Raw genomic sequence first — 461,373 nt, 5'->3', positions numbered from 1 at the left:
TTCAAAAGTATATTTGGACATAAAATACTGACCTCCAATCGTTAGATTTTTAGGTCTAACTTTTGGGGGTCAGCACATGCGACAGTCTTTATCAAATACTTGTGTAATACATCAGGTCATGTTACAATTTTATATCATGGAGGCATAGCTCAGCCGGGAGAGCACTTGCTCGACAAGCAAGATGTCGCTGGTTCAAGTCCAGTTGTCTCCATTATTTTTCTTTCTGACATTCTTATTTCTCATATAATGTTACCATAGTTTGATGGTACTCTTTTCTTGTTATTTAATACATATTTTCCCCACCGCAGTACACACTAAAAATTATAAGGAAATAATGTGAAAAAGGCATGGTCATTAAACGATGGATTATTGTGAAATTATTTTTCGGTGTGTATTAATTGTATTGATGATATATTATGTTTTTAAACGAAAATTTAAAATATTAAAAACTATTACTTTAGTATTTGTATTGTCTTTCTTATCTGTATTTCTGAATGCTGTATTTCAGATAAAGGTCGATGCATTCAGTAATTTTTTATATTTAACGGTTATATTTTCGTCATTATATCTCGGCAGTTCATTAGGTTTTTACGACAAATACAAATGGTGGGACCGATTGATTCATCTTCTGTCCGGCATTGGTTTTGTGGGATTTGGAAATGCAATCGTCAATGCAGCTTCCACTGACATAAATAAACCGGGGATCCTTATTTTTGGTTTTACCTTTTCAATAACACTTCATGTGTTTTGGGAGGTCCTTGAATATATAAGCGATTGTCTATCCCATGGCAATGCACAGCGATGGCAAAAGGTAAATGCTGCTAAGAATCATATGCCCGAAGGAGCACTTCAACCAGCCGGGCTCGTGGATACAATGAACGATACTATTTGCTGCATTGTTGGTGCCGGGCTGGCAGTTATTGCCTGGTATATTACTGTTTCTTAAAAATAATCTTCATAATCGGGAAGAATACCCAGAAGGATATAATGCTATTAACAAACATCGTTACGATATCTGCCAATGTCATTCCCAGAGAGGTTCCAAACACCTGCATCAGCAGATTGTATACCGGCGTCTTATAAAGTCCCTGTAATGCCGCCGCTCCGATAGAAATGAGCACCCATGATACGAAATACCAAAATGCTGCCTTCCCTACGCTGGAGTTGGACTGAAAGGTTACATTCCTCTGCAAAAAGAAGTTAATGATCTGGGCAATAAGCAGCGTGATTTCCACAGCAAGGAAATAAGCTAATCCTCCTCCGCCTCCTTCCGCGATTGCTCCTACCGAATAGTCAAATACATAATAAACGCTTCCATCCAGATTGGTTCCAACGGGAATAACCCGGAAGGCCGTGTTCACAAGATCTGTAAATCCGAAAATGAATTTGATGAGAGGCATCAGAACCATTTGCAGCACCGTAACACCGTTACTGATGAGAAAAAAAATGAAAAATTCCATGATATTCGGATGTTTTTTTCTCCAGCTCCTCCATATACTTACTACTTTATTATCCTTTTTTATCGTGTCCAAAACCATCCTCCTGCCCTATTTCGTATTTCTCTGAGCTCTTCGGCTTCTGAAAAAGCCTCCCACGAATCCCTTAAGTCCTGCAAAAAAGTGGCCGTTTACCATCCGGACAAGCTGCCTTGCCATCTCCATCGTTATGATGCCCTTGGTCATCTTGGCAATTCCACGAAAGGGCATATTATAAATGAACAACACATTCAGGTCGGGAATTCCCTTTTTCTCGCTGCGATCCTTGAGTCCTGTCAGCACCTTATAAGCTAATCTGGCCAAACCATTTCGCGCATAGTACATCTGGCACAGGGCATCATTTACATCCAGGATGCCGTCCTCATTCCAGCGCCCATCGGGTATATCATGCCCCAAAAGTGCGGCGAATTCTCTATCGCTTACTGCTTGTATCCTGCCGCTTTCATAGGGTATCATAGCTTCTTTATCATACCAGCATTTTGCTGCCTCACCTAAGATATGCAAACTACCTCTAAGCCTTATATCCGCACTGGAAGCTCCGATAAGGACATGATACTCTCCCTCTTCCACCTCCCATCGGTTATTTCCCGCATTGAAATAGCGGAAAGCTTTATCATCCAGCGGAATAACCATTCGTTTTGACTCTCCCGCCTTTAAAAACACTTTGGAGAAACCCTTGAGCTCCTTTATCGGACGGTAGATTTCCGATTCCTTCGCACCGATGTAAAGCTGTGCTGTTTCCGCACCATCCACATCGCCGATATTCGTCAGAGTAAAGCTCACTTCCTTTTCTGCAACACTTAAATCGGAATAGGCGAAAGACGTATAGCTTAGTCCATATCCAAAAGGAAACTGTACTGGAACCTCCGCTTTATCGTAATAGCGGTAACCGATGTAAAGTCCCTCTCTATATTCCGCACTGTATTCTCTTCCCGGGAAATAATGGTAGGCCGGGGTATCTTCGCTCCTGAGAGGAATAGTCTCTGCCAGCTTCCCGCTGGGGCATACCTGACCGGTAATCACCTGAAGCATTGCCCCTGCTCCTGCCTGCCCCCCCAGATAACCGTGCAGTGCCGCCTTACATTTATCCATCCAGGGCATTTCGATAGCGGAACCTGCGGAGATTACCGTTGCAATATTGGGATTTACCTTCGCCACCTCTGCAAGTAAGGAAACCTGACTTTCCGGGATCCTCATATGGGTTCTGTCCAGTCCTTCGGTCTCGCTGATTTCATCCAATCCGAGATAAAATAGAACGATCTGCGCTTTCTTTGCCAGCTCCAATGCAGCCCTGCGCATATCGGCATCCTCCCTGCCTCCCCGCGCATAACCTCTTTCAAAACCAACGACGGTAAGTTCATAGTCCTTTAGAACATCTAGCGTATTATCCAGCTTCGTGCAGTTAACGATAGACGATCCCGCACCTTGGTAACGGGGAGTCTTGGCAAAATCTCCGATTATCGCCACTTTTGTGTCCTTCGAAACAGGGAGCAGATTCTCTTCATTTTTCAGCAAAACAATACTTTCCGCCGCTGCTCTTCTCGCCGCATTGTGATGTTCTTCTATTGGTATATCCTTATTTTTATGCGTTTCCATGACCGGATGTATTTCATAAATAATCTTCAAAAGCTCCTCCACCCTCCGGTCTAACAGCTCTTCCTTCACTATTCCTTCTCGTACGGCCTTCGCCAGCTCCCTGTCGCTGTCTCCGCCCGTGGTAGGCATTTCCAAATGGTTTCCGGCCTTAACGGATTCTACATGGTCGTTGGAACCTCCCCAGTCCGTCACAACAAAACCGTCAAACCCCCATTCATCCCTGAGGATTTCCTGGAGAAGCTTCTCATTCTCACTGGCATATACTCCGTTAATGCGGTTATAGGAGGTCATCAGGCTCTTAGGCCTCGCTTCCTTTACCACGATTTCAAATGCCGTCAGATAGATTTCCCGCAGCGTCCTTTCATCGACGATGGAGTCGCTGGACATCCGTCTCAATTCCTGACTATTCACCGCATAGTGCTTCGGACAGGCAGAAACCCCCTTGCTTTGAAGTCCTCTTACTTCTGCCGCCGCCATTTTCCCGCACAAATAGGGATCCTCGCTGTAATATTCGAAGTTACGTCCGCAAAGAGGGCTTCTCTTTATGTTCATTCCAGGGCCCAGGATTACACTCACACCTTGCGCAAGCGCTTCCTCTCCGATACAGGAACCCACCAGCTCTCCTATCTCGGGGTTCCAGCTATTTGCCACGGTTGCCGCAGTGGGGAAACAGGTGGCGGGCAAGCTGGCATTCAGTCCCAGATGGTCTCCCGCTCCTACCTGCCTGCGTACCCCGTGAGGTCCGTCCGACATTATAATGGTCGGAAGGTTCAGCCGCTCTATGGTCTTGGTTTCCCACATATCCTTTCCGGACAATAAGGATGCCTTTTCCTCCAGCGTCATCCTACTTATCAATTCTTTATAATCTATCATGTATTCCACACGCCTTTCTTCTTCCCTGCATATCATAAGACTGCCATTAACAAATCTGCTTTTTCTTCCATACCCATAATAGCACGCATACTGTAACTTTTTTTATCCGTTGCGTAAAATGCCTTATCTGTTTCACAAACTGCTCTGCGGCTATTCCACTTTTCTGAATTTATTCACCTCACCGCTCAACACATTTACAGTCTCCAGATTATGGGCGGCTTCGTCACTTATTGTGATAATAGAATGAAAAAGTATATTGGTATCCTCATTGGACTGAACCACTGCATTCACGCTTTCCTCTACCGCGATGGTAATTCCGCTTAAGCCCTCCGCCATATGCGATGCGATTTCCCGCAGTTCCTTTGCCTTACTCTCGAACCCCAGGAGCATTTCATTTATTGTCCCTGCATCCTTTTTATAGCTGCCTGTGATGGCTACGAACTCATCGTAATCCACTAGGATATTTTCCTTGATATAAGTCATAAGCTCATGGGCATTATAAGCAAGCTCTTTTACGGAAGCTACCACAAGAGTATTTGTTGTCTGAATATCGCTGGCAATATCCCTGGTGTTCTCCGACAGCTTTCGTATTTCCTCCGCCACAACGGCAAAACCTTTTCCTGCATTTCCGGCTCTTGCCGCTTCGATAGAGGCATTTAATGCCAAAAGATTCGTTTGGGAGGAAATACCGAGAATTGCATCGGTAAGCTCATTTATCTTTTCTACGGAACGGCTTTTTTCAATGGAACTTTCCATCTTACCGTCGATTTCCTGCATGACCTTCCTCGTCATTTCCTTGCTCTCTCCCGCCTGAGCACTTACCTCCAGCGCCCGGACGGCAATACTTCCTACTTGTGCAGAACCAAAACGAGCGGATTCCTCCATAGTATTGGAGGCTTGAAGAACGTTCTGCGCTCCCCCGTCGATGTTCTGCAGGGTGGCATTTATTTCCTCCATGCTTGCTGACATCTCGGTCAAAGCGTCGGAAATGCCGGAAGCAGAATCTTTGCATTCCAATATATGGGCATTAATTGTTTCCGTGGTGCCTTGAATGGTATGAGAGCCCGATTTGATCGATAGCATGGCTTGCTGCAAGGCTTCCAGGAAGCTGTTGATTCCCTTCACGATCTGACCGATCTCATCCTTACTGCTGCAGCCTATCCGCGCTGTCAAATCTCCCTCTCCGGTTTCCAGCTTCAGGATAATGCCGTTTAAATCATCCTTTGTCTTTTTCAAGGGAGCGATTATTGTCTTCATGCAAACATAGAAGGCTGCTGATGCAGATAATATGAACAGACTCGCCATAATCCAGATGATCATAGTAGATCTGGTGACTCTCGAATGTATCAGTCCGGTTTCATGCGCGATGCTTAAATCCAGCACCTCTTGAAAACCTTTTTCTGCCTCCGACATCTCACCGGATGATTTTTCTAAGGTCTCATAGGCAGCCTGCGCCGACGCTCTGTCATTGTTTTCTATATGTCCGGCGATTGCAGACGCTTGCCCCAGATAATCTTCCATTTCTGTATAATAGGGCGCATACGCCTCCGTCAATGCCGTATTCATGGCTCTGTTTGAGAATTCTTTACAAATTGCATCTATATTGCTTATGACTGCTTCGCCTTGGGCGACTCCGTCCCTGATTGACGTCACCGCTTCTTCCCCGCCGCTTTCCTCATTGCTTAACAGATAGAATTGGATAGATAGGTTGATTCCATCCATGCTCTTTACCAAATTCACCTGTTCATATTCTAAGCTGAGAAAAGAGTCGGAAATCAGATCTGTGGACAGCCGGATCTGTGAGTTTGTAACTCCGCTAAGAGCGGTATTCACCACAAATAATCCGGTGAGAAAAACTAATATGAATAAGATACGAGATACTATGGATTTGCGCATAACTTCCCCCTTAAATTGTTTTTACATATTTTGACAATCATATCTTATCATTTATCTTCCTTTATCGTATCTAATGTCATAAACTGTCGGTTTTAGAGCACAAACTGCATTATAAACATATTTGACATTGAAAGGGGCGCAAAAAGGCATTTCTCACATGGTCATCTCATTATATTTCAATTCCATTGTTTTTCCCTTCCACAGCAAAAAAGAGCCGCAACCTCTTGGCGGCAGCTCTCTTTAACTTTTTTATAACACTTTGTTTATAGAATTACGCTTTTTTCATGCTTTTCCCACTTTTTACGGAACGGATCGCAAACACGCCCCAAAGGATCAAAGCTGCAATAATGGCAATGTCCACAAATATCATCACCAGCATCCATACTGGCAGCAGATAGCCATCTGATTGGATACTCATGGCATTGCTGTTGACAACCGAATACAAAATATTCTTTGTCGCCTGCCGAAGAAGCGTAATCTGCGTTGCATCATCGGTCATGGCAAATGTCTTGGCATCCTGCGTTAAGAACAAGTCGCCGCCGGCACGGATCATCTCGTCCACGTGTGTATAGGTATTTAAGCTATAGTCCGTAATGACCGAGCCATGGAAGCCCCATTCATCACGTAGCACCTGCGTAAGAAGTGCATAGCTGCCGCCTGCCCATTTCATACCCACACGGTTGAAGGAAGACATCATGCCTGTTGCCCCGCCTTCTTTTACTGCAATCTCAAACGGCAGAAGATAAATCTCCCTCATTGCCTGTTCATTCGCCCATACGAGTATACCGTTATATTCACGATCCGTCTCCTGGTCATTGATTGCAAAATGCTTCACGTAACAGTAGACGCCTTTTTTCTCTGCTCCCCGAATCACACCTGCGGCGAATTTGCCGGACAGCAGGCCGTCCTCACTATAATATTCCCAGTTTCTTCCCGCAAAAGGAGAACGGTGGATATTCACGGCCGGTGCATACCAACCGGAATAAGGCAATCCGTCACCTTTTTCATTGCCTGCAAGACCTTCTTCACCTACCAGCTCACCCATTCTCTCTGCCAGAGCAACATTCCAGGTGGAGCCCATTACACATTCTGCCTGATAAGCACAAGTCCCGTATACGACTGATTCTGATAAAAAGCTCGTAAACCCGCTGGGACCATCTGCATCTGTCGTGAGAGGTTTGCCGACCACCCCGTCAATGCCCTTTACCTCATTTGTGCGGAAAGCGCCGAAACCGACCAGATTCTTCATCTCCTCAAGAGATATTTCATTCAGCAGCGTTTCCCAGCGCGGGTCATCGAAGGACACCTCTCCTACGTAACTTCCGTCCTCGGCATAAAGCATATCCCTCAGAGAAAGCCCGTTATTTACCGGTGTGGCAGAGGGCGCATCTCCCGTTACTTCCCATGGCTTTCCTTCATCAGGCTCTGTGTATTTACGCTTGATTGATTCATCCAGCGCTTCCTTTAATTCATCTGTCAGGGTTCTTTCACTGTCGTCCAAATAGGCTGTGGGAACCGTACCGGCAAAATCTTTACGGGATACATAGGATGCATAGGTGTCCGTCCCGAAAATACCGGCACTCACATCATCAAATGCATTTACAACTTCTGCTTCTTCGCCGTCTGCATTCATATCAGTGGGCATCTGCACACTGTCATTCAAGGTATATACTGCACTCGCCTTCGCCGTATGTGAATCGCTTCCTACGATGATATTGTAATCCCCTGCTTCCAGCTCGTAGCCGCTGAAACCATTCTCATTGGCGTCCGCATAGTCATAAGACTTCATATTCTTCACATCCAGAGTAAGCGTAAGCGTCTCTTCTTCTCCCGGAGCCAGAAGTCCTGTTTTGGCAAAATCACCTAAAACAACATGTGCCTTTTCAATTGCAGGCCCTTCATAATCATAAGGTGCGCTGTAATACAACTCTACAACATCTTTTCCGGCATAATCTCCGGTATTTTTAACCGTCACGGATACCTCTAGCGTATCATCTGCCGCAATAATGCTTCCATCAGCTTCCGCAAAGGAAACATTCCAGTCAAACGCAGTATAAGAAAGACCATACCCGAAAGGATAGACTACGCTGTCTTCATACCATGTGGACTGCGGGTTCGCTTTCGTCTCCTCATATCCGCGGGTCTCATAATAACGATATCCTACATAAATACCTTCTTCATAGTTTACAAAAGCATAATCCGTTTTGTCACCTTCATAAAGATAGCGGTTGCCGAATTCACTTCCATAAACGCCGGTATTATACCAGGTCGGATCCATCGTAAAATCTGCAACCCAGGTATCTACCGTATGACCGGAGGGACTAATCTGATTCCCTTGCGTATCTATTCCCGTCAGAATCTGTCCCAAAGCCATAACACCCGTTGCCCCCGGAAATCCCATCCAGAGAATGGAATCTATTCCTTCATCTGCCTTTAATTCCGGTATTTCCATGGTGGTGCCCACATTCAGAACAACAATAACATTGGAAAAATTTTCTTTTACATGCTCCAAAAGCGCTTTTTCATTTGCGTCTAATTTCAGATAATGGCTATCTGCAGAAGAAGCTCCCAAGACGGCGTCGCCGCCAAAGCTGTCTGCCATTGTTCTGGGAAGGTCAAAGCCTTCTCCGCCGATTCTGGAAAAAACAACGATTGCCGCATCCTGATAATCTGCATAACTGCCCGTCACATCAGATGTATAAGAATCCATCTGCGTTTCCCCTGTTTCGAAACCGGGCAGCCTCTGTCCTGATGTCATGGCAGGATTTCCCGGTCTTCCGCTGCCGGATTTGCCGGAATTCTCATAAAAACTCTTAAGCGTTTCATTATAGGAGATTCCCGCTGCATCCAGGCTCTCATATAACGTCTTCTGCGTTGCCCCGCTACTGCTGCTGCCTGAACCGGAACCGGAATAAACAATATTCACTGAATTCTTGCCAAATACACTGACACGTGCGCCATCTGCGGACAGGGGAAGCACATCATTTTCATTTTTGAGAAGTACGATTCCTTCCTTTTCCACCTCAGTCACAAAATCATTTGCTGCGCTTAATACTTCTTCCTTACTGGAATACTGTCTGTCATACCACTCAACTCTGTTATCCTCTACCACATTGGCGCGTTCTCCGCCAAAAACAAGGCTTAATGAATTTGTAACAATGGGTACGCTCAATAGAACAGCTGTTACCGTAATTACAAGAACAAGTACGATAGCCGTCACGATAAACCAAATTTTTGTTTTTTTATGAGCCCAAATAAAACCCATAATTATCTCCTTTTCTTCCGCAGCTTCTTATTTCAGACCCGCGGGCACAATTTTTAGGTATTACTCGTAACTGTTCAACAGGTCTGCGCATTTACTGCGCTGACCGTAAAAATACGTAGAACAGCAAGTGAAAATCCCATCACCGAAGGTGACTTTAATGGATTTTCACATGTAACTGTGAAGGTACTGAACAGTTACTATTATTCAATGTTTTCTACAACCTCATCCATGGAAAGCGCTGCGCCTGCCGTAATCTTCAGACAGTCAATGGAAGGTGCACTTGGCATATTGCTGCGATAGGTATTCTCACCGGCAACAAAAATAATTTCGTTCTCGCCTGCTTTCAACTGGATTTCGCCAAGATTCTTTGTTTTGAAATTTTCCTGATTGCTTGCATCCGTACCGTTATCTGTTGTAAACTCCTCATACTGAACTGCTTCACCATTTACAGTAACTACGAAGCTTGTAGGATTCCAGGTACAGTTTCCTAATGTATTAGAGCCAAGTAATGCTTTCAGCGTAGCTGTCGTATCCGCATCTGATGTGATGACAAAGGTAATTGGACTTTTTAAGCCAAGCTCCCCTACATAAAAGCCATTGCTTGCATCAGCATTTTCTTTTGCAAGGCCGATGCCTGTCGGAGAACCGGATACTCCAAGCCCCTCCAATCCTTCCAATACAGTGTATTCTGCTTCAAAAATAAATTCTGTTCCGTCCGCTTCCTTCACCTCATTATTCGCTTCTTCCGTAGTGTTGCTTCCGGCTTCTGAACCGCCGCCTCCGCAGGCAGTCATCAATACCATTGCTGCCGTCATAAACAAAGCTGCTATTGCTCTCTTTTTCATTACATCACTCCTCCTGATTTAGCGAAACAGATGCACCTGCTTACCGCGCCGCATCTGCATCTGTTCCGATTTATTTTTTTATTATATATTCCGTATGATTATTTAGCAACTATAAGCGCAAGCTCAATAGCGGCCGGTTCATAACCCGTTGCTTCTGCCGTAATCTTAATCGTGTAGTCGCCTGCTGCAGACGGCGTTCCGCCGATAATACCGGTCGCCGCATCAAAAGTCATTCCCCCCGGCAATCCTTCTACCGTATAAGCAATATCAGAATATGCATAGTAGGTATTTAAAACAGCAGTGTTTAACGCATCTGAAGTATATGCTTCACCAACCTTGGCATCTGCCAGTGTTACAGCAACATCTTCACCATCAACTTCAACGGTATCTGTATAAATTACCTTCGTGCCCTTGGGAAGCTGCATCGCATTACTGTTTGCAACCATATACAAGATCTGCTTGGCAGCTTCCTGCATACAGTGGATTGTAATATTCTGAGCATCTTTATCCATAGCAAGGATTTCTTCTATATCCAGATATATGCCGCCTTCAAGACCATAAACCTTGGCATCTAACATCATATTAGCGCCTGCTTTAATCAACTGATATGCATTACAGGAATTGTATAATACGATATCCGTTACAACAGCACCATTGAATCCCCACTCGTCACGGGTAATCTGGTTCATAACACCATAGCTTGCAGAACACCACGTCTTGCCGATTCTTGTAAAGGATCCCATTGCGAAAGTAGCTTCACCTTCTTCTACTGCTTTCTGATACCCTTTCAGGTAAACTTCTCTGGCTGTCTGCTCTGTCATCCATGCGGACAGACCATCCATTCCCGTACCGGTCGATATAGGCCCGAAACGATATGTGGTGGCACCGCCGCCGTCATTATGGAATGCAAAATGCTTCAGCGTAATATAGCATCCCTTTGATTTTGCACCCTGAGATACGTTAGCAGCCAGACTTCCTGTCAGGAAAGGATCTTCAGAATAATACTCTGTTACCCGGCTGTCAAAAGGGGAACGATGAATGTTCATACCCGGTGCATACCACCCGGTATAGCTGTATACGATTCCGCCTGATACCGTGCTGTTACCCCACAAGCCCTGCTCGCCGATTATTTCTCCCATCTGATAAAGAAGGTCTTCATTAAAGGTAGCTGCAATCATGGGTTCTGAACTAAAGTAGTTGAACCTGTCATTTGTATCGGTGTAGTTACCTGTCCATCCCTTAGGGCCATCGGTATCACGTGAATATGGTTTGCCGATATACGGTATGCCAACGGAATTGAATCCGCCTACATTGACCAAATCCGCTAATTCCTGTAACGTCAGTTGTTCAACCAATTCCTGATATCTCGCATCGTCTGCATCCGCGCCAATCAGATCGGACAAAACCATGGAATATTTATCTGCTGTACGATTTGCAGCATCTGTCTCATAAACGGGTGTGCCGATTGCCGCCGCATCATAATAAGCGTTGTATGCCGCATCATCATAGTCCCATGTAGCATATTCCTCTTCAGAGATTTCTTTTACAGCCTCAAAGCCATCCGGCATTGTTCCTTTAAAATCACTGCGGGATAAAGCGGTATACCCTTCGTCTGCAAAACCTTCTGTTACATCGTCCAAAGCATTGGTGATCTCCACACCTGTAACCGCCTCATTACACAATTCCTTTTGCGCAACAATGTAATTAAAATCAACATCATTTGCGCTCATGCCATAGTGAGCATTGCCTGCAACCTTAACATTGTAAGTACCTGCATCCAAAACGTATGTCTTATCTGTCACATCATCGTATGAAGCCATATCGGAAACATCAACGGAAACCTGTAGGACCTCGCTTGCGCCCGGTTCAAGTATACCTGTTTTTGCATAATCTCCGAGAACAACATATGATTTTTCAATTACCGTATCATTGCCTGTTTCCTCTGTGCCGTAAGGAGCCGTATAATATAACTGAACAACTTCCTTACCTGCAGCATCGCCGGTATTGGTTACTTTGACGTCAAATGTCAGAGTATCCGCTTTGGTCACCGCAGAATCTGCTGCTGTAGCAGGAGTCACTTCCCATGTAAAGTCAGTATAGGAAAGACCATAACCGAAGGGATAGTTTACATTCGCATTCCACCATGAATCCTCCGTGCCTGATTTGTTTTCTTCATAGCTTCTGGTTTCATAATATCTGTAACCTACATAAATGCCTTCTTCATAACCTACGGACCATGTATTTACCGGTTCGCCGTTTACACTGTACCTGGTATAACCGGTCATTGTGCCGTTGCCGTCTTCACCCTGTGCCGTTGCACTGGTTCTGGTGTTGAAAATCGTGTAAGACGGGCTCTGCGTAAAATCTACCGCCCAAGTATCAACCGTTCTGCCGGAAGGATTCACTTCACCGGCAATAATTCTCCCCAGCGCCTCAAATCCGTTGTCGCCGGGTTCGCCGATATTCAGAATCGCATCAACTGCATCATTTTTTTGAATTTCTGCAATTTCAATCGGAGTACAGTTATTTACCAGCACAATAACTTTATCAAAATTTGCAGCTGCATAATCAATCAGGTCATACTGCTCATCATCAAGCTGCAGGGAGTGAATTCTTCCGTCCTTTGCAATCTCACCGGTGCCGCCCGAAATGACAACTATAGCCGCATCGCCGTACTCTCCCAGAGATGCTTTCCATTCATCAGTCCCGGAAGCTTCTGCAAAATCAGCTGCCACCAGGATATCGGAAGCTTTCTTGGGAACATTCCCTTGCTCATCTGCCTCCGCCCCTTCTACCTCCTCTGATGCCCACTGCGTGTAGAGGTCAAGGACTGTTTTGTTCAGAGCAAACCCTGCATCTTCCATTCCTGAGATTACGGTGGTCTCCGCAATAGCTGCTCCGGCAGAAGCGTCAACGACGTTCGCGCCGGAACCTGCATTCGGATCGACTGCCGCGTAACCAAGCATCGTGACTTTTGCTCCGCCTGCAAGCGGAAGTGCAGCACCTTCATTCTTTAAAAGGATCATACCCTCTTCAGAAATCGCCACATTTAAATCAAGCCCCGCCTGTAATGCTTCTTCCTTACTTGTATATGCAGACTCATACAGAACAGGTGTTTCCGATAACGCTGTCTGTGTTTCTTCTGGACTCGCAGATGTTTTTGGGGTTTCGGTTGTACTTTCAGTCTGCCCTACATTGCCTCCGCAGGCTGTAAGACTAAGTACAAGAGCTCCGGATAACATCAGAGCCATTAATTTTTTTAACTTTTTCTCAATCATTATTTCCCTCCTTTTTCTCGCCTGTTTTTAAAGAACTTAGGCAATTAAAATATATCATAATTTTTTCTTTTTTGACTTGGTTTACACAAACTGTCCTTTTTCTTTCATAAACTGCTTTTAGATATGTTTATATTTAACAAAGGGGGAAATGCAAATCCAGATTCCTGTTTTGTAACCGATTTTCTTATGTCAAACAATCCCCCATCTATGTAATTATAAAGTGTCTTTTCAGAAGAACAAAAGTGTGCTTCGCACACTCTCACGCTAAAATACTTCGGCAGCTCAGCTTTTGTTCCGCGCGCGAAGCTGCGTATCCTGCACGGAGTGCTTTTATTTCATAGGAAACCGAAACTTTACTACTGCAACGTAACAAGATCTTTCCTATGAAATAAAAAAATAAGGGGCAGTCCACCCCTTATCAAATTTATTCTTTTGGTGCCGGAATTACAATATTGAGCTCGAACCAGTTCCCTTTTTTATTTATCGTCACCCATCCACCATATTTTTTTGCCGTGTATTTGATACTCTTTATTCCGTATCCGTGATATTCCCTGTTCGCCTTCGTAGTAGCAGGAAGATTATCCTCAATTTCAATATCCCCTTCAAAATAATTTTCAAAACGGAGCACGATAAAGTCCTTTTTCGAAACCACTTCCACATGAATGAGCCTTTTCTCCTGTTCCTCAATCTGAATCTCACATTCGATAGCATTATCCAGCGAATTCCCAAATAGCGTGCATATATCCATAACATGCATGAAATTCAGGAGTTTGCCATCCACCACGCATGTCAATTCAATATTATGCTTCTGGCAGGTAATGCTTTTTCCTGTCAGAATAGTATCCACCACGGAGTTACCCGTCTTGTTCTGCGCCTCATACATCTTGATTTCGCTTTCCATCTCATCCAGAAACGCCAGCCTCTTCGCCGAATCCTCTTCCGCCCGCAGAACCGCTATCTGATGCTTTAAATCATGATATTTACGGTTGACTATATCGATGCTCTCACCTGACTTACGGTATAAAGTATACTGACTCTGTAAAATATTCCGCATGGCATCCAAATCGTACTTTGCCTGCATCTCTCTCCTCAAAATGTGATACGCGTATAAAATAGTGAGACCGCTCAAATCAACCAGGGTACGAATATTGAAAATCTCCCTTGTAATCTGACTGCTGAAAGGTGTATTGGCGTAGACAAAGCTCAAATTACTCACAAAAAAGACTGCCGAACCAATCGCAATGACGAAGACCAATTCCTTTGCCGTCGTTTTTTCCTGAGAGAGGTACATGTGTTTCTTTTCCAAAAAGAAAACTCCTACATATACTACTGCATAAGTTGCCGCCAAAACAAGTATGCTTAGCCATAAACTTAAGTTTTGTGTGCTTCCCACTATATAATAATACAGCTGCCATTCCAAAGAAGCTGCAAATTCTGCCAAAATAAAGGCTCTTATACAATAGTATCCTGCGTTGATCCAATTCATCTCGCAGGAAAGATAAAAGTAAAGAAGCATCAGGCCAATCGCCAGGAACATGCCCAAAAGCCAAAAATTTTTAGAAAAGTGACCTGACAGTTCCAGAACCAGGCATTGTATAATCAGCGTTGATCCCATAAACAGCCACATGGCAGCGCCGCGGTATCTCTTCTTCAGCATGAGTATATATACACTGCACGCCGCCCATTCCGCGATTCCAGTGTATAGTCTCGGAATCTCAGTAAGGATTACTTGGTCCATCATATCGCTCCTCCCAGGTAATTTGTTAGTTCTTCCATAAATTCCTTCTTTCTTCCCCGACTGATCGCTATGCTTTCACCATTAATAATCACACAGTCATTCTGCACGCCGTCCACATAAGCCAGATTTAAAAGACAGCCCTTATTACATCTAAAAAAGTCTGTCCCCTTTAGTCTCTCCTCCGCCTCCTTCATAGTAGCAAAGGTAACATATTCTTCCGTGCGAGTATGAAAAATCAATCGATGCCCCTGACTTTCAACATAACAAATGTCGGAAACATAAAGCTTTACCGTTCCACCCTTTACTCCTACCGCAATAAAATTATTTATCTTCCGGTTAATCCTGCCAATAGCTTTATCCAAACTCTGTGAAAAAGAAAAATAAGACACAGGTTTGAGCACATAATCCGTTGCATTTACCGTATATCCGTTAATGGCATATTGGGCCATATTCGTTATAAAAATAATGATTACCTCGGGATCACTTTTACGAATAACGGAGGGCGCTGTCATTCCGTCCATAAATCTCATTTCTATATCCAGAAGAATGATGTCATATTCCGCTTTATAGTTTTCTACAATCTCATCTCCATCTGAAAAAGTTACGATACTTAGCTCCTGACCGCGCTCCCTCTGATACTGTGCCAAATAGCTTTTTAACTGTTCAACACTTATTGGATCATCGTCTACGACAGCGATACGAATCATTGTTTTCATCCTCCCTTCCTATTTACTGCCATTGTACCAAATTATCCGGGTAACGGCTAGTATGGGATATCTTATTTACTGCCGCAAAGAAACTGCTTCTTCACTAATTAGTGTCGAAACAACAATGGGATTTCTCCTGCGAAATCTCCGATATGTGAGAAATACCATTAAAAGAATGAGACCGCCGCCGATTACACTAACTCCTATCTGTAATTTCTGCACGATCTGTACGCCTTCCTTGAATTCACTTCCCGGCATTGCTCCATTCATAGCTTTTGAATTCACAATGGTATACAGCATGCGGTGCATTGCCTCTCGTCCATAATGATACTCCGCCTCATTCGATTCATTAAAGGAATAACGGGCTCCTTCCGGAATACTTGTAAGCTTTCCGTCTGCTCCTGCTTCTATCATCTGGAACGCATCCATAAAGACTCCGGTATTCGCATTATCGGTAATCACAAATCCATTAAAGCCCCATTCATTTCGAAGTACTCCGGTAATTAACGGATAATGTCCTCCTGTCCAGGTATAACCGATCCGGTTAAACGCAGTCATGATTGCCTGACCGGCAGGGAATTCCCGAGATTTGTTTACATAATTCCCTTCTTCCGTTTTTTCCACATAATTCAGCGTAATATTTCCTGCTTTTATACTCATCTCGAAAGGCTTTAAATAAATTTCACGAATAGCCTGTTCATTAGACCAAGTAGCAGCGCCATACTGTCCTTCACGATCCCCCCGGTGATTTTCCTGATCGTTTAATGCAAAGTGTTTCAAGAAAGCATAGACTCCCTTCTGCGCCACTCCATAATTGGTCGCAGCTCCCACTTTACCGGACAAGAAACCATCCTCCGAATAATATTCACCATTTCTTCCGCTGAAAGGTGTACGATGAATATTCATGGAAGGTGCATACCATCCGTGTGCTCCTCCAAGGATGGCTTCATTTCCTATCATTTTTCCAAACTCCTCTGCCAAAGCGGTGTTCCAGGTCTGTGCTAAAACCATACTGCTTGGAAACATCATACCAGTTCCGCCATATATTAATCCTACTGCTGTATCCGCATCTACATCGAACGGCTTATCGACAGAGTCGAGAGAAAGTGTTCCATATCCCGCCTGCGCTATCATTACCTGATAATCTTCGGGCGTTAACTGATCCAATAAATTCTCCCAGCGGCTATCATCATAATCCAAGCCTCTCATATCGATCAATCGAAGTCCATTATCCGCATTATATACGATCTTTGCTTTAATCTCACTGGTATCTATCGGATTTAAGGAATCCGTCGAGTCCAGCTTCGCAAGCAAATCATTGCTTAACGTTTTATAATATAAATAGGATGCAGGATTTCCGCTTTCATCCGTTCCATTTATTTCATTTCCCCACGTACTGATCGAGTCGCTTATCATGCCGTCATGAGCCGGGAAGGTTCCTCCCCAGTCGCTTCTTGTCAAATAGGTCAGGCCACCGTTCGCCTCATCAAATTGGTTATTGATTTCAGTTCCGGTATAAGAATCTTTAGAATAAACAACTGCATCAACATCGCTATTTGACGGTTCATATTCGGAAACCAATTCTGCATTTCCATCTGCCGTCATTTTGTCCGCCACACTCTTCCCTTTTGCAGTCAATACATTATTTATAGCGCTATGAGCATTATCAGCGGCTGTAATATAATAAGTTCCGGCATCCAGGATATAAGTCTTCGCATTTACATAATCATATGATTTTAACTGTTCCTGCTCAAAAGTAACAACTACTGTCTCCGTCTCTCCGGGTGCCAGTTCATTTGTTTTTCCATAACCGACTAAATTAACAGATGCTTTTTCTACTTTATTCGTCTTATCATATTCGGTATATGGACTTTGTACATACACCTGAACAATGTCTTTGCCCGCCATCTCTCCTGTATTGGTCACATCTACTTTAACCGTGGCTGTTATTCCATCCCAGGAAACGGAATAATCAGACCATTCAAATGTTGTATAGGAAAGTCCGTATCCAAAAGGATATACCATTTCAGACGCATAATCAAAGTCACCTGCATTCCCCTGCCTCAACACGACATCTTCGTACCGGGTCTCATAATATTTATATCCTACATAGATACCCTCCGAATAACTGATATAGTTATATTTGGTCGGGCTTCCGCTCTCCGTATAATATTGATAATCACCAAAGTTCTGTGCCGCCGGAGATGCCAGCGCATCTGCTGCAAAAGTATCTACCGTACGGCCTGACGGATTGGTCCTTCCCGCATATATATCCGCTAACGCTTTAATTCCATAATTTCCAAGCGCTGGTGCAAATACGATGGAATGAATATTAGGAAACTGACTTACCCAGTCCAGCTCCAATGCCGCATTTGAATTAACGAGTAACGCCACATCATCAAAATTATCATTTAAATACTGCAAAACCTCTAATTCGGTAGAATCAAGCTCCAGGTAGCTTTTGGACTGATCCTCCGCCTTATCCGTATGGTTATACATGGAACGAGGCATATCCCGGCCTTCTCCCGCCACACGCCGAAGTACGAATACGGGTACCGTTCCTTCAAAGCTTTCCACCAGACCTTCTTCACTCTGTATAACGGATATCGGAGCTTCATTTATTGAAAAATCCTCAGCATCTCCAAAACTGATGGAACCCGCTCCTAAACCATATTCTTTTCCGTTCCCTTTCGTATAAAAATTCCATAACTTCTCATTTACACCAAATCCGCCGGATTCAAATCCATCCTTTAAATTGCTTACAGCATTCGATGAACCGCCTGATAATGAGAATCCGCCTGTAGTGAAGGTATCGCTGTTAGCACTGAAGAAACTAAAGGTAGTACCTTCAGCATAAGGCATTGAGTTGTTGTCATTTTTCAATAAAACAATACCCTCTCCTGCGATCTTCATATTCAATTCTTCCTCTGCCGTACCGATTTCATCCTTCGTATAATCCGATTTGTAATAATTCAAATCCAAGCCCTCGGTGTCTGCTTTGGAATTATCTATTGATTGATTATATCCAAGTAAATTATTTACAATTCGCCCGTTCGCTGGCAGCACCGTATTCACTGCTATTATTGCAATTACTAAAATAATGGTTAAAATACCAGATAAAATTGTACGAACTATTTTACCAGCTTTTCCTTTTTTCTGTTTCATTCGGACCTCCCGTGTTAACTAGTTTTTAATTATTTCCCATTTACTGCACAAACGAAATATTTTCACTTTGTTCAGCCTTCCAGCGTGTCATCTCTTTATGACGGCGCACAAAATATAATATGAACAACGCAAATATTGCTAAATCGAGCATCATCGCTCCCCTTCATTGACCTGAATCCCTGCATATTTCAAGCCCTGCGCTAAAGTCACTTTAAGTGAAATCAATACATCCGCTTCCGAAAACATTCACCTTTTCATTCGATTGCAAAGGCGGCAGCACCGATCCTGCCACTAGAATCACTACGCTCAAGACTGTCATTTAAAAACACATAATAACAAATAACGGCCTGTTTGGACGCCGGATTGTCTTAGCACTTTTATCACTCTTTTCCCCCATCCTCTTTTTCCTCTCACTTTTTTTAATTTCTTCATCGATAAGCACAAACTTATCCCTACTTTGATCGTTAACTGAATACTAACATATCCTCATGCTCTATATGATGAGCGTTCACAAACTGTATGTTTTTTTTCACAAGCGGGAATGCGGGATGTTCATGCCTGACGACTGATAGTCTTTTCTGTCAGCCTGATAGCAAGAAAAAAGACGTTCATTTCTGAACGTCTGAAAAGCGTATTTACCTTTTATTTTACTAACATCATATTGATCTTACTCTTCATTAACGTCAATAGCAAGATCTTCAAATAAAACTGAAAATGCAAAATTCGAATCTGTGTTTTCGAGGGATATTTCCACTTCATTTACAATATCTCCTACATTCTTTAAAATAAAATCACGTTCAAATACCGCTTTTATTACTGCCGCTTTTCCACTTGGTATATATCCGTCAAAATCTGACATTATCGACGCTTTTACGGAAACATTATCCATATAACCGTTATAATAATAGGACAAGCCAATGTCTTCGTCACTGTCATTTATTACTTTAAAATACAAAATTATACTACTATAGTCATTTTCCATCCCGGTGTATACAACATAAATATCTTGTATACTATCATCAGTATTTTCAATTTGACCTAAGATTTCATCGGTAAGTCCGGAGGGTGCTTTCGTTATTTCATTTTGCTCTGCACTTCCCTCTCTATCTACCTTTACGTTTACATTTTCTATCGTATATGTTTCCATTTCCCCGTTTGAGCCTTTGGTACTGTATTCCATACCTATAGTCTTAATTGTACTGATGTTAGTTTTCAAGAATGATTGTGATGACATTGTGACTTCAACTATCGCCGATTTCCCTGCCGCCACTTCTTTCAGACTCCTTGAGGAATCTATCATGATACCGTTAAAATATAATCCATTATAAAAAATCTGTATTCCGCTGTCCTCTTGTAGATTATCTATTTTAAAGAACAGTGAAAGTATTTCAGTATCGTCCGATATTTCAGCAGAATCCAACATGATTCTGAATACTCCTTTTTTTTCATAATATAAATCTGAATGCGTATTAATTAAATTACCGTTATATACGTTATCGCCATCTGCCGCATCTAAGTTATCGGCGCAAACATTTTTTAAATCGCTCTGCATTGCTGCATTTCCGCCCGCCTGATCGTTAAGTTCTTCTTTGACAACTGGTTTCGTAGCAATGATACTGATAGCAACAATGCATGCGATTAACACGATAACAGTGCTTACTATCCCAATTATGATCATTCTTTTATTCAAAAAAGGCATAAATGTCCGATCGCACCCTACATCACCGTTCTGTGAAAATTCACGTTTTTCTTTTATTAACTTATTATAATCATTTTTCAATCTTTCATTTTCCCGGCGCAGCTTTTCAATCGCCTCGTAATCTGTGTTATCAATAATTTCCGGGATCCTGTTTTCAAGCTCAGCTACTCTCTTCTCGAGCAGTTCCTTCTCTTGTCTTACTTGTTTTAACTCCTTACCGATTTTTAGCTGTTGGATATCTGAAAAAGGTTCTTCGCTTTTTTGAGCCTTCGTTCCCAGGCCGGACATCCATCCGCATCCGGGACATTTCAGTGCTTTGTCTGAAATATTCCTACCACATCCGGGACATTGAATAAGTGCCATAATATTTCCCTTTCATAAGTATTATTTCTATTATATTTGCATTTTTATGTAATAATTTCAAACTAATGCTTCCAGCCTTTTGGCCCGCTCAAATGCTTTATGTAAGAATTCTTCAGCCGATAAATGCTCATAGTCCCAGTTCATGGCTTCGATCGCCGTGGCACCTGTATAATCTGTTTCCCCGATTTTTTTCATAGTTGCCGTCCAATCAATCGTGCCGTCAAAGGGTAATCCATGCTGGGCATACCTTCCGTTATTATCGTGTAAATGCAGGGCCATCAACCGGGCACCATACAGGGATAATAAGTCATAGTCCGGATAGTAGCGGTAGTGATGTCCGCAATCATAAGCTGATTCCCCTTTGCATTCTTTGTTTATTCTTCCATGAAAGCATAATATCAATGTATCGTCAAGATATATTACATCTTGCTACCATCAATTGAGGTAGTAATGGTTACTGTTCATACAGCAGCTTAACATTTGCTGTTAAGCTGCGTAAGAACGTGATTCAGGAGATGATTTCTGCTTCGCGAAGCGAATTCAAATGCAGAAATCATAGGTTGCTGTGAACGGAGTGAACAGTAACTAGTAATGCCTATAGTTATACAATAATCCGATGCCTTTTCCCGTCATCCTGAAGAGGTACTCTGTTACCCTGAATTAATCTGTCATCCACAGTGATTGTCTCCGTTGTCAGCATTCCTTTACTTCTGCTTTCAACACTGATCTCATAGAATGAACCTCCATACTTATATTCGATGGAAAAATCTCCGAAACTTGCCGGTGTCGCCGGATCAATGACCAGCTCATTCCCCTCTTTCCGAATGCCCAGAAACCAGCTTAACAGTCCCTGATACATCCAGCCTGCGGAACCGGTATACCAGCTCCAGCCTCCTCTTCCGGTATAAGGCGGGCTTAAAGATATATCTGCCGTCATTACATATGGTTCCTTTTCGTACTTAAGCACATCTTTCCTGCTTTGTGTAATGTAAATCGGATTAAGTATGGTAAACAGAGTCGCAGCCATGTTATAGTCATGGAGCATCGATGTGGCAATCGCCAGCCAAACCGCCGCATGAGTATACTGACCTCCGTTTTCCCGTATGCCGGGAATATAATTTTTGATATAACCTGGGTTTTTGCTCGTTTTATTAAAAGGAGGGGTAAGCAGCAGAGAAAGGGCATCCTCCTCTCTTACCAGATAACGCCACGCCGACTGCATTGCCGTTTCTGCCCGTTCCTTCCTCGCCCCTTTTGATATTACGCTCCATGATTGACTGATGGAATCTATCCTGCATTCATCATTTTCCTTTGAACCGAGCTTAGAGCCGTCATCGTAAAATGCCCGAAGATACCACTCCCCATCCCATGCGTTTTCTTCGATGCTTTGAAGCAGAGCCCCTCGTTTCTCCTCCAGTTCCACCCCATAGGCCCCATCACCTTCCTGATAGCACAACGGAATGAAGTCATTAAGAACAGTATAAAGGAACCATGCCAGCCAGACACTTTCTCCCTTTCCCATCATTCCCACCTCATTCATACCGTCATTCCAGTCGCCTCCCCCCATAAGAGGAAGTCCATGTTCTCCGAAACAAGTGCGATCGATGGCTTTTTTGCAATGCTCATAAACACTTTCCAGGCGCTCGGAAGTTTCCGGTACAAACATTACATCCTGCTGATCCTCCCTAAGCACCGGACCCTTGATGTAAGATACCGGCTCCTTTAAGATTGCGGTATCTCCGGTGCTTCGAACATAAGCAGCGGTACAATAAGGCAGCCACAGCAAGTCATCGGTTATCCTTGTCCTTACACCGATTCCCATGGGAGGATGCCACCAATGCTGCACATCCCCTTCTTCAAACTGCCTGCTGCAGGCAATAAGAATTTGCCTTCGCAATATACCTGGATCTGCGAAGAGAAGCGAAAGGGAATCCTGAAGCTGATCCCGATATCCGTACGCTCCTCCGCACTGATAAAAGCCTGCCCTTGCCTGAATACGGCAGGACACAGTCTGATAGAGCAGCCAGCCGTTAACAAGGATATCAACCGCCCTGTCCTTTGTCTTTACCTGAACCGTCCCTAATAATCCGTCCCAGTAGGCTTTCACCCTGTCGAACTCTTTTTGGACCGCGCCGCCCTCCCTATACTTGTCTCTGATTTTATATATCTCATTAAGACTTCTGTTTTGTCCGAGCCCGAATAGTACCTCCTTACACTCCCCCGGCTGCATTACAACGGATACTTGAATTGCTCCGCAGGAATCGTAGCATACCCCCGTATTGCAGGATAACTTGACTTCCGCTCCCCGCGGGGAGCGGATGCTGCTCCTCTGTCCCAGAAACTCCTGCCTGTCTCCGGTATAACCAACGACCGTTTCACTGGCAAACAGATAGGAATAGATATTTTGAAAGTTCATGGTATAGATGTTCTTCGCATATAAGCATTCATGCTCATTGTCATAAGAGGTCAGAATATAGGGATTGGTGTGTTCCCTCCCCGTACCCATGACCCATTCCACATAATAGGTCAGGCTCAGGTATTTCACTTTATCCGAACGGTTTGTCAGCTTAAGATTCCAAATTTTCAAAGATTCATCCAAAGGAGTGAAAACAGTGAGTTCCTGACCAATAAGTGCTTCCTCATGCAGGAATCTGCTGTATCCGAATCCATGCCTTACCCGATAGATCCCCCGGTCGGACCTTCCAAGAGACATGGGAGTCATTACCTCACCTGTCATTTCATCCAGAATATAGATCGCTTCGGAGGCTTTGTCGCTTACGGGATCATTGGACCAGGGTGTTATCTTATTCTCCCTGCTGTTGATACTCCAGGTGAAGCCCGCTCCCGACTCCGATATTTGGAATCCGAAGGTATTGTTTGAGACAACGTTAATCCAGGGAACCGGCGGTTTGTTATTACCCTCTAATAGGATTTCATATTCTCTGCCCTCACCGGCAAATCCCCCGAAGCCATTAAAAAATTCGTAGTTTTCCGTTTCTTCCTCCTGTTTTGCCTGTTCATATTCTTTGTCCAAAGCCACTTCCTCCTCAACTCCTAATATTCTTCAAGTAACTCATACAGGTTTTCTTTTACATTGGTAAAATAAATCCCGGTTTTCTCCGGAAAAACAACCTGCGCTACCGTATACAGCAAATCAATCTCCGCCGGTCTCATCTCATACGTATGCAGGGTGAAAAAGCTCGGCTTCTCGCTTCCCGAATCATAAATGCGAAGAGAGCTTGTCATATCGTTTATTAATTCATCTACCTCCTGAAGATAACCATGCTTGGAATCAATTAGGATAACCAGATCCACCATAACATGGTTGGTCCTCAGATATTCGTAAGCCTTTAGTACATCCTTCACGATCCTTTCCTCTTCCATGGACCGTACCATTAAAAGCAGGATGGGATTATCGCCTGATATTCCGAATTTCCATAAGAAGCTCTGATTCAAAAAGTTTCGTCTTATATTTTCACTCGGCCCCCGGTAAATACCCGCAGGATAGAATACCGGACTGATCAAATCCTGAAAGGCGTTCAGCTGGGTTCTGGTAATTTCCAGATACTTTAACTCCAGATTTTTTTGAAGCCTGAATTTCTCCAAAATATCATCAATTCGATAACTTACATTTAATTCTCCTGCAATTTTTATTGCTTCCTCCTTACTGCCGCACATTCCGGTAATGAAAGAAATGCAGGCAGTTTCACCCGCTTCTATGATAAGCTGTGCGCGCAGACTCATAATCGGATCATTACAAAAACCCGAATTATTGAAAAAAGCAATGCTGTTAACCACGCTGTCAGGATTCTCCAGTGTATTGTTTCTTCCTATAAACCGTTTCCTGTCATTTTCATATTCTATTTTTTTGCATAGCTTTGTTCCCGTTCTTACCATATGCATTACATATGAATCATCATCCTTCTTGTTCCTCCGCCTTTTTGCAAGAAATATCTCCTGTTCTTCCAGATACTCGCTTTCTAAAAAGAGCTTATTGAACGCGGGATGGCTTAATTCTGCCAGATGGGTATCATCCACTACCTCCAGATAGCTGGTCACTTCCAGTTGCTTTTCTTCATTTCCGTGATTGGTAAATGTAATCTTACGTATCTCAAAATTATTATCCGCATCCAGACTGACGATCATATCCGATGAAATATCTCCGTCTTTGCGTTTGAATTGCGCCTGATGCGGACAGAAAACCACCTGATAATCTTCCGGTTCCGTTCTTGTAGGATGATACGCGGCACTCCATACCCTCCCCTGCTTCATATCTTTGATATAGATATAATTCCCTGTATTTTCGTAAATATCCGGTCGAAAACGGTAAAGCATCCGGTCCTCATATTTACTGAAGCCGTCTCCATCCGACGTTATCATCAGTGAGTACTTGCCATTTGACAGATAATTTACGATCGGCGGATTCACGCCTGCGGTGCCTATCGTTCTGTCGCTGTATATACTTTCTTTAAAAAGTTGCTTTCCGATTTTTATCGTATAACCCTGTTTTGCAATGGAAATCAAATAGGACTGACGCTTCTCTTCAAGCAGGACTTCCGAAGCCTTTATCATCATCTCCGCATGAAACCTCTCCCTAAGGATGCCCTCATTCAGATAATTATTAATTGCCGCCAGATTCATCCCTTGATGATGTGCCATATAGGATTTTACAATACAATAAGGTGTCATATCCATAGAATTAGGCACGTTAAAATCAACAGACTCATAGAAACCGTAAACGCCGAAGGCACCTAATTCCTTCAATCTCCTTAAATTACTCATGCATTCCCCCTCTGCAATATCCAGCGCCAGCATCGTTGCATAAGGAGCAACCACCAGCGAATTCTTACGGACCGGCTGAAGTCTTATCTTTGGAACTCCAAAGGCTTTATACTGATAATTTGAGTTTAAGTCAAAACGATAATACTGAGATTCGGATATCCCCCAGGGTATCTGAGCCTCCTTCGCATATTTCATCTGCTGAAGTACCGCCGCTCTGGACGTCTGCGCGTAGACAGAACCTTCATATTCCTTAAACACAAGATTCGGCATCAAATATTCAAACATCGTGCCGCTCCAGGATACGAAACATGGAATACCGCCCACGATAGTCAGTGGTCTTCCCAATTTGTACCAATGCTTTAAAGGTACTTTTCCTAAGGCTATCGCAAGAAGGCTTGTGAGTGCCGATTCCGATGCCATAAGGTCATAACATCCATCCTCCAGCATGTTGGAGGATACATGATATCCGATATGGAATAACATCCTTTTTTCATTAAATAAAATCTGAAAATCCGCATTGTCCAAAAAGCAATCTATTTTATCGCAGAGTGCTTTAATACGTCTAAGCATACCATTTGCAGATTCATTGCCCTCCGCTGCAAGAGATCCCAGCGTAGGATAAGAAGAAAAGTTCTCATCCTTTAATTTTAAAGCAGAAGCCTCATTGATAATGTTATCGATGAGATTCATCAATTGTCTGGTCTGACGGTAATGTGAGGATGGCCTGATCTCTCTGGCATTTAAGTCTTCCCGGATAACCATAATATCTTCTAACAGTTCACCTATGCTTAGATAGTCGGGCTTAAGCCCATTTCCTGCCAAGCTTCCAGTTCTCAGCTGAATTTCCTCATTGCTGTTCTTAACCGCAGTCCTGAGTTCAGATATAAGATTGTCCGGAAATATAGGCTTGTCAATCTGATCCAAAAGACCATTTTTCAGGACGACCAGATGTCCCAGAAAGTTACCGCTGTCTACGGTTGATATATAGGCAGGAGAAAGCACTTCCAGTGTTTTAATATGATACCAGTTGTAAAGATGCCCTTTCCATTTCAGCATTTTCTGGACCGTTTCCATCAGGTTTTCTACTGTTTCGATCGTAGAACTCAGCGTTTCAAACCCGAAATCTCTGGCTGACAGAATTGCCAGAAATTGAAGTCCGATATTGGTCGGGGACGTTTTATCGCTGATTTTTCTAACCACTGAAGTCTGATAATTATCCGGACAAAGCCAGTTATTTTCCTGTGTAGAAAGTTCTTTGAAAAATTGCCAGGTCCTGCGTGCAGTTTCCAGAAGAAACTCGAGGTCCTGCGCTTTATCCCTCACAGGGAGCTTCTTTTCCGGCTGACTGATCCGGTATGCGATTTCAAACGCAAGACTCCAATCAGCAATTACAATCGCTGTCAGAATCATTCCTGCCGGATCCAAATATCCCATAAATAAAATTAATACAAGAAATGCCGCCGGAAGAAAGGAGCTCCACATAGTAAGAAAATATCCTTTTCGGGTATTTACAATAGAGGCATCCACCGCCTCCGCCGTATTCCATCGAAGCAGATTTTTCTTACTGATAAATATCCGGTAAAGAGTTCTGACAATGGCATCCGATGCGACATAAGCACGATAAGGAGTAATTGTAAACTCCAGAAATGCCCTTTTAAGCATCGTAATGATTTCGTTGAAAAATCCTTTATAAACAAGAACAAGTTTCGGCCGGACAAGTTTCTGGACGAGCACCGTAAACACCAGAAGTACCAGCATAAATATATCATTAAAGAAAACAAGGGGTAACCAAAGATAATATGCTTTCGGTACCCAGGCCAGATTCAGCAGTACAAACAAAGTTTTACTTAAGGGAACCAGGCTTCTTCTCAGATTGTCAAAGACTTTCCATTTTGATAATGTTCGTAAGCTTCTCCCGTCCTCAGTCTTCCTCATAAACAACCAGGGCAGGAGCTGCCAGTCCCCCCGCAGCCAGCGGTGTTCCCTTTGGGCAAAAGACAAAACACTGCCCGGGAAATTATCCATAATCTTGGCCGTGCTGGAAAAAGCTGTTCGTGCATAGCAGCTTTCAAAAAGGTCATGACTGAGAATCCGGTTCTCAGGCACCTTATTTTGAAGCACCTTTTGAAAAGCCTTAATATCATAGATTCCTTTCCCAATATAGATTCCTTCGCCCCAGATATCCTGATAGATATCCGATATTACGCTTCCATAATGAGCAAGCCCCGATTCTCCTCCAAAAATTTTTGTAAATCTGCTGCCATTCCTGTCCACAATATGATTTCTTACTGAGGGCTGAATGATGACATAGCCCTCCTTTATCTTTTGACCCGCCAAATCGAGAATCGGTTTATTTAGCGGGTGATCGATCAATCCGACCAGTTTCGAGGCATTGTCATGAAGCAAATTAGTATCCGCATCCAGTGTAATCACATACCGGAAGGTGGTAAGAAGCTTTTCATCGCAGTAAATAGCAGAAAAGGAGGTATTCTCCTTTTCTATCCCATTTAAAAGTTTGTTGAACTCTTCCAGCTTTCCTCTCTTACGTTCCCAGCCCATATAGCAGTTCTCCGCTTTATTCCATTGGCGGCAGCGCAAAAACAGGGAAAAGCGTTGATGCTCTGACGGATAGAGCTCATTCAGTTCCTTTATACGTGCGGCAAGGGCGCTCTCAATCACCTCATCTCCAGGCATGAACTGGTCCGGGGAATCCTCAAAATCAAGCATCAATGCGAAAAAAAGATTCTGCTGTCTGTTAGCCAGATAATGCTTTTGGAGACGGTCCATGTACTGAAGCCCCTGTTCTTTTGATGAAACGATAACCGGCATGACCACAAAGGTTCTTGCTTCTTCGGGTATTCCCTCCTGATAATTCAGGGAAGGGAGTTTCTTCGCCTTAATGTTTCTGGTAAATACAAAATTTGTAATCTCTATGGAAATACCCATCAAAAGCGGCATTGCGGCCAGAAGGATAATTACATTGCGGCCGGTGTTCTGTAACCCCCCAAAGGTTCGGAAAGCATAGAGCAGCCAGACGCTCAGTCCCGGAATTATAAGAAATAAGGTGAGAAAATAAAGGAACCCCTTTACATTCATCTTTTTCTTAATACTCTCGGGAATCGGCTTTCCTAATGCTTTTGCTTTCAGAATCGGATAACCATTACCTAAAAGATAAGCTCCCACATGATGAGAACAATGCACATCCTCTCTTCCTTGTATTGCCAGTTCCAAGCAGCCTTTCGCTATCTCTTCCTCTCTCAGGCGGTAACGAAGCGCTAATTTGACAATGACCTCTCGGTACATGCCCCTGGCTTCCACATCCATCTTGGAATAGACATCATCCGGATCCTGAGATAAAATCTGCTCCAGGCAAGAATGTTCCTCAAAGAATTTTTCTTCATCCATTTCATTTATATCTCTCAGGCTGACAATTAAAGTCCTTATATTCGTCTCGAGAAATGATTCAATCTTTCCTTCCTCCAGAAATATAACGGAGGTCTTCACTTGCCTTTCCGTGGAAGCGAAATGATATTCCAGATACCTTTGAATGGATGCCTCATCGAAAGACATGTTTTTTAACAGATATATCACATGGGCATGGAACGAATAGTTCAGCCTTAAACTATCCCTTACTTTGCAAAGCAGTGCCGATATATTGACCGGCCCCTGCTTATTTGCAAGCTTATCCCAGAGGAAGTCTTCTGCCCTTGATTTCACATCAATGATGTGGAGAATTTCATCAGAGATATCAAGGATTTCTTCAAGAAGACAAAAGCCCAGCATTTCCGGTAAGACCCATATCTCCTTGTCCGTCAGCAAGATTTCCTGCTGATAGGCTTTAAGCATCAGGTTAATATTTTCTTCACTCAGGTGGCCGCCGGAAAGAGCCACCATCTTTTTTGCCACCACGTAAATACGGGGAAAATTACGGTTTTCCTTTCCCTTCAGAACCGGCAATACGGCATAGCTCGTCCCTGAAGTGCGTACTTTTTTAATTTCCCGGTACAGCATCTGGAAATTATCAAAGAGCCAGCGCGCTGCCGGAATCAGGGACATGATATCACCCGATACGGCAGAGATGTTGTCTCTGATTCTATTCAGTTTTATATATGCAGCCTGATTATAATCGCTAAGAGCAAAGTTATATCTGGTTAGTTTTACCTGACTGTGGCTTTCTGCCAGATTAAGCATTTGCTTTTCCCACTCACCCGGGCCTGCCTTTTCTTCCTCTCCCGGCGGATCCACCGGAAAGTGTACTTTCTTCCCCCAATATTTAAGCCTATAATACAGCATCAATAAAACAAAACCAAACAACGCGATTACTAATAATAAAACGGCTAACATAAACGGTGAATTTATATAAAAATTAATTCCTTTTAACAAGTCCTGCAATTGAAGTTCCTCCTTATTTAAGAAATACTTCAAACATGATGATATCTCTTCACAGATAGTTTGCTTATTTTTCAATAAAAAATAGCACAATATTGTATTATTGCACTTTTTATCTTTTTTATTAATTTCCTGCCAAAATTATATAATTTATACCGACTCTTTTTTTTGACACAGAAACAAAAAAACCCTGCCAAGGAACCTTGCAGGGTTTACTGATGTATAATTTTCTGAATTGATGGCACAAGCAGTTTCCAGACACACCCTAGCCTCTGTTACAAACAGAACAGTTTGCACAATCCGCCGGCGTGCAATGCGTACCGGGTCTGATAAAGAGGCCGGTTGTGAACCCGCATTCAGATAGGCTGAATTCATGGCCATCAATGATCGCCGTATTCTTCTGATAATCAAACCCCACGTTCATCCCCGCTACAGTTACAGCATCATCATAGAGTGGATGGGTCTTCTCCTTTGGCGCAAACGTCTTCATTATCCCTTCCTGCGTCTGCACATGAATCAGATTGTCACAGGTCATCAGACCTCTGATTCTTCCATCCTTGGTAAATACCAGGGAATTGCTGTCCGCGTTCAGTCCGTTCTGGTCGATATCATAAGCGGTCAAGCGCCCGATCGGTGTTTCAATCAGCACAGGCTCTGCTGGTTCCACCGAACAGAGTTCCCCGGATTCATATAACGACAAACCCACAACTGTCTCCACCTCCCCAAGAGGTGTCATAATCGTGATGCGTTCTCCGGGAAACAATGTGATACTGCGGATTCCTCCATCCCGATAAAAGCAGATGCCGTTCAGCATCGCACGGAAGGATGTAAATCCTAAGTCAAAGCTTAGCGGAATATTCAGCTCCCGTTCATCGGCCTCCGACCAGAATCCGCTGATCTGTCCGTCCAGAACAAACAAACGATAAAGCTCTCCCGTAGAATAAAATTTAACCCGCTCCGCAGGCAGTTCTCCGATGGGTGTCCTCACTTCCTGCTGTTCTTCCAACAACACTCCAATCACCAGTCCTTGACGGTCAAATTCTACCGATACCTTATTTTTCCGTCGGCTATTCTCCGTATACGCAGGGATCAGTTCTCCGATTTCCGTCATGATTACATTACGTTCCGATAGGCGCAGGCTCTCCATTTCTCCTCCCGGATAGGTACTAATTGCATCCACACCCGCAAAAACACCATAGGTTGTTTGTATATATCCCGATTCCAGCAATAAATAATTTTTCATTTTTTAATCATGCTCCTTTCAAACTCTGGAGACTTTGAGCGTAGCTCAAATCTCAGGTTGAAAGAATAAAATTCTTTCAACCTTCACCTCCGTATCAGCATTGCTTCTTGGTCAGGACCAAATGTATGGCTCCATCTCCCGACCGGGATTTGAGTTCAAAACGTACCTCCCGTTCCAGCCACGGGGGAATATGGGCACAATCAATACGAAGCTCCAAAAATGGAACCGTATCCAGAAATTCCCGCAGGGCTTTTTTGGATGATACCTCCGGGCATTCTTTCTGAAGCATGATTAAATCCAGTGCATATATTCCCGGTTCTTCCGTCTCTGCCGGTCTGGCATTCTTTATAATTTCATCTCTGATCCGTTTCTTTTCATCGCCCGCTTCAATATCCTCCAGGATTCCGTCAAGCGTCCGTTCATTTACCATACTAACTGAAAAGATACAGTAACCGGCGCGGTCAAATTCAGCGAAAGGTATTCCGGTTATCTCCGAACAACAAATCGCATCCGCCCCCTCTGCAAGCGGCAGGATTTCTTTCATTCCCAGCCGTGTCTCCCGGACACTTCCAGCCGGTACCGGAGGAAATGATTTCGTCTCTGCCAGACTCCAGCCATCCTGCCCCTTTTTATATATAAGCTCCATGTTACACTCTATGAAGGGAGCCGGATTCCCGTCCCTTAAAAATACTGCAATCTTCGCCATAGGATCACCTCTCAACTTCTACTACATTTCCATTTATCAGCTTTGCCAGAAATTCCTCCACCTCCAGCCATGCTTCATCTTCGTCCAGCCCGTTTTTTTCTTCCAGGAGTTTAACCATATCGGAAAGGGCCGTTCCCCGTTCTAAACTGTTCCAAAGAAAAATGCAGGTCTCATTCACGGAGGGCAGTCCGTCGAGCGAGCCGCTCTGACTGTCCATTTCATCAAAAATACAGAATTCTCCACCTAATTCTTTCAATATATAGCCAGATCTTAATTTTACTTTTTTAATATCCATCGCCAGCCCGCAGCCTTTCTACATCCACACCGCCCCTCATCAGTTCCCTGTCTTCCCTGTCATAGCCTGTGCTTACCATAACAGCCCCTGTCGTCAGCCACAGAGCTGTGATGCTGGTGATCTTCCGTAAAAGAAAAACAAAAAGTTCAGCGCTCACCACCTTATTATCCAGACTTTTTCTGATTCCCTCGAGTACGATTTTTTCACCCGCTGTTTTAACCGAAATGCTGTCTGCAAAGCCTTCCGGCATCATCCCGTATTTCTTTACTGACTGGGCGTAGGCAACCGCATATTCCAGACGCAGCTTTTTCGCTTTGACCTCCACGGTCGTCTCACCGCCTGCATAAATTACAGGCACCTGACCGGACAACCAGGCAATCCGCTCCCTTAAGACCTGCTGATCATAGAAATTTGTCTTCGGGTCCTCAATCACTTTCCGGATCCCGGCAATCCGTCCGGCAGATATTTCACTGGTTCTGCCCTCCACTACGGAATATCCTGCTCTCACTTCTATGGATTCCGCCAGACCCAGCATTTCCGGCGAAAGCTCACCCCGGGCTAATAAGTCATATTCTCCATATACCTTAGTTCCAGTAAGTACGGCCAAGTCTGCCAGCATATCCGCTTTCCGCTTTCCGATTCCAGGCGCTTTTACAGCCCAGACGGCTATTCTCCGGTTTGCGATATTGGTCTTTAGCAAGGTCAGAGCCTCTCCTTCTATCTCATCAGCTACCAGAAATAACGGGCAGCTTCCCAGCTTCTCCAGCAATGGGAGCAAATCGGAGAAAGAAGAAATGCTCCGGTTGGTAACCAGCACATGTGCCCGCTTTAATGTTGCGGGCATTCCTGCAAGGAGCCGGCCGCCGACCGTCATCCCCTTTATTATATCCATTCTGGTCTTCACCTGCATGGAATCCTTGATGACCACTTCACCTGCCTCCATTGCCTGAAGAACCATTTCGACCAGCTCTTCCTCTCCGGCAATCTTAAGCAATTCCTCCTCCAGATGAATGCTATCACGTATTGCCGTCTTTTCTGCCTTATCCGCCATCCGGCCCGCTGCCTTTTTTATTTCCTGCGCCAGATATACCGGATTGATGCCAGCGGCTGCCATTTGCTCACAGGCCGTCAGCTGGATCAGCAGCATGGCTGCCGCCTCTTTCGTGCCACAGCCTATTCTGGCATTGATTTCCGTTATGCCCTCCGATGCCAGCCGAATACCCTGATTGATATACAGGTCTTCGCCCTCAATCTGCCTGGCAACAGATGATGCCGACATAATATAAGAACCATTTAGCAGAATACCGCCGTCACAGTTTAAGATACTGCACAGCTTACGCATTCCCTCTGCCAGTTTTTTTCTTCCGGTTTCCTCATATAATATCTCCCGTATCATAATTCTTTCCTCCTGCCATCATCTCTTTTAACAGGATCTGTGCCCGTCTGATATCTGCATTCTTCACTTCCAGCTCAAACTTTCTGCCCGCCGCATGTACAAACTGGTATAAATCGCAGTTGCCGGCCCGTTCTCCGATTCCGGACAGAGTGGCGTCAACCATATCTGCGCCTGCTGCCGCCATAACGATGGAGTTAGCTACTGCCATTCCGAAATCATTATGCTCATGTATTTCTACTTTTAGCGAAACCACCTCTTTCAATTCACGCACCATCTGTCTGGCACGCTGAGGACATAGGATTCCTACCGTATCCGCCAGCCGGACAGTCTCCACCCCCCGCCCTTCCATTAAACGGAGCAGGTGATTCATAAATGCCACATCAGCCCTGGAAGCGTCTTCCAGCCCTACCGTTACGCCCACGCCATAATCCTTTGCCACCTGGATACAATCCTGAAGCACATTTTCTACCCATTTTTTATTTTTATTAAGCTTGCGGTATATCTGGACATAGGACACGGGGGTTCCAATATGAATCAAGTCCGGCTTCTGCCGTGCTGCCTGTTCCACACATTCAGGATTTAGCAAAGACCATACGGAAACCAGGGCTTTCTTCCGGTTCTGCATAATCTTGCGGATGTAATCATGCCCCTCCGTTCCCGTATCATAGATTCCGGCCTCGATTTCATAGACTCCTGCCCGATCTAGAAGTACTGCCAAGCGGATCTTATCTTCGGCGGAAAAGGTTATTCCCGGACACTGTTCCCCATCTCTGAGCGTAGTATCCACTATACTGACCGCCTTACGCATTGTTCCTGCACCTCCCTGCAATCTCCAGAAATTCCTGGTCGGTTACATCTTTCCCCTTCTTTATACTAAGCCGCTTTACCTGCTCAAGTATTCTGGCCCCATCATATTCTTTTTCATCCAGTCCCAGCGCTTTCAGCTTATATCTGACAGAGGCTTTACCTGAATGTTTGCCCAGAACGATTTCCCGTCTGGCTCCCACCAGCTCTGGCGGGTAAGATTCATAATTAGAAGGCTTTTTTAATACTCCGTCCACATGGATTCCGGATTCTACATAGAAAATCCGTTCCCCTATGACCGGAGCATGAGCATCCACCGGAGTACCGGTCATCTCTTCAAACAGCTGTCTGAGCTTCCTTAATCCGGTAAGGTCCTGGTTGGGCTTATGGCGCCTCATTACCCGCATGGCGGCAAGCACCTGCTCCGTGGCGGCTTTACTGCCGATACCGGTGAACGTCGTCATCACCGATGCCCCGTTAAAACGCTGCAGATAGCTGACCGCTATGGCCGTCGCACAATAATATGTATCCTCCGGATAAAGAATCGGTGCAATCTTTACCAACGTTTCCATGGCACTTTCATAAATCCGCCCGCTTTCAAAGGTCAGTAAATCATCCAGGCCAGTCAGCCGGAATCTCCTCTCCGGGTCTTGTATGGGAATCATATTCAATTCTACCAGTTCATTAATCTGGTAGTTACGGATATATCTCCCTCTCCCGCTGCAGTATGTGGAAATGATATATTGAACGCCCGGGTACTCCTTATAATCTGCCGGAACTCCCGCCTGCTCCAGATATCCTGTCATCCCTTCCGGCATCCTTCCTTCCAGCAGTTCATATATTTCAGGAGAAACCGCCGCCGCATCAATGCCGATTTCCAGCAGCAGTTTCAAAAAGCACTGTGCCTGAGCCGACGTAACCATGCCGCCATCCAACATTGTCAGCGTAGCATCGATAATCCTTACCATACGGTCTCCCCCCTTCGAAAATTTAAATCATTAAATCTTTCACCGGATTCCCGCCTTCAAAATGTTCGTCGAAAATTCGTTCCACATCATCTGTTGCCACATTGCCATACCAGACGCCTTCCGGATAAACAACAACAATCGGTCCTTTGTCACAAATCCCAAAGCATCCGGTATTGTTAAGAACCACCTCACCGGAAAGCTCTCTGTCCTCGATTTCCTGCATAAAGGCCTGCACCAGATCAACGCTTCCTTTCTGAAAACAGAACCCCTTCTGGGTTCCGTTAATTCTGCAGCTCGTGCAGATAAATACATGATATTTCGGCTGTACCATCTTGTTCCTCCTTCTCTTATATGCCGGATACTGCTTTTCTCACCGCATCCTCAATCACATCATAGGTATTGATTGCCATGATTCCCTTCTGCTCCAGCTTCTGCCTCGGCCCTGCACCGATACGCAGAGCGATAACACCATGGCAGCCATCCAATGTTGTGATGATCTTCTGAATATTATCTTCTTTCTCTCCACATTCCTCCACACTATTGCAGTACTGCTCCACGCTCCTCCTTCCGATGAAACGGACCTCTCCATCCACATAATCATAGATATAGAATTCCTTTGCATGGCCGAAATGAGTGTCCACAATCATACCGCTTTTGGATGCCACCGCGAATCGTACCGGCGCCTCTGTCAGGACAGTCTCCTTCACCGGATTCACTGCGCCGCCCAAATCGATGGACTGGTCTTTATCCAGAGTCCCCACGGCATCCGCCCTGCAGTGCTGGCAGTGATACATCTGCGGCATAATTGTTTCACATTCCTTACGAATTTCCTGAATCCGTTTCAATGGAATCGGCTCCAGACGTTCAAACGTGCTTCCTTCTACCGGAATCAACTGCATGATATTGGTGATATAACATCCCAAATCCTTTACAGTCCTCACAATCTCGGGAATATGCATTTCATTAATTCCCCGAATCGTTACAATATTGATTTTGACAATGATGTGGCTTTCCACCAGCATACGGATTCCCGCCAGCTGGTTGGACACCATGATCGCCCCGGCTGCATCTTCTTCATAGCTCTGTCCCATAAACCGGATGTACTTATATATCTGGCCGCTGATATGAGGGTCTACCGCATTCAGCGTAACCGTCACATGGGATATGCCAAGTTCTGCAATCTCCTTCGCATGCATCGGGAGCATCAGCCCGTTTGTTGAGAGGCAGAAGGTTACCTCCGGGTCATATTTGCGGATCAGCCGGAAGGTTTCACTCACTTCTTCCCAATTGGCCAGTGCATCACCAGGCCCCGCAATACCTGCCACAGTTAAGTTAGGCATCTTTTCTTTCACCAGACGGTACCGCTCAAGCGCCTCCATGGGCGTCAGTATTTTGGAAGTAACCCCCGGACGGCTCTCATTCTGACAGTCAAATTTTCTCACGCAATAATTGCACTGAACATTACAGGCCGGTGCTACCGGAAGATGAATTCTGGCGTATTTATGAGCGCCACAATTGTAGCATGGATGTTCCATTGTCTTTTTTTGCATAATATCCCGTTTGGATTCTGTTTCATCAGAAGACTCGGCTCCTTTCTCATCAATGAGAGAGCCTTTGTAATACGTATCATAAAGCTGTTCCCTGAATGTTGTCTCCGTTGTATCGATCAGAGTATTAGTAATTTCGTCCAAATATTCCATACTCCCTTCATATCCCAGCATCCTCAGCCTCTGCCCTCCTACATGATCATGGATAGGAAATCCACGGCGGACGAGCGGAAGCCCTTCTTCCCCGGCGATCCTTCTTCCGTCGGAATTTCCTGCCATTATATTGGCATGGAACCTTTTTGCCATTTGCTCAATATCTTTAAAATCCGCCTGATCCACAACGGTATAATCTTCCGTGAAATACATATCCGCCAGCTTTTCCAGTTCCGGGAGCAGAAGTGTCTTCAATTCCGGACAGGCAGCCCCACATGCGCATACCACCGGCATGACACCACTCTCGCACATCAGGCGGACCGTGGAAAGTATCAGGTCCGGTTCCCCGAATACCACCGCGCGTCCTGCTGAATTATATTTGTGGGAATCAATCATTGCATCAAGGTATCTGCCCCGCTCCGCTTTGATTTCATCCGGAACCTGAATACCTGCCAGCTCGGACAAGACCTGAAAAAATGCATCCGTGTCCCGCAGCCCCACCGGCAGATTCAGTTTTTTGCAGGGTACCCCATACTTTTGAAGGAGCAAATCACCCACAGAATGTTTGTGTGTCAACCCACTCAGTTCCAGAGTCATCCTGGCACCGCCCATTTTCCGGATTTCCCCAATATCGGTTCCCCCCTGGGGAAGCCGGTCATACTCCTTTGCATGAATTCCATCCAGATTATCTGAAATATCCGGCAGGAGAATCGGCTTCAGTCCGAATATCCGAAACACCTGCTTTAAATACCGTATGTCCGCCGGACTTAATGGTGCCGTTATCACATTAATTCTGTCATTCTCTTCTGTTTCCATCGGTACGGACAAAGCAATGGCATACAACGCCTCAAAATATCCTTCATACTGGCTCCCTCCATATCCCGGCGACGAGCAGGATATGATATGGATATCCCGATATCCCGGATTCTCTTCATAGAACTCATCGATGATTCCCGGTACATCTTCTCCAATCGTCTCGGCCAGACAAGTAGTCATTACGCCGATGACATCCGGATGATAGAGTTCAATCAGATTTTTCAGACCTTTTTTTAAATTTGAATTTCCTCCGTATACTGTTCCCTGTTCTGTCAGGGAAGAAGAGGCAATATCCACCGGCTCATTGTAATGGGTCGCCATATGGCGCCGTATGTAAGTCGCACATCCCTGGGAACCATGCAGGATCGTCATACATTTTTTTATTCCGTGAAATGCGGTTGCACTTCCCATGGGCATACACATTTTACATGGATTAATATTTATATTTACAAGTGGTTTTATTTCACTTTTCATATCTCTTCCACCTTTCCGCTGTCAGTTTTTCAAAGGACTTTCACGTATTCCCAAACCGGATTATTTATACTGCGGTCGATCTCCCGCGTAAAGTTATAAACTCCTTCGAATCCTGCCAGAGGATGTTTCCTCTCGTGGTTATGATCACAGAATGCCACTCCCAGCTTATAAGCCAGCGGACGTTCCTTGACACCTCCCACCAGGATATCCGCACCCTTTTCCTTCATAAATGTCTCAAGTTCCGCCGGGTTGGCATCATCCAGGATAACCGTATCCTGATCCACCAGACTTTCGATGACCTCATATTCCTCTTTTTTCCCCGTCTGGGTTCCCACCAGTACCGTCTGTATTCCCACTACGGCAAACTGGCGTATCAGAGAAATGGCCTTAAATCCGCCGCCCACATAGATTGCTGCCTTTTTCCCTTTTAAACTCTTTGTATATTTGGCGAGAAAACCTTGCAGCTTCTCGGTTTCTTCCATACAGAACATTACCGCTTTCTCTCTGGCTGCCTCATCTCCAAGCGCTTCCGCCACCCGGACCAAGGAAGCTGTTGTATCCTCTACGCCAAAGAAACTGACTTTGATATAAGGAATTCCGAATTCTTCTTCCATCCGCTGAGCCAGATAGGTACTGGAACCGGCACACTGAACAATATTTAAGGAAGCTCCTGGTGCCCTGCACATATCATCATACCTGGCGTCTCCGGTAAATCCGCAGATTACCTCTATTCCAATTTTCTTAAAATAATTTTTGATGATCCACATTTCTCCTGCAAGGTTAAAATCACCAAGAATATTGATAGTTCCATGCTTTTTCTCTGTCTTATGAGGACACAGGACTTCCATAATCGCATCGCACGCCATCCGGTATCCGGTGGACTTATTGCCGGAAAATCCCGGGGATTTGACCGGAATCACCGGAATCTCATATTGCGCGGACTTCGTCCGGCATACTGCGTCCACATCATCCCCTATTACACCGACTATACAAGTTGCATAGATAAAAATCAGCTTTGCTGACCGGTGGGCGTTCATCAATTCATCTACCGCGGCTTCCAGCTTTCTTACTCCTCCAAAGATGATATCTGTCTCCTGTAAATCCGTAGAAAAACTGTTTCGGTAGATATCCTCTCCGCTGGTAAGGGATCCCCGGATATCCCATGTATAGCTGGAACAGCCGATAGGTCCATGTATAATATGGTACGCATCCGTAATGGGATTTAATACCACCCGGGCACCGCAGTAAACGCAGGCTCTTTGGGATACCGCTCCTGATACACTGTCACTGTCACAGCAGATTCCGCTTCCTTGCCCGCCGCAGTCATCTTTAAACAAAATAGAATTCTTCCTGGCATCCAGTATATTTCCCATACAACCGCTCCTCTCTCATATAACAATAGGGAGGGGGCCTCCCTCCCAGGTGCTATGCAGTTGAGTTACCATAACCCTACATGACAACATCAAAATCCTCATCCAGCGCATCCCGGTCCTGCCGGTCCATCAGGGCATCAACAATTTTTTCCACATACCGTATTCCACCGGCATAACCGACAGTAGCCTGGATTGGATTTCCATACCGGTCAAGCACCGGAAATCCCATTCTGACCATGGGAATGTCCTCCGCTTTCGCAATCTGCTTGCCGTAACTGAATCCCAGAAGCATATCCACTCCCTCATTTTTAATCAATTGGTGCAAATAGAATAAGTCCGTATCGGCTTTTACCACATATTCCGACTCATCCACTCCGTATTGATTCATCAGCGCTGTAATCTCTTTTACCCAGCTTTCTTTGGGAGTACCGGTAATGACGTATTTAGGAATCATACTAAGTTCCAGACAAAGTGATGTAAATGCATAAACAATATCCGGATCTCCATAAATGGCCACCCTTTTCTTATAGGTATACTGATGGGAATCCAGCATCAGATCGATCAAGCGTCCTCTTTCATCCTCCAGTTCCTTTGGTACCTCCTGTTTGGTAATCTTTCGAAGTTCTGTCACATAGCGATCTGTCAGCGCTACTCCTACAGGAAGAGGAATATTAGCATAAGGCGTACCAAACTGCCGTTTCATATAATCCGACGGTTCCTGGCTGCAGTAAGTCCCCATGGAAATCAGCTTCTCACAGTCGCCCAGAGCCTCCAAATCTGCCAGCGGCGTTCCGGCATGCGGATGAAAATAATCATTTTTTCCATCCATGGGATGATCCAGCGTCCCGTCGTGATCAGGAAAATAGATATAATGGGCTCCCATCAGAGCTGCAATTCTTTTTAATTCCCGATCGTCCCCGGGATTGACCCAGCCTGGAAAAATAGCAGTTTTTCCGTTGGGTGCGCCCGTTTTTTTAGTAAGATATTTCATGAAACCGATTACCATGTTGGAGAATCCCTGAATGTGGGAGCCTTCATAGGACGGCGTACTGGCAAACAATACTTTCTTATCATCCGGAATCTCCATATCCAGAATATAAGAACCTACGTCATCGCCGATGGTCTCTGATAAGCAGGTGGTATGTATGGCAATGATATCCGGATTATAGATATCAAAGATATTTTTCACTGCCGTATTAATATTGCTTCTTCCTCCGAATACAGAAGCCCCCTCTGTAAAGGAACTGGAAGATGCCAGAGCCGGCTCTTTAAAATGACGGCTGAGTACCGTTCTGTGATAAGAACAGCATCCCTGGGAACCATGTGAGTGGGGCATACAGTTTTCCACACCCAGAGCACAGAACATAGCTCCCACCGGCTCACAGGTCTTACATGGATTTATGGTGATATGACGTTTTTCCATAATCTCTTTTGGCGTTAATTCAAGCACTATTTTCCACCTCCTAAACTTCCTTCCAGCATCGGTGCTGTCTTCCACGGCGGGGTTACCAGCGCCCATGCATTGGTATACAGACTCATGGTTATATCTCTGCCAAAAATAACAGCTCCCCGGAATCCCGCATAAGGACCGGAATAATCATAGGAATGCATCTGTCTGGATACAACTCCTCCATGCTGGATTGCATATTTGTCTTTGATGCCGGAGAAGAAAATATCAGGCTTATATTTCTCAATCAGCTGGTCTGTTTCAAACATGTTGTAATCATCCACCACTATATGACCTTTCTTCATGTCCCTGATCATACCGCCATAAGTATCCAGCTCTACTCCGGCTGCCCGCATTCCGGCCAGTTCCTCCTCCGTATAGCGGTCCTTATATCCTTCTTCCCGCTCTACGGTGATTTCCTCGATGTTCTTGGAATCGGCATCCGCTTTGATCTGTGGAATAATCTCACGGCCTTCATAGTCATCCCTATGTGCAAACTCATATCCTGCGATGGTAGTATCTATCCCGAAATCTTTTAGCAGAAGCTGGTAATGATGAGATCTGGAACCTCCAACGAAGATACCGGCTGTCTTGCCCTTCAGTTTGGACTTATAATATTCCATATCTTCCTGAATCTCTGCCAGCTCCTCTGCAATCACTTCCTCTGTCCGCTTCGTCAGCTCCGGATCATTGAAATACTCAGCCATCATACGAAGTGACTTGCAGGTGGCTCCCACACCGATGAAGTTCACTTTCAGCCAGTCGATACCGTATTTAGTCTTCATCATTTCTGCGATATAATTAATGGAACGGTGGCACATGACCAGGTTCAAATCTGCCAAATGGGCATTTTTCATAGTTTCGTAGGAACCGTCTCCGGTAAATACCGATACTACCTCATACCCTATTTTCTTCAAGACCCGCTCCTGCTCCCAGCCATCACCGCCGATATTATATTCGCCCAGGATATTAATGCTATACTTCGTTTTTGGAGCTTTTTCACCTTTCCCAATAACATAGCGCATCAATCCGTTGTTCGCGATATGATGTCCTGCCGACTGGGAAACGCCTTTATAACCTTCACAGGAATATCCCACTGCCGTTATCCCATATTTTTCTTCCACCCGGCGCGCAACCGCCTGCACATCATCTCCGATCAACCCAATGGGACAGGTTGAGCAGATAAAGATACACTTGGGGCTGAACATCTGCATGATCTCATCAATTCCTGCCTCCAGCTTCTTTTCTCCGCCGAATACGATATCCGGCGCCCTCATGTCGGTACAGAAGGAATACGGTATAAAATTAGGTTCTCCCTCGTAGGAAGACTTCGCTTTATTCCTTCTGGTGCCCCACGAATAAAAGGCACATCCGATAGGTCCATGGGTAATAACGACGGCATCCTTCATCGGTCCCACGACCACCCCCTTGCAGCCTGCATAGCAGCAGCCTCTGGCGGTTACAATGCCGGGAATCGCGCGGGTATTGGCCGCAATCTCATCCGGAGCATCACTGAATTCCAGTTGGGTGATATGACTCTTTCTGTTTTTGAATACCCGCACCGAGTATTTATCTAATAATTCATCTCTTTCTTTTGCCATGATTTCGCCTCCTAATAAGCTTCTACCGTCTTCTCGCCGCTTCTGACCGTATATGCTTCATTAATCGGAAGAACAAATATTTTTCCGTCTCCCGGATTTCCCGTTTGATTGGCCTTGATCAGGATTTCTACAGCTTTTGGTGCCTCACTGTCTTCCATGATCAATGTAATAAATCTCTTTGGAATCAGCCGGAATGCCTCTGTCAAATGTTCGCCCGACATGTTAAGAGGCAGTTCTCCACTCTGCATTACAATCGATAATAACTCGGGATCGATACTTTTCTTGCCTCTTCCAAGCACCGGTCTGCAGGTGAATGCCGGAAAACCGCCTTCCGCCAAAGCCTTTTTTGTTGCATTTACTTTGTTGGTACGGATAAACGCCATTACTTCTTTCATCGCCTTCCTCCTCTTTCCTGAAATACCGTCTCATAACCCCTGTTTTCCGCTGCTGATGGTATAAGCATCCTCTACCGGGGAGATGAAGATACGTCCGTCACCGAAATTGCCTTCACCTGTTTTTGCCGTTCTTAAAATCACCTTGACCAGATCATCCTTATCTTCATCATTACAGAAAAACATCAGCATTTCTTTTGGAATTTCATCATAATAGATTTCTCCGACCTGGATTCCTTTCTGCTTGCCCCGCCCAAATACATCCATTTTTGTTACTGCCTGAAATCCTGCCTCTGCCGCTTCCTTCATTACATACCCTGACTTTTCAGGTCTTACGATTGCTCTTACTAATAACATAACTATTCTCCTTCCTGAGGGAATTTAGTCCATTACACCATATTCCATTAGAATCTCTTCCAGTTCTTCGATCTTCATGGGATTTGGAATCACAAACATCTCATTGTTGTCAACCTTTCGGGCCAGCTGCCGGTATTCATCTGCCTGCGGCTCCTCCGGCGAGAAATCGATTACTGTTTGTTTCCTGATTTCTGCTCTTTGCACTGCATTATCGCGGGGCACGAAATGAATCATCTGGGTCCCTATCTTCGCTGCTACTGCCTGAACCAAGTCTTCTTCTCTGTCTACCTTCCTGGAATTACAGATCAGACCGCCCAGTCTTACACCTCCGCTTTTTGCATATTTGGCGATACCTTTGGAAATATTGTTGGCCGCATAAAGAGCCATCATCTCTCCCGAACATACAATGTAGATTTCCTGAGCCTTGCCTTCACGGATCGGCATTGCAAAACCACCGCACACAACATCGCCGAGGACATCGTAAAACACGTAGTCAAGATCATCGGTATAAGCTCCCAGCTGCTCCAATAAATTTATGGAAGTGATGATACCGCGTCCCGCACAGCCAACGCCGGGCTCCGGGCCGCCTGACTCTACGCCTTTGATTCCTCCGTATCCTTCCTTCATAACCGCTTCAAGTTCAATATCATCTCCTTCATCGCGAAGGGTATCAAGAACCGTTTTCTGTGCCAGACCTCCGAGTACCAGTCTGGTCGAGTCCGCCTTCGGGTCACATCCCACAATCATAATGTGTTTTCCCATCTCCGCAAGCCCTGCAGTCAGATTCTGTGTTGTTGTTGATTTTCCAATTCCGCCTTTTCCATAGATAGCAACCTGTCTCATAGCGCATCCTCCTTTAGAATAAAAAAAGAGGCAGCAAGCAGATAAATATCTGAGCTACCTCTTCGTAACAATATGTCTTCCCTGAAGCTTCGTCGACTACTTAGGATGTATTAACTATATTGTTTTTCCTTCTTAAATTCAATATTGCACAATAAACAAAAAAATTTCTCATTTGAATCCTATTTTCACTATTTTTTAACAGTACCGAGTTGTTTTCTGACGATTTCGGTATAGAAAGGCCCTCTTCTAATTAAGCAAAAGAAGCGCATCTTCCGGGAACTGAATATAAAAAGGAAATCGTACCGTTTTCTCTTCTTTTCCCTTAAAAACCGGCTTATCCTGCAACCACCATATATCGATATTCTTGCTCCCATCCGCATTGCTGAACAGAAACTGCCGCGTAAACGGAGTCTCTGCATAGCCGGTCTGTTTCACCCGCATGACATTCATTGTATCGATTCCCGGCTCTTCCCACAACGGAAATAAGTTGTGGGCACGGATTCCAATATAGTGAATATCATCTTCAATTATTTCACGGGTACGAAGACTGATTTCCCAGTCAATCGCATACAATTCATATTCACTCACCTTACGGATAGCCGAAATGTTCTTGCATCCGGTCAGTCTGGCTGCCTCCATATACTGAGGTTTATAAAAGATATCACCAGTCTTTCCTGTTAATATACGCTTTCCCTCTGCCATCACCATCGTATCTGTACACAGCTTGTATATCTCGTCTCTGGAATGGGAAACCATAATCACATCCCCCGAATATTTCTGAATCACCTCCATCATCTCAAACTGCAGGGCATCCTTCAGGAATCCATCCAATGCAGAAAACGGTTCGTCCAGCATGATAATCTCCGGATGGTAGAGCAGCATCCTTGCCAGCGCTACCCGCTGCTGCTGCCCGCCCGAAAGCTGCGACGGATAACGCTTTTCCAGTCCTTCCAGATGGAAGCGCTCTAACTGCTCCCGGATTTCCATCCTCCGGTCCTTCTTTTTTCCTCCCATTACGATGGATAAGTTTTCTTCTACTGTCATAGTAGGAAACAGGGCATAATTCTGAAACAGATAACCGATCCGCCGCTCCTGAGCAGACAGATTAATGTTCTTTTCCGAATCAAACAGTACCCTGCCATTTAGCACTATCCTTCCGCTATCGGGTTTCTCAATTCCTGCGATACATTTCAGCGTCATGCTTTTTCCGCACCCGGATGCCCCCAAAATCCCCAGACAGCTTCCATTGGTTTCAACTTCTACATCCAGAACGAATCCCGGAAAAGTCTTTTTTATCTCTGCCTGCAATGCCATATTACATCCACCTGTTCATATTCTTTATCCCTTTTCCAGAGATATAGTTAATCAATGTCACGACAAAAAATGACAGGATGACAATCACACATACCCATAACCCGGCCACGTCCCAGTTTCCGGCAGCAACTTCCGACGCTATTGCTACGGATACCGTTCTTGTCTTTCCCAGGATATTTCCAGCCAGCATAGCCGTAGCTCCATATTCCCCGATAGACCTTGCAAATGCCAGAACCGTTCCTGAGGCCAGACCCGGACCTGCGATAGGAACTATCACCTTCCAGAATATGGTGCTCTCGGTAAGTCCCAGCGTGCGTCCCGCATAAATCATATTAATATCCACCTGCTCGAATGCCGCCCTTGCATTCCGATACATCAGCGGAAATGCGATCACAAACGCCGCAATCACACAGCCCGGCCAGGTCTGTACCATCTTGATGTCAAAGTTCGTATACAGAAAAGAACCAAACGGCCGTCTTAAGCTGAATATCAAAAGCAGGAAAAAACCGGCCACCGTAGGCGGCAGCACCAACGGTAATGTCAGAATGCCATCCAGGACGGCCTTTGCGGTGCTGTTTACCTTCATAATCAGCCTGGCAGCCCCAATTCCCATTAAAAATGCAAGAATCGTTGATACGATGCCGGTCTTGAGGGAAATAAAAAGGGGACTCCAATCTATGGTCCGTACAAGTTCCAACATGATTTTCACCCCCTTTACTCGTTTCATCTTATATTTTTACTCAGTAACTATAAAACCGGCTTCTTCAAACAAACTCAATGGAGTTTCATCTGTAATCAGATAGGTTTTAAATTCATCTGCGGCCTTTATCTGTGCATCATCAGCTTCCCCGTTCTTTACCAGAGCGATCGGATAAACTGCCGGTTCTACCTGACTGTCATCTGCTTTAGCGATGATCTCTACCTTATCGGCCATGGATGCCGCATCGGTAGCATATACGACGCCAACTTCATTACTCCCCTCTGCCACTGCGGTAAGCACTGCCGTTACATTAGCTCCTTCATTGATTTCCATGGCCATCACCTGATCCAGTATCCCTATATTAGTAAACAACTGGCGGGCATACTGGCCGACCGGCACATCCTCTCCGGCCAGTGCAAGGCTGGATGCTTCAGTGATATTATCAAATCCAGTCACTTTTGTCTCCATGCCGGAAGGCTTGATCAGCACAATCTTATTGGTAAGCAAATCTGTTATGGAACCATCCACCAGATAGCCTCCTTCCTCCAGCGCCTGCATCTGCTTAGTCGCCGCTGAGAAGAATACATCACACTCTGCCCCTTCTTCAATCTGCTTCTGTAAAGTTCCCGAGCTGTCCGCATTGTAAATGATGGTTACACCCGGATGATCCGCCTCATAATTTTCTTTTATTTTCTCCATCGTATTATTTAAGCTTGCGGCGATAAACGCATAGATTTCCACATCTTCGCCCGATGCCTCTGTACTGGTGTCTTCTTCTGTTAAAGGCTCCTCAACGGAGCTGGATTCTGCTTCCGTAACGGGGTCTTCCTCAACGGTCTCTGCTTCCGTTACAGACCCGTCCGCAATGGTCTCTGCCTCTGTTACCGTGGTCGTCCCAGATCCAGATGCACCGCATCCAGTCACCAGCGCTGCTGTCATTACCATTGTCATCCAAAGTGCCATTGTTTTTCTTCTCATAATTTCTCTCCTCCTATTTTTATTATTTATATATAACAGTTTGCCTGAATGGCCTTGATCAAGGTATTCCACATTTCTATGCTATATCTGTTGGGGATTTGTGAAGGGATAAATATAAAAAATGGAGCAAATCCCCTACAGATATAGGATATTGCCCCATTGCAAAACAAAATGGAAAAAGATTTATTAGTATGAAAAATGACTGAATTTAATTTTAAGACACATTTTATTCTCTTATCGCCTACTTGTCAATAAAAAGTATTACACTTTCTAAAAAAAAGGATAATCCCTGCCCCATAAGGCTCGGGATTATCCAAAATCATAAATCACCAAATATACCCGTACTTCCCATGCCATAAAAACAGCTAAGTGCCTTTATCATAGCCTCCACGTCCCGGCTGCCCGCCGTCTCATATGCAGAGTGCATAGCAAGCTGCGCAAAACCGATATCCACCGTGCTGACCGGCACCTGCGCCGCCGAAATATTCCCGAGCGTAGAGCCGCCCGCTATATCGGAGCGGTTGGCATAGGTTTGAAAGGGAACTTCCGCACGTTTGCAAATATCCTTCATCACCGCCGCTGAAACCGCATCCGTCGTATACTTCTGGCTTCCGTGATACTTGATGACGATACCGCCGTTTAAATAAGGCCGGTTAGTTGGATCCGCTTTTTCCGGATGGTTGGGATGTACCCCGTGAGCATTGTCTGCAGATATCATAAAGCTATCTGCCGTCAGTCTGCAATAATCGCCCTGAGTCAGGGACAGCGCTTCGCATATTCGCAGTAGAGTATCCTGAAGAAAAGTAGATGCTGCTCCCTGCCTCGTCATGCTTCCCACTTCTTCGTTATCGAATACGATCATAAGATTTATATGTTCCTCCGGCTTTGAATCGAGCATCGCCTGCAAGGATGCATAGACACACTCCAGGTCATCCAGTCTGGGGGCAGCGATGAACTCTCCCTCAACGCCTAAGATTCTACCTGCTTCTCTATTATACAAAAATAAATCGCTGCTCAAAATATCCTCGGACTTCACCCCTGCCGCCTCGGCGATCAGGTCCCGGAAGGAATTCCTGCTCCCTATCCCTCCATACAGCGGAAGCATATCCGTCTGCGCGTTATACTCCATGCCCTTATTTATATCCCGGTTCATGTGGATTGCCATGTTGGGAATGATGAGCAAGTCTCTGTCCACTGCCACCGTCCGACTGACCAGCCTGCCGTTTTCCGAAACCACTATCCTTCCGGCAACGGAGAGAGGACGGTCCAGCCAAGTCCCCATGATCATCCCGCCGTAGGGCTCTGTATTCAGTTTTATATATTGTTCCTCCACCGTGATCTCCGGCGTTTCTTTTATCTTAAAGCAGGGAGAATCGCTGTGAGAGGCTATCATATGAAAGCCTTTTACCTCCTTCTCCGGCAACCGAAAGGCAATGAGCGCGGAATCATTTCTGTTTACATAATATTTTCCACCTGCCGAAAGCTTCCACTTTTCATTTTCACTGATCGAGAGGTAACCATTCTTCTTTAATTGCTTCTGCACATTTTCCACCGCATGAAAGCAGGTAGGGCTTTCTTCGATGAATTTCAGCATTTTATGCACGATATCTGCATTCTTGTTAATTTTATCCATTATGACGCTTCCCTATGTTTCCTAATTCTTTTTATTTTCAGAGCTTCACACTTATACTTCCGTAACAAGTCCTTTTTCCATCAGGAATACCGGATCATAAGACAATTTTGCTTTCCGAAGTCCCTCGTCACCCGTATCCTCTTCTCTATTAATATATCGATATTCCTGCGCCTCATTCAACACGAATTGCTGATTAATAATAGGATAAGCTCCCTGAATGTCGGCAAACGCTTTTTCGATATGAACTACAAACATATCCTTACCACAAGGCTCTCCTAACGAAAATGCAACCACGCGTCCGCCTGCCCGGATAAGTCCGCCCTTTAGCATCAGTGCTTCTCTTTCTTTAAGCGCATGCAGAGTCACGCAGAATTCGTTGTGCATTGGGCCTTTTTCCTCGCACCCGTTCTGGATTCGCCATTCTTTAGCCATAGCGATACACTCTTCCACGTTTTCATCCGTAATACTCTCATAGCTCCAGTCCGGATAAGCTTCCTTAAATCGGTTGATGTGATTACGCTTTCCGTGAAGCTTTTTCCCTGCAAGAGAAATCAGGCGCTCCGATTCGTAGACATAATCCGCAGTATCCCTGTTGTACTCCACCTTGAATCTTCCAGGATATAATTTATCTAATTTCTCAAACTGCGAAGGCGATACCAGATGCAGCTTGAAGGGTTTGTTCTTCTCTTTAAAATATTCAGTAAGAACGTCGATTACCTTCCCAAGGTCTCCTTTACCGAGCGGACAGCTTATGGATACCTCCGCCTCATCGGAGATAAATACGAGCATATCCTCCACTACCGCATAGCGTATATTATAAAAAGGCGACCATAACAGATTGTTCGCAAAAGTGAATTCACAGTTTCTTACCGGCTCCATATCATAATAGCTTTGAATAATCTCTTCATCTTCCGTTCCTATCTTTTTCCAATTAATTTCAATCATAAATTCCTCTTTCACCAGATTCTTATCTGTCGTAATTATTTTCGCTTTTTCCCCTAACAGTATACAACTAATATAATTTTTTTACACCCTAATCCAGCTTTCTTAAGTCAAAATTTACTATTTTTTTATAAATCACTGTCGCCATCAGCAGCAAGGCTATCGCTATTATACCCATAAATACATGGTATGCGGCCCCACTTACAAAAAATACCGGCACTACTCCTGCTATAGCAACTATGAATTCCAGTACCATTCCCGCAAGTATCGCTGTCCCCTGCTTAACTACCGATGTCTCGTTATCCCAATGGAACTGAGGAAACTTTATATTTATCGCCATTCCCATCACCGAAGCCAATACGCAATACATGAGAGGAATTACAAACATCCACACCGAGCTCATTCCCTGATATCCTAACGCCGCCACACATAACACAGCAGCGATAGCACAGCTGGGAACGGCTAAGGTGAGATTTACAAGTATTTTGCTGTCGAGTATCACTTTCGTGCTTACCGGAAGAGATTTCGGAATCCACCACTGCTTTCCTTCCATAGACAGCGCACTGATAGTGGTGGTCCCCAGCATTCCCATCAGGGCCAGTATGAAGGGCAGTATTTTTTCTGCTATATCCCGTGCTGCCTCTGCAACTTCCATCGCATTCATCACTTTGTCTCTTCCGACAAACAAGAAGGCAACTCCCAACAAAAGCATCATAATATAACCGATCGCTGTATTCATGACATAAATAGACGATGAAAAATACCTCTTCATCTCTTTTATATACATCGCTCCTATCGGACTCCTTCTATGCTGCTTCCCCAGTACATAGTTCTTTCTTGCCGCATGAGTAATAAGCGCCGCGCATATGGATGCGTATTTCCACTGCACCACACCCGCAAATACCGCAAAAATTCCTACGGAAACTGCTGCAAACCCTGCAAACGAGGCGGGGCTTCCGGTCACAATGGCCTCCGTATATAGATTGGCAAGGGGATATAAGTTGTTTATCTGAGAACTAAGAAGCGATGTGAAATCCGTCATCTGCTGCTCCGTAATCGCTCCTGCCTGAAACGCCGGATAGAAAGACAATGACAGAACGCCGATTATTAACGCCATCGAAGTCACAATCGTCAAAGCGTTCTTGTGCTTCATTCTGGCGGCCACCGCTGTTACCGCCGCTCCGATTACAGACGCTGTAGTCAGCGGAACGAGAGGCACTAGAAATATACTGATCACATATATGATATAAAATGCCGCCGATGCGTTCACAAAGACTCCGTAAATGATTCCTGCCGGAAGCATTGCCAGTACTGCCAGCACGAGACTTCCTGCATACATATTCAAAAACCGGCTTACAACGATCGCCATAGGGCTTATCGGAAGAGCGATGAGCATTTCATAATTCTTGATCTGAAACAGCATACTTCCCGCCTTAAGTATGGTAAACACCAGAATTAAAATACTGGTTATGGACAACAGATATGCCGGAACAATCTGCGGCAGTCCTAAAAAGCATAGCCCATAGGCTCCTCCGCTCATATAAATGGCAATTATCGCACCGAGAAAAATATAGGTTCCCAAAAGAAAATATAAGCTGTGTCGCTTCTTTTTGTCCTTCGAATGCAACGCTTCATTAATGTCCATATATTGCAGAAGTTGTATTTTAAGCAGCTTCACGATCTGCCTAACGACGGCACTACTGTTTCTTAGCCGAATCTCCTCCATGCCTTACCACCTCCATAAATACATCCTCTAACGACTTCCCTTGTGTAAGCGCCTCGGTCGGTCCGGCAATGATCAGCTTTCCTTCTTTAATGATCGCAATTTTATTGCACAGCTTCTCCGCCACATCGAGTACATGAGTAGAAAAAAATATGGCACTGCCCTCCTCGCAAAGCTCCCGCATATATCCTTTCAGCAAAACACTTGCCTGCGGATCCAAACCGACGAAAGGCTCATCCAGAATTAACAGCGCAGGCTTATGGATGAGTGCTGAAATAATGGCGAGTTTCTGCTTCATTCCATGGGAATAGGATGCGATCAAATCGCCCAGACTTGATGTCATCTCAAATGCATCCGCATATTTTTCGATTCTCTCTTTTCTCGTTTCTGCCTCTATTCCGAAAATATCGCCTATGAAGCTCAGATATTGGATTCCGGTAAGATGCTCATATAAATCCGGATTATCCGGAATATATGCCATTTTTTGTTTACATAATATTGGTTCCCTTACTACAGAATGTCCGTCAACCAGTATCTCGCCCTCTTCGAAATCGATGATTCCTGCTACCGCCTTGATTGTCGTGGTTTTACCGGCTCCGTTATGGCCGATAAATCCATAAATATCGCCCTGCCCGATTTCAAGGCTTAAATCGGATACGGCCTTTTTACCGCCTTTGTAAGTTTTGGTCAGATTTTTTATGCTCAACATTCTCCCAACACCTCTTCCTAATCGTCTTCATCCTCTTCACACGGAGAAGAAATAAAAGTAAATCTCCTGACGTTCCTCCCCTTTTGGGCCGTGTTGCAAAGGTAGGGCGTTATCGCTTCCCCTATTTTTTCCATAACCTCCATGAACTCTTCATCTGTCAAAAGAAGGGTTGATGTAGAAAGTGCCAAAAAATCTTTGACCGGATCCGCTGTTTCCTTGGAAAAGTATTTTCCAAAGGAGGTCATCAAAGACATAAGCGATGACTGGATTAAATGCTCCACGCTGTCTTTACTGAATTCACAAGGCTTTCCGCCTTTCATCGCATATGTTCTCTCCACAGTTCCTCTTATCTTCTTCTCTTCCACCACCGTAATGCAATCCGCTTCATACAGCAGCTTAATATGCCGGTATAAGCTCGCCGGCGGAATATCGCTCATCTCCGCCATTATCTGCGAAGGGGTCCCAGACCCATGAATGAGCAGATATTGGATAATTCTGAGCCGAATCGGATTCATAACGAGTTTCGATATATCTTGCCCCATTCCTATTATCACACTCCTGACATTCGTTCTCACATTTAATATTATTATCAATAGTGATAACATTCTTTTTTTATATTACTTCACACTAATATATTTGTCAATATCTTTTATTTCACAGGAAACCGAAACTTTACCACCGCGACGTAACAAAATCTTTTCTATGAAATAAAAAAGGCACCCATTTTTCGGTGGGTACCCTATTTATGTAAGCATGGAACATGCTGTTAATTTTGAGACAATTCTACCAGCTTCTCTGAAGATCCTGTTACCTCTTCTATCGCTACTGTTATTTGAGATGTAATCTCCACTTGTCCTTTATAAGATTCTGTTATTCCAGTAATCTCATCCGATATTTTAACGATGAACTCTTTCATCTCATTCAGCATATTGGCAACCTTTGCCGCAGAATCATTACTATGCTCTGACAACTTCCTCATTTCCTCGGCGACCACTGAAAACCCCCTTCCTGCAGTCCCTGCCCGTGCCGCCTCGATTGCGGCATTCAACGCAAGCAGATTCGACTGTTTTGAAATGGATTGTATGCTGTTAATTACAGAGCCGGCTTCATTAATCGCATTTTTTGTCATGTCTGATAGCTCTTCTATTCCTGTTAAATGTTCAGAAAACACATGAGTATTGGCAGATATCTCTTGAATGCTGGCACTGATTTCTTCCAACGCCGAAAACATGCTTTCCGAGGCCTCTGACAGCAGCAATTCATTTTCTATATTCCTTGCTACCGCAAGAGCCCCTATGACCTCTCCATTATTATCAATTATAGGTCTTCCGATTCCCCTGAATGTTACACCAAACACTTCTTTAGGTACAATGTCATTCATTGTTTTCCTATTATGGATAACATCATAAATCGGTTCATCCGGCCTGATCAAATCTCCCCTTCTGACTTTGGCATCTACAGTTTTTCCCGGATAATACTCTATACATTTTTCAGTGTCCGTTAAGTACAAAGCAATGTCCAGTTCTTCCTGCAATACCTCCTTCATTATAAGCAAAAGCTCTTGAAATACTTCCATCTTTTCTTCGGAATTCACGATATATCCTCCTTAGTACCGCCGTTCTAATTTTATGATCCTACTCCCAATAAGTTCTTACAATATAAAATATCCGATATGTTCTAAAAAAGAACTCAATGAGGCATCTGCTTCTTCTTGCCTGAATAATCCGAAGTACTCACCTTGTACACGCATACGCTGTTCACCTGAGCTTCGTTGAATTCCACGTCTCTATCCGCCTGATGCTTCATCAGCAAGGAAAGAGCCTTGCATTTTTCCTTTGTATCCTCGATAAATTCCACGGTACCCATGCCTATGATACTGGAAAAGTAATAGCCGCAGTTACAAGGCGATTCCGCATGAATGGGCATTCCTTCACTGGCTATATCGAAACATACGCTGCTGTTTTTATGCAGGATATCCAGTTTTTTGCCTTCCTTTGCACTATGAAAGTACAAAGTCAGGTTATCCGCATCCAGTTCGTAACCAAAATTCAATGGAACCACATACGGCTTCCCATCATCTACCATGGCCAGATGGCAGGTTTTACATGCTTTTATTATTTCTTCTATAGTTTCCCTATCGGTTACTTCTCTGTCTTTTCTTCTCATGTACGTATCCTTCCTTATATTTTGAATCCAGATGTTAGTTCACTTAGCGCCCTGCTATCGTTGTCTGTCACTCCATTAACTTATTTCCCGGACATACAGCTTATGCCGCATGCCGCAGGAGTTGCCGCACAGCCTCCAAGAGCACTTTCTCTAAGCTCAAAAGGAAGACTTCTGCCCACATGATACATCGCCTGTACCATCTCATCAAAGGGAATGAACTGCTCGATTCCCGCCAGCGCCTGCTCCGCATTCAGCAGAGCATTGGCGGCGCCGATGGAGTTTCTGTTCTGACATGGACTTTCCACCAAGCCGCCGATCGGATCGCATACCAGCCCTAAGAGATTGGATAACGCCCCTGTCGCCGCACTTAAAGCCTGTCCAGGCGTTCCACCCATCATTTCTACCGCTGCTGCCGCAGCCATTGCCGATGCAGAACCGACCTCTGCCTGACATCCCGCCTGTGCACCTGCTACAGAAGCATTACGCATGAGCAGATACCCGACTGCCCCCGCCGTATAAAGACCGTCCATTACTTTTTCGTCAGGAAGCCCCAGTTCTTCCTGAAGGGCCAGCAACACCCCCGGAAGAACGCCGGAGGAACCTGCCGTGGGAGCTGCTACGATAACTCCCATGGAGGCATTTACCTCCAAAACTGCCATAGCATAGGTCATTGCCTTGGACACCATCGCACCGCAGATAGATTTTCCCTCCGCCCGCAGTTTACCCAGCTTCTTCGCTTCTCCGCCAATAAGTCCGCCCATAGAAGTCGTCTCGTTTTCCAGCGGGTCATTAGCTGAACTTCTCATAATGTCAAGTGACTTCGACATCTTACGATCTGCTTCCTGCTCCGAAATTCCCTGCAATTCCATTTCTCTTTTCTTCATAATCCGTGAAATAGGCAGACCCGTCTGCCCGCACAACTCCAACAATTCTTTACCGCTTCGAAAGTCCATTTTTTTTCCTCTATATTATAATTGTTGTTACTATTCAGACCTGCACCAGCATCACATCGGATACATAGGGATTTCCCTTGATACATTCCAAGGCTTCCTCCGGTATCCTTTCGTCCGATTCCACCACCGTATAAGCCGCCGCACCCTTCTCTTCCCGGAACAATCTCATGAAAGCAATGTTTACGCCCCGGTCACTCAGGCTCTTAGTAATATGCGCCGCCACGCCCTGTTTGTCGCTCTGGCTCACGATGAGAGTGCTGTATTCTCCAGTGAATTCCACATCCACCCGGTTTAACCGGACAATTTTTACTTTTCCTCCGCCAAGGGATACTCCCCGTACGAACAGCTTCCTTCCATCATCTCCTGTTATGTGCATATCCGCCGTATTAGGATGTACGTCGTCGTCTTCGGAGATGGAGAAGGAATATCCGATCCCCGCCTCCTTCGCCAGCTCAAAGGAATCCCTGATTCTTAAATCGTCGGTTTCATATCCTAAGATTCCTCCCAGAAGAGCCCTGTCGGTTCCATGTCCCCTATAGGTTCTTGCAAAGGATCCATATAGAGTAAAATCTACCTCTTTTATCGTCCCCGGAAACATTTTCCGCGCCAAAAGCGCCATGGATACCGCGCCTGCCGTATGGGAACTGGAAGGCCCCACCATGTTCGGTCCGATTACCTCAAATACGCTGATTCCCGTCATATCTTTTCCTCTTCTTCCGACTATTTTTCCCCATTTCTAATCGCCTCCAGGAAGCGTTCACCATATTTTCTATATTTAAACTCTCCCACACCGGATACTGTCAGCATTTCTTCCTCTGTCCGGGGCCTGACCACGCACATATGACTGAGCGTCTTGTCCGAAAATACGATATACGGCGGCACCTTTTCCTCTCTGGCAATTTCCGAGCGGAGCGCACGCAGCCCTTCGAACAGCGTCTCCTCTCTTCCGGTAAGTTCTCCTCCGGAAAATGCTCCCTTTCCGCTTCCTTTGCTTTTTGATACCTTTGCCGGATGTTCCTCTTCCTTTGGCATCTTCATAACAACGATATCGTCTCCGGCAAGTACTGCGTTTCCTTTCTCCGTCAGCTTCACGATGGCATATTCATCGCTCGTCGCCTTCAAGTATTCACTTAAAAACAGATAATTCAACACCTGCCGCAGCTTAAATACCGGCACCTTCGCCAGCTCGCCGTAATAGGGGTTGTGATTCATCCCATATCCGCGTATCTTCGCCGTATTCGCCCCATGCACTGCATCTATAATGACTCCGCTTCCATATCTTTGTCCGCATGTCTTCACACATCCGATCAGTACCTTCGCGATATCGGTCACTTCCGTTTTCTCGAACTTGCTCAGGCAATTGGAACAATTACCGCAATAGTTCTCTTTATATTCCCCAAAATAGCGTAAAATATAATCTCTCAGACACTCGTTGGTAAAACAGTAATAGGTTATCTTTCTAAGCCTCTCCCTATCCCGCTCCATCACCACTTCACGGGCCGCCTCATCCAGCGCCTCATTGTCTTGATTGTGATCGATAAAAAACTGGTTAGTCACCACGTCCTGTCCTCCATAAAGCAGGATACACTCCGCCGCATCTCCGTCTCTTCCCGCTCTTCCGGCTTCCTGATAATAGCTTTCCATATTTTTAGGCATATTATAATGAATTACATAGCGGACGTCGGACTTATCGATTCCCATTCCAAAGGCGTTAGTAGCTACCATGATTTCCTTTCTTCCGTAGATGAATTCTTCCTGCCCGGTCCTTCTTTCCCTATCCGAAAGTCCCGCATGATATTTCGCTACGGAAAATCCGTCGCCGCAAAGCCTTTCGAAGACCTCCTCTACCGTTTTCCTCGTGAGGCAATATATAATGCCGCTTTGCGCAGGATGGAGCTCCAAATAGTTCTTCATGGACGCATATTTATCCTTCGGAGACTGTACCGCGAAATAGAGATTGGGGCGGTCGAAGCCCGTAGTTACTATCACGGGATTTTGAAGCGCCAGAAGATAAACGATATCCTCCCGCACCTCCTTAGTCGCCGTAGCGGTAAAAGCGCTGACTACCGGGCGGGATGGCAATTTACTTATAAATTCCACTATTTTCAAATAACCGGGCCTGAAATCCTGCCCCCATTGTGACACGCAATGAGCCTCATCCACCACGACCATTGAAATCTGCACATTCAGGGCAAAATCCAAAAAGCTTTCCGTCACCAGGCGTTCAGGGGCTACATAGATAATCTGATACCTGCCGTTTTTGGCGTATTCCAACGCTTTAAAATATTGCCCCGAAGTCAGTGAGCTGTTTAAGAATGCCGCGTGGACTCCTGCCTGATTCAACCCCTCCACCTGATCCTTCATCAGCGAAATTAACGGCGACACAACCAGTGTAATTCCTTCCATGATAAGCGCGGGCACTTGAAAGCATATGGATTTCCCCGCCCCCGTAGGCATCACTCCAAAGGTATCCTTTCCCTCCAGGATGCTGCCCACCAGCTCCTTCTGACCTTCTCTGAATGTATCATATCCGAAATATTGCTTTAAAATTTTTTCTGCTGTTTCCATGTAGTTCCTCTGCTTTAATCTGTCTTGTTTTACTCGCTTTTCATTTCTTGCTTATTTCTAATATCGGAAGTATTTTGCTGCAAGTACCCTGCGATATCTCTGTTAAGGGATTTGCTCTTTATCGTTATAAACAGCTCTTCCACCGCCGCCAGACTCGAAATGCCGCATAGTATGATCGCCGTCGTTTCCATTCCTGCCAAACGATATAACACCGGAAATGCAAACAGTAAAAAACCCGCCGCCTTATTTAATACCGTATGTAAAGAGGCTGCCGTATGATATTTCGCAAAACCGATCGAGAGACTGACCAAACGCAAAAGAGCTATCGCGCCAATCCATACAGCTATCCATAATTTCCACGGGAGAAAGGGAATAAAGATAATAAGCATAACCGAAAGAAAAATGAAATCGGCTACACTGTCAAGCATAGCTCCCGCCGCAGTCGTATTCCCCGTTTTTCTTGCAATAAAACCATCCAGCATATCGCTCAGCCCGCACAAAAAATAAAGAGTAAAAAAATAAACAGTCAGTGGTTCTAAAAAGCATAAGCAAATAGTTCCCACAATCCTGAAAATCGTCATTGCATTTGCTAAATTCTTAATGTATATCACCTATCTCTCATTATAATTATTGTTCATTTTCCACTCAGCTTTCAGTAATCCGTACCACGCCGCATCACATATCCCCTGATTGTTTCTATCGGACTGACGTAATGTCCCTTCATATATGAGTCCGCATTTCTCCATGACCTTACCTGAATAAGGATTCCGCGGGTCGTGTCTGGAATCAATACGGTTTACCTCTACTACCTCGAATAAATATTGGATTACCGCCCCAAAAGCTTCCGACATAATCCCCCGGTTCCAGTAAGCCTTTCCTATGCAATAGCCTATATGTACTGATTCCGCCCTCTCATTTACGTTAACTGCACCGATACTTCCTATGACCTGACCGATTTCCTTACATTCAATCCCCCAGCTATAAAAATCAGACTCTTTGTCATATTGATCCACATTGGATTGTATAAAATTTCTTGTCATCTGAATATTTTCATGAGTCGGCCACGTAAGGAATTTCGTAACCTCGCCATCGTTTGTCCAGTTATGGTACGCATCTTCCGCATCGCTTAGTTCCAGTCTTCGGAGAATAAGTCTCTTTGTTTCTAATCTTACCGTTCCCGAATGCTTCATATCTGCTTCCTCCCAACCTCTTCACTGCTTTTTGAACAAATGAGAATCACTCCCTGCGCTCCTCATAAATTCACTCCTCTTATTCCAATTTCTAACACTCTATACTTTTCATGCTCTTTCTAGTATATCACTCAAGACACATGGTTGAACATCACAAATATTAATAAATTCTTCCCTAATCTTCCGACCTCTCTATGTACATTCCCTATGATGCCATAGCCAAATAAAGATAAATGTAGTAAAGTATATATAAAGCAGCAATACATTGCAATTCATATCATTTACAAAAACAATAATTCAGAAGCGGTGAAAAGGTTGAGATAAAAGAGCTTTCGACTATTGATTTGAGTACGCGCAGAAACGCGCAGATGGGGATAAAAATGAAAGAAATCGTGATTTTTACAATGGGTACCAGAGGAGATGTCCAACCGTATATTTATCTTGCGAAAGCCCTGTTACAAGAAGGGTTTAAACCTGTTATCGGCACCCATCCCTGCTGGAGAGACCTCGTATCGGAAACCGGTCTTGAATTCGTTCCCATAGGCCCCGATATCGACATCGAATATGAGGCGGCAGTAATCAGGGGAAAGACCAAAAGTCCTATACTCAGCATGTTAAAAACGATGCAGTTTGTCTTTCGCATTATCCAGAATTCTTCAAGTGATATTTATGACGCCTGCAAGGGAAAAGATCTCGCGATAATTTCTCACAGCCATATGGGGGCGGCTGAGACTGAAGCCTTAAATATAAAAACCATAGACGTTACCTTGCAGACGGAAATGCTTCCCAGGGAAAATACAGATCCGACGTTAAAAGACAAGGTGCTCGGCGCCCTCATCAATCCTCAGGTGGTCAAACCCTACAACAAAATCAGAAAGCTATATGACCTGCCTCCCATCAAATCCATGGACCAAATGATGTCAAAGGAACTCAATCTGATACCCATCAGCCGTTATATAGCGGAGCCAAACCCCAATTGGGCAAAAAGGAATGCTGTCGTCGGCTATTGGTTCGCTCCCGAGGATAATTATCAGCCTCCTGAGGAATTAAAATCCTTTTTAAACGAAGGGAGCAAACCGGTCATACTCGCGCTGGGGGCAATGTCCTTCGAAAGCAGGCAGGAGAAAGAAAAACTTGACATCTTTGTCAAGGCCTTCGAGCAAACAGGAATACGCGCTATTATACAAGGCTTTAACAAAACACTTACCGATTATCAGCTACCCGAATCGATGATCCGAGTCGGTTCTATCCCCCATAGCTGGCTGTTCAAGCAAGGCTGCTGTGTAATACACCACTGTGGCTTCGGTACGTCGGCCTCTTCTATGATTTATGGCATTCCTTCGATCCCTGTTCCTCACGTACTGGATCAATTCGCATTTGCTGAGCATATATACCGCCTGAAGGCAGGAGTAAGGCCGATAAAAGCAAAGGAACTCAGCACAAATAGATTAATAGAGGCTATCGATGAATTAAATGCAGATTATGCACAAATATACCAAAATGTCACGGATTTATCCAAGAAAATGCAGGCTGAGAACGGATTAGAAAAGTCGGTGCAGCTCATACGAAATATTGTTTGAACTTGTCATTACTGTCTCCATGGACGGCACTTCTGCGTCCATCCCTGATTTACCCAAAAGTCCCTATCCGTGGGATTCCATGCCGAATCGGGGGAGGATTGCATCTTTCTGAAAATTCCAAACATAATTCTTCCCCGCAGGCCTGGCCGGGGACGCTCTGCTCTTCTCCTTACCGCTTTCGCGATCCTTTCTGCCTTCTTTGTGATCAGCTTCATTCTCTGGGGCTTGATCGCTTCTCCCGGCGCTGTATAGCAGGCGAGCCCTAATGTATACACCTTCGGTACACACATCCACCTGAGCTGTCTCGCCATTGACCTTACCGTGCCCCTTGGCGGCGCTCCTGCGGAAGACGATACTACAATGCCTACTTTGGTAAACATAGACCCGTGAGGTCTATGTGATGCCCAACGGTAAGCCAGATGGTCCATGAGATTTTTCATGGAACCGCTCATTTCCATCACATAGTTCGGACTGTCCAGCAGAATGATATCCGCCCACTCCACAGCCAGAGCAATTGGCTGTACTTTATCGGCAGAAGGACAGAAGGATTCCCCCTTCAGGAAACAATTGAAACACCCGCAGCAAAAATCCGGCCCGTCTTTCGGGAGAAAAAATTCCCGTATCTCATCCTTGTCCGTAATAAGAAAGTTAAGTACCGTCTGCGTCATCGTATAGGTCACACCCTTATGCCCTTGACCATGAATCACCGTTATCTTCATCGCTTATCCTCCTTCTTCCCGTAAAGCCTTCTAAACTGTCTGATATGCTGCACCAGCATCTCCATCACTTCGGATTCTCTCTCCGGATGGCAGTCGCATAAAACCAAAAGCAAATACATCGGCGCATAGAAATGCAGTGCCATCACATTCGAATTCTCCGGAATAAATACTCCCGCCTGTATCAGCAGGCTAAAAAGCATTCCCTGATAGGAAAGCGGTTCATCCACATATTGTTTAACAAAAAGAGCCCCCAGTTCTTTATTATGAAACTGCTCCACTGTGAGCATCCTCCGGAAAAGCCCGGCATATTCATCGTGCAAGAAATAGGAAAATAATCCTTTTCCCATTTCGATCAGCCGTTCCTCGTCAATGCCGATATATAATTCCATATCCCTATCGGGCTTCACTCCATTCATTTGCATGGAAGCCGCCTGCATTTCATAGCGGGAACTCATTTCCTCCAAAATAGCATCAAAAATATCATGCTTACTCTTATAGTGCTTATAAAGCGACGGCGCTTTAATACCTACTGCCTCCGCAATCTGCGCCACACTGACCGCTTCGTATCCCTTTCTGGCAAATAGCTTGAGTGCCTCACTCATAATCTTTCTTTTGGTTGACTGTTCTTCCACCGCTCAACCTCCTTTAGGCTAATATGTGTTAGCCTAATTATAGGTTAACGCCTATTCGCTGTCAAGAGACTCATTATTCTTACAATGTAATTCTTTAATTATTGCATATATAACCGCACTATAGATACTCCCCTTTTTATAAACGCTATCTTGAAGTACCCCTTCTTCCGCAAATCCCGCCTTCTCCAACACTTTGCATGAAGCTACATTATGCAGAAAGGGTCTGGCGTATACTCTGTGGATATTGAAGTCAGAAAATAAAGTGCTTACGAAGCCCGCAATTACCCCTGTCATAATCCCTTTCCCCCGTTCCTCTTTCCTAATCCAATATGCTATTTCAGCATTCTTACAATACATGCCAGTTTCAAAAAAGGCAGCTATGCATCCGCACACTCTTCCATTAACCAGGATTGCCCTGTAGCATGCCTTTTTACCATCACTTTCTACAAAAGATGCCACCGCCTGCCTGCATTCTTCCTCCGTATGAGGAAAATCATCGCTCATATTATCATATAGATCTTTATCCTTGGAACACTGAAAGAAATCCTCATAATATTCCTCTTTCCATCTTACCAGTTCCACTTCCATAATCTCCCCCTTTCACCATTATCCCTTCGACATAATGCTCTTCCTCAAATCAACCTCCATAATGTAAATCTGGCAGGGATTGCTCTCATCCCAAAGTGACGGAAAACACTCCAATTCCTTAAATCCCAGGCCCTCATAAAAGGTGTTTGTCCTGTCATAAGACTCATAACAGCCCTTTTGTACTGTCTTTACCTGCAAAAAGGAATACGCCTTCATCCCCGCATAAGAATACAGCTCCCCAAACAGTCGCTTCCCTATCCCTCTCCCTTGAAATCCTTCCAGCACTCCCATAACATAAATCTCAGCCGTATGCCGGCTAGTCTCCTTCATAGCAATAAACCCAACTGCCTCTCCGTCCGTGAATTCCGCCCAAAAGGGCATGCTCCTGACACCCTTCACATATTCACAGACACTCTCCGGCACTCCGAACCACTCCGGCAGGCTCTTCAGTACAAAATCCGCAATTCTCCCCTTTTCTTCTTCCTTCTGTATGAACTTAACCATCCCATTCCTCCCTGTACCTATCCAAAATCTCGGCTGCCATCCCCACCAATTCTACACAAGGCCGCTTCTTATAATATTCTGCCGTCCGTACTTCCGGAACCGGCTTATCCTTCCCTGCCCCCAATCCAAGCAGCTCCCGGCATACGATAGAATGGTTTTTTTCCTCAAATTCTTTCGCCAGAAGCTGTATTCTTTCATAATGCTCCGTCTTCGATTTCTGGTCCTTAGGGTCTGCATATCCATATAGCATTCCTGCCGCCATGAACATCCCCGTCACAGCTCCGCATACCTCCCTCAGTCTTCCCATACCTCCGCCAAAAGAAGAACTGATTCTAAGCACCGCCTCTTTATCCATATCATAACAATCACTGAATGCCAGAAATACCGACTGCGAACAATTATAACCTTCTTTAAAATATTCTATCGCTAACTGCGAATGTGTTTTTATACTCTCTTGTTCTCTTACGCTCATTTTTCTTCATTCCTATTAGATTTACCGCTTTTAATTTCACAAAACCCCCGCCCCGGCGTTCAACTTATGCGCCGGTTCGGAGGTTTACATAAAATATCAGCTATTTAGAAATCAACTTCTTTACCGTAGTAAATACATGTAAAGAGCTTCTCCATGGTCGCCGGATCGATTGCTCTCGGATTCGAACCCGTACATGCGTCACCTACCGCATTTTCTGAAATCGCTGCAATTTTTTCCTTGAATTCCTCTTCTGCGATGCCGAACTCTTTCAGGGTATTCGGTATCTGCATCTGATTGTTAAGCTCTACGATTCTTTCGCACAAGCCCTTAATCGCTTCATCCTGCGTTCCTTCTATTCCGATAGAAGCCGCAATTTCGCCGTAGCGCTTCGCCGCCTCTTCATTTTTCGCATTATATTTAATAACATACGGAAGATACATCGCATTTGCTAATCCGTGAGTAATATGTCCGGTGGAAAAAGCTGCTCCCGTCTTGTGAGCCATGGAATGTACTATGCCTAAGAGGGCGTTCGAGAATGCCATCCCCGCAAGACACTGTCCGTAATGCATGAGTTCCTTGGAATTTCTATCTCCGGCATAGCTCTTCGTCAAATCGCTGTCCACAATCTGGATAGCCTTGATAGCAAGGGGGTCCGTAAACGGAGTATGAAGGGTAGAAACATATGCTTCGATCGCATGTGTCAGAGCATCCATTCCCGTATAAGCTATCAAGCTCTGGGGCATCGTCTCCGCCAAAACGGGGTCAACGATAGCGATATCGGGTGTTATATTAAAATCAGCAAGAGGATATTTGATTCCCTTCGCATAGTCTGTGATAACGGAAAATGCAGTTACTTCCGTAGCCGTCCCGGAAGTGGAAGGAATCGCTATGAATTTTGCTTTCGTTCTCAAAGCAGGAAAACTAAAAGGAGTGATCAAATCTTCGAAAGTCGTCTCGGGATATTCATAAAACGCCCACATCGCCTTAGCTGCATCGATGGGTGAACCTCCGCCCATGGAAACGATCCAGTCCGGTTCGAACTCTCTCATCGCCGCCGCACCCTTCATAACCGTTTCTACAGAAGGATCCGGCTCAACGCCTTCAAACAGAAGGGTTTCAATCCCTGCTTCCTTTAAATAACCGACAGCTTTATCTAAAAACCCAAAACTCTTCATGGAGCTTCCGCCTACAACTACGATAGCCTTTTTTCCCTTTAAGGTCTTCAAAACCTCCAATGAATCTCTTCCGTAATAGATATCTCTCGGTAAAGTAAATCTGTTCATTTGCTATTCCTCCTTAACTAAATTTGATAAATACTTGTTTGTTGTTATCAGATGATTCAAGTATATCAAATTCAAGAAAAATAACAAGTCCTAATGCCTCCAAAAAACCCTTCTATAGAAGAAGTTCTGCCTGTCTGTAGGCCTCCTGTGCCTGTTCTTTCTCCTGAAGCATTTCATGGCAGCGTCCGATATAGTTAAGAGCCAGAAAGCTTCCTGCTCCGGCCAGGATCAAATATCTTACATCATCTTCTCCAAGGATAAGGCAGTGCCTGAAGGTGCTCTTCGCTTCCTTATAATCTCCGAGCGCGAACTGCGCCATGCCCTTATAATAATAAAGGTCGACATAATCCGGATAAAGCTCGATTGCCTTTTCTATACTCTGTGATACGGTTTCATAATCTTCCGCTGCAAGCAGAATATCGTATTTCAGCTTATACACAATTGCAGGGGGCAGGATCTCTTCTTTAAGAAAACACAGAATCGATAAATTGACAAGTCCATAAGCCTCCGCATAAGCCTTTGTATGATAATATTCCACAGCGAGATGATATTGGACCCACGCATTTTCCGGCTGCTCTTCCCTTTCCTTAAGAAGCAGTTTCATATTCCTATCGTTCTTATGCTCTATTTCTTCATCCATATACCCGTAATGAAAAATCTTGATATCATCATATTCCTCTTCCGAAATCCTATCGACTATGTTATCCCCAATAAGCCTCTCATGTACTTTTCCCGAAAAATGCATCCCTGTATTGTTTCGGAACAAACGGCACGCGCTGTTCCTGTAAGCCCGGCTCTTATCCGCCGGCTGTTCACCGTAATAGTGCAGCATTTTGATTGATATGAGGTCTTTTTTCTCATCACGAAGCCGCTTCTTAAATGTTTTTTTATCTCTGATCTGTAGTTCCTCATCGGCATCCAGCCACATAATCCAATCGCTGGAAGCCTTTTCCACTGCAAAATTGCGGGCTGCAGCAAAATCATCCTCCCACGCGAAATCATAAAGCTTTGTTTTGTATTTTTTACAAACAGTCTTCGTCCCGTCTTCGGAGCCGGTATCCACCACGATGATTTCATCCACCAGCTTCGCAGCACTTTTTAGGCATCTTTCGATATTTTTCTCCTCATTTCGTACTATCATGCATAAACTTATGGTAGACATTTCTTATTCCTTCTTCCATGTATTCTGTTAATCATTTTATGCATCATTTCGAAGGATTGTGACTTTTGACCTTTTGGGAGAGGGTTTTTATGTCACAAAATGACAATTAACTACATAAAATATAATATGCAGGAACCATCATATACTCACGTGGAGAGAAATAAATGATAACCATAAGTCTTTGTATGATTGTAAAAAATGAAGAAAAAGTATTGGAAAGATGCTTAAACTCAGTAAAAGACCTCGTCGACGAAATTATTATCGCCGACACAGGCTCCACTGACCGCACAAAAGAAATCGCCGGACGTTTTACAAAGAATATCTACGATTTTCCGTGGATTGACGACTTTTCTGCCGCGCGGAATTTCGCATACGACAAAGCGACAAAGGAGTATATTCTTTGGCTGGATGCCGATGATATCATACTCCCCGAAGATGCCGTTAAATTTAGAAAACTAAAAAAAACACTGTCCAGCGATATCGACATCGTCATGATGCTGTATAATATAGGCTTCGACGCTCAGGGCAAGGTCACCTTTTCCTACTATAGGGAAAGGCTTTCCAAAAATATCCCCCGCTTCAGATGGAGCGAACCCGTTCACGAATGCCTGCAGCTTGGCGGAAATATCATAAACTCCGATATTGGCATCACACATGCCAAGCCGCCCGGCGCAAGAAGCTCCAGAAACCTTGAAATATACGAAAACCTTTTGTCTAAGGGAACCAAGCTCTCTCCCCGAGGAACATACTATTATGCCAGAGAATTAAAAGACAACGGCCGTTTCGAAGATGCTATCGACGCCTTTGAACAATTTCTGGACTCGGGACTGGGTTGGGTAGAGGACAATATTGCAGCATGCGGAGAATTGGCAAAATGCTACCGGGAGCAGGGCGACAGCAAGCGAGCCTTCCGTGCCATGCTGCGGAGCTTTCAATACGACACGCCACGCGGAGAATTGTGTTGTCAAATCGGATATCATTTTAAAGAGCAGAAGGAATACAGGAAAGCCGCCTTTTGGTTCAATCTGGTTCTCACACTGGAGAATCCGCAGAGTTCATGGGGCTTTCATCAAGCGGATTTCTGGGGGTATATTCCCTGCATCGAATGTGTCGTATGTTACGACCACTTAGGCGAACATGAGAAAGCGGAACGCTATAATGACATGGCGGCCGCCTTTAAACCAGATTCACCTTCAGTTCTTTATAATAAGGAATATTTTAAAAATAGAAAAAAAACAGATACTTCTTCACTATCAGAAGGGAGGATATAAAATGTCACAACCAACATTTCCGGAAATCAGTCCTGAAATAACTCGCGATAGCGCTTTGAATATGATTCTTGCTTCCATCGCTATGGAGGAACTCGGCCTCAGCCATATCATCAATGCAGAGGGCGAAAAGCTCCAATATGTCTTGGGAACCTTACCGAATCAAGCAGATGGCAGGCCCATCGACCCTGTCAGCGTAGAACATCTTCTAGCCATAAATGAAAGCATTAAATGCCTCTTAGACAGCATTATGCAGAATCAAATCTTTCTGAAAGATAAATTGGAAAAGGTACTCAATTCATGCAAAGGTCCTTGCGGCCCTACGGGTGCTACCGGACCTACCGGCGCTACCGGTGCTACCGGGCCTACCGGCGCTACCGGTGCTACCGGGCCTACCGGCGCTCCTGGCGGGTCAACCGGTGCTACCGGGCCTACCGGACCTACCGGACCTACGGGCGCTACCGGCGCTACTGGTGCTACCGGTGCTACCGGCGCTACCGGCGCCACGGGCGCTACCGGATCATCCGGGGCTCTCGCAGTAGCAGCCTTCGAGGCGGAGGCTGGAACTTGGTGGAATAGAAATTGCCCGCTGCAACTTACAAATTTTATTAAGAACCGCGACATTGTTCTTTCCAGAGATGGAACGAGCATTTTACTCAAGGATAGCGGCAATTACCTCATAAGCTTCACCATCAACGTAATCGTAAACAATCGTTGCAACGGAACTATTGGCATCGCACTACGATCCACTTCCTGCAAGGATACGGAAACTATATTTACGTGCTGTACTCCTATCACCCGCATCGGTTCACCCATTACAGTGTCCACAGGAACTATTATCGTACCGGTAGACCGTTATGAAGATACGCGAATATCGCTCGAACTGCTCTCACCTAACTGCGTTCAGGTAGACAGCTGCTTTGTCAGCGTAGTAAGAGCATGATCTTAATATTTTAGCTGTTAAAAACTGCGGCCCTGCCAATTATAAAAAGGCAGAGCCGCTTTTTAGTGAAACTGCCTTTTGATGAATCTGGCAGAAGGTTCTCCGTTTGAATAGATTAAAAGGTCTGCTGCGTATTTGAAACGCGCAGCCCTCGAAAGATGTATTTTGACAATGATCCAGAGATTAGAACGCGGCGGGAATCATAAACGGTGTAATTAGGAGCGGGAAATCTTGTAATCCCGGTAAATTCAATGGGAAGTCCTGCCGAGGTATAAAAACTAATACCGTCCTGCAAATGAAAATGCAGATGTGGCTCTGAAGTGTTCCCTGAATTACCGCAATAAGCAACGCACTGTCCGCGCTTTACGGTATCACCCGGTTTTACGCAAACACTTCCGGGCTGCAAATGGGCCAGAAGTCCATATTCCTTATCGGCGTGACGAATGAGGATATAGTTGCCCCTTATATCTCTCGCGGAACAATCGGCCTGACCATATCCCAATAGAAGACTGTCGGGATATTTGTTCCGAATCTCGACCACCTCTCCATCTGCCGGAGATAAAACTTCTTTGCCGTAGCAATAATAGTCCGTAAGCTTTGTATATTCACCGGAAAAACTATGCCCCGCTTCATCAAGTATGACAAAATCATAAGCATATCTTTGGGCTTGAATTCCCCATGAATGGGAATGCTTTTTGTCAATGCCGCCGTTGACTGCTGTCCATGCTCCTCCAAAAGGCAAAGAATATCCCACTTTACATTGATAATTTTCTGCATTGGGCATATGAAAGCGGTACTTGAAAGGAGCCGCCAGCATTCCCCATATCTGTTTCAGCGATTGCAGAAATACAGGAAAATTATAAAAAATGCCGACAAATCCAAAGAGCCAGAACAACCATAGGAAATTTAGCAGTCTATTATCCCAAAACAGACTTAACAAGCCTAAAAGCCCTAAATATTTGATTTTCTCACAAAATCTGATCAACCGTTTCAATTATTCTCCTCCTCACTAAAGAAAAATAATTCCTCAACCGTACAGGAGAATACCCTGGCAATATCCATAGCAAGCTTCAATGATGGATTGTACCGGCCTTTTTCCAGGTTAATGATCGTTTCCCTGCGCACCCCTGTCAGGGCTGCCAGTTCATCCTGTGTCAAGTTCTGCTTTGCCCTATATTCACGCATTTTTGTCTTCAATGCCATATTTAATCCTCCCATTGCTCTTTCATTTCAAGAACTAAAAGTGCGATGGTGAAACAAAATACGGAGACGACATAGCAGGATGCCAACACCATATTGCTTGATAAAAATGGCGGAAACAAAAGATAGACGGCAATAGAAAGACCCGTAGCCCAAACACCTGAAAAGAAGCCAATACTTGCCGCTTTTCTAACATTGTGCCTAAACATCTCATCCGGTGTCACAAAAAAGTACCGTAAGTAATAGGCAAAGCCGAAAAAACCAAGAAGCGGTCTATGAACAGTAAATCCCAGAAATCCTAAAAGCGCAAGGATTGATAAAAACCCCAATTTATTGAATTTCACAAGACACCTCCTATAGTGGTATATTTATAACATTATGTTACAAATATACCACTATATTAATTATATGTCAACGGATCCTGATATTACTTACAATCTAAAATGCATGCCAACCCCTCCATTTAAAAATGGCTGCCCGGAATTGGCATGCTGCTATTTCAGTTTTTCATACTAATTGCTTTTTCTGCTTTTAACACAAGATTTTCTGCTGTCAATCCATACTTTTCCATTAACTCATCCGCCTTTCCGGAATGTCCGAACACGTCCTCCACCCCATGACGGATTACCGGTACCGGATACTCCGAGGTCACAGCTTCTGCTACTGCCGCCCCCAGGCCCCCTACAATATTATGTTCTTCCGAAGTAACGACAGCCCTCGTCTTTCTGGCCGCCATCATGACAATTTCTTTATCGAATGGTTTTATGGTATGCATATTGATTACCATAGCATGGATTCCCTTATCCTCCAGAATTCTTGCAGCCGTTAATGCTATCTGGACCATTTGTCCGGTTGCAATAATGGAAACATCTCCACCGTCCTTTAATACAACACCTTTTCCCAATTCAAATTTATAATCAGAAATATGTCCGGTAATATTTTCAACACCGGAACGGCCAAGTCTCAGGTAGCATGGACCGTCAAAATTAAGCATTGCTTTAACAGCTTCTTCTGTTTCGTTCGCATCGCAAGGGCAGATAACTGTCATACCGGGAATAGTCCTCATTAAGCTCAAGTCTTCGATACATTGATGAGTCGCCCCGTCCTCTCCTACAGATAATCCGGCATGTGTTCCGATGACCTTAACATTCAGTCCGGGATAGCATACAGAATTACGGATCTGATCGTATCCTCTTCCGGCGGCAAACATTGCAAACGTGTGACAAACAGCCGTTTTACCCGTCGCGGCAACTCCCGCGGACATTCCTATCATATTGGCTTCTGCTATACCTGCATTAAAAAACCTGTCCGGATATTTTTCCGCAAAGTAGCAGGACATTGTGCAAATGGTCAGATCCGCATCGAACACTACTATATCCTCTCTGTCTCCGCACTTACATAAAGCACGTCCATACGCTTCTCTGGTAGCAATAATTTCACTCATAGCTTTGCCTCCCACTCTGCAATATGCTTATTTAATTCTTCGAACGCCCTGCCGTACTGTTCTGCATCCGGCGTCTTTCCATGCCAGCCCGGATTATTCTCCATGAAAGAAACTCCCCGGCCCTTTACCGTCTTCGCAATAATAACTGAAGGCATATTTTTGCATTGCTTTGCCGCATCAATTACATTTGCCAGTTGTTCCGGGTCATGACCGTCGGCCTTAAGTACATTCCACTTAAAGGCCTTTAATTTTTCATCAATAGGATAAGGAGACATCACTTCCTCAATAGTACCGTCAATTTGCAGGTTATTATTATCTATGATGGCAATCAGATGATCCAGCTTATAATTTCCGGCAGCCATAAAGGCCTCCCAAATCTGCCCCTCCTGCAATTCACCATCTCCAATAACTGTATAGACGTAATAATCCTTATGATAAACCTTACCAGAAACCGCCATTCCTACCGCGGCCGAGAATCCTTGCCCCAGGGAGCCGGCCGACATATCCACTCCGGGAATTTTAGTCATCTCGACATGTCCGGATAAATTGCTGTTAATACTTCTGAAGTTCTTCAGCTCACTTTCCGGAAAGAAGCCTTTTAGTGCCAGAGCTGCATACATTGCCGGCGTACAATGTCCTTTAGAAAGCACAAAACGGTCACGATCAGGATCTTTAGGATTTTGGGGATCAACCCTCATTTTATCGAAATAAAGAACTGCTAAAATATCCGCCAGGGAAAACGATCCTCCTATATGTCCGGAACCGGCTGCCTGCACAGCTTCTAATCCCTTTTCACGGATTTTCATACCAAGCCATAATAATTGTCTTTTTCTTCCTTCTTCCAATTCACATTTTCCTCAATTCTATTCTAATCTTTTATAATTATCATAAACCTATATGTAAGTCCTTCATTATATTGTAGACATATTGCACTGCCTGTTTATTTGCTTACTTCAAGGCCGCATCATATTCCTCCTGCGTAAGTGCACCCTGCTCCATATAATATTCAATGTATTTATCCACATTTTCCTGTGTAATTAAAATAGTTTCAATCGTTTCTTCTATAACCTCTTCTTCACCGGTCAACAGTTTATGTGCAGCATCCAGATTCTTTTGCGCCAATTCTGTCGTATCCTGCATTACGGTTGCCGTTTGGGTTCCCAGTTTGATTCTTAAAAGAGCATCTGGATTAGCATCAACTGCATAATACTGCGTTTCCGAAAAGGTAGGATCATCTTTTACCACTTCATAGCAGGCCTTAGCGAGGTCATCTCCTATCGTAAGACAAACGTCGATCTTACCGTAAGCCTGCACCCAGTCTTCCATTGTTTCCATAAAGGTTGCCGAATCGGCTTTCGTACAGATCTTCTGAGCCAGAATTTCGCAATCCGTTCTTTCTGCGACAAAGATATCATTGTATGCCTGTAAGCGGCTTTCCGTATGCAAATTACCGGGGTTACATGACATGATCACTACCCTTGCATTTTCAGGAGCATTTTCAACTGCCAGATTTGCAATTACTTTTCCTTGTTCATAAGGGTCTGCATCAATCCATGATGCGCCTTCAATATCACGTATTCCAGCGTTAGTAGTGATTACCTTTACCCCTGCTTCCACTGCGGATTTTACATAGGGAGTCTGGGAATCGCTGTCATTGGGCTGAACAATAATGCAGTCATAGCCGGCGGCAACGGCCTGCTCAATGATTTGGTTCTCCTTATCGCTGTCGGCCTGTGCATCCTGAATATCAAAATCAAATTCATCCGCATAGGTATCATCTGCATACTGCTGAAAAGCGGTTGCTAAACGCGCAGCAAAAGTATCTGCTCTATTTCTGCACACAAACAGTACTTTATATTTTCCTTCATCTTTTGCAGCTTCCTCCGTTCCTCCCCCTGCCGAGCTGGGGACGGCACCACACCCCGCCATTGTCAGCATCATACTCATAACAATTGTCACTACCGTTAGTTTTTTTAATACCTTTCTCATAATTTCCCTTCCTTTCTGAATCAGCTTTTAGTAAATGTTTTTTTATTTTTAAAGTAGATATCCCAAATAACAGCTCCCCCAATTATTATTCCCCTTACCACTTGCTGGAGATATGAATCAATTCCTATCAGATTCATAATGTTATTCAAAAAACCTACTATAAAAGCTCCTATTACAGTCCCCACCGCGGATCCGACCCCACCGGAAAAACTGGTTCCGCCTACAATCGTCGCTATCATGGCATCGAATTCATAGCTTTGTGCTCCATTTGGCATAGCACTGTTTACGCGTGAAAGATATATTGTTGCTGCTACACCGGTTAAAATGCCGTTTAGCGTATAAGTTTTTAATTTAACCGCCTTTACATTGATGCCGGAACCGTTTGCCGCCGCTTCATTGCCGCCGACTGCATAAATAGAACGCCCTAATTTTGTTTGCTTTGTTATGTAAACGGTAATAAGAAACAGAATAAGCATTATATAAATACTATTGGGAATTCCAAAGGTACTTCCTTGCCCTACCGCCGCAAGATCCGGTCCGACTCCCGACATATTCTGGCCCTTTGTAATATATAGTGCCAGTCCCCTTGAAATCAATTGCATTGCCAGAGTTGCTATAAAGGGAGGCGTATTAAAATTTGTCACCATTAATCCGCTGACTAAGTTGCAGACAACAGCTACCGTTATCGCGGCTGCAAATGCAATAAAAACATTCGGCAGTCTTATATAAACAATAAGAGATACAACACTTGCCAAAGCCAGATTGGAGCCTGCCGCGAGATCGAGACAGCCGGCAGAGATAAGAAGCATTGCGCCTAATGCCAATAAAATATAAACGGACTGCTGCTTAACAACATTCAGTAAATTGGGTACTGTCAGAAAATTTTCGTTCGCAAAGCTGCATACTGTAATCATTATAATTAAAATAAGAAATAGACTGTATTTGGAAATATACTTTGAAATATCCCATACATTTTTTTCTTTACTCATCTGAAACCTCCTTGCCTATAAAGCGAGTATTTATGATACTGCAAAATTCATGATAGCTTCCTGTGTAAACAATTCCCCGTTTTCCAGACATCCTGTTATTTCTCCTTCCTTCATAACGTAGATACGGTCACACATTCCTATCAGCTCCGGCAATTCGGAAGATATCATGACGATGCCCTTACCGCTTCTGGCAAATGAAGTTATTAATTCATAGATTTCCTTTTTGGCACCTACATCGATACCTCGCGTGGGCTCATCCAGTATAAGAACCTCACTGTCACAAAGCATCCATTTTGCCAGTATGACCTTTTGCTGATTGCCGCCGCTTAAGTTTTCTATCGGAGTTTTCAAATCGGGGGTTTTAACCCTTACTTTTTGGAATACTCCGGCGATATCGGCAGTTTCTTTCGCTTTGTGATTATAGCCTTTATAGAAATATTTCTTCAGGACCGCCAAAGAAGCATTTTCCATAACGCTTCGGACCGGAACGATTCCAAATCTGCGCCTGTCCTCGGTAACCATGGCTATCCCCGCCGCAATCGCTTCGCGTACATTCCTGAAGTATACCTTTTCTCCCCTCAAATAAATTTCGCCTTTATCGTACTTATCCAGACCGAAAAGAGAATTCATGGTCTCCGTTCTTCCGGCTCCCACCAGTCCGGCAAACCCGACGATTTCACCTTTATTAACATGAAAACTGATATCATGGAATATGTTTTGCTTTGATAAGTTCTCCACCCGAAGCAGTTCATCCGTTATTTCTACTTTTTCTTTCGGATATTGGTTTTCCAATTTTCTGCCTACCATTAATTCGATCACTTCATCTATGTTAGTATCCTCTTTCTGCAAAGTAGCAACGCTTTTTCCGTCCCTCAATATAGTTATTTCATCCGCAATCCGGAAGATCTCATCCATTTTATGCGATATGTAAATAATACTCATGCCGCGGGAACGCAAAGCTTCTATTTTATCTATCAGGAATTCCACATCTTTATTCGAAATTGAAGACGTTGGCTCATCCATAATTAAAATTTCCGCATTGAAGGAAATAGCTTTTAATATTTCCACCATCTGAATATTGGAAACACTCATAGAACGCATCAATGTATTAGGTTTATATGGCAGTCCCTCATTTTCAAGCAGCCTCACGGTTTCTTTACGAATCGCCTTCCAATCCATAAAAGCCCCTTTTTTAATCCATCTGCCCAGGAATAAATTTTCTTCCAGCGTCATATCGGGCACAAAAGATAATTCCTGAAAAATCATGGATATTCCATAATTCCTGGCATCCACCGGAGAATTGATTCTGGCAGACTGGCCATCAATTATTATTTCTCCCTTATCCGGCTGGTATATTCCATATAGAACTTTCATTAAAGTAGATTTTCCGGCACCATTTTCTCCGCATATCACATGTACAGTTCCTTTTTTCAATTTAAAACTAACATCATCCAATGCTTTTACTCCCGGAAACGATTTGTATACGTTTTTCAACTCCATCTTGATGTTATCTTCCATTTTAATGACCTTGCCTTTCTCACACTATATTCCATCAGCTTCTGATATTAAAAACGGATAACACCCTTTACCACATTTTCTGCGTCTTTTATGACAGTATCAAATGCCAGCTTCGAATCCTTGAATTCGAACTCATGTGTAACAATCTGCTTTACATCAATTGACTTCGTGCTTAAAGCTGCAATGGCTACCGGATAAGAATTCCTGTAACGGAATACAGATTTTATTGTTAATTCCTTGATCATAACCTCAGCAAAATTATAAGATACCTTGCTTTCGGAGGCTTGCCCCACTAACACAATAGTTCCTCCGCGCTTAGCCAGGAACGGTGTCTGAGCTATCGTGACGATAGAACCTGCCGTTTCAAATACTACATCTGCCCCCTGACCGCTAAATATCTCTTTGATCTTATCTTCCACATTATCTTTTTTCGCATTGATAGTATGTGTAGCTCCCAGTTTCCTGGCAAACTCGAGACGCTTATCGTACAAATCCACTACGACGATCTGGGCCGCACCTCTTGCTTTACATGCCAGCAATGTAACAAGGCCGATACATCCTGTTCCTAGAATAATGATGCTCTGCCCCAGCTTCACATCCCCCATCCCGGCAGCATGCAGTCCGACGGAAAGCGGCTCTACTAATGCTCCCTCCATAGTCGAAACATTGTCCGGCAGCTTAAAGCACAAATCGGCCGGATGCACAACATATTCCTGCAGTGCTCCGGATACCGGAGGGTCTGCAAAAAATACCATTTCAGGACATAGGTTATATAATCCGGATTTGCAAAAGCTACATTTTCCGCAGGCAATTCCCGGCTCCATGGCTACTCTGTCCCCGACTTGCAGCTGTGTCACATTTTCACCCAGTTCCGTTACAATTCCGGACACCTCATGTCCAAGAACGATATCATCTTCCAAAATATGATCTCCGATTCTGCCGTCCTTATAAAAATGAACATCTGATCCGCAAATACCGCAATATTCGATTTTGACCAGTACCTGCCCGGGCTCCGGCTTCGGTCGCAGCGCTTCTTTCATTTCCATTTTCTGTATGCCTGTTGTTATCATTGCTTTCATTAGATTGCCTCCTTAATTATAATACTTTTTAAATCTATTTTAAAATGTATCTTCATTATAGTTATTGCACAACAATTTGTCAACAACAATGTATATATTCGTCGGTATTACAGAAATTTTACTTTTAAGTTTGTGCATATTGTTTAAATTGCAAAAAAATAACCCGAAAACGTGTAAAACTAAACAAACACGTTTCGGGATATTAAACCTGTCATCGATGCGCTATATCTGTTTCCTGAACTCTTCGATGAAAATAGAGGCGGCACCTATCGCCGGAGCTTCGTATTTAAGCTTTGACGCCCTTATAAAATCGGCATTTTTAACATGAGTATCGATTTTTTTTACTCTTTCTTTCAAGTCTTCCAGATACTTTCCGATGTGTATGCCTACATAGCCGCCAATAATGATATCACTGTCAAAAACCATATAAAGATTGTGAACCGCAATCGCTAAATTATCCAGATAGCCGTCCCATATCCTCACACATTTTTCTTCCCCTTCTTCCACTTTTCTAAAAAACAGCTCCAGATTCCCCTCCGTTTCGTCAGATAAGATGACAGAAGAACAATATATATCCACACAGCCCTTTCTTCCGCAGTAACAAGCAGGTCCGTCCACCATTAATGTCATGTGGCCGAATTCTCCTCCTCTTTGATTTTGCCCGTAAAACAGCTGTCTGTTGATCATAATAGAACCACCAACGGTTTGGCTCAATGAAAAATATATGACATCATCCACATCCTCCAGCAGATTTGCTTCCGCACGTCCTCCGCTGTTGGCATCATTGGTCAAGAGTATGGGAAAAGAAAAATGCCCGCTTAATATATGATGGAAATCAGCATCTATTTTCATTTTTTCATAGGAAGCATATATAACCTCACCCGATTTATCTATAATAGCGGGCAAAGAAATACCCATGCCTAATATGCTGTCATAAGCAACGCCGCTGTCATATATGACTTTTTCTATTTCGTCTTTTAACACAGTATATGACGTGTCATTATCATAAAAGATTTTAAATTTCTTCCTTACGGATATTATGCTTTGCTCCGCCAGATCAACCATTACTATATTTATATGATTTGCCGTAATATCTACTCCCAGTGCTGTCTTTGCAGCCTTGATGCAGGAATACCGCTTTGCCTTTCTTCCTCCCGTGGAATCAAACACACCTTCTTCCGTGACCAATCCTTTCTCTTCCAGATCCATAAGGCCCTGAGCAACAGTAGGCACACTAAGATGCAAAGCCTCAGCAATATCCAATTTAGAGACAATATCCTTTTTGAGTATGTACCGAAAAATAGTATTCCGATTCATTCTTTTTACTTCCATGTTAGTCTTTGCCATACATGTCCCTCCTTTTTATCAATTCGTTGTCTCAGATTTCCATACACTAAGTTTTTTTAGAACAGCATTGCCCTCCGGGCCGAAATAATCCGTCAATATCCGGTATTCCCGATAAATCTGATTATATTTAATCACATTATCTGCAATTGGAAAATAAATCTTTTCTTTGGTCTTGCTCATTGCCGCTACGGCTTCTTCAATAGTATCATAGCCTCCTTCGCTGGCACCAGCAGCAACTGCCGCGTATATGGCGGAACCCAAAGCCGCCGTCTGACTGCTTGCCGCAACTCCAATTGGAATGCCCAAAACATCCGCATAAATTTGCATAAAGAATGGATTTTTAGCTGCTATTCCTCCGCTCGCTGTTATTTCATCTATTTCTATGCCCGCTTCCTTCATCGTTTCTACAATCATTCTCGTTCCATAAGCTGTACTTTCTATAAGCGCCCTGTATATCTCTTCCGGTTTTGTCTTCATGGATATACCGATCAGCATTCCGGACAGCTCACCGTCCACATGAGGTGTTTTATTTCCATTCCACCAATCCAAAGCGATCAGTCCGTTTTCTCCTGCTTTATAGGAACCGGCTAACATCGATAAGTACTCGTGGATTGTCACTTCATTCCTATCGGCCGCAAGAAAGTATTCCGCAGGAACACTGTTTTGAATAAACCACTGCAGCATATCTCCCACTGCAGCCAGGCCGGATTCCAAAGCATAATAATCCGGTATGATCCCGCCCTTATATGTTCCGCAGATGCCCTTGCCGGAAAATGGTTTATCGCTGAGTGCGATTATCACACTGGAGGTTCCCGCCACAAGCATCATTTGTCCCTTACGGTAAATCCCACTTCCGGGCACCCCGGCATGAGAATCAATAATACTTGCTCCAACCGGTGTTCCCGGCAACAATCCTAAATATTCAGCCCATAGATCTGTTAAATTACCGATACTGTTACCTATGGGACAAACCTCTTCTCCCAGCTTATCTTTTACTACATGCTCCAGCTTACTATCAAGCAGCGCAAAAAACTCACTTTCCGGATATCCTTTTTCAGGAAGCCACCATGCTTTGTAGCCTGCCATCGATCCACTTCTCTTTTCAGAATTGGTGATAACTCTTGTCAGCCAATCACCTGCCTCTAATATTTCATCTGCCTTTTCATATATTTCATAATCTTCCCTGATAATTTCCATTATTTTGGGGATCAGTAATTCAGGAGATACTTTTCCGGCGAATCTTTCCTTATCAGATTCGTGATAGTCTTTCAGGATATCATTAATAATATCGGCATCTGTCTGCGCTCCGTGATGCTTCCACAGCTTCGCATATGCGTGAGGCCTGTGCTCATATTCCTTTTTCATACAAAGAGGAACCGCATTTTCATCTATTGGAAGTATGGTACAAGACGTAAAATCCATGGATATTCCAATAATCTCGTCTTTATTAATTCCACTTTTTTTCATTACATTTTTGACAGTTGCCTTCATCACATCCAAATAATCCCGGGGATGCTGCAACGCGCAGTTGCCTTTTAATCCGGTTACCTTATCAGGCAGATAATCCGACATGACCTTATGAGCATATTCCTTTACATCATCTGCAAGAACATCCCCGTTTTCGCAGCTTACCAAAACTGCCCTTCCCGATAAGGTTCCAAAGTCCAAACCAATTACATATCTATCTTCCATAACCAACCCCACTTTTTAAAACTATTTTTATATGTGTATTAATAAGTAGAGTTTATAATATTTAATACGTATAGTCAAGTTTAATATCCCCTGAAATCTCCACGGTCTGATTTTATATCACAGAAACATACCGGTTATTTTCTATATAGAACCTCCAAAGATAGTCTTTCGCCTCCCCGGCATAATCTATGCCTATCCGTTTGGAATGCACGATCCGGATGTCCTGCGTTTCCCCTTCCTCTACATACAGTACATCCCCGCACAAATCCGCACCGTTTTGTCTTCTATCGATAGAAAGTGCCGCACAGAGCTTGCCCGGGCCGTTGGTCAGCGCTTTTTCCTGACTCCGGCTCAACTCGGCATACTCTTTCTTAAATCTGCTCCTGGCCATAACATCCAGCCCGTCTATAGGCTCTGCCGCCCTGATGAGCACAGCCTGAGGAACGCCTTCCTCTCTCGTAACTATATTGAAACAGTTGTGCATGCCATATACAAAAAACACATAAGAAAATCCCGGACCGCCATACATGACCTCAACCCGGGGTGTCCTTCTGCCTCCATAGGAATGGGCTGCTTTATCCAAGATTCCCATATACCCTTCTGTCTCTACTATTTTGGCCGCAATCCTCTGTCCGTCTACCTCATGCACGATAATCTTCCCGAGAAGCTCCTTAGCCACAACTATGGAATCTCTGTTATAAAACTCTCTGTCCAGCTTTTTCATCATATTCTTCTCCATCCTTCATCCAAAAAGGTATGTTATATATTATACCCCATCTTCCATCCGCAAACCAGTACCATGCACGGAATATCCGCATATCATATAAAAGAATGAAAAGCCGCTTCACCCGGAGGAAATATGGAATTTAGAGAAAGCCGTACTTATAGAAATTTACTCAGAGTCTATGAAGAAGAATTGATGTTTAGCGCCAGATTCGCGTTATACGGAGAAATAGCCCAGACGGACGGCTATATCACGATCTCCAGGCTCTACGATACCCTTTCCGGTCAGGATCTCGAACATGCGCGTATTTGGCTGCGAGCTATCTACGAGGGCGGTCTTCCCAGTACCGCATCTAACCTCATTGAATCCGCCAATGCGGAAAATGCCATAGCCGGAAATCAGTATCAGGAATATGTACAGATAGCAAGGGAAGAGGGCTTCGACCATATCGCCGCCCTATTTGCGGGAGTTGCCAACATCGATTACAATCACGCAAACTTGCTCCAACAGCAGTACGATGACATCAGTTCCGATCAGGTTTTCTGCAAGCCCCAGGAAATCGTATGGGTCTGCATGCAATGCGGAAATATTATGTCCGGTGTCTGCGCTCCGGAAATCTGCCCGGTCTGCGGCTTCCCGCAAGGTTATTACAGACCGATAAACAGTTGCCCTTATTAAGTCATTTAAACATACTATAAATACATTCTAACAGTGAAAGCGCTAATATGATATTTATGATCCTGTAATGCTTTCGGTAGGCCTTCTGTATCAGCATGCCCATGCCTATCCATGAAGCGGTTGCTATTGTTCCCATGGAAGCAATAAGAAGTCCAAAGAAAAACAGAATGGAAAAAGTATTGCTGTAATCTGTGACATAGCCGGTAAGGGCGGTAATGCCGAATAAGTATATCTTCACATTGATGAGCTGCAGCAAAAAGCCTTCAAAAAAGGAGGCGGACTTTTCAGTCCTGCCTTCCTCCGGCCTGCTAATTGCAATGTGTACGGCGAGCCATAAAATATAGGCTGCTCCGATGTATTTCATCCAGTCCAGAACACTGGGCAGGAAGGTACTGACACCGTAAACAAATATTGAACAGGCGGTCTGCACCACATAATAGCCGGCGAAGATGCCTAAGAATAAGGGACGGCCTTTGCGAAGGCCGTAGTTTGTCGTCGTATTGAGCGCCAGTATATTGCCGGGGCCCGGAGTGAAGGCATTGATCACGGCATAAATAAAAAAGTTTCCTAAGACATATCCAGACATTGTTTTTATTCCTTTCAAGGGATACCGATTTTTTATTATATCATAGTCCCTGTCCATATTGATAATACTCTTATCCTATCCCCGCCGATAGCTTTAATCTATGACTAAGTCTTAATCTGGAGGTTCATATAGAAATCTTCATGTTTTTGTGATACACTACGTTTGGATCTGCATTTGGTGTATCATCGAAAGGATTAGATATGATTTATTTAGAAACTGATAGGTTGATTCTGAGGGATTATGTAGAAGAGGATTTCCCCTCCTATTATCGTTTAAAAAGCGATAAGAAAACAATGTATTATCTGCAGGATTTAAAAATAGACAGCGAAACGCTTGCACGGATTGATTTTGAGAAGGTTTTGGCGGATAGCAAAGAGGAACTTAGACGCTTCTATTTTTTTCATGTGGAATTAAAAGAAAGTCATGAACCGGTGGGAAGTGCCGGATATACGGTTACTGAATTTACTCCCGTGGGACAGCTTGTACATGCGGGATATTTCAGTTTCCCGGAATTCTGGAGCAACGGATATATAACGGAAGCTTTTACCAGGATTATCGAATTCGCTTTTGCTGAAAACGATGTGTACAGAATTACGACCGGATGCCTGCAGGAAAATTCCCCTTCGGAACGGGTGATGCAAAAGTGCGGGCTCATAAAAGAAGCCGAACATTTAAACAGCGAATGGCATGACGGGAATGTGAAAACCCGGGTGGAATACCGTCTGTTGAAAGAAGAATGGCCGGATATCCACTGACGTTCATTTACAGTCCTATCTCTTCATAAAATCCAGTTTCTTGATATTAGCTGTTATAAGCGCTCCCACGATCCCTATAACCGCCCCTGTAATGAGGCCGGAAATAATAAGAAACGGCAGATAGTATAAAAGTACGCTGCTATTTATTACCCACATAGCTACTAAAATCTGTCCGATATTATGGCCAATCCCTCCAAGAATACTCACTCCGGTCATGGAAAAACGCTTCCATCGCTTTGCTGCTACCATAAGGAGCCAGCTCAGCATACCCCCCGCGAAACTGAACATCATAGTGGAGAGATTTCCGAAGGTAAAACCTACCAGAACGATTCGAATCATGGACAGTACGAAAGCCTGCTTCGGCCCCATGGTAAATAAGGCGGTAATTACCACCAGATTCGCCAGTCCAATCTTGATGCCCGGAATCGGCACCGGAATCGGTATGATACTCTCTATGTAACTTAAAATAAAGGCCAATGCGATCAACATCCCATAGGTTGCCACGTTTCTAGTCTTCATGTGTGCTCCTCATCAATTAGCGATTATATCCACATCGCCCTTCTCTCCATCCTTAATCTCCACCGAAACTCCATGTGGAAGGCATATAATGGACTCATGGTCGTAGTGGATACTTCTATGGGCCACGCAGATTTTGTCAGGGCAGTTAGCTTCCGTCATCGTTGCCTCTCCGCCCTTGATTTCCAGAACGTTATAATTTCCCTGTTCATCTCCTATAGTCAGCCTAGTGTCCTCATCCAAAGGCAGGGTTTTATATACCTCACCGCCTATAGTGACTACCACCATCGCCCCTTCTTTCCTCGTAACATTTATAAAAATCACCGCCGCCAGAGCAATTATAAGAATCACTCCGGCGAGAATCAAATCGTTCTTCTTTATCATAGTCTACACCATTCCACTTCAATTACTTTTCAACCTTCGGTCCCATATCAATAATTAATATACCATCGATTGACATATAATTAATCTTTGATCATCGCTTGAAAGCCGCTGCTGTACTTCATGCTCTGGTCGGGAAACACCCATAGAGCCTCCGCACCATCCAGCCCTTCTATCAGCTTGCTTCCCTCTTCATAGGGCATGTTGAATACCGCCGTTGAAAGCGCATCCGCCATTCCTGAATCCGGGCAAATAATGGAGACTGATACGAAATATTCCGTCGGCATTAGCGTCTTGGGATCGATAATATGGTGGTACTGCTTCCCGTCCACTACGTAGTAGCGCTCATAAATGCCGCTGGTAACAAGGGAATATCCCGACAGATTCAACACGTAAAGCGTCTTTTCATCACTGGATAGATCCGGGTTCTGGATTCCTACACTCCAGGGAATCTCTTTGCCGTTATCGTCAAGCTTATTTCCAAAGGTCCTGACATTTCCCCCTACAGAAATCATTCCGTTCTCAAATCCCGCCTCCTGTGCGAAAAGCGCTGCTCTCTCCACCGCATAGCCCTTGGCGATAGCTCCTACGTCCAGACTCATTTCAGGGTCCTTCAAATAAACAGTGGATGCCTCCTCGTCGATGATCATATCGTCAATGTCGATATGTTGGTTCCTCTTCTTCAGCTCCTCATAATCGGGAAGTGTCGCCTTCTCCGGGGCATCCAAACCTGCGCTGCGATGATCGTGCCATAGAGAGAGCACCGAGCCGAAGGCCACGTTTATCTCTCCGTCTGTCTTCTCATACAATTCTCTTGAAAACAAAAGGAGATCTATGATTCTCCGGTCCACCCTTACCGGCTTTATACCAGCATTATCATTGATCGTTTTTATATTGTTTATGCCTTCATAATCGTTATAAATATCATACAGATCGTTATACAGCTTCAGTTCATCATATATCATCTGACTGTATTCCGTGAATTCCTCTTCATTCTTCGCATATCCTACGATTACGCTCGCTGTATCAAACAGCTCCAAGAAGCTAGACTCATAGCGCTTTTGCGCACCAAACGAGCATGCCGACAGCATCGATATCATCATCATTCCCAATAGAAATGCCGTAATTTTTCCCTTCAACTTGTCCACCTCTAAAAATCAGTTTCCTAATTATACTTAGTTCATTGCGAAACTGTTTTGTTATGAAAATATCTACTAATTATACCATATGAAAGGAGGATGCACTATTTTTTTGAAAAATAATGCATCCCCCCGTAAATTAATTTCAAGTCCATTATTATTTCGCGTTTGATGCAGCCTTTTCAACTACAGACATAAAAGGACCTACATGTACGGTTACGGAGCTTATAAGATCAGCGTCTGCCGCATAGCCTTCACCGTCAACAGCGATTCCGCTCACTTCAGATGCAGTCTTTCCGATTACGTAAGAAGAAAAACTATCAGCCTGCTCGAACCACTCTTTACCGATAGAAGAAGCAGACTTCATTCCGTAAGCATCGCCAAGTTCCTGTTTTGTGGAAACTGCAGCAGCCAGATCGGAAGTAATTGCTCCGGTAGTATCGAAGTTAACGTTGCCCTGAGAAGCATCTACATAGCTGCTTGTGATTTTGCCGCTATCATCTGTCGTTACAACAGCGTACATGGAATAAGCCTGAGCAAGACCTTCTGCATCAGCGGTTGCATCTGTGGAGCTGGACATTTGTGTAGTAGTACCTAAGCCAAGTTTATCCGTGCTCTTTGCACCTAAATCTTTTGCATTCGCTACTGCCTTCTCAACTGCAGAAACAAAATCGCCTACATGAACCGTTACGGAAGAAGTTAAGTCCGCATCCGTAGGTACGCCTTCTTCATTTACTGCAACGCCTTTAACTTCATCTACGGTCTTTCCAACTGTATATGCAGCGAAAGCGTCTGCCTGCTCATTCCATTCTTTGCCGATGGAAGAAGCTGCGGCCATACCATAATTAGTACCGAGCTCTTGTTTTGTCTGGAAAGTTGTGGAAGGATCTGTTATAAGCTTACCGTCTGCTGAGAAATTAATTTTTGTCTGAGCTGCGTCAATTTTACAAGCCAGAATCTTACCGTCTGTTCCAACGAGCACGGCTGCGATAATGGAATCCACTTCTGCCAATCCGTCTTCTTCGCCTGCCGGTGTTGATTTTGCGATAGATGTCGCAACTCCAAGGCCGGTTTTTGCTGCTTCTGCTTTTGCACCGCCACATGCGGTAAGTGTTCCTGCTACTAAAGTCATGCAGAGTAACAAAGCTACTACTTTTTTCATATTTTACCTCCATATTATGCCGTCTACGCGGCTGTTTCTTTTATTTCAATCCGGACTATCCGGACGAATAACGTAGTTATGTGTTACATGATCCTGTCGAGAATCACCGATAAGAAAACTGCTAGGGTGCTGCCACCCATGATTAAAATAAAATTCATAATACTGACACCGAACGTCGTAGCCTTTTCCTGCTTCTTAAAAAACTTATTGATGTTTTTCTGCACGGGCACGATCGTAAGAAGGGAAATCAGAACCACAGGAGAAAGGATTCCGAATACCACCAGTAAAATCGTGGAAACGTAAGTCATATAATACAATCCCGCAAAAAGCGGCAGCGCCATCTTCCTCCCTATGTAATAGGGCAGGGTATACCTCTTTACCGTAATATCCTTCTCTAAATCACAGATGTTATTTGCCAGCATCACATTTGCAGTCGCCGCGAAAGGCGTAATGGAAAAAAGAAGCAGCTTCAGCACCGGAACCACCTGTACGGACAAGGATACCGTCTCAAAGCTCAGACTATAGGTCATGAATGTCCCCACCGGCATATTGATATACATCAATATAAAAGGGATTACTACTCCGTAAAAGAAACCGGATACCGCCTCTCCCATGGGCATTCTTGAAATAGGCAGAGGCCCATAGGTGTAAAGCACTCCGCTGATAAAACAAATACCACCGATAACGAGAATTACCAAATCAGTGCTATATGCAAGATATAATCCGAAAGCAGTACTGATTCCAAACAGCGCATAAATAATCAGAAGCGATTTCTTTCTTGCAAAGGGAAGTACCTGACCGTTATCTTTGGAGTCGATATAATTATTGATTGCCGTGGTCGTCAGGTCAAAGAAAAACATTCCCATAAAAAATACAAAGGTCTTTTTCCACTGCATTTCCTGCCTCTGGTATAGGAGAAATCCTATCGTCAGCATAAATGTAAATGTGCTCGTAATCTTAGTTCTAATTTCTATATAATCAAAAAATTTTCCAAGCAATTTTGTCCTTCTCCGTACCTGCCATCGTTTGACCAGGTCTTACACGCCGTGAACCATTAGATTTACTTGGTTTTCTGCGTCGTCAATTAATCATCCGCCTTGATCCCTGCGGCCTTTTTTACAATTGCAGCCAGCTTCGTTCGTTTTTCCTCGGTCACATCCAACTTGTCGATATACCGCTTTGCCTTTTTATAATACCGCTCGATCATCTCTCTGGTATAATCCAGACCGCCGGCTTCTTCCACTGCCCGGTTAATCTCTGCTCTGACGATTTCGCCTGCCTCGGCCTTCTTCTTGAAACCGGGCTGCTTCTCCAAAGCGCGAATCAGAGGAAGGGTAACGACACCCTGCTCGTAATCGGACTGAACCGGCTTCTTAGCCTCTTCTACTGTTTTATCGAAATCCAGACAATCATCCCTTAGCTGAAAAATCAAGCCGGTGTAATTTCCGATTTTCTTATATTTCTTAATCTCCTCCGCAGCACTGCCGCCTAAGACAGCTCCTGCGAAGAAAGATGCTTCAAAGAGCGCAGCCGTCTTACCGGATATAATTCTTATATAGTCAAACACTGTCAAATCCAGATTCCTGTTGTTAATGTGCTGTAACAGTTCACCCAGACACAGCCTGCTTATATAGTCGGGCAAGTCGATGTCCGTATATTCTTTTCTGTCAGGAATAGCCGAGAGCATTTTAAGCGCAAGGCTCAGAAGGTAATCCCCGCAAATGACTGCGGTACGTTTCCCATATTTTTTCTGAAGGGTCTCCCGACCTCTCCGTAAGTCTGCGTTATCAATAATATCATCATGGACGAGGGACGCCAGATGAACGATTTCGATTGCCGCTGCTGCGTGCACCGCCCCCGGAGCAATTTTTCCTTCTCCGTCCCCGGCACAGGTCAGTACGGAGACCGCACGAATCATTTTACCCTGAGAAGCGGATAAATGAGTCAAATATTCGTTGATTATGCGGGGTGATCGGGTCAGGGCCTTCTGAATCTCTTCTTTTACAAGCTCATAGGCTTCCTCGTATGTTAATTTCTCCATCGCTTCACCCATATCTTTTCTAATCCTGATACAGATACAGTTTCCGGATCAACGGTATTTTCTTCCAAAGCTTCTTCAACGCCGGCATCGCATAGTAATCGAGTCCCAGCGTCCTTCCTGCTCCGATCAGCACGGCAATACCGGCAAAGATCATCCAGAAGGTTCCCAGATACAAGCCCGTAGTGCATACGAACATGAACTGCAATACAAGGGAAACTGCCGCAGCGGGAGAAGTAAAGAGTCCGCCCATCAGCGCAAGACCGATTAAAATTTCGGCTATAACGATAAAAATCTGCATCGCCATCTGTACCCAGTTATAGGGAAGAATCCACGTATCCACGAACCAGTTCATAAGCGGAACATTCAGCTTGAATGCTAAATCGCTCAAGGTCGAGGAGGCAAGGTCTGTTCCGCTGACAAATATCATTCGGAAAAGTCCTAAAATATTCCAGTTCAATATCACATGTCCCGCAGAAACCGCCGTAGCCGCTGCTGCACCCGTCGCCGCGCTTACGGCATCCGCCGCTGCTGCCACTGTGCCCGTTGCTGCGCTTACCGTATCGGCTACCGCTGCTGCTCCTGCTGCCGCAGTCGTTGCTGAACTTACCGCATCTGCTGCCGCCGCACTGCCAGGATTCAATATGCTCTCATACCATGCACTTGCGCCGCCGAAAAAGCCCTGAAGCTTCGGTTCCTTGAACCAGCCTTCTAACACCTTCATAATTCCTTCGAACAGCCATACGGCGCCGAGCCAGAAACGTAAAGGAACGAGGAGGAAACTGGGCGTTCTGTTGGAAAAATGTCCGCCCACAAAACTTCTGCAGTTACGTATTGTAAAAAATTCATGTTTTATATAGCTGAATATCTTATTCCATCCCAATACCTGAACGAAATAAACAATATTGATAAAGTGTTTCGCAAACATGGCAAGGAACGACGGAAGACTGAAGAAATGTCCCGGAAGCCCTACATGAGCCGCTCCGTAACGTCCTCCCACACAGACCATTACACCGTGAAAGGCAGGTTTATATTCTTCCATCTCATCTTTTTGCGTAAGGGCGCTGACAATGTTATGGGCTGCTGTATCTGCGCTCTGCTCCGCGTTTTCTACCATCTGGGGAACGGACACCTCTTGTCCTTCGGGAACGAAATACATGTTATCGCCTACCACGTATACCGATTCGTCCTTAGTGGAGCGTAAGTATTTATCTACCGGAATGCGTCCGCCTCTTTGCTTTTCCAAAGCGTCTGCCGAAGCCGCCGCAATGGTGCTGCTCTGGATTCCTGCGCCCCAGATCACCGTTCCTATTTTTTTCGTGACATCCTTACCGCCGCATTTGTACTCGATAGAATCCTCCGTGACACGGGTCACGCTGGAATTCATGCAAAGCTCGATGCCCATTTTGTTCATTCTTTTAGCAACCTTGGCAGATAACTTCTCAGGAAGATTCGGAATCGGCCTGCTCAAACCATCCACATTTATCATGGTCACTTCATCTTTGTCGATTTCATATTTCTCACAGAGGATAGGGACATATTCTGCAAGCTCTCCTATCATCTCCACACCCGTAAAACCCGCACCGATGACATAGAAGGTCAACAGCCGCTTTCTCTCCTCTGGCTCTCTCTCTGCTGCCGCCTTGCGGAAGGTATTGAGGATATGGTCTTTCAACAATATAGCGTCTTCATAAGACCAGAGCTTGAAGGTAAACTCTTCAGCCCCGGGTACTCCGTAAAACGTCGGTTTGGAACCGGACGCTATTACCAGATAATCATATTTATAAGAGGCGTCTTCGCCTTTTACCGTCTTCGCCGCAAAATCTACTTCCGTTACAGTGTCCAGCTTCACATTCACTTTTCTTCCTGCGAACACCTTTTTCAAGCTGATTTTGATACTATCTTCATCCACTCTGCCTGCTGCCACCTCGTGGAGCTCTGTGAGCATAGTGTGGAAGGGATTCCTGTCGATAATGGTGATTTCCACATCTCTCTGTTTTTTAAGTCTCTTTGCGAGCTTCTTCGCTGTCAGAATGCCGGCATAGCCTGCTCCTATAATTACTACTTTCTTCATCGCTTCTTCTCCTTGGGTATCCAGTAGGTCGATATCCAGACTCCTTTTCATCCATTAATAAATTAATAACGTGAAATGCCGTGAAATTTTTAACAAATTCGACTATAATGACCGAATTGCAGCAACTGGATTACAATAATCTAATTGTTTGCAAAACACTTCACTTTCTTGTATAATAAGCATAGACATAAAAATGCATCATCTATATATAATAAAGGATAGAATCTGGATTCACAAGAAGGTACTTTAAAGTACCTTAGTATCTTTTAGTATACCATCCTCTGACAGGAAAATATACCTTATTTGTATACTTTATTTCATTATAATTATATTATATTTCCAAATATTGGGAAAGTCGAAAGGTGTTGACACATTCATGGACGCAAACGAAAAAAAACACGAGAACTGTTTTATGAGAGAAACCTGCTTAAAGGACGATTTATGTCCCATGGTCCTCGCTTATAAGCTGCTTTCCGGCAAACGAAAAATTATGATTTTATGGTTCCTTAGCAACAAGGTGCTGCGCTACAACGAAATCTTAAAACGCATGCCCGACGTCACCCAGAAGATGCTCACCAAGCAGCTGCGGAGTCTGGAGGACGACCACCTGATCATGAGGCATGTATATCCTACCGTTCCTCCAAAGGTCGAATATGAAATTACGGATATCGGAAAGCGTATCATTCCTATTCTGGAACTTATGCACCACTTCGGCGCTTCGTATATAGAAACCTTCCGGGATGAACTGAACGCCCGCAGGAATGCCGAAGGACCTCCTGAAATCTGCAACTGATACAATTAAATAAATCAAATAGTTAAAATACTGCCCGAGCGCCGCATACAAGGCAGCGCACAGGCAGTAACTTTTCCCAATTTATTCTATCTCAATAAAGCTTATAGCTTATATTCCATCAAAATAACTTCCGGCTTATCCGCATTCGTCTCCTGAATCTTTTCCCAGTTCTTTACAAACTCCAATAGTGCGTCAATCGTTGCCATCTCTTTCAAATGTTCATAATTCTTATAAAAACCGAAGGTCTCCTTCTTAGCGTTGGATATGAGTGCATAATCGGAAAGCTGTGCGATGGGCGACTGTCTGTAGCCCGTGATTGCAATTACTCTAAGCCCTTTCTCTTTGCCCATTTCCACACCTTGAATCACCTGTTTCGATCTTCCCGACTGGGATATCGCTATAATAATATCGTCCTTTGTGGCGAGATTCACCTGATTCAAAAAATATTCCGGCGAAATTCCATAGCTGCACTTCACTCCTAATCTTCCCAGCCGGAATCCCATATAGAGAGCTAACGGAGTCGTATTGCCCACTGCTATGATATGAGCCTCTCCGCAGGTCTTGATCAGATTCACGCATTCCATAACTTCATGTTCGTCCATATTCTCGCCGATGGCTATCATAGTATTGGCATAGTCCTGAAAGACCCTGCCTACCGCATTTCCTTCGTTCTGTATACCTTCGCTGTTTTTATCATCATCTCTTCCCACATCCTTGGCCAGCATAAGGCGGAACTGATAGTAACCCTTATAACCCAAATGGGAACACATTCTAACTACCGTCGCGTCACTGACTCCGCTCACCTTTGCCAGTTCGGAAACCGTAGCATTTACCGTCTCTTGCGGGTTTTCCAAGACATAATCCGCCACCTTTCTTTCCGCGGAAAAAATCTTTTCGTAATTATCCCTTATTACATCCAATACAGGTCTATCTAACATCGCTTTTATCCCCTTTCTGGTTGTCTTTTCTATTTTGCCTCTTTTTCCCTTTATTTTCAAGCTTTTCTCGCAAATATATTATTTTTTCGAAGACCTGGCAGCATAACTAAGATCGCCACCGAAAAAGAAATGGCTCCTGCTGCCGCAGCCTCTATTAAATTGCCTGGATCCTTGTCGCTTTGAAATATCAAAATAGAGAACACCGTAGGAAACGCGTAGACGTATGTATGAATCGTCACAAGTCCCTGATAAATCCCTCCTGCTGCGCCTCCTGCTACCGCCGCCAGCAAAGCGACCTTATCTGTCAGGCAGATGCCATATAAGACCGGCTCCGTGGTTCCTGTAAAAAATACGGTAATCAGTACAGCCAGCACCGAACTTCTCTTCTCTTTTTCCTTGCTCTTTAACATCGTAATGAGAGCGATTGCAGTAAGCGACATGGTAAGCATAAAGTAACCGACCATAAAGCCGCTCTCTTCACCAAAAGCTCCCAAATCCTGAATGATCAGGCTGACAAACACCCAGTGAGCACCTACCATAATCTGCAGCGGAGCGGTAGCACCGAATATCGCCCATGCCAGAACCGGGATATTAACCTGAAGCCACGAGATTCCCGTAAGCGCACTCTGACTGATCATATCCACTACCGGCCCTACCACAAGCATTCCCGCAAGCGCCGTAATCAGTATGAGCAAAAAGCGCAGAAATATATCTCTAAGTACGCCCTTTAGCCGCCTTTCCAGCGCCCTCTCAAATACGCTCATCAAATAAATCAAAACAATGATAGGAAATACTGTATACGCATAGGACATCCGATAAACCGGAATTCCCATGAAAAGTACGCCGTGTTCCTGCTCCATCAACCTGATAAAGTTTGGTAGCAGCAGTGTTCCTGCCGCCGCCATGGCGCTGACCACATCCGCCTCGAAATGCCTCGCCGCCGTATAAGCCACGATGAGAGGCAGAAAATAAAATGGAGCATTGCCGATAGATTCCAGAATCACCTTCGTATCCGGGAAGGCCTCTATCAGCGGAGTGTAGCCCAGAAGCAGCGTGGCCAGCTTCAGCAGCCCTCCTGCCACCAGCGCCGGTATCACGGGCAGCATGCAGGAGGATATATGGTAAAGCATTCTATCTAAATAATTTTTCTTTTGTCCTTTATCTTTTTTCATAAGCATTCATTGCCTGACGGATCAGTCTGTCAAAATCATCCGCCTGCCATGCGGCACGTCCGGTAAAAAGACCATCGACAGAGGGCTGGACAATCATATCCTCCGCATTTCCCGGATTCACGCTTCCGCCGTACAAAACAGGAATCTCTGCGCTCCTTTTTCCAAACAGCTCTTCCAGACAGCCCTTGATGACCCTGTGCATCTCTTCGGCATACTCTGCCGAAGCCGGGATGCCGTTTACTCCGATGGACCACACCGGCTCGTAAGCCACCTTAATTTTGTCCGCCTGATCACCGGAAACTCCATGAAAGCCTACTTTGAGCTGGGTACGAAGAACCTCCGGACTGATGCCGTATTCCTTTTCTTCCAGCGTCTCGCCGATACACAAAAGAGTATTGAAACCATGAGCCAAAGAAGCCTTTACCTTAAGGTTTTCTTCTCTGTCTTTTTCACCGAATACATGTCGTCTCTCGGAATGACCGATCATGACCATATCCAGCGCCAGCTCCTTTAGCATAAGAGGTGATATCTCTCCCGTAAACTGTCCCTGCTCTTCCCAGCACATGTTTTGCGCTCCCAGCTTGATAAATCTGCGATCAACGGAGGTAACGGCCGCACTTAACGATGTATACGACGGAATGACGAAAAGCTCTATCGCATCCCTGCTTATATCCTTTGTATTATCCACCAGCTTCTTAAGATATGACACTGTTTCTTCGATGGTCTTGTACATTTTCAGATTGGTTCCAAAATATAATTTCTTATCCATTTTACCTTATGCTCCCTTCCTCGTTCCTGCCGGCCTTCTATTTCCTGGCCAGATAGGACTGCTCTACTTCCATAATCCTGTCCACCTTCGGCTTTGAGCCGCCGCCTGCAAAGTCGCACTTCAACCAGATATCCACCAAATATTTTGCCAGCTCTACACCGATGACACGCTCGCCCATGCACATGATCTGTGCGTCATTGCTCTTTCTGGAACGCTCTGTGGAGAATGGATCATGACATACCGCCGCCCTGATTCCGGGTACCTTATTCGCCGTAATCGCCATCCCGATTCCCGTACCGCATACGAGGATTCCTCTTTCGTATTTACCGTCGGCCACCGCCTCGGCAACACTCTTTGCCACATCAGGATAAAGCACTACTTCTCCTTTGTTCGCACCGAAATCATCGTATTCCACTCCTATATCTTCTAAATGCTTCATAATCTCTACTTTCAAAGCGTATGCCGCCTCATCGCATCCTATTGCTATTTTCATCTTCCTTTTCCTTCCTTTTTATTAAAATTTTCATTTTTGTTCCGCGCGCGCATCTGCGCATCCTGCCCGTAGGGCTTTTCTCTTATAGGAGCTCCTTCCTATAAGAGAAACAAGAGGAGCCGGACTATCCATCCAAACTCCTCCCTTCATTACAAACTCAATATTTTAATCAGCACTTTTCGGAAAATTATAATTTGTTATTGCAAATATTCATCTACGTTATCTTTCGTAACGAGTACAAAAGGAATAACCGGTGCGGGATCAAAGTCTTCGCCATTGATTAACGCTGTAATAACATTGATACCAGCAGCAACCTGGCCAACGCCGTCCTGAAGTATGGTAGCGCCTAAGTCGCCGTCTTTAACCATCTGTAACGGGTTCTGGTTTCCATCTACACCTACGCAGATGATGTCGCTTCTGCCTGCATCGTTAGCTGCACGCTGTGCTGCGGATGACATATCGTCATTATCGCAGATAACTGCTACTAATTCATCGCCATACTGTGCAATAGCGTCTGTCGTAGCGTTTGCTGCCTTATCACCGGACCACTGTGTATCGGGCTCGCCTACCATTTCGAACTGAGGATTAGCAGCCATAACTTCCGCAAGGCCTGCTCCACGGTCGATCTGTGCAGAGTTTCCAAGGATACCTGTGCAGTGGATATATTTTCCGCCGTCAGGAACATTCTGAACAACCCAGTCACCAAGCATCTTGCCTGCTTCTACGTCATTGGAACCGCAGAATGCAAGTGCTCTTTCATCTGTGCTTGTCGTCTTTGAATTAACAACGATTACGTTAATACCTGCATCTGCAAGCTTTGTTATTGCAGGATCGGATGCTTCTGACTCAGCCGGAAGGACAATAACTGCATCACAGCCTTTTGTAATACATTCGTCAGCACGGTCGATCTGCTTGTTAGGGTCTGTTTCACCATCAAGGATTCCGGTCCAGTCATCGATAACACCGTCGCTCTTAAGCTGGTTCAAGGTCTTTTCCGCATACTCATTGATCGGTGCGTGGAAAGGGTCTGTTAAGTTCTTGGAGATATATCCCACAATTACTTTACCATCGCCGTTCACATCAGCGCCTGCAGCAACTTCTTCTACTGCATCTTCTGCTGTTGTTTCCGTATCGGTTGCTGCTTCTGTCGTTTCCTCTGTTGTCGTTTCTGCCGGAGCTGCGGGCTCAGCTGTTTCTGTTTTAGTGCTGCCGCATGCCATCAGGCCGAAGGTCATTGTGATTGCCATCGTGATTGCTAATACTTTTTTCATCATAATAAATATTTCCTCCTTTTTCTTATGAATCCATCAGTGCTAATTAAATATTGTAATACTTTCGGGTATTGCATTTTCTGCGAGTGTAATCCACCCATTCATAAAAAGATACCTAAAAGTTATCACCTAGATTGATTTTTTGTGTCGGTAAAATATTACCCCTTATCGGTTCCTTTTATTCATTACCATATCGAGCAGTACGGCACCAATGATAACGCAGCCTTTTACAATCGATTGGTAATAGGAAGACACCCCGATCAGGTTCATGCCGTTATAGATAAAACCGATGATGAAGATACCCATAAGTACTCCGGGAATCGTTGCTATACCACCTGCGAAGGATGTACCTCCGAGTACGCAGGCCGCAACCGCATCCGTTTCATAACCTACACCGATATTGGATTGTGCGGAGCCCGTCTTTGCGGTAAAGATAATTGCCGCAACGCCCGCCAAAAACCCGCTGACCGTATATACACCGACCTTCGTCCAGAATTCGCTGACGCCGGAAGCGATTGCAGCGTTTACATTGCCGCCTACCGCGAAGATATAACGTCCGAACTTGGTCCAGTGAAGCAAAAGATACATAATTATCGAAATTACAATTAAGATAACGATCGGAATCGGCATTCCTAAAAACTTATCGGAATAAATGCCTTTGAAGGCATCGCTAGTAAGGGAAATCGCTTTACCGCCGCTGATAACCTGAGACAAACCACGGATGATCAACTGTGTGGATAAGGTTACAACGAAAGGGAACATGTTAAATTTAGCGATTAAAAAGCCGTTCAAAAAACCGAAAAATGTAGCTACTAAAAGCGCAACTCCACACGCCGTCCAAACGTTCATTCCACTGTTGGTAATCGTAACGCCCAGTACACAGCTCGTCAGGGCTAATTGGGCACCGACCGCCAGGTCGATACCACCGGTCGTGATCGCAAGACACATACCGTAGGAAATCATACCGTTAATGGCTACCTGAGTAGCTACGTTCATAAAGTTCTTGGAAGTAGCGAATGTCGGCTCCATAATACCGATCACTACCATCATCAGAAGCAGGACGAGACCGATTCCGTACTTTCCCATGAACATTCTTAAATTATCGTTATTCATACTCTTTGCTTTAATTTTTCCTATCATTTTTTCTATCCTCCTCTATTTACCGCCGAAAGCCTTGGCTAAAATAACTTCTTCCGTCGCTGATGAATTTAAGATTTCCTCTCTGGTAACCGCTCCGTTTATCGTTCCTTCATGGTAAACGAGGATACGGTCACTCATACCCATAATCTCCGGTAATTCCGAAGAAATCATTATAATCGCCATACCTTTGGCAGCAAACTGGCACATAAGAGAATGGATTTCCGATTTCGCTCCGACATCCACACCTCTGGTAGGCTCATCCAAAATAAGAAGCTTGGGATTTGCCATAATCCATTTCGCAATTACTACTTTCTGCTGGTTTCCACCGCTTAGCGAAAAGGCGTCATGCTCTATGCTGGCTGCTTTTACGGTAAGCTGCTTAGCTACTTCTTCACATTCCTTTATTTCCCGCCTTTGATTGATCAAAAGGCCTTTCTGCTTTTTTGGCAGATTGGGCAGTGAGATGTTTTCCCTCAGGGAACGCAGCAGACATAAACCGTAATTTTTTCTATCCTCATTTACCATACAAATTCCTTTGTTAATGGCTGACCGGGGATTTTTATTCTTGATTTCCTTGCCTTCCAGATACATCTTACCGCTGTCTATGGGGTCCAGCCCGAATATTGCTCTCATCGTCTCGCTTCGTCCTGAGCCTACCAATCCTGAAATCCCTAATATTTCGCCTGCATGTACCTCAAAATTAATATCCTTAAAACCTTTTCCGCTCAAGTTTTCCGCTTTGAATACGACATCGCCGATCTTGCAGTCCACCTTGGGAAATACATTCTCCACCTTACGTCCTACCATCTTTGAGATCAGTTCATCTCTGGATATTTCAGACAGTGGAGCGGATGTAATATACATTCCGTCCCGGAATACCGATACGGTATCACATATCTTGAAAATTTCTTCCATACGGTGTGAAATATAGATAATCGCCACACCTTTCGCCTTTAGTTCTCTGATAACACGAAACAAGTGATCTGTCTCTTCGCTGTCCAAAGAAGATGTAGGCTCATCCATGATAATCATTCTCGCATCCGAGGATACTGCCTTGATGATCTCCACCATCTGAACCTGAGCCAGCGTCAGTTCCTTGATTAATGTCTTTGGTCCGTAAGGGAAATCAAACTGCTTTAATATTTCTCCCGCTCTTTCGTTCTGTTTTTTCTTATTAAGGAAAAACTTACCTACTGTATCCTCTCTTTTAAGGAAGATACTGTCCGCGATGGACAGATGCGGCTCCGGATTCAATTCCTGATGAATCATCGCAATTCCTGCGTTAATAGCGTCTACCGGCCCTTTCACCTGATAGGGCTGCCCTTCGAAGGTAATGGTCCCTTTGTCCTGCTTATGAAGACCGATTACAATTTTCATGAGCGTAGATTTACCTGCACCGTTTTCTCCCATCAGAGCATGTACCTCTCCCGGTTTCACGTACAGCTGAACATCTTTAAGCGCCTGTGTTCCTCCGAACGCCTTGCTGATACCTTCGCATTGTAAAATATACTCATTCTTACCGTCTGTGTTCTTTTCCAACGCTTTCACCTCCATTTTTCATTCAAACAAGTTTTCTTTTTCAATTCTTCTCCCCAGCAGAGTGACCTTTTCCAACACATGGCCGCTCGTCTTATATATCTCTTTGAACAATCCGTAATATTCTTCATAAATACGGTGTCTGGCAGCGTCTGGGATTACCTCCATATCTTTATAATGGACGGTTCTTTTGCACCCTTCCTCTATATCCTTAAAGACTCCGGCTCCTACTCCCGCCGCAATCGCTGCACCTAAACTAGCTTGTTCCTCAGTCTCCATGACCCTTAAGGGTATGTTATAAATATCTGCCTGCATCTGTAACCACGGAGCGCTTCTCGCACCTCCTCCGGAGGCTACCATATAGTCCTTGGTCTTAAGTCCCAGTTCGCCGCACAGCTCGATACACTGCATCAGCGCGTAGGAAACCCCTTCCATCACAGCTCTTGTCAGCTCTATCGGCCCCGTATTGATATTTACTCCTACGAATTCGCCGCTGATATCGGGATTCAAGTGAGGGGTTCTCTCTCCATTTAAATAAGGAAGAAATATGACACCGTTACTTCCCGGCACTACCCGGCTCACCGCTTCGTCTATTTTCTTATAATCTGTCTGTCCTAACAGCTTGTTGCACCATTTTAAAGATATTCCTGCATTCATGATGGCTCCCATGGTAATCCATCTGCCTTTTTTATAACCACAGAAAGTATTGGTGGAAAGCTTAGGGTTTAAAATCGGTATATCGCTTTGGAAAGACACCTGTCCGCTGGTTCCTATATTTACGGAAGAACCTCCTGCGAATGTAATTCCGTTTCCGATTCCCTGCATTACCTGATCTCCGCCGCCTGCCGATACTATCGTTTTCACGGACAGTCCTGTTTGTCTTGCGGCCTCCCCGCTGATTCTTCCCGCCGCCTCATCGGTATTAAGGCAAGGCGGAAAAATCTCTATTGGAACGGAAAAAATGTCCAAAATATCCTTCGACCAGCTTCCATTTCTAATATCGAAAGCGAGCGTTGCGGAGGCATCCGAATAATCGGAAGTAATTTCCCCGGTAAGCTTAAATTTTATATAATCCTTGGGGAGGCACACATAACGCACCCGCTTATAATTTTCAGGCTCGTTTTCCCTTACCCATAATAAGGATGGGAGCAGGAACCCCGAGTAAATAGGATTCATGACAAGCTCCTTCAACCTCGTTTCCCCAAGAGTGTCCTTCATGTACTTCACCTGTCTGGAAGATCTGGCATCACAATGAAGTATGGCAGGACGTATGATTTCCTTTTTTTCGTCCAGCATAACAGCTCCATGCATTTGCCCCGAAAAGCTTACTCCCGCTATTTCCTCCGGTTTTACACCACTTTTGGGAATAGCTTCCCGTATAGCCGAAACGCAGGCTTCCCACCAATGTCTCGGGTCGTGCTCCGCATATCCGTTATAAGGAGAGGAGAATTGGTAATCTCTTGCACAGACTGCCTTTACCGCACCTTTTTCATCTATTATCAATACTTTCAGACTGGAGGTTCCTAGATCAATTCCCATTAAATATGACACTGTGCATTCCTCCTCACCGTCTCTATTTTCTTTGAATAAAGCAGGTGTGTACTCCTGCAGTAAACGTGTCGCCCAAGCCTATCGTATACTTGGGATGCTCCAAATATCTGGAAGGAACCACCTTGATCGTGCGCTCCGAATCCTGCTGCATAGCCGCTTCAGCAAACTGAAGTCCTCTTTGGCTGAGGGCCAGCGATAAAGTTTCTTCGCATTCCTGCGGATTCCCGTATCTGCCGATTCTCGCTCTTGTAGCCGACATGATATTTCCCATAGTCAGACCTTTTTCGATATCCACGCCCTTAAGCTCATCACCGTAATACATGGCGTAATCCTTCGTATGCAGAATAATTCCCTTTACCGGATACTTGGAAAGAATTACTTCCAGTCCCTTTAATACATCTTCTATAGTCTGGGTGTCTATTTCGTATCCGAACCGCTTTGCCTGCTGCTCCAGTTCTTCTTCGTTCATTCCGATGATATGAGCGTATCTGCCGAATGTATCCGAAGCCTGCTCCTTTACCTTCGGGTTCATATAGAAGGCTCCTTCGAAATAAATCACCGTCTCCGGATGTTTCTTACGCATCGTTTCCAAATGAGGCTTAAGCTCCTGCAGACGCTTCTCCATGATACCTGAATCTATAATCGCATCAAAGCCGGATATTAAATAGGAAGAAGGCGACTGCTCCTCTTGGTTCCAGTAATCCAGAAACTCTTTCTTAATAGGAACTTCCTTGTGTACCGTATCGTAGAAAAGTATCAAACGGTTGGACAGAGGTATTTCTATTTCCCGCCCTAAGATCCGTATTCTATCACCCTTGTTGAACTGGAGAATAAAATGGTACACCGGCTCCTCCATGGACGTTCCCTTCATGATAGGCACTTTTTTATTCCCTTCGATGATCGTCGTTCCTTCGTGATCCATCATCTCAGATACTTTCCTGCAAGCATCTGTCAAATGAACGTTAACAGGGAATCCCATCGTTCCTATGGCTGCTGCTGCCTGTGCGCAGGTGCCTCCCAAGGCAAATTCGGATACAAACATTTCATTCAGATAATCGCACACCGCGATATCCGTAATGTCGAAGTTGCCGCCCAGTCCCTGCATAAGATAAAAACTGCTGATACGGGCAAAGTCTTCTAATGTATCCATGACATCACCTTCTTTGACATAAGGCTCTTCTTTTAAATAAGTATCCAATATTTCATTGTATATTTTCGAATCCCAGACCAACACCACATCTAAATTGCTCGTATATGCGAATACAGGTGCCTTTCCCTCTTTTTTGCTGTATGCTGCAAGGGATGTACTTTCTTCGAGGTATTGCCGGTATTTATCTACATATGACATCTTTTAAACACATCCTTCTACCTGATAATTCTTTACCGTCCGGACGGAATATATACTGCTTTTTCCGCTCCATTTTCCATGTCATTTTCGCGTTTCACTTTTATTAAGAATTTAATAGAAGTATACATATAATCTAGAGTTTTGTCAATATATTTCATGAAAAAATATATTTTTTCATGAAAGTTTTTATGATTGTTGTATACTTTACACATTTGACACTGTGTTTTATCCGCATTTTTGAATCGTTTTTTGTTTATTTTGTACATATTTAAAAATAAGTCGATTTTGGATGAAAAAAAGAGAATGGATGAAATTAAAATCCAGACTCTTTTCTTCAATAATTATTCTTACTTTATTTATATTTTATTCATAATTTGTTCTTTTTTTGTTCACATTCTGCCTGAGAACTATTCCTGCGCCTGCAAATACCTGTGCATGGCTTCGAATATGATCATTACGGAAGTCGCTCCGGCATCCTGAAATCCGATGGCACGCTCCATTAAGGATTTTGCTCTGCCGAATTTCGCCACCATATCCTTTGTAGCTTCCACTCCTCCGGCTGCCGCCATAGCTGCATCCCCCATGAGGAGGGTCAGATCTTCCTTGTCTGCTCTTTCAAGCGCTGCCGCTGCGGGTTCTAATGCATCCACCATTGTTTTGTCGCCGATTTCCGCTTTTCCGCGAAGCTTGATTGTTTTGACAGCACTGCTTATCATCTTAGAGAACAGCTCTCCGTCTAACTCCGTCACCGGTTCCAGATCCTTAATACCTCCAAGGAACATCGAACCGAATATAACGCCGGACGCACCGCCCATGGAATTGAGCATCTGCAGTCCCGTTGTTTTGAATACATCGTTAATCGTCGCAAAATCATCTCTTGCCAAAAGTGCGGCTTTTGCTTTTTCCATGCCGCCGGACATTCCGATTCCATGGTCGCCGTCTCCGATCTTACTGTCTACCTCCGTGAGGTATTCTTTGTTGTCGATAATCGCATCGCAGGCCGCTATAACCATTTGCTTGCAGGTTTCTACATTAATACTTTTCATATCAAAGCCTCCCTCGCGTAATAGGGGGAACAACAAGAAGCATCATAATATTTTTTCAGTTCCTCGTCCAACCTTAAGATAGTAATGGAGAATCCGCCCATTTCCTGACAGGTACACCAGCTTTTTATCTCCGCGTCATGAACCTTTATTCCCTCACTCTTTAAATGCTTATCCAGTTCATAATATACCGTATTGAGTTCCACAAGTGTGGTGGAACCTAAGCCGTTTACGAGAACAGCTACTTCGTCGTCAGAATTAAGAGACATTTCCCTCTTCAGCTCATCATACATGCGGTCCACTAACTCATCCACAGGCTTCATAGTAGTTCTCTCAATTCCAGGCTCTCCGTGCATTCCCATTCCGAACTCAATTTCATCCTCGCCTAATTCGAAGGTTGGCTTGTTAAGTCCGGGAATGGAGCCGGGCGATGTAGCGAGACCGATGGTGTTGATATTGTCTCTCGCCTTCTCGGTCACACGCAGCACTTCTTCTAAGGAAAGGCCGGCATCGCAGGCAGCTCCCGCAACCTTGATCACGTAGATATCGCCCGCAATACCTCTGCGGTCTTCGATTCTTTCCTTCGGGGCGGATGCACAATCATCCCACACACGTACATGTGCAGTCTTTATATCCTCAAAGCCGCACATTTCTTCGGCCATATCGAAATTCAGGTTGTCTCCTTCATAATTTCCATAGATAAACAAAACGCCCTTGCCTTCATCCACCGCTTTCGCAGTCTCAGTAATTACCTGCGGATTGGGAGATGCGAATATATTGCCGTTAGCAGACGCGTCCGCCAGCCCTTTTCCTACAAATCCGGAAAACAATGGCTCATGCCCGCTGCCGCCGCCAATGACCAGGGAAACCTTCCCTTTTCTTCTATTCTTATAGACAAGGCAGTTCGTTTCCGGAACAGCCTCGAAATATTTATCGTAGGCAGCCAGAAAGCCTTGTATACTTTGTGTTACAATGTCGCCGCTTCGGTTTAATATTTTTTTCATGTCATCCATCCTCAACTCATATTAAATCATCTTAGACAGTTCGTAGTATTTTACCTTATCATCATCATTAAACAATTTGATTTTCTGCTCGCATACTTCCTGCATAGCCTTTACACTTTCCGGATACAGCTCGAAGGGCTCACGTACTTTCTTGTCCTGAAGAGTGATACGAAGTCTCTGATAGAAAGCATCCTTAATATCAGAAGAAATATTTATTTTATTAACGCCGCGTTTTACTGCTTCTGCAATTTCGGAATCTTTATTTCCGGAGCCGCCGTGAAGCACTAGAGGAACAGATACCTTGCTCTTGATTTCGGAGAGAAGATCCTGCTTAAGTTCCGGTTTCATTCCTTCAGGATAAATGCCGTGTGCCGTTCCGATAGCGATTGCCAATGTATCGCATCCTGTTTCTTCTACGAAACGAACTGCATCCTCAGGCTTTGTATAGATGATCTCATCAGTACCGCCTTCCGTATCTCCATCCGTGGTTCCGATAGTTCCAAGCTCGCCTTCTACCGAAACTCCGAGAGGATGAGCCAGCTCACATACCTTTTTGGTAGCCGCTATGTTCTCTTCGAAGGGAAGATGGGACGCGTCGATCATAACCGAAGTGAAACCTGCGCGGATAGCGCGTACGATGGGTTCCCAACCGCTGTGGTCCAAGTGGATACATACCGGCACCTTCGATTTATTGGCGCGATCGATGCACATTTGCAGGAAGCTGTCTCCCTGGAATTCCAATTCAGACGGATGAATCGCCAGGATAACCGGTGCCTGCAATTTTTCGCAAGTATCCATTACACCGTTTAAAATCTGGCCTGTACCGATGTTAAATGCAGGTACGGCAAAATTGTGCTCGTTTGCAACCTTTAATAGCTCATTCATGTTAAGTAACATATTGTTTTTTCCTCCTTTGATTTATGCAGCATTGTCATAATCTTTACCAGCACTTTTATAAAGTACTTTTGCAAACATCATACCCCTTGCTTTTCTTTCTGTCAACGCTTTATGAAATTTTTTTTCTCATTTTTTGTTATTTTTTCGTGCTTTTTCACTATTTTCATGCTTTTTATCCAAATTTAGTGCTCGAAATGAAATTTTATTTCTTGATTTTTCATTTGTTTAATACTACAATGGGATTACAAAACCTTAGCTGACACATTTCTTTCATATCTTTCCCTAATATTTTTTTATTAAACATAAATACTAATATTAGTTCAATATTAAAACGAAAAGAAAAGTCAGAAATCAAAAAGAGAATAAGGAAAAGGAAAGGAGAGCAACTTAACTATGAGTAAAAACAAATACATCGGACATCCTCTTCAGTTATCCGGTGTGGAGGAATATCGGCTTCTGGGAGGAAAAGGAGACGGTATGCATCTACTTCGCATTCGTAACGGACTGGGAATCGACATGACCGTCTGCGCTGACCGCTGTTGTGACATTTCAGAGCTTTACTTCGACGGTTCGCGGATGAACTACACTTCCCCCTCCGGCAATGTAAGCCCTCAGTATTTTCAGGAGGGACGCGATGGCTTTGGCTTCCTGAAATCTTTTAACTGCGGCTTGATTACCACATGCGGACTCCAGAATATCGGCGGACCAAACGAGGACAACGGCAAGCTTCACGGGCTTCATGGCACCATCGGAAATATACCTGCGGATCACATTTATTATGAGACCGACGAAGAGGCCATCCGTATTCACGCAACCATGCGTGACCACACGATTTTCGGTGCCAAACTGACCCTTACCCGTACCATAACCGTTGGTCTTACGGATAATCTCATCTCCATCGAGGATACCGTAACTAACGAGGGTTCCGCAGAAGAAGCCGTTATGCTTCTCTATCATATAAATGTAGGCTATCCCCTCTTGGATGAGACGACAAAGCTGGAAATCAACTCTAACGAGGTAATCCCGAGGGATGACAGAGCTGCGGAGGACCTCGATACTTGGAATAAGATGTTAAAGCCCGTTCCTAATTTCGTGGAACAATGCTATTATCATATGTTCGCCGAGAAAACCGCGAAGGTGAAAGTCAGCAACGAATCCATCGGAAAAGGCCTGGAGTTATCTTTCGACACCTCGGTTTTCCCTGAGTTTACCGAATGGAAAATGATGGGAGAATACGATTACGTCTTAGGAATTGAACCCTGCACCAATAAGCTTGACGGCCGAAATGCCATCGGGGAAAAGAAACAGCTTCAGTATTTAGCTCCCGGACAGTCCAAGAAATATGCTGCAGAGCTTCGTTTATTCAGGACCAAATAAAGCTGATCTGTTACCAATAAATCATATAACACTTAAGGAGGTACCAACAATGAGTAAGGTAAGAAAAGTATTTGAACAAGGAAAAGGAGTTTTTCATCTGGCTCCCACATGGGTTCCCCGCGGCTTCAATGAGCCGGGACATCGTCTGAGATTGCATCCCGACGATTATTACGCTTTCGGCATGGATCGCGGCGGTATCTGCGAGCGCTGGCTGGGTTCCACCACGGTAGCATTAAACGGTCCCAAGACCGGAGCTACTGAAGGCATGAGCTTCGTCTATGACGATGAAACCGGAGAAAAAATATTATTTAAGGACTGTGTGGAGGAACTTGGCGCGGACTTGATCGGCGAAAGCCTTCAGGCAAGATACGGCACATGGCCGACATTTGCCAAATTATATGACTACGACAAGCCGTTATTCCACCATCTTCACCTGACCGAGGAAATGGCAAACCGCATCGGTATGCATGGCAAGCCGGAAGCTTATTACTTCCCGGTTCAGTACAACTCTTCCTATCTGGGACGTTTCCCGCTGACCTACTTTGGTTTCGATCCGTCCACTACGAAAGAAGAAGTGAAAGAATGTCTGCGTAACTACGATAAGAAGGATACACGTATCACAGAGCTTTCCCGCGCTTATCGTATTCAGCTCGGTACCGGCTGGTATACGGCTGCCGGCGTTATCCACGCCCCCGCTTCTCTCGTAACCTTTGAGCCCCAGTGGAACAGCGACGTTAATACCATTATGGAAAATGTCACCATGGGTGAGGTTAACCCTCATAACCTTCTGACTGACTGTCAGCCGGAATCCGAAAAGGACAATATTGACGCTTTATTCAGCCAGATCGACTGGGAAGAAAGTACCCGCTCTGACTACAAGGAAAAATATTTCCGCGCTCCTAAGGTACGCGAAACTAATCAGGAAGGTCTTAGTGAAAAATGGGTGGCTTACGCCAACGAATGGGTGGCTGCAAAAGAAATCACCGTTGCTCCCAAGGCTTCCGTAGTGGTTAAGGACGCTGCTTGCTATACAGCCCTGGTCGTTCAGGGACACGGCACTTTCGGCACTTATGAATGCGCGGCTCCCGAGCTTCTTAGATTCGAGGATATATCCGGAGACGAGTTCTTCGTATCAGAAGCGGCTGCAGACAAGGGTATTACAATTACCAATACCGGCGCTTACGAGCCTCTCGTTATCTTACAGAACTTCGCAAACAACAACAAAGAAGTTCCTGCTACCGTTTAAGATCAATAAAAAGCTCCGGAATACATAATATTCCGGAGCCGGATTGTTTACTTATAGCTTCTTGGTTTGGAAAAATCAAGAAGCTATTTCAATTTCGCTATAAATTTCTTCAAAAACCTTAATTCAAATCAAATACTCAGCCACAAAACGGGACGTACTCCGCCGCTGTTATCACCTGTTGAAGGATGAATCGTGTTGCTGCTGTAGCGGAAGGTGCCGTTTCCCTGAATGCCTATATTGCCGTCGCCGTGGATATATACGGCTCTTCTATTGTCCCGCCCGGACGACCGAAGCCACCACCACCATACATACCCATCGAATGTCGCTCTTCGCTTGTTGTTGTTTTTATCTTTTCTTTGAAACCAGTATCGTTGTTTGGCGCTGCGGTTTTCAAGGTTTTTACTGCTGTCACCGAAATATTTGCACACTACTTCTTCAATGCTCAGAAGAAATATGTAATCCCGAGTATCTTCTCCGCCTCTCGAGCCGTACCACTGATTGTCGTGGTTTTTGTTCAATACCGGAATGATTCTTGACTGTTCGGCCGCGGTGAATTTGTTATAAAACTCAGCGTTAAGATATTTTCTTAGCGAGCAGTCAGCCCATGTCACATCACCGGCACAATTATTATAGGGATGTTGTTCGATTATGTATTCAGTTATAATCAACGCCGCATTGCCTTGTATATCAAGAATGCGCCACTGATAACCGCCAAATGGCACGATTGAGCCGATATTAAACTCCCTCATTCTCTTACTCCTCGTAATAAGTATATCACCATTGCAAAATTACCCTCGTTCTGTAACAATTCCTTGACAATATAAATCTATATTTATCGGCTTATCTGATAGCATTTATTTTCTTAATATCTTCTCCATTGTCTTACCTTTCGCCAACTCATCAATTAATTTGTCCAAATATCGGATTTGCCGCATTAATTCATCTTCTATTTCTTCCACCCGATGTCCGCAAATAGTGCCTTTAATGAGCGAAGCATTCGGATTAATAGAGGGGGCTTGTCTAAAGAACGTTTCTAAATTTACTTCACTATCTATTTGCTGCTGTAATGAATGTTCATCATAACCGGTAAGCCAATAAATGATTTCATTTACTTCATCTTTTGTTCTCCCTTTTCTCTCTGCTTTTTGTATATAAAGCGGATAGATTCTTGAAAAAGGCATTGCAAAAAAGCGTTCTCTCTCCATTTCGATATTCTCCTTTCCCCTTATAAAATTTCCACATTTTATCATCATAAAATTACATTTATTAATTTCTCTCCCAGCCAGCCTCTATCTTCTGCTCCAGCTCCTCGAAGGATAAAAGTCCGCCCAGGGCGTCATAGGTTTCCACGCAGGATGCACCAGAAGCCGCCGCGAAATCCACGCATTTTTCCCACGGATACCCTTTCAGTATGGCAGTCAAAAACGCCGCGATACACGTATCTCCTGCACCGGTAGCGGAGAGCACCTTCCGAGGCTTGAAGCTTTTCGTGAAGTGGCTTACACCGCCCCATCCGTTTACCATGGAAAGAAAATCTTCGCCGATGCCGTCAAGAACCTCCTGCGTATTGGTGGCGAAATAAAGTCCGGCACTGCCGCATTTTATCAGAATTATCTTCGCACCCCAGCTTAAGAGTGTATCTGCCAAAGGCTTCACATCCGAGGTATGCAGCACGGAGGCCATATCTTTTCCTCCCGCCCTTTGCTTCCACTCCTTGAAACGGTCTTTGTCCAGCATGTAGCACAATTCCTCAGCACTTGGTACGAAAATATCCAGATAAGGTATCACTCCTTTTAATATCTTCTGCCAATCGGCTTGTCCCACTTCTGCCCGCTCATCGATTCCGCAGGTATCCAAGGAAGTGATAACGTTCAACTGTTTTACCCTCTCAAAAATTTCTATTAGTTCCCTGCCGTCCTCCTTATACATCCGGTACATGGCAGGGGGATAACCGAAATGGAACAACTTCGCTTTTTCCACTAATTCATAATCGATATCCTCCGGCCCGAAAGTGTCATTCCCACCCGGATAGTGGAGGAATATCCTATCGATTCCGGCCGGCGCCAGCACAACGGAATAGGCGGTCCCTTCCTCCTGCGAAATAATCATATTTTCCGTAGTCGTATAGTTGGAGTATTGCTGCAGCACTATTTTCCCCAAATCGTCGTCTCCAACCTTGCCCATCAGCCTCGCATTGACTCCGAACTTACACATGGCAAGTCCGGTATTGGATACACATCCTCCTGCGTGGATATCCGCATTTCCCATAAATACCGTTTTGGACGGAATCAATATCTGTCCGATTTCCTCCACCTCTGGCGTAATGAATACCGGCGTGAAGTCAAGACACGTCAATCCTGCAACCACAGCCTCCAATGTTTTTTTCTGCATACTTTTCATCCTTTCTCGCATGTCTGCCTTACCTTTTGGTGATTTATTACACCAAACTTGCTGTCTTCTTACTTTTTTTAGTCACCTTCTCATTTTTCCCTTGCCTACACTATAACATTTTTTTAATTTTTTACAATCCCCAGTTTGTCTTTCTATTAGCTACTGGCAGAAATTTAATTTTCATGTATAATTGTTATATGAGCTCCAACACGTTATCATAAGACAACGTCACAGTATTTATTATATTATGCCATAAAAGAAAGCAGGCCCTACCATGAAACGATTGAATCAAAGCGACAAACCGGAATGCAGTATCGTGCGCGTTGCCAAGTATATCTTGGAACAGGAGGAGACCTCCAAGAACGAAATCGCTTCCGCATTAAACCTAAGCATGCCTACCACGCTGCAATGCGTGAAGGACTTAACCAATCAGGGTATCATTCAAGAGGCCGGGGAATATGAATCTACAGGAGGACGCAAGGCTAAGACCCTCTCCGTCGTCGAGACGCTGCACTACTCCGTAGGTATTGAAATTACTGCAAACCATATTTCCTTCGTCATCATCGACATGAAAGCTCATATCATCGACACTCTGCGCATCCGCCTCGTCTTTCACCATGCGGAGCGCTATTACGCTACGCTGGCCAAAAAGCTTACGCAGTTCATCTGGGATTCAGGAGTACCCCAGAGCAAGATTCTGGGCGTGGGTATTTCTATTCCGGGCATCGTCATCAGCTCTGAGAACCGCTTGGTAATATCCCACGTTTTATATTTAAAAGACATCGATCTGAACTCTTTGGCAAAGCATATACCTTATCCCGTATGCTTTGAAAACGATGCCGTATGCGCAGCAATGGCTGAGCTGAAATATTTTCATAACAATATGCTTTACCTCTCCTTAAGCAATTCCGTAGGCGGTGCTATTTTCTTAAATAACGAGCTGTATTACGGCAATCACTTTCGAAGCGGCGAATTCGGGCATATGCTGATCGAACCGGACGGAAAACAGTGCTACTGCGGCAAATGCGGCTGTGCCGACGCTTATTGCTCCGCCAAGATTCTGGCGAATTACACCAAGGGAAACTTGAACACCTTTTTCAAAAGGCTGCAGGAAGGCGATGCTGAGATTCAGATTGCTTGGAGCCATTATCTGAAATATTTGGCAATCATCGCATCCAACTTGCACCTCACCTTCGACTGCGACATCATTCTCGGCGGCTATGTAGGCAGCTACATCGAGCCGTACCTTCCCGAGCTGTGGGACAACATGCAGGAATATCTTCTTTTCGAGCAGGACAACAGCTTCCTTCATCCGTGCCGTTTCCAGCAGAATGCGGCAGGGGTCGGCATTGCTATGCACTTTACCAATCAGTTTTTCTCAAAATTAAACTAATAAAATATTTTTCTTTTTTTCTACTGTTGCCCTTGACAAAACCTCTTTTTTGTATGATAATTAAATCACTTTAGTAAAGTATTTTAATTAAGTTGTTTCATACGAGAAAGAGGTGCAATTATGTTACAGCAGGTTATGACCAATCCGGGTGTCATTGAATTCCGTGAAATTCCGATTCCGACCCTCGGAGATAATGATGTTCTCATAAAAATTATGAAGATTGGTGTATGCGGTTCGGACATTCACGTTTACCACGGCAAACATCCTTTTACCTCCTACCCCGTTACGCAAGGTCACGAGGTATCCGGGGAGATCGCCGCTCTCGGCGCAAAAGTGGATTCCTTCAAGGTAGGTCAAAAGGTAACTATTCAGCCGCAGGTAGTATGCGGTAAATGCTATCCCTGCACCCACGGGAAATACAACTTGTGCGAGGAATTAAAGGTTATGGGCTTCCAGACTACGGGAGTCGCTTCTCACTTTTTCGCCGTGGATGCTTCTAAGGTGACTCTCCTTCCTGAAGCTATGTCCTTTGATGAAGGTGCTATGATTGAGCCTCTCTCTGTGGCGGTTCACGCTGTTAAGCAGGCGGGCGATGTGAATGGACTTAACATCGTCGTATTAGGAGCCGGTCCTATCGGCAACCTGGTGGCTCAGACGGCCAAGGGCTTCGGTGCAAAGAGCGTCATGATAACGGACATCAGCGATTACCGTCTGCAAAAAGCGTCGGAGTGCGGCATCGACCACTGCATTAATACGAAGACGGCAGACCTTGGCGATGAGATCCTGAAAGCCTTTGGTCCCGATAAAGCAGATATCATATACGACTGCGCAGGCAACAACATCACCATGGGTCAGGCAATCAAATACGCTCGCAAGGGAAGCACGATTATCCTCGTAGCGGTCTTTGCAGGAATGGCTACTGTGGATTTGGCCGTTGCCAACGACCATGAGCTGGATATCAAGAGCACTATGATGTACCGAAACGAGGACTATATAGACGCTATCCGCCTGACAGATGAGGATAAGGTGCATTTGGCTCCTCTTATTTCGAAACATTTCGCCTTCAAAGACTATTTGGATGCCTATAAATATATAGACGCAAATCAGGAAACAACTATGAAGGTTATTATTAATGTACAAGAATAATTTCTTAGAAAGGGAAAAAATATTATGTCATACTTAGACGAGCTTTTTGGATTAAATGGTAAAGTAGCTATCGTAACCGGCGGAGGCCGCGGAATCGGTCAGGTGGTAGCAGAAGGATTGGCAAAAGCCGGAGCGGAGGTCGTGGTACTTGGAAGAAGCGGAGCCGATGAAACCATTGATTCCATTATAAAAGCTGGCGGAAAGGCTTATTTCATAGCCTGCGACGTTACGAAGGAGGAACAGGTAGATGCTGCTCTCGCCGAAATTATGAAGCGTTCCGGTTCTATCGACATTGTCTTCAATAACGCCGGAATATGCATGCACCAAGGCACCTTCGAAGCAACAATCGAAGAATTCCGTCAGGTAATCGACTGCAATCTGACCGGTGAATTCATCGTTTGCCGTGCAGTAGGTAAGATCATGATAGATAATCACATTAATGGCAGCATTATCAATATGGCATCTATGTCTGGAAGCATAGTGAACATTCCTCAGTGGCAGTGCTCCTACAACGCTTCTAAGGCTGCCGTTATCCATATGACACGTTCTCTCGCCGCAGAATGGGCGTTAGAAGGTATCCGCGTCAACAGTCTTAGCCCCGGCTATATCGCAACGCCGATGTCCGTGGATACGCCTCAGGAATTAAAGGATGCCTGGACTCCGTTGATGCCGATGCACCGTATGGGAACCCCGGAGGAACTGATTCCGGCCGTTCTCTACCTTGCCAGCGATGCTTCCGGTTATACGACAGGAAGCGATATTATCGTTGACGGCGCCTATACATGCATTTAATCGTCTTCTCTATTATTCTTCTAAAATCCCCTGAATCATGTGTTGATTCGGGGGATTAGTTTTTTGTTGGGTTGTAGGGTTGCGAGAGACTGGGGGGGGCGGCATTGGGGTTGGATCCTGCCGTGCGCGGCTGTATTTTCTAAATGAAACCGTTAGTGTGTTGGAGCCGAACGGGTCAGCAGCAGCGTACATCCATGTACGATGCTGCCTAAACGCCGCATCCGTGCAGCGTTTTCCCTTGGTTGTGAGGGTTTCATTAAGAAAATATCAGCCGCTTACTAAACGGCCCCAACCCCAATGCCGCCCCCCCAGTCTCCCACTACGCTACGAATGAGAGTTAGGTGCATTTAGCGGATTGAACTGGACTGCACCTGGTCAAACTGCACTTCAATTTATACCATGTTTTTCATGAGGTTTACCATTTCGATGGCTCCCACAGCACAGTCAAATCCTTTATTGCCGGCCTTTGTTCCGGCTCTTTCTATTGCCTGCTCGATATTTTCAGTGGTAAGTACGCCAAACATTACCGGAATACCGCTGCTCAGTGACGCGCTGGCGATTCCTTTGGAAACCTCGCTGCATACATAATCATAATGCGATGTGCTTCCTCGAATAACTGCTCCCAAACAAATTACCGCATCATATTTCCCGCTGTTGGCCATAGACGCAGCCACCAACGGAATCTCAAAGGCTCCCGGTACCCACGCCACTTCAATATCTTCCTCCTTCACTTCATGTCGAAGCAGCCCATCCATCGCACCGCCGAGCAGCTTGGCAGTAATAAACTCATTAAACCGAGCCGCCACAATTCCAACTCTGATCCCTTTTGCTACTAGCTGTCCTTCATAAGTCTTCATAATCACATTCTCCTATTTTTGCTTTTTTATTTTTCTATTTCTTACTTTAATTTTTCTATTGTCTTGTTCTATATCTGTGCCATTTTATCCTATCATCATCTATCTTAGTGGTTTCTCACTGAAGTAAATCATCCTCCATTGCCTCTTCCTAAGTTCTTACTCTATTTATCTTTTATCTCTTTCTCCTCTCTGCATATTTCAATTTTAAATAAAAACCACACCTGAGAAATTCGTAACCTTCGCGAATTTTATGTACAATTTCGTAACCTTGGCCGGGCCTTTCTTCGGCGGATTGGGGGGCTGGTCCGTCAGTGAGCGGCTTGCATTTTCTTAATGAAAACCCCGACACCCAGGGAAAACGCCGCACGGATGCGGCGTTTAGGCAGCGCTGCACATGGATGTGCATCGCTGCCGGCCCGTCCGCAACCGACACATCAACGTTTTCATTTAGAAAATTCAGCCGCGAGCGCCGGAACAGAACCCCAATCCGCCGAAGAAAGGCCCTCACAACCCCACCTCCCCACATAAAACCCCCACAACCTCCCCTCTCACCCCCCCTATTTAAAATTCAAATAATGCCCCATCCTATCTCTCTTCGTCCGCAAATACTCCGCATCATGCTCATTCGCCTCCGCCTCGATTGGCACACGCTCCGTAATTTCTATTCCGTAGTCCGAAAGCTGATATACCTTGTCAGGATTATTTGTCAAAAGCCTTAAAGTCCTCACACCCAAATCCCGAAGTATCTGCGCCCCGATATAATACTCCCGCATATCCTCCGCAAAGCCCAGCGCCAGATTAGCCTCTGCCGTATCCAGTCCCTCGCTTTGCAGCTCATAAGCCCGCAATTTATTAAGAAGTCCGATGCCTCTTCCCTCCTGACGCATGTAAAGGAGGACACCCCTTCCTTCTTTTTCTATCAGTTTCATGGACTGCATCAGCTGCTCACCGCAGTCACAGCGCAGCGAATGAAATGCATCTCCGGTCAAACATTCCGAATGCACCCTGCAAAGCACATCTTTTCCATTTCCCATCTCTCCTTTCACAAGGGCAACATGATGCTCTCCGTTTAGTTTATTCCTATATCCATAAGCTCTGAAATCCCCATAGACGGTCGGTAGAAATGGACTTGCAACGCATTCCACCAAATGATCGAACTTTTTGCGATAATCCTGCAAGGCTTTAATCGTAATGAACTTCAGCTTCCATCTGCGCGCGAGCTCTATAAGCTCCGGCGTTCTCATCATATGTCCATCTTCTGCCATAATTTCACAGCACAGACCACACTCTTTCAGGCCTGCAAGCCGCATCAAGTCCACCGTTGCCTCGGTATGCCCGCCCCGGTCCAGCACGCCGTTTTTTTTAGCCAGAAGAGGGAACATATGACCGGGACGGCGAAAGTCCTCCGGTTTTGCCTCCTCTTCCACAACTTTAAGGGCGGTAATACTCCTTTCCTTTGCCGATATACCCGTAACAGTATCCACATGATCGATGGACACGGTAAACGCCGTAGCATGGTTATCCGTATTGTCACTTACCATCTGCGGAAGCTGTAACCTCTCACAGATATCTGCACTCATGGGCATGCAGATAAGTCCTTTTCCGTGAACTGCCATAAAATTAATATTCTCCGTGGTGGCAAACTGCGCCGCGCAGATAAAATCTCCTTCATTCTCCCGGTTCTCATCATCTGTGACAAGAATAATCTCTCCCCTTTTCAGTGCCTCTAACGCTTCTGATGTCTCATTGAATTCAAACATAGCCTATTCCTCCTAAAATCCATTCTGAGTTAAAAATTGCCCGGTTATTTTATTTTCTCCCTGCACAAATTTTTCAACGTACTTTCCTATCACATCGTTTTCCAAATTTACAGCGGAACCTGCACCCTTTTCCAGAAGTGTGGTTTCTTTTGCCGTATGAGGAATTACCGATACACAGAAACTGCTGCTGGAAACCACCGTCACCGTCAGGCTCACGCCGTCTATGGCTATCGATCCTTTGTGTACGATATAACGCATAATATTGGGCGGTGCAGCTATTTTATACAAAAGGGCTATGCCGTCCTTTCTCACAGAGGCTACTTTTCCCACACCGTCGATATGCCCGGTAACTATATGGCCCCCGAATCTGCTTCCCGCCGCCATCGCCCGTTCCAGATTTACAAGACATCCCACCCGCAAGCTTCCTATAACAGAACGGGAAAGGGTTTCATTCATTACATCCGCACCGAATCTGTTAGTTTCCACCCATGCCGCGGTCAGACAGACCCCATTTACGGCTACACTATCACCTGCTTTCAAATCCTTCGATATCTCATTGCACCCAATAGTCAAAAAAGCCGCCCGGTTTCCTTTCTTTATGCCCATAACCTTCCCCGTCTCTTCTATTATCCCGGTAAACATGTATCATCCACCTCGCTTTCTATCAGAAAATCCTCGCCAAACCTAGTAATCCTTTGATTTTTCAGCCTTATGCAGTCCGCCATCCGCTCGACTCCCATGCCCTCAACCGGGGTTTTCGCTTTTTCTCCCCCTAATATCTTAGGCGCTATATAGGTTTGTATCTTATTTACAATTCCTTCTTGCAGGGCAGAAAAATTAAGAGTTCCTCCTCCCTCTAGGAAAACGCTGTCGATTCCCCGCGCCCAAAGTTCCTTCATCAAAAGCTTTAGATCAATATGTCCATTCTCCTTCGGAAGCACTATGATTTCGCAGCCCCGCTGCTTGAATTTCTCTTGTTTCTCTTTATCCTTGCAGGAAGTGGCTATAATTGTCTTCCCCTGCCCTGCCTTCCCTGCTAACTCCACGACGGCGGCTTCGAGAGGTGTGTACAAATTGGTATCGCACACAATTCGTATGGGATTTCTGCCTCCGCTCATACGGCAGGTGAGAAGAGGATTATCCTTAATTACCGTCCTTACCCCAACCATGATGGAAGAATAGCGTCCCCTGTCCAGATGGACATTTTCCCTCGCCTCTTCTCCCGTTATCCATTTGGAATCTCCGCATGCCACAGCTATTTTTCCATCCATGGTCATAGCGTATTTCATAACGACGAAGGGGGTATTTTTTTGTATGCAGTGAAAGAACACCTCATTCAGCCTCTCGCATTCTTCCCTCAGTATACCAGTCACCACTTCTATTCCTGCCGTCCGCAGCGTATCGATGCCCTTACCTGCCACTTCGGGATTAGGATCTGAACATGCGGTAACTACTTTCTTAATTCCGCTTTTTATAATCGCCCCCGTACATGGCGGCGTCTTGCCGTAATGACAGCAGGGCTCCAAGGTAACATATAAGACCGCCCCCTCCGGATTTTCCTTGCAGTTTCTAAGTGCGTTTCTCTCCGCATGAGGGCCTCCGTATCTTTCGTGAAAACCCTGTCCGATAAGCTTCCCTTCCTTTGCAATAACAGCTCCTACCATGGGATTCGGATTTACTCGTCCCATTCCCTTTTTGGCAAGTGCAAGCGCTATTTCCATAAACCTTTCATCCGTCATATTACCAGTCCCACTCCTTTCCATGGCCCCCGGCTGCATAATTTTTATTCTGTATGCGCAGCTGCACATCCTGCCCGAATCTTATAGGACGTACTTTCCTATAAGGATTAGGGTGTCAAAAGGTCCTTTATAAATACATTCTGGTCAATATGACCAAAACAAAAAGAACGATTGCGCCTATGTAAATATTTAGAAGTTCTTTCTCTGGATATTTGTGCCATAACAGAAAACAAAACTGTTTGAGCGAAGCGAGTTTTTTGTTTTCTGGTATGTTTGGCGCTAATAGACTGAGAATTAGAACTTCTTATATATTGGAATTCGGCGCAGGAGTCTTTTTGTTTTGAGCATATTGGCTTGAGACGTTCGCAAAAGGACCTTTTGACTCCCTAATCCTATAAGAGAAAACGCTGCCTTGAACATATAAATCCCAAGGCAGCGATAAAAGCACTTTTCTATTGCATAAAAAAGCTCTGAAATGAAAATCATTCCAGAGCTGATATACAAAAGAAAACACGTCAAATGTGCTATCAATAATCTTCTTCCATCCAGACTGTACTGTCGGCTTCGGAATCACACCGAATCATGCCTTGCGGCTCGTGGGCTATACCACCGGTAGGGAATCTCACCCCGCCCTGAAGATACATATTTAATTGTTTTACATCATAACAAAATGATATTTATTTGTCAACAGTTTTTACTTCATCAGCCTTTTACAGCTCCTTCTGCCATTCCTTTCACCATATTCTTCACAAGAAAGAAATAAAGCAGTACGATAGGTACGGCTATGAATACGCTTCCGGCGGCAAACCTTGCGAATTCCGTTTCATCCAGGCTCATAAGACCTACCGCGACCGTATAAAGGTCCTTTTCCTTAAGGAGGAGCTTAGGCAGAATGAAATCGCTCCATGGCCAGGTGAAAGAGGTAAGCAGGGTATATACGATGATTGGCCGGGATAGCGGAAGATTAATCTTAGTAAATACTTGAAAATTAGTAGCGCCGTCAATTCTCGCCGCTTCATCGATGGCCCTCGGAATCGTATCAAAAAATCCCTTCTGCGTCAGATACCCCATAGGCGCTCCGGCACTGTAAATGAGTATCAGCCCCCACAAATGATTGATTAAATTAAATTGGGTCATCAATAAATATACGACTATCATTCCCATAAAAGAAGGAAACATGCTAAGCACCATCGTCGTCTTCATAATAGGCTTTCTCGCCTTGAATTCAAACCTGGACATCGTATAGGCCGTCAGTATGACGAGAAAAGTACCTAGAATACAGCTTCCCACCGCTATAAACAGCGTATTGGTGAACCACCTCGGATAATTATACATAGCAGTATCCGTAAATAACCGTTGAAAACTTGCCAGACTGTACGCCCTGGGGAAAAATCCGTCAAAGGAATAAATCGTTCCCGACTCAGAAAAGGAGGCTAGAATCAGCCACAGGCAAGGAAAGAAAAAAAGAAAGGATACCGCCAGTAAAATGATGTAGGTGATCCCCATATCGAATATCCTGCCCAATGAATGAAGAAGGTTTACCTTGCTTCTATTTTGCTTTGCTCTCATCGGAATGTATCCTCCTCCCTGTAAGATGGCGATTTTATATAGACCGTTAACGATATGACCGAGGTAATGACAAAAATCACCAGACTGATAGCTGCTCCCAGAGAATAATAGTTATTATTGATAGAAAGATTATACAGCCAGTTGATCAGCAGATCCGTGTCGCTGGCAAGGAAATATCCATCCAAATACAACCCTCCCCGCAGAAAATAGAAAATGCCGAAGTTATTAAAGTTTCCTACAAACTGTCCGATAAGTACCGGCAATGTGGAGAACAACACAAAGGGCATGGTAATCCTTAAAAATTGCTTCCACTTCCCCGCTCCGTCGATTCTCGCCGCTTCGTACAGCGAGACATCGCGGTTAGAAAGAATCCCGGTAGCCAGCAGCATGATGGAAGGAGTACTGATCCAACAGTTTACCAATATTCCTATTAGTCTCGCTGTCCACTTTGCGTCCAGATCGAGAAACCCTATGGCAATTCCTCCCCCCGCAGTAATAAGCTGATTGATCGGCCCGCCGTAAGAAAACATGAATTTGAAAGCTATAAGCGTAATAAATCCGGGAATCGCATAGGCTAATACCGGGAACATACGCCAGAGCGCTTTACCCTTCACACAGTCCTTTTCGAGCAAAAGTGCCAGCCCAAGACCGGCAAAATAATTAAGCGCGGTAGCAGCGACAGCCCACAACAGATTCCAGCCGAGGATTTTTACAAAGGTAGGCGCAAACTGCGACAGCGATAAGAGCTTTACAAAATTGTCAAAGCCTACCCAGTCTACCAATTCCGGAGGTACCACTGTCCCGCCGTAATTGGTAAATGCAATGAGAATCATAAAGATAATGGGAAGAACGTTGAATACGAACACTCCCGTCACAGGCAGTATCAGAACTGTTACATAGAACTTTTTATCCTGAAGCTGCATAACCTCTTCCCTAAAGGTGAGGATTCTTCTCCCTTGCTCCTGCCTCTTCTGCATACGATACACATCGCCGATATTCATGGCATAGAGATACAAAAATGCCGCCAGTACCAGCCATGCAAAAATTCCCATCAGAAGCATTACTACAGAATTATCTCCGGCAACACCAAGCCAGGCGTCTCCTTTCCTCGTTCCCAGCGTGAAGAAACCGGCAATATCTGCAAAGCCTCTGGTAATGAAATAATAGAAGACACTTAGCTCGATCAGGAAAAATAATATGCCTTTCCCTCTGGCCCCATATTTGAACTGACCTCCGCCCATGATAACGATGGACAGCTTCACATTCGGGCTGCTGTCTCTCAAAAAGCCCGCTGCCCGCTTCATTTTCCCTTTCATTTTCTTCCTATATCCTTCCTCTATCAATGTTACCATCGATTGCCAAGGTCTTATCCGACCGTATGCGCCCCTGTCAATCGATGGTACTATTACTTATTTCAAGGTAAATATCGCATTGTGGATCTGTGAATCCACCTGCTCCAGTCCCTCCTTCATCGAAGGAAGGTCCTGATATTTCTTCTCATCCGGTTTTCTGAACGCATCCTTTGCGATATCTGTGAAAAAGGTTTCACCCGGCGTCCACATCTGAGCTACTTCTCTTATGGAGGGCATCAAGATAATATTTCCGTTTTCAAGATTTTCAAAAAGCTGTCTGGATACATCGCCGGATACCTCCGCAGCATCCTCCCTTGCCGGTGCCACGCCGAGCAGTTCATTTCGAAGCTTCATCATTTCATAGCCGGATGCGAATTCAACAAAGGCAAGACTGGCATTAGGCGCCTTCGTATAAGCACTGACCGCATACCCATTCACGCCTCCCATCGACTTAGAATCCATCCACACCGGATTTTCTTCGGTTAAATCTCCGCTCTCAGGCAGCTTCGGCACTGGCGCCATCACCATATTTTCTTTTGCAAGCTCAGTTGCTTCTGCTTCATCCATTCCTTCGCTTTTATAGCTCTTAATCAGCTCTTCTAAAAAAGTGGAATAAACGTCCGGCGTGGACAGCGTGGCAAAATAAGTACCATCCGCTATTTTGCCGTAAGCGGTAGTATTGATCGTATTATCAATGCATTCCTCATTCATGGCTCCTGCCAGCTGGGACAGCACCCATGCCCCTTTTTCCGCTTCTCCCGCTGAGAATCCAATGTCTTCGGGGTCCGTGTTATTGTCCCCGAATATGTAACCCCCATAGGAAAAAAGAAAACCGCCTGAAAAATATACATCATAAAGTGCCTTCATATATCCATAGTTAAGAGGGTTCTCCTCATGTCTGGCTATAGAAAAGGCATATAAATCGCTCCAATTCTCCGTGATGTCGCAAATACCGTTTCCATCTTTATCCCAATCGGTTTCCCAATTTGCAGGCAGCATATCCTTTCTGTAGTAGAGCATAGGAGCCTGAACGTTTACCGGTACTCCGCAGTAATAAGCTGTTCCGTCCACCTCAGTCTTATATGCATTCCACGCGGCCTCCGGCACCTGCTCATAACATTCCAGATCCTGCACCGGGAGCGGATAGACATGCTTGCCCTGTGCATATTGCATAATAACATCATTCGCCTGATACAGCACATCCGGCCCATAGCCATAAGGTCCGTCATTTGCCAGATCCAAATACTGATCCATATTGGCATCCACCGCTGTAATTCCGTATTCGGCATATGCCTCATTGAACGCTTCCAGAAGTTCCTTTGCATATCCTCTTGCGATTGCCGTATCGTTTTCCAGTACCCGGATCGTCACATTCTGCTCCAGCTCTCCGGTAAACGCCGAGCTTCCCTGCGCTGCTTCCGATGCCGCCTCAGTCTCCGTCAGAGTGCCTGCTTCTGCCGTTTCGTCCTTTGCAGTCTCTCCGTTGCCGCAACCTGAAACAAGCCCCAACACCGCTGTTAACATGAGCGATAGTATCATTGCATTCGTCTTCTTCATATTTATAACCATGCTCCTTTCAACCTTGCTTCCTCATTTTCCATATATCTTTCTATTCATAACGCTATTCTTCCATCTCTATAACTGCGAATCCCCACCGTTCCACCGTTGCCGAGGCCGGTGTCTCACACCTTGCACGGTTACCGCAAAGAAGCCGGCCCCCTTTTCCTTCTTCCATATGCTCTGTCTGAGTTTCCTCCGTCATATTTATGAGCAGCCTTAACTTTTTCCCGGGTAGGCTCCGTTCTACAAGAAGCATTCTCTCTCTATCTGCTACCCTTATGTCCCCGTCCGCAATCTCGGGCCTCTTTCGTAATCCGGTCAAAGCTTTCACCTTTTCCATCAACCCGGCATCCCATGAACTTTCCTCCCAATTGAAGCAGCGGCGGGAATCAGGATCGTAGCCGCCCTCCAGACAGATTTCCGTACCATAATAGATACACGGAGCTCCGATAAATATCATTTCAAGCGCAAGTGCCGCCAGCAGTTTATCCTTGTTTTTCCCCACTTCTGTAAAAAAACGATGAGTATCGTGAGAATCCAGCAGATTCAACATCATCCGGTTCACCTGCTCCAGATTCCTCATCAGATTGGAATTCAACTTCCAGGCCATCTGTCTGGCATCCAGATCTCCTCTTGCAAAATAATCCAAACATGCTTTGGTAAACGCATAGTTCATAATACTGTCATACTGGTCTCCCATGAGATATGGATACGCATCATGCCAGTTCTCCCCGATGATGACCGCCTCCGGCTTCGCCGTCTTGACTGCCTTGCGGAAGGTTCTCCAGAATTCATGAGAGATCTCATCCGATACATCAAGCCGCCAGCCGTCAATATCATATTCTTTTACCCAATGTACCGCAATCCGTACGAGGAACTCCTGCACTTGTTCATTCGCCGTATTGAGTTTCGGCATATAGTTGCAGGCAGCAAAGCATTCGTAATTTATTTTCTCCGTATCCGGATAGTCCCCGTCAATCAAAAACCAATCATAGTATTCCGATTTTTTCCCTTTAGCAAGTACATCCTGAAACTGCTCCGTCTCCATGCTGCAATGATTAAATACCGCATCCAGCACTATCCGGATTCCATTCCCGTGAGCCAGCCTTACCAGTTCCTCAAGATCCTCCTCTGTACCAAACTGAGGATCGATCTGCATGTAACTAATAATATCATATTTATGATTGGATACAGACAAGAAAATCGGTGTTAAGTAAAGAGCGGTTATCCCAAGTTCCTTTATATGATCAAGCTTCTCTATAATTCCCCTTAAGTCTCCTCCCGCAAAGCTTTTTGCCAAGGGTTTATCGTTCCACTCCATATTGATATAGCCGCGATTCTTTCTTATGTCTCCCATAAAAAACCGGTCTACAAATATCTGGTAGAATACCGCATCTTTCATCCAGTCCACCGTAGGCAGCAAATCATTTTTATTAATATACGGCATCTGAAAAAAATTGTAAAATCCCTCTTTAAAATTATAGGTTTCGGTAATCCCATCTTCGCTGAAGTAATATATCTTCCCATTTTTCTCAATCCTGAAAATGTATGCCAGCCGCACATCCTCAAGCTGCAATTTGATTTCATAATAGTTATAGAGCCTATCGCTATACCCTACATGCATCGCAGAACTTTCCCGTTTTTCCTGAAAATCGTACTTGCATGCGTGTATCAGAAATACTTCTGTCTCTTCATCCTCCTTTGCCGTTCTAAGCCTTATTACCAATTCCTTTTCTCCTATCGGAAAACAATATCTGGAATCGGGAATATGTAACATTGCATATTCGTTCATATACTTTATCCTCTCTAAATTTTCACCGGCGCTTATTGACAAATACTGAAAAATTCTATATAACTTTTGAATAGACCCATTCTGATCAAACACGGAAAAGGAATATCTTACAAGGGGGACCTTAAGTGAAAAATAAAATCACAATCAGAGATGTTGCGCGGGAGGCCGGTGTATCCATTGCAACGGTATCTTACGTATTAAATGAGCGTACGGACATGCGTATCAGCGAACAGACAAGAAAAAAGGTACTTCAGGTCATCAACCTTTTGGATTATACACCTAACCAGTCCGCTCAGGCGCTTGCAACAAACCGCAACCGCATGATAGCCCTCTATCTTACTCCCGATGCTTCTGTCTTAAACAAAGCGGAACAAATGTGTTTTATTCATTTTCTGTCGTCCTTTCTTCACGAAAAGAACTACGATCTCATATATCTGAGCGATAATTATACGGAACAATTCGACAATGCGGATGCGATCATCGGATATGATTTATCTGCCGAATATTTTCACCGGATCGGCGATGTCAACTTCAGTCCCCTGTTAGCTGTGGACTGTTTCATTGAGGACCCCTTATTTTTTCAAATAAATTCCGATTATGGAAGGATTGCCGGGGAGGCTTCCCTTTTTTTCCGGGGAGAGCCTTACATTCTTTATACCCTGAAAACCCCCAATATCCAGAAGCAGCATTATCTTGAGAATGCATTCCCCGAGGTCCGCTATGTGGAGGACTTCCGTGAGCTTAACAATACAGACGGGGAAAATATCCTTGTGACGGACCAAACGCTGCAAAAGCTGCTGGAAAATCATCCTTCCTTGTACTATGCTCCCTCCATGTCGGCCGAAAAAGCGGAGGCCCTCATTACCTGCGTCGAATATGCACTTTTAAGAACCCCGCTTAAGCAGCATAATATCCTTATATAGAAAAAGCTTTTTATTTGCAGGACACCGCAAGCACCTTGGATGAAACATCATAGGTGAACGTATAGGTTCCGTCCTGTCCGGCAATCAGGTTGGCACCGCCGCCTTCTGAAACGAAGGAATGACTATCCGCATCGTCAGAAGCAATATTGGTAAAACGAATATATTCCGTACCTACGGTAGAAACATCTCCTGCTGTTACCATCGATGTGAACATGAACTCATCTCCTTCTGTAAGGTCTATGCTCAGCGTATATATATCGCCATCCTGCGTAAACTCCGTTTCCTCCGAATAAACATCCTCCCAGCCCGTTACGACTGCTCCTTTTATGTAGTAATTTACCTGCATATCCTCAGCATTTGATGTTCCCTCTCCATTATAGGTCCATGTAATCTTATCATAGGGATTAACGTTGAATCCCTCTTTACTTTCTTCAGAATAGTCAGAGGCGCTTGTATCATAGGTATCCTCTGCCGGATAAGTGGTCAGGGTAAAGGTATAATTGCCTGTTACCGCACATTTAATATTGGAGCGCTTCGTGCTGGTTTCCCCTAAACCTCCTGAATTATAGAAGTAATCCCTGCCGTCCAAAGAAATGGTATCCAGATAGCCATAGCCCCTTTGATTATGCCACTGTGTATCTATTGCGAACTGAAATTCATCTCCCTCATTCAAATCCAGCGTAATTGTATAAATGTTTTCCGAATCGCTCTCTTCCTTCGTCATTTTATGTACATCTGTAATGCTCGTTCCCCAATTGGATTCCAGCAAAGCAGAACTTGTTCCGCTTCCCACAATGGCAAATTCTCTTTCGTCTGCTTTATAGGAAACGAATCCGGCAAAAGCGGACACATCTTCCGTTACCGGCTGTCCAAAATCGAACTTATGGCTCATCTGCGGCGTTGCAAACCAATCCACAAAAACATAACCCTCTTTTTCAGGTGAGTATTCCTCCGCCAATGCACCGTCTGCTACTTCCGTCTCTTTTAGAACAGTAGTACCGTCCGAATCATAAAAGGTCACCTTATACGTTGTTTCCTCTGCTGCAACGGATTCCTCTGCCGCCTCGGTCTTCACCTCTTCCGCTGCATTTCCCGTCTCCTGCGTCTGAGCGTTTCCGCAGCCCGCCAAAAGAAGGCCTGCCGTCATAAATCCAACCGCGAACAATTTTCCTGTTTCTTTTTTTCTCTTCATTTTTACACCCATGCTCCTTTCAACCTTTCCTCCACCCTTACTATAGTTATTTTATTTGCTTAACCGTTTAATCAAATGGGATTTTTTAAGCAAACTGCCGAATCACAGTTTGCTTAAACGGTTAAATTATATAAATAATGTATCACTATTCCTATCCTGTGTCAACGATTGTTTGCTTATTTTTTCAGGAGTCTCAAATATTTTCCATATCCTTCCTGCTCCATACGTTCCTTCGGAATAAACTTAAGTGAAGCACTGTTGATACAATATCTAAGTCCTCCCCTATCCGCAGGCCCGTCCTCAAATACATGCCCAAGATGCGCATCCCCGGTCCTGCTCCTCACCTCGGTTCTCACTCTCCCAAAGCTCGTATCGACAGCATCCGTGATCAGCGCTGCATCGATAGGCTTAGAAAAACTAGGCCATCCGCATCCCGATTCAAACTTATCATCCGACAGAAAAAGAGGCTCTCCCGTAGTAATATCCACATAAATCCCTTCCCTGAACTCATCAAAATATTCATTATGAAAAGGCCGTTCCGTAGCACTATTCTGTGTCACCTCGAACTGAAGCTCTGTCAAGCTCTCCTTCAGCTCCTCTTCAGACCTTTTTACATACCTCCGGCTTACATCCACCGCATTCTTCGCCTTCTCGAACTTATCCGCCCCAATATGGCAATACCCATGAGGATTCTTATCCAAATATTTCTGATGATATTCCTCAGCCCTATAATAGTTATCAAGCCGCTTCACCTCGATTGCGATCTTCTCCGCATATTTTAGTTGAAGTATGTCAATGGATTCACGAATAATGCTTTCATCCCCATCGTCCGTATAATAAATACCGGTCCTGTACTGCGAACCCACATCATTCCCCTGTCGATTCACGCTCACCGGATTAATCACATCATAATAAAGCTCCAGCAAAAACATAAGCCCAATCACCGAATCATCATACACCACCCTGACAGTCTCCGCATGTCCGGTATTCTTGTGGCACACCTCTTCATAGCTGGGCTTCTCCGTATTCCCATTCGCATATCCAACTTCCGTCTCCAGAATCCCTTTGACATCTTCCAAATACTTTTCAGTTCCCCAAAAACAGCCTCCTGCCAGATAAATTTCTTTCCTCATAAAATTTCTCCTTTCATTAATTTATAATATATTTTTATTGTGTGGTTAATTTGGTGGTTATAGAGAGACTTGAGGCGTTGGATTGGGAGTGGGACTGCGTGCGCCTAATTCAACGCCCCGAATCTCCTGCTACGTAATCGAATAATAACTCCACTGCAAAAAATATTGCGCCTTTCCCCTCACAACCCTTCTTAACTTTTCTCACTTTTGTTAAATTTGTTGTAGAAATATGTCAAGTCATGTGTTATACTTTTTTGAAAATAAAGAGGGAGGTCTTTTCTTGGAAAGCAAAAAAATCATTCAGATCGAAGATAAGGTACCGGTCAGTCTCCTTGTTCCGCTGTCTCTGCAGCACATGTTCGCCATGTTCGGAGCATCCGTATTAGTACCTATTATCTTCCAAATCAATCCATCCGTCGTACTGTTAATGAACGGTATCGGCACGTTACTATTTTTCCTTATTACCAAAGGCAAAGCACCCGCATATCTCGGTTCCAGCTTTGCTTTTCTTGCGCCGGCAGGTCTGGTCATGTCCAAATGGGGTTATCAGGACGCCCTGGGAGGGTTCATCGCAGTAGGTTTAGCACTGTGTATTCTTTCTTTTGTTATTTACAAGTTCGGCATCAAGTGGATCGATGTCGTACTTCCTGCCGCTGCTATGGGTCCTGTCGTCGCTCTCATCGGTTTGGAACTGGCCGGAACCGCTGCTTCTACCGCCGGAATTCTTCCCGGTGCGGACGGTACTGTGGATTCTAAAAATGCAATCGTATTTGTGGTTACTCTGGCATTCGCCGTATTCGGAAATGTGCTCTTCAAAAAATTCTTCGCTGTTATCCCCATTTTAATAGCGATTATTGCAGGCTATGTCACCGCACTGTTCACTGGTGTCCTTGCGCCCGGAACAGTTTCTGACGCGCTTCATGCCAGCTTGTTCGTAATGCCGAATTTCCAGGCTCCCCGCTTTAACCTGGAAGCCATCGTAATGATTCTTCCCGTTATCCTGGTTGTCGCTTCCGAGCACATCGGCCACCAAATCGTAACGAGTAAGATAGTAGAACGTGACCTCCTCAAGGACCCGGGGCTTCACCGTTCCTTATTCGCAGACGGTTTTTCTACCATGATATCCGGCTTCGTCGGTGCCGTACCTACCACTACCTACGGTGAGAACATCGGCGTTATGGCAATGACTAAGGTTTATTCCATCCAGGTAATCGCAGGCGCAGCTATTCTCTCGATTATCGCTTCCTTCATAGGCCCCGTTGCCGCATTGATTCAGACCATTCCCGGCCCTGTTATCGGCGGCATCTCCTTCCTCTTATACGGCACCATCGGAGCTTCCGGTATCCGTATTATCGTGGACGGACGGGTAGATTACAGCGGAAGCCGTAACCTGACGCTTACCTCTGTGGTTTTTGTCGTAGGACTTTCCGGCATTGCCTTAAGTATCTTCAATGTTACGCTTACAGGTATGGTACTGGCGGCCATCGTGGGCATGATTTTGTCGCTTTTGTTCTATATCTTCGACAAATTCGGATGGGCGAACGATAAGAATTAAGAAATAATATCAGATGCGGAATTAAATGAAATCTTCGTATTGTCGTACCGGTATCTTAAGAAGGGTGTTCCAAGACTATGAGCTTCAACATAGAAAGGGACATCCTTTTGTTCTATTATATCCCAAAATCACGTATTGTCTCTTCGCTTTGCGAAATTTTCTCCGATTCCGGTCTCCACTGACTTTTTTCTAAATCGATGCAACCATTTTCTAAGAAAATGACACCCTCCTCCTCCAGCATAAAGCGCTGGAAATCCTGCCCTCCGAAGGCATGCAGGGGCGCCATCTCTCCTAACCGATTAACCACCCTGTGACAGGGAAGCTCGAGTTCTGCAGGAGCTCGGTTCATGGCATATCCGATAATACGCGGTGCACGGGGCTTTCCCACAAGCCAGGCAATTTGTCCATAGGTGGCGACCCGTCCCTCCGGTATCTTTGCCACCACCTCATAAATTTTTTGATACAATTCCGAATAAGCCATAGCCATTCCCTTCTGTTAATGTATTTTAAGTATTTTAAATACTTTCATTGTTTTGTCTCTTATAAATGATGTATAATAAAAGAAAATATCACAATAGTGTATGCCCTATGAGGATTTAATATATGACAGTTTATCACAAATTCTTTTCCAAAGATACACGCTTATATAAAATATATAAAGAGAAATTTACCAACGTGTCAGTTACGTTCTTTCTGCTGGTTCTGGCAACGCTCCTTTCCTTCGTCTATTGGAGAATATCACAGAACGCTGCCAACATCGTACTATTATACGTCATAGCCTTAGTGCTGATTTCGAGGAAGACGGAAGGCTATTTCTGGGGCATCTTCGCCTCACTGGCAGGTGTTATCTGTATCAATTATTTCTTCACCTATCCATATTATTCGCTGAATTTCACGCTGTCCGGCTATCCGGTCACCTTTCTCGGAATGCTTGCCGTAGCCCTTACAACAAGCGCCGTTACCAACAACATGAGAAATCAGATGCAGATGCTCGCCGATAGGGAAAAGCTGCTGGTCGAGGCGGAGAAGGAGAAAATGCGTGCTAATTTGCTGCGCGCCATTTCCCACGATCTTAGAACCCCACTCACCAGCATCATCGGTGCCAGCGCTTCTTATATTACCAACGAAGCGGTTTTGAATGAAGATCAGAAGAAGGAGTTGGTTTCCCATATTTACGAGGATTCCAACTGGCTCCTCAACATGGTGGAAAATCTTCTCTCTGTCACCCGTATTCAGGACGGCGTAGCCAATGTCAACAAGTCCTATGAATCTGTGGAGGAAGTGATTTCAGAGGCTATCATCCGTCTGAAAAAGAGGCTGCCCGATACACAGCTTTCCGTACACGTTCCCGACGAGCTCATTATGATTCCCATGGATGCCATTTTAATCGAGCAGGTTCTCATCAACCTTCTGGAAAATGCCGCTCTCCATTCTAAGAGTGATTTGCCCATCGAATGCTACGTGGACGAGACCCCTGATTTCGTCACCTTCCATGTTAGAGATTACGGCATCGGAATCTCCCCTGAGCGGCTGTCCACCATTTTCAGCGGAACTGCCTATACCGGCAATTCCTCTGCCGACAGCTCCAGAGGCATGGGAATCGGTCTTACCATTTGTAAGACTATCATTACCGCCCACAAGGGCAAAATCAGAGTAAAATCCCACGACGTAGGAACCGAGTTTTATTTTGTCCTGCCGAAGGCATAACGAAAAATATGTTATACAATAAAGGAGCCTAATGAAATGAGTGCCAAATCAACTATTATCATTATCGAAGACGAAAAGAACATATGTAATTTTATGGCGACCACCCTTACGGCTCAAGGCTATAAGATCATAACCGCCGCTACCGCGAAATCCGGCCTGTCCCTCATTGCCTCCTGCTGCCCCGATCTCATTCTCTTGGATATGGGACTTCCAGATATGGACGGCATCGACGTCATCAAAGATATCCGTGCATGGGCCAGCATTCCCATCATCGTCATATCCGCGCGGACTCAGGAGAAGGAGAAAGTATTAGCGCTGGACACCGGAGCGGATGATTATATTACCAAACCCTTCGGCCCTTCCGAGCTTTTCGCCCGGATCCGTACCGCTCTAAGACACAGCAACCGCCTGAATACGGATTCCAGACTGACTCTTCGGCCTTATGAGGCGGACGGGCTCATTATCGACTTCGACAAGCATCTGATTACATTAAGAGGCAACGAGGTACATCTGACGCAGGTGGAATTCAAGATCATTTCTCTTCTGGCACAGAATTCCGGCCGGGTTATGACCTACGACTCCATCATATCCAATGTGTGGGGTCCATACGCCGATGACAACAATCGCATACTTCGGGTGAATATGGCAAATATCAGGAGGAAGCTGGAAATAAATCCGGCTGAGCCTCATTATATCTTCACTGAAATAGGCATAGGCTACCGGATGTTGGAGGACAAAGCCGGCTGATGAGTTAAAATTCCACGCCACGCCTGGCAGGAATTCCCTTTTCATATGGGTGTCTGATGCACCTCATCTGGGTAATATAGTCCGCATATTCGAGGAAAAGCTCATCGGGTTCTCTTCCCGTCAGGACGAGTTCGAGGGACGATGGCTTTTCCTTAATTAATCGTTCCACTTCATACTTCTCGATAAGATTCAGCTTATAAGGATAGGTAATCTCATCCAAAATTACCATGCCGTATCCACCACTTTTTATTTTTCGCATGACTTCCTTCAATATTTCATTGTGCTCCCACGTAATCTCACGTTTATCCCTATCGTCCATATTTTTGTAAAATCCGTAATTTTTGCTATTTCTCAGAAGCTCAATTTCCTTTATCCGCTCCATGGCGGACAGTTCGCCGCTTTCATTCCCCTTCATGAACTGAGCAAATATCACCTGCTCACCGCAGCCTGCAGCCCGCAGCGCAAGCCCTGCTGCCGCCGTGGTCTTTCCCTTTCCATCTCCATAGTACACATGAATCAGTCCTTGCCGCATCCCTTTCCTCCTCCTTTGCTGAAAATGCGCCGGTAGCCATAATTTAACTCTTTTGGACTGCCGGCCCTTTTTTCACAGTCCGTTCTATTGCATCCGGCACATAGGGACTGCTTTCTTTTTACCTCCGGTTCTTTAGTCTGAAGCGGTACGATATACGCCACACTCTTTTTCGGTATCAGCATATAGGCGCCATTGTAACTTATTTCCTCCTGTCCGAAGGAATCTACGATTTCTGCCACATCCTCCATAGGGCGTCCGGTTCCGGGAAACTCATACTGCCCGCACCACAAGCCGGTCCGCTCTCTAAGAAAATCGTCTCCCCTTCCATAAGCCTTCATAAGGAGCTCCATAGCGATACATTCTGCCATATATGCCTCCGACAGGCTTTCTTCCTCCATAAGACTGCTCTGCACACGATCCACATCCTCGCCCAGCGTCATGAGTACCACCGCCTTATCCCCTATGTGTCCGCTCCATGAAAAAAAAGCGGATACCGCAGCATTCCTGAAGTAATTTTCGTATACCTCCCGTAACAGAGGAAGGCCGGTATCATCAAAATGATACCGACCGCACATATTCATTAAATCGCTTTCGCATAAATCTACTGGCAACACTCTGTGTTCCTTTAGCTCGCTCTCCATAGATATACCTCACTATTTTATGCACGCTCTATCTGTTCACACCTTCACCCGCATGGCACGCATCGCATTCAGTATCGCGATGACTGCTACTCCTACGTCGGCGAATACCGCTGCCCACATGGTAGCGAAACCTACTGCTGCCAATAATAATATCAGAACCTTCACTCCAATTGCAAATACTATATTTTGTTTTACGATAACGAGGGTTCTCTTCGATATCTGTATTGCCCTCACAATCTTCGACGGTTCGTCTGTCATGATTACCACGTCCGCCGCTTCGATTGCCGCATCGGAGCCCAAACCGCCCATGGCTATTCCGATATCTGCTCTCGCCAGTACCGGGGCATCGTTCATGCCGTCACCGACAAAAATCAATCTGCCCTTTTCCGATTTGACCTCAAACAGCCGTTCTACCTGATCTACCTTATCCTTCGGCAAAAGCTCCGCATGCACTTCCTCAATTCCAAGTTCCCCCGCCACTCTGTCTGCCGCCTTTTTCTGGTCTCCGGTAAGCATGACGATGTGCTTCATTCCTACCGCCTTAAGGCCGTCGACAGCCTGCTTCGCATCGGATTTGATTTCATCCGCTATCACAATGTAGCCCAGATATTCTTTCTCGCGCGCCACATGGATGATAGTTCCTGCCTCTTCCGCCTCCCCGACTTGAATCTGCTGCCTCTCCATCCATTTGGCATTTCCCGCATAAACACGGCCGCCGCTTAATACCGCACTGACTCCGTGCCCCGCGATCTCTTCCACATCGCTTAAGAGCGATTTATCCACATCCTTTTGATATGCTGCTAACAGCGATTTGGAAATCGGATGGTTGGAATAACTCTCCGCATAAGCTGCCGTTTCCAAAAGTGCACCTTCCGCCACACCCATTTGGGGAACCAGCTTAGTCACCGCAAAGGTGCCCTTAGTAAGAGTTCCGGTCTTATCCATCACTACGATCTCAGCATCCGACAAAGCCTCCAGATAATTGCTGCCTTTGACGAGAATACCGGCTCTGCTTGCTCCTCCCAGGCCGCCGAAGAAGCTTAAAGGAATACTGATGACTAATGCACAGGGGCAGGAGATAACAAGAAAGCTAAGAGCTCTATATATCCACGTTGTAAAGCCGCCACCTAGAAAAAGCGGAGGAATAAATGCCAGAAGCACCGCGCAAATTACAATAACGGGAGTATAATATCTGGCGAATTTCGTAATGAAATGCTCTGCCTCCGACTTCTTGCTTCCTGCGTTTTCAACAAGTTCAAGTATCTTGGCTACCGTAGACTCTCCATAAATCTTATTTACCTTAACCTCCAGCACACCGGATAGATTTACGCATCCGCTAATCACCTCTTCGCCCTCAGCTACATCTCTGGGGACGCTTTCTCCGGTAAGAGCCATCGTATCCAAAGAGGAGGCACCCTTAGTAACCATACCGTCCAGGGGTATCCGCTCTCCGGGCTTAATCAATATCGTCTCTCCAATCGCCACCTCCTCGGGACTCACCTCCCTGGCCTCTCCGCCCCTTAGGACATTCGCATAGTCCGGACGAATATCCATAAGCTCCGCAATAGATTTTCTGGACCTGCCTACCGCATAGGACTGAAACCACTCGCCCACCTGGTAAAACAGCATAACCGCAACCGCTTCCGGGTACTCTCCTATGAGAAAGGCTCCTATGGTGGCAATGGACATCAGGAAATTTTCATCGAATATTTGTCCGTGACCGATGTTCTTCACCGCCGCCTTTACAATACTTCCTCCTATTATAAAATAAGCGATCAAGAATAACACCAGCTCTATATTTCCATTTAAGTCCGGTATAGTGCGCGATGCTAAAATCGCAACCAGATATATGAGAGCGCCTATCACGATTCTTTTAAGCAACCTTTTTAGCTTCTTACTCATCTCTTAGCCCTTCGCTTTCTTTACATGCTGTCATTTTATACTATTTCTCTATTACTTCCACATCCGGTTCAAATTTCTTCACGATTTTCTTAATTTCTTTGGTAATGCCTGCCGCCTTCGTTTCTTCCACATCGATTACCAGCTTCTGTGTCAAAAGAGTCAAGGCGCTGTTCTTAACCCCCTCCAGCTTTCCTACTGCCGTCTCAATCTCACCTGCACAGTGTGCGCAGTCCAAATCCTCCAAAATGTAAGTCTTTCTCATTTCTTCTCCTCCTTATCCTTCTTTATTATTTTATTTATTATTAATCCTCTTCGATATGGTCCAGACCTTGACTTAAAATCGTCTTGATATGTCCATCCGCAAGAGAATAAAATACAGTTTTGCCCTCTCTCCTGTTCCTTACCAGATCCATCTGCTTCAACGTGCGAAGCTGATGGGAAATTGCTGACTGAGTCATATTCAGAATCTGCGCTATATCGCACACGCACATCTCCGAGCACATGAGCACATATAACATTTTTATTCTCGTAGAATCCGCAAACACCTTAAAAAAATCTGCCAGATCATACAGCTTATCTTCCTCCGGCATCTGCTCATTCACCTTACGAACAATATCTTCGTGAACATGGATATAATCGCAGCCTTCCACTCTCTCCTGTTGCATCTTCATTGTATACTTCCTCCTTTTCTTAAAACATCCTTACATCTTTTTCTTATATTTCAAATAAAATTCCAATATTCTCATTCCATATATCATATGCACCTTTGCTCATATGAATGATTGTTCATATGTTCATTATATCAATCTTAAATTATATGTCAATATCTTTTTCACACAAATTGATAATTTTGATATCAGGGCCCCAAAGTCCGTAACAATCCATAAGTATCGGGGAACAAAAAAACTGGTGTGCGCAATTAATAATTATTGCACACACCAGCCTTTTTCTATTTCATATCCAACTTTTTATTTCTCCCATAACATCTCCGGATAATCCCCTTCATCCTTCATCCTCTGAATGGCATTTACTACAGTCTGCTTATCTTCCTTATAAGTAACGCCATACCAGCGGTCATAGGATTTTAGTACCGTTACCTCCGCCTTTTTCTTCTCCAGCAGCTCATTTACCACGCTGGGAAGAAAATATTCGCATTTCAGCGGATTTTCTTTCAAGCCCTTTTCGAGGAAAACCGGAAAGCCGGAAACGAGTTCCTTCATGAAGCTTGCCGTAAACCCCCACATATTCATGGATACCGTGCTGCCCTTGGGAATCACATGCCAGGATGCCCCCTCATCCTCCGTATACGCAGTATCCTCTCCTCTTCTTTCAATATACGTTCGCTCCGTAATACCCTTTAAACGGCTGTTTTCATCGGTCTCGCATACGCCTCTCGCCACATGGCCGTTCTCCGTCAGCGTATTTTCCAGAACATAGCCAACCATTGCATATTTGTATTTCTCGCCGTCCTCATGGGTGGCCAGATAATCATAAATCTGTGCGAATGCGCTTCTTCCGTAATAATCATCCGCATTGATGACAACAAAAGGTCCATCTACTACTTCGGCGCAGCTGAGCACCGCATGACCGGTTCCCCACGGCTTCTGTCTTCCCTCCGGCACCGTAAATGGCGACGGAATATTTTCTGCCTCCTGAAATACGTAAGTCACCTCCATAAAAGGCTCAATGCGCTTACCGATGACCTCCCTAAAGTCCTTCTCATTTTCCCTTTTGATGACGAAAACCACCTTTTCGAATCCGGCCTTTACCGCATCATACAGTGAAAAATCCATAATGATATGTCCGTTTCCATCTACGGGGTCTATCTGTTTCAGTCCTCCGTAACGGCTCCCCATGCCTGCCGCCATTATTATCAGAACGGGCTTTTTCATCTCAGTTCCTCCTCTTTCATCGCTTTTCTTTTATAAAATATAGGCTTTATTTTCCTACCTTCATAAGATATACTTTATATTATAATTTGATTATAAATTTTAATATTGTCGATTCTTTATACTATTGTATATCTTTTTTGTAAAAAATGCACTAATATTATTACTTTAACATAATCATTCTATTTGCGGAGGCCTAATATGTCTTACGAAAGTATCACTTTAAAAAAAGAGTTTATCATAGACAACCTCGTTACTATCCACCACTACGAATACATGAGCGCATTTGTCCTAAAGGAAGAAACTCACCCGTTCTGGGAACTTATCTGCGTAGACAAGGGTACCGTCAACATAACAGTAAATCAAAAGACCCATACTCTGAATAAGGACGATATCATATTCCTTGAACCAGGCGAGCCTCACAGTATTCATTCCAACGGCTCTGCCGTCCCCCATCTGATTATCATCGGTTTCGAGTGCAGCTCTCCTTCCATGGACTTCTTCAAGCATAAAGTTTTAGAGGTTATTCCTTCCGGACGCACGCTTCTGGGAAATATCATCCGCGAGGCCTATCTCACCTATTCCGGTCGCCTGGACGATCCCAGCTGTCAGGAACTCATACGCAGGGAGGAATCTTCAGTTCCCTTTGCTTCCGAACAGCTTATCCAGCTCTATATGCTGCAGCTATTGATCCAGCTTAAACGAAGCGGCAATGTGGATAATTCTATCGCCGCTATTCCCAAGTCCTCCCGTCAAAGGGGAGAGGACGAGTTATTTTATAAAATCGTCGCCTATATGGAGGAAAACATCAACGCCAAACTGACGATACCACAGATATGCAAGGATAATCTGGTGGGACGTTCACTTTTGCAGAAGATGTTCAAAGACCATACGAGCTGCGGTATCATCGATTATTTCACTATTATGAAGATAAACGCCGCCAAGCAGCTCATATGCGGCCAGCAAATGAATTTCTCTCAGATCGCCGACAAGCTGGGGTATAATTCCATCCATTATTTTTCCAGACAGTTTAAACATATCGCGGGCATGACTCCTTCCGAATATCAAGCTTCTGTCAAAGCCGGGCAAGAGCCGCCCGCGTTATAGCATTGTATTATAAGCTGAGTTAAAAGCTGTAAATATTTATTATTCTGGCAGTTCAGTCTCATCATCCTGCGATGGTCCGCCGTTCTCAGGCGGTGTCTGTCCGTCCGGAGGCGTCTGGCCATCCTCCGGCATCTCTGCGTCCGAAGGTATATCCGGCATTTCTCCGTCCGCAGGCGTCTGCGTTCCATCCGGTCTTTCTCCGCCCTGAGGCATCTGACTTACGTCCGGTCTCTCTCCATCCCTGTTCATCTTTCCCTGCCCTCCGCCGAAGCCGCTTTGCTGTCCATTGCTCGTAACTACGCCGGATAACGTAATCTCTGCCGTCTGGTCACCAGAAGTCAAGGTGTAAGTTGCATCCTTCTGAAGCTCAGGAGTGCTTATCAAAACCGACTGGTATTGCTTCTTAGGCGTAACTGATATTATCACATTGCCGTCCGCATCGGTAAGCGTCGTCTCCGTTCCTGCTGAAGCTGCAGAGGCGAGGTTATATAATAAGGAATATTGGGTAGAGCTGTCCGAAAATCCCTGCGCCATGCCGGAACTTCCGGTTACCACGAAGATTCCTCCGGTAATCTGTGCGCTGCCGTTATAATCCAGACCTGAATTTCCGTTGTCGGCAGGCCCGGTTACATAAGTGGTTCCTCCCGTTACATAAATGGAGCCGTTGCTGTCAATTCCATCCCCGCCTGCATCTATCGTGAGGGAGCCTCCGTTTATGGCGATATAACAGTTCGTATCGTTTGCCATTTCGCTGCCTCCCCCGCCAAAACCGCCGGTCTCTTCGGTTTCCTCAGAGCTGCTCGCGCTGGCCGCATTCAGTCCGTCATCCTGAACTGTAATATCTATCGTGCCGCCATCAATGACGAGAGCCGTTCCTTCGATTCCTTCCTGCCCGTTCAAGACATTAATCTCTCCGCCGCAAATGTATACATAGCCCTTGGTGGCATCGTCACCGTTCTTGGACTGTATCCCGTTACCATCCGTTACGGTTAGGTTGAAGATTCCTTCCTTGATCTTCACGCAATCCTTTCCGTTCAAAGCATCCTTTACGGCTGTAATATTAAAGGTACCTCCGGTTATGACGAGGTCGTCCTTGGAGGCGATTCCATGCTTATAGTTTCCGGTGATATTTAGGACACCGCTGCCGTTAATCGTCAAATCCGCCTTGCTGAAAATGACCGCATCTACTTCATTATCGTCGGTCTGAACATACTCCGCCCCGTCGGTCAGCGTATTCTCACTTCCTTCCTCTAAGGTAATGAATACCTTATCCGCATTCTTAATATATATGGGGGCACTGTCTGAGGCGGACAGCGTAACTCCGTTCAACACCAACTGGACCTTATCGGTATCCTCCGCATCCACTATGATCTGTCCGTCCGTAAGTACTCCCGACAGCACATAGGTGCCCTCGTCGCTGATCGTCACCACATTTCCCTCTGCCTTCGCTCCGTTTCCCGATATCTCGGCGCTGTCTCCGTTTAATGTGACCTTCACTGCTGTGCTTTCTTCATATCCTACATCTAAATCACTCGCTGTGAATTCCTTATCTATCTCTATCTGTGATTCCGCGGACAGAGATTCCTGCGTCTGTACACCCGACGCACTGTCCGAAGCCGTCTGCTCGCCGGCAGCCACCTCCTGGGTCACTTCCTGGGCATTGTTCCCTTGTTCGCTCCCGCAGCCCGTTATGAAAGCTGCCGCTGCCAGAACGGCCACCATGCTTTTCCACTTTCTTCTTTTTATATTTATCATATTACTAACCATACCTTTCTTTTCTTCTGCTGGTTGCATATTATAGCTCTTCGCTTCCGGAACTTATTCTTCCGCAGGTTATTTCCAGATTCCCGTTTCTGCATCGCAAATCATCGATAAATTCCTTTTCCTGCTGCGTATCCCGCAGGGCGATTCGGTACTCCAGCTTGTAGAGACTGCCCATATTGGCAGTCTTCACCCTGACAAGCTGGGATTTCGTCGTATATTTCTCAAATAAATCGTTGAACATGCCTGTATAGTTAAGACCCTCCGGTATCGTGACCCTCAGCTCCTTTTCTTTCTGTCCCGGCTCACCGAAATCGGTAATATTATAAAGGATGCTCACACCGCCTACAATTACTACAAAAATTATAGCCGCTGTAATATACCCGGTACCGGTGGCAAGACCTATCGCCATGGAAAGAAAAATACTGCTGATTTCCTTAGCACTTCCCGGTATGGAGCGGAAACGCACGAGACTGAAGGCACCCATTACCGCTATTCCGGTTCCCAGATTGCCATTCACCAGCATGATCACCATCTGTACCATGGCCGGCAACAGCGCCAGTGTCATGATGAAACCCTTGCTGCTGTCGTTGTATCTGCTGTGTATCCAAGCAATGACAGCACCCATAATCAGTGAGCATGCGATGCAGATCAAAAAGCTCTGTATAGAAAATGTATCGGTTAATATCGAGTTAAGCATATTTCATTTCTCCTTTTCGTATCGTGATTTCATTTTTCTTTTCTCTATTCTGCTGAGCAAATTGATAGCCCCGTCCGTATTTTGAAAATGACACCGGATAAATGTCCAGTTCGCCAAGTATACGGGAAAGCCATAAGGGCATAGATCCCGCAATCTTGATTTCCATGAGCCTCTGTCCCTTTTCCAGCAAAGGACTGCCCCATACTCCCGCTTCCAGATACAACTCCTCTTCTCTCCATAATATATCGCAGTCGAAGGTAATCCTCAGTTCCGGATCATCGCTGCCATACATGGCAATTCTGCTGTAGGAAATATACATTGCTGGCCGTAAATTCTTATAAAAATTCAGAAACCAGTTAATTTCACGGACAATCTGGCTCGTCCTCGGAACAGGGAGATTGTCGTAGAGGTAATGTTCGCTTTCCGTCAGCTCCATTTTCTCTCTGCGCTTGTATACGACTCCCTTGTACTTCTTCTTCAATTCTACGAATACCGGCGTCCCCTCCGCAGGTGTTCCATAACTTCTAAGCCTTAGCTTTTCCTTATAGACCGGCTTCTCTAACGAGCTGCAAATCAGCTGATGATTTGGCGTATCGAAGTAGATATTACAGATGGTAGTCTTACCGAAATGATCGATAACCATATAATCCTCCAGCCGCCCTCTTAGCAATCTATATGTCTTCTCACTGAGCAAATACTTCTTTTCATACCGTTTAAAGGTTCCCTGATACTGACTCATCCTAATTCCTCCTATCATTTGCGTGCTGCTTTTGATAGGTTCATTGTATCGTCTGTACCTAAAACGAACCTTAAACTTTACTTTAAATTTACTTAAAGTTTATTATAAATTCTGCCCTAGTATAAAATTCCAAAATACCTCCGCATTGGCGGGCAGTACATGCTGTCGTTTACGGATCATAGATAAATAGGAAATGTGTTCTGGGGAAACGATGTTTAAATATGCTAACTTACTGTTATCGGTATACCGCTTGACAGAGATGGGACTGATAGCGATTCCCATATTAGATATGACCAAAGGTATAATACTCGCAATCTGATTATATAGACAGAGCACATGGCAAGGCTTTGCGATTTCTAAAAACCAATTGTGAATTTCACTTTGCAAAGGCTGTCTTGAAGGAATAAACAAAGGCTCCTCACATAGCTCGTCCAATTGAATCTCTGTCTGCGCTGCCAAAGGGTGATCCTTGCTTACAACCGCTATCCAGGTTTCTTTTTTAAGAGAAACTGCTTCAAAATTTGATGAGTTAAAGGGCTCGCGGATAAAGCCGATTTCGGCTATGCCCTGCTCCAGCCGCTGACATATATCATTGCTGTTGCCGCACCATATGTCATAGCTGATAAGAGGATACTGTTTCTGAAAAGCGGGGATAATATCAGGCAGAATACTGGCGCTGCAGGTCTCCGTCACGTCGATGGAAAGAAAGCCTTTTACGATTTGCTCTCTCATTTGCGTTAGCTGCTGGGTCGTATGATTAGCCATATTTAAAATATGCTCTGCCTGCTGTGCCAAATATTTACCTTCCTCGGTCAGTTGAATCTTACGCTTTCCGCGAATGAACAGTGAAACGCCAAGCTCCTCCTCCAGCTGTGCCAGCTGACGGCTTAAAGGCGGCTGGGAAATATTCAGCTTCCTGGCCGCGTGTGTAATATTTAATTCCTGCGCTACAGTGAGAAAATATCGTAAAGTCCTTAACTCCATATTTATGATACCTTTCAAGTATGATATTAAATATATTATATGTATTTTAGATAATCAGGTCAATGTGCTATTCTATTGTGCGTAGTATAGGAAAGGCATGGTTATGATCATGGTTAAATGGATTAAAAATGAAATAGATTTGCTTTTGCATTATAATATGTCGATGGTAGGCGGTTTCTTAGGTGCTTATGCCCTGCTGGAAAGAGGGGGGAATTTCGGTTCCTCACAAACTTCAAATATGATATATCTGATGGTCGGCTGGCTTCATGGAAGCATGAGTGAAATATTGATTCACACATTTTCGCTGCTCATCTACATAATTACGTTAGTTATCGCTTTCCTGCTGCCGAAATATGTTAAGACTGATATGCGGTACATTTGTATCATTGCGGAAATGATAGGCGTTTTATTTGCAGGCTTTTTGCCTGCCGAAATGAATCCTATCGTCGCTCTTTACCCGATCTTTGCTATGGCCGGCTTACAATGGGGAACCTTCAGCGGCGCAAAGGGATATGCCAGTTCCACCATTTTCTCTACAAATAATTTAAGACAAACCGTTTATTCTTTCACCGAATATTGCCGTACAAAGAAATCCGCAGAGCTGCAGAAATTTAAATTTTTTATGTTAACTCTTATTTTCTATCATTTGGGCGTCGTTATTGGATTTATTTCTGTGGTCAGCTTAGACATAACAGGGATCTGGGTGTGCATCGTTTTGCTTATTGTCGCTTTTACCTTATTGACCGCCTCAACCACAGCGAGCCGTAAAGCAGATTTGGAGAACCTCGCCCAAAGGTCTTGACTTCCCTTATATTTAAGGCAATACTATGATTATCATCAATAATCATATAAGGAGAAAAATTATGTACGAAGCATCATCTTCACGCTATCAATCTATGACCTACTGTCATTGCGGCGGCAGCGGCCTGCAATTGCCGGCCATTTCTCTCGGACTTTGGCACAACTTCGGAGATACCGCTTCTTATGAAAACATGAAACAGCTATGTTTTACCGCTTTCGATAACGGCATCACCCATTTTGATCTGGCGAACAACTATGGGCCCGCTCCCGGCAGCGCCGAAAAAAATCTGGGACTCCTTCTGGAAGAAAACTTCAAGGCATACCGCGATGAGCTGATCATCAGTACGAAGGCCGGCTATGACATGTGGGAAGGCCCTTACGGCAACTGGGGCAGCCGCAAATATCTCATCGCCAGTCTGGACCAAAGCCTAAAGCGCATGGGCCTGGATTATGTGGATATCTTCTATCATCACCGCATGGACCCCGACACGCCTCTGGAAGAGACCATGAGCGCGCTGGCACAGTGCGTAACAAGCGGCAAAGCTCTGTATGTAGGACTTTCCAACTACGACGGAGAGACCTTGAAAAAGGCTTCCGCTATATTGGACGAGCTGCACTGCCCGTTCATCATCAATCAAAACCGGTATTCTATCTTCGACCGTTCCATCGAGGAAAATGGTCTGAAGAAAACAGCAGTAAAGCTGAAAAAGGGAATTATCGCGTTCAGCCCTTTGGCTCAGGGCATGCTCACCGACAGATATCTGAATGGTATTCCGCAGGATAGCCGGATTATGACAGACGGACGCTTCCTTACGGGCTCCTCTTTGACCAAGGAAAAGCTGACACAGATACAAATGCTCAACGAATTGGCAAAAGACAGGGGACAGACCCTGGCAGAAATGGCGTTAAGCTGGATCCTTCGCGACGGCATGGTAACCAGCGTGCTGATCGGCGCATCCAAACCGTCACAGATTCTCGATAATATCAAGGCCCTGGCAAATACTTCCTTTACGACGCAGGAGCTTGCCCGGATCGATAAAATTATAGAATTACAGTAAATATTATGGAGCGCCCGTCATCACTTTTGGCTCCGATCTTTCCATGATGGGCCTCCACAATAGACTTGGCGATGGACAGTCCGATGCCGTAGCCGCCGGTCTCTCTGGCGCGGGAAGCGTCCGCCCGGTAAAATCGATCGAACAGCTTATCAAGGTTCTTCGTATCCAGTTCAAACACAGTATTGTATACCTCCAGCTTCACGCCTTTCCTGGCTGCCGACAGAGTGACCCCTACGATGCCTCCCTCGTTGGAATATTTCATGGCGTTATCCACCAGGGTAGAGACTAACTGCTGAATACTGTTCTCATCTCCATGGAACATAAGTCCGGGCTGGATATCCAGTTGAAATTTCTTGTCCTGCATCTCTGCTACCGGCTGAAAAGAACCCGCGATTTCTTCTACTGTCCTGCTTAAGTTCATGTCCGTAAGCACCAGCTTCAGATTATCCTCTTCCATTCTTGAGAGCATGAGCAGGTTTTTGACCAGCTTGTCCAGTCTGGATATCTGATTGCGGATGCTGGTAATCCATTCGCTGCTCCCCCCTGTCAGTTCAAGCACATCCGCATTTGCCGATATGATCGCTATGGGTGTCTTTATCTCGTGTCCCGCATCCGTAATGAATTGCTTCTGCTTCTCCGCATTTTCGATAATAGGCTTAATGGCCCTTCTGGAAAATACGGATACCATGAGGAACATTAGAATAAAGGTTATGACTGCTACCGCACAGGAATTGAACAAGAACTTCGTAACGGTAGCAATCTGCTCCTTACAAAATACAAAAATCAGCATATATCCGTCCGAACTCCAAACGAGAGAATATTTGTAATTGTCCAGATAACCACTCTCTTTGCCTGAGGAAAGCACCTGTGTGGCATAGTCCATCGCCGCTTCGGAGGATATGGCGATATGGCTCGTATCGATTTCCATAATATCCCCCGCTTCCCCTATCCTTACAACAAAATACCTTGTTGCAAACTGAGTCTCTTCATTCATTTCGAAATCCGAGCGGGAGCCTCCCTTTGGAGGCTCCTTTTTTTCGAACTTCGGAAATTTCCCTTGATTCTGCGATAAAATGGCTATGGCCCCATTCAGCCGCTGCTGCATCTGGTACAGATTAATTCCGTTAATGGTACCCATTAGAAGCAGCATGACCAAAAGCAGCGAGCCCATGGTAATCATAATGAATTTTCTCTGTAATTTCTTAATCATCGCTTTCCTCCAGAGTGTAGCCTACGCTTCTCACCGCTTTGATCTTCACATTTGCATTCAAGGAGGCAAGCTTTTTGCGCAGATAGGAAATGTATACCCATACCACGTTGATTTCCGCTTCGGCGTCATATCCCCATATTCGTTCCATGAACTGCTCCGTAGAAATTAAGCGCTTAGGATTTACCATCAGCATCTCCATCATCTGGAATTCCTTATTTCCAAGCCTTAACATGGACTGCCCGTTGGACAGCTCGTAATTTTCTTTATTCAGGCTGATATTTCCCGCTTCTATAAGATTCGGAGTAAATTCCGACTTTCTCCTCCCCATGGCACGTATTCTGGCTAACAGCTCTCCCATGGCGAAGGGCTTGCTTAAATAATCGTCCGCGCCCTTATCTAACCCGAGAATCCGGTCCTCGACTTCCGTCTTGGCGGTTAACATGAGAACGGGGGTATGGATTCCCTGCTGCCTTAGCTGCTCCAACACCTTAATGCCATCCATTTTAGGCATCATAATATCCAGCACGATTACATCGTAATTCCCCGACAATCCGTAATCCAACGCATCGGCTCCATCATATACCGGGTCTACCGAATAGTTATTATGCTTTAAAATTGCCACAAGAGCATTCGACAGTTCCTTTTCGTCCTCAGCCAGCAAGATTCTCATATGCGAATTCTCCCTCCGTATCATCTTTTTTCATCATATCCAAATGGTTCAGAAATTCAAATCCGACATGATCTTTTTTCTTTATAAAAACTATACCAAAGGAACCTTAAATAAACCTTAAATCAGTATGGGCGGATGTGATTAATCTCCATGGAACGGCAGAATAAAACACATAATAAAAAGCTCAATATTATTGAGCTTTTTACCAGGTTATCTATTTTAAACTTTCATAAATCTTAGATAGGTTATCTGACATACGTTCCAGATACGTCATATCATCCTCGTTACTTTCCATAGTATAAATAGTATCCACTTTTGCACCAACCTCATCGGCTAATGTCTGGGAGACCTCCTGACTTGCCATTTCTTCAGCAAAAATAGTGCTTACATCGTTTTCTTTACAATATTCCACAAGTTCCGTCAACTGCTGTGCACTCGGTTCTCCTTCCGCAAACGTATCTTCCACGCTGTTTTGCTCTAATCCAAAATCCCTGCAAAGATACCCGAATGCGGCATGACCCGTTACAAAGCTCTTTTTTTCTACAGACTGAAACTTCTCATTATATTCATTATAAAGATCTTCAAGCTGCGAAATAAAATCATCGCAGTTTGCTTCGTAATAATCTTTATTGGATGGATCTGCTTGAACAAGTGCATCTTTAATATTCTTTACCTCAGATTCAGCACCTTTTAAGCTAAGCCAGATATGAGGATCATACTGCCCGTGCTCTTCTATTTCCTCCTGGTCCGTATTCTCAATAACATCAGCTCCTTTAGATGCTTCTACTATAATTAAATCTGTATTATCAGCAGCTTTAATTGCTTCTTCCGCCCATGCTTCCATTCCCAGACCGCTGTAAACAAATATCTTAGCTGAACTGAGTCCGGCAATATCCTGCGCTTTGGGCTCAAAGTCGTGTGGTTCCATGCCATCTGGTATGATCGTTGCAACTTCTACTTTATCTTTTCCAACTGCTGTAACAAACTCTTTCATCGCATTAAAGGTAACATAAACTTTAAGCGGACTTTCATCCGACTGGTTTGTCTGATCTGTGCTGCTGACCGCTTCACTGCTTTCATCCGGCTTGTTCTCCTGTTTTTTACTGCCGCATGCCGAAAAGCTGGCAATAACGAGTAAACACAATAGCATTGTAATCCATTTCTTTAACATTATATCAACCTCCCTATTTTTACTTGCAAATGCTTACTATTTGCATTAATATATAGTAGTCCATAAAAATATTTTTGTCAAGTGCAAATGATATGCATTTGCAAGTAAATATTTTATAATTTGCATGGAGAAAGGAGTTACTTATAATGGTCAAAATAGAAAATTTATTTTTTTCTTATTCCGGTCTGCCACCATATGTACTCGACGATATCAATTTGGATATACATAACGGCGAATATATATCGGTCGTAGGCGAAAACGGCAGCGGAAAAAGCACACTGATACGACTAATATTAAAATTTATAAAACCTACAAGCGGAAATATATCAACTCAAACACATAAAATCGGGTATGTTCCGCAAAAAAAGGATTTTACCAATTCTAATTTTCCTATCACGGTTTACGAAATGCTGAATTCTTATAGGAAACTATTGAAACTTAAAAATAAAAATATAATTGCAGAAAGCCTTGAGCAGATTGGCATGTCCGATTATAAAGATGCGTTGATGGGAAACCTGTCCGGAGGGCAAGGTCAGAAAATACTGATCGCGAGAGCGCTCATGGGAAGCCCTGATTTGTTGATTCTGGATGAACCTTCAACCGGGGTAGATATGAAAAGCCAAAAAGAAATCTATAGCTTCCTAAAGAAAATAAACAAAGAAAACGGCATTACCATTGTTTCTGTTGAACACAATCTCGATGCCGCCATTTCAAACTCGACATTGATCTATCATATGATGGATGGTCAAGGACATATATACACTCCAATACAATATGTCGACAAATTTTTGAATCCCCAAAGAAAGGTTGATGACAATCATGCTTAATTACAGTTTTATGCAAAATGCACTTTTTGTTTCTCTCTTTATCTCTATTTTGTGTCCCAGCATTGGTATCTTTTTAGTTCTTCGCAGATATTCTATGATTGGTGATACTCTGGCTCACGCCTCTCTGGCCGGCATTACTATAGGACTGTTATCAAATCAAAATCCTGTAATTGGTGCATTCGTTTTTACATCTATCTGCGGTGCACTGATCGAGTTTCTCCGCAGCTATTTCAAAAAGTATACGGACTTGATTTTAACCATTGTCCTTTCCTTAAGCGTAGGTACGGCAATTACCATCATAAGCTCCGGAAAACTTCGTGCGAACGCTGATTCTTTTATGTTCGGCAGTATTCTTACTGTAACCCGATTCGATATGCTGATGATATCTGTTCTTAGTGCGATTTCCGTATTGACACTTATTTTTCTATATCATCAAATGCTCTATATTGCTTACGATGAAGAGGCTGCCAAAATAGCCGGCGTAAGAGTCAAGCTGATCAACTATATTTTTTCTATTCTTGTGGCTGCCGCTATATCTGTGTCAATAAGAGTTGTAGGCGTATTAGTTCTCAGTTCTATGATTGCCCTTCCCGTCGCTACGGCGCTGCAGCTTGGAAAGGGATTTAGGCCCACATTGATATTTTCCATTGTTTTCAGCATAATAGATATTTTGCTTGGTCTGTTTATTTCATACTACCTTAATGTCGCTCCCGGAGGATTTACTGCCCTTGTTTCCGTCGGCATTCTTATTCTGGTATTAATAACCAAAAACCTGCGGGCAGGCCTGCGCGTCTCTCGACGCAAATAGTATATTATTCAACTTTCTCAAAGACCTTGACTTTCTAGTATTGAAACTCTATAATAAACCAAATGCGAATAATATGCATTTACATGACATAAGCTAAAATTAAGGATGAGGTGAATGCGATGAAAGAGGTACAAAATAACTGGCCTGCAGGAATCAAAAGAACAAAACAACGTGAACATGTGCTCTCAATTCTTGAAGAGTCGGAGAAACCCTTAAGTGCGGCAGATATTTGTTCTAAAATGGGAATAAGCGGAGATACGGCCTGGCTGTCAACAGTCTATCGCATATTAGAGCTTTTTTTAAAAAAAGATATTGTTGTCAAAACCAGCATACTAAATAACGAAATGGCAGTATACGAGCTTAATCGTTTTAAGCATAAGCATTACGCCGTCTGTATGAATTGTCACAAAATCATAACAATGGTTAATTGTCCGATGGAAAAATTCATACCAAAACTGGAGGACGAAGATTTTTATGTAATGGGTCATAATCTTGAAATATTTGGGTTCTGCAAAGATTGTAAGACCAACTGACTATTATTACCAACATCAAACTTAGTGGAGGTATTACATGTTGACAGAAATATACGTAATATCAGGCTTTTTAGGTGCAGGAAAAACAACCCTCATTCAAAAGCTATTAGGAGAGACATCCCCAAAAGAAAAAATTGTTCTTATTGAAAATGACTTTGGTGAAATAAGCGTAGATGCTGCCTTGCTGGGATCAGGCAGTGTGGAAGTAAAAGAGATAAATTCCGGATGTATTTGCTGCAGCCTTTCAGGGGATTTTATCAAAGCTCTCAAAGAGGTCCTGGATCGTTTCCATCCTGATAAGATTGTAATTGAGCCCTCGGGTGTAGGCAAGCTGTCAGACATCGTAAAATCTTGCTCAGATATCCGCATTCAGCCCTTTGCCAGGATAAAATCCAAAATAACCGTTGTAGATGTAAAGCGATGCAAAATGTATCTTGACAATTTTGGTGAATTCTTTGAAGACCAGATCAAAAGCGCTGATATCATAATATTGAGCCATACGGAAGACTTTCCCGATAAGGTGGATGCGGCTCAAAAGCTAATAAATGGTTTAAACTCACATTCCATTATTGTTTCAAGCCCCTGGCATCAGATTAATGTGACAGAACTCATATATTCCAGTAATAATTTCGCCAGGATCACAAACCGCTACAGCCATAATAATAAACCCTGTCATCATAGCATCCTTACGCAGAAAAACCATAACGGCATTCATCATCATGGTAATTGCAGCCATGATCACCACTGTAATTGTGAGCATAATCATTCGGCTGAGAATGTTTTTGATACTGTTACCATACGAACAAAACAGATATTCAGCATGGAAGATTTAAAAACGCGTGCATTGGCTATGGAACGGCTCTCGAAAGGAACTGTACTAAGGGCCAAAGGAATTGTACATAGTACAAATGGATATATTAATCTGCAATATCTGCCTGGTGATATCCAGATTACAAAATGTGCGGCAGACGGCAATATGCTCTGTATCATCGGCCAAAACCTTAACCGTCAGGAACTCTGCACCCTGTTTAACGGTGAGTAATATGAATCCAATACCTGTTTTTGTTGTCACCGGCTTTTTAGATTCCGGAAAAACCACTTTTCTGAATTCTCTGATGAACAAACATGAATGGCGGGATGCTACAATACTTGTCATACAATTTGAAACCGGGGAAATGGAATTGCAGAATCATTATCATAACTGCTATAGCCTCAGTTTTCCCAAAAAAGTACTTGAGCAAATGCCCAAGCTTATTATGGAGCAAATTCAAAACTCTGTTACGAGTCATCATTTTGATGAAATTTGGATTGAATGGAACGGGGTCGTCCCTTTTTCTCAACTGCAGGCATTGCTTTTAAATCCCCCATTAAACAAATCATGCAAGATTCAAAAAGTAATGCATATTGCAGACAGCACAGCTATCACAAACTTACTCGGCAGGACAGGCAGCGCTCTGCCTGAACAGATTTCGAGCAGTGATTTTATAGTTGTACATAATACACCCTCACCAAAAGCTTTTAAACAGACACGGAACCTGTTAAGAAATATTAATCCAGGCGTTGCTGTCTACGATACAAAGGCATATAACGCTTTATGCAGACAGCTTTATACAAAGAATGACTCCCCTGTCCATTCTTTCTTCTTAACTGTACTTATGATTTTCATGCTGTATTGGATTTGTGATCCTGCTTATGGAATACTTAAAATTCCATTCAATGCATTTATCAATATATTTTTAGGAATCATCCTGCAAGCTATTCCTTTTTTACTGATTGGTGTACTGATCTCATCCGCCATACAAATTTTTATCCCGCAAGGTGTCATCGAGCGCAGATTCCCTAAATCACTTGGTTTGGGAATGCTGGTGGCGATTATAGGTGGTTTCTGCCTTCCGGTTTGTGACTGTGCCTCTATCCCTATCTTTAAGAGCTTAGTCAAAAAAGGAATTCCCCTCCCTGTGGCTATTACCTTTATGACCGCTACTCCAGTAATCAATCCGGTGGTCATGCTGTCGACTTATTATGCGTTCAATACCGACATAACCATTGTTATCGAACGCGTATGCTACGGAATTATTGTTTCCATCCTGATCGGACTCGCATTTGCAGCCTTTCCTCCAAAAGGCAATATATTATCCGGAGGAATACTTGACAGGCTTATGTGCAGCTGCGGCTGTTACGAAGACGCCGAATCAATTACAACTATAAAAGGTAAACTCGGTTTGTTTCTTCGACATTCCCAGGCAGAGTTTTTTAACATTGGGAAATATATGCTGATAGGGACGTTTATTGCTTCGCTTTTTCAGGTTTATGGCTCCAATTTATTTACAATCGCCCAGAATAATACCGGACTGGCATTATCCATTTTAATTATGATGATAATGGCATTTGTTCTTTCTTTATGTTCCTCCTCAGATGCAGTCATCGCACGCAGCTTTGCTAATCAGTTCCCGATGGGTGCAATTATGGGCTTTTTGGTATTTGGACCAATGATGGATATAAAAAACGTTTTAATGCTTTCTTCAGGTTTTTCAAAACGTTTTATTTGCAAGTTATTATTTGTAACATTTATTACATGTTTTTTCGTGGTATTCTTACTTTATAGCATAGGAGGAAAATAAATATGCAGGCAAAAGCGTTTAATTCTCAAGCTTTCTTAGAATTTCTATGCTTTTTCATATTTGGCGGTCTGCTGCTTTATCTGGCCAAAAGCGGAAAATATCTATCTTATGTTACTCCCAGAATGGAACCCTATATTTATTTTGCGTCCATCGTGATGGGTATATGGGCTCTGACAGGATTCTGCAGACTTTTTCGTCCCCAGCACAGATTACGTTCCTCTCATTGCCTTGTGGTGGGAATCCCTATTTTATTACTGCTGCTCCCTCATAGTCCTCTGACTACTTCCAGCCTTACCGGAAATTATAGTAATAAAAATGCATTTTCTGCTTCAGCCGGTCAGGAATTATATAGTAAACCTGATGAAGCTTCTCTTGAAGATAGCATCGACCAGACAGATACCTCTTCTCCGGCTGAAGATGAGCTTTCATCCGCTGACACGGCAGTGTCAGATACCGTTGATACTGCTGTCGCCGACGCACAATCCGCGATACCGGAGGAACAAGCTTCCGTTGTTCTTCCAGGGTTGGATACTGCGAACAAAAAAATTATTGTATCAAACGATGACTTTAGCATGTGGCTTACAGAAATATACATAAATATAGAGAAATATACAGGATATACTATTGATATAACAGGATATGTCTTTAAAAATCCGGATTATTATAATGATGATGAATTTGTACCTGCACGTCTGATGATGTCATGCTGTGTTGCAGATTTAGTACCTGTAGGACTTACTTGTAAATATGACAATGTTTCTGAATTAGAAGAAGGTTCCTGGGTAACCGTTGAGGGTACCCTTCATGTCGGTCAATATGAGTATGACGGGGAACAATATGAGGAACCACAAATTTCTGTAACACAAATTACTCCGGCAGAAGAAGTTTCGGATTACGTTTATCCTTTCTATTGATTAAGATTTTTTCTATTTCCACATCTCCTGTTACCTGATACAGCATAGAAAAATATAATTTTTGGATTTCACAATCTTTTTCTTCTTTTGCTGCATGATAGCATAGCGCCAGAGTCTCCGCTTCCGGCCGCAATGGTATATCGTGTTCCAATAATAGTTTTTTATCTTCTTCCAAAGTATGATCGGCAAACACACCTGCTGTTGCTGCTTTTAAGAAATCCAGTTCTTTATCCGCAGTCTTCGTTTGATACCAGTAATTACTGTATCGGTATAAACAGGCTGATATTTCCGGCTGATAGATTTCAAGAAAATAACGTCCTAAATACCGGTAATATCTTGACAGATCAACACATGTATAACAGTAATGATACATCTTCCGGACAATTTCTTTTAAAACAAACCATTCCATTCTTTTAACATAGTTCTCACATAAATTTAAATAAATTTCTATGTCTACAGGATTCCATTCCAAAGCACTCAGAAAAGATTGTTCTGCTTTTTCAAACATCCCTCTTTTTTCCTCGGCAACTCCTTGCTGCTTGTACAAAACATTCAGCTGATAAGAAGTACATTCGTATTCCTCCTGATTCACCCAATATTCATACAGGTAAATCTCCAGATTATGATTGGGAGAAAACCATTTTTCTCCGTATTTTCTATGTTCCTCGGAAAGCTTATCTATCAATTCTGTCAGCTGCTCATAACCATATCTTTCAGGATGATCAATATAGGATCGATACTCTTTTGTAAGTTTCTCTTTCATAACCCACCGCTTCCTTTTATTTTACTCACCCAGGCATTCATCCAACTCTTTTGTTATTTTTTCCTTGTCCATTTTTTGTCCGATAAAAACTAATTTAATGCATCTGTCACCGTATCTCTCATCCCATTCTATATCAGGATTCTCTCGCAAATATCGTTTTTGTTGTTCCCTCGGTGCTGATGCGATCCATTTACCGGACATGGCGGCTGTCTTTTGCCGGCCGGACTGCTCAAATATATATGCTTCCTTTCTCAGATTCTCAAACCAGACGATCCCCTTACACCGGATTATATTGGAATGAAATTTATAATTTACAAAATTTTCAAATTTTTCCTGGATAAATGGACGTGTTCTTTTATAAACAAATGTACCAATTCCATACTCCTCTGTTTCCGGTTCCTCATCTTCCTTCGTCAGTTCCAGTACCCAACCAGCTGACATACTGGCTTCTTCAAAATCAAATTTATGTGTATTAATCACCTTCCCAATATCTACTTTTGCATAATTGGTTTCAATTATCTCCGCTTCCGGCTGCAGTGTGCGGATCACCCTAATTACCATATTCTTTTCTTCCTCTGATATATCATCAATTTTATTAAGAACAATTAAATTGCAGAATTCTATCTGTTGTATAAGAAGATTTTCTATATCTTCTTCATCCATGTTTTCCTTCAATAAACTCTGCCCGCTGATAAATTCGTCAACCAACCTCTTCGCATCTACAACAGTTACAATATTGTCCAGACAGCAAACTTCAGGCAGCTTTGAGTTTTCCAGAGAACCGTCCAACAATGTAATGGTCTGGGCAATCGGTAATGGTTCACATATTCCACTCGCTTCAATCAATATATAATCAAATCGTTTCATTTTTATGAGGCTCATTATCTGCCTGATTAGGTCTACTTTTAGGGTACAGCAAATGCAACCATTGGATAAAGAGATCAAACTGTCATCCTTCTGTGTTACACTGCCGCCTTTTTCAATAAGATCTGCATCAATGTTTACCTCTCCAATATCATTGACAATAACTGCTACTTTATATCCTTCCTGATTTTTCAATATATGATTGAGTAACGTTGTTTTTCCTGCTCCAAGATATCCTGTCAATAAAGTAATAGGCACAATATTCGTTTTCATTTCTTCCTCCTTGCTGAACTCAATCAACCTGCGATACAACGGTTAAGCTGCCTTCTTATTTCAGCCTCATCATATTCTCTTCCTATAAATACAATCTGATTCATTCTGTCCCCATAGGCCTCATCCCAGTCATCTAAGGTTTCCGGATACTCTTCAAATACCTCTTTTTGTTCTTCCGCGCTAAATGCTGCAATCCAGTTTGACACTTCCGTAACAGATGCATTTCTTCCCGCCTGTTCAAAAAGCTGTACATGGATATCATCATCAGCAAACCAGACATATCCTTTTGCACGAATTATACTTGCCGGATACTCCTGCTCTATATAATTTATAAATGCATTATATTCAAAAGGTCTACGTTCTTCAAAGACAAAAGATTCAATACCATATTCTTTTCGTCCGTCTTCTTCTGCTCTCGCCTCTCTGGCTAATGCTTTCTGGATGGCAGAAGAATTATTCACCTTAGCATAATCAAAACGTTTTTTGTTAAGTATTAATTTTGCATCTACTTTCCCATGTACTGTTTCGATCATCTCCGCTTCCGGCTGCAGCTGCCTTATAACCATCTTCACTTTCTCTAATTGCTTCTTATTCAGTAAATCACATTTATTTAATATAATCACATTACAAAACTCTATCTGATCTATGACCAAGTTTATAATATCCGGATCATACTCTTCATCCATCTGATTCTGCAGCTCTTCTATTTCTGCTAAGAATTCCGTATAAATCCTGTCAGCGTCAACAACAGTAACAATGGTGTTCAAAAAGACGGATGATTTCTTATGCATCTCTTCATAGGCAAGAAATCCGTCTGCAATGGCTGCCGGATCACTGATACCAGAAGCCTCCACCAGTATTGCCTCTATATCATCTTCTTTAGAAAGCTGCTCTATCTGTTCCATGAACTCATCCCGTAAAGTACAGCAAATACAACCATTCTGTAACTCAATCATTGTCGTATCCATCCGGGAAATACTGCCTTTTTTTAACAAGTCTGCATCCAGATTAATACTTCCCATATCATTTACGATCAATGCTACTTTCTTACTGACTTCATTTCTTAAAAGTTCATTCATAACTGTAGTTTTTCCCGAGCCCAAATAGCCGGTTATTAGCGTCACCGGCTTTTTTATCTTTTTTCCGAAACCACTCATTATTTTACCTCCCTGCAGTCGTTGTACATTTCATAAAGAATGGATCTAATAGCAGACTCAAAAATTGTTTTACTTTCTTTCCTCCTTTACCTAAACTCTTTTTACTAAACCTGATTTCAAAGCAGATGTTGAAACCCAGACTTTTTTGATTGTCCCATTTTCTATTGCTTTGACGCGTTTCATATTTACTTTCTGCATATGCTTCGTTTTTCTGTTAGAGTGACTTACCTTATTTCCAAACATCACTGATTTACCTGTGTATCTACATTTAGCCATAATTACTATCTCCTTTAATATTTAATTTGCGAATGATTCTCAATTTGATATTATAAAGTAAAGCTTTTGTATTGTCAATGCATTTGCGTATCATTCGCAATTAGTTGATAAAATTTATTGGTACACAAGATATACACTTAAAATCATGAGGTCTTTCCTTTCTTAATTTCGTATGATTTCCCTCATATAATAATATTCAAATGCAAACCAAATGCATTTACAAGTCATTTGAAATGAATGCCCTCGGCAAAACCTCAGCCGGAATCGTCTTTTGAGCAAACAAAAAGCCAGCGCCATATCCTGGGACAGGAAATAGCATTATCATATCGAGTTCGATAACGTAAGCTTTTCTTATGAGCAGGAACGAATTCTGGAGAATGTCAGTTTTTTCGTGAAAGAAAAGACCGTCACCGCATTGGTAGGCCCCTCGGGGGGAGGAAAAACAACGATTGCCAACTTAATCATGCGCTTCTGGGATGTGAGCGGAGGCTGTGTCCGCATCGGCGGAACCGATATCAGGCAGATGAACAGCTCGGATTTATTATCTAAAATCAGTGTGGTTTTTCAAGATGTGCATTTGTTTAATGATACAGTAGAAAATAACATCCGTTTTGGAAAACCGGATGCCACCCGGGATGAAATCAAAGAAGCCGCAAAAAAAGCAAAATGCCATGATTTTATTATGGCGCTGCCAGAGGGATACAATACAATAGTCGGCGAAAACGGCGGCCTGCTATCCGGCGGAGAACGCCAGCGGGTATCCATTGCGCGCGCAATTTTGAAGGATGCGCCTATCATTATTTTGGATGAAGCAACCGCAAGTGTGGACCCGGATAATGAAATGGACATCCAGCAGGCAATCGGAGCGCTGATTCAGGAAAAAACGTTGGTCATCATAGCGCACCGCTTGTCAACCATTCAATACGCCGATCAGATTTTGGTGGTAGAAAATAAACAAATTGTGGAACGGGGAACTCATGAAGAGTTAGTGAATCGCAACGGAAGATATGCAAGTCTATGGGAAAAACGGAAAAAGGCAGGCGGATGGAAGCTCCAAAGCAGAGTTAGCCAAAACAATAAGTAATGCAAAAGCAAAAGAGCAGAGTATGTATTTCTACACGCTCTGCTCTTTAAGTGTAATCTTAACTCTATAACATTGGTATAAGCTGTATCGTCTTTTAAAATCAGAAGATTTATCTGTTGGTGATTTTCTTCGCTAACTCGCCGCCGAGCATAGGAACCAATGCCAGAACTAAGGAAACGATTATTTCGTCAAATGTAAGCGTTACAGTTCCGAAGATCGGATTGAGCACCGGTATATAAATACTTGCCAGCAAAAAGGCTAAGGAAGCGATAACACATTTATTGAGATAGCTGTTCTCGAAAATACGCATCTTGAAAATAGACACCTTCTCGGAGCGAGAAGAATAAGCACGAAGCAGCTCGCCTAAAACTAAGGTGAGGAAGCAAGCGGTACGTGCCACATCGAGATCCTGATGCGCAAAGTATCCGTAAGAAAATGCTCCCAGCGTACCTATGGCCAGCGCGATACTCTGAATTCCGACGGCGATCGCCATCTTCTTGTCCACGATAGGTTCGGATGGATCTCTGGGGTGACGGTCCATCACTCCGGGTTCTTCTTTTTCCATTCCGAGAGCAAACGCCGGGAACGCATCCGTAATTAAGTTAATAGAAAGAAGCTGTATCGCAACAAGCGGTACGGGCATTCCTGCCAGCATAGCGATGAAAATAACAAGAATTTCTCCGATGTTACAAGAGAGCAAAAAGCCTACAACCTTACGGATGTTGCTGTAAATGGTACGTCCTTCGGCAACCGCTCTTACGATACTTGCAAAGTTATCGTCCGTCAGAATCATATCTGCAGCTTCCTTGGATACATCGGTACCGGTAATACCCATGGCAACACCGATATCGGCGTGCTTCAAGGACGGAGCATCATTAACACCGTCGCCTGTCATGGCTGCGATGTCTCCGTTAGCTCTGACAGCATCTACTAAACGTACCTTATGTTCCGGAGAAACGCGGGCGAATACATTGACGGTCCTCACACGCTCTCTAAGCTGTTCATCGTCCATCTCGGAAATCTCACGCCCCTCCACAGCAACAGCACCCTCTTCAACAATGCCGAGCTGGCGGCCGATTGCGGTAGCCGTGATTTTATGGTCTCCGGTAATCATTTTTACCTGAATGCCGGCTTTCTTACAAACATTGATCGCATCCTTTGCTTCTTCTCTGGGCGGGTCGATCATTCCAACGAGGCCTACAAAGATCAAATCGTTCTCCGCTTCGAAGGAAATATCCACTTGCTCTACCTGCTTGTACGCTGCTCCGATAACACGAAGCGCATCTTCTGCAAAGCCCTGATTTGCCGCAAGGATTTCCTGACGCTTTTCTTCCGACAGTTCTTCCACCGTTCCGTTCAAATCTATCGAAATACAGCGGCGAAGCAGTTCATCGGGAGCACCTTTGGTATACATTACCGTCTTGTCATCTATATTGTGGAATGTAGACATAAGCTTTCTGTCGGAGTCGAAAGGGATCTCCTGAAGACGGGGATATTTTTTCTCCCACTGATCTTTTACCATTCCTGCCTTGTGTGAGAGTACTACCATCGCACCTTCCGTAGGATCGCCTACGATAGATTCTTTCTCGGGGTCATAAATCGCATCGTTGCATAACAAAACACATTCCAGGATCTTCTGTACCGCATCAGCCCTCTTATTGCCGGATGCATCGAGAATATCTCCCGCGGGACTATAACCCGTACCGCTTACATCATACAGTTCTTTACCGTCGTAAATCCGCTGGATAGTCATCTTGTTCTGGGTCAGCGTACCCGTCTTGTCCGAACAGATAACAGTGGTGCTTCCTAACGTCTCAACGGCGCTCAGACGCTTGATTATCGCATTGCATTTTACCATCCTCTGCATACCCATAGCCAGAACTACGGTAACAACTACGGTAAGACCTTCCGGAATAGCCGCAACTGCCAAGGATACGGATGTCATGAATATATCAAAAAGTTCCATTCCCCGAAGAAGGCCGAGCAGGAAAATGATTCCGCAGATCGACAGGCAAACAATACCCAGCAGCTTGCCAAGGCTGTCCAGCTTCTTCTGAAGCGGAGTAGCCTCATCGCTGCTGCTGTTGAGCATACCTGCTATATTTCCCATCTGGGTCTTCATTCCGATGTCGGTGATAACACCTTTTCCTCGTCCATATGTGATTACGGTGCCCATGTAAGCGCTGTTAATGCGATCCCCCAGGCTCGCATCCTCGGGCAGAACTGCTTTTGCATCTTTTTCTACCGGGACCGATTCTCCAGTCAGGGCAGCTTCATCGATTTTCAGGTTGATGGATTCCACCAGACGCAGATCGGCTGGTATATAGTCGCCTGCCTCCAAAATAACCACATCTCCGGGAACCACTTCGTGAGAGGCAATCTCAACGACTTGACCGTCACGCAGCGCTTTTGCATGCGGGCTTGCCATTTCTTTGAGTGCCTTTAGCGCATTGCTGGCTTTATTTTCCTGATATACACCAAGAAATGTGTTGAGTACAACAATTGCCAGAATAACGATGCCTTCCAATTCCTCTCCAAGAAGAATCGAAATCACTGCAGCAACAATCAGAATCAGAACTAAAAAATCTTTGAGCTGATCTAGTGCCATTGCCAGAATGGACTTTTCTTTGCCGCCTTCCAGGCGGTTTTGCCCATACTTCTGACTTCGCTCTGTGGCTTCCTTACCGGAAAGGCCGGTGGACAGATCGACTTGTAGGTCTTCCGCGGTCTCTGAGGCGGATAGGTTAAAATACTTCTTCACAGCATACCTCCATTATTTTATTTTGGGTTGTAGGATATACAAATTTACCGTGCTCTGCCGGCTTCCTATTATATCCATTCATTACAAAAGATAGCATATCATATTTAGAAAAATATCGATAGTACCTTTCTTTTTTTGGCAATATTTTTTTATAATAATCATTTCGTCGCCTGAAAAACCATGCAGCCCATTCATCTCCATATATGAAAAACGAGACGTCTGTGAACAGACGTCCCGTTTCCTATGATATGATTCATTCAAAGCAGTGTTGTCAATTCGGAACTATACAGCTGCAAAGGTCTTTTTATGAACTTCTCCTAGGAAATTCCAAGACCGGCACTGGCATAACCGTCAATAACAGTAGCCAGATCAAGTCCTGCCGTAACCGCTGCAGAGAATACCAAGAGTAATCTGGTTCCTGCGGTAACAGGAATATTTAGTCCCGAAGTAATACCGCTAGTGATATCGCCGATAGATATTAAACCAGTGAGAGGAGGTGCCAGCGTGACTACTGCACCCGGTACTGCGACGAAAGTATCATCAGGTGTGGGGGATTGGAATAACTGGGCAGTTACTGTAACAGTAGAACCTATTAAGCTAACAGCGGCACTAATGCTTAAATAACCAGCCAGAGAGGTAATAACTCCATCTCTGGGCACGGAGAACGCGAGGTTCGTCAGCCCAAGCAGACTAATTGTTCCGCTGGCTGCTGAAATACCAGGAAGGTTAGTGCCAAAGCCAATTGCACTGGAAGCATTAAGCAATCCTCCGAGTACAGTAGTTAAGGTAACTGGACCACCTGATGCAAATGGGATAATTGCTCCCGCACCTGTTGGCCCGGTAGGACCCGTTGCTCCTGTCGCTCCTGTTGCTCCCGTAGGACCTGTCGCCCCGGTTGCTCCTGTTGCTCCCGTAGGGCCTGTCGCTCCGGCTGCTCCGTCTGCTCCTGTCGCTCCCGTAGGACCTGTCGCCCCGGTTGCTCCTGTTGCTCCCGTAGGGCCTGTCGCTCCGGCCGCACCGTCTGCTCCTGTCGCTCCCGTAGGACCTGTCGCCCCGGTTGCTCCTGTTGCTCCCGTAGGGCCTGTTGCTCCTGCTGGTGTCAAGTCAGGACTAAAAAATATTTATCCTTATTGGCACCTTTTCAATCTATCCATTCATATTTGTTTGATTGAAAGTTCTGCTTTACTATGGTAAACTTACTTTATATATCTACCGTGTAAAACTTTTGTGAAACGGTAGCATGGGAAATTAACGCTCGGTGAGCAAGTTTATATAATGTGCGAGGTGGTGCAATAAATGTTTAATGAAATTTGTATCTATGAGGCAAAGATTGAAAAGCAAGAGGAAATTGAGCAACTTATGAAAGAGGTTGCCGCCTTTTATATGGAGCAGGATGGTGTTATTGAAGTTAGATATATCAAACGCACCCACCGCCAAACAGATTTTAATGCCGTTAAAGAAGGGGCATTGCCTGTTCGCCTCACACGCAATGTAGGCAAAGTCACTTATGTTTTACATTGGACTGTTAGAGATGAAGAAACTCACGCAAGGGTGTCAAAGTTAGGGTTAGAGCATTTTTACAAGCGGTGGAACAGATGCTTAACCACTATGCCAAAAATTATTTTGGGTGAAAACATTGTGTAAGGGTATGAGCACATCCTCTGTTAGTGTTTAACTTCACCTACACAATAAAATCCGACTTATCACGAAATTGAGCCGTTGCATCTAACTTGACGCAACGGCTCTTGCTTTGTCTACATGCCAAGAATAGTCCAGTCAATGCTTGCATAAAGACGGTGAACGGATTTTAATTTTCATAGCACCGACTGCCTCTCTATTGTCTATATTTGATTGATTGAAACTTCTATTTTGCTATGGTAAACTTGTTTTTATATTCACCGAGTAAAACTTTTTTCAAATGGCAGTGAAGAAAAATGCCCCGAAGGGGTGTGTTGATATTTGCTTGATTCGCATTCGGCGGATCAGCATAATGAAAACTTTACTTTGAAAATGAGGAGGGAACAATTTGATTACCAAAAGTGGCAAGCAATTCAATATGTTTCCCTCACATGCAGGGCTGAGAAAATATATTCTATATTACAATATCGTATTTCCAGAAAATGATACGTTTACAGCGCACTATACGCTTATGCCTAACGCTTGCGGAACATTGTCCCTTGCCTTTGATGGAACCGCTGTAATTGTTGAACTATGGGGAGCATCCCTAACCCCTGTTTTGTTAGGAATGGAACCAAATAGTTATCAGGTCCTGTTGCTTATCCAACTTTCGCCCTATGGTTTGTATCAAATCACACGCCAAAGCCAAGCGGAGTTTGCAGACAAACGCCTTTCGCTTGAAGACATTGACAACGAGCTATTTCATTTGCTGTATCAAGCCTTTGTAATGTCTAGAACCGCGACAGATTTAGCAAATATTTGTGAAAAGATTTTATACAGGCGTATGGAAAAGTACGTTATTTCGGACGCTTTGTTATTAGCGTCTACTGTGATTTCTGATAGTCATGGACAAGTACAAGTGAAAGAAGTCGCCCGACAATCCGGTTATAGTGAGCGACAGCTAAACCGCTTGTTTCTTACACAAATCGGAATGAATATTAAAAACTATGCTCGTTTAACCCGTTTTAACTACGTGTTAAAACACATTCAAACGTCGCCTTGCTTTTTTGCGGCATTATCGCAACAAGCCGGATATTTTGACCAAGCCCATTTTGATAAAGATTTCAAGGCTATCAGCGGTGTTACCCCTCAAAAGTATCTGAAAACAATGTCGGATTTTTACTATGACGGAACAGAGATATACGATACAATATCCTCAAAGGAGGATTAAAAAATGAAATATCAAGGTTGTCTCTTAGCGGTTAAAGATATATCCGCTTCTAAGCATTTTTATGAAAATGTGCTTCATCAAAATTCGGTCATGGATATTGGCGTGCATGTAACCCTTAAGGGCTTTTCTCTGCAACAAGGTTATGCTGAACTCGTTGGATTGGCCGTCGATAGTGTGAAAGAACAGTCACACAACTTTCAAGTCTATTTTGAAGTGGAAGATTTAGACAAAGTGTATACTGAACTGAAAAGCATATCCGGTTTGCAATGGGTACATGAAATAAAAGAATACCCATGGGGGCAGCGTGACATTCGGGTATATGACCCAGACAAGCATATTGTGGAGATTGCAGAGGATATGAATACGGTTATCAAACGCTTTTTTAATCAGGGTATGTCGTCAGAAGAAGTCGCTACACGCACAATGTTTCCTCTTGAGGTTGTAAAACAGTATGCGTTAGGCTTTGGTATGTGATACACGGCGGCTTTGGTAAATCAAAGCCGCTATTTTATTCCAAACAAGATCGGAGGAGAGGGAGAATGAGTAAATATAAGCCGCTCTGGAAGGCGATAGGTCAACGCACGGAGAACAGCTTCGCGCTGACCTATGCCGAGATTGAACAGATTCTGGGCTTTCCCATCGACCACGCCTTTTTAACCTTCAAGAAGGAGCTGCCCGCCTACGGCTACGAGGTGGGTAAGATCACCATGAAGGCACAGACGGTGACGTTCAAACGCTGCTGACAAGCAGCTGCGTTTCTGCTATCATCGGCTTCACCCATCCAAGAGGAGGAACACTATGAACTGGGAACCATGGACAGGCTGTTACAAAATAAGTGATGGCTGTACAAATTGCTATTTTTATGGACCGTATGCAAAACGCTATGGTCAAAGCACAATACAAAAAACAGATAAATTCGATTGGCCTGTAAGAAAAAATGCAAAGGGCGAATACAATATCAAAGGCAACAAAATTCTTGCAACCTGCTTTGCGACGGACTTTTTTCTTCCCGAAGCGGATGAATGGCGTAAAGAGGCTTGGGCGATCATCAAGGAAAGAACAGATATTGAGTTTTTGATTTTGACAAAGCGAATTGACCGCTTCCCCCAATCGCTTCCGTCTGATTGGGGGTCAGGCTATGACAATGTGAATATTGGCTGTACTGTCGAAAATCAAACACTCGCCGATTACAGGCTTCCACTCTTTTTATCCTATCCGATAAAGAGGAGGTTTATTGCTTGTGCTCCACTTTTAGAAATGATAGATTTAACGCCCTATCTTCATGGAGTAGACCATGTTACCGTTGGCGGCGAAACAGGACGAGAAGCCCGTATGTGCGATTATGATTGGGTACTTAATATCCGTGAACAATGCGTAAAAGCAGATGTAACCTTTTGGTTCAAGAATACAGGCTCACTTTTCAAACGCAACGGTGTAGTGGAAAAAATAAATCCATTTAAGCAAAACAGTGTGGCAAAAGAGCTCAATATTGATATTTCAGATGGGAAAAGGTTGTTCTGATCAAATCAATGGAGTAAAGCATTATTGCCTATTTTACTTCATGAATGTTCTGAACGAACCAAATGAGAAATCCCTCTTTTGGTGACTAAGTTCACCTACACAATCAAATGTGACTTGCCACTAAATTGAGCCGTTGCACCTTACTTAGATGCAACGGCTCTTGCTGTATCTACATCCCCAAAATCGTCCAGTCGATCCTTGCGTAAGGGCAGTGTTCTGATTTTAGGTTTCATAGTGATTATCCTTTCTATTTTTAATAATTTGTGAGTTGAAGCTGTCACTTTAATATGGTAAACTCATTCCATATAACTACCGAAGAAAACTTTTTTGAAACGGTAGTAAGGAAATTGACCGCTTAGGGAGCGAATTTATATTAGCAACGAGGTGATATGGTGGATTATATTCAAGACTTGGTTAATGGCCTGATAGATAGTGATGATAAAAAGGCCTATCAATGTTTAAAGCAACTGAAAAATGAAAGTAACCAATCTAATGTCGTGTACCCTTTCTTTGGCGTGTTTGCAGATATGCTTGATCATGAAAATTCTTATATCAGAACAAGAGGCATTATTTTGGTTGCTGCAAATGCGCAGTGGGATAATGACTATAAAATAGATGAAATTATTGACAAATTCCTCATACATATCACAGACGATAAGCCGATTGCTGCACGGCAATGCATTAAGGTGTTGCCTATTGTAGCAAAATTCAAGCCAGATTTGAGGCTGGACATCATAAATGCACTGCATCGTGCTAATCCATCAAGATACAAGGAAAGTATGCAATCGTTGGTGGTAAAGGATATCCAAAAATGCTTAAATGATATACAAAGCCTTTCATAAAGCGAATGAGCATACCCTCCATCGGTGACTAATTTCACCCACCCAATAAAATCTATCTAATTACGCAAATAAGGCACTGTAATATTTGATTTAGTACAGTGCCTTTTCTTGCTATACTCCAAGTATCTGCCAAGCGTTCCTCGGAACGCTCTTTTTATTATCTGTTTCCATCTATGCACACTCCTTTTTTGACATACTGGACAAGCCTCATATACTCATCTATATGGTTCCACACAATTTCAATCGCTTCACTTCCGTAGATATAGATGCTGTCGATTAGTTCATCTGCCATTTCTTTTGAAAGCTCCGTAATTCCCTCATATCGTTTGAAGCTCTCAATAATGGAAACCGGCTGTCCGTTTTCCTGATAGCGACTTTGCAATGTCGTTTCAAGTTCAACGATTTGGGATTCTGTTTCCGCAATCTGCTTGCCAATATCGGCTTTTCGGCTTATGTAGCTGTCCCTGTCCAAAGTCCCATCCTTGTATTTTTCATATGCCTTAACTTTAGATGCTCTCAGTTTGGAAAGGATGGATTGTAACTGCCTGATCTGCTCTGTCAGGGCAGTCATATCTTGATGGCTTTGCGTTTTCACTCTGTCCAAAAGCCGTGCCATATCAAGCATGACCTCCATCTGCGTATGTATCACAGATAAAACAGTCTGTATCAAGCCGCTTTCGGAAATCCTGTCTTTGGTGCAGTCGCTGTTGGCTACATACTGGTGGCTTTCACAGAAATAATATGCAGTCGCTGGAGTGCTGTTGCTTCTTCGCATAACGTGCCGACAAACCCCACATTTCACTTTACCCATCAGTGGTCTGATCTCGGTCGGTTCTGTCCTTATCCTCGTAGGGGCAGAGAAACGCTCCTGAACCGAAGCAAATAATTCTTCCGAAACAATGGCTTCATGGGTGTTGGGTACGACAATCCACTCACTTTTGGGGATGCGTTTCCCGTGCTTACTCCCGACAAAAGGGCTGCGATTTTTACCGTTTACCATTTTCCCGGTGTAGCGTTCGTCACGGATAATGGTCAGGATGGTCGTATTATGCCAGTGATTTGTATTTCCAACAACATTGTATTTACGGTCACAGCCCATAAGCCGCTTATAGCCATATGGTGTCGGGATATTCTCTGCATTTAGGATGGCGGCAATCCGGACTGCATTTTTGCCCTCATCCGCCATGGCAAAGATACGCCTGACAACGGCGGCAGCCTTTTCATCAATTACAAGTTTCTTGCGGTTTTCCGATGATTTCGCATAGCCATAAGGGGCATGGCTGCCGATGAATTCGCCTTTCTCCATGCGGGTTTTCTTTGCACTCCGCACCTTTTGCGAAAGGTCTTTACTGTAAAGAGAATAAATCAAGTTTCTGAAACCCACATCAAGCCCACCGGTCGTACCGTCAAAGTCATTGCTGTCAAAGCGGTCATTGACGGAGATAAAACGTACCCCTAAAAAGGGAAATATCTGCTCCAAATAATCTCCAATGTCAATGTAGTTTCTTCCGAAACGGGACAGGTCTTTTACGATGATACACTGTATGTTTCCCGCACGCACTTCATCCAGCAGGGCTTTCACGCCCGGACGGTCAAAATTTGTACCGCTGTAACCATCGTCGCAAAACTCAACCACTTCATACTGTGAGAGGTCAGGGGAGCTTTCCACAAAGGCGTTCAGAAGCTCCCGCTGGTTTCTGATACTGTTGCTTTCACCCTCGTTCTCGTCCTCTTGGGATAACCGGATATACTTGGCAAGAATTTTCTTGATACTCACGAAACCCTCACCTCACTCTCCGCCTCAATAAAGCCGAGCAAACTTTCAAACTCATCCCGATACCGAAAGCAGATGGATACGCTTTGATCGCTGAATATTTCCACCCGTTCTATCAACTCGGAAATCATTTCTCCCGTTATGGCTTTGTTCTTCTTAAATTTTTTCAAGGCTACCAGCCATGGATTTTGAGGTGTCAGCATGGTATCAATCCGGTGCTTTTGCATGGACAACTCATCAAGTCGGCGCCGTAAGGCATTTACATCTTTCTCGTACTTGGCTTTTGTAAAGAGATATTCTGCTTCATCAAGCAGCTTTTCCTGATAGTCCTCATACAAGGAGCTTCTGAGCATGGACAGTCTGGACAGTTTCTTTTCCGTTTCGGAAATCTCTGTGTCCACCTCACTCTGCTGCTGGCAGAAGCCTTCCTTTGCATTGAGCTTAGACACCATTCGGTCTATATCAACGGCCAGGTCAATCTGCTTGCGGATAGCCGTATAAAGAATAGAGAGCAAATCCGGTTCGTCCATACGCTTTTTGATACAGTCATTCTTGGCAATATCCTCGTATGTGGCACAGCTAAAGTAATAGAGTGCCGAACCGTTTGATTTGGGCATTTTACGCCATTTCATGCTCCGTTTGCAATCACCGCAGAACACAAGCCCTTTCAAGATATTTGACCGCCCGGGTTTCACTTCTTGTCTCTCGCCGGACTCCCGTTCCTGTTTGATTTGCCGTATAGCCAAAAAGGTTTCTTCATCAATCAAGGGTTCATGGGTGTTCTTGATTTCCACCCACTGATCCTGCGGCAGCTCCACACTGCCACCCTTGCCCCATAGGTCAGATTTTGTTTTTCCCTGCACCATATGTCCGAGATAAACCGGGTTGATTAAAATTCTGCGGACGGCACTTTTGTACCAATACCGCATATTGGCATAACGCTCACTTTTTAAGATGCCCTTTTCATAGCGATACTGGCTTGGGGAGGGAATGCCCAGCTCATTGAGCTTTTGAACGATACGCATATCGCCCATGCCGTCCGCTGCCCACTTAAAAATATCCCTGACAATCGGTGCGGTTTCCTCGTCAATTACCAATCTGCCGTTATCCGCCTTTTGATAGCCGTAGGCTGCGACACAGCCGGTAAATTCCCCTCTACTTCTCTTGACTGCAAGCCCGGATTTTATCTTTTTTGATATATCCCTGGCGTACACATCATGGATCAGGTTTTTCAGAGGAACGGCATACCCTTCATCCTGACTGCTGGCATTCAGACTGTCATATCCATCGTTCACGGAGATAAAGCGAACATGAAAGAATGGCAGTATTTTTTCAAGATAAGTTCCGGTTTCAATGTAGTTTCTGCCGAAACGGGACAGGTCTTTGACCACAATGCAGTTGATTTTTCCACCCTTGATGGCGTCCATCATTTCATTGAAGCCGGGACGGTCGAAGTTCGTTCCTGTCTGATTGACATCCTTAAAAACAGATATGAGTTTCAGGTACGGCCTTTCAGCGATATAGCGTTCCAACATGGAGATTTGATTGCCGATGGAATCACTTTCTTTTTTTCGCTCATCTTCCTCCGACAGCCGCCCGTAAACACAGGTGTTCCATATCGTTTCAAGGGGAACCTGGGCAAAATTATCTATTTGTTTTCTGCTTGTTCTCGCCATCTCACACCACCCCCTTTATAGGAACCGGTGAAGCTGATGCAATTAGGTCTTTTGCGTTCTCGGCAAAGAACAAAGCTCTTTCATATTCATACTGATAGCGGAATCGGATTTCCACCCGGCTGCCGGAATAGATATTGACCCACTCAATCAGGGAAACAACTACCTTTCGGGACAGCTCGGTGATATTCCGATTCTTCTTAAAGGCTTCAATCCAAACGCTGTTTGCCCCCTTACCAGCAAGGATCAGGGCAATGTCCTGTTTCAGCCGTTCGGCAGCTTTCTCCGCTTCCTCACACTTTTTCCCGTATATGACCTTAAATTCCCGGTACTCATCTGCATCAATGACACCGCTTTTCAAGTCCTCATAGATAGACACTTTGAGGTTTTTATACTTTTCGATTTCCTCCTGTTTCATCAGCAGTTGAGTATCAATTTTTCGGATTTCCTCCTGCTGCATAGGAAGGGTGTCGATAAACGAGAGAATCCGTTCAATGTCGAGAATAGAAGCGATGTGATTTTGAAGTGCTTGCAGGACTGCCTTTTCTAATACCTTTTCGCTGATGCAGTGAGTGGTACAGCCATCCCCAGCCTTATTCTTTGAACAATAATAGTAGGCGTACTTCTTTCCGCCTGCGGGTACAATCTTTCGCACCATACCGCTTTTGCAGTCAGCACAAAAAAGCAGGCCGGAAAACGGATAGACAGCTTCTCCGTCTGGAGCAATACGGGTGTCCTGTGCCAGCACACGGTTCACAGTGTCAAAAATCTCCTGTGGGACAATAGGCTCATGGGTGTTTTCCACCCGAACCCATTTATCCTCCGGCTTCATAAACCGCTGCTTAATTTTATAGTTTGGAGTGCTTTCCTTACCCTGCACAAGATGCCCTGCGTAGATAGGGTTTTTCAAAATGCGGCCAACCGCCACCGCAGTCCATTTTGCCTTGGGGTTTACCTGAAAGCTGGTGGCAAAGTTAAGTCCTAAAAAGCGTTTATATTCCATTGGGGATGGCTCGCTGATCTCATTCAGCCTGTCGGCTATCCCTTGCTGGCTGAGTCCGTCCAGCTTCCATGCAAAAATATCCCGCACAATCTTTGCGGCATAGGGGTCTATCACCAGTTGATTTTTGTTCTCTTCTGATTTCATGTAGCCGTAAACGGCAAAGGAACCGATAAACTCACCATTTTTACGCTTTACATCAAGCTGACTCCTGATTTTAACGGAGATGTCCCTGCAATACGCATCGTTGACAAGGTTCTTAAAAGGAATGATAATATCGTCTGACGGTGATTTTTCCTTTGCGCTGTCGTAACCGTCGTTGATAGCAATGAAACGCACACCTAAAAACGGAAAAATCCGTTCAATGTATCGTCCTGCTTCGATGTAGTTTCTGCCGAAACGTGACAGGTCTTTGACTATGATACAGTTGATCCGCCCAGCTCTTACATCCTCCATCATCAAATTAAAGGCAGGACGATTAAAGTCAACACCACTAAATCCGTCATCTATTCTTTCGGCACAGAGGCGGATTTCGGGCATTGACTTCACAAAATTGGTTATTAAATCTCTTTGATTGGCAATGCTGTCACTTTCTGCTTTATCGCCATCTTCTTTAGAAAGGCGCAAATAGAGAGCAGCATTGTATATGATTGTATCCTTATTTAATGGCATAACGAAACCTCCCGATTGAAAAAGTCAAGAAGCAAAACCTGACCTAATCAATGGGCGTTCGCTAATATTAGTCCATGTATAATTATAGCACCCCTTTCAGGATGCGTCCAGACAATATTACCATTTATCCGAACCCATACGGCCAGGCTCTGCCCAAAGCAAACCACCCATATCACATCATCCTCAAAACACTTTCCATCCTGTCCTCCAGCGTGGCGTCGGTATCGTTAAAGCTGATTTTGACTACTACTTTTCCGCACTTGTAGCAATATGGATTTCTTATTTGCTGGATAAAATCCAGTATCCGTTCTTCCATGGGCAGTTTTGCATTGACTTTCGTATCGTTAATGTCAACCAGAGTATCCGGGTTGACCGTTCGGATGTCTATGTTTTTCATCGCTTCAAAGTCTATATCTGGTAAAGAGTCCACCCAATCACTCCTTTCGGGGCATAGGGCGATAAGGCTCCCTGCCTTACCGCCCTGATACAGTGTATTCCGGTTCAGCTTGTCAGGTGACAGCCGAGCGGAAAAAGCAATGAATAGGCTCCGTCCTTTTTCTTGGGGAAAAGACGGGCGCCCACTCATTCAAAGTAGGCGCCCGACTTCTTGGCCGCAATAAAGCGGTTCACGTCAGAAAGCTGGTGCGTAACCGGCATATCAGGCAAGGCCGCCAATATATCATTCCGGTAGCGTCTGCTCGCCCGACTGTCGAGAATAGAAAAAACACAGGTATCCGTTTCTCTGCGGATGCCCCGGCCAAACCATTGGCGCAGTTTGATGAGCATACCCGGTACAATGACCTCGTTCAAATAGCCGTAGAAGTCAGGATACAGGGTCTTTTCATATTCCAACACCGGGTCGGGAGCCGGAAACGGCAGCCGTACCACAATGAGGGAAGATAAAATATCTCCGGCAAGGTCAATGCCCTCTCCGGCGCTGTCACTGGCACAAAGGACACCGTTACCGCTTCTGCGAAAAGCGTCGATGGCGTCCAGACGGCCTTTGCCCATACGGAACATGGGAAACGAAGTGATTCTCCCGCACAGCTCGTCATATGCCTGTTCCATCATGCGGTAGGATGTAAACAGGATCAGTGTATGCCCATGGGTCACTTCAATCAGCTCCGCCAGCCGATTGACCACCGCCTGAAAATAACCGCTGTCTTTGTCTGAAGGAGTGGGCATATCCTGCGGGAGATACAGAAGGGCATGGTTCGGATAATCAAAGGGAGAAGCCTTGCTGGTTTCAAAGATGCGGCGTTTCTCCGCCAGTATAATTCCGTTATTTCGCTTGAAATGTGAAAAATCGCCCCCCACAGAGAGCGTGCCGGAGGTCAGGATATACGGAATTTTTTCCTGCCAAATATCCTCCGATAATAGAAAATCAAGCTGCTTTGGCAAAGCGCAGACCCGGCAGGCTGTTGCTCCGGTCATTTCCAGCCAAAGAATAGAACTTGCATGATGAAACAGGATGAATAGCTTGATTTCCTGCTGTTCCATGCGGTTTACCAGCCGATCGTAACGCTCCCTTTTCTCACGGTCAGTCGTATAAAAAAGCACTGACAGTCTGCGCAGTACAGCCATCAGTGTTTTCAAAGCCCGTATGCAGTTTAGGTCAATCTGCACGGCATAGCAGTTTCTATCATAGCTTGTGCCTGCGGCATATCGCAGGGCTTCAAAGAGCAAGACATTTTGTTCCTGTATGGTTTCACACAGCCTGACGATCTCCGCTTTGTCGGGATTGCCTGTGCCTATGGCATGGTAGATACTTGCCACCAGCCGTTCCAATTCCACGTTTTCCATTGTCATACCGTACATCTGTCGGGCTGCGTCAAGGAGCTTGTGAGCCTCGTCAAAAATCACCACTCCACGGGGCGGGAACAAGGACCTTCTCCCGTTCTTCCTGCCAAGGACATCCGCCAGCACAAGATTGTGGTTGGCAATCTGAAAGTCATATCCAAGAGATTGTGCCTTTCGGATAAAGTCACGGTATCGGCAGACCGAGGACAGCGGGCAGTTCAGATGGCAGCGCTCCACATTGATGCAGGATTTCACATAGTCCGTTAAAGGGAGCTTATCCAAATCAAGGGGGCAGGCTCCGGTGAAAAGTCCGGTCAGGACAGAAAGCAGTTCCTCGTCCTCATGGCGGTCATTGTGTGCGATAGAGGAACGATACCCCTTTACCCGGCTGTCGCAGGCGTAATGGGACTTCCCTTTGCGAACCACAAAGGACAGGGGCTTGTCAATAATCCGGTGTTCCATCAGAATATCGGAAATCTGAGGGATATATTCTTCTGTCAATGCCTTTTGCAGCGCAATGGTGGAAGTAGAGATAATTGTCGGCAGCTTATTGGTGCTGAACAGATTGTGGACCGTTACGGCCAATATGTAGGCATGAGTTTTTCCTGTACCCACCTCGGCCTCACAGAGCGCCAGTCGGTTTCCCTGCAAGGACTCCAGCATTTCCAGCGCAAGAGCCGCCTGATTTTCCCGAAAGTCCATACCATGTTCCGGCAGGATGTTTGAAAAAATGTGTTCCAGAAGATTTTTTGCTCTCATGGCAGGCTTGATGGAAAATGTGTTTTCCGATTCCGATCCTGCTTGTGAAAGCATTTTTTCCATCGCTTTTTGGTATCCGCTTTCATTCAGCGGCGCCGCTTTGGAAAAGAGCCGCTTTGCCTTTAAGGTGGTAAGCTCCACCATGCGGTAGCTGTATGTTTTTCCGGTGTAGTATTCCAAAAGCACGCAATTATCGGCTGTCAGTACAATGCGTTCCTCTTGCCGGATTAAGCCTGCTTCGTAAATCTTATTTTGAATATCTGCCATATAGACAGGTTGGTTCATATCGTTTTGCCTCCTTTGCTTGCCTAAAGGAGCGACACAAGAATGCGGCGGAATCAGGAAACGGTTTGAAAGTTTGATGACTCAAAAGACCTGTTCCGCCGCATGGTTTCTATCGCTCCGATAGAGCACGATAGATTTTTATTTCAAAGCAAAGGTGTGACAAGCGATCCGGCTGGTGCTGCCGGACTCCATAAAAGCCGCCCCTCATTCTATCTCAAACGAGGGTGATGCGTTTTCCCGGCCGTCTGCCGGGCTGCTCAATGCGGTGAAGCGTTCAAAGCAGAAGTACCATGATGACCGGCAGGGATCGTCGCAATCCGTCCCACCACGGGGCGTAACTGCCGCAGACATAATCGCTCGGAGGGCATTGCCCCCGTCTTGGCGTGTCCCGGTGTGTCGCTCCCCCTGCCGGTGATGTACCCATCACACCCATATTCTGTTTTCAATGTTCAGGCGAAAGGGAATTGGAAAATCCTTTCACCCAATGTCAAAAAAACAGGGGGGTGTAGGGGTATGAAATTAAATTTTTTTGAAAAACTTTTGCAGCTTTGCCGTAGCCGCCTCTATGCTTTCGTGGATAGAGGTAAAGTGCACCCCTTCACGGCTGGCGATCTGCCGGTAGGATAAGCCCTCCACGAAATGCAGAATAAACCGGCGCCGCTGGATTTCTGTCAATTCTCCGCTGTCCAGCAACCGCTTTGCGGCTTGCATAGCTTTTGTGGTATCGCTTTTATGTATCAAGTCCAAATCAAGGGGCGGTGCGGCAAGCTGCTCTGTTTCCTCCAGCCCGTTGATACTCACATCTAAACGGCTTGTCCGATTTTCATGTATGACTTGCTCATGATAGATTTCATCCGACAAGGCTTTCAGCTCCAAAAAGTCCTGTGCTGTCTTGCCGGGGTTTTCCGCAAGATAATCCTCCAGCGTGATTTCTACAATGCGGTCTGCAAACTTATATACAATGCCCTCGCTGAACTTATTTAGGGCATAATCACTGTCCCTATAATTTTTCATGTTCCTTTCCTCCAATCTGTTTTGCTGAAATGCGAAAACAGATCGGAGGTGGGGAACGGCATCGTGGATTGGTGGAAAGGTTGCTGCACAATCCCGAAAATGGGATAATTTGTAAAACAAATAGGAAATTTGTCGAAAAAAATAAGACAGCACTTCGCCCGCAGCGAAATGTTGTCTTACTTAGACTTGCATGATTAGGTTGTAAGAGTGATGAGTGGTATGTATAGGTTGCTTCAACTTTATTTACACTCCCAAAAGGGATAAAGACTAAATAAATTCATATGGATACCTCTCTCGCCATAGCCCAATGAAAGCCGGTATCCTGATACCCCAAATTATCCGTCAAAAGCCGTAAAGAAATGGCAAGGGTCTGCCCTCTTGAGAGAGGGCAGACCCTTTGCGGTTTTTGGCAGCCAGACTATCATAGCACATTAAGTGCCTTAGACCCTCGGCTTTGCGTCCCCGGCTTTTGCCGGGTTTGCCCATAGCTGTATTAAAATGTTGTTGCTACTTTGTTTTTCTCACGCCGTTTTTGTCAACCTCATAGCCGTCGATTTTGGTACTCTTGGCAAGAGAGCCGTCGGCATTGAAGTAATACCATTTTCCATCAATCTCCAGCCATTTTCCGGCAATCATGATGCCGTCCTTTGTGAAGTAGTAGCGCTTGCTTTCGCCATTTGCACCTAAATCCCAAAAGCCTACCAGCATGGTATTGCCGGAGTAGAAGTGCCAGTTTCCGGCATCGTCCTTTACCCAGCCGGTTTTCAGCGTGCCATTGTCGTTGAAGTAATACTTTACACCGTCGATGTTCTGTGTCTTGGCAACCGGCTTACCGCCCTTGTAGTACAGGAACTGGCCATCGTCATTTTTCGCCCAGCCCTGCGCTGTGTCGGGGTCGATGGTCAGCTTGATGTAGCGGTGGAGCATGGAGGAAACCTCTGCACGGGTGGCGCTGGATTTTGGATTAAACTTGTTGCCTGTGCCGCCCATCATGATTCCCGCCTGCTGCATGGATGTAACCGCTGTTTTGTAGGCGCTGCCGATACTGGCCGCGTCCGCATAGGTTGTCGCCTCACGGGTAATGGGCAGCTTGTAGCCGGTAGCTTTTGCATAGTTTGCGAAGATGACCGCGATTTCCTCACGGGTAATCGCCCGGTCAGGCGCAAACTGCTGGTTGCCAATGCCCTGAATGATGCCTTTTTTGTACGCCCATTCAATATAGGGGCGAAATGCGCTGTCAGCTTTCACATCGGTGAAGCTGTTGGTGGTATAGGCTTTCGTGTCCACACCTGCCAGTCTGCCGAGAGCCGTTACCAGCATTCCACGGGTCATGGCGGTGTCAGGTGCGAAGGCGGCATCGGATGTACCGGAGAGAAGCCCTCTGCCGACTACATAATCAATGGATTCCTTCGCCCAATGCTTCTCAATGTCGGTAAATTTAGCAGACGGAGCCGTATAACCCACGCCATACACGGAAAAATGATTGGTGCTGAAAATCACACTGCCGCTGTTTGCGTCATAGGTCGAATCTGCAATCCGGTTTAGCTTGCCGTTTCCATCCACATACACGGCGTAGAGATAGCCAGCCGCTTCGCTTTTGCCCGGTGTGCTGGGAATGGACAGAGTAACGTTGCCGGTTCCAAGGCTTGTGATGCTCACGGTTTTGCCGTCCTTTACGGTGTTCAGGGTGATATCGTAGGCATTGCGAACATTCTTAACCGTTACCGGCTTGACGGTAATGGTCACGTTGCCTGTGCCCTGCTTTTGCAGCTCCGAAAGCGCCTGCGCGTCAAAAGTGAGGGAAATCGGCGCACCTGTGAGTTCAAACTGCTTTGCCTTTTCGTTCACCAGCCGGTTCAGGGCGGCGCGCTCCAGCGTGAGGGTCAGCCCCGCGACTGCGGGAGCGTCCAGCGCGATCTGTGCGCCCACACCGTAGGTGGTACGGTTCTGCTTCTTTGCTTCCGCCTGCGCCTTTTCAAGGGCGGCTTTCACAAGGCTGTCGGTTACGGTGAAGGTTCTCTGCGTATTGGTTCCCGCCACCTTGCCGGAAACGCTGCCAATGGTGGGCCAATCAGGCTGGATCACGGGAGGAATGATAACGGTTGTGCCCCGATTGGAATCGGAGCTGTCCGAACTGCCGCCACTGCTGTACCTGCTAAAATATGCCTTTACCGTAACTTCGTTATCTGGCATCACAAAGCTATTGCCGGAAAGAATGGCTCCGCCGCTGACCACTTCCCAACGGGCAAAATAGTAGCTGCCGCTGGCGGGCGTTGCGGTAAGTGTCACCGTTTCGCCTTGGGTTGCGGACGTCTTATTCGCAGCGGCTGTGCCGTTGCCGCCGGTCAGGACGGTTATGGTATGGGCAGTCGCCGGTGGCGGCGTACTGTCGGTGACATTCACGATTACGGGAATATCCGCAGGTGTGGCCGTACCCCCGGAAAAGCTGACTGTAATGCCCGCGCCGCTCACAGTTTGCAAGCCGGTAACGGTGACGGTTCCATCAGAGGTCAGGGTCGCCAAATTTACCGAGATATCGCTTTCGGACCCAGAATCCACCGCAATATCCGCTTGCGCCGCCCGATTCCCAGATTGCCCAAGGAAGATATCCAGTGTTCCGGTTGAGTTGCCGTTCAAATCCAGATTGAGGGTTTGCGGCGAAACATCCGGGCCTGCGGGCTGGGCTTTGGTGGTAAAGGAATAGGTTGCAGGGTCAGGGTCAATCGTATTGCCCGCCGCGTCCTCAAAGTCCGCAACCGTAATTGTGTATGTTTCGCTATAGTCAAGACCAGAATATGGCACAGTGAAAATTGTATTTGTCGGTATGTTCCAAGTTCCTGAAAGAGTGCCAATACTATTATCCAGCGATACTGTTCCTTCACTTGTTTTCATGGGTTCACTAAATGTAATCTCAAGCTCTCCGCTGACGTTAACATTCTCCGCGCCGTTTGCCGGGGTGATGCTTTCTACCGTTGGCCGGATAGCGTCGCTTAGCGTTAAATTCACAGGGATTGCCTGATCTGCCTGCGTGATTTCTATTGTAGCGGTGTAAGGCTCATATCCGGTCTTGCTCACGGTCATGGTATAGCTTTCGTCCCGCTCCAAATATGCGGTGGCCTTACCCTCGCCGCCGGACAAAATTGCGCCGTCGGGCGCTGACGCGCCCGAAAAGGAGATGCTGGCGTCCTCAACCGGACTGTCGCTGCTTGTCACCGTAATCTCCGCCTGCACCAAAGGATTTTTAGATGTGAAGATGTCAGATGCCAGATTGATCTTCAAAGCGGGGCGAACTGCGACAGAGTAGATATCCACGTAGTAGCCGTTCGCGAGGACGTAGCCGTCGTCGTTAACGCCCGCCGCGTTGGGCCTGTAGTTGCCCGGCGACCGCAGCCACCAATAGTCGCCAATCGCACGGTCAGCGTCACCGGCAAAATAGTCGGATTTACTTGCCTCATTCACGCTTAACAAAAACACCTTGGAGCTGCCAGTTGTTCCACTGCCTGTATAATTGCCGCCGTAGGTGTAGTTTGCCGTTACAATGGAGCCTTTTTCATCGTCACTAAATCGGCTCATAAAACCATTAGAGGTATAGTCATTGCTGTTTTTTGTGCAAATTTCATTATTCAACCATGCCTTAATGTCAGAAGTGTTCCAGTCGTTATCTCCACCGCTATTCCATGTGGTGTGAAACTGTCTTGAGCCCACCGATTCCTCCGCCAGCAGCAGGGCGGTAGTGCATCCCGATGCTTCCGCATCGTTCTCTGTTACCTCCAGCACCCGCCAAATCATGCCGCCAAATTCCACATAGCGGTGGCCGTTTGCGCCTGTCCATGTACCCTCCGGGAAATTGTCATTCCCGCCGCTTGTTACTGTCAGGTTAATCTCCACCGGCTCGCTGGCAAAGTCGGTTTCATTATCACCATTGCATTCCTCGTTGAACAGCTTGAGGGTATAGCTGCCCAGCGCAAGACCGTCCGGCACGTCAAAGTTGGCGGTGCCGCTGGCTCCACTGTCGCCCGTTAAATCCACCAGCTTGCCATAGTACAGCACCTCTTCCGTATCGCCATCTGTCAGCACAGCAGAAACATATTTGTTCGTGCCGGTTACCGCATCGGTGTAGGGGATGCTCACCGTTCCGCCCGGTGCTGCGGTGATTGCACCGGTATTGGAAACGGTCAAATTCAGATTATCGTCCTTCATCGTGAATTTCACCGCGCCGGTCGGCGGCGTAGCCGACGACAAAGATGCGCCCACTGTTGTGGGCTTTGCGCTCGCTCCGCTCGCGTCAGATGTAAAGAGGACAGATGCCAGATTCAGCTTAAAAGCGGGGCGAACAGCCCACGCGCTGCTCACGTAGTAGCCGTACGCGCTGACGAGGCCGTCGAAGTTAACGACCGCCGCGAAGTCATTGCAGGAGCCCGGCGACCGCAGCCACCAAAGGCCGCCGAACACCCGTACGGAATTATCCACCGAGTTAGCTTCGCTTACCGACAACGGCCAGAAGTGAGCGCCGGATACAGCATCTCCGGCAACTTTGTTATCATCGTATCCAGAGTAGCCATAATTTGCACTGCCGCCCTCCAGTGCGCGTTCTGCCACAAGCTCTTTTTCCCCGTCCGGCAAGCTGTCGTAGGCTTCATCCATTTTGTCTTGCAGGGTAGAGCCGCTGTAGTGGTTGCTGCTGCCATGGAATTGTGTGGCATCGTAACCGCCGCCCGCATCATCGTTTTTGAGCAGCAGCGTGATGATATCGGCATTATCGGTTTTTACACCATTATTTTCATCCCCGATTACCACCCACTCGTGCCCACCAAAGCCCACGACACTGATATCATTTCCGTTTAATGTAAAAGTCGGGGTTCCGCCCTGTATCGCCGCGTTCAGGGCAACAGTTATGACAGGAGTAGTAATCTCCACGGTGACAATCGGTAATTCTACACCCTCCGCAAACGTGTAGGCTTTCTCCAGCACCGGCGTAAAGACATAGGTTCCCGTGGTTTCCGGGTCATAGGTTGGCTCCGATATCCATTCCAGTACCGGTACGGATACTGTTTCCTGTGTGCCTACGGTATCGTCCGCACCGCTGCTGCCCAGCGTTATGGCGGAACCGGTAACGGATTGTACCCGCAGCGAAGCCCCATCGTCAGACGGTTGTGCGTCAGACGGCGTGCCGTTCTGCTGTTCGTCCGCATCGGAGCCGGGCGCATTGTTGCCGCTGACGGAATCCTCACCGGTCGTATCACCGTCCTGCAAATCGGTTTCCGCATTCTCCTGTGCCGGTGTTCCCGAATCCTGCACGCTGCCGGAATCGCTGCCGGTCTGCTCTGTGGAAGTTTTCACCTCCACCGTCGCCGTCAGGGACGCGGGAAGATTCAAATTCTCCAAGGATGTGCCAAGCGGCACTGCCTGATTTTTTACGCTGTCCTCCAGCGGTTCAAAGGCGGTGATTGTGCCGCCCTCGCTTTCGCCCACCGCAAACACCGTCTGCGGCAGCGTTCCCAGCGCCAGCAGCATTGCCAGCGCAAGGGAAAGCAGCCGTTTGCCGGGCTTGTTGATTGTTTTGTTCATATGCTCGTTTCCTCCGTTTCGTTCAAGGTGCTTCGTACAAACACCGTTTTGTTATATAGCTTCGCACGCAGGCGATAAGTGTGGCCGTGTATTAAATGCCCCTGTGTTGCCGCCATGCTGCGCTTGACATCCTCCCAATCGAGCTTTCCCTCGGCGTAACCCTTTTGTAGTCCCTTCAAGCGGCGTTTCAGCCGTTTCTTATTCTGTGTCCGCAGCCGCTTTACTACCTTACCGGTATCCGTCAGATAGAAGTGCCAGCCGAGATAATCCACGCCGTTTTTCACAGGGAAAAGGTTGGTCTTTTCGTTAAACTCGATTTGTTTCGCTATATAGCCCACCCCCTTTCGTCATCGGGACCCCGGCTGATATCTCCGCAGTGCCTCAATCCGCTCCAGCAGGGTATCCAGCAGATAGGGCTTCACCAGATAATCGCTGCACCCGGCGCCGTAGCCCTCGGCAATGCGCGCCTTTTCGGCAAGACCGCTGGACAGCAGGATGGGGATGTCGCTGTACAGCCGCACCTCCCGGCAGAAGTCGAAGCCGGAGCCGTCGGGCAGCTCCGCGTCCAGCAGCAGGAGATCGGGCGTTTCGGATTCCAGCAGCGTGCGGCCTGCCGCAAGGCTGCCCGCCTCCAGCATTTGATACTCTGTCCGCATGGCGGCAAAGGCCATGCGCAGTACCCGCCGCAGTTCGTCGCTGTCGTCGATTATTAGGATTTTACAGGGTTCCATGTCCGATTCCTCCCTCCACTTTGTATCGGTCTGGACGGCACCGCTTTTTCAAAAAAGGCTTGACAAATCCAAAACACTTGTTCCACTGGACAGCATTCCTGCCCTGCAACCTCTCCAAGAAAAGGCGAAACCGGCTTGAATCATTACTGATTCAGCCGGTTTTTCGCTGTTTTGCCTGTCGCTATTCATTTTATCATACAATTACAAAGAAACACACTTTTTTGAACCTCAACTTTTCGCAAGGTCGGATTGTGCCGCCAGCAGCCGGTATCCCCTGCCTCGTACCGACTCAATATCCGCCGCCGTGCCTGCCACCAGCTTTTTGCGCAGACGGGAGATATGCTCCCATACTGTGCGGACATCGCTGACCGTTTCCATATCCCACAGCTTCTGATACAATTCCTCCGCAGACAGATACCTGTCCATGTTACGCGCCAGATACTCCAGCAGGGTATATTCCATGTGCGTCAGCAGCAAATCCTGTCCGGCAAGATACGCTCGCCCGGCGGTGCCGTTCAGCTCCAGTGAACCGACGCGCAAAGACTCCGGCACAGGCTGCCCTATTTGCGTGCGGCGCAGGAGGGCTTCAACACGCGCCAGCAGCTCCTGCATGAGATAGGGCTTTGTCATGTAATCGTCGCCCCCTGCCCGCAACCCGGCAATCACGTCCTCCGGGGCGTTCATGGCGGAGAGGAACAGAATCCGTGGCGCGTTCTGCCCGAATATCTCCCGGCAGTAGTCCAGCCCGCTGCCGTCCGGCAGCAGAATATCCAGCAGGAGCAGGTCGGGTTGCTCCCGCTGTGCCAGCACTCGTCCTGCCTCCAACGTGTCCGCCTCCAGCACACGATAGTTCTCCATCCTGAGTTCAGCGGCATTGGCTCGCAGAATATCCGGGTTATCTTCGATCATCAAAATTGTCGCTTTACTTGTCATGGTTGGTTCCCTCCTTTCGCAAGGGGCAGCGTAAAGCGTACCGTGGTGCCGCTGCCGCCGCTTTGTATGTCGATTTGTCCGCCATGCTCCCGCACAATTTCCCTGCAAATGGCAAGGCCGAGGCCGGTGCCGCCGTTTCCCGAAACACCCCGCTCAAACACCTGTGCCAACAGCTCCGGGGGAATGCCCTTGCCGCTGTCGGCCACACAGAACACCGTCTGCCCGTTCTGTTCGTCCTGCTGGGCGGACAGGGCAATGACACCGTCCCGCATCTGCCGGTTAGCGTTGGTAATCAGGTTTAACTGCACCTGAAAGAGTTCATCCGGATTGACCCGCAAAGGAATGTGCGCCGGATGGCACGCTACGGTAATCTGATTGTTATGCCCACGGCAGAGAGCCTCGCAGTAGTCCGCCGCACGGTGGAGCAGTGTATTCGCGTCGGTGTCGGTCAGGGTAAGCTGGCGCTCCTTTTCCAGCGACACCTTCATGAGCTGTTCCACCAGCCGTCCCAGCCGCACCGCTTCCTGCTGGACACGGTCTAAATTCTCCTCGGTCTGCTCATCCATGGCATTCCTGCGAAGCTGGCTGATGGTCAGCCCCGCATAGCTGCTGATGACCGCGAGGGGGGTTTTCATTTCGTGGCTGATGTTGTTTAAAAAGTCGATTCTGGCACGGTTCAACCGCTCCAGCATCCGGTTGGTTTCCTGAATTTCCCGCTGGCTTTCCCTCACTGCATCCAGCTCCTGCTCTGTGCGGGAAAAGCTCATCACCAGCGCCAACATGTTGAGGAACAGAAACACCACCATGCCCACCGCCTGATAGGAAAGCCCGAACAGCAGCAAAGCCCGCTGGTGGGCGAAAATATCCGCCGCCGAAAGTAAGGCAAACAGGATCAGCCCCAGCAGCAGGAGCCGCCGCTCCGGCTTTGACAGTGCAAAGGACAGTGTTCCCCGCAGGGCACGCCACAGCATCGTGAGCAGCAGATATGCCACAAAGCCTATGTAGGCAAGGGACAGCTCCACCGGATACCGGGTAAACACCGTGGTGGGAGCAAGGCAAATAAACATAACACAGCCGCCGCAGAACACAGCGAAGCTGCGCATCGCCCATTTGTTTGCCGCACCGGGGAACAGACTGGCGATGTACAGCGATGCAAAGAGCGCCATCAGACAGGTGCCGATGTAAGACAGACGAATTTCCAGAGCCCAGCTCAGCTCCGGCAGCAGAATCGGCAGGAGGCCGGAGCCTATAACCCGCAGGGCGATGCAGCCGCAGAGCAGCGAAAACCAAAGCAGATATTTGTATCGCTCGAAAAACAGGAATAGCCCGAAGAAAAACAGCATAATTGCGGTCAGTCCAGCGATCACCGCCGTGGTCTGGATGGTAGAAAGCTGTTCGTTTCGGACAATACTTGTTACTTTGCCGATATCAATGGGGTACAAACCGCCGCCGTCCGCGTGGACGAAGTTGGAATAGTGGAAGATAATCTCGGTGGTGTCCCCTTGGGGCAGAAAGGCTTCCACAAAGCGGGCGGTTTTAGGCACGGTTGTTTCTGCGCTGTCACCGGGAATACCGATGGCGGAATATTCCTTGCCGTCGATGAACAGGCGCTGGGCATAGGAGGGGTTCTTGGCGGCGATGGCGTAGACCTCACCGGGCGGAAGCCGAAGCTCCATCCGCAGCGTGCCGTAATCTCCCTGTGCGCCCTCAGTACGGTCATATAATATGCCGTCCACGGAAATGTTTCCGGCGGCAAAATCCTCCGAAGTGTAGAACGCGCCAGCGTATATGTAGATGGAGCCGGTTGACTCTGTGGCGACCTGTGCAATACTGCTGTCAAAATCGAAGTCCGTCAGGTCTGTCAGGCCGGGCTGCTGGGCGTTCACCACTTCAAAGTGTATGGCGCACAGGCGGGTAACGAGTACGCACACCAGCGCCGCTGCCAACAGATACACCGTCACCGAAAGCATCCCTTTGAACTCATGATTTTTATTCTGATTTATGCTGCGCACAGTGCTTTTACCTCCATCCATTCTTTACTTAAAATATTTTGTAAACGAGCGTTTATGTTTTAATTATACAGGGAAGTACCGTTTCCGTCAATCATTTGGCCGTCGATATTTTGCACCTGAAAGCATAGGCTTTTTTCGGTTGATATGTTAGAATAAAAAAATAGGAGGGAATGTCGTGAGTGAAAAAAATAAAAGCAAACGAGAGGAAAGGAAACTCTCGATGATTCCCTGTTTTATGAAGATATTTTGTGAGCAGGGACTGGACGGGGCGTTTATGCGAAAGCTGGCGCCTGCCGCCGGTGTATCTCTGGCGCTGTTATACCAATATTTTGAGGACAAGGACGACATCATTCGCCAGTGTACCCTACACTATCATGAACGGATTCAGCGAGAGCTGACCGGTATTATTTTTCGCTGCATCGACCGGCCGGAGGAAATGCCCGACCGGATACTGCAATACATCGACAGTGTGATTGACATCTGTCGGTTTTTATTGCAGGTGATGGCGCACCCGACCTACTGCGCCATGATGGATGAGAGCGGACGTCAGGTGGAGGAGCATATCATGGAGGTGGCAGGGCTGCTGCGGGAAAGGCAAGGACTGACGCAGGAGGCGGCGACCGGAGCGGCCTTTCTGCTCAACAGCACGGTAAATGACTATATCCTGAAAAAATCAAGGGAGAGCTTTTCGGTGCAGTTCGGGGCGATCCGGCTGCTGGTTTGGGGGGAGTGAGACTCTCATAACGGATGAGAAAAAAAGCGGGAAATGATTATCTAAAGCAAGTATGTAAATACTTATTTTCCGCTATTTATACCAGTTCACATGAGTAGTTCAAGGGGGCTGCAAAATGACCCCCACCCCCGTCCACTGAAAAGCAGATGTAAAGCAAGGAAGAAACTGCCCTGCCGCTTCTCTTATTTTGTCTGATAAATGATGGAAGGTCGGCATTCCTGATATTTCAGAATGAACGGGGGTGGTTGTTTTTTTCTTTGTGGAACGTGCGGTAGAAACAAGCTCAGTTCTCGCCTCTGTGGTTATCTGTTTCTCTTGCGTTTCACTTTTCAAGGTATCAAAGGTGATATGTATCACCTCGGCCTTATACTCACCTGTCACTGATCCTGTAATGGCAGGCTCTATGTAATCCTCATGTGCGAGGGTATTATCGTTGTCGGGCATAGGCATCTGCTCTACAAAAAGCAGGATATACAGGTTAGAGCTTTGCCCACGGTTTCTTTCACGAAAACGTGCTTCCTTTTGAATGTAGCCTGCGTCAGCCAGCTCCTTTAGGGCACGCTTTACCGTAGATACAGATATATGAAGCTGCTTGGCCATGGTCGGGATGGCCGGAAAACAGGTCAGGTCTTTGTTGGACCGGTCAATCAGGTAAATCAACACGGAAAGCGCACGGCTTTTCAGATTGCTGGCATACGCCTGTTTTTTCAGTTCAGCTTGCTTGGTCATCATCGAAATCCTCCTTACGCCGGGGCGTTATGCCCCGGCGATATACTTTGTCATCATCGTTTTGTACTGTTTGGAATTACTCATGCCGTCCGTAGGTTCAGGCTGATAGTCCAAAAACAGCACCTTGTGAAAATCACTTTGCAGAATAGCCGCATAGTCACTCCTGACGGCTTCATGGGTAAAGGGGCAGAGTACATAGGCATCTGCGGCTTCCAATCGTTTCAAAAACCGCATAGAATTGGGCAACTCATAAGGCTTTGTGCCGCATACGATGAGCAGCAGTCCCACACCATTCGCCCTTTCATTTGGATTTGGCTGATAGCCAAAATCATGGACGATAAAGTTCACAGGCTCTGCCGATGGTTCCATACCGTACCGGACTCCATCCAGCCGCCAACCCTCCCCGGTCTGTTCCATTTCATAGGCGGCAGCCATGGCGGTTAAAATACTGCTTTCACTTTCCTCCACATAGCAGACAGAAGCCCCCACAGCCGCCAGCCACGCACAAAGACCGATTGCGGTTGTGGTTGCTCCCATTCTCGGCTGTGAGGAAAGCACGGCGATATGGACATTCTCACAGTCAAAACGATAGGTTTTCCTGCATCCTGTTTTTTTCGTTCTCTCCTTGGCAGCGTAACGCACCATGCCCTGTTTACTCAGGCACTCTAAAATCTCAAGCTGGATTTCCGCAATATCAGTAGAGCAGACGATATTGCCCACACCGCTTTCCAGCAGAGAACGGAATAGAGGACTATTCTCCGCAAGCCCCTCGCAGATTACGCTAATGCGAGGGTTATACATGGTCAGAAATTCTTCTATGGCCTCGGCAAATTCTTCATCGCTGTCCCCAAAGGCAACACGATCCAGAACAACTTCGGTCACATGGGAAAAGTTCCGCATATCATAGACAATAAATTGCTTCAGAACAAAATTGCCCACCATTTTTTTGATGGGCATTTCACTGTCAGCATGATACAAGCCGGTAAAATCCAGCAGATTGGTGTGCTGCGTAGATGAAAGATATAAAATCATGTTTAGCCTCCCTGTCAGTTTCCAATCGCCCAAAATGGGCCTCCTGCGGCGGCGCCTTTCCGAGCCTCGTTTATTATCAGTGACAGATCCCACTCCTGTTGGCTGCGTTTGTGGCTGGCAGGGTCAGCCACAAGGATTTTCCCCTCGCTGGTAACACCCCGGAGGACGATAAAGTGCCCGCTGTTTGTAAAATGCCCCTTGCTCATAATGGCAACCACCAGCTTGCCGGACGAAAGGGTATCCACAATATCCTGTGCGGACAAATTCCCTTTGCAGGATAGTCCATATCCTTTAGCGGCTGCTGGTATCAGGCTGTGATAGGAGCCGTTACCTTCGCAGCGGTGTCCGTTTGCCACGGACCAGTTTGCCAGTTCCACGGGATCATGGGGTTCTCCTGTCAAGGTGGATATGGCAATCGACATAGCTGTTGGACCGCAGCCGCCCTCCCCGATGGTGCCGGATGTTCCATACATGGTGTTCGCCCAGCGTTCATCAAGCTGGTTGTAGTAAACCACCTCCATGCCGCCGTCTGTAAACACAATTCCTTCGTAGGACTGCCCGATGCCATCCATATAATCCTGTTCGTGAATACCCAACATCTGATTGTAGCCATACTCCTTTTGAAAATCCTCCACCACCGACAATTCATCACCGATCAGCCACTGCGCCAGTACGGAAAATGGACTGGTAATCAGGTAGAGGATTAAGGCAATGAGCATTAAAAAGGTAACTGCCGGGACCAAAATAATAATGAGCAGGCGCTTCCGTGCCTGCTCATCGGTTGCGGCCTGAGCCGCTATCTGTGTCAATATTTTTGCGGTCAATGGGTCTACTGCCATCAGCGCCCACCCGCCTTACCCATATACATCATCTTGTAATCCGGAATCTCAAAGTTAATATGCAGGCGCTTTGCACCCACCATAAAGAGTGCGTGTCCTCGCTTCCGAGCCAGCAAAAGTTCCTGTTCTGCTTCGGTGAGGTCGTATAGCTTGGCCGTTTCTTTTAGATTGGGGCCGTCTGTTCCCATCAGGAGCTTGTAGCAAGGAATATCAAGGAGAGCCTGCCCATACTGCTTGATGCTTTCAGAGAGGAAGTCAATAACGCTGTGGGAGATAATAGCCAAGGCTGCTTCATACTTTCTGGCACGCTTCATGGCGTTTCTCAGATAAACGAGGGATTGCGGCACTTTTTGGTCAATCATCAAATAAGCCTCGTCACAAATCAAAAGCACTCGTTCCTCCCGGTTCCGACTCATCTGCTCCCAGCAGTAGGTCAGGAGATTAAAATACTGTGTTCGTTTAACATTATCGCTGGTTCCTTGCAGTGCATTTGTATCCAGACAAACGAATTGGCTTTCGCTCGTAATAGTGGTGTGACCATTCCAAATGAAGCTGTCGGAACCTTCGGCAATGTCATAGAGCAGCAGGGAGAGATCGGCATAAGCCTGCCTGTCCTGTTCGGTATCCGCTTTTTCCTTTACCAGCTTATAGAGGTCGGAAAAGATGGGAAAGTCCTCTGGAGAAAGTGCCGCCACATCAGTGTCCCATGTGATATTGAAATTGCGGTACAACTCCACAAGGCTCTTTTTGAGAACCGCCTTTTGCATATCGGTCAGTGACGGAATGTAAAGGCTGAAGAAAATTTCAAGGTTCTTCATGTGGAGAGCCAGGTCATTCATGCCGTAGCCTTCATCACGGTACAGCCTGTCAGCTTCCTTTTCCTGCTCATCATCACGGGGAGATGGACGGACCTGGAGAGGATTAAAACGGCCACCGGCGCCTCCCACAGCGTTGACCCAATCGCCGCCGCAGCCGAGATTATAGCAGAGGTCTTTATATTCGCTTTCAGGATCGATTACAATAATTTTTGTGCCTTTCATGTATTCCGACATGATAATATGCTTGATGGCGGTGCTTTTGCCTACCCCGGAATTGCCCATGATGACAAAGTTGCTGTTTGTCCTATCGCTGCCGCGCCGCCAGATGTCAACAATAACAAGGCTGCCGCTGGCGTCCAGTGCAAGGTAGTAACCCTCTCCATCATTGAAACCGGAGCTGGCAAAGGGAAAGCCGCCTACGAAGGTGGAAAGCGGTACGATTTTTTGCAGGATACTTTCGATTTTTCCATTGGTGGGAAAAGACGGAGAAATATGCTGAAAGCACTCTTTTTGCAGATTGGGAATGACCCGCATTTTGCATTTGAGAACACTGATGATACTCTCCGCACGGCGGCATACCTTTTTGAAAGTACGCTCGTCCTTAGAAATCGGCATGACGGATACACTCATCAGCCCCACGGTTTCCCCCTCACGGTCAATCTGCATGATGATTTTTTCGCCGTCCTCGGCAGCCTTTTCCGCACGCTGGCGCGATAAGGGGTCTTTGGCTCCTTCCGCAAGTCCTCTCTGCTGTACCACGCTTCGGGAAATGGCGTTGATGAGAGTGGCATTGTCCACCGGCTTAAATCCAATGGATACAATGGTTGATGGGATATTGGTTATTTTAGAAAGCCACTCCGTTTCCACCTTTTGAGGATAACGGATCAGGCCGTAAATCTTACCGAGGTTTTCCCCCACGGAAAGGCTGTTCTTGGTAAATTCCAGCCCCACAGGGGTAATCACATTGAGCAGGGCTGAATTTACAATATCACGTTCCTGTACTGCTTGTTTTTTAAGCATAAATATCCTCCTTTAGCGCGGGGATGCTGGCCTCAAAGTCCGTATCCTCTAAATGGGTATAGGAGGGGTTGTTGACAAGGTTCAAAAGCCGCATGATTTCCTTTTCCGTCAGTATGTCGCAGCCGACTCCATTGGTGGTAAACTTCTCCGCCAGCAGGGATGCCCGTTTGAGTAAATCCTTTTCCACGCCGTCCTCATAGCGATCCCAAACAGAAATATAAAACTGGCGTTCTACAATTTCGCCGGACAGGGCAAAACTGCTCATCTGCAAAATTTCCTGCCGTAAAAGCTCTTTCCGCTTATCATCAGCGGTTTTTAACATTCCCTGCATATCGGAAATCAAGGGGGAAATATCTACAGGGCGGCTTACCGCCATAAATTTGAACGGGTACTGAATGTCCGATAGCTCGGCGGTGATCTGCTTGATTAGATTGTTTTTTTCGGCTTTGCTGTATAAATCAATGCTGATTGCATGGACACGCAGATAAACCAATACCAAGCCATCCTTGGTGTATAGGTATTTGTCTTTTACATCCCGCACGTTGATAAACTGCTGTGCGGTCTGAATGGCGATTGCTGTTTCGTCTGACACCGGCCGTTTCTTCGCCGTTTTCAAGAACAAAAGCAAAAGACCGCCACCCACAAGGGTGACGGTCAGCATAATAATCGGGAATAAAAGTCCCTCCATTTATCGTTCCTCCATTTCTTCGGCGGCTTCCTCGTCAAAAGCCTCCTGATCGAGCAGCCGCCGGTAGCGTTCTCTGTCCTGCTGTGCCTGCGGTGAATTTAGGTATTCCGTCAGCCTCATATCTCCACGGGCAGACTCCAGCTTTTCCTCAAGGCCGGTACTGCGCTGATAGATGGTAAGCATCCTGCCAAAATCCTCGATTCCTCGTTCTTCCGCATGGGCAAGGAGCTTTCGCACGTTATCCAGCCCCACATCAAGGTCGATGGAAAAACTGCCCATGGTGCGATACCACGGGCAGTTGGGGTTGTATTCCATCATAAAGCAATTCTGATCAAGGTCAAATACCATACGCATTTCAAGTTCGCTGCGCTCCGCATAAGACTTATTGTATTGGGATATTTCTGTGGGAGCAATCCTTTGGCAGAACATATCCGCATCATCCAGCCGGGGATTCTGATATTGTCCGGCATAGTCCAAATGTTCAAAAACCCGGTGTATGGGCTGTGACGGAGAAAATGTCTTTTGAAGCTCCTGCGCCTGAAGCATACGCAATAGCGGGGATAAGGCATTAGCCCCATAGTGAGCCGAAAAGTAGTTGTTTTCGCCACTTTCCCGAATGATGTAAATTGCTCGGTTTCCCATAAGCCACCTCACTTTATCGGACGAATATGCCAATCACTGAAAAGTGAATCTCGAATGGTCAAGTCATCCGTCAGGTTGATTTGCAGCATTCCGGCCGGTGTCCATGCGTCGATACATTCCGCATAGGTCGTGTATCGTCCGTCAGGAAACCAAACCGGGGAAAAGTGGCAGGGGCGGCCATAGGTGCTGTACTTGTTTTTCTGAAATTCAAAGGTACTGGAATATCCGGTATTCAGCCGTTTGAGCAACCTCCAATAAGTCGTATAGTTAAACTCAGGGAAGTATGCCACCACGTTCTGCGCACCAGTGATGTGACTGCTGGGTGCGGAGGAACGGACCTGTGCCGACACGTTGGCATTTAGTCCATATCCGCTTTTCATTGTCTTGCCAGAAGCCGTAGGCGATTTTGCATCCGGCTTGGTCTGCATCTCTGCGGTCAGGCTGGCCGAATAAGAGAGCCAGGCGTATTCCCACCATCCCTCATCTTCCCACCAACCATCCTCATCCTCGCCGCCGCTGTGCCATACCCAATACTCATGCCACCAGCAGTCCCATTCCCCCCATGTCAGGGAAGTCACGTTCGGCTTGTTGGGCTTGGATGGGATAGAAAACCCGTCATTGCGGTCATTGGCCTGCGGATCGGGTGGAGGATTCTTATCGAGGTCTACAATTTGTGCCACAATCTCGCTGCTGCTCACAGAGCAGTTACTGGAAACGGTAATCGTGATATATCCCGGCTCCTTTGGGGTACGCCATTTTACCCACGCAAGCTGCGAACCGCCGTCAGGGATATAGATACTGTTATGGGAATAGGTGCTTCCGTTGATGGAAAACCGTGCGTATGCAGGATTATCCGGCGTTTTTTGTGAACCGGTCGAAAGCGTAACAGCCGTGACCACCTCGGTATCACAGCGGTAAATCACATTGTTTTCCCTTGGCGGTTCAGGGTCAGGCTCGGAAAAACGGATAATGCCCAGCCCCAAGTTTGCAATAATGGTTTCATCATTCTGCGCCTGTGTGGTAGACCCACCCCATGCAGGGAAGCCCAAATCCGGGGTTTCAAGGAACATGGACAGCGGCAGATTTTTGTGAGATAGGGATACCATCTTGCTCCGCAGGCCGTTTCCCACCTGTTTGTTGTAAAGAGCCGCTTCGGTTGCAGTCATGGCAAACATAACGCTGTTGTACTTAAAATACGCTATCGGCTCCAAAAGAATTTTGTACTCCCCGCCGATCAGGGTGTCATAGTCAAAGCCTGCGGCATTCGCTATGTCCCGAATGGTTCCTTCACGACAAAAATAGTTTCGGATAGCTGTAATGTTGCTGGAGCCGTTTGAGCTGATAATGCGGGGCATGGCGTTTGCTGGCTTAAAAGATGTGTAGCCGTTTTGCTTTGGTGACAGTGTAGAACCATTTTTATAGCTGATTTTGCTTTGATATTGAAAATGAATAGCTATATCTCCATTTGAGCCATTCGACAAATCAATTGGCGTTGATACTGGTGTGTTGTCGCTGTCACGAATAATCGTGATACGGACACCATCGCGTCCCGGCGTCCATGAGTTCTGACTGGTTCCCTGATTCATGCCGCCACCGCCGCCGTCAATGTTGGGGTCTGCGGCAAAAGCGGGAACAGACAAAGAAAAAAGCATTGCCAGTAAAAGCAATGCACAAATCAATCGTTTCAAGTTCTCACCTCCAAAGTGAAAAGGGATACAGCCATCAATCGCTGTATCCCTTTGGATAGGTTATTCCGTTTTACATATCGCCAACCGGCTCACCGGTTCCGGCGTTGGGGGCAGTTTTTGTTTCGTTTTCTTCTCCGCTATCTTCAACCCAACCAAATCCCGGAACATAGATTGCGCCATCTGAACGCTTTTCTCCGCCCTGCGGCTGCTCCTGTTTCGGTTCAGTTTTAGGAGAATTGGCTGGCGGAGGACTGGACGGAGGAACGGCCTCTGACGGCGACTTCGGTTTTCCATCAGACGGCTTGCTTACCTGTCCCTGCGGTTCATTGCCGGCAGGCGGCGCAGGCTGTTCCGGTGTTTCTGACGGCGTGACCTCAGATGTGTTACCATCCTGTTTGACCTCTGGCGTTGTTTCCGGCTTAATCTCCGGCACAAAAACCTCAACCTCGGCAGGGGGAGTACTTTCCGCAGGGGTTTCCGGCGGTTGACCTCCCATATTGCTGATGTAATAGAAAAGTCCTCCTGCAAGGCAGACTGCCGCAAGGGACAATGCGGTAATAACCGCTTTTTTCTTGGCTGTATAACTCTTTTTCATATGATGGCCTCACTTTCATATTGTTATGAATGGTTCAGCCCTATTTACCCATATCGCTGTTTTTACCCAACTTCATTATATCCTGAATCTTCCTGCGCGTCCAGACATTTCAGGGGGCAGAAACCGTCATTTTAGAATTTAGGCATATAGGCTGACCGTGTACGCAATTCCATCTGTAACGGCGGGAGCTTCCCCCAGCCGAAGGACAGAGGAATTTCAATCGTAATGCGGGCGTCCGCCTCCAGATTGTTGTCGGCGTTCCCCGGCGTCAGGGGTGCGTTGGACAATTCCACCCAAAGCCCTGACAGGCGGTATTCGTAGCCCTCGGCCTGCCGCTTGATGTGGTAGCCGTCCTGCTCATCCGTGCCAAGCAGATTGTTAAGGCGGTAATACACATCATCATAGTCAAGGTTCTCCTGCCAGCTATCGCCGGACAGGATATAACCGCCGGAATACCCCTCACGCAGTCCGTTGTAGGCTTCGTCATAATTGGTGGTGACTACGGTGATAACTGCCTGCTGGAGTCCGTCACGGACACCCTGCACGATGATACCCAGCCTGAAAAACTCCGAGATGGCACAGATCAGAAGCAGCAGCCCTAAAATTAAGGCAACCGTCAGGGGCGTTGAACCGCCATTTTTATTTTTTATGATTTTTTTTAGTCGCATAAGCTCTGCCCCCTTTACTTGTAATAGACTTCGGATTTTCCGGTTGCCTTGGCCTGAAGCTCGATGGGGAACGGACCAAAGATGAAAAAGCCAATGTCCACCGTATCGGTCAGAACCACCTCAATATCTCCGTTAAGCTGTACCTTTCGTCCGCTGTAATAGTCACAATCCCAGCGGATGTCCGGGTCAAGGCCGGTCTGCTCCCGCATATCCAAGATACGGGACTCCACGCTGGTGCTTCCCTTGATTTCCGCTTCACGCACAATCTCCGCGGCGAAAATATCAAGCTGCTGCTTTGTGGTAAAGACCGGAAACAGGGAAACGGCAAAGGATACCACCAACAGCAGGCAGAGAATACCCACGGCCACATCTAAATAGCCCTCGCCTCGTTTTGATTTCAGTGTTTTTCTAAGCATAGCCGCACCCCCTAAAACATTCCCGACATGGCGCCGAGAATCTGATACCCCATGACCCCCATATACAGGAGCAGCATACAGCCAAGGAGCAGGAAGGAAAACTTGCGGATTTTCGGTGGGCGTTCCATAGCCAGCCGTTTCAATCTCTGCAATTCCAGTTGCTTGAGATCATGGGAGAGCATTTGAAAGAATACCACACCGTCGTCACCCCGGAGTACGCCAATCAATCCCCGCACAATGTCTGACAGCATGGCACTGGACACTCTGGCCTCAAACCGGGTCAGCGCCCCCTCGAAATTACCGGTACGCATATCCGAGGTGGTAATGGCAAGCTCGTTTTTCATGGCTTTTCCTGCGTTCTTCTGATAATGCTCCAAAATAGAAAGCACATCACGGCTTGCTTTCAGCTCCTGTACCAGCGTAGACACAAAGCGGGGCAACTCATATTCAATGTCCTGCCGCCTTGCTGTAATGAGCTTTTCCGCCTTGGTGCTTTCCGTAAAGTACACGGCAATCCCAATAATCACGAACACCGGCGACAGGATTGGCAGAAACAGCAGGCATGGAACAACACCTAAAAAGATCATTCCTGCCTTTACGATTGCCTGTGCCGCATACACCTCGGCAGTCATGGGGATTTCAGCGGATTTGAGAATTGCGGTCAGCTTACGTTTTTTGTAGTCGTCCATGGGCAGGATTTTTGACAGCTTAACCGCCAGTTCCATGATAAAGGCATCGGAATCCCGTGCCTGTTTTCTCGTCTTTTTACCCATGCCGAGAATTGCCTTGGTTGCCTTATAGGTCGGTACACTGAGAAGTTCCGCCGAAATAAGATAAAGCCCTGCGGTCAGAAGCAGGGCAAAGAGAATTAAGATCATATTCTGCATTGTATAGCGCCTCCTTATCGCTTGTATTCAATGGGGCGTGTGTGTTTCGCAACGGCCGCCACCGATACAAAAATCATTCCGGCGCAGATTGCCAGCAGTATCTTCCCAAAGCTGGTAAACATCAAGGTGTGATACCAGTCCTTATTCAAAAAGTACATCAATGGGATACTGCCGAAAAGGAGCACCACCATCGTGATGTACTCCTTGACCGGTTCAAACAAAAGCAAGTCCAATTCAGCCGATACCACACGCATATCCGACAATTTGGCGACAATAGGCGGCAGAATATTTTTCAAGTTATAATCATCCTGACACGCTATCACCGCATCCACCCATTCATGGAAAACACTGTTGTCAATTCCGGCTTTCAAGTCCTCCAAGGCTTCCTTGGTATTGGAGTTGATGAGCTTTGCCTGCAACAAGAAGCCCCGGAACACCTCGGCCACCGGGGGATTTAGGTACGGCTGGTTTTCCTCAATGGCACGGATAATCGTGTTTTTCCCCCGAAGATAGCTGGTGGTAATGATGGACAGCGCCGTTTCCAGTTCGGTGTTGATCTGCTTCTTATGCCTGCCTGCGGTCAGCTTCACAAAGTAGAACGGCAAAAGCGCAAGCCCCACCGCCAGTACCGGCACAAGAAAGCTGTTTTTCATGGTGAGGGCAATCATAGCCCCCACCACAAACAGAAACATGGACAGGATACAAAGTGCCGTAAATTGTCCGCTTTTTCCGGTGATACGCAAAATCTCCTTGGTTTCAAGGAAAAGCAGCTTCAGTCCTTTGGGCTGCTTATTCTTTCGGCTTTTGGCAATCCTGCTTTTGAGTGTGGTGTTTCGGGGCCTCACATAAGCCGCAAGCCCCTCCAAAAAAGAAAAGGGCGATAATGAAAGCAGGATAAAGCTGCCCGTTACCGCCAGTAAAAACGCAATCGTTATGAGTATTGTCACTGTGCTAAACCTCCATTTCCTCTAAATCTTCCATCAAGTCCTCATAGCCTTTATACCTCGTCACGGTATCGGACACTTCCTGCAAATTATCCACCATATCCTGATGGGTTTCCGGCAGGCTTTGGGATGCAATCTCCTTTGCCATATCAGAAAAGCTCCCCAAGAAACCCCAGCAGCTATCGGTTTCCTCTCCATTTTCATAAAGCCGAAAGCCATAGCACTGACCGGAAAGGTAGTAGTCGTAACACTCCACCTCGGATTTCAAAAGCGCGTTGGCTTTCTCGCGGCTCTCCGGCGTCAGGCTGCCGTATTCCTTTTCCATGTCCTCCGGTGTGGCGTAAATCCAGCCTACCTGACCGGAATCCCATTCGGCGTGCTGCGCCCTTCCGATAAAAGAGCTGACCGACATACTGAGCATGGAGTGGTCGTACAGGTTCAGGGGCAGAATGATGTTCCTCTCCGCAGCCAGCGTATAGAGGTCAGCGTTTGGCAGGGCGTCCACAAGGCTTTCAAAAATCTCCTGCCGATTTACTTCCAGCCTGCCCTCAATAGAAGCCTCGTGATACCATTTCTTAAAATAGGTATCGAAGCTCTTGATTTTCCAGCTTGCCGCCGAACGGTCATACTCCAGCTTCACCTTGTCTGTCTTGCCGGATTTCACATAGGCAATGAGGGTGTCGGGCGAAACACTGTCACGCACCAGCTCCTTGAGAAAATCATTGGTGTCCTCGAAATTATGCTGATCCCCAAGGTTATACCGGCTGTGCCAGCAAATCATATGCCCGAAGTTATCGTAGTCGGTGCGGGGGTTCATCGGTTCATCATCCATCATAATTTGCAGAAGATAGGGCGCTTTATAGGCTACCATACTCATCAAATGCACCTCCCTTACGCACTTAAAAGCCGCTGCTGTAATTTCAGCGGCATACCGTTTTCTCGGAGCCGCTTGCACAGGCTCTCAGACGGTTCGTGGACCTTTTCATAGTGGCCGATGATTTTGGGCTTTCCATTCTCCGTGAGGGTATCGGTAATATTGAACCGGTACAGGGTACGCATCATGGGCGCGCCCGCCTTTACACTCACACATTCGGCAATCTCCATCAGGCGGCGGCTGTTGTCCTCCAGCTTCTTGGCAAAGGCCACCACGGGAAAGCCCCTTGTGGCAAGTCCCATCAAGGTAGCGTCATCCATGGAGCTGCTTTCTTTGCACAGCGCCGCCATGCGGTAATAGGTATCCTCGCAGCCGTTGGCGTGAATGGTGGTCAGGGAGGTATGGCCGGTGTTTGCCGCTTTAATGGCTTGCAGGCTTTCCTCGCTTTTCATTTCCGCCACCACAAGAAAATCAGGATGCATGGTAAGGGCAAGCTCCAAGAGCTTTACCATGGACACCACCTGTTTGGGATCGTCGGACTCCTTGGTAATGAAGTGAATGACATTATTAAGGACCCTGCCCGATTCATCACGCTTTACGCTGTCAAACTCACGGCAGCCTTTTTCAATGGTAATCAGGCGCTTGTCGTTGGGTATCTGATCGAGTATCCAGCTCATCAGCGTCGTTTTGCCGGAGGAAGTCGCCCCGGTCATGCACATGGAAACGCCATAATTAAAAAACACCGAAAGCATATCCAGCATTTCGGCGGTGGCAGTTCCATAGCTGACAAATTCCTCTTTTTTGAGCTTTCGGGGGTTGACAATACGGATAGACACGGACAGCCCCTTGTCCTCGTCCACAATGCCGGAGGATGTGGCGGTAATACGGATTTTATTGGAAAGATGGCCGATCACATAGGGCTTGGCATTGTCCAGTATCATGCCGGACTTGTGCAGCATACGCTTGATGACATCAAGGGCGTGCTGGGGTGAGGTAAAGGACTCCTTGGTGGGGAGTACCTCGCCGCTTGCATAGATGACCTTCACATCGTCCCATTGGTTGATGTTCACTTCCTCTACATCATCACGATAGAGGTACTTAGAGAGAAAGGAAAAGCCGGTCATTTCACCATACAGGAGTTCGGCAAGCTCCTCCGGTTCCGTACCGTCCACGCCGAGCTGCTTTTCCTCAAGATATTTGCGGATGTAGCTGCCGATCAGCGTCCGGCTCTGCTCCGGGTCATCTTTTAACTGGTCTGCATAGTTCTTGGTGATGTACTCCTGCACATCCTTCAAGACCTCGGCAAAGGGGCGCAGGCGGATTTCTCCGCCCATCAAGCCCGCATTGTTATGAATATTTAAGATATTTTGCAATTTACGTCCTCCCTTCGATTCAGGATGATTTCATATAAATGTTTCGGGCAGACCGGAGCCTTATCGGTTCTCGGTCTGCCCGGTTGGTTCCAGCTCCCGCCTTTATTGGTGTAGCAATAGGAAAAGCCGCTTGCCAAAAGGCTTTTTCCGGTTTCTCCATCCAAAATATAAGTGATGAGCCTGCTATAACCCAATGCCCTCGCCGCACGGCGGCAGGCTCCGTACAGCTTGGAGCAGGCATTGCGTGTTCCGTCCGTACAAAGCCGCAGAACCTCCACGGTCATGTGCTGGTCAATACGGCGTGATCGAGGTCTGCCTACAATGGCAACACCGCAGAGCCTGCCATTTTCATAGCAGGCAAGAGAAAAGCGGTGTCCTCTTACGGCTTTATGGTGGCGGTGGTGCTGCGTCACATAGGCATTGGCGTCCTTTAGCTCTATATGCCCGGTGGAGAGCATCAAAACTCCCCCCGGCCTTTGGCGAAGGGAAGTCGAAAGGCTATCTTGCTCTTTGCTTTTTTGGGGGATTGTGATGCCGGGGCAGCTTCAGATGTGACCTTGGGCTTGGATTTCTCCGGCTGTATCCCCAAAATGCGCCCGATTGCCGCCGAATACCCTGCACTTTCCGTCTGTGTCAGTGGCATCAGCAGGGCAAGTTCGTCAAATTGCTGTTCCAGTTCAGGTGCATAGGGCAGCACAAAATCTGCACCGCCGAGCTGCTGTGCCGCAGCCTCCCAATCCTGTCCTGTTTTGAGATTTCCGATAACGGTGCTGTGGGTATCCTTACGGAACCGGCTGTCCGCCAGCATGGGATTGTGGGTCAGATAATAGGAAACACCTTTCAGATTGGCGGTTCCCAGCTTTAGCACCCTGTCCGCCAGTTCAATGGCTACGATGGATGCCGGGTCTGCTTCAAAGGTTGATGTGCAGTCAACGATGATGTAATCTGCCAGATAGCGGAGCAAGACAAAAAACTCCACTGCTTTTTCCCTTGTGATCTGCGGATAGTGCATCAGGCTTTCTCCTGCGCAATACCCCAGCAGACTGATATAATCGCTTTTTTCCGTAGGCACACAGGCGTTCAGGATAGTGGTCTGTGTAAGCGCAGGAGCCGTTAAAAGACTTCCCAGCGAGGTATCATGGGTCACATGGGCGGGAAGTACGGCAGGGATCACCGGCGTAAAGGGGTCGCAAAATACCACAATCACATTCTTCTTCGCCGCCGAAAGCGCAAGGGCAAGTTTTAGGGCAGCGGTGGTTTTACCGCTGCCCTGACTGCCCATGACGGCAATGATTTTGCTTTCTTCCATGGTTTTGGCCTCCCTTTCTTAGTCCTGTGTATCTGGAATATTGCCGTTTGCAGACACACCCCCGGCCACACTGTCGGGAGCCGGTGCCACAGTGCTGTCATTATTTTCGGTTTCATAGGTTAAGCCCTCGCTTTTCACAGGATACAGGGCCTCCAGCAGCTTGGCTTGCTCGGTCAAAAACTTCTGTGCGTTCTCAGCACCGCCACGGTAGACCAGGGCGGCGTGAAGTTTTCCTGTCTGCTCAAGCTCCGCAAGAAGCCTTGCCTGCTGCGGTGTTGCAAGAACGGTGATGGTGCTGGCAAGCTCGGTGTCCTCACTGCCCTTGGGCTGCTCCTGAATATTGCGGTCGTTACCGCTGCTGTCGGTGGTGGCGATAATCTCAACATATTGCAGTTCATCGGGGATAAGGGTTTTTCGTGCTTCTCCCACATCACTGGCAATCAGAGAAACAATATCCCCACGCTCCAGTTTGCCGGACAAACCGGATGCAAAGCTCTTGATGGTGACGGAAATAGCTCTGTTCGTGCCGTCCAGCCCGCTGAGATATTCGTTTTTCAGTTGGGGAGTATCCGAGAGCTTGCTTTTCAGAATATAATCGCCTTTGTAAAGGTCGGCATTGGCGTATTTGCCGATGACATCCTCTTTTTGATAAATCACATCAAAGGGCAGATTGTAGCCGCCGGTTTCCACGGTGGTAATCATGCCTGCTGTAATTTCATCGCCCTTTTTGATTTCAGTGGTGACGCGCACCAGCTCCACCTTGGATTTAAGGGCGTCATTGAACATGGGCGTCAATCCAAAGCAAATGATGAGGGCTGTGATAATGCACAGCAGCCCCACCACAATTCTGTTTTTGAGTAAATCTTTCATATTGGTTTATCCTCCATATCGTTTTTAAGTTGGGAAAAGGGTCAGAAATGCCCCGAAAGCAAGAAAGGGTGCAAGGGGCAGGCTTTTTTGCTCCCTGCAAAATGCACGGTTCCAAAGCAGGGCGATTGCAAGCCCCCATATCATCATCCAGATACCGCCTGTTACGCCGAGGGAAAAGCCGCTGGCGGCCATGAGCTTTACATCACCGCCGCCGATTTTTTCCGTTTTCAGTGCGGCAATCAGGAATGGCAAGGGGACGATTAAAAACCCCAAAAGCGCAGGCAGGGGCTGAAAGTGAATCAGCCCTGCCATGGCAATCATCAAATGCAGACAGTCGGGGATTTCATAGGTCATAAGGTCAAAGACCCCGGCCACCATCAGGACCTGGCACAGCAGGACACAGCGCAGAGCCGTTGGGGTAAATTCGTACAAGCAGAGAAAAACCGCCGTCACAGTCATACTGAGAACGGCGGTTTTCGGTGCGGATTGCTTTAATATTCTGCTGATGACCATGTCGCACAGGCTTCCTGCAAACAGGGCAAGGAGCAGGCAGGCAAGAAATGGTGAGAGGTGCTCTTCAAATGCCATATCATCCCTCCATTTCTTTGACTTGCGTAATAGCTTCCCGTATATCAAGGCCGTCGATTTCATCACCAAGGCACACCCAGCCGTCATGCTGCTGTCTTGCGAACAGTTCCGCACGGGGAACATCCCCCATGAGCTGTTCAATACGGCGGCGCACCTCATCCGGTTTCTTGCTATGGTATTCCACCGGCGTATCCACAATGCAGTGAACCGCTTTGGATAAGCGTTTCGGCCTGCCCCTCGATGCGATCAGGCACAGTTCGGGGTTGGCTCTCGTCCAAAAGCCAAGTCCCCAAAACCATTTTTTCTGCTGTTTTTTGCACCGCTTGACCCAGCAAAAGCCGAGGGTTTTGTAAGTAAACCCCCAACGCTCAATGGCTTTTAGCCCCTCCAGCAGACAAGGGAATGTCACCCACAGAAACAGCACACAGTCCTTATCTGCAATCCCTGCCACATCAAGGTTATAAATGTCCTCGGCGCTCATGGTATGGTAATGGTTTTCGGCGCTGCGCCCCTGTCCCTTTTGGGAATAAACCTTATAAGACCACGGTGGATCTACATAAAGAACAGAAAACCTCATAGGCAGCCACCCGGCAGACGCGCCCCAATCTCATAGACAATATTAACCGTAACGGCATTTCCAGCCTGCCGGTAAAGCTGGGCATCGCTGATGCCTGCCGCTTTTGCACGTTCGAACAGGTAGTCCTCAAAGGCTTGCAGCCTCCAGCACTCTTTCGGCGTCAGCCTGCGGATGCGGCAGCACAAAAGAACGCCCATGCTCCCACTGGTCATCAGGGTTTGAGAACACTGGCGCCCGACACGCCCCCTGCTTCGGTGGCTGTTGGGGTAGGCCAGATTGATTCCGTCGCCGGGATACGCCATTGTGCAGCCGTCTTTTTTATCCTCCCTGATAGGCAGGCCATCTTTCCAGCCCTCACAGCAGCAAAGCAAAATACCGTGCTGATCCTGGGTTGTCAGGGTGAAACTGGGTTCTCCCGGTTCCTTAAACCGCCTGCCGTTCTGCCGCTTTTCTTTGCGGTCGGGGGTAAGGACAGCCATCACACAATCAGGGTGTCCATGGCACAAAAAGATACCGGAGGTTTCCCCCCGGTGGTTGCCAATGCCCGAATACTGCCTTGCCCGAATGCACCGGGCGGTTTCCGTGATTTTCGGCTCTATACTTAAATCAATGAACGCCGCGCAAGGAGCGATTTCTGACAAGACCGCATTTTGATCCTGATTACGGTTTAGGCCACGGGCATCGCTGGCGGTCAAAGTGCGGGCTTGGTTAATAGCCCCGGTAATACCCTCCCTGCGGTTGACTGATACGGCATAAAGCCCTGTGCGTCCGGCAAATCCGCCGCCCTCCGCTGTCAGGGTAACAGAAACACCGTTTATGTCGTAGACCCGTTTTCCTTGGCTTCCTCCGATAAGCTGCTTAACAGGCGCCGTGTTTGCTCCGCCGATAGGAAATACCTTTCGTCCACGGATTCCTCCAAAATGTCCAACAAGGTACACTCGCTCCCTGTGCTGGGGAACGCCGAAATGCTTTGAATTGACGGCCTGCCATTCACAGTCATACCCAGCTTCCCATAGTTCAGCGAGAACGGTGGTAAATGCCCCGCCATTCTCGCTTGACAGCAGATGCTTAACATTCTCAACGATAAGCCGCTGGGGTCGATTTTCGGGACTCGTGCTTTTGAGCAGGCCAACGACTGTAAAAAACAGTCCGCTTCGGCTTCCTCTAAGACCTTCCATGCGTCCTGCAATGGAAAGGTCAGTGCAAGGAAAGCCAAAAGTCCAGATTTCAGCTTTTGGAATTTCTCCTGCTCGGATTTGCTTAATGTCCTTGGCGTACCATTCGCCTTTGCAGTTTGTTCCATCACAGTTTTTTCTCACCTCCGGTTTACACATCATAGAAAAATTAGAGCCTGCATCCTCCCGGTAAGGGCAGGGTGCAAGCTCGTACAGTGCCATATAGCTTTTGTTTGCGTATTTATCAATTTCGACATGACCGACACAGGTATGTCCGCTTCTTTCGAGACCTCTACGGAATCCGCCGATTCCTGCAAAAAGGTCAAGAAACGTCAAAATTCTACCTCCTTATCTCATGTCCCATTCGTCCTGCATACGGTAGGGATAAATCTGCTGGCTGCGCCGAAACCGGAGCATATCCCCGACTTGGTCAACCACGCTTTGGTTGTTCTGGTCTTTGGTACACATCATCACCGAGCCGAAAATGCCGGACAGGACTGCCACTACGGTCAGCGCCACATTCCCGGCAATCAGCCAAAGGAGCGCCGCAAGCGCGCCGCCAAACAGGGAACCGACAACGCTCTGCAAAAGCTCCCGCCTGCCAAAACCGTTGAACAGTTCGTTTTCGGCCTTTACTCCGGTGGGGATGTAAAGGTTGATTTCATTATTCACGCCATTCCTCCTTACGCTCCATAGTAGAAGAATACAATCTCCTTGATTTGCCAGATACACTCGGCAATCACATAGAAAACTACGGTGTTTTTCGCCCGCTTCTTATACCGCGCCTGTTCTTCCTCTGCCGATTGCAGGCAGATCATGCAGTAAATAAAGCGGAACACCGCACCCAAGCGGATGAGGGAAATGACCGCCATGGAAATATCGTCGAGGGTTATCATTTCATCACCGCCTTTACTTGACCATACCCTTTGCCATACCCACAAGCCGGACGGAATGATACATATTGTTGATGACACCCGCGCCGCCTCCGCCGGTGGGAACCATAAACTCACTGAGGAAACGGGGGGTCTTGATGGCAAGCACGATGCAGGCAATACCCCAAAAGATATTCATTATGCTTACATTCATCATCATGCCGACACCCAGCTTGCAAAGGCATATCTGCACCACCACCGCAAAGGTGGTCTGAAAGAATTTGTTGATATAGGTCTTGAAAACGCCCTTGTCGCTGTCCAGTAAACCGACGCAGGCAAGAGGCAGGCCAATGCGCAGAATCATAATTTCCAGCCCTCTCATCAGGAATTGGAAATACAGCACAAAGTAGCATATCACGAAAACCAACCCGAAAATGGCTGTCACCAGCCCGAGTGAGCTGATCCCGTTTACCCAAGCCTGCCAGTTATAGCCTGTGCTTGCGCTGATTGCCGCCATCAGTTCATCCGTCAGGCTTTGGGTAATCTCGGCAAGCCAGCCGTACATGACCGGAAAGCAGACCGCCACGGCAATGGCCTGAATAAAGCGAATGACCAGATAGGCCGGTTCCGCATCCGGGTCGCCGTCCGTCCACATGACATAGCACTCAAATCCTTTTTTCAGAAATTTGAGGATAATGAGGGACACGCCAAAGCCCAGCAGAATATCAAACAACACGCTCACCATACTGCCGCCGCCTACCGCCGTCATGTACTGGTCGGCGTTTAATGTCATGGGAACAAGACCGGAGAGCATTTCATCAATGAATATCACTGCGCCGTTTAGAATCGCAACAATCAGCAGTACAAGAATTACTTCCAATCGAACATCACCTCCTTGCCCTGCGGGATGTCCCGCAGGGCATAAATTCCGTGCGGCTTACTCTGCCGGGACCGTTTCTTCCCCTTGGCTGTGGTAAACCTCCAGCACGGTGTCTTTGATTTGACCATGCAGCTCCGGTGTGATGGGAAAGCAAATGTCCCGGTAATCCCCGGCATTGGTTTTCCTGCTGGGCATAAATACGCAGGGGCCTTTTTCGCATTCGACAATGCGCACCCCGGTAATCAGAAACTCGTTGTTCAAGCAGACCGTGGCAATGGCCTTGAGTCTGCCTTCGTCACTCAAATGCGCAACGATTTTAGCAGTTACTTTCATCTTCAATTTCTCCTTTATTAGAAATCCCATTCCGCCGCATCATAACGGCAGCATGGGTCATCGTGGGTCTTACCCTCTGTAATTAAAAAGCTGTTTCACCTTGTCAACGAGGGTTGGAATTACCGTATCGTTGAACAGCATATAAAGCCCTGCCAGAAGGAGGGCGCCGATCACCACGGAAATCAAAATCTTGAGCGCCGTGTCCACAAAGCCCTCGCCGGACTGTTGGGCAAGAACCGTACCGGATTTCGCTTTGAGCTGCCGGAGCTTCCAAACGCCCGCCATGGCGGTGTCCTTTGCCTTTTCTTTCACATCGTTTACCTTGGAAATGACCTTGTTCATAATGTTTTTCATTGTGTTTGTTCTCCTTTTCATGGATAAATTTTGAGTTATGATAAAGCCGGGAGAGGTTTCCCAGCTTTATTCCGAAGGGTTCACCGGCTTACTGGTAGTAGCCGATGATAATATTGAGGGTGGCGCTGCCCAGCACCGCACCGATGCAAGACACAATCGCCACCACAATGCGGTTGTTCCACTTTTTCTGATCCATCTCATCCGCCGCACTTCGCCTGATACAGAAATAGATAATGAGCAGACCCGCCACCACGGGAGCAAGAATCATCAGCCATGTGGTGGCGTCCTGAATGAGCTTTTCCGTACCCTTGGCAATCTGGCTGTCGCCAATCCCGGCGGCATAGGCCACTGTGCTGTTTTGGAGCAAAAGAAAAGCGGTGAGCATTCCTACGCTTACCGCCTTGCCTTTTGCTCCGATTTTTTTAATCATCTGTTCCATCTTCCTTTTCATTGTGTTTGGAACCTCCTTTCCGAAACCCTTTTTCTGAGAAAATTGCGCCCATCTGAGAAGCAAATGCCTGTGACTTCTGCTGGGCTTCTTTCATCTGCAAGTCCTTGGCGTAATACACCCAAATGTTCCACAAGGGAATATCGCCTGTCATTTTGGACAAAACCGGCCGGGCTGCTTCTCTTGCTTCCCGAACCAGACGGTTATGCTCCTTGCCTCCCAATCCGCACATCTGATTAAAATACCACTGCGACAGATCGGGAGCGTTCATCATAGCCGGATGGGAACGGCTGATGACGATTTGTGCCGGCCGCTGGATTCTGCGGATTTCGTCCGTTGTCAAAAGCTCCCTTGCCACAAGGCTGATGCTGTGGGAGCTGGATGGGTTGACATACCTCCCATGCTGGCTGGAAAGCTGATAGGCGCTGGTGGTGTACTTGCCCAGCTTGTCGCACACCTCCTGCAAGGTTTCCTTATCATCCGCTTGCAGATAAATCCATGTCTGGCAGTTGGATTTAACGATAGCCGCCGTTTCTTTGTCATATTTTAGGGAAAGTTGTTCAAAGGATTGCAGATAGAGGTTAAATCTGCACCCGCGTCCGCCCGCTACGGTCAATTTATTGGGAAAATCATTCAATTTTGTAAAATTCCCGAATTCATCAAGCACGAAGTTGACCCGCCGTTCCAGTCTGCCGCCCCGCTGATCGGATTGGCGGACCAGCAGCTCATAGAGCTGGGATACCATCAGACTGGCAATGGGGTAATAGGTGGTCTTTTCATCCGGTAAAATCATAAACAGCGCCTGCTTTTTCTGCCCGATCTCCGATATGTTGTAGTCGCTCTTATGGGTGACAGCGTAGACCGAACGGCTGGTAAACAGACGCAGGGTAGTCAGTGCCGAAGTATCAAAGCTGCCCTTGGTGCGGCTTGGCGCAACCTCGGCAATAGACATGAGCGCCCGTGCCGGGTGGCTGCTGGGCAGCTTCTTCATGTACTCGCTCATAGGGGTTTTGCCGCCCACGGATTTACTCATTTCCGCAATAAACCAGTATACATTGGTCAGGTTCTGATACTCCGGCCGCTTTTTGTTATCCGCCACCACACAGAGAATCGCCGCCGCTATGGTGGATTTCTCACCGTTTTCCCAAATCTTCTCGTTGGAAACATCATCGCCCACAAGGATGTTGGTAATATCCCACGCATACATTTCCGCACGCTCCATGTCACCCTTGTTGACCGCATCAATGACCGGCTGAAGGAGATTATACCGGGTGCTTTTTTCAGGGTTCTTAAAATCCAGACAGATTACCTCATAGCCCAACTTTTTCAGGAATGTGGAGGTGTAGTGAAACAATTCTGCCTTGGGGTCACTGATAATCTGACTCTCCCCGGCAAGCCCCAGCATACAGATGGACTGGATGACAAGGCAGCGGGTCTTGCCGGAACGGGTAGCGCCGATGGTCAGGGTATGGGTATCATCGGGAATGTAGTAGAGCCGCTCGGACGGCTCCCCAAGCTCTTTACTGCTGATTTTTTCCGTACCTACCACGATGCCGCCCTCATCAAACAGCTTGTAGGGGTCTGCTTTTTCTTTCTCCTGTTTCGGTTTATCCTGTGGGACAGCCGGAGTATCCTGCGGCTGTTCCTTGGTTAAATGCGCAGCCGCAAGGTCATAATCCACCGTTTCAAAGCCCTCATCCTGTATCAATTCCTCCTTTTCCTCCTTTGGATTTATAGGAACAGGCGGTGCGGCGGGTTTGTCCTGTGCCGCCGTACCTTGCCCGGTTTCCACTTGCTCTAAAAGCATATCTTCATTTTCGCTTTTCTTCACAAAGGGCAGATCATCAAAGCCGGTGTCCAGCAGCTTGCGGATGATGGGATTTGCCGGATGGATAATCTGTGTTCCAAACACCTTTCCTTTTTCTTCTTCCCGCAGCCACCGGGCTGAGCCATGCTGATACTGTCCTACCGGGGCAGGCGTAAAAATGTCCTCGGCTACCTGTACAAGCTCACTTTGGTAGGGTCGGTTATTCTGCACCCAGAACAGGACACAGCATAGGCACAGAAATCCCTCAAAGGATAAGAACAACAAAAGCTGCTGGCGCTGGGTGAACAGCCCTGCAATACAATCCCATAACGGGAGTAAAGTCAAGGTACGGACCCGATGCGACAGCAGCCCATGCAGAGCCGCAGTAAAGAACAGGTTGAAAATTGTGCCAAGGCCAATGATGATGGAGCCTAAAATGAGCTTTTCCTTTTTTTTCATCGGCAAAGCTCTCCCTCCGGTTCTGCGGCTGGCTGTAAAGCAGTATCAAATTCTGGATAAGTCTGCCTGATGCAGTTTATCGTTTCAGGCGCAGGAACACCCCATACATCGCCGCGTCCAACCGCCATGCGATCCCCGTCCACGGGATGTGTTAGATGGATGGTATCGCTATGGACATAATCCGGGCGGCAGCCGGGGCCATGGGTAACAGTCCATATCTGATTGCGGGATGTCCGATACTCCGGTTTTAGATGTTCATGCCGAAGTACCACAAACTGCCCCTCGTAGCTTTCCTGCCTGCTTTCAGGGGTACAGTCGAGCGAGGTCAAAAGCCTGTTTTCATCGGCACTGATTGGATAGTGCGCCGGGTCATGGGGATGGGTCACGAAAAATATCGGTATCTTATGCTCCATAGCAAACGTTACCTCGCCTTGCATTCCTTGACTGAATGTGGTTCCCATGACCCATAGCTCATCGGATTTTTCCAGCAGGGCAAGGCCAAGCTGTAAGCCCTGTTCACGCTGTTCGGGAATGGTATCATTGCACCATTGGCTGAAAATGATGTGAGGGGCAATGGGGAGTACACCCTGCTCCCCGGCAAGGCGGCAATATTCCACAGCATTTTTAATATTGGTGTTATAGTCCCCGTGCAGGGGACTTGCGATATACACCATGTTCAAGTTGTTCACCTCCTGAAAGACAAAAAAATGCCCCCTGCACCATCAATACGGTGTAGGGGGGCGGTTGCCGTGATTCTGTTTACATATCCAATTTAGGGTTCGTAGCCGAAGTCCTCGGCTTCCTCACCATGGTCATGGGACTCCTTTGCGGCATCTTCCTTGAAGTCCGAGGGTTCCGGCTCACTGGCTGACCGGTCAAGCTGCTTTTGTAAGAACAAGCTGACAGGGGCGCTGACAGGCTGGATTTTCGCCTCCTCCTGAATCAGCTCGTTATAGTACAAAACATAGGTTTTGAAGTTTGTGTTCAGCGTAGACAGCAGGCTATCCTCGGAAACAATCAGGTCACTCACTTCCTCATAAAGCTGGCGCAGTTCAAAAAGAGGGACAGCGGCGGTGGTCAGATCGTAAAGCAGATATTCGCCCTGACGGGTTCCAAAGGCTACTGCCATATCAGACATGAAATGATCGGCTACCGCCTCATGGACAGCAAAGAAATCCTGTCCGTCTGACTGCACGAAATAGATACCGTTTCTCACCGGAACGGGCAGGGGGCTGTCTTTGCCTTGCTGGACAGGCGGGGGGCACTCGCCAAAATAATCGGTCAGACGCAGTTTGCCGTCACGCCTGATTTCCTCCATCATCTCCACCGCTTTGGCTTCCATGCGCTTGCAGGCAGCCACACGCCGCTGAAGCATTTCATACATGGGAACATCCTTGATGTCCTCGCCGTAGCAGAGCCAATCCCCATCCTGCTCTGCCATGGAAATGGCTTTGTCCGACAATACCTCCTTGGCCTTATCTTTCGGGACCATAATCCCCTCGCGCTCAATGCCGTTTTCATCTGTTGCTGCAATAACATAAATATTCAGTGCGATTTCAAGGGCAGTATTGATATTGCCCCAAATCGACTCTCCACTTGGATGGTTCATAAAATCACTCTCCTTATCTGATGGGTTGCTCAACTACACCTACATAATACAACTATATATCCGTATAATCAACCACTATCGTTAGCTTATATTTTGTTGTGTTATATAGCATAATAAAAGAAGGATAGAATATGGGAGGATAACGATGGATTTAGCTCAAAAATTCAAACAGCTCCGAACAGGAAGGGGCATTAGCGTCTATAAGCTGTCAAAGGAAACTGACATATCGGAAAATTATATCCGCAAAATTGAGAAAGGCACAAGCCAGCCGTCTGTGCTGGTTCTTGAAAAACTGTTGAAACGCCTTGGCACGACAATTTCGGAATTTTATAACGAAAGTAACGATGTGCTGTACCCCACTGCATACGAACGGGAGCTTGTAGAAAGTGTCCGTGTGCTAAGTCAAGAAAAAGCAGATGCGGTTCTCCATTTCGCAAAGCTGATGGCAAAATAACCGGCTGCCCTGACAAGGCAGCCGCTTTTTTTATTCCCTTTCGATTCCCCGTTCCATGCTGCCAAAGAGCCAGGAGAAGTCCAGCGCCTTTTCTCTTTTTTGCAGTTCCGGCACAATGTCCTCGATCTTATCCACCAGCCGTTCCACGGAATTGAGATCATCCTGCGTCATGTCGTTGTCAATGGTACGCATTTTGACCAGCCCCGCATAGATGACCTTCAAATCCGTTTCGGAAAAAAGCCGCTTTTCATCAATCAGGCCGCTTCTGGCGGCGAAGCTCTCAAAGGCATCCTCCTTGTTATAGAAATACTGGCGCTGAATCGGGTTTTTCTTTTCATCACAGCGGTAGGTGGAAAGCACATATTCAAACAGGGGATGATGCTTGCAGGCCAGAACCACGCCGTTATGCTCATTGATTTTATACAGGTTGTTGGGCAGCTTCACGGCGGTTTCCTCGTCAAAGGGCTTATCCGAACATATCCCGCAAGCCACCGCTGTGGACTTGGCAAGGGTCTGTATCCTGTCCATGAGCTTATCCTGCACCTCCACAAAGGGATTTTTCATCAGCATGTCATTCTTGGTGAAAAAGGCGATCAGCTTATCCCTGTGATAAATATCCGCCACATAGTCCGGCGAAGTGGAGGGCTGTACGGTAAACCCTTTCTTTTGCAGGGTTTCAAAATAGCTTTGGTAAAATTCGGTTTTGGTTTTCATAGGCACTCTCCTTACATTTCATTCTGAAAATAATGGCGGGGGGTGAGGTCAATCTGCCCCGGCAGGCTTTCTTCAATCCTTGCCATCAATTCACGGATACGGCTTTCCTGCCCGCCGTCCATCTCATTATCCAGCATGACGCACCTTGCACAGCAGGACACCAGCGCCCGGAGTTCATCGTGAGAAAAGGAAAGGGGCGCCGGTATCTTTAAGCCGCTGCGCTCCAAAAAATCATCCTGTGCCAGTACGGGGTCGTAGAAGAAATGTTCCCTGTAAAAGCGTTTGGTGTTGTGCTTCGGCATGGCTTTCTGACAGGTGACAAACTCATATCCAAACAGCGTCGTGCGGCGGCAGAGGAGCACCACCCCCGCACTTTCAAACACCTTGATATAGGAGCCGCCTGTCAGCAGGACCGTTTCCGTCCGTTCCATTTCCGCAAAAGGCGGCTGCATACAGCAGGAAAGGCCGGTGCGGGTTTCTCCGGCCGCCTGTTCCAAAGCCCGGACCTTATCGCCGCCATAGGTTTCAAAAATAAGCTCCCCATCCTGTGTAACCACACAGAACAGGGAGTTTTCATCATAGACTTCGGCAGCTATATCGCTTTCCATAATGCTATCCACACGGAAACCCATTTTGGTCAGCCGTGCAAAGAAGTCCTCAAAAAATTCTTGTCTCGTTTTCAATTTACATTCCTCCCTGAAGGTTAATGTTCATAGCCTTTATCCTGCAGCTTCAAAAACAGTTCCTTTTTCGCGTCCTTTGACAGCTCCCGGCCGTTTTTCTTCTCCCAATCATCAAATCGGCTGTCATTATCACGGGTCAGACCGGAAAGCATATCCAGCGCCTCCATTAACATCTGCTCGGCAAAGTAGGAACGGCGGGCGCTTTGGTATTCCCCGGACTTTATTTCATAGTCCAGCCGGTTCAAGGTCTTTACCATACCCAGCACACGGTTTGCAATAATTTTGTCCGCTTCCCCGGCAAAGCGGTTCCGCAGGCTGCCAAGGTATTCGTCACTGCCGCCGTAGAGCAGAGCCATTTTCATTTTGCTGTCTATGTAGCTTTCTTTCTGCTCCCTAAGTGCAGGGACATTCTCTAAAAGATACGCCACCAGCTTATCCACCTCGGCCTTGATTTCCGGTGTCAGAAGCTGATAGGCAATGCGGCCGGTGGGCGGGAGCGCGGATTTAAGACGGAATACACGGTCGGCGGTTTCATTCAGTACCACATCGTCAAAATCAAAGCTGCCGGATAGCTCATTTTCCTCGTCATAGTCATCACGGAGCCGCTTATACTGATCCTTGCCCAGCCGCCGCAGATGCTGTTCAAACTCGTCTACCAGTTCATTGCTGATACTGCGCAGTTCGGCGGTGGACTTGTTTTTCTGCTCCCCATAGGCACGGATGCGCTCGGCAAAGGTATCTTTAATGAGCTGCTTTCTGATGGCATTGGGAACGGCAGGCGGGGTAAAGGGATTTTTGACCCGTGACGAGGTATCCCAAAACACCACATGGATATGGGGGTGGCGCTTTTCTTTGTGGAGTGCGCACGCCCATTGCAAATGCTCACGCCGGATATTGTTTTTTTCGGCAATGGTCATCATGTGGTTTTCAATATACCTCTGCCATGCCTTTTGGTCGGTCAGGTTCAGTTCGGCGGCTGTTTCCTCGTCAAACGAAATCACGCTGCGGTACATGGTGATATGCTTTTTGGAATTGGCAAAGACCAGCCTTGCCGCATCACGCCAGTCCTCAAACTCGGTAACGGGACCAGGGGAGAGCTTCCCGAACAGCCCATGGTTCATGCCCTCATTTTTGGCAACCCTCGGACGGGTGGCGATATAGCGCACATGGGCATAATTCTTACCAGCCGTACTTTTATAATTGGGATTTTTGAATCTCTGCTTATAGACTAAAAGGGAGATTGCCCATCACCTCCCGTCAGCGTTCCCATTCATCCTCGCCGGACTCCAACATCCGGTTTACTTCCCTGATATTGCGGTCGTCCTCCGCGGCCTCCGCTTCGCAAACAGTGCGGTAATTTTCCATTGTGGAGTGATACCGCCTGCTTTCCTCCAAAATGAATTTCATGCCCCCTGCGGTGCTGGGCGGCAGAGTTTCATAGGGCTTATAAAACGCATAGCGGTTAAAACCGGCTTGCGGATCGGGTTCGAGCATATCCAAAAATTCCTCATACCCAAAGGGACAGATACGGTTCACCTCCTGACAAGCAAGGTTCACGCCGGAGAGAGTATCGCTGTCCCGGAGGTTGGCAAGAATCAATGCTCCAATCGGTTCACCGGCTGCCAGCTTTACCTCAACTTGTTGCGTGCCATGGGCTAAAATCTCCGAAGCCGGGGAACGGATGCCGATACTGCCCAAATGCTCCGCCAGCTCATAAGCTCCGCAGGGCAGCTCCACCACCAGCGTACCGCCCTGATAACGGATAACTCCTGTAATCATAATAAATTCACCTTACCTTTCCGGCTCTGTGGCCTCGTCCTGCACCATGTCCGCAGTCATGGTCTTTTGAAACTGCTCAAATTGCTGCTGGATATGCTTGCTTTGCTGATAATGGCTGTCATCCAGCTTGATTCCAAGCTGTCCGTTCCGTCCCGGCTCCAAAACAACCTTAACCTCCCCGGTAGCAATATAAAAGGAATTGCACACCATTTCCAAGTAGGGATAGCCCAGCCGTGAGATTTCAAAGGGAGTAGCCTTGCAAGGGCTGTTGTAGGAAAACAGGTTGTGGGCAATGTCAACGACAAAGCGTGTGCGCTCGTCATAGTCACGGGTTGCCCGTTTCATGCCGGTGAAGCCGATGCCGTCCACGTTGACAAATCTGCGGGCGGTTTCGTAAAGCTCCGGGTCATAGGACAGCAGATAAAAAGCCGCATGATAAGCGGGGTCGAGATTGTCAGCCCGCTTTGTCAGTGCGGCAAGTTCTTTGTATCGGTTTGCCTGTGTCATAAATGCCTCCATTTCTTAATCACAGCTTATCCGCAAGCCTGCGCAGATTATCTGTGTCCTGCAAAAAGCTGTTGATTTGAAAATCCTTTTTCTGCATATAGTCAACGCCCAGCGTGACGGCCTCGTTCAGCATTTGGTCAAACTGATCCTCCGTACCCTCATGGGCAATGTTCATTAAAACCTTAATCAGCAGGAAAAAGGCAGCGGCATCAATTTTGCCGGACTTCATGTGCATTTTGGCAATGCGGTTTGTCTGCTGCTCCACAACCGCCTTGATGTCCTCAAGATGGTAAACTGCCATGAGCTCCTGCCGGATGATGCTGGCGATAAAATCAATGTTCTGGCTATAGCCCTCCACGGACAGCCCTCTTTCGATAAACTGCCGTAGCTGTTCGGCAACTCCGATATTGTTTGCGGCCGCCAGTTTTTTGATTTGTTCGGCGGTATGGGCAGGCACTTTCACACAGAGTTGGATTGTCGGTTCTTGTTTCAAAAACTCACCTCATTTCTGAGAAATGGCATAAAAACAGCCGACAGTCCTTTTACTGTCGGCAATATATGTTTAATGTCGTTGTAGCCTTTGGCTACAAGCTGTTTCCCGGCGAATGGGACATTCGCCTATTCCTGCCTTAACTCCAAAATCTAAGATTTTGGCATTAAGTAGCCCCCACCGGCAAGCGGTGGGGGCGTGGTCGCTTCGCTCCCTAAAAAGGGCGAAAATAAAGGTATTTCCAAGTTGTTTCTGTTAAAAAATACGGCAAACTTATTATAATTTGAATTGCTATATCGCCACTTTTCTTAATTTTCATAAAAATCACAAAATACATTGACAATTATCTATGTATCGGCATATAATACACATAGACAATTATCTATGTGAGGTGATTTAATTGGGCAATAAATATGCCGAAAATGTTGGGCTATTCAAAGCCCTTGCGGACACAAACAGGCTTATGATCGTGGATATGCTATCCTGTGGTGAGCTTTGTGCCTGCAAGATTTTAGAGAAGTTCCATATTACACAGCCGACCTTATCCCACCACATGAAAATCCTCTGCGATTGCGGTTTAGTGAGTGGGCGTAAGGAAGGCAAGTGGACGCATTATTCTCTGAACAACGACAAAGCACAGGACTTGAAAAACTTTTTGAACTCCATCACTACCGACAAAGAAGATTGTATTTGTAAAGAGGGGGAATGCACCTGTGGAAAAGGGTAAGCAAAATCAAGGCATCGGCTTTTTTGAAAGGTATTTGACAGTATGGGTGCTGCTTTGTATGGCGGCGGGTATTCTGATCGGTAAATTTCTACCTGTTATCCCGTCCTTCTTAGGCCGATTTGAGTACGCACAGGTGTCTGTCCCCATTGCCATTTTGATATGGCTGATGATTTTCCCAATGATGCTCAAGGTGGATTTCAAGAGCATTAAGAATGTGGGCAAAAATCCTAAGGGACTTTTTGTAACGTGGGTAACAAACTGGCTGATTAAGCCCTTTACCATGTTCGGCATTGCAAGCCTTTTTTTCTTTGCAATATTCAAAACACTCATTCCAGCGGACTTGGCAAAGGACTATCTGGCCGGGGCCATCCTGCTCGGGGCTGCCCCCTGTACGGCGATGGTATTTGTGTGGAGCCACTTGACAAAGGGCGACCCCGCTTATACGGTGGTGCAAGTTGCGACCAATGATTTAATTATCCTTATGGCCTTTACCCCGATTGTCGCATTCCTGCTCGGCGTGAGCGGTATTTCTATTCCATGGGATACACTCCTGTTATCAGTTGTACTTTTCGTTGTCATCCCGCTTACGGCGGGCATCATCACGAGGACGCAGCTTATCAAACACAAAGGCGCAGATTACTTCAATCATACGTTCCTACCGAAATGGAACAACATCACCGTCGTGGGCCTGCTTTTGACGCTGATTATCATTTTTTCATTTCAAGGCAATGTCATTTTAGAAAACCCGCTGCACATCGTTTTGATTGCCGTGCCACTGATTATTCAGACCTTTCTGATTTTCTTTATCGCATACTTGGCAAGCAAGGCACTCAAACTGCCGCATAACATTGCCGCCCCTGCCGGAATGATTGGCGCGTCAAACTTCTTTGAGCTTGCGGTTGCGGTTGCCATCGCCCTGTTTGGCGCACAATCGCCCGTAGCGTTGGCTACCATTGTCGGTGTGCTGACCGAAGTGCCTGTCATGCTGATACTTGTTAAGATTGCCAATAACACAAAGAAGTGGTTTCCTGCAGAAAGCAGCTAGTTATTGATTTTATCTATACCAATTTAAGGAGTGATTTTTCTATGAAAACAATGTCTATTTACGAACCGGCCATGTGCTGTGAGACCGGCATCTGCGGCGTCGGCGTCGATCCCGAACTGCTCCGCATTTCTACGGTATTTCATAACCTGCAAAAGAACGGCATTACCGCTTCCCGTTTTAACTTGAACAGCGCCCCACAGGCGTTCATCAACAATACCGACATCAACAAACTCATCATGGGAGATGGTGTAGGGTCTTTGCCTGCCACAGTCATTGACGGAAAAATTGTTAAGACAAAGGCGTACCCGACCAATGAGGAAATTGCGGCATGGCTGGAGATCCCGGCCTCGTATCTGGAAGCGATTGAAACGAAAAAGTCGGATGGCGGGTGCTGCTGCGCAGAGGGCTGCTGCCAATGAAACAATTTGACTTGCAACATCTAAACCTCACAAAATACCTGTTCTATACCGGCAAGGGCGGCGTTGGGAAAACCTCTATCGCCTGCGCCACCGCTGTCACCCTTGCCGACAACGGGAAAAAGGTGCTGCTTGTCAGCACCGATCCCGCTTCCAACTTGCAGGATGTGTTCAGCACCGAACTAGATAGCAGCGGTGTGCCGATTGCGGAAGTGCCGGGGCTTGTGGTCGCCAACCTCGACCCGATACAGGCGGCGGCGCAGTATAGGGAAAGTGTTGTCGCACCCTATCGCGGCAAGCTACCGGAATCCGTTATCATAAACATGGAGGAACAGCTTTCCGGCTCCTGCACGGTTGAGATTGCCGCTTTCAATGAGTTTACGAACTTTATTACGGACGAAGCTGCCGCAAGGGAATACGACCACATTATCTTTGATACCGCCCCCACTGGCCACACTCTGCGGATGCTGCAACTGCCCAGCGCATGGAGTAATTTTATCAGCGAAAGCACACATGGGGCGTCTTGCCTGGGACAGCTTTCGGGCCTCGAAGATAAAAAGGAAATGTATAAACAAGCGGTGGCTACTTTGGCAGACGGTAAATTGACTACCCTTGTCCTTGTATCCCGGCCCGAAGGCTCTCCGCTCAAAGAGGCAGAGCGTGCTTCAAAAGAGCTTGCCGATTTGGGCGTGCACAATCAACTTTTGATTATCAACGGCGTACTTTCGGCTTTTGACGACGGTATATCGGAGAGCCTGTACGCCAAACAACAAAAGGCGCTTGCCGATATGCCTGCCGAACTGAAGGACACAGCCACCTATTTTGTGCCGTTGCGCGCCTATAACATCACCGGCATGGAAAACGTCCGCAATCTGCTCCAAAAAGACAGCTTTACCCTAAGCGGCGAAACCCTGCATACCACCGACATTCCGACGCTCCGCAAGGTCATTGACGATTTGGACGCAAGCGGAAAAAAGGTGATTTTCACGATGGGCAAGGGCGGCGTTGGAAAAACGACGATTGCCGCTGCCATCGCGCTCGGCCTGTCGGCCAAAGGGAAAAAGGTACATCTGACAACCACCGACCCCGCCGCCCATCTAAAGTTTGTCATGGACGAAACCAGCGGCATCACCATGAGCCATATTGACGAAAAGGAAGAACTCCGGCGTTACCAGGAGGAAGTGCTGAAAAAAGCGCGGAAAACCATGTCGGAAGATGATGTTGCCTATGTGGAGGAAGATTTGCGCTCTCCCTGCACACAGGAAATTGCTGTGTTCCGCGCCTTTGCCGAGATTGTAGATCGGGCCGAAAACGAGGTTGTTGTCATTGATACCGCCCCCACAGGCCATACGCTGCTGCTTCTGGATTCTACCCAAAGCTACCACCGTGAGGTTAAGCGCACACAAGGGGATATTCCGGAGTCGGTTAAAAAGCTACTCCCCCGGCTGCGCAATGCCGATGAAACGGCGGTTATCATCGTAACTCTTGCCGAAACCACGCCTGTTTTTGAAGCTATGCGGTTAGAGGAAGATTTGAAGCGCGCCGAGATTGCAACAAAATGGTGGGTTATCAATTCATCCCTGTACGCCACCGAGACGGGCAATCAGCTATTGAAAGCTAAGGCCAGTCATGAAATCGAATGGATCAACAAGGTAGATGAACTTTCCCACGGTCATTTCTCCGTTATTCAGTGGAGCGCAGAAGATGTTAAGGGCAGTAATTTACTTTCACCTTTAGGGGGTGAATGAATATGAATAAGGTTGCATTTATTTGCGTGCATAATTCTTGTCGTTCTCAAATTGCAGAAGCCCTTTGCAAGCATTTTGCGGGAGATGTGCTGGAGAGTTATTCAGCCGGAACGGAGACAAAGCCGCAAATCAATCAAGACGCTGTGCGGCTTGTAAAACAGATTTACGGGATCGACATGGAACTGACTCAGTATTCCAAACTGCTGTCCGATATTCCACCCGTTGATATTGTTGTTACAATGGGTTGCAACGTGGAGTGTCCTTTCCTGCCCTGCAAGCACAGAGAGGATTGGGGATTAGACGATCCAACGGGCAAGAGTGATGAGGTATTTATTGAAGTCATTAAAGCTATTGAATCAAAGGTAAAAGAATTAATAACAATTTCATGAGCATCATAGAGCATTAATAAGTAAAGGTGGAAAGTTTTACATAAATTCTTTTCACCTTTACTCATTTCCAGTGTTTTATCGTTCCTGTCCTTGTTCACGTTCCGTCTGTGAAATATGGGTAAGACCTTTTCGCAAATCAAGTAGATCAAGGTTAAAATCCTTGTTTACAGGTGTTTGAATAAATGTCTTGTATTCCAAATCAGCAAAGGTTTCAGCGGAAAGCTCCGCCTGCACCTGACCATGATTGTGTGGTGTACCGTCTTTTAGCTTACCGTCCATGTCGTTGTCATAGCAAAAAACAATCTCGGTGATTTCAGAATGGTGCTGAAGGTAACGGTATAGCGCCTTATCCGACAGGCATCCCTCGGCCACCCGGTGATCCTGCCGCCAGTCAATCCCATGGAGTTTGCACAGGGTAGCATGGCTCATAGCGTCAATGGGTGCTTCAAAACTGTAAACACGGTTAGAATGCCCCTCCATGCAAAAACCGTAGGTCTTATCCGAGTTCTCCACATCCTGCCGAAAGCTGCTGTCTGCGCTGGGCGCCCGTAAAGCACAATAGCGTGCTTTTCCGGTTTCGTCGTAGCCGACAAATGCACAGTTATGAAAAGCGTAGGTACGGCCGTCCTTTTTGGCTTCCGTTCTGGCGCCATAAACCTTTCCCGCATTTATCATGGCATAGACGATTTCCTTGTCAATACCACGGGTTTTAGTCAGATAGGCAATGGTGCGGTTGAAATCCTTGTCCTTGGGCGGCAGTATCAAATCGCCTTTGGGATTTTTTTCGCTGGGCGGGATATAGTGTTCGGTCATTTCATAGGCGCGGCAACCTAAAATCATTTCCACCGCGCCCTTGAAATCCTGCCCAAAATAGTCCTTCACAAAGTCGATGATATTTCCTTTTCGCTCGGTCGTAAAACAATAATATCCTCGTCCATGGTTGAAAAGGTAAAGACCGCCGCTGTTCTTCACATGAACAGAATGGCGGTCGCCTTTTTCAATCTCAAAGCCGTGTTGTAAGGCAAAATCAATCATATTCGTGTCAAAGACCTGTTTCATCTGTTCTTCGGTAAATGGCATGGGCCTTGACTGTATTCTCAATCTCACTCACCTCCATCATAAAATCGCCCTAAAAGCAGGACGGTCAGCGTTCCATATCCATATCCTTGTTTTCTTCAGACAAGAGCTCCGCCGTGCGCTCCTGAAAGGTTTGCAGAATCTCCTTGATACCCTCCGGCAGCCTACTCTTGGAAATATGAATGTCACCGGAAATATCCGCTGTGTAGCAGTAATCATAGGGCAAATACCTTGCGGTAATTTCACCGGAAAGAGCCTTCGGCAAATCATTATGCCCCTGTGAAACGATGCCATATTTACAGAGAAATTCTGTTTGGCAGTGTTCACCGGAGGATGAGAGGTCTATGCCCAGCAGAGCAAGGGCAATTTCTTCAGTTTTCTTTCCCTGTATCACGCCGGGAACTACGGCATAGTCCTCCTGTATATCGCCATGGCCGCAAACAAGCCGAGTACCGCCATACTGCTCCAGCATAGCCGTATGCAGGCGGTTCAAAATCCCTTTCGCATACGCTTTTTCCTCCGTTTGGTAGGAACGGTCAAGCTCGTTGTAGTCGATAAAAGGCAGGATGTGTGCATTGATATAGTCAATATAGCTGTCGAGCTTACTTTGATTTTCTTCCATGTTATCTCTCCATTCCGTCATTGCCGTCCTGCAAAAGCCCAAGCATACGCATTACATCCTCTATGCTGTCGCTTGCGGAGGGCATAATCTTGATTTCACATTCAACATGGTGGGCTTCCTCATCGGTGTACTGCTCCGGCTCCTGAAACCGCTCGGTGTAATATTGGAGCTGCCTGTCAGTCAGGGAAGTATCATTTCCCGCGCCATCGTCAGCACAGATGAAAAAGGTGCCGCAAATAATATCACCGTGATCCAGGCGGCGGTTTCCGGGCAGTCCGTCCAGCTTGCCCTCATCATTGCAGTAAAGGTGGCAGTCAGGCTCCGGCAGCGGAACAAACTCAATACAGCCGTCCACCAGCTTCTGCATCGCCCGATAATCATTTTCAATCTGCTGGGGATAAGGAACCTTTCCCGGCTCCACCACCAGAACACGGATTTTATTGTCCGCCGTTTGCTGTTCAGGCTGGATAATATGAAACTGATCCTCATTTGGTATAAGTGCAAGTGAACGCCCATTCTGCCATGCCATGTGTAGCTGGCCTTGGTCATCAACGTGTTTCACCACGCCCTGCAAGCCGTCAGGCATATCTCGCTCTCCTTCCATGTGGTCAAGCTGGATGCGTGTGCCGGGCGGATATTTCTTTTTAATCTGCTCCACCTGATAAGGTTTCAAAAATCCCTGCATTGTGATCTCCTTTTCCAAAAAAGTATCGGGGCATCACCATGGCTGGCGATGCCCCGAAGCAAACATTTTTTACTTATTCAAAGTGATATTCCACCGTATAGGTAATATTGGATTTGTTATACATACACGAGTGGTTGGTATAATAGTAAAATTCCAGCTTAGAATATACGCCGGGTGTTAAATTCCGGCTGAAGGATATGCCATTGCTGGTCGTCCCGTAGTCAAGCTGATCCCACGTGCCGGTTGTTACATTGTATCCACGCACTCTACCATAGTCCTGCCCACTGTGACCGGAAACGGGAGGTACATTAAAGGTATAATTTGCAATGGTCGCCCCCTCAATCCCGTTTTCGTTGATGGTGGAATCAGGACCGGTCAACATCATGCCACCGCTGCCGTTTGCATCCATAACAAAGAAAACAATGGCTGCCCATGGCGACTCTGCGCCGGTGCTGTCAACGGCTTTCACCCTTACGGTGTTTTTGCCGAGAGGATAGGTAGACGTCTGTGACGGCCTGCCCTCCCAAACATAGGTGATGCTATCTCCGTCCAGGTCAGAGCTGGTTGCAGTGATGGTAACAGGCGTTCCCGGCACAACACTGTTACCGCCCGGTGTTCTTGTAATCTCAGGGCGAGTCGGCGCAGAGTTGGCAACGGTAAAGGTAACTGCCGCCCAATCGGAAACACCGCCATAATTGTCTTTCGCTCTTACCTTGACGGTATGCGTACCAACAGGATAATAGCGATCAGCAGTCATGTTCTGATACTCATAGCTAACAACATCACCGTCCGGGTCTGTGCTGCTTGCTGTAAAGTTCACAAGGAAACTTCCGCCCTTGGCTGTTCTTGTTATGCTGGCTGAAAAAGCAGGCGTGCTGGGTGCGGCATTGGCGACAGTAAAGGTTGCCGATGTCCAATCCGAAACCCCGCCATAACTGTCTTTCGCCCTTACTTTGACGGTATGCGTTCCAAGGGGGTAATAATTGTTGGTGGTCTTACCCTCAAACTCATAAATGACAGCATCTCCGTCCGGGTCGGTGCTGGCAGCCGTGAGGTTCACCAAAAATTTGCCGTCAGCATATGTCCTTGTCACATCGGCCGTTAGGGTCGGTTTGCTGGGTGCGGTATTGGTAATCGTGATAGTTTGGGTGCAGGCAAACACTCTGTTCAGTTCATCCGTGATGGATGCAGTGAGCTGATAGCTTCCTGCTGTATCCACATGAACCGTGCCGCCGCCATTGTCCAGCGTCCCCTTAAAGAAGTCGGAAACTGCCACGGCTGCGCCATCCTTCGTTGCCGTCCATACAATACTCTTGCCGTTCAGATTGATGGAGCTGCTCATGTTGACAACAAAGTTTTGCCCTGTATGAATCGCCGCTGGCATAGAGAAATCGCAGTTGTAAAGGGGGAAAATGCTGATCTGGCTACTGGCGGTAAACATCCTGCCCAGCGCATCTGTCATAGATGCTGTCAGACGGTATTCACCATTCCCGGTAAAGCGGATTTTACCGCCCTGTGCATTGAGAGAGCCGCTGACAGCCTGCTCCAAAGGAATGACCGTACCGTTTTTCATCAGTGACCATTCCACCGGCAGCACATTGTTGTTTCCCCTCGTTCTGACCTCGATCTGCGTGTCGGTATGCCCGGTGGCAGGAAGTTCAAAGGAGAGGGAAAGCACCGGCAAGACTTCTATTTTTCCGCTGTTAAAGTGGAATACCCGTCCTGTGGCGTCTGTCACCCGTGCCTGCAAATCATATACTCCCGCGCGTTTGAAGTGAATGGAGCCGCCCTGATTGTTCAGTTGGCCGTCGATGCAGACCGCCCAATCCTGAAAACCAAAGGTATTGTCAACATACCATACCGCCGTCAGTCCCTCCATATCGGTGAGGATAGTATCAACCGTCACCATGTCATCGGTGTGGACAGCGGCAGGCAGACTGAAAGCAATGCCGGGGATTGGGTAAATCTTGACAGTCTTGCTGTCCTCAAAAGTCCTCCCGGCCTCATCGGTCACGGCTGCGGTCACGGTATAGCTGCCTTTTTCTAAAAAGCGGATAGAACCGCCCTTGTCGGTCAGCTCATGCTCCGGCTGCACCGGCACATTGTCTTTTGCCATGCTCCAAGCCACAGGCAGGGAACCGGCATTTGACAGCTTGACAGAAGCCGTTGCCGCCTTGTCCGTGTGGGTTTCCTTGGTAAGCTCCATTACAACCGTGATGACGGGATAAACCTTAACAGGGGCGGTATAGGTAAAGCTGCGGCCGGTGCTGTCGGTAACAGCCGCCTGTAAATTATATTCGCCAACCTCATTAAAGCGGATTTTACCGCCGTCATTGGTGAGGGTTCCATCAAAGCCGTCCATCAGTGTGATCGGCTTGCCGTCCTTCGTCAAGCTCCATTCGGCAGTCAATCCCGCCGTTTCCTGAAAGCTGGTCTTGACCTCTACGGCCGTATCGGTGTGGACCTGAGAGGGAATATAAAAACCTGTTTCCGCAACAGGATAAACCACAGTGCTGGCCTCATGTTTGTATTCTCGTCCGAGGGCATCAAGCAGGATGGCTTTCAGTGTATAGGAGCCTTTCTGCTTAAAGCGGACCGTGCCGCCCTCATTAGTCAGGCTGCCCTCCAGAACGGATGTAAGCGGGGTGCTTTCTCCGTTATAAAGCACCGTCCATTCAGCGGTCATGTCCTGCAATTCAGAGGACACCACCTTTACCGTGGCAGGTTTATCGGTGTGGGTAGTGGCAGGAAGGTCAAACGAAAAAGCGGCCACAGGATAGATTTTAATATCCGCTTTTCCGCTGAACGCCCTGCCAGCCTTATCGGTAGCTGTGGCGGTTAGGCTGTAATCGCCTTTGCCGAGGAAACGCACCGTACCGCCGGTATTGTCCAGCTTGCCCTCCATACAGTCGGCCAGGGAGATTTCTTTGCCGTCCTTGGTCACAGTCCATGCAAGTGTGAGATCTCCCAACTCCTTGGTATTCACAGCAACGGTAACAGGGGTATCGGTGTGGGCGGCGACAGGAGCCTGTACGCCAATTTCGATAATAGGATAAACCTCTACATCAGCTTTGCCGAAAAATTCCCGGCTGGTTTCATCGTAGGCGGCAGCCTTCAGGATATAGCTGCCCTTATCCTTGATTTGGATAGAGCCGCCATCATTGGCAAGGGAGCCTGTTACAGCTTCCTGCCATTTCACCTCGCTGCCATCCTTGTAGATGTGCCAGTTTAATTGCTGTTTCACATTGTCAGAAAGCGTAGTTTTTACCGCAAAGGATTGATTCGTATGGGCGGTTTTGTCTGCTTCTATCTTGATGTCAAAGGTGGGGTGAATGGTGATTTTCTTGGTAAAGATATAGGCACGGTTGCCATAGTTTTGAGCTGCGGCAGTCAAAACATACTGTCCCGGCTGGGTAATGGTGATTTTCCCGCCATTCTTATCAAGCGTGCCTTTCAGAAAATCCCCCTGCGGGGTATCTTTTCCGTCCTCGGCAACAGTCCAATCCAGCGACTTCACGTTGCGCAGCGTGGTCTTTACCTCAAACTCCATATCCGCGTGACTGTACTCAGGGATAAGGATTTCTACCACAGCGGCGGGATAGCTGGTACTGCCGCCCCCTGAACCGCCGCCCGGTTTGTCAGGCGTACTTGGCTTTTCTTCCTGTTTCGGCGGCTCGGTGGGCTTCACAGGCTCACTCGGCTTTGGTGTGGGGGAAGCAGGCGGTACGGTAGGCTTGGGGGTTGGAGTAACCGGTGGCATGGTAGGGTCGGCAGGCTTTACCGGCTTGGGGGATACAGGCGGTTTTTCCGTAGGCTTTGCAGGGTAAGGCTTATCCTTGCCCTGTTCCGTATCCTTGCCGCCGTTCTCGGTTTCCTCCGGCTTGCTATCCGTGGTGCCCTGCTGAATTGTGCCATCAGGCAGATTGCCGGGGCTTCCTTGGTCAATTTTCGGAATTACGATTTTGTCGCCGGGGGTGGGAGCCGGATTGTCGCTGTCCGTCACAGCAGGCAGTGACGGGTCTTTCTGTGAAAGCTGAATGGAGCAGCTTACCAGACCGATAATAAAAATAATCAGGGCGATGATGGAAAGCACCACCACCGCCCGTTTGGTTTTGGGATTCATCTTCTTTTTCATTCTCTATCCTCCATTTCAAATTCATGTTCTTGCTCCAAAGCAGATTCGATTTCTGCCTTTGACATGGCACACTCCGCTTTATGGATGATGCGATCCAGCAGGGGAGCCTTTTCGGGATTGTTCTCCATCCCTGCCTGTACCGCAAGAGAGCAGATTTCCCGCATTTCCTCATGGGAAAACAGCGGGGTGCAGTCCTGCTTGAAATATTGCAAGGTGTCCCGTTCCTCGGCTGTCATGCCGAACAATGCGCCCCTGTACTGGTGCTTTTGAAAATCGTCACGGCCGGCAAGCAGCTCCTTGGAGCCGTCCGGGGAAAGGGCATAGCAGGCAAGACCGTTTTTTACCGCCTTTTCCGCATCCAATGGACCGGTCAGCACCAAATCGTCGGCAGTATAGCCATGGTCATGGAGCCGGTCACGATCCAGCCTTTTTACATAGTCATCAATCCCCATCGGCTCGGTGGCGTCCCAAAACAGTCCGTGTGCTTCTATGACCGCACGGGCAAACTGATCGGAGTTTTCCACCTGAAATGCAATTCGTTCCACTGTACCGTAACGCTGGGCGATAGATTGATAATTCTCGTCATACTCCCGATAGGAAAAGGTGCGCAAACCGTTGGGGTTCTTGAACACTACTTCTACGGCAGCCGGTTCAAAGGAATGGGTGCAGAGATAGTCCAAGTGCTTCTGATAATCTATCTCCACAATATCGCCCATAACTTTTTCATCCCACATACCTTTCAGTTCAATCCAAAAGGTTTTAACGTGTTCGCTCTTATTCCCGGCGCCGTAGTAATTCCATGTGTTATGCGCATTGGTTCTGCGGATGTAGACATCCGGCTCCGCAAAGCACCATGTTCCGCTGCCCCGGCTCATCCAGAGGAAACGCCGTTCAGCATTACGGTCATTGGCGGCCGCCCGCAGTTTTTCCATATCGTAATTGAAGTCCGTTTGATAATAGTCGGTGTTATGCTCCACAATTTTTTGGAGAGTTTCCAGCACATCCACATTCAAAAAATGGGCGTTCCCATACAGGTGGTAGCCTTGCCCCTTGAGTGCCTCACGCAGATCCGCCATGATTTGTTCTCTGGAGCCACGGACAGAGCAGCCGTTATGCCGGTTTCTGTCTGCAAAATCTTCACCCATATCAACCCGAAACAGGCGTAAACCCTTGCTTTGGGGGAGGACAAAGTTACATACCGATTCCGGCTGATAATCGACGGAACGAATTTCCTCAAAAACCCGGCGCATATCGCCCTCCACAACAGGTGTACCTTGCCGGATTTGCCCTAACTGGTCACGGGGCATGGTGAGCGTCCACAGGGAATAATCGTCCGGGCCGAATTTGGTAATGGTGTTGATTTGGCTATATTCCATGCTCATCCTCCTGTTCCTGTACCGTTTGCTGCGTAACGACTTCTTGGGGCAAATTGTCCTCCAGCTTTTCGATCACATCCTGCAATTTTCTCTCGCTGTCAAAGGTCAAGTCATCGTCATGCTTTCCACGAAACACGCAGGACTGATACAGAACCGCCATTTCTTCCTCCGTGAAAAGCTGATTTTCGTCAATCAGGCCGGAGCGCACGGCAAAATCCTTCAAAGCGCCCTCATAATTGGTTTCATAATAATGTCCGAGGGTCACGCCGCTGCGGTCATAATCATACTGCCATGTGACAAAGCGGATTTCATTGTCCTTGGACTGCTTGGCGGCAAGAAGATGATTGCCAAACTCCGAAATCAGCCGGAAGTCCCGGACACCCTCACAGTCAAGCGGCTTTGCGTTCAAATACAGATCATAGCGTTCTTTTAGGTCTAACAGCAGGCTGTGAAGCTCTTTCCGTTCTTCCACAAAAGGGCTGTCACGCCTGAAACGCATGGCGCCGGTCTTTTCAAATTTGCAGATTTCCTCCTGGTTCCGAAAAGCAGACAAAAGAAGCTGCGGGTCATTCTCCGCAGCTTCTTCACGAACAGAATACCCTAAGACTGATGCTTTTTTCTTGAAAAGCTCGGCCAGTTCGGGCGAAATATCGTATTTCAAAAAAATCCCTCCTATCTATCCATTTCTTCTGAATCTACATCAACAGGGTCATTCTCCATTTCAAGCAGGCTTTCTCGGAACGCCGGGAAATCCCCATCCGAAATACCGTAGTCACGCCAAGCATTCCAGTCAGGGAGCAGAGAGGTATCCTCCGGGGATAGTTCTGAGTAATCGGACAGGCTGATGATTTCCGGTATATCACGTTCTCCCATCTGCATAGGTGCAAGAACCGGGATAAGTTGAGTAGCCAAATAGTTTTGGTCATAGCACCTATCAATGAAACCCATACGAGTATTAAGGAGAAAATGACCTTCCAAAGTTTCCATGGTAATTCGAGGTGCAAAGGGGTATTTTGCGATAAAGGCAGCAATGTTTTCTGCGTCTGCCTTGATACAAAGCTGCATGTCCTCATCCAGCCCCTGTGTGTAAGCTGCTAAGTATTTCTGATTCATATATCCTATCCTCCTATCTCTCAAATTCGCTTTCATCATTTTCCGATGCGTAAACAGACACCTTCTCGGGCTCAAAACCCTGCTCCTTGATGTTGGTAAACCACTGTGACATAAAATCCTTCAAGTCACGCACCCTTGACGGCGGTACGCTGTCCGTATCGTAAAAAAGCCCTATATCGTCCTGTAAGAACGATGTAGGGTGAATGGAACAGGTCTGCTTATCAATGGTGAAGGTAATCTCAGGGTCACGCATGGAATCGCCATTTTGGCGGTAATAATGGGCGATGCTGTACTCATTGCCGCCTATGGCTTCCAGCACCAAATCTTCAAAGCCTTCGCTTTTTAACTTCATGTAATAGGCTTCTCCCTCAAGAATAGGGCCTGCGAAAACCGCCAGTTTCTGATACAGCCGCTGTTCCAGCGTGAGGTGTGCAGAGGGGGGAGCCGTTCTGCTTGGCGCATCTGCTTCCTCGTCCGGCTCATAATTCATTACATCCGTGTTATCCTCATCCGGCTCTAAAACAAGGTCAGAGGTATCCTTAAATTCTAAGGCAAGGTCAAGCTCAACCTTTTTCCGCTGTAACTGCACCAATTTTTCTTCACTGGCAAAGGGCTTTTCACTCTCCAGCTTTGCCGCCTCAAGCTGGCGGTGCAAATCCGCAAGCTCGGTTTTGGCGACTTCTAATTCCGACACAATGCGTTCCGCAAGATTTTCAATACGGGTGATGTTTCCCAGCTCCGACTCACCCAATTCCGTAGAATAGGTGCATTTGCCGCATAGCTGGATACCGACCCCATCTCCCATGCGGCGTATCAGCCGGACCGGAAAGCCTGCATAGCTGCCCACATCAAGGGTATCCCCGGTGCTTCGCCCCAGCTTGCGGGAACGGACCATGAAGTGTTCGGCAGCCTTGGTTCGCTCATCATGGAGCCTGCCGTCAATGGTCATTTGAAACTCGGACGGCTTGTTTCCTGTATAGTCGGCAAGGTCAGCTTCCATTCCTGCTATTTTACGCTCGGTTGCGGCAATCTTGCTTGGATAGTGTTTTCCGATTTTGTACTGAAGGTCATTGCGCTGGCTCTGCCATGCGGATTTCAGCACCGTCAGGCGGCTGATCTCGTTATCCGTTTCCATCTTCTCCTTAATTCTTGGGTCGGAGGTTGCAAGGGCCTTAAATTCGGCATACTGAAGCATCGTGCTGTCCACATCCTCACAGGTTCTGAGGGTAGAGCGACCGGTCATAATCTGACTGATATACCGCTGTTTCTGCTCTAAAATCTGCCACAGGTACGCATCGAAGGTATTCTCTGTGATGTAGTTGAATATGGAAATTTCCTCGTTGTCGTTGCCCTGACGGAGAATGCGGCCGTTGCGCTGAATGAGGTCGGAGGGGCGCCACGGCACATCGAGATGATGGAGCGCCACCAGCTTATTTTGAACATTCATGCCGGTGCCCATCTTCCCGGTGCTGCCCATCAGTATGCGGATTTCACCGGTTCGTACCTTTTCAAAAAGCTGCTCCCGCTGTACGTCCGTCTTGGCATCGTGGATAAAGGCAATTTCCTCCGGTTTTACCCCCTGTGCAATCAGCACCGCCTTGGTAGCCTCGTAAAAATTAAAGCTGCCGTCACCCTTGGGCGTGCCTTGATCGCAGAAAATAAGCTGGGTCAAGCGGTTCTCAGCGGTTTCATGGTAGATTTCAGCCGCTTTCCGGACGCAGACATTGAGCTTTGTATTGGGGTCATCCGGTAAATCCGGGTCAACGGCTCTCGGATCGGTAGACAGCAGGCGGGCCTCCAGCGTGAGCTTCAGGAAATTATCCTCGGAGCTGTCTACCTGTCCGTTGCGGATTTTCTCCGCCCGTTCTCCCAATTCCATCACAAGGCGTTTCTGCTCCGGGGTACATTCCGTTTTGATAACCTGTGGACCGCCGGTTCTTAGCTTTGGAGTAGGTAAGTCCAGCATATCAGCGGTTTTAATATCCGCAATCATGTGGAACATTGCCATCAGCTCAGGTAGATTGTGAAACCTTGCAAAACGGTTTTTCATTTGATAGCCGTTGCCCTCCGGCTTGATTTCCAAGGAGGACTCCACCACACCAAAGGTACTTGCCCATGCGTCAAACATCAGCAGGCCACGCTTTTCCAGTTCCCACGGTTGCAAAGTCTTTTGCAGAACGTACAGTTCCGCCATTGTGTTGGAAATCGGAGTACCGGTTAGGTAAACCACACCTTTGCCATTGTTCAGGTCATTGATGTATTGGCATTTTTGGTGCATATCCATGGCACGCTGGCTGCTAACACCGGTAACTCCGGCTACGTTACGCATCTTGGTGTAGGAAAAATTGTTCTTGTAGGCATGGGCTTCATCCACAATCAGGGCGTCCACACCCAATTCCTCAAAGTTGATAACACCGTCTTTTTTCTCTGCATTAAACAGCCTGTCATAGCGAAACTGGAGGTTGGATTTGAAAATCTGCATCTGTTTGAGCGTCCAGTCCTTGCCGTCACGGGCTTTTACCTCTGTGATTGCTTCTGTAATAGCCGCCATTTCCGACTCCATAGCCGCAAGCTGGCGCTCTCTGGATAAGCCGATGAGTTCAAAGCTGCTATGCCCCATAATGATGGCGTCGTACTCACCGGTAGCAATCCTGCTGACAAAGCGGCGGCGGTTCTTTCGCTCAAAATCCTTTTTCTCCGCCACTAAAATATTGGCGTTGGGGTACATCTTCATGTAATGGGCTGCCCATTCGCCTACAAGGTGATTTGGCACGGCATACAGGGGCTTGTGGACTGCTCCCAGCCGTTTCATTTCATAGCCAAGGCCGACAGCAGCGTAGGTTTTGCCAGCACCCACTTCATGTGCCATCAGCAGATTACCATCACTGTAAAGACCATGAGCAATGACATCGCTCTGATGCTTGCGGAGCTTGATGCCCTCCGCCATATCCGGCATGAGAAGATTGTCACCGCTGTATTCACGGGGGCGGATGTTATTGAAACGGTCATTGTAGAGCTTCGTCAGGCTCGCCCCACGCTCCGGGTCGGCAAATAGCCAGCTTTCGAAAGCCATCTTGATTTCCGCCTGCTTTTCACGGGCCAAGATGGTTTCCTTTTTGTTGAGAACGTATTTCTTTTTTTCCTCTCCGGTATTCGGGTCAATATAATCAACCGGGTCTTTCACCTCCACAGGTCGGAGGTTGAGGGTGGTTTCCAGTATTTCGTAGGCATTGAGCCGATCTGTGCCGTAGGACTGGTTGACCGTCACGGAACTGCTTTCTGCACTTTTATTGGAAATATAATAGGCGCCGCTGTATTTAGAAAATTCGAGAGAAATGCTAAAGCGGCCATCTTGAAGGTTGGGTGCGGTCTGAAAGGTATCATACATGAATTGCTGGTAAATCCCCGGGGGAATCCATGTGGTTCCGAGGGTAAAGCTGATGTCCTGCGGAGTCAGGGGAACCGGCTGCACCAGCTTCAACGCCTCTGCATTTCGGCTGAACCGTTCCGGTTCTTCCTCCGCTTTCAAGATTGCCGTTACCAACTTATCCTTGACATAGCCGCTTAGATACTCGTCGGCAGTTTTCCAGCCGGTGTGCGGATTGCCGGTGTAATCATCAGGGTCTTGATAAATTTTATCCCCTAACTCGTCAATGATTTCCTCCGGTGTAGCCTTGCGGTGATCGGGGTACTGATAGAGCCAGGACATATAATCAAGGTCAACCTTGCCTTTCACATTGAGAGAAACCATCAGGGCTTCCTCTGCCGAAAACACCGTTTTAGGCATAATCTTGGGCTTGATGGTCGCCTTGTAGAAGATAGCGGTCTTTTTCCATACATCCTTTTGGCCTTTTATCTCCGCCTCAATGGAACGGAGCAGAGGGGCATTGGAATCTCTTGAAAATGCGATTACATTGGCATAGGAATTGAGATACCCTTGCTTTTTGACAAAGGCATCATACACATGATTGAGATGGGCGATATGATCCTGAAGCTGCTTTTCATATTCCATGGTAGGCAGCTCATGGAGATCTGCATATTCGCTGTTCTGAAAGTCAATCAAGCTACGGATGGCTGCCGTAACCTCCACCATCCCACGAATACGCTCGGCTTTCCGGCCGGTGATGTTTTGCTTATACATCCGAGAGTTTTCACGGTAGTACAGCTCACCGTCTACCAGCCCATAGCTGAAATTGCGCACATTGGGATCAGCAGAAATGGATTCGGGCAGCACTTCCTTTTCGCCCTCATATTCGGAGGTGGCCTCGGTATATTCGCCGTCGAGATAGGAAATGGCACGCTCCAGCCGTTCATTCAAGTCCTCTCCGGCTATCGGGTGGCAGGCGGTGGTCTTTTCGTTGCCGAACATGGACTCGTCAAACACCATCTCACCCAGCACCATTTCCGGGTGGTCGATAAAATAGGTGTTCATGGGAATGCCGTTTTCGTCTTGCTCTACGGTCAGCCAAGGACTGCTTTCCTCGTCTGGCACAATTTCCCGTTCCCGCTTTTTCAGAAAAAGAATGTCTGTGGTAGCTTCGGTTCCGGCTACCTGTTTGAACGCATTGTTCGGCAGGCGGACAGCTCCAATCAATTCGGCTTTCCCTGCGATATAACGGCGCATACTGGAATTTGCTTTATCCATGGTAAATTTGGAGGTAATCAGCGCCATCATGCCGCCCGGACGGACCTTATCCAGTGACTTGGCAATAAAGTAGTCGTGAATGTGGAAGTTGTGCTTATTGTATCGGGGGTCATCCACCTTGATGGAGTTAAACGGCACGTTACCCACCATCATATCGAAAAAATGGTCGGGAAAAGCTGTCTTTTCAAAGCCCATCACCTGAATATCCGCATCAGGATAAAGCTGTTTTGCAATCTGTCCGGGGATGGGGTCGATTTCACAGCCGTATAGTTTAGAGGAATCCATGCTGTCCGGCAGTACGGAAAAGAAGTTGCCTGTACCAAGGGCAGGGTCTAAGATGTTGCCGCCCCGGAACCCCATTCGCTCCAGCCCTTTATAGATATGGCTGACGATGCTCTGCTCCGTATAATAGGAAGTCAGGGTGCTTTTCTGTGCCGCCTGCAATTCCTCGTCTGTCAGCAGTTCTTTAATTTCCGCGTATTCTGTTTCCCATCCGCTTTTATCCGGTGTAAGGGCATTTGCAAGCCCACCCCAGCCGACAAACCGGGCAAGGGTTATCTGTTCCTCCGCTGTTGCTGGGCGCCCTTGTGCTTGCAGTTCCTTTAGAAGCCGAATGGCTGCAATGTTGTTTTTGAATTTGGTTTTCGGGCCGCCATCGTAAAGATGATGGTCGGGGGAATAGCGGTAATTGAAACCTTCACCCCAAGCACGGGCATGGAAATCATCCATAATGGTACGGTTGTACTCATCATTAGACTGATTGACAAGGGTGGCGGCTTTGATGGCAGCCTGCGTTTCCTCTGAAAAATCACCGCTTTGAACGCTTTCTACCACCATGGTGGCAATCTCGCCATTCGTGTAATGATCTTTTAACGGCTTACAATCCGCAATGGCAGACAGCGGCACACGCTCGGTAATTTTAAGCCGGTTCAGATTTTTAAGCTGTGCAATATCTCCGATTTCCACCGTGCGCCCATCGTGCATGAATTTAACGATTTCAAACACACGGTCATTATAATAAATGCGGTCGCCCTCCTGAAACGGCAGTTGCATCGGCTCCACAGAGTTCCCATCAATCATGCCGTCATTGCTGTCCTCGGCGGCGTCCTCATAGCTCTCCGGCATAGCGGAGGTCATATCGAATAAGGTGAGCTGCCTGTCGGGAGTCTCCTGATCCGGTGCTTCGGGGGCTGGCAAGTACACCGTCTGCCCCTCGGCTTCCATCTCCGTTTTATCTTTTTCCGTAAGGTAGCGGTCTTGACGGATCAGGTCAGAGATACCGCTTTCCACCTGATTCCATGATAGAGTTTCGTGCAGTGCCAGAGAACCGGATCGGTAATCAATCGCCATCCCCTTGGGGGTATACTCCAAGCGCCATCTGTCGCCATTGGGCTGACTGCGGGAGCTGCTATATGAGTAATATTCCTTTCGGATGAAATCAACCCTGTCTTTTTTGGCAGGCATGGACAGCATGGCTTGAAAAATCCGTTGCCTGCCGCCCTGTGTGCCGCTGCCATGCTGAAGGTATTCGTCAATGATTTTTTGTCTGTCCGTGTCAGACAACTCAGCGGATACAGGATGTTCATCAGGACTATTTTCGTCCTCGTCTATAAAGCCCTGCATTTCCTCCTGTTCATCGGGGATGGCATAATCGTCAATCACGGTGTCTGCGGAGCTAAACGGATATACCCCAGTCAGAATCAAGCGGTCAATCCGGCTGACGAGCGTGCCATAGTCCTCGGTAAATTGCTGATTCCCGATTTCAAAGGTCAGCCCATCATCGCCTGCGGTGAGATATAAATAATCTCCGGTTTCCGTGATGTAGTCGGTATCCAGCTTGCCATAAAAGGCTTTCAGGATTTTGGCTTTCGTAGTCTGCTTGTGTCCGCCCTCAAAGAATTTATGGATTTCCGCTGCCCATTCCCTTGTATCAGGGGTAATGTCGTCGGCACACAGCACCACATCAATGAGGTCGGAGATTTCGTCCTCGTCAAGCGTTGATGCAGAGGAAGTGGTTTGAATATCCGTGGGCTGTACGTTTAGATCAGGCACCGGCGTGATGGGCGTATCTACGCTGGCAACTTTCTGCTCAACCCCTGCCATTTGTTTTTCGTAGAGTTCGATGTCCTGCGCTGTCAGCCAATTCGGTTTTTCAGGTACGGCATTGTAAAGCTCCCACATCTTGGTAATTTGGTTTTTTACGTTTCCCGCCCATAAATGCTTTTCATGTCCTTGCCCTGCGCCTAAGAAATATTCGCAATCAGATTGCAGGCGGCTCAATAGCTGATACGAAAAAGATGTGTCTTGTTCCGTTGGCTCTGCCGCTTTTTCCTCCGCAGAGGAGATTTCCTGTACTGTTTTGGGTGGTACAACGAAAAAGCCGCCTACAGACGGTTGTTTACCATCTGTAGGCGGCTCTGTTCTTTGTGTTATCGGGGTTGCAGTACCAATTCGCTGATCATGATTTCCTCCGCTGTGTCGGTTATCATGCCCATGTGGGCGGCTCTCTCCATCGTGTCTTCGGTGTCCGGCATCAGTTGGGCGGTCAGAAGCTCCTGTATCAGCCGCTCCTTGCGGCTCTCGGCTTCCTCGTCCACTTTCAAAATCATCTCGTTGATTTTGCCCTGTGCTACCAGCTCCGACAGGCGGTGCGGGTGGTTCTCCAGCATGAAGTTCTTCCACAGGTTCCCGAATCTGCCCACCGGCATCTGGTCGGTTTTCTCGTTCTCCGAGATTTGCAGTTCGGGGTAGAGCAGACTGTCCTCGCCCTTCCGGTAATTGAATTTCATTAACGGTTCGGTTCTCATAAATTTGGCTCCTTTCGATTTTAATTTGTTGGATTTCCTGATGAATTTCTCTCAGGATGGGTCTTGCAAGGGAAACGGTGCAGTTTCCCATGGTCATAAATAGCTCCAAGCTGTTAAAGTGGCTGATGTTCTCAAAGGTGTGTTCGTCAAACATCTCGGTAGAAAGCCCACATTTGCAAAACACGGTATAGGCCACGCTGTCGGTGACAAGCTCCATAAACTCCGCTTTTACTGCCTCAATAGGAGCGTCATAAAGTACGCTGCTCTCGTCACGCACCTTAAAGTTTCCCATATACTGCGGTAAAACCTGACGGACCCGTTGCTGTACCATCTTATACAGGCACATTTCGATACTGGAGGTTGGAGTGATATACTTCTCGTGAAACCTCGCCATTACGCTGGGTTTGTACTGATCCTCCAACTCCCAAAGGTAGCTCATAACCTTTTTGAAACTCTGCTCACTGCCGTTGGTGTCCATGAAATCAAACAGATACTTCAAACTTGCTGTGGGGTTTGTCATGTCGATGACCGCAATGCCTTTTGCTCCTGCATTGATATTACGGTCAATTCGCTTGTCATGCCATTCGTCAAAGGTGGCAAGCTGGGTTGCATCAGGCCGCTGTGCGTAAACGAGTACCGCATTATCAAAGGAACGCTTGTAATACCTCGCCACACAGGACAGCAGACCTTTCCACTCCACAGGGTTTTTCGTGTATTCCTGTACCGACTTTTTATATAGATCGGCAAGTAGGGTCGCCTTACTCAAGCTGTCACCTCCGATTCTTGATTTTCAAAGTACAGTGCCAAAGCCTTATCAATGACTTCCTCAATTTCCTTTTGGGTCTGCTGTGCGGTAAAATATTTGGAGATGACCGCAGGCTTGATTTTGACTGGCTGTGGCTTGTTGCTTTTGGGTTTTCGGTTTTTTTCCCCTGAAAGGATTTGCATAATGGCGGTGTCAGTTAGCTTTCCAGCCTTGTAGTAGCCGTGGAACAACTCCGCCTTTTTCGTATCTACCTTATAGTTATCGGACTCCATGAGGTCGGCAATTCTCTGCTGTTGTGCCTCGTCCTCTACAAAAGAGAGGTCATAAGCGGCAAGAAAGGCAATCTCACCACTATCAACACGGAAAATGAGAGGTTCAATAAGGTTTGAAATGCGGATGTATTTTGCCACCTTATCCCGTGAAAGGCCATAATTTTGTCCGAGTTTTTCATCTGATCTCAACTTCGTCTGAACCTCAGACGAAGTTGAATTTTCCTCGGTATCATGCGGGTTCAAGAGCATTTCAATCTCTGCCAAAAGGTCATTTCTCTTGCCCTGTGATTTCAGTGCCGCATAGTGCTGGGCAAGACAATAGGCACGTTCAGAATAGCTCATATCTCCAAAGGAACGCTGGCGCAGATTGGTTTCCGTTACTATCAGGACGGCATCTTCATAGGTCAGATTTTCCCTGATGATGACAGGACCTTTTGTAAACCCAGCAAGCTGGGCGGCGTTTTTACGATTGTGTCCGCTGAGAATGATATATTTCCCATCCTCAGTGTACCACAGGATAATGGGGAGCAGAATTCCAAACTGGCGGATACTGTCCACCATATCTGTGAGCTGCTGTCCCTCATAGAGTTTGAACCTGTGATTTGGAAAGGACTCCATCAAACTGAAATCCATATCCACGATACCGCCCTGCACAGGAGCAGGGGCGGTATCGTGCTGGGTTTCTATACCCAGCATTTCATCAAAATCAATTAAGGGCGCCTTGGGTTTTGGTATCGCCATAGGTTAAATGCTCCTTTCCGCAATTTTACCGTGTCCACCCGAAAGCAGTTCGTCCGCAAATTGCCCATAGGCGATTGCCGCAGGGTTTCCCGGCAGAAATTCACAAATGGTCTGATGGTGAAGCACGGCTTCCGCAACCTTGATGGACCTTGGAATATGGGTCTTGAAAATAGGAACCTTGTCCGCAAAGCCACGTTGTATCAGGTCGTTTACCTGTGCGGAAAGTATCGTGTTGGGAGAATCCATGGTAATCAAAATGCCCTCGATACGCAGGCGGTGGTTACTGTTCCTCTGAATGGCCTGATGGTGCTTTAGCAATTCCGCAAGACCTTGGGCGGACAAAAGCTCCGCCTGTGTCGGGATGATAATGCTGTCGGCACACATCATCACGTTAATCATCGGCGTACCCATTTGCGGCATACAGTCGATGATGATGTACTCATAGCTGTCCTTGATGGTATCAATATATTGGGTCAAAATCCTCTCTCTGAAATCCACATTGCAGAGATTGCGTTCAAGGGTGAAAAGCTGGGTATTGGATGGGATCAGGTCAACACCGCACCCGGTCTTGATGATATAGCTTTCGGGTTCGGGTAAAGGCTCGTCCTCAACCAGCTTGCGTAACAGGGTGTTGATTGTCACCTCCAATTTATTGGGGTTCTTCACACCAAAGATGATGCTCGAATGCCCCTGACCGTCAAAGTCAAGCAGGGCGGTGCGGTGTCCTTTCTTGGACAAGAGATACGCAAGGGTGGTAGCCGTGGCTGTTTTGCCCACTCCGCCTTTCTCGTTGATAATTGCAATGATTTTCGCCATCGGCGCTCTCCTTTCTTGGGTAAAAGATTTTGGGTAATGGGTAAATAGGGTAAAAAAATTGGACTAAGATTAGCGAAAACCCTTTGATATAGCAGCTTTCACTTACTTAGTCCAATTATAACAGAGGCACCGGCCGCTCCGTCTGCTCCTGTCGCTCCCGTAGGACCTGTCGCCCCGGTTGCTCCTGTTGCTCCCGTAGGGCCTGTTGCTCCGGCTGCACCGTCTGCTCCTGTCGCTCCCGTAGGGCCTGTCGCTCCCGTAGGGCCTGTCGCTCCCGTTGCTCCTGTTGCTCCGGCTGCACCGTCTGCTCCGGTTGCTCCCGTAGGACCTGTTGCTCCCGTTACTCCGTTTGCTCCCGTAGGGCCTGTCGCTCCCGTCACTCCGCTTGCTCCCGTAGGGCCTGTTGCTCCCGTTACTCCCGTAGGGCCCGTTGCTCCGGCTGCACCAGTTGCTCCCGTAGGACCCGTTGCTCCCGTTACTCCACTTGCTCCTGTAGGGCCTGTTGCCCCGGTTACACCCGTAGGACCCGTTGCTCCGGTTACTCCTGTCGCTCCCGTTACGCCTGTTGCTCCCGTAGGGCCTGTTGCTCCTGTAGGGCCTGTTGCTCCCGTTACTCCTGTCGCCCCGGTTGCTCCTGTAGGACCGGTCGGGCCTATAGGGCCGGTCGGGCCTATAGGGCCGGTCGGGCCGGTCGGGCCTTCTCCAGAGGATGCATTAAGAGCTCTTTCCATTTTTGCCTTTAAAATTATCTGATTCTGAAAAGTACTATCTAATACCTCTCGAACATGTTGATTTACTTCTAAAATTTCATCGATACTCGCATTTGGGCCCGTTATACCCGGCAAAGTACCCAAAGCATATTGAATTTTTTCACCTTCAGCATTAATAATATGGCTTAATCCCAGCTCCTCCATAGCAATGGAGGTCAAAATAAAGTTGATGGCGTCCTCTCTACTAATTGGAGGACTTATTTCTGGAAACCTTGGTAATGACATGCTTTATCTCCTTATTGTATCGTCATTATTTTATCTTCAATTATATTATACGCAAATTTATCAAGTCAGTGCATATATTGTCATATTTTGAAGTTAATAGTCTGATACTACCGTGTAAGACCTTGTCAATCGATGGTATTTTCAGATGATAAACCACTCATTCAAAAGCTCGGATTCGCCACCATCTATAGGAACGCGATAGAAATAATCGTTATTTTGCGTTTCCTCATTTACCTGCGCGATCGCTTCATAATAAAGGTATCCGTCTCCCGGAATAAAATGAAGGATTCCCCAGTATTCATCCGCCTTCATGACTGCGATAGTCTTCATTTCCCCGCTTCCGTCAGCAGGGAGCATAATAATTTTGCCGGCGAGAGAAGCATATAACTTCCCCTCCTCGATGAGAAAAGAATAGTTGGCAGAGCCCGTAAAGTTTATCGGCAGTTCTCTCTCCACCTTACCGCTTTCTCCGCTCCGTACCTGCATCTGATATTCATAAGTACGGTAATCATAACCCTCCGGTTTCGTCACAAGAGTCAGACAATAAAGCTTACCCTCGTAATAAGAAACACTGTCGATATATCCTTCCTCATCCACCTGCGGATAAACTGTCAATGTCTCATCCTTGCCGCTTTTTAAATAGATGCGGCCCAGTATATTCTCGTCCTCCGCCCCATCATAGCCATTATAATACACATATCTTCCGTCATAGCCCAATATATTGTCGATACGATCGGTTTTTATTTCCTTTCGTTCTCCCGTGTTCAAATCCACATAGGCATAACGCATCCGGTAACTGTCATCGTATTCATAGCCATAGAACAGCTTATCCCCTATCAGCTTTTCATGCCCCATACCCGCGAGAAACACATCCTCGGCCAGCACCTTCACATTACTGCTGTTCATGTCGGAACACTTTATGGAAAGCAACTCGTCCGTCACGCTCTCATAAGCCTCCTGCACCTTCTCCACATAGTAAATTTTATCCTCTTGAATCGTAAAAATACTGCTCTGCTGAGGAATGCTATCGCCATATACACCATTTACGCCCCGGTACACCATTCCCTCGTAAGCGCACATGTTGGAAAAGCCTCTGGCTGAATAAAAAGAAATCTTCCCCTTATCCTCCGAGAATGTATGCGCAACCCCGAATACAGCCGGCACCAGCATCACTGTGACGGCAATAGCTGCCGGTATCCATAGCTTTTTATTTATTTCTTTCATTCTTATTCTTCCACCGTGATATCATATCCCGAAGCGAAGCTCATTCCCGGCTGCACCTTGTTTCCCCATTTTCTTTCCTCTAAGGTTCCCGCAAAATCCGTGTGGTCACAGATTCCATTCCATGGCTCTATACAAACAAAGGGTGCATTTTTACCTGCCGGAGCCCACACGGCAACGACGGGCAAATCGAATCTCGTAGTAATATATGGCTTCTTGTCAGGAGTAAGGAGCGCTATGCTGTGAATCTGATAGTCCTCCATGATAATGGCATCCCTTTCGAACAATTCCTCCGAAATAGGTAAAAGTCCGTCCTGCAACTTATAGTTTCTCTTTCCATCGCTTACCAGACCATCCTCTCCGATCACAGTACAGCTTATCTCATCCTGCTTATCGAATTTCAAAAAATAATCTTCTCTCTTTTCGCCTCTGTTTACCGGGCAATTAAAGGCAGGATGCCCTCCTATAGAAAAATAAAGAGGTCCGGCAGAAGGGTTATCTACCCTCCACAACACCCTCAGAGTCGTATCCTCCAAACGGTAGCCTATTTTCAGTTGAAAAGAAAAAGGAAATTGCTTCTTCGTCTCTTCATCCTCTTCGAGTGTAAACCACACCTCCGTGGCTTCATGGGACACCAGCTTAAACTCCGCGTCCCGCACAAATCCATGTTTTTCCATCTTATATATCTTATTGTCAAAACGGTATTCGCCGTTTTTCAAGCCTCCTACAAGGGGAAACAATGTAGGTGAAGTCCTTCCCCAATAACGGGCATCAGCGCACCACATGTATTCCTTTCCGCTTTCCGCTTTTCTCAATGATTTCAGTTCTGCTCCGCGGGAATCCACGGAGACCGTCAGCCTCCCGTTACTGATTTCAAAAATTGCCATGTTCTTTTCTCCTTTTCCACTCCCTGATAATACTTTTATTAATGCAATTATAGTCTAAAATTCTTGGCTTTACAATCCCGGAGCTTCCATGGCAGATGAACACAAAAGGCAACCCATATGCTTTATTCACGCGGATTGCCTTTACAGCTTTTAACCTACCTTATATCCCGTTCCCCACACCACTTTCAAATAATGCGGCTCCTTCGGATTGCTCTCAATCTTCTCCCTGATATGCCTGATATGTACGGCAATGGTGTTATCTGCACCGATGGCCTGCATATTCCAGATGGACTCATATATCTGATCGATGGAAAATACCCTTCCCCTATCCTGAACGAGCAGGCGCAGGATCTTGTATTCAATAGGTGTTAACTTTACTTCCCTGCCAGCAACCGTCACTTTTCTTATTACATCATCGATCACGAGGTCATCTACCCTGTAAATCCGGTTGATATTGTCGCACATATTGGAAAGTTGGGTATAACGTCTGAACTGTGAGTTAATCCTTGCCATAAATTCTAACGGATGATACGGATTCAGAACATAATCGTCCGCACCTGCATTGAGTGCCGCAATCTTCATCTGCTCCGTATCATTAGCCGATAATACGATAATCGGCATTCTTTCCGCATTCCTAACGCTTTTCAATCTCTCTATCCCATCATTTTTAGGAAAATCGATGTCCATGATCACCAGATGAATGTCGTTGCTTTTCAGTCTTTGCACCACATCCTGCAGGGCGTTCATAACAATCACCTGATACCCCTCCTGTGCCAGGAAAATCTTGAGAACCTCCATGTTTGTCGTCGTCTGATTGTAAATCAATACATTTTTCATTTGGCTTCCTCCTCTCTTAAGGCCCTTATTCATACTGTTTCAAGTCTATATTGTCCATAATCTTCTTTGCATCACTTTCTGCAAAGCCCAGAAAGTCAATGTATACCTCATAACTTCCTACGGTAATCGCTGCATGTATCTGCAATTTATCGCTGTCATTTTCCTTTACCGAATCCACAAGTGTATAGGTATACGCTCCCGGTGTGGTGTACTCTCTCTCATTGGTCACTCCTCCTGGAAATACTTTTGAGGATTCGTGGCTTTTGGTGTCCGCATAATCAGTCCTTTCCATCCACATCACCTTATTATCCGCCTCGTATCGGACCATCGCCCAGCTCCCGCAGACTGTAACCTCCGTAGAAACAGCTTTTTTTCCTATACTTACAGACGGCTGAGGGAAAATAATATCTTCATTTTTTATAAATTCTTCCCATGTAGCATAATGATATACAGGAATCTCTCCATTTTCCCAAAACTGATTCTTCGCGCCGTCGCTCCCGGAAGTCGTGTTTTCTGCCGCAGACTTTGCTTCTTTCGGCGAAGCATTTATCCCGCTGTCGCCGCTTACGGAATTGCCCGTTACCGAGCTGCTTATTTCAGAATTCCCTATTGCCGGGCCTGAATTATCCGCGGAGGAATTACCCGTTACAGAATTGCCCGATATGCTGTCCATTTCGATATTCTCTTTATCCTCCAAGATTTGCATTTTAGAGGAAGCGTCTTCACCGGCTATTTCTCCCGCCGGCGCACTTTCATCATACGACGAGACCAGCATTGGACTTTCTTCCTTATTTTCCACCGCTTCCTCCACCACATAGGCTCTGTTCTGAGCGGATTCTCCCTTGGACATGGTAAAAGCATCGCTGGATTCGAATCCCCATTCGTTCACCCGTATGACATTATGGAAATATTCTGCAGCCTTTACCGACCCGAAGCCACATACGAAGATCACACACATAGCAGAAAATGCCGTAGCAGTTGCTTTTTGCGCCCTTTTCACAACGCGGCGCCTATGTCTGCCCTCATCCATACAGCTGGAAACATCAATATGAAATTCTTTTATATCCTGCATGGCAGATTGATAAGCATTTTTAAAATCATCCATACTGATACTCCTCCCTGAGATTCTTCCTAAGCAGTTCCCTGCCTCTTGTGAGCTGTGATGTTACAGTGGATTCTTTTCTCTCCGTAACAAGACATATTTCCTTTATACTCATTTCCTGAAAATAAAACAAATGTATGACTTCACGGTATTTTCTCGGAAGCTTTATTATCGCTTCCATTATTTCCCGGTTCTGCTCTCTTTGCAGCGCATCCCTTTCCATAAGGCTTTCCGAAGCCTCTTCATTATCTAATGCGCATTCCTTTTCCGGCATAGCATCCGTATGACGGTACCATGCGGAACGCCATACTTTCCGGCAGCCATTCAGCGTCACCTTGATCAGCCATGCCTTTTCATGCTCCGTCGACTCGAATACTTTATTCGTTTTAATAAACTGATAAAATGTCTCCTGTACGACATCCTCCGCGTCCTGATTGTTCCTAAGCTGTAAAAATGCTATTTTATACAGCATGTCGCTGTATAAGTTTATTTTCAGCTGTAACGCTTCCGTGTCAGCCACCTTCGAAACAGACAATTTATCCCCTTTTTTCTTGTCCATATGTACGGTCTCTCATCTATACTTTCTATTTATTTTAGAGTTGTCTTGATTTCTTTTTTTGTAATCCATCTATAATTAATATCCCACAGAAAACAAAAATACTGCAAAAAAATAAATTATTTTTTTCTTATTTTTTTCTTGATTTCGAAATCATAAATATCTCTAATAAATTAGACGCTTTTCAACAAGAAAAAGTTGCAAAAATTTCAATTGTTCACAAAATTTTCACAACTTTCTCTGTCAAAGCAATATGCAGTTTTATGAGTTCACACATTTTCCTTCCATTTACCCAGGATAGCCTCCCACTTCACGAAAGCGATCCAGCCAAGCGCGGTCCCGAAGCAATTCAGCAGAATATCATCCACATCGAAAGCGCCGAAAGCGCTGAACAATTGAAAAACCTCGATCCCGAGCACAAAAATGAACGCATTTAAAAGAAGCGTCAGGAAATGTGTGCAGCTTTCCTTCACATATGGAAGAAGAAATCCGAAGGGAATGAATACGGCCACATTTCCTACCAGATTCTCAAAACTATTTAGCATATATGAATAATCAATATACATTCTTATGGTTTTGAATAAGGTAAAGTTGGCAGTGTCCAAGCCTTCCAGAACGATTCCCTTGCGCCATGTTCCTGCAATCGACATCAAATCTGCCCACGGATATTTGAATATGATGACTTTTATGACGATTGCAATATAAGCAAAAAATAATATTTTAATATGTTTGGAATCCCAGCTTCTGAGATTCCAAACTTTGGATTTACTCACGAATAATGAACCTCCACCAGTGTAAGTCCCTTGGCAGGCACTAACATACCGGCTTCTTCCCGCCTTCCAGACGTAAAAAGCTTTTCGATCTGTGCCGCTTCTCTTTTGTGCATCCCTACCTCAAGCAAGGTTCCCATCATAATCCGTACCATATGATACAAAAAACCATTTCCTTTAAAGGTAAACCGGATCTCCTCTCCTACTCTAGTGATCGTTATGGCTTCTACGGTACGTACCGTAGATTTCTTGCCCTTTTTCGTTGATGTAAAGGCTTTGTAATCGTGTGTTCCGCACAGAATCTCCGCAGCCAGACACATGGCCTCCATATCCAGGGATTCCGGTACCTCATATACATATCTTCTGTCGAATATATGCGGCACACTGCTGTTTAACACTCGATAACAATAGGTCTTGCCTGTGGCATTCAGTCTGCTGTGAAAACGAGGGGAAACCTCCTGCGCCTGAATGACCGCTATGTCCTCAGGAAGATACTCGTTCATGTAACACATGATTTCTTCCGGCGTCATATCCGTATCGATATGAAAATTGGCTGTTTGTCCCAGTGCATGAACTCCGGCGTCGGTCCTTCCCGAGCCGGTCACTTCTACCGGCCTGCCGCACATCTTGGTAAGCAGGACTTCAAGCCTGCCCTGAATGGTATTGCCGCCGCCCTCCTGCCTTTGCCAGCCTTGGTATCTCTTTCCTTCATATTGCAGTATTACTTTTATATTACGCAATTATGCGACCTCCCACGGATTTTCTTTCCCTTCCACGAACAGCTTGCAGCCCATAAGGGAATCTCTGACCACCGTTTCTACGCATTCGTCCGTATAGAAAGCCATGTGGTGCGTCACCGTAACATTAGGAAAGCCCCGAAGCACGGAAAGCTCCCTGTTATCCAAGGCGTCTGATTTTCTGTCATAATAATAAAGGCCGAATTCGTTCTCCACAACATCCAGTCCGGCAGCGCCGATCTTGCCGGACTCGATACCGGAAATCAGTGCCTCCGTATCAATGAGTCCTCCTCTGGCCGTGTTTATGATTACTACGCCGTCTTTCATCTTCTTAATGGTACTTTTTCCTATCATATGATAGTTTTCCTCTGTCAGCGGAGCGTGCAGAGTGATGATGTCCGCCTGCTCCCATAACTCCTCCAGGGATACGTAAGCGACATCTTTTTTCACTTCCTCATTTTCATGTAGATCATAGGCCAGCATTTTGCAGCCGAAGCCGGACAAACTGCGAATGACCGTCGTGCCGATTCTTCCTGTTCCAATAATTCCTACGGTCAAATCCTTCAGTTCCCTTCCCTGTATCCCTTCCAGAGAAAAGTCCTGTATGCTGCCCCTTTGCAGGATACGCTTCATTTTGCGGATGGACATAAGAATGAGCATAACAGTATAATCTGCCACCCCATGAGGCCCATAGGGCGCGTTGGCTACTTTGATCCCAAGGCGTTTTGCTGCTTCCATATCGATATGATCATAGCCTATGGTTCTCGTCGTCAGATAAGAGACTCCATTTTCCTTCAATCCCTCAAGAAGCTCCTCCGTCATCTTGGAAGTAATGATATTCACGCATTCGCTTCCGTTAGCCAGAGAAATATTCTCCAAATCCGGCGCATCCGGACACAAGGTGAGCCCAATTCCTAATTTCTTCGCGTATCGGAAAAACAGTTCTTCCTCATCGAATTCCCTGCAATTATACACCGTCACATTCATTTTTTATCACTTTCTCCCCCGCCCGTTTCTTCATGCTTCTTCAGCTTATCCCTCTGGCTTTCCTCATATTTCTTCACCGAAGACATATCCCCATCTTCCAGCCTCCGGAAATTATTAATGCTCGCCATCAGTATCTTCAGACTGTTAAACGTTGTGTCGAACACGCCCTCCTCATACATATTAATTAAAATAATACCTACAGGCACCGCAATGATCATTCCCAGCACGCCGCCTACCTTATATCCTATGAACAGCAAAAACAAGGTGGGAAGGGGCGCGATCCCAATGGAATCTCCTACAATCTTAGGCTGTATGATCTGTCTTGCGAGCTGTCCGACGCACCAGATGATGAGAAGGCCTACGGCCATTTTATAGTCCGCGCCCAGCATCTTGATAACAGCCCATGGTATGAGCACTGTTCCCGTTCCGAAGATCGGAAAAAAGTCCAGCAGTGCAATACCAAGTGCGATCAGCAGCACATAATCCACCTTCAATATCCAAAACCCGATGACTAAAAGCATGTACATCCATATCTCGATTTTGAACTGCGCCTTGAAATATCCTCCCACTGCACGCTTGAAGCTGCGTGACATCATATAATAGCGGTATCTCACGGCCTCGGGCATATGTTTTCTCATTTGTGCTGAAAGGAATTCCCTTTCCGCCACGAAAAAGTACGCGGATAAAAGGCACATGATCACACCGATGATCGCCGTAGGCAAATGCCTTGCAAAATTTCCGAGGGCTTCTATGGTGGGCGTTCCCGCCTGGCTCACCAAATTACCTACATAACCATCCATCTCCTCGCTGATATTTTCTATTGCAGTACGGATTTCCTCGGGAAGCCTGCTGTAAAAAATATCCAGATTCTTGCTGTTCGCTTTAAAGTCGTTCTCAATATCCTCCCATATTTCGGGCAGCGCATTTACCAAACCGATGGTTTCCTCGGTGATTTTGGCTCCTATAATATAACCTGCTAAAATGACAAGGGCTATAACTGATATAATGACGAACGCCGTCCCAGCCTTCCTCTTTATTTTAAGCTTTTCCTCGAAAAAGCGGACGATTGGGTTTGCAATCATGGCGATGATCCACCCGACTACAAACGGCATGAAAAATACGAGCACTTTTGGTACCAGCACTATGAGTAACAGTGCAGTTATCACTGCTATTCCCAGATTCATAAGTACCTTTAAATATGTCTTCGTTGACGGTTTCATATGAACACCTCTCTTGCCGATGGGCTTTTACCTATGCCTTTTTGCTTCGCTTCATTCCAAATGCTCTGCATTCAGAAAGCCGTCCAACAATTCATAAATCTCTTCTCTTCCCTGCTTCGTCAGCGCAGAATAAGGTATGACTATGGTATCCTTATCAGACTGAAGCCCTTCCTTTATCATTTTAACATGTTTTTGTATCTGACTTCTATTTATTTTATCTAATTTTGTCGCGATAATAATCGGTTTGTATCCCTGATTTAATATCCAGTCATACATTATCCTGTCGTTTTGCGACGGTTCATGCCGAATATCGATCAAGAGAAAGACTGCCCGCAGCATTCTGCTCTTTTTCAGGTAATTCTCTATCATCTTTCCCCACTGCGCCTTCACCTCTTCGTTCGCTTTGGCATAACCATAACCGGGTAAATCCACGAAGTATAACTCATCGTTAATATTATAAAAATTAATAGTCTGAGTCTTTCCCGGCTGTGCGCTCGTTCTCGCTAACGACTTTCTGTTCATAAGGCCGTTGATCAATGAAGATTTCCCTACGTTGCTCTTACCGGCAAAAGCCACCTCCATGTGAGGATTGTCCGGCAGCTTACTGGTAATGCCGCAGACGGTTTCCAAACCGACGTTTTTTATTATCATTCCTTCTTTCCTTTCTCTGTATCGCTATCAGAATTTACCAGAGCGTATGAAAGAACCTCTCCCATATTCTCCACAAAATGTATGGAAAGTCCCGACTTGATTTCTGATGCGATTTCTTCCACATCCTTTTCGTTCTTCTTCGGCACAAGCACCGTCTTGATGCCCGCCGTCTTTGCAGCCAGAATCTTCTCCTTAAGGCCTCCGATGGGAAGTACGCGCCCCCTTAAGGTAATTTCACCGGTCATAGCCACCTGTGCCTTTACCGGTACATTGGTAATCGCCGAGAGAATAGCGGTGGCCATCGTGATACCCGCACTTGGTCCGTCCTTAGGAACAGCTCCCTCGGGAATATGGATATGAAAATCGTTCTTTTTAAATACATCCTGCGGTATCTTATATTCCTTGCTGATAGAGCGTACGTAACTCATACCGGTAATGGCTGATTCCTTCATTACATCGCCCATTTGACCGGTTAAGTCCACCTCTCCCTTCCCCGGCATCATATTGACTTCTATCTGTAAGGTTTCCCCTCCTACGCTAGTCCATGCAAGACCGCGCACAATTCCTATCTCATCCTTATCATTTGCCTTATCCGGTGTATATTTTTCCTTCCCGAGATATTTCTCCAGCTTGGACACCGTCACCTTAATACCGGTCTTATTCTTCTGAAGAATCTCTCTGGCCGCTTTTTGGCATATACTGCCTATCTTGCGTTCCAGATCGCGGACACCCGCTTCTCTCGTATAGCCTTCGATAATGCGTTTTAAGGCACTGTCACTTATCATTAGCTGGTCCTTTTTCAGACCGTTCTTCTCAAGCTGTTTTGCTGTCAGATGCTCCTTGGCAATATGGAATTTCTCGTTGGCAGTATAACTGGTCACCTCGATGACTTCCATACGGTCCAAAAGAGGTCTGGGAATCTGCGCCATGGAATTAGCCGTGGCAATGAACAGTACCTCCGATAAATCCACAGGAATCTCTACATAATGATCGCGGAACTTATTATTCTGCTCCGCATCCAGCACCTCTAACAGCGCAGAAGACGTATCGCCCTTATAATCGCTGCTCACCTTATCGATTTCATCTAAAAGCATCAGTGGATTCTTCACTCCGGCCTGCCGCAGCCCCGCGATGATACGGCCCGGCATTGCTCCCACATAGGTTCTTCTGTGTCCTCTGATTTCCGCCTCGTCTCTGACACCGCCAAGCGAAATGCGTACGTACTTTTTATTCATGGCCTCCGCCACACTTTTCGCGATGGAGGTCTTACCGGTACCCGGAGGTCCTACCAGACAGATGATAGGTGTCTGTCCCTGCTTCGTAAGGCAGCGCACCGCAAGGGATTCCAGAATCCTTTCTTTTACCTGCTCAAGGCCGTAATGATCTCTCTTTAGTATCTCCTCAGCCTTGGTTAAGTCCGTGTTATCCTTGGACTTCTTCTCCCATGGAAGGTCCAGCAGCGTTTCAATATATCCCCGTTCAACGGAGCTTTCCGAGCTGTTCTGCGAAAGGCTTTTGAATCTCGATATTTCTTTTCGAATCTTATCCTTTATCTCTTTATCAGCCTTCAGCTTTTCTAATTCCTCCTCGAACTGACTCGCATCGGAAAAAGAATTGCCCTCTCCAAGCTCTTCTTTAATAAACTGCATTTGTTCCCGTAACAGGTATTCCTTCTGGTTCTTTTCCACCCGTCCTTTTATCCGCTCCGTCAGCTCCGTCCGGACCTTGGCTATTTCAGTTTCATTGGTCAGTATGGAAGAGAGCGTATCGAAGCGCTCCTCTAAATCCACCGCCGACAGTACCGCCTGCTTTTTGTCGAAGCTAAGCGGCATATTGATTGTAAGCTGGTCCAAAAGCTGCCCCAAATTGGTAATATCACTGATATGCCGCTCTAAAGAAACGCCCGTCTTAGGATAAAAAAGAGCGTATCCTTCGAACAAATCCTTGATCTGGCGCATCATCGCCTCTTCCTGTATCGTTCCCCTAAGCTCTGCAGGCTCTTCTAATGCTTTTATTATGCCCTCCAGATAATCTTCCTTGTCCGAAAAGGATAAAAGACTTCCTCTGGATATACCTTCCACCATCACTCTGACGATATTATTAGGCACTTTTATAATCTGCTTGACGAGGGCTATCGTTCCTACCGGATATACGTGATCGAATCCGGGGTCTTCCGCCTGCATGTCCTTCTGCGTGACGAGGAATATCCTCTGGTCCTCCGTCATCGCTTCCTCCACTGCCAGTATGGATTTCTTCCGGCTAAGGTCGAAATGAATGATCGCTCCGGGCAGAATGGTCATCCCCCGAAGCGCCACTGACGGCAGCTTTTCTTCTATGTTCAAAACATTTTGCATTATCTGTTCTTTATTCATTCTTTTCATCATTCCCGTATCTTTTATTTGGGTGTTTATTTAAACTTTAAACAAAACGCCGCCTTATCAAGGCGGCGTTAAAATAGCATAATCAGATATTATTTAGCCGGACGCATCGCTTCCCTGTGAATAATTAGCGGTTCGCTCGTTCCGTCCACGGCACCCTTTGTTACGACACATTCTACAATCGTATCATCGGAGGGTATCCGGTACATAACATCCATCATAACGTTTTCCATAATGGAACGCAGCCCCCTCGCCCCAGTCTTTCTCTCGAATGCCTTATCTGCAATCGCTTCGATGGCATCCTGCTCAAAGGTGAGTTTTACGCTGTCAAAACCAAACAGCTTTTGGTACTGCTTGATGAGAGCGCTCTTGGGCTCTTTTAAAATACGAACGAGAGCTTCTCTATCCAATCCCTGCAAGGATACATTGATAGGAACGCGCCCTACGAATTCCGGGATCAGTCCGAATTTCACCAAATCCTGCGGAGTCACTTCCTTTAACAGCGCTCCTATATCCTTCGTGCCCTTAGCCGTAATTTCCGCATTAAAGCCAATTGCACTGCGGTCCAGGCGGGACTCCACGATCTTCTCGAGTCCGTCAAATGCTCCGCCGCAAATGAACAGAATATTGGTGGTATCTACTTGAATAAGCTCCTGATGAGGATGCTTTCTTCCCCCTTGAGGAGGCACACTGGCAACGGTACCTTCTACAATCTTAAGAAGCGCCTGCTGCACACCCTCCCCGGATACGTCTCTCGTAATAGAAACGTTCTCGCTTTTTTTCGTAATCTTATCGATTTCATCAATATATACAATACCATACTGTGCGCGTTCTACATCATAGTCAGCCGATTGTATTAACTTCAAAAGTATATTCTCAACATCTTCACCCACATAGCCCGCCTCGGTGAGCGTGGTGGCATCTGCAATTGCAAACGGCACGTTGATAATCTTAGCTAAAGTCTGCGCCAGAAAAGTCTTGCCTGAGCCGGTAGGCCCTATCATGATAATATTGCTCTTCTGAAGCTCCACATCATCATTATCTCTGGGAGCTGTTACTCTTTTATAATGATTATATACGGAGACGGCAAGAACCTTCTTTGCTTCTTCCTGTCCGATAACGTAATCGTCCAGAAACTCTTTGATTTCTACCGGCTTCAGCAAATTGATGTCCATTTCTTCGTCTACCGGTTCTTCTTCATATTCTTCTTCAATAATATCCGCGCAAATCTCCACGCATTCATCGCAAATATAAACGCCTGCGGGGCCTGCGATCAGCTTTTTGACCTGATCCTGCGACTTATTACAGAAAGAACATTTGATATCGTCGGAATTCTTTCCTGCCATTGTTAACTCCCTGCTTTTATAGCTTATTAATTATTTTCTAAACTGGCATGGTTCTCGATAATCTTATCGATCAAGCCGTATACCTTGGCTTCCTCTGCCGTCTTCCAGTTATCTCTTTCGGTATCAGCCAAAACAACCTCGTAATCCTGGCCTGTGTTCTGCGCCAAAAGCTTCGCCATCTTCTCTTTCGTTGCGAGGATATGCTTTGCGGTGATCTCAATCTCCGTCGCCTGACCCTGCGCACCGCCTAACGGCTGATGAATCATAATCTCAGCGTTGGGAAGAGCCATCCTCTTGCCTTTCGCTCCGCCTGCAAGGAGAAATGCTCCCATGCTGGCTGCCATGCCCACACAAACGGTAGACACATCGCATTTAATATAATTCATCGTATCGTAAATCGCCATACCTGCGGTAATGGAGCCGCCCGGGCTGTTAATATACAAATGTATGTCTTTTTCAGGATCCTCAGATTCCAAAAATAACAACTGCGCAACGACTATACTGGCGGAAGTATCATTCACTTCCTCACCTAAAAAAATAATTCTGTCTTTTAAAAGTCTTGAATAAATATCGTAGGATCTTTCGCCCCTGCTCGTTTGTTCAATGACATAAGGCACTAAACTCATTTTAATTCCTCCTAGCCTGATCCGTTATTTCTCTGTCAGAGATGTTTTAATCATAATTCACACGATTTGTTTTTGCAATAAAACAGGCACTGAATTAAGAGAATTTTAATTGTTTTATAAAGTTTTTATCCTTTATTTTTCCTTCGCATTTTCTACGACGAAATCTACTGCCTTCTGAATAGCGAGATCCTTCATAACCTGAGCTTTTTCCTTCTCACCGAGCATCTCTCTTACCTTTTCGGCTTCCATCTGATATACCTCGGCCATTCTCTCCGTCTCCTTGACGTATTCTTCCTCAGAAACTTCGATATTCTCCTTCGCCACTACGGCTTCAAGCACCAGTCTGGATTTGATTCTCTTCTCCGCCTGAGGCTTAACCTGCTCTAAAAGCATCTCGTAGTTAGAGCCCGTAAACTGGAAGTACTGCTCCATGGAAAGACCCTGTGTCTGGATTCTCTGCGCGAAATCGTCCACTGTCTGTCTCTGCTGTGTAACAATCATAGCCTCAGGAATCTCCATATCGGAATCGTTGATAATCGCATCGATTACCGCTTCTTCTTTGGCATTCTTGGCATCCTTTTCCTTTTTCTCCGCAAGATTCTTCTTTACATCTTCCTTGTATTCTGCCAAGGTTTCGAATTCGGATACTTCTCCTGCGAATTCATCGTCCAGTTCAGGCAGCTCTTTTTCTTTAATTTCTTTTACCGTGCATTTGAATACGGCAGCTTTCCCTTTCAGCTCTTCCGCCTGATAATCCTCGGGGAAGGTAACGTTTACTTCCAACTCTTTGCCGATTTCTGCTCCGACAAGCTGCTCCTCGAAGCCGGGGATAAATGCACCCGATCCGATGGTCAGAGGATAGTTCTCTCCCTTGCCGCCTTCGAAAGCTACATCATCTACAAAGCCCTCGAAATCGATAACTGTCATGTCGCCGTCTTTTACCGTTCTGTCGGTTACGTTGATATTTCTTGCGTTTCTTTCTCTTTCCTTATCGATTTCCGCAGTTACTTCTTCCTCGGTAACCTCTGCATCCACCTTATCTATCTTTACACCTTTGTATTTACCAAGCTTTATTTCCGGCTTCAAAGCGACCTCTGCCGTGAAGATAAAAGGCTTTCCGGCTTCGATCTGTACTACCTCGATCTTAGGAGAGGATACGATTTCTTCCTCACACTCGTCGAATGCCTTCTCATATGCCTCCGGAATCAATGCATTAGCAGCATCTTCGTAGAAAATCTCCTTACCGTACATCTTTTCCACCATCGGACGAGGTACTTTGCCCTTTCTAAAGCCAGGAATGCTGATGCTGTTCCTATTCTTTTTGTAAGCGCCCTCTATCGCCTTTTCCAATTCTTCAGCAGAAACTTCTACCGTAAGTTTTGCCATGTTCTTTTCTAATTTTTCTACTTGTAAGCTCATTAAGTGATTTCCTCCTACTTATATTATATAAATGGTCATGTCCATTAATCCACTGACTTTTGGAACAAAAGTGTGCCTCATACACAATCACAGTCATTTTACGATTATATCACATCGATTCTAAAAATACCAGCATTTATTCGTAAAAACAACCCGCCTGAAATTCAGGCGGGTCGTCTTTACCTCTTATCGATATTTCTTATTGGCACTTCTTGCTTCTTTACGTTATTTCATCTGCTCTTCTTGCTTTCTGATCATTCTTTTAACCATCTCGCCGCCGATAGAACCAGCATCCTTAGACGTCAAATCACCATTGTAACCCTCTTTCAGGTTAACGCCTAATTCAGAAGCAACTTCCGTTTTAAAGCGATCCATAGCTGCCTTAGCTTCTGGAACCTCTACTCTATTAGACTTGCTACTTGCCATCTTAATTCACCTCCACTTTACTGTTTCTAGCTTTCCGCTATCTATATTTGAGATAAGCAACCTCTGTTCACTGCTTATCTCAAATGCGTTTCCGTATCTGAACCAAGCACGAACTTAATTACTTATCTTGATGTTAGTATTTACGAAGATGAATTAATTATGAAGGTAAGTTTTGGTAAAATAATTCAATTATTTATAGTAATTTTAACAGAGCCCTGATATCCGTACTTTCCGTCGCCCAACCCGTGGCGATGCGGACTACCGTATGCTTTTCGTCATAAACTTCCCAGAAGCCGAAGGATACTTTTTCCTTTAATTCTTCAATTTTTTTATTTTCCATAATAAGAAACTGCTGGTTGGTAGGCGACTCGAAGAACAGTTCATAGCCTTTTTCCTTAAGCCCCGCCTTCAATTCGAGGGCCTTTTCGATGGCATTGCGGGAAATCTTTATATACAAATCATCCGAGAAAAGAGTATCGAACTGCAGCCCCAGAAGTCTTCCCTTAGCCAGCAGCCCGCCATGCTGCTTAATAGTGGTGAAAAAATGGGAAACCAGCTTCGGCTTAGTGAATACCAGCGCCTCTCCGAAGAGAGCTCCCACCTTTGTGCCTCCGATATAAAATGCTTCGCAGCACTCTGCGATATCACTAAGCGTCACATCCGTATTCTCCGCCGCCAGTCCGTAGCCTAACCTTGCGCCGTCGATATACATTGGAATATTATATTTTTGGCAGACCTCATGTAATCCTTCCAACTCCGCCTTCGTATAAATAGCTCCGTATTCTGTGGGATGAGTCACATACAGCATTCCCGGTATCACCATATGAGGCCAGTTCGCATCCTGATAAAACTGCTCCAGATAATCCTCCACCGTCTTCGCCTTAAGCTTACCCTTCTCATGCGGCAGCGTCAGCACTTTATGGCCGCCCGCTTCTATCGCCCCGGATTCATGAACACTGATATGTCCGCATTCGGCAGCCAGAACTCCTTCGTAAACCCGCAATATCCCATCAATTGCCACCCTGTTGGTCTGAGTTCCTCCCATAAGGAAAAAAACTTCCGCTTCCGGAGCATTGCAGGCTCTTTTTATCTTTTTCTTCGCACTATCACAATATTCATCCGTTCCATAGCCAGACGTCTGTTCCATATTGGTGTCCATAAGCCTCTCCATGATCGCCGGATGCGCGCCTTCCATATAATCGCTGTCAAAATGAAGCATTACCTTTTTTCCTTCTTCCTATGATTATTTATTTAATCCGCACTTTTCCGTCAAGTACTGTATTACATCTTTTCTTGTAATAATTCCGATGAAACACTGGCTACCATCGATGACCGGCACGAAGTTCTGGTTCATGACCTTGCTTATAAGGTCTTCGATATCGGCATCCGCTTCCACCGGCTCATTATCCCTCTTTCTCTTTATGGAATGAATGGGGACATCCTCTGCCTCTTTGAGAGTCAGATCATACCGCTCCTTCATATCCCAAAGCAAGTCCCCCTCCGTTATCGTTCCTATGTATTTCCCGTTCATATGGTCGATAACCGGTATCGCGGTATATCTGTGATGCTCCATCTTTTCTAATGTCTGACGGAGAGTATCATCATCATAAATATAAGCGACCTCTTTCTTGGGTGTCAAAAAAAATAATATATTCATAAATTTTTCTCCAGAAGCCGTATCTGTTAATAATGTCCGTAAACTATTTTATCCGCGAGCGCCTTTGCCGTATCTTCTCCCCGCAGCTTTTTCACTATGGCAAGTCCGAAGTCTATGGAACATCCCATACCTCTGGAGGTTATGATATTATCTGCGATTTCAACCGGATTTTTCGTTACGTTAGCGCCCTCAAGGTGGCTTTCATAGTCGGGAAAGGAACAAGCATTCTTTCCCTTCAGCATGCCTCTGTGCCCTAAAATACTGGGCGCCGCACAAATTGCGGCAATATCCTTGCCTTCCTTATAAAAAATATCCACCTGATTCATCAATGACATGTGCGCCTCCAGATGCTTCGTTCCGGCGCCTCCCGGAAGGATGAGCATCGTAACCTCGCTAAAATCCACGTCTTCAAATAATTTATCCATCTTTACAGCGATTCCATGAGAACCCATCACTTCCATTTCTCCGGTTATGGAAACCAACTCCGTACCGATTCCTGCCCTCCGCAATAGGTCCACTGCAGTCAGAGCTTCTATTTCCTCAAATCCCGTCGCGAAAAATACACATACTTTATCCATTTCATTTCCTTTCCGCCCGCTTTATTTTACCAAAAACGGACTTGGTATATTTATGCCATATCCATTTTACCACTCCTTTCTATTTTTTTAAAGTCGTCTATTTTTCTCAAAATCACAGGATATATTGCAAAATAGCATCTTATCTACTAGAATAATTATATTTAGGAAGGAAGTGATCTGCATGAAAATATTTAAAATAGCAATCGGCGGTGCACTGGCAATTATATTAGCAAACTTGTTAAAACTGGAATACAGCACTGCTGCGGGAATTATTACACTCCTTACCATTCAGGATACCACCAGAGAGACCATATACATTTCTTTAAAAAGAATTGTGGCTTTTTGCATTGCAACTTTACTTTCCTTTGGTCTTTTTAACTTAATTGGGTATCATGCAATTTCTTTTGGACTTTTTCTCCTTGTATTCGTATGGGTTTGTTATACGTTTCAATTACAGGACGCTATTGCAATGAATGCAGTTCTTGCTACTCATTATTTAGTTTCCTACCATATGCCGCTTTCTCTTATTGGGAACGAATTTCTCTTATTATTCATCGGAGCAGGTATCGGAACACTTCTTAATCTCTTTATGCCGGATAAGGTAAAACACATAAGAAACACACAGACTGTATTAGAGTCAGATTTAAGAACAGTATTATCCATAATGTCTGAAAATCTTTTAAAAGAATCAAAGGAGGATTATACCGGCGAATGCTTCCACACTCTCGAATCTCATATTGAAAAAGGCCTGAAGGATGCCTATGATAATATGAATAATACTCTTACCAGGGATACAAAGTATTTCATCGATTACATGCAGATGCGAAAGCAGCAATGTCAAGTACTCCGGAATATTTACCAGAAAATTAAGACACTGGATCATGTCCCTGAACAAGCAAAAGATATTGCGGATTTTATTGACCATATTGGAATAAGTTTAGAAGAAACCAATAACGCTGCTGCTTTGCTTTTGGAATGCAAGACGTTATTCCAAAAATTTCAGGCGAGTGATTTGCCCTCTACACGGCAGGAATTTGAATCCAGAGCAGTACTCTATATGCTCTTAAAGGATTTCGAATATTTTCTGCAAATCAAGCAAGATTTTGCTGCTTCTCTCTCAAGTGAACAAAAGAAAAATTATTGGAAAACTGCATTATAATAATATTCCGTTTCTTTTCTTCCACTTTAACAATAATGTAGAGTTAACTATGACTATAACGGAGCCTGCATTATGTACGAGCGCACCCGCTACCGGATTCAATATTCCGGCAATTGCAAGGACGACGGCGATAAAGTTTAGAGCCATAGAAAAGGTAAGATTACACTTTATCGTAAGCATCATGCGCTTAGACAGCCTGAGCAGATGAGGAAGCTCCTTGATTTCGTCGTTTATGAGAGCAATATCGGCCGCTTCCACCGCAATATCGCTGCCGCTTCCACCCATTGCAATCCCCACATAGGACCTTTTCAAGGCAGGAGCGTCGTTGATTCCGTCTCCTATCATGCAAACCTGCTTTTGGTTTTTCTGATAGCTATCGATCCATTTCAGTTTATCTTCCGGCAAGCAGCCAAAATGTACTTCATCGATATGAAGCTGCCTTGCGATATGACCCGCCGCATTTTCATTGTCTCCGGTCAGGAGCACCGGTATAACGCCTGTTTTCTTTACTTCCGCCATCGTCGTTACGGCGTCTTGCCTCAAGGTATCGGCCAGCGCGATAATTCCGGCAGTCTCGTTCTGTATGGCAACAAATATAACCGTACAGCCATCATTTAAGTATTCTTCCGCTTTTTTTAGCATATTATCTCCGATGCCTATTTGCTTCTCGGAAAACAGCTTCGGATTACCGGCAGTGATTTCTCTTCCGTCTATCAAAGCCTGCACTCCCCTGCCCGGAAGCATATGGAATCGCTGCGCCTCATAAAGTTCCCTCTTAAATGTGCTTTTGTATGAGCGTACCACAGCTTTGCCCAAAGGATGCTCGGAGTGCTGCTCTGCGCTGGCAGAACATAGATATAATTCCTCTTCGGGAAGGTCTTCCTTAAAGCTGTGGACCGCCACTACCTGAGGCTGTCCATAGGTGAGAGTGCCGGTTTTATCGAAAGTAATGCGCTCTACGCCAGCCAGCCGCTCCAAGGCATCTCCTTCCCGGACGAGAAAGCCATGCCTTGTCGCATTCCCAATCGCCGCCATAATTGCCGTGGGTGTTGCCAGGACGAGGGCACAGGGACAGAAAACAACCAGTATCGTTACGGCACGTATGATCTCGCCGCTTATGAGCCACGTAAGGCCCGCCGCGGTCAGTGCGATTATAACGATCCATGTTGCCCACCGATCCGCAACGCCTACAATTTTCGCTTTCCCGGCAGCGGCAGACTGTACGAGGCGTATCATTCGCTGAATGGAGCTGTCTTCGCCCACCTTTGTGGCTTCCATATCAAAAGAACCGAACTGATTGACCGTGCCGCTGGATACAAAGTCCCCGGCTCCTTTATCCACAGGAAGAGATTCCCCTGTCATGACGGCTTGATTTATCGATGTCTGTCCGGACCTGATGCGTCCGTCCACCGGAATAGTCTCTCCCGGGAGAACCCGCAGAATGTCGCCCACATGTACCAGTTCTGCCGGAACGGTCTGCTCTTTACAATCTATTATTTTTCTTGCCGTCCTGGGTGTTAAACGAACCAGTTTCTCAATTCCCGCTCTCGCCTTCGCTACAGTCAGATTCTCCAGCAGCGCACCCAGCTGCATAATAAAAGCGACCTCTCCTGCCGCAAAGGTCTCTCCGATAACGATAGATGCGATCAATGCTATGGAAACAAGCACGTCCGCCTTTATGTCAAAAGCCGTTATCAGTCCCAAGAGTGCCTCTAAAATAATCGGTACGCCGCATAAAATAATGGCAATCCAGACGACAGGGAAGGGAAACGGGTTGAAATCCAAAAGACTGGCCAATAGCGCAAGGGCGGAAATTATCAACGATGTAATATCCTTTTTTACGCCTCCCCATTCTAACAGTTCTTCTATCTTTTTCATCATATATGTCCTCCTCTTATATTGCTATATACCTATAGGGGTATTGGTACATATTATACCCATAGGGGTATACATTGTCAAGAGAATACCAAACATACAGCATGTTTCGTGAATTATTTCTATATTAGACTCATTAAAAAACCGGCCCCTTCACTTGGGCCGGTTTTTCTCTCCGATCGATTAAGTCATATTGGCAAAACGTTCCACCGCTTTTGTAAAACTCGCTATCGTCTTGTCGGCATCGCCGTGCTCGATTCCATCCTTTACACAATGGTTAATATGACCCTCTAAAACCACTTGTCCAACTTTATGGAGAGCAGATTTCGCCGCATTGATTTGTGAAAGTATGTCTTCACAGGGAACATCCTCGTCCACCATTCTGTCAATTGCCTGTACCTGACCAACGATCTTGCTCAGGCGCCGATGCAGATTATCGGAATCCATACACTGTTTCATATTAATAACCATGCCTCTCTCATAGCCTGCAAACTTTGGGCCGCAGGCACAAATTTGCGTGTGAAAAATTCATTTTTCACACTAATAACCATACCTTTCTCATACCCTTAGGGGTATCTGTACAAAATATTATGGAATAAATCGGAGAAATTGTCAATAAGCTGCTTTCCATTTACAGACAGGACATAGTATAATAAAATTACTATCCCTAAGAAAGGAAAAAACACCATAATGAACGGCATGGAAATCGAAAGAAAGTTCACAATAAAAGAATTGCCCGATAACCTCAGTTCTTATCCGTCTCACCATATAGAGCAGGCTTATCTTAACGTAGATCCCGTCATCCGGATCAGAAAACAGGACGAGGAATATTATCTGACCTATAAAGGAAAAGGACTCTTTGCAAGAGAGGAATACAACCTGCCTTTAAACAAAGAATCCTATTATCATCTGCTCGAAAAATGCGACGGCAATACGATATCCAAACGAAGATATTTGATTCCCGCAGGCGGTTCTTCACTTACCATCGAGCTGGACATCTTTGACGAGCCGCACGCTCCCCTCGTTATTGCCGAAGTAGAGTTCTCCACGGTGGAGGAAGCGGAGTCTTTTCTCCCTCCCGAATGGTTCGGCGAGGATGTGACCTATGACCATAGATACCATAATTCCAACTTGATTTAGCCCTTCGCCGGTCCAGTGGATTCCCGCACGATCAGCTCTGCCGGAAATACAATGTGTTCATAGGATTTCCGTCCGGCAATGATGTCGAACAGCAGCTTGATGGTAGTCTTTGCCATCTCCTTAACCGGCTGTTTGATGGTAGTAATTGCCGGATTATAATATTTCCCTACGTCTATGCCGTCATATCCTGCGACGGAGACATCTTCCGGGATTCTCATGCCCGCTTCCAAAAGAGCCCTGCATGCTCCCACCGCCAGCATATCCGCGGTGGCGAATATTGCGGTAAATTTTTCACCGGATTCGATGAGCTTTTTCGCCGTAATATATCCGTTTTCCATGGAATAATGCTCGATGTCATCCTCCACCCGGCGCACAAGTTTCTCATTGAAGGCGATGCCTGCCTCCGAAAGAGCATCCCTGTACCCCTCCAACCGAAGCTGTCCGATACTGTTAATTTCGGACTCTGCCGACAGAATCGCTACATTCCGATGTCCAAGACCGATAAGATGAGCGGTCATGACATAGCTTTCCTTTCTATCGTCCACCGCTATGCTGGAATATAACACTCTGCTGATATTCTCCGGCACAGCAGTTCCTATAGTACTGAATATGTAAGGTACCGTAAGGTTCTCGATCTTCTCCTGCGAATGGAAGAAATAGCCTCCCAGGAAAATGATTCCACGAAGCCTTTTTTCCTTCACCAGCTCTAAGGCAACATCCACCTCGTCCTCGTAATACTCTACATGCTTAAGTACGAGAGAATACTTTTTCTTCTGCGTCTCTTCTTCAATTACCTTGATCATATCGGAAAAAAGCGGATTCGTAATACCCTTTACGAGCACCGCAATGCTTTTTGCATCGATTCTTTTCAAATTCCTCGCGCTGTTATTCGGAACAAAACCCGTAGCCTTTATCACATCCATAATCATGTTCTTCGTCTCGGGATTAATGTCCGGATGATTATTGATAGCTCTGGAAACCGTACTGATGCCTACTCCGCACTGCTTTGCAATATCCTTAATAGTAATTTCAGGCATGATACATCCCTCCATATTTTTCCTATATCCCCGTCATTTAAATTCTTCCGTATAGCTTTGTTATCTTCCGGATTCTTTCCGCCAGCTCATCGTCAAGCTGACCCGGAAGCAGCCGCCATTTCCAATTATCCCCCAAGGTGGAGGGCGTATTGATTCTCGCCTCCGAGCCAAGGCCAAGATAATCCTGAACCGGAATGATCGCCGTGTCCGCAACGCTGGCTAACGCGGCGCGGATAAAATCCCAATGAATATCCTTTTTCGTCTTTATGTTTAAATATCGCTTGGCAAAGTTCTTATCTCTTCTGTTAAAGGTGGTATACCAGCCTACTGTCGTATCGTTATCGTGAGTTCCCGTATAGACTACGGAATTGTTCGTGTAGTTATGAGGAAGATAGTCGCTTTCCTCTCTCGAATCGAAGGCAAACTGTAAAATCTTCATCCCCGGATAGCCGGTCTTATTTACCAGCTTGATGACACTTGGCGTAAGGAAGCCCAGATCCTCTGCAATCACCGATTTGTTGCCAAGCTTAGCTTTCATGACCTTGAAAATGTCGTAGCCCGGCCCCTTCTTCCACTCTCCGAACTCTGCGGTCGGATCGCCGTAGGGAATGGCATAATATTCGTCGAATCCCCTGAAATGGTCAATCCTTACTACATCATAAAGCACATAACAATAGGTGATTCGGCGCATCCACCATTCATAGTCTGTTTTTTGGTGGTATTTCCATTCATAGAGAGGGTTTCCCCACAATTGACCGGTAGCGGAAAAAGCGTCCGGCGGACAGCCTGCCACCCCGATAGGAGTACAAGTGCCATCCAACTGAAACAGTTCCGGGTTAGCCCATGTATCCGCACTGTCAAAAGCTACATAGATAGGAATATCTCCTACAATACTTATATTTTTCTTATTGGCATATTCCTTCAATGCAAACCACTGCTTCGCGAAAAGGAATTGCTGAAATTCATAGAATTCCACTTCCTCCGCGTATTTCTCCTCATAAGCCTTCATAGCGGAAGCCTTGCGCAGCTTGATATCCTCATCCCATTCTATCCAGCTTACGCCCTTGAAGGAATTTTTTACCGCCATATAAAGTGCATAGTCGAAGAGCCAGTGTGCATTCTCCTTCTTGAATTCCTGAAATTTCTCATTCTTAGCTATCTTGCTTTTCTTATATGCCTTTTTCAATATTTTCGACCGCGACAGGTAGATTTTTTCATAATCCACATACATGTCATCGCTTCCGAAATCGCATGCATTACAGTCCTCTTCGGTAATCCATCCCTCCTTAACGAGAGCCTCCAGATCTATATAATACGGATTCCCTGCAAAAGTGGAAAAGGATTGATACGGAGAATCTCCGTACCCTGTAGGACCGAGAGGAAGTATCTGCCAATATCTCTGCCCTGCCTTTTCCAAAAAATCGACAAACTCATACGCCTGCCTGGAAAACGTACCGATGCCGTACTTAGACGGAATGCTCGATACCGGTAATAAAATGCCGCCTTTTCTCATAGTTCCTCCCATTAACCCTTCACCGCTCCGGCTACAACGCCTTCGATAATGTATTTCTGACATGTCAGATAGAATATAACGATGGGAATAATCGACAATACCAGCATCGCCATGAGCGCTCCCATATCCTTATTCCCGTTAGAGCCCACGAGCATCTGTACTACAACCGGAATCGTCTTATACTGCGTACTGATACCGATTACCAAATAGGGCAGAAGGAAGTCGTTCCATATCCACATCGCATTTAAAATGGCTACCGTGATCGCCGTAGGCTTGAGTATCGGAAATACCACTCCAAAAAAAGTCTGTAACGGATTGCAGCCGTCGATCATGGCCGCTTCTTCTATTTCTAACGGAATGGATTTCACAAAGCCCGCAAACATGAATACGGACAAGCCCGCCCCGAAACCAAGATACAATAAGCACATTCCCAGAGGGTTTCTTAAATGAAACTTATCCGCAAGGCTGGTCATCGTAAACATGACCATTTGGAAGGGTACGATCATGGAAAACACGAACATATAATACAGAATCGTGGAATACCTGGACTTTACCCTCGTAATGTAATATGCAGTCATGGAGGTGAACAGTATGATCAGTCCGACGGAAATGATCGTAATGAAAAACGACCAGCCGATGGCCTTGAAAAGTCCCGTCTTGATCAAACCGTTCACATAGTTTGTAAGCCCTACAAAAGTCTCCGAATCGGGAAGGGAAAAAGGGTCCTTACTGATGAAAAATTTCCCTTTAAAGGAGTTATTTAAAATAAACAGCAGCGGATAAAGTATCGCGACTGTCAAAACACTTAACAACACAAAAAATATTTTATTGGAAAATCTGCTTTTTGCCGATGTCATCAATGCTCTACCTCCTTACTTCTCGTAAACGATAACTGCACTAACGCAATGAGCGCTACTATGATAAAAAATACTACTGCCTTCGCCTGACCAACACCCTCATATCCGGTCCTTCCATAGAAGGTCTCGTAAATGTTCAGCGCAAGCATCTGTGTCTTTTTCATCGGCGCGCCGTCAGTAAGCGCCTTGTTCTGATCGAACAGCTTAAAGCTGTTTGACAGCGTTAAGAACAAACAAATCGTAACGGAGGACATTACCATCGGGATTTTGACCTTGATCAAGGTCTGCCATGGCGTCGCTCCGTCAATCTTCGCTGCTTCTATCAAATCTCCCGGCACATTTTGAAGGCCGGCGATGTAGATGATCATCATATAGCCTATCATCTGCCAATTCATAAGGAGCACTAAGCCCCAAAAACCGTAGGTCGCATTGGATACGATCGTCGTTTCATATTTATATAAAATAGCATTAATCATCTGCTGCCATGTATAGCCAAGCACAATACCGCCGATTAAGTTCGGCATAAAAAATACAGTTCTGAATATATTCGTTCCTTTGATTTTTCTCGTAAGTAATAGCGCAATCGCAAATGCAAATAAATTGATCGTCAATACGCTGATTACCGTAAATGACACTGTGAAGCCCAAAGCGCTTGTAAATCCCTGCCCGCCGGAGAAGGCCGTTTTGTAATTATCAAACCCTACCCATTTCGCATTGCTTACCGTGGTGAATTTACAAAAAGATAAATACACCCCCTGCACAAAGGGAATAATAAAAGCAAACGCGAAGGCTATTACCGTAGGAAGGGTAAATATCAAAAAATATTTTTTTAATGTCTTTTCCATAGTCCGTCCTCCTCTTCGCAAATTTCGAAAAACACTCCGCAGCCGAGGCTGCGAAGTGTCTCTTTACTCAACTTGCTGATAAACAAATATTCATTAAAATATTAATCTTATGTCTATATACTACTCTGAATCGAAATATTTATCAAATCCTTTTTCCGTAACAGGAATTACTGTGCCGTTGCGGATTTCTCCTCTGCCCATCTCGTAACTACCAGGTCTTTTACTTCATCCCATGTCATATTTTTGTTGCAGTACTCGAGAAGAGCTGCGCCGAAATCATCCTTGAATGCCTGGCTGGGGAAGGTTGTAAAGTTCCATGTTACGCTGGTCTTTCCGTTTTCCATATAACGATACATCTCTTTTGCAAGAGGATCGGTCGGTTTTTCATCATCGCCGAAGGTAGTGAACGGTGCGGAGTTTCCTAACGAATTAACCATATAGTCCTTGCCTGCATCTGAAGAAATCATCCAGTTAACAAAATCTAAAGTCGCTTTCTGATCTGCTTCTGAAGCCTGACTGTTAACACACCAGAAGTTCTCTGTGCCGGTGCAGAGTCCCTGATTCTCTTCGCCGGGAACGCCGGTGTAGATAGGCATGAATTTAACATCCTCTTCCTTTACCGTATTGCCTTCTACTGTAGAAATCTGTCCCCACGCCCAGTTGCCGTTCTGAACCATAGCGCACTGTCCGAGAGCGAACTCAGCCATAGAATCCGTAACTGCCTTGCTTCCAAGAAGTCCGGGTACAACGGTGGAGTTGTTGATGTATAAATCGAAAATGTTCTTGTAGTTATGGGAATATGTGAATTCGATAGCTGCCATGTCACTTACCTTGTTATCTTTGTATTCATAGTAAACCGGAATGTTTGCAAGGTGTGTCTGCCATCTCCAGTCTTCACCGGGAAGAAGAGAGGTGGAAGCGAATACGCCTTCAATACCCAGGTCCGCTTTCTTCGCTGTCATATCTTCTACAACTTCCTTCAGCTTGTCGAAGGAATTGATTTCGTCAACGCTTGCTGCTTTTGCTCCGTCCAGCGCGAAATATGCCTGCATAATCGCGTCGTTATAAATGATTCCGTAAGATTCTACCGTGTAAGGAACGCCATATACGCCGCCGTCTTCGCCGCTAATTGCAAGGCCCTTATCGGAAAGAGCGCTGTAAAGCTCGGAACTGGATAAATCGAGACAGTAATCCTTCCAGCTATTGTAACCAACCGGTCCGTTAATCTGGAACAGGGTAGGTGCATCCTGACCTGCGATCTCAGATTTCAATACTTCTTCATATGTACCGCTTGCCGCAGTTACGACCTTAACCTCTACACCAGTCTCTGAGGTGTAAGCCGCTGCGATTTCCTGCCACTGCTCATCGACCTCGGGCTTGAAGTTCAGGTAGTATACGCTTCCGCCTTCTGCCGATGCGCTCTCCTCTGCCGGAGCCGCATCTTCCGCTGCAGGTTCCGTTGTCTCTTCCGCAGGCGCCGTCGTCTCTTCTGTCGCCGCAGGTGTTTCTGCTGCAGTGCTGCCGCAGCCAACCAGCATGGAAGAAACCATCGCTACACAAAGTAATGCACTAATCAGTTTCTTTTTCATAATCAATACCTCTCCTTTTTTTGTGAATAAGTTTTTTGGTACCGTTTTCGGTATCGTTATCGGTAACGTTTCCGAACATGTATAAAGCATAGCATTCCGCCTAACAATTTGCAACAGTTTTTTCGTAAATTTTCGTTTTTTTGTCACATATGATACAAACGAAATGCTCGTTTTTGTTAATATTTAATAAATACCATCGTCTTATAAATTATTTGCCGCCTGCATATTCTTTCTGTACTCGGTAGGAGATACTCCGCATACGTTCCGAAAGATTTTCATGAAGTGCTTCTCATTCTCGTAACCCACTTTTTTACTGATTTCCACCACTCGCATTTCCGTCTGTGCAAGGAGCTTCTTCGCCTCCTCTACCCGGAATTCCTTTAAGTAATTTACGAAATTTCTGCCAGTATATTGTTTGAATACATAGGAAAACAGCGAATAATTCATGGATACATGATTAGAAACCACTGCCATGTTCAAATCCTTATCGAAATTCTCCTCAATAAAGCCGATAGCCTCCTGCATCTTCTGCTTGTTTTTATAATCATCGAATTCCTCGTCCAGCCTATCGTGAAATTCCATCAGCCAGCCGGTGAATTCTTCCGTAAAGGAATCGATATCGGGGAAGCTGTAAATATCCTTGAACCTTTCGGCCTCCTGTGCTGCCTGCTGCATCACGTTCTGGTAGATTCCCACTACCGAATCGATCAGTGACAGGATGTCTTCTTCGAAGGTGACCGCGGAATATTTCTTCCGCTTCGTATCCTTAACGATCTGCCTTATACTGGTCAATGATTCTTCGAATCTGCTCGTTCCGATTTGCTGGGCAATCTGGCGCATCTTCTCCGTATTGGGCTTATCGGCATCCGTGCGTATTTCTTCGAAATTCACCTCATAGCGCCCGGTACAGAAAGCTTCTTTTCTTGCAGCCTTTGCTTCCTTATAAGCAGCCTTTAAATATTCCATGCCCTGATATCTTCTACTGATTCCCGTATGACATCCGGACAGTTCTTCCTTAAGAAACCGTTCCTTCTCAGTTCCCACAATTATGTAAACCGAGCTTTTTTCTATATCCTTCCAGTACATGAATTTCTCGCCGGAAGCTTCCGGGACCTCCTGCATCTGAGTACAAAGAATATAATAGTCCTTGCTGACGGGCATCTCCTCGAACCACTCTGCCACCATCTGCATTTCCTTACGGGTCACATCTGATGTCATCACATATTTCAATTGATTTTTTCCAATACTTCTCAGCTCAGCCTCCTGAGCTTCCCTTTGAAGGAGCTCTTTCTGAAAAGTCTCAAGAATTGCTTTTACCTTATCCCGTTCCACCGGCTTTAAAATGTATTCCCGAACTCCTCCCCTCAGCATCTCCACCGCATAGGAAAAGTCGTCGTAGCCGCTGACCGCCACGATAAGAGGCCTATGGGGAAGCGCCTGAACAGCCGAAACCAGTTCTATCCCGTCCATTTTGGGCATACGGATGTCAGTGAACATCACGTCTATTTTCTGGCTTTGCAACATCTCGTAAGCACTCTGCCCGTTATTACACTCTAAAATAGTATCCACCGGAACGCCGGAGCGCTGTATCATCGTCTTAATTCCCTGCCGTATCATTTTTTCATCTTCTACAATGAGTAATGTATTCATTTAGAGTCCTTCTTTTTTCCGTAAGGGTATCCTTACCATGATCTTTGTATAACAGCCCAGCTTAGAGGCTATTTCAATCCCGTAACGTTCTCCGAAGCTCATCTTTATTCTATCCTGTACGTTCTTTAAGCCGATACCATTACCGGAACCGCCGCCGGCCTCGATTTCTCCCGAAATCTTTTTATAAAGCTCGCTTACTTCCTTCTCGCTCATACCCTTTCCGGCATCCGTTATCTCTATGATGCAGTCGTCGCCGTTAACGAAACCCTTAACGTATATGCTGGTATCCTCCGCCATTTCCTCTATGCCGTGATAAATGGCGTTTTCCACAATGGGCTGTAACGACATCTTGGGAATCTCCTGCTTATAAATAATGTCACTTATGTTCAAGGAAAGATAGATTTCGTAGTCGAAGCGGAGGTTGATCAGCGCCAGATAATTCTTGATATAGTCGATTTCCTCCTCCACCGTCACATTTCCGGATACCCAGCGCATACTGTAGCGCAGCAGCTTCCCAAGGGAGGTCACTGCATCCGATATTTCATATTTTTCATCAATTTCCGCCATCATTTTAATGGATTCCAGCACATTGTATATGAAATGAGTGTTGATCTGATTCTGGAGAGCTTTAATCTCCGAATTCTTTACCAGACGTTCTCGGTTGATATTATCCTCCATAAGCTGCCTGATTCGCAGAAGCATCTTGTTTATCTGAGTACCCAGCTCACCCATTTCATCGGTCCCGCACCCCTCGATCACCACACCCAGGTCACCCTTTTGCACTTCTCTGATAGAAAAGAGTATGCTGTAGAACTGGCTCAAGAGGCTCTTTACCACGAAATTGATAAGAACGATCAGGCACATGAGTATCCCCACCATAATGAGAATAAAAAATGCCCGCATATTGTGGATCCTTCCGATTTCGGACGCGATGCTGTCCACATAGATCAGACTGCCTGACAGCTCCTTTACAGGAAGAAATCCTACCACAAAGGGCTCTCCGTCTATTTCCGTATAATAAGTATGGCTTTCTTCTTTTCCTCCGGAAACCGTATTCTTCAAAATATATTCTATGTAGCTGTCCTGATTGTCCTTTTCCGTACCGTAATGGCGTTCTCCGCCATCGTCGGCAAAGCAGCTCCACCGCCCCGGCCTATCCTCATACAGCTCAGGAAACATAGTGTCCATGGACATGGCTACCTCAAGCACGCCCAGATCGCCGTTCTCAAAATCCTCAATGGGCGTTACGAGAGACATTATTTTTTTATTCTGGTCCATCACATAGGAGTCGAAGATCATATCTGTGTAATCATATTTCCAGCCATAAATGTCCGTATCTTGGGCCCAGTCCAGGCGCTCCATTCTCTCCCTTTTATAGAGGATGGGCATCATTTCCTGAAGAGAGTTGCTGTCCGCATAGACCCGGATCTGATAAAGATATGGATTGCTGTTTACCATTCTCTCCAAAGAAGCGATGTTGACATTATAGAATTCCCTCAACTCCTCAGTGCTCATTGGCTGTCCATTTTTAATGCTGCCCAGACAATCCGTCAAAAACGCATCGCTCAGGAAAAATTGAGTGGACATGTTGATGGAATCCACGTTTTTCAGTATGCGGGTATAGCTGCTTTCCATACTGTATTCCATACTGCTTCGCTTTTCCCTGACCGCACTTTCCTCCATGCTGTAAAAAAGGTACATGGAAAAAAAGACGATGGGCACGATGACGAAAGCAATGATGATAACCGTGAACTTTATATTTAATTTTAGGCCCTGCCATTTTTCTCTTATCCGCTTCATCTGTTTCCATTTTCCATCCTGTTGCCCTTAATGAATTCCAAGCTTCTCCTTAGCCTCGATCATCCGCTTCGTCTTTTCCTCCATGACTGCGGCAAATCCAAGCTCCTGCCTCTTTAGCACAAATTCCTCCAAGATGCTGTCAAATTCCTCTTCGGAGGAAGAAAGCAGCAGTTTCGGCAGATAGCGGCCCCAAAGATCTTGTATCTTCATGTCCGCATAGCCCACCTTAGAGTCCGTCTCCAGGTCTATCGTATACTGCTCCAAATAATGAGTGTACGGGTAGGTCCACTCCTCCATCTGGCCGAGAGGCTCCGAAAGCGGCGGCTTCCATTGAAGCTGCATCACATTATTCTGGAACATCCAGTAGGCGTCGTCTCCGCCGTACAGTCTGTCGTATTCCTTCCTGTCCGTGTTGAGGAGATCCATTACATCCTCTCGCGGTACAGGCTCACCCTCCACCACGTCATAGGTTACCCCTTCTACGCCCAGGTAAGTTGCTTTCTGCCCTTCCTCACTGATGAAGTAGCTAAAAAGTGCAATCGCCCGGTCCGGATATTCACAGTTCTTGGAAATGAAGGTTACCGTCCAGCCGGTGATTCCCGGACCAGGAAGCATATAATCATCTCCCGCAGAATTCTTCGGACCGTCCACCGCGATATAAATGCTCTCAGGATTATTTTTATAAAGCACCTTCTGCTGGGCATCCAGATCCGTCCGCTGGTAAATCATGCAGAAATATCTCCCTTGCTTTATCTTCTCCTCCATCTGAGTTCTCTGGTCGATGAAAATATCCTCCTTCAGATACCCCTCTTCTCCAAGCTGTCTGAATGCTTTCATCCATCTGATGTATTCCGCATCCGTAAATCTGTCATAATATTTTCCGTCCTGTTCATAGGGAACCGCAAGGAAGTTCTGCAAAAACTGGTCGAAAGAATCGCAGCCCTTGGCGGTAAAAGCATGAGCGCCAATGGGAATTAACGGCTGCCCGTCTACCGCAGGAAACATCTCTGCCGCCTTTCGCACCGCCTCCATAAAGCCCTCCGGCGTAGTCATGTCAGGGCTTCCGATGGCCTCGTATATATCCTTGCGCACCAAAAACGTCTGGTTAGAGCCGATATTGCCGTAAGTCTCGTAATCTTCCGCCAGATAGCTGGAGTTGGGATAGCAATAGATATTGCCGTCCCCCCTCGTATACCATTCACACACCTTATCGTTCGTCACCTGCCAGAAATATGGATCGTAATCATCCGCCAGCTCGTTCAGGGCATATACCATATCCCGGTTAATCATCTCATCAATCTGCGGTTCCCACCAGCCAAGCGTAATGATGTCCGGCAGCGTATCAGAGGAAATGAGCGCATTGAGCTTCTCCGACTCATTCCCCTTGGGCGTGATGAAATCGATGTTTACTCCGGTGTCCTCCGTAATCTTCTTCGAAACGGCGTTGCCGCCCCACGGGGTGGTGAACCAGGAGAAATTGATGTACCAGTCCAAGGTAATGATTTCTTTATCTTCCGTTTCTGACACTTCCGTCATATTTGAAGAAGAGCCTTTTCCTGCGTTCTCCGCCTCACCGCATCCCCATAGTCCCAATGCCAAAAGCAAGGCTGCTGCCAAAATTCCTGTCCATTTTCTATCAGAATCCTTTTTTATATCTTCTGTCATTCTGCTCTCCACTTAGCCAAATAAGCCTCCTGTTTCTTTATGTCCAATATATCAAATTGTCCATAAAGAAACAAGGAGGCTAATATATTATTCCTTTACACTTCCCGATGAAATGCTGCTGATAATGTATTTCGAGCAGAAGCAGAATACAATGATAATCGGAACAACCGAAATTGCAACTGCTACATATGTGGCGCCGATATTGGTGGCGATATCCCTCACCGAATTGAGTGAAGCAATCATAACGGGCAGAGTAAACTTCCTCTGTGAATTCAGTATAACGAGCGGAAGCAGGTAGCTGTTCCACGAGCCGATGAAGATACCGATTGCCATGGTGGCAATGCCCGGTGACATAATCGGAAGTCCTATTTTATGAAAAATATAGAACTCGTTTGCCCCGTCGATCCTCGGAGCCTCCAACAGCGACTTGGGCATGACCGAAAGCAAATACTGTCTGAGAAAAAACACCGTTGCCGGAGACGCGACGGACGGAACGATAAGCGGAATAAAGCTGTCAATCAGTCCGAGCTTCGTTGATAAATCATAAAATCCTAAAAGTCCAAGCTGTGCCGGAATCATCATGGAAACAATGATAATGGTAAAAATCACTTTTCTTCCCTTAAAACGGTAGAAAGCAAAGCCGAAAGCGGTAAGCGATGAAAAGTAAGCCGCTAACACCGTGCTGAGTACCGAGATGAAGATACTGTTGGCAAAGCCTCTTGGAATATTCAGATTAGCCTTGACTACCGCCCAGTTCTTCATCAGATAATCGCTGGGGATCAGAGTAAAGCTCTTCATGATATCCGTGCCCTCTCTGGTAGAGTTTACTAACATCATGATAAAAGGCAGAAGGCATATCGTCGAAAGCAAAAGGAGCAGCAGGTAAATAATCGTTTGATTCACTTTCTTTGTCATTTAATCCTCCTCCTTCCTTTTTTTTGAGTACATCATCAGGTATACCAAGATGGAGCATATACAAATAATGAAGAAAAGGATAAACGCTATAGCGCCTGCATATCCGATCTGTCTGTTCTTAAACGCCATTGTATACAAGTGCATAACTGCTGTATTTACTGCACGCACCTGCTTCTGCTGGCCTAAAGTCATCAGATAAGGAATGTCGAATAGCTGCAGACCTCCGATCAAGGAGGTAATCGCTACATAAAGCATAATCGGTTTTAAAAGAGGAAGTGTGATTTTCCCGAAAACCTTCCACCTTCCTGCACCGTCGATAGCTGCGGCCTCATAATAATCTCTGTTAATTCCCTGAACGCCTGCCATAAGCATGATGAAAGAATTACCGAACCACATCCACGCGCCGATGACTCCCACCGACGTTCGCAGCAGAGGAGGAGTTCCCATCCAGTCCACACTCTCACTTATGATTCCAAGGCCTCTCAAAATCTGGTTGAAAGAACCGAATTTCCAGTCTAACATCGTTTTGAACAAATAAGCCACAGAGGTGGCTGCAATCAGGTTCGGAAGATAAAACAAAGCTCTGAAAATGCTCAGTCCCCTCGTCCGGTACTTCATGTCGCTGAATACTATTGTCAGCAGAAACGCTATGCCAAGCTGTAAAAAAATATTGATGCTCCATATATTTACCGTATTTCCAAACGCTTCCCACAGTAATTTGTCCTTAAATACCCTTATGTAGTTGGTAAGTCCTACCCAAGTAGGAACGTTGAAGCCGCTGTAATCCGTAAAACTCAAATACAGAGTACGGGCTACAGGGTAGATATTAAATGTAAGAAACACCAAAACAAAGGGTGCAATAAATGCGTACCCCATGTTATCCCGATTGTGAAGCCCTTTTATTTTCTTCGTTTTATCCGCTGCCTTCACCTTTCCACCCGCTTTCTTTTCCATCTTTTTTTATCATTCAATCGGGAATCACGGTATGACCCGTGATTCCCGAGCAGTAACTTTTTATTTTTTTCTTATCTTACTACCGTAATTTCAGGGAAGGTGGCCTCTACCTGCATATAGAAATCTTCAATTGCTTCTTCCTTCGTCATCTCACCCTTTTGTACTGCTTCGATGGATGCTCCCCAGAAGCCGCCAATGGTATCATCATATTTCGTCTTTACGGAATAGTCGATATCCTGCGCTTCCCCCATGTAGAACTCATATGTTTTCTGATTGCCGAAGGATTCGTTCGTATAATCTTTGTTCGCTTCCAGAACTGCTGTGTTGGACACAACATCGCCATTGGAATTTTCCAGCCACCACTGCGCGGTTTCGTCATTCAAGGTACAATATTTTACGAAGTCCCAGGCTGCATCCTTTTTCTCGCTGTATGTGTTGATTCCCAGGAAGGTACCGCCGCCGAAGTAAGAGGAAGGTCCTTTGCAGATTCCGAAGTTACCCTTGTTATCCGCTGCGTTATCACGAACGATCAGAGCACCCCAGGAAGGCAGGGAATAAGAAAATACCTGCGTCATTTCAGCGCCTTCCAACTCTGCCAGATCGCTCCAGCCTGCATTCAGCGGAAGCTCGCCCGCCATGGAAGCATACCATGCAGCCGACCATTCCGGAGCAAAGGCTACCAGCTCATCCTGATATAGCGTAGCAGCCGTATCCATATAAGCTTTGGCCGTATCGCTTAAGTTCAGGACACTGTCCTTAACCCAAGGCTCCTGCGTATTTACATACCATCTTAAATTCCCTGTATCGGAAAAGATTCTATAGCCCGCATCCTTTACTTCTTTCGCCGTTGCAAGAATGGTATCGAAATCCTTGAATTTTTCTGAGATGAATTCCGGATCGTCATTTCCGTAAATTTCCTTTGCGAGGTCACGACGGTAAATGATACTTCCCGGGGTTACCTGATAGCTGAGCGCTCTCTGGATACCCTGAGCATCCTTGCCCGCTTCATATACATAATCTACGATAGTGTCTTTGTAGTCGTCTACGTTGTACTGTGACAAGTCATCAAAAAATCCTGCTTCGAAGAAGTTAGGAAGCATCTGGGGCTCACCTACGATTACATCCACCTCGCTTGATTTCGCGCCGAGCGCGGAGGTGAGTTTCGTGGAATAATCTGCCGGAGCAATTACTACTACCTCTACTTCATTTCCCGTTTCTTCCGTATAACGTGCCGCAAACTGCTCTAAGTCTGCCGCCAGCGTCCATACTACGATTTTATCGCCGCTTCCCGCAGCGGTGTCGGTGCCTTTATCATCTGTCGTTTTTTCGGTACTGTCCGCCGTCTCCGTACCGGATGTCCCGCCTGTTGTTTCGCTGGCACTTCCTCCGCATGCTGCGAGAGATAATGTCATCATTCCGGCAAGCATTAATGCCGTCAGTCTTTTAAACTTCATTTCATATCCTCCTTTTTCATACTTATTAGTAGATAATTTCATTATATAAGTTTATAAAAACGTTTTTAATGGTCCATTTTTTAAAAAGGTGTCTTTTTTTTAGACTGACTCCCTTATAACGATTACGCCCCGTAGCAAATGGTGGAAATAGTATGGGGCTGTAACGTAAACTGTCCGCCCAGGCCGTTTTCCCGAAGGGTTACCTCTGCCGCGGAGTCCGATTTGTTGAGGAGGATGATAACCCTTTCTCCGTCGGGATTTAAGAATCCGACTGTCTCTATTTTATCCGTATAGCGGCTGGTCTCTATTTTTCTCGCTCCGCGCTTAATGTATCTGCTGAAATGTCCTATGTAATAATAAGAAAGCCTCTTTTCGATCGTGTCCTCTTCGGGCGTACACATCATGGGGGCCGCACAGAAGTTTCCAGCATGGTTGGGGCCACCCTTGTCATCCAGCAATAGGTTCCAGTCGAAAAAGGCCTCCACTCCCGCTTTTAAGTTACCGATCATATCGTGGGCGTACATCTCAGCCTTCGTTACTTCCGAGGAATCCGCAAAGCGGGAATATTCCACGCAGCCTTCCGTAAAGAAAAGGGACTTTTCAGGAAATCTTTTCTTCACTGCTTCTAACGCTTCAAAATGGTCTCCCGAATACCAATGCACCGCTACTCCCGCCACCTCGTCTAAAGTTTCCTGAGAAGCGAATACCGCTTTGGCCCTGTCATAAACCTCGTCCTTATTATGGTCCCATATAAAGATTTTCACGTGATCCAAAGAATCCTCTGCCAGCGCCGGAGCAAGATACTTTCTCAAAAACAGCGCCTCCTCCTGCGGGGTGTAGATGCAGGAATCCCATGCCTGGACGGCCATAGGCTCGTTCTGAACGGTCAGATAGCTGATCTTGATTCCTTCTTTTTCATATTCCTGAATATAACGGACAATATAGCCAGCCCAGGCTCCGTAGTATTCCTCCTTCAGCTTACCTCCATGGTTCATATCCCCATTGGTCTTCATAAATGCCGGGGGAGACCACGGAGAAGCAAGAAAATAAAGCTTCGAAGAGCTTTCCTCCATCGCATCCTTTATCATCGGAATCATATTTTCTCTATCGTGCGCGATGTCAAAGCTCTTAAGCTCAATGTCCCCCTCCTTAATATAGATATAGTTTCCAAGCGCAAAATCGCAGCTATGAATGTGGGTGCGCCCTATATTATATCTAAGTCCTTCTTCGCCGAAGTAACCTTCGATCACCGCCCGTTTATTTACTTCCCCAAGCCTGGAATAATTATAGGTACTGGCCTCGGTAAATGCACCTCCGAAGCCTTGTATCGCATGTCCTTTCAGCTCAGGATAAGCATTTACCAAGTGTGCGAAATCCGCCTTCCTGCCTACCGGTATATCCGCTTCCTTCCAAAATTCATTCTTCGAGTAATCTGTCGTAATACGTCTCATAATGCTTCTGCCCTCTTCTTTCCTAGTTGAATCACTGCGAAATCTGCCCTGTTCGGGCTGTTTTTCCTTTTTAACGGGTCCCAAAGTCATGTTTTTTCATGCAGGCATGAAACGAATGACTAATGTCATCATATAAATAAAAACGTTTTTATTCAGTCTTTCATTTTTTAATAAGGTGTTATTTTTTTATAATTGTCACGAACACCGGCTATATGCTATACTATTACAGTTCGGCCTTATGCCTGAACTTCTGTGAATTATATTTACCGCATGATATCGAATGAACCGCTGAGCGGGTATATTATGTTTGCAAATATTGTGTCTAATATGTGCTCGCACATATGGCTCAAAGTTTGCAGGCTATGAGAAAGGCAGAGTGATTATTATGAGTATTTTGAATGTGGAGAATCTGACCCATGGCTTTGGTGACAGAGCCATTTTTAATGATGTGTCCTTTCGCCTATTAAAAGGAGAGCATATCGGCTTGATCGGCGCTAACGGAGAAGGAAAATCTACCTTTATGAATATTATTACGGGCAAACTTATGCCCGATGAAGGGAAAATCGAATGGGCAAAAAATGTGCGCGTAGGCTATCTGGACCAGCATACCGCACTTGAAAAAGGAATGTCGATTCGCGACGTCCTATCCTCCGCCTTTTCCTTTCTCTTTGAAATGGAAGCCAAAATGAACGAGATTTGCGATAAGATGGGGACTGCCGCTGAGAAGGAACTGGAGCAATATATGGAAGATTTAGGTACCATTCAGGATCTTCTTACCATGCATGACTTCTACATGATCGACGCCAAGGTGGAGGAGGTCGCACGGGCGCTGGGGCTCACCGATATCGGACTGGATAAGGATGTTACCGATTTAAGCGGCGGCCAGAGAACCAAGGTCTTGCTGGCAAAGCTTTTGCTGGAAAAACCGGATATCCTTCTTCTGGACGAGCCTACCAACTATCTCGATACGGAGCATATCGAATGGCTGAAAAGGTACTTGAACGATTACGAGAACGCATTCATCCTTATCTCACATGACATCCCTTTTTTGAACAGCGTTATCAACCTGATTTACCATATGGACAACCAATCGCTGGACCGTTACGTCGGAGACTACGACAAGTTCCAGGAGGTCTATTCCATGAAAAAGTCTCAGTTAGAGGCTGCCTATAATAAGCAGCAGAAGGAAATTGCGGATCTGAAGGATTTCGTGGCACGCAACAAAGCCAGAGTGGCTACGAGGAATATGGCCATGTCGCGCCAGAAGAAACTGGATAAAATGGATGTGATCGAGCTTGCGGCAGAAAAGCCCAGGCCGGAATTTCATTTCAGGGAGGCGAGAACCCCCGGACGATATATCTTCCAGTCCAAGGATCTCGTAATCGGTTATGCGGAGCCGCTTTCTTCCCCTTTAAACCTGGAAATGGAGCGAGGGCAAAAAATTGCCCTCATCGGTGCCAACGGCATCGGTAAGTCTACCCTGCTCAAAAGCATCCTCGGACTCATCCCCTCTTTGTCCGGCAGCGTTACTCAGGGCGATTATTTGAGCATCGGTTATTTCCAGCAGGAAACCGACCAGAAGGTTACTACTACCTGCATAGAAGAAATATGGCAGGAATTCCCCTCCCATTCCCAGTACGAGGTACGCTCCGCCCTCGCCAAATGCGGCCTTACCACCAAGCATATCGAGAGCCTGGTAAAAGTGCTGAGCGGCGGGGAGCAGGCGAAAGTCAGATTATGTAAACTAATTAACCGGGAGACTAATGTCCTCCTTCTGGATGAGCCTACCAACCATCTGGATGTGGACGCAAAGGCGGAGCTGAAACGTGCCCTTGCCGCATACAAAGGAAGTATTCTCCTCGTCTGCCACGAACCCGAGTTCTACGAAGGGCTGGTTACCGACGTGTGGGATTGCACGAAGTGGACGACGAAGGTGTTTTAATCAGATTTCTTCGTATATTCCTGAGCATAGTAAAAGCTATCTGTATCAGCAGCGAACGCCCCTGAGCCTTCTCCGGAAGATGTATATGAAAGTTTAATGATCGCTGTTTTCCTTAACAGCGTCTGATAATCCGTGTAATGGGTATGGAACACATAATACAGCTGATCGTCCTCTCCTGTAAATATGTCTCCATGCCCCGTACCATTTACACGTATATTATTTCTGCTTATAATCGGTCCTTCCTGTTTTTCCCATGGCCCCAGCGGACTTTTGCTTGTTGCATAGCCCACAGCATAATCAATATTCCTAAAATCATTGGCAGAATAAAACAGATAATAGGTATCCTGCTCTTTAATAACCGTAGGCCCTTCCGTTACCGGCCATGACGCATTCGCAGTATTTTCCCACGGCTCAGTTGCTACGATACAAGCAGTTTCCGTATTATCCTCTGTTCCGGATAAATCTTCCTTCATTTTTGCCGCATAAATATTGTTTCCGCCGTTTTGCTTCACATAATACAAATAAATCTGCCCGTCATTGTCAAAGAAAACAAAAGGATCGATTGTTTTATATTGTGCATTCTGGAACAACGGTTGTATTTGTTCCTGAGTAAACGGCCCCAGCGGACTTGAACCCTTTGCAATGGCTATCTGCTCATCTGCCGTATATGCCATATAATAAGAATCCTTATATGAAAAGACCTGCGGTGCCCAAAAGCTGCCACTGCCAAATGACTCTCCTTTTTTTAATGCTAATTTATCACCGGTATCAGGTTTCACCCAATGTATAAGATCCTTTGACGTGTAAACCCGGAAGCCCTGCGATGTGTCCATTTCATTTGTACCATAAAGATAATAAGTTCCCTTTTCAAAAAAGATTGTCGGATCCGCTTGATATAGCTGCCCGGCATCCTCTTCTGACCATTTTCCCTTATTGCCGCATCCTGTGACAAAGCACAGGCATAGAGAGAACAGGAACGTTATTTTCATTCTTCTTTTTATGTCAACTGCATCCATTTAGCATTACCTCTTATTTCTTTGAGCAATTATGTTTATGTTTAAAAGTTTATTGATGGTACTGTTTCTAAAGCCGAAAAGAAGACATATTATTTTCCAGCACCGCTGCGATTTCTTTCAATTGTTTTGCATTGCCGCTGATTTCATTCATAATATCGCTGACTTCAATGACAGGCGCAGAGGTTTCTTCGGTACTTGCTGCATTCTGCTGTGCAATAGCAGTGAGATTCTGAACAATATCGACAACACTGGTACGTGCCCCATCCAAATGTGCAGTCTTATCGGCAATTTCGCCGACACCGCCGATGGACTTGTTGATTCCTTCGGTAACCTGAGTAAAAACGGAGCCTGTCTTTGTAACATTTTCACTTTGGCTTTTCATGATCTCTTTTACCTGATTCATAGTCTTAACTGCTTTTTGGGAATCTTCGATCAGGGTATGTATAATTTTATCAATCTCACGGGCCGAATTGTCAGACTGTTCCGCCAGCTTCTGTATCTGCGCTGCAACAACTGCAAATCCTCTTCCTGCTTCCCCCGCTCTTGCGGCTTCTATAGACGCATTTAAAGATAATAGATTAGTTTCATCGGCAATGGACGAGATCAAGGTAGTTGCTTCCTTAATCTTCATAGCAGAGGCATTGGTCGTATTCGTCTGTTCATAAATAATGTCGATAGAAGTGATTGCACGTTTGTTAATCTCACCAAGCTGAGACAGAGTATCAGAAGCCTCATCACTGGAGGATTTCATGACAGCCGCCTTTATATTGAGATTCTCTACCTCGTAATTAGTATGCGCAATCATATTGCCCATATCAATAATATTTTCAGTCGCTTTCTGGGTTTCCGATGCCTGATTATTCGCGCCGCTTGCTATTTCACCTACTGCAGCCTCCACATTCTTTACGGTTGATACCGTAAGCAGGGCATTGTTATCAAGTCTGTCGGCAGACTTATGGAGATTGGTGCTTTGCTCTTTTATCTGTGATACTATAGCAACTAACTGTACCCTTAGTTCTGCAATAGCTCGCGCAATCTGTCCGGTTTCATCTTTCTTAAGGCTAAGACGTTTGAATGTCGGTGTCTCCGTAAAATCCAAGGCGCTAAATCTGTTAATTTCAGTCGTAATTTGTAACAGTGGATTCATTAGGTGTGAAGCACTCCTATAAGATATAATGCCACCCAAAATAAGAACCGCAGACTGATCAGTCGTGATGTAATATGCCGCATACTTAGTAACACCGTTATAATCGTAGCTTACAACATCATTTTGGAGAATATCTCCTGCCTCTTCTTTTGAGAACTCAGCCTCTGAAGCCTCGGCTATTGATTCAGAAACTCGCAATTTATCAGCAACGTCTAAAATAGCCGAATTCTCAATTGGCATCCCCACTTTCTCTTCCTCCGGATGGTAAGCAATAGTGCCATCTGCAAGTATGACATATAGCGCATATTCGTATCAGTTAACGTATTGGTTACAAACGGAATGGCAAAAACGAGCGTCAGAGAAACGGCGGCTGCAATAGACCCCAGGACAAGAACAAGCACCTTACTCTTTAGTGAACCCGCAAAATTTTTCTTCTTTGGTTCTCCTGTTTCTTTTTTCTTGTGTTTCTTCATTATAATAACCGTGCCTTTCTCATAGCCTGCAAACTGCATAGGTTACCTAAGTTCTAACCCTGCTGTGGAGATAGCCTCCAATCGCAAAAATCATAATACAAAGTCCGATGCTGAACCCACCGCTCACTTTGTAGAAGCTGCTGCTTTTCATAGCAAAAATAATAAGATTGCTAACCAGCAGATAAAACAAGCTGTTTTTCCCAATTACATTAACCATGGATAATTTCTTTATTTTGCTCAAATAGCCTGCTGCCAGATAATAGCAGTAAACAATGAACGCGCCTCCGACCAGCCATGCGAGCGACAACGGAAATCTGGACGGATAGCTCTTCGAAAAAAAGAGGCAGTCTACTATCATATATGTGGTTCCTGCAATAGATACAAGCAACATCTTTACATTGTAGTTCAACTTTTTTCTTGCAGCATAAACTCCCGCCACAAAATACACATAAAAGGGAAGCACCGGGAAGTAAGCTCCTCCCGTTCCTCCTATTAATGTTCCAAGAACCGGTCTTACCTCTCTGTGAGGCAGGAGACAGATCAAGAGTGCTGTCACACCGATGCCAGGCAGAATCCCGGGCTTCTTATTAGTTAGTGGTTTCCATAGTATAAGGGTTACCAATGTCAGCATTGCAAATGAAAATAAGAACTCAGACCAGCCTGCCAGCCTCTGAAACAATAATAATTCCAAAGCTCTGTCCCATCTGAGTGGAATTCTCTCTATAAATACGGCATAGGAAAACGCCGAGATGTAATAAGCTCCCAGTAAAACAAGAATGTTCTTCCCTCCCTTTTCCACTGCATATTTAAAGTTCTTTTGCAGATAAGCCAGATAATACGCAAATCCGAAGGCGAATACAAATCCTGAAAAGGTAGTAAGATTTACCCACTCACTGACACCACTCCATACCGGTTCCTGCCCAAGGTCGCAGAAAAACTGCAGACAATGGGCAAAAACCATTTGTATTACAAGAATTCCTTTGAAGAAATCCAGCCTGTTATCTCTCATCTTCCGGTTCCCACCTGCCTTCATTAATAGCGCAAATAATTTCTACCGGAATCTTAGGTTTTCTGTCATAAGTGCACAGGCCATTAATTTCCTGTTCTACATCCGTCATCTCCGTATAGCAGAAGCCTTGCACATGAGGCGAAGCAAGCAATGGACTTATCACGTTATAGTATCTCTTGGCAAAATCTTCATCTGAAACGGCGCTGGAATACCCCCAGCCTTCCCATTCGCCTTTCATATAAGAAATTCCTCCGAATTCAGTAACTAAGACCGGCTGTCCTTGATATTCCCACCCATGAGCGAGCAAAGGGCGTCCCCCCGGCATAAACCTAAGTATATTTTCCAAAGTACTATATCTCTCCTGTATAATCTCTTTATTCCACTCATAATCATGAATGGTAATCAAATCTCCGCAAGTGTGCTCCCATCCGTCATTGCATATTACGGGTCTTGTCTGGTCCAGAGACTTGGCAATATGGACCATAGCCACGCTATGACTCTGTTCTTCTTTCCTGTCCTTTATATTGAAGACTCCCCAGGATTCGTTAAGGGGCGTCCATACCACGATACAAGGGTGATTATAATCGCGGAAGATTTCCTCCATCCACTCATCTGTAATTCTCTTTACATATTTTCTGGAGTACACATAAGCCGCAGGAAGCTCTCCCCACACGAGAAAACCCATCTTATCGGCATAATATAAGAATCTTGGATCCTCAATCTTCTGATGCTTCCTGACACCGTTAAATCCCATAGACTTCGCCAGTTCAATATCCTTGATAAAATCCCCGTCCGTGGGAGCTGTCAACAGTGACTCCTCCCAATAGCCTTGATCTAATAAAAGCTTTTGATAATACGGCCGATTATTTAATAGGAATTTTCCTTTTTCTATAGATACCTTTCGCAGCCCAAAGTAAGAAGAGACTATATCAGCTTCTCTCTCCTCCTCATACACCACAAACTTCACATCAAACAGCCTTGGAGCCTCCGGAGTCCATGTCAGATCCTCCTGGACATTCCAGTCCTTCAGCAGTTGCTGATCTAAGGATACTCTGAAGTTCCCTTCCTTACGCAGTAAGGCTGTAGTATTTACCGCCATCAGTTCTTTCTTATAATAAATCTCCGTCCGCAGGCTAGTTGCCCTGTCACTGCTTAATTCATACTGTACACCCAACTGCACATTATCTAAATCAGGAGTAAGAAACACTCTGGCAAGATGGATTTCGTCTACAGCTTCTATCCATACGCTCTGCCAGATTCCCGTAGAACGGGTGTAGAAGATACCTTCCGAATCTTCTTTCCAATATTGCTTTCCTCTGGGAATCTCAAGATTGTAAGGCTCATCCGTTATCTCCAGAACAATCACGTTTTCTTCTTCCCGCAAAGCACTCGTAATATTCACTTCGAAGCTCATGTGGCCTCCGATATGCTCCGTGATAAATATATCGTTTACCCATAACTTACAGCTATAATCCACTGCACCAAAATGCAGAATAATCTCCTTGCCGGACATTTCCTTAGGTAAATTTATTTTCTTGCGATACCAGACAACCTCATGGGGTTCCGTGATGCCGATTCCCGACAGTTTGGACTGATAAACATAAGGAACAATAATCCTTTTGTCAAATCTATCCGTATCAAAAGAGAACTCCCACTCCCCGTTTAGGCTAAGCCACTCCTCTCTGACAAATTGTGGTCTTGGGTATTCATTTCTTGGAATATTCATATTTTTATAGTTTCCTTTCTTCCGTAAATATGTAGTTTATTTTTTATTACCCTTTTACGCCGGCGGATAAAGAAATTCCCTTTACAAAGTATTTCTGCGTAAACAGATACAATATGACCATAGGTATGATTGCGATGGTTGCAACGGTACACATCTTCGCCACCTGAATAGTTCCATATACTCCTTTGGCAAGCTGTAAGCCTGCCGTCAAAGTTAAGTTGTCAATATTGTTAATGGCAATGGACGGCCATAAGAAATCGTTCCAGCTTCCGGTAAAAGTGAACAAACCTACTGCAATGAGAATCGGTTTGCAGGTAGGAATCACTATCCTCGTAAATATCCTCCACTCTCCCGCCCCGTCAATTCGTGCAGATTCCAGAATCACGTCGGGAATCGCATACATGAACTGGCGGATAAGAAAGATATTCATCACCCCTGCCAGACCGGGAACGATAAGTGACAAAGGTCCGTTTAACCATCCGAACACGTGCATGATTTTATATAATGGGATAATATTTGTTATTGCCGGAAAAGATGACAGAAACATAATTCCCAGAAAAATCATATCTCTCCCTTTAAAATGTAACTTTGCATAGGCATACGCAGACATAGAATAAATAACAACAGCAATGATCGTCTGACTTCCCGATACAATTAAAGAATTGATAAACCACTTATATATCGGTAACTGTTTGTTGCCAAAAGAAAGCAGTTCCTTAAAATTGTTAAGCGTCCATGTCTTTGGAAAAAGCAGGAAACCTCCCGCCTGCTGTATCTCCACATCCAGCTTAAAGGAAGAAATCAGAATCCAGCCTAAAGGTATCAAAGTAATTACCGCGAATATCAGCAGAATAGCAAAGGCAATCCATCCATCTTTTTTCTTATTTGTATATGTAAAAGAACCTTCTTCATTTTTCTTAATTTTCTTCATGATACCCTCCTTAATCTGAATTTTTTCGTAACAGTATCAGCTGTCCTACAGCCACACTACCTATGATAATCCCCAGACAAGTTGACATTGCACTGGCCATGCCTGCCGCCGACTTGCCCGTACCAAAGGCTAAGTTACGAATATACATAATCAAAACAAAGGTGGATTCACTGGGACCGCCTGCTGTCAGTATCAGCGGCTGACCATAGATATTAAATTGTTGGATTACCGACACAATGAGGGTATACACGAGCGGAAACTGAATGGAGGGGACTATGATATATCGCAGACGCTTCCATCCGCTTGCGCCATCTAAATCTGCTGCCTCCAAAACCTCCTTGTTAATTCCTGACAGTGCTGCCACATATATAATCAAATTGCCGCCAATCCCCCACCATATAGTAGTTACCACAATTGTAATCCACGCCCATGGCTGTTCAGCATACCAGTTAATATCCGTCCCGAACATCTTATTGAACAATCCGAGAGAACGATTGAATATAAACAGCCACGTCAGCGTCACAGAAGTAATGGAAAATAATGTCGGCATATAGAATATTCCCTGAAATATATTACGTCCCTTTGGCCTTTTATTTAGCAGCAGCGCCAGCACCAAGGGAATTGCGAGCTGAAACGGGACACAGATCAATACAAAAATCACTGTATTCTTAAGACCGTTCCAAAATTGTCTGTAAAAAACGGATTCTGTATTTGTCAAAAATACACTATAGTTTTTCAAACCCACAAAAATTGGCGATGTAAACAAATCCCATTTTGTAAAGGATGCATAAATACCATAAATCATCGGCACCAAAAAAAATACAATAAATAAAATTACATGAGGAGCAATAAACAGGTACGGAGTAATATTAAGCTTTTTTCTTTTTTTCACTTTCTGCATTTTTTTCATCTCCTATTACTTTTTAAAGGGGATACTACTTTGGTATATCCATCCATTTGCGGCATCCCCTTTTATATTTTACTCGCCCATCTCAATCCGGCCTTCAGTTTCCTGAACTGCCTGATTTAAACCGTCCTCTGCTGTCATACGTCCAAATAATACTTCTCCGGTGATCTTGTCTAAAGCTTCTACTGCATAGCCATAATATTTGTAATCGTAGATCTTTAATTCATCATTCTCGTCTGCAAAGAAAGCCTGCGGCATATCCTGGAATTCAGCAACGTCTTTAATTGCTACGTGTGCCGGTACCTGACCTGCTTTTGCCCATTCTAAGCTGTTATTTCCAATGAAATCAATGAAATCAAGAACTGCCTGTGTTTTCTCTTCATCCCTGTTCGGATTCTTAGGAAGTACAAACTGATGAGAAGATGTCCAGTTACCCTTTGTTCCTGCATCAAATACAGGGAAGTCAAACATTTTTGCATTAAGACCCGTATCCTTTATGTTGTTGTACATCCAAATACCTTCCGGACAAAACATGATATTGCCGCCAAGGAACATTTGCCAAGGATCATCGCCATCTTTCTGTATGTAGCCTGACTCATTTAAATCTGTCCATGTATCAAAGACCTTTTTAGCTTTGTCATTGTTGAAATCCGGTACATTTCCATCCGTACTTAAAGTTCCTCCAAGCTGCGCATAGGAAGACAGGAAGTATACCCTCTGCCAAGTGATTCCAAGAGGCGTGATGCCATCTGCTTTACATGCTTCACCCACAGATTTCACTTCGTCCCATGTCAGCACTCCGTCATCCATAACTCCATTGCCATACTTTTCATATAAGTCCATGTTTACATAGAGGCAGAAAGAATGAACATCAAGAGGAATACCATAATGTCCGCCTGCTATATCTGACATTGCCCATGCTTTGGGGTTATAGTTCTCAGCCTTAACATTGGAATCTCCAATCACAGTGCTATAATCATCAAGAAGCCCCATTTCCTGGAATAAAGGAACTCTCTCAATATGGTTAATCGCTACATCCGGTACATCTTCACCTGTCTGAATTGCAAGAGGCATCTTTAAATATAAATCGTTAGCTTCAATTGCACGATGATTTACCGTATAATCAGGGTTTGTTGCATTGTAAGCATCCACCATAGCCTGCATGGAAGTACCGTCTGCACCTGTGAAAACCGTCCAGAACTCGATCGCCCCTTTCTTACCCGGAGCCACAGATACCTGTTCCTCCGCAGAACCTTCCGTTTCCTCTGTCTGTGTTTCTGCCACCCCACCATTTGTAGTGGTTTCTCCTGTCGTTTCGGTGCTGGAACCAGAACCGCATGCAACCAAAGATAGACTCGTTACCATTGCCAGAAATAATGCCACTGCTCTTTTTGCCATAACTTTTTCTCTCCTTCTTTTTGTTTTATGTAAATGCTTTGCAAAGACATTTAAAAACATATATATTGTTTTTATATTTTCTTTATCGCATTATTTAAAAACAATATTTATGCTTTAATAATTTATATAATAATACATTTTATCTAAAATATCAATATATTTTTTTATTTTTTTATGCGTTTTTATTATCAATAATAATATTTATAATTTTATTTTATGTTTTAATATGTTTTGTTATTATTTTTTTGTCCATTATTTAAACACATTTTTTGTTTATATCGACGAATATACTCCTTATCCGACGGTGTATGACCTTGTCAATCAACGGTATCTTCCTACAGAGCAAGAGTGTGCGAAGCTGTGCATCCTGCACGGAGTGCTTTTATTTCATAGAAAACTGAAGCTTTACTACTGGAACGTAACAAGGATTTCCCCATGAAATGAAAATAGCCAGTCCCATATTCCAGAACTGGCTATCACAAAAAATAACTTAGGGTGTGTCTGAAAACTGCCTGCGCCGAGCGAGACGTTCCCTGGCGATTTCCACTCTAATATTCTATACTGAGTACAATATTTTGCGGATGGTCTCCAAACTTCTCACCAAAAATGCTAAATCCCCCTACATATTTTGCATCTTTTTTATTTCCAATGCGAACTACTATAGGAGCTCCATTCTCTATCTTCAGCATTTCGATAGTGGTATTCCCTGCATTGCTTTCATTGATATAACAGCCGTCTCTTCTAACCTCCCATGTGGTCAGAAGTCCATACTGTGTACTCCCGGACGACCACGAGGTTGGGGTAATTCTCCCTCTTCTGGCCCCAAAGTCTCCCGGACTCCGCCACGTTCCGCAATCTACGCCGTTAATCCACATAGTAATATCCGACTTCCAATCTTCTCTGTAATTAGGCGCTTCGGAGCAAATCTCCAAAGATATCCCCAGACTTTTCAGATCCGCCTGCTTCGGAAGCTGATTAGGGAATTTGTATTCCACATAGCCCGCCGAACTCCATAAAATCTGTGCTCCGAGATGCTCCGGCATATAAAAGCAGGCTATCAGGTCTTCATTTCCAATGATTCCGGTCTCATCTGCAATTCCACAAGTAGCATACATCTCACAGTCAGTATAGGCGCCAATCGGCATGCTTACGCTGGTTACCATATTAACGCCCTTCATTGCGCCGCTCATCCCAATAGTAACCAAATCGTTCTTCCTGCTGCACAAGCGCACACCCCCTCTTGTTCCCGGCTGAACCTCTGCATTGATCAGCTTGGCTCTCTCAAGAACCTTGACGTGAAGCGCAGCGCTGGAAGCCGGTATCCCAAGCTTCTCTGCTATCTCTCCTATATTCAGACTTTCTTCATGTAAAAGCTTCAGTATATCCAGCCTTACCGGCGTTGACAACGCCTTTCCAACATTACACACTTCTTCGGTATCATCCAAGTTTAATGTCAATAACTTAGCCATAACTCACTTTCTCCGTTCTGTTTTTAATCTGTAGGTGTGCACCCTCTCCTGTTGGAGCGAATATCATATCTAGCGGTATTTTAACACAAACGGAAGAAATCAACAATATGGATTAATTGACGTGATCGCAGTATACGGAGCAGTCCGGGAGATTACAATGCCAAAAGATGCTATTTTATTAGTATATGAACATACTCGACAAAATATGACAACAAAAACATACATATGCATACTATAAAATGAGGATAAAACAATTACAATACCAAAAGGAGATGAAAATATGTCATTACCAATCTTTCCGGAGGTAAGCCCTCCGATCAGCAGAGATGATGCTATCAATTATATTTTAGCCTCCATCGCTCTGGAAGAACTAGGATTAAGTCATATTTTGAACGCCGAAGGCGAAAAGATCCAATTTGCAGTAGGAACACTTCCCGGTGTAACCGGTCCTAGTGCAACTATCGAAGAAGTCATTGAAGTTAATCAAAATGTTCTCGCTATTTTGGACAGTGCTGCCCAAAATCAGGTTATTTTAAATTCTAAGTTACGAAATGCGCTTTCAGCATCCACGCTTCAGGGACCGACAGGGCCCACAGGGCCCACCGGACCTTCCGGCGGACCAACCGGACCTACGGGACCGACTGGCGCTACCGGCGTTACGGGTGCTACGGGTGCTACTGGACCTACCGGCGCTACGGGACCTACCGGCGCTACGGGTGCTACAGGCGCTACGGGTGCTACGGGTGCTACAGGCGCTACGGGACCCACCGGGGTTCTTATTCCGGGAGAACCGCTTTTTAATGTTATAGGCCCGACCGGATCAGCTACCGTAGGTTTTGGAGAAGATATCACTTTTGAATCATCTACTCTCGATATTACCGTAACTCCGGGCTCGGCAATCGTTACGATCGAAGATCCCAATACCCCCGGGCCCACCGGACCGACTGGTGCCACCGGCGCTACCGGCGCTACAGGTGCTACCGGCGCTACGGGTGCTGATGGACCTACTGGTCCGACCGGTGCTACTGGACTGACCGGTGCTACCGGTGCTGATGGACCTACTGGTCCGACCGGCGCTACAGGACCTACTGGCGCTACTGGTGCTACCGGTGCTGATGGACCTACTGGTCCGACCGGACCGACCGGCGCTACAGGACCTACTGGTGCTACCGGTGCTGATGGACCTACTGGTCCGACCGGACCGACCGGCGCTACAGGACCTACTGGTGCTACCGGTGCTGATGGACCTACTGGTCCGACCGGACCGACCGGCGCTACAGGACCTACTGGCGCTACGGGTGCTACCGGTGCTGACGGTGTTACCGGACCTACCGGACCTACTGGTCCGACCGGTGCTACTGGACTGACCGGTGCTGATGGACCTACTGGTCCGACCGGACCGACCGGCGCTACGGGACCTACTGGCGCTACGGGTGCTACCGGCGCTACCGGACCGACTGGTGCTACTGGCCCTACCGGTGCTGACGGTGCTACCGGACCGACTGGACCTACCGGCGCTACCGGACCGACTGGTGCTACTGGCCCTACCGGACCTACCGGCGCTACCGGACCCACTGGTGCTGACGGTGCTACCGGACCGACTGGACCTACTGGCGCTACGGGACCTACTGGACCTACTGGCGCTACGGGACCGACTGGACCTACTGGCGCTACGGGACCGACTGGACCTACCGGTGCTACCGGCGCTACGGGACCTACTGGCGTCGCGGCCCCAGGAGAACTGCTTTTTAGCGTTCTCGGTACTACAGGAACCGCTGATGTAGGATTTGGAGAAGCTATGACTTTCCAGTCAACCACTCTCGATATTACCGTAACTCCGGGTTCCGCAATCGTTACAATCGAAGATCCCAATACCCCCGGTCCGACTGGACCGACTGGGCCTACCGGTGCTGACGGACCTACCGGGCCTACCGGTGCTACTGGACCTACCGGACCGACTGGTGCTGATGGTGCTACCGGGCCTACCGGTGCTACTGGACCTACCGGACCGACTGGTGCTGACGGACCTACCGGGCCTACCGGTGCTGACGGTGCTACCGGGCCGACTGGTGCTACCGGCGCTACCGGACCTACCGGTGCTGATGGTGCTACCGGACCGACCGGCGCTGACGGTGCTACCGGACCGACTGGTGCTGATGGACCTACCGGGCCTACCGGTGCTGATGGTGCTACTGGACCGATCGGACCGACTGGTGCTGATGGTGCTACTGGACCGACCGGTGCTACTGGACCGACCGGACCGACTGGTGCTGACGGACCTACTGGACCGACTGGTGCTGATGGTGCTACCGGGCCTACCGGTGCTACTGGACCGACCGGACCGACTGGTGCTGACGGATCTACTGGACCGACTGGTGCTGACGGACCGACCGGACCAACTGGTGCTGACGGACCTACTGGACCGACTGGTGCTGATGGTGCTACCGGACCTACCGGACCGACTGGGCCTGCTATTACGAGCGACAGCATGTCAACAGCCAACACGACTTCAGCTGTTATTGCCGTTGTGCTGGGCGGTACCGATATCCCCCTGCCTGACAATCAAAACCTGAACACGTTCACTGTAGACGGTACGGATACTGAATTTACCGTACCGGTGACGGGAGAATACCTGATCAGCTATGCCGTTGCCACAACGACTGCGCTTGCGGTTTCCTCACAGGTATTGCAAAACGGCGCGCCGATAGCAGCTTCTGTCGTTTCTCCTACCGTATTGGCAAGCAATCTGTTTACGTCCTTTATTGTTCCACTAACCGCGGGAGATACGCTGACGCTGCAGTTATTTGGTCTGCTCGGAGACGCAACTCTTCTTGGTGGCTCAAGCACGTATATGACAGTTGTTCGGGTAATATAACTTCCCACCTCAGGGCAAAAATGGCATCTCCGCTTTTGTGGAGTCGCATATAAAGGAATATCAGCAAGCGTTGCCCATACGCCGGGAAGTGTTGATTTGACGGTATAAAAGCCAGATTGATTTCTTTTGCGTCAAACTAATCTTATACAAAAGAGGAACCACCTTCTAGGAGGTGGTTCCATTACATACCCTGTGCATTACCCGACTCAAAATCCTCTTTCTCTTTCTATCAGCTCACAATATCTCTCCTTTACGAACCGTCTCCTATCTTCGCTTACCGGAATCTTCCTGCCGTCCCGTATTCTAACACAGGCCTTTAGCAGACTCTTTATGTACATGGTATTTACGAGAAACGATTGATGCGTCCGGAGAAACTGAAATTGGGAGCCCTTAAGTTCCTGCTCTATCTCATTCATCTTCCCGAAAAAGTAGTCTCGCCTGCCCTCTCTGGTATGAATGAATATTTTTCTTCCCTGACTTTCAAAATAAATGATGTTCTCTAACGATATATTATGTACTTCTTTATTAAAGCGGTAGGTAAAGCAGACCGCTCGTTCATGGATTTTTAAATAAGCGTCTAAAAAGTAGCGTTCGAACAGTTCCTTGTCTACCGGCTTGTCCATAAACCGGAAGGTATCTATTTCGAACAGCCTTCTTATATACTTATCCTTGCTGGAGACACAGATGATCAATGCATGCTTATCCATAGCCCTGATCTCTCTCGCCGTATCAATATCGTTTTCATCCTCTATATTCAAATAAATTAAGTCAACCTTTTCTCCCGAATAAATACTGTCGGTAAGCTTGTTTCCATCGAAATATACATCGATGTCCACAGAAACGTCATTTTCTTTCGCAATTTTGAGCAATAGACTTTCCATCTCCGATGTGAGGATTATTTCGTCATCACATACCGCTATCCTCATCATTTGTAATTCCCCTCTCACAAATCTCCTGAAATGTGTGTGCGGTGTTATATCTTAACTAAAAGCCTTTCCATATATTCAAATATTCTCTTAAAGAGCTGGTCTCTCTGCTCCCTTGTACTGTTGGCCATAAAAACATCCAAATCGAAGCTGTCCTCCATTTCCCCGATGATCAGATAGGTGGGATCGATATTTAGCTTGTTATGCAGAATCTTCACCTTATACATAGGAAGTTCAGTGGCACCCGTCTCATATCGTTTATAATGACCTTCGGCCACACACAATATATCCGCAAACTCCTCTCTTGTATAACCGAGGTTTTCACGGATTTCACGCAAACGCTCACCTATTTGAATATTTAGTTCTTTTTCACCGACTGTCTTTTTAGCACCCATATCACACCTCTTTATAAAGAAGCATATCAACTTCCGGTCATTTTCCAAAGCACATAATAGGCACTTATTTAAAACATATTATGTATTACTATTTCTTGTTTTCAAATATTTTATACACCCGGTGTGGCCGCATCACGAACAAAAGTGTGCTTCGTCCGCTCACCCAATCGATGTTTGGCTCAAAGATTTTAAAACAGTACCTTTGACGCTCTGATCTTATTACATAGAAAAAGAGGACATCCCCGGTCTTGCATGACCTTTGGGAAATCCTCTTTCAATCATATTGCACTCTTATCTCTTATTTTAACTTCCAAATATCTCTATTGTACTCGCTAATAGTTCTGTCGGAGGAGAAAAAGCCTGCCTTTGCAATATTCACAAGCATCATCTTCTTCCACTTCTGTCTGTTCTGGTAGTCCTCAAACATTCTGTCCTTCGCCTCAATATACTCTTCCAAATCGAGAAGAGTCATAAACCAATCCTTATTCAGAAGCTCGTTATAAAGCCTCTGCAGGTTCTCCTTATTTCCTTTCGCCATGGCCTCCCCGCCCACAATAAAGTCCACAGCCTCTTTAATAACCGGGCTTTTCTTATAATAATCCTTAGACACATAATCCGCTTTCGCGTAATGATCGATTACCGCCTCCGACTTCTCACCGAATACGTATATGTTCTCATCGCCTACCAGTTCATTGATTTCCACATTGGCTCCGTCCGAGGTCCCTATGGTGACCGCACCATTTAACATGAACTTCATGTTACCGGTTCCGGAAGCTTCTTTGGACGCGAGCGAAATCTGCTCGGATATGTCACATGCCGGAATCAGCTTCTCCGCATAGCTTACATTATAGTTTTCCACCATGAGGAGAGTCATGTAGGGACTTACCTGCGGATCGCTAGCTATAATATCCTGAAGTACCAAAAGCAGATGGATAATATCCTGAGCGATGACATAGGCGGGTGCCGCTTTTGCACCAAAAATGAAAGTAAGCGGCGTGGACGGCTTCTTGCCTCCCTTGATTTCCAGATATTTATGGATGATGTAAAGCGCATTCATCTGCTGGCGCTTATACTCGTGCAATCTCTTTATCTGGATATCAAAAATAGAATCGGGATTGAGGTCCACGCCCTCCGCCGCCTTCACATATACGGCAAGATCCTTTTTCCTATTCATCTTGATTTCGGCAAGCTTATCAAGCACCTCCTGATCGTCACTGTACTCAAGAAGCTTCTCCAGCTCGTTCGCATCCTTCTTGTAGCCGTCGCCGATAATCCGGGAAAGATATCCTGCCAACTCTCTGTTACAGGATAACAGCCACCTTCTGAAGGTGATTCCATTTGTTTTATTATTGAATTTATCGGGATAAATCTTATAAAAAGCGTTGAGTTCCGTATCCTTTAAAATCTCCGTATGAATAGCGGCAACGCCGTTTACGGAAAAACCATAGTGGATGTCGATATGTGCCATATGCACTCTTCCATCCGCGTCAATGATCTGGACCTTGGGATCGCTGTACTGCGCTTTAACCCTCTTATCCAGTTCTTTGATGATGGGCACCAGCTGTGGAACTACCTTTTCCAAATATTTCAGCGGCCATTTTTCCAGTGCCTCTGCGAGTATCGTATGATTCGTATAAGCGCAGGTCTTGCTCACTACCTCAATCGCTTCATCCATGGTAAGGGCCTTCTCATTTACAAGTATACGGATCAGTTCCGGAATCACCATCGTCGGATGCGTATCGTTGATCTGAATCACCGCATGATCATACAGCCTGCGAAGGTCATATTTCTTCTCCTTCATCTCTCTCAGTATGAGCTGCGCTGCATTACTTACCATGAAATACTGCTGGTAGATGCGAAGCAGGTTGCCTGCCTCATCGGAATCGTCGGGATATAAGAACAGAGTCAAGTTCTTCTCAATCGCTTCCTTATCGAAGTCTATCCCCTCCTTTACAATGCTCTCATCCAGAGACTCGATGTCGAATAGACGAAGTTTATTCACGTCATTGCCATAGCCGACTACATCGATATCGTACAATCTCGATGTCACCTTTCTTTTTCCAAAATATACATCGAAGGCAACATCCGTCTTAGTCAGCCATGAACGCTCCTCAATCCAGTCATTCTTTTCCGCGGTCTGTAATTTGTTCTTGAAAACCTGCTTGAACAGACCGTAGTGATAATTGAGTCCGATGCCTTCTCCGGGCAGTCCAAGAGTTGCGATGGAATCGAGAAAACATGCTGCAAGCCTTCCCAGTCCGCCGTTTCCCAGAGACGGTTCCGGCTCGATTTCCTCTATTTTCGCGATATCCTTTCCCCTGGACTTTAAAATAGAGGCAAGCTCATCGTAAACACCAAGATTAATCAGGTTATTTGACATTAGCTTTCCAATCAAAAATTCTGCCGAAATATAATAAATTTTCTTTTCTCCCGAAATCTGTCCTGATACTGCCATCAGTCTCTTGGTAAGCTCTAACAGACAGAAATATACCTCGTGGTCGGTCAGCGCCTCCATCTTCTTCTGAAACATCTCATTTGCCAGTTCTTCCAGCTGAGGTTCCAGATTCGACAATAACACGTCTCGTTTCATATTGGTTTGCTGCAACATACTCTCTCCTCCTGTATCGGTTAAACATTTTCTTTATCTTTTCTTCTCTCACTAAGTAAGTTAACATAGGAAAACGTTTTCTGCAACTGTCATATTTAACATTTTTTTCATATAATTTTGTGAAATCTTAACAGATAATGTCCATGTACTTCATTCTTTCAATGGTATAACCGAGTACTTTTTCCCGTCCTTCCCCTCCATTCATCAGATAATGCAGCTCCTCCACCGCAGCTGAGGACACTCCTGCAAAATTCTGGCGGATCGTGTTCATCTGCTTCCCGGCATAGCCCATGAGCGTGATACCGTCAAAACCGCATACCGGACGGAAAATATCCATTTCCATAAGCGCCCGCATCGCTCCGATAGCCATCAGATCCGAGGCACACACCACCACATCCTTATTCTTGGCAAACCGGAAGGCTATGTTTCTCGCTTGCAATTCCGAGAATTCCCCATGCTTGATCATAAGATCCAAATCCATATCCTGTGCAAGGCGTTTGATTCCTTTTAAACGTTCCTCCGTCACATAGCCATTTTTCTTCCCTGCAATATAAAGTACTTTCTTGCATTTGTTTTCTACAATCGTCTTTTTCGCCACATCATACTGAGCCTGCTCCTGATTCACCCATACGGTGGAGGTGCTCGGATTGTAAAGGGGCGCGTCTACAAGCACCGCCTTGAATTCCTGCATATTGATCAGCTTCTGAAGCACCTTGTCCTCCTTGGACATTCCATAAATGATAATCCCATGGATGCTCTGAGCCTTTAAATATCTCGTTATCTCTTCCACGTTCTTATTTTCAAACATGGAAAAAAAGAACGTGATAACATCCAGCCCCATCTCCATCGCTTTATTGATGGCACCGGAAATATACTGCATAACAATCTCATCGATCGCCTGTGTCTTTGTATTTAAGCCCAGCAACAGGGCTACTCTGCCGGACTGCTTGGAGGAAAGTGCCGCTGCGACAGAATTGGGAACAAAATTAAGTTCCTGTACCGCCTGATTTACTTTTCTCTTTGTCTCTTCACTAACGTTCGGATAATCGTTGAGCACCTTGGAAACTGTGGATATAGCAACTCCGGCGTGCTTGGCAACGTCTTTAATCGATACCATAATCTACCCCTCAACTCGGAAAGCGTTTTCTATAATTTTATAATAAAAGAGTGGTATTGTCTATAGTCAATTCTAATTCATGAATACTTCTATTTGCTTGACTTCTCCTTTTCTTACAAGCCAAACCGTATCGCCGGTTATCACTCCATTTTCAAATTCCTCTGCACAATTGTCCCGGTGCATGATTTTTACCTTTATATTATAGCTTCCGGGAATGAAATCCTTTTTCTCTGCCAAATGGAATACAACTGGAGTTCTTCCCAAAAATGCCGCTCGTATTTTCCGCTCCTCTCCAATTAGATATGCGGGGAACATCGGCATGATACGCAGCTTCAATCTATCCTCTTCCATGTAAAAAGGCCGAGGACCGAACATCATGATCTGCCACATCTGGATAAATTCTGCAGTGGAACCGCTAAGCCTTGCCACAAAGCCTTTTCCGTGCAGCTTCTCATTGCGGTTCGCGCTGCTGACGATAAAAGAGGAATTTTCAAGAGGGCTTCTGCCATACATGTCTGCATCTAAGAAGGGCACTGCCGCATTTTGGAAGTCCTCTATGAATTCACTATACATTCCCGATTTCAAAAGCTCCAGCAAATACTTGTATTCCATGTGAAGCCAAATGGATTCGTTTTCCAGCCAGCCGGGCGTAAATGCTTTGGAGCGGCCCACTTCGAAACCTACACCGTTCAGTGACTCGTTTACCTTATACATCCGAAGCTTTTCATCATACATTCCGCTGCTTTTCACTCTCTGGTACAGCTTTTCCTTCTCTTGCCCGGGCACGCTTAGCTTCAGGAAACGAGAAGGGCCTTCCAGGAAATATGGCATCTGTCCCAGGCATACCGCCTTAACCTCAATACCGCTTCCGCTCTTCTCATAATCCGTCACTTCATATGTAAAATATGCCGGACTCATCCCGTCCCCATATGCAAGTGCTCTCTCGATACCTTCCAAAACAAGCGTGCGGAACCTGCTTAAAATATACACAACTTCCTTTGCTTTGATTTCAACAGTTCTACCGCTCAGTCCAAACAAAGTCTTTTCACGGTATTCTTCCTTTATATCATTGAAGGCTTTCCAAGCTTCAATTCCTCTCCATGTAACATTTCCTGCTCCCAGTTCATTGCTCAACCTTGTCATCAGGTCCGCAATTTCTTCCGCACATACTACTGTTCTTTGGTATTTCTCCAGCTCTTCAATAGTAAAATCCAGCAATCTGCACAGCTCATAAGCCTCACACATGGAAGACCCCAAAAGCCCCGGCATTCCGTTAAGCGCATCGTACCACCCGGGCTTACCGCCCTCCATTTCAATACCCATTCCATAAGGATCCAGCGTAGCAACCTTTATCGCGCACAAAAGCAGCAGCTTCTCCATCAGCGTCGTATAATAAGTATCACCCTTTCCATATCCGGTTCGGACAAGCTGCCCGCGCACATCCTTTTTTACCTCATGATCCAGGGTGTGATACTGTCTGATTCCTTTTTCTGTTTCTTCATAACGAAGCCGTCTCGGATTCACTGACGCCTGTGACTCATAATAGGTAAAGGAAGCATCATCGAACAGCAGCTCCTCCTCCTTATCAGGAAATACTGCCAGATAAGTTTCCACCAAATCCAAATTATATGTCCAATGGTCTGTCCAATATCCCTCTCCGAAGGATGCATTAACAGCGCTGACGGCCTTATCCATTACCACACCGATAAATTCCTCCAAAGCAACACTTTCACTCTTTCCTTCCATCTTTTTCAGAATCTTATGCTTCTTAGCAAATCCTGCCAGACTTCCCGGAGTAAAAGGTTGGGATAACACCTTCTTCGTTTGACCCAATAAGTCATCTTTGATAAAAATAGAAAGCTCCTCAAGCTTTTCCTCTTCTATCGCGTATATCGCCCTTTGCACAAGAAGGGGATTGTATCCATCCGTTTGAATGAGATTATAGAACGTCTTAATATTAATGTCTCCCACATAAGGGGTGAACAGCACGTCACATCTTCTGTTCTGATTCACATCTCTGAAATTGGAATTCCCTTGCGAATAGAATTCCGGCGACATCTGGAAAAAATTATAATCTCTCTCGATATCTCCGTGCTTTCTTGAATAAAGATAGAATATCTTCTCTCTTCCCAGCTTCACGGGATATCCTCCTCGAAGTAGATTATCCAGATAAGTCTGTTTGCAATACGCATCGAATACCGGATTCCCCGTTTCCGTATGGATCACTCCGCACAATTCCTCCGTCAACCGGATGGCCTCCGCTCTCTTTTCTTCGAAATATTCTCTTCCGACACACTTGTCGGAAAACTCTTTCAATACTTCTTTGCTTTCCACCATACCTATTACCTCATATATGGTGATACTTTCTCCTATTTCCAGTTCCTTCTCTATCGCAAAAAAACTGCACGGTACATTGTTTTCCGTTATTTGCCCGCATTCCAACAACTCTGTCAGATTCATATCCTCCAAGCCGACCGCTCTAGTCAATGAAGTATCATACGCAAATACCACCTCCGGGTCCACAATAACCGGAAGCCGTTCTCCGCTCTCCGTTACCGCAAAGCTGTAATTTCCCTCTTTAATCTCCTGTACGGCAATACTATCCACAATACTGGCGCGGACCCTGAAATACGGCAGCCCATTCTCCGTATCCTCTACCTGCATCCACGCCTTAACCGTCTGTCCCATCTCTTTCATATTAGAAAGGGACACTCCGTAAGGTATGAGCGCCGGCATACCATCCAGGGCCTGAATCCGCATCTTTCTGCCGCTTATATTCTTAAACGTAACCTCTCTCACAAGTCCGCCGACATTTTCTTCAGGCAGCGTATAATAAAGAACATTCGTCTGAAGCCCCTCCTCACTATCCGCTTCCTCTATCTCGAACTCATTCATACCAATATACATCGCCGTCTTTTTCCTCTCATCCGAAAACGGTTCCAGATACCTGCCATCTTTCTTCACAAACGTCCGAAAGCCCTGCCGCTTCGTCATCTGATAAGCCTGGTGCGCCGGATAAAATTCCATAATAGAATGATCTTTATCCCCACTCCCAAAGCTGCTAATCCCCTGCCCCCTATTCACATAAAAAGTCCAAACCGGAATCCCCAGCTTTCCGCTAATCCCCGGCAAAAAACTAGCAAAAACCGTCCTTTTCCCATAATCCTCTATTACATATCTGCCCTTCTTATCAAACATCTTTTCCCACACCTTCCTTAATTAAATATGCCTTATTTTTTCATGTAATTTTGTCTTGGCTTTCTTCACAACCTCAAAATCAAAAAAACACCTTTTTACCTCAACACCACCACAATATCATTCTCTCTGCACATCTTACAGGAAGCGAAATACTCCTTTCCAATCAATGCGTCCCTCCCGGCCACAAGCTGCCCATTCATAATAACTTCCTTCACCTCATATTCCCCATACGACTTCATAAGCGGATTCAAATACTTCACATGCAGCTTCCGCCCCCCAAACTCCAAATGCACTGCCGCTTCATGATTTTTATCGAACTGCTCCGCCATAAGCTTCGGTTCCAGCTTCAGACTGCCATACTCCCCTTTTATCCCGTACATCTCAGTGAGAACCGTCATCAACAGCCAGCTCGCCGATCCTGTAAGGTAATGGTAAACCCCTCTCCCTCTCGGGTCTATATATTCAGGGATCCCCGGATATATCTTGCTCTTCGACACATCGCTGGCATGGCTGTAAAGGCTTTTTACCGCCTTATATCCCTCCTTTACAAACCCGCGCTTATAAAGAGCATTGGCATACATAATCGTCATATGGCTGAATACCGCACCATTTTCTTTCTGTCCGTATGCAAAGCCAAACATCCTTCCCATATCGGCCTTTATTTCTCCGAAATTCGTATTCAGGCGATAACCGCCCACCTCCGGCGCGTAAAGATATTCGTCCGCAGACTTCACGATTTCCTCTATCTGCTTCTCCTGCGCAGTTCCCGACATAATAGTAAATACCTGCCCTGTCAGCATCATGCGTACACCTTTTTTGAAATCACCCTCTACCCGGTTTCCGTTATTATCGTAATAGCTGTTATACCAGGAGCATCCTGCGCTATTTTTAAGCCACTCCGTCTTCCTGATATGTTCCTTCAGCCACCCGGCTTTTTTCCGCAGATTCTCTGCCAGCCTTTCCGTATCTATTTCAAATCTCTCGCCGCTAACCGTATGCCCGCAGACATTACAATAACGCTTCAACAGATTCTTTTTCTCCTCTATGCTGTCATAAAGCCCTTTTTCTTCACAAAGAAGCTGCTCCATTTCCTTCAAAAGAGCGACAGTCTTCACCTTTCCCTTTTTTTGCATATAAAGTAAAAGGTCTGCGATTTCCTCCATATTTCCCGCATATGCTGCTGTAAACGCCACACTTTCGCCCCGCTCCGGCGCCATATCCAGCGCATCGTTCCAGTCGGCGCCCCGAAGCCTCATATGGTTGTGCTCTCCTACGTCATAAAACGCTGTAAGGTGCTGCAATAATATATGCTCAAGAATCGTTCCTCTGTAAACATCGCCTTCTGCCGTCTTCTGAATGCAGCCTTGTTCCTCCGCCCAGCTCTCATCGCGACCTTCGCCCCGAAAGCCTTGCGCATCCTTGAAATATCCCGCTTCCTCCAGCATGAAATCCAAATCGCCGCTTTGCTTGATATATAAATAAGAAGTCATGAAGGGCCACATACCGTGGTCCATCCAAACTCTGGCGATTCCGTTTCTATCCGCAATGAACTCACCTTGCTCCTTTCCGATAATCGTAGCGTTGGTTCCGTCCATGCGCACGCCCCCAAAATTAGACAGCAGCATTTCCCTGACACCGGAAGGATTCATCATAAGGAGCGCCAGACAATCCTGCCACAAATCCCTCCAGCCTCTTCCACCTTTTCCATAGTCGTGGTGGGGCAGGAAGGAGCAGCCGTAAATGCGCCGCAGTATCGGCTGGAAATTCACCCAATACATCCATTTATCGAATCTATCATCTCCTGATTCATAAGATATGTTTACCTTCTCATTCCAATATTCCTTTGTCTCCTTCAGCCTCTTTGCAAAGACCTCCTCCGTTAAATAGGAGTCTGCCGCCTTCGAAAGAGCGTCCGAATCTTCGCCATAGCCAAGGGCAATCACATAAGAAATTCTCTCTCCTGGATTTAATGTGAATTCCTCGAACACAATTCCACCCATAGCTTCAAATCCGTCCACCTGTGCACCCGCCGGTACCGTATCTATCTTATCTCCATAAAGTACACCGGGATTCTCAAAATCTCCGCCCTCGCCGATAAAATCTTCAACCGTAGGAATAAATCCGATGGGAAGCCTGCCGCCGCCCCGGCCGAATACACCGTATACTACCGCATTCTTTCTATGGCCCCTTTCGTCGAAGGTCAGCGTCGGATTCACTATCACGCCGTTTTCTGCCGTTATAATCCGATGCAGCATACTCGTAACGTTTCTATGATCCCTTATATTGTCCGCACTGCGCGCATATATCGGAATTGCCGCCACGGGTGTTGCCGTCATATAATTTTTCCCTATATTTTCAATAGTTACCATAGTCAGCTCCACCTTGTCCTCCGTATGAAGAACAAAGGTCGTCACTTCCGAGGTCAGGCCATAAGCAGCAGATTTTCTCTTTATCATATGCCACATAATGCCTGCTTCGAGCACGGTTTCTTCCTTTGCCTTGGTGAACTTCTCCGCCTGCTGCCTGGAGGAAACTCCCGTAGCGGACCAGAGCTCTCCATTCTGCATTTTCAGCCAGAAATTACGGGATGACTTATTATTATGTAAATTTTCACTGCTGACCGGCTCTAACAAGAACGTATTTTGTCCGGTCTTGGAATCTCCGCCAAGAAGAGGCGTAATGCTACTCATGACCCCTGACTCCCCTGCCACCGGAAAATAAAGGTAGCTCGTAAGCTCCGGATCCTCTATCCTGAAGCTGCCTTCTGCGTCGGTATATTTGTACTGCTCCATAATCTAAAACTCCTTCCCTTTTACGACAAATAAACTTGCTTTTTCCAAATCTTATCCGCCTTCTCAATGCACATTGCTTTTTGCCTATATACCAAGTATAATGTATAAAAATATATTTATTCTATATTAAAAATGTAGTTTTCCATAACAATATTGTCTACCCTGGATTGATAAGGTCCTATTCGGCGGTGTGTGCCTTATCAATTGATGGTATAGGAGGATTCCATGGAGAAATTCAAACTTTTTCTTGATAATAATTTGAAGGAAAGAAATACTACCGACAAGTATTCCTTTCCCTTTCGTGTGGGTTATGAAAGACTTTCCAATTATGAGCAGAATTCTTTTCCCATCCACTGGCATCCAGAAGTAGAATTCACTTATGTAACGGAAGGCAGCATGGAATACCAGGCAAACGATAACTTATATAAAATCAGCGCGGGAAACGGGATTTTCACTAACTCCAACGTCTTGCACACTGCCAGAACAGTCGGTGTAGAGACGGACTGCAGCTATATTGCCATTGTTCTCAATCCTGTCATCATCTTCGGCTATGAAGACAGCCTTATCTTCAACCGGTATGTTAATCCTATCTGTACGGAGCCGGAACTTTTTTCCAAATATTTAAGCGGGGATTCCTCCTTTGGAAAACGAATGATATCCCTGTTATTAGAGGCCGCCGAATTGCAGAATCAGGCGAAGGACGGCTATGAACTTCTCGTTGTGGAAAAGCTCTGTTCGCTCTGGTCTCTCCTTTTTCAGGAGCTTCAGCCTTCTTTAAATCAAAAAGAGACCGGCACGACAACCGACATCAACCGCCTGAAAACGGCAATCGGTTTCATCCAGTCTCATTACAGCGAGGATATTTCCCTTCAGGACATCGCCGGCTCCTGCCATATAAGCAAAAGCGAATGCTGCCATTTGTTCAAACGGACGCTGCGACAGACCCCCTTTACATACTTATTGAATTATCGGATACAAAAAAGCCTTCCCCTGCTTTTAAGCGGCGGTCAATCGATGACAGAAATTGCCGAAGAAATCGGCTTTCACGGAAGCAGCTACTTTGCGGAAACCTTTAAAAAGATCATGAACTGCTCTCCTAGCGATTATCGGAAAATCCATTCTTCGCGCTGAGCGCATACGGCCGGCAGCACAGCTTTTGTTCCGCGCGCGAGGCTGCGCATCCTGCACGGAGTGCTTTTATTTCATAGGAAACCGAAACTCTACTACTGCAACGTAACAAGGTCTTTCCTATGAAATAAAATAAGACAGATGCAATTCACATCGCATCTGTCTCATTTTACAAAAATTATTTTAAATCTATTTTCTTATCAAGTGTCTCGGTAAACCATTCACGAATAAAGGCTGTAACTCGCCGATAATAAGCGGTCTTGCATATTTCTCATAACCTTCGTTAAGGCCGCATCCGTCTTCCGTAATCCATTCTGCCGGAACCGGTCTCTCAACGTTAGCGATTGCATGAATGTCGTATGCACTCGTTCCGCACTGATAAGGGTCATCTCCGTTTCTGTCAAGGGTAATCATCATACCCGTCTTACCTTCTTCTGCTGCAATAACAGCGTCATGTCCAACCTGGAATGCCTCGTTGATGTCTGTCAGAGAAGCGAGGTGAGTAGCTGCACGCTGTAAGGTAGAGAATTCTACCGCACGAGCCTTAAGGCCTGTCTCAGCCGCTACCAAAGAGCAAAGGTATGCCGCAGTACCGGACAGCTGCTTGTGTCCGAATGCATCCACCGCCTTATCTGCATCTGCGAGTTCGCATACGAAACGTCCGTCTGCCAAAGCCACGCCTTCGGATACTGCGATTACTACGGAACTCTTCGTAGCTCCCAGATGCTTTACCTTAGCCATGAACTTGTCCACATCAAAAGCCACTTCCGGAAGGTAGATCGCGTCCACGCCGCTGCAGTCCTCTCCCTTTGCAAGAGCTGCCGCTGCGGTCAGCCAGCCTGCATGGCGTCCCATGATCTCCACGATACATACGGTAGGCTTCTCAACACCGAAGGACTCGTTATCGCGGATGATTTCCTTCAAGCTCGTAGCGATATACTTCGCTGCGGAACCATATCCAGGACAGTGATCCGTAATCGGAAGATCGTTATCGATAGTCTTAGGTACGCCCATGAATCTCTGCGGTTTATTGTGAGCAGCAGCATAATCGGACAGCATCTTTACGGTATCCATTGAGTCATTACCACCCGCATAGAATAAACATTCGATGTCATGCTTTTCCATTATTTCAAATACTTTTTCATATACTTCTTCATGCCCTTCAATTTTAGGCATTTTGAAACGGCAGGAGCCTAAAAATGCTGAAGGAGTTCTCTTTAATAACTCAATACCGGTCTCATCTGCGAGGTATTCATCGAGGTCGCACAAATTATCCTGCAAAAATCCCTGGATACCATGTACCATACCATATACTTTCTTTACACCAAGCTTTTTAGCTGCTGCATATACGCCAGCTACCGATGAGTTAATTACGGCTGTAGGTCCGCCGGACTGTCCAACAACAATATTTCCTTTCATATTTCCTCTCCTTTGATCTTCTTATAGTTTCTTTATTTCAACCACATCTTGTGTATGCGGTCAATTACCACCACCGATTATAACAGATTCACTTCGGCAATACAAGTTAAAATACCCCATATTTATCTTCCTGATTATTATAATTCTTTATCAATACTAAATAAAGCTAATTCACATATTGTCCTTACATCACATAATTCCGCACATCCATATAATAATAATATAGACATATTCAAGGAGTAACTCATGGATTATTTAAACGATACCACAAACATCATCGATCAGGGGCCCAGGCCCTTCGTGACCGATTTAAGGCAGGACACGATAAGCAACACTTACTTCCGTGCCGCTCGCTGGACCTGCAAAAATATGCAGCTCACTCTAATGTCTGTACCAGTAGATTCCGATATCGGTCTGGATGTCCACCAAACCTCCGATCAGTTTTTCTATATCGAACAGGGCAGCGCCCTGGTCATCATGGGGAATTGTGAGGATTGCCTTCAATATCAGGCACATATAACGGAAGATTATGCCGTCATAGTTCCTGCAGGTATATGGCACAACATAGTCAATACAGGTTCCATTCCTCTAAAAATGTTTACCATCTATGCACCTTCTCTTCATCCTCACGGAAGTATACACCGGTCGAAAGAGGAAGCGTCAATCTATGAAAGCATGGAGTAGCGCTTCTCGTTGACGGCAGGCACGGGGTACTATACAATGTACTAATAGGAGAAAAAAGATATGAAAGATTACCGTAACGACGTCGTGTGGAAAGAAATGCAGGTTTTCCTTCCTGAACAAAACAGACTCTCCGCCGGGACCATGCCCGAAGAATATTTCATACCGGTACACGACATGAATATACATATAGATCACTATAAGGTAAGCAAGCCTAAAGCAACTGTCATTTTATTCCATGGAGTCGGAGGGAACGGCAGGCTGCTTTCCTTTATTGCCGTCCGTCTGAAAATAAGCGGATATGAAGTCATATGTCCGGATTTTCCTTTATACGGCTGCACCCAATACAGCGGCACCATAACCTATGATATCTGGGTAAAATGCGGATGTGAAATCCTATCCTTCTACCAAAGGCAAGCCGCCAGAAGCATCTTCCTGTTCGGCCTGAGCGCCGGCGGTATGCTCGCATATCAGACAGCCAGCGAATGTCCGGAAATATGCGGAGTCATTACAACCTGCATACTGGATCAAAGAAATCCTTACATTACCAAGAAAACGGCGGCCAACCCGCTTATGGGAGCCGCTGCCAAGCCTTTTCTGGGCGCCATGAACAAAATAGCGGGTAAAATTAATATGCCGATGAAAGCCATCGCAAATATGAAGGCCATTGCCAACAACAGCGAACTGGCCGACTTGCTCATGAAAGACAAAAAGTCCTCGGGAGTCTCTGTTCCCATCGCCTTTGTTCATTCCATGCTGAATCCGGCGTTAAAAATCGAGCCCGAGCAATTCATATCCTGCCCTTTTCTTCTCGTTCATCCGGGTCTTGACAAATGGACGGACGTGTCCCTGAGCCGGATATTCTACGATAAGCTCGGCTGTATCAAAGAAATACACATACTGGAGAATGCCGGACATTTTCCTATCGAAGAAAAAGGCCTTTTACAGCTGGAGGAGCATTGCCTGCATTTTCTTGAGGCTTATCGAAACAGTTAAAAAATAATAGAATCATCTATTTAGGGGAAAGCTATATCTGTCAGGAGGATTCCAAGAATGGATATGCGCTTTGATGCAGTTTATTATGAACCGGCTGCGCTCAACTATGAATTGGGCCGGATGCTCCAAGAGAAATATGCTGCTTTGCCTTGGATAGAAATAGAGAGTCACAACCATATACCCGAGTTGGCAGCGTCAGAGAACCGTGATTTTGCAAAGTTAAAAAATCATCTAATCATTGGTACGAGAAAAACCCACAAATATGTCCCCAACCATAAGGTTTCGGACTGGCTGGTACCATATACTTCTTCAGGCTGCCGGGCAATGTGCCTATATTGTTACCTGGTATGCAATTACAACAAATGCTCCTATCTTCGCCTGTTCGTCAATCGCGAGCAAATGCTGGACAGGCTTCTGAAAAAAGCCGCTGCCGCTCCCTCCCCGCAAACCTTTGAGATAGGCAGCAACAGCGACTTGCTGTTGGAAAATGCAATCACAGACAATCTGATCTATACCATCCAGCGCTTTGCGCAGGAAGGCCGCGGACACCTTACCTTTCCTACAAAATTCGATATGGTAAATCCACTGCTCGGTCTCGACCATAAAGGCAAGATCATTTTTCGCATGAGCGTGAATCCACAAGAGATCATAAGCCGTATAGAATTAGGAACATCTTCGCTGTCGGCACGGATCCATGCGTTGAACGAAATGGCTGAGGCCGGATATCCGGTGGGAATACTGCTCGCCCCGATCATTCTGCTTCCGGACTGGAAACAATTATATGGCAGACTGATTAAGCAGCTGGCCGAAGAGCTAAGCCCAAAGGTTAAACAGAACAGCTTCATAGAAATCATACTAATGACTTACAGCTTCGTACAAAATGCCATAAACACAGATGCCTTCCCTAATTCCGTAATGCTTTTAAACCGGGAAACCATGACCGGACGCGGACGCGGCAAATATTGCTACCGAAACGAAGTTCGGCAGGAGGTAGAAGCTTTTTTACGTCAAAAGCTGTCTGAGCAGTTAGAAGATATGCCAATATTATATATTTCATAATTGAGGGGGACGCACCGGAGATTAGGCTGAGTCCCCTCACTTTTATTTAATTTAGCGCAATAATTTACAAATTTAGAGAATAATCTCGGGACAACTAGCATATATATAGAAAAAAGAGGATGTTTATTATGGATACATATCAAACATTATCTTTAATATTTCAATTCGGAGGGTTTCTAGTTGCTTTACTCGTATATGTGCATAAAACAAAATAAATACTTGTAATAAGCTGCAAATCTACAGAATGGATTTGCAGCTTATTTTATATAATGGAAAATCATTCCTGTTGCATAAAAAACTCTCCATCTGGATACTCTATATCCGAAAGGATGGTATACTATGAAATCTAAAAAAAATGAACCTAATAATACCTTTGATGACGGTAACATCCCGGAAATAGATTTGCCGAGAGGTAAAAATCATACTAAGCCTGACTACAATGTGGAGCCGCTTCCTGAGTCATCAAGGCCGCGTCAAGATGGACCCGGAGGGAATTAATTTCCCCTCGGTACATAAGCTGAATTATCAGTCTTCGGTTTTTATTAAGTATAAAAATGCACGGGTTATTTGAGGAAAAAATAATGCAAGAATACCGGTAAAGTCATGTAATAGCGGCACCAGTAATATATAATAAGCAATAAAACCCATTAAAAACATTCTGATTACTTTTGAAAGTAATATAATGCGGGAGGCTTTCTGTTTGTCAAATTTTACAGAATGTTGTACGGTATATACATTTAAAATAAAATTCCCGATTGATGCTGCGCCGCCTATGACCATGCCCATCATAACAGAAAGGTTGCACTTATCCATAATTATATAAAAACTAATTAGAATAAATGACAATCCGGTTACGCAGAAAGCCATGCTTATTATTTCTTGTTTCAATTTTTCTTGAAGTGTCATAGTTATCTCCCCAAAAACACAACTACTATTTGCATGTTTTTAAGTATATCAGCTTATATGTTAGCACAGCATTAAGATTCTTGCGGCAACATTAAGATAATATAAAGATATCAACCGGATTTCCCGTCGTCGCCCACACGGAGCATACGATACCCGACGCCGATGTGTGTTTGTATATACTTGGGTTGTGAAGCATCCTTTTCAATTTTCTTGCGCAGCGTTGCCATAAAAACGCGCAGGGCAGGAATATCGCTGGAATAACTTCCCCATATCTCTTGGAGAATAAAATTATGTGTTAAGACCTTCCCGACATTCTTAGCCAGCAAACACAAGAGCTTATACTCCATGGGTGTCAGATGTATTTCCTCATCGTCTATCCACACACAGCCCGCAGCATAATCAATTTTCATATTCTCATTCGTAAATACGGTCGCGTCTCTTTGCAGTTTTTCACTGTCATAACGTACCCGGCGCAGACTGACCCTTAGCCTCGCCAGAAGTTCATCCACACTGAACGGTTTGGTCAGATAATCGTCCGCACCGGCATCTAAGGCATCTATCTTATCTCGATCTTCGCTGCGTGCGCTTACTACAATAATGGGCATATTAGACCATGTCCGAACTTTTTTGATAACATCTATACCATTCATGTCCGGAAGTCCCAAATCCAGAATCATGATATCCGGCTTCCTGGATACTGCTTCTAAGATTGAGCCCTTGCCCGTTCCTGCCGTATGATATTGATAGCTTTGTGTCTCAAGGGTGGTTGTGATTAACTTTTGAACGGCCTTGTCATCTTCCACAACCAAAATCAATGGTTTATTCATGAACATTTACCTCCTCTGCCCGCAAAGTAAATACAAATACCGTACCCTGCGGCATATTATCTCTTACATAAATAGTTCCCCCATGCGCATTGATAATAGATTTGCATAGCGGCAGACCCAATCCAAGTCCACGTCGGCTGTCCGAACTGATATTTTTAGCCGTATAAAACATATCGAACAGTTTTTCCTTAGCCGAATCCTGAATGCCTGAACCATCATCGGCTATTTCGACTCGAATAAATGCTCCATCTCTTTTTGCCGAGATCACAATGCTCGAGCCTTCCTGTGTATACTTGATTGCGTTATCAATAATATTGATAATAACCTGAATGATAAGCCGTGAATCCATCCTGGCCATTAAAAATTCATCCTCAAGCACAGTTTCAATTTTATGTTCCACACTTCGTCGATTGATATGAAGTAATGCTTCTATGATCACATCTTCCAAAAGTTCCGGCTGCATGTTCAGATTCAACGTTCCATTGTCAATCCGGGTAATGGATAGCAGGTTTTCTACCAAATTTATCAGCCACAAGGAATCATCATAAATATCGGTATAAAGTCCCTGTTTTTGCTCCTCGCTTAGAACTTTGGAATTACCTCTGAGAATACCGGCATTGCCGGAGATACTGGTGAGAGGTGTCCGCAAGTCATGAGAAATTGCCCTAAGGAGGTTGGCCCTAAGCTGCTCCTGCTGCATCTGCATAGATATTTGTTTTTGTGTTTCACTCAGCCATTCTTTTTCCAAAGCCAGGGCACACTCGCCCAGCATGGCAATTACCAGGCTCTTTTCAAACATCTCCAATGAAACATGCTTTTCCATAACGATTCCTACGACGGCAAACACTTTGTCTTTTCCCCGTACCGCCAGATATAGGCATTTGGCGGCAGAAAGGGTATTTGTAGTCGCTCCGGCCCGCTTGTTATTTTTATAGACCCACTCCGCCACCGCAAGCTCATCCTCACTAAGATATCTGCGCAAAGCTTCCTCCTCTTCGCAGCCAAACACCATAGGAGAGGATAATGTATTTTCCTTACTAAGATAAAAGATCACAGTTCTGTCAAGCAATTTAACCATTTGTTGCGCTGTTTCTTTTATAATTTCCGATTGATTGCTTGCCTGCTGCAGTTTTTGACTTGTTTCCAGAAGCACTTCTGTCCGGTAAGCCTTTTGCGCGTCCTGACGGGCCTGCTCCTTTACTCTCTTGGTCAGAGTACTGGTAATGAGAGAAGCCGCCAGCATGACAATAAAGGTAACCGGATAACTTGGAAGAGCCGCCTGTAAAGAATACTGGGGCTGTGTAAAAACAAAGTTAAACACCAGTACGCCCAGAACGGAGGATAACGCACTGTATATTCTTCCTCTCGTAACGATGGAATTAAAAAGTACACCTAAAATAAATGTAGTGATGATGTTCGCTTCACTAAAGCCAAGAAAATCGAACCACAGTCCGATCAATGTACACGCAATTAAAATCCCTATCGTTTTAAAAGAATCCACCGGTGAAAACTCTGCCGGCTTTACGAACTTAGGCGGGCGCAAATGGTAAGAGGGATTGGTATCAGGAATAATATAAATATCTAAATTAGGGGCCAGCATAGACAGCTTATCGACAAAATTAGTTTTTACCAACCATCTTTTTATATGACTGGATCGTCCTATAACAATTTTGGATACCCGGCTCACCTTTGCATACTCCGCAATCTGTCCCGGAACATCCTCCCCATATACGGCAGCAATTTGTGCTCCAAGCTGTTCTGCAAGCCTTAGATGTTCCCTCAGCCGCGTTCTGTCTTTGTCTTCATATTCTAATGCTTCTGTAGTTTGCACAAACAACGCTGTAAAAGTACCGTGAAATGCGTCAGCCATTCTCGCCGCTGTACGGATTACTTTAGCATTGGAAGGTGCCGAAGATAAACAAACCAATATATGCTCATTAGAATAAGCACCGCTGTTTTTTGATGGCTCGTTGTTTTGTGCCGCAATACGGTTAACCTGATCTGCAGTGAGCCTTAGCGCAATTTCACGAAGGGCAATCAGGTTCTCCTTCGTAAAGAAATTTGAAAGAGCCCGCCGTGCCTGCTCTTCGCTATAAACCTTCCCTTTATTCAGACGTTCAAGGAGTTCTTCAGGCTCAATATCCACAACCTCAATCTGATCGGCACTGTCAAATACACTGTCTGGGATACGTTCTCGTACCGTGATACCTGTAATGGCGAACACTACATCGTTAAGGCTTTCAATATGCTGAACATTAATAGTAGTATATACATCTATGCCTGCGCGCAGCAACTCTTCCACATCCTGATAACGCTTAGCATGGCGGCACCCCTCGGCATTCGTATGGGCCAGTTCATCTACCAAAATCAGTTCAGGCCGTCTGCGGAGGGCTTCGTCCAAATCGAACTCCTTTAATATAACATTTTTATAGTTCAATTCCAGAAATGGCAGGACCTCCAGATTGCCCAAAAGAGCGGCTGTTTCAGGGCGGGCATGAGGTTCTATATATCCTGCCACTACATCGACACCATTGCTTTTGACTTCTTGCGCATCTTTCAACATAGCGAAGGTCTTGCCGACACCAGCAGCATAACCAAAATAGATTTTCAGTAACCCGCATTTCTTTTCGTTAGCCATAACGGTTTGCTGCTTGGAAACAACACCAGAAAATATATGATCGTTTCCCATTTTTACGCCCTCTTCTTTCATAGAATGTTTTAAAAATTATATCACATAAAAAATTATTATTGTATTATAATTACCTATTTAGCATTAAGATAGCATAAATACCCGGTTTTATTCTGACGCTTGTTCCGCTAATCCTAACTCCTTCACAATTTCAAGATTTACCTTCAGGACATTAACTGTTTCTTCTCCAAAAATGCCCAGAGACTTACCCTGCGTATTTTTTTTCACAATGTCCTCCAACAGTTCCTCGGGCAGCCCGGTCGTTTCAACTAAAGCAGGAATTTGAACTACAGCTGAAGCAAGGCTGATATGTGGGTCAAGACCGGATCCCGAAGCCGTTAACAGATCTGTAGGAATATCTTCTTTATTAATAGAAGGATTTTCAGACAGAAATTTCTCAATATCAGCTTTCACCCGTTTGGCCAGCTCCGGGTTGGTGGTCGCATAGTTACTGGAGCCGGAACTGACTCCTGTATAATTACCATTCTCCTTGTCCTCCTGCGTGTATGTGTTATAATTCACTGCAGAAGGACGGCCCTTCATAAACCGCGGATCAGTAAAATCCTGCCCAATCAATTCCGAGCCTACGTTCTGCCCGTCGATCATAACGAGGCTGCCGTTTGCCTGATGGGGAAAAATGATCTGACTTATTCCTGTAAGCAGAAGGGGATACCCCAGTCCGCAGATCAGGAGCATAACCGCTGAAATAAGCAGCGGGCTCTTTATTCCCTTTAAAAATTTCATCATATTTTATAATCTCCTCTCCGATTGCATACAGCCTATATGCCAAGAATAGCCAGCATCGGCGCAATCAGCAAATCAATTGATTTAATACCTGCAAAGGGTGCAATAATACCTCCCAGACCGTAAATCAGCATATTCCGTGATAACATCTTCTCCGCGCGCATAGGCCTGTATTTGACACCCTTCATTGCAAGAGGGATGAGCAGCGGAATGATAATAGCGTTAAAAATCAGCGCAGACAATATTGCGCTATAGGGGGTAGTCAATGCCATTATGTTCAGTACTTTTAACTGCGGTATTGCCGCCATGAACATTGCCGGAATGATTGCAAAATATTTGGCGATATCATTGGCTATGCTAAATGTTGTCAGGGAACCCCGCGTAATCAAAAGCTGCTTCCCGATTTCCACCACATCTAATATCTTGGTGGGATCAGAATCTAAATCTATCATGTTTGCCGCTTCCTTAGCAGCCTGAGTGCCGCTGTTCATGGCAATGCCTACATTCGCCTGCGCGAGAGCAGGGGCGTCATTCGTACCGTCTCCCGTCATAGCGACAATTTTCCCTTCTGCCTGCTCGGCCTTGATTGCCCTGATCTTATCTTCCGGCTTGCATTCCGCTATGAAGCTGTCTACACCTGCTTCCTGTGCAATGGTCGCTGCAGTCAGCGGATTGTCACCTGTGCACATGATGGTCTTGATACCAATAGACCGCAATCTTTCGAAACGTTCCACCAGTCCCTCTTTGATGGTGTCTTTCAAATAAATGATGCCCAGGATACGGTTCCCAACGCAGACTGCCAAAGGTGTTCCTCCCAGTTTCGCAACCTCATTCGCCCGATTTTCCAGATCCTCGGGAATAGAGCCGCCCAGATCCTGTACATACTTTTGAATAGCATCCGATGCTCCTTTGCGGATTCTGGTGCCATCCGGAAGATTGACGCCACTCATGCGCGTATGTGCGGTGAACTCCACAAACTCCATTCCCGATACAGCCTCTTGAACCTTGCCGCTTAACTGCTCGCCAAGCCTTACTACGGATTTCCCTTCGGGAGTATCATCTTTTAGCGAACTGAGCACAGCATAACGGACCAATTCCTGTTCACTTACGTTACTTACGGGAATGAGTTTTGCCGCCATACGGTTTCCGTAGGTAATAGTACCGGTTTTATCGAGAATCATGGTATCCACATCACCGCATACCTCAACGGCTTTGCCGGACATTGCAATAACATTAAAGCGTGTTACACGGTCCATACCGGCGATACCGATGGCAGACAACAAACCTCCGATAGTTGTGGGGATCAGGCAGACCATCAGGGCAATCATCGTAGAAATTTGTAAGCGCACCCCGCTGTAAACAGCGAGGGGGTAAAGGCTGAATATTACTATCAGAAAGATAATCGTCAGACTGACAAGCAGTGTATTAAGCGCTATCTCATTAGGCGTCTTCTTGCGGGAGGCACCCTCTACCAGCGCAATCATTTTATCAATGAAAGATTCTCCAGGATTGGATGTGATACGAATCTTCAGCCAATCGCTGACCACCGTTGTGCCGCCGGTTACCGACGAGAAATCTCCGCCGCTTTCCTTAAGTACAGGTGCAGACTCTCCGGTAATAGCGGATTCATCCACCGAGGCAATTCCTTCGATCACTTCACCGTCATTGGGAATCAGCTCTCCGTTTTTCACCAGCACTATATTACCTTTTTCCAATGTGGCGGCACTTACTATCATTTCCGTATTATCTTCTTTCAGGATTCGGGCTCGCATATCTTTCTGAGTTTTCTTAAGGCTTTCTGCCTGCGCTTTGCCGCGTCCCTCCGCTACCGCTTCCGCAAAATTCGCAAATAAAAGGGTAAAAAAAAGAAGAACAGATACTATGGAATTATATCGTGCCATATTGTTACCTTCTTCTCCGAACAAGCCCGGGAAGAAACAGGTCAGCAGTGTTATCCCAAACCCGATTTCCACCACAAACATGACAGGATTCTTCATCATATACAAGGGGTTTAGCTTGATAAATGCCCCGATAACGGAGTATTTCATAATATCCCCTGTAATAAATTTTGTTTTCTTTGTTTTGCTCATAATAATATCCTCCTCAACTCCACAAAGTCATGTGCTCGGCAATCGGTCCAAGAATCAGTACCGGAAAAAACGTAAGTGCGGCAATGATAAGGACCACCATAAGAAGAGCTATGGTAAACGTTTTTGAGTCGGTTCTTAATGTACCGACAGATTCACTGACCGGTTGCTTGAGCATAAGCGAACTTGCAACAGCCATCATTATGATGATGGACAAATAGCGCCCGAAGAACATAGCCAGCCCTGTCGTAATATTCCAAAAATACGTATTATCACTCAGCCCTTCAAAGCCGGAGCCATTGTTGGCGGCAGCGGACGTGAATTCGTACAGTACCTGCGTAAGTCCATGATGCCCCGGGTTACTGATTCCCGCCAATCCTGCCGGAAGCGCTACCGCCAGTGCAGAGAAGAACAGGATTATCAACGGATGAATAATAATACCTAGCGCAGTCAGTTTCATTTCCCCGCCTTCGATCTTTTTCGCCAGATATTCCGGTGTACGGCCAACCATCAGGCCGCAGATAAATACCGTCAGGATCACATACATCAGCATGTTCATCAATCCTACACCTTTACCACCAAATATCTGGTTGAGCATCATATTTATCAGCGGAACCATTCCGCCGATTGGTGTCAGTGTGTCGTGCATATTATTGATACTGCCGGTAGTAAAGGCAGTTGTCACAGTTGTAAACAGCGAGGATTGGGCAATTCCGAACCGCATTTCTTTGCCTTCCATATTGCCCATGCTCTGATTTAATCCAGCCTGTGCAAGTGCCGGATTTCCAGCCTGTTCAGCCGCATAGCAGACCCCGATTCCCACAATGAAAAGAAAAAACATTACAGCAAAAATAGGTTTGGCTTCTTTATTGCGGTTTCGTACCATAAGACCAAACATAACAACGCAGGAACCTGGCAACAGCATCATGGAAAGCATTTCGATCATATTGGATAGAACTGTTGGATTCTCAAATGGTGTTGTTGCATTAGCTCCAAAAAAACCTCCGCCATTAGTTCCAAGATGCTTGATCGATTCCAGGGATGCAACCGGCCCCATGACTATATCCTGATACTTTCCTTCAATCGACTGCACCGTTATATCAGGTGACATGTTCTGTACGGTACCCTGAGATACAAGCAACAGTCCAACAATGATGGAAAGCGGTAAGAGAACCCGTGTTATAATACGAACAAAATCCGAATAGAAGTTTCCCATGGTTTTTGTCTTTCCGGAAAAGCCACGGACGATAGCTGTAGCTACAGAAAAACCAGTAGCTGCAGAGGTAAACATCAAAAAGATAATCACCAGCATCTGGCTTAGGTACGAAAGCCCTGATTCTCCGGAGTAGTGCTGAAGGTTAGTATTCGTCATAAAGCTGATGATGGTATTAAAGGATAGCACAGGCTCCATTCCTCTGATGCCGTTGGGATTGAAAATCGGGAGTTCCTGAATTCTTAAAATTAAATATCCAATAAATACCATAATCGCATTGGTTGCCAGCATCGCAAAGACATACTGCTTCCAGCTCATTTCTTTTCTGTCAATTCCACACACACGGTAAATCGTATTGTCCACCCGATCAAAAAATGGGTCGGCAAAGGTTCTTTGACCGACAGCAATGTGATACATGTATTTCCCCATCGGTAAAATTAAACCAACAAAGACAATCAAAATTATTATAATTTGCAGCATATTTCGTTCCGCCTTCCCGTTAAAACTTTTCCGGATTTACAAGAGCATATACCAAATATCCTGCCAATCCCACAATTAATATTCCAAGAACTATCATATGATTATCCTCCTCTGCGATCACGGCTTTTCAACCTGCCGGCTGCACCAATTAACAAACCATTTCAGCAACAGATAGCATACGGTCAGCGTACCAATCATAGCTAAATCCATTAATAAATTCATATTTAATTTCCTCCTGTCTTTAAACTTATCATTATCTATGACCACTAGCGGTAATTCCATGTTTCATTATAGACTTTTGAAAATTAAGACAGTGTATTGGTTATTTCAGGTGCATGAATGTTGCATTAAGAGAATTCATATATTAAGGAAAATATTAGCTGTCCATAAAGTGAAATGTCTTATTTTACTATAAACAACAAAAGCATCCACTTTTAATGGATGCTTTAAAACATTTTTTAAATATTATACCTGTCACGTTTTTGACTCCTCCTATTCAGCGATGAGATACATTGATAATAACCATAACTTATGGACTACATGGTAGGGTATGTCATTTATTTATACAAATGTCCATACCCATAGGGGTATGTATTTATCAAAAAAGTATACCCCTGTGGGTATACTTTGTCAATATAGAAATCCTAATTTTTTTCCTAAAATTTTTCTATCAAAATACTTTTATCATGACATACTCATCTTTGTAGCTTCCATCATCATATTTTAATGCCCTCAGATTTCTTCCGGTCACTTCAAATCCAAAACTTTCATACAATGATTTTGCCCGGTCATTTCCGTCAACAACTTCTAATTCAATTTGTTCATACCCGATTTTTTCTGCCAATTCTAAAGCATACTTCATCATTTCACTGCCTAATCCCAAATGCCAATAATCCTTTTTTAAGGCGATGGCAAATCCACATCTATGGTTGGTTCTTCTGTATCCTCCCTTAGACACAATCCCACAGTTTCCGGCTATAATTCCATCTATTTCTGCGAGCATCATAAAGCCGCCTTCATCGTCCAACCTGCGTTGAAGTAATTCTCTTTCTGCCTCTTCCGTATATTTCACTTCATCCGCATTTCGTAGCAAAAAAGCTGTTTCCCCAGATGTTATTTTTAAATACTCAATCATACCGTTTGCATCTTTAGGCTGCACTGCTCTAAGAACACATTTTCTTCCATCTTTTAATTCCACTCTCTTCTCTTCAAAACGCATACCTGTTTTCTCCTTCCATTTCTGACTTAGCATAATGAAAACTTTCGACCTCTCACACCACCGTGCGTAACGTTCGATACACGGCGGTTCAATCAACTTAACATTTGACACCCTTTCGGTGTAGTAGTCTAACATTGAGACTAATCCAAATTGGCTTAGTCTCTTGTTGCTTATCGCAACGTTGACAGCACCTTTGTTACATTTCCTTATCCAGTTCATTTAACATGATATTTGCTAATAGTGGCGAAAGATTTCCACCTTGTGGTGTTCCCACTATAGAATCCTCATGTTCCTACGCTATATCAAATACTTCATCCTCTATTATTCTCATTCCCCTACCGATTCGTACCAGTTTTTCTACTGTCTGCTCTTCTATACTTCTGTTTACTACTATTAGGCTTATCCGGTACAGTCATCTCTATATACTCAAGCTTTAATGCTGGCAATAAATAATTATCCCGAAAGGAAGGTCTGTGTTTTAATCCCAGAAGCTCCATTAGCTCCTTGGTTGAATATTCCTTATTATTAATGACTTTTAGCAACTTTTCAACTTGTTCGGTGACTTGAACGGCGACTTGTTCGGTATCTGCTATTTCACATAAAGCATCATAAATGGTTCTCAGTATGAATTCCACGAATTTACCTGAATCCGCACTATGATCACATTCTCCCAGCACTTTATAATATTCTTCCTGACGTTCCCTGATCAGTGTTTCCATTGGTACCCACCCAAACAAAGGCTTCCATTTATAAAGCAACAGTGTCTGCCACATACGTCCCAGTCTTCCATTTCCATCTGCAAACGGATGAATAAATTCAAATTCATAATAAAATACACAACTTTTAATAAGCGGATGAACTTCCGCGCGCTTTATCCAATCTACCAAGTCTTTTATCAAATGTGGTACCTGATTTGCAGGCGGAGCCATATGAATCATTCTCTCTCCTGCAAATATTCCAACTCCGCCACTTCGAAAAGTACCCGCTTCTTTTGTCAATTCATTCATTAGAATTCTATGGGCAAACAGCATATCTTTTGTGGAATATGGATTCATATCCAAAAGCTTGTTATATACTTCGAATGCATTCTTTACTTCACATATTTCGTCCGGTGCTCCAAGAATTCTTTTTCCATTTATGATATCTGTTACCTGATCCAAAGATAAAGAATTATTTTCAATGGCTAAAGATGCATGAATGGTACGAATACGATTATCTCTGCGTAGCCTGGGATTATTAATCATGGTATCATTAATAGTAATTTTAGTTATTATTTCAGTTATGGCAGAAATCAGATTAACTGTTTTATCCGTAATCGTATATGGTGGAGCATAGCCTTTTTCACTCATATTTCCCTCGCTTATGTGATGAAATATATACTATTGGATTATATCATCTTTTATTGACTTGTACTTAATTATACCGTACAAGAGTTAATAATTCTATTACTTTTTTTACTTAGATTGCATAATATACTGTAGGCTTTCATTATGTAGAAATCGTCCCTTTTAGAAAACCAAAAGTATCTATCTAATCTTCTGAAGGAAGGCCTTCATGCCTTCGTCCCTTCTCAGACTCAAAGAACTGTTTTTTATGAATTACTTGATAGATCATAAGCAGAAGAATCACAGCATATACTACCCTGTGATTCTTTAAATTTTCACGTATTCTCATTGGCTATATGACTCCATGTATCCGCTGATATTCATTCAGTATACAGCTCAATTTATACAGTCTTTTCCCACTTAACACTACTGATGTCAAAATTGATGTCAAACGCAAAAAATCCCTCCGGACTTCTCCGGAGGGATTCTCATAATACCTTGCTAAATAAAGGCTTCTGCGGATGACAGGACTTGAACCTGCACGGTCGCCCACCAGAACCTAAATCTGGCGCGTCTGCCAATTCCGCCACATCCGCATATGCTCCTGCTCAATACAGCAGAATTTTCTCACGTATGCTATCTTAACATCTCGTAGTTTTTCTGTCAATATGTCTCTTTAAGAGATTCTCTTTTTCCACTTTCTTTTCCGTTCCCCCAAGCGCTCTCATTTAATTCATTGAGCCGTTATCGCCTGAACCAAATGGTTTACATGGTCCATCAAAATCCAATCCTGGTTTTTAGGCACAGTAAAAGGCGGAATCCCTCCAAAAGATTCTATACAGACCGCATTCTCCACATGCTCCTTTGATATGTTTTTTTCAATTATCTTCTGAAATGTATCCGGATAAGAATTACACAGAAAAAAAGCTGTCTTCTTTGAAAGGATTGCTTTCTTATTTTTATCAATAAAATTCTTCATGGGCTTATAAAGTTTACCCATTCTTACGCCGGAACCCAGTATCAACATATCAAAGCTTTCAATACTCGGTTCTTGCCTTGCCAAGTCACAAATGGTGCAATCCTTTATTTTGGCTGCCAGTAATTCCGCACACTCCCGACTGGCACCGGATTTTGTTGAATATACAATCAATGTATTCATCCTTCCAACCTCCATCTTAATTATCGCTTAAATGACGATACTCATTAAAAACTGTGTTCCATCTGTTGAACATTTTTTGAACATGTTCAGTATAGCCTCTTTTTGCATTTATTTCAAGTGTGTTTATAAATTTTTTTATATTTGTAAAGTCTATACTCTCAAAAATGAATGGATATCAGTGAGTCTATCAAAACGAAAAGCAAGGCATATGCCTTGCTTTCTTGTTAACGGATTAATTTGTCGTATATCACAACGGTTATTATTGAAACAAGAACAATTACAGTATTTGCGGCAATTGTTCCCGGCCAGGTCATAGTCATAGTGCCAAAGATAGGGGACGCCGCATTGAACATAGTATGGAATAATACACACATGAACACACAGCCTTTTCCTGATATTTTATATATTGCCCCGTTGAAAAAACGAAACGCCATGAGTTGAACTGCAAACATCCAAAAGTTAATGAGTCCTTCTCCGTGATTCGTTCCCGGAATGAAGAAGAGAGGGATATGCCATAAGATCCAAATGATTCCAACAAAAACAGAAGATAAAACATATCCATATTTTTTGTCAAGCTCCGGCTGCAATACGTACATCCAGCCGGCTTCCTCCAACCCACCGATAATAAGACAACCAGGCAAGGAAAGAAAGAACGTATAAAATGGAAGTACCATTTCCGCCCGGCCTGAAACTGCAATATGCATCCAAAAGTACAGTGCAAGCCCCGCAACGACGAACAAATAAAGAGAAAGGTTATTCTTGGCATAAAAAACAGTTTTCAGCCACTCCTTAAAATCTGCTATTTTGTTATTTTTCTTCAGAACGATATATGAAGCAATAGCCGGCGACAAAATATAGATTACAAAAGGAATATTCATCCCGAATTGCCGGAGCGAATGAACCCAATTGTAAACTGTATATCCGAATTGTCCAAGAGCAATCAAAGTACCTGACACGAGATAGGCTATGCAAAATGTCAGCATCGTAAACTGTACTGCGATTTTTTTGTCTGTCACGATTTCTTCACCTCACATTTTGAAGTATACCTTACTCTTGACGAATGGACGCTTTGACTTTTATCGCCTAATGTCCGCTTTCTGCCGATTCAAAGCTGCACCCCGTGCAAAATATGGATTATCTACCTTCGCATTATAGCTATGATTATCAAAAGACGGAAATACTATTTCTGTGTTATATTTTAACCGCCAAACCAAGACACAACAAAAAATGAGGAATTTCCACATGGCCAGTATAACACAAGATATGAGATATCGTCTATCCCTCCTCAAATAAGCGCAAAAGCATGGGACCACAAAAGCCGAGATAACTGTTTATGAGTGTGAAGGCTGTGATAGTTGTCCATACAAAGAGGAATGTACCAAAGCGAGGGAAAACAAAAGTAAAACCAGAGACTTGTTTTCTATTGAAAAAGAAGAGAGCTACTGCTCTATGATTAAAAATCAATTATTTTGCAGCAGCCCCCCTTTATTTTGCAAGTTGTAATAAAATACCTACGCAAGTATCAATTCCAAGGTTTGATGTATTCAGACAGATATCATAATAGTCAGCTACTCCAAACTCTGTATTCGTATAATAAGAGCAGTATTTTTTCCTTGTCTTGTCTATGGCACGAATTTCTTCACTCATTTTTGCTGCTGTGGCATCCGGCATTTTTTCCTTCATTCGTTCCATCCGCCAGTAAGGGTCTGCATACACAAATACATGGAGACTATGATCAAACTCTTTCAGGATTGTATTGGCATTGCGTCCTACAATTACACAATTCCCCTTTTCTCCGATTTTTCTGATCACCTGTTGCTGTGCATCAAAAAGCTTTTCGCTCAGCGGCTTGTTGTAAAAATCGAAAAGACTCTGTGCAAATCCAAAATTCATTGGAACCTTTTCATCCCACTTAAGCAGACTTTCTACATCGACATTAGATTCTTTTGCTGTTTTTAAGATGATTTCTTTATCATAATAATCATAATTCAGAGCCTTTGCGATCTTACGGCCAATCTCTCCGCCTCCTGCGCCGAACTCTCTGCTGATTGTAATTATCTTCTTCATATTTCTCCCTCCGGATGAATTATAGAACTTTATTTAAGAAATCAATCGTTCTGGCTTCTTTGGGATTGTTAAAAATCTCTTCCGGCCGTCCCTGCTCTACAATATATCCTGCATCCATAAAAACAACCCTGTCCGCAACTTCCCTTGCAAAGCCTATTTCATGTGTCACAACAATCATCGTCATTCCGTCCGCAACAAGCTCCTGCATAACATTTAAAACTTCTCCTACCATTTCCGGATCCAGAGCTGATGTAGGTTCATCAAAAAGCATGATGGCAGGATTCATCGCCAGTGCCCGAGCGATCGCAACACGCTGTTTCTGACCGCCTGACAACTGGGATGGGTATGCATCAGATTTTGCATCAAGTCCTACTCTTTTTAAAAGCTGCAGTCCTTTTTCCTTTGCTTCTGCTTTTGTCATCCTTTTTAATTCAACAGGTGCCAGCATAATATTTTCCAGTACTGTTTTATGAGGGAACAGATTAAAATGCTGAAATACCATTCCAATTTCTTCTCTTACTTTATTAATGTCAGTATGTTTATCTGTTACATTATTTCCATCTACCAGAATCGTACCTGCCGTTGCTGACTCAAGCTGGTTCAGACATCGTAGGAATGTTGATTTTCCGCTTCCCGAAGGTCCGAGCAAAACAACAACCTCTCCTACTTCTATATCAATGCTGATATCTTTTAAGACTTCAAGCTTTCCAAAATCTTTTCTCAGATTTTGAACCTGGATAATATTTCTGTTATCTGCCACGATTCACCCTCCTTTCGACTCTCTTTGCGACCTTGCTGAGCGTGATGATTACGATCATATACATAATGCCGACAACTGCCCATGTCTCAAGACTCTTGAAAGTATTTCCGCTGATTGTTTTTCCCATATTGGTAAGTTCAGGAAATCCAATAACAGAAAGAATAGAGGTATCTTTTAACGTTATAATGAATTGATTGATGATGGAAGGAATCATGGTCCTGATCGCCTGCGGCAAAACTACAAGGCGCATACTTTTTCCATAAGTAAGCCCAAGGCTTCTGCTGGCTTCCATCTGACCTCTGTCTACACTTTCAATTCCTGCACGAATAATTTCAGCCATATAAGCACCACAGTTCATCGCAAGTGCAATCGTACCTGCCTGAAGTGCAGTCAGTCTGAAGTCCTGAATGCCTATCATTTTGATTCCTGCCGGAACACCAAAATAAATAAAATAAGCCAGTACAATCAGCGGCACACCGCGGACTGCATCTACATAGACCGTGCCTATCAGGTTTAAAGTTCTGTTCTTTCCCACGTTCATCAGTGCAAAGATCATACCGATAATCATGGCAAATACTAATGACAGCAAGGTAAGCAGTAAGGTTTTTCCCAGCGCTCCCAGCAGCATAGTGCTATACGATTGGATAATCGAGATCATTGATTTCTTCTCCTTCGTCAACTTTTAACTGTTTTGATTTTTAAAAAAGCGTGGGCAACCTGCAACAGGTCTCCCACGCCAGCATTAACAATAATATAATATTATTTCAGATATTTATCAAGGATTTCATCATAAGTTCCGTTTGCCTTGATGTTAGCAAGTCCTGCGTTAAACATATCAAGTAATTCCTGGTCTGCCGGATCCATGATTGCAAATCCGTAAGGAGCTCCTTCACTTTCCATTCCTTCCGGAATCGCAAGTGCAAGTCCGCCTTCTTTGATAGAAGCTGCCATGATTGGTGTATCTTCAACACATGCTGCGCTGTTTCCAAGGATTACATCCTGATACATTGTCGGTGAATCTTCGAATACAGTTACTGTAAAGCCATACTGGTCTTTTAAGCTGTTTGCAAAATCTGCTCCCGCCGTACCATTCTTAACTGCTACATTTTTTCCTTCTAAATCTTCAAAGCCGGCAATATCGCTTCCTTCAGCAACTACAAATGTCTGAGTTGCATCATAATAACCTTCTGAGAAGATCCATCCTGAATCAATACGTTCCTGTTTGACAGTTGCCCCTGCAATAAGACCATCTGCCTGTCCTGCCTGAACTGCTGCTACTGCTGCATCCCATCCAAGGCTCTGTAATTCATATTTGAATCCCTGATCTGCAGCAATCGCTGCAAGGATATCAACGTCGATTCCAACGAATTCATTGTTTTCATTCGTATATTCAAAAGGTTTGAATACAGTATCTGTTGCAACGATCCATGTTTTGTCAGATGAAGCTGCTGCATCCTCTGCTGGTGCTGCCTCTTCTGTTGTTGCTTCCTCTGTTACAGCTTCCGCCGGTGTTGCTTCTTCTGTTGTTTCTTCTGTTGTTTCTTCTGCCGGTGCTGCTTCTTCCTTTGTTGCGGAAGATCCACATCCCATAAGCATTCCGGTCGCCAGAACCGTACATGCTACTAATGCCAATACTTTTTTCATTTCAATCTCCTCCATAATAATATTTAGATACAAAAATAGAGCGCAAGGCATGATTGATTGTAAGAATACAATCGACACCATTGTCTTTTGCTCGAATCTATGCACAATATTGTAATTCACTTGATATTTTTTGTCAAGTATAGATTCCCTATTTTTGCGCCTGCACAGAATAATTATGAGACGATATTCAGCGTTTTCATAAAGCAATAAGTTACTTTTTAATTACAACCCTCTTTGCTATATCTTCTTTTTCTTTCGGTTCCGGTTCTTCTACAATTCCTCCAAACGGCATTTGAGCTGTTAAAGTCCATTTAGGGGAAAGATCGAACAGCTTGGCAACAGCTTCATTAATAACCGGATTATAATGCTGTAAAGAAGCTCCAATTCCTGCTTCTCTTAAAGCCGTCCAAAGATTGAACTGCAGCATTCCATTTGCCTGATTTGCCCAGACCGGGAATTTATCCGCGTAGAATTCAAATTGCTCCTGCAATGATTCCACTATATTTTCATCAATAAAATATAAAATAGTACCGTACCCGTTTTTAAAGCCGTCAATTTTTTCTCTCGCGACCTGACCGTCGAACACCTCATATATAGTGTCCCATAACAGATCCTGTTTTTCTCCCAATGCAACTACAACTCTGGCACTCTTCATATTAAAAGCATCCGGTGTTGCTTCCGTCACCTGTTCAATGATTTCATTAACTTCGCTTTCTGATACCGGTAATTCCCGATTGATGTTATAATAAGTTCTTCTTTTTTCTAAATTGTTAATAAATGACATAACTTTCTCTCCTCTTTATTTTTTTACTGGTCCATCCCCGTTTCGAAAATAACTTCCTGATTCTTTTCCGGCTCTATAACATAGGATATAATCTCCACATCTCGGTTATAAAATACACGAAACTATTGTTTATCCATTCTATGAGACGTCCATACCTATTATCTGGCAGCTATTTCTCTATAACTCTTCAAATTAGTCCTGGGTATCGCTCAGCCACACATTCTGCGCCAAATTACTAACAGCATTAAAAATTCCCCCGCCGGTTCCATAGAAGGCATTAAAATCAGCTACATAAATCTGTTTTTCCTTAATAGCTGTAACATCCTGCAAGGTCTCGTTTTGGTACAGTTCTTCGACCATTACATCCGTATCCGGACCTCCGTTGTATTTAAACAGCAAAAGGACATCCGGATTGTTCTCAATAAGCTCCTCATTGCTCACCTCGTATGCGGGTGCATCTTTAAAAATATTGTTCAGTCCAACTAATTGAAGCGCATCATTTTGAAAGTATTCTCCTTTTCCGCTGGATACGACAAAATTACCGTCTTCAACGGAGGCAATCTCTGCAATTGTTTTTTCCTTTCCGTTCCAGGCCGGATTGTTCGTCAAGTCATCGATTTGTTTCTGATACTGCTCTATTAATGCATCTGCAGCTTCTTGTACGTCAAAAATCTGCCCCAATTCATCTATATCAGTAAAGAAATCGTCAAATACCGCCCCTTCTTTACCTGTGTTCATAATATATGTACGAATGCCCGAATCGTTGAGAAAATCAACAGTCCCTGAACCATAATCCGCATCTACGAATAAATCTCCCCGGCCGATAACAAAATCCGGATTTGCTCCTAAGATGACCTCCTGACCTGCATAGTCTTCAGACAACATGGGGATTTTATCGAATTCCTCTTTGATATCGGAATCAACATCACCAAAAACACCTGCAACGCCAACGATACGATCACCGAGTCCCAGACGAATCAATACCTCGGCGCTTCCCTGCATGTTGCAGACAATCCGCTCGGGCGCGCTTTCAAACACCTGCTCCTTCTCCGCCCAGATAGCACCGTCATCCTCAATAGAATAATTGTTAATAGTCAAAGGATAAACTGTACCTGATTGTGATTCCGAGACGGTTGATTCGCTCTCAGTCTCAGTAATATCACTTTCTGCGATATTGCTTTCTGTCGTGGATGACGAATCATTCTGTGCACAGCCGGCAAATGAAACTCCCAGGATTGTAACAACGAGCAAAGACAATAATTTTTTCTTCATAATATGAAAATTCCTTTCGATATTTTTATAGCAGTCTGAAACTGCTCCTTTACATACTAATATAACCATGATATAATCCGATTTGGTTAGTTGAGCCTAACTATGTCGGATTATATCATGGCGTTTATAAAATGTAAAGTTGCTTTGAGCAAAATATATTAATCGAAGGAAAGAAGTCATGTTAAAAGTTAAAAAAATTATATATGAACGGTTATTCCCTCTGCTGATTCTGGGCTTACTCCTGTTCACGGCCGGGTCGATAATTTTTTCCGTTTCCATTGGCCAGGCAAATATTCCGCTGAACGAATCATATCGGATTCTCCTTTACAAATTGACCGGCATTGAATTAGGCAAAGTAAGCCAATCAGCTTCTTCATATATCACGATTGTATGGCTCTTGCGTTTCCCAAGAGCGATAGCGGCATTTCTAATTGGTATGGGACTCGCACTTTGCGGAAGTATTATGCAGGCATCCGTTCAGAATCCTCTTGCGGACCCATATATTCTTGGTATTTCCTCAGGAGCAACATTGGGCGCAACATTTGCTATTTTGGTTGGATTTAATTCTATTCCAATACTCAGTCAAGCCGGTGTTTCCATGGGAGCATTCACAGGTGCACTATTCGCTTCCCTGCTTGTACTTGCTATTGCCAATATTGGAGGGCGTATCACGTCATCCAAATTAATACTTTCCGGAATGGTCGTTAATGCCATGTTCTCAGCATTTTCCAGCATAATTGTCTACTTTTCAAACAATTCACAAGGACTTAAAAATGTGACTTTCTGGATTATGGGCAGTATGGCCTCCGTAAAATGGGGAGAGATTCCTCTGCTTTCTATAGTTGTCCTGGCAGCAGCTCTTTTTTTCTTTACTCAGGGCCGTACGATGAACACTATGTTAATGGGAGATGAAACAGCTACTACTTTAGGCATTAATTTAGGCTTTTATCGCAAATTATATCTTACGATTTCTGCCTTGCTAACCGGCATCATAGTGGCCCAATGCGGCATGATCGGCTTTGTCGGTCTTATTATTCCTCACATTACGAGGTCACTGGTGGGATCAAATCACAAAAAACTTTTACCTCTGGTTGTGTTGACAGGCGGTCTGTTCATGATATGGACTGATTTAATTGCACGTTCCATGATAAGCGGAACCGAAATTCCGGTGGGAATTATAACCTCGGCAATAGGCGCACCTGTTTTTATGTATTTGTTATTAAAGAAAAACTATGAATTTGGAGGGAATTAGCCTTGAATTTATATGTGTCGGATATTGGAGTTAATCTTTCAGGAACGGATATTATTGAAAATATTGAACTAAAAGTGATGGATGGCCAATTCGTAGGAATTATCGGTCCCAACGGATGCGGAAAAAGCACACTGCTGAAAACGATATATAAAGTAATAAAGCCAAAATGCGGTACGATTCTTTTGGATGAAATGGATTTGCTCGCCGCCAACCCTAAAGTAATCGCCCAGAAATCTGCTGTAGTAGGACAATTCAATGAAATCAGTTTTGACTTTACCGTTTGGGACATGGTTGCGATGGGGCGCTCACCGCATAAAAAGCTGCTTGAAACAGATAACGATATAGATGCCGGAATTATCAGGGCAGCTCTGGAAAAAGTGAATCTGGAAAAACATTCGGATAGAAGCTATCTGTCTCTATCGGGCGGCGAAAAACAACGTGTTGTTTTGGCAAGAGCAATTGCACAGCAACCTCAGCTTCTGATATTGGACGAGCCTACGAATCATTTGGACGTAAAGTATCAGATTCAAGTATTATCTACTGTAAAAAGTCTTTCCATAAGTACGCTGGCCGCATTGCATGACTTGGAATTGGCGGCCAGATATTGTGATTACCTGTATGCTATGAAAGCGGGCCATGTTGTTGCACATGGAAAGCCGGAGGCTATATTGATAAAAGATACTATCCAAAAGATTTACGACGTAAAATGTGAAATTTATAGAAATCCTGTCAACGGATGCCTTGCAGTCACATATTTATCTTAGTAAATTACCGATATTCACTATCACCGCTTTCATCACATAAAGCAAAAACACAGGTCAAGTAGGCCCGATTGTAGATTGTTGTGAATCGTGTTAGAATGTTTAAAAAAGGGGTGATACTGTGAAAAAAGATGCTACTGCCGTCGGGTTCATAGGTGTTCCAGATGACAACGATATAGAGAACTTGTCAAAACAGTTGGGGAAGCCTATCACAAAGATTGAGAAAGACAACAAGACAATGTTGCTGATAGGTAAAGGGCTTTTCAAAAAAAAGATTGTTATTCCCCATCCCAACTAATGCAACCTCGGGTCAACTTCGAGGTGTTGACAAAGTCCTGTAGTATTCTCCTCTTTATGATAAAATAAGTGTATAAAAGAACGGGAGGGCTTACCTATGATAACACGGACGGAAAACAAACAAATAAAATTTCATATGATTACGATAGAAAATCTTGTGCCGGAAAAACACTTCTTACGCAAGTTGAACCGGCTGGTTGATTTCTCCTTTATCTATGAGGAAACCAAGGATTACTATTGCGAAAAGAACGGACGTCCCAGAACCGGCGCAGGCGGTTCCATGGAGAAAATGTGTTCCGCCGCCTGTTTGAGCGGATTTTGGAGCAATGCATGGAAAAGGGGCTGGTAAAGGAGGAACTCATCCTAACCGATTTCACTCATGTAAAGGCTAACGCTTCCTTCAAAAAAACATCCAGATACTGGCAGCGCATGAAGCAACAGATTACATGGAACGGCTGGACATTTATGAGGCGCAGGAACGGGCACGGCTGGAAGCCTCCGGTGCAATCAAGCCACAGCGTGCCGGACGAGTAAAAAAAGAGAAAACGGAGGTACAAAGGACTATCAACACCACCGATCCGGATGCAGGAATGATGCACAGGCCGGGAAAGCCGGTGGGGATGCATTATCTGAGCCATCAAAGCGTAGATGCCGCCTATGGAATCGTGGTGGATGTGGCAGTCACACCTGGAAATGCAAACGACTCGGAGCCCTATCTTGAACGGATCGAATATATGTGCAGTCATTTGGGGTTGAAGATTAAAACAGTCAGCGCGGATAGTGCTTATGGCACCAGCCTGATTTGCCAGACGCTTCACGAGAGAGGCATCCGATTATATACGCCTAAGGCGACCGGAGGCATTACCTACAAGGTAGAGTTCCGGCGGGAAGAGTTTAAGTATCAACAGGAAAAAGCCAGTTTCTTATGTCCTGCCGGAAAGGGATGGAACGCCCCTCCCACCGACAGATTCTCAAACAGCGCCAGATTTGGTGCGAGGGCAGCTTTGCGGCGTAGAAAGCGCGCCACAATTTAAGCAGCCTATACAGGCGGGGGTTAGAGGCAGCTGAGGAACACTGCCTCTTATCAGCTATGGCATTAAATCTAAAACGGATAGTAAAATATCTAGGATAACGCCACAAGGCGTTCTTTTTTTGGCCTTTTTTGCTTCTTTAGCCACATCAATTATATCTTTTCCGAAATTTACAGGACTTTGTCAACGCCTCGAACTTGGCCCGAAGTAAGTTCGAATTGTGAAGCCGGGAAAAATGCTGTATAATAATTATGAATTGATATAGGCTATTCATAAAACAAATCCTGCAAGTATTATTTTTTTATGAGGGGGTAATCAAATGATATTCACGACCTTTTATTTTAGCGGAACAGGGAATACAAAATGGGTTGTCGAACAGTTTAACAGTATTTTGAACGAGACCTCCCATCAGACCGCATCCTACGCTATCGACAAGCTTAATCGGATATCTAAAGAAGAGTTAGCCGATATTATAAAAAAGTCGGCGTATATTGGTCTTGCACACCCAATATATGGCGCTAATGTGCCCCCAATTATGAAAGAATTTATATCCTTGCTGGCGAACATCGTCCATGTAGAAGAAATACCCGCAAAGCCTTTATACATAATTAACACCTTTGGATATATCAACGCTTTCGGCCCGTTTGCGGCACGGAAGTTATTCGGCAAAGAATGCTTTAATATCAAAGCCTATAGCAATATCAAGCTGTGCAATAATGTCTCCACGCATTCGCACAAAACAGCACCGATAACAGATGAAAAATTAAGCATCAGAAAACAACGTGCCATAGACGAGTTACACAAACTTATCCAAGATATCCTGTCTTCCAAAAAGCATATCAAGGGCATCGGGTTCTATCTGCTGCCCGGAATAATAATACGTAAAGTATCGAACCAAAGTGTAAAAAACCATTATCAAGCATTAAGTGTGCAGATGAGTACGTGCACCAAGTGTATGCTATGTGTGCAAAGATGTCCTGCCAATAGCATTTCATTTGCTAATGAACGATTTACATTCTCTTCCAAATGCACAGCATGTATGCGCTGTTATAACTTTTGTCCCACGGCATCCGTACTGATAAATGAGACTTTTACCGATCCCCAGGAATATTTCCGTTATAAAGGGCCTGGCAAATCGTAAGATGCCCTCGCTTCACTTCTGCGCCCAATTAACAGGATGTGAGATTGTACTGAGAAAAGCAGCGGCCTTGTGATTTGATAGCATGATGGAAATAAAGGCGGAAATATAATTATTCCTCATATTGATTTCCGCTATTTTCTTTATTTAACGTCCCTGATAACTCGATCATTAAAAATTTCGTCAATTCATTTACTACCGGTCGGTGTTTTATCCCTTTGGGAACAATAATAAGTTCTCCTGCATTCACTTTTGTTTTTTCACCTTGCGTTTCTAAATAAAAGCTACCCTCAATAACATAGAACAATTCATCGGAGTTCTCATGAACGTGAAAATCCAATGTGCGGCTCTCAACCCGAACTATACTCAAAATGTTTTCGTTTAAAACCCCCACTTTTTTATAAGTGTATAATTCAACAATTTTATCGGCTTCCTCTAACAGATTTACTACTTCCATATGCTGTACCTCCATATTTTTTTGAACTTCTTGTATTTATATGATATCATTGAGATATCAATCTGTGAAATTAATTATTTTGATTTAAACAATCTTTATTTCAGATTGTCATACTATCAACCGGGAGGCTTACCTACTATGGAGTTAAAGCGTTTGCATACTTTTCTAACATTAAGTGAAATTAAAAACTTCACAAAAACTGCCGAATATCTTCATTATGCTCAATCAAATGTCACTACTCAAATACAACAACTGGAAAAAGAGCTGGGTGTGAGGCTTTTTGAGCGTATGGGTAAAAATATTACCCTTACGCCGGAAGGAGAAGAGTTAACTGTGTACGCCAAGCAAATACTTCATTTGTCAGATGATTTAAAATATAAATTTGCCAATAAAAATGATTATGGTCGTATTACTATCGGGGCATCGGAATCCATATGTATTTACAGGCTGCCTGAAATTATAAAGGCTTATCAGACAGAACATCCCAATGCTGAATTATATTTAAACGTTTTGGACACAGCCGACTTTATACCTTTACTTACTAATAATACAATTGATATTGCATTTACTCTTGATGTGCCCATAAATAATTCATCAATAGATACCGCATTGCAAATTGATGAAACTATTTGTGCTTTTTCTATTCCTGAAAACCCACTTGCACAAAAATCGGCTGTATCAATTGAGGATTTCTTTAATGTCCCTTTAATCTTGACGGGACGGGACTGCTGTTATAGAAAAATGTTTGAAAAGGATTTGCTGGATGCTTCAATAACACCTAAAATTGTTCTCGAAACAAGCAGTCTGCAAGTAATTAAGCAGACTGTACTTAGCGGGCTTGGCATATGTGTCCTTCCTCAATTATCTGTGCAAAAAGAATTAGATAATCATGAATTAGTGAAGCTTAACTATGCGACAAACTATAAACTCGCTTCACAACTGATATATCATAAGAATAAATGGATTTCAGAGAACCTGAAAGATTTTATTGATACTGTAAAAACAAAAATCCCATCGATCGATTAATCGGCAATAGGAAGTATAAAAGTGAATATGCTTCCTTCTCCGAGCTTACTGCTAACTGAAATACTCCCGTTGTGGGCCTCCACGATCCACTTGACCATTGAAAGTCCCAGCCCCACACCGCCTGCCCTGGTCGACGTTCTCGACGGGTTGATTTGATAAAAGCGCTCCCATATCCTCGGAAGTTGCTCCTCGGCTATCCCGATTCCGTCATCGGCAACAGAACCGATAATGTTGTTTCCATCTTTTACAAGTCCGATTACGATATGTCCGCCGGGCTTACCATATTTAACGGCATTTGATACAAGGTTTATGAGCATGCGCAGCAGCATTGTTTCATCCGCCTGCACATGTAAGCCGGATGTAATATTGGTTCGAATTTCGATATTTTTTTCATTTGCCGCTTCGTACTGTTCCTCAGCAACCATCTCGGTAAGCTCACTCAGATTAAGCAGCTCCAAAGTCAGCATCTTATGTCCCATGTCAATTCTGGAAAGCATTAAGAGGTGGGAAATCAACCCTGATATTTTACGGGCTTGTGCAAGTACAACTGAAAGCGCATCTTTCGCCTCATCTATCGTCTTTGCATTCTCCAAGGCATATTCGCTCTGGGATACGATCGTCGAGACGGGTGTTCTCAGCTCGTGGGAAACATCCAGGGTAAATTGCTTTTCACTTTCAAACGATTGTTCCAGGCGACCGATCATATCGTTAAAAGTTTTTGCCACAGTATATATTTCATCCTTGCCCTCGCCGATGTGAATCCTCTGTGAAAGGTCACGGCCTCCCCCGATTCGCTCCGCCGCCTCGTTGATCTGCCTTACTGGCTTAAACGCCTGGCCCGTGATGAAGTATCCTCCTAACGCGACAACGACGACCAAAAAAGGCAACGTAACTCCGGCAATGGAAAGCATAGTGATCAGAGCGCTTTCAGAATCGGAGATAGCCGTAATGCCTCGTATCCATACGTCACCATACCCCTCAAAAGAAACGCGGCTGTCGTATACATACCATTTAGCGCTACCGTTATTTACCGTCCGTATCGTATTATTTGCAAAGCCCTGAGGACTTTTAATGTTTTCCGGTAATTCTCCGTATACTTTTTGCATGTCCTTACTGTATACGGATAAATAGACCTGAAGATAGAAGGAATCAAAATCATTGTCGATCTTCAATTCTCCATCCTCATAGTCAATTTTATTAAGTCTATCCTCAACCACTCCTACGAGAACGTTTTTTGTCGAAGTCTCTTCAAGGCCTTTGCTAATGAAAAATATAAACATCATCATCAGAGAGACAAGAACGACCATCAGCGTGGTATACCAGAGAGTCACCTTTGTTTTAATCGAAATCCTATTCATTCATCCTCCCTCAGAACATAACCTGTTCCCCTGATTGTGTGGATGAGTTTCCTTGAGAAATCCTCATCGATTTTTTTTCTTAGATAGCGGATGTACACATCGATTACATTTGAGCCGCCTTCATAGTCGTAATTCCAGATATGCTGTGAAATCTTTTCCCTTGTCAGCACAATGCCTTTATTATGCATCATAAATTCCAGTATTGCGAATTCCTTGCTGGACAGCAATATCGATGTGCCGCCTCGGGTCACTTCCCTGAAATCACAATCCATAACCAGGTCTGCAACAGATAGAACGTTACTGACATGACCGGAGGAACGCCGGATCATGGCGCGAATCCTCGCCAGTAACTCGTCAAAAGCAAATGGTTTTACAAGATAATCATCCGCCCCTTTATCCAGGCCTGCAACACGATCTTCTATACTGTCGCGTGCCGTCAGTAGCAGAACCGGTGTTTTATTGCTTTGAGAGCGGATCTTTCTTAATACCTCAAGACCGTTAATACCCGGAAGCATGATATCAAGAATAACAGCATCGTATTCCGCACAATTGATGTAATCAAGAGCCTCATCGCCATTCGTGCACCAATCTACGGCATAATGTTCCGATTCCAGCTTCTTCACTATAACGTCATTCAAATCAGGTTCATCTTCAACTACCAGAATGCGCATATGTCACCTCCATAGAATTTTACTATTTATTTTAGACAATCCTCATTAAAGAAATATTAAATTCACAGCCGGTGTCGATACCTGGCACTATGCATAATTCTCTTTATACAATCAATGGTATTATACCTCCCTTACGGAAAATGTTTCAACTTAAGAAACGGCAGCTTTAATCTCTCTTTAATGAAGTACATCTAAAATACAAAATGTAAAATTGGGAGCCTTCGTCAATCGATGGTATCGGTGAGGGCTATACCAAAATATAGGATTTATATATCAAGGAGGATTTGTACATGACATTCTGGGATAATTTTTTTTCTAACTTTGGGCTCGCGCAAGTGACCTTACCGCAGGTTGTAATGATATTGCTTGCTTTCTTTTTAACATATCTTGCCATCGTTAGAAAATATGAACCGCTATTGCTTCTTCCTCTGGCTTTTGGCATGATGATCGCCAATATTCCGTTGGCGGGTCTTTCTGCATATGATGAGGGTGGCTTACTTTATTATTTGTATCGGGGGATTGATTTAGGTATTTATCCGCCGATGATTTTTTTGTGCATTGGCGCTATGACCGACTTTGGTCCGTTGATCGCTTCTCCCCGCAACGCGCTTATCGGATTGGGCGGTCAGTTCGGTATTTTTGCCTCCATGGGAGGCGCCTTATTAATAGGGCAGGGCCTTGCGTACATTATCCCCGGATTAGAACCATTTACTCTGGGGGAGGCCGCCGCTATCGGTATTATCGGCAGTTCAGACGGCCCAACTTCTATTTACACCGCAGATCGTCTTGCGCCTGATCTATTACCCGTAATAACGATTGCCGCGTATTCATACATGGCCTTGATCCCAATCATCCAGCCTCCGATCATGCGCGCGCTTACAACCCCGAAAGAGCGGGTTATTGTTATGCCGGAATCAAAAAAAGTAACCCGCAGGCATAAAATTCTTTTTTCTATTGGCATAACTCTTCTTACATTGCTCTTAGTTCCTGCGGCGGGTTCATTAATCGCCATGCTGATGCTGGGAAATCTGATCAAAGAAAGCGGCGTAACCGAACGGTATATCCGTTCGTTACAAAACGATCTATTAAACATATTAACGTTGTTAATCGGCCTTTCTGTCGGTGCAACGGCTACCGCAGAACGGATTCTGAACCCTCAAACTATCATGATTATCTGCTTGGGACTGTTCGCTTTCGCCTTTGGAACGATCGGCGGTATTATTATAGCAAAGATCCTGTGCAAAATAACCGGAGGAAAGGTAAATCCTTTAATTGGAAATTCAGGTGTATCCGCTATGCCGATGGCTGCCCGCGTTTCTCAAAAAATGGGGCAGGAATATAATCCCCATAATCATCTTTTAATGCATGCAATGGGCCCTATCGTATCGAGCACGATCGGTTCAGCATTAATAGCAGGAATCTTTATTACTCTTTTTGGTTCCTGATATTACAAAAAAGCTCTCCGAATCTCTCCGGCGAGCTTTTATCTCCATACTTAACATAAATTAAGACTCTCACTTTAAGCGGGCGAGATTTTCCCACTTCATTTTAAGTCATTAGGCATTTATTTCTTTTCCCTCTCCTATATACTTTATTATCTTGTGATAAATACGATTGAGAAAAAACGCAGACAGCATCAATGCCACTATTTCCGCAATCGGGAACGACCACCATACATAATCCACATTTCCCAGCTTCGACAACAAATATGCAGCTGGAAGAAGTACGATCAGCTGTCTGATCAATGAGATCGTCATGCTGTACACTCCATTACCCAACGCCTGAAATACAGAGCTGCAGATAATTGAGAAACCGGCTCCCAAGAAACTAATGCTGATGATACGCAGTGCCGGTGCTCCTATGGCAAACATCATTTCCGAAGCATTAAACCATCTCAGCAATGTATAAGGGAACATCTGAAATATAAAAAATCCCACCCCCATAAGCGCTACAGCATAAAAAATGCTGAGCTTTATCGTCTTTATTAAACGATCTCTTTTCTTTGCACCATGATTATAAGCGATAATAGGGACCATCCCGTTATTTAAACCGAATATTGGCATGAAAACAAAGCTTTGAAGTTTAAAATATACGCCGAATACAGCCGTTGCCGTCGCCGTAAACGAAATAAGGATGAGATTGATACCATAGGTCATTAATGACCCCATGGCCTGCATAACGATCGAAGGAATCCCTATAATATATATATGCTTTATAATCTCCTTATCAGGTCGAAATCCTTTAAAATTTAATTTTACCTCGTTATTTAACCTATGATTTATGACTACCGCCAGAATACCGCTAATTGTCTGTCCTATAACGGTAGCCACCGCCGAACCGGCTACTCCAAGCTTAGGCATTCCAAGCAAGCCAAATATAAGAATCGGATCTAAAATAAGGTTAATGACCGCTCCCGTTCCCTGCGTTGCCAAAGTAAAAATGGTTTTACCGGTAGATTGCAGCATACGTTCAAAGGTAATCTGAATAAATATGCCTAAAGAAGCCACACATACAATAGTCAGATACTCCCTCCCATATTCCAAAATCTGAGCATCCATGGTCTGACTGCGGTAAAACGGTACAACCGCCGTCAATCCCACTACAAGAAAAACGAGGTAAGATACAAGCGCAAGAAAGACTCCGTTGACCGCGGTTCTATTTACTTTTTCAAAGTTCTTCTCTCCCAGCGATTTGGATAATACCGCATTGATGCCTACACCGGTACCCACCGCCACAGCAATCATAAGGCTTTGTATCGGGAAGGCCAGAGATACCGCCGTCAATGCGTTCTCGTTAATCATCGCCACAAAGACACTGTCCACTATGTTATATAGGGCCTGTACCAGCATGGAAACCATAATAGGCAATGACATCGACAATAATAGTTTATTTACAGGCATATAGCCCATTTTATTTTCTTTCTGCAATTCCATAATTTCATCCTTTCAGTGCAATAAGTCAAAAAGCTTCCTGTTACATAAAAAAGAACATCTTATATCTTGTCAGATAAAGATGTCACTTCATTATAGTGAGGCATCGGGGATTCGAACCCCGGACAACTTGATTAAAAGTCAAGTGCTCTACCGACTGAGCTAATACCCCATATTTAAACTGGGCTAGCTGGATTCGAACCAGCGACTGCAGGAGTCAAAGTCCTGTGCCTTACCGCTTGGCGATAGCCCATCACTTTTAACACCAAGCTTGTCCGTAAAGACAACCTCGAGGGCGTTATGCTCCTCCTAAAAGTAAAAAGGTGGGTAAAGGGATTCGAACCCTCGACCTTCAGAACCACAATCTGACGCGCTAACCAACTGTGCTACACCCACCATAGCGAGATATTAATTCCTATTTACAAGATAGTAATTCCCATCTCAAATGTGCTCGAAGGGATTCGAACCCCCGACCCACGGCTTAGAAGGCCGTTGCTCTATCCAACTGAGCTACGAACACATATATTATATTATCCAACGCTTTGGCTCCGCTGAAAGAAACTTTGTCCGCCAAAGCGGGTGACACGCATCGCTGACTGGAATGAATAATTCCCGTTGCACACTTTGTCCGCCAAAGCGGGTGACATGCGTCGCAGACTAGGATGAATAATTCCCATCGCACGCTTGGCTCCGCCAAAGCGGGTGATGGGAATCGAACCCACGTATCTAGCTTGGAAGGCTAGTGTTCTACCATTGAACTACACCCGCATATTCTATTGCGACATCCGATTAAAAATCGGGGTGACAGGATTCGAACCTGCGACTTCTTGGTCCCAAACCAAGCGCTCTAGCCAAGCTGAGCCACACCCCGGCGCACCCACTCGCCTTGTCACAGCGCAAGATATATTATATAATAAGGTTTAAATCATGTCAACACATTTTTATAACTTTATCTGCACATAAAATTCATCCGCTTTTCAGCCCTATAAATAACAAATATCGAAATGTGCTTTTCCCTCATTATCCAGCTCCATCATCACATAAGACGGCCTCTTTCCTTCTTGCCTTGGATAAGCCAGACTTCCCGGATTGACTGCGATGACCTTGTCCTCGATATCGACAAGGGGCCTATGCGTATGCCCGTAGATGACTATGTCAGCCCCCCGTGCAACCGCTTCTTCTTTGAGGGATTCGTTTCCCATCGTAACATAATAGTTGTGTCCATGGGTCAGCCATACTTTGTAACTGCCGATGGTAAATTCCTTTTCCCGGGGGAGATCGGAGAAAAAATCATTATTTCCGGTGACGATCTCCACCGGACAGCCTGCACTTTCGCAGATCAAATATTCACTTCCCTCGGCGTCTCCGCAATGAACCACCATATCAATGGGCCTTTCTCTTTCAAGAACCTTCAGGTAATTATTGTTCTGGCGATGTGTATCACTTACTATCAGTACACGCATACTAGTCCTCTCTTCAAAGCTTTTTCTTTAGCTTTTTCTTTAGCTCTTCCTTCATTTTACGCAATGCTTTCCCCCTGTGGCTAATGTTGTTTTTCTCATCGTCACTAAGCTCAGCCGTAGTTTTTCCAAGTTCAGGCAGATAAAATATCGGATCGTATCCGAACCCGTTTTCTCCTTTTTCTTCATATCCGATCCTGCCTTCGACCTCTCCATATGTAGTAATTATATCTCCGTCAGGAAAAAAAGCCGCTATGGCACATATAAAGCGCGCCGTTCTTTCTTCGTCCCCTACCCCCGAAAGCCTTTCTATCAAATTAGCGTTCTTAATCCGATAGGACGTATTCTCTCCCATATATCTCGCTGAATAAATGCCCGGTTCTTTATTCAAATAATCGATTTCCAGACCTGAATCATCCGCAAGAACAATTTCTCCGCAGACCTCGGATACCGCTTTCGCCTTTATGATCGCATTCTCTTCGAAGGTCGCCCCGTTCTCTTCAATGGGTATATCGATTCCCACTTCCTTCATGGAGAGCACTTCCCAGCCCGTATCGGCCAGAATCTCTCTGATTTCCTTCATCTTCCCTGCATTTCCCGTAGCGAAAACAATTTCCCTTCCCATATAATATGTCCTCATTCATATGCCTTCAAAATAGCGTTATATAATCCATCCGCAATTTTCTCCAGATAGGTTTCGCTTTTCAGAAGAGCTTCTTCCTTTTCATTCGTTATATAACCTACGCTTATGCCCGCTGCCGGTACCATAGCCTCCTGAAGCACATATTCCGATTCATTCGCAGCGACCAGTCCAATCGCCTTGCCCCGAATCGAGGTAACCACTTCCCGCTCCAGCAAATCAGCAAGCTCTATGCTTCCGAATCCCGGTATGAAATAGCTTTCATTATATATCGCGCGAGTGCCAAAAAGCGAAGGATCCGCGTTCGCACCCACCTGAATACGTACCAGCATGTCCGCTTGCGTATCGTTAGCGATTGCCGCACGGCTCGCCTCATCGGGATACACATCCTCCATTCTGGTGTAATATACCTTAATATCCGTGGCATCCAGCTTTTCCTTCAGCTTCTTTGCAATCTCTAAAGTTACTTCCTTCTCCGAAATCAGTCCTTTTCTGGCTCCGTATTCTTCTCCTCCGCCTGCGGGGTCGATGACTACTATCTTTTCATACATTTCCTTCGGAGGAAGAAATTCTATGTACAAATTATTTTCTTCCAAAATACTACGATATTCAAATACTCCTGTCAACGAAAATTTTAATATCGTTTTCTTTTCTTCCTGCTCGTAATAACCCTTACTTATATTATCCTTATTTCCCGTAATCTGATTGTTCTTATAAAAATCGCTGCAGTCATTTTCAAAGCTTATCCATAACTCATGATCCATATAGCGATTTTCTATTTTTACGGTCTCAGCTTTTATCCCTTCCTGAAAAGGAATACATAGATAATCCGCATTCTCCTCATTCGCTCCGAAGGTGAGAAGACTCTTTTCCTCAGATGCCGTTCCTCCGCCACCTGCTTTTACCTGTACCTCGTCCTGCGCCACATCTGCAATCATAATCACCTTGTGGGAAGCAGTATATACGATGAAAGCCATTGCGGCAACCGCAAATATCACACTGTATATCACTGTTTTTTTCATCAATTGCTGCCGCATAGTTACTTTACTCCTGCCGTTTTTCCCCCTCCGGCCTCGGCTTTTTTGCCGGTTTCGGCCCGAGGAACTGGTAATAATACGTTTTCATCATACCGTTGTATATTTTTCTGTTCTTATCCGCTTTCCGCCCTATATCCTGCTGTGCATTCTCATAGGAAGTTATCATATACAAAGACCACGCGTCCAGCATGCGGAAGCGCTCACCAATCATCTCATATAGCGGCCTAAGGTTCTCTTTGTCCTCCAGACGCTCTCCGTAAGGGGGATTAGTTATAATGAAGCCATATTTTTTCGCATGGCTTAACTCGCTTACTTCACGTTTCTGAAAATGGATCAAGCTTTCCACTCCTGCAAGGCGCGCATTTTCCCTGGCGGCTGCAACGATGTCCTCATCCGCGTCGTACCCCTGTATATCCGTTTCTACCCGGAGATCGACCATCTCCTCTGCTTCCTCAAGCGTATCCCTCCAAATCTGTGCGCCTACTATATGGTGCCAATTCTTTGCCGTGAATCCCCGGCGCATACCCGGTGCCATATTTGCTGCCATCATCGCCGCCTCTATCGGAATGGTACCGCTGCCGCAGAACGGGTCTACCAATATTCGATCCGCTCTCCACGGCGTCAGCATAATGAGTGCCGCCGCCAGATTCTCTGCAATGGGCGCTTTCGCCGTCAGCTTCCGATATCCTCTTTTATGTAAAGAATCACCGGTAGTGTCCAATCCTACCGTCACCTCATCTTTTAATAAGAAGACCCTTACCGGAAATGACTCTCCGTTTTCCTCAAACCAGCTTTCGCGATATACCTCTTTTAATCGCTCTACCATGGCCTTCTTCATTATCGACTGAATATCCGAGGGACTGAACAGCTTACTCTTTACGCTTCCGGCCTTCGCTACCCAGAACTTTCCGTCTCTTGGAACGAATTCCTCCCAAGGCAGGTTCTTCGTCCCCTGAAAAAGCTCTTCATATGTCTCCGCCCGAAAGCTTCCTATTTTAATGAGGATTCTCTCTGCCGTACGCAAAAAAACATTGGCGCGGCACACCGCCTCTTCATCGCCGTAAAAAGTGACTCTTCCGTCCTCTACCCCGCTTATATCGTAACCCAAATCGATAATTTCCTTCTTTAAAACCGCCTCAAGCCCGAAATGGCATGGCGCAATCAATTCATATCTTTTCATCTGATCCTCTACCTTACATCCTACCATCATTTGACAAGGTCTTACCCGACCGTGTGTGACCTTATCAAACGATGGTATTGTCCTTAAATAATATACCTTTTTATATTAAGTCCATTTTCCATTCCGTGTCAATCACTTATTCCTCTCAAGCCTGCCGAAAACAGGGCAATTTTTTATTACGATCGGGGTGCCGAAAATCATTTTATGGACTTCATCCCATTGCAGAACAAAAGTGCGCTTCGCATACTCTTGCGCTAAAATACTTTGGCAGCACAACTTTTGTTCCGCGCGCGAAGCTGCGCATCCTGCACGGAGTGCTTTTATTTCATAGGAAACCGGAACTTTACTACTGCAACGTAACAAGGTCTTTCTTATGAAATTAAAAAGGACATCTTCCGATGCCCTTCCTATTCCAGAACCGCTTTAATAGTTGCTGTTTTTCTGATTGTTGTTTGAACTATTGTTATTACTGTTGTTACTGTTATTGCTGTTCTTCTGATTCTGGTTCTGTTTGTTGCTGGTATTGGACTTGTTTTCCTGACTCTGCCTGTCGCTGTTTTGGTTGTAATCGTTTTTAGACATGTTTAATTCCTCCTGATAAGTTTTTGTTACAAAAGTAGTATGTCATGTTATATAAGAAAGTATTCATATTCATTTGTAGGACTTTGGTACTATTTTTTTATTCAAATTGCACAAAAACTTTGTAGGACTTTGGTACTATTTTGGTATTGCTTTTTTCAAAATTCGTGTTATAATTACATATGTAAATAGAAATAACCCTTCATCATTTCTATTTACAGACCCTTATATTAATTATTTATACTCCCCTCATGCAGAGCGTCAGACCCTTTCTGACGCTCTGCTGCTCTTTATTTTTCTTTATATACGGCCATTTGGGGCACCGAATTTCCTACAGCAAGCCAAAAGATATCCAACCGGCGAAAAAAATGCCCGTCCCCTTGCAAAGCAGTTACCTGCTTCGCAAAAAACGGACGAGCAACACCACACATAAAAGCGGTATTATAATAGGAAGAAGTACGGATAAAACGGAGCCCACTATTCCTATTACAAATATCAATATAACTGCTACAATAAGCCCTAACAGCCAGCCCGGCATATGATACGACTTTCCGCCAAACCCGCTTCGCTCCTTCTCCTCATAGCCCTCTTCATAGACCTCATCGTATTCCTGATATCCGCTGCACCCTTCCAGCTTACCGGCCTCTGTAATGGTCTTGGCCAGAAGCCTTGGATCTCCCAGGCTCGCTATAACCTCCTCTTCGCTCTGCCCTAAACGGATCTGCACATCGATATAATCCTGATAATATCTTATATTCTCATTTACAGAGCTGCTGTTCAGGTTGCCGGCTAATGCTCTCTGCAAAGTATCAATAAATTCGTTTCTCGTCATAATCCCTCTTCTTCCATAAGTGTATTTCATCTTACATAAAAAATCTCCACATCACTTTCATGATAGTGGAGATTTCTAATTTCGTCAAATTACATTTTTATAAAATAAATCTTTCCTATATATAAAACTTGTTACTCCTTCACACCGCCCAATGCAACACCTGCGATAATATACTTGGACAAAGCGAAGTATACGATAAATATAGGTAAAATTGTAATTACCAGTCCTACATAAATAATACCGTAATCAGAACGGAAACGTTCCCCTCTCATCAACTGCACGAACATCGGCAGAGTATATAATTTCTGGGATGACAACAGCATGGATGGCGTATAGAAGTTATTCCACGATGCTATGAATACGAAAATCGCCTGGGTCGCAACCGCCGGCTTCATAAGAGGTACGGCAATCGTATTGAAGGTCTTGAATTCTGCAGAGCCGTCGATTCTTGCCGCATCGATAATTTCCAGAGGCAACGCACTCAACATGTACTGTCTCATAAAGAATACCGTCGCAGGAGCCGCGATTGCCGGGATAATAAGCGGTATGTAATTGTTGCTCAGTCCCAGATTGTACATGAAACGGAAGAAACCGATAGAGGATACCTGCGTAGGAATCATCATGATCGCCATGATGAATGCCCATGCGAACTGGCTTCCTTTAAATCTATAAACGGTTACGCCATATGCCGTTGCCGTAGAGAAATATACCGACAGAACAGTACTAAATCCTGCGATAATAAAACTGTTTACCATATATCTGTATAAAGGCACATTTTGATTGGCCTGATACAGCAGCTTCTGGAAGTTCTCAAAAATATGTGTCGAAGGAATGAGTGAAAATGCCATCTGAATATCCGTACTGGATCTTGTCGCATTTACCAACATGATCCAGAAGGGAATCAGGCTTAAGAAGCAAAGAAAAATACAAACAGCATTTCTGAATATGGAAGCTCCTATGATTCTCGCATGAGCGCTATCCTTCACTTTGGTGGTTGCCTGAGAAGTATTTGTCGCCATATTACTTCGCCCCCTTTCTTGCTATCTCTTTCTGTATTGCTTTGTTTTGCTTTCGCTCCCTTATCGCATCCTTATCCCGCATAATATAGAAGAGGATCAAGCTGAAGAACAAGGTTACAACAAACAGTACAACAGAGGTCGCTGATGCCTTACCCATTTGCTTTGCACCGGTAAAGGCCAGTTCTCGCATGTACATAGTAATCGTTCTCGTCGTATAATCAGGATCTCCGTATCCGCTGGTAGTAAGAAGCTTAGGAATATCGTACATCTGCAAGCCGCCGATTGCGGAGTTCACAAGCGTGAACAACAAAATCGGACGAAGCAACGGTAACGTAATCTTTTTGAATATCTGGAAACTCGATGCTCCGTCCACTCTCGCCGCTTCAAAAAGGGAAGGGCTGATACCGAGCACGCCGGCAGTCAAAACGACCATCGTATTTCCATACCACATCCAGAAATTGATAAAGGATATAATCCCTCTCGTTGCCCATTTCTGCTGAAAGAATCTATATGGCTGAGATAGGAGGCCGGATTCCAGAAGGAACTGGTTGACCGGTCCGTTAGGATAGTTAAACAAGCTGTAGAATAATACGGAAATCGTAGCAGCCGTAATGATATTAGGCATAAAGGTCATAATCTTATATGCGCCTTGCGCTTTCATCTTCACACGCGTATCCGTAAACCATACCGCCAGTATAAGCGCCAGAAGTATCTGCGGAATGAAGTTCAAAAGCCACATTATAATGGTATTCCATAAAGACTGAAACGTATATGTATTGAACAGAGTACCGTCTTTGCCGATGAATACCGTTTTAAAGTTTTCAATTCCGTTGAACACCGGACCTACTTCTACGTTGAACATCGTATCGGTGTAGTTTTCACAAAAAGCCAAACCAATCGTATAAATCAGTGGCCATAACTGAAATATTGCAAATACAATAAAAAACGGAGCAATAAAGTAATAACCGTATCTGCTGTATTCCACTGTCTTGCGCTTTTGTTTTGCAGGTTTTGCCATTATCTTCACATCCTCTTTCCTTATTATTTTTATTTGTGATGCCCTTTATTTCTGCCTTTGCATTCCTGCATAGGCATTGGACACGATTTTATCATTCTTTATTCGTTTAGCAATAAAACCTTGTCAAACATCTATGCCGTTATGCCGGCGAGCGTCATTATATAAAAAATTATCCCAAGAATATCTGTACCGGCTGAGTAAGCCGGTACAGAATTCAAACTTCTTATTAGGAATCTATTTCACAACTTATTCTACTGTTACAGCCGGGTAAGCTTCTGCAACTGCCGCTTTGAAATCTGCAACTGCCGCATCCTTATCTTTGTTGCCTAAGGAGAATTCCGTAACCTGTGTATCGAGAAGCTCATTAACCTTCTGGTCATATGCGCTCATCCAGGATACGTCTACGTCTTCAGCAAGAGGAGAGAATACAGCGATGAAGTCCTGACCGCCGAGGAAGTCATATGCGCCTTTGCCTGCATCGGATAACGTCTTCATAGCCGCCTTGTTATTTACATAATCAAGGGTTTCTTCGGACATTTTCGTCATAATTTCAGTATCAGTACAAAGAGCTTTCATGATCTGTCCCGCTAAAGCTGTATCGGAGCAGCCTGCCGTTGCGCCAAGCCATGTTCCGCCCCAGTAATAAGGAGCCGGTCCCTGAGTCATGTTCCAAAGTCCGTAAGTACCTTCGCCAACTTTTTCTCCGCCGCAGTTAGCTTTGATTGTCCAGTGCAAGAACCATGTACATCCGAAATAACCGAATACGGAATCACCGGAAGGTCCTGCATTCCACTCTTCAGACCACTGTGTAGTCTTCTGTGTTAAGTCTTCCTGCTCTAATGTCTTAACAACATCAAGATACTGAAGCATTGCATCGTCCATATGGAAAACGCCTTCTTTGTCAACCCAAGGCTGAGTCTTATTGGACATGAATGCATTAACTACGTCGCCGTTAGAGGAAAGCATTCTCGTTGCATCGCCGGATTTTTCCTTAACTTCTCTGGCTGTATCGAGGAAGTCTTCCCAGGTACCGATCTTGGCCTGCATTTCTTCGGGAGTCTTTACTCCGAGCAATGATTCTGCAAGGTCAGTTCTGTAGATAAAGGAACCGGGGCAGCTCTGCCATGAAACACCCTTTAAAGAGTTATCTCTCTGGTCCGTTGCGATAGTAATTGTGTAAGGATACATTTCAGCTAAATCAGCATCCGTAAGACCGCAGTCCGTTACCGGAATAGTGTAATCGCTGTTCGTGTACTTCATGATGTAGCCTGCTTCGAAAGCGATGAGATCCGGATAGTCCGCTGCATCGGGTGTCTGTAACAGCTGGTCAATTTTCTCCTGATATATCGCGGAGTCACCAACGTTTACATATTCAACTCTGTCTTTGATTTCCGGATATGCTTCATAAACATATTCCAATCTTTCCCCAAGTTCCGTATTCCATGAATAGATATAGAACTTATCCGTAGATGCTGCCGCATCATCTGCCGGCGCCGCGTCATCTGCAGGTGCAGCTTCTTCTGCTGCCGGTGCCGCGTCTTCAGCAGGCGCTTCCGTTGTAGTTGTTGTTGTGCTTCCGCCGCAGCCTGCAAGTAGACTAGCTACCATGGTTACAGAAAGCAAAGCACTGAGTACTCTTTTTTTCATTTACATTTCCTCCCTTTGAGTTAGTTTAATAATAGGTGTGTTGTTTGTTTGCATTTATATGATTGCCGTGAAATAAATATCATGATTTAGCGATTATATTTCTCACAGCAAAAATGCCTAAATTATTATTCCTACCGATCTTCCTTCAAAAACTTCTCCTTCCACCACGACCTGCTGAATCAGCGTCGTCTTCGGATGCTCTATCAGGTTGACCAGACTTTCTGCCGCCTTTGCTCCTACCTGTTCAGTGTCCTGACGCAAAGTTGTAAGCTGCGGCTCCAAATGCCTTCCAATCCTTATTCCATCGTATCCCGCTATGGAAATGTCCTGAGGAATGCTAAGTCCTCTCTCCGTAATAGCATTGATTCCTCCGAAGCTGGCAAAATCATCAGGATATAAGATGCAGGTCGGAGGATTGGGTAAATCCAGAAGCTCCTGCGTCTGTGTGAAAGAACCCTTCGTATCCCTGTATGCGGCCTCTTTTATGTATTCATCCGGAACTTCCAGTCCAAGCTCCTCCGCCGTCTTATAAAAGGAAGACAACCGGCTTTGCGTTACCGCCGAGTCCATACCGTGGATGTAAGCAATACGCCTATGCCCTTTACTGTATACGAAAGTAAGTAAATCCTTCATTCCCTTCACGTTGTCTGAAATGATTGCAATTCTATTATTGAACAAGTGGTCAATGGTCACTACCGGAATATCGCTTCTGACTAACTCCACGACCTCCGGATCATAGAAATCGATACAAGCTATTGCCACTCCGTCAAAGCCCCGATACATCGCATGCTCCAGATAAGACATCTTGTTCGTTCTGGTCTTACAGCAGTTAATGAAGGTCATATCATACCCTCTCTGCTCCGCCGTCCTCTTAAAGCTGTCTAAAACGTATGCGAAGTAGTCATGCTTCAAACCGCTTTGATCATCATCTACAAAAAGCACTCCCAAATTATATGTACGGTTTGTCTTCAAAGCCTTTGCTGCCGAGTTGGGGAAGTATCCCATTTCCTTGGCGGCCTTTCTAATATGCTCTTTCGTCTCTTCTCCGATATCGCTATGGTTATTCAGCGCCTTGCTTACCGTCGCTACCGATACCCCACATGCTACCGAAATATCTTTCATTGACACCATGTCACTTACTCCCTCCATTTATTAGAAGTTCGGTCATTGCCGTTTATAGAATATTATAACTTATCTTATCCAAAACTCCAACCAAACATCTGTTATAGAGATGAGTGTTTTGAATCACTTAATCGTTTTCGTATTTTCAGTGTATAACATTTTTTATATTTTTTCAAGAGTTTTTTTATTTGTTTTGTTCATTTTTTATACTTTTGTGAGTTTTAAACAGTTTTAAATATAATTTTTTCAAGCTTTTGCACAATTATGATTTCTTTTTCTTCTATATAATGCGTTTGAGACAGTTGTTTTTTAAATCGTTTTCGTACAGTCGACAAATTTATGTTTTTTAAGACATTTTTTGCACGCAAATAAAAAAACCTTAATTTTACTGGTATTTTACGCGGTTTCGTCTTGCATTATAAAAATATATTCTGTATAATTTAATTCGCGAAGAATTTTGTCTTTTACTTGACTTTTACTTAATCGTTTTCTATAATGCATTTTTAAGAGGTATTTTTGCTGTCATTAATTGTTTTCGTACATATATTTAGAATTCAAAGCGGTTTTAAACATGATGGATTTATATTTTATGCTCTTACTTATTAGGATAGGGAGGATAGGTTGAAAATCAAAAGATTTTTTCAACATCCTGATTTATACGTGTGTTAAATCACACAGATAGGAGTTATTATGAAATTTGGATTTTTTGACGATAGCAAGAAGGAGTACGTCATTACAACCCCGAGGACGCCCCTTCCGTGGATTAACTATCTTGGATGCAATGAGTTTTTCAGCATTATTTCCAATACCTGCGGCGGATACTCATTTTATAAAGACGCGAAGCTTTTACGCCTTACCAGATATCGTTACAACGATGTTCCCGGCGATGTAAACGGTAAATACTTTTTTATTAAGGATGGCGATACTATATGGAATCCCGGCTGGCAGCCTTCAAAGACCGAGCTGGATTCCTATGAATGCCGTCACGGCATTGGATACAGCCGTTTTACTTCATCCAAGAACAATGTACAGGCTCAGGTTCTTAGCTTTGTTCCCCTGACCGATAATTGCGAGATCAGTTCGCTTAAGCTGACCAACAATTCCTCTTCCGTGAAGACGCTTTCGCTCTTCTCATATGTGGAATGGTGCCTTTGGAACGCAGATGACGATATGAAGAACTTCCAGCGCAATTTGAGCATCGGAGAAGTGGAGGTCGTTGGTTCCACGATTTATCATAAAACAGAATACAGAGAACGCCGGAATCACTACGCCGTTTACTCTGTGAACTCAGAAATCGACGGCTTCGATACGAGCCGCGATGATTTCTTGGGCGCTTACCGTGGTGCCGACGCACCCTTGGCGGTAGAAAACGGCGCATGTACAGGTTCCATCGCCAGCGGCTGGTCTCCCATAGCTGCTCACCAGCTCAATCTTTCCTTGCAGCCCGGCGAGACGAAATCCTTCGTCTTTGTACTCGGCTATCTGGAAAATCCACAGGATGAAAAATGGGAGGCTCATGGGATAATCAATAAGGAGCCGGCAGATGAAATGCTGTCCAGGTATCAAACGGACGAGGATGTGGATAATGCCTTTGCTCAGTTGAACAGCTATTGGGATGGTCTGCTTTCCAAATATACGGTCAAGTCCGCGAACGATAAAGTGGACCGTATGGTAAATATCTGGAACCAATATCAGTGTATGATAACCTTCAACATGTCCCGTTCCGCATCCTATTATGAATCCGGTATCGGAAGGGGTATGGGCTTCCGCGATTCCTGTCAGGATCTTCTCGGTTTCGTTCATCTCATTCCCGACCGTGCACGAGAAAGGATTATCGATATCGCTTCTACCCAGTTCCAGGACGGAAGCGCATATCATCAGTATCAGCCCCTTACAAAGAAGGGTAATTCCGACATCGGCAGCGGATTCAATGACGATCCGTTATGGCTCATCGCAGGAACAAGCGCTTATGTCCGGGAAACGGGAGACGTTTCCATATTGACCGAAATGGTGCCCTTCGATAACGACGCTTCCGTTGCGGCACCGCTCATGGAACATTTAAGGCGCTCGTTAGATTACATCGTAACACACAAGGGACCTCACAATCTACCTCTGATCGGACGTGCCGATTGGAACGACTGTCTGAACCTGAATTGCTTTTCCGAGCATCCCGGAGAGTCTTTCCAGACCTTCGGCCCCAGTGAAGGGCCTGTGGCTGAGTCCATATTTATTGCCGGCATGTTCGTTAAATATGGCGAAGAATACGCACAGCTTTGTGAATTGATGGGAATGCCCACAGAAGCGGAAAGGGCCAGAAAAGAAGTCAGGCTCATGAACGAGGCAATTTTAAAAGATGGCTGGGATGGCGAATGGTTTATCCGCGCTTACGATGCCTACAGCAATAAGGTCGGTTCCAGGGAATGCGAAGAGGGACAGATCTTCATAGAGCCTCAGGGCTTTTGCTCCCTTGCCGGAGTCGGCATAAAAGAAGGATTGGCGAAAAAAGCTTTGGATTCCGTAAAAGAAAAGCTGGATACCGAATACGGCGTTATGATTCTGCAGCCGGCTTATACGAAATATCATCTGGAGCTGGGAGAGGTTTCCTCTTATCCTCCGGGCTACAAAGAGAACGCGGGTATCTTCTGCCACAATAACCCTTGGGTCTCCATTGCTGAGACGGTAATAGGACGCGGAGACCGCGCTTTTGAAATCTATCGGAAGACTTGCCCTGCTTATGTTGAAGAAATCAGCGAGATTCACAGAACGGAGCCTTATGTATATGCGCAGATGGTCGCCGGACGCGATGCGAAATTCCATGGCGAAGCGAAGAACAGCTGGCTGACCGGTACCGCCGCTTGGACCTTTGTCAATATATCACAATATATTTTAGGCTTGTACCCAACTCATACGGGACTTTCCATCGATCCCTGTGTTCCGAAGAACTTCGGAGATTTCGAGCTGACCAGACAATTCCGCGAAGGCAATTATACGATCAAAGTTCAAAACCCCGACAATGCGGAAAAAGGGGTAAAGCAAATTTATGTGGACGGGAATCCGATAAACGGATGTGTCATCCCCTATATAAAGGGAAAGGCCTCCTACGATGTAACAGTTATAATGGGCTAGAAACTCATTAATAAACTCCTGCTGGAAACGCCAAACGCGTATCCTTGCAGGAGTTTTTATATCGCTTTTTACATCAACGGCCCAAACAGCCGAAGTACTCTTCCCATAAGCTTTAAGGGCATCGGAATCTTCTTATAATACATCATGTCTATTTCAATGCAGCGCTTAAGGGTCTCAGCAAAATCCGTCTCTGCGTCGGCTACCGCCTCGTTTCTATACAGATAAACGCCGCATTCAAAATGATGATACAGGCTGCGATAGTCAAGATTTACCGTTCCTACTATTGCTTTCTCATCGTCGGAGACAAAAACCTTGGCGTGTACAAAGCCCGGCTCGTATTCGTATACTTTTACTCCTGCTCCCAGTAAATCGGGGTAATAGGTGCGGGAAATCGCAAAGATCGCTTTTTTATCCGGAATGTGAGGAACGATCAGCTTGACGTCCACACCTCTTCTGGCCGCATACTGAAGAACATCCAGCAGCGCATTATCCACGATAAAATAGGGAGTCATGATATGCACATAGCTCGTCGCCTGATTTATCACGTCCATATAAATAGTCTCCGCCACATTTTCCGGCGTCGCCGGGCCGTCTCCGTAAGGGATTACGAAACCGGAGCTTCTCACAGCTTTCTTTTCATTCTTACGGATATATTTGGAATAATCCTCAGTCGCCGCTTCTGATATATTCCACATTTGCAGGAACATAAGGGTAAAGCTTTTCACAGCATCCCCCTCCACCTTAATCGCTGCATCCTTCCAATGTCCGAATCTGACCACCTCGTTAATATATTCGTCCGCCATGTTAACTCCGCCGGTATATGCCGTTTTGCCGTCTATGACGAGAATCTTCCTATGGTCTCTGTTGTTCTGGGCTGTGGACAGAAGAGGGATAATGGGAGAAAACATCTTTGTCTTTATCCCGCAGGCATCCAATTGCTTGGGATAGGAATACGGAAGGAGCAAAAGGGAGCACATGCCGTCATACATAAACCGGACCTCCACTCCTTCCTTCACCTTTTCCTTAAGGATTTCCAGAATGGAATCCCACATCCGCCCTCTCTCCACGATGAAATATTCCAAAAAGATGAACTCCTTTGCCCCCTTTAGTTCCTTCAGCAAGTCGGCAAACTTCTCCTCCCCCGTGGGAAAATAAGTAACCGAAGCTCCACCATACGCAGGAAAGCCTCCCTCCGCTTCCACATAACGGCTTAGATTAGCCAAATGAGCATTAGAAATTTCCATTCTTTTTCTCGTCTTCTCATCGGTATGGAGATATTCCTGCGTTTCCTTCCTGCGCTTGTTCAGACGCTTTTTCATGCCCAGGTTCGTCCAGTCTCCTACGATGAACAGGTATAGCAGCGCACCGAATACCGGAGCTGCGCAAATGGGTATGACCCAGGACAGCTTGAATTCCGGCATCTCATCCTTGTTGATGATATAAATCAGAAGGGCCGCACTTATAAATACCATCACCACCAAATATACTTGCGAATACTCTTCAAGCCATCTGAAACCGGCGAGCAGCCAAAAAAGCTGTATAAGCAGAAGGATAAGAGTAACCATCGTCCTGCTGAAAATTATTTTAAAAACTATGCCAATGAACCTTTTCACGGCCTTCGTCCACCCTTCACATTTGTAAAAATCCGGTAAAACTTAAGGAAGCTTTACCGGATGTGCTTATTCTACGCCATTTATCTTAATAATTCTCAGCTCTAACCTGAAAATATGACTGCGGATGATCGCAAACAGGACATATCTGAGGCGCTTTCTTTCCTACATGGATATGACCGCAGTTCGCACACTGCCAGATAACATCTCCATCCTTCGAGAATACTGCATCCCCTTCGATATTCGCAAGAAGCTTAAGATACCTCTCCTCGTGCTCCTTTTCGATCTTCGCTACGCTTTCGAACAGCATCGCGATTTTAGTGAAGCCTTCTTCTTTCGCCTCTTTGGCAAACTTGGCATACATATCTGTCCATTCGTAATTCTCGCCTGCCGCTGCATCTTTCAGATTATCCATGGTACTGCCAATGCCGTCATGAAGAAGCTTGAACCATATTTTCGCATGCTCTTTCTCATTATTCGCCGTCTCTTCGAAAAGAGCCGCTATCTGAACATACCCGTCTTTCTTCGCCTTAGAAGCATAATATGTATATTTATTTCTTGCTTCGGATTCTCCTGCGAATGCTGTTTTCAAGTTAGCCTCTGTTTTTGTACCCTTTAAATCTGCCATAGTCATGTTCTCCTTTTCTTTTTGATTATTTTTACGGTTTCTTGAGATTATTATCCCGTCTGCCGCTCGTGCACCCCATTACCGATTCGGTCAACAGTCTGCCGCATCCGTGTCATTTTCAACGACACTTTTGTCACATTCCTCACAAATTCCTTCGAAAAGCAAGGTATGCCCTATAATTCGATAGCCATATGAGCATTCAATTTCCTCCTCAAGCGCAGGAAATTTTTTCATACTTACATTGCTGATTCTGCCGCATTTCTTACACTGCACATGATAATGCTTCTCAATCTCGTAGTCGAACCTATCCCCTCCCCCGGCATTGGATATCCGAAGTATGCGTCCTTCTTCCGCCATCCGGTTCAGTATTCGAAAAACGGTGGCACGGCTAATAGACGAATGCTTATTGCAGATTTCAATATAAATGGCATCCGCCGTAGGGTGATCGTGCATCTGACGTAAGGTCTGAGCCACGATTTCCTGCTGTATAGTATTTCTGCGTTCCGCCATGAGAATCACCCCTTCGTTATTCTCCCGAAAGCAACAAACCAAATGGACATGCAGCTTGCAATGCCTTCAGTCTTCATGCCTCGCAGCTGGCTGCAAGGTATTTGACTCTGCTCTGACATCATCAAATTATATGCTAATAATACTCAGTATCATTAAATATATAATACCATATTGATAAAATTTGTCAATATGGTATTGCTATTGTTTTAATCCTCCCACGGTCTGATACGATACGAAACACCTAAGAGATCACAGATTTTCAGGCATTCTTCCTGCTCCTCTTCAGTAATTGCAGTTTCTACCGTTGTAAGTATAACCTTAGGCACATACCGTTTTACATTTTCAGCAAATTTCAAAAGTGCATCGAAAGCCTCTTCTCCGAATTTATTCCGGGTTAACCTGTAATATTCCTCTCTGTTGGGCGTATTCAAGCTTATGGATATAGTGTCCACACAGCCGTCAAACATAGGCGCCGTATTCTTTTTATGGATTAAATCGGAGAGTCCGTTAGTATTTACCCGTATCGGAAGCCTGAACTTCTCTTTTACGTATCCTGCTATTTCCAAAAGCTCCTCCAACCGCTCGGTAGGCTCTCCAAAACCGCAAAATACTACCTCCTTATATTTAGTCATATCAAATTTTTCGAATTCGTCCTTTACCTCCTGCACAGACGGTTCCCTTTCCAGCCAGAGGCTGCCCGACTGATTCATTTCCTCCCTCGTCTGTCTCAGGCAAAACGTGCAGGCGCAAGGGCAGCGGTTAGTCAAATTCACATACAGATTATCGTGCACTTCATATAAAATTGTCATCATAACGATTATACCTTTCAGTTTCTCTTCAGTGTATACAAAACTTCTTCAAAGCATACACCATCGGTCTGTGGAATGACCATCTCCACGGATTTCACAATACATTTCTTCACAAAGTCGGAAGCCTTCTTTACAGACCGGTCAAAATCCACTCCGTTTACAGCGTCCGCCGCTATAATAGAAGCGAACACATCTCCCGTTCCCGAGCGTTCTGTTCCCGCTTTATGAATGCGCATAAGCTTCGGCTCCTTCCCTCTTTCCATTACATAATTCGCAATGAATTCGCCTTGCGGGATCCCTGTAATAACTACTTTCGCCGGGCCGCGGCAAGAAAGTGCCTCCGCCATGACATACAATTCTTTTTTCTTCCAGCCGGCTTCCTTATACGGCGTCTTCGTCAGCTTACAACATTCCGTCAGGTTGGGCGTTATAATATCAGCATATGCCACCAACCGTCCCATTTCCTCACACATCTCATCCGTGTAGGTCGCATACATCCTGCCGTGATCGCCCATCACCGGATCGATTACAACCGTAGTCCTGTCGCTTCGAAATTCTTCGATAAAGCGGATTACCGTTTCTATCTGTTTCCTGGAACCTAAGAATCCGGAAGCAATTCCCTCGAACTCCAGCTCCAGCTTATGCCACTTGGAAATATAGGTCTCTATTCTATCCGTATAATCATCAAAAAAGAAATCCTCGAATCCGGTATGGTTGGAAAAAATAGAAGTGGGTACCGGACAGCACTGTACTCCCATATAGGAGATGATCGGCATCGATACCGTGAGAGAGCATCGCCCGAAACCGGATAAATCGTTAATTACCGCTATTTTCTTTTGATTGTTATGAGACATGATTTGTTCCCTCAAATATTTCATAAAATTCTCCGTCATTTTCTAAAAAAATATCCACCAGAAACGGGTCAAAATGACTGCCTTTTCCTTCTTTAATGATGTTAACACTCTTTTCATGAGAAAAGCTTTCCTTATATACCCGCTTGGAGCGAAGCGCGTCGTATACATCTGCCAACGCCATGATCCTTGCAGATATCGGAATATCCGATCCCTTTATATGGTTAGGATATCCGCTTCCATCCCATTTCTCATGATGGCATAGAGCAATGTCCATGCCCATTTTGATGAAATCATTCATCTTGTATTTCTTCTCAATGCTGGACAGCGTTTCATACCCGATGGTAACGTGAGTCTTCATAATTTCGAATTCCTCAGGCGTTAATTTCCCCGGTTTTAACAGGATGGCATCGGGGATTCCCACCTTACCGATGTCATGCAACGGGCCCGCTTTTTCTATATTTTTTATGAAGGCCTCGTCTATTTCATCAGGATATGCTCCCAACTCCCAAAGCTTCCTTGCCATGAGGCTGCAATACCGGGCCGTTCTCACAATATGCTCGCCCGTATCGTCGTCCCTGGACTCCGCCAGCTTCACAAGCGCATGGATGGTAGCTATCTGAGAAGCCGATATTTCCTCAACCTTTTCCCTAACCAAATCTTCTAAATGATTGTTGTACTCCGTCATTTTTTCCTCGGCTGTCTTCGCCGCGGTAATATCCTGAATCGTCCCGTGCACCGATATTGCTTCTCCGCCTGAATCACGTAAAACCACACTGCGTATATGAACCCATTTGATTCTTCCTTCCTCCATAACCAAACGATAGCGCAGCTCAGGCAATTCGGCACCCTCCATGAAACCATCCAAAATCCGCATTGCCTTTTTCCTATCCTCCGGATGAACCTTGTCAAAAAAGGTGTTCAGATTCGACTTTTCATCATCTCCAAGCCCCAATATCTTGCTCGTCGTGTGGGACCAGCCCAGTTCCTTTGTCCTGACATCCAAATCCCAATTGCCCAGCAAGGCAATTTCCTGCGCTTCCCTAAGACTCGCATCGCTCCTCTCCAGACGCCTCGACACCTCCGCGTATCTGGTCATAAGCTCCGAAACCAGCTTTGTCTGTATGCAGTTATCGATTTGATTTGCAAAATAATCGAAAACAGTCTTTATATATTCGTCCGTATAAGGCCTCGACTGCGTCTCTTCCATTTCAGCTATAATTTCTTTCGCCAGTTTCAACAGTTCTCCTCCTCTAAGAAATAATCAATCCCCACGTTGATCAAAGCCTTCAAATGCGCTATAACCGCTTTCCTGGCAGCGCTGGTATGAAGAATGCTTCCGTGCTGCGGAGCGATAAGGGAAATATCCAGTTCCTCTATTTTCTCCAGTGCATAAATCAATGCCCTCTTGGATGTCATATTATGCTTATGGAAATTGCAAATGCCTTCTATCTGACAATTCTTGTTCGTATAGGGACAAACTTCCTGTACCAGACAGTCTATACAGCGCTCATCTATCTGTGTATAAAGATGCCAGTTGTAATCATAGCTTCCGAAAATATCGCTGCTGAACAGTACTTTTGTCTTCGTATCATAAGTAACAAAGCTGCCGGGAGAATGAGAATAGGGCGTCCTGATAAATTGCAGGCGTCTGCCGCTTGCAAATTCAAACTGCATTCCCATCTGTTCAATGCAGAGCTTCGGTGATTTTGCCGAGTAATAGTTAATAAAAAGGTTATTCTCACGGTGAGAAATGATTTTCAAGTCATCGCTGTTGATCATGGCCTCCATATGCGGAATGTTGGCGCATAAATCAGGATCGTAATGCTGGTATATCAAATGCTTAATCTGGCTCGGACTCGTTCCTGTCCGCAGAATCTTCAGCATTACCGTACTGAAATCATCCCTGCTTCCGCTGTCGATCAAGACCGCTTCTCCTTCATCCACGACCAGATAGGGATTACAGTGCAGTCCCATGTTCTCGTCCGCAAAACCAACCCAGTAAACTCCTTGCGCGATTTCAATATATTCGCTGTAATCCAATGTCTCATTTCTCATTTGTAGTCTTCTCCTTTTTCATTGGAAAGGTTCCGGTCTTAGCGCATCCATTCTTATGTGATAGGAGCATTTTCCTATTACATAAAACAAAACTCGAGCCATACCAACAATATGTCCGAGTTTTCGTCGATATAAAATATTATAGTTTATAAAAATTGCGGATGCAAGATGATTTGTTCAAATGCCCGGAACAAAAGTACAGCACTTGTTACTGTTACATAATAAAAGTGTGCTTCGCACACTCATGCATCCTAATACTTTGCCGGCACAGCTTTTGTTCCGCGCGCGTAGCTGCGCATTCTGTCCGAAGAGCTTTTATCTTATAGGAGCACTTTCCTATAAGGATTAGGGTGTCAAAAGGTCCTTTATAAATACATTCTGGTCAATATGACCAAAACAAAAAGAATGACTGCGCCTATGTAAATATTTAGAAGTTCTTTCTCTGGATATTTGAGCCATAACAGAAAACAAAACTGTTTGAGCGCAGCGAGTTTTTTGTTTTCTGGTATGTTTGGCGCGAATAGACTGAGAATTAGAACTTCTTATATATTGGAATTCGGCGCAGGAATCTTTTTGTTTTGAGCATATTGCCTAGAGACGTTCGCAAAAGGACCTTTTGACACCCTAATCCTATAAGATAAAAAACCCTGCAAGCTTTCACCTGCAGGGCTCTATACGTGCACAACCGCACGTTCTACGTGCGCTAGAGGATTCGAACCCCCGACCTTTTGGTCCGTAGCCAAACGCTCTATCCAGCTGAGCTAAGCACACATCCGTTGCAAACGTCATTCTCGTTCGCAACGATTTTTATTTTACATGCTTCTTATATAAATGTCAAGTCCCAAGCCTAAAAAACTTCATTTCCCGGAAATGAAGGAATTCCTGCAAATCCTTTCGCCAAATCCTCATCAGTAGGGACATAATCCGACATTTCTCCATTATGGAATTTCTCATAAGCCACCATGTCAAAGTATCCGGTACCGGTAAGTCCGAAAACGATGGTCTTTTCTTCTCCTGTCTCTTTGCACTTCAGCGCTTCGTCGATTGCAACTTTTATTGCATGAGAGCTCTCCGGCGCAGGAAGTATGCCCTCTACTCTCGCAAACTTTTCTGCTGCCTCGAAGACAGAGGTCTGCTCCACGGCTATCGCTTCCAATAAACCATCGTGATACAACTGAGAAACAACAGAACTCATTCCGTGATAACGTAAGCCTCCTGCATGATTCGGTGCGGGCATAAATCCGCTTCCAAGCGTATACATCTTCGCAAGCGGACATACCTTGCCCGTATCGCAGAAATCATATACATACTTTCCTCTCGTAAGGCTGGGGCAGGATGCCGGTTCCACCGCTATGATGCGGTAATCCGCTTCACCTCTTAGCTTTTCTCCTACAAAAGGAGAAATCAATCCACCTAAGTTAGATCCGCCGCCTGCACACCCTATAATGATATCCGGCTTAATGTCATATTTCTTAAGGGCCGCCTTGGTCTCTTCACCGATAATCGATTGATGTAAAAGCACCTGAGACAGCACGCTTCCAAGCACATAACGATAACCCTCCATACTGGTAGCAGCTTCTACCGCTTCGGAAATAGCGCAGCCGAGGCTTCCGCCCGTTCCGGGGAACTCCTCCAGAATCTTACGGCCAACGTTAGTTGTATCGGATGGAGAAGGTGTTACCTGCGCTCCATAAGTGCGCATCACCTCACGGCGAAACGGCTTCTGTTCATAAGATACCTTTACCATATATACGCGGCAGTCCAAATCGAAGTATGAGCACGCCATGGAAAGGGCTGTCCCCCACTGCCCCGCTCCGGTCTCTGTAGTTACGCCTTTCAGGCCTTGTTCCTTCGCATAATAAGCCTGTGCAATGGCTGAGTTGAGTTTATGGCTTCCACTTGTGTTGTTTCCTTCGAATTTATAATAAATCTTTGCGGGCGTTTCCAGCTTTTTCTCCAGACAATAAGCACGGACAAGGGGCGCCGGGCGGTACATCTTGTAAAAGTTCCTGATTTCCTCCGGAATATCGATGTAGGCATCCGTATCGTTCAGTTCCTGCTTTACCAGCTCATCGCAGAACACACCTTGGAGCTCCTCGAAGGTCATCGGCTTCAGGGTGCCCGGATTCAATAGCGGCTCCGGTTTGTTCTTCATATCTGCACGTACATTATACCACTGCTTCGGCATCTCGCTTTCTTCCAGATATATTTTATATGGGATCTTCTTTTCTGACATTTTATTTCTCCTCTCGGGACTTTATTGTTTTAGTGCAATACAGCGTAACTTAAATCAAGTTTATTAAAAGCAGCGGACAATGTCAACCTTTTTTGATATTACTTTCACTAACACATAGTGCGAAAAGTCTTCATTAAACTATTGCATAATAATAAAAATAATGATGTATAGATTGAATATAATAGAATTCCCACGGTAACAGGATACCATACGATCATGTAACGCCATGTGGCACCATTAAATAAAAATCCCGGCAAAAAATATACGATACAGCTTATCATGACAAAGATAATCGATATAACAGATATTTTAATAACAATTTTCCTACTTAGTGAACAGAACTTTTCTTTCTTTGTTACAAACCGGTAAATTGAACTTATAAGCGAGTATAAGTTTACACATATAACAAAGAACAATACGAAAATTATCGCTGTGCAAACCTGATCTATCTTTTGATTATAATCTGCCACACTTATATAGCTACTTTGACTGTCAGAGAAAAGTTTTATAATAGATTGAGCAATATCCATAGCGTACGTCGTATTTGTATTACATAAAACTGCCACGCCCGTTTTTTCTTCTGGTCTAAATATAATAAATGAAGAAAAATTAGGATTGGAACCGCTGTGAAGAATTTCTGTCCCCGCATTATCGTATACTATCCAGCCGGCAGCATAGGCCATTCCATCTCCAAAAGTATCCACATTGAGATTGGGATATTGTGATTGAACAATTAATTTTGTATCCAGTAAAGAGGATTCGCTTGTGCCCATCTGAATTTTCAGCCATGCAGCCATATCACCGGCACTCGAAATGATATATCCCGCCGGTTTATTACCCTCATACCAAGGGGCATTGTAATGCTGCGGCAATAAGAAACCGGCTTTATATCCGGATGCCAGATTGATTGCATCAGCCTTGCTTTTAAACATATAGGTATCGTGTAGTCCTGCGGCATCAAGCACATGTTTTTGAATATAATCTTCATAATTTTCCCCCGAGGCTCTTTCGATAAGCAGTCCTAAAACATCATAGTTAATGGTTGCATATTCGTATTTAGTACCAGGCCTGCTTGCTAATTCCAGACCAACAATCGTTCTGACGGTCTTTTCAATTGCATCATCCTCTTCTTCATCCAGTTCAGGAATCCTGTAAATCGTATTGGATGAGATTCCGCTTGTGTGATACAGAAATTCTGCAATGGCCACGTCGGTTTCTTTACCATTATAAAGGAATTTCAGCCATGGTATATATTTCGAAACAGGCTCCTCCAGATTTATTAGACCGTCTTTTTGCAGCTGCAGCACTCCGAGAGCTGTAAAAGCCTTGCTGTTTGAAGCGAGTTGAAATAATGTATCGGATGTAACTTTCTCGCCAGTCTCAATATTGGCATAGCCGAATCCCGCTTTATATGCCGTTTCTCCGTCTTTAACAATCGCCACTGACAATCCGGGAATCTTCCCTTGTCTCATTTTATTTATTATCAGTTTCTCAACTTCCGAAAACAGTGGGCGCGTATCCACGTCGATTTTGGTATTAGTCTGCCCATCATTGGGCTGAATGATCAGTTTAACATTCCAAAATATAAATATATATCCGAAAACAAAAAGCAGAATTACTGTTATGCATAATATAAATATAGTTTTTCTTGAACTTTCGCCTTTCATTCCTTCCTCCCATCAGCCGGTTTTTTGCATTCCTCGGTCAAGAATTTATATTCCTTCTCTGCACATCTATAGTTTGTAGTGTAAATGCCATATCAAATAAAATCAATAGAATATATCTTAACTTTATATGTTATGCAGCTGCATACTTTTTTCTTTGGAGAATCGAAAGACGTGGATGAACTGGACAGCCCGACTGTGCCGGCGCCGGTTAGACGAATTGGAATCGGGGAAAGTGCCAACACATTTTTCTACATTGCCACTTTCCCCTTCTGATTTTTTTTGTATTTCTTTCTCGCTGCCAAAAGTTCCGATATTTCCTCCACAGAGGAATAGCTTTTTTCCCTATTGTCAGCCATGGCCGCCGTTACCGACAACAGCGGAAAACGCTCCATCTCTCCTTGTCTGTTAGGGGTTTCAATATATCCGTTCCTGCGGTCCTCCGGAGAATAATAGCTATGCACTTTTTCCTCATAATCCTTTATGATTCTCGTGCAAAGATATTCGCAGTTATGATGCTTGAATATGGCTACGAAATCGTCGCCTCCGATATGCCCTACAAAGTCCTCTTCGGATATATTGCTCTTCAATATCCTGGCAAATTCCTTGATTGCCAAATCGCCCTTTCCGAAACCATAAACGTCATTAAATGCTTTGAAATTATCCAAGTCGAAATATACCACCGTATATTTTTCCTCGCTTCGTATCGCCTTTTCGATTTCCTCCTCTATTAAGAGGTTTCCCGGCAGCTCCGTTAGCGGATTTTGTAATTTTGCTGTAGTTACTGCAATTTCTATCGTCTTTTGAAGAAGGTCTCTGACCGTTACTATCCCGGCATATTCTCCTCCGTTAGTCACTACTACGAAGTCGTAGAGGCATTCGTTTTCTCTTTCCATGGCACTGTTTGCGACAGAGCTGATGGATGTCATGCAGTCCACCATCAAAAATTTTTTTTCCATGATGGAACCGATTTTTTTCCTTTGATGGAGGCTGAAACCGTATCTTCCCCCCAGGCACTGACTCAGCCTGTCCCTCGTTACGATTCCCATAGCCCTATTGTTATTATCGATTATCGTTACACCCTGAATATCCAGATTCTTATCGAATAACACAGCGACCTCTTCCACCATCATGTGAAAGGGAACCGTCTTACCAAAGGTACTGATATTACCGATGTAATATTTCTCCACACCCAGGTGAATTCCACTGTTTTTCCTCGCATTGCATTTCTTTATGATAGAAAGTACTTGTTGATCCAGTGTGTCTATTATCTCTCCGGGACGGCCAAGCAGAAAGCCCTGACCATAGTGAACACCCATTTCTATAAGCGCATCCAGCTCCTCCTCCGCCTCAATTCCTTCTGCTATCAAAAACATTCCCAGACTATCGGTAAGTCCCACCAGACTTTTTATCAGGGCACGTTTCATTCCGTCATTGTGAATGTTTTGTACTAATTTCCTGTCCAGCTTCAGAAAATGAGGCTTTATGTCGCAGATCAGGTTCAGTCCGGAATAGCAGGAGCCCACGTCATCCAGCGCGATTTCATATCCCTGTTCCTTATAGTGCACAACCGTTGCCTGAAATGCTTCGCTTTCCTCGACCGAGCTGTTTTCCGTTATCTCTATAATTACCTGCTCCGAGGAAACATGATAAGTATCCAAATGCTCCTTCGTGAATCCCTGCCGGAATTTCGTATCGTGCATTACAAGAGGGTTCACATTTAAAAACAGCTTTTTCTTGTACCTTCTTGTTTCAAACAGCGTACTTAAGGACTTTGCCCTGCATAGCTTCTCCAATTCCCAGATTCGTCCTTGCAGTACCGCCTGCTCGAACAGCACTTCTATATTTTCGATTGCGGAATCACCTATAATACGGCTAAGTGCCTCGAATCCGAGAATGTCTCCATCCCGCAGGGATACAATCGGTTGAAATACCGACCTTATCCTCTTCCTCTCAATAATATCGTCCAGTTCCAGCTTCCAGTCTACCATCTTCGCTTTGCCTCTCAACAGATTTTATTGCCGTTTGCATTTAGTTTGAACTGCATACCGAGGATCTCCGACGCTCTTTTGCACATCAGCATTCTTTGCAGAAATATTTCAAAATAGTCCATAATAAAGCAAATTTCTTCGTCCAACTCTATATTCAGCCGGATTACTTTTTTATCCGCATGGATTTCAAGCTCGGAAGATATGGCTGCGTAATTTACCCTATCGTGCTTGTCAAAGGTAGAAATATTCTGATTTCTCACCCGGTTTCTCCGTACATCGGTCTTATCCGCCAGTATCAGCGCTGCCGACACCTCGTCCACTGCCATTCCTGTGCTTTCATCATGCTGCCCGATAGCGCTTACCACCACTGCTATATCCTTATAATCCATTCCCATATCGCGCAATATCTGAAATGCCATCAGTGCGCCGCTATGGGCGTGATCCGAACGGTTTATGCTGTTTCCAATATCGTGCATATATCCTGCGATCTTAGCCAGTTCTATAACATTTTTTCCATATCCCGATTCCCTTAAAATTTTCCCCGCCATCTCCGCTACCTTCGCCGCATGCCGCTCCGAATGTTCCGTATATCCCATGGTCCCGAGAGTTTCATTCCCTTTCTTTATATAGGCGTTTATTTCCTCCGAATCCTTTATCATCTTATATGTAATCTGCTTCAATATTATATTATCTCCTTTGCATTTCCTAATGAGTATTCTTTACCCATTTCATTCCATAGATGTTATTGCTTTCCATCGTAATATATTTATCTTTTTACAGCTATCCTTCTTATGTTAAGATTGGGTAAAATCAATGTAAAAAAAGAGGGCGTTAATACGCCCCCTATTTCCCACATACCTTTACACAGTTTCTCCCGGCCCGCTTCGCTTCGTATAAGGCTTCGTCCGCCTTGCAGATAAAGCCGCGCATTTCAGAATTGTCTGCACTGTCGGGAATCCCCGTGTATACTCCTATACTGACCGTAAGGAATTCCTGTACCGTATCCTGCCTTTCAAAATGGCTCTTTTCCACCGCTTCCCGCAGATTTTCTGCGTAGTCAAGGGCCTGCTCATCTGTGCAGCCAAAGATGAAGATAACGAATTCCTCCCCACCGTAACGTACGATTTTCGCCGTATCCGCAGGAAGGCACTGTTTCATGATTTTTGATATTTTTACCAGACACTCATCCCCTTGCTGGTGTCCGTACGTATCGTTATACTGCTTAAAATAATCTATATCCAGCATCAAACAGGCTAACGGCTTTTTCTCCATTTTGTCTATGCTGTCATGGAAACGCAGATGCACGATTTCCGCCAAATAGCGTCGATTATATAATCCGGTCAGACTGTCCACGATGATTTCTCGATTCAGGCGCTCATTGGCCATGGAAAGCTCTTTGTTCTGTTCGTCGATGATTTTCTGGTTCTTATAATTTTTCGCTCTATACCAATTGAAGTAAACAGAGACCACAACAGAAATAAGGGCAATAAAAAAGCCGTTCATTCTCTGGTAAAAGATATTCTCTTCCCCGGCAGGGGCAGGAAAATAAGGAAGCCCTGCACTGAATACGACGAAGGCCGACGAAAAAGTCAGAATGCTCTGCCATGGCTCCAGCACAGCAAGCGCTGCAATCATCAAAAGCATATAGGTATATACGGTCAGACCATCCCCCCGGAAGCGGTCGAACAGCGTGATTCCGCAGGCCCATATCGCTGTAAGCATCACATAAACAAAGCCCAGATTTCTATAAAAGGTATACCGTTTAAACTTCTTCACTTCCCATAGAATATCCAGTCCTATAAAAGCCACCGTTACTGCCAGCATTCCCGCGTACAAAAGGAAATAGCCCATTTCCGTTTCCGCACTGAAAATGCCTTCCGTTTTCCTCGCCGACAGGAATATCAGCACAAATTCGCATGCGCAGATTATGAACCGCATAATGTGATACGACTGCTTCGAATAGTAAAATAATTCTTTCTCCACGTCTTTTCCATACCTTCCGCCCGGACACAGGCCTAAATACGTTAAAGCTTTTTTCATGTAACTCTCCCTGACTCTGACCGTCTTTTTACACAAAAAGACATATAAAACCATTCTTCCGGTTCCACATGTCTTTTGTATTGCTGAAATTATATGTATTATTTTAACTCTTACACCAATTCTATTACTGCCACTCCGCAAGAGGGAAGAAGCAGTCTGCTGTCTCGGTTCTCTATATCCTCCATATTACATAGCAGCATTTTCCCCGCTCCGCCTACGTTAAGTAAAGCCTCCTCTTCACCGAAGTTCGCCGCAATGAGGACTCGTCTGTCTTCCGCTTGTCTATAGTAAGCGAGTATCATTTCCTCCGATTCGAAGGCCGGCTGGAAATCGCCGTAAGTAAATATTTCACTATAAACCTCCGATTTTCTAAGAGCTATTAGATTTTTATAGTAAGAGAGCACTGACTTTGCATCCTTCTCCTGCGCCTTTACGTTAATCTCCCTATAGTTTGGATTTATCTTAATCCATGCAGTCCCTTCCGTAAACCCCGCATTGTCCTCTCCGCTCCACTGCATCGGGGTTCTTGCGTTGTCCCTGCTATGCCTGAAGCATACCTTGAGTGCTTCCTCATCGGATAATCCGGCCCTTCTTGCAAGCTCGTACTGATTTACGGTATCAATATCATTATATTCTTCGATGCTGTCCATCATGCAGTTTTTCATGCCGATTTCCTGTCCCTGGTAAAGGAACGGCAGTCCCCGCAGCAGAATGCTGGTAGTGGCAAGCATCTTGGTACCATTGTCGTTTAGCGCATACTTTGGAAGATAAGTACATGCCCCTCTGGGCTCATCATGATTCTCTATGATATTCGCCAAAAAGCCCACATTCCTGCATTCCTTCTGGGATGCATACAACGCTTCTCTCCATTTGCCGAAGTCGAATTCCGGCGCGTCATACCAGCCGTGTTCTCCAAAGGTTACGGAAAGAGGCGAAAAGTCGAACATGGTAGAAAAATGTCCTTCCTCCCCGATAAATTCTCTAAGCTCGTCCTCTTTCATATTAAATACTTCCGCCACAGTAAACGCATGGTGTTTCTCAAAGGTTTCCCGCTTAAGCTCCTGGAGAAAATCGCCTACTCCCTCCGCCTCCTCCACCATTCTCGTACATCTGACCAGACCGTCGTCTCCGTCAGGTTCATAAGAAGGGAAGCTTACCACCTTCTTTATATTTATGATCGCATCGATACGAAAGCCTGCCAGCCCCTTATCCAGCCACCAATTGATCATCCGGTACAGTTCTTTCCGTACCTTCGGGTTTTCCCAGTTCAAATCGGGCTGTTCCCTGGCGAATAAATGGAGATAGTATAAGTCGGTTCCTTCCACCTGCTGCCATACGCTTCCTCCGAAATAGGAGCGGTAATTGCTGGGCGGATTGCCGTCTTTGCCTTTTTCAAAATAAAAATAATCCGCATATTCGCCGTAAGGATCCGCAAGTGCTCTTTGGAACCATTCATGTTTGTCGGAACAGTGGTTGATTACCAAATCCATGAGGATATACATATCCCTCTTCTTCGCTTCTAAAAGAAGCTCGTCGAAGTCCTCCATCGTTCCAAATACCGGATCTATCTTATAATAATCCGAAATATCGTAGCCCTGATCCACAAAGGGCGACTGATAAAGAGGTGAAATCCATATAATGTCGATTCCCAGCTCTTTCAAATAATCCAGTTTCTCGATAATGCCTCTGATATCCCCGATTCCGTCACCATCGGTATCATTGAAGCTCTTAGGATATATCTGGTATGCTACCTTTTCATGCCACCATTGTTTTCTCATATTCATATAACTTACCCTGCCTTTCTGTCAATCCATGGTAATTACATTATATGAACATATATCCTATCATTCTTTATCTATTCTGACCAATTATTACACTATTTTGACTTTTCGCCCTGTATTCAGAAGGAGACAAACCTTTTTGCTCTTTAAAACGCTTGATAAAATATCCCATGTTATCATAGCCGCACTCCATGGCGATATCTATAATCTTTCGGTCGGTCTGCTGGAGAAAGCACGCCGCCTTCTCGATTCTTACCTCATTGATATACATAGTGGGAGTCTTTCCTGTAATCTTTTTAAAATACCGGCAAAAATACTGCTCGTTAATACCGATGAGCTGGGCCATATCCTTGCCCGTAATCCGTCTATTATAATGCTCCTGAATGAATCCCAGGACTTTTTTTATATTATTGATCTTCTCGCTGTTATAATCGCCGGCATTTTCCATGTTGACGAAGCTTCCGTTTTCATAAAGATAAGCCAGCATTTCATACAAATACGCCTTAGCTTTCATGCGGGAAGCGGGATTTTCTTTTTCTGACTCCGAAAGCACCTCTTCATAGAGCCTCTTAAGCTCTTCCCATATCGGATTATCGTCTGTAACGATTTGAGGAAACTGCATGCGCTTTTCCAACAGAGGAGTTATAATCTGCAGCTGCACACCGTCCAACTGCTCGAAGCTGAGCATCTTCATATCGAATACCACTGCATTTTCCAGACCGCCCGGCTCTCCCTCTATGGAATGGATATCGCCCGCACCCACAAATAAAATGACCGGACCTTGCAGTTTATACTTTTTCATGTTGACGTTCACGTTGAATCTGCCGCTCACGAGATAGATGATCTCAGTTTCTTCATGCCAGTGAAGCTTTACCGCAAACCGTTCCCCCGTCTTCTGCCAGTAATATACGGCAAGAGGAAACTTCACTGTTCCATGTACCATATCCTCTTTCAAACCGACCTTGTTAATCATTCTTCCTCTTCCCTATTCCTATTGAATACGAAAAGCGTCACGTCCTTCTTGCTTTATCTGATACAGCATTTTATCCGCTTTTTTAAACAGGCCCTCAAGTGACATTCCTTTTTTCGGCACCACACCGCTTATACTAAGACCGATGGGATACGCCACTCCATCGTATTGAAATTCCTTCATCCTTCGGCGAAGCTCCTCGACACGCTTTCTAAGCAGCTCATCCTCCGCTCCGGGCCCTCTGACGAACATGATGAACTCATCGCCGCCCCAACGGCAGACAATCGTATCTCCCTGAAAGATTTCCTGCATATTCCGGCCCAGTGCCTGAAGTACCTCATCTCCGTACAAATGTCCATAGCTATCATTAATTTGTTTGAACTTATCCACATCCATCAGCAGAAATACATTCTGCGAATATTCGCCCAAATTCTGCAGCGCCTGTACAAGCAGAGCCTCCGCTCCCGCCCGGTTGAAAACCTTCGTTAGCTTATCGTACTGCCCGATCTCCAATAATTTCTCCTGAGTCTGGTGCTGCTTCTGCGCATCCACCAAGACGCCCAGGAGTCTCCTTTGCATACGGCGCGACTCCTCACTGCCCACTACGATATATATCATACTGAACCAGTTCCATCCCTCTCCCCGCATGCCGCATTGGAATTCTGTCTGATAGGTCTTGCCCGGTTCGCTGTTCATACAGAATTTATCGAATTCTTCCTTCGTCAGCGTAATGCGAAGCTCCCGGTTCTCCAATTTCTCATGGAGGTTCTCCACTACCTCAGGTATATCTATTTCATCATGTCTAATTCCAAAAAGCACTAATCTGTCATTTAGAAAATCATACTCCATACCCGCCTGACCAAAGGTATCCGCAAGAAGCTGATAACTCTGTTCATGACCGTGCAGTTCGCTTTGCCTCTCCGCATGCACTTTTATGTATAAGAGTAAAATAACTATTGCAGAAAAAATGAATATGAGTACACCGTTAAATATAATAAAAGTATTATTGTATATAAATTTTATAATATTCGATTCATTTGAAAGGCGATCGCCATGAAGTGCCAGACTATCCACCACTTCTGCCTCTGATATGCTCCCCCGCAATTTTTCCAGAATCCCCTGCAGGATGATCTCCGATTCTCCGGTTAAATATCCTATCGTCACATAGGCGTCCGGAATATTCTTTACCATTATTGTCTGAGCCATCATATAGCGCGTAAGCGACTCAACCGTATAAAAATCACTCACGATAAAATCCGTCTGTCTTTTCTTTACCGACTTAAAACAATCTTCCAGCGATGGAAATTCCGTTCGCTCAATTTTTCCATAATTTTCAAAATTTATGCAATCGGCGCCCGTCGGTACGGCCGCCTTCAAATTCCGATCTTCAAATAGCACCACATTATTTCCCGTAATCATCTGTACGGGCGCAGTCATATAGGGGACAAAGCCCTTCTGAACATCCTCTTGAAGGCCTTCCTTCTCCATAAAGGCGGCGATATCGGCCTGACCGCTCTTCAACAATTCAAGGGCCTTCCCATAATCTTCCGCTTCCACATATCGTATTGATATTTCATTTTGTTTCTGCAAGTCTTCCAATATATCCAAGGCAAAGCCTGAATAAGTATCCTCGCTGCTTTTGTACATGTAAGGCTGCCATCCGTCAACTACTGCGACTATGAGAACTTTCTTTTCCTCCAGATACCCTTTTTCCTCCTGAGTCAAATCTACCGCACTGCTTTCTGATGCCAGCGCCGGAACGGAAGTTATCATATTTAATATCATGCTGACACAGAATGCAAAAAGGCACCCTTTCCTTTTCCGTTTCATAAGCTCCCTACTTTCTTACCAACCAAGTTTGCTTACTCCCCACGTAAGTTCCAATATATCATATTGGTTTCGCGTATTCAATAATATTGATAAAATAATTAAAAATCGGGCAGAATATTTTTCGACATTCTCCCCGATTTTATGCTAATAAACGACATTAATATACTATTGATTGCTTTTTTATTGATAAAATAACCTCGCGATAGCGGAATCCTTATCCAGAATAATTGTTTTATTTTCACCCTGCAAAGAGTTCTTAAGCGCATCCAAACTTCTGATATACGTATAGAAATCCGCCTTGCTCTCATCGTTATAAGCCTCCGCCAGCTTTTTCATATATTCCGATTCACCCTCGGCTTCCAGAACAGCCGCCTGCTTCTTCGCCTCCGCCAGCATGACCGATACATTCTTATCCGTCTGATTCATGATCTTCTGTGCTTCCGATTTACCTTCCGCCGCATAGGAAGCCGCTATGTTGTTACGCTCGGAAACCATTCTTTCATAAACTGCTTCCTTATTATCATCAGGCAGATCCAGCAGCTTGATCTCCGTCTTGACGATTTCAATGCCGTACTCTCCGATTGCCGCATTGGCATTCTGGGTGATCATCTCCGTCAGCCTCGTTCCTCTGGCTGCAATGATTTCATCCTGCGTCATGGAGCTTATGACATTCTTAGTGGCATTGTAAGCCGCCACGCTGCTTCTGTCCTCCGCGCTGCCGATGGAGTAGTTAAGCGTCTGTGCGAATTTAACCGGATCCGTGATGCGCCATAATATATAGTCGTCGGCAATCATCGATTTTTTATCACTTGTAATGACATCTGACTGGTTAATATCGTAAACCCGAAGTTCCTTCGGAATCTTTCTTACCGTCTGGATGAACGGAACCTTGACGCTTGCTCCCGCCTCCGATACTACATATTGAATCTTTCCAAACTGAGTCACTACCGCGTATTCATTCTCCGCAACAGTAAAGATTGAATTGCCGGATATAAACAGCGCCGCCAGAACTACAATAACCGCTATAATTTTCGTTTTTTTCATCTATTTTCCCTCTTTTTATCCGTACTCGCTTCTCTGCTATTCCTTAATTTCATCGTTTTCTTCAAGGAGCCCATTTTCCTCCATGCCGGCACCGGTGCTCTGGGTAATGGAAGACCTGCTTCCTTCCGTGCCGGTAAACGGCTCCAGGGGCAGAATGTTCTGAGTGTTTCCATCGTCAATAATAACCTTAGCACCGGGAAGCACATCCTCCATTGTCTCATAGAAGATACGCTGCTTCGTTATAAGGGGATTTTTGATGTATTCCGCATACATTTCGTTAAATCTCGCCACCTGTCCCTCTGCCTCATTAATTCTCGCCGTCTTAGCCGCTTCCGCCTGCTGGATGATCTTATCCGCATCCGCTTCCGCCTGCGGCACCTTCTCATTCTGATACTTCTTCGCGTTATTGATAGCTGTCTCTTTTCCCTGCTTTGCAGTCTCTACGGACTTAAACGCCTGCATAATAGCATCTGTGGGCGGCTCCGCATCCTGAATGGTCAGGTTTACGATCTGGAGCCCTATATCGTTCTTTTGCAGCTCCTCACCCAGCAAAACACGAATGTCAGCCTGAATCTGGCTCTTTCCCGTGGTGATAACGTCGTCAACATTATAGTTGCTTATAACGGTCCGGATACATGCCTGAGCAGTGTTGCGAAGAATCTCCTCGGGGGATCCGGAAGCATACAAATAGGTTTGGGGATTACTTACTCTATATTCCAGATAAAAATCCACATTGACAAAATTGAAATCGGAGGTGATCATCATCGCCTCTTCGGGCACGCTGTAATTGTCCGACTCCTCGCCGGATGTACGATAGCCTATCTGTAAGCCATGGGTGGTAGTATCTACTTTAATAGCGTGCTGAATGAAGGGGATTTTGACATATAATCCGGCTCCCTTCACATCTACTACCTTACCGAACATGGTAATAACAGCCTGCTGCTGTTCCCCTACTTTATAAAAGCTGCTTAGAAGGCAGACTGCTACGACAAGTACCAGAAGGGTTATCTTGATCCCCCTGACTACTTTCTTAAAATTGGAGGGACCTTTGTTTACTTCTCCTCCGCTGAATCTTTCGAATCCAGCTCCATTTTCATCTCTCGTTACTTTCATTTTCTCTCCTCTTTTTAAGATTATATTAGGTTATGAAGAATTTCTTAATTATATTATACACTATGATATTTTAGATTCAAAATTAACATTATATAAAATATATAAATTTTATTTCTTTTGCAAGCATGACAATTCCTGATCAAACCATGTTTGAATGTCATCCCGCATATGTAAAACAGAATCATCCAACGATATGGGAAGTCCACGGCAACCGCCGTCACAATGACCGATTTCTCTTTTTCTGCCGCAGCCATATCCCTTTGCGATCAGTTCCTGCAAAATTGGCGGAAATGTTTTGATGGTGTCAGTATATTCGTTCGTCTTTGTCGATTTCACATTGATATGATAACCGTTGTTGAGGGAAGCGTTGATTCCCCATAAATCCTTCCGTTTATAACAATATTTCAGCATGATTGGGTTATCCGGATATGTTATCTTTATGGTTTTGATGTCTGATAAGTTCTGCTTTTTTTCATTTATGTCTATGCCGTCAATGCCAATACCGCAATCTGCCAGAAATTGCAGGCATTCGAGGTTCTTGGTAACAGACAGCTTTCCATTTAATACGGTATTTTGGCAGACCAGGGATTGCTCATTTTTACTTGGCATGCCATGATAACCTATGTTCATTAGTATGATGCTTACATTGTGCAGGAATGGATAATACACCGAAAGTGTAGTACGGTTTTCATATTCATGGGCAACTTTTTTGCTATTATCATAGATATCTCCTTTGGCGTATAAAACATCGTAAAGCCGGCACAAAAAAGCCCTGAACGCCAAAACACCCTCTCGCATGTTCTCTTCAACCGAAACATTTGCATACGCAGAATTGATCGCATATGCCTCGTATGTTTCGGACACCATAATTTCACCTTCCGTTTATTATTTCAGGCACTTTCCCATCATCAATATGACAGTTTCCCCACTCGCACAGGCATTGCAAAACGGGCATAAGAGTCAGCCCCCTTCCAGACAGGGAGTATTCCACCTTAGGCGGAATCTGAGAGTATTCCTTACGCACAATCAAATCATCCGCTTCCAGCTCCTTCAGCTGAGTGCTAAGCATTTTATGCGTAATCGTCTCAAGCGAACGCTTCAGCTCCCCATACCGCAAAACATCCCTCTTCCAAAGCCAAAACAATATATGCATTTTCCACTTGCCATCAATCAAAGACATCGCATAGGCAAAAGGCTTCACATTCACTTTTTCATCCGTTCCACAGCTTTTCATTCTCTTTCTCCTTCCCAACCAATTGCCGGAATAATCCGTATTTCGCAATCCTTACTCTCTATTTTGATAGTATCTCACTAAAAAGTGCATACTTGCAGTTTTATGCATATCAATGTATCATACAAATAATAAATCTTCAAGGAGGAATATTCGATGAAAAGAGAAATTGAAGTTTTTAACTATGCAAATGAGATTATGAACGGCGTTAAGACGGGCGTCTTATTAACTACGAAGACAGATGACAAAGTAAATTCCATGACCATATCCTGGGGGACGCTGGGAATTGAGTGGGGTAGACCTATCTTTATAGTTTTTGTCAGAGAAGGCCGTTTTACGAATTCTCAGTTAGAAAAGAATGCGGAATTCACGATCAGCGTACCTTACGGCGATTATGATAAAAAGATTTTGGGCTTCTGCGGCACGAAATCCGGCCGGGACGTGGATAAGATAAAGGAGTTGGGCTTAACTCTCGAAACTTCCGACAAAACTTCCGTACCGGGAATCAAAGAGCTTCCTCTCACACTGGAATGTAAGGTACTCTATACGAATAAGCAGGAAGGCAACAGGCTTCCTGACGAAATCAATACTGCGTTTTATCCGCAGGATGTGGATAGCAGCTTCCACGGAGCGAACAAAGATTACCATGTCGCATACTTCGCAGAAATTGTCAGCGCATATATCATAGAGTAAACGGGACACATATGAGATAATCAGAGCCATTTATCGATATATCATAGGAGGAGCCTTGCCGGCCCGCCTATGATATATTATGTATAGGAAAGGCTCCTATTACCTAAAAATAGACGCGCAGCCACGCGCGCGGAACAAAAGCTGTGCTGTCAAAGCTGCTCTCCAACAGCAACAGCTTCATCGCCGGCCTCAGCTTCTCTCTTCGCTTCTTCCTTCGACCCGTCAATGGCCTTGAGGAGCTTATCCCATTCCTTTTGCGTAAACGACTGGCTCCCTATCTGGAAGCTCGGCTCCGTATCTCCATTTTTTATCTTTTCAAGTATCTCTTCTTTTTTGTCGCGGATCTGCTGCATAAAATCCGATGTCCTATTCTCCTTTTCGTCCCCACTCTTTTCCCGCAGCTTCCGGCGGAATCCATTTTGCTCATCATAACCGTTTCCCAATCCCGTTATTGCCATATCATTGCTCCCTTCAAAAAAGTCATCGTCCATAGCGCAATTTACATCCTTGTAATATTACTATCGGTATCTCCCTCCAATTAATTTAGCTTTTCAGGGTTATTGGAAATATATCTGAAATATGTTAAAATATTGCCAATATTAAGGCTTGGAAAATGATAACATTATATTTAAACAATTAACGTTTTCAATGAATTGCGAGGAGAAGGCTATGTTAAAGGAAGAACGCCATCAGCATATTTTAGATGTTCTATATGCTTCCGGCAAGGTGAACGTGGAAGAACTGTCGCATAATTTCCGGCTGTCCAGAGACACCATCCGAAGGGATTTAAGCGAATTAGAGGAACAGGGAATCTTAAGGAGGGTATACGGCGGCGCTATTGCCAGGAAGAGGCAGCCGTTAGCTCTGGATGCGAGGAAAAACCTGGAAAGGGATGAGAAATATATGGTCGCCAAAAAGGCTACCAGCCTCGTTCGCCCCCATTCTCTCATCGCAGTGGACGGCGGCACAACGAATACGCTGTTCGCTTCTCTCATGCCAATTTCCATCACTCTGCGGGTGGTGACCAATAGCTTTCCGGTTGCTGAGGAGCTTCGCAAGCGCCCCAACATAGACGTCACCTTTCTGGGTGGACACTATAACAAGGAATCCCAGACTACCGTAGGCGAGACGGTCTACCAGCAACTAAGGGAATTTCGCTTCGACCAATGCTTTCTGGGCGCCTACGCGGTGGATGCACAGGGCGGCATCTCGGTGCCTTATCCCTATGAGGACGAAACCTCCGTAAAACGGCTTCTCGTGGAAAACAGCTCCGAAATTAATGTCATGTGCTCCTGCTCAAAGCTGGATAAAATTTCCAACTATATCATCTGTCCTATCGATGCTGCGGACAGGATTATTTGTGAGCATCCGGTCACAAAGCAGATGCAGACTAAATATAAGAATAAGATCTGTTGGTGATGCCGCCTTGAAGTATACGAAACAATGCTTATAATTGTAGGTGACAGGTGGTGATATCATGTTTAGAATTGGAGAATTTTCAAAGCTGACACAAATTTCAATACGGATGCTCAGATACTATGACGAAATAGGACTTTTAAAGCCTGCCGAAATCGATAAATGGACCGGGTATCGCATGTACTGCGCCACGCAGATACCTATTCTCAACAGAATCGTGTATCTGCGCGACAGTGGCTTTAATGTTGCAGAAATCGCGTCAGCTCTTAACAAAAGAGATGATGGATTGCTTGTGGAACAGCTCGATGAAAAATACGCAGAAATAGAAAAAACAATTCAAAGTGCACAGGAAAAGTTAAGGAAAATAGAACTTGCGAAGAAGGAAATCTTAAACGCGAAAAATGAAATGCACTATAATATATCAATCAAATCCATTCCTGGTTATGAAGTCCTTTCCCTGCGCAGGGTAATAGCGGACTACTATGCCGAGGGCGGACTATGGCAAGAGCTATCCGCTTTCGCCGAAAAAAATCATATTATTATATCCAATGACACTTTCTCTATTTATCACGATAGCGAATACAAAGAAACCCTTGTTGATGTTGAGCTATGCGCTCCTGTAAAAGATTATTTCAGGAGCACTGATATTTTTATATGTCGGAACACCGAGCCCGTACCGGCAATGGCTTGTACCATGGTATATGGAAATTTTTCTAATATAGCCGGGGCATATACGGCTTTTGCCGAGTGGCTGCAAAAAAACTGCCAATATAAGATGTCCGGGCAAACGCGGCAAATCGTTCATCGCGGGCCGTGGAATGAAAATGATCCTGAAAAATATTTGATAGAACTTCAAATCCCCTTGACCCTCACATGATGTGAGGGTTTACGCTGTTCTCACATCAAATATAAGGAGGATATGATATGAATAATTTAGCAGTACATCCAATCGGAAAGATTTGCAGCAGTGAAAACAGTACCTTTATTGAGGTGGATAAAAATTATATTCCGGCTTTGCAGGCGCTGGATGGTTTCAGCCATATCAATGTGCTTTGGTGGTTCAGCGATTATGATGATGAACAATCACGTTCTGTACTGCAGACAGAACAGCCTTACAAAGGCGCTCCCGAAATAATGGGAATCTTTGCCACAAGATCGCCTGTACGCCCTAATCCGATAGCTTTGACTACGGCAGAAATCATTCGAATTGACTTTGAAAGGGGCGTTATTCAAGTTGCTTTTATTGACGCAAATGATAACACCCCGGTACTAGACATCAAACCCTACACACCCAGCTTTGACAGAGTGGAAACTCCCGGTGTCCCTGCATGGTGCGGCCAGTGGCCGAATAGCACGGAAGAATCCGGCTGCTTCGATTGGGAAAAAGTTTTTAATTTTTAGGAAGTATGTTTTATAACGGAATCATTACCCTGCTGAATGCTGAACTTTAAATACTGCATTTTCATACTGACGAAAAAAACATGCAAAAACACGCAAAATATATGCTTGATACTACACCATGCAAGTGCTACGGTAAATATGGTAATGCGTTATGCCTTATTACAGCCATAGCGATAAGCAGTTGCGAAATTGCAGCTTATTCGAAGGGAGCAGGATTATAGAATGAACACGAATGTAAAGAAGGAGGAACGCTGCCTGCGCGTAGGTGTGCTGGGATGCGGCATTATCTGTCAGGCAGCTCATCTCATCGGAAGCAGTAAGGCTAAAAATATTCATTTGCAGGCGATTTGTGACGTTTCTGAGGAACTCTTAAATAAAATGGCCGCCGTTTACGAGCCGGACAGCCTCTATACAGATTATGAAAAAATGTTGGCGGATTCCTCTGTAGAGGCAGTCATCATCGGAATCGGCGACCAGTTCCATGTCCCCTGTGCAAAACAGGCTATTTTAGCAGGCAAGCATGTGCTTTTAGAAAAGCCGATGGGTGTTTCCATCGAGGAATGTCTGGAACTGAAAGAATTGGCGGAAGAAAGAGGCCTGCTTTTGCAAGTCGGGCATATGAAGCGCTATGACGAAGGGCTGCAATATGCGAAACGATTTAAGGAAGAGAAAATGGGCGAAATTACCACCTATAAAGGCTGGTACTGCGACAGTATCGGACGCTATACGCTGACCGATAACGTCATGCCCATCCTTTATTCCAGCGCATCTATGAAAAAACCGGACGGGAATCCAAAGGCCATACTGGACCGCTATTATCTTCTCGGTCACGGCAGCCATTTGTTCGATACCGCTCTTTATTTTATGGGACCCGTTCGGGACGTTTCCGCCCGTTATGTTCATAAGGAAAATCTGCATTCGTGGCTCATCGACTGTAACTTCGAAAGCGGCGCCATCGGAAGCTTGGACCTTACGGTGGCTATTGCCCAGCACTGGCATGAAGGTTGTGAACTTTACGGTACACAGGGAACTATTTATGCAAAGACGTTTAATCCTTGGGAGTTCCGTTCTTCTATCGTAGAGTGCTTCGATAAGTCTGCGGAAACTGCTTTCACTCCAGCTGCCTTTGACGGGCAGTTCTACCGCAGAGAGCTGGAGGGCTTTGCGAGGAGTATCCTGGAGAGAAGTCCATGCACAGGCGCGACCGCACAGGACGGTATTATGATCATGCAGGCGTTAATTGCTACTTACCAGTCCGTGCAAGAGGCCGGAGCATGGGTGGCGCTTAAAGACGTAAACGGAGGATTATAAGAAATGGAACCAGGAATCTTTTCCCGCACCTATGAAACAGACAGTATAGAGGAAACCTGCCTGCGAATGAAGGCCGGAGGGCTTACCCATACGCAGTTCAATCTGATGAACGCCGGAATACCAACTCTGCCGGAGACTTTCGATGAGAGAAAAATGGAAGAAATAAAGGCGGTAACCGGTAAACATGGAATTATCCTGGATGCGCTTTCCGGTACCTTCAATATGATTGACCCCGATGAAGAGGCAAGAAAAGCTGGATGCCAGCAGTTCGAAACCCAGTGCCGGATCGCTCGCATGCTGAATATTCCCATCGTCACTCTCTGTACCGGCTCCAAAAACAAGGAAAGCAAGTGGAAATGGCATGAGGATAACGAGAAGCAATCCTCCTGGGATGATTTGATCCGTTCCACAGATGCTATATTAAAGTATGCCATGGACAATCACATCGTTCTGGGCGTGGAGACGGAGGCCAGCAATATTATCAACACACCGGAAAAAGCCCGCAAATATTTGGACTGCATGGGAAGCTCCAATATTAAAATCATCATGGACGCCGCCAATCTCTTTCGAAAGGAGCAGGCAGCCGATATGTCCCACATCTTGCAGGAGGCTTTCGACGTCTTGGGAAAGGATATTGTTCTTGCCCATGCAAAAGATTTTACAGCAACGGAAAGCATGGAATTCGTCGCGGCAGGAGAAGGAATGCTGGACTTCAGGCTCTATATTTCCTTACTGCGCAGGAGCGGATATAAAGGCCCTCTCATCATGCACGGACTGTCAGAGGCACAGATCGCAGGGAGCAGGAAATTTTTGGAGGAGATAATTGCAGATGCGTGAATTCATACACCAAGGTTTAAAGCTGGAATACGAAGTGTCAGGAACAGGAATTCCTCTTCTGTTTCTTCACGGAATGGGAGGAAGCACTAAGCAGATTCATTCTGCCTGTCAACCGTCACAGAATATACAGCTAATCGCCATGAACCAGCAAGGGCACGGCGAAAGCGATGTGAACTGGGAACACTTGGATTTCAATCGTCTGGGTGATGACGCTGTCTCGCTGCTGGATAATCTGCATATTGAGAAAGCTTATCTTGCCGGCATCTCTATGGGCGCTGCCGTCAGTCTGAATGCCGCCTCCAGATATCCCGACCGCGTTAGGGGACTGCTTCTGATCCGAAACGCTTGGACGGACAAGCCTATGTCCGAAGAGGTAAGAACAGCTTACCGAGACTTAGGGATGTCACTAAAAAACGGAGGGCCGGAAGCCTTTTATCAAACAGAGGGCTGGAACATCGTGAAGGAGTGCTCTTCCTATACAAAGCAGGCCTTCCTTTCCCCCTTTTTCGAACCTGCTTCCGTAAAGAACTGGCAAAAATATCTGATTCTTCCGGGCAAGGCTCCGGTAGACTCTCTTACCGGCCTCACTATGCTGAATATGCCGGTCACCATATTGGCAAACAAAAACGACTTATGTCATCCCTACGAATACGGGGAATACCTGCACACACATATCCCCGGCTCCACATTTGTTGAAATTCCCGACAAGGACAGCGGCAAGGCTGAGCATAACGCAATGATAAATCAAGCGCTTCATTCGCTCCTTCCTATAAGTTCGTAATCTGCACATACCAGCTTTTTTCCATTCGGAAGCAGATATTCGCCTCCATAAATTTTGCCGTAGCCTATGGATTGCATGGCGGCATTAAGCCTTTCTTCTTCTATTTCATGATGTACCCTGGCTATGCCATCAAAAGAATGCAGATAAGGAGAATCGGAAACGAATCCCTCGTCCACGTTCACCTGAATGATGCATGATACATAAGGCGCGCCTGCCTCTACTGCCACATGTAGAAATCTATCATAACCGATATATTCTATCAGCAGATTCGCAACAATTAAGTCACAGTGAGGAAGCGTTATGCCGTCCGATAGCAAATCGACGCATAGCGGCGAAAAGATACCCGAAAGATCAGGGTAACGGTGCAGGCACTCCGCTAAATATTCCTTGTTGATGTCGACACCGTATACCCGCTTGATTCTCTGCGCATCTATATGCTCCAGACCATTTCCTCCGGCAATCCCTAATATCATTATGTCAGATACTTGATAGCGGTAAAACTGAGCCTTCATCATCTCGTTCAGCGCTTGAAGCTGTTTGACGGATGCAAGGCTCATATGCTTTTCGTAATCGGTTAAATCAATTTCTTCCCATGGATTCATTGCCCTCTCCCCTCTGCTTTTTTGCAGCTTCAGTTTCACCAACATAATAAAATATTAACGGAAAGAAATACAAATGTCAAACGCTTGGATTTACATCCTTCTCATTCCTCTCCAGATTCATAAACACCGCCAGTCCCACCGGCAGACATATCATCCCTGCGATTCCAAAAAGCTTCAAGCCAATAAACATGGCAATCAGTGCTGCAAGCGGATGAAGTCCTATCTGTTTACCCACAATCCTTGGCTCCACCGTATTTCTGATAGCCGTAATCACGATATATAGAACAAGAATTCCCACTGACATCGGAATATCTCCCAGAACAGCCATAATAACCGCCCACGGAAGCAGGATTCCACCAGTTCCAAGGACCGGAAGTATGTCGAAAACGGCGACAGCCAGAGCTACCAGAATCGCATAAGGAATTCTTAAAATTAAAAGTCCAACGCTTAGTTCCACAAAAGTCAGCAGAAATAGCAGCATGTATGATTTTAAATAAATCCCTACGATATTTTTTATATATTCTATCATCTTCCGAATATCATCTTCCTTGCTCTCCGGCAAGAACCTCTTGGCAAATCCCACAATCTTATCGAAATCCGCTGCCATGAAAAACGTAGAGACCACCGTTATTACAAGTCTTACAATAAGGCCTGGGATCCCCGATGCCCCCGCTGAAAGCACTTTTACCGCACTCATGGATAAATTAGAAATATATTGTCCCAGATTCTGTGATATCTCCCGGAAAAATCTATCGATCTTTTCCGCAGTCTCCGCATTCTGAGAGGCCGCAGTCATCTCAAGCTTGTCCGCCAGTTGGTTCAGAAAGGGCAAAATATTGCTCTGATATATTTCCGGAAATGAAATCATCAGATTCCCCGCCGCAGTTACAAGCTTCGCTCCCATTCCAAGTGCAAAGAAGAAAAGAGCTCCATATAAAAGAACCGTAAAGAAAATGGACAGAAACCTTTTCTTCCTATTGGAATCTCCGGCTATTTTTCTTACCGGTATCTGTATGACACCTGCTGCCAAAAATGCCAGGATAAACGGTGTCAGCACCGGCAGAAGATAGCGGCCCGATATCCATATAGCCCCCGCTATCAGCAGATAGAATATAACATTTATAATAAACTTTTTCTTTTTTTCCATTTGTACGTCCATTTCCTTAATTTATATGGGATTGTAAATCGTATCCTTCAGACAATTCAACCGGGCCAATTCATAAGGAAGCTGGTTTGGTAAATATAAAGATGCTTTCTTTTGCAGATTGACCGAATCGGTTAATTGCAATAATTCCGCAATAAACTGAGAACAGAAATACTGCCCTTTTATTTTGTGGGGGATATGCAGCAAACATAAAAATACACCGAGCCGGCTATATGTCCAAACATCTTTTGTTCTCTCCATATCCTCTATTATCCTTGATATTTTCTCATAATCCGCTGCAGTGATCTCCAGTAAATAGCATACGCTCTTTTCATTTCTCCTCTTATGTTTTCTTGGGTACTCCCTGTTAAAGCCCCTCATATTAAAGCTATAATAATACTCACTTTCGGCATCAAGTGCAACCGATGTATGAGTATATCCTCTTCCGCCGACCCAGTAGATAAAGTTCGAGAAAGCGTTGTAATATCTGGTAAACAGTATGGAAATCACCTTCTTTTCTTCTTGTTCCAAGCCTCTAACCTCTCTTCAAAATATATTTTTTCAGAAAGACCCTAATCGGCACCTCTTTGCCTCCCCTGATCTTCCCGATATTATCCATATGCTTGTAAATTATGCACCCGCTACAGACGGTCAGCAGCACGAATACTCCAACAAGCCGCATTTGAAACGTCATAATAATAGGAAAAAGCACCGCCGCCGAAAAGGAAATGCTGCATCCGTAATTAAATACAAAAGCTAAAATACAGCCGATTACAAGCAGTATCAGAAAGTACTTCCAATCCATTGCCAGAACAAACAGCCCCCAGCCCTTGCCGAAGTGGATGAAAGCGTTGGTTGTTCCTAAATTGCCAGTTCCGCTTTGCAGCATATCCACCTGTTTTATTTTGGAAAGAATAAAGGCAGGGTTGATGCCCCCTAACATATAGCCGATTATTATACTTAAGCTTATTTCCACTTCCATTTCCTGCCTTTGCTCCCTTCTTTATCTTTTCTTATTAAATAATACGCTTCTACTTATTGATATCCTGAACAACGGCGGCAGGAACCACAGCCTCCCTGTTCTTCCAGCTTCCTTTCCGCTACTTCCCTGGACTCTTTCCACAGCCTGTCCGCGACAGGTGCCCACTTCTCGGCTATTTCTACGCATTTGTCAGAGAATTCCTCAGCGGACTCCAGGTTCTGATAATCCGTACTCCTAGCCCCGCTCCTTTCCACGATATTTGTCAGTCTTCCCGGATTGTCCAGCACAGGGCAGGGTCTTAACATATTGTCATTCCAAGGCTGATTATCGTGATAACCCATAAAGAGAGGCGACTGATAAGCTTCTAACAAGGTTTTCTCTCTGATATTGGAATCCGAATAGTGTATAAATGCGCAAGGCTCGATATCCCCGTTCGCATTGATATGTAAATAGCAGCGGCCTCCTGCGATGCATCCGCCGACATATTCTCCGTCGTTCCAGAAATCTACGGTAAACAGGGGCTTGGTGCTTCTATATTCGCGAATCTTGTGATACATCATTTCTCTTTGCTCAGCCGTCGCCATCAGTTCCTTCACCGCACCCTTTCCAACAGGCATATAGGTGAAGAACCATGCAAATTTTGCCCCCATATCCACCATCTTGTCGAAATATTCTTCACTGCCGATCACCTCCGCATTGGCGCTGGTATAACAACAGGAGATTCCAAAGGGCAGCTTCTTTTCTTTTAAAATATTCATAGCACTTATAATCTTCTTATAGGTTCCCTCTCCGCGCCTGGAATCGGTAGCCTGCTCGAAGCCCTCGATGCTGATTGCCGGAATGAAGTTTTTCACTCGAAGCATTTCATCGGCAAAAGCCTCATCAATTAATGTTCCATTGGTAAAGGCAGAAAAAACGCAATCCGGATGGTCTTCGCACAGACGGATAATGTCCTTCCTGCGGACCATAGGCTCTCCTCCGGTAAATAGATAAACATATGTCCCAAGCGCCACCCCCTGTGTCACGATGCCGTCCATTTCTTCATAAGTGAGATTCATATGATTGCCATACTCTGCCGCCCAGCAGCCTGTACAGTGAAGATTGCAGGCACTGGTAGGGTCCATCAGAATTGCCCACGGTACATTGCAGTTATATTTTCTCTTATTTTCCTTCTGTCTTTGATATCCCAGCAAGCACCCATTAATAATGAAGTTTTCAAACAATCGATTTCTGACACCACTGTCAATATCATTCCACAGACTCATGATCAATCGATACCAGTTGCCGTCCTTATCCTCCACAACCTGGCGAACCGCATTCCTTTCCTTTTCGAGCGTATTTTTCACATCGAATTTGTCGAACCAGTCGAGAAGCTTAGGCAGGTTGGTTTCCGGATCCTTATCCATATAGGCCAGTGCCTTCTTCACCGCAAATACTTCCATATTTTCAATAATTGCCATATCTTTAGTCCTCATCTTTCTTTTGTTTACTCATTAATTTTTACTGTTCTTCTGTATCTTCTGCGTCTTCCACTTTTTCTAAGAAAGTATCTACAAATTTTTCTTCTATCTTTTTGTAGCCGCCTACTACGGTATTTTCAATTTTTTTGTAACCGCCAACAAACGTATTTTCCACCTTTTGGTAAGCTTCTGTAACATTCTCAGCTGTCTTTCCGACTTTTAATCTGTATTCACTCATAGCGAATTCTCCTTCCAAGTTGTTTTATTTTTAATGATAAATTAATGCACTCGCTTTTTCGCACACTGTATAAAGCTCATCGTATTTTCTGTCGATTAAGGGAGTTACTTCTTCTGTCTTCTTACTCTTTATTTCCCGGAACACCGGATAAGAAACTACCCAGCCCAAAAATGCCGGAACCGCTAAAAGAATACTCAAAGGTACATTTCCTCCTGTCACCGCAAACACTGAACCCGCCATAAAAGCCGTTCCCATCACACCTATTACATACGCCGCCGCAGAAGCCTTTATCCCTTTTGACTGCTCCAATGCCGCAATATCGTTGGCACAAGCCTCAAACTGTCTCTGAAGTCGTGTCAGTTCAGCCTTATTACGAATCTTTCTGTCTCTCTTGAATTTCAGAATAATGGAATCCACCTTATCGATAGGCTCGCTGATTCCCTCTTCTTTCCAGCCGAAGCACGTGTAATGATCTTCATATAGATTCATCATTTTCTTCTTTACCTTCACTTCACGATACTCAAACCCAACAAAATCCTTCTTCATTTCTTCTTCACCCATAGTCATTCTCCTTTCCAATAAACTTACTTTATTCAAATTAAACAAGTTGCTTTGCATAGCCTTGTGCGCCACCGCCCCAGCTTAACAGGCCCTCACTCTTCATCCACAGCAGCTCATCCTTCATTGTCTCTTTAAAAGGACGCACCTTATAACCCAGCTCCTTCTCTGCCTTTTCATAGGAGAAATCATTGTTACGTGCCAGATTATACACGGCAAAGGAAGTCAGCTTTCCGGGCTTTCCTTTTACCTTTGCCATAAAATCCCCAACCTTACCCAATAACTTCGCCGTTTTGATAGGTATGATAGTTTTTACATTTTTACAGCCTGTGATGCCGGATAATAGGTTGAACATTTCCCTTATGGCCACTAACTGGTTCGCCATAATATAACCCTCTCCCTTTCTGCCTTTTTCGGTGCAGGCAATACAGCCCTCAGCCAAATCCCTCACATCCACGGAATTAAAATAACCTTCTATACCCGCAGGCATCTTACCGCTTACATATTCTATAATGAACGAACTTACCGGTCCGTTTGCAAAATCGTTAGGCCCGCAGATACCGCTGGGAAATACTATGGAGGCATCCAGATCGTATTTCTTTACGGCATCCAGTACGGACTGCGTTGCCTCTGCCTTCGTCTTACCATAGAATCCGATGACTTTATCCGGCGAAAAACTGCTTACCTCCGAAATGGTCCTGCCTTCCGGCAGCTCCGGAATGGCGCTGGTGGAGCTGATATACACTAACTTCCTCACATTGTTTTTCACACACATATTCAAGATGTTCCTGGTCCCGTTCACGTTGACCTGATAAACCTTCTCGCTATAACCGTCCGCCACGGTCACAATACTGGCGCTGTGAATGACAATGATATCCTTTCCCTCCTCCACATCGAAAAAAACCTTAAGGGAATCCATATCCGTTACATCGCCGTACACGATTTCTACGCCTCTGGGTATATGCTTTGCCGCCGGATCACCCTTCAGCACGAACGCCCTAACCTCTTCTCCCTTCTCCATCAGCTGCTTTGTAATATTGCTTCCTAACAGCCCCGCTGCACCTGTCACTAAGTAAATTTTCTTATTCATCTTATTTCTCCTTGTTTATAAATTTTTGTTTATCGTGTTTTCTTTGCTTTATATGTGCATTATAAGCACCTAATGTTTTGGTACTGTTTGTGTATTGTTTCTGTTTTATTAAAAGCAAACTATTTTGACCAAAATATATAGACCGCTGCAAATAATATAAACTATACTATTTGCAGCGGCCTATTCTCATACTTACTTCTTGTATTTGCTATTCTATTATTGTTTCGATTACTTTTATTTCAAGCTATTGACCGAAAGTTTCTCCTCCAGACTCAAATCAGCAGCTTACTTCCCTTTTCACAGATTTCATAAATCTCATCAAACTTTTTTTCAATCAAAGGATTCACTACCTTCGACCGCTTTTCCACCAGTCTCTTGTAAAGAAATACAGGAAGAAGCCAGCCCGTGAACGCCGGTATCGCAAGCAGGATACAGAGGATGATTCTAGGCGGCTGTGCTGTTACCGCAAATACCGCGCCCGCCATGAATGCCGTACCTATAATCCCTACCGTCAGTGCAAAAATCATCGCCAGAGTACCCTTTGACCTTTCCAGCTCCTCGATATCACTGACACAGGCCTCAAAGTTTCTTTGAAGCCTGGTCAGTTCCATTTTATTCATTATCTTCCGGTTCCTCTTCATATGCAGCGTTACCTTATTCTGGTTCGGATGATGACCGGCACGATTATTACCGTTAAGAACGTTCTCACTTCTGTTGCTATCGATTTCCCAGCCGAAGTTCTCATATCCGTCGATCAAAAAGGAGGTCTTCGATATATCCGCGGATACCTCCATATATTCATATCCCACGAATTCCTTATTCTGTTTATCCATCTCACTCACCGCTATTCTGCCTTTCCCCCATGCCGTCAACTCCCTCTGCCGCGGGCATAGTCACGGTAAAGGTACTTCCCTTCCCTTCTTCGCTGAATACGTGGATATCGCCATCCATCAGATGCAGGACCCTCTGTACCAACGCCAGTCCCAGTCCGTTTCCTTCCATGGAATGGGAAGTGTCACCCTGGTAAAATTTATCGAAAATATGGTTCATGCTTTCATGATTCATGCCGCATCCGGTATCGGATATGGATACCGTAATGCTGTCTTCTGTCGATGCCTGACAGATCGTGACCCTTCCTCCGGCATCCGTGAACTTGATGGCATTGGAAAGCAGATTGTTCCAAACAAGCTCCATAAGGTTAGCGTCGGCATTTATCATGGCTCTGTCCTCTATATCCACCTCCAGATCAATTCCCTTCTCTTCCCACAAATCCTCAAAACGTATAGCACATTCACAAAGCTGTCTGCACACGTCATAAATTTCCATTTCGGGCGCAATCCTTTGATTTTCCAGTTTGTTTAATTTCAATATGTTGCTCACCAGATCCGAAAGCCTCGTTGCGGCCTCCTCAACCGTAACCGCATATTCCGCACGCTTCTCCTCCGATAAGCTTTCTTTTTGCAGCATTTCCGCATAATTTTTAATGATGGAAATAGGTATCTTCATCTCGTGGGAAACGTTGGAAACGAAATCCGTCTTTAACGTCTCGATGCTTCCCAGCTCCTCAACCATTTTATTGAAGTCCAAAAACATGACGTCCACATAATCCAGTCTGTCAGGCCTGTGCAGCGGCTTTAAAAATACGGAGAAATCTCCTCCTGCCACTTTTTTCGTGCCATCAGCCAGAATCTTTACCGGTTTTTCATAATATCGCTTGTTATAGTAGTTGATAAGCAGCGTGAACACTGTCGCGGCAAACACCCAATAGCTGTGCATGAACATGACCCGTGAAAAGCTGATGGCCGTATAATCGATATATTCTCCTAAGATAAGAGATTGTATCGTCGTCATAACTACCAGCACCAAGAAGATTAAGATGAAAATGGAGAACCGTCCACTTTTTTTCCTTAACCGGTATTCCGCCTTTTTTGTTCCGCTCATAGCAGCACCGCCTTATATCCCAGACATCTTACCGTCACGATTTGAAAGCCGTCGCATTCCGACAGCTTATCCCGAAGCTTCGTCACATAAACATCCACCGCGCGCAGGCTCGTTTCCGTATCCACGCCCCAGAATTCGTCCATAAGCTGTGCTCTTGAAAAAGTCTTTTTCGGGTAGGATAAAAGCTTGTATATGATATTGAATTCCCTCGTGGTCAGGCTGATTTCCTCCCCGTTCACCGACGCACTGACAGCATCCGCATCCAACTCCAGATTGCCTACCTCCAGCTTTCTCTCCATCTCGATGTTAGCGCGGCGCAGAAGAGCCCTGACCCGCAGGAGAAGCTCGTCCAGCTCGATAGGTTTTACCATATAATCATCTATCCCAAGCTGAAACCCCTTTTGCTTGGAAGAAAGGTCGTCTTTCGCCGATATGAATAAAATCGGGATACTCCGATTCACCTGCCTTACCGTTCTCGCGAACTCGAAGCCATCGATTTTGGGCATCATGATATCCGAGACGATCAGTTCATACATGTTGTTATACATCTCATCATACGCCGCCTCCGGCCCCAGACAACCTTTGGCATGAAAACCACTGTCATTCAAATAGGTGCAGACGACCTTGTTCAGTTTTTCATCGTCCTCCACAACAAGTATGTTTATCATAGCAATATCCCTCTCTTTCTCACAGTCTGTAAACTTCCGTTTTCTTCTCCTTCGCCGCCATACGGATCATACGGATTCCCATGATAAGAATCATCAGACATACCACAGTCCCAGTGGCTGCGTTCATAGGCCTGATAAATTCATTATCTCCTCCAAACGAAGCAAACATGGCTGTCTGTAAGGATAGAATGGATACGAGCGCATCCGCAAAGCCAATATCCCGAATGGCCGTCAGCAGCATCTGCTTCATTCTTCCTGCCTTCACCACATTCCAGGCGGAAAGAATGATTTTATAAAAAGTATACGCCGCAACGGCAAAAATCAAAAACCCCGGATAGCTCTTCCCCTGCCCTTTCAGCACCATCAGCATCACGGTGCCTCCCAGCGCGATCGTCATCATAATAAATGAGATATCGCACTATACCTCATAACGCTCAGCACAATATAATAAGCCGCCATAGACCCGAACCAGGGAGATCTGCTGACAATTCCCACAATGCCATTAAAAATCGCAAAAACCATATTGATTCCCAATCCGGGAACGGCAAGCAGCATAGTCCGATACTTATAATCGCTGAAAACCCGATTCGTAAACGGATTCTCATAAATCGCAGGCTTTAATTTCTCCCTGATTCCGTAATTAATATCCCGTATCAGATAATAACAAGCCCCAAAGAATATAATCGCAGCAGCAGTATCGATAATGATCCTGACCGCAAAGGGAAACAGCCCATAAATCACATCTGCTAAGGACAGTATGACAAATATAATCGCCAATGTATAGCACAAAATCTTTTTACCCGAGCTTAAACTTGGTATTTTCAGCCTTTTCAATACATGCAGTACCTCCGGTACTTTTAATATTTTCAATTCTGAAAAGTCAAATTTCCTCTTTCGATTCCTTCCTCTCATTTATGGACTGCTCCTCATAAAAATGAATGTTTTTTATAACCACAATTATATCTGCCTTTTATTTAAGTATTGTTTGTAAATTGTGTCCAAACTGTGAACATTAATACCTGATAATTTCTCCTCCCTTTAATTCCTCCGTGGCTGAAACTATCACCTTACTATCTTTATTAATCGTCCCCTCCTCCAGTGCCGCGAATCTATCATTCTGATCCGTTACTTTTACGCTCACCTTTTCCGCATACAACTCTGCTCCCAGAATTCCCTCCTTTTCCTTTATCTCAAATACATAATATCTTTCCTCTTCCTTATATAAAGCTTCTACCGGAATACACAACCCATGGAGCTCCCCCTGCACGCTTACGCTCATGGTTCCGGAAGCTCCCGGACTTGCCGCTTTATCGGGCAGATTCATATATACATCATAGCTCCCCGGACTGGTATCACTTTCCTCAAGATAATCCACCGTCACTTCTAAACTGTTCTTACCTCCAAGCTTGGCCACTGCCTCATCCCCCAGATTCACATACTTTTTCTGCGCCTTTTCCAAGGTTACTTTGAATCGGCAGGGAATCGTATCATCCGTGAGCAAAAGAGCTGCCGTATCCGGTGTCCTGCCTCCCACCATAATAGGAATATCCGTAATAAATCCGCTTGTCTGAGCGGTAATCGTTCCTCCCTGCTCCATAATCTGCTTATATCCATCAAGATCTTCCTGCAAGGCTGCCAGCTCCAGCCGATTAATGGACAATGTGGAATCCGACTGTTCCGGTAAGAGGGTATCCTCCACTCCTCTTTCTTCCTGCTTTAATGCGTTGTTTCTATCTACATAGGCATCCTCTCTGGCATCCCCCGCATCGTCTGCCGTTTCCTGAAGATTTTCGGTCTGATTCTTCCAGTTCTCATAGGCATTGTCCTCATCGCTGAAATTGGGCTCCGCCACCTTATTTCTTTCGTGAACTGTAAGCTCATCCTTCAAGTTATTCAACTGCGTTTTTGCTTCTTCCAGCGCTGTCTTTTCTTCCTCAGTTTTTGTTCCTTCCGTGGATTCCATATCCGTTACGATTCTTTCCTGCACAGTGATCTTATCGAGCAATTCATATTCCTTGTTCAGCCATGCGTTATATGCATCCCACGCCTTTTGCCTATCTTCGTTGGAGGTAACACTCACAGGATTCTCCAAATGATTTTGCAGGCTGCCGTCGGCTTTGCTCTTATCCCCTTCTGCCCGCTCTACTGCCGTACCGGTTTTACTGTCCGCAGATACGTAGTCCTCTCTTGCCCTCTGTTCTTCTAATTGGCGTTTCTGCTCCTGCAGGGCTTGATTAGTCTGTAAATCGGAAATCTGGTAGTTTAATTTGGTTATTGCCGTTTCTTTTTCTTTTATTATTCTCTCCAAATCCTCAGTATCTACCTGAAACAAAGGCATTCCCTCTTCTATCCGGTCTCCCCTTTGTACAAAAATATTCTCTATCCGCAATCCCTCAATTACTGTTACCGCCTGCCTGCCGCCTTCTACTGTAATACCTTCCGCCTCCACAATATGCTCCACATACTTCTTTTCAGGCGTATCGGTCTGCACCACCGGCAGACCTGACACATAGACACTTTTGGATATAATGGTACACAACCACATAAATATTAAAAATATGGCAAAAGCAATCACTCTTTTTTTGTAAATGCCGGTTTGTAAATTTGTATCTGCCAAATTTACCGGACTTTTCTTTTCATACATATTTCATCTACCTCTATCCAAATATTCCCTACGCTTTTAACCCCGAATAAATGATGCCTTGTTCCAGATAATCCTGACCTGTCATAAATACGAATACCGACGGCAGCAGCATCAATAAGGAAGCGAAGAATGCATACCCCGCTTGGTCCCACGTAATTTCAGGCAAATAAAGCGACAACGGCCAAAGCGACTTATCCTCCAGGAAAGCCATAGGCTGTTCCATCATATTCCAATACTCCAAAAAACCTAACACCATGGCCGAAAGCATACCGCCTTTTCCCAACGGAAGACCTATTTTCCAAAAAATGTATTCTTCTCTTGCTCCGTCCATTCTTGCTGCTTCTAACAGTTCTATTGGAATTGTCCGAAAGCCTCCATAGGTAAGAAAAATAGGAAATGTATTAAAAACTGCCGGCAAAATCACTGCCATATGAGTGTCCAAAAGAGAAAAACTGTTCATCACAAGATAGCTGGACAGCATTGTTACCTGAAAAGGCAGAAGCATCAGCACGATATAAAGAGCAAAAAGCATCTTGCTGCCCTTTATCCTGTACACGGCAAATGCCCATGCAGCAGGCACTCCCACCAGCAGCTGGCCTGCTAAAATTAATGTTACCAGCTTCATCGAGTTCCAGAACAATACAAAAAACTGCGGTGTAAAAAACAGCAGTTTTGCGTAATTTGAAAAAGTCGGATAGTCGGGAATAATCTTCCATGAGATAAACCCGGTACCATTCGGAAGAACCGGCGAAAGATAATCCTTTAATTCATTACTTCCCATAACTGATCCTGTTACCAATAAAAGGATAGGAATGCATACAAAAATGCCCGGCAAAAGAAGTATCACTGTCGTCACCGCCCTTATTGCCATTCCTTTTATCCTTCGCGCCTCTCTCATACTTTTTTCACTCCTTTTTGTCCCAAAAATATTGTAACAGCATAATTACCAGGAACAGAAAGCCCCCTACACATACCGCCGCCGCTGCCATTTTATCAAATTCCATATTTACGAACCAGTTACCCAACAGATGCTGGAGCAAATAAATATCCTGTGCCGGATAGGCGCCTGCTACCAGATAGGCCTCTCTGTAAATCTTAAAGGAGTTTAAAAAGGAAAGAATTACTATCGTATAAAGGCTTCCTTTAAGATTCGGTAGAACAATATGAATAAAACACTGCAAGCCGTTGGCTCCATCTACTTCGGCAGCCTCTAAGAGCGCGTTGGGTATCCCCAGTAATCCGGCCAGCCACAAAATTACTGTGTATCCCGTATTTTTCCAGATATAACTAAATACCAATACCCAGAAAGCCGCTCCGCCTCCAATATAATCCGTATGAACCTCTCCCCAAAGCCCTGTCCATTCTCCCAGGCGGCTTAAGTATAAATTCAGGAACCCCTGCTTATAAAAAAACAGCTTCCAAACGATGACCACTGCTGCCGTAGGCATGGCGAGCGGAAACAGATATAAAGACTTTACGACTCCGGCTTCCTTTAGCCGGGAAAGGGGCACTGCGATAAGAAGCCCAATTATTGTGAGCAGCGGGATGCACACTCCCGTAAAACGTAATGTGTTTTTTACCGCCAGCAAAAATGCCCGATTACCAAAAATGGTCTTATAATTTTCAATACCGTTAAATTGGCCGGTGACCGCCGTCGTAAATGACCTTCCAAATACATCGAAAAAGGGCAGTATGACAAACAGAAGCACGCCCGACAGGCTAAATACCAGGAACCGGAGGAAAGCCCTCCGCTCCCTGACCGCCCTTTTATAGGTTCTATATTCCTTCACCGCTTCCTCCAATTAATCTCTAAGAATTATCCTCTCCGGATACGAAATCCTGTCCGGCAGCTTTATTCTGCCATGTAAATAGCCACCTTTTCCACAATGGCGCTTACCGCTTCCTCCAGACTCTTGCTTCCCTGTATGTAATTGACTCCTTCCTCACACACCGCATCCTCCAGCACACTATCCTTCACATAGGGAGTATCGGCATTAGCCATCCAGTCTCTCAGCTTTTGAAGCTGTTCTTCATCCACCCAGTAAACATCCATAGAAACCATCATCCCATCTTCGTCGGACATTGCGAGTGAACCGTATAATCCGTCTTCTTCCAGATATTCTTCATTCGGTACAAAGCTTTCCTCGAAAGCCGCTTTATTTACCGCAAGCCCTTTAAACAGAGATGACTGGTTTTCCTTTCCTAAAAGGACTTTAAGCAGCTCCTGTGCCATTTCCGTATTGGCAGAGGCCGAACTGATTCCTACGAGCGTTTTGGGAATGAACACGTTCGTACTCTGCCCGCTTAACGGAAGAAGCACACTATCCTCAAAGCCATTCACCCGATGCACGGAATTGAGTGATGCATAGCTGTAGGAATTGGATAAAGTTCCGAGTACGATGCGGGTACGTCCTCCTATGTAGCTCATTTCATCCGTCACGCCGAAATAATCCCCCTCTTCTCTGGTCGTTCCGTATTCCGTCATATAATAATCATCTACACTGTTGTATCGATCAATGTCTTTCTCCAATGCACCTTCCATCTGGGTGTCATACATTTGCTTCGCTCCCTTCAAAAATTCTGAAACAGCAACTTCCTCTAACGCTCCGCTCTCCGTTTTCCATGCAGGCGCTGAAACCATGGATAAAAGCCGTATCCATGCGCTCTCCGAATAGATATCCAACAGACCGCCATCCGGATTGTCCCTACGGAGCGCTTCCATTGCGGCAGCAAGGCTTTCCATATTATTTATCTCTGTTACATATTTCTCCTTCCCCAATACCAGTGGAAGCTGTACCTCACAAGGAATGGTATAAATCCCGCCGTTCTTCTTAAATGCGTCCACAATATTGGTAAACAACTGCGCATCCCCTGTCATGCCCTCCAGACAAAAGCTTAAATCAAGCAGCATACCTTTTTCGATATAGGAATCCACCGGCATATTATCCATTACAAATAAATCCGGACCTTCTCCCGCCATAATCCGCGTATTCAGCTTCTTTAAGGCATCTTCTCTTGTAACGGAGTTATTATCATCTATCCCAACCTCATACTCAATGAAAACATCCGGGTTATTTGTCTGATATATGGAAATTGCCTGACGCATAGTGTCACTTTCCTCTAAACTGTAAACCGTTAGATTTTCACTGGGCACGGAAGGTATCTCCGAATTGTAAACATAATGTACCAGCTTACCGCCTGAAAACAGAGTTAGAAATTCGTTATTTTCCAGCGCGACCATACCAATTAAGCCGTTGGCAGGATTGCTGAAGCTGGACAGACTTCCGTCAATGACCTGCTCTATGGCACTTCCCCCAAGTACATGCCGGTGCAGCCCTTGTTTCCCCGCCATGTACAGAACCCCTTCTTCTCCGGTGAAAAAGTAAAAGTCATATGTACCAGACCCATTTACTCCCCTTTCCGGATAATTCTCCATAATAAAATCGCTTAGAACCTCATCCTCCATATATTCTTCTTTGTCCATATCATAGATCAATATCCCATTTTCAAATGAGTTGCCGTCTATCAGCATAAGATTATCTTGAATCCTTATCATCTCAGGCCGTCCGTCCACCGTAAGAAATTTTTCACTGCTTCCATCCTCCTTCACCTCATAAATAGTGTTGCCCAGGGTGGTTACAAAAACCCTGCCGGAATCACTGACCCATATGCCATATGGATACTTCTCATCTTCCGTTAAAGAAAACTGTGCCTCCATCTGAGTTTTGTCCGGCTTTATTATCATACATACAGGATTGAGTTCAAATTCCTTATCTTCCGACTCCTGTTCTTCTTTTTCTTCTGAATCACCATCATGATAAATAACGCCGGTAGTCCCATCTTTACCTATTGCAATATCCATGATATAAGTGTCCCTGGCATCCAGTGCGCTAAACCAGTCTGCCTCTTTGGGGTTCCATGTAAGACCGTTATCTTCGGATACAATCTGTCCCATATAATAATCTGCAATGATGAGCTTTCCGTCGGACATTTTTTCGATGCTGTCCGACCGTTCGCAATATTCTGACAGATCTGTCACATTTTCTACGTACCGCCCCATCCCCGTGCTGCCTTCTCCGGTGGCTGGTGCGTCATTATCTATTACCTTCTCCTGACCGGTATTATTGCTGCTGTTCGTTTCCGCCGTACTTTGGCAGCCCGTAGCCAAAATGGTCATTGTTCCAACCAGAAACATACTCATCAGCCTTTTTATCAAAGAATTCTTTTTCATTACTATTCTCCCTATTATTCCAGCTTTTCTTATTTCACTTCATTGATGGATATATAATCCGCATAGAAATCATTTCCGTCCCAATTGCCTGTCATATCCAAAATCATGCCCGTTTTAATGTCCTCAAAAGATCCTTCTCTGCTTTCTACATTCCCTCCCCCATCTCTGATTATATTAAATTCATACTGCGCGCCGTCATTAAAATATATATTCAATATATTTTCATCTCCATCCTCAGAAACAGACGACACGGCAACCAGGCCACCATCTCCCATATCCATGGTAAATATCTGACCGACCGTTACCTTACTATCTCCAACACTTTTTACCATACCGCTTAGTTCTGCCTTCACACTTTGACTGCCGGAATTGTTTTCCGCGTTATTCTCCAGCGTTTTTGCTTCCGTATCTATATCTTTTGCTTTTGTATCTGTATCTTCTGCTTCTGTATCTTCTTTTTCAGGTATATCTTCTTCTGTATCTGCAGTAATATCTTCTGTTTTACTATCCTGCGTTCCATTATCTTCTGTTTTCACCGGCACTTCATCTTCTACGATTTCCGCTTCAAGAGGTGCAGCTTCTTCCTGCTTACCTTGGCAGCCCGCAGCCAGACAAAGCGCTGCGGCCATCAGCCCTATCATAAGAATCTTCTTTTTCATTGCTTTTTCTCCTTCTTCATTTATAATCAATCGGTATACTCATCATAACAGAGCATTCTCTAAAGTATCTCTAAGGATAAAATTATTTAGATTCAGGCTTTCCTCATATGGGAATATAAATTTTAGAGAATATTTAAAGATTTCTATGTTACTATGGTAATAGTATTTACATCCTAATTAAGAGGTCATATCAATATGAGAATTTTACTTGCCGAAGACGATACAAACTTAAACCATACACTTTCCTATCAGCTAAATGTTCAAGGTTTTATGGTAGATTCCTGTTTTGACGGGGAAGAAGCACTATTTCTGGCTAAAGAGAATATTCATGATGTCATCCTGCTTGACCGTATGCTTCCCACTATGGAAGGCACCGATATTCTGCAGGACTTGCGCAGAGAAGGCATTACCATTCCGGTAATACTAATAACCGCTCTTGGAGCGCTGTCCGACAAGGTAAAGGGATTGAATATGGGCGCGGATGATTATTTGGTCAAGCCCTTCGCCTTTGAAGAGCTTCTGGCCAGGATTTACTGCGTAACGAGACGCTCTCCTATCCTTGCTAACGATAATAAATTTATTTTGTCCGATATTACTTACTCTATTGAAGAAAATATTTTGACCGGTCCAACGGGAAACTGTTCCCTTTCCAAAAGAGAAGGCACTTTGCTGGAAGTTTTTTTACGGAATCAAGGGCAGACTCTTTCCAGAAATACGCTGTTATTAAAGGTATGGGGACCGGATAGCGATGTGGAAGACGGGAATCTGGATAATTATATCCATTTTTTACGCAGACGGCTTCTGACGATCGGAAGCAGGCTCCAAATCAAGACGATTCGGGGAATAGGCTACTGTCTGAAGGAAGGAACAGCTTATGTTTAAAAAAGTACAGTTTCGCCTGACGCTCATGTGCGGCGGCATTACAACTTTAATATTGGTGATCATGACGCTGGGCTACCTATACATATCTGAAAATAATTTAAAAGATACCCAGTTTCTTTCCTTTCGAAATAATATTAATACCGTAACTGCCAATTTAGAGCAGCAGTCTGTTATTAAGCATGAATGGCTGTCCAAATTAGAAGATAATGGTAAATATATGATTTTTTTAATGGACAACGGCATTCCCTTTTTATTTAACAGCCGTTGGGCACGTGCGGATGTGGAGGAATTGTATACAGAAGCTTTTGCCTATTATGAGAATACCTTTTCTGTAGAGCTCGTAGAGCCTGCTCTCTATCACTCCATTCATTTAGAATTTACCTTTTCATCCGCAAACGGAGAAGACTATTTCGCTTCGGTCATCACTTTGGAAAAAGGAAAAAACATACTGCAAATGCTGGTACTTTCATCTCTGGCACCAATGAAAGAGCAGCTTTTTAACCAGCGTCTTCTTTTTCTGGGGATCATTTCCTTCGTTCTCATTATTCTGTGGATACTTTCTTATGCTTTTACCAAATTACTGCTGAGACCCATAGAAGAAAACAGGAAAAATCAGGTTCAGTTTGTAGCCTCTGCCTCCCACGAACTGCGCACTCCTCTGGCAGTTATCCTCTCCTGTCTGGAAAGCTTTAAACAAGCGCCCGAAAATAAAAGGGAGACTTTTCTCAATATAATGGAATCTGAATCCCAGCGGATGTCAGCTTTAATCGAAGACATGCTTGACTTATCACGGTCCGACAACCACAGCTTTTCCATCGAAAAAGAAAGCACAGAGCTGGATACACTTCTGCTTAATTCCTACGAAGCCTTTGAACCTATGGCAAAAGAAAGAAATCTGGCTCTTACCGTTCATCTGCCGGATACCTCCCTGCCTTCTTGCCGCTGTGATAAGGCCCGCATCGAACAAGTTGCCGCAATCCTTTTGCACAATGCGGTAAGCTATACTCCCGCAGGAGGAAGCGTAAGCCTCTCTCTGCAGCAGAGAAAAAAGCATTTTCTTATTATCGTCAGCGATACAGGAATCGGTATTCCTAACGATGAGAAAGAGAAGATTTTTCATCGCTTTTATCGAAGTGAAAAATCCCGAAGCGCCAAAGGGCACTTCGGGTTAGGTCTATGTATCGCCTCTGAAATCGTTCAGGCTCATAACGGCTCTATCCGGATTACCGATACGCCGGGGGGAGGAGCTACCTTTACGGTATGCCTCCCTCTGTCTTAAATTTTCCCTATACTAAAGCTCCGCCGCCGTCTACAATAATAAACTGTCCCTGCACATAGCTGGAAGTATCACTGGAAAGATAAAGCACCGTACCGTTTAATTCCCCTTTGTTACCCGGACGCCCGGCAGGATTCATCGTATTATATTTTGTCAGGAATTCCTCTGACTTAAATAACGTTGAGCTGGTCATCTCACTTTCAAAAAGAGCCGGGCCTATGGCATTTACCGTGATTCCATATCTTGCATAGGAAGCTGCCATACCTCTTGTCAGGCCGACTACCGCTGCCTTTGATGAGTTATAGGAATGTCTGATGAATACATCAAATTTATCCGCAACGACGGCATTGACCGATGCAATATTAACGACCTTGCCATAGCCCCTTTCCTTCATTTGAGGAATCACATACTTACTTGTCAGAAATATCCCCTTTACGTTAGTATCAAAGGACTTGTCCCATTCTTCCACCGTCATGCTGTCAACACCGCCCCGCACGGCTACACCTGCATTGTTCAGTAAGATATCAATATGCCCGAAGGTCTTCAGCACAGTGTCGATTGCTGTTTTAACACTTTCCTCATCTCTCACGTCACAGCCGACTGCCGCAACCTTTCTTCCTGTCTTTTCAATTTCAGCTTTTACCTCATTGAGCTTTTCCACACGTCTTGCCAATAAAGCTACATCCGCTCCTGCCTTTGCATAAGCAAATGCAGCATCTGCTCCAAGTCCTGAGCTTGCTCCTGTTATAACTGCTACTTTCCCCGTTAAATCAAAAAAATTTTCCATCTGCATACATCCTCTCTTTCTTTTATTATAAGTTATTAAGTACCCCTAGCCGCAAAATCAAATACGCCCGGTTTCCATAAAAGCAGTACGGTCGTAACGTCCTGTCAGTAAATACGGAATAATCTCATCTGAATCCAGATTTTCTACCAGATTCAGCTTATGTACAAGCAGGCTGTTCTTCGAATAAGCGCCTCCAATGATAGTACTGATAGGCAGTTCTCCCCACGGATCATCCACGCTCGATTTTATATTCATTGAAACAGTGCCGGGCTCCCATGACTGATAATTGTATTCACATTGGTTCATGAGCAATGCCCCGCTTTTAAAGTGCGATACTCCGTTTTCATCCGGCATGCGGTCGAAATGAAAGTAAAAACCGCCTCCGAAGGTCTGCTTTCCTGCCGCAGGAAACTGATAAAGCTGAGCCGTCAGCGGGCTGTTGTATTCTCCCAGCTTCATGGTCACATCTACCAGCTGTGTTCCTCTTCTGCTGACTCCCGCATTAACCGTGTCCCCATTTCTTCGAATGACAAATTCCGCTCCCATTTTCTTTGGAATACTTCCATTATCACGTCCGCACTGGACTGCCATTTCCGCACCGGGACCTCCGAGAACAAGTCCCATCGTATAAAGGCCCAGAGATTTGCCATAGGTTGCGTAAACACCCAGAATCGCTTCATAATAGTCATCTGCAAAGGTAGGATTGTTCACATGGCAGACCGACAGGGTAACAACCGGAAGGGAAAAAGGCCTCAGCGGAGGAGGAAGTATTCTTGCAATGGCAGCCGGATCCGTAAGATAGCTGATATAAAGTCCTTCTTGATTGTCCATCAGGGATATTTTCCCGAAATTTGATATGTCAGCTGCAGGGATCTTGAAGCTTGGATTCTTGCTTTTGTCGGTAAACAGCTCTCTTCCCGCTTCATAGCCTGTACGGACAGCCGGCGCAATATTTCCGTCCTTCACGGCACTTCCCACTATCTTTACCTCTACGCCTTTTTCCTCCAGTTCAGAAACCAATGTCCTGTCCGGCCGAAATCCCAGAGAAAGTACCACCGCATCGGCAGAAAGCTTTACCTCTTCCTTATTTTGTACTGTTTCCAGTATAATGCCATCTTCACACACTTCTTTCAAGGAATGTCCAAGCATATAGGTAACTCCTGATTTCGCCAGCCGTCCGCAGACATCGGCTACATTGGTATGATTCGCATTTGGAGCCGGCTTATCGAGTACATCAATGACAGTGACCTTATTTTTCCCTTCCAGCAGGTATTCTGCTGTTTCAAGTCCAGTCAGTCCGGCTCCTACCACTGCTATATTTTTGCCGGTGAGGGCTGCTTCGCCGGATAATACGGCTTCAACCGTATATACGTTTTTACCCTCTATCCCTGGAATTTTTTCAGGTATTACCGAAACGGAGCCGGTGGCAAGAATCACTGCATCCGGCTTCTCTTTCATTACCATATCTGCCGTTGCCTCCGTACTTAGCTTTACCTCTACGCCAAGCCTTTTGAATTCGTTATTATAATATTCTGCAATCCACTGCATACGTTCCTTAAGAGGAGGCTTCTTTGCCAGATTCACGGTTCCTCCAAGCTCTCCCTGACGATCCATTAAAATTACCCTTACACCGCGAAGCGCCAATGTTTGTGCGGCACACATGCCGGCAGGTCCTGCACCTACCACCACTGCCTTATGCCCCTTCGTATCGTGAATCATGTCTCCGTATTTTTTCTCTCTTCCATAGGCGGGATTTAATGCACATTCCGGTGGAAGTCCCGCTCCGTTGTATTCATTCAGGCTTTCAAAACATCGAAGGCAGGAGATACACTTTCTAAGCTCCTCTTCTCTTCCCTCCTGTACCTTTCTTCCCCATTCAGGATCCGCATTCCATGTGCGGCCCATGGAGACAAAGTCCACTACATTTTTTTCAAGAAAATCTTCGGCAATTTCAGGATCACGGATAACAGATACGCCTATTACAGGAACCGTCACATGATTTTTCACTGCCAAAAGCAAATCCTTTCTCCACCCCTGAGGAAAGGAGATCGGTTCAACACAGGTCATTCCTGTTTCGTACAATCCGCAGCTTACATCAATGAAATCCATTCCCGCCCGTTCCAGTGCCATGGCAATTTTCACACCGTCCTGAACATGGATATACTCCTCCGTCACTCCTGTTTTATCAAGAAATTCCTCTACACTCAGACGAACTCCCACCGGGAAATCGGGCCCGCAGACCTTATGGATTCCCGTGATGATCTCCGTTACTATTCTAAGTCGGTTTTCAAAGCTTCCTCCGTATTCATCCTCTCTTTTGTTTGTATAGGGAGATAAAAACTGGTGAAGCAGATATCCGTGTGCCGCATGCATCTCCACGCCGTCACATCCGGCTTTCTGCACTCTTACTGCAGCCTGGATAAACTGCTTTATTAATTCTTTTATTTCCTCCGTGGCAAGGGCCCTCGTTTCCTGTCTGACCAATTTACATGGTATAGCCGAAGGCGCGACCACCGGCTGTCCGCCGATAAGTGCAGATACCGTTTCTCTTCCCGGATGATGCAGCTGAATAAATATTCTGCTTCCATGCTTGTGAATAGCCTCGGCCAGCCTGGAAAGCGGCTCGATGTGCTTATCCTTCGTAACGGAAAGCTGTCTCATAAGACCCGCTCCGTGCACATCATTGACTCGTGTGATTTCCGGTATGATAAGACCTGCCCCTCCAACAGCTCTCGCTTCATAGAAAGCAATCATATCCTCCGAGGGAGTTCCGTCCAGATTGGCAAGCCCGCACCCCATTGGCGACATGACCAGACGGTTCTTCATGGTTATCTTCCCGATACTTCCTGCTTCAAATATTTTATGATACATTTGCTACCTCCTTATTTACTAAGAAATACTGCAGTCTCCAGTTGTCCTAAGAATACTTGAAAGCACATTTTTTGACAACGTGTATGATAAATGATAAGAATTTGACAATTTGTTTATGATGCACTATAGTAAAGTAGTAATACAAATGTGGACATCATTGAAAAGGGGAATTTTATGACATTTACGCATTTGACAGAAAGAATCTCGAAAGAGTATCCGATCACTATTTTATCTCAGGGAGAGGACCTGAAAATACAGGATGTTGCCTTCCTTGATAATAAGCACGACACTGCTTCAAGGAATACACTTTACTTTGGTTATGATAGACAATTAAAAGACCTTGCTCTTCAACCAAACCTTTGTATATTGGCCAAAACCGGTTCCTCTTATCCACTCACTTCCTTCTCCGGATGCAATCTGCTTCTGGTAGACGAGGATAATCTGTTCACCATATTCAATGATACAAGGGCCCTGATTGAAACCACCAGCAGCAAAGGCATTTTCGAGGAACTTACAGAGCTTGCAGATAAGACCCACAGCATTGAAGCTGTTATTGACGCTGCCTCCATAAGACTCGGTAATTCCCTGATTTTCTGTGATATGAACTTTAAGATCATTGCATGTTCCACAACGGTGCCTGTTCTTGACCCTCTTTGGACGGAAAATATAACGCAGGGCTATTGCTCCTATGAATTTATAAGCGGAGTAAAGGAATTAAAATCTACTAAAAATACTTCCTTGACAACGGATGCGGTAGAAGTAACCTGTCCCCAGTCTCCTTACCGGAAGCTGACCAGCAAGGTTTTCCACAATCAGACACAGATTGGATTTCTACTGACAATCGAAGGCGAAAAACAATTTCTTCCCATACACTTTGAGATGCTTGCCACCATAAGCCGTGTGATCAGCTATACAATAGCTTATTATAGTCCCGGCTTATTCGAAGGAAATACTCTCTATAATGAGCTGTTATATGATATGCTCATCGGAACTCCCTCCAAAGAAATCATGCCAAAGCTGACCAAGCTGCATTTTCCTTCCAAAATGCAGGTTCTGTTCATCCGTCTCACCAGATATATGGGCGCACAATATTTGGATAACTTTATATGTAAAAGGTTAAGGTTCCTGATTCCCGGTACCCATGCCACTTTTCATAAAAAAGGGATCGTTGCCGTAATTCCTCTAAAAGAAGAGGAAGAAGGCGAATCTGAGTTATTGGAACTTTTAAAGGTGCTTTGTCAAAATGAACACATCCGGATAGGAATCAGCAATTCTTTCAGCAGCATCGAAAATTTTGTGACCTATTTTGAACAGGCATATACCGCCTATGAACTGGGGCAGAAGCTGCGGGCGGAAGAGACGCTGTGCCGCTATCAGGATTACCAGATATTTCATTTGTTTTCAGAGATAAAAAATCCCAATCAGTTAGGCTCTTACTGCCACCCTGCTTTATCCAGCCTCCGCTTATACGACCATAAGAACAGCTCGGAGCTTTATAAGACCCTGTGCGTTTTTATAGATAAGGGCTGTAACATCAAATTTACTTCTGAAAGTCTCTATATCCACCGGAATACCCTTGTCTACCGTCTGAACCGGATTACTGAATTATGTCAACTGGATTTCACGGATGTTAATACGGTATTCCTTCTTCGTCTATCTTTTCTCATCGACCGCTACAATGAGTTGAACACGAGCACGGAATGGAAATAGCTGAAAATGGCATATCAAAGGCTACTTGCCTTTTGATATGCCCTCTATCATAAATTACTCCCTGCCCTCCAAATACTTGTCAAAACGTTTTGTCGTTTTGATTACTTCATTCAAGAATTCCTTTGTACTTTCCGCATTCTGGAAGTTCTTCTCGCTGATTGCCGCAGCTTCTTCAGAGCTTGCCATAATTTCTTCTGTAGTAGCAGATAATTGGCTGATACTGTCAACAATGTGGTTATTTGCTTTTGCAAGCTCCGTAAGCATGTGGTCGATATCTGAAATATGTTCCGTTAAAGTTTCTACATTATCATTGATTTTTTCAAAGCTCTGGGAAGCCGTAGAAATGAGATTTCCTTGATTATCCGTTGATTTAATGGATTCCTGCACATTCACGGATACTTCCTGTGCATTTTGATTCAGCTCATCAATGATTGCGCTGATGTTCTCGGTTGATTTTCTGGTCTGTTCTGCCAACTGCCTGATCTCATCCGCAACAACTGCAAAGCCCTTTCCCGCATCTCCTGCCCTTGCGCTCTCAATGGAAGCATTTAAGGCTAACAAATTAGTCTGGCTTGAAATATTAAAGATAATATTTGCAATATCATGAACCTCTTTTGTCTTTTCCTGAAGCTTCTTCATGGAATCAACCACCAGTCCGTTTGTTGATGCGATATAAGAGGACTGCGCTTTCAAATCGGTCATAATCTGCAACCCCTCCACAACAGACTTTGTAGAATTATTGGAAACGGCTACCATCTGATCCGAACGCTCCACCGTCTGATTAATAGATTGCTGAATGGACTGGGTCATAATATTTTGTTCCTGGATATTATTTGCATTGACCTGTGTTGTCGTTGATATTTCACCAATGGCAGTATTAACAATTTCTGTCGACTCGCTCAGGCTGTGTACCAGTTGATTGCTCTGCGTCGTTCCCTCCTGTACGATCCTCGCAATATCCAGAACATCCTGAAGCATTGACTCTTGCAGCTCCTGCTGATCCTTTACCGCGTGAAGTGAATCAAAGGAAAACCGGTGTCCGATATCAGTACATTTATAAATCGTGTTGAGTGTTAATAAAATAATAAGCAATTCAAGATAATTTAAGGACATAGTATCCGCCTTCAGAAATGCCATTGTCGCCGTATATATAATATTGACGGCCGCCGCCAACAGGCAGAATATTTTTGAAAGCTTTCTGTCATAAAATAAAATTGCGGCACACAGGACAGGGATCGCGCTTATTCTTACAAAGGTTCCTCCCTCGGCAATCAAATAAAAAGAATAAATGATCAAATAACTGGTCAGGCTTCCCCAACCCAATTTACTGCTCGTTGGTTTTTTCTTAAACACAACCCAATTAATTACCAGTGCAATGAAACTGAAAAGAATTATGATGGCAGCAACTGCAAGGCTGACAGACTGTGTCAGGTAGCCGTTGACCAATACTCCTGCGTATACAAGATATAATATCGTTGTTCCAAGCAGCATAAACCAGTTTATTACTTTACATCTTTCTCCTGCTTCATTGTATTTTCTTACTGCCAACCCTTGATTTTTTGTATTCATTATTTTACTCCTTTTATGCTATGTCATTCCAGTAGAACTCAAAAGACTATTACCCTTGTACCATCCGTACCATCGATCGACAAGCCCTTATCCGACCGTGTGCGTCCTTGTCAATGGATGGTAATCTTCTAATAAGTACATAATATCGTAATAATACATAAAAACAGATAAATAGACAATATTTACCATAAATAATAAAAAAGCTTCATTTTGTTTATAATGCACTATAGCACAAATATTCCCGCCAATTCTCATCTATACCATACGGGACAAAACTAGTCACAAAGAAAGTGAAATCCGGAGGGCAAAGTGCCTTCCGGATTCTTAAATACTAACTATGAAATTATTTACGCTTTCATCTGCTTCTCTTTGTACCCTCTATGTACAATCAACGCTCCTGCACTTAAGAAACCGACTCCGAGGAGTACGAACAGTATTATGAAAGCGATAACGAGACCGAATTCCCCGCCGGTACTAGCTGCGCGGTTTCCGAACAGCTATCTTCTTAATCACTTTACTTTCTTACCAGATACTTCCTCATATCAATCGCACACGCTACGAGAATAATCAGACCCTTGATGATATACTGCAGGTTCTGGTTGATGGATAAGAAGTTCAACGCTACAAAGATGATTCGAAGCAAAAACACGCCCAATACAACACCGCTGATTTTACCGGTTCCGCCTACGAAGGACACACCTCCGATAACACAGGCCGCAATCGCGTCGCATTCATAATTCAGGCCGGTATTGGCTTGATTGGAGCCGATTCGCGCCGACTCTATGAATCCGGTAATGCCGTACATACAACCCGCAAGCGTATGAACACCGATGGTCGTCTTCATTACATCAACGCCGGATACATTCGCAGCTTCCGGGTTGGAGCCGACTGCAAACATATTCTTACCAAAGGTCGTCTTGTTCCAAATAAACCACATAACCGCCACTACGATACAGGCATACCATACATAATTCGGAATCGGAACTCCCATTACGGAGAGCTTACTTCCCGTAACAAAGCTCTTAAAGGAATTGTCCAGACCGGAAAGCGGCTGTCCGTTGTTACCATTAATCATAATATACATCAGCAAAACACCGTATACAATCAATTGCGTCGCTAACGTTACGATGAATGGGTGCAGAGAAAATCTTGCAACGAAAAAGCCGTTAACCCAGCCCACAATACCGCCTACTATAATAACAATAACAATGACGAGAGGAATAGGCAGCACAGGCAGATTAGGAAACATCTTTGTGGCATAAGTAACTGACTGCAGCAAGGAAGCGGAAATACATGCTGTCAGGCCGACAACGCGACCCGCTGAAAGGTCCGTACCCGTTAATACGATACATCCGGCGATTCCGCACGCAATTGGAATGTTTGCCGCCGAAAGGGAAATGATGTTAATGATAGAATTGATTGCCAGGAATCTATGATTCTGAGAAAACGTATATATGACCGCGATAATGAGCAAGATGTACATCGCGTTATTAATCAGCGCTTCCCTCCAGAATGTCCCCTTTTCTTTACTACTCAGTACTTTATAAGCAGCATAGCGGTCTTTTGCATTATTTATAGCTCTCATTTCGTACTGCCTCCTTTACACGTATTTTGCAGCAAGAGTCATAATTTCTTCCTGCGTTGTTGTTTTTGCATCCACCTCGCCAGCGAGCCGTCCTCCCGACATAACCAGTATCCTGTCGCAGACACCCAAAAGCTCCGGCATCTCCGACGAAACCATGATAACTACCTTATCTTTATTTGCGAGGTCCAATATCAACTGATATATTTCATATTTTGCTCCTACATCGATGCCGCGCGTAGGTTCATCCAAAAGCAGCACCTCAGGTTCGGTCAAAAGCCACCTTCCGAGTATAACCTTCTGCTGGTTTCCTCCCGACAGCGCCCTGATCTTCGTTGTCTGTGAGGGCGTCTTCGTTCTCATGGCGTCAATAGACCATTGGGTATCCTTACTCATGGATTTCTCACTCAGATACAAATGATGCTTTTTATGCTTTTTGAGGCTGGAGATGACTGTATTTTCCCGTATGTCAAGTATTCCGAAAATACCGGTCGCACGACGTTCCTCCGTCAGCATTGCGAAACCATTTTTAATGGATTCTTTCGCATTCCTGTTGAACACTGGTTTCCCATCCAGCGTAATGGTCCCGCCGCTTCTCGTAGCGATTCCGAATATATTTTCCAGACATTCCGTTCGGCCGCTGCCGTCCAACCCGGCGATTCCAACCACTTCACCCTTTCTCACATCGAAGGATACATCCTCAAGTACCGAATACCGGGCCGACAGCTTCCGCACCTCGAGAGCAACTTCACCCGGCTCGTTCGTCTTGGGCGGAAATTGATTGTTCAGCTCACGCCCTACCATCAGTCTGATGATTTCCTCCGTTGTAAGCTCTTTGGCCTGTTTGGTCGCCACATAAGTACCATCCCTCATGATGGTGACTTCATCGGAAATACGCAAGATTTCCGCCATCTTATGAGAAATATATATGATGCCGCAGCCTTTGTCCCGCAGCATATTTATGATTTTAAACAGATGCTCCACCTCTTCTTCTGTCAGGGAAGAGGTCGGTTCATCAAATACAATTATTTTCGAGTTAAAAGAAACCGCCTTCGCGATTTCTACCATCTGACGTTGGGATACCGGCATCGTACTCATGATGCGCTTAGGATCCACATCTATCTCCAGCTCATCGAATACTTTTTTCGTATCGTTATATATCTTCTTCTCATTGACCATGACGCCTGCGACCTTCGGATAACGTCCAAGCCAGATATTGTCCATAACGTTTCTTTTCAGCGCCTGATTCAGTTCCTGATGAACCATTGCTACAGCGTTTTCCAGCGCTTCCTTCGAGTTCTTAAAATTGATTTCCCTGCCCTCCAGAAAAATCTGTCCGCTGTTTTTTGCATAAATGCCGAACAGACATTTCATCAGGGTAGACTTTCCCGCACCGTTTTCTCCCATCAACGCGTGTACCGTACCCCTTTTCACTGTTAAAGAAACGTGGTCCAGAGCTTTAACACCGGGGAATTCCTTGCAGATGTCCTTCATTTCCAGCAGCACTTCCTGCTCCATAATCTGCCTCCTTTGCGTCAAAACGCTTCACTTCATATGCGATTTTGTGGTGGATAGAAAAAGGGGCCGCCGCCACCAGCTCGACAGCCGCCCCTTTTCTTTTATATATCTAAACTTATTTTTTTATCATTCTCCTGTGTAGGTAGCATAAGGAATGTAGATCTTGTTTGCTACTTTTTCAGAAATATTGTAAGAATCTGTTCCATCCATCAAATCTTTTCCCGAAGCCGCATTCTGAGCGAGGAAAGCGATGCCGTTTGCCATACCTTCCGCGTCTTGCTTAATCGTTCCCGTCATCTTGCCGTCCGCGATCAGCTGCTTTGCCGCATCAGTCGCATCAACACCGAATACCGGAATCATCGTGCTGCTTCCATCGCCGAGATTGTATCCCTTGTCGTTCAATGCGGAGATAGCTCCTTCTGCCATACCATCGTTGTTACAGATTACGAGCTCGATCATATTGCCGTTTGCTTCATTGTACTGGGAAAGGTTCGTGGTCATGTAGTTGTTGGATGCCGTCGCACTCCAGTTACCATCCTGGTCAACCTGATAGCAGTCCGCATTTGCCGAATCGAAGTAAACGAGCGCCGGCTTGCCTGCCGCTTCGAGAACAGCATTCGCATCCTCTACGCCATACTGCGTACGGTAAATCGCTTCTACGTTACCGAGCTGTCCCATGAACATCGCATATGAGATTTCTCCGTCGCCATTCAAGTCGATCGCGTCATAGTTCTCGAGTACGTATTCGCCAATCATCTGTCCCTGCATATGACCCGCTTCCGGTGCATCTGTTCCTACAAATGCGCATTTGTCATAACTTCCAAGAACAGTTCCTTCATCCTCATCACCTTCTACCGCACGATTGAAGAAGATTACGGGAACACCAGCCGCAGATGCTTTGTCAACGATTGCCTGAGAAGCATCTACCGAGCCGGAAGTAACAATATTTACAATCAGGAGCGTAGCACCCGTGCTGATAGCCGTATCGATTTGTTCGTTCTGTGTCGTCTGGTTACTGTTGGAGTCATAATCCTGATAAGTTACTCCGAGTCCGTCCAATGCCGAATCCAATGCTGTTCTGACCGATGCGATGTACGTATCGGAATATGTATAATAGAATACCGCGATACTTGCCGCCGATAAATCTGCCTGATCCGCCGCCGCGTCTACGACATCCTCCACTGCGTCCTCTGCTGTGTCCTCTGCATTTGCTTCCTCCGTCGCCGGTGCTGTCTCCGTCTCCGCTGTCGTCTCCGCTGCCGTACTTCCACAACCAGCCAATAAAGCTGCTGTCATGGACATGCATAAAAGTACTGCCAATAACTTCTTTTTCATGTAAAAGCCTCCTTTTTGTTTGCTTTGTTTATCCTATAACAGGATTGAATACACACAAAAGAATAACAAAAGGGAAATAAAAAACCTATGCAAAATCCTATCACAAAGGTACAAAATTTTACGTTTGCGTACATGGATTATACATAGGCCTTTCATATTTTATTACCATCGTTTGCTCAGTCAAAGGAAAACAATATTTTCTGATAGTCCGGGTCGTACATATTCTCCTTCGTTACAATCGTCGTGGCTGTATCAATGACCTTTTCCCGAATAAAAATGTCGTTGATGACATTGTATGCATTTTCTATTCCAAGATAGCCCATTGCATATGGATTCTGGACAATCAGCGCATCCACTTCTCCGGTTTCCAGCAGTCCGACCGAAACAACGTTACTGTCGAAAGCGATGACCTTCGTGCTGTCCCCAAGCCCCATTTCCTCAATTGTATAGCCCACTCCCAGGCTCGTCCATTCATTAAAGGTCGCAATCACATCGATTTGCGGATGCTGTTCCAACATGATGCGCGTGCCTTCCATGGCATCCTCCACATTGGAAAGCACGTTTATGGAATCGATAACAGTAACGCGGCTCTCTCCCATAATCGCATCACGAAAGCCCTGTTCCCTCTGCTGCCCGTTGGCGGAATTCTCATCGAAGTTAACGATACCGACATATAATGCCTTATCGTCGGATTCCAGTGCCGCCTCTCCCGCCATCCGGCCCGCTGCATAATTGTCCGTGCTAATGACACAGCTCACCCCACTGCTGTTCACTTCGCTGTCTATGACGACTACATTAACGCCCTGTGCTATTGCCCAGTCAATTGCCGCCGCATTGGCATTGAAGTCCACGGCAGAAAATACAATGACTTCTGCACCGTCCGCCACAGCCTTTTCCACCATTGCATTCTGTGTTTCATAATCCTCTTCGCTTTCGGGCCCGTCGCATGTGATTTCCAGATTGTATTCGGTGCTGGCGGCCTTTGCTCCTGCGAACACCGATTTCCAGAATGCTGATGTCGTGGATTTTGCAATGACCGCAACATAATGCTTCTGTCCGTCGCTGTCCCGGTTCCCCGCCCCAAATGTGGGATTCCTGAAAAGAACAATTATGAGAATACCGATTGTAATAAGGATTCCTGTGCAGAACACGATGAATAATTTCATTTTTCTACTTCGACTCATATTCACCCTCCAATATCTTCGGTATCCATATTTCGACCCGCGTTCCTACATCCAGCACGCTCGTAATTCTAAGGCCATACTTTTTGCCAAAATATATATGGATTCTGTCATTTACATTCTTGATCCCGATGCCGGTTCGATCTTTGGCCTCTCTATTAAGTATCTCCGCGCACTCCTCTTCGGTCATACCTACTCCGTTATCCTCAACACACAGAAGAATAGCATCTCCTTTATCATGAATGCCAATTTGAATGTGTCCTTCCTCCGCTGGGTCGAGTCCGTGGTAAATAGCGTTCTCTATAATCGGCTGCAGGGTAATTTTGTTGCAGTAATACTGCAGGCATTCTTCGTCCACATCGAAATCATAGGTGAATTGATCCTCATAACGGAACTTCTGTATATTCAAATAACTCTGCGAGTGCTGCAGCTCTTTTTCCAGTGTAATGAGTTCATGCCCTCTGCTTATGCTGATACGGAACAATCTGGCGAGAGCTGTTACCATCTCCACCGCTTCTTTGTTACGCTCCTCCTCGCACATCCATGCGATGGAATCCAGCGTATTATAGAGGAAATGGGGATTGATCTGCGCCTGAAGGGCGCTCAGCTCCGTCTTCCGGAGGGAAAGTTCTTCTTCTCTCACCTGTTCCATCAGATTTTGAATCTGAATGACCATATGAGCGAAAGAATCGGATAAGGCGACAATTTCCACCGTGCCATTTACCGGCTGGAAATCAAAATTCTCCGTATTCGTTTCGAATTCTCCCATCGCTTCGGACAGCCGTTTTGCAGGCATTGTAATGAGCCGTGAAAATAAGATTCCACAAATAGCTGCGGTGAAAAGCACGAGTACTACCAGCGCCAATACTATCCGGATCATATTCTGTACCCTCGTTGACACCATTTCATCCACAAAGCTGATTCCTACGATTCTCCAATCGGAATTCTCAAGCGTATGTATCGTATAAATCATGTTGGATTTGATATAGGAGCCATCCTCATCCTTCATGAGCTCCTTCGTGTCCTCGTTCTTCAGTCCGGAATAAATCAACTGCTGCTGGGGATGATAAATAATATTCCCAGCCTCGTCCATAATAAAGCAATAACCGTGCTGCCCGATTCCGACCTCATCCACATAGTTGGCAATACTGGAAAAACGGATGTCCATGGCGATACGTATATCCTTACCCTGACCATCCTGCAAAATCTGTGAAATCGTAACCACCCACGGATAGTTGTTCACAAACAGCGACTCCACATGCGGACTGGAAATATTCAGTTTACCGTCCTCGCCCTCGAAACTGACAAAAGACAGGTTTTTCATAATTTTATCCTTTAGCTTATATCCTTCTGTCCAGCATCTTTCCATATCGCCGTTTTCGTTATAAATCGTGATGGCGACAATATCGGAACGGATCTCCAATAAGTTCCGAAAGTATTCATTTCTCGGCATCTCATCCTTCGTAATATTGTCCTCAATCATATTCATAACTTCCTGAATGTCTTCTGTGTAATTCGTAATCGTATTCTGTACCTGTACAATCGCCTGCTCGCTGCTTATAATGGCATTCTGCTCCATAGACCGCTGAAACAGCTCAACAAATATAAGGAGGGCGAGAAATGTCGCGAAGAAAACGATGGCGACTACCAAAGCAGTCATAATTGCAGATAGCGAAACACGGTTTAAGATATTCTCTTTTTCAGGCTTCTGCCATTCTTTCTTCATATTCCCTCCGGCAGGCATTGGGTGAGATTCCGACTACTCTTTTAAAGCAGTAGCTGAAATAATGCTGGTCATTGTACCCGCATTTCTCTGATATTTCCCTCACCTTCATCGATGTACACAGAATCATCTCCTTCGCGATAGTAATCCGCTTCTTCGTCAGGATATCTGTGAATGTGCTTCCCGTCGATTTTTTAATCAACGCGCTTAGGTAGTTTGGACTGACCGCAATTTCAGTGCTGATAGACACAAGCGAAATATCCGGGTCCATATATCTCGTTTCTATGAGCTTCAATGCTTTATCACATATAAGGGCACTGCTCTTCTTCCTCTGCTCTGCGATAATTTTCTGCGCCGTCAGACAAAAACCGATATATTTTTTCTTGAGTTTCGAAAAATCTTCATAAGCAATCCGGCTCGAAAGCGGGTTCTGTTTCTGCAGTTCCTGAAGCATATCGTAATCGGCAACCGCATAAACAATCTGAAATACCGCTAATATCATCTGCACCATAACAAAGTTCATCGTTGTAATAGAAACATGTGCCTCCATCATCTTATCGAAAGTATTGTTCAGATAATTTTCCAATTCAAGGCATGTCCCGCCACGAATCAGACTCTCCACATCGTTGCTGAAGCTCTTCATCCCCTCCACATCGTATTCATCCGCCCGCTCGATATCCGATATAAATTGAATACCGTTTCCGTTTCGTTTAGAATACCCCACCGCATTCACTGCCTCGATATAAGATTCGTGAACGTTTTCCAGTTTTTCCACAGCCCGGCTGATACCGATAACACAAACCTTTTTCATGATCCGATGTACGCTTTGGGCGATTTCCTCTGTCAGAATATGAAGGTACTTGTCGAAGCCGGCCCCAGTCGCCACGAGCAGCGAGACGACCTTTCCCTCTATATAAAAACTCATATGCTTCACATACTTTTTTAGAATGGTGTCCACCGCGTTTACGTTCGCAGGCTCCGTAATATTCTCTCCATCCTCATCAAAAATCTCGACGACTGTAACAGCATACCTCAGCTCGCTGTTCTTCGCATTCAAAATTCCAAAACGCACCGCATTCTCCAAAATACCCTCCTGCTGTTTTTCGCTCAAACTTCCCCGAAAGCCGTCCAGCATCAGAGGCAACAGAAATTCCGCAGCCTTAAGTTGCTCCTGCGTCTGATTATGGGCAGTAAATTCTTTATATTTCTCATCTATTTTATTTTTTATGTTTATGAGCTCTTCGTTTATCTCGGCGGCCGAGACCGGCTTCAATATATAGCTAATGATATTGTACTGAATGGCCTGCTGTGCATAGCTGAAATCGTCGTAACCGCTCAAAAACGCAATTTGAGTCGCGGGCTTGACCTCGCGCACCTGTCTTGCCAGTTCAATTCCGGACAAGAACGGCATCTTGATATCCGTCAAGAGTAAATCCGGTTCCAGCTTCTCCACGAGCTCCAATGCTTCCGCCCCATTTTCGGCCTCCCCCACCAGTTGAAATCCTATTTCAGCCCAGTTGACATTCCGTATCAGGGCTTTTCGCAATTCTTTTTCATCGTCCGCGACAACTACTGTATACATGCATATACCTCCTGTATCTTCTCCCATACCAACTCCTCAATTCTATTTCCTTTCTTTTCCCATGTCAATGGAAAGGGGGCCTCCTCAAGGCAGACTCATGCTAAATTCTCTTCCATACTTATTGTACTCACAGCGACTTTAAGAGATATAAACACACCTTAGTTGTTAATCCATATCTGTGTTATCACTAATGAGAAATATGCTATTTACTTAAAAGAATAACCTGATTGTACGTATGTACTAGCAGGAGGAAAATCGAACGGCATCCTGACGTTCGCAAAAAGAATTTTATACGATCAGCGATTTAGGCAAGACTGTGAAAGTAAAAAACAAGCGGTTTCTATGAATATATTTTAAAATACGAATCATAGTATTGCTACTGAAAAGTGTCTGAGGATTTTTCAGGAAAATCCTTTTAAAATGGCAATAAACTCCTGAATGATTCCCTTCTTAATTACAAGTGCAAGCATTACTGTTAAGATGCCTAAAGCACCGGCGAATACTAACATCGGATGCCATTCTGAACTCATGATAAACTTTCCAACATCATCTCCCTGCGGTGGCGAAACTACCATACTAACAACAGGTACAATCAGCCATGCCAAAAGAGGTGAAACACCCCATAAACAAGCCGCCATGTAACAGCAATGATAAAAGATACTCTTTTTGCCCTGTTTATAAGAAATGATAACTGGCACTAATAATATTATTGGTAATAACATCCCCGCAGCGTGAAACAACGAATACATGGCCTTACTGAATATTCCACCATTATAAGACATATGGGCATTGAGAATGCTAAACTCTGTTATTTCCGCTCCGCAAACAATTGCGATGATGGTGTGCCCTAATTCGTGCACAACGATATATAGTAAGGCTCCCGCAAGGAGAATACCCGGAAATAAGATTGCGAATTTTATATTTGGTTTCATACACTTATCCTCTCTTCATATACCACTTTGCTCAAACTTTCATCCATTTCTTTTTCAATCAAATTCCCGTTATTTGCATAACATGATAAACTTTATGTTCATTATATACCCCGGATAAAATCATCTATCTCTTTAGCAATTTTTATCGTTTCGTATGCATGCACATAGTGCCCGCATTCCAATAACATAGACTTTCCGTTCTTAAAATCAGCTATATAATCGGAAAGCATTTTACCCCAGTTAGCGATTATTTTTTCGTTGTCATTTGAGATAAAAAGGTAAATCGGAGTGTTAACGGGGAGCGTTCCATTTTTAACCTTATCCGCATTTTGTCTTACATATTTTGCTTCATTAAGCATATCAGATGTAAATGTGCGATTTTTAAGTATCTCAATATATGCTTCGTTATCAGCTTTAGTTAGATATCCTGACTGTGCCGCCGGCGATTTTTTATAAAAAGACTTTACAAAAGGCCTATGTATTCCTATCTTGGTTAAAAGTCCAATAACGCTGAGAATCGCCGCGGACGGCATTTTAAAATTATCATAGGCTTCTGGAATTGCCGAATCCAATCCGATGATTGCCTCTACCTCATACGGATACTTTTGCGCCCAATAAATAGCCTCCAATCCTGCAAGTGAATGTGGAACCAATATAAATGGCGCTTCTATATTGGACAGCTCTAATGCTTTTCGTGTTTCTCCAAGTACAGTATCTAAGTCACGAGAGGTATTTGTCGTTTCACTCCAGCCATAGCCTGCCCTTTCTACTACGACAATTACATTTTCAGAAGATAGTATTGACCATAAAGGCTTAAAATCAAGGGTTGGGCAGCTCGTACCATGACCCGATAAAAAAACAAAAGTACGTTTCCCCTGTCCGGTGCAAAAAACATGGATTTTATGACCATTCACATCAACCAGATTGCCAAGCGCCTGAATTGTTTTACTCATTACTTCACCCTTTCCTGCGCAAATGTGCGCAAAAAAACAAATAATTTAAAGTTCAATCAATTTCTGCCCTGCATTATCATATAAGTATAACATAAAAAATCAGGCTAAAACAGATACATGTTTGCATCCATTTTAGCCTGATACCCTTACTGCTGGTGGCCGGACTTGAACCGGCACGGGATTGCTCCCGAAGGATTTTAAGTCCTTTGCGTCTGCCTATTCCGCCACACCAGCTCATACAAAAAACCTAATGGGACCTATAGGGCTCGAACCTATGACCCTCTGCTTGTAAGGCAGATGCTCTCCCAGCTGAGCTAAGATCCCATAATCAATATAATATTCAAATAAACGACCCGGATGGGACTCGAACCCACGACCTCCGCCGTGACAGGGCGGCGCTCTAACCAACTGAGCCACCGGGCCAACTAACCAAAAATATAAAACTTACAAATGGACCTTCGGGGACTCGAACCCAGGACCGACCGGTTATGAGCCGGTTGCTCTAACCAACTGAGCTAAAGGTCCGCAAACCCTAACGGGTATTACAACAGCCGATGATCGGACTCGAACCGATAACCTGCTGATTACAAATCAGCTGCTCTGCCAATTGAGCCACATCGGCGGACTGCGAACAAACGACTAAGTGTCATATTAAATTGACACGAGTGACTCCGACGGGAATCGAACCCGTGTTACCGCCGTGAAAGGGCGGTGTCTTGACCGCTTGACCACGGAGCCTTATCTCTTTCCTGTAGACCTCGCCACGGTCAGGTACTTCCTTACTAGTGTCTTATACTAGTTACAAGTATTTCTTACTTGCTACAAGTGTCCTCTACTTGTTACAAGTGTCCTCTACTTGTTACTCCCCGAGTAGGGCTCGAACCTACAACCCCGCGGTTAACAGCCGCGTGCTCTACCATTGAGCTATCGAGGAATCTGTTTCTTTAAGGGGCCATACCCTCAAAACCGAATACCAACAGGCTTCTTCCCTTTCGGAAATCTACCTACTACAGGTGTTGTTCACCTGTCACTCTCTCCTATCTCTTCCATCCGTTTCTTTCCTGTCTCTTATGAGCGTCTTATGAGTGTTTTCTACTCATTACTCATTATGAGTGTCTTATGAGTGTTTTCTACTCATTACTCATTACTCATTAACCAGCCTTACAAGGATAAGCCCTCGACCGATTAGTACTTATCAGCTCCACGCATTGCTGCGCTTCCACCTTAAGCCTATCTACCTCGTACTCTCCAAGGGGTCTTAATACAAAGCAAGCTTTGTATGGGATATCTCATCTTGAGGGGGGCTTCACGCTTAGATGCCTTCAGCGTTTATCCCTGCCGGACTTGGCTACTCTGCCATAGGTCTGGTACCTAACAGATACACCAGCGGTCCGTCCATCCCGGTCCTCTCGTACTAAGGACAGCTCCTCTCAGATATCCTACGCCTGCGCCGGATAGGGACCGAACTGTCTCACGACGTTCTGAACCCAGCTCGCGTACCGCTTTAATGGGCGAACAGCCCAACCCTTGGGACCTACTACAGCCCCAGGATGCGATGAGCCGACATCGAGGTGCCAAACCACTCCGTCGATGTGAACTCTTGGGAGTGATAAGCCTGTTATCCCCAGGGTAGCTTTTATCCGTTGAGCGATGGCAATCCCACGTTATACCACCGGATCACTAAGTCCTAGTTTCCTACCTGCTCCACCCGTCGGTGTCGCAGTCAAGCTCCCTTATGCCTTTGCACTCTGCGAATGGTTTCCGACCATTCTGAGGGAACCTTTGAGCGCCTCCGATACCCTTTCGGAGGCGACCGCCCCAGTCAAACTCCCCGCCAGACATTGTCCCGGGACCAGATTCATGGCCCTCGGTTAGAAATCCAATACTGCAAGGGTGGTATCCCAACATTGGCTCCATGGAGACTGGCGTCTCCACTTCATTGCCTCCCACCTATCCTGTACATACAGCATCGAATCCCAGTATCAAGCTGGAGTAAAGCTCCATGGGGTCTTTCCGTCCTGGCGCAGGTAACCAGCATCTTCACTGGTACTTCAATTTCACCGGGTGCATTGTCGAGACAGCGCTCAAATCATTACGCCTTTCGTGCGGGTCGGAACTTACCCGACAAGGAATTTCGCTACCTTAGGACCGTTATAGTTACGGCCGCCGTTTACTGGGGCTTAAATTCAAGGCTTCGGTTGCCCTGACCTCTCCTCTTAACCTTCCAGCACCGGGCAGGCGTCAGCCCATATACTTCACCTTTCGGTTTTGCATAGACCTGTGTTTTTGCTAAACAGTTGCTTGAGCCTATTCTCTGCGGCCCCATTTCTGGGGCACCCCTTCTCCCGAAGTTACGGGGTCATTTTGCCGAGTTCCTTGACAATGCTTCTCCCGCCGGCCTTAGGATTCTCTCCTCATCCACCTGTGTCGGTTTACGGTACGGGTACATAATGAACAATAGCAGCTTTTCTTGGCACATGGCTTGCATGCTTCGCTACTTTATTTCGCTCCGCTTCACGCCTTTGGATTGAGAAAGGGATTTGCCTCTTCCTCTCCTACCTCGCTTGCACCGGTCTTTCCTTTCCCGGCTCATGCGCTCCACATGCGTCCCTACAGTTCTGTCATTATGCAGTACAGGAATCTCCACCTGTTGTCCATCGGCTACGCATTTCTGCCTCGCCTTAGGCCCCGACTTACCCAGAGCAGATCAGCTTTACTCTGGAATCCTTGGATATTCGGCCAAGAGGATTCTCACCTCTTTCTCGCTACTCATTCCGGCATTCTCTCTTCCTGACGCTCCACGGCTCCTTACGGTACCGCTTCCCTGCATCAGCAATGCTCCTCTACCAATCATACGAATGTATGATTCCTAAGCTTCGGTGTCGTGTTTCAGCCCCGGACATTTTCGGCGCAGGACCTCTCGACTAGTGAGCTATTACGCACTCTTTGAATGTGTGGCTGCTTCTGAGCCAACATCCTAGTTGTCTTTGAAATCCCACATCCTTTTCCACTTAACACGCACTTTGGGACCTTAGCTGTAGGTCTGGGCTCTTTCCCTTTTGACTGCCCAACTTATCTCGTGCAGTCTGACTCCCATATAACATCTTCACGGCATTCGGAGTTTGATAACCTTCGGTAAGCTTTGACGCCCCCTAGGGTATTCAGTGCTCTACCTCCGCAAGACTTTTTATGAGGCTAGCCCTAAAGCTATTTCGAGGAGAACCAGCTATCTCCGGGTTCGATTGGAATTTCTCCCCTATCCACACCTCATCGCCACCCTTTTCAACGGATGTGCGTTCGGTCCTCCATTGCCTTTTACGGCAACTTCAACCTGGACATGGATAGATCACCCGGTTTCGGGTCTGCACATACTGACTATATCAACTTAGTTGATATTTGCGCCCTATTAAGGCTCGGTTTCCCTTCGGCTCCACACCTTAAGTGCTTAACCTTGCCAGTATGCACAACTCGCCGGACCGTTCTACAAAAAGTACGCGGTCCCACCTTAACGTGGTCCCACAGCTTGTAAACACAGGGTTTCAGGTTCTCTTTCACTCCCCTCCCGGGGTCCTTTTCACCTTTCCTTCACAGTACTATGCGCTATCGGTCACTGAGGAGTATTTAGCCTTACGGGGTGGTCCCCGCTCATTCCCACAAGGTTTCTCGTGTCTCGTGGTACTCTGGATACCGCTCTGTCTGGTCTGGTTTCACGTACGGGGCTCTCACCCTCTCTGGCTGGTCTTTCCAGGACCATTCCGTTACCTTTCCTGAATCAGTTCATGCGGTCCGAACCCCGGAGTGCACGCACTCCGGTTTGGGCTCCTTCCGGTTCGCTCGCCGCTACTTCGGAAATCACTGTTGTTTTCTTCTCCTCCGGCTACTTAGATGTTTCAGTTCACCGGGTTCCCTTCCTTACGCTATGGATTCACGTAAGGATACATAAGGTCTTCTTATGTGGGTCTCCCCATTCAGATATCTGCGGATCATAGGATATTTGCTCCTCCCCGCAGCTTTTCGCAGCTTATCACGTCTTTCTTCGGCTCTCAGTGCCAAGGCATCCACCCTGTGCTCTTTCTTGCTTAACCTGTTCTCGTCCCTCTAGCGTGAGGAACGCAGGCTGGTCTGCTGTCTGCGAGCTTTCGCTCGTTCAGCGACTGACTTTCGTCAGACTTTTGTCTCTAACATTTATAAATACAAGTGTCCTTCACTTTTACAAGTGTCCTTCACTTGTTGCCCATCCTTTCGGATGGACCTCGGATGTCTTTGATACTTGATTGTTTTTCGGTATTCGGTTTTCAAGGTACGGTTCTTTTCCGGTACGGAACAATGCTTGCTTCCTTCCCTTTTCGTCGCTTTCCTGGATCTTACTTGCTACGAGCGTATTCTGCTCGTTCCAGTTCCTCGACGATGGAGACAGAGAGATTCGAACTCTCGACCCCCTGCTTGCAAGGCAGGTGCTCTCCCAACTGAGCTATGCCCCCGTTTCTGGCAGCCACAGTCGTGCATTCCGCCAGTGGGCTTAAGTGGACTCGAACCACCGACCTCACGCTTATCAGGCGTGCGCTCTAACCGGCTGAGCTATAAGCCCAAAGTCAAGTCTTTACAGCCTTCACTTTGCTCTTTCTTCTTTTTACAAGTGTTTTTTACTTGTTACAAGTGTCTTTTACTTGCTACAAGTGTCTTTTACTTGTTTTTATCTGGCAGCCACCTGCTCTCCCATGCCGTCTCCAGCATAGTACCATCGGCCGCTTAAGTCTTAACCTTCGTGTTCGGGATGAGAACGGGTGTCTCCCCTAAGCGCATCGCCACCAGAATTTTCGTGCTGATAAATCTGATTAAAATCAGATCGGGATTGCAGATTTAAGGACAAATGGATGGGAGAACTCGTTTTCCCAGACTTTTTTGCTTAAATCTATTAGCGTCTTCGACGCGACCGAGAGGCTATGCCTCGAGGTGCAATCCTTCGGAACATCCTTCACCCTTCCAGGCGCTCTCTATTCCTTATAAATATCCTCCACTCTTTATGAATGGTCTCTACTTACTTTCTTCCTTAACAGCTAAACAGTAATACAACCCCTACTTCTTCTTCCTTAGAAAGGAGGTGATCCAGCCGCACCTTCCGATACGGCTACCTTGTTACGACTTCACCCCAGTTATCAGACCTGCCTTCGGCTGCTCCTCCCCTTGCGGGTTAGGTCACAGACTTCGGGCATTTCCGACTCCCATGGTGTGACGGGCGGTGTGTACAAGACCCGGGAACGTATTCACCGCGACATTCTGATTCGCGATTACTAGCGATTCCAGCTTCATGTAGTCGAGTTGCAGACTACAATCCGAACTGAGACGTGTTTTTTGGGATTTGCTCCAGGTCACCCCTTCGCTTCCCTCTGTTCACGCCATTGTAGCACGTGTGTAGCCCAAATCATAAGGGGCATGATGATTTGACGTCATCCCCACCTTCCTCCGGGTTATCCCCGGCAGTCTCTCTAGAGTTCCCATCTTACTGCTGGCTACTAAAGATAAGGGTTGCGCTCGTTGCGGGACTTAACCCAACATCTCACGACACGAGCTGACGACAACCATGCACCACCTGTCTCTGGTGCCCCGAAGGGAATAGGATGTTACTCCTACGTCACCAGGATGTCAAGACTTGGTAAGGTTCTTCGCGTTGCTTCGAATTAAACCACATGCTCCACCGCTTGTGCGGGTCCCCGTCAATTCCTTTGAGTTTCATTCTTGCGAACGTACTCCCCAGGTGGATTACTTATTGCGTTTGCTGCGGCACCGAAGGTTTAATAACCCCCGACACCTAGTAATCATCGTTTACGGCGTGGACTACCAGGGTATCTAATCCTGTTTGCTCCCCACGCTTTCGAGCCTCAACGTCAGTTACAGTCCAGTAAGCCGCCTTCGCCACTGGTGTTCCTCCTAATATCTACGCATTTCACCGCTACACTAGGAATTCCACTTACCTCTCCTGCACTCCAGCCGGACAGTTTCCAAAGCAGTCCCGGGGTTGAGCCCCGGGCTTTCACTTCAGACTTGCCCTGCCGTCTACGCTCCCTTTACACCCAGTAAATCCGGATAACGCTTGCCCCCTACGTATTACCGCGGCTGCTGGCACGTAGTTAGCCGGGGCTTCTTAGTCAGGTACCGTCATTTTCTTCCCTGCTGATAGAGCTTTACATACCGAAATACTTCTTCACTCACGCGGCGTCGCTGCATCAGGGTTTCCCCCATTGTGCAATATTCCCCACTGCTGCCTCCCGTAGGAGTTTGGGCCGTGTCTCAGTCCCAATGTGGCCGGTCACCCTCTCAGGCCGGCTACTGATCGTCGCCTTGGTAGGCCTCTACCCCACCAACTAGCTAATCAGACGCGGGTCCATCCTGTACCACCGGAGTTTTTCACACTGTCTCATGCGAGACCGTGCGCTTATGCGGTATTAGCACCTATTTCTAAGTGTTATCCCCCGGTACAGGGCAGGTTGCCCACGCGTTACTCACCCGTCCGCCACTAAGTACCTAAGCTTCCATCCGAAGACTTCCGCTTAATTACTCCGTTCGACTTGCATGTGTTAGGCACGCCGCCAGCGTTCATCCTGAGCCAGGATCAAACTCTCATGTTCAAAAGTTCTCTCCGATCCAAGATTAACTTTGGCTAATCTTTTCCCGTAGTCATTCCGGGCTTTCTCCGCTCTTTACGAGCTTCCTCTTCCCGTTACGACTTTTACTGTTTTTTAGGTTGCATCCTTTCGGATGCCGTTCTCTGAATTTTCATTCATGGTACTGCATGTTCCCCTTCCGGGGCATGCTCTCATTTAAGAATTTTCAGGGTTGCATTACTGTTTATTTGTCAAGGTTCAGATCAGGCAATTTTTTGAAAAATTACCAACCGTATAAATAGCAAACACGGTACGGAGAAGGAGGGATTTGAACCCTCGCGCCGCTATTAACGACCTGCACCCTTTCCAGGGGTGTCCCTTCAGCCATCTTGGGTACTTCTCCAAATAAAAGCTGATGTTGCATAAGATGAAGATTGATTCTCTCTTGCTTCTTAATGCTGTTTATAATGTTATCGGCTTATTGACAACATGTTCGGCGGAGAAGGTATCTCCAGCGGAGAGGGTGGGATTCGAACCCACGCGCCCTTTCGGACAAACGGTTTTCAAGACCGCCTCGTTATGACCACTTCGATACCTCTCCATGTTCGTGCACCGCTCAGCAGCGCAAAAATTATTCTAGCAAAAAAGGAGTGCTGTGTCAACAACTTTTCTCAACTTTTCTCAAAAGATTTTCCGTTCTCGTCTTTAGGGCGCTATTTATCGGCTTTATCCAAAAAAGCTTCCGCTATTTTTAAGTCCTCAGGAGTTGTGATTTTTATATTTTCGTAGCTGCCTTCCACAAGCTTCACCTTTGTATCGGTAAAAGTCTCCATAACCATCGCATCATCTGTGATCAGCATTCCCTCTGCCAGAAGACGCTTCTCGTCCCGAATCAAAATGCTGTAGGCTTCTTTTATTAAAGGAAAAGAAAACACTTGCGGCGTCTGCACCGTCCATACTAAATCCCGTTTCGGTGTCGTAGAGGCAAAGCCGTTTTCATCCACTAATTTAACGGTATCCTTGGAAGGCATGCCTATGACACATGCGTCATATTCAATAACGCTTGCGTAAGCGCGCTCTAAAATTTCTGCCGTTACAAAAGGTCTGGCTCCGTCGTGGATGAAAATATAACTGCATTCAGCTGCTGCTTCTATTCCGGCAAAGACGGAATGGTACCTTTCCCTGCCGCCTGCTGTTATGCGGGAAACCTTATCGAAACCGTATTTTTCAACAATTTCTTTTTTACAATATTCGATATCGCTTTCTGCCGTTACCAGTATGATTTCATCTATGAAGCTCTCCTGAAATACCTTCAGGGAATAATAAAGTACCGGCTTATCCTTGATAAAAAGATATTGTTTCGGTACGTCGCTGTTCATTCGCTTACCCTGCCCCGCCGATAATACGACTGCTGCACACTTCGTCTTCAATTTTAATCCCTCTCGTTAAATCCTCTCACCCAATTTCAGGTTAGGTACCGCGTTCAAATCATAGCCGTGCCTGATTCCGCTTATATAATCATAATAACCAGCCACACCTATCATTGCCGCATTATCCGTACAGAATATAGGAGAAGGGGAGTAGAATGCAATTCCTCTTTTTTCACATTCCTTCTCCAACGCTCCTCTGAGAGCGCTGTTGGATGCCACTCCGCCAGCGATGGCAAATTTATCATATCCATACTCCTTGACTGCAGCAAGGGAATGCTCTACCAGCACGTCTATGACCGCTTTCTGGAAGGAAGCCGCCACATCCGGTACATTTACCTCAACTTCCTTCATTTCGCAGGAATTCAGATAGTTCAATACCGCAGACTTTAATCCACTGAAACTGAAATCGTACTCCGCCCCTTCTACCTTGGCACGGGGAAAACGAATCGCTTCCGGATTGCCTTCCCTTGCAGCCTTGTCAATTTTGGGCCCGCCCGGGTATCCAAGACCTATGGCGCGGGCCACTTTATCGAAGGCTTCTCCTGCGGCATCATCTCTCGTGCGCCCTATGATTTCATATTCGCCATAAGACTTCACGACTACCAGATGGGAATGCCCGCCGGATACGACTAGGCAGATAAAAGGCGGTTCTAACTCTTTATTTTCAATGAAGTTCGCACTGATATGACCCTCAATATGATGTACTCCTATTAACGGGATTCCTGAGGCGAAGCTGATGGCTTTTGCCGCCGACACTCCTACCAGAAGCGCACCTACAAGCCCCGGCCCATACGTAACGGCTATCGCATCTATATCCGTCAGTTCTGCTCCTGACTCAGAAAGTGCCTGTTCGATCACCTTGTTGATTTTCTCGATGTGCTTGCGCGACGCAATCTCGGGCACGACTCCGCCGTACACCGTGTGAAGCGCTATCTGGGAATAAATAACGTTGGAGAGAACTTCCCTGCCATTTTTTACAACGGAAGCCGCCGTTTCATCGCAGGAGCTTTCGATTGCCAGAATTAAAATATCTTTATCGCCTTTTATTCTATTGCTCATCTTTAAAACCGTATCCTTTTTCATCAATTATCGGCCAATGTCCAGCCATATATTTTCCAGCGACCCGCTTCATCCTTTCGAAGCAGAAACTTCTCATTAGTGTTCATTACGGCCGTTCCCTTCCGAATACCGTACACGCAGTACAAACTGGCCCATTCATAGCCGCCATCGGTATAGTATTCCACATTTGTACTCGAAGAGATGGAGTAGCTGGAAATGACAAACTCGTTTTCCTTCATGGACGCAATTTCACTTTTCAGCTTTTCTATGTACTCTTCTTCCGTCTGATTTCCTATCAACTCCTCATCATAGAGCTTTTGAATCTGCATAGCCAGTGCATAAACATCTTCTTCCGAAATCTCTTCATTATAAAAACACTGAGTAATCTCGCTGTAATATTTCACTACCTCTTTGGGCGACAGCGGATATTTCCTGTCGAAATCGTATTGAAGCATCTGCCCGGTCTTCGTAACTTTATTACCTTCCTTCTCCTTCTCCCCCTCCGTCTTGGCAGACATATAATAATAAAAGCCCGCCAGAAGAGCCACTAGAATAATTCCTATTATTATCGTCTTACCTATGCTTTTTTGTCCATTGTTGCTTCTATTAGCAAGCTTTCCCATGCGTACCTCCTTCACTCATGCCCTAATCCTCTTCGAACATAAGCTCTATAGTTTTGCCATCCTTGCCTGCGACAGCCCTCGGAAAAATCTCTCTTACGGCATCCATGAATTCCTCCGCGCGCACAAGAGACGGGCTGTAATGAGTCAGCCACATTTGCTGTACATTTGCTTCCTTAGCCAGTTCGGCTGCTTCATAAAAGGTCATGTGCTTATATTCTTTCGCCTTTTCTTTTTTATCCGGTTCTCCGTACATCCCTTCGCAGATAAAAAGGTCAGCCCCCACCGCATTTCGAACGATACTTTCTGTAGGTCTGGTATCCGTACAATAGGTTACCTTAAGTCCCTTCCTTGCACTGCCTAATACCATATCGGGAGTATAGGTTTGTCCCTCCACTTCCACGCATTCTCCTTTTTGCAGACGATTCCAATACCTTCTGTCTATGTTAAGCTCCATCGCTTTTTCCAAATGAAACTTTCCGATGCGATCGATTACAATGCTGTATCCATAGCATATCACATTGTGATTGACACGAAAAGCTTCTATCCGAAAGCCATCCAGATCGATGCGCTGTTCCGGCTCCGCCAGCTCCATACATTCTATTTCAAAGGGCAGTTCCGGAGCAATTACCCGCAGCGCAGACACTACGCGGGTCAATCCTTTCGGCCCCACTAAAAGAAGCGGCTCTGTCCGCTCCGCATTTCCCATAGTGAGAAGCATTCCCGGCAGTCCGCTGATATGATCCGCATGATAGTGGGTAAAACAGATAATGTCGATAGGCTTCGGGCTCCAGCCCTTTTCCTTCATAGCAATCTGTGTTCCTTCCCCGCAATCAATCAATATACTCTTTCCATTATACCTTACCATTAAGGAAGTCAGCCATCTATGAGGAAGCGGCATCATTCCTCCTGTTCCTAACAAACAAACATCTAACATGAAAACTCCTATCCTGACACCTCGTTCAGAATCGGAGCAACGGTTTTCCAGACAGTACGATTAATGAGTAATGAGTGCAAGGCACTCATGAAACCTTCATAAAAATTCTTTAATATCTGTACTGTCCACCGGTATTCTGAACTTGGCAATCATCGCATCGTAACAGTCTTCGCACAAATCGAAGCTGTGATTTTGCCCGTCCTTTTTGCTGAAATATCCAAAAGAAGTGTTGATTTCCAGACAGCCTTCTTTTAAAATTCCATTTTCTACCAATAATTCTTTTTTACAATGATTACAAATAACGGCCGAAAGCTCCGTCTTTTTTTCATCCAGATATTTACGCATAGTCTCATCCTCCCAAGATGTACTAAATCCATCGTTCTATATCTGTAATTATACATGAATCCATAGAGCAAAAACAGTGGTAATTGTTTCGCACTTTTCCTATCTTTTCCACATGATCACGGCATCTTCTTTCGGTTTTTCGTAAAAATTTTTTCGGATGCCTTCGCTTTCAAAGCCAAACTTCTTATACAAGCGAATGGCAGGCTCATTTCCTGCCCTGACCTCCAATGTAAACGCTTCGATACCATGCCTTACGCCCTCATCTAGCGCTTTCCCCAGCAGCATTTCAGCTATTCCTTGTTTCCTTCGGCTTTTATCCACCACCACATTGGTAATTTCTCCTTCTCCCGCGATATTCTTAAGTCCGCACATTCCTATGATCGATTCATTCTCCTCAGCCACAAAATAATAAGCATAGTTCAAATGTATCGTCTCCAAAAAAGACTTTTGCGACCATGGCTCGGAAAAGTTATCCTTTTCCAATTCCTCCGCGCGGAGTGTATCTTTTTCTTCCATTCGTCTTACTATAATCAATCCGGGAACCCCTCTTACTTATTCACAATTTACAATTTTCATTTTTATTTGCTTTTTCACTTCGTTCCCTCTCAGCCTGAGATAGGCGAAGATAGATAGGAGCATGATCCTTGGGGTCCACGCTTTTACCGGCTTTATAATAAATGCCGCCAAGCGCCGCTACTGACGCCGCCCGCTGCCTGTTTAAATGGGCAGGTGCGAAGTGATAAGGAACCTTCATATGGAGCTTAAGCCTTTCTCTGAATACGGGCACGCCGTCTCCCAAAAATATGATTTCCCTTCCAAAATGATTCAATCTTTCGGCAATCTCCTCAATTCCCACCGCACATTGAGGCTCCACCTCTTCCAACCGATACCCGTCTTTATCCAAATCTTCGTTTTTTACAAATTCATAAACTCCCGTATATACCTGCCCCCTTCTGGCATCCATAATCGGACAGATATATTCTCTTGTTCCATACAGATTGTACGCCAGACCCTCTAAGGTAGGAATCTCGATAATCGGTATTCCAAGAGCGAGCCCAAGACCCTTGGCCGTAGCCGAACCGATTCTAAGTCCGGTAAAGGAACCTGGTCCTGCGGCAAGAGCCACCGCATCCAGAGAAGACATATCCAAATCTATCATTTTTTTAATTTCATCCAGCATTGGCAAAAGCGTTTGTGAATGAGTCTTTTTGTATTGAATGTCATATTCCGCAATCAGGTCATCGTCCTCCACTATTGCGACGGAGGCCACCAACCCCGAACTGTCCAAAGCTAATATTTTCATTGTACGCTTCTTTCTTTTTCTTCTATTGTAATCAAGCGATAATCCAGGCCTTTCTGTAAATCTTTACATATCGTAATCTCTTTATAGCGCTCCGGCAATATCTCATAAATAAGGTTCGCCCATTCTATAAAACATATGCCGTCGCCGTAAAAATAATCCTCATAGCCGATTTCATCCATTTCTTCCACATCGCCGATACGATAAACGTCGAAATGATAAAAGGGAAGCCTGCCTTCTTCATATACCTGCAAAATAGTAAAAGTCGGACTGTTTACAGACTCTTGTATCCCCAGTCCCTTTGCGACTCCTTGGGTGAAAACGGTCTTGCCTACCCCCAAATCGCCAATCAAGGTATAAATCTCTCCCGGCTTCGCCGTTTCTCCTATCTGCTGCCCAAGAGCAAAGGTCTCCTTCGCACTGAACGAATCCACTTTCATCTAAATACCCCTGCACCTTCCTGTTATTCAAAAAGACACCCGCTATGGCAGGTGTCTTACCATTCATTATTTTATTATACCCAAAATCTCTTAAAGTGCAAGCCCTTATCCGTTCTCAGTTATTCGTGGCGCAGCGCTTCTATAGGGCTTAACTTCGCTGCTTTTCTCGCCGGGTAGATTCCGAAGAAAAGACCGACCGCCGAGGAAAATATGGTCGCGCCCAGAATCGTGGATACCTGAGTTCTCGCTGTTACTCCGGCAATCGCGCAAACCACGTTCGCTCCAAGTATTCCTAACATGATACCGATCAAACCTCCCATTAGCGTGATAATTCCCGCTTCTGCCAAAAATTGCAAAAGAATGGAACCTGTTCTCGCACCCAGGGCTTTTCTTATACCGATTTCTCTCGTACGTTCTGTTACGGATACCAACATGATATTCATGACTCCGATACCGCCTACGAGAAGTGAAATTGCCGCCACAAAAGAAATAAATAAGGTTATGATGCTTAGAATGCTGTCGAACTGCGCACTTACATCCGTAAAGCTCTGTACCAGAATCTGACCTTCACCGCGCACATTGTACTTGTTTTCCAATATGTTCACCGCTTCCTTCGCTATATCCGAGGAATATTCCGAGCCATCCGCCATAATATAAAACTGTTCGAAATCTTCTATCCAATAGCCGAAATTATAGCCTAACACTGTCAGCGGAACCTCTACCTGAATGGAGGGTTCACCCATCATCATATTCACAAGGCTGGAGGCATTATCTTGCCTGATTCCCACAATGGTAAGCTCCTGTGTGATTCCATACAGCGTCACGTCGAAGCTCATTCCTATAACGTCCGTCGTACCGAATAGAGCAATTGCGCTGTTCTCCGTAATGACGCACACTTTATTTCCGCCTTCCGCATCCCCCTTGGAAAAATACTTTCCCTTGACTATCGGGTCGGAAGAAGCATACTGTAAACCTTCGTTACCTCCTGAAAGGGTGGCGTCGAAATCTCCCTTAGGTCCTTCCGCCGTTCCGTAAGCGTTATAGCTGGCTGTTACCGCCTTTACATGATCCACCTCATTCATGATTAAGTCGAAATCATCCTGAGTGAAGGTGACCGTGGTTTCCTTCTTCGAACTGTCAACGTAAACTGCAATCTGCCCGCCTCCTATGCTTTCCAATTCGTCATTTACCTGCCCTCTTACTCCGTTACCGATGGCCATGACCATGATAACCGAGGAGATGCCGATGATAATACCGAGCATCGTAAGGAAAGAGCGGCCTTTATTGCCCTTAATATTCATGAGAGCAATCTTAACATATTCCAATACCTGTGTCATCTTCGCTCTCCTTTATTGTTGCGGTACCGCCGATACTGCCATTCCCTCGGTAATTCCCGCAGACACCTCGGTCATTACCTGTTCACCCTCCTGCAGGCCTTCCGTAATCTCTATATTCATCCCATCCGAAATGCCCGTAGTTACAGGTTTTCTGACGACAAACCCGTTTTCCACCACATATACGAAGTCTCCGTCCATGTCCGTGTTCACCGCACCGGCGGGAACAATCACAGCCTGCTCCACCTTCGCCGTATTGACTGCAATCTTGGCCTCTACTCCGAGGAATATCTTTTCATCGGGATTCAGAATCTTAACATCTGCGCTTACCACTGCAGCTCCGCTGTTATTCTTCGTCGCCATCTTATTGATCTTGCTCACTTCACCATCGTATTTACTGCCTGCAATGGTAACTACTGCCTTCTGTCCTGCGGAGAGCTTTTCCAGATCATATTTCGTCACTTCTATAGTTACTTTTACATCATCCGTGCTTTCCAGTTTGAATAACTGCGTACCTACTGCAGGTGTTGCACCTTCTACTACGTTCATCTCAGTTACAACGCCGTTAAATTCCGCCAAAACACCGTTCTCAACCTCATTAATGGAATCCAGTGTGGTTTTTGAACTGATGCTCTGTATCTCTGTATTAGCCTCAAGCTCCTCTTTTCCGCCTTCATTCAGCTTCGTACCGTCCGCCGAGAGTTTCTGGGATTTCATCTCGGATTTATACTCCTTGCAGTTATTGAGCATCTCCGTATACTTGGTAATTTCATCCTGCCAAGCGCGAATGTCCTTATTATTGGTCTGCTCATAATTGTTGATCTGGACAAGCTTCTGAAGATTCTCATATTCGTCGGAATCCGGCTTGTCGGCCCAATCGATGAGCGATATTTGAAGAAGAGAGCCTTCATAGGCCAGAGCGGCTTTCTTGTCATCCACTTTTTTCTGAAGCTCCTTGATATAATTATCGATGTCGGTAATCTGCTGCTCCAAAACATCGAGGTTCACATTCGCTTCACCCAAATCTCCAAGGCTTTCATTGTTCTTTTGTATGGAATTGCTATAGCTTCCCTCATTAGCCTGCAGCTTAAGCTCCGTCGTCTTCTTCTCGTTGGTAAGTGCTGTTTCATCGTATGTAATGACCGGCTCGCCCTTCTGTACGGTTCCTCCCGCCGCAACATTAATCTCACCAATCTTCACGCTGATAGGAGTGAAATAAGTCTTCGTCTCATCGGAGGTTACTGTTCCACTGGTGCTTAACATCTGTTCGATGTCTCCCTTGGATACCTGTGCAGTGTACACCACAGGCTTTGTATTTGCTGCCGCGATATTTGATATGACGATAAAAAGCACAAAAACGCCGGCAACGCCTCCCAGGATACTTCTCTTAATTATTTTTTTCTTTTTTGCCGCGTCCATAGGAGTCTTTTTTTTCTTCTTCACAGCTACATTTATTGAAGTCTTATTTTCAGTCTTATCCTCCGCATCCATGGGAATCTTCTTTTCGGTCTTCTCCTCCACGTCCGCGGGAGTCTTTTTTTCGGTCTTTTCCTCCACGTCCACGAGAGTCTTTTTTTCAGTCTTCTCCTCCACGTCCTTGGGATTCTTGCTTTTCTTCTTTTCTGTCTTTTCTGATTTCTTCTGCTCTTTTTCCTGCTTCTTAGTCAAGTCCTTATTTTCTTCCAGCTTCATTGTTATAACATTCTCCCTCTTCTTAATTCTCTCTACGCATGTTTCTTACCCGACGAGTGTTTTCTGCTCAATGAGTGTACTTTACTCATTTTTCTCCGCAGAATCATGAACAATCGATCCGTCCATTATTTTTATAACGCGTTCTGCCTGCGCTGCAATATCATTATCATGAGTAATCAGGATTATCGTACGTCCTTCCGCATGAAGGCCTTTCAGAATCTCCATAATCTCCTTACTGGAAGCGGAATCCAGATTACCGGTAGGCTCATCGGCCAGCACCACCGGAGGTGCCTGTGCAATCGCTCTCGCTATGGCTACTCTCTGCTGCTGTCCGCCGGACATCTCCGAAGGCTTGTGCGTCTTACGGTTCTCCAACCCTACCTTCTGAAGCGCAGTCTCTGACATTCTCGTCCTTTCCTTCTTGGAAACTCCTCTATAAATCAGCGGCAGCTCTACGTTCTCTATTGCTGTTAAATTCTGTATCAGATTAAATCCTTGAAAAATAAAGCCGATTTCTTTATTTCTGATATCGGAAAGCTCGTCGTCGCTCAAATGCGATACATCCTGATCATGCAAAAAATAACTTCCGCTGGTAGGTATATCCAGACACCCCAGCATATTCATCAACGTAGATTTGCCCGAGCCCGACTGCCCGATAATTGCAACAAACTCATTCTCATTGATGGTCAGATTCACATGGTCAAGTGCTCTTACTTCATTCTCTCCAGGATTATATACCTTACACATATCCCGAATGTCAACCAATGCACTCATTCATTACCCTCCTGCAAAAACACAGTTTTGTATTACTGTATTACTCGTCTAATACAATAATCTATTTTATACTATTTGTCAACTATAATTTACCTTTTAATTATAATTTATATTTTTAATAATACCACACTAATAACCTTAAATTTTTCTAAAAATTCATATACAAAGTCCCCCGTCGTTTCTTATTCATTAATATATAACGAAATAACGGGGGACTTTTCTTCAATTATTTTATGATATTTTTGTAGCTTTACTAACCTCGGACTTTTTATGGCCTTCCTTTAAAATAGGACTGAGCTTTTTATAGATAAGTACTGTTACCGCCGATACACTGGCTCCTTTTATGATGTTCAAAGGTGCTACCGCAAATATCACAAGAGTGGTAACGCTGTCAATAGCAGGATTTACCACTGTTCCCATCTGCACGATGGCATCTAACGGCATTCCGTATAGCTGTGCGAATTTGGGAAGCAGATAAATAGCGTTGAACGCCGTACCGAAAATCGTCATACATATGGTACCCGTTACGGAACCGATAAGCGCCGTCTTCTTCGTCTTCCTATGCAGGTAAATGATAGAAGCGGGAAGCACGAAGCTGCATCCGATAATGAAGTTAGCAAGTTCTCCCACGAACGCCGTAGTCGTTCCCTTCAATAAAAGCTCCAGCAATATTTTACAAAATTCGATGGTCACTCCCGCCATCGGCCCGAAAGCAAAAGCGCCTATCAGTACCGGAATCTCGCTGAAATCCAGCTTATAAAAGCCCGGCGCGAAGAACAGAGGGATTTCTAAAAGCATAAGTATCACGGCGATCGCCGAGAACATACCTATCATAGATACCTTTCGGGTAGAGAAGATGCGTCCCTTATCGCCGCTTTTCTTCATCGTCAACTTTTCATAAGCATAGGCCAGCGCGAACATAAACGCTACAATGCCGAGAAATTCTGCCACAAAAATCAGGTTTTCAGTTACCGCAGTCATTAACTCTTTCATTTCTTCCTCCTAAAATCAGCCCAGCTTTCTATTATTAGTCTGCACCGGGTTCGTAGGGAAAATTCTTCCAGCCAAAAATTATCTTCTCAGAACAAAAGTGTGCTCCGCTCACTCTCACGACTAAGTACTTTGGCCGCACAGCTTTTGTCCTCGCAGCTGTTTTTATGTAATAGGAGCAGTTTCCTGCTTACATAAAAAACCCCGAGTCGTAATGACTCGGGGTAATAATCTGTAATATCCATTCTTATAACGATGAACCGTTATTCGATATGCTTCTTACATTTCTTCTCTCATCCAGACTTTACTGTCGGTTTTGGAATTGCACCAAATCAACCGCTTCGATATTTATCAAAACGGGTCGCGGACTATTACCGCCGGTAGGGAATGACGAACTGCCTCGTTTCACCCAACCCCGAAGAATTTTCTCTCTTTAATTGTTCCTTATTTATCATATGTCCGAAGCTTCTCTTTGTCAAGATATTATTTATTACTCTTATTGATTTTCATCGTTAATGAAATCCGTTTCTTCGGAACGTCTACGGAAATCACCTGAACATCCACCACATCTCCGACACTTACCGCCTCTAACGGATGCTTGATAAACCTGTCCGTGATCTGGGAAATGTGTACAAGTCCATCCTGATGTACGCCGATATCCACGAAAATACCGAAATCAATAACGTTGCGCACCGTTCCTTTTAAAATCATGCCGGGTTTCAAATCCTTCATATCCAGAACGTCATGTCTCAGAATAGGTGCAGGCATGTTCTCACGGGGATCTCTTGCAGGTTTTTCCAGCTCCTTCAAAATATCCGTCAACGTAATTTCGCCGATGCCAAGCTCCTGTGCCGTCTTTTTCTTATCCCTCACCTTTTTCTCCAGGGAGCTGATATTGTGTGCTTGAGGCGAGCTCTCTTCCGCCGCGCTTTTACCGGGAGCTTCCTGAAGGGCCACGCCTCCCATAGCTGCTGCAAGGGCTTTTCCCATGGCAGTATCAGTGTTTCGGATCACTACCTTGTTCTGCTTCGGTTGTCTTTCCTGCCTTGGCGCTACCGTTTTCGTCTTCCCTTTTTCAGAAGCCGCCTTCTTCTGGGCTTCCTTCACATCCTCCATCGTAAGCCCCAACTTGTCCAAAAGCTTCATCGCCGCTTCATACGACTCGGGATGCACGCTGGTAGCGTCCAGAGGATTCACTCCATCCAAAATACGCATGAAACCCGCGCACTGTTCATAGGCTTTCGGCCCCAGTTTGGCCACCTTCAAAAGCTGTTTTCTATTGGTAAAGCGGCCGTTATTCTCTCTATAATCTACGATGTTCTTAGCGATTACCTTGGTAATTCCGGAAATGTACTCCAGCAAGGAAGCAGAAGCAGTATTTAAGTCTACGCCTACCTTGTTTACACAATCCTCTACGACTCCGCTTAAAGCATCGCTTAGCTTTTTCTGATTCATATCGTGCTGGTACTGTCCTACTCCGATGGATTTAGGATCGATTTTTACCAGCTCCGCAAGAGGGTCCTGCAGCCTTCGCGCAATGGACGCCGAGCTTCTTTGGCCTACGTCGAAATTAGGAAACTCCTCCGTGGCAAGCTTGCTGGCAGAATACACGGAAGCCCCTGCCTCGTTGACAATAACGTACTGTACCGGGGTGTCCAGTTCTTTGATCAGTTCCACGATTACCTGCTCCGACTCTCTGGATGCGGTACCATTACCCACTGAAATCAAAGATATCCCATATTTCTTAATAAGCCGCTTTACCTCCTTCTTCGATTCCTCTACTTTGTTCTGAGGCGCAGTGGGGTAAATGACTTTGGTCTCAAGCACTTTTCCTGTCTCGTCCACTACCGCCAGCTTACAGCCGGTACGAAAGGCCGGATCCCAGCCAAGCACTACCTTTCCTGTAATGGGAGGCTGCATGAGAAGCTGTTCCAGATTCTTCCCGAATACGGAAATTGCCCCGTCCTCCGCCTTTTCCGTAAGATCATTTCTTATCTCCCTTTCGATCGCCGGAGCGATCAGACGGCGGTAGCTGTCTTCGATGACCTCCATAAGAACCGGCTTCGTAACCGGATTGTCCGAGGTAATGACCTTCTTCGCCAGAAACAGTAAGATACGCTCTTCGGGCGCCGCCACCTTCACCGTAAGCACCTTTTCGCTCTCACCGCGATTCAGCGCGAGAATGCGATGGCCTGCCGCTTTCTTAAGAGGTTCCTCGTAATCGTAGTACATTTCATATACGCTTTCTGCCTTTTTATCTTTGGCGGTACTGACAATAGCGCCCTCTTCCATCGTAATATCACGAATGTAAATACGGTAATCTGCTTCATCGGAAATACTCTCCGCGATAATGTCTTTGGCTCCTTGTATCGCTTCCGAAACATTCTTCACCTCTTTTTCTTCATTCACGTACTTGGCCGCTTCCTCCTCCAAAGAGCTTTCGCCATTCTGGGCAAGAATCCATTTCGCCAGCTCTTCGAGGCCTTTTTCTTTCGCCACGCTGGCCCGCGTCTTCCGTTTGGGGCGGTAAGGGCGATATAGGTCTTCCACCACTACAAGAGTCTCTGCCGCAAGAATCTTCTCCTTCAATTCCTCCGTCAGCTTGCCTTGTTCCTCTATACTTCCGATTACCTGTTCTTTCTTTTCTTCCAGATTGCGCAGATATACAAGTCTTTCGTACAGATCGCGCAGCACCTCGTCGTTAAGGGAACCGGTCACCTCCTTACGGTATCGGGATATGAAAGGAATAGTATTCCCTTCGTCGATTAATTTTACGGCAGCTTCCACCTGCCATTTTTCCACCTTAAGTTCATCTTTTAATTTTAAAATAATATCCATAGCTTGCTCCATTCAAAGGTAAAATGTTTATTACTATTATTTATTATAGATGATAAAGTGCGTTATTTTCAAGATTGTATTATCAATTATTAAGTGTTACAATAACAATGTATATTTAGTATTACTGTTCACACAGCAGCTTAACACTTGCTGTTAATCTGCGTAAGAACGTGATTCAGGGGATGATTTCTGCTTCGTGAAGCGAATTAAAATGCAAAAAGTCTGCATTGCAGAACATCATGCGTTGCTGAGAACGGAATGAACAGTAACTATTTAGGAGGTTTTTCTATGGACTTTAATAATTCCAATCAGGGACACGCTCCCCAAGGATATCCTTATAGACCGCCGGTTAGGCAGGCGGGCGACAGTCTCGCCGGAGCAGCATTGTTTCTCGGCGCTATTTCTATTGTGACGGCATTTATGATGACGGTATATTTCCCTTTTATTTTCGGAAGTCTCGCCATTTTATTCGCCATTTTATCCAAGGGCAGGGCGGCAAGGCTTGCAAAATATGCCAGGGCAGGCATTATCTGCGGAGTTGTCGGTCTCGCCGTAAATGTGGCCGTAATAGTTAGTTCCTTTGTCTTCATATTGAACAATCCCGATATTCTGACGAGGACCGCAAGGCAGTATGACAATATGTATGAGCAGATTTATGGTATAGACTCGGAGGATGTGTTCGGCGACTCTCTGGAGAATATTGTAGGAGATTTTATCGACGGATTTAATGATTGAAAGGAGCTCAATTATGATGGGGATAAATTCGATCAGCGGAACTTCTAATATTTATGGCATAAAAGGATATGGTCAGGATGAGAGCGGCTCAGGTGCAATTTTAAATTCCGGAGAATCTCAGGTCAAATCACCCGGGCGGAAATCTTCGCCTGCAGAATGTGAGACTTGTAAGGACCGGAAATATCAGGATGGCTCCGACGAAATGGTTTCTTTTAAAAGCGCTGCACATATTTCTCCCGGAGCAGCCGCTTCTGCGGTGCGTTCCCACGAACAGGAGCATGTGTCCAATGCGTATAAGGATGCTGCTCAAAATAACGGAAAAGTTATTTCCGCTAACGTTTCCATACATACCTCCGTCTGTCCTGAGTGCGGACGCAGCTACGTATCGGGAGGCACTACCTCTACGCAGATTAAATATTTTAATGAAGAGAATCCTTACCAGCAGGATTTAAAGTCCACGGATGCTATGAAGTACCGGGGCATGAACGTAAATCTTGCAGGGTGAAAGCCGATCAGGCTTAGTCCAATACCAGGCTTAGCAAAATACCAGACTTAGAATTGGAGACTTAATCTATGAACAATTATAAATCTTCTGCCGAATTGAAAGCCATGGCAAAAGAGCAGCTATTTGGAAAATATACTACCGCGGTGGGAGCCTTTGTGACCGTATCTGCGATCACTTTAGTTATGTCAACCATCCCGGTTTTCATGATACCGCACGGCTCTATCGTTTATACCGTGATTTACTACCTGGTTTCTTTCATCATCAGCTTATTTTTAGGACTATTCGCCTCAGGCCAGGCTTTCTTTTATTTGAAGGTCGCATGCGGACAACCGGTTTCTGTGGGAGATGTTTTTATCGGATTTCGATTGCATCCCGATAAATCCATACTCATCCAGTTCACGCTTAGCCTGACTTCCTACTTATGCACAGCACCGGCAGCAATTTTTCAGTATCTTTATTTAAACGGCAGCAACGCTGTCATGCTGCTTCTCATGTCGGTTTCATTGATTGTCGGATGCATTGTCTTGATATTTGTAAGCCTGTTGCTTTCTCAGGCATTTTATTTGCTTCAGGATTTCCCCGATTATTCGGCAAAGGAGCTTTTGAAGATGAGCTGTCATATGATGAAGGGGCACAAGGGGCGGCTATTTTATATAGAGCTGAGCTTTCTTCCTTTGTTTTTGCTGGGACTTCTTTCCTGCTGTATCGCATATCTATGGATTATTCCTTATATGAACGCCACCATGGCAAACTTTTATATGGACTTAGTTAAAAATCAACCGAAGGAACAATAATAAAAAAGAGGGGATCGCAATTACTGAGAGTGATGTCCTCTTTTTTTATGTAACAGTATCTTTTAAAACTCTTTCCAAATTCATTACAACATTTCATAACGTACATATATGTTTTGTACATTTTATCTTGCGTTTCTATAAGTTCCGGTGTTATAATACGTGACAACTTATTATACAAACGATGAAAATAAAGGAGGATACTATTATGAAAAGCTTAAAACTAAAGATGCTTCTAGTTTTGTTGCCAATTATTTTGTTGGCATTAGCAGTAATTTCCGGAATCGGTTACTTTTTCGCCAGGCAGGTGATTCAGAAGAACATGGACGAGATATTATCGGAAACTGCTTATTCCAGTGCCAATAAAATAGAAGGCTGGTTGAATGTACAATTACAGATTATTAACAGCAGTAAGACTACCCTGGAGGAGATGGGCCTGTCTTCTGCGGATGAATTATCCTATCTTTCTGCAATTTTAGAAAGCAATCCCAACTTCTCTGATGTTTATATCGGTACAAAGGATGGTGTAATGATCGATGGATCCGGCTGGACACCCCCGGCAGATTATGATCCAAGACAACGTGATTGGTACACGCTTGGAAATGATGCTGAAACGGCTGGTTTCACCGATCCCTATCTCGACCTGGTAACGAATAAATTGGTGGTATCCAGCAGCGTCCTCCTCAATGATACCTCCGGAAACTTTCGCGGTGTTCTTGCCAGTGATATCAGTTTAGAGAATATCACGGAGTTTGTAAAGCAAATCACTTATGGTGAGACCGGATATGCTTATCTTGTTAACAGTATAGATGGTACTATTCTTGCACATCAGGATGACAGTATTATCAGCAAAAAGATAAGTGAATTAGAAGGCAGCGGTCTGAGTGAGCTTGAGAACAAAATCTCCAGCGGCGGATCAGAATCATCTGTCTATACCATAGACGGCAAGAAATTAATCGCATATTTTGCCCCAGTACCCGGCACTCACTGGTCTGTGATAATTGCCGTATCTGAACAGGAAATTATGAAAAGCCTCAATCAATTATTGATAAACATTCTGATTACATTTGTTTTCGCTCTTCTTGTGATTGGAATTTCTATTGAACGTGCAACACATCAGATTGTTAAGCCGATTCGTTCCCTCGATTCTTCCATCCGCACTATTGCCGGAGGAGATTTCACTCAGGAAATAACAAAGGCGAATCTCCTTCGGAAGGATGAAATAGGAATCATATCTGTTGGTATTCAGCAAATGCAGGTCGCCCTCCGAAATCTGATCAACCAGGTTAAGACGGAATCCAAATATATCGAAAGTGATGTCGACCAGGTAGTAAACAACGTCGGCATTCTATATGATAATATCGGGGATGTTTCTGCCACCACCGAAGAATTATCTGCCGGTATGGAGGAGACTGCTGCATCTTCTGAAGAAATGTCTGCGACCGCTCAGGAAATCGAACATACTGCACAGCAGATAGCAACACGCTCTCAGGAGGGGGCAACCGAAGCGGAAGCGATTAACCGGAGAGCAAATCAGACCAAAGATAATGTCATCGCTTCCACTCTAAAGGCAAAAGAGGCATTAACTAATACCCAGCAAAATTTGCAAGATGCCCTGAATGCTACTAAGGTTGTTAAGGAAATCGATATTCTTTCCGAATCCATTATGCAGATTACCGCGCAGACGAATCTTCTCGCTTTAAACGCCTCCATAGAAGCAGCCAGAGCCGGTGAAGCAGGAAAAGGCTTTTCGGTTGTTGCAGAAGAAATCCGGGTTCTGGCAGAACAGTCCAAGAATGCTGTTCTAAAGATCCAGGAAACTACCTCCAGGGTAACAGGCTCTGTTGACCGCCTGTCTGAATGCGCACAAGATGTACTATCCTATATTTCTACGGATGTTGTTAATGATTATGCCGTATTGCTGGAGGTTGCAGAACACTACAGTAAGGATGCCAAATACGTGGATGAACTGGTATCAGAATTTTATTCCAGTTCCAGTGTGCTGTTATCCGCTATCCAAAACATCATAAGTGCAATCGACGGTGTTGCTATCGCTGCAAATGAAGGCGCCAAAGGGACTACAGACATTGCAAACCGGGTTTCCGATACCACTCAAAAAGCCAGTGAAGTGCAGGAAATTGTAGAAAAGACAAAAAAGAGTACTTACAGACTAATAGAAGAAATTGCAAAGTTCCAGGTATAATTCATAAATATTAAACGAGAGGTCCGCAGGTGATTTTTCCACTTACTGACCTCTCATCGTTTGAATGACTGACTCTCAGGAGTCCGTTTTTATTGTTCTGTATTTTTCTTTCCCGTGCTTATCCATTTCAGATATGCATTGATGAAAGGATCCAAAGCACCGTCTAACACACCGTCCGCATTGCCGGATTCTTCCTCCGTCCTATGGTCCTTTACCATCGTATAGGGCTGCAGCACGTAAGAACGTATCTGATTTCCCCATCCGATTTCTTTTACCTCGCCGCGAATACCGGAAAGCTTCTCCGCATTTTCTTCCTGTCTCAGCATATACAGCTTCGCTTTCAGCATCTGCATCGCCTTATCCTTGTTTTGGAATTGGGAGCGTTCATTTTGGCACTGTACCACAATTCCGGTGGGAAGATGCGTGATACGGATTGCCGAGGAGGTCTTATTGATATGCTGACCACCCGCTCCGCTGCTTCGATAGGTGTCGATGCGAAGGTCGTCGTCATTGATTTCAATATCCATATCGTCTTCTATATCCGGCATTACATCCAGCGATACGAAAGAAGTCTGTCTCTTTCCCTGGGCGTTGAAGGGAGAGATTCTCACCAGGCGGTGAACGCCCTTCTCCGATTTCAAATAGCCATAAGCATTCTCTCCGTTGACCTGAAAGGTTACGGATTTGATTCCGGCCTCATCGCCGTCCAGATAATCCAATACGTCGATAGTAAACCCTCTTCGCTCCGCCCATCTGGTATACATTCGGTAGAGCATACCACACCAATCACAGCTCTCCGTTCCGCCGGCACCTGCATTAAGCTTTAAAATGGCGTTGTTTTTGTCATATTCGCCTGACAGAAGGGTATTGATGCGGATTAATTCGAAGGTTTCTATAAAGGAATTCAGTTCGCTGCGGATTTCCGCAGCCATCTCCTGATCCTCTTCCTCATAGCCCATTTCAATCAGCGCGCCAATGTCCTCGTACTGGCCCTTCAGACCGTTTATCGTATCCACTATATCCTTTAGACTTTTCAGTTCCTTCATCTTGCGGTTGGAAATATCGGGTTCATCCCAAAATCCCGGAGCCTCCATTTCCCTTTCCAGCTCTTCGATTCGCCTTTGCTTATTATCTAAGTCAAAGTGAATCCCTCACTTCCGCAAGCGGACTTTCATATGTCTGCAATTCTAATTTCATCTGATCCAATTCTACCACTTAACGTTCACCACACTTTCTCTAATTTCTGCCGTTTTAATCAAACGGCGATTTACTTGCGCCCGCAGCACTGCTTATACTTCTTGCCGCTTCCGCAAGGGCAGGGATCGTTGGGATATACCTTAGCCGTCTCGCGTTTTACGGGGCCTTTCTGCAAGGTATCGTCCTTATTCGTTCCCGTTACTTTCGCAACCTGTTCTCTCTCTACCTTCTGCTCGATTCTTACATGGAACAGCAGGCGGACTGTTTCTTCCTTAATATTCTGTGTCATCTCGTCGAACATCTCGTACCCGTTGAGCTTGTATTCCACAAGAGGATCTCTCTGTGCGTATGCCTGCAAACCTACTCCCTGGCGAAGCTGTTCCATGTCGTCGATATGATCCATCCATTTTCTATCGATTACTTTCAGTAAAATCACGCGCTCGATTTCACGCATCGCTTCGGGATTGGGGAATTCTGTTTCTTTGCTTTCATATAATTTTACCGCTTCTTCCTTAAGCTGCTGCTTTAGGCTGTTCTTCTTCGGCTTTAATACCCTTCCCGTATTGACCGGACGAAGGGGTATCGTAGGCAGAAGCAAGGCGTTTAACTCTGCAAAATTCCAATCGCCGATATCTGCGTCGTCGCTGATACTGGTATCCACTGCATCTTCCGCAATATCGGTAATCATCTTGAAAATGGCGTCGCGCATGCTCTGTCCGCTTAATACCTGACGTCTCTCTTCGTATATGATTTCTCTCTGTTCGTTCATAACCTGATCGTATTCCAACAGGTTCTTTCTGATACCAAAGTTATTGTTCTCTATCTTCTTCTGTGCGGATTCTATCGCTTTTGTCAAAGACTTATGCTCAATTTCCTGATTCTCTGGAATTCCGAGAGCATTGAACATGCTAATCAGTCTTTCAGAGCCGAATAACCTCATCAATTCATCATCCAGTGAAATGTAGAACTTGGATTCACCCGGATCTCCCTGACGGCCGGAACGGCCGCGAAGCTGATTATCGATACGTCTCGATTCATGGCGCTCCGTACCTACGATCTTAAGACCGCCTGCTGCCCGCGCTTCATCGTCCAGTTTAATATCCGTACCACGTCCTGCCATGTTGGTAGCAATGGTAACCGCTCCGTGCACACCGGCATCCGCAACGATCTCCGCTTCCAGCTCGTGGAACTTGGCATTCAGCACTTTATGGGTAATTCCGCGTTTGGTCAGCATCTTGCTTAACTCTTCCGATGCTTCGATAGTAATTGTGCCGACCAATACCGGCTGTCCCTTCTCATGAGCTGCTGCCACCGCTTCTACGATAGCGTGAAGCTTCTCTTTTCTCGTCTTATATACGGCGTCCTGCAAATCCTGCCTGATTATCGGCCTATTCGTCGGAATCTCAATAACATCCATTCCGTAAATGTCGCGAAATTCCTTTTCCTCCGTCAATGCAGTACCTGTCATACCAGCTTTTTTCTCGAACTTATTGAAGAAATTCTGGAAGGTTATGGTAGCAAGGGTCTTACTTTCTCTCTTGACCTTTACATGCTCCTTCGCCTCAATAGCCTGATGCAGACCGTCCGAATAACGTCTTCCTGCCATAATACGTCCTGTAAATTCATCTACAATCAAGACTTGATCGTCCTTTACCACATAGTCCTGATCTCTGAACATAAGGTTATGCGCTCTGAGAGCAAGGTTAATGTTATGCTGGATTTCCAGATTGTCCGGATCAGCAAGATTTTCTATCTGAAAGAATCGTTCCACCTTGGCAACACCTTCTGCCGTCAGGTTAACGATCTTGTCCTTCTCATTGACGATGAAATCTCCCGTCTCTTCTCTCTCCACACCCATAATGGCGTCCATCTTCGTAAGGTCTGCCATATCCTCACCGCGGGTGAGCTGTCTTGCGAGAATATCGCATGCCTCGTACAACTTGGTAGACTTGCCGCTCTGACCGGAAATAATGAGAGGCGTTCTCGCTTCATCGACGAGAACGGAGTCCACCTCGTCGATAATTGCGTAGTGCAGATCACGAAGTACGAGCTGTTCTTTATATATAACCATGTTATCTCTTAAGTAATCGAAGCCGAGTTCATTATTCGTCACATACGTAATATCGCAGTTATAAGCTTCCCTGCGCTCCTCAGGCTTCATATCGTTCAAAACGACGCCGACCTTAAGTCCTAAAAATTCGTGTACCTGTCCCATCCACTCAGCATCGCGCTTCGCCAGATAGTCATTGACGGTTACCACATGTACGCCTTTTCCCGCCAAAGCCTCTAAATAAGCCGGCAATGTGGAGACCAAGGTCTTACCTTCACCGGTCTTCATCTCGGCAATGCGGCCCTGATACAGGATCATACCACCGATAAGCTGTACGCGGTAATGCTCCATATTAAGTACTCTCTTCGCTGCTTCTCTGACAGTGGCAAAAGCTTCCGGCAGAAGGTCGTCTAACGTCTCTCCGTCTTGTAAACGCTTTTTGTACTCTTTTGTCTTTTCTCTCAGTTGCTCATCAGACAACTCTCTCATAGAGGGTCTTAATTCCTCGATCTTATCTGCAATACTTTCTATTCTCTTTAATTCCCTCTCACTGTGAGTTCCAAAAACCTTATTAACAATATTCATAGTCAAACTCCCATACCATCCGGCACTCAAAACAGGGTACCTTAATATTTAATTCAAAAAAATCCACTGTTTATTGTAACAGATTTAAAACTCATATTCAACTATTGTATCTGTTAATAGTTTATAAACTTTTTATTACTTATCCAGTTGTTCGCGTAAAATCCCCGTCAGACTGCAGGTTTTATCCAGTCCATATTCCCAGTACATCATTCCGTACATATTTTTATCCTTCACGTATTCGGCTTTGTATCGCAGAGCGCGTTCGTCTTCGTAGGAAACGAACTGCTCACCATTGTACAAATAGGCGGCTTTCGCTTCCTCATCCCACATCTTCGTATAGTTCTTCTCTCCGGTTTCCAAATATTTCACTATGGTGTCGTAGGAGTGGGTCTGCCCGCCTTTCTCAGCCGGACTTCCAGGCTTCGAATTTCGGACCCCCTTCCACTCGCGGCTGTAGAAAGCAGCTCCCATTACCAGCTTTTCATAAGGTACACCGGCGGATACAAAAAGGCGGACTGCTGCGTCGCTGCTTGCTCCTTCTCCTGCACCGGAATACAAGCCCGCATGGTGCCCTGTCACGCTGTCCCACTCACCGTACAAGTCATAGGTCATAAGCTGCACGTAATCCAAAATATCCGCTGCTTCCTTCATCTGTGTATGTTCCACATAGAAGCCCAGCGCCCCTGCGGCAATGGAAAGCAGTTTATATTCTGTAAAAGCGTCCAGTCTGCTCCTCAGTGCTTTCAGCAACAGGGTGAAGTTCTCCTTATCCTCGGGAATCGCACGGATCCCTGCTTTATCGGAACAAGGATATTCCCAGTCGATATCGATTCCGTCGAAGCCGTATTCCTCCGTAAGACGTGCCGCAGATTCGGCAAATTTTGCCCGCCCTTCCTTCGTTTCCGCGGCCTGAGAAAATCCATCCGCTGCCCAGCCGCCTACGGACAGTACGACCTTAAGCTTCGGATTTATCGCTTTTAGCCTTGCGATATCTCTCTTTCCATGCTTTTCCTTCCAGTAAACCTCACCGTTCTTAATTAAGCCAAAGGCTATATTCACTCCATCCAGCGCTCCGATGTCCTCAGCCGTCATATCTCCCAAACTCTTTGTAAAGCAGTATCCAATTAATTTTTTAGTTTTCATCTTTTCTCTCCTACGATTTCCAAATGTTTATATGGGTTGCCGTGAAACTCTCTATATCTCCTTATTTATATATATCTATATTCAAAAGTCAATGTATTATCTTGGCACTTTTTGTATTTCTTCCCGTTTACGTGCCTTGACCTTAAACATAAGAAGTGTTATTATTTTAACGATTAGATATGTCTTAGATAAATTAAAATATGAGGTGTGAACAAATGAGCAAAACTTTTGATGAGTTAATCTCCAGAGTAACTGAAATTCCTATGAAGAAGGTTTCTGTGGCAGTTGCGCAGGACTCCGCTGTATTAGAGGCGGTAAGAGCTGCGAAAGACAGAAAAATCGCAGACGCTATCTTAGTAGGCAATGAAGCTAAAATTAAGGATGTTGCGAAAGCGTCGGGAATTAATATCGATGATTTCGAGCTGGTGCATGTGGAAGATGATATCGAAGCTTCCCTGACCGCGGTAAAGCTGGTCCATGACGGCAAGGCCGACATGTATATGAAGGGTTTGATCGACACGAAGAATTTCTTAAAAAGCGTGCTGGATAAAGAGGTCGGCCTTCGTACCGGCAAAGCCTTATCGCATGTATGTGTATTCGACGTGGAAGGCATCGATCACCTGCTGTTTTTGACGGACGTGGCTTTCATTCCTTATCCTACCCTGGAGGACAAGGTAAGTATCATCAACAACACGTTGGAAATTACCAAGGCGTGTGGCATAGAGTGCCCTAAAGTGGCTCCCCTGGCTGCAGTTGAAGTGGTAAATCCCAAAATGCCGGTTACTGTGGAGGCCGCGGAACTGACTCAGATGAACAAGGATGGAAAAATTACCGGCTGTATCGTTGATGGCCCTCTTTCTCTGGACCTGGCTATCGATGCGGAGGCTGCAAAGCATAAGGGCGCCACTGACAGGCAGATTCAAGGCGATGCCGATATTCTTCTTTTCCCCGACATCCATGCAGGCAATCTCGTATATAAGGCGATGGTTCATACTGCAAACCTTAAGAACGGCAATATATTAACAGGTACGAAAGCGCCGGTCATCCTAACCTCACGTTCCGATTCCATGGAGGTAAAGGTCAACTCTCTGGCTCTCGGCGCCGTTGTTGCGGAATTCTTAAAATAATACTTAAATTGATCGATTATAAAATAAGGAGACTTGGTTATGTCAATAAAGAGTTTAATTATCAATCCCGGCTCTACCTCCACGAAAATCGGCGTGTTTGAAGACGAAACGCTGCTTTTCGAGGAAACGTTAAGACACACTACGGAAGAAATCGCGCAGTATTCATCTATCGTAGACCAGAAAGACTTTAGAAAAAAAATAATTCTCGACTTAATGGAAAAGAAAAACTTCGATATGAAGTCATTAAAAGTCATCGTAGGGCGGGGCGGTATGTTAAAGCCGATTCCCAGCGGTACGTATGCGGTAACTGAAGAGCTGTTACACGATCTTATGATCGGCAAACAAGGTGAGCACGCTTCCAATCTGGGCGGTATCCTCGCAAAGGAAATCGGCGATTCTCTGGGCCTTCCCTCATATATCGTAGACCCCGTAGTGGTAGACGAACTCATGCCTATCGCAAGATATTCCGGTGTTCCTGAGCTTCCTCGCACCAGCGTATTCCATGCGCTGAACCAGAAAGCGGTAGCAAAGCGTTATGCTAAAGAAACAGGAACGTCCTACGATTCCTTGAACCTTATCGTGGTACATATGGGCGGGGGAGTTTCCGTAGGTGCACATGAAAAAGGAAAGGTAATAGACATTTTCAATGCCCTCGACGGAGACGGCGCTTTTTCACCGGAAAGAGCTGGTGCGGTCCCTCCCGGTGCTCTCATTAAAATGTGTTTCTCAGGGAAATATACGGAAAAGGAAGTATATAAGAAACTGGTCGGCGGCGGCGGCTTCAACGCCTATCTTGGCACTAACGATATGCGGAATGTAGAGGCCATCGTACAGAAAGGTGATAAAGAAGCGGCTTTGATCCGCGATGCGTTCATCCTCCAGGTTGCCAAGGACATCGGCTCTATGGCCTGTGTCCTGAAAGGTAAAGTGGACCAGATCATTATGACCGGCGGCATCGCATATAACAAAGGAGTAACCGATGATCTGACCGAAAGGGCAGGCTTCATCGCTCCCGTTACTATCTATCCCGGAGAAGACGAGCTTCTGGCTCTCGCTCAAGGCGCTCTGCGCGTAATGAACGGAGAAGAAAAGGTGATGGAATATTAATTATGTGATTGATAACAGCAGTGTCCTTACCCGAACTGCTGTTATTTTTATGTAACAGGTCTGCCGCCCCGTTTTATTCCGAATTTTTCCCGCATGAAAAGAAGTCTGTCGACTTGTTGTTCATCCAGTTTATTTTGTTTTCCCAGAATCTTGTCGGTAATCAAAAGAATTTTCGCATAGTATTCCATGGACTCCAAACGATAGTATGCGGAAAACGCGTCTTCCGCCCACGTTACGGCTCCATGGTTCGCCAGAAGTACTCCGTTGTGTGTATTGCAGTAAGGGGCTATCGCCTCCGGCACCTCGTTGGTGCCCAGTTCGGCATAAGGTGCTATCGGCACGTCTCCCAATGTAATTATCGCCTCTGCCAATACCGGTGCATCCAGCGGAATTCCCGCGATGGCAAAGCATGTACAAATAGGAGGATGCGCATGGCAGACTGAAAGAATATCAGGGTTCTCCTTATAAGCGCGAAGGTGCATTTTCAATTCGGAAGAGGGCTTGTTCGTTCCCTCAAGAACATTTCCGTCAAGATCTACCTTCACAAGCATCTTTTTCTTCATGAATCCCTTGGAAACTCCCGTAGGCGTCGCCCATACTTCGTTGTCTCCCGTTTTTATGGAGATGTTACCGTCGTTAGCCGCCACGAAATCACGTACATACATCCGCTGTCCGATTTCAATAATCGCCTTTTTAGCCTGCTTTTCCGTCATATATATCATATCTCTTGTCCTTCTGTTATCTTTTTTTCAAAAATCTCCTGCAAAGATTGTGTAAAGGGAGCTCTTGCAATGCCGTATTCGGTAACGATGGCGGTAATCAGCTCATGGTCGGTCACATCGAAGGCGGGATTGAATACTTTTACCCCTTCCGGGGCCAGCCTCTCCTTATACCACATTTCTGTTACTTCCTCCGCCGGGCGCTGTTCGATACGAATGTCATCTCCCGTCTTCGTATTTCTGTCGATAGTCGAGGTCGGTGCACAGACATAAAAAGGAACATTGTAGCGCTTCGCAACAGCCGCCACAACGGAGGTTCCTATTTTATTTGCAACATCCCCATTCGCGGCCACCCTGTCACAACCTACAAAAACGGCGTCTATCCATCCGTTTCGCATAACGGCTGCCGACATGTTGTCGCAGATAAGAGTCACATCAACACCCGAGGCTTGAAGCTCATAAGCGGTCAGTCTCGCCCCCTGCAGAAGTGGTCTGGTTTCGTCAGCAAATACATGAAAATCATAGCCCCTTTCCTGCCCGAGATAAATGGGCGCGGTTGCGGTACCGTATTTGCTCGTCGCCAATTGTCCGGCGTTGCAGTGAGTCAGTATGCCGTCTCCCGGCTTTACAAGGCTAAGTCCGTATTCTCCTAATTTCTTACATACCCGTATATCTTCTTCCTTAATGGCTATCGCTTCGTCCCGCAGCTTAACCTTTATCTGCGCTACCGGCAATTTCTCATTCGCCCTGCACACCTGCTCCATGCGGTTAAGTGCCCAGGACAAATTAACAGCAGTAGGTCTGGAAGAATTCAGATATTCCTTCTGTTTCATAAAATCCTTATAAAAAACGTCGTAGTCCTCCGTATCAATTCCTTTGGCCAGTATGTAAATACCGAAAGCGGCTGCCACACCAATTGCAGGTGCTCCGCGAACCTTCAATAAATAAATCGCATCCCATATTTCTTCTGCCGTCTTTAAATGGATCAGCTGCGTCCGTCCGGGAAGCAGTGTCTGATCGATAATTACCACGGAAGCCTCGTTGTCTTCCAAAGCAACTGTTTCATATTCCATAATATTCTTCTTATCAGTCATCCGTCTAGTCTCTCTCTTTTTTTCTCTGTTATATGCTCATACTGTACCATCGATTGACAAGGTTACACACGGGCGTGTAAGACCTTGTCAATCGATGGTAATATCTGCATACTGCGCATGAGCCGCCTTTAACAGATCCGCCGGCGCGAGCTCCATTTGGGAACCCAACCTTCCGCCGCTGACAATCACCTTCTCTAATCTCTCCGCAGATATATCTACCTTCGTTACATATTGCTTCTTCATTCCGATTGCCGTGCAGCCTCCTCTGATATAACCGGTCACATCGACTATATCCTTTACATGAATCATCTGCACCGACTTTTCACCTACCGCTTTAGCTGCCTTTTTCAGATCCAGCTCCTTTGCAATAGGGATGACAAATACAAAATAGTTTTTACCGGAGCCCAACGTCACTAACGTTTTATAAACCTTCTCATAAGAAAGTCCCAGCATATCTGCTATTTGCAGTCCATCGATGAATTCCTCGCATTCATACGTATAATGTGTGTATTCTATCTTATTTTTCTCCAGAATGCGCATCGCATTCGTCTTAATATCTTTATTTTTTGCCACAATTTCACCCTCTTCTTAAAGTCTGCTACCTTTGTTACTGTTCACTCCGTTCACAGCAACTCATGCTTTCTGCATTTAAATTCTCTTCGCGAAGCAGAAACCATCTCTTATATCACGTTCTTGCGCAGCTTAACAGCAAGTGTTAAGCTGCTGTATGAACAGTAACATTCTTTCTCTAATTTGTAAACCCTCAACAAATTATTGACCATATCTTGGTGAATTGATATACTTATGACAAATATTCTAAAGAATAAAATCGGAGGTATCACATCATTATGTTCAAAAGAAAAGGGTCTTGCTCAGAAATGCTTCGTGTTTCTGAATATGTAGAAAATACCATGAATGGCATAGATACGGCGCCTTGCCCGCAAAGTACCTATCCTCTGCACAGCACTATTATAAACCATTTTGACAAGCTGCTGCAAAATGAGCGCCGCATGTCCGATGCTGCTAAGCAGGTATTGGAAATTGCTACCTCCATCAGTTCCTTCGATGTAGAAATGACATTTATGTCAGATGAACTTCTCCACTTTGCCAAAGAACTGGCTGATTTAAGCGAATCCAATCTTGCCATTGTGGAGGAAACTACTTCTGCGATGAACGAAGTAAACAATACCATCGACGATACTGCCCATACATTAGAACGCCTTTCGGAAGAATCCTCTTCCCTGGCCGCTAAAAATAACGAAAGCACTCAGATACTCCACGAAGTAAGCACGTTAAAGGAAAATGTAATTCAAGATACCAATGACATGAACGAAAAGATTACTCAGCTGGTAACTCTTGCAGACGAAGTGGAAAAAATCGTAGTGAGTGTCCAGAGTATTGCCAATCAGACCAACTTGCTCGCATTAAATGCCGCCATTGAAGCCGCCAGAGCGGGGGAACATGGTAAAGGCTTCGCTGTCGTTGCGGACGAAGTGCGCACGCTGGCAGACGATACCAAGCAGAATTTAAGCGGCATGCAGAAATTTGTAGCCGAAATTCACAGTGCTGCCAAGGACGGAAAGCTAAGCATCGAGCGCACCCTCTTCTCCACAACTGAGATGGATGATAAAATTGATTTGGTCTCCCAGACGGTCAGCAACAATATCGATATGCTGAACGGTGTTGTTCTAAGCGTATCGGATATCAATAAGTCCATGCAGGGCATAAAATACTCTGCTGCAAATATCAACAAAGCCATGGAGACCTCCAGCAAAAATGCAGAGATGCTCGCAATGATGACACAGAGTATTCATAACGATGCGGATGAAAGCGTTTCCTTCTCGAAAAACATTTCCGCAATCGACGACAAGCTCTCGCTTGTCTCCGCCAGATTATATGAAGGTCTGCGCAGCGGAAGACACGCGATTACCAACGAAGATTTCCACAGTGCCATTACTAAAGCGAAGAAGGCTCATGAGAATTGGATGGCAAAGCTTGCGGACATGACGGAAAACATGAAAGCAGTTCCATTACAGACCAATTCCAGGAAATGTGAATTCGGACATTTTTATCATACAATAAAGGTGGATCATCCTGCCATTTTGGAAGATTGGGGGAAAATCGCTCCTATCCACAAAGACTTACACGATGCGGGCGAAAAGATTATAAGGCTCATCCGAAACGGCGAAGAACAAGAAGCGAAACAGCTTCTTTTGCATGCGGAGGATGACTCGAAGAAGGTTGTCGCTTTGCTCGATACCATCGACAAGACCGTTGATGATTTAATGAAGAAGAATGTAAAAATCTTTTCTTAATTGATTCATACTACCGCTATGAACAGCTTTGCCGTCAGATATCCGATTGCCCCACATCCGGGAAATGTGAGAATCCACGTAACGATCATCCGTTCCACGACTTCTTTGTTCACGCTGGATATATCCTGCGCCGCACCCACTCCCATCATCGATGTGGTTTTTATGTGAGTGGTAGAAACGGGTATGCCGGATAAACTTGCAAAAAATAAGCATATCGCTCCCGCGGTATCTGACGCGAAGCCCTGCGGCTTTTCTAATTTCACCATATCGTTTCCTACCGTTCTTATAATCCGCTTCCCGCCTATTGCAGTTCCTGCTGCCATTATCCCGCTGCATAGGATCATCATCCAAAAAGGTATCTCAAAGTCTGTGCCTCCTGCGTTTTTGCCTGCAAGACAAATTCCCAGCATGAAAACTGCCATGAACTTCTGCCCATCCTGCGCACCGTGCATAAATGCCATCGCCGCCGCACCGGCCGTCTGGGCCTTAACGAAGGTTTTCTCTTTCCACCGTCCAGCCGCCCACAGACTTACCGCTTTACCGCAAACATATCCCATGCCTAAACCGCATATTACAGATAGCAGCAAGCCATACAGCACCTTCACCCATTCCGCTCCGCTGATACCCGTTACACCGTTATGTAAAGCGATGGCCGCCCCCGATATCCCTGCAATCAGCGCATGGCTTTCGCTGGTAGGTATGCCGAAGCACCACGCCGCCGACGCCCATAGCACAATAGCAGTCATAGCCGCACAAAGAGCTGCTAACGCCAGCTTCGTATCTGCCCCAAAGTTCGCAATATGATAAATAGTAAAGGCCACTTTGGAATTGAACATAGTCATAAAAAGCATTCCCGCAAAGTTAAATACTGCTGCCATTCGTATGGCACTTTTCAAGTCCATCGACTTTGTTGAAACGCAAGTAACGATAGCATTGGGGGCGTCTGTCCATCCATTTACTAATATAACACCTGTTATTAATAGCGTTGTTATTCGTAATATTGGATTTTGCAAGAATTGTTCCAAAAAATCGTGAAATAATATGGTCATTTCCCTACCTTTTATACTTTCTCAAAGATAATTTTGCATTAAATCCTTCATAATGCCTCCTTCTCTAATGTTTCTTCACAACAGATTCATTGTTGTCTATTCCACATCGTAAGGTCCTAACCCACTATTAATATAATAAAAAAATAAAAGGATTATGTCATCAATCGATGGTACCGCAAAAAACCGATGCGGCATACATCATATGACACCGCATCGGTTCTCATTATTATTTCATCACTGTTAATTACTATTTTATAATCTTTTACCGCATTTATTTATTAGCTGCAAGATCTGCTCTCAATCTCTCCGTAAGTGCAGGAACAATTTTGTTCAAGTCTCCCACAATACCGTAATCAGCCACGTCGAAGATAGGAGCTGTCTCATCCTTGTTAATAGCGATGATAACATCGGATTCTTCCATACCTGCTAAATGCTGGATCGCTCCGGAAATACCGATTGCGAAGTACAGATTAGGGCGAACGGTCTTACCGGTCTGACCTACCTGAAGATCCTTCGGCTTCCATCCGGAATCAACAGCGGCACGGGAACAGCTTACTGTAGCGCCCAGTACATCTGCGAGATCTTCCAATATCTTGAAGTTCTCACCGCTGCAAACGCCGCGGCCGCCGGAAACAAGGATTTTCGCATCCATGATATCTTCCGTCTCAGCAACAGATTTTACTATATCGAGGATTTCAACATATTTATCGTTAGGTGTAAATCCGGGATTGAACTCTTCAACAACAGCTTTCGCGTTTTCATCCTTACGAGCCTTCTGCATAACACCGGGGCGAACCGTCGCCATCTGGGGACGGAACTGCGGACATGCGATCGTAGCGATAGTATTGCCGCCGAATGCAGGACGTGTCATGAGAAGCTGGTTGTGAAGCTGCTCTCTTCCCGGGATAGGGTTGATCGGGAAATCGCCGACTTCAAGTCTCGTACAGTCTGCCGTAAGTCCGGTATGCACTCTTGCGGATACACGGGGACCGAGATCGCGTCCGATTGCGGTAGCACCAACTAAGAAAATTTCCGGTTTATATTTCTCGATAACAGAAGCCAGCGCATGTGTGTAAGGCTCTGTTCTGTATTCCTTCAGTTCGGGATCATCCACAAGAATAACCTTATCCGCGCCGTAAGCCGCGAGCTCGTCCGCAAGCGCTTTCACACCGCTTCCTACCAAAACAGCCGTAACTTCAGTTCCTAAATCTTTTGCAAGCTCTTTGCCCTTACCCACCAATTCCAAAGCGATACCGCTAAGCTCGTTATCTACCTGCTGTGCAAAGACAAATACTCCTTTATATTCTGCTATATTCATTCTTATTCACCACGCTTTTCCTTTGATTTATTAAATGATGTGTTTCTCTTTTAATCTTTCCATGATGTAGTCTACAGATTCCGTAGGATCAAGAGCAACCTTTGCTCCCACACCCTTTCTCACTCTGTCAGATGCTCTGGCGATCTGTGTAGGTGAACCCTTGAGTCCAAGGTTGGAATCCTCTACATCCACCAAGTTACTTCTTCCCCATACGGTAATCTCTGCATCATAAGCATCAAAGATTCCGCCCGGAGTCATGTAACGAGGCTCGTTCAGCTCCGCGAGCGCTGTAATCAGGCAAGGCATTTTAGCCTTTAATACGTGATATCTGTCATCATATTGGCGCTCTACCACTACGCTGTCGCCCTCTATCTTAATATCCTGCGCATAAGAGATTACCGGAATTCCCAGGTGCTCGGAAATCTGCGGTCCTACTTGTGCGGTATCGCCGTCGATAGCCTGACGGCCGGTGATAATCAAATCATATTCCAAATTGCGAATCGCTCCGGCAAGTGTCTGGGAAGTCGCCCATGTGTCCGCACCGCCGAGAACTCTGTCCGTTACGAGAACTCCTTTATCCGCGCCCATAGCGATCGCTTCGCGAAGCACTTCTTCCGCCTTAGGAAGACCCATGGTAATTGCGGTCACTTCCGCGCCGTACTGATCTTTTATTCTAAGAGCTGCTTCAAGTCCTGCCTTATCATCGGGATTCATGATGGTAAGCATAGCACCTCTGTCCAGCGTTCCATCGGGATTGAATTTAACGCCGCCCTTTGTATCGGGTACCTGTTTAATACAAACAACAATTTTCATTGTATTTCCACTCCTTATGTTTTCATTCATTTTCATTTGCTTAATTCACTATTTCAGTATTGCGCCGGAAATTACCATTCTCTGAACCTCAGAAGTTCCTTCGTAGATCTCGGTAATCTTAGCATCGCGCATCATGCGCTCTACGTCATATTCTCTCGTGTAACCATAACCGCCGTGAAGCTGTACGGCCTTGGTCGTAACTTCCATAGCAACTTCCGCTGCGTACAATTTCGCTTTTGCAGCTTCTACGGAATAATTTTTCTGAGTTTCTTTTGCTTTAGCAGCCTTATAAACGAGCAGCTGAGCAGCTTCCGTCTTCGTAGCCATGTCGGCAAGCTGGAATTGTGTATTCTGGAAAGCGGCAATCGCTCTGCCGAACTGCTTTCTTTCCTTTACATAGTCGATCGTTCTTTCCAAAGCACCTTCTGCGAGACCAAGTGCCTGAGCAGCAATACCGATACGTCCGCCGTCAAGCGTATGCATCGCGATACCGAAGCCCTTTCCTTCTGCGCCTAACAGGTTTTCTTTAGGGATTCTGCAATCCGTGAAAATCAATTCATAAGTAGATGAACCACGGATACCCATTTTCTTTTCCTTCGTACCGAAGGAGAAGCCGGGAGTTCCTTTCTCCACGATGAAAGCAGAAATAATTTTCTTGCTTCTGCCCTTTGCATCGGTGGAAACGCCCGTTACTGCAATGATAATATAAACATCGGCCTCTTTACCGTTGGTAATGAAGATCTTGGAGCCGTTAAGTACCCACTCGTCGCCGTCGAGAACAGCTTTTGTCTGCTGTCCCTGCGCATCGGTACCAGCGCCGGGCTCGGTCAGACCGAAAGCGCCTAATTTCTCACCTTTTGCAAGAGCCGGAAGATATTTCTTCTTCTGGTCTTCCGTGCCGTATGCCAGGATAGGGTCACAGCAAAGAGAGGTGTGTGCGGAAACAATAACGCCTGTAGTTCCGCAAACCTTGGAAAGTTCTTCTACACACATAGCATATGTCAAAATATCGCAGCCCTGACCGCCGTACTCCTTAGGTATCGGAATACCGAGAAAGCCTGCTTTTGCCATTTTTGCAACGGTTTCTCTGGGAAACGTCTCTGTCTCATCTACTTCTTGTGCTAATGGCTTAACTTCTGTTTCAGCGAATTCTTTGAAAAGAGCTCTTGCCATTTCATGTTGTTTACTTAACATAAAATCCATGTTTTTATTTCCTCCATAAAGTTTTAATCATAAAAATTTTTATTTTGATATGACTAATCACAACGCGATTTCACAATGTGACCTCACAATGCGATTTCATAACACTTGCTATTTATTTAGAATAATCGTAGAAGCCTTTTCCGGTCTTCATACCGAGCTGTCCGCCGCGAACCATCTTCTTGAGAAGCGGGTGCGGACGGTATTTGGAATCGCCGGTCTCGTTCTGAAGAACTTCCATGATGGCGAGCACAATGTCAAGACCAACCAAATCTCCGAGAGCCAGGGGACCCATAGGGTGGTTTGCTCCTAACTTCATTGCGTTGTCAATACCTTCTACGCTGGCAACGCCTTCCGCATAGATACCGATCGCTTCGTTGATCATCGGAATGAGGATTCTGTTTACAACAAATCCGGCTGCCTCGTTTACCTGTACCGGAGTTTTTCCGATTTCCTCTGAAATTGCTTTGATTTTATCAACTACTTCGTCAGGCGTATTAAGGCCTGCGATTACCTCTACGAGCTTCATAACGGGAGCCGGATTGAAGAAGTGCATTCCGATAACCGGTCTGTCCAGTCCTGCGCCGATTTCCGTGATAGAAAGAGAGGACGTATTGGTAGCAAAAATACAATCCTTTTTGCAAATATCCTGAAGCTCTTTGAAGGTCTGTTTCTTAATATCCATAACCTCTAATGCTGCTTCCACTACCAAGTCACAATCCGTACAAATCGTTTTAACGCCCGTTGTGATCTTAGCGAGAATAGAATCTGCGGCAGCCTGCTCCATTTTACCTTTTTCAACGCGTTTCGCAAAACCTTTTGCGATTCTGTTCTTGCCGTTTGCAGCGAATTCTTCGTTGATGTCGCAAAGAAATACTTCATATCCTTCTGTCTGGGCAAAAGCCTGTGCAATACCTGCGCCCATTGTTCCAGCACCAATAATACCTACTTTCATCTTAGTTCCTCCTGATTTGTATTTATATGATTTATGTGATCTGCCGCCTTACTCTGTGCGGAAGTCCATCAATACCTGATTAAGTTGCTGCGAAATATTTTACTTGTTAAGGAATTGCTCTACCTTTCTCTTTTCCAGGAAAGCTGCCATTCCTTCCTTCTGATCGAAGGATTCGAAGCAGTCGCCGAATAACTTCTCCTCGATGACAATTGCTTTATCCATATCCACATCCAAGCCGTCGTTAATTGCTTTTTTGCAGTTACGAACAGCTATCGGGGCATTCTTCGCGATACCTGCTGCCATTTTTTCTGCCGCCGGCATCAACTCTTCCTGCGTGTAAACAGCATTTACAAGACCGATCCGAAGCGCTTCATCCGCTTTGATATTTCTTGCTGTGTAAATCATCTGCTTCGCCATGCCAGCACCTACCAAACGAGCGAGCCGCTGTGTTCCGCCGAAGCCCGGTGTGATTCCCAGTCCTACTTCCGGCTGTCCGAATACTGCGTTGTCTGAACAGATTCTAATATCACAGCTCATGGAAATCTCACAGCCTCCGCCCAATGCAAATCCGTTAATCGCCGCAATGACGGGAATAGGGAAGGTCTCCAGCTTGCGGAATACATCGTTTCCTTTTTTGCCGAATTCTTCGCCTTCCGCCTTTGTAAGAGAACTCATCTCACCGATATCCGCGCCGGCTACGAAGGACTTCTGTCCTGCACCTGTTAAAATAAGGCATCTGACTACATCCAGGTTAACAGCATCCAAGGTTTTGTCCAGTTCATCAAGAACGGTGCTGTTTAATGCGTTCAAAGCCTTTTCACGGCTGATAGTAATAATACCAACCGCACCTTTCTGTTCATATACGATAAATTCCATCTTCATTACTCCTTTTCTTCTTATTATTAAGTTTTTTATTAAGTAGGTTATCTGCTGCCGGACATTTGGCTTTCCCGCCTGCCTGATCCGCAAATCACCTAATTTTTCATCCGAATACAGTCCGATAAGCAGACCTGAGAGCGCCTTTAACATCTCGATTAGTCTGCTTATCTTATTTTTAACTATTAATCTTACTCTCTTGTTACAACAGTAGCACAACCCATTCCACCGCCGATGCAAAGTGTAGCAAGACCGGTTTTGGCATTTTTCGCTTCCATTTCATGAAGCAGAGTAACCAGGATACGGCAGCCGGAAGCTCCTACCGGGTGTCCTAATGCAATAGCTCCTCCGTTAGGATTGAGCTGCTTATCCACATCTATTCCTAAGTCTCTTCCTACCGCTACGGACTGTGCGGCAAAAGCCTCGTTTGCTTCGATAATATCGAAATCTTCTATCTTCAGGCCGGTTTTTGCCATGATTTTCTGAGTTGCGGCAACGGGGCCGATTCCCATAACCTCAGGCCTTACGCCCGCAAGAGCTCCTGCCACGAAGGTTGCCATAGGCTTAACGCCTAATTCTTTCGCTTTTTCTTCGCTCATAACAACAACTGCTGCTGCACCGTCATTGATTCCGGAAGCGTTTCCTGCCGTTACATATCCATCCTTATTGATAGTACGAAGCTTTGCGAGAGCATCTATCGTAGAACCTGCACGAGGGCCTTCATCCACTTTGAATTCAACCAGCTCTTTTTTCTTCTTTACCATAACAGGTACGATTTCTTTGTCAAATGCGCCTGCCTTCTGAGCCGCTTCCGCCTTCTGCTGGCTCTTTACTGCAAAATCATCCAATTCTTCTCTCGTGAGTCCCCATTCTGCGCAGATATTGTCTGCAGTCTGAATCATATGGTAGCTGTTGAACGCATCCCAAAGAGCGTCATTTACCATAGTATCCACTAAGGTTCCATTGTTCATTCTATATCCGAAACGTGCCTGAGGAAGTGCGTAGGGAGCCAAAGACATATTTTCCATACCGCCTGCAACAACGATATCCGCATCTCCTGCCATAATCATCTGTGCCGCCATATTGACGCAGTTAAGTCCCGAACCGCATACTACGTTAATGGTTACCGCGGGAACCTCTACCGGCAATCCTGCTTTAATAGTTGCCTGACGAGCCACATTCTGTCCAAGACCTGCCTGAATAACACATCCCATATATACCTGATCAACTGCTTCCGGAGCAACTCCTGCTCTGTTTAAAGCTTCTTTAATTACAATTGCACCAAGCTCTGCTGCCGGTGTCGTGCTGAGACTTCCGCCCAGAGTTCCTATAGCCGTACGGCAAGCACCTGCTAAAACTACCTTTTTTCCCATTGTTTCTTCCTCCATACAATATTGTGTCTGCCAAAGCAGAATGAGTGTTGATTGCAATGATTGTTAATTTTTTATCATTACCAGCGTCATTATTATATCATAGGGTTTTTCATTTTGCAATGATAATAACGCCAATCGCTTCCAAGATAAATAAAAAATGTTACTGGAAACGAAGTGAACAGTAACTAAAAAATCACTTGACTTATAAACTGAAACAATTATAATTACAGTATATATTATGAGACCAGGGTCAAAAGGTCATGTGTTTCATGTTTGCATGAAAAAACATGACTTTGGGACCCCGACATCATATTATAGTAAGGAGGCCAAGTCATGAACAGTGAATTCGGTATAGCAGTACATGCGCTCGTCTTTCTGAACCGAAAGGCCTGTACCCTGTCCAGTACAGAGCTTGCCAGGAATGTGTGCACCAATCCGGCAAGAATACGCAAAATTATGGTAAAACTTAAGAACGCCGGACTCGTTTCCACAAAGGAAGGGCTGGACGGCGGCTATCATCTGGAGGCAAAGCCGGAGAATATCTCTCTTTATCAAATCAGTGAAGCTCTGGACTTCAAATTTATCTCCTCTCCGTGGAAAAGCGGAAATGTCGATATGGATTGCCTGATTGCTTCCGGCATGGGACAAGTGCTGGATAACATCTATGAGGATTTGGATGCTCTCTGCAAGGAGCGCTTAAAAGGCATAACAATAAACAATATAGACGACGAAATCTTCGGTGCACTTTCTATAGATAAGCCTTGTGCTCCGAAACAATAAAAAGAAACTGCAGTGTAACTATTACGTTACTGAGAACGGAGTGAACAGTAACACTATTACAGCAAACGGAGGTAATACATGAATTTATCAATTGAAACAAGCATCCCCGCAGCTACTGTATTTATCCAGGGATTAATCAGCTTCTTCTCTCCTTGTGTTCTGCCGCTCATACCGCTTTATATCGGCTATTTGTCCGGCGGTGCTAAGACAACGGATGAAGACGGCAATATCCGTTATAAACAGAGTAAAGTAATGCTCAATACCCTATTCTTCGTAATAGGAATCAGCTTTTCCTTCTTCCTGTTAGGGTTGGGGTTCACTACTATCGGACGTTTTTTTCACAATTACCAGACATGGTTTACCCGAATCGGCGGCATTATCGTCGTCCTCTTCGGACTTTCCCAGCTCGGCTTTTTCGGCAATCCTCTGATGGGAAAAGAACGGCGCTTTCATTTTCAACCGGACAGCCTGGCCATGAATCCTTTGACCGCCCTCCTTATGGGCTTTACCTTCAGCTTCGCATGGACGCCTTGCGTAGGCCCCGCTCTCGCCAGCGTGCTGATCATGGCTGCATCGTCGGCATCCACAGCCACGGGATTTCTCTTAATCGGAGTGTATACGCTGGGATTTGTCCTGCCGTTTATGGGTGTAGGTATTTTCACCGGCTCTTTATTGGATCTCTTCAAGAAACATAAGCAAGTGGTGAAGTATACGACGAAAATCGGCGGTATTCTCATGATCCTTATCGGTGTCATGATGTTTACCGGCTGGATGAATAACTTCAGCAGCTATTTATCCGGCATTACCGGTACCTCCACAGAAAGCAGCATAAACGCTTCCGACCAAAACGACGGGAGCGGCGAAGACAGCGATGCCGCAAGCATAGGCAGCAATTCGGAGAACGACGGAGAAGGCAATGACACTGCCGTCACAAACGATGCCGATGACGTAGATAAAGACGACACCGATGAAACTGCTGCGGAAAAGGAAACGGATACGTTTCCTGCTCCCGATTTTACACTCACGGATCAGTATGGCAATGTACACACCCTCTCAGATTACAAGGGCAAAACGGTCTTTCTTAACTTCTGGGCGACCTGGTGTCCTCCCTGCCGCGCGGAAATGCCTGAAATTCAAGAGCTGTATGAAGATTACGGCGAGAATACGGGCGACGTTATTATACTCGGCATCGCTTCCCCGGATGTAGGCCAAGAAGGTTCTGTGGAAGAAATTACCGCTTTTCTTGAAGAAAACGGCTATGAGTATCCGGTAGCCATGGATACCGGCGGCGAGATGGCATTTGCATATGGAATAAACGCCTATCCTACAACCTTTATGATAGACAAGGACGGAAATGTATTCGGCTACGTCTCCGGCCAGCTAACTAAGGATATTATGGTCAGCATTATCGAGCAGACAGTAGACGGTGTGAGAACACAATAGGAACAGAAATCATCTCCACAAATATATTCGGCTCGGTCACAATGCCTTTTCATCAGGCATTTGGTGTCCGAGCCAATTTTACGGCCTTCCTGAGCCTCTCCTTGGCGGATTAGGTTTCTGTTCCGTCAGCGAGAGGCTTGGATTTTCTTAAGGCAACCCTCGACACAACCTCCAAAGCCGGAAGAGCATTCCCCTCATAGTCGAATAACCCCTGATTCGCCCATTCGTTGCCGCACGGTCCGGAATCCTGCATATAAGCAAGAGATTCTTTCGTCGCCCATCCGCTGCCCTTTACAGGAAGCCATGCCGGTTCCCAGTAGAAATAGCCGATTCCCAGACCATCCTCCACTGCCGCTACCTCTTCCATGAATTTCTCCATGAAAAGGGTCTGTCCTTCCTTTGTTGCAGGGTATTCCAAATTCTTCTCAAGCGCCGGCTTTGCTGCCGCGCCTTTTCTTTTCTCCGGGGCAAGCCCTTCATAGGAAGCATAATCCTCCATCGTAAAGGGCTGGGAAACCTCCGCAACAATCATGGGCTTTCCGTACCTCCTGGCAAGCAAATTCATATTATCGATAAGCCCTTTCATCGCTCCGTTCCATACGGGATAATAAGACAATCCGATAATCTGGAACTCCTCTCCCCGTTCCCTGAAATGATCGAACCAATCGCGGCACATCTCGTGATCGTCACCATGGTCCAGATGCAGCATGATCTGCACATCGCTGTCTACCGCCCTCACTCCACGGATTCCGGCATTTACAAAACGTGTGATTTTATCATAGGCAGGCTTTTTTCCGTCAGGCCAGAGAAGCCCGTTTGTAATTTCATTTCCGATCTGAACCATATCAGGAAAAAGTCCGTCTTCCTTCAGCCGCTTCAATGTGCTCTGCGTATGCTCGTATACCGCTTTTTCCAGCTGCTCCTCGTCATAATCTTTCCATGCCTTGGGTTTTATCTGCTTTCCCGGATCCGCCCAGAAATCGCTGTAGTGGAAATCCAGCAAATATTTAAGCCCTGATGCCTTGATCTCTTTTATCATTCTTATCGTCGCAGGGAAGTCGTTTCCTCCGCCTCCGTAAGAAATTCCGTCCTCTGAATAAGGATCGACCCAAAGCCTAAGACGTATATAATTTACCCCATAAGATTCAAGGACATTGACCAACGTCTGCTCCGTGCCCTTATTATAAAATCTCCCTCCAAGACGAACTACTTCATCCATCGAAGAAATATCCACGCCATGTATAAATTCTCTCATTACAGCTCAATCCCTTTCGTCGTTATCCTGTTGTCATCGATACAATAGACTAGTGTAACCTGCACTAGATACCTTAATGCTTCGTGTATGTTATACTAAGCCTTCATCAGGATCCGGCATTCAAAGGCTGCAAGCTCTATCTTCTCTTCCACATCTTCTCCCGTATCCGCATCCTTCCACCGACCGGTGATTGCCGCCAATACCTTGTCATCGTTATAATTCTGAAGGAACACCAAATCCCGTTCTCCCTTTCTGACAGATACCGTCACTCCATAAGGAAGGCTCTCCGATAACGGATTGCCAATTCCCTTTTCCTCCCCGCGTTCCCTATAAAAAAGATTCAAAAAGTCCTGTGAAATCTCCGCGGCCAAATAGTAGGCCGTACCTTGTCCGAAGTCATTCCTGGTTACCGCAGGACAGCCCTTATAATATTCTTTTTCATAGACAGAGAGCACGTGAGCGCCTTCTGCGCAAACTATCTCACACAGACCTCCCGTAGAGTAATTGTGATTGTGATAAACAATGCAATTCACGAATTCCTCTCCCGGCGCGTCGATTTCTTCCTGACGGATTCCCAGCACCTCTCTTAACGGATGCTCTCCCGTGAAACAAAGATCCGTCTCATTCACGATACCGCTCCAATAGGTGGTCACATAGCTTCCGCCGTTTCTTACGAATTCCTCCACCCGCCCGGCATACCCTTCCTTATATAAATAGTTAAGCGGTGCCGCAATCAGCTCATAATCCGCCAGATCATAATCCATATTAATTACATCCACATCTATGCCGGCTTCCCAAAAGGCACGGAAATGCGTCAGAAAGGTCTTTGCATAATCGATATTCAGCCTCGGACCGGTGGCATCTTCTACTGCCCACCAGTTCTCCCAATCGAAGACGATTGCCGCCTTCGGTCTGTTGCAGGTCGCCAGAACCTTTTCGCTTACCTCTTCCAGCCGTCTTCCCACCTCCGTTACGTCCCGGAAGGTTCTCGTGTTATCCTTATTTCTATGGTCCAGGACGGCACCATGGAATTTTTCAAAAGAGCCTCTTCCTTTTCTCCACTGGAAATACTGTACCGAATCGGAACCGTGAGCCACTGCCTGCATACTGGAAAGCATATGCATCCGCGGCCTCTTGACCGGATTGAAAGCCCGCCAGTTAATGCAGGAGGGCGTACTTTCCATAAGTAAGAAAGGCTTCTTTTTCATGCTTCGCATCATGCTGTGAACAGCGGCGGTCTTTACCGCCACCGGTACCTCGTCCTTGTTCTTATGCCAAAACGGATAAGAATCCCAAGACACCACATCCATACACTTATGCAGTTCGTAATAATCCAGTGATTTGAAGAAAAACATAAAATTCGTAGTAACCGGCAGCTTGGAATACTCCCTGATGGAATCGATTTCCCATCTGCAAAAGTCTGTCATCTGGCAGGTCACAAAACGCC

General features: G+C 45.3%; 406 protein-coding genes, 20 tRNA genes, 3 rRNA genes and 3 riboswitches (2 of these 432 only partly in view). Of the genes, 78 read left to right on the top strand and 351 right to left on the bottom strand.

Features of this window, described 5'->3' with window-relative positions:
• The gene (locus V6984_RS07035; RefSeq protein ID WP_342759072.1) for an IS3 family transposase occupies positions 1 to 21 on the bottom strand; it reaches 1,400 nt to the left of the window's first position. Within the gene, positions 1 to 21 belong to an annotated coding region that runs on past the window's edge; the region does not span the whole gene.
• Between the two features lie 117 nt (positions 22 to 138).
• Here V6984_RS07035 and V6984_RS07030 point away from each other — a divergent pair.
• A tRNA-Val gene (locus V6984_RS07030) sits at positions 139 to 211 on the top strand.
• Between the two features lie 405 nt (positions 212 to 616).
• Positions 617 to 946: a hypothetical protein gene (locus V6984_RS07025; protein ID WP_342759071.1), complete on the top strand. Its 330-nt coding sequence runs from the start codon at positions 617 to 619 to the stop codon at positions 944 to 946.
• Here V6984_RS07025 and V6984_RS07020 read toward each other — a convergent pair.
• The 42 genes from V6984_RS07020 to V6984_RS06815 all read right to left on the bottom strand — a co-directional run bounded on the left by V6984_RS07020 (position 933) and on the right by V6984_RS06815 (position 59,383).
• Positions 933 to 1,532, bottom strand: coding sequence for a hypothetical protein (locus V6984_RS07020; RefSeq protein WP_342759070.1), 600 nt, complete (start codon positions 1,530 to 1,532; stop codon positions 933 to 935). The genes V6984_RS07025 and V6984_RS07020 overlap by 14 nt on opposite strands.
• A gap of 15 nt (positions 1,533 to 1,547) precedes the next feature.
• Entirely contained in the window at positions 1,548 to 4,001 is a 2,454-nt protein-coding gene (locus V6984_RS07015; protein ID WP_342759069.1) for a glycoside hydrolase family 3 C-terminal domain-containing protein, read from the bottom strand.
• A 114-nt stretch (positions 4,002 to 4,115) separates the two neighbouring features.
• Positions 4,116 to 5,861 carry a methyl-accepting chemotaxis protein gene (locus V6984_RS07010; protein WP_342759068.1) on the bottom strand — a complete coding sequence of 582 codons (1,746 nt, stop codon included), beginning with the start codon at positions 5,859 to 5,861 and terminating at the stop codon, positions 4,116 to 4,118.
• A gap of 271 nt (positions 5,862 to 6,132) precedes the next feature.
• Complete coding sequence (locus V6984_RS07005; protein ID WP_342759067.1) at positions 6,133 to 9,126, bottom strand: glycoside hydrolase family 3 protein; 2,994 nt, start codon at positions 9,124 to 9,126, stop codon at positions 6,133 to 6,135.
• A 200-nt stretch (positions 9,127 to 9,326) separates the two neighbouring features.
• Complete coding sequence (locus V6984_RS07000) at positions 9,327 to 9,971, bottom strand: hypothetical protein (protein ID WP_342759066.1); 645 nt, start codon at positions 9,969 to 9,971, stop codon at positions 9,327 to 9,329.
• 98 nt (positions 9,972 to 10,069) lie between these two features.
• On the bottom strand, positions 10,070 to 13,249 hold the full coding sequence (locus V6984_RS06995) for a glycoside hydrolase family 3 C-terminal domain-containing protein (protein ID WP_342759065.1): 3,180 nt from the start codon (positions 13,247 to 13,249) through the stop codon (positions 10,070 to 10,072).
• Positions 13,250 to 13,673: 424 nt separating this feature from the next.
• Positions 13,674 to 14,990 (bottom strand): ATP-binding protein, encoded by a 1,317-nt coding sequence (locus tag V6984_RS06990; RefSeq protein ID WP_342759064.1) that lies wholly within the window; start codon positions 14,988 to 14,990, stop codon positions 13,674 to 13,676.
• The gene (locus V6984_RS06985; protein ID WP_342759063.1) at positions 14,987 to 15,703 is read right to left on the bottom strand and encodes a LytTR family DNA-binding domain-containing protein; all 717 of its coding nucleotides are present in this window, start codon (positions 15,701 to 15,703) and stop codon (positions 14,987 to 14,989) included. The genes V6984_RS06990 and V6984_RS06985 overlap by 4 nt, the downstream gene beginning before the upstream one ends.
• Positions 15,704 to 15,769: 66 nt before the next feature.
• Positions 15,770 to 18,859 (bottom strand): glycoside hydrolase family 3 N-terminal domain-containing protein, encoded by a 3,090-nt coding sequence (locus tag V6984_RS06980; RefSeq protein ID WP_342759062.1) that lies wholly within the window; start codon positions 18,857 to 18,859, stop codon positions 15,770 to 15,772.
• Positions 18,860 to 19,526: 667 nt separating this feature from the next.
• Positions 19,527 to 20,921 (bottom strand): hypothetical protein, encoded by a 1,395-nt coding sequence (locus V6984_RS06975; protein WP_342759061.1) that lies wholly within the window; start codon positions 20,919 to 20,921, stop codon positions 19,527 to 19,529.
• A gap of 57 nt (positions 20,922 to 20,978) precedes the next feature.
• A complete protein-coding gene (locus V6984_RS06970; protein WP_342759060.1) occupies positions 20,979 to 21,323 on the bottom strand; it encodes a TIM barrel protein in 345 nt (114 codons plus the stop codon).
• A gap of 199 nt (positions 21,324 to 21,522) precedes the next feature.
• Positions 21,523 to 23,955 (bottom strand): GH36-type glycosyl hydrolase domain-containing protein, encoded by a 2,433-nt coding sequence (locus tag V6984_RS06965; protein ID WP_342759059.1) that lies wholly within the window; start codon positions 23,953 to 23,955, stop codon positions 21,523 to 21,525.
• 20 nt (positions 23,956 to 23,975) lie between these two features.
• On the bottom strand, positions 23,976 to 30,095 hold the full coding sequence (locus tag V6984_RS06960; protein ID WP_342759058.1) for a glucoamylase family protein: 6,120 nt from the start codon (positions 30,093 to 30,095) through the stop codon (positions 23,976 to 23,978).
• 262 nt (positions 30,096 to 30,357) lie between these two features.
• Complete coding sequence (locus V6984_RS06955; RefSeq protein WP_342759057.1) at positions 30,358 to 31,335, bottom strand: hypothetical protein; 978 nt, start codon at positions 31,333 to 31,335, stop codon at positions 30,358 to 30,360.
• 94 nt (positions 31,336 to 31,429) lie between these two features.
• A complete protein-coding gene (locus tag V6984_RS06950) occupies positions 31,430 to 32,041 on the bottom strand; it encodes a Fe-only nitrogenase accessory AnfO family protein (protein ID WP_342759056.1) in 612 nt (203 codons plus the stop codon).
• 4 nt (positions 32,042 to 32,045) lie between these two features.
• Positions 32,046 to 32,336: a PqqD family protein gene (locus V6984_RS06945; protein ID WP_342759055.1), complete on the bottom strand. Its 291-nt coding sequence runs from the start codon at positions 32,334 to 32,336 to the stop codon at positions 32,046 to 32,048.
• Positions 32,326 to 33,732 (bottom strand): hypothetical protein, encoded by a 1,407-nt coding sequence (locus V6984_RS06940; protein WP_342759054.1) that lies wholly within the window; start codon positions 33,730 to 33,732, stop codon positions 32,326 to 32,328. Before V6984_RS06940 ends, V6984_RS06945 begins: the two co-directional genes overlap by 11 nt.
• Positions 33,710 to 34,540 (bottom strand): homocitrate synthase, encoded by an 831-nt coding sequence (locus V6984_RS06935; RefSeq protein ID WP_342759053.1) that lies wholly within the window; start codon positions 34,538 to 34,540, stop codon positions 33,710 to 33,712. The genes V6984_RS06940 and V6984_RS06935 overlap by 23 nt, the downstream gene beginning before the upstream one ends.
• A complete protein-coding gene (locus V6984_RS06930; protein WP_342759052.1) occupies positions 34,533 to 35,504 on the bottom strand; it encodes a homocitrate synthase/isopropylmalate synthase family protein in 972 nt (323 codons plus the stop codon). The genes V6984_RS06935 and V6984_RS06930 overlap by 8 nt, the downstream gene beginning before the upstream one ends.
• Before the next feature lie 22 nt (positions 35,505 to 35,526).
• Complete coding sequence (locus tag V6984_RS06925; RefSeq protein WP_342759051.1) at positions 35,527 to 35,835, bottom strand: 2Fe-2S ferredoxin; 309 nt, start codon at positions 35,833 to 35,835, stop codon at positions 35,527 to 35,529.
• A 16-nt stretch (positions 35,836 to 35,851) separates the two neighbouring features.
• Positions 35,852 to 38,494, bottom strand: a complete 2,643-nt coding sequence (locus tag V6984_RS06920; RefSeq protein ID WP_342759050.1) for a nitrogenase component 1 — start codon at positions 38,492 to 38,494, stop codon at positions 35,852 to 35,854.
• Positions 38,495 to 38,523: 29 nt separating this feature from the next.
• Positions 38,524 to 39,867, bottom strand: a complete 1,344-nt coding sequence (nifE, locus tag V6984_RS06915; protein WP_342759049.1) for a nitrogenase iron-molybdenum cofactor biosynthesis protein NifE — start codon at positions 39,865 to 39,867, stop codon at positions 38,524 to 38,526.
• A 76-nt stretch (positions 39,868 to 39,943) separates the two neighbouring features.
• On the bottom strand, positions 39,944 to 41,317 hold the full coding sequence (locus V6984_RS06910) for a nitrogenase component 1 (RefSeq protein ID WP_342759048.1): 1,374 nt from the start codon (positions 41,315 to 41,317) through the stop codon (positions 39,944 to 39,946).
• The gene (locus V6984_RS06905; RefSeq protein ID WP_342759047.1) at positions 41,317 to 42,915 is read right to left on the bottom strand and encodes a nitrogenase component I subunit alpha; all 1,599 of its coding nucleotides are present in this window, start codon (positions 42,913 to 42,915) and stop codon (positions 41,317 to 41,319) included. Before V6984_RS06905 ends, V6984_RS06910 begins: the two co-directional genes overlap by 1 nt.
• Before the next feature lie 11 nt (positions 42,916 to 42,926).
• Entirely contained in the window at positions 42,927 to 43,310 is a 384-nt protein-coding gene (locus V6984_RS06900; protein ID WP_342759046.1) for a P-II family nitrogen regulator, read from the bottom strand.
• Between the two features lie 30 nt (positions 43,311 to 43,340).
• Positions 43,341 to 43,664: a P-II family nitrogen regulator gene (locus V6984_RS06895; protein WP_342759045.1), complete on the bottom strand. Its 324-nt coding sequence runs from the start codon at positions 43,662 to 43,664 to the stop codon at positions 43,341 to 43,343.
• A 24-nt stretch (positions 43,665 to 43,688) separates the two neighbouring features.
• Positions 43,689 to 44,507 (bottom strand): nitrogenase iron protein, encoded by an 819-nt coding sequence (gene nifH, locus V6984_RS06890; RefSeq protein ID WP_342759044.1) that lies wholly within the window; start codon positions 44,505 to 44,507, stop codon positions 43,689 to 43,691.
• Between the two features lie 246 nt (positions 44,508 to 44,753).
• Complete coding sequence (locus V6984_RS06885) at positions 44,754 to 45,821, bottom strand: sulfate/molybdate ABC transporter ATP-binding protein (protein ID WP_342759043.1); 1,068 nt, start codon at positions 45,819 to 45,821, stop codon at positions 44,754 to 44,756.
• Position 45,822: 1 nt separating this feature from the next.
• Positions 45,823 to 46,521, bottom strand: coding sequence for a molybdate ABC transporter permease subunit (gene modB, locus V6984_RS06880; RefSeq protein ID WP_342759042.1), 699 nt, complete (start codon positions 46,519 to 46,521; stop codon positions 45,823 to 45,825).
• 36 nt (positions 46,522 to 46,557) lie between these two features.
• Entirely contained in the window at positions 46,558 to 47,499 is a 942-nt protein-coding gene (gene modA / locus V6984_RS06875) for a molybdate ABC transporter substrate-binding protein (protein ID WP_342759041.1), read from the bottom strand.
• Between the two features lie 319 nt (positions 47,500 to 47,818).
• Positions 47,819 to 49,132, bottom strand: coding sequence for a M18 family aminopeptidase (locus tag V6984_RS06870; protein ID WP_342759040.1), 1,314 nt, complete (start codon positions 49,130 to 49,132; stop codon positions 47,819 to 47,821).
• Positions 49,133 to 49,183: 51 nt separating this feature from the next.
• Positions 49,184 to 50,077 (bottom strand): DUF2156 domain-containing protein, encoded by an 894-nt coding sequence (locus V6984_RS06865; RefSeq protein ID WP_342759039.1) that lies wholly within the window; start codon positions 50,075 to 50,077, stop codon positions 49,184 to 49,186.
• A gap of 88 nt (positions 50,078 to 50,165) precedes the next feature.
• Complete coding sequence (locus V6984_RS06860; protein ID WP_342759038.1) at positions 50,166 to 51,800, bottom strand: hypothetical protein; 1,635 nt, start codon at positions 51,798 to 51,800, stop codon at positions 50,166 to 50,168.
• A complete protein-coding gene (locus V6984_RS06855; RefSeq protein ID WP_342759037.1) occupies positions 51,772 to 52,506 on the bottom strand; it encodes an ABC transporter ATP-binding protein in 735 nt (244 codons plus the stop codon). The genes V6984_RS06860 and V6984_RS06855 overlap by 29 nt, the downstream gene beginning before the upstream one ends.
• 17 nt (positions 52,507 to 52,523) lie before the next feature.
• Positions 52,524 to 53,048 (bottom strand): helix-turn-helix domain-containing protein, encoded by a 525-nt coding sequence (locus tag V6984_RS06850; RefSeq protein ID WP_342759035.1) that lies wholly within the window; start codon positions 53,046 to 53,048, stop codon positions 52,524 to 52,526.
• A gap of 224 nt (positions 53,049 to 53,272) precedes the next feature.
• On the bottom strand, positions 53,273 to 54,100 hold the full coding sequence (locus V6984_RS06845) for a methyl-accepting chemotaxis protein (RefSeq protein ID WP_342759034.1): 828 nt from the start codon (positions 54,098 to 54,100) through the stop codon (positions 53,273 to 53,275).
• Positions 54,101 to 54,195: 95 nt separating this feature from the next.
• Positions 54,196 to 54,672 carry a pyridoxamine 5'-phosphate oxidase family protein gene (locus tag V6984_RS06840; RefSeq protein ID WP_342759033.1) on the bottom strand — a complete coding sequence of 159 codons (477 nt, stop codon included), beginning with the start codon at positions 54,670 to 54,672 and terminating at the stop codon, positions 54,196 to 54,198.
• An 80-nt stretch (positions 54,673 to 54,752) separates the two neighbouring features.
• Positions 54,753 to 55,625 (bottom strand): L-serine ammonia-lyase, iron-sulfur-dependent, subunit alpha, encoded by an 873-nt coding sequence (gene sdaAA / locus V6984_RS06835; RefSeq protein ID WP_342759032.1) that lies wholly within the window; start codon positions 55,623 to 55,625, stop codon positions 54,753 to 54,755.
• A 34-nt stretch (positions 55,626 to 55,659) separates the two neighbouring features.
• Positions 55,660 to 56,325 carry an L-serine ammonia-lyase, iron-sulfur-dependent subunit beta gene (gene sdaAB, locus V6984_RS06830; protein WP_342759031.1) on the bottom strand — a complete coding sequence of 222 codons (666 nt, stop codon included), beginning with the start codon at positions 56,323 to 56,325 and terminating at the stop codon, positions 55,660 to 55,662.
• Between the two features lie 20 nt (positions 56,326 to 56,345).
• Positions 56,346 to 58,193, bottom strand: a complete 1,848-nt coding sequence (gene recQ, locus V6984_RS06825) for a DNA helicase RecQ (RefSeq protein ID WP_342759030.1) — start codon at positions 58,191 to 58,193, stop codon at positions 56,346 to 56,348.
• A 29-nt stretch (positions 58,194 to 58,222) separates the two neighbouring features.
• Positions 58,223 to 58,756 carry a CDP-alcohol phosphatidyltransferase family protein gene (locus tag V6984_RS06820; protein ID WP_342759029.1) on the bottom strand — a complete coding sequence of 178 codons (534 nt, stop codon included), beginning with the start codon at positions 58,754 to 58,756 and terminating at the stop codon, positions 58,223 to 58,225.
• A 48-nt stretch (positions 58,757 to 58,804) separates the two neighbouring features.
• Positions 58,805 to 59,383: a GNAT family protein gene (locus V6984_RS06815; RefSeq protein ID WP_342759028.1), complete on the bottom strand. Its 579-nt coding sequence runs from the start codon at positions 59,381 to 59,383 to the stop codon at positions 58,805 to 58,807.
• 404 nt (positions 59,384 to 59,787) lie between these two features.
• On the opposite strand from V6984_RS06815, the gene V6984_RS06810 reads away from it, so the two are divergent.
• Positions 59,788 to 60,963, top strand: a complete 1,176-nt coding sequence (locus tag V6984_RS06810) for a glycosyltransferase (RefSeq protein WP_342759026.1) — start codon at positions 59,788 to 59,790, stop codon at positions 60,961 to 60,963.
• A gap of 8 nt (positions 60,964 to 60,971) precedes the next feature.
• On the opposite strand, the gene V6984_RS06805 is transcribed toward V6984_RS06810, so the two are convergent.
• The 7 genes from V6984_RS06805 to V6984_RS06775 form a co-directional block, all read right to left on the bottom strand.
• The gene (locus tag V6984_RS06805) at positions 60,972 to 61,682 is read right to left on the bottom strand and encodes an NAD(P)H-dependent oxidoreductase (protein ID WP_342759025.1); all 711 of its coding nucleotides are present in this window, start codon (positions 61,680 to 61,682) and stop codon (positions 60,972 to 60,974) included.
• Positions 61,679 to 62,314 (bottom strand): TetR/AcrR family transcriptional regulator, encoded by a 636-nt coding sequence (locus V6984_RS06800; RefSeq protein ID WP_342759024.1) that lies wholly within the window; start codon positions 62,312 to 62,314, stop codon positions 61,679 to 61,681. The genes V6984_RS06805 and V6984_RS06800 overlap by 4 nt, the downstream gene beginning before the upstream one ends.
• 51 nt (positions 62,315 to 62,365) lie before the next feature.
• Complete coding sequence (locus tag V6984_RS06795; RefSeq protein WP_342759023.1) at positions 62,366 to 62,902, bottom strand: GNAT family protein; 537 nt, start codon at positions 62,900 to 62,902, stop codon at positions 62,366 to 62,368.
• An 18-nt stretch (positions 62,903 to 62,920) separates the two neighbouring features.
• Complete coding sequence (locus V6984_RS06790) at positions 62,921 to 63,406, bottom strand: GNAT family N-acetyltransferase (protein ID WP_342759022.1); 486 nt, start codon at positions 63,404 to 63,406, stop codon at positions 62,921 to 62,923.
• On the bottom strand, positions 63,399 to 63,878 hold the full coding sequence (locus tag V6984_RS06785; RefSeq protein ID WP_342759020.1) for a C-GCAxxG-C-C family protein: 480 nt from the start codon (positions 63,876 to 63,878) through the stop codon (positions 63,399 to 63,401). The genes V6984_RS06790 and V6984_RS06785 overlap by 8 nt, the downstream gene beginning before the upstream one ends.
• Before the next feature lie 104 nt (positions 63,879 to 63,982).
• Positions 63,983 to 65,161: an iron-containing alcohol dehydrogenase gene (locus tag V6984_RS06780; RefSeq protein WP_342759019.1), complete on the bottom strand. Its 1,179-nt coding sequence runs from the start codon at positions 65,159 to 65,161 to the stop codon at positions 63,983 to 63,985.
• 112 nt (positions 65,162 to 65,273) lie between these two features.
• Positions 65,274 to 66,302 (bottom strand): glycosyltransferase, encoded by a 1,029-nt coding sequence (locus V6984_RS06775; RefSeq protein WP_342759018.1) that lies wholly within the window; start codon positions 66,300 to 66,302, stop codon positions 65,274 to 65,276.
• A gap of 185 nt (positions 66,303 to 66,487) precedes the next feature.
• Here V6984_RS06775 and V6984_RS06770 point away from each other — a divergent pair, with 185 nt between their 5' ends.
• Both V6984_RS06770 and V6984_RS06765 read left to right on the top strand, forming a co-directional pair.
• On the top strand, positions 66,488 to 67,594 hold the full coding sequence (locus V6984_RS06770) for a glycosyltransferase (protein WP_342759017.1): 1,107 nt from the start codon (positions 66,488 to 66,490) through the stop codon (positions 67,592 to 67,594).
• 1 nt (position 67,595) lies between these two features.
• Positions 67,596 to 68,534, top strand: a complete 939-nt coding sequence (locus V6984_RS06765; RefSeq protein ID WP_342759016.1) for a collagen-like protein — start codon at positions 67,596 to 67,598, stop codon at positions 68,532 to 68,534.
• 115 nt (positions 68,535 to 68,649) lie between these two features.
• On the opposite strand, the gene V6984_RS06760 is transcribed toward V6984_RS06765, so the two are convergent.
• From V6984_RS06760 to V6984_RS06705, 12 genes are all read right to left on the bottom strand, one after another.
• Positions 68,650 to 69,528 carry a M23 family metallopeptidase gene (locus V6984_RS06760; protein WP_342759015.1) on the bottom strand — a complete coding sequence of 293 codons (879 nt, stop codon included), beginning with the start codon at positions 69,526 to 69,528 and terminating at the stop codon, positions 68,650 to 68,652.
• Positions 69,525 to 69,737 carry a helix-turn-helix transcriptional regulator gene (locus tag V6984_RS06755; protein WP_342759014.1) on the bottom strand — a complete coding sequence of 71 codons (213 nt, stop codon included), beginning with the start codon at positions 69,735 to 69,737 and terminating at the stop codon, positions 69,525 to 69,527. Before V6984_RS06755 ends, V6984_RS06760 begins: the two co-directional genes overlap by 4 nt.
• 2 nt (positions 69,738 to 69,739) lie before the next feature.
• Entirely contained in the window at positions 69,740 to 70,078 is a 339-nt protein-coding gene (locus V6984_RS06750) for a DUF3796 domain-containing protein (protein ID WP_342759013.1), read from the bottom strand.
• 155 nt (positions 70,079 to 70,233) lie between these two features.
• Positions 70,234 to 71,178, bottom strand: coding sequence for a transketolase family protein (locus V6984_RS06745; RefSeq protein WP_342759012.1), 945 nt, complete (start codon positions 71,176 to 71,178; stop codon positions 70,234 to 70,236).
• On the bottom strand, positions 71,175 to 71,984 hold the full coding sequence (locus V6984_RS06740; RefSeq protein ID WP_342759011.1) for a transketolase: 810 nt from the start codon (positions 71,982 to 71,984) through the stop codon (positions 71,175 to 71,177). The genes V6984_RS06745 and V6984_RS06740 overlap by 4 nt, the downstream gene beginning before the upstream one ends.
• Positions 71,985 to 72,126: 142 nt before the next feature.
• Complete coding sequence (locus V6984_RS06735; RefSeq protein WP_342759010.1) at positions 72,127 to 73,167, bottom strand: sugar ABC transporter substrate-binding protein; 1,041 nt, start codon at positions 73,165 to 73,167, stop codon at positions 72,127 to 72,129.
• A 20-nt stretch (positions 73,168 to 73,187) separates the two neighbouring features.
• Complete coding sequence (locus V6984_RS06730; protein ID WP_342759009.1) at positions 73,188 to 74,156, bottom strand: ABC transporter permease; 969 nt, start codon at positions 74,154 to 74,156, stop codon at positions 73,188 to 73,190.
• A 30-nt stretch (positions 74,157 to 74,186) separates the two neighbouring features.
• Positions 74,187 to 75,674, bottom strand: coding sequence for a sugar ABC transporter ATP-binding protein (locus V6984_RS06725; protein ID WP_342759008.1), 1,488 nt, complete (start codon positions 75,672 to 75,674; stop codon positions 74,187 to 74,189).
• A 47-nt stretch (positions 75,675 to 75,721) separates the two neighbouring features.
• On the bottom strand, positions 75,722 to 76,753 hold the full coding sequence (locus tag V6984_RS06720) for an NAD(P)-dependent alcohol dehydrogenase (RefSeq protein WP_342759007.1): 1,032 nt from the start codon (positions 76,751 to 76,753) through the stop codon (positions 75,722 to 75,724).
• Between the two features lie 222 nt (positions 76,754 to 76,975).
• Entirely contained in the window at positions 76,976 to 78,100 is a 1,125-nt protein-coding gene (locus V6984_RS06715) for an ROK family transcriptional regulator (RefSeq protein WP_342759005.1), read from the bottom strand.
• A gap of 18 nt (positions 78,101 to 78,118) precedes the next feature.
• Positions 78,119 to 79,792, bottom strand: a complete 1,674-nt coding sequence (locus tag V6984_RS06710) for a ribulokinase (protein WP_342759004.1) — start codon at positions 79,790 to 79,792, stop codon at positions 78,119 to 78,121.
• Between the two features lie 112 nt (positions 79,793 to 79,904).
• Positions 79,905 to 80,519 (bottom strand): DNA-3-methyladenine glycosylase, encoded by a 615-nt coding sequence (locus V6984_RS06705; protein WP_342759003.1) that lies wholly within the window; start codon positions 80,517 to 80,519, stop codon positions 79,905 to 79,907.
• 132 nt (positions 80,520 to 80,651) lie between these two features.
• On the opposite strand from V6984_RS06705, the gene V6984_RS06700 reads away from it, so the two are divergent.
• Positions 80,652 to 81,194, top strand: coding sequence for a rubrerythrin family protein (locus V6984_RS06700; RefSeq protein ID WP_342759002.1), 543 nt, complete (start codon positions 80,652 to 80,654; stop codon positions 81,192 to 81,194).
• 1 nt (position 81,195) lies between these two features.
• Here the strand turns inward: V6984_RS06700 and V6984_RS06695 are convergent, their stop codons facing one another.
• Positions 81,196 to 81,780, bottom strand: coding sequence for a LysE family transporter (locus tag V6984_RS06695; protein ID WP_342759001.1), 585 nt, complete (start codon positions 81,778 to 81,780; stop codon positions 81,196 to 81,198).
• Between the two features lie 200 nt (positions 81,781 to 81,980).
• Between V6984_RS06695 and V6984_RS06690 the strand changes: the two genes are divergently transcribed.
• Positions 81,981 to 82,535: a GNAT family protein gene (locus V6984_RS06690; protein WP_342759000.1), complete on the top strand. Its 555-nt coding sequence runs from the start codon at positions 81,981 to 81,983 to the stop codon at positions 82,533 to 82,535.
• Between the two features lie 15 nt (positions 82,536 to 82,550).
• On the opposite strand, the gene V6984_RS06685 is transcribed toward V6984_RS06690, so the two are convergent.
• From V6984_RS06685 to V6984_RS06655, 7 genes are all read right to left on the bottom strand, one after another.
• Positions 82,551 to 83,054, bottom strand: coding sequence for a Gx transporter family protein (locus V6984_RS06685; RefSeq protein ID WP_342758999.1), 504 nt, complete (start codon positions 83,052 to 83,054; stop codon positions 82,551 to 82,553).
• 12 nt (positions 83,055 to 83,066) lie between these two features.
• Entirely contained in the window at positions 83,067 to 83,435 is a 369-nt protein-coding gene (locus V6984_RS06680; protein WP_342758998.1) for a NusG domain II-containing protein, read from the bottom strand.
• An 80-nt stretch (positions 83,436 to 83,515) separates the two neighbouring features.
• The gene (locus V6984_RS06675; protein ID WP_342758997.1) at positions 83,516 to 84,580 is read right to left on the bottom strand and encodes an FAD:protein FMN transferase; all 1,065 of its coding nucleotides are present in this window, start codon (positions 84,578 to 84,580) and stop codon (positions 83,516 to 83,518) included.
• Between the two features lie 148 nt (positions 84,581 to 84,728).
• Positions 84,729 to 85,733 carry a hypothetical protein gene (locus V6984_RS06670; RefSeq protein WP_342758996.1) on the bottom strand — a complete coding sequence of 335 codons (1,005 nt, stop codon included), beginning with the start codon at positions 85,731 to 85,733 and terminating at the stop codon, positions 84,729 to 84,731.
• Positions 85,734 to 85,816: 83 nt separating this feature from the next.
• Positions 85,817 to 86,731 (bottom strand): UbiA family prenyltransferase, encoded by a 915-nt coding sequence (locus V6984_RS06665; protein ID WP_342758995.1) that lies wholly within the window; start codon positions 86,729 to 86,731, stop codon positions 85,817 to 85,819.
• A gap of 86 nt (positions 86,732 to 86,817) precedes the next feature.
• On the bottom strand, positions 86,818 to 87,774 hold the full coding sequence (locus V6984_RS06660; protein WP_342758994.1) for a polyprenyl synthetase family protein: 957 nt from the start codon (positions 87,772 to 87,774) through the stop codon (positions 86,818 to 86,820).
• A gap of 19 nt (positions 87,775 to 87,793) precedes the next feature.
• Entirely contained in the window at positions 87,794 to 89,845 is a 2,052-nt protein-coding gene (locus tag V6984_RS06655) for an NAD(P)/FAD-dependent oxidoreductase (RefSeq protein WP_342758993.1), read from the bottom strand.
• A gap of 376 nt (positions 89,846 to 90,221) precedes the next feature.
• On the opposite strand from V6984_RS06655, the gene V6984_RS06650 reads away from it, so the two are divergent.
• On the top strand, positions 90,222 to 90,638 hold the full coding sequence (locus V6984_RS06650) for a winged helix-turn-helix transcriptional regulator (RefSeq protein ID WP_425324236.1): 417 nt from the start codon (positions 90,222 to 90,224) through the stop codon (positions 90,636 to 90,638).
• A gap of 101 nt (positions 90,639 to 90,739) precedes the next feature.
• Here the strand turns inward: V6984_RS06650 and V6984_RS06645 are convergent, their stop codons facing one another.
• From V6984_RS06645 to V6984_RS06590, 12 genes are all read right to left on the bottom strand, one after another.
• Positions 90,740 to 91,576, bottom strand: a complete 837-nt coding sequence (locus tag V6984_RS06645; RefSeq protein WP_342758992.1) for a MurR/RpiR family transcriptional regulator — start codon at positions 91,574 to 91,576, stop codon at positions 90,740 to 90,742.
• 56 nt (positions 91,577 to 91,632) lie between these two features.
• Complete coding sequence (locus V6984_RS06640) at positions 91,633 to 92,748, bottom strand: PTS transporter subunit EIIC (protein ID WP_342758991.1); 1,116 nt, start codon at positions 92,746 to 92,748, stop codon at positions 91,633 to 91,635.
• A complete protein-coding gene (locus V6984_RS06635) occupies positions 92,735 to 93,517 on the bottom strand; it encodes a triose-phosphate isomerase (RefSeq protein ID WP_342758990.1) in 783 nt (260 codons plus the stop codon). The genes V6984_RS06640 and V6984_RS06635 overlap by 14 nt, the downstream gene beginning before the upstream one ends.
• Before the next feature lie 37 nt (positions 93,518 to 93,554).
• On the bottom strand, positions 93,555 to 94,010 hold the full coding sequence (rpiB, locus tag V6984_RS06630; RefSeq protein ID WP_342758989.1) for a ribose 5-phosphate isomerase B: 456 nt from the start codon (positions 94,008 to 94,010) through the stop codon (positions 93,555 to 93,557).
• 197 nt (positions 94,011 to 94,207) lie between these two features.
• A complete protein-coding gene (locus V6984_RS06625; RefSeq protein WP_342758988.1) occupies positions 94,208 to 95,284 on the bottom strand; it encodes a substrate-binding domain-containing protein in 1,077 nt (358 codons plus the stop codon).
• 162 nt (positions 95,285 to 95,446) lie between these two features.
• Positions 95,447 to 96,421, bottom strand: coding sequence for an ABC transporter permease (locus tag V6984_RS06620; protein ID WP_342758987.1), 975 nt, complete (start codon positions 96,419 to 96,421; stop codon positions 95,447 to 95,449).
• 15 nt (positions 96,422 to 96,436) lie between these two features.
• Entirely contained in the window at positions 96,437 to 97,960 is a 1,524-nt protein-coding gene (locus tag V6984_RS06615) for a sugar ABC transporter ATP-binding protein (protein ID WP_342758986.1), read from the bottom strand.
• Between the two features lie 18 nt (positions 97,961 to 97,978).
• Positions 97,979 to 99,508, bottom strand: coding sequence for a xylulokinase (gene xylB / locus V6984_RS06610; protein ID WP_342758985.1), 1,530 nt, complete (start codon positions 99,506 to 99,508; stop codon positions 97,979 to 97,981).
• A gap of 22 nt (positions 99,509 to 99,530) precedes the next feature.
• The gene (locus V6984_RS06605) at positions 99,531 to 100,856 is read right to left on the bottom strand and encodes an ADP-dependent glucokinase/phosphofructokinase (protein ID WP_342758984.1); all 1,326 of its coding nucleotides are present in this window, start codon (positions 100,854 to 100,856) and stop codon (positions 99,531 to 99,533) included.
• A 407-nt stretch (positions 100,857 to 101,263) separates the two neighbouring features.
• On the bottom strand, positions 101,264 to 101,902 hold the full coding sequence (gene dhaL / locus V6984_RS06600) for a dihydroxyacetone kinase subunit DhaL (protein WP_342758982.1): 639 nt from the start codon (positions 101,900 to 101,902) through the stop codon (positions 101,264 to 101,266).
• Positions 101,899 to 102,903: a dihydroxyacetone kinase subunit DhaK gene (locus V6984_RS06595; RefSeq protein WP_342758981.1), complete on the bottom strand. Its 1,005-nt coding sequence runs from the start codon at positions 102,901 to 102,903 to the stop codon at positions 101,899 to 101,901. The genes dhaL and V6984_RS06595 overlap by 4 nt, the downstream gene beginning before the upstream one ends.
• 21 nt (positions 102,904 to 102,924) lie before the next feature.
• On the bottom strand, positions 102,925 to 103,800 hold the full coding sequence (locus V6984_RS06590) for a ketose-bisphosphate aldolase (protein WP_342758980.1): 876 nt from the start codon (positions 103,798 to 103,800) through the stop codon (positions 102,925 to 102,927).
• A 393-nt stretch (positions 103,801 to 104,193) separates the two neighbouring features.
• Between V6984_RS06590 and V6984_RS06585 the strand changes: the two genes are divergently transcribed.
• Together V6984_RS06585 and V6984_RS06580 are read left to right on the top strand one after the other, a co-directional pair.
• The gene (locus V6984_RS06585) at positions 104,194 to 105,177 is read left to right on the top strand and encodes an aldose 1-epimerase family protein (protein WP_342758979.1); all 984 of its coding nucleotides are present in this window, start codon (positions 104,194 to 104,196) and stop codon (positions 105,175 to 105,177) included.
• 49 nt (positions 105,178 to 105,226) lie between these two features.
• Positions 105,227 to 106,423, top strand: coding sequence for a hypothetical protein (locus V6984_RS06580; RefSeq protein WP_342758978.1), 1,197 nt, complete (start codon positions 105,227 to 105,229; stop codon positions 106,421 to 106,423).
• Between the two features lie 128 nt (positions 106,424 to 106,551).
• Here V6984_RS06580 and V6984_RS06575 read toward each other — a convergent pair whose 3' ends face one another.
• From V6984_RS06575 to V6984_RS06565, 3 genes are all read right to left on the bottom strand, one after another.
• Positions 106,552 to 107,172, bottom strand: coding sequence for a DUF6273 domain-containing protein (locus tag V6984_RS06575; protein ID WP_342758977.1), 621 nt, complete (start codon positions 107,170 to 107,172; stop codon positions 106,552 to 106,554).
• Between the two features lie 105 nt (positions 107,173 to 107,277).
• Positions 107,278 to 107,628 (bottom strand): DUF2200 domain-containing protein, encoded by a 351-nt coding sequence (locus tag V6984_RS06570; protein ID WP_342758976.1) that lies wholly within the window; start codon positions 107,626 to 107,628, stop codon positions 107,278 to 107,280.
• Positions 107,629 to 107,689: 61 nt separating this feature from the next.
• Positions 107,690 to 108,814, bottom strand: coding sequence for a carbohydrate kinase family protein (locus tag V6984_RS06565; protein ID WP_342758975.1), 1,125 nt, complete (start codon positions 108,812 to 108,814; stop codon positions 107,690 to 107,692).
• A gap of 274 nt (positions 108,815 to 109,088) precedes the next feature.
• Here V6984_RS06565 and V6984_RS06560 point away from each other — a divergent pair, with 274 nt between their 5' ends.
• From V6984_RS06560 to V6984_RS06550, 3 genes are all read left to right on the top strand, one after another.
• Complete coding sequence (locus V6984_RS06560) at positions 109,089 to 110,207, top strand: ROK family transcriptional regulator (protein ID WP_342758974.1); 1,119 nt, start codon at positions 109,089 to 109,091, stop codon at positions 110,205 to 110,207.
• 120 nt (positions 110,208 to 110,327) lie between these two features.
• The gene (locus tag V6984_RS06555) at positions 110,328 to 111,353 is read left to right on the top strand and encodes a zinc-dependent alcohol dehydrogenase (protein WP_342758973.1); all 1,026 of its coding nucleotides are present in this window, start codon (positions 110,328 to 110,330) and stop codon (positions 111,351 to 111,353) included.
• 24 nt (positions 111,354 to 111,377) lie between these two features.
• Positions 111,378 to 112,145, top strand: a complete 768-nt coding sequence (locus V6984_RS06550) for an SDR family oxidoreductase (protein WP_342758972.1) — start codon at positions 111,378 to 111,380, stop codon at positions 112,143 to 112,145.
• Between the two features lie 392 nt (positions 112,146 to 112,537).
• Here the strand turns inward: V6984_RS06550 and ribH are convergent, their stop codons facing one another.
• The 8 genes from ribH to V6984_RS06510 form a co-directional block, all read right to left on the bottom strand.
• Positions 112,538 to 113,002: a 6,7-dimethyl-8-ribityllumazine synthase gene (ribH, locus tag V6984_RS06545; RefSeq protein WP_342758971.1), complete on the bottom strand. Its 465-nt coding sequence runs from the start codon at positions 113,000 to 113,002 to the stop codon at positions 112,538 to 112,540.
• 557 nt (positions 113,003 to 113,559) lie between these two features.
• Positions 113,560 to 114,762 (bottom strand): bifunctional 3,4-dihydroxy-2-butanone-4-phosphate synthase/GTP cyclohydrolase II, encoded by a 1,203-nt coding sequence (locus tag V6984_RS06540; RefSeq protein WP_342758970.1) that lies wholly within the window; start codon positions 114,760 to 114,762, stop codon positions 113,560 to 113,562.
• A gap of 12 nt (positions 114,763 to 114,774) precedes the next feature.
• Positions 114,775 to 115,404 carry a riboflavin synthase gene (locus V6984_RS06535; RefSeq protein WP_342758969.1) on the bottom strand — a complete coding sequence of 210 codons (630 nt, stop codon included), beginning with the start codon at positions 115,402 to 115,404 and terminating at the stop codon, positions 114,775 to 114,777.
• Positions 115,389 to 116,501 (bottom strand): bifunctional diaminohydroxyphosphoribosylaminopyrimidine deaminase/5-amino-6-(5-phosphoribosylamino)uracil reductase RibD, encoded by a 1,113-nt coding sequence (ribD, locus tag V6984_RS06530; protein ID WP_342759953.1) that lies wholly within the window; start codon positions 116,499 to 116,501, stop codon positions 115,389 to 115,391. Before ribD ends, V6984_RS06535 begins: the two co-directional genes overlap by 16 nt.
• Before the next feature lie 529 nt (positions 116,502 to 117,030).
• Positions 117,031 to 117,145: riboswitch (FMN riboswitch) on the bottom strand.
• 58 nt (positions 117,146 to 117,203) lie between these two features.
• On the bottom strand, positions 117,204 to 118,070 hold the full coding sequence (locus V6984_RS06525) for a sugar ABC transporter permease (protein WP_342758968.1): 867 nt from the start codon (positions 118,068 to 118,070) through the stop codon (positions 117,204 to 117,206).
• Positions 118,067 to 119,386 carry a sugar ABC transporter permease gene (locus V6984_RS06520; protein WP_342758967.1) on the bottom strand — a complete coding sequence of 440 codons (1,320 nt, stop codon included), beginning with the start codon at positions 119,384 to 119,386 and terminating at the stop codon, positions 118,067 to 118,069. The genes V6984_RS06525 and V6984_RS06520 overlap by 4 nt, the downstream gene beginning before the upstream one ends.
• 93 nt (positions 119,387 to 119,479) lie before the next feature.
• Positions 119,480 to 120,979 (bottom strand): sugar ABC transporter substrate-binding protein, encoded by a 1,500-nt coding sequence (locus tag V6984_RS06515; protein ID WP_342758966.1) that lies wholly within the window; start codon positions 120,977 to 120,979, stop codon positions 119,480 to 119,482.
• 64 nt (positions 120,980 to 121,043) lie between these two features.
• Positions 121,044 to 122,774 carry a glycoside hydrolase family 13 protein gene (locus V6984_RS06510; RefSeq protein WP_342758965.1) on the bottom strand — a complete coding sequence of 577 codons (1,731 nt, stop codon included), beginning with the start codon at positions 122,772 to 122,774 and terminating at the stop codon, positions 121,044 to 121,046.
• Between the two features lie 125 nt (positions 122,775 to 122,899).
• Between V6984_RS06510 and V6984_RS06505 the strand changes: the two genes are divergently transcribed.
• On the top strand, positions 122,900 to 123,697 hold the full coding sequence (locus V6984_RS06505; protein ID WP_342758964.1) for a LacI family DNA-binding transcriptional regulator: 798 nt from the start codon (positions 122,900 to 122,902) through the stop codon (positions 123,695 to 123,697).
• Between the two features lie 10 nt (positions 123,698 to 123,707).
• Here the strand turns inward: V6984_RS06505 and V6984_RS06500 are convergent, their stop codons facing one another.
• The gene (locus V6984_RS06500; RefSeq protein ID WP_342758963.1) at positions 123,708 to 124,889 is read right to left on the bottom strand and encodes an InlB B-repeat-containing protein; all 1,182 of its coding nucleotides are present in this window, start codon (positions 124,887 to 124,889) and stop codon (positions 123,708 to 123,710) included.
• Positions 124,890 to 125,065: 176 nt separating this feature from the next.
• On the bottom strand, positions 125,066 to 126,022 hold the full coding sequence (gene msrB / locus V6984_RS06495; protein ID WP_342758962.1) for a peptide-methionine (R)-S-oxide reductase MsrB: 957 nt from the start codon (positions 126,020 to 126,022) through the stop codon (positions 125,066 to 125,068).
• Between the two features lie 280 nt (positions 126,023 to 126,302).
• Between msrB and uraA the strand changes: the two genes are divergently transcribed.
• Complete coding sequence (uraA, locus tag V6984_RS06490) at positions 126,303 to 127,577, top strand: uracil permease (RefSeq protein ID WP_342758961.1); 1,275 nt, start codon at positions 126,303 to 126,305, stop codon at positions 127,575 to 127,577.
• A 115-nt stretch (positions 127,578 to 127,692) separates the two neighbouring features.
• Here uraA and V6984_RS06485 read toward each other — a convergent pair whose 3' ends face one another.
• Positions 127,693 to 128,058 (bottom strand): methylated-DNA--[protein]-cysteine S-methyltransferase, encoded by a 366-nt coding sequence (locus tag V6984_RS06485; protein ID WP_342758960.1) that lies wholly within the window; start codon positions 128,056 to 128,058, stop codon positions 127,693 to 127,695.
• A 122-nt stretch (positions 128,059 to 128,180) separates the two neighbouring features.
• Here V6984_RS06485 and V6984_RS06480 point away from each other — a divergent pair, with 122 nt between their 5' ends.
• Positions 128,181 to 129,284, top strand: coding sequence for a sensor histidine kinase (locus tag V6984_RS06480; protein ID WP_342758959.1), 1,104 nt, complete (start codon positions 128,181 to 128,183; stop codon positions 129,282 to 129,284).
• Positions 129,285 to 129,320: 36 nt separating this feature from the next.
• Positions 129,321 to 130,031 carry a response regulator gene (locus V6984_RS06475; RefSeq protein ID WP_342758958.1) on the top strand — a complete coding sequence of 237 codons (711 nt, stop codon included), beginning with the start codon at positions 129,321 to 129,323 and terminating at the stop codon, positions 130,029 to 130,031.
• 4 nt (positions 130,032 to 130,035) lie between these two features.
• Here V6984_RS06475 and V6984_RS06470 read toward each other — a convergent pair whose 3' ends face one another.
• The 6 genes from V6984_RS06470 to V6984_RS06445 all read right to left on the bottom strand — a co-directional run bounded on the left by V6984_RS06470 (position 130,036) and on the right by V6984_RS06445 (position 134,998).
• On the bottom strand, positions 130,036 to 130,563 hold the full coding sequence (locus V6984_RS06470) for a cob(I)yrinic acid a,c-diamide adenosyltransferase (RefSeq protein ID WP_342758957.1): 528 nt from the start codon (positions 130,561 to 130,563) through the stop codon (positions 130,036 to 130,038).
• Positions 130,548 to 131,204: a hypothetical protein gene (locus tag V6984_RS06465; protein ID WP_342758956.1), complete on the bottom strand. Its 657-nt coding sequence runs from the start codon at positions 131,202 to 131,204 to the stop codon at positions 130,548 to 130,550. The genes V6984_RS06470 and V6984_RS06465 overlap by 16 nt, the downstream gene beginning before the upstream one ends.
• 36 nt (positions 131,205 to 131,240) lie before the next feature.
• Positions 131,241 to 133,106 carry a heavy metal translocating P-type ATPase gene (locus V6984_RS06460; RefSeq protein ID WP_342758955.1) on the bottom strand — a complete coding sequence of 622 codons (1,866 nt, stop codon included), beginning with the start codon at positions 133,104 to 133,106 and terminating at the stop codon, positions 131,241 to 131,243.
• A gap of 40 nt (positions 133,107 to 133,146) precedes the next feature.
• Positions 133,147 to 133,368 carry a cation transporter gene (locus V6984_RS06455; RefSeq protein WP_342758954.1) on the bottom strand — a complete coding sequence of 74 codons (222 nt, stop codon included), beginning with the start codon at positions 133,366 to 133,368 and terminating at the stop codon, positions 133,147 to 133,149.
• Between the two features lie 40 nt (positions 133,369 to 133,408).
• Positions 133,409 to 133,771 carry a metalloregulator ArsR/SmtB family transcription factor gene (locus V6984_RS06450; protein ID WP_342759952.1) on the bottom strand — a complete coding sequence of 121 codons (363 nt, stop codon included), beginning with the start codon at positions 133,769 to 133,771 and terminating at the stop codon, positions 133,409 to 133,411.
• A 303-nt stretch (positions 133,772 to 134,074) separates the two neighbouring features.
• Positions 134,075 to 134,998, bottom strand: coding sequence for a nucleotidyltransferase family protein (locus tag V6984_RS06445; protein WP_342758953.1), 924 nt, complete (start codon positions 134,996 to 134,998; stop codon positions 134,075 to 134,077).
• 198 nt (positions 134,999 to 135,196) lie between these two features.
• On the opposite strand from V6984_RS06445, the gene V6984_RS06440 reads away from it, so the two are divergent.
• The gene (locus V6984_RS06440) at positions 135,197 to 136,102 is read left to right on the top strand and encodes an AraC family transcriptional regulator (RefSeq protein WP_342758952.1); all 906 of its coding nucleotides are present in this window, start codon (positions 135,197 to 135,199) and stop codon (positions 136,100 to 136,102) included.
• Between the two features lie 39 nt (positions 136,103 to 136,141).
• Here V6984_RS06440 and V6984_RS06435 read toward each other — a convergent pair whose 3' ends face one another.
• The 4 genes from V6984_RS06435 to V6984_RS06420 all read right to left on the bottom strand — a co-directional run bounded on the left by V6984_RS06435 (position 136,142) and on the right by V6984_RS06420 (position 140,286).
• Positions 136,142 to 137,896 (bottom strand): carbohydrate-binding domain-containing protein, encoded by a 1,755-nt coding sequence (locus V6984_RS06435; protein WP_342758951.1) that lies wholly within the window; start codon positions 137,894 to 137,896, stop codon positions 136,142 to 136,144.
• Position 137,897: 1 nt separating this feature from the next.
• Positions 137,898 to 138,563, bottom strand: coding sequence for a DUF4956 domain-containing protein (locus V6984_RS06430; protein ID WP_342758950.1), 666 nt, complete (start codon positions 138,561 to 138,563; stop codon positions 137,898 to 137,900).
• Entirely contained in the window at positions 138,556 to 139,302 is a 747-nt protein-coding gene (locus V6984_RS06425) for a polyphosphate polymerase domain-containing protein (RefSeq protein WP_342758949.1), read from the bottom strand. The genes V6984_RS06430 and V6984_RS06425 overlap by 8 nt, the downstream gene beginning before the upstream one ends.
• 102 nt (positions 139,303 to 139,404) lie before the next feature.
• Positions 139,405 to 140,286 (bottom strand): LysR family transcriptional regulator, encoded by an 882-nt coding sequence (locus tag V6984_RS06420; RefSeq protein WP_342758948.1) that lies wholly within the window; start codon positions 140,284 to 140,286, stop codon positions 139,405 to 139,407.
• 109 nt (positions 140,287 to 140,395) lie between these two features.
• Between V6984_RS06420 and V6984_RS06415 the strand changes: the two genes are divergently transcribed.
• Complete coding sequence (locus V6984_RS06415; protein WP_342758947.1) at positions 140,396 to 141,088, top strand: YoaK family protein; 693 nt, start codon at positions 140,396 to 140,398, stop codon at positions 141,086 to 141,088.
• A gap of 61 nt (positions 141,089 to 141,149) precedes the next feature.
• Positions 141,150 to 142,145: an L-glyceraldehyde 3-phosphate reductase gene (gene mgrA, locus V6984_RS06410; protein ID WP_342758946.1), complete on the top strand. Its 996-nt coding sequence runs from the start codon at positions 141,150 to 141,152 to the stop codon at positions 142,143 to 142,145.
• On the opposite strand, the gene V6984_RS06405 is transcribed toward mgrA, so the two are convergent.
• From V6984_RS06405 to V6984_RS06395, 3 genes are all read right to left on the bottom strand, one after another.
• Positions 142,129 to 143,355: a HAMP domain-containing sensor histidine kinase gene (locus V6984_RS06405; RefSeq protein WP_342758945.1), complete on the bottom strand. Its 1,227-nt coding sequence runs from the start codon at positions 143,353 to 143,355 to the stop codon at positions 142,129 to 142,131. The genes mgrA and V6984_RS06405 overlap by 17 nt on opposite strands.
• Entirely contained in the window at positions 143,348 to 144,025 is a 678-nt protein-coding gene (locus V6984_RS06400) for a response regulator transcription factor (protein WP_342758944.1), read from the bottom strand. The genes V6984_RS06405 and V6984_RS06400 overlap by 8 nt, the downstream gene beginning before the upstream one ends.
• Before the next feature lie 214 nt (positions 144,026 to 144,239).
• Positions 144,240 to 145,196: a metal ABC transporter substrate-binding protein gene (locus tag V6984_RS06395; RefSeq protein ID WP_342758943.1), complete on the bottom strand. Its 957-nt coding sequence runs from the start codon at positions 145,194 to 145,196 to the stop codon at positions 144,240 to 144,242.
• Between the two features lie 146 nt (positions 145,197 to 145,342).
• Between V6984_RS06395 and V6984_RS06390 the strand changes: the two genes are divergently transcribed.
• From V6984_RS06390 to V6984_RS06365, 6 genes are all read left to right on the top strand, one after another.
• Entirely contained in the window at positions 145,343 to 146,023 is a 681-nt protein-coding gene (locus tag V6984_RS06390) for a metal ABC transporter ATP-binding protein (protein ID WP_342758942.1), read from the top strand.
• Positions 146,007 to 146,831, top strand: a complete 825-nt coding sequence (locus tag V6984_RS06385) for a metal ABC transporter permease (RefSeq protein ID WP_342759951.1) — start codon at positions 146,007 to 146,009, stop codon at positions 146,829 to 146,831. Before V6984_RS06390 ends, V6984_RS06385 begins: the two co-directional genes overlap by 17 nt.
• Positions 146,832 to 146,950: 119 nt before the next feature.
• Positions 146,951 to 147,364 carry a transcriptional repressor gene (locus V6984_RS06380; protein ID WP_342758941.1) on the top strand — a complete coding sequence of 138 codons (414 nt, stop codon included), beginning with the start codon at positions 146,951 to 146,953 and terminating at the stop codon, positions 147,362 to 147,364.
• Positions 147,365 to 147,401: 37 nt separating this feature from the next.
• Positions 147,402 to 148,406: a CobW family GTP-binding protein gene (locus V6984_RS06375; RefSeq protein ID WP_342758940.1), complete on the top strand. Its 1,005-nt coding sequence runs from the start codon at positions 147,402 to 147,404 to the stop codon at positions 148,404 to 148,406.
• A gap of 1 nt (position 148,407) precedes the next feature.
• A complete protein-coding gene (locus tag V6984_RS06370; protein ID WP_342758939.1) occupies positions 148,408 to 149,985 on the top strand; it encodes a permease in 1,578 nt (525 codons plus the stop codon).
• Positions 149,986 to 149,987: 2 nt separating this feature from the next.
• Positions 149,988 to 150,899, top strand: coding sequence for a TIGR03943 family putative permease subunit (locus V6984_RS06365; protein ID WP_342758938.1), 912 nt, complete (start codon positions 149,988 to 149,990; stop codon positions 150,897 to 150,899).
• Here the strand turns inward: V6984_RS06365 and V6984_RS06360 are convergent.
• From V6984_RS06360 to rpmB, 4 genes are all read right to left on the bottom strand, one after another.
• Positions 150,853 to 151,662 carry a hypothetical protein gene (locus V6984_RS06360; protein WP_342758937.1) on the bottom strand — a complete coding sequence of 270 codons (810 nt, stop codon included), beginning with the start codon at positions 151,660 to 151,662 and terminating at the stop codon, positions 150,853 to 150,855. The two genes, V6984_RS06365 and V6984_RS06360, sit on opposite strands and share 47 nt — an antisense overlap.
• Positions 151,663 to 151,683: 21 nt before the next feature.
• Complete coding sequence (locus tag V6984_RS06355; protein ID WP_342758936.1) at positions 151,684 to 152,799, bottom strand: GTP-binding protein; 1,116 nt, start codon at positions 152,797 to 152,799, stop codon at positions 151,684 to 151,686.
• A gap of 23 nt (positions 152,800 to 152,822) precedes the next feature.
• Positions 152,823 to 153,956 (bottom strand): CobW family GTP-binding protein, encoded by a 1,134-nt coding sequence (locus V6984_RS06350; protein ID WP_342758935.1) that lies wholly within the window; start codon positions 153,954 to 153,956, stop codon positions 152,823 to 152,825.
• Positions 153,957 to 154,046: 90 nt separating this feature from the next.
• A complete protein-coding gene (gene rpmB, locus V6984_RS06345) occupies positions 154,047 to 154,232 on the bottom strand; it encodes a 50S ribosomal protein L28 (protein ID WP_342758934.1) in 186 nt (61 codons plus the stop codon).
• 391 nt (positions 154,233 to 154,623) lie between these two features.
• On the opposite strand from rpmB, the gene V6984_RS06340 reads away from it, so the two are divergent.
• A complete protein-coding gene (locus V6984_RS06340; protein ID WP_342758933.1) occupies positions 154,624 to 155,316 on the top strand; it encodes an ABC transporter ATP-binding protein in 693 nt (230 codons plus the stop codon).
• A gap of 109 nt (positions 155,317 to 155,425) precedes the next feature.
• On the opposite strand, the gene V6984_RS06335 is transcribed toward V6984_RS06340, so the two are convergent.
• Together V6984_RS06335 and V6984_RS06330 are read right to left on the bottom strand one after the other, a co-directional pair.
• The gene (locus V6984_RS06335) at positions 155,426 to 158,077 is read right to left on the bottom strand and encodes a cation-translocating P-type ATPase (protein WP_342758932.1); all 2,652 of its coding nucleotides are present in this window, start codon (positions 158,075 to 158,077) and stop codon (positions 155,426 to 155,428) included.
• 317 nt (positions 158,078 to 158,394) lie between these two features.
• The gene (locus V6984_RS06330; protein ID WP_342758931.1) at positions 158,395 to 159,180 is read right to left on the bottom strand and encodes an exosporium glycoprotein BclB-related protein; all 786 of its coding nucleotides are present in this window, start codon (positions 159,178 to 159,180) and stop codon (positions 158,395 to 158,397) included.
• A 193-nt stretch (positions 159,181 to 159,373) separates the two neighbouring features.
• Between V6984_RS06330 and V6984_RS06325 the strand changes: the two genes are divergently transcribed.
• The 6 genes from V6984_RS06325 (at position 159,374) to V6984_RS06300 (ending at position 163,288) form a co-directional block, all read left to right on the top strand.
• Positions 159,374 to 159,721, top strand: coding sequence for a hypothetical protein (locus tag V6984_RS06325; protein ID WP_018213991.1), 348 nt, complete (start codon positions 159,374 to 159,376; stop codon positions 159,719 to 159,721).
• A gap of 382 nt (positions 159,722 to 160,103) precedes the next feature.
• The gene (locus V6984_RS06320; protein ID WP_158374215.1) at positions 160,104 to 160,925 is read left to right on the top strand and encodes a helix-turn-helix domain-containing protein; all 822 of its coding nucleotides are present in this window, start codon (positions 160,104 to 160,106) and stop codon (positions 160,923 to 160,925) included.
• A 3-nt stretch (positions 160,926 to 160,928) separates the two neighbouring features.
• On the top strand, positions 160,929 to 161,399 hold the full coding sequence (locus V6984_RS06315; RefSeq protein WP_342758930.1) for a VOC family protein: 471 nt from the start codon (positions 160,929 to 160,931) through the stop codon (positions 161,397 to 161,399).
• A 65-nt stretch (positions 161,400 to 161,464) separates the two neighbouring features.
• Positions 161,465 to 161,668 carry a hypothetical protein gene (locus V6984_RS06310; RefSeq protein ID WP_089994496.1) on the top strand — a complete coding sequence of 68 codons (204 nt, stop codon included), beginning with the start codon at positions 161,465 to 161,467 and terminating at the stop codon, positions 161,666 to 161,668.
• Positions 161,669 to 161,723: 55 nt separating this feature from the next.
• Entirely contained in the window at positions 161,724 to 162,446 is a 723-nt protein-coding gene (locus V6984_RS06305; RefSeq protein ID WP_089994494.1) for a DUF5131 family protein, read from the top strand.
• Between the two features lie 389 nt (positions 162,447 to 162,835).
• Positions 162,836 to 163,288 carry a SufBD protein gene (locus tag V6984_RS06300; protein WP_342758929.1) on the top strand — a complete coding sequence of 151 codons (453 nt, stop codon included), beginning with the start codon at positions 162,836 to 162,838 and terminating at the stop codon, positions 163,286 to 163,288.
• 157 nt (positions 163,289 to 163,445) lie between these two features.
• Here the strand turns inward: V6984_RS06300 and V6984_RS06295 are convergent, their stop codons facing one another.
• From V6984_RS06295 to V6984_RS06245, 11 genes are all read right to left on the bottom strand, one after another.
• Complete coding sequence (locus tag V6984_RS06295) at positions 163,446 to 165,065, bottom strand: recombinase family protein (protein ID WP_342758928.1); 1,620 nt, start codon at positions 165,063 to 165,065, stop codon at positions 163,446 to 163,448.
• On the bottom strand, positions 165,062 to 166,738 hold the full coding sequence (locus V6984_RS06290) for a recombinase family protein (RefSeq protein WP_342758927.1): 1,677 nt from the start codon (positions 166,736 to 166,738) through the stop codon (positions 165,062 to 165,064). The genes V6984_RS06295 and V6984_RS06290 overlap by 4 nt, the downstream gene beginning before the upstream one ends.
• A gap of 1 nt (position 166,739) precedes the next feature.
• The gene (locus tag V6984_RS06285) at positions 166,740 to 168,407 is read right to left on the bottom strand and encodes a recombinase family protein (protein WP_342758926.1); all 1,668 of its coding nucleotides are present in this window, start codon (positions 168,405 to 168,407) and stop codon (positions 166,740 to 166,742) included.
• A gap of 172 nt (positions 168,408 to 168,579) precedes the next feature.
• Complete coding sequence (locus V6984_RS06280) at positions 168,580 to 168,837, bottom strand: DUF6870 family protein (protein ID WP_342758925.1); 258 nt, start codon at positions 168,835 to 168,837, stop codon at positions 168,580 to 168,582.
• A gap of 152 nt (positions 168,838 to 168,989) precedes the next feature.
• The gene (locus tag V6984_RS06275; RefSeq protein ID WP_342758924.1) at positions 168,990 to 171,251 is read right to left on the bottom strand and encodes an ATP-dependent DNA helicase; all 2,262 of its coding nucleotides are present in this window, start codon (positions 171,249 to 171,251) and stop codon (positions 168,990 to 168,992) included.
• 519 nt (positions 171,252 to 171,770) lie between these two features.
• A complete protein-coding gene (locus V6984_RS06270) occupies positions 171,771 to 172,265 on the bottom strand; it encodes a sigma factor-like helix-turn-helix DNA-binding protein (RefSeq protein ID WP_342758923.1) in 495 nt (164 codons plus the stop codon).
• 405 nt (positions 172,266 to 172,670) lie between these two features.
• Positions 172,671 to 172,758, bottom strand: a riboswitch (cyclic di-GMP riboswitch).
• Between the two features lie 14 nt (positions 172,759 to 172,772).
• On the bottom strand, positions 172,773 to 177,833 hold the full coding sequence (locus tag V6984_RS06265) for an S-layer homology domain-containing protein (protein WP_342758922.1): 5,061 nt from the start codon (positions 177,831 to 177,833) through the stop codon (positions 172,773 to 172,775).
• On the bottom strand, positions 177,830 to 178,171 hold the full coding sequence (locus V6984_RS06260) for a hypothetical protein (protein ID WP_342758921.1): 342 nt from the start codon (positions 178,169 to 178,171) through the stop codon (positions 177,830 to 177,832). The genes V6984_RS06265 and V6984_RS06260 overlap by 4 nt, the downstream gene beginning before the upstream one ends.
• Before the next feature lie 9 nt (positions 178,172 to 178,180).
• A complete protein-coding gene (locus V6984_RS06255; RefSeq protein ID WP_342758920.1) occupies positions 178,181 to 178,564 on the bottom strand; it encodes a response regulator in 384 nt (127 codons plus the stop codon).
• 228 nt (positions 178,565 to 178,792) lie between these two features.
• A complete protein-coding gene (locus tag V6984_RS06250; protein WP_342758919.1) occupies positions 178,793 to 179,497 on the bottom strand; it encodes a response regulator transcription factor in 705 nt (234 codons plus the stop codon).
• Positions 179,494 to 181,530 (bottom strand): ATP-binding protein, encoded by a 2,037-nt coding sequence (locus tag V6984_RS06245; protein WP_342758918.1) that lies wholly within the window; start codon positions 181,528 to 181,530, stop codon positions 179,494 to 179,496. The genes V6984_RS06250 and V6984_RS06245 overlap by 4 nt, the downstream gene beginning before the upstream one ends.
• Positions 181,531 to 181,684: 154 nt before the next feature.
• Between V6984_RS06245 and V6984_RS06240 the strand changes: the two genes are divergently transcribed.
• A complete protein-coding gene (locus V6984_RS06240) occupies positions 181,685 to 182,242 on the top strand; it encodes a TetR/AcrR family transcriptional regulator (RefSeq protein ID WP_342758917.1) in 558 nt (185 codons plus the stop codon).
• Positions 182,243 to 182,341: 99 nt separating this feature from the next.
• Here V6984_RS06240 and V6984_RS06235 read toward each other — a convergent pair whose 3' ends face one another.
• The 29 genes from V6984_RS06235 to V6984_RS06095 all read right to left on the bottom strand — a co-directional run bounded on the left by V6984_RS06235 (position 182,342) and on the right by V6984_RS06095 (position 206,736).
• Entirely contained in the window at positions 182,342 to 182,974 is a 633-nt protein-coding gene (locus V6984_RS06235) for a helix-turn-helix domain-containing protein (protein ID WP_342758916.1), read from the bottom strand.
• 24 nt (positions 182,975 to 182,998) lie between these two features.
• Complete coding sequence (locus tag V6984_RS06230; RefSeq protein ID WP_342758915.1) at positions 182,999 to 184,036, bottom strand: hypothetical protein; 1,038 nt, start codon at positions 184,034 to 184,036, stop codon at positions 182,999 to 183,001.
• Positions 184,018 to 184,842 (bottom strand): C39 family peptidase, encoded by an 825-nt coding sequence (locus V6984_RS06225; RefSeq protein ID WP_342758914.1) that lies wholly within the window; start codon positions 184,840 to 184,842, stop codon positions 184,018 to 184,020. Before V6984_RS06225 ends, V6984_RS06230 begins: the two co-directional genes overlap by 19 nt.
• The gene (locus V6984_RS06220; RefSeq protein WP_342758913.1) at positions 184,842 to 186,680 is read right to left on the bottom strand and encodes a VirB4 family type IV secretion system protein; all 1,839 of its coding nucleotides are present in this window, start codon (positions 186,678 to 186,680) and stop codon (positions 184,842 to 184,844) included. The genes V6984_RS06225 and V6984_RS06220 overlap by 1 nt, the downstream gene beginning before the upstream one ends.
• Entirely contained in the window at positions 186,673 to 187,368 is a 696-nt protein-coding gene (locus tag V6984_RS06215) for a hypothetical protein (protein ID WP_342758912.1), read from the bottom strand. Before V6984_RS06215 ends, V6984_RS06220 begins: the two co-directional genes overlap by 8 nt.
• Complete coding sequence (locus V6984_RS06210) at positions 187,369 to 188,010, bottom strand: hypothetical protein (protein ID WP_342758911.1); 642 nt, start codon at positions 188,008 to 188,010, stop codon at positions 187,369 to 187,371. It abuts the gene before it with no gap.
• Between the two features lie 8 nt (positions 188,011 to 188,018).
• Positions 188,019 to 189,698 carry a hypothetical protein gene (locus V6984_RS06205; protein WP_342758910.1) on the bottom strand — a complete coding sequence of 560 codons (1,680 nt, stop codon included), beginning with the start codon at positions 189,696 to 189,698 and terminating at the stop codon, positions 188,019 to 188,021.
• Positions 189,699 to 189,768: 70 nt separating this feature from the next.
• Complete coding sequence (locus tag V6984_RS06200; RefSeq protein WP_342758909.1) at positions 189,769 to 190,293, bottom strand: DUF6550 family protein; 525 nt, start codon at positions 190,291 to 190,293, stop codon at positions 189,769 to 189,771.
• 131 nt (positions 190,294 to 190,424) lie between these two features.
• Entirely contained in the window at positions 190,425 to 190,961 is a 537-nt protein-coding gene (locus tag V6984_RS06195; RefSeq protein ID WP_342758908.1) for a hypothetical protein, read from the bottom strand.
• Positions 190,962 to 190,975: 14 nt separating this feature from the next.
• On the bottom strand, positions 190,976 to 191,377 hold the full coding sequence (locus V6984_RS06190) for a DUF4320 family protein (RefSeq protein ID WP_342758907.1): 402 nt from the start codon (positions 191,375 to 191,377) through the stop codon (positions 190,976 to 190,978).
• An 11-nt stretch (positions 191,378 to 191,388) separates the two neighbouring features.
• Complete coding sequence (locus tag V6984_RS06185; protein WP_342758906.1) at positions 191,389 to 192,264, bottom strand: secretion protein F; 876 nt, start codon at positions 192,262 to 192,264, stop codon at positions 191,389 to 191,391.
• A 14-nt stretch (positions 192,265 to 192,278) separates the two neighbouring features.
• A complete protein-coding gene (locus V6984_RS06180; RefSeq protein WP_342758905.1) occupies positions 192,279 to 193,211 on the bottom strand; it encodes a hypothetical protein in 933 nt (310 codons plus the stop codon).
• Positions 193,212 to 193,215: 4 nt separating this feature from the next.
• A complete protein-coding gene (locus tag V6984_RS06175; protein ID WP_342758904.1) occupies positions 193,216 to 194,085 on the bottom strand; it encodes a hypothetical protein in 870 nt (289 codons plus the stop codon).
• A gap of 14 nt (positions 194,086 to 194,099) precedes the next feature.
• The gene (locus tag V6984_RS06170) at positions 194,100 to 195,455 is read right to left on the bottom strand and encodes an ATPase, T2SS/T4P/T4SS family (RefSeq protein WP_342758903.1); all 1,356 of its coding nucleotides are present in this window, start codon (positions 195,453 to 195,455) and stop codon (positions 194,100 to 194,102) included.
• Positions 195,440 to 195,913: an XF1762 family protein gene (locus V6984_RS06165; RefSeq protein ID WP_342758902.1), complete on the bottom strand. Its 474-nt coding sequence runs from the start codon at positions 195,911 to 195,913 to the stop codon at positions 195,440 to 195,442. The genes V6984_RS06170 and V6984_RS06165 overlap by 16 nt, the downstream gene beginning before the upstream one ends.
• Complete coding sequence (locus tag V6984_RS06160; protein WP_342758901.1) at positions 195,913 to 196,764, bottom strand: hypothetical protein; 852 nt, start codon at positions 196,762 to 196,764, stop codon at positions 195,913 to 195,915. The genes V6984_RS06165 and V6984_RS06160 overlap by 1 nt, the downstream gene beginning before the upstream one ends.
• Positions 196,765 to 196,782: 18 nt before the next feature.
• A complete protein-coding gene (gene cpaB / locus V6984_RS06155) occupies positions 196,783 to 197,634 on the bottom strand; it encodes a Flp pilus assembly protein CpaB (protein ID WP_342758900.1) in 852 nt (283 codons plus the stop codon).
• A 24-nt stretch (positions 197,635 to 197,658) separates the two neighbouring features.
• On the bottom strand, positions 197,659 to 198,285 hold the full coding sequence (locus tag V6984_RS06150) for an A24 family peptidase (RefSeq protein ID WP_342758899.1): 627 nt from the start codon (positions 198,283 to 198,285) through the stop codon (positions 197,659 to 197,661).
• A complete protein-coding gene (locus V6984_RS06145) occupies positions 198,224 to 198,799 on the bottom strand; it encodes an MT-A70 family methyltransferase (RefSeq protein ID WP_342758898.1) in 576 nt (191 codons plus the stop codon). Before V6984_RS06145 ends, V6984_RS06150 begins: the two co-directional genes overlap by 62 nt.
• Positions 198,796 to 200,310 carry a DNA (cytosine-5-)-methyltransferase gene (locus tag V6984_RS06140; protein WP_342758897.1) on the bottom strand — a complete coding sequence of 505 codons (1,515 nt, stop codon included), beginning with the start codon at positions 200,308 to 200,310 and terminating at the stop codon, positions 198,796 to 198,798. Before V6984_RS06140 ends, V6984_RS06145 begins: the two co-directional genes overlap by 4 nt.
• 12 nt (positions 200,311 to 200,322) lie before the next feature.
• Positions 200,323 to 200,706: a hypothetical protein gene (locus V6984_RS06135; RefSeq protein ID WP_342758896.1), complete on the bottom strand. Its 384-nt coding sequence runs from the start codon at positions 200,704 to 200,706 to the stop codon at positions 200,323 to 200,325.
• Positions 200,658 to 200,870: a mercury transporter gene (locus V6984_RS06130; protein ID WP_342758895.1), complete on the bottom strand. Its 213-nt coding sequence runs from the start codon at positions 200,868 to 200,870 to the stop codon at positions 200,658 to 200,660. The genes V6984_RS06135 and V6984_RS06130 overlap by 49 nt, the downstream gene beginning before the upstream one ends.
• A 13-nt stretch (positions 200,871 to 200,883) precedes the next feature.
• On the bottom strand, positions 200,884 to 201,726 hold the full coding sequence (locus tag V6984_RS06125) for a conjugal transfer protein TrbL family protein (RefSeq protein ID WP_342758894.1): 843 nt from the start codon (positions 201,724 to 201,726) through the stop codon (positions 200,884 to 200,886).
• 57 nt (positions 201,727 to 201,783) lie between these two features.
• Positions 201,784 to 202,089: a SpoVG family protein gene (locus V6984_RS06120; protein WP_342758893.1), complete on the bottom strand. Its 306-nt coding sequence runs from the start codon at positions 202,087 to 202,089 to the stop codon at positions 201,784 to 201,786.
• 39 nt (positions 202,090 to 202,128) lie between these two features.
• The gene (locus tag V6984_RS06115) at positions 202,129 to 202,413 is read right to left on the bottom strand and encodes a DUF6133 family protein (protein ID WP_425324235.1); all 285 of its coding nucleotides are present in this window, start codon (positions 202,411 to 202,413) and stop codon (positions 202,129 to 202,131) included.
• A gap of 88 nt (positions 202,414 to 202,501) precedes the next feature.
• On the bottom strand, positions 202,502 to 202,864 hold the full coding sequence (locus V6984_RS06110) for an Mbov_0395 family pilin-like conjugal transfer protein (protein ID WP_342758892.1): 363 nt from the start codon (positions 202,862 to 202,864) through the stop codon (positions 202,502 to 202,504).
• A complete protein-coding gene (locus V6984_RS06105; protein WP_342758891.1) occupies positions 202,836 to 205,127 on the bottom strand; it encodes a VirD4-like conjugal transfer protein, CD1115 family in 2,292 nt (763 codons plus the stop codon). The genes V6984_RS06110 and V6984_RS06105 overlap by 29 nt, the downstream gene beginning before the upstream one ends.
• On the bottom strand, positions 205,124 to 205,801 hold the full coding sequence (locus tag V6984_RS06100; RefSeq protein WP_342759949.1) for a DUF4406 domain-containing protein: 678 nt from the start codon (positions 205,799 to 205,801) through the stop codon (positions 205,124 to 205,126). Before V6984_RS06100 ends, V6984_RS06105 begins: the two co-directional genes overlap by 4 nt.
• A gap of 98 nt (positions 205,802 to 205,899) precedes the next feature.
• Positions 205,900 to 206,736 carry a hypothetical protein gene (locus V6984_RS06095; protein ID WP_342758890.1) on the bottom strand — a complete coding sequence of 279 codons (837 nt, stop codon included), beginning with the start codon at positions 206,734 to 206,736 and terminating at the stop codon, positions 205,900 to 205,902.
• 145 nt (positions 206,737 to 206,881) lie between these two features.
• Between V6984_RS06095 and V6984_RS06090 the strand changes: the two genes are divergently transcribed.
• On the top strand, positions 206,882 to 207,190 hold the full coding sequence (locus V6984_RS06090) for a helix-turn-helix transcriptional regulator (RefSeq protein WP_342758889.1): 309 nt from the start codon (positions 206,882 to 206,884) through the stop codon (positions 207,188 to 207,190).
• Between the two features lie 30 nt (positions 207,191 to 207,220).
• Here V6984_RS06090 and V6984_RS06085 read toward each other — a convergent pair whose 3' ends face one another.
• From V6984_RS06085 to V6984_RS06060, 6 genes are read right to left on the bottom strand one after another with little or no spacing between them, the layout of a single operon-like run.
• Positions 207,221 to 207,904 (bottom strand): hypothetical protein, encoded by a 684-nt coding sequence (locus tag V6984_RS06085; RefSeq protein WP_342758888.1) that lies wholly within the window; start codon positions 207,902 to 207,904, stop codon positions 207,221 to 207,223.
• 11 nt (positions 207,905 to 207,915) lie between these two features.
• Positions 207,916 to 208,587: a hypothetical protein gene (locus V6984_RS06080; RefSeq protein ID WP_342758887.1), complete on the bottom strand. Its 672-nt coding sequence runs from the start codon at positions 208,585 to 208,587 to the stop codon at positions 207,916 to 207,918.
• 20 nt (positions 208,588 to 208,607) lie between these two features.
• Complete coding sequence (gene mobP3, locus V6984_RS06075; RefSeq protein ID WP_342759948.1) at positions 208,608 to 209,828, bottom strand: MobP3 family relaxase; 1,221 nt, start codon at positions 209,826 to 209,828, stop codon at positions 208,608 to 208,610.
• Between the two features lie 16 nt (positions 209,829 to 209,844).
• On the bottom strand, positions 209,845 to 210,366 hold the full coding sequence (locus tag V6984_RS06070; RefSeq protein WP_342758886.1) for a hypothetical protein: 522 nt from the start codon (positions 210,364 to 210,366) through the stop codon (positions 209,845 to 209,847).
• Positions 210,367 to 210,378: 12 nt separating this feature from the next.
• The gene (locus tag V6984_RS06065; protein ID WP_342758885.1) at positions 210,379 to 210,873 is read right to left on the bottom strand and encodes a hypothetical protein; all 495 of its coding nucleotides are present in this window, start codon (positions 210,871 to 210,873) and stop codon (positions 210,379 to 210,381) included.
• Between the two features lie 19 nt (positions 210,874 to 210,892).
• On the bottom strand, positions 210,893 to 211,366 hold the full coding sequence (locus tag V6984_RS06060) for a hypothetical protein (RefSeq protein WP_342758884.1): 474 nt from the start codon (positions 211,364 to 211,366) through the stop codon (positions 210,893 to 210,895).
• A 397-nt stretch (positions 211,367 to 211,763) separates the two neighbouring features.
• Here V6984_RS06060 and V6984_RS06055 point away from each other — a divergent pair, with 397 nt between their 5' ends.
• Genes V6984_RS06055 through V6984_RS06035 form a run of 5 tightly spaced genes read left to right on the top strand, consistent with a single transcriptional unit; the run spans position 211,764 to position 215,688 of the window.
• Positions 211,764 to 212,090 (top strand): metalloregulator ArsR/SmtB family transcription factor, encoded by a 327-nt coding sequence (locus tag V6984_RS06055; RefSeq protein ID WP_342758883.1) that lies wholly within the window; start codon positions 211,764 to 211,766, stop codon positions 212,088 to 212,090.
• Entirely contained in the window at positions 212,077 to 213,135 is a 1,059-nt protein-coding gene (arsB, locus tag V6984_RS06050; protein ID WP_342758882.1) for an ACR3 family arsenite efflux transporter, read from the top strand. The genes V6984_RS06055 and arsB overlap by 14 nt, the downstream gene beginning before the upstream one ends.
• A gap of 41 nt (positions 213,136 to 213,176) precedes the next feature.
• Complete coding sequence (gene arsD / locus V6984_RS06045; RefSeq protein ID WP_342758881.1) at positions 213,177 to 213,554, top strand: arsenite efflux transporter metallochaperone ArsD; 378 nt, start codon at positions 213,177 to 213,179, stop codon at positions 213,552 to 213,554.
• Complete coding sequence (arsA, locus tag V6984_RS06040) at positions 213,551 to 215,299, top strand: arsenical pump-driving ATPase (RefSeq protein ID WP_342758880.1); 1,749 nt, start codon at positions 213,551 to 213,553, stop codon at positions 215,297 to 215,299. Before arsD ends, arsA begins: the two co-directional genes overlap by 4 nt.
• Positions 215,296 to 215,688 carry an arsenate reductase ArsC gene (locus tag V6984_RS06035; RefSeq protein WP_425324234.1) on the top strand — a complete coding sequence of 131 codons (393 nt, stop codon included), beginning with the start codon at positions 215,296 to 215,298 and terminating at the stop codon, positions 215,686 to 215,688. Before arsA ends, V6984_RS06035 begins: the two co-directional genes overlap by 4 nt.
• A 75-nt stretch (positions 215,689 to 215,763) precedes the next feature.
• Here V6984_RS06035 and V6984_RS06030 read toward each other — a convergent pair whose 3' ends face one another.
• The 30 genes from V6984_RS06030 to V6984_RS05885 form a co-directional block, all read right to left on the bottom strand.
• Positions 215,764 to 216,795: a DUF3991 domain-containing protein gene (locus tag V6984_RS06030; protein WP_425324233.1), complete on the bottom strand. Its 1,032-nt coding sequence runs from the start codon at positions 216,793 to 216,795 to the stop codon at positions 215,764 to 215,766.
• Positions 216,796 to 216,832: 37 nt separating this feature from the next.
• Complete coding sequence (locus tag V6984_RS06025; RefSeq protein WP_342758877.1) at positions 216,833 to 217,387, bottom strand: hypothetical protein; 555 nt, start codon at positions 217,385 to 217,387, stop codon at positions 216,833 to 216,835.
• Position 217,388: 1 nt separating this feature from the next.
• The gene (locus V6984_RS06020) at positions 217,389 to 218,072 is read right to left on the bottom strand and encodes a DUF3846 domain-containing protein (RefSeq protein ID WP_342758876.1); all 684 of its coding nucleotides are present in this window, start codon (positions 218,070 to 218,072) and stop codon (positions 217,389 to 217,391) included.
• Positions 218,073 to 218,145: 73 nt separating this feature from the next.
• Positions 218,146 to 222,207: an S-layer homology domain-containing protein gene (locus V6984_RS06015; protein WP_342758875.1), complete on the bottom strand. Its 4,062-nt coding sequence runs from the start codon at positions 222,205 to 222,207 to the stop codon at positions 218,146 to 218,148.
• Positions 222,204 to 223,583, bottom strand: a complete 1,380-nt coding sequence (locus tag V6984_RS06010) for a hypothetical protein (RefSeq protein WP_342758874.1) — start codon at positions 223,581 to 223,583, stop codon at positions 222,204 to 222,206. The genes V6984_RS06015 and V6984_RS06010 overlap by 4 nt, the downstream gene beginning before the upstream one ends.
• Positions 223,573 to 224,244 (bottom strand): hypothetical protein, encoded by a 672-nt coding sequence (locus V6984_RS06005; protein WP_342758873.1) that lies wholly within the window; start codon positions 224,242 to 224,244, stop codon positions 223,573 to 223,575. Before V6984_RS06005 ends, V6984_RS06010 begins: the two co-directional genes overlap by 11 nt.
• 11 nt (positions 224,245 to 224,255) lie before the next feature.
• Positions 224,256 to 224,696, bottom strand: coding sequence for a hypothetical protein (locus V6984_RS06000; RefSeq protein ID WP_342758871.1), 441 nt, complete (start codon positions 224,694 to 224,696; stop codon positions 224,256 to 224,258).
• A 13-nt stretch (positions 224,697 to 224,709) separates the two neighbouring features.
• Entirely contained in the window at positions 224,710 to 231,621 is a 6,912-nt protein-coding gene (locus V6984_RS05995) for a DUF6908 domain-containing protein (protein WP_342758870.1), read from the bottom strand.
• Positions 231,622 to 231,770: 149 nt separating this feature from the next.
• On the bottom strand, positions 231,771 to 232,148 hold the full coding sequence (locus V6984_RS05990) for a TnpV protein (protein WP_342758869.1): 378 nt from the start codon (positions 232,146 to 232,148) through the stop codon (positions 231,771 to 231,773).
• Positions 232,149 to 232,910: 762 nt separating this feature from the next.
• Complete coding sequence (locus V6984_RS05985; RefSeq protein ID WP_342758868.1) at positions 232,911 to 233,927, bottom strand: ParB N-terminal domain-containing protein; 1,017 nt, start codon at positions 233,925 to 233,927, stop codon at positions 232,911 to 232,913.
• A gap of 3 nt (positions 233,928 to 233,930) precedes the next feature.
• Complete coding sequence (locus tag V6984_RS05980) at positions 233,931 to 234,743, bottom strand: ParA family protein (protein ID WP_342758867.1); 813 nt, start codon at positions 234,741 to 234,743, stop codon at positions 233,931 to 233,933.
• A gap of 98 nt (positions 234,744 to 234,841) precedes the next feature.
• Positions 234,842 to 235,738: a hypothetical protein gene (locus V6984_RS05975; RefSeq protein WP_342758866.1), complete on the bottom strand. Its 897-nt coding sequence runs from the start codon at positions 235,736 to 235,738 to the stop codon at positions 234,842 to 234,844.
• A gap of 141 nt (positions 235,739 to 235,879) precedes the next feature.
• Entirely contained in the window at positions 235,880 to 236,962 is a 1,083-nt protein-coding gene (locus tag V6984_RS05970; RefSeq protein WP_342758865.1) for a hypothetical protein, read from the bottom strand.
• A gap of 2 nt (positions 236,963 to 236,964) precedes the next feature.
• Positions 236,965 to 237,846 (bottom strand): aldose 1-epimerase family protein, encoded by an 882-nt coding sequence (locus tag V6984_RS05965; protein WP_342758864.1) that lies wholly within the window; start codon positions 237,844 to 237,846, stop codon positions 236,965 to 236,967.
• 150 nt (positions 237,847 to 237,996) lie between these two features.
• The gene (locus tag V6984_RS05960) at positions 237,997 to 238,683 is read right to left on the bottom strand and encodes a response regulator transcription factor (RefSeq protein ID WP_342758863.1); all 687 of its coding nucleotides are present in this window, start codon (positions 238,681 to 238,683) and stop codon (positions 237,997 to 237,999) included.
• 25 nt (positions 238,684 to 238,708) lie between these two features.
• The gene (locus tag V6984_RS05955) at positions 238,709 to 239,788 is read right to left on the bottom strand and encodes a hypothetical protein (protein WP_342758862.1); all 1,080 of its coding nucleotides are present in this window, start codon (positions 239,786 to 239,788) and stop codon (positions 238,709 to 238,711) included.
• The gene (locus V6984_RS05950; RefSeq protein ID WP_342758861.1) at positions 239,781 to 240,344 is read right to left on the bottom strand and encodes an RNA polymerase sigma factor; all 564 of its coding nucleotides are present in this window, start codon (positions 240,342 to 240,344) and stop codon (positions 239,781 to 239,783) included. Before V6984_RS05950 ends, V6984_RS05955 begins: the two co-directional genes overlap by 8 nt.
• A 266-nt stretch (positions 240,345 to 240,610) precedes the next feature.
• Positions 240,611 to 241,114: a VanZ family protein gene (locus V6984_RS05945; protein ID WP_342758860.1), complete on the bottom strand. Its 504-nt coding sequence runs from the start codon at positions 241,112 to 241,114 to the stop codon at positions 240,611 to 240,613.
• Positions 241,111 to 241,851, bottom strand: coding sequence for a tRNA pseudouridine(38-40) synthase TruA (gene truA / locus V6984_RS05940; protein WP_342758859.1), 741 nt, complete (start codon positions 241,849 to 241,851; stop codon positions 241,111 to 241,113). The genes V6984_RS05945 and truA overlap by 4 nt, the downstream gene beginning before the upstream one ends.
• Positions 241,852 to 242,835, bottom strand: coding sequence for a D-isomer specific 2-hydroxyacid dehydrogenase family protein (locus V6984_RS05935; RefSeq protein WP_342758858.1), 984 nt, complete (start codon positions 242,833 to 242,835; stop codon positions 241,852 to 241,854).
• On the bottom strand, positions 242,832 to 244,055 hold the full coding sequence (gene ytvI / locus V6984_RS05930; RefSeq protein ID WP_342758857.1) for a sporulation integral membrane protein YtvI: 1,224 nt from the start codon (positions 244,053 to 244,055) through the stop codon (positions 242,832 to 242,834). Before ytvI (V6984_RS05930) ends, V6984_RS05935 begins: the two co-directional genes overlap by 4 nt.
• A gap of 51 nt (positions 244,056 to 244,106) precedes the next feature.
• On the bottom strand, positions 244,107 to 244,706 hold the full coding sequence (gene yihA / locus V6984_RS05925; RefSeq protein WP_342758856.1) for a ribosome biogenesis GTP-binding protein YihA/YsxC: 600 nt from the start codon (positions 244,704 to 244,706) through the stop codon (positions 244,107 to 244,109).
• Complete coding sequence (lon, locus tag V6984_RS05920; protein WP_425324251.1) at positions 244,703 to 247,087, bottom strand: endopeptidase La; 2,385 nt, start codon at positions 247,085 to 247,087, stop codon at positions 244,703 to 244,705. Before lon ends, yihA begins: the two co-directional genes overlap by 4 nt.
• Positions 247,088 to 247,176: 89 nt before the next feature.
• Complete coding sequence (gene clpX / locus V6984_RS05915) at positions 247,177 to 248,430, bottom strand: ATP-dependent Clp protease ATP-binding subunit ClpX (protein WP_342758854.1); 1,254 nt, start codon at positions 248,428 to 248,430, stop codon at positions 247,177 to 247,179.
• A 26-nt stretch (positions 248,431 to 248,456) separates the two neighbouring features.
• A complete protein-coding gene (gene clpP / locus V6984_RS05910; RefSeq protein WP_342758853.1) occupies positions 248,457 to 249,056 on the bottom strand; it encodes an ATP-dependent Clp endopeptidase proteolytic subunit ClpP in 600 nt (199 codons plus the stop codon).
• A 132-nt stretch (positions 249,057 to 249,188) separates the two neighbouring features.
• The gene (gene tig, locus V6984_RS05905; RefSeq protein ID WP_342758852.1) at positions 249,189 to 250,475 is read right to left on the bottom strand and encodes a trigger factor; all 1,287 of its coding nucleotides are present in this window, start codon (positions 250,473 to 250,475) and stop codon (positions 249,189 to 249,191) included.
• Positions 250,476 to 250,700: 225 nt separating this feature from the next.
• On the bottom strand, positions 250,701 to 250,901 hold the full coding sequence (locus V6984_RS05900; protein ID WP_342758851.1) for an alpha/beta-type small acid-soluble spore protein: 201 nt from the start codon (positions 250,899 to 250,901) through the stop codon (positions 250,701 to 250,703).
• Between the two features lie 193 nt (positions 250,902 to 251,094).
• The gene (locus tag V6984_RS05895) at positions 251,095 to 252,120 is read right to left on the bottom strand and encodes a threonine aldolase family protein (RefSeq protein WP_342758850.1); all 1,026 of its coding nucleotides are present in this window, start codon (positions 252,118 to 252,120) and stop codon (positions 251,095 to 251,097) included.
• Positions 252,121 to 252,144: 24 nt separating this feature from the next.
• Entirely contained in the window at positions 252,145 to 252,558 is a 414-nt protein-coding gene (locus V6984_RS05890) for a CBS domain-containing protein (protein ID WP_342758849.1), read from the bottom strand.
• A gap of 26 nt (positions 252,559 to 252,584) precedes the next feature.
• Entirely contained in the window at positions 252,585 to 253,136 is a 552-nt protein-coding gene (locus tag V6984_RS05885) for a DJ-1 family glyoxalase III (RefSeq protein ID WP_342758848.1), read from the bottom strand.
• Between the two features lie 181 nt (positions 253,137 to 253,317).
• On the opposite strand from V6984_RS05885, the gene V6984_RS05880 reads away from it, so the two are divergent.
• Positions 253,318 to 254,295, top strand: coding sequence for an aromatic acid exporter family protein (locus V6984_RS05880; protein ID WP_342758847.1), 978 nt, complete (start codon positions 253,318 to 253,320; stop codon positions 254,293 to 254,295).
• Here the strand turns inward: V6984_RS05880 and V6984_RS05875 are convergent.
• A complete protein-coding gene (locus V6984_RS05875; protein WP_342758846.1) occupies positions 254,290 to 256,176 on the bottom strand; it encodes a cation-translocating P-type ATPase in 1,887 nt (628 codons plus the stop codon). The genes V6984_RS05880 and V6984_RS05875 overlap by 6 nt on opposite strands.
• A 177-nt stretch (positions 256,177 to 256,353) precedes the next feature.
• Entirely contained in the window at positions 256,354 to 256,629 is a 276-nt protein-coding gene (locus V6984_RS05870; RefSeq protein WP_342759947.1) for a metal-sensing transcriptional repressor, read from the bottom strand.
• Positions 256,630 to 256,869: 240 nt separating this feature from the next.
• Here V6984_RS05870 and V6984_RS05865 point away from each other — a divergent pair, with 240 nt between their 5' ends.
• The gene (locus V6984_RS05865) at positions 256,870 to 257,310 is read left to right on the top strand and encodes a CYTH domain-containing protein (RefSeq protein WP_342759946.1); all 441 of its coding nucleotides are present in this window, start codon (positions 256,870 to 256,872) and stop codon (positions 257,308 to 257,310) included.
• Here V6984_RS05865 and V6984_RS05860 read toward each other — a convergent pair.
• The 12 genes from V6984_RS05860 to V6984_RS05805 all read right to left on the bottom strand — a co-directional run bounded on the left by V6984_RS05860 (position 257,307) and on the right by V6984_RS05805 (position 273,040).
• Positions 257,307 to 258,347, bottom strand: coding sequence for a LacI family DNA-binding transcriptional regulator (locus V6984_RS05860; RefSeq protein WP_342758845.1), 1,041 nt, complete (start codon positions 258,345 to 258,347; stop codon positions 257,307 to 257,309). The genes V6984_RS05865 and V6984_RS05860 overlap by 4 nt on opposite strands.
• A gap of 37 nt (positions 258,348 to 258,384) precedes the next feature.
• Positions 258,385 to 259,860: a 4-alpha-glucanotransferase gene (malQ, locus tag V6984_RS05855; RefSeq protein WP_342758844.1), complete on the bottom strand. Its 1,476-nt coding sequence runs from the start codon at positions 259,858 to 259,860 to the stop codon at positions 258,385 to 258,387.
• 11 nt (positions 259,861 to 259,871) lie between these two features.
• Entirely contained in the window at positions 259,872 to 260,717 is an 846-nt protein-coding gene (locus V6984_RS05850; RefSeq protein ID WP_342758843.1) for a carbohydrate ABC transporter permease, read from the bottom strand.
• Positions 260,717 to 261,562 (bottom strand): sugar ABC transporter permease, encoded by an 846-nt coding sequence (locus V6984_RS05845; protein WP_342758842.1) that lies wholly within the window; start codon positions 261,560 to 261,562, stop codon positions 260,717 to 260,719. Before V6984_RS05845 ends, V6984_RS05850 begins: the two co-directional genes overlap by 1 nt.
• A 167-nt stretch (positions 261,563 to 261,729) precedes the next feature.
• Positions 261,730 to 263,151, bottom strand: a complete 1,422-nt coding sequence (locus V6984_RS05840) for an ABC transporter substrate-binding protein (protein WP_342758841.1) — start codon at positions 263,149 to 263,151, stop codon at positions 261,730 to 261,732.
• Positions 263,152 to 263,352: 201 nt separating this feature from the next.
• A complete protein-coding gene (locus V6984_RS05835; RefSeq protein WP_342758840.1) occupies positions 263,353 to 264,801 on the bottom strand; it encodes a response regulator in 1,449 nt (482 codons plus the stop codon).
• A complete protein-coding gene (locus V6984_RS05830; protein ID WP_342758839.1) occupies positions 264,802 to 266,601 on the bottom strand; it encodes a sensor histidine kinase in 1,800 nt (599 codons plus the stop codon).
• Between the two features lie 27 nt (positions 266,602 to 266,628).
• Positions 266,629 to 268,266 carry an extracellular solute-binding protein gene (locus V6984_RS05825; protein ID WP_342758838.1) on the bottom strand — a complete coding sequence of 546 codons (1,638 nt, stop codon included), beginning with the start codon at positions 268,264 to 268,266 and terminating at the stop codon, positions 266,629 to 266,631.
• Between the two features lie 87 nt (positions 268,267 to 268,353).
• A complete protein-coding gene (locus tag V6984_RS05820) occupies positions 268,354 to 269,181 on the bottom strand; it encodes a carbohydrate ABC transporter permease (RefSeq protein ID WP_342758837.1) in 828 nt (275 codons plus the stop codon).
• Positions 269,182 to 270,135 carry a sugar ABC transporter permease gene (locus tag V6984_RS05815; RefSeq protein ID WP_342758836.1) on the bottom strand — a complete coding sequence of 318 codons (954 nt, stop codon included), beginning with the start codon at positions 270,133 to 270,135 and terminating at the stop codon, positions 269,182 to 269,184.
• A gap of 71 nt (positions 270,136 to 270,206) precedes the next feature.
• The gene (locus tag V6984_RS05810; protein ID WP_342758835.1) at positions 270,207 to 271,589 is read right to left on the bottom strand and encodes an extracellular solute-binding protein; all 1,383 of its coding nucleotides are present in this window, start codon (positions 271,587 to 271,589) and stop codon (positions 270,207 to 270,209) included.
• Between the two features lie 122 nt (positions 271,590 to 271,711).
• Complete coding sequence (locus tag V6984_RS05805; RefSeq protein WP_342758834.1) at positions 271,712 to 273,040, bottom strand: glycoside hydrolase family 30 protein; 1,329 nt, start codon at positions 273,038 to 273,040, stop codon at positions 271,712 to 271,714.
• Positions 273,041 to 273,425: 385 nt separating this feature from the next.
• Here V6984_RS05805 and V6984_RS05800 point away from each other — a divergent pair, with 385 nt between their 5' ends.
• Positions 273,426 to 274,982, top strand: coding sequence for an ABC-F family ATP-binding cassette domain-containing protein (locus V6984_RS05800; RefSeq protein ID WP_342758833.1), 1,557 nt, complete (start codon positions 273,426 to 273,428; stop codon positions 274,980 to 274,982).
• Here the strand turns inward: V6984_RS05800 and V6984_RS05795 are convergent.
• The 9 genes from V6984_RS05795 to V6984_RS05755 all read right to left on the bottom strand — a co-directional run bounded on the left by V6984_RS05795 (position 274,979) and on the right by V6984_RS05755 (position 285,058).
• On the bottom strand, positions 274,979 to 275,998 hold the full coding sequence (locus tag V6984_RS05795; RefSeq protein WP_342758832.1) for a glycoside hydrolase family 43 protein: 1,020 nt from the start codon (positions 275,996 to 275,998) through the stop codon (positions 274,979 to 274,981). The two genes, V6984_RS05800 and V6984_RS05795, sit on opposite strands and share 4 nt — an antisense overlap.
• A gap of 67 nt (positions 275,999 to 276,065) precedes the next feature.
• Complete coding sequence (locus V6984_RS05790) at positions 276,066 to 277,385, bottom strand: methyl-accepting chemotaxis protein (protein WP_342759945.1); 1,320 nt, start codon at positions 277,383 to 277,385, stop codon at positions 276,066 to 276,068.
• A complete protein-coding gene (locus tag V6984_RS05785; protein ID WP_342758831.1) occupies positions 277,358 to 277,618 on the bottom strand; it encodes a hypothetical protein in 261 nt (86 codons plus the stop codon). The genes V6984_RS05790 and V6984_RS05785 overlap by 28 nt, the downstream gene beginning before the upstream one ends.
• A gap of 46 nt (positions 277,619 to 277,664) precedes the next feature.
• A complete protein-coding gene (locus tag V6984_RS05780) occupies positions 277,665 to 278,627 on the bottom strand; it encodes a heparan-alpha-glucosaminide N-acetyltransferase domain-containing protein (RefSeq protein ID WP_342758830.1) in 963 nt (320 codons plus the stop codon).
• Positions 278,617 to 280,353: a glycoside hydrolase family 2 protein gene (locus tag V6984_RS05775; RefSeq protein ID WP_342758829.1), complete on the bottom strand. Its 1,737-nt coding sequence runs from the start codon at positions 280,351 to 280,353 to the stop codon at positions 278,617 to 278,619. Before V6984_RS05775 ends, V6984_RS05780 begins: the two co-directional genes overlap by 11 nt.
• 46 nt (positions 280,354 to 280,399) lie before the next feature.
• Complete coding sequence (locus V6984_RS05770) at positions 280,400 to 281,284, bottom strand: carbohydrate ABC transporter permease (protein ID WP_342758828.1); 885 nt, start codon at positions 281,282 to 281,284, stop codon at positions 280,400 to 280,402.
• 10 nt (positions 281,285 to 281,294) lie between these two features.
• The gene (locus V6984_RS05765) at positions 281,295 to 282,185 is read right to left on the bottom strand and encodes a sugar ABC transporter permease (protein ID WP_342758827.1); all 891 of its coding nucleotides are present in this window, start codon (positions 282,183 to 282,185) and stop codon (positions 281,295 to 281,297) included.
• Positions 282,186 to 282,263: 78 nt separating this feature from the next.
• Complete coding sequence (locus V6984_RS05760; RefSeq protein ID WP_342758826.1) at positions 282,264 to 283,589, bottom strand: extracellular solute-binding protein; 1,326 nt, start codon at positions 283,587 to 283,589, stop codon at positions 282,264 to 282,266.
• A 548-nt stretch (positions 283,590 to 284,137) separates the two neighbouring features.
• A complete protein-coding gene (locus V6984_RS05755; RefSeq protein WP_342758825.1) occupies positions 284,138 to 285,058 on the bottom strand; it encodes an ArsR/SmtB family transcription factor in 921 nt (306 codons plus the stop codon).
• Between the two features lie 280 nt (positions 285,059 to 285,338).
• Between V6984_RS05755 and V6984_RS05750 the strand changes: the two genes are divergently transcribed.
• Positions 285,339 to 287,933: a BclA C-terminal domain-containing protein gene (locus V6984_RS05750; RefSeq protein WP_342758824.1), complete on the top strand. Its 2,595-nt coding sequence runs from the start codon at positions 285,339 to 285,341 to the stop codon at positions 287,931 to 287,933.
• A 206-nt stretch (positions 287,934 to 288,139) separates the two neighbouring features.
• Here V6984_RS05750 and V6984_RS05745 read toward each other — a convergent pair whose 3' ends face one another.
• The 6 genes from V6984_RS05745 to V6984_RS05720 form a co-directional block, all read right to left on the bottom strand.
• On the bottom strand, positions 288,140 to 288,862 hold the full coding sequence (locus tag V6984_RS05745) for a LytTR family DNA-binding domain-containing protein (RefSeq protein WP_342758823.1): 723 nt from the start codon (positions 288,860 to 288,862) through the stop codon (positions 288,140 to 288,142).
• Positions 288,863 to 288,906: 44 nt separating this feature from the next.
• Positions 288,907 to 289,254: a helix-turn-helix transcriptional regulator gene (locus V6984_RS05740; RefSeq protein ID WP_342758822.1), complete on the bottom strand. Its 348-nt coding sequence runs from the start codon at positions 289,252 to 289,254 to the stop codon at positions 288,907 to 288,909.
• A gap of 298 nt (positions 289,255 to 289,552) precedes the next feature.
• Positions 289,553 to 291,862 carry a glycogen/starch/alpha-glucan phosphorylase gene (locus V6984_RS05735; RefSeq protein ID WP_342758821.1) on the bottom strand — a complete coding sequence of 770 codons (2,310 nt, stop codon included), beginning with the start codon at positions 291,860 to 291,862 and terminating at the stop codon, positions 289,553 to 289,555.
• A 127-nt stretch (positions 291,863 to 291,989) separates the two neighbouring features.
• Positions 291,990 to 292,979 (bottom strand): LacI family DNA-binding transcriptional regulator, encoded by a 990-nt coding sequence (locus V6984_RS05730; protein WP_342758820.1) that lies wholly within the window; start codon positions 292,977 to 292,979, stop codon positions 291,990 to 291,992.
• A gap of 72 nt (positions 292,980 to 293,051) precedes the next feature.
• Positions 293,052 to 296,177: a hypothetical protein gene (locus V6984_RS05725; RefSeq protein WP_342758819.1), complete on the bottom strand. Its 3,126-nt coding sequence runs from the start codon at positions 296,175 to 296,177 to the stop codon at positions 293,052 to 293,054.
• Positions 296,178 to 296,272: 95 nt separating this feature from the next.
• Positions 296,273 to 298,969, bottom strand: a complete 2,697-nt coding sequence (locus V6984_RS05720) for a GH36-type glycosyl hydrolase domain-containing protein (RefSeq protein WP_342758818.1) — start codon at positions 298,967 to 298,969, stop codon at positions 296,273 to 296,275.
• A 225-nt stretch (positions 298,970 to 299,194) separates the two neighbouring features.
• Between V6984_RS05720 and V6984_RS05715 the strand changes: the two genes are divergently transcribed.
• On the top strand, positions 299,195 to 300,100 hold the full coding sequence (locus V6984_RS05715; RefSeq protein ID WP_342758817.1) for an AraC family transcriptional regulator: 906 nt from the start codon (positions 299,195 to 299,197) through the stop codon (positions 300,098 to 300,100).
• A 186-nt stretch (positions 300,101 to 300,286) separates the two neighbouring features.
• Here V6984_RS05715 and V6984_RS05710 read toward each other — a convergent pair whose 3' ends face one another.
• Complete coding sequence (locus V6984_RS05710) at positions 300,287 to 301,516, bottom strand: 6-phosphofructokinase (RefSeq protein WP_342758816.1); 1,230 nt, start codon at positions 301,514 to 301,516, stop codon at positions 300,287 to 300,289.
• A gap of 246 nt (positions 301,517 to 301,762) precedes the next feature.
• On the opposite strand from V6984_RS05710, the gene V6984_RS05705 reads away from it, so the two are divergent.
• The 5 genes from V6984_RS05705 (at position 301,763) to V6984_RS05685 (ending at position 304,750) form a co-directional block, all read left to right on the top strand.
• Positions 301,763 to 302,200, top strand: a complete 438-nt coding sequence (locus V6984_RS05705) for a cupin domain-containing protein (protein ID WP_342758815.1) — start codon at positions 301,763 to 301,765, stop codon at positions 302,198 to 302,200.
• Between the two features lie 60 nt (positions 302,201 to 302,260).
• Entirely contained in the window at positions 302,261 to 303,193 is a 933-nt protein-coding gene (locus V6984_RS05700) for an alpha/beta hydrolase (RefSeq protein WP_342758814.1), read from the top strand.
• A gap of 63 nt (positions 303,194 to 303,256) precedes the next feature.
• Positions 303,257 to 304,252, top strand: coding sequence for an SPL family radical SAM protein (locus V6984_RS05695; protein ID WP_342759944.1), 996 nt, complete (start codon positions 303,257 to 303,259; stop codon positions 304,250 to 304,252).
• Positions 304,253 to 304,371: 119 nt separating this feature from the next.
• The gene (locus V6984_RS05690; RefSeq protein WP_342758813.1) at positions 304,372 to 304,467 is read left to right on the top strand and encodes a putative holin-like toxin; all 96 of its coding nucleotides are present in this window, start codon (positions 304,372 to 304,374) and stop codon (positions 304,465 to 304,467) included.
• Between the two features lie 124 nt (positions 304,468 to 304,591).
• Positions 304,592 to 304,750, top strand: coding sequence for a hypothetical protein (locus tag V6984_RS05685; RefSeq protein WP_342758811.1), 159 nt, complete (start codon positions 304,592 to 304,594; stop codon positions 304,748 to 304,750).
• Positions 304,751 to 304,777: 27 nt separating this feature from the next.
• Here the strand turns inward: V6984_RS05685 and V6984_RS05680 are convergent, their stop codons facing one another.
• The 18 genes from V6984_RS05680 to V6984_RS05600 all read right to left on the bottom strand — a co-directional run bounded on the left by V6984_RS05680 (position 304,778) and on the right by V6984_RS05600 (position 323,428).
• The gene (locus V6984_RS05680; RefSeq protein ID WP_342758810.1) at positions 304,778 to 305,158 is read right to left on the bottom strand and encodes a hypothetical protein; all 381 of its coding nucleotides are present in this window, start codon (positions 305,156 to 305,158) and stop codon (positions 304,778 to 304,780) included.
• 110 nt (positions 305,159 to 305,268) lie between these two features.
• A complete protein-coding gene (locus V6984_RS05675) occupies positions 305,269 to 305,985 on the bottom strand; it encodes a response regulator transcription factor (protein ID WP_342758809.1) in 717 nt (238 codons plus the stop codon).
• Positions 305,978 to 308,674: a sensor histidine kinase KdpD gene (locus V6984_RS05670; RefSeq protein WP_342758808.1), complete on the bottom strand. Its 2,697-nt coding sequence runs from the start codon at positions 308,672 to 308,674 to the stop codon at positions 305,978 to 305,980. Before V6984_RS05670 ends, V6984_RS05675 begins: the two co-directional genes overlap by 8 nt.
• Before the next feature lie 108 nt (positions 308,675 to 308,782).
• On the bottom strand, positions 308,783 to 309,421 hold the full coding sequence (locus V6984_RS05665; RefSeq protein WP_342758807.1) for a K(+)-transporting ATPase subunit C: 639 nt from the start codon (positions 309,419 to 309,421) through the stop codon (positions 308,783 to 308,785).
• 32 nt (positions 309,422 to 309,453) lie between these two features.
• Positions 309,454 to 311,508: a potassium-transporting ATPase subunit KdpB gene (gene kdpB, locus V6984_RS05660; RefSeq protein ID WP_342758806.1), complete on the bottom strand. Its 2,055-nt coding sequence runs from the start codon at positions 311,506 to 311,508 to the stop codon at positions 309,454 to 309,456.
• Between the two features lie 13 nt (positions 311,509 to 311,521).
• The gene (kdpA, locus tag V6984_RS05655; RefSeq protein ID WP_342758805.1) at positions 311,522 to 313,198 is read right to left on the bottom strand and encodes a potassium-transporting ATPase subunit KdpA; all 1,677 of its coding nucleotides are present in this window, start codon (positions 313,196 to 313,198) and stop codon (positions 311,522 to 311,524) included.
• Between the two features lie 19 nt (positions 313,199 to 313,217).
• A complete protein-coding gene (gene kdpF / locus V6984_RS22310) occupies positions 313,218 to 313,295 on the bottom strand; it encodes a K(+)-transporting ATPase subunit F (protein WP_425324250.1) in 78 nt (25 codons plus the stop codon).
• A gap of 573 nt (positions 313,296 to 313,868) precedes the next feature.
• Positions 313,869 to 314,417, bottom strand: coding sequence for a GNAT family N-acetyltransferase (locus V6984_RS05650; RefSeq protein WP_342758804.1), 549 nt, complete (start codon positions 314,415 to 314,417; stop codon positions 313,869 to 313,871).
• Positions 314,418 to 314,752: 335 nt separating this feature from the next.
• Positions 314,753 to 315,766, bottom strand: coding sequence for a Fic family protein (locus V6984_RS05645; protein ID WP_342758803.1), 1,014 nt, complete (start codon positions 315,764 to 315,766; stop codon positions 314,753 to 314,755).
• Positions 315,767 to 316,258: 492 nt separating this feature from the next.
• Positions 316,259 to 316,338 (bottom strand) — tRNA-Leu (locus V6984_RS05640).
• Between the two features lie 137 nt (positions 316,339 to 316,475).
• Complete coding sequence (locus V6984_RS05635; protein WP_342758802.1) at positions 316,476 to 316,901, bottom strand: flavodoxin domain-containing protein; 426 nt, start codon at positions 316,899 to 316,901, stop codon at positions 316,476 to 316,478.
• Between the two features lie 224 nt (positions 316,902 to 317,125).
• Complete coding sequence (locus tag V6984_RS05630) at positions 317,126 to 317,917, bottom strand: CPBP family intramembrane glutamic endopeptidase (RefSeq protein ID WP_342758801.1); 792 nt, start codon at positions 317,915 to 317,917, stop codon at positions 317,126 to 317,128.
• 469 nt (positions 317,918 to 318,386) lie between these two features.
• Positions 318,387 to 318,968, bottom strand: a complete 582-nt coding sequence (locus V6984_RS05625; protein ID WP_342758800.1) for a cytidylate kinase-like family protein — start codon at positions 318,966 to 318,968, stop codon at positions 318,387 to 318,389.
• Positions 318,969 to 318,987: 19 nt separating this feature from the next.
• A complete protein-coding gene (locus tag V6984_RS05620) occupies positions 318,988 to 319,728 on the bottom strand; it encodes an amino acid ABC transporter ATP-binding protein (RefSeq protein WP_342758799.1) in 741 nt (246 codons plus the stop codon).
• Positions 319,718 to 320,386, bottom strand: coding sequence for an amino acid ABC transporter permease (locus V6984_RS05615; protein WP_342758798.1), 669 nt, complete (start codon positions 320,384 to 320,386; stop codon positions 319,718 to 319,720). Before V6984_RS05615 ends, V6984_RS05620 begins: the two co-directional genes overlap by 11 nt.
• Before the next feature lie 101 nt (positions 320,387 to 320,487).
• The gene (locus tag V6984_RS05610; protein WP_342758797.1) at positions 320,488 to 321,372 is read right to left on the bottom strand and encodes a transporter substrate-binding domain-containing protein; all 885 of its coding nucleotides are present in this window, start codon (positions 321,370 to 321,372) and stop codon (positions 320,488 to 320,490) included.
• Between the two features lie 211 nt (positions 321,373 to 321,583).
• Entirely contained in the window at positions 321,584 to 322,156 is a 573-nt protein-coding gene (locus V6984_RS05605) for a nitroreductase family protein (RefSeq protein ID WP_342758796.1), read from the bottom strand.
• A 192-nt stretch (positions 322,157 to 322,348) separates the two neighbouring features.
• Positions 322,349 to 323,428 (bottom strand): ABC transporter substrate-binding protein, encoded by a 1,080-nt coding sequence (locus V6984_RS05600; RefSeq protein WP_342758795.1) that lies wholly within the window; start codon positions 323,426 to 323,428, stop codon positions 322,349 to 322,351.
• Between the two features lie 178 nt (positions 323,429 to 323,606).
• Between V6984_RS05600 and V6984_RS05595 the strand changes: the two genes are divergently transcribed.
• From V6984_RS05595 to V6984_RS05570, 6 genes are all read left to right on the top strand, one after another.
• Positions 323,607 to 324,680, top strand: a complete 1,074-nt coding sequence (locus V6984_RS05595) for an iron ABC transporter permease (RefSeq protein ID WP_342758794.1) — start codon at positions 323,607 to 323,609, stop codon at positions 324,678 to 324,680.
• Between the two features lie 2 nt (positions 324,681 to 324,682).
• Complete coding sequence (locus V6984_RS05590; protein ID WP_342758793.1) at positions 324,683 to 325,444, top strand: ABC transporter ATP-binding protein; 762 nt, start codon at positions 324,683 to 324,685, stop codon at positions 325,442 to 325,444.
• A 118-nt stretch (positions 325,445 to 325,562) separates the two neighbouring features.
• Positions 325,563 to 325,739 (top strand): hypothetical protein, encoded by a 177-nt coding sequence (locus V6984_RS05585; protein ID WP_342758792.1) that lies wholly within the window; start codon positions 325,563 to 325,565, stop codon positions 325,737 to 325,739.
• Between the two features lie 96 nt (positions 325,740 to 325,835).
• Positions 325,836 to 326,087 carry a hypothetical protein gene (locus V6984_RS05580; RefSeq protein ID WP_342758791.1) on the top strand — a complete coding sequence of 84 codons (252 nt, stop codon included), beginning with the start codon at positions 325,836 to 325,838 and terminating at the stop codon, positions 326,085 to 326,087.
• A 97-nt stretch (positions 326,088 to 326,184) separates the two neighbouring features.
• Entirely contained in the window at positions 326,185 to 326,772 is a 588-nt protein-coding gene (locus tag V6984_RS05575; RefSeq protein WP_342758790.1) for a transposase, read from the top strand.
• A 316-nt stretch (positions 326,773 to 327,088) separates the two neighbouring features.
• Positions 327,089 to 327,910, top strand: coding sequence for an EFR1 family ferrodoxin (locus V6984_RS05570; protein WP_342758789.1), 822 nt, complete (start codon positions 327,089 to 327,091; stop codon positions 327,908 to 327,910).
• A gap of 109 nt (positions 327,911 to 328,019) precedes the next feature.
• Here V6984_RS05570 and V6984_RS05565 read toward each other — a convergent pair whose 3' ends face one another.
• A complete protein-coding gene (locus V6984_RS05565; RefSeq protein WP_342758788.1) occupies positions 328,020 to 328,364 on the bottom strand; it encodes a cupin domain-containing protein in 345 nt (114 codons plus the stop codon).
• 138 nt (positions 328,365 to 328,502) lie between these two features.
• On the opposite strand from V6984_RS05565, the gene V6984_RS05560 reads away from it, so the two are divergent.
• Positions 328,503 to 329,390 (top strand): LysR family transcriptional regulator, encoded by an 888-nt coding sequence (locus V6984_RS05560; protein ID WP_342758787.1) that lies wholly within the window; start codon positions 328,503 to 328,505, stop codon positions 329,388 to 329,390.
• On the opposite strand, the gene V6984_RS05555 is transcribed toward V6984_RS05560, so the two are convergent.
• Positions 329,387 to 330,748, bottom strand: a complete 1,362-nt coding sequence (locus V6984_RS05555) for a HAMP domain-containing sensor histidine kinase (protein WP_342758786.1) — start codon at positions 330,746 to 330,748, stop codon at positions 329,387 to 329,389. The genes V6984_RS05560 and V6984_RS05555 overlap by 4 nt on opposite strands.
• The gene (locus tag V6984_RS05550; RefSeq protein WP_342758785.1) at positions 330,745 to 331,419 is read right to left on the bottom strand and encodes a response regulator transcription factor; all 675 of its coding nucleotides are present in this window, start codon (positions 331,417 to 331,419) and stop codon (positions 330,745 to 330,747) included. Before V6984_RS05550 ends, V6984_RS05555 begins: the two co-directional genes overlap by 4 nt.
• Before the next feature lie 290 nt (positions 331,420 to 331,709).
• Here V6984_RS05550 and V6984_RS05545 point away from each other — a divergent pair, with 290 nt between their 5' ends.
• Positions 331,710 to 332,864: a sodium ion-translocating decarboxylase subunit beta gene (locus V6984_RS05545; protein WP_342758784.1), complete on the top strand. Its 1,155-nt coding sequence runs from the start codon at positions 331,710 to 331,712 to the stop codon at positions 332,862 to 332,864.
• A 111-nt stretch (positions 332,865 to 332,975) separates the two neighbouring features.
• On the opposite strand, the gene V6984_RS05540 is transcribed toward V6984_RS05545, so the two are convergent.
• The 17 genes from V6984_RS05540 to V6984_RS05460 all read right to left on the bottom strand — a co-directional run bounded on the left by V6984_RS05540 (position 332,976) and on the right by V6984_RS05460 (position 344,892).
• Positions 332,976 to 334,352, bottom strand: a complete 1,377-nt coding sequence (locus V6984_RS05540) for an MATE family efflux transporter (RefSeq protein WP_342758783.1) — start codon at positions 334,350 to 334,352, stop codon at positions 332,976 to 332,978.
• Between the two features lie 96 nt (positions 334,353 to 334,448).
• Positions 334,449 to 334,521, bottom strand: a tRNA-Lys gene (locus V6984_RS05535).
• A 9-nt stretch (positions 334,522 to 334,530) separates the two neighbouring features.
• Positions 334,531 to 334,602 (bottom strand) — tRNA-Gln (locus V6984_RS05530).
• Positions 334,603 to 334,671: 69 nt separating this feature from the next.
• Positions 334,672 to 334,745, bottom strand: a tRNA-His gene (locus V6984_RS05525).
• A 50-nt stretch (positions 334,746 to 334,795) separates the two neighbouring features.
• Positions 334,796 to 334,869 (bottom strand) — tRNA-Arg (locus V6984_RS05520).
• 177 nt (positions 334,870 to 335,046) lie between these two features.
• Positions 335,047 to 335,117, bottom strand: a tRNA-Gly gene (locus V6984_RS05515).
• 28 nt (positions 335,118 to 335,145) lie between these two features.
• A tRNA-Pro gene (locus V6984_RS05510) sits at positions 335,146 to 335,220 on the bottom strand.
• 112 nt (positions 335,221 to 335,332) lie between these two features.
• On the bottom strand, positions 335,333 to 335,812 hold the full coding sequence (locus V6984_RS05505; protein ID WP_342758782.1) for a metallophosphoesterase: 480 nt from the start codon (positions 335,810 to 335,812) through the stop codon (positions 335,333 to 335,335).
• 13 nt (positions 335,813 to 335,825) lie between these two features.
• A complete protein-coding gene (locus V6984_RS05500; protein WP_342758781.1) occupies positions 335,826 to 336,434 on the bottom strand; it encodes an XTP/dITP diphosphatase in 609 nt (202 codons plus the stop codon).
• Between the two features lie 11 nt (positions 336,435 to 336,445).
• The gene (locus V6984_RS05495) at positions 336,446 to 337,486 is read right to left on the bottom strand and encodes an N-acetylmuramoyl-L-alanine amidase (RefSeq protein ID WP_342758780.1); all 1,041 of its coding nucleotides are present in this window, start codon (positions 337,484 to 337,486) and stop codon (positions 336,446 to 336,448) included.
• Between the two features lie 7 nt (positions 337,487 to 337,493).
• Positions 337,494 to 338,666: a class I SAM-dependent RNA methyltransferase gene (locus tag V6984_RS05490; protein WP_342758779.1), complete on the bottom strand. Its 1,173-nt coding sequence runs from the start codon at positions 338,664 to 338,666 to the stop codon at positions 337,494 to 337,496.
• Between the two features lie 423 nt (positions 338,667 to 339,089).
• A complete protein-coding gene (locus V6984_RS05485; RefSeq protein WP_342758778.1) occupies positions 339,090 to 339,248 on the bottom strand; it encodes a hypothetical protein in 159 nt (52 codons plus the stop codon).
• Positions 339,249 to 339,636: 388 nt separating this feature from the next.
• Positions 339,637 to 340,077, bottom strand: a complete 441-nt coding sequence (locus V6984_RS05480) for a DUF1700 domain-containing protein (RefSeq protein WP_342758777.1) — start codon at positions 340,075 to 340,077, stop codon at positions 339,637 to 339,639.
• 131 nt (positions 340,078 to 340,208) lie between these two features.
• On the bottom strand, positions 340,209 to 341,096 hold the full coding sequence (locus tag V6984_RS05475) for a carbohydrate ABC transporter permease (RefSeq protein ID WP_342758776.1): 888 nt from the start codon (positions 341,094 to 341,096) through the stop codon (positions 340,209 to 340,211).
• Between the two features lies 1 nt (position 341,097).
• Entirely contained in the window at positions 341,098 to 342,114 is a 1,017-nt protein-coding gene (locus V6984_RS05470) for a sugar ABC transporter permease (RefSeq protein WP_342758775.1), read from the bottom strand.
• A 246-nt stretch (positions 342,115 to 342,360) separates the two neighbouring features.
• Complete coding sequence (locus V6984_RS05465; protein ID WP_342758774.1) at positions 342,361 to 343,761, bottom strand: ABC transporter substrate-binding protein; 1,401 nt, start codon at positions 343,759 to 343,761, stop codon at positions 342,361 to 342,363.
• A 117-nt stretch (positions 343,762 to 343,878) separates the two neighbouring features.
• A complete protein-coding gene (locus tag V6984_RS05460) occupies positions 343,879 to 344,892 on the bottom strand; it encodes a LacI family DNA-binding transcriptional regulator (protein ID WP_342758773.1) in 1,014 nt (337 codons plus the stop codon).
• 681 nt (positions 344,893 to 345,573) lie between these two features.
• On the opposite strand from V6984_RS05460, the gene V6984_RS05455 reads away from it, so the two are divergent.
• On the top strand, positions 345,574 to 348,009 hold the full coding sequence (locus V6984_RS05455; protein WP_342758772.1) for a GH36-type glycosyl hydrolase domain-containing protein: 2,436 nt from the start codon (positions 345,574 to 345,576) through the stop codon (positions 348,007 to 348,009).
• Between the two features lie 68 nt (positions 348,010 to 348,077).
• Here the strand turns inward: V6984_RS05455 and cls are convergent, their stop codons facing one another.
• From cls to V6984_RS05355, 20 genes are all read right to left on the bottom strand, one after another.
• Positions 348,078 to 349,574, bottom strand: coding sequence for a cardiolipin synthase (gene cls, locus V6984_RS05450; RefSeq protein ID WP_425324249.1), 1,497 nt, complete (start codon positions 349,572 to 349,574; stop codon positions 348,078 to 348,080).
• A gap of 133 nt (positions 349,575 to 349,707) precedes the next feature.
• Positions 349,708 to 350,247, bottom strand: coding sequence for a rubrerythrin (gene rbr, locus V6984_RS05445; protein ID WP_342758770.1), 540 nt, complete (start codon positions 350,245 to 350,247; stop codon positions 349,708 to 349,710).
• 90 nt (positions 350,248 to 350,337) lie between these two features.
• Positions 350,338 to 350,757, bottom strand: a complete 420-nt coding sequence (locus tag V6984_RS05440) for a transcriptional repressor (RefSeq protein ID WP_342758769.1) — start codon at positions 350,755 to 350,757, stop codon at positions 350,338 to 350,340.
• A 206-nt stretch (positions 350,758 to 350,963) separates the two neighbouring features.
• Complete coding sequence (locus V6984_RS05435) at positions 350,964 to 351,569, bottom strand: TIGR04100 family radical SAM protein (RefSeq protein ID WP_342758768.1); 606 nt, start codon at positions 351,567 to 351,569, stop codon at positions 350,964 to 350,966.
• Positions 351,570 to 351,583: 14 nt separating this feature from the next.
• On the bottom strand, positions 351,584 to 352,444 hold the full coding sequence (locus tag V6984_RS05430; RefSeq protein ID WP_342758767.1) for a pyridoxamine kinase: 861 nt from the start codon (positions 352,442 to 352,444) through the stop codon (positions 351,584 to 351,586).
• Positions 352,410 to 353,657, bottom strand: a complete 1,248-nt coding sequence (locus V6984_RS05425) for an HD-GYP domain-containing protein (RefSeq protein ID WP_342758766.1) — start codon at positions 353,655 to 353,657, stop codon at positions 352,410 to 352,412. The genes V6984_RS05430 and V6984_RS05425 overlap by 35 nt, the downstream gene beginning before the upstream one ends.
• Complete coding sequence (locus tag V6984_RS05420; protein ID WP_342758765.1) at positions 353,654 to 354,475, bottom strand: MBL fold metallo-hydrolase; 822 nt, start codon at positions 354,473 to 354,475, stop codon at positions 353,654 to 353,656. The genes V6984_RS05425 and V6984_RS05420 overlap by 4 nt, the downstream gene beginning before the upstream one ends.
• Before the next feature lie 697 nt (positions 354,476 to 355,172).
• Positions 355,173 to 355,246, bottom strand: a tRNA-Arg gene (locus tag V6984_RS05415).
• Between the two features lie 76 nt (positions 355,247 to 355,322).
• Complete coding sequence (locus V6984_RS05410; protein WP_342758764.1) at positions 355,323 to 356,711, bottom strand: TrpB-like pyridoxal phosphate-dependent enzyme; 1,389 nt, start codon at positions 356,709 to 356,711, stop codon at positions 355,323 to 355,325.
• A 107-nt stretch (positions 356,712 to 356,818) separates the two neighbouring features.
• Positions 356,819 to 358,378, bottom strand: a complete 1,560-nt coding sequence (locus V6984_RS05405) for a serine hydrolase domain-containing protein (RefSeq protein ID WP_342758763.1) — start codon at positions 358,376 to 358,378, stop codon at positions 356,819 to 356,821.
• A 248-nt stretch (positions 358,379 to 358,626) separates the two neighbouring features.
• Positions 358,627 to 360,366 (bottom strand): GGDEF domain-containing protein, encoded by a 1,740-nt coding sequence (locus V6984_RS05400; RefSeq protein ID WP_342758762.1) that lies wholly within the window; start codon positions 360,364 to 360,366, stop codon positions 358,627 to 358,629.
• A gap of 14 nt (positions 360,367 to 360,380) precedes the next feature.
• Positions 360,381 to 361,046, bottom strand: a complete 666-nt coding sequence (locus tag V6984_RS05395; RefSeq protein WP_425324232.1) for an HD domain-containing protein — start codon at positions 361,044 to 361,046, stop codon at positions 360,381 to 360,383.
• Positions 361,047 to 361,209: 163 nt separating this feature from the next.
• Positions 361,210 to 362,406 carry a GGDEF domain-containing protein gene (locus V6984_RS05390; protein ID WP_342758761.1) on the bottom strand — a complete coding sequence of 399 codons (1,197 nt, stop codon included), beginning with the start codon at positions 362,404 to 362,406 and terminating at the stop codon, positions 361,210 to 361,212.
• A gap of 110 nt (positions 362,407 to 362,516) precedes the next feature.
• Positions 362,517 to 364,184 carry an alpha-glucosidase gene (locus tag V6984_RS05385; protein ID WP_342759942.1) on the bottom strand — a complete coding sequence of 556 codons (1,668 nt, stop codon included), beginning with the start codon at positions 364,182 to 364,184 and terminating at the stop codon, positions 362,517 to 362,519.
• A gap of 73 nt (positions 364,185 to 364,257) precedes the next feature.
• Positions 364,258 to 365,160 carry an AraC family transcriptional regulator gene (locus V6984_RS05380; protein WP_342758760.1) on the bottom strand — a complete coding sequence of 301 codons (903 nt, stop codon included), beginning with the start codon at positions 365,158 to 365,160 and terminating at the stop codon, positions 364,258 to 364,260.
• Positions 365,161 to 365,178: 18 nt separating this feature from the next.
• Positions 365,179 to 366,987: a GGDEF domain-containing protein gene (locus tag V6984_RS05375; protein WP_342758759.1), complete on the bottom strand. Its 1,809-nt coding sequence runs from the start codon at positions 366,985 to 366,987 to the stop codon at positions 365,179 to 365,181.
• A 180-nt stretch (positions 366,988 to 367,167) separates the two neighbouring features.
• Complete coding sequence (locus tag V6984_RS05370) at positions 367,168 to 368,031, bottom strand: protease modulator HflC (protein ID WP_342758758.1); 864 nt, start codon at positions 368,029 to 368,031, stop codon at positions 367,168 to 367,170.
• 36 nt (positions 368,032 to 368,067) lie between these two features.
• Entirely contained in the window at positions 368,068 to 369,144 is a 1,077-nt protein-coding gene (gene hflK, locus V6984_RS05365) for an FtsH protease activity modulator HflK (protein ID WP_342758757.1), read from the bottom strand.
• Between the two features lie 108 nt (positions 369,145 to 369,252).
• Complete coding sequence (locus V6984_RS05360) at positions 369,253 to 370,011, bottom strand: hypothetical protein (RefSeq protein ID WP_342758756.1); 759 nt, start codon at positions 370,009 to 370,011, stop codon at positions 369,253 to 369,255.
• A 4-nt stretch (positions 370,012 to 370,015) separates the two neighbouring features.
• A complete protein-coding gene (locus V6984_RS05355) occupies positions 370,016 to 370,378 on the bottom strand; it encodes a helix-turn-helix domain-containing protein (RefSeq protein WP_342758755.1) in 363 nt (120 codons plus the stop codon).
• Between the two features lie 153 nt (positions 370,379 to 370,531).
• Between V6984_RS05355 and V6984_RS05350 the strand changes: the two genes are divergently transcribed.
• Positions 370,532 to 371,068 carry a flavin reductase family protein gene (locus V6984_RS05350; RefSeq protein WP_342758754.1) on the top strand — a complete coding sequence of 179 codons (537 nt, stop codon included), beginning with the start codon at positions 370,532 to 370,534 and terminating at the stop codon, positions 371,066 to 371,068.
• A 149-nt stretch (positions 371,069 to 371,217) separates the two neighbouring features.
• On the opposite strand, the gene V6984_RS05345 is transcribed toward V6984_RS05350, so the two are convergent.
• Positions 371,218 to 371,559: a hypothetical protein gene (locus V6984_RS05345; protein WP_342758753.1), complete on the bottom strand. Its 342-nt coding sequence runs from the start codon at positions 371,557 to 371,559 to the stop codon at positions 371,218 to 371,220.
• 178 nt (positions 371,560 to 371,737) lie between these two features.
• Here V6984_RS05345 and V6984_RS05340 point away from each other — a divergent pair, with 178 nt between their 5' ends.
• From V6984_RS05340 to V6984_RS05315, 6 genes are all read left to right on the top strand, one after another.
• On the top strand, positions 371,738 to 372,487 hold the full coding sequence (locus V6984_RS05340; protein ID WP_342758752.1) for a DeoR/GlpR family DNA-binding transcription regulator: 750 nt from the start codon (positions 371,738 to 371,740) through the stop codon (positions 372,485 to 372,487).
• Between the two features lie 58 nt (positions 372,488 to 372,545).
• Positions 372,546 to 373,361, top strand: a complete 816-nt coding sequence (locus V6984_RS05335) for a MerR family transcriptional regulator (protein WP_342758751.1) — start codon at positions 372,546 to 372,548, stop codon at positions 373,359 to 373,361.
• Between the two features lie 47 nt (positions 373,362 to 373,408).
• On the top strand, positions 373,409 to 373,885 hold the full coding sequence (locus V6984_RS05330) for an SAM-dependent methyltransferase (RefSeq protein WP_342758750.1): 477 nt from the start codon (positions 373,409 to 373,411) through the stop codon (positions 373,883 to 373,885).
• A gap of 222 nt (positions 373,886 to 374,107) precedes the next feature.
• Positions 374,108 to 375,196: a Gfo/Idh/MocA family oxidoreductase gene (locus V6984_RS05325; protein WP_342758749.1), complete on the top strand. Its 1,089-nt coding sequence runs from the start codon at positions 374,108 to 374,110 to the stop codon at positions 375,194 to 375,196.
• Positions 375,197 to 375,199: 3 nt separating this feature from the next.
• On the top strand, positions 375,200 to 376,033 hold the full coding sequence (locus tag V6984_RS05320) for a sugar phosphate isomerase/epimerase family protein (protein WP_342758748.1): 834 nt from the start codon (positions 375,200 to 375,202) through the stop codon (positions 376,031 to 376,033).
• Positions 376,026 to 376,814: an alpha/beta hydrolase gene (locus V6984_RS05315; RefSeq protein ID WP_342758747.1), complete on the top strand. Its 789-nt coding sequence runs from the start codon at positions 376,026 to 376,028 to the stop codon at positions 376,812 to 376,814. The genes V6984_RS05320 and V6984_RS05315 overlap by 8 nt, the downstream gene beginning before the upstream one ends.
• On the opposite strand, the gene V6984_RS05310 is transcribed toward V6984_RS05315, so the two are convergent.
• From V6984_RS05310 to V6984_RS05225, 18 genes are all read right to left on the bottom strand, one after another.
• On the bottom strand, positions 376,787 to 377,416 hold the full coding sequence (locus tag V6984_RS05310; protein WP_342758746.1) for a methyltransferase type 11: 630 nt from the start codon (positions 377,414 to 377,416) through the stop codon (positions 376,787 to 376,789). The two genes, V6984_RS05315 and V6984_RS05310, sit on opposite strands and share 28 nt — an antisense overlap.
• A gap of 76 nt (positions 377,417 to 377,492) precedes the next feature.
• On the bottom strand, positions 377,493 to 378,563 hold the full coding sequence (ytvI, locus tag V6984_RS05305; RefSeq protein ID WP_342758745.1) for a sporulation integral membrane protein YtvI: 1,071 nt from the start codon (positions 378,561 to 378,563) through the stop codon (positions 377,493 to 377,495).
• A gap of 21 nt (positions 378,564 to 378,584) precedes the next feature.
• Positions 378,585 to 379,091: a hypothetical protein gene (locus V6984_RS05300; protein ID WP_342758744.1), complete on the bottom strand. Its 507-nt coding sequence runs from the start codon at positions 379,089 to 379,091 to the stop codon at positions 378,585 to 378,587.
• Between the two features lie 4 nt (positions 379,092 to 379,095).
• Entirely contained in the window at positions 379,096 to 379,542 is a 447-nt protein-coding gene (locus tag V6984_RS05295) for a glycerol-3-phosphate acyltransferase (protein ID WP_342758743.1), read from the bottom strand.
• Positions 379,543 to 379,595: 53 nt separating this feature from the next.
• Complete coding sequence (locus tag V6984_RS05290) at positions 379,596 to 381,002, bottom strand: radical SAM protein (protein WP_342758742.1); 1,407 nt, start codon at positions 381,000 to 381,002, stop codon at positions 379,596 to 379,598.
• A gap of 40 nt (positions 381,003 to 381,042) precedes the next feature.
• A complete protein-coding gene (locus tag V6984_RS05285) occupies positions 381,043 to 381,240 on the bottom strand; it encodes a hypothetical protein (protein WP_342758741.1) in 198 nt (65 codons plus the stop codon).
• Between the two features lie 30 nt (positions 381,241 to 381,270).
• A complete protein-coding gene (locus tag V6984_RS05280) occupies positions 381,271 to 381,801 on the bottom strand; it encodes a hypothetical protein (protein WP_342758740.1) in 531 nt (176 codons plus the stop codon).
• 37 nt (positions 381,802 to 381,838) lie between these two features.
• Positions 381,839 to 382,888 (bottom strand): NAD-dependent epimerase/dehydratase family protein, encoded by a 1,050-nt coding sequence (locus V6984_RS05275; protein ID WP_342758739.1) that lies wholly within the window; start codon positions 382,886 to 382,888, stop codon positions 381,839 to 381,841.
• 272 nt (positions 382,889 to 383,160) lie between these two features.
• Complete coding sequence (locus V6984_RS05270) at positions 383,161 to 383,721, bottom strand: hypothetical protein (RefSeq protein ID WP_342758738.1); 561 nt, start codon at positions 383,719 to 383,721, stop codon at positions 383,161 to 383,163.
• Position 383,722: 1 nt separating this feature from the next.
• A complete protein-coding gene (locus V6984_RS05265) occupies positions 383,723 to 384,829 on the bottom strand; it encodes a HAMP domain-containing sensor histidine kinase (protein WP_342758737.1) in 1,107 nt (368 codons plus the stop codon).
• Positions 384,826 to 385,497 (bottom strand): response regulator transcription factor, encoded by a 672-nt coding sequence (locus tag V6984_RS05260; protein ID WP_342758736.1) that lies wholly within the window; start codon positions 385,495 to 385,497, stop codon positions 384,826 to 384,828. Before V6984_RS05260 ends, V6984_RS05265 begins: the two co-directional genes overlap by 4 nt.
• 19 nt (positions 385,498 to 385,516) lie before the next feature.
• On the bottom strand, positions 385,517 to 385,897 hold the full coding sequence (locus V6984_RS05255; RefSeq protein WP_342758735.1) for a hypothetical protein: 381 nt from the start codon (positions 385,895 to 385,897) through the stop codon (positions 385,517 to 385,519).
• Positions 385,894 to 386,409, bottom strand: coding sequence for a hypothetical protein (locus V6984_RS05250; RefSeq protein WP_342758734.1), 516 nt, complete (start codon positions 386,407 to 386,409; stop codon positions 385,894 to 385,896). Before V6984_RS05250 ends, V6984_RS05255 begins: the two co-directional genes overlap by 4 nt.
• Before the next feature lie 100 nt (positions 386,410 to 386,509).
• Positions 386,510 to 388,141: a hypothetical protein gene (locus tag V6984_RS05245; protein WP_342758733.1), complete on the bottom strand. Its 1,632-nt coding sequence runs from the start codon at positions 388,139 to 388,141 to the stop codon at positions 386,510 to 386,512.
• A 28-nt stretch (positions 388,142 to 388,169) separates the two neighbouring features.
• Positions 388,170 to 389,039, bottom strand: a complete 870-nt coding sequence (locus tag V6984_RS05240; protein WP_342758732.1) for a carbohydrate ABC transporter permease — start codon at positions 389,037 to 389,039, stop codon at positions 388,170 to 388,172.
• A 7-nt stretch (positions 389,040 to 389,046) separates the two neighbouring features.
• Positions 389,047 to 389,931, bottom strand: coding sequence for a sugar ABC transporter permease (locus V6984_RS05235; RefSeq protein ID WP_342758731.1), 885 nt, complete (start codon positions 389,929 to 389,931; stop codon positions 389,047 to 389,049).
• Between the two features lie 62 nt (positions 389,932 to 389,993).
• Entirely contained in the window at positions 389,994 to 392,372 is a 2,379-nt protein-coding gene (locus V6984_RS05230; protein WP_342758730.1) for an ABC transporter substrate-binding protein, read from the bottom strand.
• Between the two features lie 29 nt (positions 392,373 to 392,401).
• Positions 392,402 to 393,031 (bottom strand): hypothetical protein, encoded by a 630-nt coding sequence (locus V6984_RS05225; protein ID WP_342758729.1) that lies wholly within the window; start codon positions 393,029 to 393,031, stop codon positions 392,402 to 392,404.
• 195 nt (positions 393,032 to 393,226) lie between these two features.
• Here V6984_RS05225 and V6984_RS05220 point away from each other — a divergent pair, with 195 nt between their 5' ends.
• Together V6984_RS05220 and V6984_RS05215 are read left to right on the top strand one after the other, a co-directional pair.
• On the top strand, positions 393,227 to 393,913 hold the full coding sequence (locus tag V6984_RS05220) for a response regulator transcription factor (protein ID WP_342758728.1): 687 nt from the start codon (positions 393,227 to 393,229) through the stop codon (positions 393,911 to 393,913).
• Positions 393,906 to 395,192 carry a HAMP domain-containing sensor histidine kinase gene (locus tag V6984_RS05215; RefSeq protein WP_342758727.1) on the top strand — a complete coding sequence of 429 codons (1,287 nt, stop codon included), beginning with the start codon at positions 393,906 to 393,908 and terminating at the stop codon, positions 395,190 to 395,192. The genes V6984_RS05220 and V6984_RS05215 overlap by 8 nt, the downstream gene beginning before the upstream one ends.
• Positions 395,193 to 395,199: 7 nt before the next feature.
• Here the strand turns inward: V6984_RS05215 and V6984_RS05210 are convergent, their stop codons facing one another.
• Together V6984_RS05210 and V6984_RS05205 are read right to left on the bottom strand one after the other, a co-directional pair.
• Complete coding sequence (locus tag V6984_RS05210; RefSeq protein WP_342758726.1) at positions 395,200 to 395,976, bottom strand: SDR family NAD(P)-dependent oxidoreductase; 777 nt, start codon at positions 395,974 to 395,976, stop codon at positions 395,200 to 395,202.
• 57 nt (positions 395,977 to 396,033) lie between these two features.
• Positions 396,034 to 398,847, bottom strand: coding sequence for an acetoacetate decarboxylase family protein (locus V6984_RS05205; protein ID WP_342758725.1), 2,814 nt, complete (start codon positions 398,845 to 398,847; stop codon positions 396,034 to 396,036).
• A 174-nt stretch (positions 398,848 to 399,021) separates the two neighbouring features.
• On the opposite strand from V6984_RS05205, the gene V6984_RS05200 reads away from it, so the two are divergent.
• The gene (locus V6984_RS05200; protein WP_342758724.1) at positions 399,022 to 400,557 is read left to right on the top strand and encodes a PucR family transcriptional regulator; all 1,536 of its coding nucleotides are present in this window, start codon (positions 399,022 to 399,024) and stop codon (positions 400,555 to 400,557) included.
• A gap of 54 nt (positions 400,558 to 400,611) precedes the next feature.
• On the opposite strand, the gene V6984_RS05195 is transcribed toward V6984_RS05200, so the two are convergent.
• From V6984_RS05195 to V6984_RS05020, 36 genes are all read right to left on the bottom strand, one after another.
• Positions 400,612 to 402,126, bottom strand: a complete 1,515-nt coding sequence (locus V6984_RS05195) for a methyl-accepting chemotaxis protein (RefSeq protein ID WP_342758723.1) — start codon at positions 402,124 to 402,126, stop codon at positions 400,612 to 400,614.
• Positions 402,127 to 402,640: 514 nt separating this feature from the next.
• Complete coding sequence (locus tag V6984_RS05190) at positions 402,641 to 403,711, bottom strand: galactose/methyl galactoside ABC transporter permease MglC (RefSeq protein WP_342758722.1); 1,071 nt, start codon at positions 403,709 to 403,711, stop codon at positions 402,641 to 402,643.
• A gap of 15 nt (positions 403,712 to 403,726) precedes the next feature.
• On the bottom strand, positions 403,727 to 405,226 hold the full coding sequence (locus V6984_RS05185) for an ATP-binding cassette domain-containing protein (RefSeq protein ID WP_342758721.1): 1,500 nt from the start codon (positions 405,224 to 405,226) through the stop codon (positions 403,727 to 403,729).
• A 126-nt stretch (positions 405,227 to 405,352) separates the two neighbouring features.
• The gene (locus V6984_RS05180) at positions 405,353 to 406,561 is read right to left on the bottom strand and encodes a galactose ABC transporter substrate-binding protein (protein ID WP_342758720.1); all 1,209 of its coding nucleotides are present in this window, start codon (positions 406,559 to 406,561) and stop codon (positions 405,353 to 405,355) included.
• A 176-nt stretch (positions 406,562 to 406,737) separates the two neighbouring features.
• Positions 406,738 to 407,745: a substrate-binding domain-containing protein gene (locus V6984_RS05175; RefSeq protein ID WP_342758719.1), complete on the bottom strand. Its 1,008-nt coding sequence runs from the start codon at positions 407,743 to 407,745 to the stop codon at positions 406,738 to 406,740.
• Positions 407,732 to 409,468, bottom strand: a complete 1,737-nt coding sequence (locus tag V6984_RS05170) for a sensor histidine kinase (protein ID WP_342758718.1) — start codon at positions 409,466 to 409,468, stop codon at positions 407,732 to 407,734. The genes V6984_RS05175 and V6984_RS05170 overlap by 14 nt, the downstream gene beginning before the upstream one ends.
• Entirely contained in the window at positions 409,443 to 411,047 is a 1,605-nt protein-coding gene (locus tag V6984_RS05165) for a response regulator (protein ID WP_342758717.1), read from the bottom strand. Before V6984_RS05165 ends, V6984_RS05170 begins: the two co-directional genes overlap by 26 nt.
• A gap of 401 nt (positions 411,048 to 411,448) precedes the next feature.
• Positions 411,449 to 411,979 carry a hypothetical protein gene (locus V6984_RS05160; protein WP_342758716.1) on the bottom strand — a complete coding sequence of 177 codons (531 nt, stop codon included), beginning with the start codon at positions 411,977 to 411,979 and terminating at the stop codon, positions 411,449 to 411,451.
• Between the two features lie 101 nt (positions 411,980 to 412,080).
• Positions 412,081 to 412,932 (bottom strand): alpha/beta hydrolase, encoded by an 852-nt coding sequence (locus tag V6984_RS05155; protein ID WP_342758715.1) that lies wholly within the window; start codon positions 412,930 to 412,932, stop codon positions 412,081 to 412,083.
• A 150-nt stretch (positions 412,933 to 413,082) separates the two neighbouring features.
• A tRNA-Leu gene (locus V6984_RS05150) sits at positions 413,083 to 413,166 on the bottom strand.
• Between the two features lie 17 nt (positions 413,167 to 413,183).
• Positions 413,184 to 413,256, bottom strand: a tRNA-Val gene (locus V6984_RS05145).
• A gap of 25 nt (positions 413,257 to 413,281) precedes the next feature.
• Positions 413,282 to 413,355, bottom strand: a tRNA-Asp gene (locus tag V6984_RS05140).
• A gap of 28 nt (positions 413,356 to 413,383) precedes the next feature.
• A tRNA-Ile gene (locus V6984_RS05135) sits at positions 413,384 to 413,457 on the bottom strand.
• A 24-nt stretch (positions 413,458 to 413,481) separates the two neighbouring features.
• Positions 413,482 to 413,554 (bottom strand) — tRNA-Thr (locus tag V6984_RS05130).
• A gap of 44 nt (positions 413,555 to 413,598) precedes the next feature.
• A tRNA-Glu gene (locus V6984_RS05125) sits at positions 413,599 to 413,670 on the bottom strand.
• Between the two features lie 124 nt (positions 413,671 to 413,794).
• Positions 413,795 to 413,866: transfer RNA gene (locus V6984_RS05120), tRNA-Asn, on the bottom strand.
• A gap of 231 nt (positions 413,867 to 414,097) precedes the next feature.
• Positions 414,098 to 417,017: ribosomal RNA gene (locus tag V6984_RS05115) — 23S ribosomal RNA — on the bottom strand.
• A gap of 323 nt (positions 417,018 to 417,340) precedes the next feature.
• Positions 417,341 to 417,413, bottom strand: a tRNA-Ala gene (locus V6984_RS05110).
• A gap of 33 nt (positions 417,414 to 417,446) precedes the next feature.
• Positions 417,447 to 417,520: transfer RNA gene (locus tag V6984_RS05105), tRNA-Ile, on the bottom strand.
• A 107-nt stretch (positions 417,521 to 417,627) separates the two neighbouring features.
• A 5S ribosomal RNA gene (gene rrf, locus V6984_RS05100) occupies positions 417,628 to 417,745 on the bottom strand.
• Between the two features lie 281 nt (positions 417,746 to 418,026).
• A 16S ribosomal RNA gene (locus tag V6984_RS05095) occupies positions 418,027 to 419,558 on the bottom strand.
• The 16S, 23S and 5S rRNA genes sit together here with 11 tRNA genes alongside, the layout of an rRNA operon.
• Before the next feature lie 289 nt (positions 419,559 to 419,847).
• Positions 419,848 to 419,937, bottom strand: a tRNA-Ser gene (locus V6984_RS05090).
• 112 nt (positions 419,938 to 420,049) lie between these two features.
• Positions 420,050 to 420,135 (bottom strand) — tRNA-Ser (locus V6984_RS05085).
• A gap of 112 nt (positions 420,136 to 420,247) precedes the next feature.
• A complete protein-coding gene (gene ispD / locus V6984_RS05080; RefSeq protein WP_342758714.1) occupies positions 420,248 to 420,964 on the bottom strand; it encodes a 2-C-methyl-D-erythritol 4-phosphate cytidylyltransferase in 717 nt (238 codons plus the stop codon).
• 15 nt (positions 420,965 to 420,979) lie between these two features.
• Positions 420,980 to 422,023 carry a tRNA (adenosine(37)-N6)-threonylcarbamoyltransferase complex transferase subunit TsaD gene (gene tsaD / locus V6984_RS05075; protein ID WP_342758713.1) on the bottom strand — a complete coding sequence of 348 codons (1,044 nt, stop codon included), beginning with the start codon at positions 422,021 to 422,023 and terminating at the stop codon, positions 420,980 to 420,982.
• A 23-nt stretch (positions 422,024 to 422,046) separates the two neighbouring features.
• Positions 422,047 to 422,646 (bottom strand): DUF6715 family protein, encoded by a 600-nt coding sequence (locus tag V6984_RS05070; RefSeq protein ID WP_342758712.1) that lies wholly within the window; start codon positions 422,644 to 422,646, stop codon positions 422,047 to 422,049.
• A 22-nt stretch (positions 422,647 to 422,668) separates the two neighbouring features.
• The gene (locus V6984_RS05065; protein WP_342758711.1) at positions 422,669 to 423,580 is read right to left on the bottom strand and encodes a ribonuclease Z; all 912 of its coding nucleotides are present in this window, start codon (positions 423,578 to 423,580) and stop codon (positions 422,669 to 422,671) included.
• A gap of 96 nt (positions 423,581 to 423,676) precedes the next feature.
• On the bottom strand, positions 423,677 to 423,925 hold the full coding sequence (locus V6984_RS05060; RefSeq protein ID WP_342758710.1) for a hypothetical protein: 249 nt from the start codon (positions 423,923 to 423,925) through the stop codon (positions 423,677 to 423,679).
• A 99-nt stretch (positions 423,926 to 424,024) separates the two neighbouring features.
• Positions 424,025 to 424,459 carry a ribosomal protein S18-alanine N-acetyltransferase gene (gene rimI / locus V6984_RS05055; RefSeq protein ID WP_342758709.1) on the bottom strand — a complete coding sequence of 145 codons (435 nt, stop codon included), beginning with the start codon at positions 424,457 to 424,459 and terminating at the stop codon, positions 424,025 to 424,027.
• A gap of 22 nt (positions 424,460 to 424,481) precedes the next feature.
• Positions 424,482 to 425,228, bottom strand: a complete 747-nt coding sequence (gene tsaB, locus V6984_RS05050; RefSeq protein WP_342758708.1) for a tRNA (adenosine(37)-N6)-threonylcarbamoyltransferase complex dimerization subunit type 1 TsaB — start codon at positions 425,226 to 425,228, stop codon at positions 424,482 to 424,484.
• On the bottom strand, positions 425,225 to 425,665 hold the full coding sequence (gene tsaE, locus V6984_RS05045) for a tRNA (adenosine(37)-N6)-threonylcarbamoyltransferase complex ATPase subunit type 1 TsaE (RefSeq protein ID WP_342758707.1): 441 nt from the start codon (positions 425,663 to 425,665) through the stop codon (positions 425,225 to 425,227). Before tsaE ends, tsaB begins: the two co-directional genes overlap by 4 nt.
• A 119-nt stretch (positions 425,666 to 425,784) precedes the next feature.
• Positions 425,785 to 427,002 (bottom strand): ABC transporter permease, encoded by a 1,218-nt coding sequence (locus V6984_RS05040; RefSeq protein WP_342758706.1) that lies wholly within the window; start codon positions 427,000 to 427,002, stop codon positions 425,785 to 425,787.
• Positions 427,003 to 427,014: 12 nt separating this feature from the next.
• Positions 427,015 to 428,691: an efflux RND transporter periplasmic adaptor subunit gene (locus V6984_RS05035; RefSeq protein WP_342758705.1), complete on the bottom strand. Its 1,677-nt coding sequence runs from the start codon at positions 428,689 to 428,691 to the stop codon at positions 427,015 to 427,017.
• 81 nt (positions 428,692 to 428,772) lie between these two features.
• Positions 428,773 to 429,465 (bottom strand): ABC transporter ATP-binding protein, encoded by a 693-nt coding sequence (locus V6984_RS05030; RefSeq protein WP_342758704.1) that lies wholly within the window; start codon positions 429,463 to 429,465, stop codon positions 428,773 to 428,775.
• Between the two features lie 231 nt (positions 429,466 to 429,696).
• Positions 429,697 to 430,458 (bottom strand): ECF transporter S component, encoded by a 762-nt coding sequence (locus tag V6984_RS05025; RefSeq protein ID WP_342758703.1) that lies wholly within the window; start codon positions 430,456 to 430,458, stop codon positions 429,697 to 429,699.
• Positions 430,459 to 430,736: 278 nt separating this feature from the next.
• Positions 430,737 to 430,882: riboswitch (FMN riboswitch) on the bottom strand.
• 56 nt (positions 430,883 to 430,938) lie between these two features.
• Positions 430,939 to 433,293, bottom strand: coding sequence for a Tex family protein (locus V6984_RS05020; protein WP_342758702.1), 2,355 nt, complete (start codon positions 433,291 to 433,293; stop codon positions 430,939 to 430,941).
• Between the two features lie 288 nt (positions 433,294 to 433,581).
• Between V6984_RS05020 and V6984_RS05015 the strand changes: the two genes are divergently transcribed.
• From V6984_RS05015 to V6984_RS05000, 4 genes are all read left to right on the top strand, one after another.
• On the top strand, positions 433,582 to 434,028 hold the full coding sequence (locus V6984_RS05015) for a hypothetical protein (protein ID WP_342758701.1): 447 nt from the start codon (positions 433,582 to 433,584) through the stop codon (positions 434,026 to 434,028).
• A gap of 13 nt (positions 434,029 to 434,041) precedes the next feature.
• On the top strand, positions 434,042 to 434,533 hold the full coding sequence (locus tag V6984_RS05010; protein ID WP_342758700.1) for a hypothetical protein: 492 nt from the start codon (positions 434,042 to 434,044) through the stop codon (positions 434,531 to 434,533).
• 68 nt (positions 434,534 to 434,601) lie between these two features.
• Positions 434,602 to 435,327 (top strand): DUF975 family protein, encoded by a 726-nt coding sequence (locus tag V6984_RS05005; protein WP_342758699.1) that lies wholly within the window; start codon positions 434,602 to 434,604, stop codon positions 435,325 to 435,327.
• A 205-nt stretch (positions 435,328 to 435,532) separates the two neighbouring features.
• Positions 435,533 to 437,527 (top strand): methyl-accepting chemotaxis protein, encoded by a 1,995-nt coding sequence (locus V6984_RS05000; RefSeq protein WP_342758698.1) that lies wholly within the window; start codon positions 435,533 to 435,535, stop codon positions 437,525 to 437,527.
• An 89-nt stretch (positions 437,528 to 437,616) separates the two neighbouring features.
• On the opposite strand, the gene prfB is transcribed toward V6984_RS05000, so the two are convergent.
• The 3 genes from prfB to V6984_RS04985 form a co-directional block, all read right to left on the bottom strand.
• Positions 437,617 to 438,742, bottom strand: a protein-coding gene (gene prfB / locus V6984_RS04995; protein WP_342758697.1) for a peptide chain release factor 2 whose coding sequence is annotated in 2 segments (ribosomal slippage) — positions 437,617 to 438,666 and positions 438,668 to 438,742 — 1,125 coding nt in all. Because the reading frame shifts where the segments join, the coding sequence is not laid out codon by codon here.
• Positions 438,743 to 438,794: 52 nt separating this feature from the next.
• A complete protein-coding gene (gene secA / locus V6984_RS04990) occupies positions 438,795 to 441,359 on the bottom strand; it encodes a preprotein translocase subunit SecA (RefSeq protein WP_342758696.1) in 2,565 nt (854 codons plus the stop codon).
• A 135-nt stretch (positions 441,360 to 441,494) separates the two neighbouring features.
• A complete protein-coding gene (locus V6984_RS04985; RefSeq protein ID WP_342758695.1) occupies positions 441,495 to 442,502 on the bottom strand; it encodes a glycoside hydrolase family 18 protein in 1,008 nt (335 codons plus the stop codon).
• 215 nt (positions 442,503 to 442,717) lie between these two features.
• On the opposite strand from V6984_RS04985, the gene ptb reads away from it, so the two are divergent.
• Positions 442,718 to 443,629: a phosphate butyryltransferase gene (ptb, locus tag V6984_RS04980; RefSeq protein WP_342758694.1), complete on the top strand. Its 912-nt coding sequence runs from the start codon at positions 442,718 to 442,720 to the stop codon at positions 443,627 to 443,629.
• A 39-nt stretch (positions 443,630 to 443,668) separates the two neighbouring features.
• On the top strand, positions 443,669 to 444,736 hold the full coding sequence (gene buk / locus V6984_RS04975) for a butyrate kinase (protein ID WP_342758693.1): 1,068 nt from the start codon (positions 443,669 to 443,671) through the stop codon (positions 444,734 to 444,736).
• Positions 444,737 to 444,783: 47 nt separating this feature from the next.
• Here buk and V6984_RS04970 read toward each other — a convergent pair whose 3' ends face one another.
• The 3 genes from V6984_RS04970 to ybaK all read right to left on the bottom strand — a co-directional run bounded on the left by V6984_RS04970 (position 444,784) and on the right by ybaK (position 447,089).
• A complete protein-coding gene (locus V6984_RS04970; RefSeq protein ID WP_342758692.1) occupies positions 444,784 to 445,458 on the bottom strand; it encodes a class II aldolase/adducin family protein in 675 nt (224 codons plus the stop codon).
• Positions 445,455 to 446,549, bottom strand: a complete 1,095-nt coding sequence (gene mtnA, locus V6984_RS04965) for an S-methyl-5-thioribose-1-phosphate isomerase (protein ID WP_342758691.1) — start codon at positions 446,547 to 446,549, stop codon at positions 445,455 to 445,457. Before mtnA ends, V6984_RS04970 begins: the two co-directional genes overlap by 4 nt.
• Before the next feature lie 87 nt (positions 446,550 to 446,636).
• Positions 446,637 to 447,089: a Cys-tRNA(Pro) deacylase gene (ybaK, locus tag V6984_RS04960; RefSeq protein ID WP_425324248.1), complete on the bottom strand. Its 453-nt coding sequence runs from the start codon at positions 447,087 to 447,089 to the stop codon at positions 446,637 to 446,639.
• Between the two features lie 308 nt (positions 447,090 to 447,397).
• Between ybaK and V6984_RS04955 the strand changes: the two genes are divergently transcribed.
• Positions 447,398 to 448,864, top strand: coding sequence for a methyl-accepting chemotaxis protein (locus tag V6984_RS04955; protein WP_342758689.1), 1,467 nt, complete (start codon positions 447,398 to 447,400; stop codon positions 448,862 to 448,864).
• 5 nt (positions 448,865 to 448,869) lie between these two features.
• On the opposite strand, the gene V6984_RS04950 is transcribed toward V6984_RS04955, so the two are convergent.
• From V6984_RS04950 to V6984_RS04920, 7 genes are all read right to left on the bottom strand, one after another.
• Entirely contained in the window at positions 448,870 to 449,913 is a 1,044-nt protein-coding gene (locus tag V6984_RS04950; protein ID WP_342758688.1) for an inorganic phosphate transporter, read from the bottom strand.
• Between the two features lie 271 nt (positions 449,914 to 450,184).
• Positions 450,185 to 451,231, bottom strand: a complete 1,047-nt coding sequence (locus tag V6984_RS04945) for an electron transfer flavoprotein subunit alpha/FixB family protein (protein WP_342758687.1) — start codon at positions 451,229 to 451,231, stop codon at positions 450,185 to 450,187.
• Positions 451,232 to 451,261: 30 nt separating this feature from the next.
• Positions 451,262 to 452,044 (bottom strand): electron transfer flavoprotein subunit beta/FixA family protein, encoded by a 783-nt coding sequence (locus tag V6984_RS04940; protein ID WP_342758686.1) that lies wholly within the window; start codon positions 452,042 to 452,044, stop codon positions 451,262 to 451,264.
• Positions 452,045 to 452,092: 48 nt separating this feature from the next.
• Positions 452,093 to 453,247 (bottom strand): acyl-CoA dehydrogenase, encoded by a 1,155-nt coding sequence (locus V6984_RS04935; RefSeq protein ID WP_342758685.1) that lies wholly within the window; start codon positions 453,245 to 453,247, stop codon positions 452,093 to 452,095.
• A gap of 112 nt (positions 453,248 to 453,359) precedes the next feature.
• Positions 453,360 to 454,199 carry a 3-hydroxyacyl-CoA dehydrogenase NAD-binding domain-containing protein gene (locus V6984_RS04930; RefSeq protein ID WP_342758684.1) on the bottom strand — a complete coding sequence of 280 codons (840 nt, stop codon included), beginning with the start codon at positions 454,197 to 454,199 and terminating at the stop codon, positions 453,360 to 453,362.
• 99 nt (positions 454,200 to 454,298) lie between these two features.
• Positions 454,299 to 455,075, bottom strand: a complete 777-nt coding sequence (locus V6984_RS04925; RefSeq protein WP_342759941.1) for an enoyl-CoA hydratase-related protein — start codon at positions 455,073 to 455,075, stop codon at positions 454,299 to 454,301.
• 191 nt (positions 455,076 to 455,266) lie between these two features.
• A complete protein-coding gene (locus tag V6984_RS04920) occupies positions 455,267 to 456,448 on the bottom strand; it encodes an acetyl-CoA C-acetyltransferase (RefSeq protein ID WP_342758683.1) in 1,182 nt (393 codons plus the stop codon).
• A 333-nt stretch (positions 456,449 to 456,781) separates the two neighbouring features.
• Here V6984_RS04920 and V6984_RS04915 point away from each other — a divergent pair, with 333 nt between their 5' ends.
• Positions 456,782 to 457,228, top strand: coding sequence for an Rrf2 family transcriptional regulator (locus tag V6984_RS04915; RefSeq protein WP_342758682.1), 447 nt, complete (start codon positions 456,782 to 456,784; stop codon positions 457,226 to 457,228).
• Positions 457,229 to 457,306: 78 nt separating this feature from the next.
• A complete protein-coding gene (locus tag V6984_RS04910) occupies positions 457,307 to 458,671 on the top strand; it encodes a cytochrome c biogenesis protein CcdA (RefSeq protein WP_342758681.1) in 1,365 nt (454 codons plus the stop codon).
• A 109-nt stretch (positions 458,672 to 458,780) separates the two neighbouring features.
• On the opposite strand, the gene V6984_RS04905 is transcribed toward V6984_RS04910, so the two are convergent.
• Together V6984_RS04905 and V6984_RS04900 are read right to left on the bottom strand one after the other, a co-directional pair.
• Positions 458,781 to 459,926, bottom strand: coding sequence for a glycoside hydrolase family 53 protein (locus V6984_RS04905; protein ID WP_342758680.1), 1,146 nt, complete (start codon positions 459,924 to 459,926; stop codon positions 458,781 to 458,783).
• Positions 459,927 to 460,021: 95 nt separating this feature from the next.
• Positions 460,022 to 461,373, bottom strand: partial view of a beta-galactosidase gene (locus V6984_RS04900; protein ID WP_342758679.1) — the 3' portion only. 658 nt of this gene lie beyond the right edge of the window; the window shows 1,352 of its 2,010 coding nt (coding positions 659-2,010); its start codon lies off the right edge, out of view; it ends in the stop codon at positions 460,022 to 460,024.

The sequence above is a fragment of the Kineothrix sp. IPX-CK genome, assembly GCF_039134705.1.
Lineage (GTDB): Bacteria > Bacillota > Clostridia > Lachnospirales > Lachnospiraceae > Kineothrix > Kineothrix sedimenti.
The sequence above is the reverse complement of the archived record's forward strand: the minus strand, read 5'-3'. Positions and strand labels throughout refer to the sequence as shown.

Coding starts and splice junctions, on each gene's coding strand:
- V6984_RS07015 (WP_342759069.1), bottom strand. CDS start 4,001: ATGATATGCAGGGAAGAAGAAAGGCGTGTGGAATACATGATAGATTAT.
- V6984_RS07010 (WP_342759068.1), bottom strand. CDS start 5,861: ATGCGCAAATCCATAGTATCTCGTATCTTATTCATATTAGTTTTTCTC.
- V6984_RS07005 (WP_342759067.1), bottom strand. CDS start 9,126: ATGGGTTTTATTTGGGCTCATAAAAAAACAAAAATTTGGTTTATCGTG.
- V6984_RS07000 (WP_342759066.1), bottom strand. CDS start 9,971: ATGAAAAAGAGAGCAATAGCAGCTTTGTTTATGACGGCAGCAATGGTA.
- V6984_RS06995 (WP_342759065.1), bottom strand. CDS start 13,249: ATGATTGAGAAAAAGTTAAAAAAATTAATGGCTCTGATGTTATCCGGA.
- V6984_RS06990 (WP_342759064.1), bottom strand. CDS start 14,990: ATGATGGACCAAGTAATCCTTACTGAGATTCCGAGACTATACACTGGA.
- V6984_RS06985 (WP_342759063.1), bottom strand. CDS start 15,703: ATGAAAACAATGATTCGTATCGCTGTCGTAGACGATGATCCAATAAGT.
- V6984_RS06980 (WP_342759062.1), bottom strand. CDS start 18,859: ATGAAACAGAAAAAAGGAAAAGCTGGTAAAATAGTTCGTACAATTTTA.
- V6984_RS06975 (WP_342759061.1), bottom strand. CDS start 20,921: ATGGCACTTATTCAATGTCCCGGATGTGGTAGGAATATTTCAGACAAA.
- V6984_RS06955 (WP_342759057.1), bottom strand. CDS start 31,335: ATGAAAAATTATTTATTGCTGGAATCGGGATATATACAAACAACCTAT.
- V6984_RS06950 (WP_342759056.1), bottom strand. CDS start 32,041: ATGGCGAAGATTGCAGTATTTTTAAGGGACGGGAATCCGGCTCCCTTC.
- V6984_RS06945 (WP_342759055.1), bottom strand. CDS start 32,336: ATGGATATTAAAAAAGTAAAATTAAGATCTGGCTATATATTGAAAGAA.
- V6984_RS06940 (WP_342759054.1), bottom strand. CDS start 33,732: ATGATACGGGAGATATTATATGAGGAAACCGGAAGAAAAAAACTGGCA.
- V6984_RS06935 (WP_342759053.1), bottom strand. CDS start 34,540: ATGCGTAAGGCGGTCAGTATAGTGGATACTACGCTCAGAGATGGGGAA.
- V6984_RS06930 (WP_342759052.1), bottom strand. CDS start 35,504: ATGGTAAGGATTATCGATGCTACGCTGACAATGTTGGATGGCGGCATG.
- V6984_RS06925 (WP_342759051.1), bottom strand. CDS start 35,835: ATGGTACAGCCGAAATATCATGTATTTATCTGCACGAGCTGCAGAATT.
- V6984_RS06920 (WP_342759050.1), bottom strand. CDS start 38,494: ATGAAAAGTGAAATAAAACCACTTGTAAATATAAATATTAATCCATGT.
- nifE (WP_342759049.1), bottom strand. CDS start 39,867: ATGGGAAATATACTGGATGCCAGGAAGAATTCTATTTTGTTTAAAGAT.
- V6984_RS06905 (WP_342759047.1), bottom strand. CDS start 42,915: ATGGCAAAAGAAAGAGATGAATTATTAGATAAATACTCGGTGCGGGTA.
- V6984_RS06900 (WP_342759046.1), bottom strand. CDS start 43,310: ATGAAAGAAGTAATGGCGTTTATCCGTACCAACAAAGTAAATGCAACA.
- V6984_RS06895 (WP_342759045.1), bottom strand. CDS start 43,664: ATGTTATTAGTAAGAGCAATCGTAAGACCTGAAAAGTCAGGGTATGTA.
- nifH (WP_342759044.1), bottom strand. CDS start 44,507: ATGAGACAGGTTGCTATCTATGGAAAAGGCGGAATTGGAAAATCAACA.
- V6984_RS06885 (WP_342759043.1), bottom strand. CDS start 45,821: ATGGCATTGCAGGCAGAGATAAAAAAGACTTTTCCGGGATTCGTTCTG.
- modB (WP_342759042.1), bottom strand. CDS start 46,521: ATGTTGGAACTTGTACGGACCATAGATTGGAGTCCCCTTTTTATTTCC.
- modA (WP_342759041.1), bottom strand. CDS start 47,499: ATGAGAAGAAAAACAATGGCACTTTGGATGACAATGGTAATGACAGCA.
- V6984_RS06870 (WP_342759040.1), bottom strand. CDS start 49,132: ATGGATAAAATTAACAAGAATGCAGATATCGTGCATAAAATGCTGAAA.
- V6984_RS06865 (WP_342759039.1), bottom strand. CDS start 50,077: ATGATTGAAATTAATTGGAAAAAGATAGGAACGGAAGATGAAGAGATT.
- V6984_RS06860 (WP_342759038.1), bottom strand. CDS start 51,800: ATGGAGGAGATTCGGCTAAGAAACAGTAGTGCCGTCGTTAGGCAGATC.
- V6984_RS06855 (WP_342759037.1), bottom strand. CDS start 52,506: ATGTTGAGCATAAAAAATCTGACCAAAACTTACAAAGGCGGTAAAAAG.
- V6984_RS06850 (WP_342759035.1), bottom strand. CDS start 53,048: ATGGGGCAAGATATATCGAAACTCGTTATGAATCCGATTCGGCTCAGA.
- V6984_RS06840 (WP_342759033.1), bottom strand. CDS start 54,672: ATGAGAAGAAAAGACAGAGAAGTAACCGATAGGGAAACTATAGAAGAA.
- sdaAA (WP_342759032.1), bottom strand. CDS start 55,625: ATGGACTTTCGAAGCGGTAAAGAATTGTTGGAGTTGTGCGGGCAGACG.
- sdaAB (WP_342759031.1), bottom strand. CDS start 56,325: ATGACGGGAATCAGCGTATTTGAGGTAATCGGACCGAACATGGTGGGG.
- recQ (WP_342759030.1), bottom strand. CDS start 58,193: ATGGAAACAGCAGAAAAAATTTTAAAGCAATATTTCGGATATGATACA.
- V6984_RS06815 (WP_342759028.1), bottom strand. CDS start 59,383: ATGAAGCATTCGGGAACGGTAAGATTAGAAACAAAGAGACTTATTCTC.
- V6984_RS06810 (WP_342759026.1), top strand. CDS start 59,788: ATGGGTACCAGAGGAGATGTCCAACCGTATATTTATCTTGCGAAAGCC.
- V6984_RS06805 (WP_342759025.1), bottom strand. CDS start 61,682: ATGAAGATAACGGTGATTCATGGTCAAGGGCATAAGGGTGTGACCTAT.
- V6984_RS06795 (WP_342759023.1), bottom strand. CDS start 62,902: ATGGAAGTGGAACTGGTAAGATGGAAAGAGGAATATTATGAGGATTTC.
- V6984_RS06790 (WP_342759022.1), bottom strand. CDS start 63,406: ATGGTTAAGTTCATACAGAAGGAAGAAGAAAAGGGGAGAATTGCGGAT.
- V6984_RS06785 (WP_342759020.1), bottom strand. CDS start 63,878: ATGAGCGTAAGAGAACAAGAGAGTATAAAAACACATTCGCAGTTAGCG.
- V6984_RS06780 (WP_342759019.1), bottom strand. CDS start 65,161: ATGAACAGATTTACTTTACCGAGAGATATCTATTACGGAAGAGATTCA.
- V6984_RS06775 (WP_342759018.1), bottom strand. CDS start 66,302: ATGATAGTACGAAATGAGGAGAAAAATATCGAAAGATGCCTAAAAAGT.
- V6984_RS06770 (WP_342759017.1), top strand. CDS start 66,488: ATGATAACCATAAGTCTTTGTATGATTGTAAAAAATGAAGAAAAAGTA.
- V6984_RS06765 (WP_342759016.1), top strand. CDS start 67,596: ATGTCACAACCAACATTTCCGGAAATCAGTCCTGAAATAACTCGCGAT.
- V6984_RS06755 (WP_342759014.1), bottom strand. CDS start 69,737: ATGGCATTGAAGACAAAAATGCGTGAATATAGGGCAAAGCAGAACTTG.
- V6984_RS06745 (WP_342759012.1), bottom strand. CDS start 71,178: ATGAGTGAAATTATTGCTACCAGAGAAGCGTATGGACGTGCTTTATGT.
- V6984_RS06740 (WP_342759011.1), bottom strand. CDS start 71,984: ATGAAAATCCGTGAAAAGGGATTAGAAGCTGTGCAGGCAGCCGGTTCC.
- V6984_RS06735 (WP_342759010.1), bottom strand. CDS start 73,167: ATGAGAAAGGTATTAAAAAAACTAACGGTAGTGACAATTGTTATGAGT.
- V6984_RS06730 (WP_342759009.1), bottom strand. CDS start 74,156: ATGAGTAAAGAAAAAAATGTATGGGATATTTCAAAGTATATTTCCAAA.
- V6984_RS06725 (WP_342759008.1), bottom strand. CDS start 75,674: ATGGAAGATAACATCAAGATGGAGTTGAAAAACGTATACAAATCGTTT.
- V6984_RS06720 (WP_342759007.1), bottom strand. CDS start 76,753: ATGAAAGCAATGATAACAACAGGCATACAGAAAATGGAAATGAAAGAA.
- V6984_RS06715 (WP_342759005.1), bottom strand. CDS start 78,100: ATGGCAAAGACTAACATGGAAGTAAAAAGAATGAATCGGAATACTATT.
- V6984_RS06710 (WP_342759004.1), bottom strand. CDS start 79,792: ATGGAAGATAGATATGTAATTGGTTTGGACTTTGGAACCTTATCGGGA.
- V6984_RS06705 (WP_342759003.1), bottom strand. CDS start 80,519: ATGATGAAAAAGCTGGACAGAGAGTTTTATAACAGAGATTCCATAGTT.
- V6984_RS06700 (WP_342759002.1), top strand. CDS start 80,652: ATGGAATTTAGAGAAAGCCGTACTTATAGAAATTTACTCAGAGTCTAT.
- V6984_RS06695 (WP_342759001.1), bottom strand. CDS start 81,780: ATGTCTGGATATGTCTTAGGAAACTTTTTTATTTATGCCGTGATCAAT.
- V6984_RS06690 (WP_342759000.1), top strand. CDS start 81,981: ATGATTTATTTAGAAACTGATAGGTTGATTCTGAGGGATTATGTAGAA.
- V6984_RS06685 (WP_342758999.1), bottom strand. CDS start 83,054: ATGAAGACTAGAAACGTGGCAACCTATGGGATGTTGATCGCATTGGCC.
- V6984_RS06680 (WP_342758998.1), bottom strand. CDS start 83,435: ATGATAAAGAAGAACGATTTGATTCTCGCCGGAGTGATTCTTATAATT.
- V6984_RS06670 (WP_342758996.1), bottom strand. CDS start 85,733: ATGAAAAAAGTAGTAGCTTTGTTACTCTGCATGACTTTAGTAGCAGGA.
- V6984_RS06660 (WP_342758994.1), bottom strand. CDS start 87,774: ATGGAGAAATTAACATACGAGGAAGCCTATGAGCTTGTAAAAGAAGAG.
- V6984_RS06655 (WP_342758993.1), bottom strand. CDS start 89,845: ATGAAGAAAGTAGTAATTATAGGAGCAGGCTATGCCGGCATTCTGACA.
- V6984_RS06650 (WP_425324236.1), top strand. CDS start 90,222: ATGGACGCAAACGAAAAAAAACACGAGAACTGTTTTATGAGAGAAACC.
- V6984_RS06645 (WP_342758992.1), bottom strand. CDS start 91,576: ATGTTAGATAGACCTGTATTGGATGTAATAAGGGATAATTACGAAAAG.
- V6984_RS06640 (WP_342758991.1), bottom strand. CDS start 92,748: ATGAAAAAAGATAAAGGACAAAAGAAAAATTATTTAGATAGAATGCTT.
- V6984_RS06635 (WP_342758990.1), bottom strand. CDS start 93,517: ATGGATAAGAAATTATATTTTGGAACCAATCTGAAAATGTACAAGACC.
- rpiB (WP_342758989.1), bottom strand. CDS start 94,010: ATGAAAATAGCAATAGGATGCGATGAGGCGGCATACGCTTTGAAAGTA.
- V6984_RS06625 (WP_342758988.1), bottom strand. CDS start 95,284: ATGATGAAAAAAGTATTAGCAATCACGATGGCAATCACAATGACCTTC.
- V6984_RS06620 (WP_342758987.1), bottom strand. CDS start 96,421: ATGATAGGAAAAATTAAAGCAAAGAGTATGAATAACGATAATTTAAGA.
- V6984_RS06605 (WP_342758984.1), bottom strand. CDS start 100,856: ATGTCATATGTAGATAAATACCGGCAATACCTCGAAGAAAGTACATCC.
- dhaL (WP_342758982.1), bottom strand. CDS start 101,902: ATGAAAAGTATTAATGTAGAAACCTGCAAGCAAATGGTTATAGCGGCC.
- V6984_RS06595 (WP_342758981.1), bottom strand. CDS start 102,903: ATGAAAAAAATATTAAACCGAAGCGGCGACATTGTAACACAAAGTATA.
- V6984_RS06590 (WP_342758980.1), bottom strand. CDS start 103,800: ATGTTACTTAACATGAATGAGCTATTAAAGGTTGCAAACGAGCACAAT.
- V6984_RS06585 (WP_342758979.1), top strand. CDS start 104,194: ATGAGTAAAAACAAATACATCGGACATCCTCTTCAGTTATCCGGTGTG.
- V6984_RS06580 (WP_342758978.1), top strand. CDS start 105,227: ATGAGTAAGGTAAGAAAAGTATTTGAACAAGGAAAAGGAGTTTTTCAT.
- V6984_RS06575 (WP_342758977.1), bottom strand. CDS start 107,172: ATGAGGGAGTTTAATATCGGCTCAATCGTGCCATTTGGCGGTTATCAG.
- V6984_RS06570 (WP_342758976.1), bottom strand. CDS start 107,628: ATGGAGAGAGAACGCTTTTTTGCAATGCCTTTTTCAAGAATCTATCCG.
- V6984_RS06565 (WP_342758975.1), bottom strand. CDS start 108,814: ATGCAGAAAAAAACATTGGAGGCTGTGGTTGCAGGATTGACGTGTCTT.
- V6984_RS06560 (WP_342758974.1), top strand. CDS start 109,089: ATGAAACGATTGAATCAAAGCGACAAACCGGAATGCAGTATCGTGCGC.
- V6984_RS06555 (WP_342758973.1), top strand. CDS start 110,328: ATGTTACAGCAGGTTATGACCAATCCGGGTGTCATTGAATTCCGTGAA.
- V6984_RS06550 (WP_342758972.1), top strand. CDS start 111,378: ATGTCATACTTAGACGAGCTTTTTGGATTAAATGGTAAAGTAGCTATC.
- ribH (WP_342758971.1), bottom strand. CDS start 113,002: ATGAAGACTTATGAAGGACAGCTAGTAGCAAAAGGGATCAGAGTTGGA.
- V6984_RS06540 (WP_342758970.1), bottom strand. CDS start 114,762: ATGTTTGAATTCAATGAGACATCAGAAGCGTTAGAGGCACTGAAAAGG.
- V6984_RS06535 (WP_342758969.1), bottom strand. CDS start 115,404: ATGTTTACCGGGATAATAGAAGAGACGGGGAAGGTTATGGGCATAAAG.
- ribD (WP_342759953.1), bottom strand. CDS start 116,501: ATGACGGATGAAAGGTTTATGGAAATAGCGCTTGCACTTGCCAAAAAG.
- V6984_RS06525 (WP_342758968.1), bottom strand. CDS start 118,070: ATGAGAGCAAAGCAAAATAGAAGCAAGGTAAACCTTCTTCATTCATTG.
- V6984_RS06520 (WP_342758967.1), bottom strand. CDS start 119,386: ATGAAAGGGAAAATGAAGCGGGCAGCGGGCTTTTTGAGAGACAGCAGC.
- V6984_RS06515 (WP_342758966.1), bottom strand. CDS start 120,979: ATGAAGAAGACGAATGCAATGATACTATCGCTCATGTTAACAGCGGTG.
- V6984_RS06510 (WP_342758965.1), bottom strand. CDS start 122,774: ATGAACGAATATGCAATGTTACATATTCCCGATTCCAGATATTGTTTT.
- V6984_RS06500 (WP_342758963.1), bottom strand. CDS start 124,889: ATGAAGAGAAAAAAAGAAACAGGAAAATTGTTCGCGGTTGGATTTATG.
- msrB (WP_342758962.1), bottom strand. CDS start 126,022: ATGAGGAAAGAAATTTATCTGGCAGGAGGCTGTTTTTGGGGAACTGAA.
- V6984_RS06485 (WP_342758960.1), bottom strand. CDS start 128,058: ATGGCTTATTCGGAATTGTATCAAAAAATTTATGAGGTGGTGGCAAAG.
- V6984_RS06480 (WP_342758959.1), top strand. CDS start 128,181: ATGACAGTTTATCACAAATTCTTTTCCAAAGATACACGCTTATATAAA.
- V6984_RS06475 (WP_342758958.1), top strand. CDS start 129,321: ATGAGTGCCAAATCAACTATTATCATTATCGAAGACGAAAAGAACATA.
- V6984_RS06470 (WP_342758957.1), bottom strand. CDS start 130,563: ATGCGGCAAGGACTGATTCATGTGTACTATGGAGATGGAAAGGGAAAG.
- V6984_RS06465 (WP_342758956.1), bottom strand. CDS start 131,204: ATGGAGAGCGAGCTAAAGGAACACAGAGTGTTGCCAGTAGATTTATGC.
- V6984_RS06460 (WP_342758955.1), bottom strand. CDS start 133,106: ATGAGTAAGAAGCTAAAAAGGTTGCTTAAAAGAATCGTGATAGGCGCT.
- V6984_RS06455 (WP_342758954.1), bottom strand. CDS start 133,368: ATGAGAAAGACTTACATTTTGGAGGATTTGGACTGCGCACACTGTGCA.
- V6984_RS06450 (WP_342759952.1), bottom strand. CDS start 133,771: ATGCAACAGGAGAGAGTGGAAGGCTGCGATTATATCCATGTTCACGAA.
- V6984_RS06445 (WP_342758953.1), bottom strand. CDS start 134,998: ATGAAAAAGCCCGTTCTGATAATAATGGCGGCAGGCATGGGGAGCCGT.
- V6984_RS06440 (WP_342758952.1), top strand. CDS start 135,197: ATGTCTTACGAAAGTATCACTTTAAAAAAAGAGTTTATCATAGACAAC.
- V6984_RS06435 (WP_342758951.1), bottom strand. CDS start 137,896: ATGCAACCAGCAGAAGAAAAGAAAGGTATGGTTAGTAATATGATAAAT.
- V6984_RS06430 (WP_342758950.1), bottom strand. CDS start 138,563: ATGCTTAACTCGATATTAACCGATACATTTTCTATACAGAGCTTTTTG.
- V6984_RS06425 (WP_342758949.1), bottom strand. CDS start 139,302: ATGAGTCAGTATCAGGGAACCTTTAAACGGTATGAAAAGAAGTATTTG.
- V6984_RS06420 (WP_342758948.1), bottom strand. CDS start 140,286: ATGGAGTTAAGGACTTTACGATATTTTCTCACTGTAGCGCAGGAATTA.
- V6984_RS06415 (WP_342758947.1), top strand. CDS start 140,396: ATGGTTAAATGGATTAAAAATGAAATAGATTTGCTTTTGCATTATAAT.
- mgrA (WP_342758946.1), top strand. CDS start 141,150: ATGTACGAAGCATCATCTTCACGCTATCAATCTATGACCTACTGTCAT.
- V6984_RS06405 (WP_342758945.1), bottom strand. CDS start 143,355: ATGATTAAGAAATTACAGAGAAAATTCATTATGATTACCATGGGCTCG.
- V6984_RS06400 (WP_342758944.1), bottom strand. CDS start 144,025: ATGAGAATCTTGCTGGCTGAGGACGAAAAGGAACTGTCGAATGCTCTT.
- V6984_RS06395 (WP_342758943.1), bottom strand. CDS start 145,196: ATGTTAAAGAAATGGATTACAATGCTATTGTGTTTACTCGTTATTGCC.
- V6984_RS06390 (WP_342758942.1), top strand. CDS start 145,343: ATGGTCAAAATAGAAAATTTATTTTTTTCTTATTCCGGTCTGCCACCA.
- V6984_RS06385 (WP_342759951.1), top strand. CDS start 146,007: ATGACAATCATGCTTAATTACAGTTTTATGCAAAATGCACTTTTTGTT.
- V6984_RS06380 (WP_342758941.1), top strand. CDS start 146,951: ATGAAAGAGGTACAAAATAACTGGCCTGCAGGAATCAAAAGAACAAAA.
- V6984_RS06375 (WP_342758940.1), top strand. CDS start 147,402: ATGTTGACAGAAATATACGTAATATCAGGCTTTTTAGGTGCAGGAAAA.
- V6984_RS06370 (WP_342758939.1), top strand. CDS start 148,408: ATGAATCCAATACCTGTTTTTGTTGTCACCGGCTTTTTAGATTCCGGA.
- V6984_RS06365 (WP_342758938.1), top strand. CDS start 149,988: ATGCAGGCAAAAGCGTTTAATTCTCAAGCTTTCTTAGAATTTCTATGC.
- V6984_RS06360 (WP_342758937.1), bottom strand. CDS start 151,662: ATGAAAGAGAAACTTACAAAAGAGTATCGATCCTATATTGATCATCCT.
- V6984_RS06355 (WP_342758936.1), bottom strand. CDS start 152,799: ATGAAAACGAATATTGTGCCTATTACTTTATTGACAGGATATCTTGGA.
- V6984_RS06350 (WP_342758935.1), bottom strand. CDS start 153,956: ATGAGTGGTTTCGGAAAAAAGATAAAAAAGCCGGTGACGCTAATAACC.
- rpmB (WP_342758934.1), bottom strand. CDS start 154,232: ATGGCTAAATGTAGATACACAGGTAAATCAGTGATGTTTGGAAATAAG.
- V6984_RS06325 (WP_018213991.1), top strand. CDS start 159,374: ATGTTTAATGAAATTTGTATCTATGAGGCAAAGATTGAAAAGCAAGAG.
- V6984_RS06315 (WP_342758930.1), top strand. CDS start 160,929: ATGAAATATCAAGGTTGTCTCTTAGCGGTTAAAGATATATCCGCTTCT.
- V6984_RS06310 (WP_089994496.1), top strand. CDS start 161,465: ATGAGTAAATATAAGCCGCTCTGGAAGGCGATAGGTCAACGCACGGAG.
- V6984_RS06305 (WP_089994494.1), top strand. CDS start 161,724: ATGAACTGGGAACCATGGACAGGCTGTTACAAAATAAGTGATGGCTGT.
- V6984_RS06300 (WP_342758929.1), top strand. CDS start 162,836: ATGGTGGATTATATTCAAGACTTGGTTAATGGCCTGATAGATAGTGAT.
- V6984_RS06290 (WP_342758927.1), bottom strand. CDS start 166,738: ATGGCGAGAACAAGCAGAAAACAAATAGATAATTTTGCCCAGGTTCCC.
- V6984_RS06285 (WP_342758926.1), bottom strand. CDS start 168,407: ATGCCATTAAATAAGGATACAATCATATACAATGCTGCTCTCTATTTG.
- V6984_RS06275 (WP_342758924.1), bottom strand. CDS start 171,251: ATGAACCAACCTGTCTATATGGCAGATATTCAAAATAAGATTTACGAA.
- V6984_RS06270 (WP_342758923.1), bottom strand. CDS start 172,265: ATGAAAAATTATAGGGACAGTGATTATGCCCTAAATAAGTTCAGCGAG.
- V6984_RS06265 (WP_342758922.1), bottom strand. CDS start 177,833: ATGAACAAAACAATCAACAAGCCCGGCAAACGGCTGCTTTCCCTTGCG.
- V6984_RS06255 (WP_342758920.1), bottom strand. CDS start 178,564: ATGGAACCCTGTAAAATCCTAATAATCGACGACAGCGACGAACTGCGG.
- V6984_RS06250 (WP_342758919.1), bottom strand. CDS start 179,497: ATGACAAGTAAAGCGACAATTTTGATGATCGAAGATAACCCGGATATT.
- V6984_RS06245 (WP_342758918.1), bottom strand. CDS start 181,530: ATGGATGGAGGTAAAAGCACTGTGCGCAGCATAAATCAGAATAAAAAT.
- V6984_RS06235 (WP_342758916.1), bottom strand. CDS start 182,974: ATGATGACCAAGCAAGCTGAACTGAAAAAACAGGCGTATGCCAGCAAT.
- V6984_RS06225 (WP_342758914.1), bottom strand. CDS start 184,842: ATGGCAGTAGACCCATTGACCGCAAAAATATTGACACAGATAGCGGCT.
- V6984_RS06220 (WP_342758913.1), bottom strand. CDS start 186,680: ATGCTTAAAAAACAAGCAGTACAGGAACGTGATATTGTAAATTCAGCC.
- V6984_RS06215 (WP_342758912.1), bottom strand. CDS start 187,368: ATGGAGGGACTTTTATTCCCGATTATTATGCTGACCGTCACCCTTGTG.
- V6984_RS06210 (WP_342758911.1), bottom strand. CDS start 188,010: ATGGGAAACCGAGCAATTTACATCATTCGGGAAAGTGGCGAAAACAAC.
- V6984_RS06200 (WP_342758909.1), bottom strand. CDS start 190,293: ATGAAAAAGAGTTATACAGCCAAGAAAAAAGCGGTTATTACCGCATTG.
- V6984_RS06195 (WP_342758908.1), bottom strand. CDS start 190,961: ATGCGACTAAAAAAAATCATAAAAAATAAAAATGGCGGTTCAACGCCC.
- V6984_RS06190 (WP_342758907.1), bottom strand. CDS start 191,377: ATGCTTAGAAAAACACTGAAATCAAAACGAGGCGAGGGCTATTTAGAT.
- V6984_RS06185 (WP_342758906.1), bottom strand. CDS start 192,264: ATGCAGAATATGATCTTAATTCTCTTTGCCCTGCTTCTGACCGCAGGG.
- V6984_RS06175 (WP_342758904.1), bottom strand. CDS start 194,085: ATGAGTATGGTAGCCTATAAAGCGCCCTATCTTCTGCAAATTATGATG.
- V6984_RS06165 (WP_342758902.1), bottom strand. CDS start 195,913: ATGCTCTCCACCGGGCATATAGAGCTAAAGGACGCCAATGCCTATGTG.
- V6984_RS06160 (WP_342758901.1), bottom strand. CDS start 196,764: ATGGAAGAAAGCAAAATCATTGCCGTCATGGGCAGTCAGGGCAGCGGT.
- cpaB (WP_342758900.1), bottom strand. CDS start 197,634: ATGAAAGATTTACTCAAAAACAGAATTGTGGTGGGGCTGCTGTGCATT.
- V6984_RS06150 (WP_342758899.1), bottom strand. CDS start 198,285: ATGAAATCGACGGCCTTGATATACGGGAAGCTATTACGCAAGTCAAAG.
- V6984_RS06145 (WP_342758898.1), bottom strand. CDS start 198,799: ATGAGGTTTTCTGTTCTTTATGTAGATCCACCGTGGTCTTATAAGGTT.
- V6984_RS06130 (WP_342758895.1), bottom strand. CDS start 200,870: ATGATAACCCTCGACGATATTTCCATGGCGGTCATTTCCCTCATCCGC.
- V6984_RS06120 (WP_342758893.1), bottom strand. CDS start 202,089: ATGGGATTTCTAATAAAGGAGAAATTGAAGATGAAAGTAACTGCTAAA.
- V6984_RS06115 (WP_425324235.1), bottom strand. CDS start 202,413: ATGAAAAACATTATGAACAAGGTCATTTCCAAGGTAAACGATGTGAAA.
- V6984_RS06110 (WP_342758892.1), bottom strand. CDS start 202,864: ATGAAAAGGAAGATGGAACAGATGATTAAAAAAATCGGAGCAAAAGGC.
- V6984_RS06105 (WP_342758891.1), bottom strand. CDS start 205,127: ATGAAAAAAAAGGAAAAGCTCATTTTAGGCTCCATCATCATTGGCCTT.
- V6984_RS06100 (WP_342759949.1), bottom strand. CDS start 205,801: ATGGTGTATATCGCAAGTCCCCTGCACGGGGACTATAACACCAATATT.
- V6984_RS06095 (WP_342758890.1), bottom strand. CDS start 206,736: ATGAACCATCCAAGTGGAGAGTCGATTTGGGGCAATATCAATACTGCC.
- V6984_RS06090 (WP_342758889.1), top strand. CDS start 206,882: ATGGATTTAGCTCAAAAATTCAAACAGCTCCGAACAGGAAGGGGCATT.
- V6984_RS06085 (WP_342758888.1), bottom strand. CDS start 207,904: ATGAAAACCAAAACCGAATTTTACCAAAGCTATTTTGAAACCCTGCAA.
- V6984_RS06070 (WP_342758886.1), bottom strand. CDS start 210,366: ATGATTACAGGAGTTATCCGTTATCAGGGCGGTACGCTGGTGGTGGAG.
- V6984_RS06065 (WP_342758885.1), bottom strand. CDS start 210,873: ATGACACAGGCAAACCGATACAAAGAACTTGCCGCACTGACAAAGCGG.
- arsD (WP_342758881.1), top strand. CDS start 213,177: ATGAAAACAATGTCTATTTACGAACCGGCCATGTGCTGTGAGACCGGC.
- arsA (WP_342758880.1), top strand. CDS start 213,551: ATGAAACAATTTGACTTGCAACATCTAAACCTCACAAAATACCTGTTC.
- V6984_RS06035 (WP_425324234.1), top strand. CDS start 215,296: ATGAATATGAATAAGGTTGCATTTATTTGCGTGCATAATTCTTGTCGT.
- V6984_RS06025 (WP_342758877.1), bottom strand. CDS start 217,387: ATGGAAGAAAATCAAAGTAAGCTCGACAGCTATATTGACTATATCAAT.
- V6984_RS06020 (WP_342758876.1), bottom strand. CDS start 218,072: ATGCAGGGATTTTTGAAACCTTATCAGGTGGAGCAGATTAAAAAGAAA.
- V6984_RS06015 (WP_342758875.1), bottom strand. CDS start 222,207: ATGAAAAAGAAGATGAATCCCAAAACCAAACGGGCGGTGGTGGTGCTT.
- V6984_RS06010 (WP_342758874.1), bottom strand. CDS start 223,583: ATGGAATATAGCCAAATCAACACCATTACCAAATTCGGCCCGGACGAT.
- V6984_RS06000 (WP_342758871.1), bottom strand. CDS start 224,696: ATGAATCAGAAATACTTAGCAGCTTACACACAGGGGCTGGATGAGGAC.
- V6984_RS05990 (WP_342758869.1), bottom strand. CDS start 232,148: ATGAGAACCGAACCGTTAATGAAATTCAATTACCGGAAGGGCGAGGAC.
- V6984_RS05985 (WP_342758868.1), bottom strand. CDS start 233,927: ATGGCGATACCAAAACCCAAGGCGCCCTTAATTGATTTTGATGAAATG.
- V6984_RS05980 (WP_342758867.1), bottom strand. CDS start 234,743: ATGGCGAAAATCATTGCAATTATCAACGAGAAAGGCGGAGTGGGCAAA.
- V6984_RS05975 (WP_342758866.1), bottom strand. CDS start 235,738: ATGTCATTACCAAGGTTTCCAGAAATAAGTCCTCCAATTAGTAGAGAG.
- V6984_RS05970 (WP_342758865.1), bottom strand. CDS start 236,962: ATGAAAGAAATAAATAAAAAGCTATGGATACCGGCAGCTATTGCCGTC.
- V6984_RS05965 (WP_342758864.1), bottom strand. CDS start 237,846: ATGGCAATTTTTGAAATCAGTAACGGGAGGCTGACGGTCTCCGTGGAT.
- V6984_RS05960 (WP_342758863.1), bottom strand. CDS start 238,683: ATGAAAAATGTATTGATTTACAATCAGACGACGACAAACATGGAGGTT.
- V6984_RS05955 (WP_342758862.1), bottom strand. CDS start 239,788: ATGGATGATTTTAAAAATGCTTATCAATCTGCCATGCAGGATATAAAA.
- V6984_RS05950 (WP_342758861.1), bottom strand. CDS start 240,344: ATGGACAAGAAAAAAGGGGATAAATTGTCTGTTTCGAAGGTGGCTGAC.
- V6984_RS05935 (WP_342758858.1), bottom strand. CDS start 242,835: ATGAATGTGACGGTGTATAATTGCAGGGAATTCGATGAGGAAGAACTG.
- ytvI (WP_342758857.1), bottom strand. CDS start 244,055: ATGAAACCGTCAACGAAGACATATTTAAAGGTACTTATGAATCTGGGA.
- yihA (WP_342758856.1), bottom strand. CDS start 244,706: ATGATAATAAAAAACGTCGGTTTGGAAACCGTCTGCGGCATTACCAGT.
- lon (WP_425324251.1), bottom strand. CDS start 247,087: ATGAAAAGAATGAATAAAGAACAGATAATGCAAAATGTTTTGAACATA.
- clpX (WP_342758854.1), bottom strand. CDS start 248,430: ATGGCAGGAAAGAATTCCGACGATATCAAATGTTCTTTCTGTAATAAG.
- clpP (WP_342758853.1), bottom strand. CDS start 249,056: ATGAGTTTAGTGCCTTATGTCATTGAACAAACGAGCAGGGGCGAAAGA.
- tig (WP_342758852.1), bottom strand. CDS start 250,475: ATGAGCTTACAAGTAGAAAAATTAGAAAAGAACATGGCAAAACTTACG.
- V6984_RS05900 (WP_342758851.1), bottom strand. CDS start 250,901: ATGGCAAGTAGCAAGTCTAATAGAGTAGAGGTTCCAGAAGCTAAGGCA.
- V6984_RS05895 (WP_342758850.1), bottom strand. CDS start 252,120: ATGCTTCATTTTGACAGCGATTATATGGAAGGCGCGCATCCGGCGATC.
- V6984_RS05890 (WP_342758849.1), bottom strand. CDS start 252,558: ATGAATATATTATTTTTTTTGACACCCAAGAAAGAGGTCGCTTATATT.
- V6984_RS05885 (WP_342758848.1), bottom strand. CDS start 253,136: ATGGATAAAGTATGTGTATTTTTCGCGACGGGATTTGAGGAAATAGAA.
- V6984_RS05880 (WP_342758847.1), top strand. CDS start 253,318: ATGAAAATATTTAAAATAGCAATCGGCGGTGCACTGGCAATTATATTA.
- V6984_RS05875 (WP_342758846.1), bottom strand. CDS start 256,176: ATGATGAAAAAGATAGAAGAACTGTTAGAATGGGGAGGCGTAAAAAAG.
- V6984_RS05870 (WP_342759947.1), bottom strand. CDS start 256,629: ATGAAACAGTGTATGGATTCCGATAATCTGCATCGGCGCCTGAGCAAG.
- V6984_RS05865 (WP_342759946.1), top strand. CDS start 256,870: ATGGAAATCGAAAGAAAGTTCACAATAAAAGAATTGCCCGATAACCTC.
- V6984_RS05860 (WP_342758845.1), bottom strand. CDS start 258,347: ATGCCTGAAATTACTATTAAGGATATTGCAAAGCAGTGCGGAGTAGGC.
- malQ (WP_342758844.1), bottom strand. CDS start 259,860: ATGAGAAAAGGCGGCATTTTATTACCGGTATCGAGCATTCCGTCTAAG.
- V6984_RS05850 (WP_342758843.1), bottom strand. CDS start 260,717: ATGACATCGGCAAAAAGCAGATTTTCCAATAAAATATTTTTTGTGTTG.
- V6984_RS05845 (WP_342758842.1), bottom strand. CDS start 261,562: ATGGAAAAGACATTAAAAAAATATTTTTTGATATTTACCCTTCCTACG.
- V6984_RS05840 (WP_342758841.1), bottom strand. CDS start 263,151: ATGAAAAAGAAACTGATTAGTGCATTACTTTGTGTAGCGATGGTTTCT.
- V6984_RS05835 (WP_342758840.1), bottom strand. CDS start 264,801: ATGAATACATTACTCATTGTAGAAGATGAAAAAATGATACGGCAGGGA.
- V6984_RS05830 (WP_342758839.1), bottom strand. CDS start 266,601: ATGAAGCGGATAAGAGAAAAATGGCAGGGCCTAAAATTAAATATAAAG.
- V6984_RS05825 (WP_342758838.1), bottom strand. CDS start 268,266: ATGACAGAAGATATAAAAAAGGATTCTGATAGAAAATGGACAGGAATT.
- V6984_RS05820 (WP_342758837.1), bottom strand. CDS start 269,181: ATGACAAAGAAAGTGAATCAAACGATTATTTACCTGCTGCTCCTTTTG.
- V6984_RS05815 (WP_342758836.1), bottom strand. CDS start 270,135: ATGGAAAAGAAAGCGGGTGGAAAGGTGAAGGCAGCGGATAAAACGAAG.
- V6984_RS05810 (WP_342758835.1), bottom strand. CDS start 271,589: ATGAAGTTTAAAAGACTGACGGCATTAATGCTTGCCGGAATGATGACA.
- V6984_RS05805 (WP_342758834.1), bottom strand. CDS start 273,040: ATGAGACGTATTACGACAGATTACTCGAAGAATGAATTTTGGAAGGAA.
- V6984_RS05800 (WP_342758833.1), top strand. CDS start 273,426: ATGAGTATTTTGAATGTGGAGAATCTGACCCATGGCTTTGGTGACAGA.
- V6984_RS05795 (WP_342758832.1), bottom strand. CDS start 275,998: ATGGATGCAGTTGACATAAAAAGAAGAATGAAAATAACGTTCCTGTTC.
- V6984_RS05790 (WP_342759945.1), bottom strand. CDS start 277,385: ATGCCAATTGAGAATTCGGCTATTTTAGACGTTGCTGATAAATTGCGA.
- V6984_RS05785 (WP_342758831.1), bottom strand. CDS start 277,618: ATGAAGAAACACAAGAAAAAAGAAACAGGAGAACCAAAGAAGAAAAAT.
- V6984_RS05780 (WP_342758830.1), bottom strand. CDS start 278,627: ATGAGAGATAACAGGCTGGATTTCTTCAAAGGAATTCTTGTAATACAA.
- V6984_RS05775 (WP_342758829.1), bottom strand. CDS start 280,353: ATGAATATTCCAAGAAATGAATACCCAAGACCACAATTTGTCAGAGAG.
- V6984_RS05770 (WP_342758828.1), bottom strand. CDS start 281,284: ATGAAGAAAATTAAGAAAAATGAAGAAGGTTCTTTTACATATACAAAT.
- V6984_RS05765 (WP_342758827.1), bottom strand. CDS start 282,185: ATGCAGAAAGTGAAAAAAAGAAAAAAGCTTAATATTACTCCGTACCTG.
- V6984_RS05760 (WP_342758826.1), bottom strand. CDS start 283,589: ATGGCAAAAAGAGCAGTGGCATTATTTCTGGCAATGGTAACGAGTCTA.
- V6984_RS05755 (WP_342758825.1), bottom strand. CDS start 285,058: ATGGCTAAGTTATTGACATTAAACTTGGATGATACCGAAGAAGTGTGT.
- V6984_RS05750 (WP_342758824.1), top strand. CDS start 285,339: ATGTCATTACCAATCTTTCCGGAGGTAAGCCCTCCGATCAGCAGAGAT.
- V6984_RS05745 (WP_342758823.1), bottom strand. CDS start 288,862: ATGATGAGGATAGCGGTATGTGATGACGAAATAATCCTCACATCGGAG.
- V6984_RS05740 (WP_342758822.1), bottom strand. CDS start 289,254: ATGGGTGCTAAAAAGACAGTCGGTGAAAAAGAACTAAATATTCAAATA.
- V6984_RS05735 (WP_342758821.1), bottom strand. CDS start 291,862: ATGTTGCAGCAAACCAATATGAAACGAGACGTGTTATTGTCGAATCTG.
- V6984_RS05730 (WP_342758820.1), bottom strand. CDS start 292,979: ATGGTATCGATTAAAGACGTTGCCAAGCACGCCGGAGTTGCTATATCC.
- V6984_RS05725 (WP_342758819.1), bottom strand. CDS start 296,177: ATGTTTGATAAGAAGGGCAGATATGTAATAGAGGATTATGGGAAAAGG.
- V6984_RS05720 (WP_342758818.1), bottom strand. CDS start 298,969: ATGGAGCAGTACAAATATACCGACGCAGAAGGCAGCTTCAGGATAGAG.
- V6984_RS05715 (WP_342758817.1), top strand. CDS start 299,195: ATGGAGAAATTCAAACTTTTTCTTGATAATAATTTGAAGGAAAGAAAT.
- V6984_RS05710 (WP_342758816.1), bottom strand. CDS start 301,516: ATGAAAGGAAATATTGTTGTTGGACAGTCCGGCGGACCTACAGCCGTA.
- V6984_RS05705 (WP_342758815.1), top strand. CDS start 301,763: ATGGATTATTTAAACGATACCACAAACATCATCGATCAGGGGCCCAGG.
- V6984_RS05700 (WP_342758814.1), top strand. CDS start 302,261: ATGAAAGATTACCGTAACGACGTCGTGTGGAAAGAAATGCAGGTTTTC.
- V6984_RS05695 (WP_342759944.1), top strand. CDS start 303,257: ATGCGCTTTGATGCAGTTTATTATGAACCGGCTGCGCTCAACTATGAA.
- V6984_RS05690 (WP_342758813.1), top strand. CDS start 304,372: ATGTTTATTATGGATACATATCAAACATTATCTTTAATATTTCAATTC.
- V6984_RS05685 (WP_342758811.1), top strand. CDS start 304,592: ATGAAATCTAAAAAAAATGAACCTAATAATACCTTTGATGACGGTAAC.
- V6984_RS05680 (WP_342758810.1), bottom strand. CDS start 305,158: ATGACACTTCAAGAAAAATTGAAACAAGAAATAATAAGCATGGCTTTC.
- V6984_RS05675 (WP_342758809.1), bottom strand. CDS start 305,985: ATGAATAAACCATTGATTTTGGTTGTGGAAGATGACAAGGCCGTTCAA.
- V6984_RS05670 (WP_342758808.1), bottom strand. CDS start 308,674: ATGGGAAACGATCATATATTTTCTGGTGTTGTTTCCAAGCAGCAAACC.
- V6984_RS05665 (WP_342758807.1), bottom strand. CDS start 309,421: ATGATGAAATTTTTAAAGGGAATAAAGAGCCCGCTGCTTATTTCAGCG.
- kdpB (WP_342758806.1), bottom strand. CDS start 311,508: ATGAGCAAAACAAAGAAAACAAAATTTATTACAGGGGATATTATGAAA.
- kdpA (WP_342758805.1), bottom strand. CDS start 313,198: ATGCTGCAAATTATAATAATTTTGATTGTCTTTGTTGGTTTAATTTTA.
- kdpF (WP_425324250.1), bottom strand. CDS start 313,295: ATGATAGTTCTTGGAATATTAATTGTGGGATTGGCAGGATATTTGGTA.
- V6984_RS05650 (WP_342758804.1), bottom strand. CDS start 314,417: ATGCGTTTTGAAGAGAAGAGAGTGGAATTAAAAGATGGAAGAAAATGT.
- V6984_RS05645 (WP_342758803.1), bottom strand. CDS start 315,766: ATGAGTGAAAAAGGCTATGCTCCACCATATACGATTACGGATAAAACA.
- V6984_RS05635 (WP_342758802.1), bottom strand. CDS start 316,901: ATGAATACATTGATTGTATATTCAACAAAATCCGGTGCCAGTCGGGAG.
- V6984_RS05625 (WP_342758800.1), bottom strand. CDS start 318,968: ATGAAGAAGATAATTACAATCAGCAGAGAGTTCGGCGCAGGAGGCGGA.
- V6984_RS05615 (WP_342758798.1), bottom strand. CDS start 320,386: ATGATCTCGATTATCCAATCGTATAGCACTATGCTGCTGGGAGCGCTG.
- V6984_RS05610 (WP_342758797.1), bottom strand. CDS start 321,372: ATGAAAAAAGTATTGGCATTAGTAGCATGTACGGTTCTGGCGACCGGA.
- V6984_RS05605 (WP_342758796.1), bottom strand. CDS start 322,156: ATGTCATTTATTAACAATTTAGAAAAAAGAAGAACTTATTATAACATC.
- V6984_RS05600 (WP_342758795.1), bottom strand. CDS start 323,428: ATGAAGAAAAAATTATTGTCTTTGCTCGTTGTTACAATCCTGGGAGTT.
- V6984_RS05595 (WP_342758794.1), top strand. CDS start 323,607: ATGTTAAAAGTTAAAAAAATTATATATGAACGGTTATTCCCTCTGCTG.
- V6984_RS05580 (WP_342758791.1), top strand. CDS start 325,836: ATGATAACACGGACGGAAAACAAACAAATAAAATTTCATATGATTACG.
- V6984_RS05575 (WP_342758790.1), top strand. CDS start 326,185: ATGGAACGGCTGGACATTTATGAGGCGCAGGAACGGGCACGGCTGGAA.
- V6984_RS05570 (WP_342758789.1), top strand. CDS start 327,089: ATGATATTCACGACCTTTTATTTTAGCGGAACAGGGAATACAAAATGG.
- V6984_RS05565 (WP_342758788.1), bottom strand. CDS start 328,364: ATGGAAGTAGTAAATCTGTTAGAGGAAGCCGATAAAATTGTTGAATTA.
- V6984_RS05560 (WP_342758787.1), top strand. CDS start 328,503: ATGGAGTTAAAGCGTTTGCATACTTTTCTAACATTAAGTGAAATTAAA.
- V6984_RS05555 (WP_342758786.1), bottom strand. CDS start 330,748: ATGAATAGGATTTCGATTAAAACAAAGGTGACTCTCTGGTATACCACG.
- V6984_RS05550 (WP_342758785.1), bottom strand. CDS start 331,419: ATGCGCATTCTGGTAGTTGAAGATGAACCTGATTTGAATGACGTTATA.
- V6984_RS05545 (WP_342758784.1), top strand. CDS start 331,710: ATGACATTCTGGGATAATTTTTTTTCTAACTTTGGGCTCGCGCAAGTG.
- V6984_RS05540 (WP_342758783.1), bottom strand. CDS start 334,352: ATGGAATTGCAGAAAGAAAATAAAATGGGCTATATGCCTGTAAATAAA.
- V6984_RS05505 (WP_342758782.1), bottom strand. CDS start 335,812: ATGCGTGTACTGATAGTAAGTGATACACATCGCCAGAACAATAATTAC.
- V6984_RS05500 (WP_342758781.1), bottom strand. CDS start 336,434: ATGGGAAGGGAAATTGTTTTCGCTACGGGAAATGCAGGGAAGATGAAG.
- V6984_RS05495 (WP_342758780.1), bottom strand. CDS start 337,486: ATGCGGCAGCAATTGATGAAAAAAACAGTGATATACAGTGTGATATTT.
- V6984_RS05490 (WP_342758779.1), bottom strand. CDS start 338,666: ATGAAAAGATATGAATTGATTGCGCCATGCCATTTCGGGCTTGAGGCG.
- V6984_RS05485 (WP_342758778.1), bottom strand. CDS start 339,248: ATGTCTAAAAACGATTACAACCAAAACAGCGACAGGCAGAGTCAGGAA.
- V6984_RS05480 (WP_342758777.1), bottom strand. CDS start 340,077: ATGACGAGAAACGAATTTATTGATACTTTGCAGAGAGCATTAGCCGGC.
- V6984_RS05475 (WP_342758776.1), bottom strand. CDS start 341,096: ATGGCGACAAATACTTCTCAGGCAACCACCAAAGTGAAGGATAGCGCT.
- V6984_RS05470 (WP_342758775.1), bottom strand. CDS start 342,114: ATGGCAAAACCTGCAAAACAAAAGCGCAAGACAGTGGAATACAGCAGA.
- V6984_RS05465 (WP_342758774.1), bottom strand. CDS start 343,761: ATGAAAAAAAGAGTACTCAGTGCTTTGCTTTCTGTAACCATGGTAGCT.
- V6984_RS05460 (WP_342758773.1), bottom strand. CDS start 344,892: ATGGTGTCAATGAAAGATATTTCGGTAGCATGTGGGGTATCGGTAGCG.
- V6984_RS05455 (WP_342758772.1), top strand. CDS start 345,574: ATGAAATTTGGATTTTTTGACGATAGCAAGAAGGAGTACGTCATTACA.
- cls (WP_425324249.1), bottom strand. CDS start 349,574: ATGGTTACTCTTATCCTTCTGCTTATACAGCTTTTTTGGCTGCTCGCC.
- rbr (WP_342758770.1), bottom strand. CDS start 350,247: ATGGCAGATTTAAAGGGTACAAAAACAGAGGCTAACTTGAAAACAGCA.
- V6984_RS05440 (WP_342758769.1), bottom strand. CDS start 350,757: ATGGCGGAACGCAGAAATACTATACAGCAGGAAATCGTGGCTCAGACC.
- V6984_RS05435 (WP_342758768.1), bottom strand. CDS start 351,569: ATGATGACAATTTTATATGAAGTGCACGATAATCTGTATGTGAATTTG.
- V6984_RS05430 (WP_342758767.1), bottom strand. CDS start 352,444: ATGAAATATTTGAGGGAACAAATCATGTCTCATAACAATCAAAAGAAA.
- V6984_RS05420 (WP_342758765.1), bottom strand. CDS start 354,475: ATGAGAAATGAGACATTGGATTACAGCGAATATATTGAAATCGCGCAA.
- V6984_RS05410 (WP_342758764.1), bottom strand. CDS start 356,711: ATGTCAGAAAAGAAGATCCCATATAAAATATATCTGGAAGAAAGCGAG.
- V6984_RS05405 (WP_342758763.1), bottom strand. CDS start 358,378: ATGAAAGGCGAAAGTTCAAGAAAAACTATATTTATATTATGCATAACA.
- V6984_RS05400 (WP_342758762.1), bottom strand. CDS start 360,366: ATGGTAGACTGGAAGCTGGAACTGGACGATATTATTGAGAGGAAGAGG.
- V6984_RS05390 (WP_342758761.1), bottom strand. CDS start 362,406: ATGAAAAAAGCTTTAACGTATTTAGGCCTGTGTCCGGGCGGAAGGTAT.
- V6984_RS05385 (WP_342759942.1), bottom strand. CDS start 364,184: ATGAGAAAACAATGGTGGCATGAAAAGGTAGCATACCAGATATATCCT.
- V6984_RS05380 (WP_342758760.1), bottom strand. CDS start 365,160: ATGATTAACAAGGTCGGTTTGAAAGAGGATATGGTACATGGAACAGTG.
- V6984_RS05375 (WP_342758759.1), bottom strand. CDS start 366,987: ATGAAACGGAAAAGGAAAGGGTGCCTTTTTGCATTCTGTGTCAGCATG.
- V6984_RS05370 (WP_342758758.1), bottom strand. CDS start 368,031: ATGAAAAAAACGAAAATTATAGCGGTTATTGTAGTTCTGGCGGCGCTG.
- hflK (WP_342758757.1), bottom strand. CDS start 369,144: ATGAAAGTAACGAGAGATGAAAATGGAGCTGGATTCGAAAGATTCAGC.
- V6984_RS05360 (WP_342758756.1), bottom strand. CDS start 370,011: ATGGTGTCCGAAACATACGAGGCATATGCGATCAATTCTGCGTATGCA.
- V6984_RS05355 (WP_342758755.1), bottom strand. CDS start 370,378: ATGAAAAGCTGTGGAACGGATGAAAAAGTGAATGTGAAGCCTTTTGCC.
- V6984_RS05350 (WP_342758754.1), top strand. CDS start 370,532: ATGAAAAGAGAAATTGAAGTTTTTAACTATGCAAATGAGATTATGAAC.
- V6984_RS05345 (WP_342758753.1), bottom strand. CDS start 371,559: ATGGACGATGACTTTTTTGAAGGGAGCAATGATATGGCAATAACGGGA.
- V6984_RS05340 (WP_342758752.1), top strand. CDS start 371,738: ATGTTAAAGGAAGAACGCCATCAGCATATTTTAGATGTTCTATATGCT.
- V6984_RS05335 (WP_342758751.1), top strand. CDS start 372,546: ATGTTTAGAATTGGAGAATTTTCAAAGCTGACACAAATTTCAATACGG.
- V6984_RS05330 (WP_342758750.1), top strand. CDS start 373,409: ATGAATAATTTAGCAGTACATCCAATCGGAAAGATTTGCAGCAGTGAA.
- V6984_RS05325 (WP_342758749.1), top strand. CDS start 374,108: ATGAACACGAATGTAAAGAAGGAGGAACGCTGCCTGCGCGTAGGTGTG.
- V6984_RS05320 (WP_342758748.1), top strand. CDS start 375,200: ATGGAACCAGGAATCTTTTCCCGCACCTATGAAACAGACAGTATAGAG.
- V6984_RS05315 (WP_342758747.1), top strand. CDS start 376,026: ATGCGTGAATTCATACACCAAGGTTTAAAGCTGGAATACGAAGTGTCA.
- V6984_RS05310 (WP_342758746.1), bottom strand. CDS start 377,416: ATGAATCCATGGGAAGAAATTGATTTAACCGATTACGAAAAGCATATG.
- ytvI (WP_342758745.1), bottom strand. CDS start 378,563: ATGGAAAAAAAGAAAAAGTTTATTATAAATGTTATATTCTATCTGCTG.
- V6984_RS05295 (WP_342758743.1), bottom strand. CDS start 379,542: ATGGAAGTGGAAATAAGCTTAAGTATAATAATCGGCTATATGTTAGGG.
- V6984_RS05290 (WP_342758742.1), bottom strand. CDS start 381,002: ATGGCAATTATTGAAAATATGGAAGTATTTGCGGTGAAGAAGGCACTG.
- V6984_RS05285 (WP_342758741.1), bottom strand. CDS start 381,240: ATGAGTGAATACAGATTAAAAGTCGGAAAGACAGCTGAGAATGTTACA.
- V6984_RS05280 (WP_342758740.1), bottom strand. CDS start 381,801: ATGGGTGAAGAAGAAATGAAGAAGGATTTTGTTGGGTTTGAGTATCGT.
- V6984_RS05275 (WP_342758739.1), bottom strand. CDS start 382,888: ATGAATAAGAAAATTTACTTAGTGACAGGTGCAGCGGGGCTGTTAGGA.
- V6984_RS05270 (WP_342758738.1), bottom strand. CDS start 383,721: ATGGATAAACAGAATAAGGAATTCGTGGGATATGAATATATGGAGGTA.
- V6984_RS05265 (WP_342758737.1), bottom strand. CDS start 384,829: ATGAGCGGAACAAAAAAGGCGGAATACCGGTTAAGGAAAAAAAGTGGA.
- V6984_RS05260 (WP_342758736.1), bottom strand. CDS start 385,497: ATGATAAACATACTTGTTGTGGAGGACGATGAAAAACTGAACAAGGTC.
- V6984_RS05255 (WP_342758735.1), bottom strand. CDS start 385,897: ATGATGACGATCGCGCTGGGAGGCACCGTGATGCTGATGGTGCTGAAA.
- V6984_RS05250 (WP_342758734.1), bottom strand. CDS start 386,409: ATGAGAGGAAGGAATCGAAAGAGGAAATTTGACTTTTCAGAATTGAAA.
- V6984_RS05245 (WP_342758733.1), bottom strand. CDS start 388,141: ATGTATGAAAAGAAAAGTCCGGTAAATTTGGCAGATACAAATTTACAA.
- V6984_RS05240 (WP_342758732.1), bottom strand. CDS start 389,039: ATGAGAGAGGCGCGAAGGATAAAAGGAATGGCAATAAGGGCGGTGACG.
- V6984_RS05230 (WP_342758730.1), bottom strand. CDS start 392,372: ATGAAAAAGAATTCTTTGATAAAAAGGCTGATGAGTATGTTTCTGGTT.
- V6984_RS05225 (WP_342758729.1), bottom strand. CDS start 393,031: ATGAAAAAGAAGATTCTTATGATAGGGCTGATGGCCGCAGCGCTTTGT.
- V6984_RS05220 (WP_342758728.1), top strand. CDS start 393,227: ATGAGAATTTTACTTGCCGAAGACGATACAAACTTAAACCATACACTT.
- V6984_RS05215 (WP_342758727.1), top strand. CDS start 393,906: ATGTTTAAAAAAGTACAGTTTCGCCTGACGCTCATGTGCGGCGGCATT.
- V6984_RS05210 (WP_342758726.1), bottom strand. CDS start 395,976: ATGGAAAATTTTTTTGATTTAACGGGGAAAGTAGCAGTTATAACAGGA.
- V6984_RS05205 (WP_342758725.1), bottom strand. CDS start 398,847: ATGTATCATAAAATATTTGAAGCAGGAAGTATCGGGAAGATAACCATG.
- V6984_RS05200 (WP_342758724.1), top strand. CDS start 399,022: ATGACATTTACGCATTTGACAGAAAGAATCTCGAAAGAGTATCCGATC.
- V6984_RS05195 (WP_342758723.1), bottom strand. CDS start 402,126: ATGAATACAAAAAATCAAGGGTTGGCAGTAAGAAAATACAATGAAGCA.
- V6984_RS05190 (WP_342758722.1), bottom strand. CDS start 403,711: ATGAGAGCTATAAATAATGCAAAAGACCGCTATGCTGCTTATAAAGTA.
- V6984_RS05185 (WP_342758721.1), bottom strand. CDS start 405,226: ATGGAGCAGGAAGTGCTGCTGGAAATGAAGGACATCTGCAAGGAATTC.
- V6984_RS05180 (WP_342758720.1), bottom strand. CDS start 406,561: ATGAAAAAGAAGTTATTGGCAGTACTTTTATGCATGTCCATGACAGCA.
- V6984_RS05175 (WP_342758719.1), bottom strand. CDS start 407,745: ATGAGTCGAAGTAGAAAAATGAAATTATTCATCGTGTTCTGCACAGGA.
- V6984_RS05170 (WP_342758718.1), bottom strand. CDS start 409,468: ATGAAGAAAGAATGGCAGAAGCCTGAAAAAGAGAATATCTTAAACCGT.
- V6984_RS05165 (WP_342758717.1), bottom strand. CDS start 411,047: ATGTATACAGTAGTTGTCGCGGACGATGAAAAAGAATTGCGAAAAGCC.
- V6984_RS05160 (WP_342758716.1), bottom strand. CDS start 411,979: ATGAAACCAAATATAAAATTCGCAATCTTATTTCCGGGTATTCTCCTT.
- V6984_RS05155 (WP_342758715.1), bottom strand. CDS start 412,932: ATGAGTAAAACAATTCAGGCGCTTGGCAATCTGGTTGATGTGAATGGT.
- tsaD (WP_342758713.1), bottom strand. CDS start 422,023: ATGAGCAATAGAATAAAAGGCGATAAAGATATTTTAATTCTGGCAATC.
- V6984_RS05070 (WP_342758712.1), bottom strand. CDS start 422,646: ATGGGAAAGCTTGCTAATAGAAGCAACAATGGACAAAAAAGCATAGGT.
- V6984_RS05065 (WP_342758711.1), bottom strand. CDS start 423,580: ATGTTAGATGTTTGTTTGTTAGGAACAGGAGGAATGATGCCGCTTCCT.
- V6984_RS05060 (WP_342758710.1), bottom strand. CDS start 423,925: ATGCGTAAATATCTGGATGAAAAAAAGACGGAGCTTTCGGCCGTTATT.
- tsaB (WP_342758708.1), bottom strand. CDS start 425,228: ATGAAAATATTAGCTTTGGACAGTTCGGGGTTGGTGGCCTCCGTCGCA.
- tsaE (WP_342758707.1), bottom strand. CDS start 425,665: ATGAAAGTGGATTCGTTCAGTGCGAAGGAGACCTTTGCTCTTGGGCAG.
- V6984_RS05040 (WP_342758706.1), bottom strand. CDS start 427,002: ATGACACAGGTATTGGAATATGTTAAGATTGCTCTCATGAATATTAAG.
- V6984_RS05035 (WP_342758705.1), bottom strand. CDS start 428,691: ATGAAGCTGGAAGAAAATAAGGACTTGACTAAGAAGCAGGAAAAAGAG.
- V6984_RS05030 (WP_342758704.1), bottom strand. CDS start 429,465: ATGAGTGCATTGGTTGACATTCGGGATATGTGTAAGGTATATAATCCT.
- V6984_RS05025 (WP_342758703.1), bottom strand. CDS start 430,458: ATGAAAGAGTTAATGACTGCGGTAACTGAAAACCTGATTTTTGTGGCA.
- V6984_RS05020 (WP_342758702.1), bottom strand. CDS start 433,293: ATGGATATTATTTTAAAATTAAAAGATGAACTTAAGGTGGAAAAATGG.
- V6984_RS05015 (WP_342758701.1), top strand. CDS start 433,582: ATGGACTTTAATAATTCCAATCAGGGACACGCTCCCCAAGGATATCCT.
- V6984_RS05010 (WP_342758700.1), top strand. CDS start 434,042: ATGATGGGGATAAATTCGATCAGCGGAACTTCTAATATTTATGGCATA.
- V6984_RS05005 (WP_342758699.1), top strand. CDS start 434,602: ATGAACAATTATAAATCTTCTGCCGAATTGAAAGCCATGGCAAAAGAG.
- V6984_RS05000 (WP_342758698.1), top strand. CDS start 435,533: ATGAAAAGCTTAAAACTAAAGATGCTTCTAGTTTTGTTGCCAATTATT.
- secA (WP_342758696.1), bottom strand. CDS start 441,359: ATGAATATTGTTAATAAGGTTTTTGGAACTCACAGTGAGAGGGAATTA.
- V6984_RS04985 (WP_342758695.1), bottom strand. CDS start 442,502: ATGAAAACTAAAAAATTAATTGGATACTGCTTTACAAAGAGTTTGGGA.
- ptb (WP_342758694.1), top strand. CDS start 442,718: ATGAGCAAAACTTTTGATGAGTTAATCTCCAGAGTAACTGAAATTCCT.
- buk (WP_342758693.1), top strand. CDS start 443,669: ATGTCAATAAAGAGTTTAATTATCAATCCCGGCTCTACCTCCACGAAA.
- V6984_RS04970 (WP_342758692.1), bottom strand. CDS start 445,458: ATGATATATATGACGGAAAAGCAGGCTAAAAAGGCGATTATTGAAATC.
- mtnA (WP_342758691.1), bottom strand. CDS start 446,549: ATGACTGATAAGAAGAATATTATGGAATATGAAACAGTTGCTTTGGAA.
- ybaK (WP_425324248.1), bottom strand. CDS start 447,089: ATGCGCATTCTGGAGAAAAATAAGATAGAATACACACATTATACGTAT.
- V6984_RS04955 (WP_342758689.1), top strand. CDS start 447,398: ATGTTCAAAAGAAAAGGGTCTTGCTCAGAAATGCTTCGTGTTTCTGAA.
- V6984_RS04950 (WP_342758688.1), bottom strand. CDS start 449,913: ATGACCATATTATTTCACGATTTTTTGGAACAATTCTTGCAAAATCCA.
- V6984_RS04945 (WP_342758687.1), bottom strand. CDS start 451,231: ATGAATATAGCAGAATATAAAGGAGTATTTGTCTTTGCACAGCAGGTA.
- V6984_RS04940 (WP_342758686.1), bottom strand. CDS start 452,044: ATGAAAATTGTTGTTTGTATTAAACAGGTACCCGATACAAAGGGCGGC.
- V6984_RS04935 (WP_342758685.1), bottom strand. CDS start 453,247: ATGGATTTTATGTTAAGTAAACAACATGAAATGGCAAGAGCTCTTTTC.
- V6984_RS04930 (WP_342758684.1), bottom strand. CDS start 454,199: ATGAAAGTAGGTATTATTGGTGCTGGAACAATGGGCGCAGGTATTGCA.
- V6984_RS04925 (WP_342759941.1), bottom strand. CDS start 455,075: ATGGAATTTATCGTATATGAACAGAAAGGTGCGGTTGGTATTATTACT.
- V6984_RS04920 (WP_342758683.1), bottom strand. CDS start 456,448: ATGGGAAAAAAGGTAGTTTTAGCAGGTGCTTGCCGTACGGCTATAGGA.
- V6984_RS04915 (WP_342758682.1), top strand. CDS start 456,782: ATGAACAGTGAATTCGGTATAGCAGTACATGCGCTCGTCTTTCTGAAC.
- V6984_RS04910 (WP_342758681.1), top strand. CDS start 457,307: ATGAATTTATCAATTGAAACAAGCATCCCCGCAGCTACTGTATTTATC.
- V6984_RS04905 (WP_342758680.1), bottom strand. CDS start 459,926: ATGAGAGAATTTATACATGGCGTGGATATTTCTTCGATGGATGAAGTA.